Origin of the sequence: Nibribacter koreensis (assembly GCF_039541795.1) — a bacterium.
Classification (GTDB): domain Bacteria; phylum Bacteroidota; class Bacteroidia; order Cytophagales; family Hymenobacteraceae; genus Nibribacter; species Nibribacter koreensis.
On sequence record NZ_BAABGX010000002.1, the window covers coordinates 1,383,291 to 1,844,663 of the forward strand.

Below are 461,373 nucleotides of genomic sequence, written 5' to 3' on the forward strand. Positions count from 1 at the left end.
CGGATAACTCGGCTACGTTCTTGATGTCAAACATGATTCCGCAGGCGGGTCCTAATAACCAACAGACCTGGGCGGGCTTGGAGAATTACTGCCGTACCTTGATCAACGCCGGAAACGAGCTGTACATCATCATGGGCAGCTACGGCGTGGGCGGAACCGGCAGCGCTGGTTACAAAGAAACCATTGCCGGCGGCAAAGTGACCGTGCCTAACCGCATCTGGAAGGTGATTGTGGTATTGCCCAACGGTACTGGTGACGCCGCCCGTGTGACTACCAGCACCCGCGTGATTGCCGTGAACACCCCCAACACCACCAGCATCAGCAGCACATGGGGCTCTTACCGCACCACGGTAGACGCCATTGAAGCCGCTACGGGCTATAACATCTTGTCTAACGTGTCCTCAACGGTGCAGGCCACCATTGAGTCACGGGTAGATTCTGGTCCAACGCAATAAGTTTATCTCATTTGCGGGGCTACTTTTCTTGACCGGGAAAGTGGCCCCGCTTTTTTTATGGTGTCTATGTCTACTTTATACCAAGAACTAGAGCAGCTGAGCCAGGGCCTGTTGTTCATCAGTGAGAGTGAATACCCGCTAGAGCCGTTTACTTTGCCCGCGGGCGCCACGGCGCAAGACGCAAGTGGCTTTCTGCAGGCGTTGGGGCAGTCAGGGCAGCCCGTAGAGGAAGTGACCTTGGCGCATTTCTTCCGGAACATGGTAAGAACCTCAGAAGGAGATGCTGTGCAGCAGGAGAATGCCCAGAAGTTTACGGCCTTGCAGCAGTGGCTGGAAAAAAACCTGCAAGACGTGAAAGTGTACCGCCTTGGGCAGACACAGGTGCAGGCTTACGTGGTGGGCCAGGCCCAGGATAAGACTTGGCTAGGCTTGAAAACCACTTTGATTGAAACCTGAGAACAGGCCGTAAGACCGGTTACCTGCGTTGAGACACTACGTAGGCCAAGCCGGCAGAGAAGAGCACCGTCAACAGCCGCAGCCAGTCAATCTTGCCGGTAGTGTAGTACGTGATGCCCAAAGAAATGAGCGCTAGCACGGCAGCTACCGTGAACAGGATAGAGATGGCCCATCTGTTTTTCATAAACAGGTCTGTGTGTGAGGTGGTGGAGCGTTAAAAATACAGCAAGTCTACGAAAATACACATCTTAAGATAAACCGCTACACCGGCGCGTTACATTTTCATGCTGCCGGCCCGTCTCCGTCGTTTTTAGGCTGTTTTGGTCAAAATAGCCTAAAAACGACGTGCTATTCTGGGCAATGGGCTCCCGTCACGCTTTTTTCTTTATTTTCTGAACTGGGCTGTAAGAAAGCTCAGCACTTGGCTACTAATGTTTTAGCGCTTGGGGCAGCCATGAGGCGGGTCCCAAGGGCTTACTTCCTGTAGGCGGTAATACCCTAGAGAAAAAGTAAACATTAGTGTTGTGTAAGGAAAGCCCGATGCAAGAAGCATCGGGTTTTTTTACGAGATCTCGTTTTTGGGCTATTTTTAAGGAATTAGGCCAAAAACAGAATCTTGCCTTTGCCGTTACGTTGTGAATGAACAACAAGCATCCCATCTTTGTCTGATAGGGAGTAGCTTGAATTCTCAAAACAATCATGGCAGACATCTTTAAGCGGATAGTGACAGGAGGGCTCTTTGCCTTGGCGTGCGCCTGCGCAGATTCGCCTAAGCCAGAGATTCCGCCGGGCGAGGTGTCAGGTTCCCTTGTGCGTTCTCCTGCCCAGCTTTCGGGCAGAGACCAAGAAGCCCTTGCCTTAACCGTGGGCGACTCAATTGTGCACTCCATTGAAAGCTCTTTTCTATTGCTGGCAGAGAGACAGCCCCAAGCCGAGGCTTTGTTTGTGGCCCAGCCAGACAAGTTGCCGGCCGTGCAGGTGTTGTTAGAACGATACAATGCCCAGTTAGAAAGAATGCCGTTGAGCCAGAAAGAGGAAAAACGCTGGAAGCGCCCCTCCTCCCTGTTCTCTGGCAAACCCTCTACCCAGGCCTTGGTCAAAGAGAACGTCTCATTCTACGTGTATCAACGTCCCATCCAGGTAAGGCGCCGCAACTGCGCCAGCTGCGAAGAACCCAGCCTTCTCAACTTTATGGCCACAGACCTACACCAGCTGCGCGTCTTCTCCACCCAAGGCAAGCCCGAAGGCTATGAAGTGGGCGCCGTTACCGGCAAGTGGGTAATCCATTTTCCTAAGCAGGGCTTGTAGGCCTGCCTTTCTTATTGGCGCGCATGCGCATGGTATACTACAAGTGGCCCCTTTTCAGGACAAGCCATAGCATAAGCAAACTTTCTGTGGTAATTTTGCGTTTTGAAGGCGTTTTTATACAAAATGTTTTTAAACAATAGGCAGGCCGCATGGTTTGCTCAAAGACAAAACGTATCCATTTTACTTATTTTCTATTCAAGATATGGCAATCATCCAAGCAAGTGACGCTGATTTTAAGAACGTGCTAGAGAGCAATGAGCGCGTGGTGGTAAAGTATTACGCAGACTGGTGCGGTAACTGCCGCCTGTTCACGCCCAAGTTTAAGCGCCTGGCAGCCAATGAAGAATTTGCCGGGGTTTCCTTTGTAGACGTGAACGCAGAGACCAGCCCAGAAGCGCGTAAACTGGCCGGCGTGACCAACCTGCCGTTCTTTGCCGTGTTCAAAAACGGCCAGCTGGTAGAAGGCTCCGCCACCAGCAAAGAAGAGTATGTGTTAGAAATGCTTCGTAAAATAGCTTAACCAGACCATGAAGATACCTGCTATAAAACAATTGGTAGAGACGCAGACCATTGACAGCCTGCGCGCCGCCGAAGAACAATTGCTAAACGAAGAAGTGCCCGCCTTTGAGATTGTAGGCGAAGATGAAGGAGAGAAGCTGACCCACGTGTTTGGCGCCATCTTCATTCTCAACCACATGGAGGACAAAGGCTCTGACTTTAAAACTGCCTTGAGAGAGTTCACCCAGAAGGTAAGAGTCTCTATTAACTAAGGCGGACAACGCGTACTTATCCACAGTAAAAAGCCTGTCTCTAGAAAGAGGCAGGCTTTTTCTTTTTTATACTTGGTAACGCATAAGACAAGAATTAAGCTATTAGTTAGAGAGAGTCATTTTTAGGCTATTTCTAAGAAAACAAGCCAAAAATGAAGTCTAGACAAGAAGCTACATTTTATGCATAGGGTTTGCGTCTTGCTTGTATCTCTGTTAAGCCTGTGGATAACTGAAACTAAACATGCGGTATTGAGTGATTTCAGCTGATTTGCTCTTGATGGAGATTCACTTCTGTGAGTAGATTCTCCAAGGAAAGATTTCCTTTGTCTGTAGACAATCCTCTCAGGTAATATTTAAAAATTCCCCTGAACACTTCAGTGGGGTTGTAGCGGTTACTAGGGAAAAGGCTTTGATTCAAGAGCATGTTGACCTGTTCCAACAGCACTTTGGTCACAATCTCAATGTTCAAATCTGGCCGAAGGTATTTCTGTTCAATGCACGTGTTGAGCAGGTCATAGAACATGTAGTAGGAATGAATCTGGACGTGGCGCAGGTAGAGCATCCATACCCGTGGGTAGAGGTATTGGATCTGAATGAAAAAGCTGGGGTTAATGTGCTGGAGTTGCAGAATGTGGTGCCGGATCATGAGCACTAACTCGGCTAAGGGATGGTTGGTCTGGGCTTGTACTGCGGTCTGTTCTGCTTTTTGCTCTGCCAGGTACAACTCTACGGCCTGCCGTATAAAGTCTTCTTTGTCTACAAAAAAGGATTGGAACTCTTCGGGGCCTAAGCAGAATTCACGCTGAATACTTCTGGCCGAAACATCCTTTATGCCGTTGGCACAAAAATAACGCATGGCGCTGCGTAAAAGCTCTTCTTTGCCGAGGAAGGTTTGCATGTCCTATTAGCTTGACCCTTAGCAAATTTAACCCATTGTCTTAGAATTGCAAATAAATATATAGGTTTTTTGCTATTGTTATGAAGCTGCAGTTGAAGACCTCTTAAGCTAGGGAAGGCCTTACTTCCGTTTATACAGCCGCATATATACTTGTCCTTTGCGTAGCTCTTTCTCCACAGTCCAGTTGCTTGCTAAGGCATCTAACTCTTGGTCTGTAAAGCCATTGAATACATTAGAGTAAAGGATATAGGACTGGGTAGCCAAATCTTTAGGAGCTAGCATGCGTGCCTCAGAAGACAAATCTGTTTTGGAAGGCGGGGCTACGTTAGGGAAATCGGTGCCCACAGCCTGCCAGGGTATCTGTTGCTGGTCTAGATAGAGGAGCATGTCTTTTCTAAGCTGATAATAGGGTAAATGCGCCATCGTGGCATCCCAGCCCTTGGCAATGCGTTGTGGATAAATCCAGAAATGTCCGCTCACCAATGATACTACCATTAATGCTAGTACTGACCATCGTAGAGCCGTGCTTTTTACTTCTAGTAACAACCTAGCTGATAAAAACCCTAGAAACACATAAACCACCAGCCAATATCTGTGCGCAATGGGATTGGTAAACCATACTAAGATGGAACCCAAGGTGAGCAAGGGCACTAAAAGTAAGATTAGTAGTTCTTTAATGCCTACCGGCACGCGCTTCCGCATATGCCACAAAAGCACAAGAACCAACAGCCAAAGCGTTACACGCCCAAAGTCCAGCAAGCGCCAGATGATCAATCCTATGTTTCTGGCCAACTCATAAGGACTAGCCAAAGCAGCATAAGTACCCCAGTCAGAGCTTCTGTTAAAGCCAATCCACCCGAAGTGAGCATAGTGCAATCCAAGCCATACGCTTATGACCAAGCCAGCCGGAAGATATCTTCTGAAGAGAGTATTCCCATGATATGTAAAGAACCTCTGATGGTGTAGCCTGTGGATAAGTATGTCTGTCAATGCCACCGCTCCTATTAATATCTGCCCCCTTGGGCTTAACAATGCCAAGAAAATCAAGGAGATGGCTATTGACCAGCTGTTGTTTTTAAGAATAGAGTTAACACAAAGCAGGTACAGGAAAACTAGGAGAATGTCTGGCGCCATCTGGGCACTTTGAGCAAGCAGCGTTGGGTCCAGAAAAACCAGCAGCATACCAACTAGTAACCAAGGAGCAGGCAGATAGCGTTTGGCTAGCAGGAAGACCTGCCAGATAATGCCCAACAGAAACGGGAGCATCAAGAAGTGGCTCACCAGAATGGTCTTCCCAAACAACTTCCAGCCAAAAGCCAAATACATCCCAAACAACGGCGGATAACCGGCTATTTCTTGCGGGACAAAGGGTGTGGAAAAGTTAGTATGGTAGTACCACTGCCCATAGCTAGAGCCTAGCAGTATGCTGTCCCAGAAGAAGCCATTGTGCCTTACCCACCACGTGATCAAAAAGGCTAAAAGCCAGAATGGGAGTACAACCGGAAGGGCTTCCTTAAAAGTTTTCAACAACTGGGTAGTTTAAACTCTAAGGTACCAATTGTTTCAGATAACCAGATACAGGCCCAGAAAAAACAGCACCTGCACTAAGAAAACCCAAGGCGCTATAGGATTGTCTTTGACAAAAACGGCTCTATGGAAATGTACTTGCAAGAGCAGCGCTACCAAAAACCACCCTATAAAGTTTGAAAACGGAATCTCATTCTGATGCCAGGACCAAAAGTCAAACCGAACAGCCACGGGCTCAATCAACACATCTAGACTCACCATGATAAGGGCTCCTAGCAAAGCTCTCACCAACCAATGAGACACCCAGCGTTGCACCAAATGTCCAGAGCTGTAAACCAGCATCAGCCAGTTCAAGCCAATCAACAAGGGGATTTCATCTATCTTAAAACCCAAGGCTGCGCCGTAACTGTATTCACCAAACAAGAGGCCGGTATGTACGCCAATCCATTCAAATAGAAATCCAGCCGTCCAGGCAATGAGCGCAAATACAAAGAAAGAGCGGTTCCACTCTCTGTGGAAAAGGAAGAGGATGGTATTGGTTAAAAGAAGGTTAAAGGGTACTAAGGCAATAAACCAAGGCTCATGTGCGCTAAAGCCCAATCCCCAGAACCCGACGGCATAAAACAGCAACAGGACGCCTATGCCCACTAGCAGGTAGCGTTCTCTGTAATCTTTAGAGGTTGGACTGGTAAGCGTTGAAATCATGATAAGACAGAATTTGAGGAAGCTGGCGCCAAGTCGCCCACAATCTTAGCCGACAGCAGACACAATGGAATGCCTCCGCCGGGGTGCACGCTGCCTCCCACAAAGTAAAGGCCTTTGATCTTGGACGTAAAATTAGGATGCCGTAAGAAAGCGGCCATTTTGTTGTTAGAGCTACTACCATACAAAGCACCGCCGAAGGAAGAGGTGTCAGCCTCAATGCCCAGCGGCGTCCAGATGCGTTCTGCCGTAATCAAAGACTCTACCTCTACCCCTAGAGCCTTACTTACTTTCTGCAAAACTGCCTGCCTGGTTTGCGTGGATAAACCTTCCCAATCCTGGCCCTCATTGTGTGGCACATTCACCATTACAAACCAGTTCTCATGGCCGGTGGGCGCGTCTTCAGGGGTATATTTGGAGGTGATGTTCACATAGACCGTCGGGTCATGGCTCACTGTTTTCTGCCGGAAGATATGCGCAAACTCCTTTTGGTAATCCTCGCTGAAGAAGATGTTGTGCAGGTCCAGTTCCGGGAAACTCCTGGAGATGCCCCAATAAAAAATCAAGGCACTGCTGCTGCGCGGCTGTTTTAAGGTAGTCTCTGGTGCGGGTTGCGTGGGCAGGAGCTTCCTATACGTGGGCATGATGTCCATATTACTCACCACTACATCTGCTACATACGTACCTTGCGCGGTTTTAACACCTCTCGCCCTCTTGCCTTCAACTAGAATCTCCTGTACTGGTTCTAGGTACTTGAACGTCACTCCCAATTCCTCCGCAAGCTTCACCAGACTTTGCGCAATGGCGTAAATGCCACCCTCGGGGTAAAAGGCTCCAATGTTGAACTCCAGATGCGGAATGAGGTTTAAGGTGCCGGGTGCCTGGTACGGGTCTGAGCCGTTATAGGTGGCATAGCGGTCCAGCAACTGTACCAGACGCGGGTCTGTAAAGGCTTTGGCGTTGGCAGCATGCATGGTGGTCAAGAGGCCCAATTCAGGTAAGGCTGGCAGGGTTTTCAACACGTCTGTACTCAGGTAGGTATCTAGTTTGTGCAGCGACTTGTGCAGAAACGTAGCCTCGGTGGCGTGGTATAGACGAGCCACCTTCTTTAAATGAGCCAATACCTTCTCTTTGGGTACTTGGAGCTTGGTCTCTACTTCTTGGGCAAATTCCTGGGCGTTGGCATGCGCCGTTAAGCGGGTGCCGTCTGGCCAGAAATACTCGGAGACCACGGGCAGGCGCTGGTAGTTGAAGTAATCCTTGGGGTTTCTGCCGGCTAGCGTGAAGAGCTCATCTACCAAATGCGGAAGCGTGAACAAGGAGGGGCCTGCATCAAAGCGGTAGCCGCCGGGCAGGGTGAACTGCGTCATCTTGCCACCAAAGCTGGCGTTGGCCTCCAGCACAGTCACGTCATAGCCTTTCACGGCCAGTCGTATAGACGCAGCAATGCCCCCAATCCCAGAACCTATGATGACCGCTTTTGCCATATTGCCAATCTACGCAGTTTCCCGCTTTTTGTGGGCATAACTGTTGAGTGCTTGAGAATGTTTTATGAGGTCAGGTGGATTGAGGTTTTTTGCATCTTTGTTTCTTGCGCCAGCTCTACCCGCCGTTCGCCGTTGTTGGTGTTCTCACCAACGACCACTTACTGCCTTTCCAACTGATAATACTTTCTACCACCGCTATGGTGCACGCAATTGGCTATTCCCTCGGAATGGCTCCTGGTTCCGGGGCGAAAGTCTTTTCTAGTTTCATTGACTCCGCTATGCGCTCACGGCCGCGAGGCCCCGCCCTGTCCCTTCGCACTGCTGGTGTCTGTGGGACTACGTCCCCGCCGCCGCTTACAGCGGCGCACAGACACCAGAGGCGCTCAGAGTCAGGGCGGGTTCGGGTTCCAATTCTGTTTAGGCTGGATGGTTGTTTTAATTGATTTGCAGGCAGTGTCAGTCCCCGTCAATGCAGAGTCACGCGTGCTGCGCACGGCTGAAACCATCTGCTGTCACGTTACCGGCCCGGCCTTGTGGCCGTTGAACAATGTAGCGTCGTTCCGCGGAACGACGTGACCCTCCGCAGTAATGGCTTTTCCAATCTTGAATGAACCGTTCTTTGCAACTTAAAATACGTTCCTGCCCACAAGCGCGTCTCCATCTTGAAAGTGGCGTTCCCGTTGCATGGGCTCACGTCGTTCCGCAGAACGACGCTACGGTCAAATACTACAGGCATAGATGCTCGTTTTTCGCCTACTTCCCAGAAAACAGCCCAAAAACGATTGTCCTAGGCCTTCCCGAAGAGCCGTTGATAGACCGGTCCGCGCATGGAAAACTGAGCATATAGCACTGGGTAAAGTAAGTAATCCAGGGCTTTAAAATTCGTCCTGAACTCAATCAAATCGTGAATGGTGCTGTAGGTGTCGTGCTGCGTGATGAGGTGCTGGTGTTGCCAGTAGGTGAGCGGGGCGGGTAGTTCCTGGCCTTCGTCTGTAAACCAGGCTTTTTGCTCCGTGATGTGCCGTTCAGTAATAAGGCTGGTCCAGCGTTTTTTCAAGGGGCCAACTTGTAGCTCTATTTCTACCCTGTCTCCCGGAAAGCTTCCGTCAAACCTAAGCACCTTCATCTTAGGGAACGCAGGCGCCAGGGCTGTGAACAAGTCCAGGTTGAACTGGTCCAGCACAGACAGATACGGTTGAGCAACGCGGGTTTGGAGAGAAATTTTCAAGGGTATATAGGGTTTTCTGTATGTATAACTGTCTACTTGGTATTAAGTTGAGAATCCTTTTGTTATTTTTAATTAACCATTTAGATTTTCAGTCTATTAAGTACCACATTCCTAACCTATTCACCCTTTATGAAAGCAAAACATTTACTAGCGGCCGTGGCCCTTCTGTTCCTAAGCCTGACCGGCATGGCCCAAAACAGAGAAATCTACACAAATTCTGCCTTCTCCACCTTGGCCAAAGAGCACAAGACCCTGGCTATTCTGCCATTCCAAGCTACCATTGGACTGCGTCCTAACCAAATGAAGGCCATGACGCCAGAGCGCATGAAAGAAATGGAGAAGAACGAAGGCCTGGCCGTACAAAGCGCCTTGCAGACTTATTTCTTAAAAGAGCAGGGCAAAGACGACTTTACGGTTACTTTCCAGGATGCCAACACCACCAACGCGCTTCTGTTAAAGAACAACATCACCGCTGAGAATATTAAGACCTTCACCCCTGCTGAGCTTTCTAAGGTTCTGGGCGTAGACGGCGTAATCATGGGTACGTTCACCACAGACAAGCCTATGTCTGACGGTGCTTCTTTGGCCTTAGGTTTGGCGGTGGGTTTCTACGGCGCTACCAACTCTGGCAAAACGTCTATCAACATTTATGACGGCACCACCGGCGACTTGCTTTGGAAGTATGAGAAAAGCCTGGCCCGCGGCCTGGGCAGCGACACCAGCACCATCATCACCACTATCATGCGCAAAGCGTCCAGACAATTTCCGTATTCTAAGCTGAAGTCTTAAGGGATAGTCCATAGGACAAGCAAGGCCGCGCCTGCTGGAGGAATTCTGGCAGGCGCGGTTTGTTTTTAGGCTGTTTTCTGAAAATCAAGCCAAAAACGATTGACCCTTACTGGAATATTTTACCCAGCGGCGCATAGGGGTAAAGGCAGGTTTACCCATCTATTTATACGTAGGCAACCATTCTCCTCCCCCGTGCATCTTGCCTATACCCAGACCATTAAAAACCTTTGAAGAGTCTCCTCCAGCTTTTAGGTTGAATAGTCTGCCCCTTATTACTAGTTAAGTATATCCATATCATGAAACCGAAGCATTTTTTCTTGGTGGCCCTACTAGCCGCCGCGTGCAGTCTGCAGAGCTGTAGCCCATCTGTGTACACCAATCCGTCTTTTACGGCGGTGGCCAAACAGCACAAGACCATTGCCATCCTGCCTTTTGACGTGAAAGTGGGCCTGCGCCCGAACGAGATGCGGGACATGACCGAAGAGCGTCATTATGAATTGGAGCGCCAGCACGGACGCGCCATCCAAGGGGCCTTGCAGGTGCACTTCTTGCAGACCATCAACAAGAAAAAGGAGAAGGTAAAGGTGCAGGACATTGCCACCACCAACGCCATCTTGCTGGAGCAGGACATCCAACCCGAAGAGCTGACCAAGTACACCCCTGCAGAGCTAGCGCAAATGCTGGGCGTAGACGCCGTCATGATGGGCTCTCTCACCACTGACAAGCCTTTTTCTAACGGCGTGGCTGCGGCCATGGCCATCTATGAGTTGTTGGCTACTCCCAACATATCTCTGGGCGCCCCTACCAACACCGGCATGGCCGTCATGAAGATCTACGACGGGGCCACCGGCAGTCTGCTCTGGAACTATGAGAAAGCCTTGGAACGCTACCTGGGCAGTGACACCAACACCATCACCAAAGCCATCACCCGCAAAGCCGCCAAAAGAATCCCCTACGCCAAGCTGAAGGTGTAACGATACGTGAATGTAGAACGCAGAAGCCCCGCCCATTTCTAGTGGACGGGGCTTCTGCGTTTTTGGCCTGTTTTCCGGAAATCAAGCCAAAAACGCTACTTTATCCCCAAGGGGTAAGCCGGCAAGTCCTGCTTCCAGCCTTCGCCGTACTTCTCATTCAAGTATTGCTCAAGCCTTCTATTATGCTCTGCAGTTTGCTTAAGGGTAAGTGGGTCAATGATGCAGTTTTTGGAAGCATAGCCAATGCCATACGTCACCTGAAACGCCGTGAAGTCTAAATTGAGCTTGTAGATACAGTGGAAGATAAAATTCAGCTGTCCCTGGGCCATTAATGTTTCCAGCTGCTCATTATTTAACCCATTTATGCGCGGGGTAAGTATGTCTATTTTCATCACATCCTCTGTGTGCTTAGCCATTAACCGGATGGTGATGGTGTTCTTGTTTTCGGTGATTCTGGCTGGGTACACGGTGTAGGCCTCAAACTCATCAGACTTAAACGCGAAGCTGTATTTCCCTTTCTCAGGCAGTGTCACCGTGAAATCTGCACCAGAAGTAATGTCTAGTGTTTTGCCTAACTCCTTGATATAGAATTTACCCGCCGTGAGCTGTTTGCCGGTTCTATTCTCAAAAACTACGTTGGCGGTTATTTCTTTGGCTTGGGAAACGGTGAGTGTAAAAAGAAAGAAGATGGTAAGTATACAATTTTTCATAGCTGGTTTTTGGCTGTATAGAAGGTAAGTGATTCAATACTTTCTATTTACCAGAAAAATTGCAGGACAGCTAACGCCCGTCTTACCTTTAACAAAACATTAACCTTTACCTGACATGAAAAAGCCCATCCATTTCTAGTGGCTGGGCTTCTCTGTTTTTGGGCTATTTTCCAAGAAATAAGCCAAAAACGAAACGATTAAAGGTGGTTAATGTACAAGTCCTTCGCGCGGGTTCTATCTGTGGCCGGGTACAAGTCTAGAAAAAACGCTGACTGCCATTTCTGAGATTGCTCCGCTTGCTTGCTATGTACCATATCCCACGGCGGATACACCCTAAACGCCCTCTTCCCTTCTTTTTGCTCTGTAGAGATAATGCCTTTTTTAATGAGCACCGCCTTTGGGAATACAAACTGCCCGAAGCGATTCTCCGTCCTAACGTTCACCGTGTAGTAGTCAAAGGCATCTGTTTCAGAGAATGGCGCAATGATGCCTGTCTCGTTTCTTTGCCAAAAGGTCACAAACTGCCCTACCTTCTTAGGTGTTACCTTCGCCTCTCTACCCATAACAACCGCTCCATTTACCCTAAACCGACAAGCTTTGTATTCCTGGCTTTCTGGCTCCACTTCAAAGTCTGTAATGTGGAGTGAACACGCATTGTATACTTCTTTTATAGCCTCAGACAATCCGCTATTCAGGGTTTCTATTTCAATCATTGATGATGGGATTGCTGATGGTTTTACTTAGTGTCATCTAAAAGATTTGAAGCTATTGCGGCTTTATAATTTAACTGAAAGTCACTGTTCATTCGGTGGCAAACTTCACTTTAACTAACATTCACTTTCCTTGGCATGAATAAGCCCCATCAACTTTAAATTGATGGGGCTTCTACTTATAGAATAATGTTGCTAATAGATTAGAGAGGAGCACTCTAAAAAACAAATTATTTGATGGTATAAGATTTTAAAGAGATTTTACCCATACTGCCAAAGTCGCTGAGAATCAATCCCACTCCTTTAGCATAAAAATAATTGGCAGAAGAAGCAGGTATGGTTTGTCCCATAAAAAGAATAGAGACATCTAGCCTAATGTGAATAACCTCTTTATACTCTTTACCCTCAACCGTCTTAGTTAGGTTTTTGCCTACTAGAGTGAATTTATACTTAGAAGTACTGCCATTCACTGCCAAATCTTGCTCCCAGGTAGCCCCTACCGCTTCTTTTTCTTTTAAGAAGGTCATTTCTACATTCCCCATTCTTGGGTCTTGCCCATTAGTTGTATAAACACCTGCTTCTTTATGCAGATAATGTAAAGTGGTATTTGAGCCTTCCTTATTTTCAAATTCGTGGTAGGTTTTCCCATTCATATTTTTGGTAGACCCCAAAGACGTTTGGGTATAGGTTCTAGCACCAATGTAAGACCAGGTAGAACCTTTTGTGACTGGAGCGTAATCTAGTTCAGCCAGTGGGGTTGGGTCATCGTCTTTTCCACATGAGGCTAGTGTACCAACAAGAAGACACCATACTAGAAGTTGTTTGATGGCGCCCAAAGATTTGATTTTCATGATAAAAGGATTTAGTAGGAATAGATTTAGTGGTATGAATTGCGTGATAACTTAATAGATGAAATAGAGAGAAGGTAAGTGCCTTCACTTAAATAAATTAAGAGTTTTAAAGAGATGTCGTTTTCAGCCTCTTTTTTCTAAAACAGCCCAAAAACGCCTTAGCTTAACAAGCTCTCAATATCCTCTTTGGTGAGGTTTTTTATGACGGCCTCATCCGTGGAGATGAGGTCTGAGACCAGTTGGAGTTTCTTGTCTTGCAAGGCCAGGATCTTCTCCTCTACGCTATTCTTGGTGATGAACTTGTAGGTGAAGACAGTGTTCTGCTGGCCTATGCGGTGGGCGCGGTCTACGGCCTGGGCTTCCACGGCGGGGTTCCACCAAGGGTCCAGGATGAAGACATAGTCGGCGGCGGTGAGGTTGAGGCCTACGCCCCCGGCTTTTAAGGAAATTAAGAAGACCGGCAGGTTGGGGTCGTTCTGGAAGGTGTTCACTTGGGCCTGACGGTCTTTGGTGGAGCCGTCCAAGTAGGCGTACTTGATCTTGCGCTCGTCCAGAGAAGTGCGCACAATGTCCAGGTGCTTCACAAATTGACTGAAGATTAATACCTTGTGTCCTTTGCTCACCACGGTTTTGGTCAGGCGCATCACCTCGCCCAATTTACCAGACTCCGCCTCATAGGACGGGTCTGCCATACGGGGGTGGTTGGCAATCTGACGCAACTTCATCAAGCCCTGCAAGAGCATGAACTGGCTTTTGGCCGCGCCCTGCTCCTCAATGGTCTTCAGGATTTTGTTGCGGTAGAAGGATTTAGTTTCTTCATAAGCGTGCTCCTGCTCCTCGGTCATCTTGCAATAGGTGATTTGCTCAATCTTTTCGGGCAGTTCACGGGCCACCTGGCTTTTGTGCCGGCGCAGAATGAACGGTTTGATGAGCGCGTGCAGACGCTTAGTCTTGTGCTCGTCTTTGAGCTTTTCAATAGGCTTCAGGAACTCCTTCTTAAAGAATGCCTGCGTGCCCAGCAAGCCCGGATTAATAAAGGACATCTGGCTCCAGAGGTCCATGATGCTGTTCTCCACGGGCGTACCCGTCAAAATCAACCGATGTTTTGATTTGAGCTCCCGGATGGCTTCTGAGGTATTGGAGTTCGGGTTTTTGATGGCCTGGCTCTCATCCAGGATGATGTAGTCAAAGTAATATTTCTGCAGAAGCTCTGAGTCCAGGCGCACAATGCCATAAGAGGTCAAAACCACATCATAGTGCTTGAACTGCGATACGTTTTTAGTGCGGTACGTGCCCGTGTAGACCAGAATGCGCAGGTGCGGGGTAAACTTCTGAGCCTCGGCGAGCCAGTTGTAAATCAAGGAAGTAGGCATGACTAGTAAAGAGGCACTCTGGGCGCCGTTCTCCTTGCGGTGCTGAAGCATGGCCAGCGTCTGCACGGTTTTACCCAGACCCATGTCATCTGCCAGACAGCCCCCGAAGTGGTAGTCCTGCACAAAATGGAGCCAATTATACCCAGCTTTCTGGTAAGGACGAAGTTCGCCTTTAAAGCCTTCGGGCAAAGGTTTGTCCTCTACTGTTTCAAACTCGCGGAGCTTCTCCAGCTTGCGGGTCATGGTCACGGTAGCTAGGTTGCCGTTCTGCAGGTCGCTTACCAGCGCCAAGTGGTGCTTGCGCAGTTTCAGCTCATCGTCCTCCCCCTCGGCAAACGCGAAGAGCTCCAGGTACTGCGTAAACCATTCCTCGGGGATGATGGCAATCTGGCCGTTGGGCAGTTTGTATTCGCGCCGTTTGGTCAAGATATGGTTTCGGAGTTTGATAAACGGAATCTCATACGGCCCGAAGCGCACCGTCCCGTAAATGTCAAACCAGTCGTTGTTCTCATTGATGCCCACGTTCACCGAGGTCTCCCCGATGAAGTAGTTCTTGTCTGATTGGTTCTGCTTTAAAGAGAAGCCCAGCTCCTCCAGCGCACCCGCGTACTGGTTCAGCCAGCTAAACGCCGAGGCCTTGTCCAACACCGCCTTCCCGTTCCTAATCTCCAAACCCCGACTCGCCAGCTCCCGCACAAAATGGCGCTCCTGCTCCAGGTCCCGGTGCACTCTATGAAAGATGTAGGAGTCAGAAGTCTTCTCCACGCTCACGCTCATTTTTTTGGCGTCTTGCATGGGAAGGTTGTACGTGCCGTACTGGAAGTTGAGTTGAAACACCATCTTATCGGCACCCGACGGCTGTACTATCTCCTCTTCTTCCAGCATCTCGCCTCCCGCCGTGAACAAAGCCACTGAGGTTTCTGCCACTGCCAGCTCTGAGAAGACAATCTGCGGTTGCGGTGTATAGCGCTCAGATTTTATCAAAAAGCCACGGGCATAGACGTCAAACTGCTCTACCAGCGGGGCCACAAACTTGCGGTAATAGCTGTCCTCCACGTTGCGGGGCACTACAATAAACCGCTTGTTCAAAAACGGCTGAAGCTTCTTGCCGTCCACCTCTTTCTCAAAACTGTAGAGCGTGTCATTGAGCAAGAGCCAGGCCGGCTCATGGCACACCAGCACGGCGTCCTTGTACTGGAAATCTATCCGCTCTCCCTGGTACTTGATGGTGGGGAAATAGTGGGTGTTGTCTGGGTTGCGCACAAAATGGAACAGCACGGTGGCTTTCTCTGTGGCCGATTCAATACGCTTCCAGGTAGGCTCGCCGTCCTTGCCCATGATGAACGTCATCTTGTTTTGGAGCAAGGTCAGAATCTTGGCCATGCGGGTCTGCACGTAATGCAGGATGTTCTCCTGCAAGAGCTTGTCGCCTTTTACCGGGTCATAGGTCTTCAGGAAGAAGTCTGCCAGCGTGCCTTTCTTGACGGCAAACTTCTTGAACACCGCCTCCTGCTGTATCTGGTCAATGAGTTTGATGAGCTGGAAATCGGTCTCGTCCAACCTCGCTGAAAACTCATCTGCGTTCTTAGCCGAAATGTTCTGGTGCTGGAGCGTGAGCTGTTTCTTGGAGTTTACCTGGATCACGAAAGACTCAAACAGATAGCCCAGATATTCATGCTCCAACAAAGAGTAGATAATCTGAAAAGGCTGTGTGGTATAGACTTTCATGGCAGGCGCAAACAATCTTAACTTTGAAAGTACTACATATTTTGGAGGCTGCCTGAGAAATAATGAGTTTTTTGCCTTAAGAGTGATATAGCGTCAGAAACCGTTTTCGGCTTGTTTTCCAGAAACTGGCCTAAAAACAAGCCTTTCATTCATAAAAACCGTAGGCAGTGCGCTGATGCTATTTAATTCTTAAGCCCTTGCTTCTATTTTATGCATGAATCCTGCAAGAGGCATTAATCCAGCAGAAGAAACCTTAGAAGCTAAGCAATAATTAGTTAGTTTTGTCCAAAGACCAAAAAGCCAACCCATGCCTAAATTTAGATCTGGTGTTCTGCACGGCGACGAAGTGCAGGAACTATTCAAGTACGCAAACGACAATAACTTTGCATTGCCAGCCGTCAACGTGATTGGCACCAACTCCATCAACGCTGTTCTGGAAACCGCCAAGGCAGTGAATTCCCCCGTTATCATCCAGTTCTCACAGGGCGGTGCCCAGTTCTTCGCCGGTAAAGGCTTGAACAACGACGGACAGGCCGCCGCCATTGCCGGTGCCATCTCTGGCGCTCAGCACGTGCACTTAATGGCCGAGGCGTATGGTGTACCAGTGGTTCTACACACTGACCACGCCGCCCGCAAACTCCTTCCTTGGATTGACGGTTTGCTAGACGCTGGTGAGAAGTATTTCGCACAGCACGGCAAGCCTTTGTACAGCTCACACATGCTAGACCTTTCTGAAGAAGAATTGGAAGAGAACGTGAGCACCTGCGTTACTTATCTGGAGCGCATGAACAAGCTGGGCATGACCATTGAAATTGAGCTGGGTGTCACTGGCGGTGAAGAAGATGGCGTGGACAACTCTGATGTTGACAGCGCTCACCTGTACACCCAGCCTGAGCACGTAGCCCATGCTTATACCGAACTGAACAAAGTAAGCAACCGCTTCACGGTAGCTGCCGCCTTTGGGAACGTGCACGGCGTGTACAAGCCAGGTAACGTAGAGCTTCGTCCAGAAATCCTGAAGAACTCACAAGAGTACATCCAGGAGAAACTAGGCACAGGCCCTAACCCGGTTGACTTCGTATTCCACGGTGGTTCTGGCTCTGAGAAAGAGAAAATCAGAGAAGCCATTGAGTACGGCGCCATTAAGATGAACATTGACACAGACATGCAGTGGGCCTTCTGGGACGGCGTGAAGAACTACTACGAGAGCAAGCGCGACTATCTGCAAGGCCAGATTGGCAACCCAGACGGCGAAGACAGCCCGAACAAGAAGCACTACGACCCACGCGTATGGTTACGCAAAGGCGAAGAGGCGTTCATCACCCGCTTGAAAGAAGCCTTCGAAGACCTGAACTGCATCAACCGCAACGCTTAATTAATGTGCTAATTGTATAATGTGATGATGTGCTATTTCAAGTGCATCACTTACAAAAACGAAAAAGCCGGTCCTTTGGGGCCGGCTTTTTCGTTTTTGGCTTTTTTGGTGGAAACAAGCCCAAACGGTCCTTGGTGCAGACGCTCGCAGGTCCTGCCGGATGCTAAGAGGACTTTTGAGAAAAGGTAGACTAGCAGAAAAAGGATATGCGTCAGAGACAAGGCAGTGCCTGGTCTCTACGATGAACTCCGCGCCAGCGCATATAAACATTCCAACCCCTCAAACCGCTGTCCGCCTGCCCTTGACCGAGGGGAAAGAGACTGTTCAGTTTAAGTCTCTTTGCCCGAGGGAGAAAGTAATGGTCTCTCGCTTGGTAGTGGCCTAAGCTTACGATGGAACAAGTCACTTCTCACGGTGCATCACTTTGAGCCCCCGCCCTGTCTGAGCGGTCAGCGAGTTCGGGGGCTCTTGATTCTTTTGGTTAGGTTGAACATCAAGGAGAAAAGTGACAAACGCGAGCAGAAAGTAAGAAAGAGAAAATTGAGAACGACAGTGGTGGGTGGTAGTGACAGAAAATAGGAATCAGCTGCACCAAGTCATCCCCCAACCCCCTTCAAAGGGGGACAAAGCAGCTAGTAAGCAAAAGAAGCGTTTTTGGCCTGTTTCCTAGAAAACAAGCCAAAAACGCTTCTGCAAAATCAATCCAAGCGAAAGCCTTCTGTTACCAATCTGACCCGGCACCGCCACCTCCGAAGCTACCGCCCCCAAAGCCGCCGAAACCGCCTCCGCCTCCTCCAAAGCCACCACCTCCGCCGCCAAAGACGCCGCGTCCGCCGGAGAAGTCTCCGAAGATGATAGGGGGAATAAATGGACCTCCAAAACCGCTTCCTCTGCGGCCACCTCTACCACCACCGCCTCGGCGACTGATGATGAAGATGAGAATCATGATGCCAATGATAATCCAAAGGGTAGGAATACCGCCTTCCTCTTGGCCTTGCCGCTGACGTTGGCGCGGGTCTGCTTTATACTCACCGGCCGCACGGGTAATGATTTGCGTTGTGGCCTGGTCTAAACCTTGGTAGAACTGTTGTTTTTGGTAGTTAGATTTAAGCGTACCCTCGGTGAGGCGCTTGGCAATGGCATCTGGTAAGACGCCTTCCATGCCATAGCCGGTGGCAATGTAGACTTTACGTTCATTGACCGCGGTAAGGATAAGAATACCGTTGTCGTTTTCCTTCTGCCCAATGCCCCATTGTTCGCCTAATCTAAAAGCGTAGTCAGAGATGTCATACCCGCCAATGGAGGTGATGTTGACAATGGCAATCTGGGTAGAGGTACTGTCACTGTAGGCCACTAGCTTCTGCTCCAGCGCCGCCTCTTCCTGCGGACTCAGAATATCTGCCAAGTCATTAACCAACCGCGGGGGCGTAGGCCTCGGCGGAAAATCTTTGTCCTGGGTTTGAGCAAAAAGGGTAAATGACGCACTCCATAGCAACCCTAAAAGCCATAGGTAATTTTTCATGAGGTAGGGTCTTCTTTAGAGGGATTTCCAAACGAGACATGGTCAGCCAGCTCGTTAATGTCTTTGTGCGCACCGGCATACGGGAAATAGCTTTTGAGCTGTTCGCCGGCCGTTCTGATGGCTTTGGCCAAGCCTTCAGAATACTTCTCCTGCTTGAAATCTGCCACCACCTGCTGGGTGATGTCTTCCCAGAAATGCGGAGGCACCACGGCATTAATACCGCCATCGCCTAGCACGGCAAACTTATGGCTTTTGAGGGCTATGTAGAACAGCACGCCGTTGCGCAGTTTGGTCTCGTGCATGTGCAATGCGGCAAACACCTGCGTGGCCCGGTCCAGCACGTTTATCTCACAGGTATTCTCAAAGTGCACGCGTATTTCACCAGAGGTGTTGGTCTCTGCTTCTTCAATGGCCGCTACAATGACGGCCTCGTCTGCTGGGGTGATGGTATCGCGGGGCATGTTGATGAGTCTTGAGTTCTGAGTCCTGAGTCTCGAGTCATTTTTAAGAAATGCGTTTTCGGCCTGTTTTGGGTAAAACAGGCCGAAAACGATAAGGAGGATTGTGCAAGGACATAGAACTGAGGCGTTGACAGTCCTACGTCTTGTGTCTTATATCTTGCGTCTTTTTAGAATTGAACCGTTGGAGCTTTCTGGGCACCGGCTTCGGCCTCAAAGTAGCCTTTCTTCTCAAAGTCAAACCAGCCGGCGTAGATATTGCGCGGGAATGACCTGATGTAAGTGTTGTACTGCTGCACCGTCTGGTTGAACTTGTTGCGCTCCACCGCTATGCGGTTTTCGGTGCCTTCCAACTGGGCCTGCAACTCCAGGAAGTTCTGGTTGGCCTTAAGATCTGGATAGGCTTCTACGGTGGCCATTAACCTTGACAAAGAACCGCTCAATTGGCTTTGGGCCTCTTGGTACTTGGCAATGTTCTCTGGCGTGAGTTCATCAGCGTTGATGTTGATGCTGGTAGCCTTTGCACGGGCTTCTACCACAGCTTCTAGCGTTGATTTCTCAAAGTTGGCGGCGCCCTTCACGGTGTTCACCAGGTTAGGGATAAGGTCGGCGCGGCGCTGGTAGGCGTTTTGTACCTGTCCCCATTGGCCAGACACCTGTTCGTCCAGGTTCACCATCTCATTGTAACCGCAAGAAGACTGGGACACCAGGACCACCAGTCCGAAGAAGTAAAGCAATAATTTTTTCATAGTTGTAGGGTAGTTTTATCTAGCGTGTAATATAGTTCTTTTGCCGTTGAACCGCACGTTTTGGGTTCGGGTAATCCTCATACGCACAATCCCATAAAAATATGCGTTTTTGGTCTATTTCCTAGAAAACAGCCTAAAAACGACTAGGTATAAAGTGCCGGCCTCCTGTATTCTGGGTATTGGCATTGGGTCTATCTGTCAGAAAAACACCTTGGCTACCACAATTTCGTTATTTTAGCTTTTCAAGGAGGTTCTTATGAAGGCAATTATACCAGTGGCTGGCATGGGCGCGCGCCTTCGGCCGCATACGCATACCCAACCCAAATCTTTAGTGCCCATTGCGGGCAAGGCCATTCTAGGGCACATTATTGAACGACTGCAGGAGGCCGGTATTACCAAGTTTGTGCTAGTGGTGGGCTACCTGGGCGAGAAAATCATGCACTATGTGCAACGCAAATACCCCAATCTGGAGATGGAGTTTGTGGTACAGCAACCCCGTGAAGGTCTGGGCCATGCCCTCTGGACGGCGCGCGAGACCTTCAAGAATGAAAAAGAGGTGCTCATCCAGTTAGGCGATACCATTGTGGACGTGAACATGGAAGCCATTCTGGCCTCTGACCAAACGGTGCTGGCCGTGAAGAAGGTGAAGGTGCCTACCATGTTTGGCATTACTGAGCTGGGACAGGACGCCTACATCACCAAAGTGGTGGAAAAGCCCAAAATCCCGAAGTCTAACCTAGCCCTGGTGGGGCTCTATAAAATCAACAATCCCAAAGGCTTAGCCGAGGCGCTGGAATACATCATTGCGCAAGACATACGCACCCAGAACGAGTATCACCTCACCGATGCGCTCATGCACATGATTCAGAACGGCGAACCCATGCTCACCTATGACGTGGACAACTGGTTTGACTGCGGTAGAAAAGAGACGCTCCTGCACGCCAACGCCACGCTTCTTAACCGCCCTGAGTTCAAGCACACCAATTACCCAGAATTCCCGAATACCATCATCATTCCGCCGGTAAGCATTGGCAAAGACGCTCAAATCAGCAATTCTATCATTGGGCCCAACGTGGCCATTGGCGAGCGGGCCATCTTAAACTACACCATCGTGCGCGACTCCATCATTGGCGGCTACTCAGAACTGGCCTACGCCGTTTTGCAAGAATCTTTGGTAGGCTCAGACTCAGCGCTCAAAGGCCAAAGCCAACGGTTGAACATTGGTGACAGCACGGAGATAGATTTTAGTAGTTAACTTTTCTTAGACACAAGACTCAGGACGTAAGACATAAGATTTTTTCGTCTCTATTTTTGAGATGTCTTACATCTTGTGTCTTATATCTTACATCTATATAATGAATAGAATTACAGAACTCTTTAACATAGAATACCCCATTGTACAGGCGGGCATGATTTGGTGCAGTGGCTGGGAATTGGCCAGTGCCGTGAGTAATGCCGGTGGGTTGGGTTTGATTGGCGCGGGCTCTATGTACCCAGACATTCTGCGGGAACATATCCAGAAATGCAAGGCGGCTACGGATAAACCATTTGGCGTGAACGTGCCTTTGCTGTACCCAGACTTGGAACAGCATTTCCAGATTATCATGGAAGAGAAAGTGCCGGTAGTGGTGACCTCGGCGGGCAACCCGAAGACTTGGACCAAGAAACTACAAGACAATGGGGCCAAAGTCATCCACGTGGTGAGCAACGTCAAATTCGCGAAGAAATGCGAAGAGGCCGGGGTAGACGCTATTGTCGCTGAGGGTTTTGAAGCCGGCGGTCATAACGGACGCGAAGAAACCACCACGTTCTGTCTTATCCCTATGGTGCGCGCCGCAGTGAGTTTGCCTTTGATTGCTGCGGGCGGGATTGCCAATGGGGCAGGCATCTTCGGGGCCATGGCTCTGGGCGCTGACGGCGTACAAGTAGGAAGCCGCTTTGTAGCCAGTTTGGAATCCAGTGCACACCAGAGTTTTAAAGACATGGTGGTGAACGCGCAGGAAGGAGATACAGAATTGTCCTTGAAACAACTCACGCCCGTTCGCTTGCTCAAGAACAAGTTCTACCAAGACGTTAAACTGGCCGAGTCCAGAGGCGCCAGTACCCAGGAACTGGCAGAACTATTAGGCTCCAGACGCGCCAAACGCGGCATGTATGAAGGTGACTTGGAGGAAGGCGAGTTGGAGATTGGCCAAGCCGCCGCTATTGTGGACCGTATTCAGCCGGCTGGTGAGATTGTGCAAGAGATGTGGCAGGAGTTTATAGTAGCAAAGAACAGATTTTGCAGTGAGTGGTAGGCTTTCTTGGCAATAAAGACCAAATTCATTTATGCTTTACAGAGACCATATTGACTAAATAATACCCTATGGAAACCAAAGACAAAACCACCCTTACCGTAGAAACTACTGTTCAGCAACCAGTAGAGAAAGTATGGCAACTCTGGGAAACACCAGAACATATTACCCAATGGAATTTCGCGCATGAGTCATGGCAGTGCCCTACCGCTACCAATGACCTGCAACCCGGCGGTCGGTTTGTATGGCGCATGGAAGCCAGAGACGGAAGCGTGGGCTTTGACTATGCCGGTACCTACGAGCAGGTCATTCCTCACAAAAGCATTGTGCTCAAGCTAGATGATGGCCGTCAGGTACGCATCACCTTTGAGAGCCTGGGTGGCCAGACCAAAGTCACTGAGGTGTTTGAGGTAGAAGACGTGAGCACTATTGAGTTGCAAAGAAACGGCTGGCAAGCTATTCTGGATAATTTTAAAAAGCACGCCGAGTCGCAGAAGTAGGTGTTTTGTCTACTGCATTCAGAAGCAGGTGCATAAATACACATGCACCCATACCCATCCCCTCTTTTGTCATCCTGAAAGGACCCTGGGGCAAGCTGTAGTAGCAGATGCTAATTGAGAATGTGTACCTAATTATTCTTTTACAATTAGAGTCAAATTAGAAGATAGCCACTGCCTGTCTAGTTAGCCCACAAGGTCCTTTCAGGATGACAAAAGAGAGCAATAGCTAAAATAAATGCCTTTGTCCCAAGAACTCCTTCTAACTGCCCTGCACCAACACGTCTCCCTCACATCAGAGGAAGAAGCGGCTTTTTTGGCTATCTGTGAGGAGAAAACGGCCAAGAAGAAAGAGTTTTTGTTGCGTACCGGTGAGCAGAACCTGTACCTGTATTTTGTGCAGAACGGCTGTTTGCGGTCGTTTATCATTGACCAAAGCGGTAAAGAGGTGAATTTGGAGTTTGCGGTGGAGCGGTACTGGATAAGTGATGTGGCTTTTCATAAACCGGCGTTGCTGTCTATTCAAGCCTTGGAGCCCACGCAGTACGTGCAGATCAACGTGGATGCCTTTGAGACGCTCACGCAGCAGCATCCCGTTTTTAACCTGTTTTACCGAAAACTGCTCCAAAACGGGTACTTCGCATTTAAGAAGCGCATGCTCTCTGGCATGACCCAGACCGCTGCCGAAAACTACCGCGACTTCCTCCTAAAATTCCCTGACTTGAGCCAGCGCATTCCGCAGTACCATATTGCCTCCTACCTGGGCATTACGCCAGAGTTCTTCAGCACCATCAAGTCTGAAGGGCTGGACCTCTACCAACAGGCCATTTCTTGACCTAGAAAAATAGAGACGATCTCTCTGCCGCAAGTTTAGCGATAGCGTAACTTGTGGCTAGCACTGAAGCAAGTTTTCAACTTGCGTCAGTTGCAAACTGACCATAAAGGGAACCACAAGTTACGCTGTCGCTAAACTTGCGGTAGTCTAAATATGCAAGCTGCAATCATTTCTTAAGGTACCTTATTCTTTTCGGCTCCGCTACCCCCGACCTTTGTATAGTTAAACCTGAGGTAGCAACGCCGTTATGAAGTACTGGTTGCTACAGACAGGTTTAGCCTAAAATTCTTCACCCAAATTTTATCAACCGTGGAAAGAAGAAACTTCATTAAACTAGCTGTAACAGGAGGACTCGCTATGACAAGTTTAAGCGCATTCAAGAAATTTACCGACGGCCTAGTGCCGCAAGACTATACCATGCCAGTGCTGTTTGTAGGGCACGGCTCGCCCATGAACGGCATTGAGGACAATGAATTCAGTCAACGCTGGAAGAAACTGGCCCAGGACATTCCGGTACCCACTGCGGTGCTGGTGATTTCGGCGCATTGGTTTACCAAGGGTACCAAGATTACGGCCATGGACTTCCCGAAGACCATTCATGATTTCGGGGGCTTCCCGCAGGAGTTGTTTGCCGTGCAGTACCCCGCGCCCGGCCATGGTGCGCTGGCCAAGGAAACCGTAGACCTTATCAAATCTACCCACGTGGAACTGGACCATGACTGGGGTTTGGATCACGGCACCTGGACTATTGTGCGCCATATGTACCCAGAGGCCAACATCCCGGTCTTGCAACTGAGCATTGACTATACAAAAGGCCCGCAGTACCACTATGACTTGGCCAAGGAACTACAGGCGCTGCGCAAGAAAGGCGTCTTGATTATGGGAAGTGGCAACATGGTGCACAACTTGCGCATGATGGACTGGAACCTGATCAACGGCGGCGGCTTTGACTGGACCCAAACCATGAATGAGAAGTTCAAGGACATGATTTCTAACCGTGACCACCAACCCTTGATCAATTACCAGACCATGGGCAAAGAAGCATTGTTGGCCATCCCCACGGTAGAGCATTACCTGCCGCTTCTGTACACCTTGGGCCTGCAGGGCAAAAACGAGGAAACATCCTTCTTTAATGACAAGATGGTGGGCGGTTCCTTGACCATGACCTCGGTGAAGATTGGGGCATAAAAAGTACAAAAAGAAAAGGAGGCTTCTATATGGCCTCCTTTTCTTTTGTAGGTAACAAACGATTATAACGTACTAATGAGAGTAAAACCAAACTCTCTTAAGGTAACGGTAGCTTCTTCACCGCCATTTCTGTAAATCTGGTTTTTATAGTTGTTTAAAGAGCCATAGAGCCGTGCAGATATCCTGTCTGTTACTTGTACCTCTACACCGCTTACTGCAAAATGAGTAGCCAACGGGGCATTGGTGTATTTGTACCCTGCCAACACGGTGAAGTCTAGCCAGGTCTGATAGTTGCGGTAGTAAAGGAACTGCGGGAAATCATAAATCACGCCCCCATTAAAATCATCTGTTTGCTCTCTGACCATTTGTAACCCTATGGACGCCCCTGCTTTAGCCCCCACACTCCAAGAGGGAGTCATATAGAAGGGGAATACAGCTTCTGCGTTTATAAGGAGGTTGCCCAGTTTAAGCGTAGACTCCTGGGTTTCATAGACGCCGGGACTGTTCTCAGATGCTCTTATCTCTTTTAAGGTACCAGACTGAAAACCATAAGTAGCGCCAGTTCCTATCCTAAAATTATCTATTTGCCAACTGCTTTTCTGCGCCATGGCATCTGAGCCTGCTATGGGGCTTATAATAATCATCAGGAAAATAATTCCTTGTATAATTCGGCTTGTCATATTCAATTGTTAAGTCCCCTGAAAGACTGTGCTGGCACTCATAACAGAAACATAAGAGCCAGCACAGCCCAAGAGCTGCACTGGCTACATCTATAATCGCACCTTGGGGGTGGCAAAATGATGAAGGGTTTTGGACTAGTTGAGAGAGACTTTCTCTAGAGAATAACCGCCATTGCCCGCAAAAGCTTTGTTGGTTCTTAACAGCACTACCTGGTCTGGTGATAGCCAGCAGGCAAAGTTAGAGAAGGTGACAAACTTGTTTTCGTTTATTCTTTTAGGGCTGCTTATCTCTCCAGTTGCCTTGTTGACGGTTCTGGCGTACGCAGATATGTTGTTCTTATCCCTAGAAGACTCAGTGGTGAGTATGTGAATGTTGGTGTTGCTTTGGCTTACCATTGACTGCGTCATGTCTGCCGCACGCAAATCTTTTACCATAAAATTGCGACCAATTACACTGTTCCATGTATTCTCACCGCCTTCAAACTTTGTGACAAGAATATCTTCAGCAAAGATCAAGGGAATAGTTTTAGAAGAAGTGGTTGTCTGGCCGGTGGTGCCAACAGGCATGCTGGTGGTGCGGGTAGTGCTTGTGTTATTGATGGCTTCAGACACAAGGTAGATGGAAGATCCCTCTACCAAAATCTGTTGCACTTTCATGGATTTTATAAGTTTAGGCCTGTCAAACTTCTTGCTGAGCATCTGGCCACCATGAAGCACGTCTTTGTCATTCACCTTATTGTAAAGTTGAGCAACATAGCCTTTGTCAAATTCCTTGGTTTTGTAAAGCTTGCTGGCCTTGTTGGTGAAATCTAGATCAAAGACATGAATGGCCATTAGCTCAGAGGTATTGAAGTTCTTCTCTGTTGTTACTAGCACCCTTTCACCTGCTATTTTAATGTTATAGCTCCCGAAACTTTCTTTGGGGCCTACTTGGTGCTTAGCAGGAACTCTGGAGAGCTCCTTACCTGTGGCGTCTAATTTCAGGAATGCTGCCTTATCCTTTTTGTCTGCTATTACCAGGACCATCTCCCCGTTATTAGTGATGGCAGAAGCCTCAATGTCTTCATTGGCACCTGTTTTAACTTCCTTCTTGACCAATTCCTCAAGATTGATGTCATATACAAACAAAAGCGCCCCTTTGCCTTTTTTGGGTGCCTTTTCTAGAACGTACAAATATTTTCCGTTTTCAGAGAAGTTTACCTCATAGGTGCTAAGTACGCTTGGCACTACCGCCGATACAGGAGCCTTAAAAGCCTTGGGCATTACCAAGGGAGAGAGCAAAGGAATATCTAGCGTAACGTCTTTTGTCTTTACCAACTTACCCTGTAGGTCATACACAGAAGCTTTAAAGTCATGGCCTTTCTTGGTGTAAATATTTGATCTGGCATAGCTCTCCAGTACAAAGATTTGATTGCTTTCAGGGTTGAATTTAAATAGGGGACGTGAGTATTGGCCGTACTCTAAAGGAATGGTCATTTTTTGAGTAAGCGTGGCGGCATCATACCCAACTATGGCTGATTTCTTTTTGTCTATCTCCTTAAACATAAGGAAAAGATTGTCATTCACCTTTTCTGACGCCCGTTTGCCCGTCACTGGAATAACTTTATTCTTGTAATCAGACTTGACGGTAAGCTCTATTTTTTGAGCATGCGTGTTAACACTTTTAGACAGAAAGCCTAAAAGGAGGAGTGCGTAAATTTTCTTCATTTAATTAAAGGGTAATAAAGGGTGTATGGGGTGGAGTGGGTTAATACCAATGAATGGGTATAGGTAAGTCAAATCTGAGAATAAATTATCGCTCTTTCTTTAGAGGCTGCTGGAGGTGTCTTAAATAAGAGGATGGCGAAGGTACTTTTGTTTTTAGCCTGTTTTCCAGAAAACAAGTCAAAAACGGATTCTTGTTTTCCAGGGATTTGGCCGGTTGGTCTAGATGCAGTGGCGGTTGGTCTAAAAGAGTTGAAGGAGTAGAAACGCTTGATTTACTTAGTGTCAGGTAGAGCATAATGCTTGCCCGTTCTGTTCATTAAACTGTCTATTGCCATGATTCAAAACAAAGACTTTCTGGTGCTGCTCATTCGCCTTTTCTTGGGCTATGTGTTTTTCTCTGCGGGCGTCTGCAAACTCACGCAGGGTAATTTTGGGCAGTTGATTGGTCCGCCGTGGCTAGAAGAGGCGCTGGCCAAGCATGGTCTGGCGTTCTTCGCGCAGGTGGTGGCCGTGTGCCAGGTGGTGCTGGGTGCCTTGCTGTTCACGCAGCGGTTTAGCTTGCTGGGCGCGGTAATGCTGGTGCCCATGAACATTGCCATTATTGCGGTGACCATTTCTCAGAACTGGACCGGTACGCCGTATGTGAACGCCGTTTTCCTGAGTCTGAACCTGGCCATGTTGCTGTATGAATGGAAGCGCTTTAAATTTCTATTTTCTACAGAACCTGCCCTGCCTGTTGCGCCTTACGCCTTAGATACCTTTAGAACAGGTAAGCTACCGTGGGCAGTGATAGGGGCTGCTGTGCTCACGCTAGGTCTTTCCAGGTTCAATTATCCCTTGACCAATGCCGCTGGGCTGTTGACGTTTCTACTGGCCGGGGCAACAGTGATATTACCTATTGGGCTCACTAAACTGCAGAAGGTGATTGTGTTGTTGGCAATAGCGAATATGTGCTTGTTGACGCTGGGCATGAAACTACCCTACACGCATGTAACCATTGCCCTTTGTAGTGCCGGAATTCTGCTGCTCCTCTTAGTGCAGATGTGGCTGTCTACCCGCCAAAAGCAGATAGTTGTTGGTGTTTAAGCAGCACGGTAGCAAACATAAAGAAGGGTGGTATCCATGACAGGATTTTGAATATAGAGTAATTGCTATTTTTATAGTTTTACGGTTGGTTGTTACCAGGTGCCGCCGCTAGATTTAACTTTTCTCTGGCAGCAACATCAAAAGACAAACTGACATTATGCTATGAAAAGAATTCTTGTTGCGTTTGCCTTCATTGGCCTTAGCCTGCTATCCTGTAAAAAAGACGAGGTCACTCCAGCGCCCACTGCCCAAAACCTGTACTTCCCGGCGGTGGGTTCTTCTGTCTGGGAGACATTTACACCAGAAAGTCTGGGTTGGAGTGCGACGGGTGCTGCGGCATTAGATGAATTTTTGAACCAGAGCAATACCCGGGCTTTCCTCTTACTCAAGGACGGTAAGATTGTCATTGAGTATTACAACGGTAAAGCGGCCAATGGCGCCACCTTCACGGCCAATAGTAACTGGTACTGGGCCTCGGCGGGGAAGACCTTGAACGCTTTTCTTATTGGCAAGGCCCAAGAAGACGGGCATCTTTCCATCCAGGATAAAACTTCCAAATACCTGGGCACCGGTTGGACCAGCCTCACTCCCGCGCAGGAAGACAAAATCACCATTCGGCACCAGCTCACTATGACCACCGGCCTGAACGACCTGGTGCCCAACCCTCACTGCTACACGGCCAATTGCCTTACGTACAAAGCAGATGCTGGTACCCGCTGGGCCTACCACAATGGGCCTTATACCCTACTTACTCAAGTAACCGAAAAAGCCACCAAACAGGATTTTGACACCTACTTTAAAACCCAGCTAGCCGACAAGATTGGCATGGGAGGTTTCTGGATGACCCTAGGGGATGATTATGTGTACTTCAGTACGGCGCGCGCCATGGCCCGTTTTGGATTGCTCATGCTCAACAAAGGAACCTGGGATAAAACCGTAGTGCTCAAAGACGCCGAGTTCTTCCAGGCCATGACCAGTCCATCACAGAACCTGAACCGCTCCTACGGCTACCTCTGGTGGCTTAACGGTCAGTCTTCGTTCATGCTCCCCACCTCGCAGATGGTCTTCTCTGGTAGCGCCGTCCCAGATGCCCCTGTAGATATGATTGCCGCCATGGGCAAGAATGGCCAGTTCCTCAACATAGTCCCCAGCCAGAACCTCATCCTCGTGCGCATGGGTGACAACCCAGATGACAACGAGGTGCCGGTGGTTTTCTTGAATGACCTCTGGAAGAAGGTGAATGCAGTGATAAAGAAATAATGCCGTTTTTGACTTGTTTTGGAGGAATTAGGCTGAAAACGGTATCTTTAATGACATTGTACATCTATTGCTAGTAAAGATCGCCTATTATAAACCCAGATGAAGCAACTCTTTTTTTTAGCTATTACTGCGTTTTACCTAATGTCTTCTTGCCAACAGAAGAAAGCATCTATGGCTACAGACAATTTGAAGGGTACACAGGTAGAAGTAACAAAGGCATCCACTGAAGATCCTTATGACGTTTACCATGCATTATTAGACAACTTGGCAATTGGCAAGGCTGAGAACGTGTCTATTGCTGTGGAAAAATACAAAGCGCTATATAAGGGCCAGCCAGTTACATCGGCAGATACTGGGTATGTGCTGTTTGAGAATTTCTATCAGAAAGTTAATGATGAACTCAACAAAGTCCATGAATATGATACTGCCGAATACTTTATTTCATTGGTGAATGATTCAGAGGAACCAATTTCAAAGCAACTGCAAGAATACAGAGACTTAGTACAAGCAAATGGTTTTCTAGTTGACTATCAAGATGGCAGCACTTATCTAAAGCAAAATAGAGATTTTATAGCACGCCACTTTTATCCCTTTGTAAGCTCCACTATGCAAAAGTATTTGGCGCAAGTGGAGAAAGAGAATGAGGATGGTTTTAGTACTGACGGAGGCATCTTCATTACGGAGACTGAATTTGTTAACCGTATTCTTTGGTGGGAGAATTTTGTAAAACAGAACCCAGCATTTGTAATGATTTGGCAGAGCAAAGAAAAACAAAAAGAATACTTAACCTACTTTCTAGAAGGAATGGATAATACGCCTGTTATGGACATGGCTGATAGCACAAAGGTTAATTCTTATTTTGCGGATGGTTACAAGCTTTTAGATAAAGTTGGTCCTACCTCAGAAGCAAATAGATTAGTTAAGCCTTATTTTCAAGCACTACAGAAAGGCGGTAAAGCAACTGCGTATAGGTTGTTGGAAGAATACCGGGAAAAGGAATTGATCCATACTTTGTATGAAGAAGGATGTCCTTATTAGTAGTCTATAAATGTTATTTTGGTAAAGCACAATAGCTAGAAAAGCAATTTGCTGAACCGTAATTACAATTCGCCCACAAGGTTCTTCCAGAATGACAAATTTGAGGTGAGTTGTGGCTCAATTACCCCCCAAAAAAGAGGCCGAATCTCTCCGGCCTCTTCCAAACAACTAAACTTAATTACTACTCTTTGTCAATCAATTCCACGCTGCGCTTCACGAAGGCAGTCAAGGCTGCGCCGGAAAGCATGTTCTGCGACAGCAAGGCCAGGTCATAGGCCTGCTTGGCAATCTTCTCACCGCGGTCGTCTTTGGCTTTTAAGATGCGGTGGTTGATGGGGTGATTGGCGTTGATGGTCACGTTGTACATGTCGGGTAAGTTGCCCATCATCATCATACCGCCACCGCCCATGCGGTTCATGTCCTTCATGCGGCGCATGAACTCAGGCAGGGTGATAATCACCGGTTGGTCATCTACGCTCAGAGCTTCCACGCCCACGGTCATGCTCTGGTTGTCAATGGCTTTTTCAAACATCTCCTTCAGGCGCGTAGTCTCTTCCTCAGACAATACGCTTTCCGGCTTGGCATCTGTCTGGATGAGCTTGTCAATAGTATCGGCGTCTACGCGCTTCAAGGTAGTTTTCTCCAGCTTCTGCTCCAGTTGCCCGATGAAGTGCGGGTCAATCATGGTGTCCAGTTTCACCACGTCATAGTTGCGGTTCTGGGCCGTCTCAATGAACGCGTGCTGCTTCTCCACATCAGTGGTGTACAGAATCACCAAATTGCCGTCTTTGTCGGTTTGGTTGGCCTGCACCAAGTTGCGGTATTCCTCTAGGGTAGAGAATTTCCTCTCGGTGTTTTCCAGCAACGCAAAGTCTTTGGCTTTCTCATAGAACTTGTCATCTGACAGCATGCCGTACTTCACGAACACCGCAATGTCGTTCCACTTTTCCTCGTAGGCGGTGCGGTCCTTCTTATAAATTTCGTTCAGTTTATCAGCGACCTTACGGGTGATGTAGGTGTTGATTTTCTTCACGTTCGCATCGGCCTGCAAGAAAGAACGGCTCACGTTCAACGGAATGTCCGGGGAGTCAATCACGCCGTGCAACAGCATCAGGAACTCCGGCACCACGTCCTTCACCTCGTCGGTGATGAATACCTGGCGGCTATAGAGCTGGATTTTGTTTTTCTGGAAATCGAACTCGTTCTTCACCTTCGGGAAATACAGGATACCGGTCAAGTTGAACGGATAGTCCACGTTGAGGTGAATCCAGAACAGCGGGTCCTCAGAGAAAGGGTACAGTTCTTTGTAGAAGTTCTTATAGTCCTCGTCCGTCAGGTCAGATGGCGACTTGGTCCAGATAGGGTTTGGGTTGTTGATGATTTCGCCGTTGAACTCTACCGGGATTGGTAAGAACTTGCAGTATTTGTTCAGGATGGTCTGAATGCGGGCTTCTTCCAGGAACTCCTCAGAATCTTCGGCGATGTTCAGAATCACATCCGTTCCGCGCTCCGTGCGGGTACCTTTGGTAATGGTGAACTCCGTAGAACCGTCACACGTCCAGTGGGCCGCCTCTGCGCCGTCTTGGTGCGACAAAGTGTCAATCTCCACGGTGCTGGCCACCATAAACGCCGAGTAAAACCCTAAACCGAACTGCCCGATGATCTGGCTCTTGTCCGCGTTGGAGTCTTTGTAGCGCTCCACAAATTCAGTGGCACCAGAGAAGGCAATCTGGTTGATGTATTTCTTGATTTCCTCGGCGGTCATCCCAATCCCGTTATCCGAGATGATGATCTGCTTCTTCTCTTTGTCCACCTTCACGGTCACCTTCAGCTCACCTAGGTCGCCTTTCAGCTCACTGATGCTGGAGAGGCTTTTGGCTTTCTGGGTCGCGTCAACGGCGTTGGATACCAATTCGCGCAAGAAGATCTCGTGGTCTGAGTACAAGAACTTCTTGATGATGGGGAAAATGTTCTCGGTGTGAATCGAAATCGTGCCTTTTTCTTCCATTTCCTATATCTATAAAATGATGTGTGTTGCTTTTGTAGGAGAGGCTTGGCAAAAGCTGTTCCAGAGCGTGATTTGTGACAGGATGGCAGGAACAAGAGGTTTTTTTGGGTTTTGGGAATGTCAGTTTGATAGGGCTGTTTTCCGTTTTTGGCTTGTTTTCTGGGAAATAGACGAAAAACGGGTTTTGAGATTGCTGTTTGTTGAAATACGGTAAATATCCCCGCCGTTGTTGGTGTTCTCACCAACAACCCAGACTGCCTTTCTGACAAACTTTGCGCCCCCTTATATGGTGCGGATGCCATTTCCGTGATTCTCTGCCGTGCGCTTCCGTTGGCTGTCCCTGAGAAGGTTCTTCCTTCCGGTGCCCTTATGCCCTTCATTGCATTTTTACCGCCAAGCGCTCACGGCCGCGAGGCCCCGTCTTCCCACCTCGCGCTGTACCAGCTTGCCTCTTTTGCATGGCTACTTCCTTGGGCATTTGACGATTCTTGCCGGGGCATGACCGCCGTCCTGCCAGAGGAGGCAACCTGCTTAGGCGACTCGCCAGAAAGACTGGATCAGGTGCACGTAGCAAACTTCTACTAACCGCAGACTCCCCCCTTGAGGGTTGCACTATCGAGGGTCTACACCAATGCCGTCCCAAGTGATAGATTCTCCCCTTGAGGATTGCCCAAACGAGAGTTTGAGGCAGCGAGCGAAGCTCAGTAGAGGGGTGTTTACATCAGAAGATGAATCAGCAATCAACAACCAACAATAGAATCGTTTTTTGCCTCTTTTCCAGAAAACAAGCCAAAATCAAACGATGTACGTATTTGTATTTAACTTAAACCTAAAATACTTGGACCCTGTTGGTAGAATTTGGCAATTCTATTGAAATGTCAATCACACTGTTATATTTGTGAATTAACCTATTGTCTGTGCGCGCCTTAAGGAACATAAGTGCTTATCTGTTACTCCTGCTGTTTATGCGGGTGATGGTACCTGAAAAGGTGCTAGTGACACTGCACGCCCACGCGCATACCCAGCACAAGGCGCATGATGAAAGTAAGCCGCACCTAGACAACAAACACACCCACTGCCCTACCGCTGAATTGTTTGACACGCCGTTCCAACTGTCTGAGCAAGTAGTGTACTTTGCGGCGCAGGCTCCTTTGGTAGACAGCTACCATGACGGGTTTGCGTTCATCTGGAAGTTCAGCTACCCACATACCTCTTCGCCGCGCGGTCCTCCTGCATTGGCATAACCCTTCTTAATTTCCTGCTTTCCTATAGCTGTGCCTTGGCTCTAGCCGATGTATAATTCCTTGGGGAGTAACTCGCTGTTTATCAGGGCGTACGCGTTATTTGGCGTGGGTGCATGGTAATCGCGTTCCTGTAAGAATTCCGTTTTCTTTTACGTTTATTCGTTTGCGCTACCTTATCTGCTTTTTGCTGTGTTTGAGCGGGCTCCCGTTAGTGGGTGTTGCTCAAGATGTAAGTGCTTCTCCTAGCCAGGGGTGTGCTCTGGTACTTTCTGGATCGGTTACGGATCATGAGGACCGCAGTCCCTTGATTGGTGCCACTGTTGTTCTGGAAGGTACGCAGCTCACTAGTGTTACAGATGCTAATGGCAGGTATGCCTTCAGGAATCTGTGCCCTGGCACCTACCGCATAGTGGTTTCCTACATTGGGTACACCAATGAGAAACTAGAGGAGAACCTGCGTAGTTCTAAAACCACTAACGTGCGCTTGCATCCAGATGCCCTGCAGTTACACTCCATTGAGGTGACGGGTACCCGGCACCAGGATCAACCCATACAGGGCAATAGCCAGCTAAGCGGAAGGGAATTAGACCAAACCCAGGGCCAGTCCCTGGCGCAGGCGCTGGAGCGCATGACGGGGCTGTCCAGCATTCAGACGGGGCCTAGCATTGCCAAACCGGTGATTCATGGTTTGCACAGTAGCAGGATTCTGGTTATGAACAATGGTGTTCGGCACGAGGCCCAGCAATGGGGCTCAGAGCACGCCCCCGAGATTGACCCGTTTGTAGCTTCTGAGTTGACCGTGATCAAGGGAGCGGCCGGCGTGCGCTACGGCGCCGATGCCATTGGCGGCGTGATTCTGGTAGAGCCTAGTCCGCTCAGAGATTCTGTGGGCACGGGTGCCGAGCTGAACCTGGTGGGCGTGAGCAACAACCGCCAAGGCGTGGCATCTGCCATGGTAGAAGGAAACCCAGCCGGGCTATCTTCTTTTAGCTGGCGTTTGCAGGGCACTCTTAAGAAAGCGGGCAACAGCAAAACGCCAGACTATTACCTGGCCAACACCGGCTACCAGGAGCAGAATTTCTCAGGGGCTGCGGGTTGGACCCGGGAGAAGTACGGGGTGGAGGCCTTCTTTAGCAGGTTTGATACCAAGCTGGGGGTTTTTGCTGGTTCGCATGTGGGCAATTTGACAGACATCAGAAACGCCATCAAGCGCGAGAGGCCAGAGCCCGAGGCATTCTTTACCTATGCCATTGACCGGCCTTACCAGAACGTGACGCATGATTTGCTTAAGCTCAAGGCTTTCTATAGAACAGAGAACCTGGGCCGGCTTAATCTGATGTATTCGCGCCAGTTCAACCAGCGCGAAGAATATGACACGCACGGCGGGTCTGAACGTCCGGGTCTTCGGTTTGAGATTGTCACGCATAACACTGAGGCCGTCTGGGAGCATAAGCCCTGGGGCAACGTCAACGGAAGCATGGGGGTGACTTACATGTACCAGTTCAACCGCTATGAGGGCCGGTTCTTCGTGCCTTTCTACCAGAGTCACACGGCCGGTCTGTTCTGGATAGAGCGCTGGGACAGAGGCAAGTGGCACGTAGAATCTGGCCTGAGGTATGACTATAGAAACCTGGAAGCCAAGCTGTTCAGAAAAGACACACCCCAGAAAACCGGGGATTCTGATCTGGACAATGAGCTCCTCACGCCTACTCATCGCTTCCAGAACTTGTCTGGAACCTTGGGGGCTATCTATGACATAGGGCCGCACCTGAACCTGAGCGTAAATGCGGCCACCGCCTGGCGCTCTCCTACTACCAGTGAGTTGTACAGCAATGGCATTCACCACGGCACGGGTACGTATGAGTATGGCAATGCCAATCTGGATGTGGAACGCGCTTATAACTTTACGGCTACGCTGGCCTACATCCAGAACCAGCGTCTGAACGGCGAGGTAAGCGTGTACAGAAACTACATCAACAACTACATTTATCAAGCCCCAGACACGGTGCCTACGCTCACCATCAGGGGTGCCTTCCTGACGGCCCGTCAGCAGCAGGCTGATGCCACCTTCACGGGGCTGGACGCCAGCGTCACGTATCAATTGACAGACCACCTGTTGCTAGGAGGCAAGGCTTCTCTGGTGCGCGGCTACAATACATCTGCCAATGAGTACTTGATCTGGATTCCTACAGACCGGTTTGAAGGAAACCTGAGGTATTCTCTGGAGAAGCTTGGCGCCCAGGAAACGTTCACGGAGAATTTTGTCTCTGTGAGCGGCATGCGGGTGTCTAAGCAACGCAATCTCCCAGACAACTACCTGGCGCGTGACTATGCCCTGCCGCCGGCCGGGTACTTTCTCTTGAACGCTGAACTGGGCACTACTCTGCAACTGGGCAAGCAACAGATTGAACTTGGCCTCATGGGCCGAAATCTCTTAAACACCGCCTACCGCGACTACCTGAACCGCTTCCGGTATTACGCCGATGAAGTGGGCAGGTCCATTACCCTGCGGGTAAGCATCCCGCTCAACTTTTAACTCAATTTTAATTAACCCACATACATTAAAAACGACATGAAATCATTTTTGAAACCATCCCTTGCTATTCTGTTTGCCGCCTCTGTGTTCATGACCACTGGTTGTGGAAATGATGATGAACCTACGCCAGAGAATGAAGAAGAACTCATTACCACCGTGCGTCTGCACGCAACCCCTCAGGGCGGCGGTAACATGATCATGGCCACGTACAAAGACGTAGACGGCCCCGGAGGGCAGGCACCTATTGTAAATGGTTTGCAATTGGCGGCTAACAAGGTCTATGATGTGAGGGTTGAAGTGCTAGACGAGTCTAAGACCCCCGCTGAAGACATTACGCAAGAAGTAAAGGAGGAAGCTGATGAGCATCAGTTCTTCTACCAGCCGTCTACAGGATTGAACCTGACAGTGGCTTACACAGATCAAGACAGCAAGAACCTGCCATTGGGCATCACTACCAGAATGACTACGGCGGCTGCCTCTACAGGAACGCTCCGCGTGATTCTAAAACACCAGCCGGGCACCAAGAACAACTCAGTGAATACCGGTGAGACAGACGTAGAAGTGACGTTTCCTGCTACTATCCAGTAACAACTACCTATCAGTTTAATGTGAAGCTGATGCGCCTGCCTTGTAAGGTGGCTTGTATCAGGTGAACAGTTCTAGTGGAGTGCTATTGCTCTTAGGGGTTTGAGCCATAGCGCTCGCTAGAATTCCTCCCTGCCGTAACGGCATCAGCAGCTAATCATAAAACCAATCAAGTTTTTAAAATCAAAGAGGCCCGTTCTGTCACAGAACGGGCCTCTTTGATTTATGATAGCGTATGCGTGTATTCTATAAGCGTTGAATGAGGAGATTAGTCAAACACGGGTTCAACTTTGTAGCCTTTGGCTTTTAATAACTCTAGCAGGCCATGTTCGCCTGGCAGGTGGGCGGCACCTACGGCAATGAAAGACGGACTTTTCTTCATCTTCTTTACCAGGGGCATGAGCCAGCGCTCATTACGCTCATCTAGTAAGAAGTCTTGGTTGTCAGGGCCGTTTTCTGAGTTGATGAGTGCATACAGGCCGTTCAGGTCTTCTTGGTGGTAGAGCGTCAGCATCTGTTTCATGAGCTTGCGCTGGCGGTCAAACTGCTTGACGCTGTTCAAGAACTGCTGGGTCTGAGTTTCCAGGTTTACCTGATCAAAAAGGGCAATCTGTTCAGCGGGTGTCTCTAAGGTATACACTGACTTATGCCATTTCTTCGCTAAATCTAACAAGGCCAAATCATATGATTCTGGGTTGTAGCCTAGCATTTTTGGGTACAAGAGCATCTGGCCTAAGAATCCTGGCTTGATGTATCTAAAGAACTGCATGTTGCGCTCCAGGCTGTCGTGCACAAACTGGGCTAGCCAGTTATACTCTTGCGGCGACATCAGGCTTTCTAAGGGCTTGGCCATGCGCATGGCGTGAGTCATGCCTCTGGTCAGTTCTGGGCTGTCCAGGTCTACTTCAAAGACCACCGTCTCGGATTTCATCAGTTTTTGTTTTACCTTACTAGGCAGGGAGAACTGGTTTTTTGGGACAAGGTGAAAGGTGCCGAAGACATAAGACGTCTTGATGCCTTTGCCGCTTACCTTCCAAAGCAATGACTGTTTGGGGGCTACGGGAGTTTCTGCTGCCATCACAGAGGAGGAAAAACCTAAACCAGTTAGGAGCAAAAGAAACAATCCGAATGCGGCAGCCTTATACGAGTTCATGCGAGCAGGGTTACAAATTCTTACCAAAAATATAAGTTTTTTTTGTGCTGGAATAAAATCTTCCCTACTATTTCGCTCTGGATTATAAATATATTGAAAAAATATAAATATCTGTAAATAGAGTAATTATAGTTTTATTTGAATATTTAAAGAATGACACCAGTTTATTTAAAATTTACAATTCATGTCTCAACATCTATCGTAGCATGAGTGCACCTGTTTTACCAACCCCGCACGTCAAACTCTTGAACACCGCCGTGATTGTGGCGGCCTTAGGGTACTTTGTAGACATCTATGACCTTGTTTTATTTAGTATAGTCAGGATTGCCAGTTTAAAAGAGCTGGGCGTCACCAATCCTGTTGACCTGTTAGACCAAGGTGTGCGTCTTATAAATATGCAAATGGCCGGCATGCTTCTTGGAGGCATCTTTTGGGGGGTGCTGGGGGATAAGAAAGGCCGCATATCAGTGCTGTTTGGGTCTATATTTTTGTATTCTGCCGCTAATCTGGCCAATGGCTTTGTGACCAACATAGATGCCTATGCCTGGCTGCGGTTTGTGGCCGGGGTAGGCCTGGCTGGTGAGCTTGGCGCTGGCATTACGCTGGTCTCTGAGGTATTGCCCAAAGAAAAGCGCGGTTATGGTACCACCATCGTGGCCTCAGTAGGCATTTCTGGGGCTATCCTGGCCGGGGTCATTGGCGAGTACTTTCATTGGCGGACCGCTTATTTTGTGGGCGGCGGCTTGGGCTTATTATTGCTACTGTTGCGCATTGGCGTGTTTGAGTCTGGCATGTTTGAGCGGTCCCAGCGCGAAGAGGTGAGACGCGGCAATTTCCTGAGCTTGTTTACCAATGGGCCTAGGTTTCTAAAATACCTCAAGTGCATCTTGATTGGCGTACCCATCTGGTTTGTAATTGGCGTCTTGATCACCTTCTCTCCTGAGTTCGGTCAGGCCTTGGGTGTGCCGGCGGTTATCTCAGTGGCCAAGGCCATTGGGTTCTCGTACTTCGGGTTGAGTTTGGGAGACGTGGCCAGTGGCTTGCTAAGTCAACAATTAAAAAGCCGCAAGCGCGTGGTGGTCCTCTTCCTCTTCTTGCTGGCAGGTGTTATTGCGTTATACCTCTTGGCTACCAACGCCTCGGAGGCCTATTTTTATGGGCTGTGCGTGGCGCTTGGTTTCTGCAGTGGCTACTGGGCCGTCTTTGTGACCATTGCCGCCGAGCAGTTTGGTACCAACATACGCGCCACCGTCACCACCACGGTGCCCAATTTTGTGCGCGGCGCCGTCATTCCCCTCACGCTTTCCTTTAGTGCCTTCAAAGAAGAGTTTGGCCTGTTGCAGACGGCCGGCATCTTAGGCGTTATTGCGCTCAGCATTGCCTTGGTTGCCATTCTCACCCTACCCGAAAGTTATGGCAAAGAGCTGGATTATCTGGAAGAGGAGTAGTAGTCGTTTTTGGTCTGTTTTCACCAAAACAGAGCAAAAACGACTATCAATAGTAAGCCATCCTGCCAATTTATAACCTGCATCTTAAGTTTAGGTCTTAGTAAGTACATGGAATTTCATCCTCCTATAAATGAAAGAGAAACAGATGATCTCATAGAGATTGCTAACTCGCCGGGCATATGGCAACCAGACGCTATAGACCAAGCCAAATGGGAATTGTTGCGCAGAGGGATTTCTAAAGAAGCACAACAACAAAAGATTGCAAAATGGGATTTGGAATATCATCTAGCAATTGAAAGCGAATTCCAGAAGCGAGCGCTAGAAGGATACAACCCGATTGTTATGATCATGATGATCATTAAATTGCCCAACACCATTCTATGGGATTGGTATCTTAAACGCGACGGCTATTTTAGAAAGCATAAGCAAAGGCTTTGGATTATTGCCACAGGACTCTTTTGCTATGCTAGTTTCTTTGCATATTTTTCTATTAGTAAGCCAGTAGAGGATGAGGCATGGCTAAAAAAATTCAGGAAGAAGACATCTCTGAATGGGAGAAAAGCTACTACGGTGAGGTGCGGGATAGTTCTCAAATAAAGAAGAAGCCTCATTAAATAAGAGGTTTATCCTTTGATTCATTTTTGGCCTCTTTTCATCAAAACAGGCCAAAAACGCCAAGTTAATTAATGCTTAATTGAAGCGGACTTTATAAGGAACATTATATTTAACGGAGACCTCTCTTCCGTCTTGAGAACCTGGTTTCCATTTCGGCATGGCTAGAAGGGCTTTTATTCCAGCGTCTGCCAATTCTTGGTGAGTGGTTTTTACTACACTTATGTTTTCTACTCCCCCCTCTTTATTGATGATGAAAGATAGCAGGACCTCTCCTTCCTGCTCTTTACGGCTTCTGTTCACCGTTACTTTTATCTTCTTGCTCAAATACCGCTTTAGTGCCGGCATGCCACCTGGGTATTGAGGCATCACTTCAAATTCGTAATAAGGAATCTTCATTCCTTGCTCATCATAGCAATGGCCTTCTACTAGTTCACCTTTAGAATAGACATCTCTCCGTTTTAGTTGCTTGTTGGCGTAATAAGTCCTTCTTTCCCCTTCCAAGCGTCCATGCACATACTGGTGAATCCATTTCAGAGTGCCGTCTTCAAACCAATCCTCAGATGTACCTTCTGGATAGCCATGCGAATAGTGGGTACGAGATTTCAGTTGTCCGCTTTTATACCAAGTGATTGAAGGTCCATGTAAGACTGAGTCTAATTTGCTGTAATGTTGCTCTTGGTATTTTTCACCGGTTATGTAAAAATCCTTTTTGGAACCACTTCTAGCGGCTGGGTCAGTGATTTGAGTGACTCTATAAAAGGTAGTTTTGTCTTTCTGGGTATGGTTAAAGCTGTCATCAAAGTAAGTAACGCTATCAGTTTGTCCATATCCTGCCGTGACAGATAAAAACCATACCACCCATCCCAAGAATATCCTTCTCATTTCCGTTTTTAAGTTATTGCCTGCTGTGTAAGACAAGGGCACTATTCTCCCTTTGATTTCTGTTATCAAAGATAAGCACTAATTTTGAGGATGATTCTTTTCAACGAGACCGTAAGCATTGAGAATTCTGTGGCCGAAGCGTGGCTGCAGTGGATGCAGGAGACACATGTGCCAGAGATAATGGCTACCACGTTTTTTATAAAATTCCAGATTGCCAAGGTGATGGAGGACGAGGACAACGGCGGCACTACCTACGCCGTGCAGTACTACGCCCGCCACATGGATGATCTGCTGGAATACCACCGCGACCATGACAAAACCATGCAAGGCAAGATGCAGGCGAAATTTGCTGGCCAATACGCCGCCTTCAGGACGGTGCTGGAGGTAGTAGCCTAAAGACAGTGAACAGGTAACAGTAATAAGTAAACAGTGATAAGGTGGCCAAATCCGTTTTTGGCCTCTTTTCATGAAAACAGCCCGAAAACGCATGGTGTCGTCTTCGGGCTGTTTTATTTGGTAGTATGTGCACCATGCAAGCGGATGCTGAGGGCAGGCAAATGTACAGTAGTGATTAGAATTGCTGTAGTTGCTGTTCGGTGAGGTTGCAGTTGATCCATTCGCCGTCCAGGTTGGAGCCAATGCTTTTATAGAAGTTGATGGCGGGCTCGTTCCAATCCAAGACCTGCCACTTCATGCGCTTGTACTGCCCAGCTTTGGCGGCTTCTACCACGGCGTTGAACAACAACCGCCCGAACCCTTTGCGCCGGTGACGCTCTGTTATGACAATGTCCTCTAAGAAGAGCATCTTGCCCTTCCAGGTGGAGTAGGCAGTATAGTACAAGGCAATGCCCACAATCCCCTCTTCCTTAGAATCGGCTACATAGAACTCAAAGATGGGCTCCTCCCCGAAGCCGTCCCGCTCCATGTCTTGCAGGGTGTTGGTCACCTCATTGGGCGCATTCTCATAGACAGCCAGCTCTACAATGAGTGCATGCACCGCGGGTAAGTCTTGCTGGGTTCCTTTTCTAATGGTGATGGTCAGGCTCATATGCTTCAGAGGTAAAATCAATTCACAATAAAGCACCAAGATAAAGGATACAAGGTGCATTAAAAAAGGCCGATGCTAGGAGTATAAGGCTATGGCGCAAGCGTCCGCTTGTGTCCGCGCGCATTGTTGATCTGTCATGCGTGCGGACACAAGCGGACGCTTGCGCCATGGAAGATTGAAATTACTTCCTTACTTCTGGTAAGGATTCACGCCCATATTCTCATAGACAAAAGACCAAACGTCAGAAGCCTCGGCTATTTGGGCGGTGGTTGATTTGCCCGCGCCGTGTCCCGCTTTCACGTCTACCCTTATTAAGTACGGGTTAAAGCCAGCGCCTTTCTCCTGCAAGGTGGCAATGTACTTGAACGAGTGCGCCGGCACCACGCGGTCATCGTGATCAGCGGTGGTGACCAGGGTGGCTGGATAGTTCACGCCGTCTTTGATGTTATGAATAGGTGAGAATGCCATCAGGTTCTGGAACTGCGCCGCGTCATCTGAGGAGCCGTACTCTGGTACCCAGGCCCACCCAATGGTAAACTTATGGAACCGGAGCATGTCCATCACGCCCACGGCCGGCAGGGCTACCTTGAAGAGTTCGGGGCGCTGGTTGACCACGGCGCCAATGAGCAAACCACCGTTAGAGCCCCCGGCAATGGCCAGCTTCTGGGACGAAGTGTACTTCTGTGCGATTAAATGCTCGGCGGCGGCAATGAAGTCATCAAACACGTTCTGCTTGTTGGGGGTCATGCCCGATTTGTGCCAGGCCTCGCCGTACTCGCCGCCACCTCTAATGTTGGCAATGGCCAGCACACCGCCGTTTTCCAGCCACAGCATGTTAGACACGCTAAAGTAAGGCGTCATAGAGGCGTTGAAACCACCGTAGGCATACAAATAGGTGGGGTTGTCACCGTTTAGTTGCAGGCCTTTCTTGTGCGTGATGAACATAGGAATCTTGGTGCCGTCCTTGCTGGGGTAGAAGACCTGCTTGGTTTCATAGGCGTCCATGTTCACGTCAATCTCGGCTTTTTTGTAGAGTGTAGAGGTGTTGCTAGCCACGTCATATTTGTAGATGGCGCTGGGATAAGTAAACGAGGTGAAGGTGTAGAATACCGTCTTGTCCCCTTTCTTTCCGTTAAAGCCGCTGGCCGTACCTAAGGTGGGTAACTTGACGTCATGCATCCACTTGCCATTAGTATCATGCACGCGCACCAGCGTGGCGGCGTCTTTCATGTAATTCAATACCAATTTACCGCCCACCAAAGAAGCCGAGTTGAGCACGTTGTCAGTCTCCGGGACCAGCGTCTTCCAGTTGGTTTTCTGCGGACGGCTCAGGTCAATCTCAATGAGTTTGTACTTGGGGGCGTCTTGGTTGGTGAGCACAATGAGCTTGTCGCCTATGTTCTCCACCACGCCGTACTCTTTGTCAAAGGTCTCTACCAGCGGCACAATAGGATTGCTGGCTTTGCTTAAGTCCTTTACATACAAAGAGTTGTTGCTGGTACCTTCAGACGCAGTCAGGATGAGGTATTTCTCATCTTCGGTGGTACCCGCAAAAAGCAGACGGAGGGGATGTTGCTTGGCTTCCCAGATGAGCTGGTCCTGGCTCTGCGGCGTGCCTACTTTGTGGTAGTAGACCTGGTGGTACTCATTCTTGTTGGCCATCTTGGAGCCTTGCTTAGGCTCTGCGTAGCGGCTATAGAAGAAGCCGTCTTTGTGCCAGCTGGTACCTGAGAACTTGATCCAATGGAGCTCATCTGTGAGCTTTTTGCCTGTGGCCACGTCCAGCACATAGGCATCGCGCCAGTCAGAGCCGCCGGTAGAGGTGGTATAGACGGCGTACTTGGCATCCTTGCTGAAGGCGAGGCTTCCTAGAGAGGTAGTGCCGTCTGTAGAAAGCTTGTTAGGATCCAGGAACAGTTCTGGGGTGCCATCCAGGCCTTTCATGCGGTACAGCACGGCCTGGTTCTGGAGGCCGTCATTCTTATAGAAGTAATAGTAGTCTCCCTCTTTGAACGGCGCGCCGTATTTGGGGTAGTTCCAGAGTTTGGTGAGGCGGTCTTTGATCTGGTCCCGGAACGGAATCTTCTCCAGGTACTCAAACGTGACTTTATTTTGCGCTTTCACCCACTCAGCCACGTCTTGGGCGGTGTCGGCTTCTAGCCATCTATAAGGATCTGGTACCTGGGTGCCGTGGTAGGTGTCGGTATGGTTTACTTTTTTAGTAACAGGGTACATAGGGATTGAGTCTAACGTGGGCGCCGGGGTAGCTACTGCTTCTGGAGCGGTAGTGGCCACGGACGCCGGTTTATTGCTTTGACAGCCAACCCCTAACGCAAGGGCGCTGGCCAACAGGAAAGTAGAGGAAGTCTTCATAGTAATGTGTTTAGGTGTGTCTTTGTTTCTCCTAAGTTGCACAGCCCTACGGTGAAAGTCAACCTTTTCCTGCAACAGCCTGGCAAGGGCCTTCGTGTAAACCAGAAAGGCCCGCTGTCAGAAATTCAACAGAAAATCTGTAGTATTGTTCCTTTTCGTATACTACTCTCAAGTAACCCCTTCTATATGAACCGAATTCTTTACACCTGCCTGTTAGTGCTAGCCAGCCTCTTTACGGCGCAGGCCCAGACCAAACCTGCCAAAACGAAGAAGGCGCAAGCCAAGCAAGCCCAGACCAAAGCCCCCGAGGCAAAACCAGCCCAGGCGGCTGCTGCCGCTAAAGGCCCGGAGGCCAAGCCCGCAGAGGCCAAAGAACCCGCCGACGGCGAGATGAAAATCTACTACATGGCTATTTTGAAGAAGGGCCCCAACCGTACGCATGATGAGCTGACCGCCGCCCGTATTCAAGATGAGCACATGGCCCACATCAACAAGATGGCCGCCGATGGCAAACTGACCATGGCCGGGCCCTTTATGGATGACGGCGAAATGCGCGGCATCTTCATTTTCAATGTTAAGAGCCTAGAAGAAGCCAAAGCCCTGACAGAGGCAGACCCCGCCGTGAAGGCCGGGCGGCTCATCATGGAACTGCACCCCTGGTACAGCATGAAAGGCGCTAAGCTACAGTAAATTCGTTTTTGGGCTGATTTCTGGAAAAGAGACTAAAAACGGCGGAATCATATGCAATAACAGAAACTACAGCGGCGTTATTAGCCCAGAAGTAGTTCCTGTTTTTGCTTGTTAGAGGCACTTGTCTGTTGCAGAGAAGTGCCTCTTTTTTTGTGCCGTAAGCCTATGTACTATCTTTCAATCTAAAACGCTGAATTGTACGTAGATTCAGGTAGTTTTTGCGGTTCCAACATGCTTGTGTATATTTCTCTTCGCTAGGGCTGTGAGGCCGCTGTTTACCTGTTTCTACCTGCTTCTATGAAATACATCTCCTCTCCTATTTCTCCGGGGAACGCCGGGGCGAAAAGAATTCTCCTCTTACTGGGTGTCTGGCTTTTCTCCATGGCCCAGGCTTGGGCTCAGATAGACAATGCGTCTCTGGTGCCACTCTCCCTAGAGGAACGCATGGCCGCCGCAGACCTGGTCTTAGAAGGCAAGGTCATTGCCAAGAAATCCTTCTGGGACAGCCGTCATGAGAACATCTATACCGTCAATCAGGTAGAGGTCTACAAAGTCTTTAAAGGAACTAGCTCCCCCAGCACGGTAGAAGTCATCACCGAAGGCGGACGCGTGGGCATGCAGCTGCACGTATACTCGGCTACGCTGCAACTGCAGACCCAGCAGCAGGGCGTCTTCTTCTTGCAGACGGCCAAGGGTAAAAACGCCGCTGCCCAGTTTAAGGTGTTTGGCTCCATGCAGGGCTTCATCAAGTACAAGGTGGCCAACAAGTCGGCGCAGGATCCCTTTGCCCGCTACGCTTCTATTGAGCAGGAGCTCTATCCTGCCCTCACTAAATTGAGAGGCGCCTCTTTGCGCGTGCTTCGTGCCAATCCAGCCTTAGAAGAAGGCGCCACCAAAACTACAGAGAGAACCCAGGAACTGCGCCGGGCCATTCCGCAGATATCAGACTTTACGCCTAAGAGTTTGCGTGCCGGTACCGGTGATATTCTAACCATTACGGGTAACAACTTTGGCGCTACCAGAGGCACGGGTTACGTAGAGTTTCCAGACGCCGATGACGGGGGCAAGAGCTTCATCAAACCTTTAGACACTGACTACATTAGCTGGAGCAATACGCAGATTAGGGTAAAAGTGCCTACCTATGGCACTGACGGCGGCACGGCCGGCACCGGTAAGTTTAGAGTGGTGAACAGTGACCCCGCCACCGCCACCGCTGCTACAGACCTTTTAATCATCTTCGCTTACTCTAACGTGGGCTATGATGATGATGTGCGCAACCTGCCCCTGAAGAGCTACAGTCCGGAGCATATCAACCAAAACAAAAAAGGCGGCTACACTTTCAGGTTTGGGGCTAGTTTTGAGGCCAACAAGCCTGCGCTGTATGCCTTTAAGCGCTCCATGAATGAATGGTCCTGCGCCACGCTCATCAACTGGGACACCCAGGCCGGTGCCAACGTGGTTAGGACCGCAGATGACAACATCAACTCGGTGCGGTTTGCCAATACCTCAGAACTGCCTGCCAACGTCCTGGGCCGTACCATTAGCCGGTATTCTGGGTGCATCATTGGGCAGGACGTCAACTTTTGGGTAGAGGAGATTGACATGGAGTTCGCTCCTAATTTTGCCTGGCAATACGGGCCAGAGCAACCCACCAATGTGCAGTATGATTTTGAGTCGGTGACCTTGCATGAGTTGGGCCACGCGCATCAGTTGAGCCACTTGATTTTGCCCAGAGCCGTGATGCACTATGCCGTGGGCCGCGGGCAGGTCTCCAGGGTCTTAAGCCAGGAGAATGACATTGCCGGGGGCCGGTATGTGATGGCCCAGAACGCCTCGCCGCAGTTCTGTGAGGAGCCAGTCATGATCCCTAAACAGCAAAGTGCCTGCGCCATTCCGGTAGAGACGGTGATGTTGCAAGGCACCTACCAGACGGGCTCTAACACGGTCTTGCTGGAGTGGGAGATTGAGAATGAGTTGAACGTGGTCACGTACGTGGTAGAGCGCAGTAAAGACGGCATTACGTATGAAGAGATTGGCCGCGTGACAGCCACCAACAGAGGGGTGTATGAATTCATTGACCAAAGTCCGTTGCCTACCCTCACCTATTACCGCCTGCGCATTCTCAAGAACAACAACACCACAGAGCTGTCTGAGATTGCCCAAGTGGCCGGACCAGAGTTCACCAATCTGATTTCGCCTAACCCCGGCGGAAGCGAGGTTTTCTTGAACTTCAATACCACCCAGAATGACGTGGTGACGCTAGAGTTCTTTGACACAGCCGGCCGGTTCTTCGGGGCCATTAGCATTGACGTGTTGCCGGCTGTAAAGCGGTATGGTGTACAACTGCCAGACCTGGCCACCGGGTACTACATCATTAGGTGGCGGACCGCCAGCCAGAGCGGCAACTTCAGGTTCTACAAGATTGAGTAACGTCCTTTCAAGAGAGTAAATAGAGAATCCGTTTTTGGCTTGTTTTGGGTAAAACAGGCCAAAAACGGATTTTTCTGCGTTTATACCGCCCGTTGTTTTGCAGGACATCTTCTGTTGGTGTAGCTTGAGGTCTTTTAAATCCTTTGCCATGCCTACCATGACCTGGGAGCGCCTTATCTCTATGGAGCGCTCAGATACGCCTGCCAACTCTCCTGCCTTAGACAGCTCCGTGCGCGGTGACTTCCAGCGGGACTATGACCGTATTGTGTTTTCCTCGGCGTTCAGGCGCTTGCAGAACAAGACGCAGGTCATGCCCATGCCCGAAAGTGATTTTGTCCACAACCGCCTCACGCACAGTTTAGAGACGTCTTGCGTGGGCCGTACGCTGGGCAGAACCGTGGGCAAAGTGATTCTGGAAAGACACCCAGACCTTTCGCAAACCCACAAGAACCTATCAGACGCAGACTTCGGGGATATGGTGGCTGCCGCCTGTCTGGCGCATGACATTGGCAACCCGCCCTTCGGGCATTCTGGCGAGGACGCCATCTCTGCCTATTTCAAAAGCGATGAAGCCAAGCCGTTTCTCCTGTCTTTGTCTGACGCCCAGAAGGCAGACCTGCAGAACTTTGAGGGCAATGCCGCCGGGTTCAGGATTCTCACGCACACGCACCCCGGCCAAAGTTCTGGTACCTGCGGCATGCGCCTTACCTACAGCACGCTGGCCACGTTCACCAAATACCCACGTCCTTCTGACCAAGTAGTAAAAGGCACCCAGCGCACCAGCGAGAAGAAGTACGGCTTCTTTCAGGCAGAGCAAGCGCAGTTTACTAAGATAGCCACGGAGCTAGGCATGCTCTCTGCGGGCAACACCGCCTTTCACCGTCACCCACTGGCCTTTCTGGTAGAAGCCGCCGATGACATCTGCTACCGCATCATTGACTTTGAGGACGGCTGTAAACTGGGGCTTATTCCGTTTGAGCAGGCGCAGGAGTTGTTACAGCCCCTGTTAAACCGTGACCCTAACCGTAAGTCTAGCGTGGAGTTTTATGACCAGCATGAGCAACTGGGCTTCTGGCGGGCGGTCATCATCAGTAATCTGATAAAAGAATGCGCTGATATTTTCCTGGCGCATGAAGAAGAGATTCTAGCCGGCACCTATGACCAACCGCTCATCAATGAGGTAAAGCAAAAGGCCGCGCTGGACAAAATCAAGAAAGTGTCCATTGACCGAATTTACCGCAACCGCCCTGTCTTGGAGATAGAGGCTGCCGGTTTTGAGGTGCTAGGCGGTCTACTAGATGCCTTCCTGAAGACCGTTTTCCATCCATCAGCTAGCCGGCACAAAAAGTACCTGGACCTTATTCCCAACCAATACCTGGCCCGCGACCGCCAGATTGTAACCGATGCCTATGAACGCATCCTTAATATTACGGACTTCATCTCGGGCCTCACAGATAGCGCCGCTATTAGCTTGTATAGAAAAATCAAAGGGATAGAACTGCCGAAGATGTATTAGGGGAATTGTTGGTTGTTAATGGGGTTAAATGTTTAAAGCAAAGAAAGGAAGCGCAGGCTTATCTAGGGCAAGACCGTTTACCATAAAGTAACCGCATCTTTTGGTTTTAAGATTGATGCTAATGCTCCAATAAGAGTTACCACCGTCTCTCACAATTTGTTGCCTTCTCAGCCATGAGTCATGTTGCCATGGTTCATTTTTTCTTCCAAGTGAAAAACTGACACGTATCATCTTGTCTCCGTTTTTGTCATAGCTTCCTGTGTATTGTCTCTTGTACCTAGACAAAGGATAGATGCGACGCTTGCTAATGAACATGGAGTCGTGGCTGAAGTCAACGGTGTCTTTCTCAAAGCATGACAATAGTATCTCTTCAGCTAGCAAAACCTCCTTTACAGAAGGAAGATAGACAGTGCTGCCCTCTGAGGCATTCTCTTGTTCAAGCAGGATGATGCCTGTGAAAGTATCTGTCTCTATCAGTAAGTTCTGCGAACCTAATACGCTGGAGACAAGGAACCCTTTATCCTTTATCTCTGCTTTGGCTTGGGCGTGCACATCTGCTTTTTGTTCTGGAGCTGTGCACGCGAAGAATAATAACCCTGAAAGCAGGAGGATGGGAACCGTATTAATGAACCTCATATAATTAAAACAAAGCTTCCCGTTTTTGGTCTGTTTTCTAGAAAACAGGCCAAAAACGGGAAGCTGATATTATGTTGTAAAACTACCTTCTATTGAAGAGCGGTTTTCATTTTTTCGCGGGCTGGGGCCTCTACCTGAATCCAGTAAGCGTCAAAGCTGGCGGCGCTGTTACCCGTAGACACGTACAGGTCTTTCAAGACTTGCTTCACTTTTGAGTTGGTGTTGCCAGTGGCTACAATAGACTCAATGGTCTTCTGGGCTTCGGCTTTGTTAGGTGAGGCGGCTAGCACCTGCACGTAACGCTCATTGATGCTGGAGTTCATGCCGCGGGTGTACTGGTAAGCTTTGGCCATGTACTTGGTAGCGGTGGCTTTGTCACCTTCTTTGATCAAGATGGCAGCGCATACGTTGGCCACCTCGCCCAGAGAGTTTTCGCGTTTGGTTCTCCAGTCAGCGCTGGTGATGAGGTTGTCTTTGGCGCCGGTTGGCTCGTTTACCTCGTTCATGGCCAGTTGGTAGGCTTTCCAGGCTAGTTCCTTAGCTTTGGCATTGTTCTGACCAGTCTCATGCAGGCTCTGGGCGGCGGCAATGTATACCTCAAACATGTTAGCGAAAGGGTATTGCTTTAACAGGTTCTCAAATTCTACCCATTTCTGCTTCTTGGCATACAAAGAGGCTACTGAAGATACCACGTTGGCTACTTCTGTGTGGATAGGGTAGTCTTTTACAAAAGCCAGGCCTAGGGCAATGCGCTTGTCTGGGTTTTTCTCTTGGTTAAAGAAGTCCAGACGCTCATTCTCTGTGCCTACTTTAGGGTCAAGCACCTTGGCGCGTGAGTTGTAGTCGGCGGCTTTGTCTGAGTTGCCAATGGCATGGTAGAAGGTAGCTAGCATGCGCAGTTCTTTTCCAGAAAGGCCTTTGTATTGGGTAAAGGCTTCCAGTTCGGCGGCCATTTGTTGTTTTCTCTCCTCGCCGTCATAGGCGGCAGAAAGGCCGTTCAACTTGGTGTTGATGACCGCTCTGGCCTGGTGCGGGTATTGCGTCACTTCTTGCTCAATCAGTTTAAGACCGGCAACTGGATTAGGGTTGATGCCCACGGTGGCTCCCCACTCAATGTAGGCGGCCGCTAAACCGTGCAAAGCGTCTGGCACTGGTTGCTTCTTGGCTGTGTGCAAGAAGAAGTTATAGCCTTTGCCCCCGTTGTTCTCATACACGTCCTCAGACCTAAACTGCAATACTACGCCGTCTATGCCTGTGGCTGGTGTAATCCATCCTTGCCAGTTAGTACCCACCTTATGGAGCGTTACTTCCTGCATCTTAGGCTTACTGCCGTCATACACGTACGCCAACGCTGTAATGGCACTGGCGTTAGCCAGGACCGTGCCTGCCGGGTTGTACAGAATGTTGACCTCTTGTCCCGCTTGCGGGTTTGTGGGTTTGATGGAGAACGTTGAGTTTTGCGCCTGGGCCCAAGTAGATACTACAAGGGAAAGTACCAGAAGAAGTCTGCTTTTCATACGGTTGTTTGATTGGGATAGAATCCTACACCTATGGGGGCTTGGTGCATTAGATACAATCGAAAACCTATATTACTATATAGTAATTAGAAATGCAAAAAAAATATTATGTAAAGAATGTTTTTCGCGCAAAGGTCAGGCAATACAGTAACTGTAAGGGATTTAAGAAGTTGGCTGGTCCTCGCGCTTAATGGACATGAGAAAGGTGTCATGCAGTTTGCCGTCTTCCATGGAGCGTTGTCTAAACATGGTTTCTATGGTGAACCCGGCCCGTTGATAAGCCTTTACGCCGCCTTTATTAGACTTGGACACTACCAGAATTATCCAATGCAGGTCTTGTTCTGTAAAGCCTTTTTCTACCATCTGCCTGGTCACCTCAGTCCCTATGCCTTTGCCCCAGGAGGCTTTGTCTCCTATGAAGATGAAGAACTCGCCGCCCTCGCTGGCCTCAGACATGTTGCTGAGCGCGGCATAGCCCAGGCATTCCTGCGTGTCTGTGTCAATGATGGCCAGGTTCACGCTCTCTGTGTCATCCAGGACGCCCTCAAACCATTCTGTGATCTCTGCCTTAGACGAAAGCCCATGAAACTCCGCCAGAGAGTATTTGATCACCTCTTCGTCATTGATCCACTCCAGAAAATACGGGAGGTGCTTATCGGCTAGTTTGGACAGTTCAATCATACGCGGGACAGGTGCTAAAATCAGATAGGGAAGCCAGGCACAGGGTGCGCGGCCATAGTTGCCCCACTCTTTCTTTACAGAGAGAGCAAGTCCGTATTTGTACGGATATTCTGGTAGAAAGACTGAGACGATTTAGAACTTAAGATTGGGAAGTTTGGGCATCTTGATTTGCTGAAGCGATTCTAGCACGCCTAGTTGCTTGAGAAAAGCCCCAGCGTTGGGCAAACCTATCACCTGCCAATGGTCACCTTTGTCCAGCATCTGTAGTTCCAGCACTAAGGCTTCTGGTTGAGACGGCACCCGCAAAGACAATCCTACTACTGCCAGCGAGTCTTGTTGGTTGACGTACGCAATGTCCTCTAGCTGGCTGTTCTCCAGTTGGCTTTCACGTAATACTTTCTCTAGCGGCAGCAGAGACTGGATCTGGGCCCATTCCTGGGGATTCATGTTGGCGGGTGGACCTTGACTGGCCTTGCCTTCGCGCACGTACTGTTCCAGTTCTGCCCTTAGGGTTTGCAATACCTTGTCTTTCTGGGAGGCCATCATCATGCCAATAAACAGACCTGCCATGGCGCGGTCCGTCTCAGACATCTGGGCCAGGCCCGCCTGGGTGGTTTGTTCCAGGAGGCTGGTAGAGGTTCTGGTTACGTCCACGTACTTTTCAATGGCGGCCATGTCACGGGCGTCTACGGCCTTTTTGATCTGGTACAAAGAATACTCAGGCCCTTGCACATAGCGGTCATAGAGCCAATATCCGCCTGCGGCCAAGAAGATGAGAAGTACTATCCAAACGATGGGCTTTTTCATGGGGTGTTCCTTTAAAAGAATGCGTGAAGGCTGTATACGGTTTTTTTAGGCAGATTTCTATTTCGCCTTTAATACCAGATACTATTTATTGAGAACGCCAGACTTCCGTTTTTAGCCTCTTTTCCAGAAAACAGCCCAAAAACGATTTACAACAGCCCCGCGCCAATGGCCAGAGAGGCTCCGGCAATGGTGGCAATGAGCTTACCCCGGTTAAAGCGGTGCTCAGGGCTACTCTCAAACAGGATGGTAGTGGAGATGTGCAGGAAGTTACCCACCACCAGGCCAGAGAGAATGGTGAAGACCTCGCCGGTGAGCAGTTGCTCCAAGGCCACGTAGTTGCTGAACAAAAGCCCCAGCGGCGAGGCAATGGCAAACAGGAACAGATACCCCAGAGCCTTTTTGAAACTGTGCAACCTGTCTACCAGCACGGACATGAGCGCAATGGCCGCCGGAATATGATGCAAGGCAATCCCTGCCAGAATGTGGTAGAAATTATCCCCCACGGCCGCGTGCGAGTGCAGATGCGAATGCGCCTGCTGGGCGGCCATACGTGACTGAATAAGCACACTGCCTTCTAAGAACGAGTGGATGATCAAGGAGACCAGCAAAAGTACTGGTACCGCTCCTATGCCATGGCTATGCCCGTGCCCATGGGAATGCGCGTGAATGTGGCCGTGCTCCACGCCATGCGAGAACACCTCTAGGATCAACTGCAGGAAGAAGCCGGCCAGAATGTAAAAGCCCACGCGATGCGGGTCCTGGGTACTGAGCAACACGTCTGGCAGAATGTGCAGGATGGTGAGCGCAAACAGATAGGCCCCACTGAACGCCAGCAGAATCTTGAGCCAGCGCTGGTTGCCCTGCGGTAGAAACTTGACCAGCCAACCCGCCAGCATGACGGTAAAGAATAGAATAGAGACAGCTAACACCATGAGGTCATTACTTTTTCAGGACGAAGATCATGCGTTCACTTTTAACGGGGTCATAGGGGCCCAGATGATAATCTCCAAAGACCTCGGCTAGGCGCAGCTGGCACATCTGGAAGTACTCAATGAACTCCTCATAGCGTAAGGCCCGCACCCGCTCCTGGTAATGATAGTCCTGCCCCTTGTCCTGAAACTGAATGGTCTTGATGATGAAGCCCATCTCCACGCGGCGGTTAATGTCAAACGTGATGCCGTCCACCTCTTTGGTCTCATGGAGCACCAGCCGGTCAATGACGCGCTGGGTGTTCATGAAGTCAATGATGAGCTTTCCGCCGGGTTTAATGGATGCCGTAGTGGCCCGCAAGGCTACCACGTTCTCATAGTCCTCCTGAAAATACCCGAAGCTGGTGAACAGGTTAAAGATAAAGTCAAAGTGGTCTGGCCGGAAGATGTTGCGCATGTCATGCACAAAGAAGCGCAGGCGCTCATTCTCAGACTGTTGGGCTATGGCAATGCTCTGCTCAGAGAGGTCAATGCCCGTCACGTCATACCCTTTCTGGTTTAAGTAGATGGCATGGCGTCCCCGCCCACAGGCCAAATCCAACAATTTGCAGGTGGGTTTGGGGTGCAGGTGTTCCAAGAGATTGTCCATGAACCGCTGAGCCTCGTGGGCGTCCCGATTCTTGTACAAAATGTGGTAATACGGTGAGTCAAACCAAGTACTAAACCAATCTGAGGGTACTTCCATGGGTGTGGCAAAAGGGTAAGGCTTGTAGCCGCAGACGGGTCATGGACGGGGCCGTGGCTACAAGAAAGGATTACTACTGCGCAGTGTAGGCTGGGTTCTTTTCCAGGTTCATCTTGCACACCGGGCACTTGCCCGGCTCCATGCTGGCGCTTCCCTTGCAGTTCATGGGGCAGATATACGCCATTTGTTTGGTAGAGGTGGCGGTGCTGTCTGCCGGAGTGCTGGCTTCTGTAGGAGTGGCCACGTCAGCAGACGTTTCCTTTTCTGTGGTAGTGGTTGTGTTGCAGGCGCTTACGGAGACCATGGCAACGGCCAGGACCCAGGCAAAAAATGTCTTTTTCATACCAATAAGTTATACAGCAAATACCCGTTTTTGGCCTGTTTTCTGTAAAACAAGCCAAAAACGGGTATACTCTGATGGTGAATAAACCTTAGTTGTGATTCTCTACGGCGTCTTTTTTGGTCGTCTGCTTAGATGCCGGCGTGCCTTGGGTCTTGGTGTCAATGTCCGTGGCATGCTCATCATGGTTCAACAGTACCTCGTCTTGGGCTTCAGCGGCGTCGGCTTTGCTGTCAATGTTAGAGGTGTTGTTGCGCGTTCCTGGAGGCACGGTGTCATTAGATACTTTGGTCTCTGGACGCAGGTCTGATGGCTCACTGCTGCAAGAAGCCAGGGCAAGGGCACCTGCCACGGCAAATACGGAAAGGATGTTCTTTATCATCGGTTAGAGTAATTAGATTCTAATTAGTTGTTGGTATACACGCTTAGGCTGCCAGAAGGTTCTTGCGCTTGAGCAAGGAGTCCATCAGCTTTAAATCATTGGGGCTGTTGAAAATCTTGTGCGGCAACAGCAAGAAGATAGGAACGGTGAAGGTACGGGCCAGCCATCCTTTAAAACCACCCGGCAACTGGTCTGCGTTGGGTTGCTTTAACCACAGCATATAGCCGTCTTTCTGGTTGGCGGCGCGCTCAATCATGTCCCAGCTAATGTTCATGCCTTCGCGCTCGTTCAATTTCAATAACACCTGGCGTTGGTCAATCTCATAGTTCACGCGCTGGAACAAGGGGTTGCTCTGCTCCATCTGGGTTACGCCCATCACCTGCGCCGAGCGCAACAAGACATATATGATGGTGACCAAGACGGCGCCCGCTATCCACCACCAAGAGAACGCAAATACGGCCGGCAATGAGAACAGCACCAAGGGAATTAACGCCCGCCACCATTCTTTCTTCCAGACCTGGCCCATGGCCATCTTGGCGTAGTCATTCTTGTCTTGCTGATACTTCTTTGTTCTGATGGCTAATGGATTAGAACCTACCTGCGCCTGTCTATATCCTCCTCTTTGATTAGGTTGCTGCATAATGTTTTGTAATCTACTATGTATTTGGACTCAAGATGTAAGACACAAGATTCAAGACTTTTCTTATGTTCTCTATATCGGTTGTCCAGCTTTTAAATAATGTACTTTGTAATCTTATGTCTTGCGTCTTACATCTTGTGTCTGACTAAAACGCTTTCAAACTCAGGTCCAGGCTTCTATTGGAGTGCGTGAGGGCGCCTACGGAGATGAAGTCCACGCCGGTCTCAGCTACAGCCCTGATGGTCTTCTCCGTGATGCCGCCCGAGGCCTCTACCTCAAACCGGCCGCCTATCAATTCTACGGCTTCTTTCAGTTTCTCCACGGGGAAGTTGTCCAGCATGATTCTATGGATGCCGCCCACTTCCAGTGCCTGGCGAACTTCGTCTAGGTTTCTGGTCTCTACCTCTATCTTCAGGTCCTTGCCCAGTCTCCTTAAGTAGGCATGCGTGGCTTCAATAGCGGGTTTGATGCCGCCGGCGTAGTCCACGTGGTTGTCTTTGAGCATGATCATATCAAACAACCCAAACCGGTGGTTGGTGCCCCCGCCAATCAAAACCGCCCATTTCTCCATCATCCTGAAGTTAGGCGTGGTTTTGCGGGTGTCCAGCAGACGGGCACCAGTGCCTTCAATCAGTCTGATAATACTCTGCGTGTAAGTGGCAATGCCGCTCATGCGCTGCATGCAGTTCAAGACCAGGCGCTCAGCCGTCAAAATAGATTGGGCTTTGCCATGCACGGTCAAGGCTACATCACCAAATTTGATAGGCGTGCCGTCCTGCAAGAGCACTTCTACGCGCAGGGTTGGGTCTACTTGCTTGAAAATAGCCACGGCCAGTTCCACGCCCGCCAAGATGCCTTCGTCCTTCACCAACAACTTGGCTTGGTTGGTGGCAGCCGCTGGGATAGCCGCCAAAGAGGAGTGGTCCCCATCGGCTACGTCTTCCTGCAGGGCCTGCCGGATAAACGTCTGTATGCTTTCTTCTGTTAGGTACGGAGCTTTCACGGGTGCAAAAATAAAAAAAGGCACCGAACAATCGGTGCCTTTTCAAACTATCGCTGTAAACAGCCGGTATATTTTCAATTTATCTAAGAATCTTACGCCTAATAGCTTAGGGCGCAGGCCTCTTACTTGAATTCTATGGTGTCAATCTTGTAGGCGTCGCCGTACTTCTTCATGCGTACCAGCACCGTATAACGGCCGCCTTTGTGGGCGTATTTACCAATGGCGTAGCGCTGTCCGTCCTCAGAACCGCCCTGGTGCTCAAAATCAAAGCTCAATGGGGCGTTTTTGCTGAAAAAGTTACGCAACACCATCTCGGCCTGGCTTTGGCTGTAGCTGGCGTTGTCACCGTCAATGCTCACCTGTACTTTGGTGTTCAGGTATTGGGCCAAGCTACGGGAAGAGCCTGACTTGATAGCCGACTTGACACCCGGTACAATGTCAGACTGAGCGGCTACTTGTCCGGCGCCTACCAACATCCCCAACATCACTACCACCATTGCCAGTACTCGTTTCATATTTTTCATCGCTTCTATTCTCCAGTTTACAGGTAGGTAGCCAAAACTATGCCAAACCCCACCATTCTTGGATGTTACAAAGATACTGGAAATCTATAGAAACAGGCAGGAAGCCACGCTTTTTCAACTACGTCTTGTATCTTTACCCCATGAGCAAGAAGGTACTTTTAATGATTCTGGACGGATGGGGATTGGGCACTGACCCAACCGTGTCTGCCATTGCGCACGCCCACACGCCCTTTGTAGATTCTTTGTTTGAACGTTTTCCGCATGCCCGCTTAGAGGCGTCTGGTGAGGCCGTGGGTCTGCCCGAAGGCCAGATGGGAAACTCTGAAGTAGGCCACATGAACCTGGGCGCCGGCCGCGTGGTGTACCAGGATTTGGTGCGCATCAACGTAGCTATCAGAGAGAAGACCCTGGGGCAGAACCCTGTCTTGCAAGACGCCTTCGCCTACGCCCGTGAGAACGGCAAGCCAGTGCACCTGATTGGCCTGGTCTCTGACGGCGGCGTGCACTCGCATATCAACCACGTCAAAGCGCTTTGCTCTCTGGCACATGAGCAAGGCTTGTCTGATGTCTTCATTCATGCCTTCACCGATGGGCGGGATACTGACCCTAAAGGCGGCCTGGACTATTTGACTGATTTACAAAACCACTTAGATAAAAGTACTGCCAAGATTGCCTCCATCATTGGCCGTTACTACGCTATGGACCGCGACAACCGCTGGGAGCGCGTGAAGCTGGCCTATGACCTGATGGTGCACGGCAACGGAAGGGCCTCTGTGAATTGGCGCGAAGCCGTGCAGGAGTCCTATGACGATGCCGTAACCGATGAGTTCCTGCAGCCCATTGTGTGCCTGAATGAGAACGGCGAGGCCATGGCCAAAATCAAGGAAGGCGATGTGGTGATTTGCTTCAACTTCAGGACGGACCGCGGCCGTGAGATTACCCAGGCCCTGACTCAGCGCGAGTTCCCGGAGCAGGACATGTACCCCTTGTCCCTGCGCTACTACACGCTCACCAACTATGATGACACCTTTGTAGGCGTGCAGGCCATCTTTGACAAGGATAACCTGGCCAATACCCTAGGTGAAGTGCTGGAGCATGCCGGCAAAACCCAGATACGCATAGCCGAAACGGAGAAATACCCGCACGTGACCTTCTTCTTCTCAGGTGGCCGTGAGTTGCCGTTTAACGGGGAGAAGCGCCTCATGTGTCCTTCACCCAAGGTGGCCACTTATGACCTGCAACCAGAGATGAGCGCCTTTGATATCAGGGACGCCATTGTGCCGGAAATTAAGGCTGAGAGCGCTGACTTTATCTGCCTCAACTTTGCCAACCCAGACATGGTAGGCCACACGGGCGTGTTTGAAGCGGCCATCAAAGCGGTAGAAACGGTTGACCAGTGCGCGCAGGCCGTAGTGACCGCCGCCTTAGCCCATGGCTACGCCAGCATCATCATTGCCGACCATGGCAACGCCGACATCATGCGCAACCCAGACGGCACGCCCAACACTGCCCATACCACCAATCTGGTCCCGTTCATCCTGGCCGACGAAGCCTACAAAGGCGAACTGCTGGATGGCAAGCTGGGTGACATTGCCCCCACCATTTTGGCGCTCATGGGCCTTCAGGCTCCCGCTGACATGACGGGCACGTCTTTGCTCACGCCGCATTTAGTATAAGACATCTTACCCATACTGGAACGCGTATTTCTGTTTTTGGTCTGTTTTCCAGAAAACAGGCCAAAAACAGAAATCTTGTTTCACGGAGCCTTCAGCCTTTATCTTATTCCTACCTCTATGAGGAAATCCTCTTTACTACTTGGTCTTGTGTTTTCTCTGTTTCTAAGTTCTTGCCAGGACCAGCCTACGCCTAGAGCCGCGCGTTCTACGGGCCAGGCTTTTGACTTGGTAAGCTTTCTAGACCAGGAGGCAGAGGCACTACGCCAAAGCAATGCCAAAGTGAGTAAGACGGTGCTGGAAGACGGACAGGTGAAAGAGACCAAAGAGCTACAAAACCTGGACTGGGCACCTTCGCCGATGCCGACTTGAACAAGCCCGCCTTGCTTGGACTCTTTGACATAGAGAAAACCACTAACGCGCAAGGCCAGCAAGTACATCATTACACCGTCAAAGAAGACGCAGACGCTATTGTCAAGGAAGCCACTTATGTTTTAGACGCACAAGGGCGCTTGGTCCAGTTTGAGGCAACCATGCTCCAGAAGAACTTTCTGTTCACCACGCACAAACAACTATTTATAAAGGCTCAGCCCGGCCTCATGCCGTCCTTGCAAGCCTATAGCTTGGATGAGTCCCAGACGCTCTTGTTCTCCAATTCAGAGCGCTATGGCGTACAGGGGCAAATTGTACGCTAAGAGCAGGAAGTTGCCCCGCTCATGCGCTCGTCTCTAAAAACCAGAGGGATTACATTGTCACCCAAACGTACCGCACAGGCCATGGGCAAAGTGAGGCTATTCTTGTAGAAGCGAGATGGTTTGGCTAGTTGCTTACTACCGTAAAGTATTTGATTTTGACGCTACCCGGCACCAACTGGGTGTCTTTGGGAATGCCTTTGTGGGATTCTTGGTACTGGTGGCTCTTATACCAAGTCTTAAAGCTTTCCTCATTATCCCAGTACGTCAAAAGCCAAATCTCTTGTGGATTGTCCTGCGGAGAAAGCACTTCCAGACGTTGGAAGCCCGGTGCGCCGTCTACTAGATGGGGTCTGTTTTTAAACGCCTCATGTACGTTGGCGTTAGAGTCATTGGCAATGGTGAAGGTGCTTAGGGAAACAAACATGCTATCAGAGATAAAAAGAGTGTGCTCAGGTCCTGCCAAAAAGAAAGAACCAGGCTTTTTATAGGTTGGAGTGATTTTTTGGAGTAGGGTACGTATTTATACTAGGCTGTGTAACGTAATTTTACTTGTATCGTTATGCAGGGAGCCTATTGTTACGGATACGGTAGAAGAGGAGTAAGTGAACACATGCAAAATTATCACAACCATCACGTTGACCTATCCAACTGTGACAATGAGCCCATCCACCAGATTGGCCGAATACAACCCCACGGCTTTTTAGTTATTCTAGACAAGGATTCCCTGCAAATGGAGCAGGCCAGCAAGAACATCTCTTCTTTTCTGCCGCTTGCCTTTGAGGAGGTGGTGGGCCAAAACCTGTCAACGCTTCTTTCTGGGGACCAGCCTGACTTCAATCCAGAGCAAACCGGCACCCGCCTGCTTTCATTACTGGGTACCCTGTTCACCGCACACCTGCATCTTTCTGGCACCAAGCTTATTCTGGAGTGTGAACCCTATGTGGCTTACCCAGACAGGGAGAAGTTGCGCCATAACCGCATTCTCTGCGAGTTGCATAACACCCTCAATCAACTAGACGCTCTGGTGCCGGTGGCATTGGCTGTAGCGCATACACTTAGAGACATTCTAGGATATGACCGGGTAGACATCACCAAGTTTGACCAGGAATGGAACACGGACGTCATCGCTGAAAGCAAAGAAGAGCACCTGCCTTCCTTTGAAAGGCACCACTTTCCGGCCACAGACATACCAGCGCCGGCCCGAGACTTGCTTAGGCAGAAGCATGTGCGCCAGATTCCAGACGTGAACGCCCAGGCGGTAGAGATCTACCCATACGTGAATCCTGACACCGGTACTCCCGTCAATATTTTACGCTCAGAGTTAAGGAATCCTTCTGAAATCCATTTAGAATACATCAGGAATACGGGTGTTACGGCTACCATCTCGTTTTCCATCATTGTCAAAAACCAGCTCTGGGGAGTGGTAGCCTGCCATAACGTGGCGCCTACTTTCATTGACATCTGGCGCCGGCAACTCTGTGACGTGGTTTGCAAAACGCTGGGGAACGCCATTGCCTCTATCCAGGAAAAGCGAGACTTGCACCAGTTTAACCAGTACAGGCAGGTGGAGCAGACGTTGATTGGATACCTGAACAATGGCATGACCATGGCAGAGGGCTTGTTCTCCCAGCCCTTGACGCTGTTAGACCTCACAGAAAGCCAGGGAGTGGCCTTGATGCTGGAAGGTGAGGTCACCCGCTTAGGACAGACACCACCTGAGGCAGAACTCCGGGAACTCTTTCATTGGCTTTCTGAGCATGTTTCTGAGGGCGTGTATCATACCCGGCAATTGTCAACGGATTGGCCAGCCGCGGCTTCTTTCAAAGAGCAGGCCAGTGGCTTGCTGGCCCTGGAGATGTCCAGATACAACCAAGAATATCTCCTTTTCTTTAAACCCGAAATCACCGAGAACCGCATCTGGGCTGGCAACCCTGAGAAGCCCATGCTAGGCAACGGGCTCCATATCCATCCTAGAAAGTCCTTTGAAAAGTGGGTGGAAGTAATCAAGGGCAAGTCACAGCCCTGGAGTGTGAACGAAGTAGAGATAGCCCAGGTACTGTTAAAGGACCTCATGGCCATCCTGCTCCGCAACCAGGCGGTTGCCTTGCAGAATCTGAACGAGGAGCTTTTGCTAAACGCAGAGCAGTTGCGCATAAAGAATGCCCAGTTAGAGGATTTTGCCTATATCATATCGCATAATCTGCGCTCTCCCCTGGCCAACATCAAGGGCCTGCACCAATTCTATGTAGAGGAGCCCAGTGAGGAAACGTCTGCCTACGTCATGGATAGCATTAAGCGCATAAGTGACAACATAGGAGAAACCCTGGACGACCTAAATGTGATCTTAGAGACGCACCTGGTCCAGCAACTGCCACAAGAAGAGGTCCACCTAGAGGAGTTAATCCAAAAAGAGACGCAAAACCTGGAAGCAATTCTAGAGCAAACCCAGGCCAAGGTGGTGCAGCAACTCGACGTGCCTACCATTTACATGCCAAAGCTTTACCTGCAAAGCATTCTGCATAATTTCATTTCAAACGCGCTCAAGTATCGGTCCCCAGAAAGGCCACCAGTCATTACCATCAAAAGCTGGCGTACAGAGAACACCCTCCACCTTTCTGTACAGGACAACGGCATTGGCATGGACCTTGAAAAAATGGGCGGTAAGTTGTTTGGCTTGTACAAGGTGTTTCATAAGACCGACCAGTCTAAAGGCTTAGGCTTGTATCTGACCAAAATGCAGGTGAAAGCTCTGGGGGGCACCATTACCGTAGACAGCAAGCCAGGAGTAGGCACTACCTTTACGGTTCATTTCAACCAAATAAACTACACTCCAGAAACCCGCTAGCCGTTTTTGGCTTGTTTTCTGGGAAACAGGCCAAAAACGCTGACTATTGCCCCTGCAGCGTGACTACCACTGTGCGTTTGCCGCCTTGGTCACGGTGTTCACACAGGTAAATACCTTGCCAGGTGCCCAGCGCCAGACGGCCGTTGGTGATGGGGACGGTGACAGAATTACCCAGCAAGGCCGCTTTGATGTGAGCCGGCATGTCATCAGGACCTTCTAGGGTGTGTTTATAATAGGGCGCGTTCTCCGGTACCATCTTGTTAAAGTGCTGCTCAAAGTCATGGCGCACGGTTGGGTCTGCGTTCTCATTGATGCACAACCCCGCCGAAGTATGCTGAATGAACACGTGTGCTAACCCCAGATCAAAATCCTCCAGTTCGGGGAGTTGCGCTTCTAGTAAATCTGTGATGAGATGAAAACCGCGCTTGACGGCGGGTAGCCTGATGGATTTCTGGAACCACTTCATGGAATGGGGGATTAGTCTATTACTTCTAGGGCACCAACGTCTGGCATGGTCTTGTCGCGCTCTTTGGCTTCATAGTCCAGCAAGATGTTATTGAATGGCGTGCCCGCTTTGTTGGCCGGTGAGAGTTTGATAATCTGGAAATCAAACTTGGGCGCATCCCTGAACTTGGGGTCTACGTTGATTTGGTTGTTGTTGCCTGCCAGGTCAGCGGCGTAGGCCACCGTCTTCACAAAGGAATGCTTAATGCTCTTGGCAGAACCTAGCGTGGCCGGGCCAAATCGGAGCTCCTCGTCCTGCCTTCCCCAGAGAATGCTGTTCACCACTTCTACCTGGTACGCCGCCTTTCTGGTGGTACCCAACTCCTCACTAAACACAAAGGACGGCGAGAAACGCACGAAGTCATTGGCGTAGTTGGCCAGCGTACTGAAGTAGATTTTATACTGTCCGCCGCCTAAGCCTGCCAGTGCATATTCCCCGGTATTGGTGATGATGCTATTGATAAGGGTAACGTTTCCTCCGTGGCTCAAGACCCCTGATTGGAGCATGGTTTTAATGAAGGTCTGTTCCAGCGTGATGGAGGGAATTTGGTTTCCTTCGGCTTTCAGGAAAATGCCCGTGACCGCGTTTTTAATCTCTATGTACTGCAGTTTATTGCCCGTGCTAGTAGGGCCAAACTCTAGTCCCTGCCATTGGCCGGGAGCGTTTCTATAGTCTTCTTCCTGCCGAACCTGCTGAAAGCGCACCCGCTCTTTCTCTTCGCCGCGTACTAGAAGCGTGCCCAGCACTTTGAGCTTGGCGTTCTTGTGCAGGTGAATCTGGGCGCCTTTCTCAATAATTAAGGTACAGCCCGCCGGCACCGTCACTGAGTCATAAATGACATGCGCCTTGCTGGCCGTCCAGGTTTCGGCGCAGCCCGCCGTGTATTTTCTGTAGAAGGCCGCGTTCTGGCCATAGGCCTCCAGAATGACCTGCTGTTGGTTTCCGTTGGTGAGGAACTGGATGGAGTCTCTCACCAGAAACGGTTGGTTGTCTGCGGTGGGATTGATGGTGGCTTTAACCAGCAGCAAAAGGCTGTCGCCGCCCCGCACTTCCACGCTTTCCAGCAAGGGCCCTGGCCTGCCGTTCACAAATACTTGAAAAGGGGAGGCACCCATGCCCGCCACCTTAATCTCTGAGATGCGCACTGCGTTTTGGTTGCTGTTGTGAACCTTCAGGCGCTTGGTCACACTGCCTACCTGTGTAAAGACCGTGTCAAACACCACCGTATCCGCCTCAAACCGAAGCATAGCGTTAGCGTCTGGGGTAAATTCTTCATCCTTAGGAGTGCACGCAACAACGCTCCATACCCCAAACGCCACAATCGCTAAGCTTTTAAGCCAGGATTGCCATAGAGATGTAGTGATTTGCTGGGACATTTTAAGGTGGTTGGAAATTTGAAGATTGCTTATTTAATACTCTCTTTTAGTACTGTATCTGACTGAACAATTGTCCCGTCATGTTTAATGTTAGTGAGGGTTCTTTTATACGTGATGGTATTTACGCCCAACGCATCTTCACTTTTGTAGTTGTCTTCTGAGAGCAATTCATAGGCACTGTCATTGATAAATCTACCAAAAGCAGTCTCATAATAACCACCGTCTCCACAACTCCCCGCCACCTTGAAACGGCTGATTAGCCTGCCTTCCTTAGAAAATATGGAGTAGTCAATCTGGTCACAGTACTCACCCTCACTCTGCGATAGAATTGTAAATTCTATTAATCCACGAGAGCCTGATTGTTTGGAATGAAAGAAGTTCTCACTCAGGTCATCATATTGGGCAAAGCGGTTAGGGCTTGTATCTTGATGAATTTGGAAGAAAGAAAGACTGTCTAATTTTTGATAAACGGTATTTCTTTCTTCCCAGTCAAGGGTATCTATTGAGAACTCTGCCAAATTCTTAAACTTGAACCTGTCTTCAAGTACCGCTACGTTTAGACGGTCATGCTCTACCTCCTTTTCCTGCTGGTTCATTTCTTGCTTTTTGCTCATACAAGAAGATAGGAGAGTAATAGTTAAACCAAGCGAAATCTGAAGATATTGTATTCGGCTCATTAAGTATAAAGAAAATTGAGGCTTCATCCTCTCCGTTTTTAGCCTGTTTCCTGAAAAATAGCCCAAAAACGCCACAAACAAAAAAGCGCAACCCATTGGGTTGCGCTCCTCTATTCTATATATGCTTATGCCTGGGCGCCTTCTTTCAAGCGTTCGGCGTTCTCAGCTATTCTTAGCTGTTCCACAAACTCGTCAATACCGCCGTCCATTACAGTAGGAAGGTTGTATACCGTCAAGCCAATGCGGTGGTCGCTTACGCGGCCTTGCGGGTAGTTGTAGGTTCTGATTTTGTCTGAACGGTCGCCACCGCCCACCATGCTCTTGCGCTGGGCGCCTTCAATCTCGTTTTTCTTGGCCAATTCCTGCTCATAGATACGGGAACGCAACACAGCCAAGGCCTTGTCAAAGTTCTTCATCTGTGATTTCTGGTCCTGGCACTGGGCCACCAAACCAGTAGGTAAGTGGGTCAAGCGAACGGCAGAATACGTGGTGTTCACTGACTGCCCACCCGGTCCCGAAGAACAGAACAAGTCCTTCCGGATGTCATTCATGTTCAGGTCAATGTCCAGTTCCTCCACTTCGGGTAAAACTACCACAGAGGCCACCGAAGTGTGGATACGACCCGCCGTCTCCGTAGCTGGTACGCGCTGTACGCGGTGCACGCCAGACTCAAACTTGAGCTTGCCGTACACGTCTTCGCCTTTGATGCCTACAATGACTTCTTTGTAGCCACCGGCAGTACCTTCCATCACGTCAATCACCTCCATTTTCCAGCCCTGCTTTTCAGCAAAGCGGCTGTACATGCGGTACAGGTCACCAGCAAACAGAGAGGCCTCATCGCCACCGGCGCCGGCTCTAATCTCCATGATGATGTCCTTGCTGTCATCTGGGTCAGTAGGGATTAGCATCTCTTTCAAAGACTCTTCCATCTGGTTGCGCTGTGGTAACAGCTCGTCCAGTTCCTCTTTGGCCATCTCCCTGAAATCCTCGTCCTTCTCGGTGGCAATGACTTCTTTGGTATGTTCAATGTTGCTCAGCAACAGTTTATAGCGCTCGTATTCGGCCACGATCTTTTCCAGGTCCTTGAACTCCTTGTTCAGGGACTTGTATTTTTTCATATCACTAACCACGTCCGGCTGGATCAGTTGTTGGCTCACGTCCTCAAACCGAACCTTGATCGCTTCCAGTTTATCTAACATCTTCTGCGTTACTTAATTCAGGGGGCAAAGATACGAAATTTCCTGCGCAACTGGCAGTGTCGTTTTTAGCCCATTTTCTGGAAAACAGCCTAAAAACGGGAAAAGTGCGATGCCGGATTTTAATTCTGAGACGCAGGGTTTCTTCCTTGGCCAAGCCCTGGCCTCACCATCCTACCAAGTCCCTTGTGGTTTTACTGAAGCCGTACCTGAATGCTGGCAGAACCTTGGCCCAGCTGGCCATAGGCTGTAAACCCTTCTACAAGGGCTCTATAGGTGGTCTGGGCATCTGCCGCAAAAAAGCTGAAGGAGGCATTGCCTTGAACATCTGTCTGCACAGAAGGGCTCCAGAAAAGGGTGGTTCTCAGGTCGGGCAGCTCTTCTTTTTGAGGTTTGTCATATAAAGGCATGTAAAACTCCCTAGCCGTTTGGTACCTGATGCCTTGGTAACCGGCCACGCCCTTGTATTTGTAAGTAGAACTGCGGTTGCCAGAAGCGCCTTTCTTCAAGGTAACCACAATGACACCGTTGCCGCCTTGCGTGCCGTACATTACGGCAGAAGGTCCTGGTTTTATGATATGAATGTTCTCCACGTCTAAAATAGAGACACCCTTTATAAACTCCACGTCTACCGGCATCCCGTCCAATAAATACAACGGCGGGCCAGCGCCACGCATGCTTACGTTTCCGTTGTTGATGATCAGGCCGGCTACTCGTCCTCTTAGATTTTCGAGTAGGTTTATGCCCTGGGTCAGCTCTGTAGCTTTTACTGTTTTGTCTGGACTGGTAAGAAGACCGCTGTAGAAAGGCGTTTCTGGCGCCTCCTTTTTTGCATTGATGTCTACGGTGCTTAACAAGATGCTTTTGCCAGACAACTGGTCTAGGCGTAATTGTTCACGGTTGGCTTGTAGGTAGTTCTGCTGTGCGGGTGTCACCATTTCTGGCAAAGCGTTGAAAGGGGCTCGGGCGCTCACCCGGGTCACTGGCAGGCGTTTATCCAGTCTCACTTCTAAGGGGCCTTTGCCTTTAGCAGGCTTGGCCTTTACCACAATATAGGTGCTGTCTATCAAACCATTGACCCCAAACCTGAACCTGCCTTGGGCATCTGCGGTGTCCTGGCTCATGTTGGTCACGTTTCTGAGGTCATAAAGCGTCACCAAGGCAAAGGGCTCTGGCTTGCCAGACGGTTTTAAAACGGTTCCCCCAACGGTTAAGCTCTGCTCTAAAGGATAGGCAAGCGAAGGGAGTTTATTGGCCAAAATCTCTTTCCAGGCAAATCGTCTGAAGCCTTGCGTCAGCAGGAGATTGTCCAGTGCCAGGGCCACCTGTGGCTCTTGTGACGAAAAATAATAGCCAGGTTGCTCAATATGGCCGCGCAGATCTGAGGTAAGAAGAAAGTGCGTAAGAATGGAAGAGCCGTTAGGCGTATGCTCAACTTTTTGGGCATCTGTCACGGCTATAGAAAAATGACCCGATACCGCCTTTCCTGCATGGTCACGCGCTTGCAGACGCATGGTTACTTTCTCTCTGGGGGCATAAGCAGGCTTATCTGTTGTGAGGGATAACTGTAAGGACTGCTGGTGGTTTACAAAGAAAAGGCGTTCAGCCAAAGGATCTCCAGTCTCTGAAAAAAGCGTTAGTTGAGCCACGCCCGTAGGAAAGTTGGCTCTTGGTATGTCTACAATGAGCAGGTCTTTGGGCTGCGGTACGTGTCCGGTAAAATAGACTTTGCCGCCTGTCTGCCCCACAATGCTCAAAGACTGCGGGCGTTTGTCTCCATCCTGGTAACCTACCAGGTAGATTTTTACTTTGACGTTGTCTGGCTTGGTGTTGTCAAGGGCCAGTACTACTCCTTTTTCTTGCGCAGCTGGTAAGGGGTATACTATCTCTGACCCATCACTGTTCTTAACTCTGGCTTGGTATTGCATTCCTGGCTGGGGTACAAAGCCAAAACGACCCATGCCAAATTTTAGGGTAGAGAAATCTGCTGCTTTTTTGCCGGTCTGGTCAAACACAGCACCCTTGACGTCTTGTCCCAGGCCAGCGCCGTTGGTGGCCTTTACACCCAGTACCGTCCACATGCCGGTCACCATCTGCCCGCTCTCTGGCAAGAACTGCACATCTAGCTGATGGCTAGGCGCAGGGATGCGAAAAGAGTGCTGGGTGGTTTTCTTACCGCCTTCAGGTTGTAGTGTAACTAGTAACTGAGTGTTTTGCGGCTTGTCAGCAGAAGGCAATAGAAATCTGAGCTGCGCCTCGCCTTTGGCATTGGTGTTGGCTTTTCTTTTGGCAGACTGTTTTCCTTCTGCAAGGGTACCGTAAGTTAAAGCGGCTGATGGAATGGCTGCCCCCTTCTGGTTTTTAAAGGTGACAGTAGCCAGAACTGAGTCTCCCTGCGCTTGTTTTTTAAACTGGAAAGTAGGCGTGGCCACTATCTCTCCGGATCTGGGGTTCCAGATTTTCAGGTTATGGTGAAAGAAGTAGTCTTCGTTAAAATTCTGCATCCAACTGGTATAGGCCCGCAGCCGGTACTGCTCTTCAGAGATGGTGTCTTGTAACATAAAGTCTCCATGCCCAACGCCGTTTTCTACGTTCACCGCAATGCGGCTGTAGACAGAATCCTCTTGGTTGAGTAGTTCTACATACAGGACCTTGCTCAGTAAACTAGGGGTGTTGTCAGTACCATTTACCAGATAGGCCTTAAACCAGATGTCATCGCCGGCGGCATAGTAGGGTTTGTCCAGGTGTAGGTATACTTTCTCTTGCGGGTAGTTTTTCTGAAACAAGGTTAGCACCGAGAGGAGTTTGTCTAGTACAGGATTAGCCTGCCATGTTTTGGGGGAGAAGGCTGCCAATAAAAGGAAAAACGCCAGGACAGCAGGATAAACGGTAAGCTTGAGAGGGGAACGCATTTTATATAAGATTGAATGTAGGATAGATTCCTAAATATAGCGAATTTAAGATGTGTTTTCACTCAGCCAAGCCCCTCTTTTCCTACACAAGCGTTTTCTAGGCACATAGTCGCTGCATAAACCTGAGCGCATTGCCGTAACTGATAGCCTCTAATTCCCTCACGGACACTTGTTCTTCCAAGGCTTGCAAGATGCTCTGGTACTTGGTGGCGTTTCTATGCTCTGGATGGAAGTAGGATTCCCCGCCCTCTATGATGCCCGATTCTTGGAAGAAATCTGCCCCAAACGCCAGCGCCTGCGGAGCCTTCTCCAAACCATAAAGAATATGCTCCAGCAACGCCTCGGGCCTGTTTGGATGCACAAACTTCTTCAGGAAATTCATTCCTATCAACCCTCCTCTGCGCGCCACTTCCTGTACCAGTTCATCGGGTAGGTTTCTGGGATTGTCATAAATGCGCCTGAAGTTGGAGTGGCTGGCAATGATGGGAATGTCCAGGGCGTGCTTATCTATGAAGTTGAGCAAGTCAAACGCCGAGGCATCTGAGGTGTGCGCCAAATCCACGGCAATGCGCTTTCCGCTCAGGTACCGTAACAATTCCTCTCCGTCGGGTTTCAGGCCGATGCCCGGGGTGAAGTTGCCGCCCGCGAACCGGTTCTCGTCTGCGTGGGTAAGCCCGATGTAGAGCAAGGGCCCGGCCAATTCAATGATTTCCTCCAGACGAGTGAAAGCGTTGGATAGAGGCTCACCTTCGTTACACAGGCCAGAGGCATTTTCAATAGCGGACACTATCGCGATTTTGTCTCCTTGAAGTATCTGCTGTTCCAACTCCTCTGGCCGAACTAAGGTGAAGACATCACGCTCTGCTAACAAAACCTCCTTGAAAAGACGCGCTTGCTTTAAAGTGAAGACGGCACTGCCGGGCTCGGTGGGCGTGAAGAAGGCCATGGTCTGCAAGCGCACCTTACCCGCCTTCAAATGCGGAATAGCACAGCCAATAATGTCTTCGTCCAGTGCAGTGGAGCCTTCAATCCAAGCCAGGTAACCGGTCAGGTCGCAGTGCAGGTCAATGATGGGCAATTTCATAATGAGTGATGAAGAGATTGAATGATTGAGTGCATGAAAAAGGTGAATACTTTTATGTCGCTGTTTTCCATGGCGCAAGCGTCCGCTTGTGTCCGCACGCATGGCTGATCCAATATGCACATAAGACAAGGCAGTGCCTGGTCTCTACAAGACCAATTAATAGGTAGGACCGTATAGCATACGCCCATCGCTTTCCTGATCAAAGCGCATTTCCAAATCCATACACATGCTATGCAAACAATGCGTGCGTACACAAGCAGACGCTTGCGCCATGGATATATAAAATAGAATCAGTTTTACTTTCAAGGCAGTTTACGGGCAACCCAATCGGTAAAGCGCAACAATGCCGTATTTTTTGCCGAATTTTGCAAAAACAAGTCAAAAACGGCGGTCTTCCAAAATTGCCTTTCTTTATATTCTTATGGCATCCTTACCTTCTATTTTACTGCACAACGGCAAAGAGCATTCTTTAAAGCGTTTCCACCCATGGGTTTTCTCGGGGGCTATCAAGAAGATTGAGGGCGATGTGCAGGAAGGCGACATTGTGGCCGTGTACACCCATCGCCGTGAGTTTCTGGGCATTGGCCATTACCAACCGGGTTCTATTGCCGTGCGCATTTTCTCTTTTAACGAGGTGGAGATTGACTACGCTTTCTGGAAGAGCCGGGTACAGCGCGCCGTGGACTACCGTCGGGAGCAAGGATTCCTAGACACGCCAGACACGGATGTGTACCGTCTGGTTTTTGCAGAAGGGGACAGTCTGCCTGGTCTCATCATTGACGTGTACGGCAACACGGCCGTGTTGCAGGCGCACAACGTGGGCATGTTCCACGTGCGTCAGCAGATTGCCCAGGCCTTGGTAGAAGTCTATGACGGCAAACTGACCGCCGTGTATGACAAAAGCGCCGAAACCTTGCCGGGCAAAGGCACCGAGCAAGGCCAGAACGGCTACCTGATTGGCGAAACGTCAACTCCGCACGTGGTCACCGAGAATGGCAACAAGTTCCTGGTGGACTGGGTGACCGGCCAGAAAACCGGCTTCTTCATTGACCAGCGCGAAAACCGCGAGTTACTGGCCCATTACTCCAAAGGCAAAACCGTCCTCAACACCTTCTGCTACACCGGCGGATTCTCCATCTACGCCCTCAACGCTGGCGCCGAAGCCGTGCATTCTGTAGACGTTTCCAAAAAAGCCATCGTGCTCACTGAGCAAAACGCCGAACTGAACAACGGACAGGACCGCCACGAAGCCTTCGCCATGGACACCTTTGACTTTATGAAAGGCCGTGAAGACTTCTATGACGTGATTGTACTGGACCCACCGGCGTTTGCCAAAAGCCAGAAAGTGCGCCACAATGCACTCATGGGCTACAAACGCCTCAACGCCGAAGCCATTGAGAAAATCAAGCCGGGCGGTATCATCTTCACTTTCTCCTGCTCAGGCGTGGTAGACAAATACCTGTTCCAGAGCACCGTCATGGCCGCCGCCATTGAAGCCGGTCGTAACGTCAAAGTCATGCACCACCTCTCCCAACCCGCAGACCACCCCATCAGCATCTTCCACCCAGAAGGCGAGTATCTGAAGGGCTTGGTGCTGTATGTGGAATAGGCGCTTAGCTTAGTGACGGGATATTTACTGTCTGATATAAAACGGAAATGACCAGCAGTTTTTGAACTGCTGGCCATTTCCGTTTTTGGGCTGTTTTGGTGAAATCAGGCCAAAAACGGATTAGATAATCTATAGACAGCCGCTAATCGCAGATTCTCCCCTTGAGGGGAGCGTAGAGGGGTGTTTACATCTGCGGATTATATCTTCCGTACAAGTGTGGATTTCTAATAGAGTCATTCCATACCGCCCAGACCTAAAGGAGAAAGCAAGACACCTCCGCAAGAACAGCACTTTGTCTGAAGTGTTGCTATGGCAAGAAATCAAAGACAAGAAGCTGGGTTACCAATTCCATCGGCAAGTGCCCATGCTTAATTGCATTGTGGACTTTTACTGTCATGAACTACAATTGGCTATTGAGGTAGATGGGGATAGCCATGATGAAAAGGCTGAATATGATTCTCTCAGAGAGCAAGAGTTGAAGGGGTATGGAGTGAGGTTGTTACGCTTTCAAGACATTGATGTCAAGCAGAATTTTAAGTATGTGCTTGACGAGATTTATCACTGGATTGAAAACCGCCAGCAGAAGTAACCAACTTGTGTAAACACCCCTCTACGCTCTCCTCAAGGGGAGAATCTGCGTTGCATAACCGTTTTTAGCCTCTTTTCACAAAAACAGGCTAAAAACGGTTTTTAGAAAAGTCCCTCTCTGTTGAGAAGTGAATTAAGGTAGGGTTACTGGTTCCCCAACACAAACTGCTTCTCCAGATTCTCTGGCTTTAGCGCTTCATCCAAACTCATTCTAATCCGCCATTCCTTGGGATAGTGGTTGTTGACGCGGTTCTGAAGTTTCTTGCCCCAGCCCAGTGGAACGCCGTTGAATTGTACCAGCACCCAGCCGTTGGCCGAGTCTTCCAGCACCACGTCTTCGCGATGGAGGAACTTGAGGGCGGTGGCCAGGTCTACCTCGGCGCGGGGAAAAGCATCTGCGGATAAATGTTGGGACAAGGCGAGGGCGGGCAGAGGCTTGGCGTTGTTTTTCATGACCTCGGCTAGTTCAATACCGCCGTAGACCACGCGAAGGTTCTCATAGAGTTGCTCCAGTTCCAGCATCCAGGCTTTGGGCAAGGCGCGTAACGTTTCTTTGTGCTTCACAATCTCCCAGTCGCTGGACTCACTCAGCCAGTCCTGCACCAGGACTTTTTCTTGTTTAGAGGCCGACACCAGGTAGGGACGCTTGCTCTTGCGGTAATTGCCGGCTTCGTCGCCTTCGGTTTTGCGGACCACGGCTAGGAAGAAGCCTTCGCCTTGAGTTTTATGTGGATAAAAGCGGTACCCGCGCATGCCTTGTTCCTGGGTCTCAGTGATGTTCCACTCGGGTTGCAGGGCTAAGGGTACGGTTTCTACATCTTGCTGATTGGACAGCCAGACCAGATTCTCCTCGTTTTCTTCTGAATTGTAAGTACAGGTGCTGTAAATGAGGACTCCGCCGGGTTTCAGGGCATCCCAAACGTCCATGAGAATACGGCGCTGGCGCTCAGAGCAGAGTTTGACGTTGGCCTCAGACCATTCCTGGATGGCGTCGGGGTCTTTCCGGAACATTCCCTCGCCGGAGCAGGGCGCGTCTACTACCATCACATCAAAGAAGCCGGTCAGGACACCGATGTGGCTGGGGTCGTTGTTGGTCACCACCACGTTCCCGCTTCCCCATTTCTGGATATTCTCGGCCAGGATGTTCGCTCTGGGTTTGATAACCTCGTTAGCTACTAGCAGACTTCCCTCAGAAAGCAGAGAAGCGATGTGAGTAGACTTTCCGCCAGGAGCCCCGCACAAATCCAGCACCGCCAATGACTCTTCTAAATCCACGCTCTGCTTCAGAGCCTGCTCCAGAAACATGGAACTGGCTTCCTGCACGTAGTACGCCCCGCCATGAAACATGGGGTCTAGCGTGAAACTGGGGCGCTCAGAAAGGTAGAAACCAGTCTCGGTCCAAGGCACCGGCGTCAAAGAGGTAAGCAAAGAGGTCTTGTTGGCATTCACCCGTATGCTGATGGGCGATGCGCTGGCCAAAGCCTCTTTGAAAGCGGTGTAGTCCTCTTCCAGTTGGGTTTGCATGCGCACCTGAAAGGAAAGCGGAAGTTGTATAGACATGGCTGGTAAGCGTCAAGGTAAGGCAGATAGCCAATGCAGTATCTGCTGTGAAAGCGTTTTTGACCTGTTTTCTGGAAAATAGGCCAAAAACGGAATTATTCTGCCGGCAGGATAGGCTCTTTGCGGGTGGTGATTTTAGAAGGCTTGCGCACGGTGCGCGTCTGGTACACGGGGTTGTCCACAAAGGCCACCACTTTCAAGGTCAGGTCAAGGCCGGTGATCGTGCTGGGGTTCAAAAAGCCTAGGTGCAAATAGCCGTCATCCGTTTTAGGCGTCTGGTTGGCCATGATTTTGCCGTAGTCAGAGAGAACGTCCTGTCCTTTGGCCACGCCGTAGGGTTTCCAGCCGTCCTCGTCCTCCCGGAACAGGTTGGCGTTGGTCTTGTTGAGCAAATAGTAGCTAATGTAGCCACTGCTTTTCACCTGCGGCAATTGCGGTAACAGTCCCAAACCGAAGGCCACCAAGGGATTGCTCCCTGTCAACAAGGCCGTCGCGCCTTTGGCCAACAGCTTGCCAGATTCCTGCAAGGCCTGCACCGATTCCTGCCCTACGCCTACCCAGTACACCCAATGCTTGGTATTGGCGGGTAGTTTAAAGCGCTCGGTGGTTCTGTTGTTGCTGGTGATGTTGGTGACGGAGGCCAGCCTAAATGTCTTGTCCAGAATAGTTTCTGGCTGCAGTTCGTTTTTTACCAGAACCTTCTCTGTAGCCGTGGTCCAGGTAGTGTCTTGCACGGTGCGCCAGGCTACGTGCGTGTTAAAGTTCTGCGATGAGGCGCTGGCCGGAATACGAGTTAACGTGAAGTGACTTTTGGTGCTGGTAGGCGAAAGGCTCTGCAAGGTGATGGTGTACACCGACTTCTGCGGAACGGTCAGGCGCAACTTGCTCAACTTCTTGGTTTCTTCTACACTGTACAGCGGGGAGCTGGAGTAGAACTCCTGTACCGTCACTTTGTAGTTGACCTTGGCCTTGTTGTCCAGGTCCAGCACCAGCACGTCACCCGCCTGAAACGCGTATTGCAACTGCGTGGCGGGTTGTTTGGTGCCGGCTACCTGCACCTCTAAATCGGCAATCTTAAGCGCCTTGCCAGACTGGGCCTGCAAACTCACAGAAAGCGAAAAGCATAAACCGGCAACAAGGGCAAGAAACCTGAGAGAAAAGCTAGACATATGGGCGCGAGGTAAATTCTGTTTTCAACGCAATTTACGAAAAACGCCTCAGAATCAGTATCTCTCCTCCAGCCACAGCTTTCTAGCCACACCCACGCCTACTAGGTTCCCCTGTCCGCCCCCGCGCAGTAAGATGGCCACATTTTGTCCTTCATAGATCTCGTTCATGCTGATGGTCTTTCCGTCCAGCCCTATGATTTGCGTGATGGGCGTCACCAAGACAAAGGCTCTGGTAAAGCGCGCATACTGTGAGGTGGTGCCCTCTACTTCCAGTGTTACCTGGCCTTGGTCATACACCTTCCGGATGACGGTGCCCCGCACATCTACGCGTCTCAAGGGCACAGTGGGTTCGGCTTCCTCGGTGGCGGGTGCGTTGGTAGACTTGGTGGGCGTGACAGAACTTTTACAGCCGGTGAGCAAGGCAAACGCCAGTAGAATAAGAAGCGCAAAGCGGTTATATGTTTTAGCTAGGTTCATCTTTAGAAACAATTAGTTACCCCTTTTAAACGGAATAACGGGTAGGGAGATATACTGCGTGTAAGGCGAGATTTATCAGGAATTTTCATGTTATAAGGAGCCAAAGGCGTGGTTTTTTTGTTTTCCTAGAACCCACGAGCGGTGCCAATTCCCTTATTGTTTCACTATCTTGGCACCATGACCGCCGTGCGGTTTTCTATACTTTATGGCTAAAATCAAAACAGCATATTTCTGCCAGAGCTGCGGCGCGCAGTCGGCTAAATGGGTGGGTCGTTGTCCGGCCTGCGGCGAATGGAACACCTACGTAGAGGAAGTTCTTTCCCGCGAGGACGTGACGCCTACCTCGGCTTGGAAAGTTGGCACCAGCAGTCAGCAGGTGGCCAGCAAACCCAAGCCCATCGCAGAAATCACCTATTCAGAACAGCACCGCATTGAAACCCAGGACGGCGAACTGAACCGCGTACTGGGCGGCGGCATCGTGCCTGGCTCCATGGTTTTGATCGGCGGCGAGCCGGGCATTGGCAAATCCACGCTCATGCTCCAGATTGCCCTCAGCCTCAAAAACCAGCGGGTCTTGTACATCTCCGGGGAGGAAAGCGAACAGCAGATTAAAATGCGCGCCGAGCGTCTGGGCGCCCAGCATCCCAACTGCTTTATCCTCACAGAGACGGGTACCCAGAACATCTTCAAGCAGATAGAACAGCTTCAGCCCGAGGTCCTGATTGTAGACTCCATCCAAACCCTGCATTCGTCTTTTATAGAAAGCGGGGCCGGTAGTGTGGCCCAAGTGCGTGAGTGTACGGCAGAGTTGTTGAAGTTTGCCAAGGAAAGCGGGACGCCCGTGTTTCTGATCGGCCACATCACCAAGGAAGGTTCTTTGGCTGGTCCTAAGATTCTGGAGCACATGGTAGACACCGTGTTGACGTTTGAAGGCGACCGCCACATGACGTACCGCATTCTCCGCACGACTAAAAACCGCTTCGGGAGTACCTCTGAACTGGGCATCTATGAGATGCTGGGCACGGGCCTACGGGAGGTGAGCAACCCGTCTGAGATATTGATTTCTCAGCGCGAAGAGTCCTTCAGTGGCATTACCATTGGCGGGACCATGGAAGGCAATAGACCGCTGTTGATTGAGGTGCAAAGCCTGGTGAGCCCCGCCACCTACGGCACGCCCCAGCGCACGGCCACCGGCTTTGACGTGAAGCGCCTGAACATGCTCTTAGCCGTGTTGGAGAAACGTGGTGGCTTTAAGCTGGGTACGCAAGATGTCTTCTTAAACATTGCCGGCGGTCTTAAGGTTGAAGATCCGGCGTTGGACCTGGCCATTTGTGCGGCCTTGCTTTCCTCCTTTGAGGACATCGCCATTCCGCATACCACGTGTTTTGCGGCAGAGGTGGGCTTGGGCGGCGAGGTACGGGCGGTGCATAGAATTGAACAGCGCATCTCTGAGGCCGAAAAGCTGGGCTTCCAGGATATCTACATTTCTAAGTACAACAAGAAGGGCGTGGACTTTAGCCGGTTTAACATAAGAATACACGCGGCCAGCAGGTTAGAAGAAGTTTTCAGCGGATTGTTTGGTTAAGGCGCTCAGATTGAATGATTTTTAAATAGTGAGCGTTTAGTCATCATCGCTTTTGTTATAATTCATTCAATTACATATTTACAGGATCAGGAATGCGGTATTACAACTTCTCTAAGCTTCTTTTCTCGGTTTTCTTCCTGTTTGTGCTGGTTTTTCAGGCGCAGGCGCAGAAGTCGGCTACCATTACCGGCAAGATTGCCAAGCCGGTCAGTGACAGCGCACTGGTAGAACTATACACGTTGCCGGCCTCCTACTCGGGTAAATCCTATACGGCGGCGCTCAACAACAGCGGCGAGTTTAAGATTACGGTGCCTTTAGAAGAAGGCATGGTAGCAGAATTGGTACATGGGCCAGAGTCTATGATTTTGTTTTTGCAGCCGCGCAATAACCTGGACGTGCGCGTGAACGCCGACGACTTTCTCACTACCATCAAATACAAAGGCAACGGCGCCAATGAAAACAATTACCTGGTTGAGTTTGAAAAGAAGTTTGAAGAAGAGGAAGATTACCAGGTGCTGCCAGACAACGTGCACAAGCGCGAGGCAGACTTTGTTAAATTCTTAGAAGAGCGGCGCCGTGACCAGCGTGATTTCCTGGAGAAATATGCCAAGAAAGCGCCTTTGTCAGAAGCCTTTCAGAATTATGCCAAGGCTCAGATTGAGTACAGCTACGCTAATGATCGCTTAACCTATTCTGAGCTACGGCTGCGGGTGGGTGGTTTGGAGCCTAAACTGTCTGCGAGCTACTATGACTACCTCAAGAAAATGGATTTGAACCTGCCGGGCGCTACACGTAATCAGGCGTATCTGGACTTTCTGGTGAATTACTTCCAGTACAGGGCCTTGGGCGACCGTCGGGGTAACGTAGAGAAAGATTACTATCCTATCATGTACAAAATGGTGAAGGATGAGCTGAAAGGCCCCGCCAGAGACATGATGATGGCGCGCATTATCTCACAGTCTGCCCGGTTTGGGTATGTGCCAGATACAGACGCCATGTACGCAGACTTCCAGAAGCAGGTGGAGAATCCGCAATATCTTTCTTATGTGAAAAGCCAGTACGGGCAGTACCAGAAAGTAGGCATGGGCTCCCAGGCCCCCGACTTTAAACTGGTATCTGCCAAAGGCGACAGCGTCACCTTGAAAAGCCTGAAGGGCAAGTTAGTCTACCTTGGTTTCTGGCGCCCTTTGTGCGGCATCTGCCAGGTAGACCAGCAGGCGTACAAATACTTTGTAGAGCAGTTGGCAGAGAAAGGTATCACGTTTGTGCAAGTGACCGTGGGTGAAGAACTAGCCAATTGGAAGAAGTCTCTGGAGCAGAAGAAATACCCGGGGGTGCAGTTGTTTTCACCGGACCTGGATGATCAAGTAGTCAAAGCCTATGAGGTGAAGAACTTTCCCTCTTACTTTTTGATTGCGCCAGACGGAAAGCTCATCAAGACCAATGCCCGCCGTCCGGGGTACGCCTCTGGCGCGAACGACATTGCCGCTTTGGTGGACCAATACCGGGCCTCACATACCAAATAGGCGTTTTTGGCCTATTTTTGAGAAAACAGCCCAAAAACGTAGCTGTTTCTAATTTGAATGCGTTGATGTGCTGACTACTTTTGGCACCTCAACGCATTTATCTTTACAATAAACTCCCTTGACCAGCGGCGCCCTACAAGACGGATTGAATTTTGTGTCTAAACTGACACCGCGTCGCGCCTGGAATACCCTGCAGGTAGTGAGCAGCTATGCCCTGGCCAGAATCACCAAGAAACCACGCCATTGGGGAAGCCCGGTCAGCATCTCGTTTGAACCTACCACCTCCTGTAACCTGCGTTGCCCAGAATGCCCCAGCGGCCTTAGGTCGTTTACCCGGCCCACTGGCATGCTCCCAGACAACCTCTTCAAGGAGACCATAGACCAGTTGCATCAGCGGTTGCTGTACCTGCTCTTCTATTTTCAGGGAGAGCCGTACCTGCATCCTTCGTTCTTGGATTTGGTCAAGTACGCCTCTAAGAAAGGTATCTACACCGCCACGTCTACCAACGGCCATTATCTGTCTGAGGACAACGCGCGCAAAACCGTGGAATCTGGTCTGGATAGGTTGATTATCTCTTTGGATGGTACCACGCAAGAGGTCTACAAGCAGTACCGCGTGGGCGGCCATCTGGATAAAGTGCTGGAAGGCACCAAGCGCTTAGTGAAGCACAAGCGCGAACTCAAATCCAAGACGCCCTATCTTATCTTCCAGTTTCTGGTGGTAAAGCCCAATGAGCACCAGATTGAAGACGCCAAGAAACTGGCCAAAGAACTGGGCGTGGATGATGTCTGGTTTAAGACGGCCCAGATTTATGACTATGAGAACGGGTCGCCATTGATTCCTACCATAGACTATTACTCACGCTACAAAGAGCAGCCCAATGGCACGTATTCGCTTAAGAACAAACTGATAGACGGCTGCTGGAAGATGTGGCATTCCTGCGTGATTACCTGGGACGGTTTGGTAGTGCCCTGCTGTTTTGACAAAGATGCGCACCATAGGTTAGGCAATTTGCAAAATCAATCGTTTAAAGAATTATGGCGCAGCGACGCCTACCGCACCTTTAGAGGCTCTCTCCTGCACAGCAGAAGCACCATTGACATGTGCCGAAACTGCTCTGAGGGCACCAAAGTCTGGGGATGACCCCGCCCCGGCTTTCCTGTTTTGACGTGAATCTATTCTTTAAAAGAAACAGGCCATGTCTTCAAAATTACTACTCCTTCTTTTTGGGCTTCTGTTTTTCCCAGCCATTGCACGTGCCCAGGCGGCCAATGAGTATGAGCGCGGCGTGATAGCCGGCTACGCCTATGCCAAGACCCATTTCCTCCAACTAAGTATTCTGCACGGCAAGCATTACAGAAATGTGCACGTGCCCGCCTATGGCTACGGCGCCGGGATTGAGCTGGGCGTGCTGGACCATGAGGTGACGTTGGGCCTTAAAGGATTTGCCGAATACAACGCATTCCAGATTCTGGCCGCCAGAATAAACGCCATCACGTATCTGCGCGAAGATAGGTTAGACCTTAGGCTGTTGCCAGAGGTAGGATTGACGGCAATGGGCAAGGCAACGTTGTTGTACGGATACGGTTTGCCTGTAGCGGGTAGAGAGATGCCCGGCATTAGTGAGCACAGAATATCTCTTACCTTTACCTTCTTCCCGGGCGAGTAACAAGATAATTTAAAGCAGATTACGGATAGCCCGGGTAGAGTCGTTATATTTCCAGCAACTTACCCCGGGGCTTTTGCCGTAAGCAAATACGTTCCCTGTTGTTCACCAACTGCACCATCACCTGTGACCGAAATAAATCAAGCCTTTCAATTACTCTGGACTAAACTTGAGCTGTGGCTACGCGCCCTGGTACTCATGTTGCCCAACCTCATCATTGCCACACTGGTCTTGATTCTCACGTTCTTCGCGGCCAAAATCCTCCGGAAGACCTCAGACAAGCTCCTCATCAGGTTCACGCACAGCAGTTCTTTGAACAACCTTGTAGGCACTACGGTGTATGTGAGTATTCTCATTCTGGGCATCTTCTTTACGCTCAGCATCCTTAAGCTGGACAAGACGGTCACTACCTTATTGGCGGGTGCCGGTATCATTGGTTTGGCATTGGGTTTTGCGTTCCAGGACATTGCCGCCAACTTTATCTCTGGGGTGATTATTGCCTTCAGAAAGCCCTTTGTGGTGGGTGACGTGATTGAAACCAATGAACACTTCGGCACTATTGAGCGCATTAACCTGCGTACCGTAGACGTGCGCCGCCAGACCGGCGAGCTGGTTAAAATCCCTAACCGGAAGGTGTTTGAGACCTCTGTCATCAACTTCTCCCATTACGGCATCAGGCGCATAGACTTAAAGGTGGGCGTATCTTATGCCGAGGATCTGGAACGGGTGCAGGAAGTGGTCAAAGAGGCCATGGTAGGCATTAAAGGCATGATTGAAGGCAAAGAAGTAGAGGTGGTCTATGAGGAGTTTGGGCCTAGTAGCATCAATTTTCTGGTACGCTACTGGATTCACTACAAGCGCCAAACCGACTTCGTCTACGCAAAGAGTGACGCCATCATTAAGATTAAGAAGGCCTTTGACCAACATAAGATTGAGATTCCGTTCCCAATCACCACGCTCAACTTTGGGGTGAAGGGCGGCAAGGACCTGTCCATCCAGGTCAAAGACGGCCAGTCACAAACGCCAACTACAGAGTTGAAAGTGGCGGCCGCCGAAGACAACGGCAAAGAAAAAGGGGAGGACGGTTAACGCCTCCCCTTTTTCTAAATAGCAGCGCTACGTCTGACTATTTAGAATTCTTGTCTAAATTCTTGCCCATGTCTTCAATCTGCTTCAAGAAAGCGTCAATGCCTTGGTCTGCATAGGTGCCGTAGGAGTTGGAGATGGTGCCTCTGGTACCGTCCGTGCACTCTAAAGCGTACAGGATAGACATGTCATCTGGATTGGTTTCGCCCTCAAAGCGGTAGAAGTCCACAATCTTCACTTCTTCAACGTTGTAGCTTTTTTTGCCATCCAGGGTCCAGAGACGGTTGTCCTCGCCTACTTTAAAGTCTGTGGTAAAGCCGTCTTTGTTTAATCTAGCCTCTACGTTCACGAGGCTTCTTTCTTCTTCCTTGTCTTGCATAACCAAGTATTTTTAGATGATGTAAATATCTGTTTCGGTTCTCGGCTATACGTAAACACCGCAAATGGTTTACAGCTATATTCAAGATGTAGAATATAGTGATTGACAGTCAGGGATTTGAGAGTTTACCTGGAGGTTCGTTTTTGGGCTGTTTTCCAGAAAACAGCCCAAAAACGGGATGCAATGCGCACAAAAAAAGCTACCCTGTAAGAGCAGCTTTTCAACAATCTTCTGAAATAAAATTTACCTGGCCATCTTTCCTTGTTTGGCTTCTATCTCCTTCTGGATTTTGTTCAGGTCAATGGTAGAGCAAGCGCCGCCGCAGCCCTTGGCACAGCCCGTGTCCTTAGAGAAGAAACTCTTGTAGCCAATGCGCAACACGTACACGCTTGCCAGCGCGAAGAAAATGAAAATGATGATTTCCTGAATCATAGCCCTACAGATTAAACCAGCCCAACGGCCTCTCTACCCGAGATAACGCCCGCAAAGGTACAAATAGTTTAAGGGATGACAGGAATTATAGGGTGTGCTAAAGGATACTGGTGAAGTCGTTTTTTTGCTCTTTTTCTGGAAACAGGCCAAAAACGGATAGTGATGCTTTCTTAACCACCTTTAAATACATGCCCCTTGTAAATTTTAGTAGAAAGGGAACAGAGCTAACCAATAGTGAAAGTTTCTCTAGTTCGCCGCCAAGATTCTTTCAGGATGACAAAGAGGGAGAGGATGTAGTGGAAGGGATATAGTATATATGCGAAGCAATCCTTTCGGTACCCCACCCACTCTTAACTCTAAACTTTTAATTCTTAACTATCTCCAAATAGGCTCGGTCAAGGCCAGCATTTCTTGTTGAATGGCTTGGCCGTTGCTGGCGCAAATCTGCCGCCCAAACAGGTAGCCGTTTTCGCCTTTGAAGTCAGTAACCACGCCGCCCGCCTCTTGCACGATGACAGCGCCGCCTGCCACGTCCCAAGGGTTCAGGTTGAATTCAAAGAAGCCCTCAAACCGTCCGGCGGCCACGTAGGCCAAATCCACGGCGGCAGAGCCCAGTCGGCGTACGCCATGGGACTGTTGCATGAACTTGCCCAACACCTGTAGGTACTCATTCATTCTCCCGAAGTCATGGTACGGAAAACCCGTGGCAATCAGAGAATCTGCCAGAGAGCCGGCTTTGGAAACAGAGATGCGCTTTTGGTTACAGAAGGCGCCGCCGCCTTTTACGGCATGGAAACACTCGTCTTGGTTGAGCTCATGTACCACGCCTAGGACCAGTTCTTCTCTTTGGAGCAAGGCCACGCTGATGGAGTAGACTGGCAGGCCATGGATGAAGTTGGTGGTGCCGTCCAGCGGGTCAATGATCCAGTTGTATTCGTCCTTTTGGACGGAGTTGGTCCCTTCCTCGGTAATGAACCCAGCCTCTGGTAACAACTTTTGCAGGCCTTCAACCAGTTGTTGTTCGGCTTGCTTGTCCACGTAAGACACCAGGTCATTGTGGCCTTTGCGCTCCATCTTAGACACATCAAACTGCGCCGCCTCTGCCTGAATGAATGTTCTTACCTGGGCCGTGAGCGCGATGACTTGGTCTTTGAGGGATGCTAAATCTGCCATGGAGTGGATAGGTTGAAGTTTGAAATTACCGCAGCGTTCGCCAGATATAGATGGCTCTAAGTGCTAAGGTCAATACGAGCGGCAACAAGGATGGATGATATTCCTGCGGCAAAAACTTCCAGGCCACGGTTAAGAGAATCATTGCAATGCCCGTTGCCAAGAAATAAGGCTTCAACCAACGTGGCTGATTCTTCTTAAGTAATGACAAGCCGGCAATCAGGTGCATTGGGAAAGCCCATAATAGATTCAGGTTGCCGGCAAAGGACTGATGGTCGGTGCCGAACCACAGAAACAGCACCACCAACCCAAAGAAGCCGGTGAGCGAGAACAAGACCACGTCCAGACCGCGGCCAGCTTTCTTATTTCTGAACTGCAGGAACGTGATGATGGTCACTAGCACAAACAGGGTCCAGAAGACCACCATTGGCGTTAGCAGAGAATCATTAGCGGGTACTGCAGTGGCTTCAAAGTGCTTGATGACGGGTCCGGCAAAGGCCACAGGCCCATTGAGCGTTTGTAACTTGGCTTCGGCAAAGCTGGCCAATAGAAAGTCTGGCAAAAACATGGCCTCCCAAACGCCAGTTTTCTCATCTGAAGGCAAGCCCATGGCTAGGTCCACGCCCAGGTCTACCCACGGGTGCGGCGTCTGGTAAATGCCCACCATGCGTCTAAAGGTGCTAGGCGTGCCAGGTATGTCTGATGGGTATTGCAGAGAATCACCCAGCGTCTTTTTGAACACGTCCCTAATGCGGGTGGCGCAGTTGTCCTTCAGGAAATCATAGAGATACTCGCGGTTCTGGGGCTCATAGTTGGTCTCCAGAAAATCCATAACGCGTTGTTTCTGCGCCGGAGTCAGATTAAGGACCTGTTCGTAGACCGAGCGGTTGTCTTCTATGTTTCTGGCCCTCAGGTCTAAGAAATAACCCGGCGACAGCTGGTACATGAGCTTGCCCCGCACAAACTTCACATAGAAATTAGGCGTGTTAAAGTTAAAGGTGCCGTAGTTAAACGCATAGTCAATCCCTTGGACCGGGTCATAAATTCTAATGGCGCTGTGGCCATACATGGAATACAACTCGGCGCCCGGCGAAACGGTAATCAAACTAATCTGCGCCTGGGGAGACAAGGAGACCGCCTGAGCAGAAAGTGTAAACGCCAACACAAGGCATAAAGCGGCAATTCTCTGAAGGAAAGAAGGCATCATCAAACGCGAAGGGTTATTTTTTACTAAAACCGTCTACCACCACCACAAACTCGCCCTTGATGGCTTTGGTCGTGAAGATTTCGGCCAACTCAGCCAAGGTGCCGTTCAAGGTCTCTTCAAACATCTTAGAGATTTCCCTGGAGACGGAGGCCTGACGCTCTGGTCCAAAGACCTCTTTGAACTGTTCCAAGGTTTTAAGCACCCGGTGCGGCGATTCGTAGAAAATCATGGTGCGCTCTTCCTGGGCCAGGCTTTGCAGACGCGTCTGACGACCTTTCTTCACGGGCAGGAAACCTTCAAATGTAAACCTGTCCGTACTGAACCCTGATTTTACCAAGGCCGGCACGAAGGCAGTAGCCCCGGGCAGACATTCTAGCTTGATGCCTTCCTGCACGCAGGCGCGTACCAGCAAAAAGCCAGGGTCTGAGATGCCGGGCGTGCCCGCGTCTGAGATTAGGGCCATTTTCTCGCCTTTCTTGAGGCGTTCCACCAAGTGCGCCACGGCCTTGTGCTCATTGTGCAGGTGGTGGCTGTGCATGCGCTTCTCAATGCCCAGGTGGTTGAGCAGTTTGCCGCTGGTGCGGGTATCTTCAGCGAGGATTACGTCTACTTCCTTTAGAATCCTGATGGCACGCAAGGTGATGTCCTCCAGGTTGCCAATGGGCGTGGGCACTAAATACAAAACGGTTTCTTCTTGGGGCTGGGCCATAGCCCAAAGATAGTGCTTTTTGAGTTCTGAGTCTTGAGTCTAGAGTGGCGAGTCTGGTAAGATGAAATTTTATGTCGTGCTCATTAATACCAGTTCTGGTATGAGAATTATTAGGGAAAGCGGTAGTGAAGATAATTCTCCCCTTGAGGATTGCCCAAACGAGCGTTTGAGGCAGCGAGCGCAGCTCAGTAGAGGGGGTGTTTACATCAGTAGATGAAGCCTACAGAAGAAAGCAATGCACCAGAGACAAGGCAGTGTTTGGTTTCTATATCAGCAGATAAAAAGCCCCTCTCCGTTGGGGAGGGGTTGGGGTGGGGCTCCCCTCATCCTAGCCTTCTGCCTCAGGGAGAAAAGACTACCTTGATTCGTTTTTGGCCTGTTTTGCGCAAAACAGGCCAAAAACGGAGCTTCTATTGGCCTAGGGTCTTGGCTATTTCATCAATCTGCTTGGCCAATTCCCAGTCTTTCTCAGTGACGGTATTGCCGGCGTCATGTGTGGTGAGTTCAATGTTTACTTTGTTGTACACGTTGCTCCACCACGGGTGGTGGTTGAGGTGTTCGGCAGCCTCGGCCACTTCACTCATGAACACGAAGGCCTCTTTAAAGTCCTTGAACGTGAAGCTCTTTTTCAAGCTGTTATCTTCTTCTTGCCACATGTTGCTGTCTTTTTTTGGTGAGCTAAGGCAATGTACAAAGAGCGTGCCTTGCTTGTATATGCTGGCTTCGTTTTTGGCTTATTTTCCAGAAATCAGACCAAAAACGCCTCCTTTCTTTTGGTGGGTTCCGTATCTCCTAATTCCGTTCATCTTAAGACTAGTTTATCCTGAAGTGGCTTTTTTAATGAATAGAACACCAATCAGCAACTAACAACCAATCAGCAATAAGACTATGGCAGATAAGAATCCGAAGAAGGTGCCAGACCAGCACCAAAGCAAGCAACCGGGCATGGAGCATAAAATGACGCCTGAGCCCATTGTGATACGTGACAACTACAAAGGAAGCGACAAGCTCAAAGGCAAAAAAGCCCTCATCACGGGCGGTGACAGCGGTATTGGCCGGGCCGTAGCCGTGCACTTTGCCAGAGAGGGCGCCGATGTGGCCATTGTGTACCTGGACGAAAACCAGGACGCCAAAGACACTCAGAAAATGGTAGAGAAAGAGGGCCGCAAGTGCGTACTCATCAAAGGCGACCTGCGCGACGAGAAATTCTGCAAGGAGGCCGTGAAGCGCACCGTGAAAGAACTGGGTGGATTGAACATATTAGTAAACAACGCCGCCGAGCAGCATGAAAAGGAAGACCTGCGGGAAATCACCGCTGAGCAGCTGGAGAATACCTTCAAGACCAACATCTTCTCTTTCTTCTATGTAACGCAGGCCGCTTTAGATCATTTGCAGAAGGGGGATTCCGTGATCAACACTACCTCTATTACGTCCTACCGCGGGTCTGACCATTTAATTGACTATTCGGCCACCAAAGGAGCCATCACCACCTTCACCCGGTCATTGTCTCAAAACTTGGCCAAGGAGGGCATCAGGGTGAATGCCGTAGCGCCGGGCCCCATCTGGACGCCCCTTATTCCGGCTACCTTAGAAGAGGTGGGAGACTTCGGGAAAAACCAACCCATGGGTAGATTGGGGCAGCCCTCTGAGGTAGCGCCAGCGTATGTGTTTCTTGCTTCTGAGGACGGTTCTTACATTACGGGCCAAGTCATACACATTAACGGCGGTGAGATGATAAACGGGTAAAGGCTCAACCTTTCCACGTGGAAAAGAGTAAACTACCAGACAATATTCACCTAATTCTAACGCCTATGGCTACCGAAGATAAACAATACCCCAACGGTCATGACAGACCAGTGAGGGTCATTGACGACACGTCCACCAATATGGAGGACATGATGGCCGGACACATTATTCCGGGCGCAGATCCGCCCAAGAACGAGGCCCAGCGCGGCGGCTTCGGGAACCGTGACGGCAAAGAGGGCTACGGCTCTGACAGCTCTGACGGCCCGTCTAGCGTCAGCGTGAACGAGGACGCCGACAGCACCGAGCATCCGAAGGACAACATGCGCACCGATGACGAAGGACGCGGCACCTGATTACGCGCAGCGTCCCTTTAATTGAATTGTTGAACATTAGCAGAAAAGGAGGAAATCATGCCCTATAAAAGCAATAGCACCAACCAGCAAGGCAGTGAGAACAAAGGAAACCCATCTGGCCGCGGCCAAAGCAAGGCCGAGGTAAAACAACCGGGCAATCCAGATCAAATCAAGCGTGACTAGGAGATTGTGTCTAAACATGTGCGTGAAGGCGAACGTGCCGCTCCAGACGCTGTCACGCACCCCAACCGTAACACCAATAAAGAGGATATAGACAAACCGTCTTACGGCGGAGGCTCTTAGTTGAAATATCCTAAATGGATGAAAAACACCTTCCTTTGCGGGAAGGTGTTTTTTTATGCCCGTTTTCAGCCTGTTTTCCAGAAAATATACCAAAAACGGAATATCCTAAGAAGTGATATGCTATTATAAACTTGGGCTTAAAAGTTTATGCCTATATTTAGCTTCTCAAGTCCATTCCCCCATGGCCCGTTACGCTATTTCTGACATACACGGTTGTTTGGCCACCTTCAAGGCCTTGGTGGAGCAGGTGCTTAAACTTGAGCTTCATGATCATCTCTATCTTCTAGGCGATTACATCAACAAAGGGCCAGATAGCAAGGGTGTGTTAGATTACATCCTGCACTTGCAACGCCAAGGCTACCAACTCACCTGCCTTCGCGGCAACCATGACCAACTTCTGCTTGATGCCTTAGACAAAGGCGTTCATACCGTCTGGCTCACCCCTGAAGAACAGCAAGACACCCTCCGCAACTTTGGGGTAGAGCGGTTTGAGGACATTCCTGAGATGTATATCCAATTCATCAGGTCTATGCCCCTGCTGGTTGTACTAGATGATTATATCTTGGTACACGCCGGACTGGACTTCTCCCAAGCCAATCTGTTAGCCACTGATTCTTGCACGCTTTTGAATATCAAGCGCTTTCAGCCTTCTGTGAAAAAACTAGGAAAAAGGATTTTGCTTCATGGTCACCTGCCGGTTTCTAAGGCCAGCATAGAGAAGGTCGTCAAACAGAACAGGATAAGCGTGAACTTGGATGCCGGTTGTGTTTACTATAAGAACGCTGAATTTGGCTGGCTGTGCGGCTATACTTTAGATAAGCGACAGTTGTTATGGCAGAGGAATATAGAAGATGAATATGCAATTAAAGTAAAAGTGTAGGATTAGCAGAGGTCTTGGAGTTTGGGTTGTGTAGTTTTTTAAGTGTGTAGATATATTTAAATCCAATGGTAATTGTTACATTATTAGGATGTTGTGCGTCTTTCTTTGTTCTAACTATAATTCTATAAATTGATTTATGGTTATTAGATTGAACTTAATTAAAAGGGTTTTGCTTGATTAATTTGGACTTTAATATATAAGATTTACATATTGAGAGTTGCCTATATTTAATTAAAAAAATGCGATAGCATTGTAATAGTGTTGAATAGCTAAGTAAAATAACATATTTTTGTCATAATTAATAACATCCTAAAATAGAAAGACTTATGAGGGGAACATCTACTAAACTTATACAATGGCTTGTTGCACTTGTTGGAATACTGCTGATTGTAGCCGTAGGGCCAGTTGTTTCAGCAAAGGCTGTCACTAAATCATTGGATAAAGTTGAGAGCTTATCAAATAAATCATCTAGAGCTTTTGCCGAGCTTAACAATGCTTCTGCATTAAAAGGAGCAATCTTTAGCTTAGAAAGATCTTACAGATTTATTACTAAGCAATATTATTGGGTAGGTGGTGCTGGTGCCTGGGAGGATGTTAGCCATTGGGCCACTACCTCTGGTGGAGCAATGTTACATACTGCGCTGCCAACAGCAGAAGATGATGTCTTCTTTGATGCCAACTCATTTACGGCAGACAATCAGACTGTGTCTTTGAATGATACTGCACGTGTAAGAAACATTTCATGGTTAGGTGTGAGACCTTCCCGTTTTGACTGGAATGACAAGGTCTTGCAAGTGTATGGATCTTATGATAGAACAACAAATGCTTCTTTTATAGATGGTGTAAAACTTGTTTTTAAGTCTAATTCTACAGGTAATACTATTTCCTCGAATAACACACCCTTATTTTCTGGATCAAGTGTAACTTTTGATGGGTTAGGTGGTGAGTGGACTTTGCAAGATGATATGAATACAAACGGTTCTTATTTGTATTTAAATGCAGGAACGCTGAACACAAATAACAAGACAGTTTCTATTCGTAGATTATATTCAACTGCGACAAACTCAAGAGTTCTAAATTTGGGTGCTTCTGAATTGACTGGATTAGATGAATGGCAAGTTAACGCTTCGCTCGTGTTAAACAGTGGCACTTCTATAATTCGGTTGAATCATCCAGATATCTCACATGCTTTTGCTGGTGCTGGACTATCTTATAATCAAGTATTTCTAAATAGTGTTTCTACTACCATCTCAGGGGCAAATACCTTTCAAGTCTTAACTATTGCCTCTGGCAAGACAGTTCGTTTTCCTACTGGTTTAACCACTACTGTTAATCAATTGTCAAGCAATGGCAGCTGCGGTAATTATACAACTTTGGAGTCTACCTCGGCAATTCAAACTGTTCTTAATGTGACAGGAAGTTCCACTTCATTCTCATCAGTTGTAGTTAAAGGCATAAAGTCTATTCAACCTCTCACTGCTACTAACTCCTTAGATGGTGGAAATAACACAAACTGGACGTTTAGTAGTGGCTCGCAACAAACATTCTATTGGGTAGGTGGATCAGGGAACTGGAGTGATCCAACACATTGGAGCTCAACTTCTGGTGGTGCTCCAAATGGGGCATGTGCACCTGGTCCATTTGACAATGTAATATTCGATTCAAATTCTTTGAGTGCTGGTGAAACAGTGACCTTAGATCAAGCAAATGTTTATGTAAATAGCATTTCTGGGTTAGGAGTAACAGCAAATTCAACCTTTAATTTAGCTGGTAAAACTTTACAAGTCGGTGGTTCCATGGAAATGTCAGCAAACATAAGCTATGGCATAACTAAGGGAATAATAGTATTTACTTCTTCTAATTTAGGTGAAAAGTTGAATTTTGGAAATGGTGTTCTTCCAAACGGAACTATCATGACCTTTTCTGGCAGCGGAGAATATAGCTTGAATTCTGGTTTGAATGTTGGTCAAAGTGGCAGAATTAACCTAAATGCTGGTCAGTTAAAAACGAATAATCAGCAAGTTTTAGTTGGTTCTATTTATTCCACTGGAACTGTAGCTAGAACATTAGATTTAGGTGCGTCATCTATTTCGGGTTTATCAGTTTGGAGTTTGACAAATACCGGGCTGACTTTTAATAAGGGAACATCTACCTTAATATTTGATGGCTCTTCAATTGCTCATACTTTTGCTGGTGCTGGATTTACTTACAACGCAGTTACTTTTCAAGCGACGTCTACAACTATCTCCGGGGTAAATAACTTTGCCAGTCTATCTATATTGCCTGGTAAGGCTCTGCGTTTACCAGCAAATGTGCTAACTACAGTAGGCAATCTTGTTATGAATGGAGACTGTGCTGGTTATACTAAATTAGAGTCAACAAGCGTGGGAGTTAAGGCTACCCTTTCGGTGACTGGTACAAACAGGATGTTTAATTACATAGCAGTAAAGGATATTGCAGCTTCACCTAATACATTAACTGCAATTAATAGCGCAAATGGAGGTAATACAACTGGATGGTCTATTAATAGTGTAGAAACAGTGTCAACTTATTACTGGGTTGGTGGAACTGGAAATTGGAGCGATACTAATCATTGGGCAACCACATCAGGAGGGGTTGCTGCAATTTGTAGCCCAGGTCCTAATGATAACGTCGTTTTTGATGCAAATTCATTCACCGCTTCAGGTCAAAAAGTCACATTAGATCAGCCTACTTCTTACGTGAATAATATCACATGGGAATCAGGTGTGAATAATCCAGTATTCAACTTAAATGGGAAAGTACTGCAAGTTTCAGGAGAAACTAAGCTTAGTAATAATATGAATATGGGGACAGTAAAAGGGACCCTCATATTTGATTCAAAGAATTTCTTTACTAATGTGGATTTAGGTGGTTTGTCTCTTGTTAATGGAACAACAGTGACTTTCAATGGCACTAGTAATTATTTGTTAGCAAATAAATTAGACTTAGGCAATGCAGGTAGAATTAACCTAAATTCAGGTAGTCTTTTGACAAATAATAAAGAGATAGTCACTGGTTCATTCTATTCTACGTCTACTACTGTAAGATCTTTAAATTTAGGGAGCTCAACAATAATTGGATTGTCAGTATGGAGCATTACTGCAACAAACTTGACTTTAGAGGCAAGCAATTCTTTCTTGAATTTTAACAACCCAGCTACCGCCCATACCTTCACCGGAGGAGGAAAAGTTTATAACAATGTTTCCTTCAATGGAGCAACTACTACTGTTAATAACTCCAATACTTTTAAAATGGTGACAGTGGCAGGAGGTAAAACATTGAATTTGCAGTCAGGACAAAAGCAAACAATGGAAGAATTAGTAACAAGTAGCATTGCTCCATTAACTACTTTGAAGTCGTCTTCTATGGGAAGTTCTGCTTTAGCTATTAGTTCAGAAGAGTTCTGCTCTGATTACTTGGCTATACAGAATGTGACTGTTTCTGGTACTGCTACATTCTATGCCGGAACCAATAGTACACTAACAGGTACTACTACAGGTTGGGATGCTGGCGGTTGTGATGTTGTTTATGCTCCAGAATCTGATTCAGCAAGAGATATTTGTAATAATACAGAGGCTATTACATCAACAGGTTCTAACCAATGGCAAGAGCTGCGCTATGATGGTAAATTGGTAGCAGCCATTAAGGATGGTGGTAATGTATTGGGTAATGTGTATGTAGCCTTTACAATTAATTCAAACAATAGTAGAGAAGGAGTAAATGCTAACATCGCTCCACGCAACTGGACTATAGCATCAGAAAATCAACCTAATCCATTGCAACCTGTAAGCATTAGGTTCTATGGAATGGTAGAAGAGTTTAATGATTTTAACAATAGTGTAAACGGAGGTTATACATTAGAAGATTTATCTATATCTAAATACAGCGGATCATTAGAGGATTGCTCATATGAGAATAGCTACGTAGTGGCGGAAGGAGAAGGCAAAACTGAGGTAGTTCACTATAAGTCGCCAACCTATACTGTTAAAGGGAATTACTTTATTGCTGAACTTCCTGCTGTATACGGCTTCTCAGAGTTTTATATGCATGATGGTGCAGTTGCTTTGGAATTCCCTGTGAACCCACTTCCAGTAGAACTAGTTAACTTCAACGCTACGCCAACGGCATCAGGTGCTAAGCTTATGTGGCAGACGGCTTCTGAGCAAGACAATGCCTACTTTGAAGTACAGTCAACCAACAACCTGAAGTCTGGTGAGTTCAAGACGTTGGGACGTGTAAATACCAAAGATGCTAATAGTAACACCTTGCTTTCATACGAATTCTTAGATGCGACTGCTGCCAGAGGAACTGCTGTGTACTACCGCTTAAAGCAAGTAGACATAGATGGTACATTTGAGTATAGCAAAGTGGTGTCAGTAAACATCAAGCAAGCAGCCAAAGGAAAAGGCTTGGTGAACGTGTATCCAAATCCATTCAAGGGGCAAATCAACCTTGAGATAGAAATAGAGCAGGCCGGAGAATTAGTAGCCACGCTGTATGACGCCAGAGGCTACAAAGTGTTCGCAAAATCTATATCGGTAGAGGTAGGCGCCAGCAGCATCTTGGTTGACTTGCCTACTAACTTAAGAACGGGTCTATACTTCTTGACTACGCAAGTTGACGGTACTACTAAAACCACACGCTTGATCAAAGAATAAGCAATCATGCAAATAGAAAAAGCCTTGGCCATAGCCAAGGCTTTTTTTTTGCCTATTCCCGTAAAGCAAGCAGGCGCCTACTAAACCTCTAGGACAAAGCATTGGTTAATTGGCGCTTTCCCTGTACTTTTGAGAACCTAAACACCACCAACGTATGCAACGCGACCAACAGATTTTCGACCTTATCCAAAAAGAGCACGAGCGCCAACTACACGGCATTGAGTTAATTGCTTCAGAGAACTTTGTTTCTGAGCAGGTAATGCAGGCCATGGGCAGCGTGATGACGAATAAGTACGCAGAAGGTTTGCCAAACAAGCGCTACTATGGTGGTTGTGAGATTGTAGACCAGTCTGAGCAATTGGCCATAGACCGCGCCAAGCAGCTCTTCAACGCAGAGTGGGTGAACGTACAGCCGCACTCTGGTGCTCAGGCCAATGCGGCCGTGATGCTAGGCGTCTTGTCGCCGGGTGACACTATTCTGGGTTTCGACCTGTCCCATGGCGGACACTTGACGCACGGGTCTCCGGTGAACTTCTCGGGTAAGCTGTACAGACCTGTCTTCTATGGTGTAGAGCAAGAGACCGGTGAAATTGATTGGGATAAGATCATGGAGGTGGCTCAGCGTGAGAAACCGAAGCTGATTATCTGCGGTGCCTCAGCGTATTCGCGGGACTGGAACTACCAGAAGATTAGAGAAGCCGCTGATGCCGTTGGGGCTTTGGTGTTGGCCGATATCTCACACCCAGCAGGCTTAATTGCCACGGGCTTGTTGAATGACCCATTTGATCATTGTCATATTGTAACCACTACCACGCACAAAACCTTGAGAGGCCCGCGCGGGGGTATGATCATGATGCGCAAGGACTTTGAAAACCCGTTTGGCTTGAAGACGCCGAAGGGTGAGGTACGCATGATGTCTGCCCTGCTGGACAGTGCCGTATTCCCGGGTACGCAAGGTGGTCCTTTGGAGCACGTAATCGCTGCTAAAGCAGTTGCGTTCTTTGAGGCTTTGACACCGTCGTTCAAGGAATACCAGTTACAAGTGCAGAAAAACGCGCAGATGTTGGCGCAAGGGTTTGTGAATAGAGGCTATCAGTTGATTTCTGGCGGCACAGACAACCACTTGATGTTGATAGACTTGCGCTCTAAAGGCCTGACCGGTAAACTAGCTGAGAATACTCTGATTAAAGCGGATATTACCATCAACAAGAACATGGTGCCGTTTGATGACAAGTCACCATTTGTGACTTCCGGAATCCGGATTGGCTCGGCTGCCGTAACTACCCGTGGACTGAAAGAACAGGACATGGACCGCGTGGTGGAGTACATTGACCGAGTGCTTATGAACCATGACAATGACACCATTCTTTCTGACACCAGAAAAGAAATCAACAGCTGGATGCAACAGTTCCCGCTGTTTAGCTATTAATACTCAAATTAACCCATGACCTTACGTTCCGGAGAGGTGGCTGTGCAGGAAGCTGAAGAACATGAAATGACCTTTTTGGACCACCTGGAGGCATTGAGGTGGCACTTGATCAGGGCGGCCATTGCAGTGGTGGTGTTTACCGTGCTGGCGTTCAGCTTTCCAGAGATTGTCTTCACTAAGATTATCCTGGGGCCGTCGCGCGTAGACTTCTTTACCTACAAGAAACTGTGCGAACTGGGCGTCTACCTCAATTCTAGCGGGCTCTGCATAGACAAGCTGCCGTTTGTTTTGCAAAGCAGAGAGCTGTCGGCGCAGTTTACCATGCACATGACCAGTTCCTTTGTGATTGGTATCTTGTTGGCGTTCCCGTATCTATTTTGGGAAATCTGGCGGTTTATAAGGCCAGGTCTTTACCCACATGAGCGGCAGAACTCTAGAGGAGCGGTGTTCTTTGTTTCGTTCCTGTTCCTGCTAGGGTGCGTGTTTGGGTATTTCATTGTGTCACCGCTCTCCATTAACTTCTTAGCCAACTACCAGGTAGACCCCAGCATCAGGAATGACATTGACTTGTCTGCCTACGTGTCTACGTTGATGACCATTGTGCTGTCCTGCGGCATCATGTTTGAGTTGCCCATGGTGGTGTTCTTCTTATCAAGAGCCGGCTTGGTAAGCCCAGAATTGATGAAACTGTACCGCAAGCACGCCATTGTGGTGATCATGATAGTGGCCGCCATCTTGTCGCCGCCAGATATCCTGAGCATGACCTTGATGGGCATTCCGTTGCTGTTACTCTATGAAGTGAGCATTCACATCTCCTGGATGGTACGCAGACGTGACGTGGCCAGATTAAACAAACAAGCTACTTCTTAACCCAGAATCATATGAAAATTGCACTAGGCGGCGATCATGCTGGTTTTCAATACAAAGAGCTACTCAAGACGCAGTTAGAGGAATTGGGGCATGAGATGAAGGATTTCGGACCTTTCTCTGAGGAGTCTGTAGACTACCCAGACTTTGTGCACCCATTGTCAAGTGCCGTAGAAAAGCAGGAATATGACCTGGGTATCTTGATCTGCGGAAGCGGAAACGGCGTGGCCATGACGGCCAACAAGCACGCCGGTATCAGAGCTGCCCTCTGCTGGAACAAAGAGCTAGCCGAGCTGGCAAAGTCCCATAACAATGCCAACGTGCTATGCATTCCGGCAAGGTTTGTATCTGAGGAAATAGCCAAGGACATGGTAGCGGCATTTTTGTCTACACCCTTTGAGGGCGGACGCCATCAGAACAGAGTGGCTAAGATTGCCTGCTCCTAAGCGGTAGATCTATTTACAAGGCAAAAGCCGTTTTTGGCCTGATTTCCTGAAATCAGGCCAAAAACGGCTTTCTTAATTAATGGATGATATAAATGCTGAGAGTATCAGAGTAGGTTTACTACCTACTTCTAGTTTTCTATAATTGACGAACGCAGTACATTCAAATAAAGCCTCAAGTATTTCAGGTGCACGGGTTTTTAACAATTTACAGTTTTCAATTTGGATTAAGATTGGCTCTTCTTCAGACATCTCATCTACGCAGTCAATCCAAGCGTTCATGTTTTCTCCATAATAATCAGGGAATCCTAAGACGTGTTTAATTTCCTTGTGGAAGGAGTCCCAATCCGCTATGTTTTCTCCTTTTAGATAGAAGCTTTTCATGTGGGTGGCTAAGATAGAAGAAGAGTTACCTCACCCGCTTATACACCAACCCGTTCTCTAGGCGCTCATAGCGGTTAAACAAAGCAGGAAGTTTGTACTGTAACTCAGGCATGAGGCCTTGCTGGTCTATGATATAAGTGGGCGGCGCTTTGCGTAGGTCTTGATAGATGGTAAAGAGCGCATCATACTTGGCCAGGTGCCCAAAGTAGGGCTGAGCCAGATCCCAGCGCAGGAAAGGAGATCCTAGGCTGTTCTGCTGGTAATAGTTTAAATCTGAGCCCAGCACCAGAAGACGTTCATCTTTGACCTGTTGGTATTTGGGTAGATCGCTTACTTGGATTAGTTCTGGTTGAATGCCTAAAGTGGAATATACCAAACCTAATGGATTAAAGCGCATAAAGAGCGCGCCTGCCAATAAGACCAGAAAAAAGACCTCATTGATCAACACCTTCTTACCCGTCCATTGGGTGAACAGAAATACCCCAAAATAGGCAATGATAGGCATGAACAAAATTAAGCCTTTGGCAGACCCGTCATGACCACTCACCAGCACCAACCCCGTTACAATGAGCCAGATGAGCATAAACTGCAAGAAACGCGCCTGGTAGTTTAAGCCTAAGTTGACCAGTGGCAAGGTAATCAAGGCCAACGCCAGTACGCCCAAAGGAATAGAGCCTACCTTCAATACCTGCACAATAGGCAATACAAACGTGAACTTGAACTGCCAGGACCAAGCCAGGCCCAACTCCAGGAACGGCATCAATGAGTCTTGGTACAGAAAGTACGTGATGGCCACGCTAAACGGGAAAACGAAGCCCGTAATGAGCAAAAGCGTGCTTCTGACCGCGCTGGAGGCAAAGTAGATGATGGCAAAAAAGCCTAACACCAAGAACCAGATAAAAGGCAAGTAGCATAGCGCCGCCAAACCCAGCATGAAGCCTGCCTTGAACAACCGCTGCGCATTGGAGCCATCCTTAGAGATGGCCGTCAAACTATAGACGCCCAGCAAGACAAACGTATGGCCGAAAAGCAACGGCGACAGTACATCCAACTCAAAAAAGACGCTGCTGAACACCAGATAGAACAATGCCGGCAAAAAAGACTTCTGGGGGTGGACCTGGTTTCTGTTGAAGATGAAATTGAGCAAGAAGGCCTGGTAGAGGGTCAAGAACAAAGCCACCAAGCGGTGCGCCAGATAAGACTTCCCAAAGAAAGCGTCCAGCCATTTGTACAACCCGGCGGTGAGCGGCGCGGTGGTGTCATAGACGTCCTGGTACATGGTAAAACCAGCTTGCAGGCGCTCGCCCAAGAGCACGTGGTGCAACTCTGTAAGGGTGGCAGGCAAACCAAAGAATAGCAACGGTAGCCGAATCAAGAGAAACAGCAACACCAGCACTACCCACCTGGAGGGAAACAAACTACGGAAGAAACGTATCAAGAGGGAACGCAGAAGAGCCGGCCCACAAAGAGGACGGCGGTTTGTGAAGTAAAAATGTGAAATTAATGCGATATTTGTCGAACCATGGATAGTAAACGCCAACAAAAATTCGCCCGACTGATACAAAAAGAGCTGGCTGAAATCTTTCAGCGAGACGTTTCTCACTTGTTTCAGGGGTCCTATATATCAATAAGCGGAGTACGCGTGTCACCAGATTTGGGCGTGGCCAAGACGCATTTGAGCTTTCTGCTCAACCCCAACGGCAAAGATCTGCTCAAAGAGATACAGTTTCATACCAAGACCATTCGGCATGAGCTGGCCAAGCGCATCAGAAACCAGGTGCGCGTAGTGCCCGAGTTGATTTTCTACATAGATGAAAGCGCTGAGTACGCTGCCAAGATGGACAAGATCATTTCGCAGCTAGACATTCCCGGCGAATCCAAAGAAGACCCTACCAACCCGTTCCATTCTCCAGAAGATGAGGAGGAAGACGACTTCTATGACGAAGACGAAGACCTGGAGAACGAGGAAGAGGACGAAGACACCCGCGACCGCTAGACTGCGCCGTCGCTCACCAAGCCTGAGATACTAAACCCAACATGCAGTACGATCCTATCAAGCGCGTCTTAGGTGACGCGTTCAATAAAACCCCATTCCTGCGCAAGGTTTTCTACAACCTGCTAGACTTGCTTTTACTTAGAACCTGGCACATTCACAAAGAACTGAGAGCCTGGGGAAAAGGCAGACGCCAACAACCGCTTCAGATCCTGGATGCGGGGTCTGGCTTCGGGCAGTATTCTTACTACCTAACTGGCATGAGCGAGAAATGGCGCGTGTTGGCCGTAGACGTGAAGGATGAGCAGATTGCAGACTGCACCAACTTCTTCCAGAAGATCAACCGCCGCAACGTGATCTTCCGCAAGGAGGACCTGGTGACCTACCGCGAGCCGCAGGAGACCTTTGACCTGGTCCTTTCTGTAGACGTGATGGAGCATATCTTAGAAGACGTAGAAGTGTTCAAGAACTTCTACGCCTCTATGAAGCCCGGCGGAATGGTGTTGATTTCTACGCCTTCAGACCAAGGTGGCTCAGACGTGCACGGTGATGATGAGAGCTCCTTCATTGAAGAGCACGTGCGCGACGGCTACAACATTCAAGAGATACAAAACAAATTGAAGAGTGCTGGCTTTAGCCGTACAGAGGCGCATTATTCCTACGGCACGCCGGGCAAGATTTCCTGGCGCCTGAGCATGAAGTACCCTATCTTGATGCTGGGCGCTTCTAAGCTGTTCTTTGTCATTTTGCCATTCTATTATTTGATAGTATACCCGTTCTGTCTGGTATTAAACTGGCTGGACACCAACACCCGGCATGAAACAGGCACGGGATTGATTGTGAAAGCCTGGAAATAGCAGAAACCTTCTCTTAATGAGGCGGTTCTTACTAGCAGAGAAGGACGAAGGCGTTTTTGGCTTGTTTTCCGGAAAACAGGCTAAAAACGCGTAAGCCGACTTAGGTTTTGACAACAGCCAGAGAAAGCCTACCTTCGACGATTATTGTCAAGGTCCCCCTAATTCTTACAAGTTATGATAGAGTTAGTTAGAACAGATTCAGGTAACCAGGATTTTGCAGAACTGGTGTTTCTGCTGGATGCCGAACTCCATGTACGGGACGGAGACGATCATTCTTTCTTTGCGCAGTTCAACAAGATTGACGCCATTAAGCAGGTAGTGGTGGCCTACCAGGACGAGCAGCCCGTAGGGTGCGGTGCCTTCAAGCCGTTTAGTTTTGGTGTGGCCGAAGTCAAGCGCATGTTTGTACAGCCAGAGTTCAGGGGCTTGGGCATTGCCGGACAGATCTTGCAGGAACTGGAAAGCTGGGCCTCAGAGCTAGATTTTAAGCACTTGGTGCTGGAGACGGGCAAGGCCATGCCAGAAGCCATCAGGCTGTACACCAAAAGCGGCTATGAAGTCATTCCCAACTACGGGCAGTACGCCAACATTGAAACCAGCGTGTGCATGAAAAAAGAGCTGCAACTAGAAAATGCTAGCCGGTAATCAATTGACGGGCTTTAAGATAGAAGCATAACTTGCCAGAATACAGAACCCTTTGTCACCAAAACAGTACACGCAACCTGAATAGCCCGTAAAGCCGTTCACTCAATCATTCAATCACTCCTTCACTCATTCCCCTTTTAGATGAACGTTGCCCTTTTTATCGCGAAGCGGTACTTCTTCACCAAGAAGAAGCGCAACATCATCAACATCATCTCCATTATTGCCATGATTGGCGTGGGCGTAGGCACCATGGCCCTCATTGTGGTGCTGTCTGTGTTCAACGGCCTAGAGGATTTGATAAGGTCCCTGTACGGTAAGTTTGACCCCGAAATCAAAATCACCTCTGTAGAAGGCAAATCCTTTGAAACCGATGCCGCCTTTCTGGAGAGAATCAGAAAAACACCCGGCGTGGTCCTGCTCACCGAGGTCATAGAAGACAACGCCTTGCTCCGCTACAATGACCGCCAAATGGTAGTAAAGGTGAAAGGTGTCAGTGACAACTACCACAAGCAGAACCAAATAGACTCTGCCATTGTAGACGGCGATCACCGCCTCAAGCGTGGCGAACAGCAATACGCGCTCATTGGACGCGGCGTGCAATACCAACTATCTATTAGACCAGAGAATCCGTTCTCACCGTTGCAGTTCATGTATCCCAAGGCGGGCAAGAAAGTCACCTTGAACCCAGAGAACGCCTTCAGGCAGTTGGGTATTCAGGCAGGCGGGGTCTTCGCCATTGAGCGGCAGTATGATGACCAATACGTGTTTGTGCCGCTAGACTTCGCGCAGGAACTGCTAGGCTATGAGAATAAGCGCACGGCCCTTGAGGTGAAGGCAGACTCGCCAGGAAACATTGACAAAGTCAAGAACGCCCTGCAAGAAAAGCTGGGACCGGCCTTTCAAGTACAGAACAGCGAAGAACAGCACGTGAGCCTCTTGCGCGCTGTCAAGGTAGAAAAGCTGTTTGTGTTTGTGACCTTTACGTTTGTCCTGCTCATCGCGTCCATCAACATTTTCTTCTCCCTGTCCATGCTGGTGCTGGATAAGCAGAAAGACATTGCCATTCTAGCGTCTATGGGTGCCGACCCGGGCACCATTAGAAAGATATTCCTACTAGAGGGCGCAATCGTGGCCTTTACAGGAGCGGTGGTAGGCTTGGTGATTGGCGGAGGCATCTGCTGGGCGCAACAGACCTTCGGGATTGTGTCCATGGGCATGACTACCTCAGTGGTAGAAGCCTATCCGGTACTCATGCGCGTAGAGGATTTTCTGTTCACGGCCGCCGCCATTATTGTCATCACCCTACTGGTTTCCATAAGACCGGCCCGCAAAGCCGCCTCTCTTTCCATCAGAGACAATCTCTAATTCCTGAATTCCGTTTTTAGCCTCTTTCCTGGGAAATAGCCCAAAACAGAAAAGCACCGTCCCTTCTTCCTAAAGGAAAAGGTTAGGATGAGGGGGCTGGCGTGAAGGTTTTGTAGAGACTAGGCACTGCCTCGTCTCCCACACATTGCCTTCTTTTGCAAGGTTTATCTGCCGGTGTGAACACCCCCATCCGCCCCTCAAGGGTGGAGCCTGCAACTTGTAACGTCCTTGGCACAGACGCTCGCAGGTCCTGCCGGACGCTACGAAGTCCTTTGAGCAGAGGCCTTTGCTACCCGCACCCAATCCAGTCTTTCCGATGAGTCGCCTAAGCAGGTTGCCGCCTCTGACAGGCCAGCGTTAACTACAAAGCAAAACATGTCAATTACCAAGAAAGTAGCCATGCAAAGGAGGCAAGCTGGTACAGCGCGAGGCGGGAAGACGGGGCCCCGCGGCCGTGAGCGCTTAACGGTGAGGATGAAACAAGGCGGCATAAGGGCATCGGAAGAAAGAACCTTCTCAGGCATAGCCAACGGAAGTGCATAAGATATTACAGGCGGGAAGGCGGTTGTGGTTGTTGGTGATAACACCAACAACGGCAGGAGCTCAAAAGAGTGAGACATCAAATAGCAATAGACAATCAACAATCACAAACCCGTTTTTCGCCTATTTTCCAGAAAACAAGCCAAAAACGCTTTCTCCTAACCTTCTGCCGAGTCTTCAGTTTAATAAACATCATCGTTGCACAGCAGACGCATTGCTTGTACCTTCGCTAGCCTATGAGTACACCAGACAAACGCCTTTTTCTATTAGACGCCATGGCGCTCATCTACCGCGCCCACTTCGCGTTCAGTAAAAATCCTAGAATCAATTCCAAGGGCATGAACACCGGCGCCGCGTTGGGCTTCACCAACACCTTGGTAGACCTGCTCAACCGCGAAAAGCCTACCCACATTGGCGTCTGCTATGATGCGCCTTCCAAGACGTTTAGGCATGACAGCTTTGTAGAATACAAGGCCAACCGCCAGGCCATGCCCGAGGACATTTCCATCGCCATCCCCTATGTGAAGAAGATTGTGGAAGCCTTTGGCATACCGGGCATGATGCTGGACGGGTTTGAGGCGGATGACATCATTGGAACGCTTTCCTGCAAAGCCGAAAAGGCCGGCTATGACGTCTTCATGATGACGCCAGACAAGGACTACTACCAATTGGTGACAGACCATGTGTTTGTCTACAAGCCCGCTTTTCTGGGAAATGCCATAGAGGTGATTGATAAAGCCAAGGTGCTGGAGCGCTGGGAAATTAGTGATGTAAAGCAAGTCATTGATATTCTGGGCCTGCAGGGCGATGCCGTGGACAACATTCCGGGCATACCAGGCATAGGCGAGAAAACCGCGAAGACGCTCATTCAGAAGTACGGCTCTGTGGAGAACCTCATTGCCCATTCACATGAGTTGAAAGGCAAGCAGAAGGAGAACGTGGAGAAGTTCGCGGAGCAGGGCCTCATGTCTAAGGAACTGGCCACCATCCATCTGGACGTGCCCATTGACTTTGATGAGCAAGGCCTGTTGTATGAAGGACCCGATGTGGAGAAACTGGCGGCGCTCTTTGACGAACTGGAGTTCAGGCAACTGGCTACCCGCGTGCTGGGTACCGCCTCGCCCGCCGTCCCCAAACCCATTTCCAACAAGCCCACGGTGGGCAAAGGGTTCAAATCAGACAAGCCCATGGGCCAGACGTCTCTGTTTGACATGCCCGCCAATGAGACCGTTGTCCAGGAAGAAGGTGAGGAAACTACTTCAGGTACCTACATCACAGGCGTCAGAAAAACTATTGACACTACCCTGCATGAGTACCACCTGCTTACTACCCCAGAGCAGCGAGCGCAACTTTTAAAATACCTGAAACTCCAGAAGGAAATCTCTTTTGACACCGAGACCACCAGCATAGACGCCATCACCGCGCGCTTGGTGGGCATCTCGTTCTGTTACATCCCCGGCGAGGCCTATTACATTCCGGTGCCGGCAGATGACTATGAAGCCACGCTAGAGATTGTGCAGGAGTTCAAGGAAATACTGGAAAGCCCCAGTATCACCAAGATTGGCCAGAACATCAAGTATGACCTAGTGGTCTTGCAACGCTACGGCATTGACGTACAAGGACCGCTCTATGACACCATGCTGGCCCACTACCTCCTGGAGCCCGACATGCGCCACAACATGGACCTGCTGGCTGAAACGTACTTGCATTACACGCCTATTGCCATTGAGACGCTGTTAGGCAAAGGCAAGAACCAGCTCACCATGGATAAGCTGCCACCGCTCCAAATCTATGAATACGCTTGCGAGGACGCGGACGTCACGCTTCAACTTAAGAACTACTTTGACCCGTTGTTGGAGAAGCAAGGCCTTAAGAAGCTGTTTAATGGGGTAGAGAACCCCTTGCTACGCGTACTGGGTCACATGGAGCGCGAAGGCGTGAGTATTGACGCCGAAGCCTTGGGAGAATCCTCTCAAGTGCTGCAAACCAGCATCCAGGAGATTGAGCAGAAAATCTTCAACTTGGCCGGCATGGAGTTCAACATCGGGTCGCCTAAGCAGTTGGGTGAGGTGCTGTTTGACCGACTGCAACTGGGCGGTAGCAAGATTAAGAAAACCAAGACGGGCCAGTACGCCACCGGTGAGGAAATCTTGTCCAAGCTGGCCTTTGAGCATGAGATTGTGCAACTCATTCTGGACCATCGGCAGCTCACCAAGCTCAAGAGCACCTACGTAGACGCCCTTCCGCAATTGATTTGCCGTGAGGATAACCGTCTGCACACGTCGTATAACCAAGCCGTGGCCGCCACGGGTAGGTTGAGTTCTACCAATCCCAACCTGCAGAACATTCCAATTAGAACGGAGAAAGGCCGTGAGATACGCAAAGCTTTCGTGCCAAGGGATGAGAAGCACGTCTTGCTTTCTGCAGATTATTCTCAGATTGAGCTACGCATCATGGCGCATTTTAGCAATGACGCCACCATGAAAGAAGCCTTCCAGAAGGGTTTGGACATTCACTCGTCTACCGCGGCCAAGGTGTTCCACGTGCCCGTAGACCAGGTGGACAGTGACATGCGCCGGAAGGCCAAGACCATTAACTTCGGGATTATCTACGGTATCTCAGCGTTTGGTCTGGCAGAGCGGCTGGCTATTCCAAGAAGAGAGGCCGCCGAGATTATTGAGGCGTACTTCCAGGAGTTTCCGGCGGTGAAGCAGTACATGGACAGTGCCATCAACGAAGCCCGCGAACAGGAGTTTGTGGAGACCTTGCTGGGCCGTAGACGCTACTTAAGGGACATCAACAGCCGTAACCAGAACGTACGCGGCTACGCCGAGCGAAATGCCATCAACGCCCCAATCCAGGGCACGGCGGCAGACATCATCAAGATTGCCATGATCAATATTGACCAGTGGCTACGCGATGAGAAACTTGCCAGCCGCATGATCTTGCAGGTGCATGATGAATTGGTGTTTGACGTGCTCAAAGAAGAACTACCCTTGGTGCAGGCCAAAGTAGAGGAGCTCATGAAAAACGCCTTCCCGCTGAGCGTACCCATGGAAGTGGGCATGGGCACCGGCGACAACTGGTTGCAAGCCCATTAACCGTTTTTGGCCTGTTTTGCAGAAAATAAGCTAAAAACGAAGGTAGATTATAAAAAGTAGAGGAAGCCCGTCACTAGGCTTCCTCTACTTTTTAATGTGAGAAACATAAATTACTTGGGTCTATAGGTTGCAGTCGCCGTCGTCTTGTCTCCAGCCCTACTGGACACTTGTTGCAGCCTTAGCATAGTAGAAGAAAGCTCTAGCACTTTAAATTCTTGGTTGGCTAAGAAGAGCTTGCTGCCGTAAAGCTCCCACGTTCCCTCTTCTAAGAAAGAAATCTGGCATTCGTCTGTGCCGGGGTTCATCTCATAGGTGCCGTTCTCCAGGAAAATGAGTTCATCGTCTTTCTGGCAGTCTTCCATCTGGGCGTACACGTCCTCAGGAGGGCTGTCATTGCGCTGTACGGTCTGCGCAGATAGGAGCCAGGTTTTGTAAAGAAACTGTTTCTGGTCGATGGGCTCAGGGCCTTTCTTGCAGCTTGCCACCAAAAAGAAAGCCAAGAGAGAAACTGTCACATACACGGAGCGTCTGTTCATAAGAAAGGGGTTGCTTACCACAAGGTACAAAAAAAGGCCCAGCAGATGCCGGGCCTTTTCTATAGGCAATTCACCAGAATAAGCTTACGGGATCAATACCGCTCTAAACTGAGTAACGTCAACGGTTGGGATGGTAGAACCGTACTTGGCGTTGATGGCTCTGATCATCTCATTGGCGATGATGGCGTAGCCGCGTTGGGTTGGGTGCACCCCGTCCAGAGAGAACAGGTTGCCTGTGATGAACGCCGGCGAGTACGCCACGCCGTTCAGCATGAAACCGCTCTGAATGCCGTTGAAGAACGCATAGGCATCAAACACCGCCAGGTTCTTAGAGGCAGCCTGTGCTTTGATGATGTTGTTAAACGCCGTGGTGGCAGTAGCAATCTCTGCTTGCTCATCTGCATCTAATACCAGCGCGCTTGGGAACGGATTCTCACCGCTTAAGCCAAACATCTTAGTAGTGTCAATCTGGAAAGCCGTCAGGTACTGTACCAAGGCCACGTTAGGGTTGCTTGGGCTTTGGGATCTGGCCAGGTCTCTCCAGTATTTACCCGTTGCCGTACCAACCAATGGCAAGTAAGGAGCAGCGGTAAGCGTGAACAAGGTAGTGCCGCCGTTAGCGTCTTTGATGTCAGACTTAGGAACCACTTTACGGGTTGGCGTATTCTTGGTCAAGACCACCACCGCCGGAACCGCTGCTGGCAAAGAAGCCTTAAACGTTGGGCCTACCGTGGTAAAGAAAGGAACCGCGCGCACGTCTGGAATGGTGGCTACAATACCTTCTGTGTTGTTAGCAGCAAGGGCGTTCACCATTTCAGTGTAGTTGGCCTCAAAATCTGCGGTAGGCGTGATAAAGCTGGCAAATGCACCGGCTGTAGCATATCCTAACACGTCATTGTTTCCTAGCCATAAGCTAAAGAACGTTGGCGCGCTGGTAGAAACTCTTTCAAGATATGTCTGGAAAGAGTTGTCAGGTTGGATTCTCTCAAAGAATGGGTTAAAGCCCTGTGGGTTATTCAAGCCATACCCTTGAATCTTAATATCAGAGACTCTGATGCCCGGGACCCCGTAGTTGTTAATGCCGCCGGTGTATTTAGTCAGCAAAGGCGTCTTGCCATCTGCGCCCATGCCTCTCACGGCCAACTGTGTAGTAACCGTGCTGGTGATAGGGCTACCCGTGCTGGTAAAACCCGTCAGTCTCAAATAACCAGAACCATTCCTCTGCTCTAAAGAGAAAAGCGGCTGAGTGAACTCGCCGCCACCCACGTAAGAGAACTGGTTGGCCAGGATGTTAGGGTAAGAGTTCAGCTGGCCTTCTAGAGAAAGACCGTTGTCTTGGTAGCCCGCCGTAAGCGAGTTACCAACTGCCACGTACTTTGTCAAGTCCAGAGAACCAGCGCTTAAGGTGCGGTCATCTTCAAACTCAGGATCACAACCGGCAAGCAGGATAGAGCTGGAAAGAAACGCCGCAGCCCCAATTTTATAGAAGAAATTTTTCATGTTCATTAACCAAATTAGAATTTATAGTTAACCCCTACACCAGGAATATACGCCACTGATTTAAAGGTTCCGGCCACGCCACCAGACTTGCTGGCGTCATCTGTGCGCTCTTTCTTGTTTACATAAAGGAAAGAGGCGTCTAAGTCTACACTCTCTGTCAACTTAAGAGTTAGACCCACAGAAACTCCTCTAGAGTCTGAGTCTGGCGTCTCTGGCGTCAAATAACCGTCCTGCACCGGAGACTGGTCATAGTAACCACCGGCTCTCAAAGTCATGATGTCTGATAAAGCGTACTGGGCACCTAGTCTAAAGATGTAAGAGTCTTCATACTCACGCGGGCTTACAGACTCATAGCTGGTAGAACCAGGTACCCGCTGCGAGCCCCTTACGTTGTCATTGAACTCAAACGTCAAGGCTTTGTAGGCGCTCCACTCTACGCGTTGCACGTCTGCGGCAATGGTCAAACCATCCACCGGCTTGAAACCAATACCCAAGGTAATGTTGGCTGGCAACGGAAGGGTTGCGTTGAACTTGTCAGCTTTAAATTGAGAAGCAATCAAAGGCGAAGTAGGCAGCGTGAAGGTCACGTCTCCTTCGTCTACCTTCATGTCTACTTTAGAGCGGTACGTCAAGCCAAAGGAAAGTTTCTCTGTGGCCTCAAAGTACACGCCGGCGTTAAAGCCAACGCCAAACGCACCACCGTCCAGCTCAATGCCAGCCTCCTGGCCGTTGGCGGCCGTCAATGGAATGCTGCGCTGCAGGTTGACACTACCCACGGCCAGTACCAGTCCGCCACCCACGCCAAGCTTGTCTGTGATTCTGTAGCTTACCGTTGGCTGAATGTAAACGGCCTGCAAGGTCAGTTCATTTAGACCAAAGCGTCCCTGCCATGATTTTCCCCAGTTTACAGAGCTGCCATACGGCGTGTACACGCCAATACCAAAACGCACTGGGCTTTCTGAGGGGCCATAAGAGGCATATACCTGAAACGGCGTGCCAATAGGGTTGTCAGATTCAGTTTCTGCAAACCCAGGAGAAGGCTCACGGTACCTGGTTTTAGAATTAAGGGCGCTTACGCCTAGCTGGATGCCGTTCTGTCTCAGGTGCGCCAAAGCACCCGGGTTAAAGAAGATGCTACTCTGGTCTAATGCTAGCCCGGTTCCGGCGTGCCCCATCCCTATCTGCTTTTGCCCCTGGAGGTTTGCTTGGTATCCTCCGGCATTGGCAACGCCTGCGGTGAGCACGGCACTGCCCAGAAAGGCTAAAAATTTACTTTTCATGCGTTGGTTTGTTAAATTCTGGTTAACTGGATAGTGTGAGTTTGTTAACCAAAGATAGAAAAATTGGAATGATATTCTAATACTAGTATGCATACGCACTATATATTTAATTTTTATCAAAGATTTGGCCATAAAGCGGCTTTTTGGCACGGCCCACTGCCTCAGGGTAAGGTTTAAACGTGACATCAAATGAAGAAAACAAGCACGATTTGTCCATCCCTTTTAGCGCATTTGCGTTAAGCCATTTCAAGCTAAAAGAAAGGTGTCTATGTATGACGTTTTAATAGTAGGCGGCGGCCCAGCCGGGTTGAGCGCCGCCATGTTGCTAGGAAGGTGCTTAAGAAAAGTGGCGCTGTTTGATACCGGCGAGTACCGCAACTCTTATTCGCATGCCATGAACGGCTTCATAACCCGGGATGGCACACCCCCTGGTGACTTCCTGCAACTGGGGCGTGAAGACCTGGCCAAGTATGAGGTGGATTTTAAACAGCGGCGCATCACCAAGCTCTGTAAGAAAGGAGACCTGTTCCAAGCCATAGATGAGGACGGGCAGGCCTATCTCTCCAGAAAAGTGCTACTGGCTACCGGTCTCACAGACAGATGGCCCCAGATACCGGGCGCCGAACCCTTCTTTGGCACCAGCATTCACCATTGCCCTTACTGTGACGGCTTTGAGTCTAAGAACAAACCGCTGGCCGCCTACGGCAAGGCCCGCAAAGCCATAGGCCTGTCACTGTCCTTAAAGACTTGGAGCAATGACGTGATGATGTTCACAGACGGCACCAACAAGCTTACCCGCGAGGACAAAGCCCTGCTGGACCGCAACGGTGTTACCTATACCACAGCTCCCATTGCCAGAATTGAAGGCGAAGGCGGCCAGATGCAGCGCATTGTCCTGCAGAACGGGAAAATAGAAGAGCGGCAAGCCCTGTTTTTCGCCACGGACTCTGACCAGCGCTCAGACCTGGCCAGCCAGCTGGACTGCGATTTTACCAGCAAGGGCGTGGTACGCACCTACCGGCACCAAGAGACCAATGTGCAGGGCCTCTACGTAGCCGGTGACTCTGCCCGAGACATGCAGCTGGTCATTGTAGCCGCCGCAGAAGGCACCAAAGCGGCTGTGGCCATTAACATAGAATTGCAGAAGGAGTTTAGACAGTAGGGTGTAGACGTAAGATGGGAATGAACCTGTTGATTAAATGTCAGCTGTCATTTTTGGCTTGGTTTCTGGGAATTAGGCGGGAAACGATTTAGAATGATACTTGTTGATTTCTTACCATAAGCTAACTTCCACTTAGCTCACCGTGGCTTAACCTACCCGCCGTTGTTGGTGTTCTCACCAATGACCTCAACTGCTTCCCTAGCTGTTATAACTTTTGCTAATGCCTTGGTGCATGCCTTTGGCTGTTCCCTTGGAAATGGCGTTTGCTCCGGTGCGCACTACCTTTCTTGTTGCATTTCTATCGGCTAAGCGCTCACGGCCGCGGGGCCTCGTCCTGGCCCTTCGCACTGCTGTTGTACTCTGGGCCTTTGGCCCCGCCTTTCAGGCGACGAAACAACAGAGGCGCTCAGGACCAAGACTGGTTCTGGTTCCGGTCCTGTAATGGCTTGTTGGCCTAAGGTTCTTCCTCAAGCAAAACCAGTCAATGTCGCTGCAGAGTCATTCGTGCTGCGCACGGTTGTAACTATCTGCTTGCACGTGGCCATGGTTCAAGTCTTTGACTTTGACCCATGACGGCAGGCAGTCTGCGACTGCCGTGGAGCGCTGGCTTCCACCGGCGCATTACGTCCCCTTTGAAGTCGAAGATCCCGGACTTGTTCTGGGAGGGGTAGGGGGAGGACGAGGGCGCTTGCCATATAGAACTGCTGCTACTCAAAGGACCTTGTGGCACGCAGAGCACCTACGGGCTTCTGCGCCAAGGACTAGGCTGTCCTGGATTTCCTATCCCCTGAGGCCTTGGGTTCGTCTTACATCACCTTGCTGCAAGGTACATGCCTATGGGTAAAGGTGCCGTTTTTGGTTTCTTTTCCAGAAAATAGCCCAAAAATGCCATGGTCCGAATAGTGACTGTCTTGCCTCAAAAGACCTCTCAGCGCGAAACTCCAGCAATCGTCTGCGCCTTAGGTCAGGAAAGGGTTTTGTTGGGAATTTTGCCTTGCTTCCTAAAGCTACTTTACCAGGGTCTTCTTTTTCTGCTGGGAGAGTTTCCGGAAGAAGCGGTCTTTGAGGCAGTATTCATGGCCTTCTACCAGTAGGTGCATGGTCAGGTTTTCAATGGCAATGGGCTCGCCTTCGGCTACTTCTGAGATGTTGGTGTAGCGCACGTGGGAGCCGTCCATGATGGTGACCACGCCGTTACCAAACACTTCTACATGGTTACCGCCTTTGATGATGACGCCGGTTTCCTCGCCCAGGCCAATGCCCACAAACTCGGGGCGTTTGGTGACGGCGTGGGCCAGGCGCCCAAAACGGCCGCGCTCCGTAAAATGCGTGTCAATGAAGACGTTCTGGATAAAGCCCAGGCCCTCGGTGGTTTTTACTTCGCCTTTTAACAGGGAGTAGTAGCCGTAGCCTTCATAAATCATGCGGTCAGACATGGCGGCGGCCCCGGCGCTGGTGCCGGCAATGGTGACCTCGTCATGTTGGTAGCGCTGGAGCATGAGGGCGTGCAGGTTGGTGTTGGCCAAAAACTCTTTCAAGCGCAGTTGGTTACCGCCGGTAAAGAAGATCACCTCGGCCTCATGGATGCGGTCTAAATATTCTGGCTTGTCGGCTATGTTGTCTTCATCTATGTGCATAAAGCGCACGCTGCTGCAACCCAGCTCCTCAAAGGCTTCTTTGTAGGCCTGGCCAGACTCCAGCGGCTCTAGCGTGGCCGTGGTGATCACCTCAATGTTGGAGTCTTTGCTGCAGATTTCGCCCCGTATCAAATTGATGAGTCCGTCATCATCGCCGCCGCCCAACGCTATCAAGGTGCCTTTTGGTTCTTTCATATATTCCTTAGGTAAACAGGTGAATTGTCTAAAACCTGTGCTTTTGTGGCAAAAGTCGCATCTACTAAAGAGATGTTCGTATAAGACATAACTTAAAAGCCCACCCTCAAGTTATAAAAACCTGCTTGTTTCTGCTTAATGGCTGGAGGGGGCGGTTGGCTTAAGATAAAAAGCATGCTAAGGACCGCCAGTAGAAGAACTCAGCAACTGTAAAAAGAACTGCCACGCATCCGTCTGGCTGGTACCCTGGGTACGGCCTGCTGCTTGCGGATAGTACGTCGTTTTTGGGTTGTTTTCTGGAAAACAGGCTAAAAACGGTTTACTAAAGGTGATGAACGTCATCTATGAAATGCCGTCGTAAAATACCAACTTTGCCTCATTCATTCCTCCGTAACAACTTTTGCTATGAAAATAGAGCAGTTTGAAGACAAGGGCCTGGCCCATTATTCATACATCATCATGAGTGATGCTGAGATTGCCGTCATTGACCCCACCCGTGACCCCAAGCAGTACGAAGAGTACGCCATGGTGCATGACGCCCGCATCACCACCATCATAGAAACCCACCCGCACGCCGACTTTGTGAGCGGTCACCTGGAGCTCGCCGAGGCCAAGGACGCCACCATCTACGTGAGCGAACTGCTGGGCGCCGAATACAAGCACACTCCCTTTGACGACGGCGACGAGATCAAGCTGGGCAAAGTGACCCTGCGCGCCATCAACACCCCGGGCCACTCGCCAGACAGTATTTCTATTCTGCTCTTAGACGAAGAAGGGAAAGAGCACGCCGTCTTCACCGGTGACACCCTGTTCATTGGCGACGTGGGCCGCCCCGATCTGCGCGAGAACGTGGGCAACCTGACGGCCAGTAGAGAAGAACTGGCCCGCCAGATGTACCACTCCACCCGTGAGAAGCTGATGACCCTGCCAGACCATGTGCTGGTGTACCCGGCGCACGGCGCGGGCAGTCTTTGCGGCAAGGGCATGAGTAGCGCCAACAGCAGTACCATTGGCGACGAGAAGCGCACCAACCCGGCCCTGCAACCCATGTCTGAAGATGCGTTTGTGCAGTACCTCACTGCTGACCAGCCTTTTGTGCCCAAGTATTTTGAGCATGCCGTAGCCATTAACCGCAAAGGCGCGCCCAAGTATGAGTCTTCTGTGAAGCGCGTGCCCGTAGTGCCCGCAGACCATGAACTGGAGAAGGACGCCCTGGTGATTGACACCCGTCCGCAGGCGCAGTTCAAGAAAGGGCACGTACCCAACTCCATCAACCTGCAGGACGGCGGCAAGTTTGAGACCTGGCTGGGTTCTATTGTCTGGCCCACAGAGCAGTTCTACATTGTGGTGGAGAACGAGGACAAGATGAAGGAGATCATCAGCAAGACGGCCCGCATTGGCTACAACCGCCTGATTCTGGGCGCGCTCACCTGTCCGCCCAACGCCACGGACACGAGCATGGAGCTGAACCTGGAAGACTTTAAGCAGCACCCAGATAACTACACCATTGTAGACGTGCGCAACTGGAACGAGATCAAGCAGCGCAAGATCTTCCCTAACGCCCTGGAGATTCCCTTGCCAGAACTTAGAGAGCGCGTGCAGGAAGTGCCGGCAGACAAGCCCGTAGTCATTCACTGCGCCGCTGGCTACCGTTCTGCCGCCGCTACCAGCATCATCAAACCTGGCATTGTAGGCGTACCCGTGTATGACCTGGGGGACGCCATCTCGCAGTTTTAGTGCATTAGGTAAACCTTGAAAATTAGGGCAAGACTGAGATTATATTTAAAGCAGGCCGGCTATTTTCTAGCGGGCCTGCTTTTTATTTTTATGGTTGGCGCCTTTTTGCGAAAGATGAATGTGAAAAACTCATCTGCCATAATGGTGCTTCTGTCCTTGTTGCTTTTCATTGGTCTGCAGATTTCTACAGGCTACAAGTTGCTACCCCAAGGCACAAAAGGACGGTGGCGTAAACTTGTTACTATTACCTTTTTAGTAGTAATGCTCCTCCTCTTTAAGACCTATTACAATGAAGTGGCAAATCTCTCCTTAAGCTGCATAGGTAAAATGTCAGACACAAGCCGGGTCATGAACTACATAGGCTTTAGTTTGTGGATTTCTTTCGGGATTTGGGAGGGGTATCTACTGCTTGCTGAAAAGTTAAAATCGTCAGGCACTATCAAGATTGTGTAAGAGAGAAGACACCCGTTACCATGCTTCACTTTTATCATCATGAAAGTGGTACATCCCGGGCTTGTGTCGGGATATCTTGTGCACAAACTAGACAGACTTTGGCTAAGTGCTGAGGGCTGTTTTTGGCCTGTTTTGTAGAAAAGAGGCTAAAAACGAAAGTAGCCTTGGGGTGTTCCATCAGGTAATACCTCCGTTCTAGGATTTGCTGGTGATAACACTAGTAAAGGCGGCAGAAACATATACACCTTAACTGTACGTGCTTATAGCTTGGGGAATTCCATCAGATCCGAAACGCACAAGCCAATTCCCTCTTTCTGCCCATTTCTAAAATGCTGTGTACCTTTGCTCCTGTACAGAGGGAGTCTTACGGCGTGCATCGCTTTGGTCTTCTCTGGTTTCTAGTCTCACCACCGCGACTTTGTGTTGCTTAGCAAGCGTATGATTTTGGCTTTCAGGTTTTCCTTTTTCTTAGCACTTCTTTTATCGTTCTCTCTTAGCATGCAGGCCCAGATTCTCAATGTGGAGAAGGCGCGGGTGGAGCGGGATTCTTCTAACTACTTCACGGGCAAGCTGGGTGTTAACTTAAACCTGTTCAACAGAGCCACCGGCCGCGAGGGCAAGACCGATCATTTCATTGGCCTTACCGGCAACGGCAACATTGGCTACGTCTCTAAGCACAACACCTATCTTTTGCTAGGCTCTTATAACTATGTACGGTTGCGCAGTGCCACGCAGGTAGAGACCGGGTATGTGCACGGCCGGGTCACGTTCAGGCGGCAGGAGCGGTTGTCATATGAGAGCTTCGGGCAGTTGCAGTATGACTACAACCGGGGTCTGGAGTTACGAGCCTTGGCAGGAGCGGGCATTCGGTTTGCCGTAGTGCGCAAAGAGAACCTGAGGTTTCATCTGGGCACAGGCGTTATGTATGAGCATGAGCGCTGGCACAACCTGCAGGAAGACCGCTACATTAGAAAGCACATGCCCAAGCTTTCTAACTACGCCAGCGTGCGCCTGCCCTTGAACCCGTACCTGGAGCTGAGCACCATTCATTACTACCAGGTAGGCTATGACCAACCACATGATCAGTTCAGGCACCGGTTCAGTGGCGACGTGTCCTTGGCCGTGAAGGTGAATACGTGGTTGCAAATCACCACCAACTTTGCGCACACCTATGAGAACCAACCCATCGTGCCTATTCCCAACTACCTCTACAGCCTCACCAACGGCCTGCAGGTAAGCTTCTAAAAAGAGTTTTGAGTCTAGAGTCTTGAGCCATTTTTGGCCTGTTTTCTGGGAATTAGGCCAAAAACGGTTAAGTACGGGGCAAGCTAATGCGCAGGAGACAAGGCAGTGCCGTTGTCTCTGCAAATTTGTGTAGATGTGTCTGAACGTAAACCTCTCATCCTAACCTTCTCCCTCAAGGGAGAAGGAACTGGGCTATTCCGTTTTCGGCCTGTTTTCTGGGAAATAGGCTGAAAACGTTTTGCCTTTTTCAACAATTGGCCATCAGCAATTGACAATGAACAACCTGTTGTCATCCATAAACAGACTCAGGACTCAGGACTAAACCTTCGGTTGGCTTTCTTCTGGCCTATCTTCTTCTTGGCTTCTATGCGTTTCTGGACGGAGGCTTTAGAGGGCCGAGTTTTCTTGCGGGGCTTGGGGCGGTGCAAGGCCTGTTCCAGGGTCTCATAGAGTTTCTGGGTGGCCAGTTCCTTGTTCACTAATTGGCTGCGGTCTTCCTGGCTGGCCAGGTGTAGAAAGCCTTCCTTGTTCAGGCGCGGTGCCAGTTTCTCTAACATCAGCTCCTTCTGCTCTGGGCTGAGCAAGGCTGAGTTCTCAATGGAGAACCACACCTCCACGCGGCTTTCTACCTTGTTCACGTTCTGCCCGCCGGGGCCGCTGCTGCGCGAAGTCTGAAAAACTAATTCTGGGCTTAGGTCTGGGAGTGTCATAAGGACTGGGTACGCATGAAAGTACGCATAAGGGGGTACTTGCTCAAAACTGATGGCTGGATTGTGGGTTTTGTGGCAAGCAATTATTTCATAAACAGGTTTTTACGGTTGGCTAAAACTGTCCGGAGAGCCAGAATCTGTTCGGTTTTTAGTGTACGCTTGTCCGGTAGCGGACATATTTTGTTCGGTGCTGGACATAATGAAAATAAAAAACAGGCTTAAAATGGTCAAAATCAAGGTTTTAGGGTTGTGGCACAGCGTTTGGATATAATAGTTCAAGAGCAAGGCAACCCACCGAAGGTCATGTGCATCTTACCAATAGAAACCAGATGTACCACAAGAGGAAATGACCTTCGGCACCAGAAAAAAACTTTGAAATCTGGTGCAACTAATTAAGAATCAGATAGTCTCTTAAACAAACCATTAAATAGTAAAGCCATGAAATTGATCGTATTATTGTTCGCCGCTTGTATAGGTTCTAGTTTTGCACTAGACAACGCATTAAGCACTGTAGACTACAAGCAAGAAGTTATTTATGTGAACCAGAACGGGACACAAGTTTTATCACCAGAAGACCATGCGCAGTCAGAGACTTTGGCCTCTTACGCTCAGATTGCCTCTCTATAAAGCTTGCCCGTTTTTAGCTTGTTTTCTCAAAAACAGCCCAAAAGCATCACATAAGATACTTAGTCCCCCTTCTTTCTTTTCCCAGACGGAGAAAAGATGCCTTTGATGAAATCCAGCGGTGACTCTGTTGGCTCTTTCACTATCACATACCGGATGGAGAAAGCGCTGCCCAGATTGAACCACTCCTCGTGACGTAGATGAAATGCCGGCTTCAGGTCGGCGGATAGGACAAACGGGAGCCCGTTGATTTTATACTCCAGGCCGGCTATGACGTCAAACCCATAGACGGCCCCATAGTCCTTCAGTTTCCCGCCGTGCGCGCCCGCGCCCATGTAGTAGTTCAGGCGTTTTCCTAGAATGTTAAAATGTTGTTCGGCCAGCACCGTGGCCATTACCTCGCGGGGGGCGGCAGTGGCCAGACCCTCCAGCGTGGTTTTTTCAAATATCTTCTGTTGTATGGTCAGGCCCACTACCTCTTTACCCACCCGTATGCCTGCGGCCGTCCGGTATTTCTGAGCCAGGCCCGGGGTCATGGATAGAAGCCCCGCCGCCAAGACCAACACTAGTATTCTCTTCATGTTCTAGAATACGCAACAAATCCCACATCTGGTATAACCACTCTAACAAGTTGACAGAATTTCTTCTGCCAGCATGGCCAAAATATGCCCTTTAGATAGAGGGTAATGCCTTTTCCTTGAGACAGATGCAGTAGCCTGTGAGACAGGGAAAGGAAAGAAATAAAAGAACTACGAAAAAATTCGTGTTAAAAGTTTTCCTTTTACGAAAGTGTTCGTATAATTGAGTACGAAAACAATCGTAGTTAAGAATTCAGTTTACCAACATGACCAATCAGACCCCGCCGCTTAAGCCCACCGAGACCGAACTAGAGATCCTGCAGATTCTCTGGCAGAACGGTCCCAGCACGGTGCGCTTTGTCAATGAGGCCCAGAACAAAGTAAAGGAGACCGGCTACACCACCACGCTCAAACTCTTGCAGATCATGCATGAGAAGAACCTGGTGTCACGGGATGAGGAAAGCCGCTCTCATTTGTACCAGGCCGCCGTCACCGAAGAAGACACCCAGAAGCATTTGCTGGACCGTTTTCTGGACACCGCCTTCAGGGGCTCGGCCATGAAGCTGGTCATGCAGGCCTTGGGCAACCGGTCCACTACCCCAGATGAGTTAAACCAAATCAAGAACCTCTTAAAACGCCTGGAAGATGACTCCCACAAACCTACTCCATGAGGTACTGCCGCAGGCTAGCCTCAACGCCCTGGGCTGGACCCTGCTACATTCTGTCTGGCAGGGCGCGCTCATTGCCATTCTGTTGGCGGTCTTGCTCAGGTTGATGCACCGTCATTCTGCGGCCACCCGCTACCGCGTGGCCTGGACTGGCCTGATGGCCTTGGTAGTGATGGCCGCTATCACTTATTATAAGCTGTATGAGCCCGTGGCACCGCCAGTTTCTATAGCGAGTATCTCTGGTGCGGCAAGTACCACGCAAGTTGTAACCGGTGCAGAAGTAACCAATGCTCAGGGTTTCTGGGAAAAGGCGGCCACGCAAGGACAGACTTATTTTGAACAGCACCTGCCCTCCATTGTATTGCTATGGCTGTTGGGTATGGTAGTGATGGGCATGCGCTTGTTAGGCGGTTGGGTATACGTACAGCGCTTGCGATCCTACAGAGTGCAGGCCGTGCCTGAGGCCTGGCAACAGAAAGCCGAAGAAGTGGGCAGGCAGCTAGGACTCAAGCAGGCCGCGGCCGTGGCAGAATCTGCCTTGGTGAAAGTGCCCATGGTCATTGGTCATTTAAAGCCGCTCATCTTATTGCCGCTGGGCACTTTGGCCGGGCTGTCCACCGCTCAGATAGAAGCCATCCTGGCGCATGAACTGGCCCACGTGCACCGCAAGGACTACCTGCTCAACCTGCTACAAAGCTTGGTAGAAACTTTGTTTTTCTTCCATCCGGCGGTGTGGTGGATCTCTGACTGTATTAGAACCGAACGCGAACATGCCTGTGATGACCTGGCCATCTCCGTTTGCGGTGATTCGCTTACCTATGCTTACGCTTTAACCCATTTAGAAGAACTACTCATGAAAAATTCAAACCCGGCTCCCCGCCTGTCTATGGCTTTCTCAGGGCGCCGCCGCTCTTTGTTGAGCCGCATTACCAGACTGGTACAACAACCGGCCCTTAGACCTTCTTTCTCTGAAGGCTTCCTGGCCGCCTGCGCCGTCACCGCCGGTCTGATGGTCTTCTCTGCCAGCGCCTGGGCCAACTACCAAACTCCAGAGGCTCCACAACCAAAGTTGCAGGAACCAGTGGCCGTGCAAGAGCCTGCTCCCCAGAAGCCCTTTCTGGCCACCACTTTGCCGGTTGATGTGGCGGCTACCATAGAAGAAGAACCAGAAGAAGCCTTGACCATGGTGCAGTTAGCCGATGACCTGGTGATTGTGCAGAACAAGAAAGGCAAAGTGGTAGAAGTGTACGTGAACGGCAAGCGCGTACCTAAAAGCGAACTGCCCAAATACCAGGACCGCATAGAGCGCCAATTAAAAGCGGCCAAAAACGCCAAGACCATGTCTGTTGAGGAAACCGAGCGTGCCATGGCCATTGCCAACGGTACTTTAGACGAAGTGGAACGAGTAAGCGTGCAAGCTCCAAGACCGCCTATGGCTCCAAGACAACGGGTAGCCATTAGTAGGGGAACCAGCGTTGGCGGAGGCCGTGGCGTGAACATGGTAGCACCAGTTCCTCCAGTCCCGCCAGTGGCCCCGGTGGCTCCATCATCAAACAAGGCAGAAGACCAGAAACGCTATAAGCAAGACCTGAAGGAATATGAACGGCAGATGGAGGAGTTTCAGGCGCGCATGGAAGAATATGATGCGCGTAAACAAGCGTATCTGTCAGAATATGAAACCAGAGTAGAGGTAAATGAAATAAGACAGGAAGACCACAAAGCCCGCCAAGCTGCCAACGCCAAACGCCAGGAAGACCACAAGCGACGCATGGAAGAGCATGCCGTGCGTATGAAGGATCATGAAAAACGCATGGCCGACCACGCCGTCCGGATGAAGGAACATGAGGAGCGCATGAAAAAGCATGACGCCATGATGAAAGAGCTCAAGTCTGCCTTGGTCTCTGACGGGTTAATCAAATCCAGTGAAGCAGATTATACCTTTAAGCTAGACAAGACCGGTCTGTATGTAGATGAGAAGAAGCAGTCAGACGCGCTCTACCAGAAGTACAAGAAGATCATCGCTTCGGCGACGGGTGAGGACGTGGACATGATGCTGAAGAAAGAAGGCTCTAACTTTACCATCAACACCAACAAAAGCAGTAACAGCAAGAAGTAGACAATTAGTCCTAATTAGCTATCACATACAATCCCCGCTTTCATTTTTGGCCTCTTTTATGAGAAATAAGCCAAAAATGAAAGCGGGGATTTTTGTGTGTACTAGTATTTATACTTTATTCTTCAGTTGGCAAATCACTCTTTGATACCTGGGCCTGTTATAGCGTTGCACTAAAATTGGGTAAATATGCAGAAAGAGGTTGGTGATAAGGAGGCAGCGCGCCTCTTTCAAAGTAGTGGTCAGGAGCATGGTTAGAATCAATACCAAGACGGCAAGAACAGTATGATTCAGCTCAGCTATTTTGGTATCATATTCCGCTTTCTGTAAGGTGGCAATGTTCTTATTGATTGGACTTTTGACTTTCCCTAGCTTGTCCCAGGTTCGCCATTCTAATAGTTTTCTAAAGTAATATACTCCCGCATATCTATATATGGTGCCGCCCTGCTCAAAAGGTTTGGCCTGAAAGTAGGAAGAGTTTAACTCTGGTTTAAAGAGCGAAGCCGTTAAGGAGAACCATAACGTTCCCAGAAGATTGAGAGTCCAGGCAAACCAGAAGCTGGAGTAAGTGAAATACTCACCTGCCCAGTAACAGCCAAACGCCAACAGGGCTGTGATAAGCACACCTACAACCCAGTTTTTAATGTCAGTGCTCAACGCTACAACCATCATTACACATTTAAATTCTAAGCAGATGTCTTGCAGTTGCCTGCTCTCAGTTAAACAGCTTACTTATGCCGGCGTAATCTAGTAGAAGTAACGCGCACACCGTAGTAGGTGGTCCTTTTACCATCTAGTGGAATAGTACTACCTAACTAGCTTCTAGGAGAGGTTTAGCTGATGTAAGTTAATCAATCAACAGGCGTTCTCTGTCATGCTAACCGTTTCTAAGTTTTCCTGCATCCGGTACTTCACTATTTTAGCAATGAGCTCTGTAGGCAGTGGTTGGTTTAAAGGAAACTGCACAGACCCGTTACCTACTTTATAGCCTTTCAAATCCTCCTGAAATGCCTCATGAGAAGTGGGCACGGAGTAGAAGCCAATGTGGTGCACAAACGCCGCGAAGTGTACCAAGGTGCCATGGTAGTCAAACGTAGGCATGCCGTACTTGATCGTCTCTGTTGCCTCGGGCACCGTGGCTTGAACCAATCTCCTCATCTGTTGCAACACGGGCTGAACTTCTTGGGGAAACCCTGCAATGTAGCTGTTAATGTCTTTGGGCGCGGTAGTGATCATAGGCTAAAAGGTTTTTAGTGAGCTATAATAGGAAAGACGTCTGAGATCAAATTTTTCGGGCTAACAGGATGGTGTGGGTGGCTATTGCCTTCTCATGGCTAGGGTAACTTTTTTGGATGCCCTCTACCAACTCAAAACCATTTTGGCGGAGTATGGCGGTAAGGGAGTGGGTCTGGTGGTACTGAATGTACAGGGTATGCTCCCCGTTGCTGCTGGTTTCATAGCCAGATTTCTGCGGGTCACCTTCTATAAAACTAAGGTAGAGGATGCCTCCAGCAGTAAGTACGGTGGCACTATCATAGATCAACTTCTGGCAGTCCTCTTCTGAAAGATACGGAAGACAGAAACCGCAGATTACGGCATCATACGTCCTAGAGACCTGGTCCAGGTCTCTGCAGTCTAACACATAGCAGGTGGCAGTTGGGTTGTTGATCTGGGCCAGTTGCACCATGTTGGGTGCTGCATCCGTGGCCTCAAGGATAAAGTCTGGGCGTTTAGAGAGCAGGTAGCGGGTAATGTTGCCGGGGCCGCAGCCCAGTTCCAGCACGCGGGCGTTTGGCTTGTCTACCAGTTGGCAGAACCGGTCATAGGTATCATCATACAAATCCACGTCCATGAACTTCTCCTGGTAGAGAGAGGCCAACTGGTTCCAAGTGCTGAACGTGGTTTGGTAAGGCTCCATATGAAAACAGGCAATAAACTAAACCGCAAGCGCAAGCCGAAAGACTTGTTGGAAGATACTACTTCTCACCAAAAATGAGAAACAGTGGACGTCTATTTTTTACCAGGCATGGGGTACAATAGCCTGAAGGCGTTAAACACTGCCTGGTGCGTGATGGTGGCGTGGTCTTCTTGCGGCAGATAGTCAAAGAAGACGCTGAGTTGATCATCCTTGGCCAAACGCAGTTTCTCTACCAGTAAATTGGCGTCTACCTCCATTACCCTAGGCAGGTCACTGGGAGTCAAGCCTTCCTTGCCTACGCCAATGTACACCTGAGTTTCTTGCTTGAAATCTGGTAGCGGCTTTTCTAGCAGAGAACCATTGTCCCACCAAATGCTGGGGCTGATAATAATGTACTTGTTAAACAGCGTAGGCTTTTTGAACAATACCTCGGTGACCAACAGGCCAGCCAATGATTGCCCAATGATGGTTCTGGAGGAAGTGGTTTTGTACTGGCGGTCAATGTAGGGTTGTAGTTCGGTCTCTAGAAAGGACAGGAAATTGTCTGAACGACCAGCCGTCTTGTACCGGTTCTGGTCTGCCGCCACGGTGGTAGGATAGGTAAAGTCTCTTCTTCTATCTACGTTGGCAATGCCTACCACAATAGATTTGGGTAGTTGGTTAATCCAGGGAAACGTATTGAACTGCACCAAACCCACCACATGGATAAAGTCCTCATCCGCGCTTCCGTCCAGTAAGTAAATGACTGGGTACCTGGTGGTGTCTTTGGGGTTGTAGCCTTCGGGCAGGTAAATGTTGAGCGTCCGCTTTTCGCCTAACTGCTTGGATGGGATCTCCTCAATTACGCCAAGGACAAACGGCTTGCCTGGCGCTGGCTTGGTAGCTTTTTTTGACTGAGCAAAAGAGGGATTGCCCAGGCCAAGAAGTATAAGTGCAACAAACAACAATGTATTTTTCATAGCAAGTTGACCGAGGATGAACTGAAGCATGCAAAAGCGAAGATAGGCAAGTTTGCAGATGCTGGAACGCATAGCAAGAGGTATGTTCTTGAAACAAGTAAGGCACGGGGCGGTTATTCCCTTGCTTTACCTGCTAAAAAAGACCGCACCCCTCACGCTAAATTTTAGTTTGAATGTCTATTCTGCAATTAAAACCTACTATTCTGGTGGAGACCCCGTTAGGAACGGGGCAAGCCATTTTTATCATTGACTACGGCATGCATCAAAATACCTGCTGGGTGGTAGCCTTGCAAAAGGACGGCATCATCAAGCACTTTGACTGCAATGACGTCATTCTGTCCACCAATTACACCTATGGCATGAACCTGCGCAAGAACCACTTCCCTACCAGCCAAGCGCCAGAAGCGGAGAAATCATAAAGCAGCATGCGCCTGGCCACTATTTTCCAATGAGCACCCCGTACTCTGCAGGAATGGTCACGCTTGTAAAACCATTGGTCAAGCCGTAGAAGATGACCAGCATAATTACCAAACCACCAGCCAGGATCAACCAAGACTGCCCGCCCGCCGGTACACCCAAAACAGAGCGACTCATCTTCTTCTGGTGAACGGCCGCCAGGTGCCCAAAGAATGCTAGAATGGCCAATCCGTAATACGGCCCGAAGAACAGGTTAAAAGGAAACGTAGCCAGTCCCGCCACCCCAAAATAGTAGTTGGTGTCCAGGTGTAGAAGAAACCTTCCAGTCAGTATCGCCCCAACGTGGATCAAAAGGAAAACCGCCAAATACAACCCTGACCACAAGTGGAGTCTGTCAAAGCCAGATAGTGGCAGTTGCTTTCTGCTAACCGCAAATAGTTTTAGACCCGAGACCATCTGCACCAAGACCGCGCCCAGCAAAAGAGCCTCTACCAATGGATTTCTATACACCCGCCGCAACGTATCCATCATGTCTATGTGCGCCTGCGGTCCAAAAATGGCCCAGACATGATTGACCAAATGCACCCCTACAAACGCCGTAAGCAATAACCCTGAGAAGTAATGCAGGCATCAGGAAGTGGTGCGTTGAGCGCGAGGCGGTTCTGTTTTAGCGGCTGGCATATTTTTGGCAAAGCATCAATTCTTTATGTATCTCCTAAAATCAATTAGCGTTTTTAGCCTGTTTTGCTGAAAATAGCCCAAAAACAACACCTACATATGAGTGGCCGACACCCGGCTGCCACCGTTCACTGCGACCGCATTCTGGCTGAGATTAGAGCCTTGCACAATGTAGAGCGGACGGTTTAAGACGTTGCGGTTGATGCGGCTCACGTATTCGCCGATGACCCCCACCGAAAGGAGCTGCACGCCGCCAATGAACATGGAGCTGATGATGAGCGAGGTCCAGCCGGTGATGGTGCGGTGCAGGATGAAATGGCTGTAAACGGCATACAGAATAATCAGGAAGGACAGTGCCGAGATGGTGAAGCCCAGGCGCGTGACAAACTGTAGCGGCGCGTCTGAGAAACCCGTAATGCCGTCCATGGCGAAACGCAGCATTCTGCCCAGAGAATACCCAGACGTGCCATGCCTGCGGCTGTCCCGGTCAAAGAGGACGTGCGTCTGGCTAAAGCCCAGCCAGGCAATCTGGCCGCGCAGAAACTTGTTCTGCTCGGGCATCTGCTTCAAGTAGTCGATCACCTTCCGGTCAATGAGCCTGAAGTCGCCGGTGTCCAGCGGAATGTCTGTGGCCGTGGAGGCGCGCAGGACTCTGTAAAAGAGCTTGGCAGTGGTCTTCTTGAAGAAGCTGTCGCCGTTTCTGGTGGCGCGTTTGGCATAGACCACCTCGTGGCCTTTTTGGTACTTCTGGTAAAGGTCTGCGATGAGCTCGGGTGGGTCTTGCAGGTCACCGTCAATGATCACGGCGCAGGCCCCGCGGCAAACATCCAAGCCCGCCGTCACGGCAATCTGGTGACCAAAATTCCGGCTAAAGTTGACGTAGAACACAGCGCTGTCTGTCTGGCTTAGGCGCAGAATTTCTAAAAGCGAGTTGTCCTTGCTGCCATCGTTCACAAAAACCAGTTCATACGGCAAACCCAGACCCAAGAGCGTGTCTGTCAGCCTGCGGTACAGCTCAGGAAGGTTTTTTTCTTCATTGTAAATGGGCACAATGACAGAGATAGCCACGTTACTGTTTCTTTCCATGAATCCTGAATTTGGTGATGGTGCCTATCTCTTCTACCACCTCATGGTCATAATGCTCGCGCACGTACTGCTTGATGTGCTCCTGCGGCACAATGACCCGTTCGCCGGGCTTAAGGTTGGTCCAGTCCTGGAAATCCAACCGCGTGCCTTTGTCTCTGAGCGCGTACAAATAGAACAGGTTATGCGTGTTGAAGCCTTCATACAAAAGCGATTGGCCGGTAATGTCTTGTTTTCCTTTTAAAGCGTCTTTCAAGAAATAGCCGATGTCAAAAAAGACCTTGTCGCCGGGATGCTCTTCGGGGGTGTAAGTTCTTTCCAGGGTCTTGCGGTACGGGTTAATGGCCAGTACAAACAGAAAGACAAAGGGCCAGACGTTGTAGCGCATGTGTTGGTGCGCCCACGCTAAGCTGCGTAGCCAGTCAAACACGGTATAAACCAGCATGGCAATGAGCATGGCCAGAAACGGGTACAGCGGAATGTCATACCAGTGCAGTTTGGTCTTGGAAATGGAGATGACCAGGAAAAAACAAACTATTACCACTGCGCAAAATACCGCCAGTCGGTTCATGCGATCCTTCTTAAGGAGCAAGCCCACGGCAAAGCCACACGGCACCAAGAGGTACCAGGCCGTTAGCTTCAGTTCTGAGAAACCGTAGTAATAGAACCAGAAGTCGCCGGGGTGGTTCTCATTGACCTGCAGGTAGCGTCCGCCCAGTTCATTGTCCCAGACCGCTTGCAAGTAACCCGGGCTGGATGCCTCCCTCAATAGATAATATCCAGCAATGGCAGCTAAGCAACCCGCCAGCCCAATATAGAAATGCTTGTTTTTGAGTAAGGGCAGTACCTGTCCTCTCATGATGGCATACAAACCCAGGGCAGGCACAAACAAAAGCCCGGCAATGCTCTTGGTCAAGACCGCCAGGGCCGTGGCGGCAAACACCCAGTAGAGGTACCTGATGCGCTTGGTCTCAAAGTAAGCAAAAAAGGCCAGCGCGCTTAGGGTGGTGAACAAGGTCAGCAGCGCGTCATAGTCGCCGGTGCGGGTGCCGTGCTCGGTCACGTAGCCTTCGGCGGTGATTAACACCAGAATAGCAATGAACCCGAACCAGAAGCTTTTAAGGTAGCGGAGCGAGAGGAAGAGCAGCAGGGCGCAGGTGAGTAAGCCCGCCACGGCAGAGGGCAGCCTGACCGCCCATTCGTTCACGCCCATCACCTTCATCAGCCCGGCCTGCAGCCAGATCAAGAGTGGCGGCTTGGTGTTCCAGATGTCTGGGCTGTACTCAAACGTAGTCACCAGCACATGACCGGTGTCATACATCTCAAAGGCGTTATTGGCCAGCCTGGACTCGTCCCAGAGCCTAATGGGCAGCGTACCCAGATACCCAAACAACGGTACCACCATCAGCACAGCCAGCACCAAGTATTTGAAGTACTTACCTGCCCACGCGTATTTTTCATGAAGGACAGGAGAAATTTCTGCCGTGTCTGGTTCCAAAAGGCTGCTGGTCTGTTTCAAGAGGAAGAGGAGCTGGTTCTACCTGCTAATATATTGGTTTTAGCGGTATGGAGCAGATCTCGTTTTTAGCCTGTTTTCTGGAAAAGAGGCCGAAAACGAGGTCAGGAAGTATAGGCGTGGTGTGACTAATGCTTTAAAAACAATACGAGAAAGCTGGGGACGGTGGTGTTCATAGAGCATTTGCTTACTGTTCATTTTTGCATACCAAAGAGTAATAGTCTTTCACGTCTGAGTGAGGCTTTTTATACCCAAAGGATATAAAGAAGTCCATTAGCTTCTTGAAATCAAAGTAATTGAATTGGAGCAGCTCATAGCTCTTCCCTTCCTTGGTGAATATGATGATGGTATTCCAAGTGATTCTGCCTAAACTTTTGCTGGAGGGGTAGATACTAGAAATATCTTTTTTGGTCAGGGCATATTTTCTCAGCAGTGCCAGATTCCTGATCATGATTTGCTCTTCAGAAATTTTAATCCATAGGCTTTCTGTAAGCAGACCCTTTACCATTTGATAAGCTCCTAGAGAGAAAAACCAAATCATAAAGAGCGTGTAAAAAATAAACGCGGCATCTTCTGCAAGGCTTGTCCATTCCTTTTCTATAATCAAGGAAACCATAAGTATCACCACTCCACCTGAAAAAACAAGGAAGGCCATCCTTAGAATTGGAACTATAAAATTGAATTTGAAAATGTATTCCTTCATGAATGCGTATTTGCCAGCATATTTATCATAGCAGTGGCAGAACTGCCGTAAAGATGCGGGTAGGCATTGAGTTTCTTTACCTGAAATCAGATAACATGACTTGTGATGTAGGCTTTCCGTTCTTCTCTTCGTATTCTTTCTGATTGTCTAGGTAACTTGGAATGAAATCCCAGCGGGCGGCACTCATTAAATGTTTCTCTTGTTCAAACGGCTTAGAAACAGGTAAATGCCCAATAACCTCAAATGGTACTGAGCTTTTTCTGAAGTGTTGAGGGTAGCAATATTGCAGAACCGTTCTATCATACTCCCTTAGCGATTTATTTCTCTGTACTAGAACTTCTGTCGTGATGAAGTCTTCTAGTTCTGGCTTGTCTTGCTTGTTGATGGTTGTTACTGCGAGCACATTTAAACCAAGCTCGGTATCACGTTCATCATATAAAACAAAGGCGCCACCGTAGTTTCCATTTTGTAACGGAAACACTAGGCAGTCTCCTGTTTTAAAGATGGCGCTCCGTACTACTTTCTTTTTAGGTTTTCTGGGTTTTGGATTGGCTGCCTGAAGTTTTACTAAAAATGCTTCTAATACTTTTTCACGTTTTTTAATGTCACTACTGGCAGCTTCAAGTTCTTCCCAAAGGTGGATGTCTTTTTTGGTAACTATTATTTGGGTGACTGTATCCAGTACATCTTTCTGTAAACGGCCGCAGTCCCATTGGGCTTTTGCTAAGGCAAACCAGAAATTGTTAGAGTCCTCATAGCTTTCTCTTTCTTCCTGAAAATGAGAATGGACTTGAGAAGTCACGTTATCTATTGACAGGCCCTTATTATACAGATCAAAAAAAGTGTAGAATACGTCTGCGTACGTGTCATTTGACGATATCGCTGTTCCCCAATTTCCCATGATTTTATTTTACTTATAACGGACTTGTGCATGAGGCTTGCAAGGCCATTGGCCAATGGAGACTATGCTAAGAGTTTTACTCAATTTATTTCACCAACTGTTCACATCACTTAAAATGTAATCCTTCAGATTTATTACTGCTGTGTTTTTAGATATACTGTCCCTAGGTAACTCTAGATCAACCTTTATTCTAGAATCACTCAGGGTGTTTAATTGATACATAACTTTCTTGTGTTCAGGTGCAACGCTTGCAACTATGACTTTATAACCCTCTTTAAAAGTGACCTCATATAAGCCATTCGGGTCAGTCATTAAGTCTTGGCTTTCATAATCTAACTTTTCCCATCCTGCATCATACCAACAAAGTACGGTTACCTTGGCATTTTCTATTGGTTGTCCACTCAGGTTATCGGTTATACTGCCGCTAACAGTTATGTCTTTTTGGTTTTTCTCAATGCAGCCAATTAGTATGAATGACGTTAGGCTAAACAAGACAGACTTGAAAAATATATTCATACTACATAGTAAGCACGCCACCGCGTGCCAGTAAACATACGCTTATCTTCCTTACAGCTACAACCGTTTTCAGCCTCTTTTCCAGAAAACAGCTTAAAAACGGCCTAACCGCAAATGTCTGGATTGTTGTACCTTTGGGGCAGACCCGTGAGGCACCTTTATGAGCGAGCAAAACTTCCCTGAATGGCAGCAACTGCTGGAACTTCCCTTGACCAAAACCACCCGGCTGGGGCATGTGCAATACTTCCATTTTGGGAGGGCGCACGTGACCAATAGCAGCGGTCTCATTCTGGACGTGGGCGCCTGGACCCTGGAGGTGAGCTGCTTCTGGCAGGTAGAGGAAGGCGGTAAAATCACCATTGACCACCAAGAGGCCCAGATTCCCAGAGACACGCAGGCCTTGTCAGATCCCAACTTTGACCCCATGGTACCCGGTGCCAACCTGCGCGACCGCAAGTTACAGGACTTGGTGCGCCGGCCGGCAGAGGAGTTAAAAGTGTGGCAGGTGCAGGCCTCGGCAGAAGGCGAAGTGCGCATTGCCCTAAGCCGCGGGGTGGTCTTGCACATACAACCAGCGCAGGGCGTCTTGGGCGAAGAGCTGTTCTGGCGCCTTTTCTCCAACGTCAACCCCGGGCAGAGCGTGGGCGTGGGACCGGCGGGCATCATCAGAACGTAGGTCTGCTCCTATAAACTAAGAAGATGGATCGTTTTTGGGCTGTTTTTGAGAAAATAGGCTAAAAACGATAGGCACATCCGGTTTTGTTCTTGGCAACTAGTATATTGCTGTTATTCTATATACTTCTGGCAAGTTTCCTTTCCCATGGCCAAGCATCGGCGCAAGTACCCTGTCTGTACCAATTGCAATTACACCTTCTCTGAGGGCGAACCAGATAACTTCTGCCCCAAGTGCGGACAGGAGAACCATGACCTTAACGTGCCCTTTAAGCACGTGGCGCTAGAGGTGCTGGAAGGCACCATCCACTACGACACCAAGTTCTGGACTACCATCAAGTACCTACTGTTCTACCCAGGCAAGCTCACCAATGAGTTTCATAAGGGCAGGCGCATGGACTACGTGCCGCCCATTAGGCTGTATGTGTTCATCAACTTCGTGTTTTTCTTTCTGCTGTCCATGCGCGTGGGCCACATGTCTAATGAGCACGACAACCGTAGCATTGCCCAGCAGGAACAGAATATTGACTACAGCTTTCTAGAGAACTCCATGATGAGTCCCGCTGACAAGGAGAAAATGCGGGCAGAGATTAAAGCGGCCATCTTGGAAGACTCGCTAAAGAAAGTTACCAATAAAGCAGGCAAGAAAGACGGGAGCGTTTCGCTGGATGTGGGGGATATGGGAAGCGTTTCTGAGTTTGCACCGCAGGCTACCATAGACTCTCTGGTGCGCGAAGCCGGGTTTACGCCCAACTGGTACACGCGGTCTGCCATGCGCAAAGGAGTGCATTTGGTAAAACTGCCGCATGACCAACTCATTACCAAAATGCTCAAGTACTGGTCTGTGCTCATGTTTGTGCTCATGCCCATCTTCGCGCTCTTGACCAAGTTGGTATTCTACAAGGCCCGCCGGTATTACATGGAGCACCTCATGTTCAGTATACACCTGCACTGCTTTGTGTTTCTGCTGTTCATCATTTACATGCTGTTGGAGTACCTGCACACACCGGCCTATATCTTGGCGTGGTTTAACCTGCTGGTGGGCGTGTACCTGTTTCTGGGCCTTAAGCGCGTGTTTCATAGAACGTACCTGCGCACGCTCTTCAATATGTTTGTACTGGTGTTCTTGTACTGCATTGTGGGTCTCTTCACGGGCTTGGTGGGCTTGGGAATCAGTGCTGCATTCTAAGTAGAGAAATTTTGGGGTGGTCGTGCAACCTTCGGGCAGAAACGGCATCTATTAAGGAAATGGTCCACACTATGTTCGCTTTTAAAAATACCACCATGAAAAAAAATACTGCTTTCTTATTTCTCCTTCTAGCCTTTGTAGGGGTCACTTCCTGCGCACAGGCGCAAGATAACAATGCGGTAGAGGGCAACGGAACCCTTAAATCTGAAACCAGAGCTGTGGAAGCTTTTACGGGCTTAACCATCAGTGGCGGCTATGAGGTCTTTATCACCCAAGGCAGCAAAGAATCCCTGAAGCTAGAGGGTGACGCCAATATTCTGCCTTTGATAGAAACCAAGGTGAGCAATGGCGTGCTGCACATAGCGGCAAAGAACAATGTCAACATTAGAAAGGCGAAGGGTCTGAAGCTGCACATCACGGTGCAAGACCTAAAGACCTTGAACCTGAGCGGCGGCATTAAACTTTCTACTACCAACCCCCTAAAAGGAACTGCCCTCAAAGTGGATGCCAGCGGCGGCATGCATTTAGATATGGACTTGAATCTGAAAGAACTGGACGTTGACTTGGCGGGCGGTTCTGACATTACCCTGCGCGGTACGGCAGATAAAGTGACGCTGGATATGTCTGGAGCCACCAACCTCAAAGCCACCGAGCTCAAGGCCCAATATCTTACGCTAGATGCCTCTGGCGCCGGCAACGCCGAAGTGTTTGCCTCTAAAGAACTCAAAGTAGACGCCTCTGGCATTATGAGCGTGGGCTACAAAGGCTCTCCTAAAGTGCAGCACACCGGCATGGGCAAAGTAAAACCACTCTAATCCTTTCCTTTTCCAATAGCATCCTTGACAGGTGAAGAGGCCCTGAGTAGCACACGCTGCCAGGGCTTTTTCTTTTAAAGAATCGCTGATTTTTGGTTATTGATTTGTCTCCTTGGGTAAACATCCCCCTTAGAGCTGCGCTTGGTGCCTCAAACTCCCGTTTGGGCAACCCTCAAGGGGAATCCCCATTTAGTAACAGCTTCTACTACCCGCACCAGTTCCAGTCTTTCCGGCGAGTCGCCTAAGCAGGTTGCCGCCTCTGGCAGGACGGCGGTCACTACAGAGCAAGACGGGCTAGTCAGATAAAAGCGGCCCTACGCAGAAGAGGCAAGCTGGTACAGCGCGAGGCGGGAAGACGGGGCCCCGCGGCCGCGAGCGCTTAGCGGAGACAATGCAACAATGGGCATAAGGGCACCGGAAGGAAGAACCTTCTCAGGCATAGCCAATTGCGTGCACCAAAGTTCTTGTAGGTGATAAACAGCGGCTGGGAAGGCTGGCTGGGTCGTTGGTGATAACACCAACAACGGCGGGGGTAGTTGAGTGAGACATCAATTAACAATCAGCAATCAACCATCAAACCCGTTTTTCACCTATTTCCCAGAAAACAGGCCAAAAACAAAACAGTCACCAATCATCATTTCTTCTTGGCTGGCTTCACCACCTCCATCTCTACTTTGGCTACACCCGCCTTCTCCAGGTCTAGCTGCCGGGCGGCTTTGAGCGAAAGATCCAGAATGCGACCGGGCGTAAAGGGACCTCTGTCAGTGATGCGTACTTTCACAGATTTGCCGTTTTCTGGATTAGTAACCCGCACCTTGGTCCCGAAGGGTAGTTTCTTGTGGGCGGCAGTCTTTTTGCCGGGGCTGTACCGTTGGCCGTTGGCCATTTTCTTGCCGCTTAGTTTGTTGCTGTAGTAGCTGGCCTTTCCGTTTTCTTTATAGCCTTTTTCACCTAGGGCCGGGCCAGTGGTGGCGCAGCTGCTCAGCCATACAAGGGCCAGCAGGCTGAATGACAGAAAAGTGCGTCTCAGCAATAACCGGAGAGGATTAAGCATAAGCGAAGTAATGGGTAAGTGCCTGCGTGAGCAAGGGCCAGTGTATTTGTTCTAACGGATGCTTGGTGTTGGGCAGTATCTGGAGCTGGGCCGTAGGCAGGTTTCGGTAGGCGTTCACGGTTTCCTCCAGGGTCACCATCTGGTCGCGGTCGCCCACGGCCACGCGCACGGGCACTTGTACTTGGGCTAGGGTTTCTGGGGTGAGCAAGGGCTGGGCACCCAATTGTTGCATCATGTGCGCCGTCTGGCGCATAAGCTCCCTCCAGTCCTGCGGGGCGTGCCGCTGTCTGAGGACTTCGGCAAACTGAGGTACTTTTGCCTGGACCACGTCTGGTTGCAACTTGGCAATCTCATGCTGCGCGCCTGCTGGAGACCAGGCAAACTTGGTGGCCAGCGTAAAAATCTGCCCGAAGTGCTGGGGCTGTTGCCGCGCCGCCTCCAGGGTCACGTAGCCGCCCATGCTGTAGCCAAATACATTGACCGGACCCAGGTTCTTCTCTTGTAGCCACTGCAACAACTGATCAGCGAATGCCTCCATCGTAAAGGGAGCCTCATCAGAAAAGGGGGCGCCACCATGGCCCGGCAGGTTGAGGGAATGCACCGGCACCGTGTCTGGAAGCAGAGACAGAAGGGGCTCAAACTGGTTTTCGGCACCCAGCGCACCGTGCAAGAGCAGAAGTGGTTTCATGTCAGCAAATTACAGAACCTGCGCGTAATGCAAAACCCGTTTTTGGGCTCTTTTCCAGAAAACAGGCTAAAAACAGCATGCCGTGATTACAGCTTCTTTAAGAAGTGAAAGCCTTTGATCTGGAAGCCTTCGCGCAGGTAGAACTTGTGGGCCGGGGCATTGACCACGTAGGCGTCCAGCATGGCGGTTTCGCAGGCTTGGGCCTTGGCCTCATGTAGCAGCCAGTCCAGCAGCAGCTTGCCCACGCCTTTCGAGCGGTACGGCTCATCTACCACAAAATTGTCAATCTCCAGGTACTTGCCGCTGTACAGCTTGGTGGCAATCCAGTACCCAGAAAGGCCTATGCAGACATCGCCCTGAAAACAGCCCACCATCCTGTAAGCACTGGGGTGCATCTGGTCAATAAGCTGGGTGTACCGCTCTTGCGTCATGTGCGGGTTCAACAACTGGATGAGCCGGTATTGGTCCAGCATCTCCTGATGACTGGTGATGGGCCGTATGGTAAAGGAAGAAATCACGAATGGTATAGAAATTAAGGAACGAAGACCAGCGCAGCGTCAAGGGCTTCTCTGCAAATATAACAGCAAACAGCTACCCAACCGGCTAGAGGTAACGAATGAACAAGCCCGCCCTTGAAAAAGAGAATAGGTCACCACTCCAGGGAATGATGACCTATGGTGCCAGCTGGTAGGTTGCTTTGCCTAGTTGACCGGCGTGTAGTTGTAAAGGTCTATGGCCTCAGAGAGCTGGTCTTTTCTAACCAGACGTATGACCTGCGGCAGCAAGGTCACGCCCAAGCCCACAAAAAACAGCGGCGAAATCTTGTTGCCACCCTCTGGGCCAGACCTGAACTGCTGCTGAATGCCGGCCAGCATCAAGCCGCCGCCCGCCACGTACATGCCCAGTTGAATGTTCTGGCCGCGTTTATACTTCTGCAGGCTCTCCATGCTGCCGGGGTTGTCTGACAAGGCCACCCGCAGGTTCTTGTAAGAGAGTGGTTCTAAGGGGCCGTTTTCTTTTGCAAAGTAGTACACCCGCCGCTGCGTAGGGTAGCCGTAGCCATAGCCGCCCACGCCAATGCCGCCCATGCCCACGCCTACGCCGGGCGCATACCCGCTATAATCAGTGCGGTAGGTAAAGTAGGTAGTGATTTTGCCAGAGGTCTCGCGCTGGGCAAAGTCACTGTGCCGGCGCCCGTTGGCGTTGAGTCTGGCAAAGAAACCGTCCTGGGTCTGGTAGTAGCGCACCCGCTCTGGGGCATATTGCAGTGAGTCATCCAGGAGAAAGTAGTTCTGCTTGAACAGCGGGCTCTTGAACTGGATGCGCCTGGCGTAGATGCGCTCACCGGTCATCAGTTCTATAAAATAAGGCTGGCTCACGTCCTGGGCCCACACGCTTTCTGTGATGGACCATGTCAACAGTATCAGTAAAAACAGTTTCTTCATCATAGCTCTATACAAACGAAATAAGCCATAGGCCTATTGGATTAAAGGTACATAAAAAACGGAAACGGGGTAAAGACGGATGTTTTTCCTGCGCTTTTGCCAACTGGCAGTCAGGTGGATGAGTAAAAGAAAGCCTAAGTCTACTGTTTTACTTACTTGTACGGCTATGTTCATGACGCTGGCAATACTACTGATCATTGCGTTGGTCATCACCCTTTATGAGTACAATGCCAGCCGGGCGGGTTTCACAAACCTTGCTAAAACGTCGGGCTCGGGCACTGGCGTAAGAAACAACACGGGTGTACTACATGAGGACCAGTCCTTAAAAGCTGGGGCCAAGGTGACGCGGCCTGCGTACCCACCGCCTCAAGATAGTGGTCCTGAGGCGATGGGCAAGGATAGGTTAGAAGCATAACCCTTGTCCTGTAAAAACAGAAGAGGCACCCTTTCTGCAAAGGGTGCCTCTTCTGTTTAGGTGGTACACAGCTTAATGCTGGTTGCTTTTCTGTTTCCTAGCAGAAGCGGTCTCCTTGATAGGCGCGTTGGCTTCCTCAAACTGGTTTCTGTCTTTGTTTTCAAGCCGCATGTTGGCGCCGGCATTGTTGCCTTCGCGCACCTCAATGCGGTGGCGGGAGGTTTTTTGCTCGTCTTTCGGCACGGTCACCCTCAGCACGCCATTCTCAAAGACGGCTTCTATATTCTTGGGGTCTACCACGTCTGGCAGCTGGAAGGAGCGGGAGAACGAACCGTACTGGCTTTCTACCATGTGGTAACGCTTCTCTTTCTTCTCTTGGTTGAACTGGCGCTCGCCAGAGATGGTCAGCCTGCCTTGCTGGAAATCCAGGGAGATGTCCTCTTTCTTAAGGCCGGGGAGGGATACCTCAATCTCAAAGCCTTTCTCTGTCTCGCAGGTGTCTACCTGCGGGGTAAAGCGGTTCATACGCTCCCGGTTGCTGACAGAATCCTGGAAGAAACGATCCAGCATGGTGCTGAAGCTTTGCGGCATCATGTCATCAAAGCCGCTGTTAAAACGTTGGATGGCCATAATTTTCTCCTTTCCGGTTGAATAGGTTACATAAAACAACAAATCCAGATAGTGTCTGCGCCTTCTTGTAAAGGGCAGGTTTTTGCGCAAGGGCCGTTTTTGGCCTGTTTTCAGGAAAAGAGCCCAGAAACGTCCAGCCTTGTTAATGACTAAATCGTGCTGGGCTCAACTCTGTTATACGTATTCTGTTCTTTTACCTCTGTTCAATGTCCAATAATCTTGGGCCGCCCGGCAGGTAAGGCAAGTACACCCGCAGCTCCCGGCCTTCATGCACCACCCGCATCTGGGCGTAGTCAATATTGGCAGGCAGCACAAAGTTTTGATGGAACAAGGGCGCCAGCGTGGCGGTAAGACTGTCCTGTTGATGCAGGGCCATGACGGTCAGCTGGTTCTTGTCTAGAATCACCTGGCACTGCTCTGCCTCTACGCCCGGAAGCAGTATCTGCAAAATTGCTTCTTTCTTGCGTTTTTCTAACCGTACCTGGGGTTGAATGACGCCGCCGCCAACGGTATTGGTAGCATCTATGTAATGGGCAATGTTCTGTAAGAACTTTTTATCTTTTATCAACTTCATGGTTTCTCTCCTAAATGCTCTATTTCAGATACAGGAGACCTTGCAAAGCCCGTACCAGAGCGTTTACAAGGATTAAAGAGCCAAGATGCAAGACAAAATGGCAAAGCAGTGCTGTGTCATAAATGGCATTATGGCAGGAAGTTGGTTTTGAAGAAAAAAGAAGCTGGGCTTATTGCTCAGAAAGCCAATGCTGGGCGTCTGCTACAGAGTCAAACAGCTGAATGGTAACCAGGCTGTTAATCTGCGGCTCCAGGGCCTCCATGGACATCTGCCCAAAAATGCCCGGCGCCAGGACGTGCGCCACGTAGCGCATGCCGGCGTCTACCGCCATGGGCGTCCAGACGTCTGCTAGCCATTCATTGGCCGTGTTCCAGCCGCCTACAATGTTAGTATTGTCACTCAGGTATTTACTGGCACCCGTCTGCTGAATCCACTCCAGTAGCGTGTTCATGCCCTTCTGGATGGAGTTGAGCGAGTGAACGCCAATCCAGTCACCATAAATCCAGCCGTTCTGGGCATCATACACCAGGCGCAGAGACGCTTGGCCAAATTGAAGTACGGTAGACTGTTCCTGTGCAAGCATAAAAGCAAAAGGTATTGCGCCTCAGTGAGAGGCATAGAAAGTAAATCTATGAAATAATGCGCTTATTTTATGCAGGTACCCGCATTTTTACAGCAAATTTCATTGGTTTTTAGATAAAAAACAGCCTCTTGCCTAAAAAATCATGCAAGTTTTACGGTGAATGCTAATTTCTGCTGAAGCCCAGGTCTCCACCTGCTCTGTGTTTTCCATAAAAGCCCATACGTCTATTTGCCGGCTGCCAAACGCTAACCAGCCCTTGAGCAGCTAGTGAGCGGCAAGGGTAATAAGGAGATTTTTTATAAATTATCCTTTGCCTTGCGCTTACCTGTCAGGACCCAGATATATAAAGATGAAAGAGAAGTATACAGGGCGTAAACATATTGGCGGGCCTGCGCTTATACAGAGGAATCTTGCTCTGGTTGCTCAAAGTAGCTTGCTTGTAAGATGACCGGGACAGATGTAACCGTTACAGAAATACATCGTCCATTATAGGAGTAGATTAGTGAATCCAGATGCAGCAACGCCTTTTATATGCGCTTCTGCCTGGTCATACCAATAAAGTCCGGCCCTGCCGTGTACACCCGCCTGCGTTTGCAAGCGGTTAAAACTGAATGAAAGATGTTACTTACCTTGCCCAAAGTGTATTATGAGAGCCATACCGTTACCATCAAGTATGATGAGGAGCAGTCTCTGGGCATGGCGGTCTGGCAAGGCAAGCTGAGAAGCGAAGAGATACGTGAAGCCATCTTGCTATGCGCCTACGTGGTAGAACGCTACGGCCTTACCCGTTGGCTGGCAGACAACCGCAAAATGCGCGCCTTCTCCCAAGAAGATCAGCTATGGATTCTGCAGAACGCCGTGCCCCAGATCTTGACGGGTTCTTTGCGGCGCATGGCCACGGTGGTTTCTGAAGACGTGCAACACGTTGAGTCCATAGCGCAGATCATTGAACGCGCCGGCGACACCGCTAACTTGGTGCTGTGTGATTTCAGGGAGCAGGAGGCGGCGGTAGAGTGGCTCCTGCAAGATTTCTAATAGACATTACGTAGGTGCGTTTTTGGGCTGGTTCTCTATAAACAGGCCAAAAATGATGAGCAGGTAGACCGTCTCTTTCCGCAACCCAAAATCTACCAAGCCACATTTTTTTGATGAGGGCCATGCTGGGCTATTAGCGGTCTGGACGTATTGTGCAGCCTGTTTTCTAGGGGCGTAGACTTTTTGTGGGCGCAGGTGCTGGGAGGCATGCAACCTTTGAGCAGGCTTTGGGCTCTTTTTAGTGGTAATCATTTACCATTATCCCCCACGCTACAAGCTCTCATGAAACTAACTGTACGTCTATTCACCACCGTCTTTTTCTTAGCCTTCTCCCTGGCTAGCTGTGACCTGGAAGAACCCACGCCCGTAGATCCTGCGCAGGGACCCGTGTACCTGACCCAGATTAGCACCTTGCAGGGAGATGAACGCCAGTTTGTGTACAACGGCCAAGGCTGGCTCACCAAGATCACCGGCAAAGGTGCGTATGCCCTTAACGGCAATACCACCTCTTCTAGTGACGTGCTCTTTGACACCTGGCGCCGCTTAGCCTACATAGTCACCCAAGGCTCTGGCACCAACACAGAAAATGTTTACCATTACACTTCAGAGAACCTGTTGTACAAGGTAGAAGAGCTCATCAACGGCCAGGTAGAAAGGTACCATACCTTTGAGTATGACGGCAACCGCCAGTTAAAGACGCGTTACGGTTTTTACAAAGAAGGACCAGACGCAGAGACCCCGCGTGCCACCCGCAAGCAAACCTACACCTATGCCGCCACTGGCAACGTCACAGAGATTGTCTACTACCAAAAGGTAAACCCTGCCAGTGAGTGGACTCTTGCCCAGACCCAGAAGTACACAGACTATGACGGTAAAACCGGGGTGCAACACATGACTGGCCTGCTGTTCACGCCCACCATTGTCCTGCACCGCAACAACCCCGGCAAAGTAACCACCACGCTGGCCACCGGAGAGCAGCACGTCACGGTGTTTGCGTACCAGTACAATGAGCGTAACCTGCCCGTCAAGAGAACCGCTACCTCAGACCAAGGAGAGGTCCTGGAGACCACCTTCACGTATCAGTTTTAGCACTAAGGAATCTGGGTGTTGCTATAAGCAAAGCGGCCTTCCGTTTTTGGCCTGTTTTACAGAAAACAAGTCAAAAACGGAAGGCCGCTTCTTGTTAAGCTTTTTTAAAGGGGCCTGAAAGCTTACTTATTTCTAACCAGCTTCATGCCCAACTTGGCATTAGTGAAGCCTGTGATGGGGGCCAGTGGCAGGCAATAGTCCAGAATGAGCGTGTCTTTGGTAAGGCGCACAATGGTGTATTCCTGGCCGGCAATGATCAGCTTGTTGTCTTTGCGCTCATAGCTTTTGTTGACGGTAGCCGGCTCATTGTTGTCGCATTTGTTGTTGCCATTGGTGATGAGCAGATCCCGGGTGTTGGTAAAATCATAGACGTCATCATACTGGCAGTTCTCGCCCGGGGTAAAGTCCATGTCTGAGGGCTTGGTCTGGTAGGCACAGGCCTCGCTGCCGCCCCGCTTCACCGTTTTGGTGGAGTACACCTTCCATTGGTGGTGCAGGTTGTTGGCCACTTCATCTTCATCCTTCTCACAAGCAGAGAATACGCCAACACATAAGGCAAGGGCTAAAAAACGGGTAATTTTCATAATAGGGGGAATAATGGTTGGTACTACAAATAATTTGCTTTCCTGGTCAGGCATCAAGTGACCTTTTCCAGAACTGCTAGACTAACGAGCACCTGGCCGTTTTCTGTAGTTGACAACTGCAAAAGTTATCCCCAGGTCTGTGGGTAAGTTTGTAAAGTGCTGTTTTGTAAGGTATTAAAATGATTGGAGGCGTTTCTGAAAAGATCTTCTCCAGCGCTCTTTATGGTATAAATCTGGAAGTGCAGGGTTAGCAGAAAGGAACGAACCATGAAAAAGTATAATCGCGTTTGGCCTATTTTCTAGAATTCAGGTTAAAAACGATTTGCCTGGGCCTGGCAAAATCACATAGCCTAGCGGTAGCGGCGTATATAGTAATGTCACTATTTTCTTATCTTGTAAAGATGAAAAGACCAGCGTCTTCTCCCTGCGGGGTGTGCTTACTTTCTATGGTAGTCTCTTTGCTGATACTGTCTGGGTGTGCCCAGCGCGAGGCGTTTTACTTTGCCCCTCCAATGGCTACAGCACAGATTAAGTCAACCGTAGACAAGGTAGAGGCTCGTTATTTGGCTTCTCCAGTGGAGGCTTCTTTGGCTCCACCAACACCCGTTGCTTTGGCCCAGAAACTTGTAGGTACTGCCTCAAGGCAAATAGCCGGCCCTGCTCCAATCACTGTACAATTGATGAAAGCGCCTCCTGTTCAGGGCCAGGTTCATATGAAAAAGCTTTCCTCTCCAGGCGTTTCTGCAACGCAGGAGAAAACGCCGCAAGAAAAATCAATCCGAAGGTTAATTAGCTTGGGCCTGGCCTCTAGTTTCACGGCTCTTTTTGTAGGCCTAATTGGCGGGGCGCAGCTACTAAGTGGCGCCTGGTTCTTATTAGGATGCTACCTGCTCTTAACCTTGGCGGGCGCACTCTTTTATGGTACGGCCTTGTCCAGAATATCCAGCAGCCCAGATCCCGAGGCATTTGCCAAGGATAGAAAGGCCGCCAGAGTTGGGATTCTCTTGGCTTTGGTACCCGTAGTGGTGGTGGTGTCGCTGGGGCTTATGTTTGCGATGTTCCCTAAATGAAAGAAGATGGCGTTTTTAGCCTGTTTTCTAGATTTTAAGCTAAAAACGAAATGCTACCACGCCTTCTCTCTTTATTAGAATTACACTTTGGGTAAATATTCTGGCTTGAGCAGCATCTGTAATTGCGCATAGGGCAAGAGCAGCTGGGTAGGCCTGAAGGCGTAGGCGTTCACCTCATAGGCGTTGTAATAGAGCATCAGCCCCTCATGCGTAAGGGCGGCGTTCTGCGGAAACGGCAAGCGGCCCCGCTGGGTGTAAAAGCCCTGCCGTCTAAAGGAGGTGGCCGGCAGTTTGCGCACCTTCCTGAACTCCTGCTCCACCAGTGTCCTGAGCTGTACCGTGTCTGTGACCAGTTCTGTAATCTTGAGTGCGTGGCCGGTGCTGTCAAAAGTCTGTAACGTGGTCATGGCATAGCCGTGTGCGCCGCCGCTGTAGCCTTCATGTTTTATCTGCAAAGAAACCAACTTATCTGTTTGGTGCAAGGGCTTAGAAGACACCGTCAAGTACCAACCTGCCCTGACGCCGGCATCTGGGAAATCTCTTCTAAAGGTGGCCTGCTGTTCCATGAACTGATCCGCGACAAGGACGGCGGCGTCCTCTCTGGGTGCTAAGCTGGCGTCTGGATTGTGCATGAGCTGTAGGCCCATCAGGTAGCGTTGCATGTACTGGTTCAAGGAGTCTCTCAGGGCCGCGGGTTCTCCCTTGGCCACCAGGTATTGTAGTTCCACCTCGGCACAGCTGTCCTTCGGGCATGGCTTCTCTGGCCGCGTCACCCGCTGCGAAATAAACGTCAGCGCCTCGGCTTCCTGAGGCCCAGCGGTGGCAGAAACTGCTGGCGCCTCGCCAGATTCACTGCTAGGCGACTGGCACGAAACCACCAGACCACCTAATAGAAACAACAACGCAGGAAAATACTTAGTCATACTTGAGGAACGAAGGTACTATTGCGTTTTATACGGAGGAAGCCGGAAATACTAGGGATGATAGGAAAAACTTGGCGTGAATTGAAGCTGGCGTTCAAGCATGAATCTCATTTAATACCATTTCCAGGTACTGTCAACTTCCCCGCTATTGCCATCTTTCCCACTATTGTCATCCTGAAAGGATCTTGTGGGCAAGCTAGATAGGTAGTTGAATAAGCGCTATACCGGTAAGTATAGATTTCATTGTAGAGACCAGGCACTGCCTTGTCTTTGACGTATTGCTCTCTGTTGCTTTAATACACTGATGTTAGCACCCCTATAATGAGCTGCGCTCGGTGCCTCAAACGCTCGTTTGTGCAACCTTAGAGGGAGAATCTTCGCTTGGCAAAGGCATGTCTAGTTCGCTACCAAGATCCTTTCAGGATGACAGGGTGGAAAGGTTGTTTTGGGTAAAGGAGCAGTGTGGTAGTAGATGTAATGCTCCTATTTCGTTTTTGGCCTGTTTTGTTGGGAATAACCTGAAACCAAATTATGTGAGAGGAAATAAAAAGGAGGCCACCCATGACCTCCTTTTTCCATAGTTAGAAAACTAAATAGAACTCCATCTGCTTGATATTTCCTCACAGGCGGCTTCAATCTCTAACAACCTTTTTGAATATGCTTTTGGAGCAGTATAGATTGTCTTATTAAAGATGTCAATGACAAAACAGTTTCTGGCTTTGATGTCAGAGCCAGTTTGCTCCTTCAAATATTTCATGAGAAGTGTTCCGATGAATTCTGCGGAAGGTTTGGTTAATGGATATGTCTTTGCAAAATAAAGCTTAACACCTCCTGTTACTTTGCCTTTGTCTTGAATCAAGATTTCTGGTCGTATACTAATTTCTACTCCTGAAATCTTGATGGATGCAGACTTGCTAATCCCATCAAAATAATCCTTGTCATTTTCAACTAACTCTGAACCTTCGATGAACTTCAAAAATTCGGTCAAAGCTTCTATGCAAGAATAGATTACTTCATTATGATATTTTGAAGTGGGCTTTAGATTGGTTAATTCCTCAATAGATTGAGTGATTAATTTTCTATCCCTATACTTATTCAAGAAGAATTCTTTAATACTTGCTTCAGCTTTAGAATATCTAGCGGTTATAAAACTCTTTGGATATTTTGCATCATAAATAATTCTTGAACGTCTTGTTGGGGAAGCAAATGGATACTCTCCCATTTTGTTAACTGTGATTCTTGGTGAAGTCCTTTCAATTTTTTGCTTCACTAGCTTATTATATGTTTTCACTGATTTCAAATTATAAAAACCAGTAGCGCTTGTCGTCGTACTTGTAGATTGTCAGATTAATCTACACATTTGCAAGACTTAAAGGATAAGTGATTAGGGTGAAGAGCCCTAAGTGCCGCCAAGCTATTATCCTATTGAAGAGAATGCTGCTACTGTGGCGTTCTCTTTTTTTTATCTCTAGTTTTTTCTTCTAGAAAAGCCTTTCCTGTCTAAAGAATGAATAAAATATTTAAAAGTTGAAGTCCGGAATATGTAAAACAAAAAGAGGAGGCGATTAGGCCTCCTCTTTCTGTTTCTTAGCTACCGCAAGCGTCACATGCGTCTGGGTTGTCCAGAGAGCAGGCCATGTCGCTTTGGTTCTGTTCTACGTTGTTGTACATAGGGGCCAGGGTTTCGGCGGCTTGTTTCTCAACGGTGAACTTGATGGCGTCTGCGGCGGCTTTGGTGCGCAGGTAGTACATACCGGTCTTCAAACCGCGCTTCCAGCTATGGAAGTGCATAGACGTCAGCTTCCCGAAGTTCACGTTAGACACGTGCAGGTTCAGGCTTTGGCTTTGGCAGATGTACGCGCCGCGGTCGGCAGACATGTCAATGATGGTACGCTGGCTAATTTCCCAAACCGTCTTGTACAGGTCTTTGATGTTCTGCGGAATGTTAGGGATGTTCTGCACAGAACCGTTGGCAGAGATGATGGCGCTTTTCATCTGGTCATTCCAGAGGTTCAAGGCAATCAGGTCATTGAGCAAGTGCTTGTTCACAATCATGAACTCGCCACTCAACACACGGCGCACATAGATGTTAGACGTGTATGGCTCAAACCCTTCGTTGTTACCCAGAATCTGCGACGTTGAAGCCGTTGGCATTGGGGCTACTAACAAAGAGTTACGCACACCATGCTCTAGTACTTCATTGCGCAAGGCTTCCCAGTCCCAACGACCGCTTTCTGGCTTCACGCCCCACATGTCAAACTGGAAAATACCACGGCTGATAGGTGAACCGTCATACGTTTCATAAGTGCCTTCTACTTTGGCTAAATCCTTAGAAGCCGTCATGGCCGCGTAGTAAATGGTCTCAAAGATTTCCTTGTTCAGACGGGCCGCTTCTTCGCTCTCAAACGGCATTCTCAATAATAAGAACGCATCTGCCAGGCCCTGCACACCCAGCCCGATAGGACGGTGGCGCATGTTAGACTTCTTGGCTTCTGGCACCGGATAGTAGTTCACGTCAATCACCTTGTTCAGGTTCTTGGTGACGGTGTAGGTAACCTCGTATAGTTTGTCGTGGTCAAATTTCTTTACCCCGTTTTCTTCTTTGATGTAGCGTGGCAAGGCAAGCGAGGCCAGGTTACACACGGCAATCTCGTCTGCGTCTGTGTACTCAATAATCTCAGTACACAAGTTAGAGCTCTTGATGGTACCCAGGTTCTGCTGGTTAGACTTGCCGTTGGCGTGGTCTTTAAACAACATGTACGGGGTACCCGTCTCGGTCTGAGACTCTAGAATGGCAAACCACAGCTCCTGCGCTTTGATGGTTTTGCGGGCTTTGCCTTCTTTCTCGTATTTCTCATACAAACGCTCAAAGTCCTTGCCCCAGGTGTCAGAAAGGCCTGGGCACTCGTTCGGGCACATTAAGCTCCAGTCGCCATTGGCTTCTACGCGTTTCATGAACAAGTCTGGCGTCCAAAGAGCCAGGAACAAGTCACGGGTACGCATCTCTTCCTTACCGTGGTTCTTTCTCAAGTCAAGGAAATCAAAGATATCTGAGTGCCATGGCTCCAGATAAATAGCGAAGGCGCCTTTACGCTTTCCGCCGCCCTGGTCCACGTAGCGGGCCGTGTCATTGAACACCTTCAGCATTGGTACCAGTCCGTTAGACGTACCGTTGGTGCCTTTGATGTAAGAACCCGTGGCTCTGATGTTATGCGCTGCCAAACCAATACCACCCGCGCTCTGTGAAATCAAGGCACAGTTTTTCAAGGTGTCATAAATACCCGGAATGCTGTCCTCTTTCATGGTTAACAAGAAGCATGAAGACAACTGCGGCTTAGGCGTACCGGCGTTGAAAAGAGTTGGCGTAGCGTGCGTGAACCACTTCTCAGACATTAAGTTGTAGGTGATGATAGCCGACTCAATATCTTCTTTGTGGATACCCACCGCCACACGCATGAGCATGTGCTGTGGGCGCTCAATCACTTTGCCGTGCGCGCGCAACAAGTAAGAACGCTCCAGGGTCTTATACCCGAAGTAGTCATAGTTGTAGTCACGGTCATAGATGATGCTAGAGTCTAGCATGGCCGCGTTTTTCTTGATGATGTCAAACACGTCCTTGGCAATGAGAGAAGCATTCTCACCCGTCTTAGGATCTACATAGGTGTAGAGCTGTTTCATGGTGTTGAAGAAAGACTTCTGGGTCACCTTGTGCAGGCTGGAGATGGCAATGCGCGCCGCCAGAATAGCATAGTCTGGGTGCTTGGTGGTCATAGACGCCGAGGTCTCTGCCGCCAGGTTGTCCAACTCCACCGTAGTGACGCCATCATAGATCCCGTCAATCACCTTTTTGGCAACCTCAATAGGGCTTACAAACGACATGTTCAGGCCGTAGCACAGTTTCTCTATGCGGGCCGTGATCTTATCAAACTTGACCGACTCCCTGCGGCCGTCTCTCTTTACAACTAACATACGCTACACTATATAGGTGAAAGGATGATTGGGGTCATCCCAGATATCTATTGCCATGCGCCAACAGCGCCAGGCGGTACTTTATTGAATGGAAATCTAGTTGAATCTGCCTAGCCGTCCACTAAGCGTTTTTGCCCTCTTTTTTGGAAAACAGCCCAAAAACGGATTCTGTTTTTAAAGACTGCTACTCTTTCGTCCCCCTTTGAAGGGGGTAGGGGGATGATTCACTCTAGCTAAGCTCACATTCCCGAGAATCTTTCTTCATTCTAAAAACAAACATTATCGTTTCAAGACCCGCTTTGTCATCCCCCTACCCCCCTTCAAAGGGGGACGAAGAAGAAAATATTGCTTGGAAATAAATGCTTTGTCTTAGGCAGAACCCAACCTGTTATTGGGCGTTTTTGACCTGTTTTCGCCAAATCAGCCCAAAAACGAAAGCCGGACTGCTCAATGGCGATGAAAGGAGAACAGACTAAAAGTCTTCGTCCAGGGAGAATACGTTAGAGTCGCGGTCGCTCATCACGCCAGATTTCTGGTACTCGGCCACGCGTTTCTCAAAGAAGTTGGTTTTGCCTTGCAGGGAGATTAACTCCATGAAGTCAAATGGATTGGCGGAATTGTAAATCTTGCTACAGCCCAAAGAAACTAGCAGGCGGTCAGCCACAAACTCAATGTATTGGCTCATCAGTTTTGCGTTCATTCCAATCAGGTCTACCGGCAGGGCATCTGTCACAAACTCTTGCTCAATGGCCACCGCGTCTCTAATGATGCTGTGTACGCGCTCTTCTGGTAGCTTGTTTACTAACATAGAGTATAGCAGGCAGGCAAAATCACAGTGCAATCCTTCGTCTCTGGAAATCAATTCGTTAGAGAAGGTAAGACCTGGCATCAAACCACGCTTTTTCATCCAGAAGATAGAGCAGAAGGAGCCAGAGAAGAAAATACCCTCTACCGCTGCAAAGGCAATCAAACGCTCGGTGAAGTTTTCAGAGTTGATCCACTTAAGAGCCCACTCGCCTTTCTTCTTCACGCACGGTACGGTCTCCAGGGCGTTGAACAAGCGGTCTTTCTCTTGCGGGTCCTTTATATAAGTGTCTATTAAAAGAGAGTAAGTCTCAGAGTGGATGTTCTCCATCATGATCTGGAAGCCATAGAAGCAACGCGCCTCTGGCATCTGCACCTCTTGCATGAAATTGATGGCCAGGTTCTCGTTCACGATTCCGTCTGAGGCCGCGAAGAACGCCAACACGTGCGAGATGAAGTGACGCTCGCCGTCGTTTAGTTTCTCCCAGTCTTTGTTGTCCTGGGTCAGGTCAATTTCCTCTGCGGTCCAAAAGCTGGCTTCGGCCTGTTTGTACATCTGCCACACGGCGTCATTCTGGATGGGGAACAGGACAAAGCGGTTAGGGTTCTCTTGTAAAATAGGCTCCATAAGCGGTTACTAAAATGGTGAATCTGTTGGTTGAGTGGAGGGTGCTCAGGATACTGTTTCCTAAGGGCACCGTAGACTAGAAACCTTTAAAAGGAGGTTGGTCTGCTCCGGCTTGAGATTTCAAATATAGGGACATTTACGTTGACCGCCCCGTCCCAGAGGTCTAATTTATCCATTTCTTATACCACAGTTATCCACATTGTAAATGCTTGAAAACCAGTATTTTGAAATTTTATCAAAATTAGAAAGCCCTAATATATGGAAAACTTAATAGAATGGAAGTGGTATCTTTTAGTAAAGTAAGACGGGGTTGCAACTTCCAAAAATGGATAAAAGAAGGCTCATGTAGCTACGTGAAAAAAGAAAGAAAAAATAGCACTGTGCACTTGACATTCTCTGTTCTTTCTGCTACGTTTAGACAGCCTTGCCACCCGGCGCATTTGACCGCTTTTGGTGGCATGTAGGCTCCCATCTTACCCGGCTATTCAGTGCGGGCAGATTTTCTTTTGACTTGTCCACGCGTAAGTGCTTGAGCATCAATATCAATTTAGTTTATCCACAGGAGTTACCCACAGGGGCTGGAAAACTTGCAAGGTGCTTAGAACCAAGAAACTAGAGGGATTTGCTTCAATTAAAAATAAAGGCGCAGTAGTTGCATATATTAGGAGATGGGCTTACCTTTGCGGTTCAATTTTTTAAAATAAACGTAAGCTGATGTACGCAATTGTTGAAATCGCTGGGGTCCAGACGAAAGTAGAGAGCGGTAAGTTCTTCTACTCAAACAAGCTTTCCGGCAATGAGGGTGACGCCGTAGAGTTCGCCAATGTTCTTTTGACTGACAATGATGGTAATGTATCTTTAGGCGCTCCGTTCTTGGACGGCGTGAAAGTGACTGGAACTATCCAGGGCCACTCTAAAGCTGACAAAGTAATCATCTTCAAGAAGAAAAGAAGAAAAGGCTACAAGAAGAAAAACGGTCACCGTCAGCAGTTCACCAAAGTGTTGATCAACACCATTGGTTAATTGTCCGAAAGGGAAGTAAAATTATTGTAGAACCTATTCCCGGTGTATTTACCGGGGTTAACATAGACTAGAAATGGCTCACAAAAAAGGTGTCGGTAGTTCTAATAACGGCCGCGAATCTCATTCCAAACGCCTAGGCGTTAAAATCTTCGGTGGCCAAGCCATCATTGCAGGTAACATCATCGTGCGTCAGCGCGGTACTGCTCACCACCCAGGCGCTAACGTAGGTATTGGCAAAGACCATACCTTGTTCGCTTTGACGGATGGTGTAGTTGCGTTCAGAAAAGGTGCTAAGAACCGTTCTTACGTATCTGTTCTTCCAAGAGAAGTAGAAGCTGCTAAAGTATCTACTACTCCTTCTGAAGAAGTTACTGCCTAAGCAACCCCTAGCCGAAAGGTTAGATTTAGATTTCAAGAAAGCCACTCCTTAGGGGTTGGCTTTCTTCGTTTACGGTATTTCATTTTTGGCCTGTTTTCTAGAAAACAGGCCAAAAACGCTCCTTTGTTTCCACCGCCCTTCTGGGCGATGCAGGCATTGCAACGTCTCCAGCAGCAACCCGCCCGCCCTTGACCGAGGGCAAAGAGACTGGTCAATTTAAGTCTCTTTGCCCGAGGGAGAAAGTAATGGATTGTCAAGTGGCAGAAGCGTAAGCTTACGATGGAACAGACAGCTTCTCACGGTGCACCTTTCCGAGCCCCCGCCCTGTCCGAGCGGTCAGCGAGTTCGGGGGCTCTTGATTCTTTTGGTTACTTTTCTCATCAAGGAGAAAAGTGACAGACGCGGGCAGAAAGTAAGATAGAGGGAATTTGGGAGAGCGGCGTTGGTAGGTAGAGGCTTGGGCGGCAGTCTGAGTCGTTGGTGAGAACACCAACAACGGCGGATTAGGTTAATGGCGTTGAGGCGAATTGACTCAGAACTCAGAATTCAGGACTAAAATGTCATCCCCCTACCCCCTTCAAAGGGGGACGAAGAAGCTCCTAAAAAATCAATGCAAACTAGGAAGCGCACCTTCACTATTAGTCGCCGGCGTCAAGGTATACAAGACCGGCTTACTAGGACTAGCATCCAACACCAAACTAGTCACCTGCAAATTCAACAGATACCAACCATCTGCCACCGCATCAGGCACAAAAATCAACTCCGTGATAGTAGAAGCAATCCGGGTAGTCTCTGGATACTGCCAAAACGCATGATGCGCCAACAAGGCACCACCGTCCTCTTCCCGGTCCACCGACGGTAAATCCAACAACAGGTGCTCCACGTCATTATCCGCTAAAAAGTGAGCCAATGCTGGTTCTATATAAGTAGGATTGGTGCCTGAATATTGAGCAGTACGCTTAGCATCCAAGTTGGGCAAGGTCCGCAACACTAAAGCCTCTGGTAAATTCTCTACAGACAGTTGTGCAATCACATCAGAAGCCATCACCACTAAATCACCGTTCTCCTGTTGTTGCGGCGTAACAGACACCACCTGCGCTACAAATAGAAACCGAGATAAGCATTTATCCAAGGTGGCGGCGGGGTCTGGCGAGATATGGCCATAGCACTCGGTGTGGGTGCCGTTGCCGTGCGGGGTGAGGTGCACGCGCTGGTAATTGGTAGAGCCGCCCAAGGCCACACTGCCCACAAAACTGCCTACCACAATGGTGTCTACCTGCACCGGCTCGGCCCAAAAGCAGTTCACGTTGTCTGGCCCGGCTTGCAATGGCAAAGAGATATCTAGCGGTTGCAAAGGATTGAACTGATAGGCTTGACCTTGGTAGGTAATGGTGGCGGTAGCTGAAAGCATGGCAGGCGTTTTTGGGCTGTTTTCGCTAAAATAGGCTAAAAACGGAAAACCAGAAGCAGGAATTCTCTGCTTCTGGTTTCAGTCTGCTCATAAGCTGCTTAAAGTTGCTTCAACTCTACCGGCGTAGTGGCACGTGAGTTGCGCACCAGGCAGATGTACTGGAAGACATCGGCTAGGCCGGTATTTTCCTGCTTGAAGGCGATGCTCTGGTTAGGCATCAAGACTTTGAAGCTGGCCAGGCGGGCTGAGTTTTTGTAAGGCGTGCCGGGCGCATTGGTCTTGAACAGCGTCATGGAGTTTTCCTTGGTCACGGCGCGCAAATCCTTGATGCCGTTCACAAACACCAGCGGGCCGTCATTGTTGGTCATGGACGTATTCACGAAGCGCTGGCTTTTGTCTACAAAAGAAGGTAGGCCGGCCGTAGGCATCATGCTTTCGCTGTCCAGGGTGTACACGCCAATAGAAACGGCCTTGTTCTTAAACGGCGAATTGGCGTGTTGCAACAGATAGGCGAACGGCGTGCCGCGCTCCACCTGCACCGGAATGGCGTGGAACATGCCCCACATGCCGTAGAACTTCTCGTTCTGCAGGCCTTTGCTCTGCACCAGCGTGTTCAGGTTCAGGTACATCACGCTGTCGCGCTTGGTTCTGTCTGTGTAATAAACAGCATTCTGCAAGGTGTGGCGCAACTCAAAAGTAAGGCTGGCGCTGTCTTTAGAGATAAGCTGTTTGGCCATTCTGGCAAGAGTACCGGTGTCTAAAGTATCGGTCATGGTAAGCAAGCGCAAGCTGTCTTGCAGAGGGTTCTGGCTTGTCGGAAGTGTGGCTACTAACTCCTTTAAATGACGGTGCAGGGTTTCTGGGTCTTGCACGCGGTCCACGCCCACAATGGAAATGCGTTGTGCTTCAGGCAAGGTCTGGTTGTAGGCGCGAATCTTCTTAATCTTATTCATGAAATCCTGGTTGCCCCACTGTGCGTTCAGACGGGCCCAGAACTGAAACACCACGTCCAGGTTCTTTTCGTCGCCGGTCAGTAAATACTGGTTCAGGTAATGGGCCTGGCTGTAATCTACCTCGGCTAGGTAATGGCGCATGTTCACCTTTTGGTTCAGGTGTTTCACCAAGGCAAAATCTAGTTCCTGCGGCTTGGCAGTGCCGTGCGCTTCGCCTAAAAAGAAGACCTGATTTTGGTAGAAGGCGCTGTCAAAAATAGAGAAGGCAGGGTCTTGCGCTGGCGTGATTTCTTCTTTGTATTTGGCCAGGTACGCTTGGTGCGGCGTGCTCTCTCCGCCCACGGCCACCAGCCTATAAGTGAAGTAGCCAACAGTGGCTAACAATACAAGAACAACAGGAGTCAAGACTACAAACAGGGCGATTCTTTTCAGTACTTTTTTCATGACGAGGTTTGGTTAATCGTTTCGTCAAAAGTACGGGGCGGTAGAATGCGCCGCTGGGCAATGGGGCGAAAGGTGCCGTTTTTGGGGCTACAGGCACGTTTTGGGGCGAATGGTAAGGTCTTGCGGGGCGATTAGCTGGCCACGAAGAACGATTTCACCACACTGCTGGACGCCCTGGCCACCGGCACCGTCTGCTCTGTCTGCGCGAAGTGAAGCTTGTACCCCTGCGCATTCCCCGACACGTTCTGCACCTGGTCCAAATTCACCAGATACGACCGGTGGCAACGCACTACTTCGGGCTGGGTGATTTGATTTTCTAGCCTACTCAGGCTACTGCGCAACAGGTGCTTTTGCAGGACATTGTTCTGGTGGTAAAAGACCGTGCAGTAATTGTCACTGGCCTCAATGTATAGGAGACTGGCGGCTTCTAAGGTGAGGGTGTCTTTTTCGTTTTCGGCGATGAGGGTGATGCGAGTGTTATCTGGCGTTGGCTCTGTTGGCGTTTGAACCGAAGCGGCTGGATTTACTACCACCACAGGAGAGGTAACGGGTTCTTCGTTTCTGACCAGCGCAATGGGGCGGTATTTCTGCAGGAGGTACAGATACATGATGAGCACAATGAGGATGGCTGGCACCAAGCCCATCATGAAGGCCACCAGAATCATGTAGCTGATCTGCGCCACAGAGAACGGCATGATGCCCATGGCCGCGCCGTATACCGTGCTCAGGAAACCACCCGTCACGAAATGCACCAGGTTCCAGACAATCTCCTTGCCCACGTTCCAACGGCTCTCATGAAAGAAAGTAGGTGCCATTCTTCTGAAGCCATAGAAATTGAGAAACACTGAGAACGCCGCCACCAATCCATATCCAGACAGCACTAAATTCTTGGTAGGCGAATGCCAGTTATAGGACCCGAACGGCTGAAACACCACCAGACAGAACGCAATCATGGCCCCAAACAGCAGGGAAAGCCCCAGCGTCTTGGACAGGTTCAGTTCACTTACCGGAAAAGGCTGTTTGAAAAACGAAAGCATGGGGCACACCACTAAAGTTCAAGGCAATCTTGCGCAAAGGAAAGATACACAGATTTTGCCAAGCCGGGCAACATGCGTTGTTTTGAATTTCTGATTTAGTGGGTCAATAGATTGAGGACACTATTGCCCGCTGAGGTCGTTTTTGGGCTATTTCTTATAAAACAGGCTAAAAACGGATTGGCACTATTGCTTAATGCTGATGTCATATTTGGCCAGCAGACCCAGTGCGCCTTGGGCAGAGAACTTGGCTTTCTTGATGCGGTTCACTTCGGGGTCTAGCGTGTAGTTGTAAGCTGTGTAAAAGTCTGCCTTCTCCAAATTGGTTCGCTGGAAGACAGTCCTCAACAAATCACAGTCGGCAAACTTGGCCTCAGTGAGGTCCGTGTCCGTGAAATTGGCTTCTTTGATGCTACAGCCGGTGAACCTGGTCTTCTTGAAATTCTTGCGGCCAAAAAACGCGTAGTCCAGGGTGCAGTTGGTGAATTCCACACTCAACAGAAAGTCGTGGCACCCGCTAAAGTCCACGCCCATGATTTTGCAGTGCGTGAACGTGACGTCCTGTAATTTGGCGCCGTTCAGTTTGATGTTGCTCAGGTTGCAGTGCTCAAACCGGCACTCCAGGAAACTATTATTAGAAAGGTCTGTGTTGGAGAAATCACAGTTCTTGAAGGTGCACCCGTCAAATTCCCTCCCCGAAATGGTCTGGTTGGTATAGTCAATGCCTTCAAACGTCTTGTTCTGGTGCAGAATGTCTTTCATAATGTAAACTTCTGCAGAAGTTAGGAGAACATGAAGTTGTTTTTGGCCATTTTATTTGTTGATGGGTGAGAAATTTTCCCAATAAAAGCAAGTGCTCGTGCCCGGCCCAAATCACTTGAGATGTATGAGCCAGGCACGAACACTCACCCAATAGAATGACACGCTAATGCTATGAACAATCCTGTATACTAGCTTACCTCTGAGGAACGCGCACTTTTGGCAAGTAGTCAGAGACAGGAGCCACCAAAGGCGCGAACATAACATGGCCAGCCAGATTGTCCAAGCGCGGGAAGTGAGAGATAGTAATGGTGTCTGATACAACGGAGGAGATGACCGCGCTTTCTAACGGTGGACTAACAGGTGTTGCGGGTTGGAGGGAGGAGATGAAATACAAACCACCCAAGAGAATAAGCAATAGACAAGCCAAGCCGGCTAACAAAACAGAACTGGCTTTTCTTGGGCTACGGGGAGCGGAAGCAAGCGGATGGGTGTTGGTTGCAGTTTCCATAAGTAGAAAAGGTTAGTTTCTCTTAAGATGCAACGGCCAACCCTTTTCCACACGCAGCCGGCTACATCAAGAAATAACCGTCGGGTTGGGCCGGTTCTGGTACGTTGGGCTCGCCCAGCATCTGTTTAATGTTAATCTCAATGGTGCGGGCAATAGCGGTGACGGGCGTGTCTGTGGGTTTGTTCATGAATGGGTCCTGTATGTGGCGGGCGGTCTTCTCCACCAAGAAGAACGTAGAGGCCACCGCCGTGAGCACCGGTATTTCATACACGCCAATGGCCTCTACCAGCGTGAACGACAGAATAACCAAGAAGAGGTAGATGAAGAAATGGATGAACATGCTGTACGTAGCCGGAAACACCGTGGTGTTAATGCGCTCTGCCTTGCCCATGGAGTCCACCAGCCGGGTAACGGTACCTGAAACCTGCGTTTGCTGCATCTGGTTGAGCGCTTGTTCCTGGTACAACCAGTTCACGTCTTGCATGTGCAACTCCAGCAAGGCCAGCGGTTTGTTCATCTTGTCTTGTAGGTGCGCCAGTTCTTGGGCTGGAATGAATTCCTCTAAATGCTCCAGTGGGTTTTGTTTGCGCAGACTCTGCCCCAGGCTGTAGCACCAGGCAATCTGCCGAAGTCCTATGCTCCTCACCACAGCCTGAATGTGTGGTTTTTGAGCGTCTGCCGAGGCGATGAACGCTTTCAGTTCTAGCATGAGCGCGCGGGAGTCGTTCACGATGGCGCCCCAGATGATGCGTGCCTCCCACCACCGTTCATAGGACTGGTTCAGGTTGAATGCCAATAGCAAGGAGATGCCCGTACCCAGCACAGACGCCAACCCAGAGGGTACCGGCGGCAGGGCATCAGTTAGGACCAGTTTTAGAATATGAAACGAGATGGAGAACAGCAGTACGCGCAACACATCTACCCGTATTTTCCGGAAGATGTACCTGAAGGGAATATTATGGGACAGCAGCATAGTTCTATGAACATTAGAAAACGACTTAGTGGCCTAACCACCAAATAGCCGTCTTGTTCATACGCACGTGCCTTTCTCTGGATATGGTAAAGCCGTTTTTGACCTGATATCTCTAAAACAGGCTAAAAACGGCATCTATCTTTTTTACTGAATGCTCTTCCACCATTGCTTCTGCGGCAAGGTGCCCGTAGGTTCCCAGCGCTGCCCAATGATGGGCGTGGCCATCTGGATGTTGAGTTGTTTGGCGGCTTTGCTCAGGCGCTTAATAGGCTCTTGCCAGGTGTGCAGGGCCAGGGAGAAAGCACCCCAATGCGTAGGCATCAGGACTTTGCCTTTCAGGTCTACGTGGGCCTGGGCGGTTTCCTCGGGCATCATGTGGATGTATTTCCAGGCCTCGTTGTACTGGCCGCACTCCAGCATGGTCACGTCAAAGGGCCCGTACTTCTCACCAATCTCTTTAAAGTGCGTGTCATACCCAGAGTCTCCCCCGAAGTACACCGAGTTGGCGACTGATTTCAACACCCAGGAGCACCAAAGCGTCTTGTCGCGGTCGCTTAGGCCTCGACCTGAGAAGTGGCGGGCTGGCGTGGCGGCCAAGGTGAGGCCTTCATAGGTAGCAGTTTCCCACCAGTCCAGTTCGGTGATTTTCTCCGGCGCTACTCCCCATTTCACCAGATGCGCGGCCACGCCCAGCGGCACGAAGAAGTGTTTGGTCTTGCCTTTCAGTTTCTCAATGGTGCCGTGGTCCAGGTGGTCATAATGGTCATGCGACAACAACACGATGTCTAGCGCAGGCAGGTCCTCAATCTTGATGGGCAAGTCCTTGTTGAATCGTTTAGAACCAATGAAGGAAACCGGCGAGGCGCGCTGTCCCAGCATTGGGTCAGCGAAGATGCGTTTGCCACCAATCTCAATCATCACCGCCGAGTGCCCGAACCACGTTATCACCGGAGTCTGGCTGGGCGTTGCCGAAAAATCGCTTGGCTTCAAGTTGACCATAGGCAGAGGACCTTCGGGCGAGGAGCCATCTACCCCCGTAAAGAACTTATAAAAGATTTTGACCTTGTCCAGCAACGGCGACTCGTCCATCATGGGCGTGTGCGATGCGTTCTGGAACTTGCCGGTTTTAAAGTTGGGGGACTTCTGGATTCTGTCCAGGCTCTGACCTTGGGCCGTGGCTCCAAACGTTGGCGCAAACGACACAAACAGACCGCCGCCCAAGGCAATGGCCCCAATAATGGAAAGCAAAATGAGCATAAATTTCTTCATGGGATAGAGTCTCAAAGGTATAACCCCTGAGCGCATAAAATGATTAGCAGTATCCTGTTAGATACCAAGGTGAAAGAGGCTTCCGTTTTTGGCCTGTTTCCTGGAAAACACGCAAAAAACGGGTCTTTCAATTTAAAGTCCTTTACGAGTTTCCAATAACCTTTGCCAAACGCGGATTCTCCCCTTGAGGGGAGCGTAGAGGGGTGTTTGTGTCTGCTGGTCTTGGCGTTGCCATTTACACCTTATATAGAAAAGGCTTTTTGAAAAATTATTATGGTGCACTTATCGGAAGCATAAGTCTTTACCCTCCATTGTAAACACCCCTCTGCGCTCCCCTCAAGGGGAGAATCTGCGCTTTTTCATTTTCAGACTAATTCCCAGGAAGCAGGCCAAAAACGGCACATGCTTATTCTGTTTCTTCAGCCTCTTCTGGCAACAGGAACAAGTCCAGTGCAATCTCGTCAGCCAGGAGTTTGCCCGCCTCGGTGAGGATGAGGGTTTGGTCCTCTACGCGTAGCAGGCCCTGGGTTTGAATTTTAGCTAAGTACTCCGCATGTAATGCCAGCAAGTCCATTCCCCATTTCTGTTGCACGTAAGCGGTGTCACAGCCCCAACTGGTGCGCAGCGTGGTCATGACGAATTCATTCACGCGGTCCTCTATAGACAGCTCTTCTATGGTGCAGGGCAGTTGGCCCAGTTTCAAGGCTTCTACATACTGCGGGTTGTGCGCTTTGTTAAACTGCCTACTTACGCCGTTGAAGGAATGCGCGCTCGGCCCAATGCCCAGGTACGGGACCTGCCGCCAGTAACTGCTGTTGTGTTTGCTCTCAAAGCCGGGCTGGCAGAAGTTAGAGATTTCATAGTGCAGGAAACCGTGGCGCTTGGCTTCGGTCATAAGCAACTCAAACTGCTGGGCTACGCGCTCTTCCTCGGCGGGCGTGAATTTTCCTTTCTTGAGCCGGTGCCCCAGCACGGTGTTGGGCTCAATGGTAAGCGCGTAACAAGACAGGTGCTGTACGTCCAAGGCGAAGGCTTTGGCCAAGTCCTGTTCCCACAGGGCTTCGTCCTCGGCGGGGATGCCATAAATCAAATCCAGGGAGATGTTGTCAAAATCGAGGCTCTGCGCCAGCGTGATGCATTCCACGGCTTCTTGCGCAGAGTGCGGGCGGTTCATGAGTTGCAGATGCGGGTCATGGAACGACTGCACCCCAATGCTCAACCGGTTGATGGGCGTTTGCCGTAAGGCCAGTAGTTTCTCGGGCGTCAGGTCGTCTGGGTTGGCCTCTAGGGTAATCTCGGCGTCTGGCGTGACGGTGTGCAACTGGTAAATGGCGTCCAGCAATCCCTGAATCTCGGGCACCGACAAGATGGACGGCGTACCGCCCCCGAAATAGATGGTCTGGATGGTTTCGCCGCGCAGATAGTCTTTCTGCAGGCGCAGTTCCTGATGCATGGCCTGCAAAACGGCTTCTTTTAAACCCAGAGAGGTGCTAAAATGGAAGTCGCAGTAATGGCAGGCTTGTTTACAAAAAGGGATGTGAAGATAAATTCCGGCCAAAGTGCGTTATAGGTAAAAGATGAAGGATTAAGTTCTGTATTTGCACGGTTGCCCCGGCAAGCAGTACCTTGGTAAACAATGAAATGGATGGCAAGTTCCCAGAGGGTAAGCAACCTACGCGGGCAAAGTTATAGAATTATAACGGTGCTGGCTCTGTGTTGGGGATTCTCTAGCGTTTTGCTGGCTCAAAACCGACTTCATATAAAGGTGATAGCGCCTACGCCAGCGGCCGCCAACATCTGGGAGCGCCGTCAGCCTAGATTACAGGAACAGGATTCGCTGGCCCTCAGACAACAACTCAAGACCTGGCTCACCCAGGTGCAGGAAGAAGGCTACCTCACAGCCTCCATTGATTCTTTTAAACTCAAGAAAGATTCTTTGACGGTGCACGTCTTTACCGGCGGGCAATATCAATGGGCCTCTTTGAAGAACGGCAACGTGGGCGAAGGGCTGTTGGAGAAAGTGGGCTTCCGGGAGAAATTGTACCGAGGCACGCCCTTGCGCCCAGCAGAATTTGCCCGTTTGCAAGCCGCACTTTTGCGCGAAGCTGAGAACGTTGGTCATCCGTTTGCGCAGGTCAGGCTGGATTCTCTGGTGGTGGAGGATGATAAGATTCAAGCGAGGTTGCGTGTGGTGCGCGGGCCGTTGATGCTCATTGATTCTGTGCTGATTGTAGGCAACGCCCGCATTCAGCAGAACGCTTTGTATCGGTTTACCCAACTGGCGCCCGGCCAGCCCTTTTCTCAACAACGCTTAGATGAGGCGGTGCGCGCCATGCGGCAATTGCCGTTTGTGCGGGTGGTAGGTGCGCCGCAGGTCTTGTTTGCGAAGAATCAGGCGCGGGTGTATTTCTTTCTGGAGGAGAAAAAGGCCAACCAGTTTGACGGCATCATCGGGTTCCTGCCCGACCCTAACGCGCAAAGCGCCAAACTACTCATTACCGGCGAAGTGAACCTGCAGGTGCGCAACCTGCGCGGAAGCGGCAAGCAGATTGGCCTGCACTGGCGAAAGGTAGACCGTAACTCGCAGTTGCTGGACGCTGAGTACCGGCATCCTAATCTCTTCAACTCGCCGCTGGAAGTGGCTGGACAGTTCCATTTATACAAACAGGATACTTCTTTCCTGAATCTTCGGCCGCGGGTAGAGGTGGCCTATCCTTTGTCCACTACCAGCCGGGTCACATTCTTCACCGAGATTCTGAGCACCCAGATGCTCTCCCCTGAGGTCATCAAACGCCAGCGCAACGACTCCTCGGCCATTGACGCCAATTTCACCTCCTATGGTCTTTCCTATAACTGGAACAGTCTGGATGATTTGTTCTTTCCGCGCCGGGGTATGCAGGCGTTTCTGCAAGGCGCGGTAGGCACCAAACGCATCCAGCGCAACGCCCGCGTGGAGGCTAGTTATTATGACACCCTGCAGTTGCGCACTTCGCAGTTTAGCGTGGCCACCCGGCTGGAGCGCTACTGGCCCGTCTCTAAAAACGCGGTTTTGCTCACCCGCCTTAAGGGCGAAGCGCTCTTGAACGAACGGCTTTATTTGAATGAGCTCTTTAGGTTAGGTGGTCTTTCTTCTCTGCGCGGATTTGATGACTATGCCTTCTATGCGTCTTCATATGCGGTGAGCACGCTGGAGTACAGGCTCTACACCGGTCTGGATTCTTACGTCTTCCTACTCTACGACCAAGGCTACCTGCGGCGTGATTTGCCCCAGAATGCCTTGACACAGTGGGCCAGCGGCGTGGGCGGTGGAATTAGTTTCTCTACCGGGGCAGGAATTTTTCAATTGGTGTATTCGGTGGGACGCACTGCCAGTGAGCCATTTACCTTGCAACGGTCTAAAATTCACTTCGGAATTACGGGTCGTTTTTAGCCTGTTTTGGTAAAAACTTGCCAAAAACGTTTGGAGGATATGGCAAAACCTCCTACATTTGTATTACAAACAGTGCGGGATGGAGCAGTTGGTAGCTCGTTGGGCTCATAACCCAAAGGTCACAGGTTCGAGTCCTGTTCCCGCTACCCAAGAGGACAAATCAGTTTTATTACTGATTTGTCCTTTTTCTTTTACCCCCATTTTGGCTGAAAGTGAGGCGATTAGGAAGAAAATCGCATTCACGCGATGGGTTCGATAACCGTCCATTTCCTTGTCATAGAGCACTCCTTCTGGAAACACTAGCTTTTGGAGCTTTTGACGTTGGTGGTAACTGCCGGAAACCCACATAGAGCCTATCTCAGAGCACATTTTCACCGCCAATCTTAGGTATTTTTGCAGGTTCGATAATTTTATTTGCTCTGCAGGGAGCTTTCCCTCCAGTTGCTTCTTCTCCAGCCTCAGCTTCTGGGTGAACTTATCGTATTGCTCTTTGGTGATCTCCTCTAAAAGAACAAACCTCTCCTCCAGTTTCTCAAGCTGAAGGTCGATGGTTTTGAGATGCGCTTTAGTATGCTTGAGTTCATCCTCCCTCTGTTGATTCATCTCCTGGAATACGTCCAGTAGGCGCTGAGTCATTGGGGCGTGCAGGTCGCCTTCCAACTGGAATACATTTAGTATTTCCTCATATCTGGCGTGCATTTGTCTTGCGCCTCTGTTTACCTTGCACCCGATCTTGTTGCACTTGTAGTAGAAGATGCCTTTCTTCTTTACCTCGTATCCGGTCATGTGGGTGCCGCAAGCTGCGCAACTGACAAAGTTTCTCAATGGCAGGCGGTTGTCATATTTCTTAGTGGTATAGCCGCTGTTGTTCTCTGCCTGGATCTGGTTAATCTGAAAAAAGACTTTCTGGCTGATTAGCTTCTCATGTCTTCCCTCCACAACCTCGCCTTCTAATAAGTTATGGGAGAGGATACCACAGTAGAAGGGGTTCCTGAAAATTTCTGTGAGCCGTTGCTTGGAAAGATTAAGTCCTAGATCCTTCATTTTTTCCAAAATTTCAACATTAGATAGACGCTGTTCTGCCTTCCATTGGAATGCTTTGCGAAGTAGTTTACCTGTCTCATTCACTATAATTTGCTGTTGCCCCTTATTGGTTAGCTGGTCATACCCAATGGGTACCCTGGTAGGCCATTCGCCACGCTTCAGCTTCTCCAGCATGCCGGCCATGCACTTCTCGCGGCGCTGGGTGTTGTCGAACTCGCTGAAGAGGAACTGGATGTTCTGCTGGAACTTGCCCGAGGCGGTGGCCGTGTTGGTCTCCTGCATCACCGAGCGGATGGAGATGTTGTTCTGCTGGAGCTCCTTGGCGATGTGGATGGCGTTGGCGCCCGAGCGGGAGAAGCGGTCCGGGCTGTAGATGATGATACTCGCGATCTGCTCCTTGCTTTTCTTCACAAAGGAAAGCATGCGGTTGAACTCCTTCCGCTCGTCGGTCTTTGCGCTCTCGTAGGTGCCCCCGAAGTACTCGACCACCTCCAGCCCGTTCTTTAGGGCGAACGCGTCGCAGTACTTCCGCTGGGTGGCAAGGCTCTGGTTGTTTTCGGCCTGCTCCTTGGTGGAGACGCGCGTGTAGACCACCACCTTGTTGCTGTGCCTGCGGCTCTGGCTCTTACCGGCCTTGGCAAAGGCTTTGAATGAATCTAGATTAGCCATGTCGTTTTAATCTGAATTTTTTATACCTAAGGTGTTCTTCTTTTTATGTTTTGTCATTGACCTGGCTCTCTGTGTACAGCTCATAGCAGAGCTGGGCGAGGAGCGACAGGCTTTCAAATATTTCCTCTGCCTCCTTGTCGCTTAGCTTTTGCAGGCCTGGGTACATTTTAAGTCTTTCTGGGGTAAGCGGCTTCTGCTTTGTTTTAAGTTTTTCTTGAAGTGATTTCACGGAAATCAGTGGGTTTCCGCAAGCGTCTGAGGTATTCAGTAAGGATGCCTATTCTTTACATGGGCCTGAGGTATTCAGTGCCGGTTCTATTTTCAGGTACCTCGGGGCCTTCAGCTTCTAGTACCTTTTCCTGCGGGTGTAGGTATAGGCAGCCTTGCGCTGGCCGGGCAGCCCGGTGAGGCTGACGGTGTCCGCAGTTCCTGCCGTATGGCCTGCCATGCGGTGAAGCTCCTGAGGTGAGGCCACACCAGACTCCAAAGTGAGCAAATCCCAGCGGTGAGTGCCGGCCTTTCTGGACTTGATTACTTGCACCTCTTTATAAGCCGGCTCGCTTACAGCCGCAAGGAGAGCCAGTTCGGCCTCATCTAATAGAGTCTGCCGCTTTTCCTGGAAACTGCAGACCTGCTTCCCAAAGAGTTGGTTGGCCATGGCAAGGAGCGGGAGGCTCACGCACCCGCCGGCGGGGTGCGGGTGGGCGCTGCAGGATGAGATCAGCTGGATCCTACCGTCCCGGGTGACCTGCAGTAGGGTGTCGCTACCCTTCTCCATCGCCTCCTCTAGGTAAAGGTCAAGCAACGTCATTTCGGCAAATAGGAGTTTGCCCTCGCTGCTGGGCAGTTCTATTCCTTCTACTTCAATATTTGCCGTCAGCATCTTCCCTATGGCATAGATCACGCAGGAGGGGAAGCCGTAGCGCGCCAGCTCGGCCAGCACCCCCACGCACAGCCCCTCAGCCAGGGTGAGGAGCCCGCCACCAGGCATGCCGATGCCAAGCCCTATCGCCTCCAGTTCAGTCAGGTCGCCCGCGGACGGCGTTAATCGCCGGGTAGTGAGGGTTTGGGGAAGCTCATGCCGGATGTGGGCAGGCAGGTTCTGAGTCATTGGTTTCATTTTTATATCCATGGCGTCCTTTTCTCTTTTTTCCTGTTTTCCAGGATGAGCCAGGCAAGGGCCAGGCCTAAAAGAAATAGGATTGCAATGATATATAGTTTGCTTTGGCCTCTGTGTTGGGGCGGGCCGATCGGAAGGGCGCTTAGGTCCGCCAGGGGCCATTCCACTAAGGTGTAGGTAGCTGCCATGGTCTTATGATTTGAATTCTTGGATGGTCACTTTCTTACCCTCCAGGCGGTAGCCCAGGCCGAAGACGCAGAAGTACTGGGCGCCATCTAAGAGGGCGATGTGGGTGTTGAAGTTGAAGTCGAAGCCCTCTGCTCTCAATGCGTCTTCGGTCACTGCCTCCCTTTTTCCGTGCGCCGCGGCAAGGACTGCAAAGTTTCTGCGCAGGGTGTCGAGCACCGTGCCGGCTTCGCCTTCCTGCCAGGCGGTCTGTGTTTCCAGTGCGGCCAGCCTCTGGCCTAACGTCCGGTTCTCCCGGAGTGTCAGGTCTAGTTGGTTTGAGACGCTCTCCGAGGCTTGGTGGGCGCCGGCCAGGATGCCCGCTCCGTGCTGGGCTAGGCTGATGCCGAGTGCCGCCGCCTCATCGGATAGCTTTCGCTTAAGCTCAGCCGGTACCCTTAGGGTGATGGGCAGGCCGTAAAGCTCCGCCGCTTCTTTCGTTTGTTCTTTCATTTTAGTTTGATTTAGGTGGATAGAATATGATATCGGCTTTGCTATGGGATGGCTATGGTCGCAGGTTTATTTTTTTTTTGCTGACGGGTGAAGCCGGCCGAAGATGGCCTGCGCCTTGAAGAGCTCGTGCTCGCGGTAGGGTTCCAGCAGGGCGAAGCCCGCCGTGGTGTTCTCGCCGTTGAGCAGGCGCCCGATGCCCGGCAGCTCGAAGAGCCGGTGGCCCGGCTGCGGGTGGCCCTGCGCCTCGTCCTCACGTACCAACTGGGAGAGCAGTTCAAGCAGGAAGAGCTCTGTTTCTCGTTGCATCCTCAGGATTTGCGCCTCGCGCTGCCGGAGTTGTTCTGAGAAAACTGAATTGCGGTCTTCTTTAGTCACCTTCTCCTCCAGCGTCTCGTAGGTGGCCAGCTCCTCTGCGCTCATACCGAAGAACTTTGCTAGTGTATCGATTCTTTCCTGTGAGATGGTCACGTCTCCCTTCTCCATGCGGCTTAGGTTGCCCTTGGTCATGCCAAGTGCCTCAGCCACCGCCTCCTGGGTCATGCCGCGCGCCTTGCGCACGGATCTGATCTTGTGGTGTATGTTAGACATGTTGTAAAGGAAGGGATTTATTTAGAATATGTACAACAAACTACTAAAAAATAAATTAAATATTTTTTAAGAGCATGGTAGAGGTAAGAAATTTTGTGGTGATGAGGTTACACATTGTAATGCTACCAATACAAGTTGTAGTTGGGGTGATACATTTTGTAGCGGCTGTGATACAATGAGTTGTGTTAAGCCTTTTGCTCTCAATAGATAATTATTATCTCGCTTCTCACTTATATCAAATTCATATTCTTTTTAGAAAAATTTGAACAGAACGTTAACGTTCATATGCAGTGAGACATAAAGTAATAAGAGGGGTAACTCTCATTACTCACAGTAATTTTACCCTAGATAAAAATAGACATGGATTTCATCGCATTAGACTTTGAGACGGCCACCGCTGACAGGGACAGCCCTTGTGAGATTGGGCTCACTTATGTGAAGGAGGGGCAGGTTGTGGACACGGAGTCGTGGCTTATCAAGCCAAGGTCCTTTCCGTACTTTGCGCCTTTCAATGTCTCCATCCATGGGATAACCCCTCAGGATGTAGCAGATGAGCCCGAATTTCACGATCTTTGGGAGGTGCTCCGCCCGAGGCTGGAGAACAACCTCATTGTCGCACACAACGCTGGCTTCGACCTCAGCGTCCTCAGAAGGACCCTTGCCTCTTACAGTATTCCCTTCCCCAGCCTCGACTATGCCTGTAGCTATATCATGTCCAGGAAGGCCTGGCCCGGGCTCGCTTCATACAACCTCAAGTCGCTCTGCAGCCAGCACAGCATAAGGCCGGGCCACCATCGAGCGGCGGCCGACTCCAGGGCCTGCGCTGAGCTGACGCTGAAGATCCTCGGGCAGACACAGACTTCCTGCGTCAGGGAGTGCTCCTCAAAGCTTAGGACCTCTATCGGGAGACTGTTAGATGGAGGCTACACGCCGTCAGAGGCCAAGAGGGACTACAGCGGCAGAGGGTTCAACCCCATCATAGGGGATACCTCAAAGCACAACCCAGAAAGCATTTTCTTCGGGCGCTCCGTTGTCTTCACCGGCGCCCTTTCATCCATGACAAGAGCCGCCGCTCAGCAGGTCATCGTAGACATTGGTGGCGCGAACCATTTCGGGGTGAGGAAGGACACAGACTACCTGGTGGTGGGGCAGCAGGACTTCAGGGTCGTGGGCGAGGACGGGATGAGTGGCAAGCAGGAGAAAGCGGTTTCCCTTATCGCTAGGGGTGCCCCTTTGGAGATCCTATCCGAGAGAGACTTCCTCTGCAATATCTAAACCCGCCGACCGTGATCGCAGAATCTTCCCTGAGCGAAATGGTGGAAGTATCCAAAACGATGGCAGATACTGATTGGCAAGATGATGGGAGCCATCCTCAAGTGGCCTATTGAGTTATCAAGCTATAGACGATACTAGGTCAAGTCTCATTCATATCTTGACATCTATCTGCACCTGCGCTGAGTAATTAAAATTGGCTGCTGTTCCAGTTGCCGGTCCTTAGTAGGGAGCCGGGCTTGCCTACTTTATCCCATTGTCTCATTAAGCCATTCTCAAAAATGAGGAACGTGTTTTGATTTGTGAGACGTTAAAAAGAGACGGATTTTATGCGATTAGAGTAGGATTAGTAAATGCTTGATTTCTTCTCAGAAAACGGCCGTTTTCTGAGACATGGCAAGTCTCAGAAGTAACGTTGACTCGTCCTGAAAAAAGTTGACAGTTTACATTGTTAATTCTACACCAGGTTGACCAATGTGACATAATCCTTCCACCCTCTTCGCATCTTACACCAAGGCTGCCAGTACCTAAACGTGGGGAGGTTGCAAATGGCAAGGTAGGGGTAGAGGCATCAAGCGCGCTCTCCCCAAAATGCCTATTTAAGTTTACAGTTATAAGCTTTTTATGTAGAGCCAAAAGCACTTTCTGACCACAAGTTTTTTATTCTCACCTAATTTTTCCACCGGAGGCTTGAATACTAAATATGAAGGGCGCGGTTGGCCACAGCAAGGCAAGCCTCTTTGACAGACTCATAAAAAGTAGGATGACCATGCGGCATCCGGGCGATGTCCTCCGCAGAGGCCCGGTAGCTCATGGCCGCCACCGCCTCCCCGATGATGTCACCAACTCGGGGGCCGATCATGTGGATGCCGAGAATTTCGTCAGTACGCTCATCAGCCAATATTTTTACCAAACCGTCCAGGTCGTCATTCATCCGGGCGCGGGCATTGGCTCGGAAGGGGAACGCCCCGGCACGGTAGGCCCTTCCGCTTGCCTTAAGCTGTTCTTCAGTAAAGCCCACGCTTGCCACCTCTGGCCAGGTGTAGACGATGCCCGGGATTAGCATGTGGTCCAGGCGTGGTTTCTGTCCGGCTAGGATCTCGGCCACCAAGACACCCTCCTCTGAGGCCTTGTGCGCCAGCATCGCCCCCTTTACCACATCCCCGATGGCATAGATACCGGGAACATTGGTTTCCATATTCTCATTTACTTCGATGCGACCTCCCTTATCTGTTTTAATCCCTACCTCCTCCAGCCCAAGTCCATCCGTATATGGTTTCCTACCTACGGCCATAAGGCAGTAGTCTCCCTCCAGTGTAATGAACTCCCCGGCGGCGGTCTCAGCCGTCACCGCCACGCCACTTTCTGAACTTTGGGCCTTTGTGACTTTATGTTTGAGATAGAATTCCATCCCCAGCTTTTGCAGGGATTTTTGCAGTTCCTTCCCCAGGGTTCCGTCCATACTCGGGATGATGGCATCGGTATACTCCAACACGCTTACCTTGGATCCTATGCGCGCATACACCGACCCGATCTCCATGCCAATCACCCCGCCCCCAATGATGATCAGGTGCTTGGGAATTTCTGAAAGGGCCAGAGCCTCCGTGGAAGAGATAATCCTTTTTTTATCGATCTCAATACCAGGCAGTGAGCTGGGCTTAGAGCCGGTAGCCAGAATGATGTTCTTGCTTTCGATGGTCCTAGCCGGACCTTCCGCTCCCTGGAGGTAAATGCTTTGGGCGGTTTGCAACGTAGCCGCACCACGTAAAACATCAATTTTATTCTTTTTCATCAGGTAGTCCACCCCCGCCACCGTCTTCTGCACGACTTCTGCCTTATGCGCCATCATCTGAGGGAAGTCCAATTGCAGGTTCTCCATTCTGATGCCGTGGCCTTTGAACTTGTCTTTGGCGTTGTGGAAATGCTCAGAGCTGTCTAGGACGGCTTTCGAGGGGATGCAGCCCACGTTCAGACAGGTACCGCCCAAGGTGTCATATTTCTCTATGATAGCTGTCTTGAAACCTAGTTGGGCGCAACGTATGGCTGCGACATAGCCACCCGGGCCAGAACCTATGATTGTAACATCGTACATATACAATTAGATTTAGAAGTTAATAGATTATTGAAAACCACGGAGCGCGAATTAATCAGAGCGGTATACAGCGCAAACATGAGTAGTTGCAATCCCATTTTGAAACTTGCAGAGCCGTGCAACAAATTTTAAAGAGGTTAAATAACCTACATGGTTGTCCCTTGTCACCAGTCGTAGACCTGAATAAGCCTAAACCTTCCTATACTTTCATGCGCTGAATCCGCACTGCATTTAAGATGGCCAACAGGGCGACGCCGACATCGGCGATAACAGCCTCCCATAGGGTGGCCACCCCCCCGGCACCCAAGGCCAAGACGATCACCTTGACGGTCATCGCCAAAATGATGTTCTGCCAGACGATGCTGCGGGTAATCTTCCCCACCTTTATGGCGGACACGATTTTAGAAGGCTGATCGTTCTGGATCACCACATCCGCGGTCTCTATGGTGGCGTCGCTGCCCAGCCCCCCCATAGCGATCCCGGCATCAGCCAGGGCCACCACCGGCGCGTCATTCACCCCGTCACCCACAAAGGCGATGTGCCTGCCCTGATCCTTCAACGCCTGCACCTTGGCCACTTTGTCCTCCGGAAGGAGGTTCCCGAACGCGGTGTCAATGCCCAGTTTCTTGGCCACCTCGTCCACCACCGTCTGTTTGTCACCTGAAAGCATCACGGTCTGAATGTTCAAGGCGTGCATTTCCCTGATGGCCTGGGCCGCATCCTCCTTTATCTCGTCCGCAATGGTGATGTAACCGGCGTACTGCCCGTTCACCGCCACCACCACTATGGTGTTGACGATGCCCTCGATCTCCGCAGGGTAGGGTATGTTGAATTTCTTCAATAGTTTGGTGTTGCCCGCCAGCACCTGCTTCCCATCGATCATGCCTTTGAGCCCGTGGCCCGATATCTCCTCCACCTGCTCGATTCTGGACGCCTGGGCAGCCTGGGCCCCGGCGAATTCGGCTATGGCCTTGGCGATCGGGTGGGTGGACTGCGTCTCGATGGCGGCCGTCAGGCTGACAAGCTCCTTTTCCTCCAGACCGTGGGCCGCCACCTGCTGCACCTTGAAGACGCCGTGCGTCAAAGTGCCGGTCTTGTCCATCACCACCGCGTTGACCCTAGTCATCACATCCAGGAAGTTTGACCCCTTGAAAAGAATCCCGTTCCGGGAGGCCAGCCCGATCCCGCCGAAGTAGCCCAGGGGAATGGACACCACCAGGGCGCAGGGACAGCTTATCACCAGGAAGACCAGCGCGCGGTAAAACCAGACATTGAAGTCATAGTCGTCCATTATGAAATAAGGCACCGCGCATACGGCCAAGGCCAGAAAGAAAACGATGGGCGTGTAAACTTTAGCGAAACGGGAGATGAAGAGCTGGGTCTGCGACTTCCTAGCGGTCGCATCCTGAACCATCTCCAAAATCCTACTCAGCTTGCTGTCCCGAAACAGGGAGGTGACCTGGACCTCGGCCACTGTATTGAGGTTGATCATCCCGGCGTACACTTTCTCCCCCTTCGCCTTTGTGTCGGGTTTGCTCTCCCCGGTCAGGGCGGCGGTGTTGAAGGATGCCTTCTCTGAGAGCAACTCGCCGTCCAGGGCCACTTTCTCCCCGGATTTCACCTGGATGGTCTCCCCAATCTTCACTTCCTTTGGATCCACTACCATGGCAGTTCCGTTCCTGACGACAGAGACCTCATCGGGTCGAACATCCAGCAATGCCTTAATGCTACGCTTCGCGCGGTTCACGGCAGCGTCCTGGAACCACTCCCCTATAGAGTAGAACACCATGACGGCCACACCCTCACTGTAAGAGCCTATGGCAAAGGCACCGAGGGTGGCCACGCTCATCAGGAAGAACTCATTGAAGAAGTCGAGGCGCACGGCCTTTCGGAAAGCGAGGTCCAATACTTTATAGCCCGCAAGCAGGTAGGCGGCGCCGTAAATGGCAAGGCCCATCGGTGCGGATGGGACGTAGTCGAAGCCGTACTCCAAAGTGAGCATGACCACCAGTACGGCCAGGGACAGCAGAAGCGCCCAGTGGCTTTTCCAGCCTGAGGACTCCCCGCCCCCATGGTCATGGCCGTCATGATCACCGTTCTTCCCCGCGTCGGCGTGGTTAACCGCATGCGGGTCTTTGTCTTCGTCCATCATCTTCTGGGCCGTTAGGGAAGCTGTATTATAGGTTGGTTTGCGGTCTTCGCCGCCGTGAGATTCCTGTATCATATAAGTGGAATTAAAGATTGACTATTCATAAAAAAAGGTGGCCAGTCCCAAGACGATCAGCACGCCACCCATGATGGCGTGCCCGTGCCTCTCCAGCACCACACCTTTGAAGCGACCGATGCCCCGGTACCCAAACGCGACAAGCCCCAGCATCAACGGCAGGGTCACAAAAACGAAAACCACCGCCACCAGCAGAATTCCCTGCCACCCATGGGTGCCGGCTGTCAGGAAATAGGTGCTTATCTCCAAACAGGGTGAGAAAAAGAGGGCCACCGTCATGGTGGCGAACCAGCTTCTGACTGAAGGCGCCTTCCTGAGCGAAGAAAGGTCCTTGGGAGCCTGGTCTGGGTGGGAGTAGGCAATTCCCAATAGAAAGATGCCTATCAGCACCAGGCCCAGGGGGGGCACGTTCTGAGCAAAGGAAGTAAACTCCTCGGACAGCCTGATCCCCAGGTACCCAATCAGGCCGCCCAGCAGGAGCGTGCCAGCAATGTGGGCAAGGCCCGCCAAAAGGGTGGCCCGAAGCGTAGTGGCCAGTGGCCAACCCTCTGAGCGTCCTATGGCCACCAGGGCCATCCAGTGGCTGGGGATCAGGGCGTGGATCAGGCTGATCAGGAAACTATCCAACAGAACATGCAGCATGGCGATTAACTAAAGTTGAAAATTCTCCTTTACTCGATTAATGATGGTCGCCCTCGCCTTTGTTGGCCTGCGCCGCGACATAGTAGGCGCCTTTGGTGACGAGTTGAGAGCCAGCCGGTATAGGGTTTAAAAGCTTTACCTCTGTAAATCCGGCATCCATGGCGCCTGTCTGTACTCCGATTTTGGTGAAGACCCAGTCTGGGTTGAGTTCTCCCTCATGCTCTTCTTCGGAGCTCTCAGCTTTAGACTCAGAGGTGTGGACGGCACGCGTAGCGGCGAAGACAAACTTCAGATCCCCTTCAGCAATAATGGCCTCATCCGGGAGCGCCGGCACGGTGGCCTCAGAGGTCAGTATGCGGCCGCTCACGAACATGCCGGGAAGCAGGGTAGCCTCCTGGTTGTCGTTGATTTGGGCGTGCACCACCACCGTCTTGGTATCGTTCTCAAATGACTTACCCACCGAGAAGATAGTGGCCTCATAAGTCTTGGAGGGATTGGAGGTCAGGGAGAAGAGGACCTTCTGCCCGTTCTTGACTAAGGCGATGTCCTTTTCAAAGACCTGAAGGTCAATCTGGATGTGGTGGTTGTCCACTACCTGGAATAGCTCCTTGGACGGCTCAACCAAGGCGCCGATGTTTACCTTGATCTGATGCACATAGCCGTGCATAGGCGACACCACGGAAACGGAACGTAATAGTGAGCCTACCCGCACCCGGCTGGGGGTGATACCCATCTGGCTAAGCTGGCTGGCCAAAGAAGAAACCGCCGCCTGCCTACCACGGTATTCGGCCTCTGCCAACTGGAACTTCTTAGCGGCGATGATGTTCTCCCGCAACAGTTCTTTCTGCCGCTCATAATCCTTCAGCGCGTAACTAAGCGCGCTTCGGGCCTGCAAATACTCCTCCTGCAACTGGATGATACTGGGATGTTCCAGACTCACCAGTCGCTGCCCTTTCTTTACGAACTGGCCTTGGGTCACAAAGATTTCGCGTACAACCCCCTCTGTCATGCTGGAGATGGTGGCTTTGTTCTGAGGGGGCAGATCCAGCATTCCGTTTGCCTGTATCCCGCTTTTCAGGGGCCGGTTCTCAAGGCCTCCCAATTTTATTCCCACCGCATCCATTTGGGCCTGGGTCAGCCCGATGGCCTCCTCCGCCCCAGGTTCGCCTTCGGCATGGGCCTCCTCAGTTTCCTCTGCGATTTTAGCTTCCTTCTGACAGGCACTGCCGCCAATGCAGATGGTCAGCAGCAATAGGAAGGTTGTCGATCTGATATATTTATACATTTCTAATTGTCCTTTAAGTGATACTCAATCTGAATAGCGGCCTGGTTGAACTGTGACAGCGTGTCCAGGTACTGCAACCTGATCCGCTGGGCTTGGGCGACGTTCTGGATATATTCAGTGTACTCCGTCTCCCCCGCCCTGAAACCCTTGGTCGCATATTCAATCAGCAGACTGGCCTGGGGAAGGGCTTTCTCCTCATAATATTGGAGCATTTTCCGGTGCCTGTCATATTCCTGGCTCAGCCGCCGGAACTCTGTCTCCAAAACCAAACGCTGGTTCTGTAGCTGGGCCTCAGCGACGCGAGTCTGCAGAACAGAGGCCTGGACCCTCGCCCGCTGAGCCCGGGAAATAAGGGGGATGGCCACCCCAGCCTCCACGGACTGGAAGCGCCTGCTCGGCCCGAAGTACTGTTCCGTGCCTGAGGTGTTCTGGAACCCCTGGATGGTCTGGCTCGTCACCCCAATGGAAAACTCCGGCAGCAGCCTGCTTTTCTCCACTTTTGCCTGAGCCTCGCTTAGGGCCACCTCATTTTTAAATAGGCCGATCTGGGGGTGGCTGCTGAGCCATGCAGTGTCCACGGGAAGAGACACCTCTGCCGGCCTCAGCGCAGGCTGGATTTGGAGCGTGTCCCCAAGAAACAGCGACCTGGCCAGCCGTTGCCTGACAGAAAGGGCTTCGGCCTGGGCCGCCTCCAGGGCCGTGCGCGCCTCCATGGCCTGAGCCTCGGCGGCAATCTTCTCCAGGTAGTTGGCCTCCCCGGTTCGGTAGCGGACATCTGCGGCCCTGGCGAACTGCCGGGCGAGCGTATCCTGTGCGGCCAGGTAAACCTGCCTTTGGGTAAGGATAGACCACTCATTGAAGATGAGCTTGACATCCCGTATCACCGCACGCCTGGTCTGTCTCAATTGCACCTCCGCGCTGAGGACCTGTTGAGATGCCAATCGGGCTTGGCTTCGGTATACTCCCGGAAGGGAGAAGCCCTGTGATATCGTCAGTGAGTTATCGTTGGCGGCACTGTTCATCTGACCGAAACCGCCAGTGACCGCTGTCTTGGGTAGCTCGAAGCCCGTCTTGCGCAGGGCCTGCTGCCTTTCAACTTCCAATGTGGCTGCCCTGACCGACGGACTGTTCTGTAGGGCGAGGTCCACCGCCTGGGTCAGCGAGGTGATGCCCCCGGGATTGGGAAGTGTCTGGGCATTGGCGGAAAGCCCCCCAGCACCTGACAGTAGGATGCAAAGTAAAAGGACCACTTTGCCGTTCAATCCCGATGATAGGCCAGGCTTCTGCATCTTCTCCACGAAACTGTATAGAACCGGTAGCAGGAAGAGGGTGAGTAGAGTGGAGGTGATAAGCCCCCCGATGACCACAGTGGCCAACGGTTTCTGCACCTCAGCCCCGGCCGAGCCGGAGAGTGCCATGGGAAGGAAGCCCAGTGAGGCTACCGCCGCCGTCATGATCACCGGGCGCAGCCGGACCTTTGTCCCTTCCATGATCCTGGCATAAGGGTCTTCCCATCCCTCTTTTTTCAACTGGTTGAAATACCCGATCAGAACGATCCCGTTCAACACCGCCACGCCGAAGAGGGCGATGAAACCTATACCGGCGGAGATACTGAAGGGCATGCCCCGCAACAGCAAGGCGAACACACCACCGATGGCCGCCAGGGGAATGGCCGTGAAGATGAGCAGGCTCTGCTTGAAGGAGCCGAAGGTCAGAAAGAGAAGGATCAGGATAATCGCCAGTGAAAGTGGCACAGCCACCGCAAGACGCGCCTTGGCCGCCTGCAGGTTCTCAAACTGGCCGCCGTAGCTTATATAGTAGCCTACGGGTAGTTTAAACTTAGCTTCTAACGTTGACTGTATTTCCTTTACCAGGTTCTCCACGTCACGCTCCCGGGCATTGATGCCTATGGTGATACGGCGTTTGGTGTCATCCCGCGATATCTGGCTTGGCCCTTCCTCCAGCGTTACCTGGGCCACCTGACGGAGAGGGATCCTGGCCCCGGTGGGCAGGTCGATGAGCAGGTTCTCCACGTCAGAGAAGTTCTGCCTGTTCGCCTGGCCCAACCTCACCACGAGGTCGAACCGCCTCTCACCCTCAAAGATAACCCCAGCCTCCCCGCCGGCGAAACCGGAGCGGAGAACCTGGTTCACATCCTCTATGTTCACGCCCATCTGGGCCATCTGTGCACGGTTGTATTTCACCAGGATCTGCGGCAAACCCTTGGTCTGCTCCACCTTCAAATCCCCCACCCCTGCAATCGGGCGGATGAGGTTAGCCGCCTCCTCGGCTTTCTGGGCCAAAACATCCAAGTCCTCACCGTAGATCTTCACCGCGATGTCCTGTTTCACCCCGGTGATCAGCTCGTTGCTTCTCAACTGAATAGGCTGTGAGAACTCTGCGTTCAAGCCCGGAATAATGGAAAGAGCCTCTTCCATCTTCTCCATAAGCCCTTCCCTGCTGTCTGCAGACTCCCACTCGTCCCGGTCCTTCAGAATAACGGTCATATCGGCCGCTTCCACGGGCATGGGGTCCGTCGGTATCTCAGATGCTCCGATTTTGCTGACCACCTCCTTTACCTCTGGGAATTGCGTGAGAAGGATTTTCTCCGCCTGGGAGAATGTCTTGACACTTTGGGTCAGCGAAGAACCGGCGCTGATAGAGGACTCAATGGCAAAATCCCCCTCATCTAGGGTGGGAATGAACTCACCTCCCATCCTTGTGAACAAAAAGAGCGTGAAAAGAAACAACCCAAGGGTAAGCCCCATCAAAAGGCCCCTAATCTTAAGTGCCTTCTGCAGCAACCCCCCATACAGATTCTCCAACCTTGCCATAACCCTGTCAGCTATGGTGGTCTTATGCTTCGTTTTCTTACTCAAGAAGAGGGCAGAGGCCATAGGCACGTAGGTCAGGGAAAGGATCAAGGCGCCCAGGATGGCAAACCCCACGGTCTGGGCCATCGGTCTGAACATCTTGCCCTCAATCCCCACCAGCGCCAGTATGGGCAGGTAGACGATAAGGATGATGATCTCCCCGAAAGCGGCCGACTGGCGAATCTTGACGGTGGCATCCAGGACAATATCATCCATCTGCCCCTGGTTGAGCCTGTCTATGTCTACGAATCTTCGGTTGGTCCCTATCCGGTGCACGATACTCTCCACAATGATGACTGCGCCGTCCACTATCAAACCGAAGTCAATTGCCCCCAGGCTCATCAGGTTTCCGGACACGCCGAATAATTGCATCATGGAGACGGCGAAAAGCATGGCCAGGGGGATAACCGAGGCCACCACCAGGCCGGCCCTTAGGTTGCCCAACAGAAGCACCAATACGAAAACCACGATAAGCCCCCCTTCTATGAGGTTTTTGCTGACGGTGCCGATGGCGCGGTCCACCAGGCGGGTACGGTCCAGGAACGGCTCCAGCACCACCCCATCTGGTAAGGTCTTCTGGATTCCCTCTACCTTCGCCTTTACTTGTTCGATCACCTGCGCGGAGTTCTGGCCTTTGAGCATCATGACGATGCCGCCTACCACCTCTCCCTCGCCGTTCCGAGTCAAGGCACCGTAGCGAACGGCGCTTCCCTCCTCCACGGTGGCGACGTCCCGGATCAGCAATGGGACTCCATCAGTATTCCTGACAAGAATCTGCCTGATGTCCTCAAATGTCGTCAGCAGGCCGATACCCCGTATGAAATAAGCGTTCGGGCCCTTCTCAATGAAAGCCCCACCGGTGTTCTGGTTGTTTTTCTCCAGCGCCTCAAAGATATCTGAGATGGAAAGGTCAAATGCCCGGAGCCTTTCAGGGTCCACAGAAACCTGGTACTGCTTCAGCATCCCACCAAAGCTACTGACTTCGGCCACCCCAGGCGTGCCGGCCAACTGCCGTTTCACTATCCAGTCCTGGATCGTCCTTAGTTCTGTGGGTGAGTATTTCTTAGGCGAGTTGGGGGTGGTGTGCAGCACGTACTGGTAGATCTCGCCCAGGCCGGTTGAGACAGGACCCATCTCAGGGGTGCCCAGCCCATCTGGGATCTGCTCCTGCGCGCTTTTGAGCTTCTCGCCAACAATCTGGCGGGCAAGGTAGACGTCCACATCGTCCTCAAAGACAACGGTGACCACGGAAAGGCCGAACCGGGAGATGGAGCGGACCTCCACCAGATCCGGAACGTTGGCCATCTCAATCTCGATCGGGTAAGTAATGAACTGCTCGACCTCCTGCGCCGCCAGGGTGGGCGAGGTCGTGATGATCTGCACTTGGTTGTTGGTGATGTCCGGAACGGCGTCGATGGGAAGCCGGCTCAGGGAGAAAAGCCCCCAGACCACCAGGGCAAGGGTAAAGAGCCCGACGATCAGCTTGTTCCGGATGGAGAAAGCTATCAGATTGTCAATCATGAAGTATGGTTTAAGCCAATAAATAGACAGCCTGGGACCCATGGGAATCCAGGCCAAAAGCCGAGAGAAGGCGCGTGCCCAATCCTGGCGGTCAGTAAATAAGGCTTAAAGTTGGGGGGGCTGCCAGATGGAGGCATGGACGGTCAGGTGCCGTTCCCGGTAGACGGAAAGAAGGGGCGTCCGATAAAAGGCCGGCTTTGCCTCCATATGAAGTGTGGCCGGGATCGGTTGGGAGAAGCCCGCGCAGCAACTGCAGATGCAGAGCGGCGAACATGCATCACCCGACTCCTGGTGGTTTTCGGCGGTTGCCGAGGCGACGGAAGCCTTAGGACCTATCTCAGAGTAACCATACGTGTCGCTGCACGGCATACAGGCCACAAGGGTCATAAAGACAGCGATGAAAAGGTTGGTCCACTTCATTGGGGCAAAAATACGGGATGCTTCGTCAAATACAACCCTCAGGCTAAATGAATACCCTTGCTTATACTCCAACTATCCTAAAACGTTTCCAACTCGATTAATAACAGCTTTAGCTGTTATTCGATTCAACCATATTAAACACTTTTTCATTGAGTGGGTGATTGAGAAACAGGCATGTCTATCCTCACTTTCTCCCAGCTCATCGTCACCCTGCCCGAGTCACCGCCCAAGGGAAGGACCTCATAGCGCAAGCGCTCCTGGTTGGCTTTTTGGCGGATGGGTTTGACGGTGAACCTGAGGACATCCATATTCCTTGAGTACTGGGTGGTAAGGTGCTGGTTCCAGTCCCTGTTAATGACAACCTCCCAATCCCCTTTTCCTGGGATGGTGAAGATGGCATACCTGCCGGCCGGCAACTCCCTTCCCCCAAATAGAAGCGGGGCGTCGGTCGTCAGCCGGGTCGCGGAATGGGACCCCGTCACCCACAGTCGCCCGTATGGGACCACCCTACCCCAGATGGCCCGTCCCCGGACGGCTGGCGAGTGGTACTCTATCTCGATTTGGGAGGCGCCTACCCTCCCGGTTGTCTGCGCCATGATGCTCTCCCCCTAACGTGTCACGCTCACTCTGGGCCTGTATAGCGAAGGGGTTTTGTGTCGCCCCGGGGCTCAAACCGGTCTCGGCCTTGGACTCACGGATCTCTGGGGCGGGCCTTCTGTCACAGCCTACAGACAGCAGTAAGGTTGATAGAAGGCAGGGATAAAGGGATTTCATCTGTTAATTGGTTGCTTTCCTCCTATTTAACGGTAGCATTCGGTCAGTGGCCATGGAGCATAAGGCTCAATACGGGCCATAGGCAGAGGCATAACAACTTTCCAGCTATCTCATAACGGAGGTTATGTAAAGTGAGAAGCCTGTTTATCATTTTCACTTTACATAAGAGCCGTTATAAGGTTGAGGAGGTCCTTCTAGCGATTGAAACTTACGTTAAATGTCGTGACGTACCATAACTGAGTTGTATAACTTTTGACAAAAATTATATAACAGTGTATTACAGAATTGTTTATACTTTTGTGAAAAGAAGCTGACTAGATTAACAACCCTTTCAGGTGGTTAACGTTTTGGCACTGAAACATCTCCGACTGGATGACCATTTTTCAGAGACTCATACACCTAAGCCTGATCGTCGCCATCTCAATGGCCTCGATGGGGTTCCGCGTGGCCGGGTCTCAGTGCGCTGGGGGCAACAGTGTTGAGATAGGCTTTTTCGCGGAACCAAGCTGCTGCTGCAAAAAGGGTTCGAAAGGCCCGGTGAAGTCTTGTGATGATTTCTCCTGTGTGATGCCCCGCGGGGCAATGGCCCAAAGTAATTTCAACTCTCCCACCCAACAGATTTCCCAGGCAGCGAATGACCCTGCGGGCTTTCCAAGCTTTGCCGAAGTAATCCGTCCGGTTATCCTGGAGTCAATTCCCCATGTCACCCTGCCCCCGCCCATCTCCGGGCGAGACATCGGCATCCTGCATCAGACCTTCCTTATTTGATTTCCCCTTCTTTTAGAAGCGGCGCCTAACCTTTCTATTGGGCTGCCTTCTATCCTGTAATTTCGTTTCAGTGAACTAAACCAGAGCGATTGGCTTCCTTGGCCAATATGTAATCTGACCTTAAACAGTATTGCTTTTACCCTTGCCTTTAAGGTGCAATGCTATCCTGATTCCGAAATTTACTGCCTTATCTTCTTATAATCCTTGCCAGAGAATCCCTTCAGTTTAAAACCACTGAGGCTGACCCCTGTCTTTGTTTGTTGTTTGCAGGACCCGCAAGGGCCTGTAGGCTAAGTCTGTGTTTTTTAAACTTCCAACCATACCTTTTTATGAAAACTCTGAAAGTAACCATTGCATTGGCCTTCTTCGGCTTAACATTATTCTCATCATGTAATAACTCTGGAACTGAGCAGAAAACAGCCGAGGGGACAACCTCAGAGGCACAGGTGGCGGGCGTTACCTACACATGCCCCATGCACCCGGAAGTGGTGAGTGATGTGAAGGGAAAATGCCCTAAGTGCGGCATGTTCCTGGAGGAGGTGAAACCAGGCGAAAAGCTGGATTCTGCCGCCGCTGCTCAGAAACACCATGAGGGCGAAGAGCAACACTAATCGCTTTTGATTTAATGGTTAATCCGTAAGGTGAGACCAAAGCGTTTATGCCGTTTTTGGGCTGTTTTACAGAAAACAGCCCAAAAACGCAAAATCGGCAATGCCAAATAACTTACCTGTCTTATGATTGGCAAATTAATATCCTTTTCCCTTCGCAACCGGATGATCGTCCTGCTCATTGCGGCGGGCATGTTCGGCTGGGGGGCTTACTCAGTCACCACCAGTAAGGTGGACGCCATACCTGACTTATCTGAGAACCAGGTGATCGTGTTCACCGAGTGGATGGGCCGAAGCCCTCAGATCATAGAGGACCAGGTCACGTACCCGCTGGTCACCAACCTGCAGGGCATGCCCCAGGTCAAGTATGTGCGGGGCGTCTCCATGTTCGGGATGAGCTTCATCTATATCATCTTTGATGATAAAACAGACATCTACTGGGCCCGGGAACGAGTGTTGGAGCGGCTCAACTACGCCAACCGTCTGTTGCCCGAAGGGGCCATCCCAACCCTGGGACCGGACGGTACCGGTGTGGGTCATATTCTTTGGTACACCCTAGACGCGCAAGGCATGGACCTGGGCGAACAGCGGGCGGTGCAGGACTGGTATGTGAAGTTCGCACTGCAGAACGTGCCGGGCGTAAGTGAGATAGCCTCCTTCGGAGGTTTTCAGAAGCAGTACCAGATTACCATAGACCCCAATAAACTTACCTATTACAACCTATCTGTGCCGCAGGTGATGGCCGCCGTGCGGGCCAATAATAATGAAAGCGGGGGGCGCAAGTTTGAGATGAGCGACATTGGCTACATCATTAAAACCACGGGCTATTTACAGTCCATGGAAGAGATAGAGAGCATTCCCATCACCACTCAAAATACCATACCTGTGAGCGTGCGTGACGTGGCCACCGTTCAGATGACGGGCGAGAGCCGACTGGGTATTTTTGACCTGAACGGCGAGGGTGAGGCCGTGGGCGGTATTGTGGTGATGCGCTACGGTGAGAATGCCGAGGAGGTGATCAGGAACGTCAAAGCCAAGATGGAAGAGGTCTCAGCAGGTCTGCCCAAAGGCGTCAAGTTCAACATCGTCTATGACCGCAGCGGGCTCATCAATGAATCCGTCGATTCTATCAAGACCACCTTGATAGAAGAGATGCTGGTGGCCTCGGCCATTGTGTTCCTGTTCCTTTTCCATTGGCGCAGTGCCCTCATCATCATCATTCAACTGCCGCTTTCCATTGCCATCGGTTTTATCCTGCTGAACGCCTTTGACATCACCTCCAACATCATGTCCCTGACAGGCATTGCCCTATCTATAGGCGTGATCGTCGACGATGCGATTGTGATGGTAGAAAACGCATACCGGCACCTAGCCGATGCCCAAATAGAAGAAGAGAACCATGGATAATAAAACACGTCTGTCGATCATAGAGAAAGCCTCCAAGCAGGTAGGGCCCAGTGTTTTTTGGAGCACCATCATCATCATCACCTCCTTCCTGCCGGTGTTCCTTTTGACCGGGCAGGAGGGGCGCCTGTTTAGTCCGCTGGCCTGGACCAAGACCTTTATCCTCATTGTAGACGCCTTTGTGGCCATCACAGTGACTCCCGTGCTGCTGTCGCTCCTTCTCAAAGGCAAGTTCAAGCCTGAGAGCGCCAATCCTGTTAACCGTGCCTTGGAACGGGTGTATTCACCTATTCTGCGCTGGTGCCTGAATTGGCGCAAAACCACCATTGGCATTAACATTCTGGCCTTGGCAGTGAGTATTCCTATGCTGTTAAGTCTGGGGTCCGAATTTATGCCGCCCCTAGATGAAAGCTCCATCCTTTTCATGCCCGTGACCCTGCCAGACATCTCCAACGCCGAGGCCAAGCGAATTCTGCAGGTGCAGGACAAGATTATAAAATCTACACCGGAGGTGGAGCAGGTACTGGGCAAAGCCGGAAGGGCCAGCACGGCCACGGACAACTCGCCCATCAGTATGATTGAGACCATCATCCTGCTGAAGCCTCAGTCAGAATGGCGCGAGGGGATGACCAAGGCCAAAATAATCGAGGAGCTGGACCAGAAACTACAAATACCTGGCGTAATCAACGGCTGGACCCAACCCATCATCAACCGCATCAACATGCTGGCCACGGGTATCAGGACGGACGTGGGCGTGAAGGTGTATGGGCAGAGCCTGGATTCTATCGCCGTAGTGTCAGAGAAAGTGAGAAATGCTTTGCAGCAGGTAGAAGGGGTGAAAGACCTCTACATTGAGCCTGTGACCGGAGGCCGTTATCTTGAGATCCAGACGCGGCGCGAGGATCTGGGACGCTACGGTCTTTCCGTCAATGATGTGAACAGCGTAGTGGAGTCTGCCCTCGGTGGGTCCAGCATCGGCAATACCATTGAAGGACGGCGACGGTTCTCCATCAATGTGCGCCTAGCCCAAGAGTACCGCAATAGTATAGACCGTATCCGTCGTATCCCCATCCAGTCAAGTACCAATGGAACGGTGCCGCTTTCAGCGGTAGCCGATGTGAAATTTGTGGACGGACCACCAATGATTGCCTCAGAGAATGCCCAACTGCGGGGCGCGGTGCTATTCAATGTACGTGACCGCGATTTAGGCAGCACGGTGCAAGAGGCCATCAAAACCATTAACCAGGAAGTAACGGGAATACCCAACGGCTATCATTTGGAGTGGAGCGGTCAGTGGGAAAACCAGATCAGGGCGAACAAGACCCTTAAGATTATCATCCCGCTGGTGGTGCTCATCATTTTCCTGATTCTGTATTTCTCCTTCAAGTCCTTTAAAGAGGCTCTCCTCAACCTGGTCACTATTCCATTCGCTCTGGTGGGCGGGGTGTTCATTGTGTATTTCTACGGCATCAATCTGTCCGTGGCGGTGGCGGTGGGCTTCATCGCCCTGTTTGGGATGGCGGTAGAGACGGGAATGCTCATGGTGGTGTACCTGAATGAGGCCATGAATGAATTGGTGGCTAAAAAGGGCAACTCCAGTGAAACCATCACCAAGCAGGATATAAGGGAGTACGTCTTCCAGGGCGCGGCCAAGCGCCTGCGGCCCAAGATCATGACCGTGTCGGTGTCGCTCTTCGGCTTGATCCCTATTCTGTGGGCCACTGGGGTTGGGACGGATGTAATGCTACCCATCGTGCTACCGCTTATCGGCGGGGTCTTCACCTCTTCCATTCACATCTTGCTGGTGACCCCGGTGGTGTTTGAGATGACCAAGGAATACGAACTCAAGAAACACGGCAAACTAGATATTTATGATGTCAAGCATTAGACTATACGTGGGCGCTTTGTTGGTTTTACTGAGCGTGTCTGCCCAGGCTCAAACCCCGGTGCTCTCCCTGGATACAGTTCTTAACCGGATTAGCCAGAACAACGGCATGCTCCAGGAGATAGAGTTCAGGGCGAAGGCGCAAAATGCCATGGCCAAGGGATCCAGAAGCCAGATGGCACCCATGGTGGGTGCCGGGGTCTTTATGTATCCGTATCCGGGCCAGATGAAAATGGAGGAAGATGACGCCATGTACATGACGGCCGTGGAGCAGGACATCACTAACCCCGCCAAGCTGAAAGCCCGTGAGAAGTACCAACTTTCCAGAGCCGCCATTGAAGAGGCAGGGCGTGATATGACCTTCAATCAATTGAGGGCGCAGGCCAAAACCGCTTATTACCAATGGGTGGTGCTGGAAAAGAAGAAGGCCGTGCTAGCCGAGAGTCAGCGCATCATGCAATTCATGCTCAAACTGGGCAAGGTGCGCTACCCGTACAACCAAAGCTCTCTGGGCAGTATCTATAAAGCCGAAGGCCGGATAGGCGAGGTGGAGAACATGCTCATCATGACCAACAGCGAGATTGAGATGAAGAACATTCAGCTCAACATGCTCATGAACCTGCCTCCTGAGAACAGATTTAAGGTGGACACTACCGTGCAGGCGCCCGTTCTGATGGTGCTCCCAGACACGGCTTCCCTGAGTGCCGCCCGCAGTGATGTGCGCCAGATAGACCGCACCATAGAATCCATGCAACTGAACCTGCGCCTGGAAGACCTGCAACGCAAACCTGACTTTGCCATTAGGTTTGAGAACATGATGCCGCGTGACAGGATGATGCCTCAGTCGTTCACGCTCATGGGCATGGTGTCTATTCCTATTGCCCCTTGGTCTTCTAAAATGTACAAGGCCAATGCCACCGCTATGAATCTGGAGATACAGGGCATGCGGAAGGGCCGGGAGGCTCTCTTGAACGAAGCCCAGAACATGGTGGCCAGCATGGCCCTTGAACTGCAGGCCAAGCGGACGCAGGTGCAGAATTATGAGAAGAAGATCATCCCGGCCCTTCGCCGCAACTATGAAACCACGCTCCTGAGTTATGAGCAGAACACGGGCCAGTTACCGCTGGTGATTGACGCCTGGGAAGCCCTGAACATGGCCCAGATGGAATACCTCAACAACCTGGAGCAACTCTACCTAATTGGTGTGAACTATGAAAAAGAACTGGAAAAATAGGTTGATTGGGTTGCTGATCCTGCTATTGCCCTTCTGCTTTACCGCCTGTAAAAAGGAAAGAGAGGAGGCTAACGGCATGGAATATACCTGCCCTATGCACCCGCAGATTGTGCAAGACAAACCTGGTTCCTGCCCTATCTGCGGGATGGACCTGGTAGCCAAGCAGCCAGCAGACGCGCCAGCGCCGACCGTGCCGGCAGGCCTGGACTATCTGTTGCAGCCTGCCGACCAGGCAGTGGTCTCGTCCATCCAAACCATAAAACCTGTTCAGAAACAGGTGGAGAATGAGATTACCATGTCTGGCGTGGTGACCTATGACACCCGCCGGCAGTACACCATCCCGGCACGCTTCGGGGGACGCATTGAGAAGCTGTACGTGCAGTTCAACTACCAGCCGGTGCGCAAAGGGCAGAAGCTGTATGACATCTACAGCCCCGAACTGGTCACCGCACAGAAAGAGCTTCTCTATCTGCTCAAGAACGACCCAGGCAACGCTGCGCTTATTGCAGGCGCGCGCCAAAAACTACGCCTCCTGGGTGCCACGGAGGGACAGATCAGTCAGCTTGCCCGCACAAGGAGAGAGTCCTATACTTTCTCAGTCTATAGTCCTTACACCGGCTACGTGCTGGACCCAGCCGTGACGGCGTCCCCTACGGCGGCACCGGTTACCGCATCGCCTGCCACAGGAGGTGGGGATGGTATGGGCGGCATGGGTGGCGCCAGCGGTGGGGCTTCCAGCACTACTGCTGCACCCGCCTCAGCTCCCCAAGGATTTGCCATCCGGGAAGGCATGTACGTGACCACGGGGCAGGCACTGCTAAAAGTAATTGACGCCTCCCAGGTTTGGGCGCAGTTCAACGTGGCCAGCAATGCGGCGGGCCAATTGAAGAAGGGGACCCCCATCACTATTTCATTTAATCAAATCCCTGGTAAAACCATGCAGTCTTCGGTGCATTTGGTGGAGCCGGTCTATGGGGAAGGACAAAATTTCGCACAGGTGCGGGTCTTGCTCCCGGCGCAGGGTAACTCAATCTTAATTGGTCAGGTCATCACTGGTAAAGTAGCCTATAGCACAGGTTCCGCCCTTTGGGTTCCCAAGGATGCCGTGCTGGATCTCGGGAACCAATCGGTGGCCTTCCTGAAAGCGGATGGCGTGTTCAAACCCACCGCTGTGCAGGTGGGGCAGCGGGCCGGGGAGCAGGTGGAGATTGTGTCGGGGCTAAAGGCAAATGACGTGATAGCGGCCAATGCGCAGTTCCTGGTGGACAGTGAGAGTTTTATCAAGGTAGCAGACACAAGCAGATGAGACATATGAAGAACCTATTCACCGTTTTACTGGCAACGCTCTTTCTGATGGCCTGCACCAAGGCGGACGAGCATGCCCATGCAGAGGAAGGTGCCAGCTATACCTGTCCCATGCACCCCCAGATAGTGGAGGGGGAGCCGGGCTCGTGCCCCATCTGCGGGATGGACCTGGTTCTGGTCCAGAAGCAGAAAAAGGAGCCAGAAACGGCCAGTGCCTTTACCTGCCCCATGCACCCGCAGATAGTGGAGGACAAAGCAGGCTCATGCCCCATCTGCGGGATGGACCTGGTGCCCGTGAAAAAACAAAGCACCAAAGGACAGGAGGCCAGTATCATGCTGAGCGAAAGCCAGATCCAACTGGGCAACATCACCACGCAAGCCGTCCGGCAGGGGCAGGTTGGAAGCAATACGGTGCTTACGGGCAGGCTGGTGGTGGACCAGACGCAGGCCGACCTTATCAGCAGTCGGGCCGATGGCCGCATAGAGAGGCTTTATGTGAAAGAAACTGGTCAGCCCATCCGTAAGGGGCAACCCCTCTATGACTTATACAGTGAGACCCTTCTCACATTGGAACAGGAATACCTGCTGGCCTTGGACCAGGTGAAGGCGTTCCCCGGTGAGAGGCAGTTTGCCTCCATTCTGGACGCCGCCAAAAGAAAGCTTCTCTTAACCGGTCTCACCAATGCCCAGATCATCCGCATTGCGCGAACCCGTAAGCTAGACGCCCGCATCACCTTCGTAGCACCCAGTTCAGGTACTGTCACGGAGATAGCCGCCGCAGAAGGCGTGTATGTGGCCGAGGGAAGTCCCCTTTACCGCATAAGCCGGTTCAACAACATTTGGGCGGAGGCCGAGTTGTACGCCGGTGAAGCCGGAGCGCTTAAGATAGGGACTCCGGTAGACGTCACCGTAGCCGGAAGCAAGATGCCCATCAAGACAAAGATCTCTTTTATCAACCCAGAGTTCAGGCAGAACAGCCAAGTGGTGATTGCCCGGGCTTCGGTTCCTAACCCAGAAGGGAGCTTGATCCCAGGCACCCAGGCCACCATGACGGTAGGTGCCCAGGTGAGAGAAGCGTTAACCCTGCCGCTGGATGCCGTGATCCGGGATTCCAAAGGTGCACACGTCTGGGTGAAGATCGGGGTGAACACATTCAGCCCCAGAAGGGTGGAGCTTGGGGAGGAAAGCGCGAACCGGGTGGCCATTGCCAGCGGCCTGCAACCCAGAGACACCGTGGTTGTGACGGGCGCCTATCTGTTGTACAGCGAATATGTGCTGAAGCAAGGGGCAGACCCGATGGCGGGACATAACCATCAGTCAAATCAATAAATCTACTCTTATGATACACAGAACTTTTAAACTGACACTTACAGTAGCTCTTTTACTAACATTCACCGCCTGTAACCTCCATACAGAGGCAGACATGGATGGTATGGAAGAGGACATGGACGGCATGGACTTGAACATTGACTACCCTGCCGCCTTTGTGGTAAACGGGGAGTCCAATGACGTGGACGTAATTAATCTGAATGACCTCACCCACAAAGATCATATAAGTCTGAATGGGGCAAAGTTCCCACACCATATCAACATGAGCCCAGACAAGACAAAGCTAGCGGTGGCCATCACCAGCACTGACCTGAGCGGTGGGCATGACGCTGGCGGGATGGATGGTATGGAAGGCTTCAGGGTTATCGTTCTGAATAGCTACATCGGCAAGATCGAGAAGGAGATCATGCTGCCTAAGATGCCGCATAACGCAGCCTTTAACGCAGACGGTTCTGAGCTGTGGATTGCGCAGGAGGATGAGGTGAAAAGCCAGGTATTGGTTTATAATACTGGTAATTGGACTTTAAAGAATACCATCAGCGTCGGGAAAGGGCTGTCAGAAGTTACTTTCTCAACTGACGGCTCAAAAGTGTTCGCATCCAATACGACTGACGCCACCGTGTCTATCATCAACCCAGGCACTAAAATGGTGATGGGTACGGTGCCGGTGGGTAAGGATCCGGTTGGGGCTTGGCCAGCGGCCAACGGGCATGTATACGTGGACAATGAGACAGACCAGACCGTCACCGAGATAAATGTAGCCACCGGGGCAGTTACCGAGACGATTAACCTAGGGTTTAAGCCTGGCTATGTGGCCTATCACCCTTCCAGCCAGGAGCTATGGGTGAGTGATGCCACCAATGGCAGGGTCTTGTTTTACAAGGAGGAAAACAGCCTATGGGTTCTCAAAGGGAATATAATGACCGGGGCTGATGCACACGCCATCGCTTTTTCTCCAGACGGCTCCACCGCCTATGTCACCAACCAGGGGGCGGGCACCGTCTCTGTTATCAATGTTTCTGAGCATAGAGTACGCTCCACCGTTTCGGTGGGGAAAAAACCAAACGGAATAGTACTCCGGCCATAGGCTCAACTTAACAAATACTAAACCTTATATTCCTTACAATGAAAAAGAACATCACCTTCCTGACCCTTCTGGGCCTTCTATTCCTTTCTGCGCTTATGACTCCCGAAGGGGCCTCTGCGCACGGAGGGGAAAAGCACCCTAAGAAAGCCAAAGTGGCGCAAGTAGACTCCATCAAGGAAACGACTGCCGCTGCCCAAGACACTATTGTATTTAGTGAGGTGACTCCGGCGGATCATGCTGAGCACAAGGCAAACCCGGCAAAAGTCCATGCCTCTATCGCTGACTTCCCACACATTCACCCGCTCATTGTCCATTTCCCGATCATGCTTTTAATGATCGCGGCGGCCATGCAGTTCGTGAACATCCTTTTCCAGAACAAAGTGCTGAACTGGGCCGTGACCATCATGGTATTGCTGGGATTTGTGACCGCTTACGCCTCCACCCACTGGTCGCACCCCCATACCGATGGGCTTACCGAACATGCGGAACTGGTTCTGGAACAGCACGATAAATACGCTGACTATACCATCTACCTCTCAGGGCTTGGGTTACTGGCCCAGTTGCTGAGCCTATTTCTATTCAAGGGAAAGAGATGGAGCATCGCCGTGGCTGCCGTGATCCTAATAGGAGCGGGGTATGCCGTGGCAATGGCGGGCCATTACGGAGCACAATTGGTGCATATAGAAGGTGTGGGCCCTCAGGGGAAATACTTGGAACAACATCATTAAAAACACCTGTACGGATGCTTTGCTTGTTCTAGAAGCACTAATCCGTTTTTGGCTTGTTCCCTAAAAAGGAGGCCAAAAACGGATTAGTGTTCTGAATAAATTATAACTTTTCAACTGTTGGCTTATAAAGCCAAGGCCAGAGCTGGCAAATGGGACACTCAAATTAAGCTACATGGCTAAGGGCAGACACTATTACATACGCAAACTCCACCGGTACCTGGGGCTGATACTAGGTGTCCAGTTCCTGTTCTGGACCTTGGGGGGGATGTATTTCAGTTGGAACAATATAGATGAAGTGCATGGTGACCAACTAAGGAAGGGAAAGCGGTTTTTTCCAGCCAACCTGAATATGGCCTCGCCACAAGTGGCTTTACAGGAGCTGAAGAAAACAACCACGGTAGATTCCATAAAGGCCATTCAGCTGATTGAAATTTTAGGGGCTCCAACCTACCAGATAAATTATTTTACCAAAACTGAGGAAGTCAATAAAGGCTTGGTAGTATCTGGGTCACATGGTGGAGGGCATGCTGGGGGCGGCAGCAAGGTTCAACTGGCCAACGCAGAAACCGGGCAACTAAGATCCTCTCTTAGCAAAAACGAGGCTGTACGCCTTGCCCAATATAATGTGGTGGAACCTGCCCTGGTGGAAAAGGTAGAGTACATGACTGAGGTGGGTTCTCACCATGAATATCGTGAGAAGCCTTTGCCTGCTTGGGCCATTACGTTTAAGCAACCTAGCTGCACCGTTTACATTTCCACAGAACTTGGCACGTTTCAGGCCATCAGGCATAACCAGTGGCGGGTGTTTGACTTTCTCTGGATGCTGCACACCATGGACTTTCAGGGCAGGGATAATTTTGGGAATCTCCTCCTGAAGGCTTTTTCCGTCTTAGGGCTAATCACCGTCCTTTCTGGGTTTATGCTCTACTTTGTCTCTTCTCCTACCTTCCGGAGAAAAAAGAATGCGCGCAGGTAACCCATTATTTTGTTTCCATAAAATTCACCCCGATAAAAAACGAAAAATGAAAAGAACACTCACCATTCTCTCTTTAACAACCTCTTTTGCTCTTGCCTTGGGTGCCTGCAACCAAGAAAGTCCAAAACAGCAACAGGAGGTTTCTGCGCCGGCACAAACTGTTGAAAAACCAGAAAGTGCCGAAGTGGTGCAGGACACCATCAAAAAAAGTATTCCATCTGAGGCGACGGGACGTATTGGCGATGCCAGTATAAAAATAACTTATCATTCCCCGGGGGTGAGGGAACGAGTGGTCTGGGGCGGCTTGGTTCCCTATGACCAGGTTTGGGTGACTGGTGCGCATAAGGCCACCACCGTGGAGTTTGACAGGGACTTGATAATTGCAGGAAAATCCGTAGGCCCGGGTAAGTATGCGCTCTTTACCATTCCAGGCCGTGATGAGTGGACAGTGATTCTGAACAAAAACTGGGACCAGCACTTGGCAGATGAATATGATCAAAAGGAGGACATCCTCCGGACAAAAGTCAAGCCCTACAGCTTGGAGCATCCACAGGAAAGACTGAAGTACAGGGTTGAGGATGGCGGGGAGGCAGAGGCAGGAATCAGGATCTCCTGGGAAAAAATTGGAATCAGGTTACCCGTTGCCGGTAAATAAAGCAGTTGGGCTTTTCCAGGTAAGTAGGATGGAATCAAAAAACCAAATATGACCACTATTTGCATCAAAAACATGGTGTGCCCCCGCTGTATCCGGATCGTGAAGGAACAGTTTGAAGCAATGAGCCTTCCTGTTATTGAAGTGCATTTGGGTCATGTTGACTTGGAGCGCCCATTGCTACCGGAAGAAATAGAGCAAGTGAAGATTTTCCTGATGGACTATGGGTTTGACTTGTTGGAAGACCGAAAAGCAAAATTGGTGGAGCATATAAAGACTCTTCTTATTGATGTTATCCATTACAAGCAGGAGAAGATAGGCACAAATTACTCCAATTTCTTGGCCCAGGCCATAGGCAAGGACTATAGCACGCTGAGCCATACTTTCTCTGCAGAGGAAGGCATTACTATAGAGAAGTATATTATTCTCCTGAAAGTGGAGTATGTCAAAGCACTTCTGGAGTACGATGAGCTATCATTGGGCGAGATTGCTAACCGTCTTCAATACAGCAGTTTGAGTCACCTCTCTAAACAATTTAAAAAGGTCACTGGCCTAAAGCCCTCAGAATATAAGAAATTGCCAATAAAAAGCCGTAAGCTATTGAATCTCTTGATATAAACAGAATTATGCCTGTTTTATCAAGGATACTATAAAACACAGTGCTTGGTAATAGAGTTAACCTAGAAAGTTCTTTTCAACTGAGTTTAGTTGGAAGATATGTTTCACATTTAACCAAAAATACATGCACCAATCATCAAAGTACCAATCAGTAATTGAGGCCCTCAATGCCTGCGCCGCCTCATGTGACCATTGTTATCAAGCTTGTTTTCAGGAGCAGGACCTTAAAATGATGGCCCGTTGTATTCAATTGGACCGGGACTGCGCCGAAATCTGCAAGCTGACCGCCAGTGCCCTGGCTCGTAACTCAGAAGTGTCCCAAGCCTTATTGCAGGCTTGTGCAGAGATTTGCCGCGCCTGCGGTGTAGAATGCATGCAGCATGCTGAACACATGGATCATTGCCGTGAATGCGCTGAATCTTGTAGACGCTGCGAAGAAGCCTGCCGAGCAGCAGTCTAATATCTGCATTTTAAGGGCTGGCAAATGTCAGCCCTTTTTATTTAACGTTCATTTCCTTGTTCTCAGTAGATACCACGCTAGCCAAAAAAAAGAGACCCAAATGAAAGGGTTCCTTTTTACTTTTAGTTAATTGATCTGGACAGATAATATAATTACTTCTGTTGTGGGTGCTCTTGTAGCCAATTATCTAGCTTTTGCTTGTCTTTTTCCTGTTCATCTATAATTTTCTGCGCCATTTGTTTCATTGCTGGCGTTTTTCCTTCAGCTACTTGCACCTTTGACATATCAATGCCCTGCTGATGGTGCATGCTCATCATTTTAGCGAAATGATGATCCGTGGTCCCTTGCATGCCATGTTCCATCTGGCCCATCATGTCTTTCATTGGTTGCATCAGCTTCATTGACTTAGAAGCGTCTCCCGCCATTGGCTGATGGTTGCTGGTAAAGCTACTTAACTTCTGTATGTCTGTCTTGCTGGAAGCAATGGTTTTATTGGCCATTTCCTTCAGCATAGGGTCAGTCCCATTGTTTACTTCCTCTTCAGACATGGCAATAGCCCCTTGGTGGTGAATCGCCATCATCATCGCAAAGTCATGGTCAACATCTCCCGTCATCTCCATCTCCTGCATCTTAGACATATTCTGATGCATTAAATCCATCATCTTGTTGGATCCTTCCGCCGCCATGTCCATATCATGGCCTGAATGCTCCTCTGTTTGGGTAACAGAGGTTGTTTCCGTCTGTTTAGATTTCTGAGAGCAGCCACTGAATAAAAAGGCGGTGGTACCTAGGCATATAGCCAGGTTCAAAAGGATTTTATTCGTTTTCATAGTTTGAGATCAGTCAAGTGGGGTTGAAGTTTCAATACGCTGGATGTATCCTTTGTGCAATGTGCTTACGAAAATTAGGGTGAAAGTAAGCCTTGGTTTAAATGGACAGAGCTGATACCGGCTTAAACAAGCTGTGGTTGAAAAATAAACGTACAAGAAGGGAAGCTGTCAAAGCTTCAAGATACTATTTGAAAATCACGCTACGTAGTTTCAGGGCCTGAAAGAGCGCTGTGCACCCCTAGAAAACACCCGCATCCAATACAAGCCTCATCTTCATAATTTCTAAATTATGATTGGATATCTTATAAAATGGGCTTTAAGCAACCGTATGGTGGTACTGCTGGTAGCGGCCGCGGTAACAGTCTACGGTTTCTACTCGGTAAGTAGAACCAAGGTAGACGCCATCCCTGACCTCTCGGAGAACCAAGTCATCATTTACACAGAGTGGATGGGCAGAAGCCCGCAAGTTTTAGAAGACCAGGTGACGTACCCCTTGGTAAGCAACCTGCAGGGCATTCCCAGAATCAAAAACATAAGGGCAAACTCCATGTTTGGGATGAGCTTTGTCTTTGTGGTGTTTGAGGACAACGTGGATATTTACTGGGCCCGCACCAGGGTGTTGGAGCGCCTTAACTATGCCCAGCGCCTGCTGCCCCAGGGAGTGGTGCCTACTCTAGGGCCAGACGGAACCGGCCTGGGTCATATCTACTGGTATACCCTAGACGCCCCCTCTTATGATCTGGGAGAGCTGCGCGCCCTGCAGGACTGGTATATAAAATTTGCGTTGCAGACAGTGCCGGGCGTAAGTGAGGTAGCCTCATTCGGCGGCTTCCAGAAGCAATACCAGATCGTGATAAATCCCATCAAGCTCAACTATTTCAACATCCCTCTGAGGGACGTGCTTCAACAGGTGAAGGCCAACAACAACAGCGTCGGCGGAGGTAAATTTGAGATGGGCGGTAGGGGTTACATCATCAAAGGGGTTGGGTACATCACCCATATTAAGGACATTGAAGAGATTGCATTGAAAACCCAAGGTACCATCCCCATCCAGGTTAAAGACATTGCCACCGTGCAAATGGGCGGTGACCTGCGCCTGGGTATTGTGGAGGAAAACGGGGAAGGGGAGAAAGTGGGCGGCATTGTGGTGATGCGGTATGGCGAAAACGCGAAGGAGGTAATTGATTTAGTGAAAGAGAGATTGAAGAGCGTGGAGGCAGGCCTGCCCCCTGGCGTCAAACTGAAGGTGGCCTATGACCGGTCAGATTTAATTGAGGCCACCATTGCTACTCTAAAGGAGGCTGTCTTGGAAGAGATTATCGTGGTTTCTGTAGTGCTTTTCATCTTCCTGCTACATGTACGGAGTGCCCTCATTGTAGTGATTACCATTGTCATGAGCGTGCTCATCTCCTTTATCATGATGAACTGGTTTAACGTAAGCTCCAACATCATGTCATTGGCTGGTGTGGCCCTGGCCGTAGGGGACCTGGTAGATGCCGGGATTGTGATGGTTGAGAATAGCCTGAAAGCAATAAGTGAAGGGGAAGGGTAAACTGCCATGATTTCGGAAGGGGAAAGAATCAAAAGGATTGAAAAATCTTCTGTCATAGTTGGCAAGGCGGTCTTCAATTCCATTTTAATCACCCTGGTGTCCTTCGCCCCCATCCTCTTTTTGGAAGGTCAGGAGAAAAAGCTCTTTACCCCTCTGGTGCTCACTAAGTCGTTTGCCATGATAGGGTCGGCAGCGGTGGCGGTATTCTTGGTGCCGGTGCTGATGGCTCAGCTGTTGAAAGGGAAGATCCGTTCAGAGAAAACACACCCGGTTTCCAAGTTTTTCCTCTGGCTCTACAATCCCGTCATCCGGTGGTGCCTGCGTTGGAAGAAGGCCACCATCGCCATTGCCTTTTCATTGGTGGCCGGCAGCATTCCCTTCGTCCTGCGCTTAGGGACAGAGTTCATGCCGCCGCTGGACGAGGGGTCACTGCTGTTTATGCCGGTCACGCTGCCAGACGTCTCCAACTCAGAGGTCAAGCGCATCCTGCAGGTGCAGGACAAATTGATAAAGTCAGTTCCTGAGGTACATAATGTCTTAGGCAAAGCCGGAAGAGCGTCTACCGCCACGGACAACTCGCCGCTCAGCATGATTGAGACCATCATTCTGCTTAAGCCACAGTCCCAGTGGCGAGAGGGAATGACCAAAAACAAAATCATAGATGAGTTAAATAAAAAGCTAAAGATACCAGGGGTGATCAATGCCTGGACCCAGCCCATCATCAACCGCATCAACATGCTTTCCACCGGTATCAGGACAGACGTAGGCGTGAAGATCTACGGACAAAGCCTGGACTCTATCAACGTTCTGGCGCAGCGCTTTAAAGTAGCGTTAACCGGGATAGAAGGCGTCAAGGATTTGAATGTGGAGCCGCTGGTGGGAGGGAAGTACGTGGAGATAGAAATTAAAAGAAACGAGATTGGCCGTTACGGGCTAAGTGTGGAAGATGTGAACCTGGTGGTAGAGTCCTCCCTTGGCGGAATGAACGTCACCACGACCATAGAGGGCCGGCGACGCTTTGCGGTCAATGCGCGCTTCGCAGAGGATTTCAGGAACAGCCTCCCCCGCTTAAGGTCACTGCTGGTGACAAGCCCTCAGGGGCCGCTTCCCCTGTCTGCTGTGGCGGATGTGTATTTGTCTGAAGGCCCCCCTATGATAAACTCAGAGAATGCCATGCTGCGGGGTACCTTGCTCTTCAATGTGCGGGAAAGGGACATGGGCAGCACGGTGGAGGAGGCCAAAAGTAAATTGGAAAGCCTGGTGCAGAAGTTGCCAAAGGGCTATTACATCCAGTGGAGCGGGCAGTATGAAAACCAGGAGCGCGCCGAGAAGCGGCTGAAAATCCTGATTCCTATTGTCTTAGTCATTATCACGGTCATTCTCTATTTCACCTTTCATACGTTCCGCGAGGTGTTGATTGTGCTCTCCAGCATCCCAGTCGCACTGGTGGGAGGGGCGTATTCGCTTTTCTTTTTTGATGTGAATTTTTCCGTAGCGGTGGCAGTGGGCTTTATCGCACTGTTCGGCATTGCCGTCGAAACAGGGGTGCTTATGTTGGTGTACCTCAATAACGCTCTCTACAATAAAGTGGCTGAACGTAAAAAGTCTGGGAAAGCCCTAACCCAACAAGACATTGAGGAGGCAGTGTATGAAGGGGCGGCCCTGAGGTTACGGCCTAAATTAATGACGGTTCTGGTGGATGTATTAGGTTTAATTCCCCTTTTACTGGCCACTGGCACCGGCAGTGATGTCATGAAGCCCATTGCCATCCCTTTTGTGTTTGGGCTCATCACCTCTGCTTTCTTTGTTTTGATTGTGTTGCCGGCCATGTATGCCTTGGTGCGTGAAAGAGAGCTGAAGGTAAAAGGAAGGGTAATTATTGCCGAATTGAAAGACTAAACGGATTTAGATTCACCTATGCAAAGCCAACTTATGGAATTTTAGAGACATTCATGATTCAGTTTGTTGATATTTAAAACTTGACAACCAAAATATCCTTTCCCAAAAAAGGCTTTAGATAAGTAATAAATGGTATTGCAACTACTTAAGACTGCATCTTGTGTAATATGCGGAGGAAGCAATTTGCACTTTGGTGTTAGCATCAAACAAAATATAGAGGATTCAGTAAAATAGAAGAGATGAAACCGGAGGGCCTGGTCCCAAGCCGCGGCCACTTCGGAAGGCCTGCACTACCTCGCTTCGGCCTGGCAAATACCCATGTTCTACGTTATACCTCTTTTAATTTCTCCCTTCTGAAAATGTACAGACTTCTTTTCATCGTGGCACTTCTCACCGGCTGGTACCCGGTTACCGGGCAGCACGAGAATCACGGTACGCCACCCGCCAGGCAGCAGACCGTTGTTTATACCTGCCCCATGCACCCAGAGGTGCAGAGCCCTTCCCCCGGCAAATGCCCTAAATGCGGCATGACCCTGGTAAGGCAGAAAGCCAAGGCTACGACCAAAGCAGCCCCAGCCCCTAAACCGGAAGTACGAAAACCCAAACCGGCTACCCCGGCCAGGAAAAAAGCGCAACCCGCCCCGGCGCAGCCTGCTGTTAAAAAGCAACCTTCCGTTAAAGAACAGCCCGCTGTAAAAAATAAACCGGTCGAGCATCAGCATGACACCCCGGTCACCAACCCAGAGGTAGAAGAAGGGCCCGTTCAGAAAGCGGGGCATAACGTAGAAAAGCCTGGGCCTACACCAACGCCCCGGACTGTGCGCTATGATCTGTACGTGGAAGACACCATTGTTTACTTTACGGGAAGGCCTAAAAAGGCCATCGCCATCAATGGCAGCATTCCGGCTCCGGCCCTCACCTTCACCGAGGGGGATACCGCCGAGATCTACGTCCATAACAAACTGGATGTCGCTACCTCCATCCACTGGCACGGCGTGTTCCTGCCCAACCGGTTTGACGGGGTGCCCTATCTCACCCAAAAGCCCATCGCCCCGCATAGCACCTACCTTTACAAGTTCCCCATTATACAGAATGGGACCTACTGGTACCATAGCCACAGCGGTTTTCAGGAGCAGAGCGGCATGTACGGGGCGCTCATCTTCCACAAGAAGAACGAGCCGGCCATGCCGGCCATCCCCATTGTGCTAAGCGACTGGACCGATCTGAAACCCAAGGAGGTGTACCGCTCCCTTAGAAGCGCCAACGACTGGTTCGGAATCCAGAAAGGGGCCACCCAGAGCTACGGCGAGGCCATTCAAAAAGGACATTTCACCACCAAGCTTAAGAATGAATGGAAACGCATGACCGCCATGGATGTGAGCGACGTGGCCTATGAGAAAGTCCTCACGAACGGGCAGTCTACCCACGAGCAGACCCATTTCCAGGCCGGAGACGTGGTAAAGTTGCGGGTGGTGAATGGTGGCGCCTCCACCTATTTCTGGCTTACCTATTCGGGGGGCAAGATCACCGTGGTGGCCAACGACGGGAACGATGTGGAACCGGTGGAAGTAGACCGCCTCATCATGGCCCCCTCTGAGACCTATGACCTGCTGGTCACCATCCCCCAGGACATGCAATATGAGTTCCTTGCGACTGCCGAGGACAGGACCAACTCTACCTCATTATGGCTGGGCAGGGGCATGAAGATGCCGGCAGAACGGCTGGGTAAACTCAAATACTTCGAGGGGATGAAGATGATGAACGACATGATGAAGTTGAACGGTGACATGGAGCCCATGGGCATGGTGATGAGCAACCAGCAGATGGACATGAACAGCGTCATGTACCCGGAGGGTGCCGGTGGGGGCCATGCCAATCATGGGGAGCAGGACCAAAAGCCAGCCGCCGACGTGGAAAAGAAAATGCAACCGCCTACAGATACCACGCAGGAAGCCCATTCCATGGAAGGGCATGAGATGCATAAAATGGACATGGACGAGAGCGCAGGCGACCTGGTCACGCTCAACTACGGTATGCTGCGGTCTCCGGAGCAGACCACCCTGAAACCGGGACCAGAGAAGGTGCTGCGCTTTGAGCTGACCGGCAACATGAACCGCTACGTCTGGACCATTGACAACAAAACGGTGTCGGAGTCAGACAAGATCCTGATCAGGAAGGGCGAGAACGTAAAGGTCATCATGTTCAACAACTCCATGATGCGGCACCCCATGCACCTGCACGGGCATGACTTCCGGGTGCTGAACAAGCAGGGAGCGCATGCGCCGCTCAAGAACGTGGTGGACATCCTGCCCATGGAAACAGACACCCTGGAATTCGCGGCCTCAGAAAGCGGGGACTGGTTTTTCCACTGCCACATTCTCTACCACATGATGGCCGGCATGGGACGGGTGTTCACCTACCAGAACTCTCCGCCCAACCCCGAGTTGCCGGACCCTAAACTGGCCTGGAAAAGACTGAACATGGAAGAGAAAATGTTCCTGCCCTCCGGGCAGATTGGCATAGAAAGCAACGGCAGCGACGGGGAGTTCATGCTCGCCAACGCCCGCTACCAAATCTCCACCGAATGGCGCATAGGTTTCAAAAAGGAGTACGGCATTGAGAGTGAGACTTACTTTGGTCGGTATCTGGGCAAGATGCAGTGGCTTTTCCCATTTATCGGGTTTGATTACCACCACAACAGCGTGGAGAACGAACCAGAGGAAACCATGCTCGGGCAATCCAGTAACCAGAATAATAGAAAGGCTTTCGTGGCCGGGGTGCAGTATATTCTACCCATGCTGGTGCAGGCGGAGGCCAGGATTGACAGCAAAGGCAAGTTGCGCTTTCAGCTACGCCGCGAGGACATTCCGCTGACCAGCCGCCTGCGGATGAACCTGACCGCCAACACTGACAAGGAGTACATGGCCGGCTTCAGGTATGTGCTCACCAAATACATCTCCCTGTCCACGCATTATGACAGTGATATGAAGTACGGGGCCGGCTTCACCTTCGTCTATTAAGCCTCTAAAGATAAGTTTTAATTAATTTAATCAGAAGTAGACCCTGTTTTAGAAAATTAATAGTCCATGATAGGTTTTATTTGGCATCTGGTGCTCCACCTTGCGGTGCCAGTGATAGTTGCGTGGTTTTTCTTTCGCACTAATTTTAGAAAGGCTGCGCTGATTATGTTTTCTGCTATCTTAATCGATGTGGATCACCTGTTGGCAGAGCCCATTGTAGATCCCAACCGGTGCAGTGTAGGGTTTCACCTGTTACATAGCTACTGGCTGATACCTGTTTATGTGCTTTTTTGCTTTTGGCCTAGAACCAGGCTCTTGGGGCTGGGGCTGGTTATTCACATTGTGCTTGATTGGATAGAATGCCTGTAAGAATGCCTCATTTTAAAAACATGGGATCGTTCTTAAAACTATTGTGTATAAAAGCATTTCAGATTCCGCGTGAACGCATTTAGGCTTCAAGCATGACTTAGTTTTAAAAGGAATTAATCCAAATCCTGGACATATTTAGAATTAGTCACATGCAATAGTGCAACTGACACGTGACAAAAAAGTGTGAGGTGCCTGAGTAAAATTATTTTCAGACACCTCACACCATCAACCACTTATTTGAAATTACTTGGATTACTGCTGCTGCCAGGCTTTTAGCTCTTTGATTTCCTTTGTTTGTTGGTCAATCGTTTTCTGAGCCATTTGCTTCATTTCTTCTGTCTTGGCCATTTTCAGAAACTCTTTTGACATCTCATTTCCCATCTGGTGGTGATGGACCATCATCTGGGCAAAGTTCTGGTCGGTATTCATACCGCTCATATCCTGTTGGTGCATCTGGCCCATCATCGACATCATAGGGCGCACCATTTTCATAGTTGTAGCAGTGTCGCCTGTGGCTGGCTTATGCTTGCTCATGAAATCCTGCAGCTTTTGTATGTCGGCTTGATTGGTTTCCTTCGTTTTCTGGGCCATCTCTTTCATTTTCATGTCTGTACCGTTGGCTAGTTCTTCATCTGCCATTCGGACAGCTCCCTTGTGGTGATGGGTCATCATCTGCGCGAAATCATAATCGGGATCACCTGTCATCTGGGTCCTGATGTTCTGCATTTCCTCCATGTTCTGATGCATGATTCCCATCATATCACCCTTTGCCATATCAGTATCCACGGCAGTTTCAGCATCTGTATTAGTAGTCTCCTCTGTTGTGGCAGTAGTAGTGTCATTTGTAGATGTATCCTGCCCACCACACGCTACCATAAACAGGGCTGCCCCTAACACAAGAGGCAAGGTTGAAATTTGTTTTATGCGTCTTTTCATAGTTTTTAGTTTATCTAATTAAATAGAATGTATACGGTTTGATTTCTGGGCTGTTATAATTGAGGCAAATTCCCTGGGACTATTTTATCTGCCTTCTGAGCAATTGCGCGTTAATGGCAACGATCACGGTGCTGAGGCTCATGAGGGCGGCGCCTATGGCCGGGGAGACCATGATTCCCTGGTTGTAGAGCACGCCTGCCGCCAACGGGAGTGCCACCACGTTGTAGCCGGTGGCCCAGATCAGGTTCTGGATCATCTTCCGGTAGGTGGCCTTCCCGAAAAGGATGAGCGAGGCGATGTCCTGCGGGTTGCTGTTGACCAGAATGATGTCTGCGGTCTCGGCGGCCACGTCCGTGCCGGAGCCCACGGCTATGCCTATATCGGCCTGGGCCAGGGCAGGGGCGTCGTTCACGCCGTCGCCGGTCATGGCCACGAACTCCCCCTTCGCCTGCAATTCCTTCACCTTTTCCTGTTTCTGGTGGGGCAGCACATTGGCCAGGAAACCATCCATGTTCAGCTTGTCGCTCACGCTTCTGGCCACCCGCTCATTGTCTCCGGTCAGCAACAGGTTTTTTATGCCATTCTCCTTCAGGATGCGTATGGCCTCTGCAGATTCTGGCCTTATCTGGTCGCGCATGGAGATGTAGCCTATTGGAAGACCATCTACCAGCACATGCACCACCGTTTCCACCCCTTCCTCGGTCTCACTGGCGGGCACCTGAATGTTGAACTCCTGAAGGTAGTTAGGGCCTACCACTTTCACGTCCTTTCCTTCCACTTTGCCCTCCAGGCCTTTTCCGGGCAAGTAGTTGAATGCCTCAGAGGCGGGAACCTGTATGCCTTCTTCCTTTACTTTTCTCAGGATGCCCTGGGAGATGAAGTGCTCTGAGTTCTGCTCCACGCCAGCCGCCAGCCGCAGCATCTCCTTCTTGTCCATGGCCGGGTTAAAGGTAATTACCTCTGCCACCTGGTGAGAACCCTGGGTGAGGGTGCCGGTCTTGTCAAAGATGATGGTGGTGATGTTGCGGGAGTTCTCAAAAGCGGTGCGGTTACGGATGAGAAGGCCATTGTTCGCCGATACCGCCGTAGAGATAGCCACCACCAACGGCACGGCCAGCCCCAGCGCGTGCGGGCAGGAGATGACCATGACAGTGACCATTCGTTCCAGAGCAAAGGAGAGTTCATGCCCCAGCAGAAGCCATACGGCAAAGGTGCCGAAACCGGCGATGAGGGCGATGTAAGTGAGCCATTTGGCGGCACGGTCGGCCAGGCGCTGGGTTTCTGACTTGGTCTTCTGGGCCTCCTGCACCAGCGTGATCACCTTGTTGAGGTAACTGTCTTTTCCGGTGCCGGTTACCCGCACCTGTAAGGATCCGTTGCCGTTGATGGAGCCCCCGATGACCCTGTCTCCCGTCGCCTTCTTGGCGGGCTTGCTCTCGCCGGTCAGCATGCTCTCGTTCAGATGGCTTTCCCCACTCTCCACCTCACCGTCGGCGGGCACTTTTTCGCCTGGTTTCACCAAAATAAGGTCACCTTTCCTCAGGTCCTCAATGCGTACCCGCACCGGCTCCCCATTTCGCAGCAATAAGGCGTCGGCGGGCATCATGCTTACCAGCAGTTCCAAGGCCTTTGATGCGCCCAGCACAGACTTCATCTCTATCCAGTGGCCAAGCAGCATGATAACAATGAGGGTGGCCAGTTCCCAGAAGAAATCCATTCCCTCTAACCCGAACACAATGGCGGTGCTGTAAAGGTAAGCCACCGTGATCGCCACGCCAATGAGCGTCATCATGCCCGGCGCCGCCTTCTTTACCTCTTCCCACAGCCCGGTTAAAAAGGGCCAGCCTCCATAGAAATAGATGACGGAGGAAAGCGCGAAGGCGATGTACATGGCATAGGGGATGTCCAGGGAGAACCCAAGGATATGCTGCACCATGGGGCTCAGGATCACCACCGGAACGGACAAGGCCAATGACACCCAGAACCTTTTCCGGAAATCATTGATCATCATCCGGTGGTGATCATGGCCGTGCTCTCCGTGCGGCGGGTGACCGCCGGTGTCTTCCTGCGTGGCTTGCTCGTGGCCGTGCAAAGTAATTTCTTCCAGATGCTCGGTTACCTGGCCGGCCTGCCCCTTCGCCTTTTGTTTCCGGGTGTTGCCGTGATGGTATTGACTATGGTCCATGCCTGGGTGGGGTTTACGTAAACAAAAAAGACGCTGGTTGGGGCCAGCGTCTTTTTATACTCCTAATCATGGTGTTCCGTTTCCAGGTACCTGCCCTGCGGCCCTACGCCTTCTATATGCACAAGCTGGGCTCCGTAGTGCCCGGCCATGGCCACCGCATAGGCGGCCCCGGCGAGGATAAGTGCGGCCGCTAGAACAGTCCACCTCTTGCCTTTGAGCAGAAACTGACTCACGGCCTGCGCGAGCAGCCCTGCGATACCCAGGTAGACGGTCCAATCGGCGTACAGGTCATGTTGGGCCAGGACAGCCTGTGCATGGTCCGTAAGCCCTGCCGTGTGGGGGTGGGCAAACTTGGTGGCGTAGAATGCCGTGGCCGCCCCTACAAAAGCAGAAACGGTGACGATCCAGTCTAGTTCCTTGCGCAGGAAAAGGACGTTGGCCAGGGAGACGGCGGCCGCCACCAGCAAGAGCACAATGGGGAAGTGGACGATTAGCGGGTGCTTGTTGGGGAAATCCTCTGGCGTGGCGTGAAGGGTGGCCGGTTCCTGCAGATGGCCGGCGTGTTCTTCAGGTGAGACGGTCTGCGCACTGGAATCTCTGGAAGTGTTAGTGCTTGTAGCGGACACAGTGGAACGCTGGTTTTTTGCGGTCTTCGCTCCGTGCTTTTCCCCGCCGTGCGCGGCCACCAGCGTAGGGATGACAATTGACACGTGGAGTAAAAGAAGCAATAAGGTTAGGTGTCTTTTCAATTTTTGATAGTTGTTGGAAAAGCTGGGGTTGATGATTCAAAATTTAACGTAGTTTAAGCTGAATTTACCAAAACTAGAAGGGTGCCGATCCAGATTCATGGATTTTCATGGAATGTCACAAATTTACCTTAGCTGTTCCTTTGCCCTTGCCTGGGAGGGTTTAGTCTGTGAGAGTCAGTTGAGCATGCTGGGGGATGAGCCGCCAACCTTTCGTATATCATTTCATGGGCCTCATGGTTCATTGCTTGCTAAGGTTTATCTCCCTGCTTCCCCTAAGATCAGTCAACCATATGGGCCCGTTTTTGAATGAGAGCCAAGTTGCCTTGGTTTTCCTTCGCCTAACCTTTCTCGCCTGCGGATCCGACGAATCAGGCAACGCCTCCAATTCAGAGTATTTTGTCCCAACCGTCTTATCTATTGTTGACACAAAGAGGGAGATTGGTCATTAAGTGAAACAACTGGGGATGAATTTACAGTATACTGATTTGAACGCCTCCTATTTTAAGATAGGAACAACTATGGAAAATAAACACGGAATGAATAACAGTAATGAAAGTAAAAGCCCTTATGCAAAATTTGCGTTAATGTTGCTTTGCTCCTTTATCGCCATGTATGTGACCATGTATTTGAATACGTTCGAGATAGACCATGTTTATTTCAGCCTTACGCGATTTTACATGGCCTGCCTCGGTATTTCTGCGATGGCAGTGATAATGTTTCTCTTCATGAACAATATGTATAAGGACAGGAAAAAGAACTTGGTTATATTATCAGGTAGTTTAGTTCTTTTCATGAGTGCTTTGATTTTGGCAAGGACACAAACCCCGGTTGATGATGTGACATACATGAGAGCAATGATACCACACCATTCAATAGCCATTCTGACCAGTAAAAGGGCGGATTTAAAAGATCCGAAGGTAAAGAAGATGGCAGAAGAGATTATAAAAGCTCAGGAAAAGGAAATTGCAGAGATGAAATCACATATAAGAAGGTTACAGTCAAGAGAGTAGCATAGAGAGATTTTGCCCAGAAGTGGGATGAACCTTAAATGATGGCACTTTTTGCAGAATGAATGCCAGCAGATAGCAAGGGTCATAAGCCATCCTTCGGCCAACAGCCTCGCACGCCTCATGCACGGGTGCATTAGAAGGGGTAACCATATTCAAATGCGGCTTTTCTCAAGAGATAGCGACCTATCCTAAGCTGAGGGCGGTGCTTTCCGCACCAGGCTGAATCACTGGCAAGCAATGCGATCCGCTCTGCACCCCGTTGACTCCTGAGTTGACCTGAGCCAGGTGAGGAAAGGGAGACTCTTCTTGCGGGCTAACTCATCGTCTCTATAAATCTCCTTGACCTTTGATTAGAGACCTATTCTTTTGAAAAAGGCTCTTGTTGTTACTGCAGGAGCCTCTCTGTTTTTTGGAAGCAGAAAAAAGGAAAGGTTCTAGTAAAATGCGTGCAGATAACAAGTCAAATCATAAATTCACGCATTGGTTGCCATGCTTGCAATGGAGGGACTAGTCAATCCTCTATAATTGTTTGGAAGGAGTGCGCAGAGTCTTGCCGTCGGTGCGAGGAGGCTTGTCGTTCAGTAGCCTAGCCTCAGGTTCAGATAATTATAACTTCTCCCCTAAAAGATTTTGTTACATCTGCTCTTGCATATAATTGTGCCAGGTTTGGTGGCCTGGCTCTTTTTCAGAAAGGACTGGGTGAAAGTAAGTTTAATAATGGTGGCTACTTACCTAGTCGATTTAGACCACCTGTTGGCCACCCCCATGTATGACCCGGACAGGTGCGGTATAGGTTTCCATCCTTTGCATTCTTACTGGGCAATTGGCGTTTACTTTCTAATGTTATTCTATAAACCCATGCGGATAGTGGCCCTCGGTTTACTAATCCATATGGCACTTGATTATATTGACTGTTTTTAGTGAACTTGTTAAGAAGGAAGAGAAATACCAGATTGTCGCTAACTTTTTTAGGGCAAGCCTGTTCTCTTCGCAATTGGCAGTGAAAATACACGTTAGGTACAATCGCACCTTTATGTTTTATTGACAATCGAGTCTTTGATAAAAAAATTAATTAAGACCAATCATGAAATTTTTTTCAGCAATTCGCCCCATGGCTACATTTATGGTAGCCGGTTTGTTACTTACTTCTTGCACAGAGGAGGATGAAGGTTTAAAGCTACAGCCGCACGATGAGAGCAAAATGATGGCCATTATGCACACGATGATGGATGGAATGCATAGCATGTCTATGGCAGAGGACCCGGATGTAGTTTTTGCCAAGATGATGGTAATGCACCATCAGGGCGCTATCAATATGGCAAATGAAGAGTTAATGTCCGGTGACGACCCTGCTATCAAAGCCATTGCCACCAAGATAAAAGCCGATCAGCAGCAGGAAATAGCGGATCTACAAGCCTTTGTTACTTCCTATCGGCCTGACCAACCGGCCAGCAGTAAGTTCAATATGGAGCTTATGAATTCCATGGATAAATCCAGCAGGCAAAGTGATCTGCAGATTATAAATGGTGACACAGACCATGATTTCGCCCAGTTAATGATTGTGCATCACCAATCTGCCATAGAAAACGCATACGCCGTTTTAGAGCATGGGACTAGCCCAATGATCAAGGAAATGGCCCATATGATGATTGACGCGCAAATGGCTGAGATTAAGGAATTTCAGGAATGGATTTTAAAAAACCAAGGATCTGGAATGCAAGGTCATTGATTTTGTTTTAAAAATCCTATAATACTAGTATCCATTAAGGTTACTAGATACTTTTATAAGTGGAATTTTCAACCTCAATACTAGTACATATTAGTACAGCCTTTTTAATTTAAGTAAAGTGAGGGTCATAGGATTATAACAGCGGCTCGGTCAATATTTTTGTGATAAAGTCTATTCTTATCATTGGTAAGAGGAATTGTAGAGTATGTTATAGAAAAAGAATTTAACAATATCTGTCTCAGTGACAGTAAAATGGGATAATCTATTAAGGTTATCCCATTTTAATTCTCTTATTTTTATCAGTTAAAGTATTCCATATACTGTGAATAGGTGAGGTCCTATACCGCTAACATATAATTAGCTCTTGATTATTTTTGGATACACTTATTTCTCCCCAGGCCAACACTGCATCTGGGGAAATTGCAAAGCTATAATTCACATCCTTTGAATCTGTAAGTCAGCGATAAAAAGAAGATTTATTGGGCTGGGAGTTTTCCCCAAGCAACATAAAAACATGTTCTCAGATTTTCCTGACCTGCATCTCCTGCTTGTGCATTTATTATAGGCTGCCCATGCTGGGGCGGGCAGAGTTCCGCACGGACTTCACGGGACAACTGCGGTTACAGTTGGAAAGAAGGGATTTGCCGCTCAGTAACACCTTTTTCATGGACTTGAGGGCTAATACTGAAAAGGGATACAGCATGGGCGTCCGCTACATGGGGGCAAATACATCTCGCTAAGCACCAACTATGACAGTGACTATAAGCGGGGGCCGGTTTACCCTGCACTACTGATTCTCTCTGGCATTCCTGCTAGTCATGTATTGTAAATTATCAGAGATAAAATCCATATAAATAGTAATTTGCCTTTAATGAAGGTTCAGAAGAGAGAAAACACAACCTGGACTATTGTTTCATTCGTTATAGAAATAACTTACTCGCTCATGTGGCAAAAACTTTTAACCTACACATCTTTTATGCTTTTACTGGCTAGTTGCCAAAGCACTTCTACATCTACCTCGAAAGAAAGTCCCCCCCAAGGAAAGTACCGGGCGGCCATTCAACTACAGGGGAATGAAGTCCCTTTCTTTATTCAGTTTGAGGGAGAAGGAGCCAATTTAAAGGCCTACATACTTAACAGTGATGAACGCCTTGAAACAGATGTATTAATAAAAGAGGATTCCATTATTATGGATATAAACGTGTTTGATGCAAGCTTGCGTGCAAAGTATACTGATACTGTCCTTACGGGCGAGTGGGTAAAGCATTATGCAAAGAATTACAGGGCTCCCTTTAAAGCTGTACCGATCAACGGACAGCAAAGGTTTGAGCTTGAGGGCAAGCCTGCTTATAATTTTACAGGGAAATGGGAAACATATTTTAGCCTTGGCTCTGGTGAACCAAGGCCAGCGGTAGGCAATTTCCGCCAGGAGGGTAACCATATTTCCGGAAGTTTTGCATTGGCCTCAGGAGATTTCAGGTACCTGGAAGGCAATGTAAGCGACAGTACTTTTTATTTAAGCACCTTTAATGGTGAAGAGGCTAAACTTTTTATCGGGCAGCTAAACGGTTCAGGTGAGCTCATAGGAAAATACTTAAATGGTCTTACGGGCAACTATTCTTTTACAGCAAAACCGAATGAGAATTTCCGGCTGGCCAGTAAAGAAAGAAAAGTATCCACTCAAACCATTAACTTCAGCTTTCCAGACCTACAAGGCAATATAGTTTCTTTATCCGATCCGCGGTTTAAGGGCAAACCTCTTATTGTGCAAATTTTCGGTTCCTGGTGCCCAAGTTGTATGGACGAAACCAAGTATCTAGGCCAATGGTATAACGATAACAAAGAACGGATAGAAATTGTAGCACTGGCATTTGAGAAAAAAGATGATTTTCAATACGCTAAAACCAGGGTGGAAAAGTCTAAAAACAGGCTGAATGCCGATTATACCTTTCTCATTGCCGGGCATGAGAAAGATGTCAGCAAAGCCTTTCCTACCATCGATGGCCCCATATACTTCCCAACTACCTTATACATTGATAAAAACGGCCAACTACGCAAAGTGCATTCAGGTTTTAACGGACCAAGCACAGGCCCCTTGTTCGAACAATGGAAAGCAGATCACCAAGCTATTGTAGAAGAGTTGGTAAAAGAATAATTTATTTTTTTAACTAATGGTCTTTAGCTGACAGGCGCCTGTCCTCAGTCAAGGGCACCACGACCGCGTGAATGTGGGGCGTTTTCTCGTACATATGGAGCGTAAACCGCACCATTTTGGCTTTGCCGTACTCCTGGGCCACGAAATCAAAGTTGGCCTGCTGCCAGTCTTTGAAGCGTGCCGGCTCACTGGTCAGCTTCACCATGTCCTCATGGCTGCCAGTTAAAACAAGCGACAGGTATTTGACGGCATCTTTCCGGATGGCCTTTTTCCCCTGGTAACCTTCGGCAACCCGTTGGTTGATGGCCTCGGGTAGGGAGAGCTGGTGCGCTCCGTTTTTAAAAAGTGCGCTGTGCGCGTGTAGAGTTAGGTAATGTCATCGGTCAGGCAAACTAAGTCTGTTCATCGCCCCGAAAAAGAATGCCTGTCGGAGTCCTGCTGCAATTCAATACGTATTGCCTCCCTAACTTACTTGGCTACCTCGCGGCCCGATAGCTTCCGCACCCAGTTGCGCAATGCGTAAATACGGGAGTTGAGGTAGCACTCGCGGCAGTGGCTGAAGCTCCACAAGCAGTCCACCGTATCCGTGAACATGTGGAAAAGCAGGCCCACGGCGATAGTTTGCGTCGCTGGCAGCAGGAGCAGCAGCGCATACACCGGTATGGCGTAAAAGGAGTGTAGCGGGTGATAACCCACGCTGCAACGTAGTGGGTCAAAGATGGGTTTGGCCATCAGGTGGTCCAAGTCAACGAGCATCGTGGCCAACATAGTCAGGTAGGCGGTTTGCCACATCAGGGGAAAAAACACCAGCGCCAACACAACCGGGAAAACAAAATGTAGGCCATAATGCACCAGCGTTTGGGCACTTAATAGCTTGGGCGTTGAGTACTGACGTGACTCGCGCAGTGCCATCGGTCGGGCTGAACTGCTCGCGGTATCTTCGTTCGTAGCTTTTGCATGCCTGCTGCCTAGTTTGCCTGCCGGCTCTTGTTTCTCCCTAGGTGCGTGGTTGCGCGTGCTTATAACCTGGGGCCGCACTTCCACATCTACCCGCCTAGGCAGGGTGGTGGGATAATCGTGGGTGGTGACGGCCGTCGCTGTATCGAAGCGCTGTGCCGACAGCGGGGGGCGGTACCCGGCGGCGGCTGGAAACTGAGGAACCATAATGGATGACCGGCAACCGACCAGGACCAGGCCAGCTACGATGGATAGGATGACGCGCAAGGCGGACTGCCTTGGTCCGAAAGGCCGCATCATATTTAGTTCGCTGCCGTTTGCCGGCTGGTTTTGTTGCTTCCATGACAGGGGAAAGCTGCTTTCTCCGTGTCCATTTCTACCCGACCGCCTCATGGTCTACTTAACGCCCAGGCGTTCCGCTGTGTAGGCCGCTAAATTCGATACTTTGCCATCGGTCACTTGAAGCTTAATCTGGTAGAGACGTTTGGTGATTCCTGTAGGGCTTAGCGTGCGCAGAGCCGCAGTTGCTTGGTCTTTTCGTAGGTTGAAATCATTGACTAGGCGGCCAAAGAGGGCCGTTTCCTGCTCATTATAGTCTATTTCTGTCGTTTTCGGGGTTGAGTAGCTCATATGCAGTTGAATGTAAAAAACAGTTTTTACAGTTTGAGTACATCATCAAACAGTCAATCAAATCAGCTGACGTGTGAAAAAGTAGTCCAATTCATATTATGTTGTAGGGTTTGCGCAAGAAAAGAAGGGCAGCGTATACTATCATGGCATATTAGGTATGCAAATAATGAAAATTGATACTGCATCTGTTTGCCTGGAAAATGGGATCTACTAGCAAATGATCAAGATCTACTAACATAGTAGCTGTTAAAATCAGGTAAATTCTTTTCCAGGCTTGTCCAAAGAATATGATTGCATGAAGAACGAAAAGCCAAAGTGCAAGAAATAATGAATAAATGTTTGCATTTAATATTTTTCAAAGCATAATGTTTTTCGTCCATTTGTAATGAGAACCTCCTATCGGGCTGACGGGAGCCCCTTATCGGTCTCAAATTTCACTTCCCTCAGAATTCTCTCTGCTCAACATAAGGTAAATTATTGGCCCTGCCGCAACAGAGCATTGCGCCTTCGTTGCAACGGCGCGTTGACCTGGCCGTTGACTTCTGCGTTGACTAACCCTTTGACTTTTTCATTTCTGCAGGTGCTACCTACGAAGAGAATCAAGGCTAGCGTGGTCCCAGAAAACGGCCGTTTTCTGGGACAGGAGATAGGACGGATTATTACTTGGCCAATTCGTCGGGGAGTATCTCTATTTGCCATCTCACAAATCAAAATACATTTCTAGTTTCTGAGACGGGAATTTGACATCCACTACTTACTTGAAAACAACCATCATCCCTCCGCCAGCGCCTTCTTCACTTTGGAGATGGTGTAGGGCGCGGCACCGGTCAGCTTGGTGATCTCACTGTAAGACCTGCCCAATCCCAGATACTTAATAACCTCTTTGTGCTTACCCAGGAACTTCTCCCTGCTCTCCACGGAGTTGACCTTCCTGCCGGTGTGCAGGCCCTGTGCCTTTCTATTTCGGATGCCCGACTTGATGCGCTGGCTCAGTTGCTCGCTCTCCATCCGGGCAAGGTCCGCCATGATGGTGATGACCAGCTTGGTGAAGATATAGTTGGAGTCATTCTCCGCTGAGAGGGTGATGCCCAGGTTGTGGACGTGGACCGACACGCCCTTTTTCTCCAGTTCCTTCAAGAGATTGAGCACCTCGGTCGTGTTCCTGCCCAGCCGGGAGATCTCGTGGATGAGCAGATACTTCACATTCTCTCTGTCCATAAAGGCGAGCGCCTTCTGGAGTTCCTGTCGCTCGGTGATGGACTTGCTGAACCCGGAGATTTTTTCGGAGAACACCTTCACTACCTGGTACCCTGTCTCCTGCAGATCCTTCACTTGCCGCGCGGTGGTCTGCCCGCTCGTGGAGACCCTTGTGTAGATGATAGCTTTGTTTTCTTGCTTCATTTCTGGCATTTGCTAGACTTGAAGCAAATATAGGAGTGTGAATCCGCTTTCAACAGGAAATACCCAAATATTTGAAGCAGGGATTAATTTGAAGTAAAAGATACCCTGCACTTCCCCGTAAATCCTTGGGCTGAGCCATCGCATCAGGTAAATAGGAAGTCGATAGGCTGGGATGCAGGTAGCGCAGGTGAACTCTGACGTTTAAGATTAAAAAAGAGGGATGCCACCTCCCCGAAATGGCATCCCTTGGTGGGCGATTGCGACCGCCCAAACGTGAAAAGCGGTGGGTCATGGGAAGGGTTGACTAGGCCCTGCCAATCTCTTCCGCCGCCCTAATCTACTAAAATTTAACCACCGGCCTTCTTCTCCGTCTGTATCAGCCCGCTTTGGTGAGGCAGGAGTTAGTAGACGCTTAAGTATGCAAGAGTCCAATCGTTTAAATACGTATTGCCTGCCATTGGATATAGTTGCAACTTCGCTTTATGATACTCTTCCAGAACCGTCTGATTTCCCTTGACTACGACCCAAGCACGGACGTGCTGTCCGTTGACTGGCCGAGCGTGAGCGCGTATGACCTGCTGGAGGTGGAGCAGTCGCTAAACACGCTTGTGGAGTACATCCGGAACTATGACGTGAAGCGGCTCCTGATTGACAGCACCAAGGCCGCCATCTCCCCAGAACTGGACATGGTGAAGTACCAGGCCATAGTGACTGAGTTCGCCTACAGACTCATAAAGACCCGACTGAGGAAGTCCGCGAGGATTATGCATGCTGACCTGGTGAGGGAGACAATCTCCCGGGAGATTGGTGAGCAGGTCTCCAAGAAGGCGAACTTGACAGTGGAGAACCGCAACTTCGCTAACAGAGCAGAGGCCCTGGCCTGGCTAACCGCCTAGGCTTAATTGCGTATAAGGCAGTGTGCCAACTAGAGGGACTGTGCCGGCGTGGGTTCCCTGAACTGTCCCCATGCGTGGGCAGTCCCTCGATTTTTCAGCCTGCTTGGGTAAAAAGCATTTCGTTTCTTTGGGTCATTCCTGTGACCAGAATACAACTCTTCAAGTGGTTTCGAACCGTTCCCTCTGCAACCTGTCTAATTCTGAACTACCTCCAAACCTGGGAATAGGTTTCCTCCATTATTACTGCCTATTTCAGCATTTGCTTAAATACTGAAACAAGTCTACCTTTGCAGAATGGAAGACATCACATGTATCCGCCAGACGACGGATATTCCCCAGATAGAACGCTGCAGAGACAGGGTCGGAGCCTTGGACGGTTCCTTTGCCCACGTCGCCAATGGCCTGGAGATGGCGGGGAACCCTGTGAGGCTGAAGATTCTGTTCCTTCTTTCCGAGGAGCAGGGGCTTTGTGTGTGTGACCTGAGCGATATTCTGGGAATCAGCGTCTCAGCGGTGTCACAGCACCTGAGGAAGATGAAAGACCGGAGCCTTATAAGGGCTGCCAAGGAAGGACAGACTATCTACTATTCCCTTTCTCCGGAGTACGGGGAAGTGTTGCGGCCGTTCTTCCTGACAGTCACTGAAAGCGAGGAACTGGAGAAGGTATGAAAGCAGAGAGCAGATTAGCCGGAACCGGCCTCATGGCTGCGCTAGCGGCCTCCATGTGCTGTATCACACCCCTTCTGGCCCTAGTGGCCGGAACCAGTGGCATAGCCTCCTCCTTCGCTTGGCTGGGGCCGTTGCGCCCTTGGCTAGTGGGACTGACAATAGCGGTGCTTGCGTATGCCTGGTACCAGCGGTTGAAGAGGCGTCCCCAGGATGACTGTAATTGTGAACCAGAAGAAAAACCCAGATTTATGCAGAGCAAGACCTTCCTTACCATAGTAACCGCGTTCGCGCTTTTGATGCTCACTTTCCCAAACTACGCCAGCGTGTTCAACAGAGAACCGGCAGGCCAGAACAGTCCTGCCAAAGTACAGGGGAAGCCAAAGAATAAGACGGTGGCGGAGTTCACCATCACCGGCATGACGTGTGCCGCCTGTGAGGGCCATGTGGCCAGCGAGGTAAACAAAGTGCCTGGAATTTTGGGCTTGACCGTTTCTTACGCCAACTCCAATGCCGTTGTGGAGTTTGATAAGTCAAAAACTACGGTTGAAGAGGTACAAAAAGCCATAAAGGCAACAGGTTATAAGGTCACTGAAACCAAGGTCAGGAACTAATGGAGATTCTTACCGCCTCCACCATCACCTGCCCTGAGTGCGGCTATTCCAAAGAAGAAGAAATGCCGACCAATGCCTGTCAATACTTCTATGAGTGCGAGAACTGTAAGACCGTATTGAAGCCCTTGCAGGGTGACTGCTGTGTTTTCTGCAGTTATGGAACCGTGGCCTGCCCACCTATCCAGCAGAGCAAGCCGTGCTGCGCCTAGGCTGGTAGGCGTGCTAAACAAATAGTGAATGTTGACATAACACAGCCAGTGCCTCCTCTGCCTCCAGAGGCTTCCTAGTCCCTGGGAGGATTCTGGAGCCATCGGTGAAAACAAGCTGAATTCCCCTGTTTCCGGAAATGTTGTAGGCCTTTCCCTTCCCGAAGATATCGTAATATTAATCTATCTGTAGCCCTAGTAAAGGGATCGAAACAATCAAATTAACATAATGTAATTTATAGAGCAGAGTTTAAACGCTTTAGAAAACTGCTCATACTGTATAAAATCGCATTGCCTCTGCCTAGCCCATAGCTACTGACTGCGTACTCATATTAGACCCTTCCAGTCTTAAGAAGCCTTGCTGGTGGCTACCAATAGAACCAAGCATTGAAGATCCATCAACATGCACTCAACATTCCAAACAAATTAGTCACCTTACGATCACTGCGAAGGCGAAATACGGATCAGGTTAGCAACCTAAGCCTCCAAAGTATACCCCGCCCTGCTAGCGAGGGAATTAAGTCTGCCATTTTTAGCAAATGGCTAATATAAAAGGCATTTTTCTTAGAAATATGGGTTATTTTCCGGATATTAGAGTATCAAAATCCGATGCCATGGTTAGAATAGACTGACACGGTGGCTGATAACACTCCATTGCAAACTGTACAATGTCAGGCAAAGCATGACAAAACAGGTAAAGATGGAGAATGTTTATATTTTTTTGGACGGGCCTGGCGTTTGGCCCGCCATTTGCTAAAAACTGAAAAAGGCCAACATCCCCATATTCTCTATGGTATGCCGGCCTTGAACGGGTCAGAATCTTGCAGGATTCTGCTTAGAATGGATGCACCTCCAATCGGAACGCAAAGGTACGCTAAAAGTTGCCTTATGCAACACCCCTCTGGAATCCCTTCTATGGCCTAGCCAGCCTGCCCTCCCGGCTAAACTAAACGTCCAAAGGTTGAGGCCCTCATCCCCTCAGGTAGAATATCTGCGCCTCTTTCAAGTCAGATACTGAACGAAAGTAAATGACTATGGCAGGATAGCTACGAACCCCCACCCACATCATAAGGGCATCTGCGCCCAAGTCGGCACAGGCCCCACCCCGAAAAGGAAGGATACCTCCCTTCAGGCACGCGTGTGCCTTTTGCCCGGCAACTTAGCCGGTGTAAAGGGAAAGGTACGCCTTTTCGGTAACCTCCTCGGCAGCGCATGCACCAGCGGTATTCCCCAGCCCCATTCTTGGCCAGGGGACGCATGCGCCAGGCATGGCCGTTTGATATAGCATTTTTAATCATTCAGAATCAAAAACCATATAGATATGGCTACTAACAAACCCGCCGGAGACGGCCACAGAAACGGGGCGGTGAGACAGCGCTCCCAAACCTTCAACCCGCAGAACGAGCGCTGGGTCAAGAGGGACACCAACACGGGTCAATTCATGGACCAGAAATCGGACGGTACCCCCTTTAAGGGGGTGAGGAAGGAGAAATAGTAGAGGCCTAAAAGGTTGTAAATGCCCTTAAAAGTCTTTATCCCATACAATAATTCAAAACTAGGGCGGATGGGTCTTTCAAGGCACGTCCACCCTTAACCTTAATTAAATTTTTATGTCCACATATAAAAACGAACACCTTCAATTAGTGCTCGATACGCACAACATTAACCGCGATGAGGAGAAAGGCCTCCTGGATAAGTACAAAACTAAGCGGGACAAAGTAAAAGATGCCCTTTACGAAGAGTATGGCAGTGATATAGTAAAGATTATAAACTCAGGATCCTACAGCAAGTGCACTGCCATCAACACAAAGTTTGACCTTGACCTATGTGTTCACTTCAAAAGAGATAGGTTCAACACTCTAAAAGAAATGCATGACTCCGTTTACAATTTCTTGAACTCCAACTACAAAAAAGAAGACGATGACCTGGTGAAAGTCAGAAAGCAGAAAGTGTCTGTCGGATTGAAGTTCAGTGTGGACGGCGAAGACGTGCTTTTCGATGTGACACCCGGGCGCAAGCTGGCCTCAGAATCCACCTCTGACGAGAACGACATTAAGCTCTATCTGAACTTGGAAGATGATCCCAGTTCTAAGAAAACGAATATCCATAAGCAGCTTGACAAGATTACTGGGAGGACAAACGAGAGAGACACCATCAAATTAATCAAGGTGTGGAAGTTCAACCATGATTTCGATTTAAAATCATTCCTGGTTGAATTATTAACTATGGAGGCATTCGATAAGGCAGAAGAGGTACCTAGGGGTCTATGGGCTAGGCTGAAGATGGCTTTGGAATTCATCAGGGACAATATAAAGACGATCTCACTTAAGGATCCCGGGAACTCCAGCAACAATGTCTCAGACAGTTTAACCACAGAGGCGAAAGAAGAATTGAGGGAGGAATTGGAGGAAATGCTGGAGAAGATTGAGAAGGACGAGAAGAAGATAGAGTACTATTTCCCTGCTAACCCTAAGTATCCCAAAGAGGAGGTAAAAAAGAGCAACTCACAATACGAGAGAAAAAGCGAGGCTACCACGAAGCTTCCCCCCACATCTTATGCATAAGAATGACACAGATTTCTACAATGACTTTTTTGCAGGATTAGAAGGATGCCAGCTGGAGGAGAAATTCAAGTCCTTTGAAGGGGATCCATTTTACCATGGCCGTATCAATATTGGTACGGCCAAAGGCCCTTTAGTCTTCGAGGTTCTCCTTCCGGAGGACTATCCTTTCGGCGAGGCCCACTTCTACTGTAGGACAATCAAAGGATATAGCCATCAAAGTCAGTCTATTGGAGAAACTCTGGGGGGAAGCGCCTGCCTAAACACGCCTTTCGTGGACCACCTGCACACTAGGCTCACTTTGGAGGTGGAAAAGCTGTACCGGTGGATAGAAGATTTCTATGTCAATGACACAGCGCAGGATTACGAGTACCCTGCCTTCCACGCACAGGGCAGGGCTCACCTGCTTTTCTCGGAGACGGCAGAGGATCTAACGGCTGGTAGATTCGGAGAAAGTCTGTTCGGAGCAATGACCTACACAGTTCTCAGTCAACAACCAGCACCTGGTGGCAGAGGCAAGAACTTCACGCTCCTTGCGCAAAGGCTGGGGGGAATCGAAACCCGTTGGTCAGAGACCTACAAGGCAGGTGAACGATATAAAGGGGTATGGGCTCTTCTTGAAAAGGAGCCGGTAGTGAGGCATCGGCTAAAGATGGATACCTGGGAACAGCTTCACGATCTGCTTCCGCATTCCTTCTCTGATTATTTTCTTGAGTTCTGCCAGAGGAATGCGAAATACACCTTTGGGCCTGATGGACTCAGGGACAACATACTTCTGGCCTTGGGGTACAAGATTCCCACCCTAGACGGCAAAGAGGAAGTGCATTGGGATCTTGTATTGGTTCCAGCTTCGGAATTCAGGCGAGCGGATTTAAGGCGGCGGCCAAGACATATCAGGAACCTTAAAGGGCCTGTATTATGGGATGAGTCAACTAACTCTAGCTACAATAGATTTTTCGGCCGCGGGATGCTAAACAGCTCCCTGATATCCAAAAATATTCTGGTCATAGGAACGGGGGCCATTGGGAGCTCATTGGCGGAGATGCTGGTTCGCGGGGGCGCCATCAGTATTACCCTGGCTGACAGCGACAAGACTGAGCCAGGCAATGTCTGCAGGAGCAAATTGACTTTCCGCTGGACGAACATGCCAAAGACCTACAATTTAAGGGCAAGCCTCCTTGAGATCTCCCCATTCGTCGAATTAAAAACAATCGGGGCAATTTTCCCAACGGCGCCCAAAGGACGCAGCTACCAAAATACGGTAGCTGCTTTAAACCAGTATGACCTGATATTTGATTGCTCTGCCGATAACCAGGTGCTGCAGATGCTTTCCTATGGCAATGTCATTGCCCCTGTGATTAGCCTCTCTATCACAAACAGGGCCAAGCAATTGCTGTGTCTGTCATCGTGGGATAGCCCCCGCTTGATTGAGATGAAGTCAATGCTCATGAGCTGGCTACAGGCAGACCACTACCCTAATTTTAAACCTGGCACTGGTTGCTGGCACTTCACATTTGAGGCCAGTAACATTGAGGTAAATGCACTTCTCAACAAAGCCCTTGTGTCAATTAATGCATCAATAACTGATAGGCAGAAACCTGAAACCTTCGTTCTTTCCGCAGAAACAAATTCGCCCAATAGCAAGTTGTCCTTCAAAAAATATGTACAGGCGGAGACTGGCCTTAGGCTGAGGGTGTCTTCGAGAGCAGTTGAAACAATCTTATCCAGTTCCTATTCCCACTTCCCAAACGAGTACGGAGGGTTGCTGATGGGCACGTACTCAGAAGACCTTTCGGAGGCAATGGTGCTTGACGTGGTTCTTCCGTCCAAATTCAAAAGCACGCCCGTCTCCTTTACCCCTGACACAGACGACCTCAATGAGAGGCTGATTAGGTTTGTAAGGGATAATGGCAAGACCGCAGAGTACCTAGGAGAATGGCACTCCCACCCTAACGGTAGCGGCCAGTACTCGCCAAAGGACCTTGCGTCATTAAAAGATATCGCTGAGTCTGCGACTGTCGCATTAAAGAACCCTATCCTCTTGATTGCATCAGGGCAGAAAGGTAAAATGAAGCTAAATTTCTACTTGTTCATCGAGAACAAACTTTATAAATTCTCACCCTGTGACTGATGTGTTAATAGTTATTAAAGACTAAAATAAATTTAAATGAAGAATCTATTCCTTTTTATTACCCTAACCATGTTCAGTATCTCTGTTCACGCGAAGGAGCCCAATGTTCCTCTTAGTGATCGAGTACAGCAGTTAGAAATTTACAACCAAGAGATTCTCCAGAAGAAAGTGGAGAATTTAGAAAAAGAAATTAACCTAGGACTGCAGAAGAAGCAACAGGAACTTGATAAGAAATTTACGGAAAAGGAAAATGAAATAGATGATAAACTTGCGCTCCTTAATACTTTAGCGATAGTTTCAGGATTCTTATTAGCCGCTGGAATAATAAATTTGGTTTATCAGTTTGGCTGGGGCTTGAAGAAACTCGCAGAAAAAACATTGAAGGAAAAGCTTCAAACTCATCTGTTTGAGAATACACAGTCCCTGATGGATCTTGTGAACAATCAAAGAGCTGAAAGTAAAGTAAAGAAAGAAAAGCTGATTAGGGTGGTCAGTGGGTCTGAAGAGGAAACCGAGATCATGAGGTCCTTGCTCCAGCGCATGGGCTTCAAGAAGGTCGAGTGTGCTACTGTTGAAGTCTATATACCCTTCCCTACGTCCGACCTTCTCATATTCTGCAATTTCAAGAAGGGCTTAAGCGCTGAAATGATTATTAACTATTTAGAAGATAGCAATCAGGATGATGTGTTTGTCTACTACGGCGGGCGGATCGACCTTCCTGCAGACAGCATTCATTATCAAGAAAAGCTTAATTATGCCAATACCAGGTTTACAGTCTATCACCAGATAATCAACACATTGATTTTTAAGGATATTCTTAAGGAGCAGATGCAAGAGGTGTAATTTATAATTTAAGCCTTCCCTTATCTTCTCCTAGGGATGTAAAGTTCTCGGAGAAAATAAGGGTAAAACAGTTGTTCAAACAGAAAAGTATAGTTTAAAATCGCCTACTGATTTAGTCAATTGTGATAAGAATTGTGATGAGAGTGTGATTTAATCATCAAGCCATATGACATGGTCAATTAAAAGAAATGTACGCTTATGTGCGCAGTAAAGAAAAAAGGTCTGTAAGTTGTTGTATTACAGGTCTTTATAAATTTAACTGTGGTCGCGTAGGAACTGCCTTCTTTTAAAGAAAGGCACAGTGGCATTTACGGAGACTTTTGATTTGGTAACACAATGGTATGACTGCCCTGTCTTGACAGTTTATAATGCTAAATGATTCTCTTCTGGCATTTTTACGGGCAAAATGAATTTCGTATGAGATCCATTAAGGCCCAAGCTAAATGTTGCTTATAACGATTATAGTTGCTAAAAAGATGGTCCCTGTGATATAAAAGCTGCAGCCTCCAGCATTCCGGTTCCCTCTAACTTACTACGCAGTTCCGCAGCCTTCAAAAGTCCAGCTACCTCAGCAGTGAAGAAGCGCTTTCTTTCCTCGGGAAAGGTATAATACGGGATTCCTACATGGGCCATCAGTCTTTTCCTATAGCTAAGCTCAACGGCCCATGCTTCCCGCTCATACTTGAAGGGATGGTCTATGACTGCTAGCACATTGCTGCCGTGATCGGCAATCGCGAAAGAGAAACGAGTACGGTAAAAAAGCTCCAACTCTTTGGCGTCTATGGAGAAAGACTGTGAAATCTCCTCGTCGATGAAGGCAGCCGGGCTTATAGAGGGGTACACATTTGGGAATATCGAGCTAAGTTTCTCGTAGATCTCTTCTCTTCCTATAGGGACAATAGGTCTGAGGTAGTGCTGACTTCTGTTGTAAAGTGCCCTTATGATGGGGGCGTTCTCCATTACCTCTCGGCTACATCCCGTGCACATTACGTGATATCCGTTATAGGTATACTGAAGTCGCTCCAGCTCCTCCCTATCTTTTAGTGGGAAGGAGGTCTGGCAAACGGCGCATCTGGCGGATGCGGCGCTGGAGCTCCTAACTGCCTCCAAGACCTGATCGGTTGTCTTCCCGCTTATCTCGGCTATCTGCTCGATTGGGTATATGGGCCCTAGGCTCCTGCTGCCCTCGGGCCAGAAGGTCCAGTATAATAGGCTCAGGGCATTGTGCCCGGTCTCAGAGAAATAGTGGATGTCGCAGTTAGGGTTCATGTGAGGAGTGGTTTCTGACTCAGGCAAATCTACCCTTCATACCCTTTAATGACAAGTATGTCATTAAAATAAAACTGCGGTTTCGCCAGCTTGCCGCAAGGAATGGCAAGACTGAGAAACCAACGGCTTATGGACGCGGCGGCGGCGCGGATAAAGCAGCTGCGCGAGGCGAAGGGCGTGACCTTGGAGGTGGTCTTCCACGACACAGGCATCCACCTGGCTCGACTAGAGGCTGGCAGGGCTAACGTGACGCTCAGCACCCTTGAGGCGGTCTGCCAATATCTAGGTGTTAGCCTTGCCGAGTTCTTCTCGCAGGGCTTTGAAGATCTGCGAGAAGGACTCGGGTGACTATAAAAACCAGGGGTAAAAAGTTGCTTAAAGGAAGAATATTAGACTCCTGAATCGAAACTACTACTATTGAAAAATTTCTCTAAAGAGTCTAAATCTTGAAGCAGAAAGTTCGATATTTCGACCTCTGAGTCTACCTACAAAGGGCAAACTAGAGAAATCTGGTTTGCCCTTTTTCTTTTGTCCTTGTATAAGGCAACAGTGTTCTGCTAATCGCAAGAACCGTTACTTCTGCTGTTTCATCTTGCGTAGTGGTAAGAGGTCTCTGACCATCCTCATCTTTCACCACCCACCTAAGCAAATAGGTCTCAAAGCTATTTTTAATTGGGAGCAGCTTTGCCAAATCTTAATCTAGTGCTAATTGTAATTTGTAAATGATTGCTAATCACAATTATTAGTTGGCAAAACAAGGCATATATACTATTACCTTATTCCTGCTCTCACCGTGACTTGTCCTGGGTAGGAGAAATCAGTCAAAAAAATTATTTAGAATTAATCTTAATAAGATTTGTGAACAATACATCTGTCTCTATATTTGCATCAAATTAGAATTGGTCTAAATAAAAAGACATGAGAAAATATTACTTCCTCCTTCTATTAAGCTTTTCAATACTAACGCTTTCTGGCTATGCCCAAACAACGGGTAGATTAAGTGGCGTTATCAAATCAAGTGACGGTAAGCCCGCGGCATATGTCAATGTGGCCCTCCCTGAATTGAACAAAGGAACTGTCTCTGCTGAGAACGGCTCTTACTCCATCCAAGGCCTGGCACCCGGCACGTATACCTTAAGATGCTCCTTTGTAGGTTTGCAGAGCCAGGAACTGGCGGTAACAGTAGAAGCAGGCAAGAACACCAGAGTGGACTTGACGCTGACAGAAGATGCCGCCCGTATCTCTGAGGTAGTAGTGACGGCTGGCAAAACCATCAACAAAAAGCCTTTAGCCATTGGCAAGATTGCTATTTCCCCTCTAGATATGCCCCAGAGCATGAGCATCATCAACAGTGAGGTAATTGCCAATCAGCAGGCTTCTAAACTAAGTGACGTCATTAAAAATGTGAATGGCGTTTCTTTGGGTACAACCCGCGGAAGCACTTCTGAGACTTTCTTTGCCCGTGGGTACAACCTGGGCGCCAACAACATTTTCAAGAACGGGGCACGCTCTAACTCAGCGGTTATTCCAGAGGCAAGCTCCTTAGAAAGAATAGAGGTATTGAAGGGAAGTGCCGCCTTGCTATTTGGTAATGTGTCTGGTGGTGCGGTCATCAACATGGTGACCAAGCAACCCAAGTTTGAGTACGGCGGAGAGGTGGCCATGCGTGCCGGAAGCTACAACTTTTATAAGCCCATGGCAGACGTGTACGGACCCATCACTAAGAATCTGGCCTTTAGGATGGTAGGTACTCATGAGACGGCAGAAAGCTACCGCAACAGCGTGGAGTCAAAGAAATACTACGTGAACCCATCCCTGTTATATAAGTTAGGTTCTAGAACTACTCTTTTGGTGCAAGGTGACTACCTGAGCCATGATTTTACCCCAGACTTTGGCATTGGATCCTTAGACGGTAAAATCCCTACCAATATTGACCGATCTACTTTCTTTAACGCTCCTTGGGCTTACAATGAGGTTCGTCAGAATACCGCCTCTGCCAGCATTGACCACCAATTGAATGATATCTGGAAAGTAAACTTCATTGGGTCACAGCAGAAATTCAGCAGAGACTATTTCTCCACTGAGCGCATTCAAGCAGATGCTGACGGTGACTGGGGCCGCAAGCTAACACGTTCTGATATTGCTGAGAACTATTACACAGGCCAGGTAAACCTAAACGGTGAGTTTAAGACGTTTGGCATTGGTCATACCCTCTTGGTGGGCGCTGATGCAGAGCGTTACCTGAATACCTCGCACACCTTCAAGATTTCTTCTCTAAGGAAAGGCGATGTGTATGACTCTATCAATCTTTTAAACCCCGCTAAGTTTGAGGCCAGGACAGATGAACCGCTGGCCACTGCCACCGTCCGCACAGAAACGCCTACCTACCGTTTTGGTACTTACTTACAGGACTTGATTAGCCTTTCTGATAAGTTCAAAGTGCTGGCCGGCATGAGATGGTCTTACCAGAAAATAGAAGTGGCAAAGCTCTATGATTTGGCAAACAATGAAGTGAAGAACAGCCCTACGGCCGTAACAAAAGTTGACAAGGCCTTCTCGCCGCGGTTAGGCTTTGTGTACCAACCCACGTCTACTACTTCTCTCTTTGCTAGCTATTCTAACAACTTTGTGCCTAACACAGGCAAGGACGTATTCCAGCAGAACTTGAAGCCCTCTATTATTGACCAGTATGAAGTGGGCGTGAAGAATGACTTAGTGAAAGACATGCTTTCCGTCAACGTCACGTTCTACCGCATCATCAACAATGACTTGGCCCTACAAGCCCAATTCTTAGCAGACGGCACCACCGTCAACACAGACGCTACCATCAAGGAATTCACCGGACAGACCACCAGCGACGGTGCCGAAGTAGACTTGTCAGGAACGCTTTCTCCGGGCTTGACTTTCTTGGCCGGCTACAGCTATAACTACATGCGCTACACAGATACTCCCGGTTCTAAAGGAAGCTATATTGAGGGAGAACGTTTGGTAAGCAACCCATCACACACCGCCAATGCTACTATCTTCTATACGCTGCAGACGTCTGCTTTAAAAGGCTTGAAAGTGGGGGCGTCAGGCTTTTACACCGGTGAGCGCAACGCCGGCTGGAACAACCAAGTGGGCCAGACGCAGCAGTTTAACCGCCTTATTCCGGTTAGTGGGTTTACCACCTTTGATCTGTCCCTGGGATATTCTATCAGTAAGTTCTCCATCCTAGGCAAGCTTTCTAACATCACCAATGAGTTGAACTACCTGGTGCATGAGAATTACAGCGTGAACCCAATCCCGCCTCGTCAATTCGTCACCACGGTATCTTATCGGTTCTAGAATGCTGTCCTAAAACAGCGTCACTCAAATGATTAAAAAGGGCCGCCTCAAAACTGATGATCAGTTTTGAGGCGGCCCTTTTTAATGGTTACTATTGGTGGTAAGCTGCAATGGAGACTAGCGTTTAAAAAAGGATAGCTTGTCTGTTAAATCCTTTCAGCAGAGGGGGGCATTAGTTTTACTTTGCATTTACCTGAACAGAAATGCCACTTTTAGATTATGGTGTCTTTTGTTCGGAGTACAAGTTTATCTACTACTTATAGCCCTGTTGGTAGATGGTTTAGAGGTTGAGGTCTGCAGTTCCTTAATGATTTGGTAATTATCCTTCAATTCCCAGTCTACCAATAAGTAATTAGGATCAATGCCTGCCTGGTCTGGTTTGGCTGCTACGGTCACGGTAATGGTCTGCTGGGGAGACGTAATAAGATGCTTCTGCAGGTAAAGCGGTTTGCCTACTGCTTCTCCTTGTTTTACCGGGCCATATACGCCAATCTCTACCCAATCTTTGATAAGGGCCTTCGTCTCAACGCCAATACTATCCACCACAAATTTTTTGGCTTGCACCGTAAGCGTCACCTGCCAAGTTCCTGGGTTGGTCTGCTTGGCGGTCGCTTGTTCTGTCTTTAAGTCCCAGAAGGTGTTGGCCGCAAAGAAGTCATGTAACAGAGTTTTTAGTGAGTCTGGCGTGGCCATTTTCAGCTCTTGGTACAAGTCAAGGGAGGTGGGGTACGGGGGCTTGCCTAGCGCATGGTTTTTTAGTAAGCTCCTAAGCGCACCATTTACGCGGTCTTTGCCCATGTATTGACGCAAGGCATACAGTACCATAGGGCCTTTGCGGTAGTTATGATACCAGTCAGTGGCTTGCAACAGAGGCACAGACGCTTTGGTGCGTGGCGTTTCATACTCTTCCCGTAAAAAGCTTAAGAGTTTCTGCAAATGCGCTGGTCCGTAGTGTTCTTCCAGCACCCCCATAGCCGAGTACCAGGCCAAGCTTTCAGACAGTAAGCCTGAGCCTTCGGTCAAGGCAGGGTCTACCTGGTTGCCCCACCACTGGTGCGCTATCTCATGGGCCACCACCGCCGTCACCAAATCAAAGCCCCGTTCATCCTTTTCAGGGTTCAATAAGAAAAACCCTTCCTGCGCGGTAATGTTTACAGGGGCGGCATGATTCCCGAAGCCATGCCCCGGATAGGACACAAACCGTATCTGCCGGTGTGGGTACGGCCCGAACTGCTGCGTATAATAGGCTAAAGAGGCCTGTGCGCTCCGTACCATGCGGTCTAGGTTCTGCGGTTGGCTGGGGTCATAGTAGATTTGGATGGCTACGCCTTTCCACTGTTTCTCATGCACCGCGTACCTGGCTGAGAAGAAGTTGTATTCATTTTTAATGGGCGCGTCTGTTACAAAGTGAAAATACTTTCTATTGCCTTTGGTCCAGGTACGGTGCAACCCACCCGGCCCTACCACGGTCTGGTCAATTGTAGTGCCTATCACCGCGTCCACAGAGACACGCTCCGCGAAGGGGGCGGTTAGTCGCGCCTTCACATCATAGAGTGATGCCGTCATGGGGCGAGGGGAAAGCCCGTACTCCTTTCTGGAACCCGCGTCATCTAGTTCCCGGTAGTCTTGGTAGCCAATGGCGGGTAGCCACTCATAATTCCGGAAGTTCACGCTGGTGGCCATCACGGATTCGTCTGCCCCAGCGTTTGCGAAGCCCATTGCCTTGGAATGCACTTCAAACCTCATTTGCAGCGAATCGCCGGGCTGGAGCGGGGTTTTTAGGGCATAGATGTGGTGCCTTAACTTTTCATCAGACAACAGCTTTTTGGCGGTCCGGTCAAAGGCAACCTTGGTAGTCTGTACACCTGCCGTTGTGGTAAGATGGAGAGAGTCAATGGCCACGGAGGTATTGTTTACCAGAAAGTAGGTGCCCTTAATGTCTACCTGCCGTTCCTCAGGGTAAATCTCTACGTGCAGTTTAGACTTGGTCAGGAGTGGCTGGGGTCTGTCTTTATATTGACGGTAGCGCTTTTCATAGGCTGCCCGTTCCTCTAGGGCCTCAGAGGACGAGGTGTAGTCATGGACAACGTTGGTGTTATAGAAAATGAAGCTGCCCAGCGTACCAACAAGACCTGCTGCAATAACGACCACCAAAGTGGTAGAACGGGTAAAACGCCCGCGGGCCAGTTGAAATCGTGCCCTTATACTGCCTTCGCGGCTCCTAACCCAGAGCAGTTTTGCTACTACACCTACCAGTAACGCCCAGGCCACCCAGTATAACTTAAACCATATCCATGGCGCCAAGGAGGTGCCAAAGCCTGCCATGTTGGTGAAAGACCAGGTAGGGCTGGCACCATACACCAGTAGCTTGTGCTCAATACCTATGTTGGGGGCTAATAAAATGAAACCATACACCAACAGGGCCACTAAATGGGCTACAAACTTTTGATTTATGAGTACATGCACAAAGAGCGCCAGCAAGGCAAACAGGAGACAATCCACTAACTGCAGGCCAAAGAATCCTTGCACATAAAGCCCAATCTCAGGGTTGCCGCCTCTGCTTAATTGAGCCAAAATGGCGGCCGTCATCAAAAAGACCAGCCAACCCACCAACACCAGGCTAAGCGCTAAGAATTTACTCAGAAACAGTACCCATTCCGGCACCGGGGTTACGTGTGACATCTCGCTCAGGCCCGTTTCCCGCTCCCGCCATACCAACTCGCCGGCGTAATACACCGTGAGCAGCACGATGACCATATAGAAGAAATCCATCTCGGTCAAGGGTGCCGTCAGCAGATTGAGAATGTAGTCGGTTCTGGGGAGTACGGGAACGCCCTTGGCTTTCAGGTTTCCTTCCAAGGCCAAGACCGCAAACAAAGCCAGCGCCGCCAGCAGCGGAAGCCCGGTAAAACTCCTGCCTATCTGTAAGAAGCTTTTCTGGGTAAGGAGGCGTAACTGGCGCAGATGCGTGGCCCAACCAAACATGCCCCTGATTGCCGGCAAGGCGTTACCAGTTCCTATGTTGCTCCATTTCAGGGGAGCTACAGGTATATCTGATAAAACAACTTGCTTCCGTTTTTGGCCTGTTTCTGGTAAAACAAACCGAAAACGGAAGTACGTGAGCGCCAGCATGCCTATCCCAATCCCCATCCAAATAATCCGATTCAAAAGCAGCGTGCCTTCCAAGGCTAGCAGACGCGTGTTCTTTTCCAGGGGGCTCCACTCATTGGACAGCTGGCTTTGGATAGGCGTGAAACCAACCGGGTCAATGAGGTTCCCCCAATTGCCCCATTTTTGCAATACCTGCCCCAAGATGAAGGCCGCCACAAACAGAATGGCCCCGGCCAGATAGCTGGCCATGGACCGCCGGGTGGTGGCCGCCAACGAGAACTGGATGGCCGTCACAATAAACGCATTGGGTAGAATGAGATAAAAAAAGGTAGTGAGGTGCGCAGACAGCCTAAACGGACCCATGATCTCAGGTTCTACCCCGGTACAATAAAGGCTTATCAAGATGCCCAGCGGAATGCCCAGCAAGACAATGAAGTTGAGTAGAAATGCGGCCAGAAACCGGCCTCCTAGGTATTCGGCTTTTGTGGCAGGGGCCGTGTAGGTGAGGGAGTACATGCGGGTCTCTACATCACGGGCCGCCGCATCGCCTGCCACCGAGGCGCCTATCAATAGCCATGCAACGCAGCCCAGCACCGTCACCGCCCCAATCACAATGGGAGAATTGAACAAGAAATAGCCGTCCCGCGCGTCATGGATGTAATTGCCAATCATCCAGGAAAAGGAAAGCACCAACTGCACCAAAAAGTATAGCCAGGTAGTAACGCTGCGTAACCCGTAACTAAACTCTAGTTGAAATATCTTCCGGAACTTCATAACTGCACCTCCTCCTTTACAGGCTGCGGTTGGCCGTAATTGCCAGTCATGGCAGTAAAATACACATCCTCTAAATCCGGTTCGGCCAGTTCAAAACCGTTCCCGGGGTGCTCCTCGCTGTAAACGTGAACCATGGTCCGCCCGCTCAGGAGTTTAGCCGAAATGACCTGATGTTCCTGTTCCAAGGAAGAGAGGTTGGCCTTATCCGTTAGTTTCCGCCAGATGCTGCCTTTTAGATTCATCACTGCTTCTTGCGTGTTGGCTTGTAGCAGAATCTGTCCCTTGTTGATGATGGCCATGTTGGTGCAGAGCTCTGACACATCCTCCACAATGTGGGTAGACAGCAGCACCACGCTATTCTCGCCTACTTCGCTTAAAAGGTTCAAGAAACGCACGCGCTCTGCGGGGTCCAGGCCGGCCGTCGGTTCATCTACAATCAGCAGTTTTGGGTTGCCCAGGAGCGCCACCGCCACGCCAAAGCGCTGCTTCATGCCGCCCGAGAAGCCGCCCAGTTTTTGTTTGCGCTTGTCCCAGAGGTTGGTTTGCTTGAGCAGGCCTTCGGTCACTTCTTTGCGGGAGGCGCGCTGGGTGATGCCCTTGAGTACGGCAAAGTAGTCCAGCATCTCTTCGGCGCTTACTTTTGGGTACACCCCAAACTCCTGCGGCAAATACCCCAGCGTCTGGCGCACCTCTTCTTTCTGACGCAATACATCTATGTCGCCCAGGTGGATACTTCCTGCGTCGGGTTCCTGCAAGGTGGCCAGCGTGCGCATGAGAGTCGACTTCCCGGCGCCGTTGGGGCCCAGCAGGCCGTACATGCCCGGCGGAATTTCAAGGTTGATATGGCTCAAGGCCTGCACGCCGTTGGCGTAGGTTTTGGAGACGTTCCTAATGGACAGATGAATTGGACAAGATTCCATATTTTTCATGATTACTCAGTTGAAACTGTACAGGGGCAGGTTGATTCTTTCTTGCCGTTTTTGGCCTGTTTTCAGGAAAACAGGCCAAAAACGGTATGTGCTAAACCTGTTGAAGGAGCATACTTATTCGTTTCTGCATCTCTTCTTTGTAAAGGAGTACTCTTCCCTGCTGAAGTCAAAATGCGATATGCAGCCGGTATAAAGTAATCGACGAAGAACGGTTTTGCCTCCGCGAATGCGCTGGCAGGCTGTAGCGGGACTTTCGTAGATTGGGTAGGGAGGCTGGTCGAGAAGAGGGTAAGCGGGTGGCTGGAAACAATACCTTTGTTGTATGGATCGGATTAAAAATGTATTCAGACTCGTTCACCTAGGTCTCTGGATTCTGTTCACCTTGTTGGTGATGCTTCAGCTCAGTCAGGACAATGAACACTGGCGCACCTTGACATTGGGGTTTGTCTTAACCTGCCTGTATGTTTTTTACAGCCATTTCATTCTCCTGACCCGGTATTTGGGTAAGAACCAGAAGAAAGCCTATTTCAGCAGGCTGGCCGTCATCATGCTCACCGGGCCTTTTCCTTTTATGGTATTCCATTACCGCAAGATGACTATCTGGGATGTTTTCAGTGAGCACTACATCATCACTTTTTTTACCTGCGTCCCCATTTTTGTCTTTCTTAGTTGGCTGGCTAGGGTCACTGAGAATCTGGTCATCAATACCATCAAGAAGGAACAGCTAGAGAAGCAAGCCGTGGAGGCAGAACTGTATTACTTAAAATCTCAGATAAACCCGCACTTTCTGTTCAACACCCTCAACAACATCCATACCTTGGTATACAAGCAGGCACCGGCCGCGCCAGAAGCCGTCATGCGTCTGTCTTCTTTGATGCGCTACATGATTTATGAATCTAATGCTCCCACGGTGCCTTTGTCCCGTGAGTTAGACTACCTGAATGATTACGTGGGCTTGCAACAGCTTCGGTATAAAAACAGCCCGGTGGTAGACATGCAGGTAGAAGGAGAAATTGAAGCTTGTCACATTGCCCCGTTGTTGTTCATTCACCTGCTGGAGAATGCCTATAAGCATAGCCCCGCCAGATTGGAGCCGGGTGCTATAAAAATCAACGTGGAAGTACAGGAAGATAGCCTTACCTTCAAGGTGCAGAATCCCATTGGGAATAACCGGGCAATTGGCTTGGAAGAACCCGGCGGGATAGGGCTACCCAATGTGCAGAAGCGGCTTGCTTTGCTTTATCCGGGTAAACATCATTTGGAGATTGACACCCAGGGTACTACCTTTTCTGTGGTCTTAAAAATTGACGGCATCCATTCACCCGCGCATGAAAGAAAAGCTGACGTGTTATATCATTGATGACGAGCCGCTGGCCCAGGAGATTCTGGAAGAGTACATTGCCAAGGTTTCTTTTCTGGAGCTGAAAGGCGTTTTCATGAGCCCTTTAGAGGCAGTGGGTCCCCTTGAAAAAGACAAACCCGATCTGCTGTTCCTGGACATCAACATGCCGGACCTGGACGGACTCAGCTTCATTCCCATGCTGAACCCCAAGCCCATGATCATCCTCACCACGGCCTATGACCAGCACGCCCTAAAAGCCTTTGAGCTGGAAGTGAAGGATTACCTTCTAAAGCCTTTCTCCTTTGAACGGTTTTACAAAGGAGTGTTGCGCCTGTACCAGGAGCAAAGTCCCAGACAAACCCTAGAAGTGAAGGAGATGATTCCTGATTCTAAGCATGAGCAGGAATACATCTTCTTAAAGGTGGGTCATCGCATTCAGAAAGTGGCTATCAAAGACATCCTTTTTGTGGAAGGGATGAAAGACTATCTGCGCATTCATACCGTCCAGGAAAAGATCATGACGCTCAACAGCTTCGCGAAGTTAGAGGAACTGTTGCCAGCCAGAGACTTTGCCCGGGTGCACCGGTCGTTCATGGTGGCCATTGACAAAATAGACCATATTGAAAAAAACAGGATACAGATAGGAGATCAATTGATTCCCATCAGTGACACGTACGCAGAGGCTTTTTATAAAAAGCTAAGAGGCTTGGCGTGAGTAGAAAAGTCAGGAAAAGCTGTCGTTTTCTAGTAAACGTCACGCTCTGGAAATAGAAACTTCGGCTTCTTGAAACGGAATGAGGTTATCCTTTAAAATAGACCTTGAAGGTTGAGCCTTGGCCTACCACGCTATCTACCTGTATTTCGCCGCCCATGTCTTCTACCATGTTCTTGACAATGAATAAGCCAATGCCAGAGCCTTCTACCTCATCTCTTAATCTGGTGTAGCGGTGAAAGACGGCTTCCTTTTTGTCTGCTTCAATACCCAGGCCATTGTCGCTCACCGTCAACAGGATGGCATTTGCCAGTTGTTCGGTCTTTATAAGAATCTCGGGCCGTCTGTCTGGGGCCTTGTACTTAATGGCGTTGCTGAGCAGGTTGTAGATGATGCTTCTCACGTTCTTTCTGGAGAAGTTAATCTCTGACACGCTAATCTCAGAAGTGATTCTGGCATTGGTCTCCGTAATTTTGTCCTTAAGCGAGAGAACCGCGTCTTCAATCACGTTCTCAAAATTGACACGCTCGGGGGCTTTGGTGAAATCAGTGCCCTTCTCGCCAATGTCCACCAAGTCATCTACCGTTTCTCTCAGTTTAGAGATAGAAAGCTTTATCATCTGCAGTACTTCTATGGTCTCTGCCTCATCGCTATCCTTCTCTTCCAGAATACTCACCAAGGATTCTATGTTGGAAATAGGACCCTTGATGTCATGGTAGAGCGCATGGATGACCACCTCATAGTTCCTGTTCAGCTTTTCATAGCTTCTTAGGTTCTGGATGCGGTCATTGATGTCAATAAAGGTGATGATGACGCCGTTGGTCCTGCTCTCCTTTTTGATGATGTAAGGCAGAATGTTCATTTGGTACCACAGCTTGTCTGTGGTCTGGATTTCCTTTTCCAGGGCCTCCTTGCTATCAATCACCTCATGAATGTTCTCAATGATGGTAGGGAACCTGATGTTGTTGGACACGTCATTGATGTGCCGGCCCACATCACTGTCAGAGAGCTTGAAGTGGGTCATGGCCGCAGGCGTGAACTTGCGCAGAATCATGTCAGCGTCCACAAAAAGCTGCGGAATGATGGTATTGCTGAAATAGTTCTCCAGCTCATCATTCAGCTCTATAAGTTTTTTAAGGTTATCTGCCTTGCCAGATGATTCTCCCATCAATAAAGAGTATTAGTAAGTATAGACGTTGAAGGGGTTGTTTGTAAAAGTAGCCTACAGAAATGGTTACAGTTAGCCAGTTGTTATAAAGGCTCTCAGGCCACCAGGGTTCACGAATACTTTTTCCTTCTACGGAATAACCCTATACGAGTAACATAGACATAGTTGCCGGATAAGAAATTAAAACCTGCATGGCAACGGTCTGCGGCCTGGAAAATCTCATAAATGCACCCAATTAATTGCCTGGGCCGCGTATTAGAAATTTAAAATTTGTTACAGTTTAAAAGGCGTATCTTTCAGGTAGTCAATAAGGTGTTATTCAAAACATGCCTGCCCTTCTACAGAACTAAGTCTGTCTTCTCTCCTGAAGCCGAAATATACTTTCCTGACTTAGAATCCTTAGGTAAATAACCAGAATACCTGCCGCCAACTTATAAAAGCTTGGTGCTTTATGCTCTATCATATGAATGAAAGTGAAAAAAGATACCGTCGTTTAATAGAGGCTAGCCTAGACTTATTGGTGACGGTAGACCTGCAGGGGAAGATTCTTGACGCCAATGAGGCATCAGTGACCATGACAGGCGTGGGCCGGGCTTCTCTAATGGGCACTGACTTCTTTACCTACTTTACAGAGCCGGAGCGGGTACGCAATAAGTTTTCAGAAGTACTGGCTAAGGGAGACTTGGCCAATGCACCCTTTACGCTCAGGCACGTAGACGGCACGCTTTCAGAAGTACTCATCTCAGGCTCTGTGTATAAGGACGAAGAAGGCAATCTGCAAGGCGTGGTGATGGTGGCTCGTGAAACCGCCGAAAAAAAGTGGGCCACCGAGCTACGGCTTGCCAACAAGGAGCTTGCCTTTCAGCATGACGAGAAGGAGAAACGCGCCGAAGAACTGAGCATTGCCAACGTAGAGCTCGCCTTCCAGAACGATGAGAAAGAGAAACGGGCGCAGGAGCTGGAAATAGCCAATGTAGAACTGGCTTTCCAGAATGATGAAAAAGAAAAAAGAGCGCAGGAACTGAGCATCGCTAACAAGGAGCTGGCTTTCCAAAATGATGAGAAAGAGAAGCGTGCCGCAGAACTGGTGCTTGCCAACAAGGAACTGGCCTTCCAGAACGACGAGAAAATAAAGCGGGCCGCTGAGTTGCGCATTGCCAATTACGCACGGGGCCTCATAGAAGCCAGCCGGGATCCTTTGGTCACCATTAGCCCAGAAGGAAAGATCACTGACATGAACCAGGCTACGGTGAAAATTACCGGCATTAGTAGAGAGCAACTCTTAGGCTCAGATTTTTTTACCTATTTCACAGACCCGCAGATGGCCCGCGAGGTGTACCAGGAGGTCTTCGCGAAAGGCGCCGTGGCAGACTCACCGCTTACTCTGCGGCACAAAGCCGGCAAACTCACTGACGTTCTCTTCAATGGCTCTGTCTACAAGAACGATGAAGGCGCCGTGTTGGGCGTAGTGATTGTAGCCCGCGACGTAACAGACCAGAAACGGATTGCCACCGAACTAAACGAAGCCAAAATTGCCGCAGAACTGGCTCAGTTAAAAGCAGAGCTGGCTACGGGAATTGCCGAAGATGCCGTGAAAGCCAAACAGCAGTTTTTGAGCAACATGAGCCATGAGATCAGGACGCCCATGAACGCCATCATTGGGTTTACCAAGGTGGTCCTGAAAACGGAGCTCACCGACAAGCAGAAAGAATACCTGACGGCCATTAAACTAAGCGGTGATGCCTTAATTGTATTGATTAATGACATTCTGGACCTGGCCAAGGTAGACGCCGGTAAAATGACCTTTGAGAAGGTTCCGTTTAAATTATCAGTGTCTATTTTTGCCATGGTGCACCTCTTTGAGACCAAGATACAGGAGCGCAACCTGGAGCTGATCATGGAATATGACTCCAAGATTCCTGAAGTACTTATTGGTGACCCCGTGCGCCTGCACCAAATCATCCTCAACCTGGTAAGTAACGCCGTTAAGTTCACCACTAGGGGCAAGATTACCGTGGGGGTGCGCATGCTGGTGCAGGACGCTGAGAAAGTCATTCTGGAGTTCTCTGTCACAGACACTGGCATTGGCATTGAGGAAACCAAACTCACCACCATCTTTGACAACTTTCAGCAGGCCACCAGTGACACGTCCAGGTTGTACGGCGGCACCGGGCTGGGCCTGGCCATCGTGAAAAACCTGGTAGAGCCACAAGGCGGCACTATCACGGTCAAAAGTAAGGTAGGCGAAGGCACCACCTTCAGTTTCATCCTCAGCTTTGACAAAACCCTGGAAAAACCCGATACCGAGACAGGCTTAAACATTGAGCTGGAGACTGGTTTCAAAGACGTGAAGGTTCTGGTGGTGGAAGACATTGCTTTGAACCAGTTGCTGATGAAGACCTTGCTGGAGGACTTCGGGTTTGAGATGGAAGTAGCGGCCAACGGGAAAATAGCGGTGGAGAAACTCCGCCAAAATGCCTATGATATTGTGCTCATGGACCTGCAGATGCCAGAGATGAACGGCTTTGAGGCCACAGAATACATTAGGAATGAACTGAAGCTCAAAGTGCCCATCATTGCCCTCACCGCTGATGTGACCACCGTAGACGTGAACAAATGCATGGCCGTGGGCATGAACGACTACATCTCCAAACCCATAGATGACAAGCTCCTTTACAGCAAAATCATCAAGTACCTCAAGAACCCAGAAGACGTCAAGAAATCTGTAAAGCCAGAAGCCAAAGACCAGCAGAGCCAAGCTTTTACCTGCGTCAACTTTGACTACCTCAAGCGCATTACCAAAACAGATGCCCGTATGGTAGAGATGATCCAGCTGTATCTCATGGAGATTCCGCAACTGGTGGTAGAGATGAAAACGGCTATTGAGGAAAGGAACTGGCTGAGCCTCAAGAACCTCACCCATTCCATCATTCCCACCTTTGCCACCATGGGCATCAACCCAGAGTCTGAAGAGATAGCCAAGACGCTTCAGTCATTGGTTTCCAGTGTGCGAGCTAATACCTATGACGATGGCGTGGACGGTAAAACCATGGGCGTCATCCTTTCTCTGTTCTCAAAGATAGAATCTGTATGCGCTTTAGCCGCCATTGAACTAGAAGAAGAGTTGGCCACCCATGCGCACAGTACTCCAAAGCAGTAAGCGAACGCAAGATTATTATAATCAACAAGCAAGAATAAGCCCCTAGTTAGGTTCCGTTCGGCTAAAAGGGCAAGCTAGAAAAATCTGGCTTGCCCTTTTTCTTTTGTGGTAGATAGTCTAAAAGATCTCAAGGCTTTTCTAAAATAGAAATCTCATTCCTGCGTATCTTAGTGAGAAGCAATTGGAAGAGTGATGCAGTACTTTGTTGAGAAGGAATCAGTGGTCAGGGAGATATGGGGCAAGAGCGACACCATCCTGTTCATTTTTGCGGGAGCCTCTGCTGAGTTTGCGTTGAACAAGGCAGTAGACTGGCTGTATTTTACGGGCAAGCTTCCGGCAGACCCGTTGGGCCGATTGTTTTCCACCGTACGGTACGCGCGCATGATTGTCTTCTCCTCTATGGAAGAAGCCAACAGAGCCATTGACACTATGGCCAAAATTCATGCAGGGGTGGAGAAAAGCCGAGGCGCTTCCATCCCAGACTGGGCCTACCGCGATGTCCTCTTCATGCTCATCCATTATTCCATCGCGTCTTATGAACTGCTGGAGAAAAAGCTAACCGAGGCAGAGAAGGAAGAAGTCTACAACGTGTTTTACCGCGTGGGCACCCGGATGGGCGTAAAGGAGTTGCCGCCGACCTATCTAGAATGGCTTCCCGTCAGAGAAGCGCATTTGCAGGAGAACCTGCAGAGAAGCGAGTACACCTATGACCTGTTCAAACAATACAAAAAACATCTGGGCGCCATGCGGTTCAAGGTTTTGCTAGAAGGCCAGAAACTGGTAGTACCCCAACGGGTGAAGGAGTTGCTAGACTTTAGTGACTTCTCTCTGCTCACACCGGTGGTGCCCTTGTACAAAGTCTCCAGGTTGATGAAGATAGACTGGCTCTTAAAAAACATTCTGCTCCCGGCAGACTACAAAGACCAGATTGATGAGCTAGATGTGCACCCAAGTTAAAGAGTTGTCTTAATTCAAACAGAAAGGCCGATGCAATGATTTTGCATCGGCCTTTCTGTTTAAAGAGACTCACCATTCTATCCTTGAGGAAAACGGAGACGGTGAGTTTATGAGGGTGTGCGCTTTGCTGTTTTTGGCCTGTTTTCTGCAAAACAGGCCAAAAACGGTTGTTTAACTTTACTCCTACCTACGGCTGGTTAATTCACCTAGCTTAGTAAACCTGATGTTGCGCACTACTGGATTGCTGTAATCTAGGCCTACTACCTTGCCTGCTTTGTCGCGCACGAAGCGTACGGTGACGCCCGCTAGTTGAAAGGTGTCTTGCTTGACTGGGGTTAACGTAAACCCCGGCCCAGCGGCGTCATTGGCTTTGCCCAGCAATCCGTCTTTGCTGGGATTGATGTCAAAGAAGGCGCCTAACTCTTCGCTGGTGTACCTGCCAGATAAGGCCTGCAAGTCGGTTGGAGAGGGTGTGTAGGCTTCGGCGCGTTTGTACTTGACCGTTTTGCCTTCCATGGTCTTCAGCTCAAACTGGTCTGGTGACAAGAAGTTGATTTCAAACTGGTCTTGGGACATGTATTGCACAAAGGCTCCATGGCGCTTGAAACGGTTTTTGGTAACGGGCACCAAGCCTGGTCCGTTGGCAATGCGCAGTCTGTCGCGGTCCAGCGCAAGTCGCATGGTCTCGCCGGTCTGCTCCTGCACAAATAGGCCTGCCTTGCCTTTGGCTTCCAGCAAGGTGTCTCCGGTAAGTGCCGGTGGCGGGCCTGCAGTTAAGTCCTGCGGCGTCTTGTAAGACACGAACAAGTCTGCAATGCGTTCTGCCAGGCCGGTGGCGGGTTTGGCGTCCGAGTTGCACACCACGGCAATGGAAATGTTCTGCTCCGGAAAACTCCCCAGCCAAGAGTGGTACCCAGCCGCGCCGCCAGAATGCCATACTTCTTTGACGCCTCTGTAGTTCTCCAGAAACAGACCGCGGGCATAGCTTAGTTTTCTTCCGTTGTTTAGTTGGGCTGGTTCCTGCAACTTCTGGGTGACAAACGCCCCCAGCTTGTTGTTCTTGAGGGCATCGTTCCAGAGGACTAGGTCCTGGGCAGTGCTGAGAATGGCCCCGCCGCCGCGGTCGTTGCCCCAATACATGTCCAGTTTGTAGTTGCCGTCCTTTTGTCTTTCATAGGCCATGGCTCGGTTTTTCACCACATGGGTCATGTCTACCACGTAGCTGGTAGAGTTAAGGCCAAGCGGTTCAAACAGGCGCTTGCGCATAAATTCCGCGAAGGGCATTCCTGTCTTGCGGGCCACTATCTCCGTCAGGAGCACATAGCCGCTGTTAGAGTAAGACCACTCTTCGCCGGGTTTAAAGTTGAGTCCCCGCTGACGCAGGATAAGAGTGAGCGCCTCAGGTTTTCCGTTGGCCAAAGGGAGCATGCCGGTCCAATCGCGCAGGCCGCTAGTATGCGTGAGCAGATGGTTGAGCGTGATTTTCTGGCCATAGTCAGGGAGTTCTGGTAGGTAGGTTCTAATGTCTTCGGTGAGGGAAAGCGTTTTCTCGTCTACCAGCAACAGAACCGCCGCCGCAATAAACTGCTTCCTTAGGGAGCCTATGTCAAAAATGGTGTTGGTAGTCAAGGGGGCGTTGCGCTCCAGGTCAGCGGAGCCGTAGGCCCGGCTCACCACCGTCTTTCCGTTCTGCGACACGGCGCAGGCGCAACCAGGAGTTTCTTGCGTAGCCCAGTTAAAGATTTTGTCTACCTCTGTGGCCTTGTCTTGCGCGTGTGCCGGCGTAGTGAAAAGGATAGCTACCACCAGCAACACCAAGAGGATGAAATGTTGGATAAACGATTTTCCGTGAAAGGAATACGGTGCGTTAAAATGCTTTTTAAGTAGTTTCATATATCATGATTTTAAAAGTGTAGGTTGGAGTGTGTTATTTTGAAAGTTCTTTGTATTGCAAAGTTTAAGAACAAAAAAATAGACATGGTTAATCTAAGCCGAAGGGTTCCTAGTCCGGAACTTCCATCTGCGCCGGCGAGTGGCAGTACCAGCGTTTTTGGGCTGTTTTTCAGAAAACAGCCCAAAAACGGATGTTCAGGCATTGTAACTCCATGGGTGTAGCTCACAGACACAGGCCAACCTTTACCTGGCGTTTTCATAGGCTTCCAGGCATTTCTGCAACGGCTGGCCTTCTAGATGAATACAGTCACAGAAAGTAATACAGGCTTGGGGGTTGGCGCTGTCCTCGCACTGCATTTTGCAATCTTTGGACGTGTTGCGCGGCATCAGTTCATACCCATGGAAGGCAAACAGCACTACCAAGGCCATGGCGGTGGCCACTCCCGCAAAAAACTTTACAGGAAACCTGGGGTTCAACTCTGACCATGTTGGCAACTGCGGCTGAGCCGGGTTTTGGGCAAAGGGTAGCACGTATTTCCAGCGGTGATAATACCAGCACAGCAAATACAAATTGGCCAACACCATCAAAGGCGACGTGACAAAAGACCCCTCAAAACGCACCGAAATGGACAACAGACAGATATTCAGGATAATGGGTAGGTAAATGAACACCCCCAGAATAACGGTTCTTGGAAACAACAGCAACACGGCCGCCAGTACTTGAAACACGCCAATGGCAGTGTAGTAAAAGCCTGTGTTGTAAATAGCCTCCAGAAAATTACCCATGGGATGGCTGTCTGGCAATACCGTGAACCTATTGCCCAGCACCTTGACCATGCCAGAGGTGATAAACCCGAAGGCCAGGGCCACTCTCAAAAAGATAGCGAACAGCCACAGCCACCTGTTGCTTCTGGCCTGTAAATGAAGTTGGTCTAATTTAGTGGCAAGGCTCATTTCTGGATGTGTGATTTATAGCCGTTGGGACTGTTAACATTGGACATGAAGGGTATGCAAGGTGTTACAGCTTATCAATCATGTCGCCTAGGTCGCTCACTCCTAGCGTGAACATAATGATGACCACAGCCAGGATAATCTTTACCACTACGGGCAATGAAAAGCCAAACCATGCCTTGAGTTGTGCACTGGCCGGAGGCAGGTAAAGAAGGGATAACAGCAGATAGGCAATGCCTGGAACCGGATGCACCAGGAACAGATTTAGAATGCCAATGATGACAACCAAGGTGCCAAACAGCCAGCCTAGAATCTGGCCGTTTCTGGTAGAGGCAGGAGATGAGTAATTCATATTTATGTGTCTTTTAAGGATTATTATTGCTACGCTAGGTCTTTAATTTGCTCTTTAAGCCCCTAGTCTGGTTGATTTTGAAACATAGACTAAGGGCTTAAAGAACCAGGAGGTTTCTTATCACTTAAACCCGAAGAATAATGGGAACAGGAAGGTTACAATGATGGCCCAGAGACAGTAGACAGGCAGGTAGAGCGCAATGGCTTTACCCACACCCGCAATGTTTCCCTTCTTAGACAGCGCCCTGATCAATTGCGCCGTCACCAACAGCAGGTTGATTAAGATGAGAACGTTGCTGCCTAAAACGGCAGCTCTGTTAGGCGTAATGCCCCATTCAGAAATCCTGAACAAGATAGCCGACAACGCGATGCCGTTGACCAGAATGGTCACCAAGGACAGCAACACCAGTACCCAGATTTCTACGCGGCTTTTGGTGGCTTTACTGCTCTCGGCTATGGAGAAGAAGATGATGGCCATGACGCCAATCAACAGCGCATTGAACATGATCAAGAACTCGCGGTCATTGTAAGGGTCCTTGCCCGAGTAGATGATGGCCACCAGATAAATCACCAACATCACCAACACCAAGGGACTAAAGATTCTGGCAATCACCGGAGAGACCTTGCCCACCAAAGCCGGATTGGTCTGGATTAAATAAGTGCCCAAGATTGGAGCGGCCGGTAAGCCAAACACCACCACATTCTTGAAATAGAACTCCTCAATATTAAACCCAATCAACCCAAACAGCCCCAACGTAATGCCGGTCATGAGACCACCCGAGATGAGGATAAGCGTAGTCATGACCACCAAGTCTCCATTGAATTTCAAATAACCAATCCGCTTCTCCACGTCGTTCTGCGGTCCGCCCACAAAGGCAAAGCCCAGGATAGACCACAGAAACAACAGCAAGTGCAGGCAGGAGAGCAAGAGCGTGTCACTGGTCTGCACATTGGGCAGGGAGTTGATGAAGATGACTCCGGCCAGCGTTAAGCCGGTTAACAGCGCTATTTTACCTGTTGAGAGGTTGTTCTTCCAGGCAAAGAAGGCGGTGAGCAACGGAAAGACGGTGAAGCCTATGTTTCTGGGATAAAAGAACTCTTCGTCAATGGAGAACAAGGCGGGGAACTTGGCAATAATGCCGGCCACCAATACAGCCATAAGCACAAACCAAAGTTCTCTGCTGTTGCCCCAGTTGATCTCATCGGTTTCATAAGTCAGGCGCTCATGCCAGAAGTCGGCCAAGGCGTTGCCCTTTAAGGAAGGATACATGGTCATGAAGTCCCGCTTGAACGGCGCTTTGTTTGCCCGGTACAGCCTCTCTAGTTGGCTGGGGTCATGGAGGTGGGTGATGATTTCGTCTTTCATGGCTTTATGCTTTAGACCTGTTTATGATTGCTCTTCCAGAACCACTAATTCCACATGGTGCCAGCCAGTCCCAGCACAACGCCCAGCCAGAGGCCAATCACAAACACCACCAAGCTTAAGAGAATAGCCAGGGTTCTATTAAATCCGCGGCTTGCCTGGTAGTCCATGAACGCGTAGAAGGCACCACCCATGGCGCCGGCCATTGGCGTGATGATCAAGGGTCTAATCCTCCAGTATTGGCCCCACTCAGGGTTAGGGTTATCTACCCCAAACACGAAGAATGAAATAACTGCCAAGGCGATGCCGGCGCCAATCAACATAGGCTTTAGCAAAGGCACGGAGATCTTGGTGTGCGGGTTTAAGTTGTTACTAGTTGTCATGATGTGAATGGTTAAAGTGTTTAATGTGGTTAAAATTCGATTCCTATTAAAGTACTTTGAAACTCAAAGTATAGGGGCAAAAAAATAGAGCTTGCGCAGGGTCAACTTTAAGAGTTTGTCTTTTTTGTCTTCATTTTATTTGTCTCTATTCTGCTGTGAATGAAATGATTGGTATGTTGTTTTTACGATTCTGCAAAGCCTTAGGCTACTTAATTTCACTATTCTAAACGCTGGCCTGGGTGTATGATTTGCTTTTGCTTTTACTAGGCCATGCCTTTAATCAGTTTCTCCAGGGCTTTTAAGTGGTCTTCAAATGCCTTTTTCCCCTCTTTGGTGATGAAGTAGGTGGTGTTGGGTTTTCGGCCCACAAAGGATTTCTCCACGCCTATAAACTCCTCCTTCTCCAGCGCCTTCATGTGGCTGGCCAGGTTGCCGTCCGTCACATTCAGGTATTCCTTCAAAGAGTTGAAGTCAAGCCTGTCATTGACCACCAGCACCGACATGATGCCCAGCCTAATCCTGCTCTCAAACGCTTTATGTAACCCATCTATTGATATTTTCACCGCTCGTACTTGTAATGCATGTAAATGCCATAAATAATATGGACCACCCCAAAGCCTAGCGCCCAGAAGAACAAGCCATATCCCACAAAGTAAGCGCTTATCAAGCCCAATCCCACTTGAATGAGGCCCAGGCTTCTCATTTCACCATAAGTAAACTTGCTGGCATTGTACAAAGCCAAACCGTAAAACAACAAAGTGAAAGGGGCCACAAAGCCAATGAACCCTTTAGCAATTAAGATGAGGATCAAAAGCCCGCCTACGGTCAAGGGGACTGCCATGTTAATGAGCACCCGGCGCGCGGTGGCATTCCAAAGGGTTTCGCCGCGTTTCTCTGCCTTCTTTGAAGATAGGTAAATAGCCGTCCCAATGGCCATGGCCAAGACAAAGGCAGCCAACAGGATAAGGTTTACCAAGTTAGAAGACAGGGTGCCCGCCGCATAAGAAATGTCCATTATCCCGTCAGGATGAAAGTCAAAGACCTTGTACGCAATAAAGGCACCTGCTAAGGCGTAAATACCGGCCATGATTCCTGCCCAGCCAGACAGTGACAGAAATTTAGAAGACCGCTCCATCATGGTGCGTATCTCAGCTAAATCGCGGCTATAATCCTGTTCTTGTTTCATCTAAAAGTGCTTTGCGATTCAAAGTTAAAACAGATGCGGCATTTAACCAAATTATAAGACAAACATTTTGTGCTAGAGCAAAAGATAATTGCTTGAGTAACTGTCAGGGAGGCCTGCGTGCCGATGTGTAAATGGCCCATAAATGTCGTTTGGTCTTTGCAACTGACCTACCCCTTACATGGTCCTGGCTATGCACTTATCGTAAGCGCCATGAAACGCCTAGCCGAGTTCATCTGGAAAGTGTTTGAAAAGGTGAATGCCCGGTAAAAGAGGACAAACCATCTCTTACCGGGCATTCAGGTATCCATGCGCACAAATTGGTTACAGGCACCAGCTGGGAAGGGAGTCAGCTTTTAATAGGAATGCTTGGCCTGTATGTGGACGGCAGGTGCTGGATTTACTTTGAGCTTTTCTTCTGCTGAGCCTTGAAGATATCTGTCAAATGCTTCTCAAAGTAACTGTTGGGCGCCAACGTAGAGGAAACCACATGGTCCATCACCTGTATGCGCATGGTAATGCTCTGGTCAAGGTTGCTTTCAAAATAGTATGCTTGGTTATTGTTGTAGTCAGTAGAAATAGAGGCTATGAGTCTAAATTCCTTCAAGAACTTGTCTAGCGCTATGCGGCACTGATGATTTTTAGATGTCTTGAAGACCAACGTGTCGTCTTTGATAAGGGGCAGGATTGATTTCTGGAACTGCTTCATAACCATTTATTTACTTTAGATTATCCATTCATAGTACAATGACATTCATTAAATGTTAATAGTTTCATGGTGCTGACTAAATTTACAATTTTTATTTGCGAAATACCTTGACTATCAGTTGATTATTGAGGAAATGTGGCAGGTTTTGTCAGGAAAAGCAAGTTTTAACGCCTGACTAAGTATTCTAGCCGAGCAACTTACTTGTTGCAGCCGCACTCCCACCGGTAGTTCTTGGCATATTCTACCGTTATCTGAGCCACCGTGGTGCCCTTCTGGTATTTAGAAGAGGCAGGTGCCTGCCCTTTCATGGGGCCAGAAAGCCAGGTAAGGGCGCCGGTTTTGGTATTATAGCTGTACTTGCCAGTTCCGCCGTTGTCTAACCAGCGGTAAGTGCCGTCTTTCTTCAGGTCAAAGTAGCCTTTGTATTCAAATCTGTAGGCGGGGCTGGCGTTGGGGCCGTTCCAGACAGACTGGTGGCAGGTATATTTGCCATAGGTGAGCGCCCCGCCATACACTACTTTAGTAACGGGGGCAGGTTTTATCATGCTGGCTTGCTGTTTCTTATCCCATTTGGCTCTGGCGATGGCAACATCTGCGGCGTAAGACTTTTGCAGGGAGCCGTCGTGGGCAATAGCTTTTTGATAATAAACCTGAGCCGCCTGGCTTTTGCCTTGCGCCGCCAATGACACCGCAGCCAGATAATTCACATAGGGATTACGGGCATCTCTGGCCAAGGAGAGGCTGAACCTTGTCTCTGCGCTGCCATACTCACCAGACTCATAGTATTGAATACCCTCATGGGCTTCCTGTCCGGCACTCAGCATCTGCGTCTCTTTGCCGCCCGTGGCATAAGAATGTTTGAGCATGGCTATGTACCCGGCAAGCCCTTGATATTCTGCGCCGGTAGCTTTTGGGCTGGACGAATCTGGGACGGTGGCAACTGGGGGAGCCGCAGCGCTGGCAGAACGCTGAGGCTGGTCTTGGGCATATCTCTCTTTTAAGCTGGGTTTTAACGCGAAGGCGCTGGCCAGGGCTTCTTCGGCCTCTTGGGTTTTCTCTAGGTCATTCTGCCTGAGCAGCGCCACGGCCAACTGGTAATGCGCAAAGGCATGGTCTTTCTGCCGTTGCGTAATGGCCCTAAACCCGCTAGCCGCCGACGAGTAATTCTTCGCCTCAAAATATTCCTGGGCATACATGAAATCTGAGCCAATGGAGAGAAAAACGGTTTCGCTGCCTCCGGTGGCCTGTGACGTCTTCAGTTTTTGTACATAAACCTCTAACTCATCCTGCCCGTTCTGTCCAGACGCCGTGGTGCTGGTGACAAGGCATAAGTAGGCCGTAACTACTAAGGTAAGGAGCTTTGACATAATAAAAGGGTTTGAGGTAGATAGCGCGGGGATACTGTTTAAATATAGAAAAATCTTAATATTATACCGAATCTCAACCTGTTTTTTTTTAGCCTTCCAACTTTTTTCTCTTAAGATGGATTGAAAAACGTGCTAACCCTCTGTCATAAGCAGAAACCCGTTTTTGGCCTGTTTTCTGGAAAACAGGCCAAAAACGGACCTTTCCCTCACCACTAGAGTCTCTGATAAGCTTAGCTTGAGAAAATAGTTTGCATGGGGCAGACAACCAAAGCCCAGGGGCGTGCATCTCATAAGGGCAAGGCAACCAAACACTAGTACTTGCCTAATCCTGCCAACCCATCCAACTATGAAAAAACCATTCAGCATCTCCCAAACTTTATCAAGAATAGCCGGTGTAACCTTGGTTGCCTTGTCTCTTGCCCAACAGCCTGCGCAGGCCCAGACCCCAGACAGCGTAGACGTTTTCTTACAGGAAATCATGCAACAGCGTGCCATCCCGGGCATGCAAGTGGCAGTAGTACGTAAAGGCGAAATCATTAAACTGGGTGCCTACGGCGTGGCCAGTCTGGAACACGACGTTCCGGTGACTAACGAGACCACCTTTTCTTTAAACTCCATCACCAAAGCCTTCACGGGCGTAGCCCTGCTGCAATTGGTAGAAGACAAGAAGCTAGATTTGAACGCTCCGGCCTCTAAGTACCTAGACCACCTTCCGGCCAGCTGGCAAAGCGTGACGGTCAAACAACTGGCCTCGCACACGGCTGGGCTGCCCAACGTCCTTGACCCAAATACCGGCGAGTGGACCTTTCAACGCATGGGGGATGCTGGTTGGACCCAAGTCTTATCCCAGCCCAATGAGTTTGCCGCCGGTGAGAAGTTCAGCTACAACCAGACAGGCTACGTGCTCTTAGGGCAGATCATAGATAAACTGGCGGGCAAGCCCTTTATAGAGTTTATTAAAGAGCGTCAGTTACAGGCGGTAGGCGTCCAGAAGACAGGATTCGCAGACTTCTCTGAGGTGGTGCCGGGGCTGGCCAAGCCCTATGCCGTGCGCAACAGAAAGCATATGAACGTGGCCGAACACTTTCCGGCCGCAACCAGGACCGCCGCGGGCATGTACAGCACGGCCCAGGAAGTAGCGCAATGGACCATTGCCTTGCAAAAAGGTAAGCTTTTGAAAGCCACCAGCCTGCCGGCACTTTGGGCATCGGTACCTTTGCAAAACGGTAAACTAGGTGGCTTCACCAAGCTAGTGAACGGTTACGGCATAGGCTGGACTACCATGACCCGGGCAGCGCACCCAGCCGTGGGTGGCATTGGCGGCGGAAGGTCGGCGTTTTTCATGTATCCTGAGGATGATCTTACCATTATCCTCTTGACCAACCGCATGGGCTCTGCCCCCGAAAGCTTTATTGATGAAGTGGCCAGTTTTTACGTGCCTTCCATGAAACCGTCTACTGGTTTCGGTCTGCCAGAAGAAGTGCTGGTCTTACACAAGGCCTTCACTAAAAAGGGGTTTGACCATGCAGAGAAGCTGGTGCAGGAGATGAAGAAGAAAGACAAAAAGTACCATGTAGCCGAGGCAGACCTGAATGATTGGGGGTACCTGCTCTGGAAGCAGGGCCAGTTGCCAAAGGCACTTGCGGTGTTCAAACTTACCACCAGCCTGTTCCCCAACAGCGGCAACGCCTTTGACAGCTACGCCGAGGCCCTGGTAGCAAGCGGCCAAAAGGACCTGGCCATCCAGAACTACAAACGTGCCTTGGCTTTGAATCCTAAGAACAGTGGTGCCATCAAGCAATTACAAGCCCTGGAAGCCAAATAGAGAAACTATGAAAACCAAAAGCGGGGCACGTCAATTCTAATGACGTGCCCCGCTTTTGGTTTATATACGCTCAACCCAGATAGCCGTTTTTGGCCTGTTTTACAGAAAACAGCCTAAAAACGACGCTTGCTCACGTTTGTCTCTCAACAGGCGGTTGGCCCAGGCGCAGGCAGATCAAGAACTCGGTGCCTACTCCTTCCTGGCTGGACACCTGAATGTCGCCGCCCATGCTTTCTACCTGAGTTTTGACCATGAACAGCCCCAGGCCACGGCCTTCTACCTCATGATGGAAGCGCTGATAGAGCTTGAAGACCTTGTCGCCGGCACGTTCCTCGTCAAACCCAGAGCCATTGTCGGTAAACAAGACCTTCACCCATTTGCCTTTGATGGTGGCCGTCACGGTGATTTGCAGCGTTCTGTCTGGTGAGCGGTACTTGATGGCGTTGGTAAGCAGATTATGGAACATGCTGAACAGGTAGGCCTTGTTGCCAGACACACGCAAACCTGCCTCAATGTTTAACTCTACTTGGCCGCCCACGGCGTCAATGGATTCATGCAGGCTCTCAATGGCCTCTTCACAGACGGCTTTCAGGTTGATGCTTTCTACCTCTAGGGTGTCTTTGTTGAAGCCAACAGTGAGGATGGTGTTCAAATCCTTTAAGACTGTGTCAATGGAGAGAATGGATTTTTCTATGCCCTGCAAGGCCCGGGTGTAGCCGCTGTCTTCTTTGTCTAGCAAGGGCAGCAGCTTGGCCAAACCCAGAGAATTTGCCACCGGCGCCCGCAGGTTGTGTGACACAATGTAGGTGAACTGCTGTAAGTCCAGGTTCTGACGGTTCAGCTCCTGGGCTAGCTTGGCTTGCTGCTCTTCGGCCTTCTTAAGCGTGGTGATGTCCGTTTGAATGGCAATGAACCTGATTACCTTGCCTTCTTCGTTCTTAACGGGCGTGATGTTGAGGCTTACCCAGAACTCCTCTCCGTTTTTCTTGTAGTTGATAATCTCCTCGGTGAACGGCTCCCCAGACTTATAGCCGGCAAAAATGCGTTTTCTGGCTTCTGGGTCGGTGTTGGGGCCATGGAAGAAATCATCGGGGCGCTTGCCCAGTACCTCTTGCAGGGTGTAGCCGTTGATGTTGGTAAAGCCATCGTTCACCCATTCTATGTGGCACTGGGCGTTCATGATGACCACGCCGTTGGTAATCTTGCTGGCTACCAGAGACAGCATGCTCAGTTCATTCTGGTAGCGTATGCGTTGGGTGATGTCCAGCAGGTAGACAGACAGGCCGCCCTCAAAAGGGAAGAATTTTACGCTCAGCCACTTGCGTTTCCGTTTCAGGAAGGTCTCAAAAGACACAGACTTGCCCGTGGACAGCATGCGTTTGTACTGCTTTTTAAAGATGTCCTCTGCCTCTTCCGGGAACACGTCTAAGATGCTTCGGCCCAGGGTGTCTTCTTTGTCTATGCCCAAGAGCTTGACCATCTCACTGTTCAGGTGGGTGATGCGCAAGTTTCTATCTAGGGTAAAGAAAGCGTCTGTGATGCTCTCCAGCACCGTGTTGAGCCGTTGCGCCTGCCGTTGTATGGTTTCAAACGCCTGCTTTACCACCGTGATGTCTTTGGCTATGGTCTCTACGCCCAGAATCCTGCCTTTGAGGAACAAGGGGTACATGACAATTTCAAACGCCTTCTGCTCGCCGGTCTTGGTGAGCAAGTTAATCTCAAAGCGCGTGGTCTTGCCGGCCAAGGATTCATTAAAGTATTTGACAGATTGGGGCACAGACTCGTTGGGCACAAACAGGGTGGTGCTCAGGCCCACTGCCTCCTGGGGGGTATATCCCAGCACTTTCTGGAAAGCCTGGTTTATTTCTATGATGGTGCCTTCTGGGTTTTGCAGAAAGACCACGTCTGGGTTCTTCTCAAACAGGTTGCGGTACTTCTGCTCGCTTTCCTGCAGTCTGTTGTTATTTTCTACCTGTTCTGTAATGTCTCTGGAGCTCACCACCAAGGCTTGGATGTTGGGGTTGAGCAGTTGGTTGCTCACGGTGGTATCTATCCAGCGCCATTGTCCGTCTGCCCGTTTAAACCTGAAGCCGCGGCTGTTGGTGTAGGTGTCTGACTGCAACAGGGTTACAAAAGAGCCTTTGGCTTCTTGTAAATCATCTGGGTGTATGTGATTGAATACGTTTTTGCCTACCAGGTCTTCTGGCCGGTACCCTAGAATACGTTCTATGGGGCCGCCTACGTAGGTGTAAATGCCATCCAGGGTTAAGAGGGCCATCATGTCTGCCCCGTGTTCCACCAGAATCTCATGTAGGCCTTTGGGTTGGTCTGGGGCGGCCGTGGCCACCTCTTGGTGGCGGCAGTCTTTGGCCACGCAGTAGTACACGTTGTCTTCTGCTACCCAGATGGCAGACCATTCCAGTAAAATGGGTCCTCCGCTCTTATGTAAATGGCTTATTCTTTTTCTGGTGGGCAGGTGGGGCAGGGTTGGGTTTTGCCACAGCAACTGACGCACGGTTTCTTCTGGGGCAGCAGTGTTCTCCAAGAGGATTGTCTCTTGCAAGGGTTTGCCTAGGAGCTCCTCCGGAAGATACCCTAACAGGCTTGCGCTAGTGTCATTCACAAATTGAAAACGGCCAGTAGGATCCAGCGTGCAGTGCAAGTCTGTAGAATACTGTATCAGTTTCTCAAAACTCACAGACGGTTGCCCCTGGACCTGCTGGCTAGAGCCCTGGTTTACTCTCAGGGTAGGCGCTACCTTACTCATGGTGATAAGGCGTTAATAGGACTTTACAAAACTGCCAGAAATGCAAGAGTGTCTAGGGCTAGCCTAGGAATACGTGCGCCTTAGGGGGCAAAAGCTACAGGTATTTTGCTTATCAAACTCCCTGCGGGGTCAGGGAAGGAAATCAATTGTGCCGGATAATAGTTTACGAAACCTGAGGTGTCAAGGCTATTGATTATCAGTTGTTTCGGTGCTTTTATTTGGCAGAGGTAAGCGTGTTGGTTGTTTTGTCAGAGGCAAGGATATGTTTTAAAGATACTGAAAAATATATGAAAATTGCAAACCGTGTCTGCTTTATGTCTTGTATGGGTTTCGGTTAGTTTTTTTATTAAAACAAAAAGAGACCTAGCCTTACTAGACCAAGTCTCCTTTAAAAATTTACTCGTGCAGAATTATTGAATGACTATCTTTTGCTGAAGCTTAGTGGTGCCGGTTTTTATATGCAAAATGTATACGCCTCTCACTAAGGAATGGACTGGCCATTGACGATTAAAGTTGCCTTTAAAGCTCACCGCTTTTTCTTCTTTTACCACTTTGCCACTCAGGTTTATCAATTGCAATACTATATTGGTTTTAGTGTCAACTGTCATCTCAATGCTCAATACATCTGACACTGGGTTGGGAGCGGCTTTAAAGGATGCTTGCATTACCTCTTCTATAGCGCCCAGACAAGTGCTCACGGTAAGCGGTTGCGTTACTGTGGTAAAGCAGCCGCTCCCATCTGTGTAAGTGTAAGAAATAGCATGGGTCCCAGGCCCAGCGGTTCTGGAGTTAAACTGGTTGTTACTTACACCTGGACCGCTATAAACACCTCCATTAGGGAATCCTCCAGTCAAGGTAAAAGGGCTCTTGTCTTGGCAGACGGTAGCAAAGGCCTCTAGCGTGACTACTGGTGGGGTTATAGTTGTTACCTGAGTAATGGCAGAGGTGGTTCTACAGCCTTGCGCATTGGTGACGGTGACGGAATAGGCCCCTTCGGTAGAAACAGTGATAGAGGAAGTGGTAGCGCCCGTGCTCCAAAGGTAGGAAGCGCCTTCAGAAGCAGTTAGTGTTAGGCTAGCCCCCTCGCAAATGCTAGTAGATCCGCTGGCCTGTATGGTGGCTACGGGACTTGGCGTTACGGTCACAGTCACCTGAGAGGTACTAGAACATCCGTTGGCATTCGTACCAGTCACTGTATAAGTAGTAGTCTCTGTAGGCGAAGCCGTTGGATTGGCGCTGGTAGCATCACTCAAACCTATGGTTGGTGACCATGCATAGGTTACCCCGCCGGTGGCAGACAAATTGGTTGATGTGCCTTGGCAAATGGTAGACAATACCGCACTTGCCATAATAGTGGGTAATGGATTGACTGTCACTTTTACCTGGTCTGTCTTCACACACGCGCTGTTTTCACTGGTTATGGTCACAGTATAGGTAGTGGTGGCACTGGGCGAGGCAATTGGGTTGGCAATGCTAGGATTATCTAAGCCAGTAGCAGGGCTCCAGGCATAAGTTAAGCCGCCAGTGGCCTGCAGTTGCACACCACTTCCAGCACAGACAAAGACGTCTGGTCCGGCATACGCGGCAGGATTTACAGTTACCCGCACTACATCTGTTGAGGAACAGCCATTGGCCGTAACAGTCAAAGTATATTCTACTGTGATGGGCGCACTGCTTTCGCTTGGGTAATTAAGTGTAGGATTTGCTACGCGACTATTAGACAACCCAATAGCTGGTGACCAAGAGTAGGTGTACCCTGTGGTAGGTGCCGTGCCTAATACAGTGGATTGTCTTGAGCAGACCACCTTGTCAACACCTGCATTGGCCAAAGGAATTGGGTTGACTTTTACGGTGATGGTTTTAGTGGTTACGCATCCTGCCACTGACGTTCCAGTCACGGTATAAGTAGTAGTGGTGGTGGGGCTTGCTACCGGCGTAGCGCTGGTGGGGTCATCTAAACCAGTGGTGGGGCTCCACGAATAGGTAGCGGCCCCAGCCGCTTGTAACTGGACGAACGTTCCCACGCAAATAGCAGGAGCCGCAGGTAATATTGTAAGTACTGGGTTGGGAGTTACATTCACAAAGACCGTGTCATTGCGGCTACAGCCTTCATCATTGGTGACTGTGACAATATATCTAGTAGTGGTAGTTGGAAACGCTTGTGGGTTGGCAACATTAGGGTCGCTTAGGTTTATGCTAGGATTCCATCTATAAGTACTCCCGCCTGAAGCATTCAGTTGGGTGCTATTGCCTGCGCAAATGGCTACGTCTAGTCCTGCATTAGCCTGTACCGCTGGGTTAATGGTGACGCGCACCTCATCTGTAGTGGTACATCCGTTAGTAGTCACTGTCAGTTTGTACACTCTGGTGATGGGCTCATTAGTAGGGTTGATCACAGTAAGTGTAGGCGTCTTAAGGGTAGCGCTGGATAAATCAGTAGCTGGCTCCCATAGATAGGTACCTGAAGAAGTGGTGGTAGAGCCTAATACCAAGGCTTGCCCAGAGCAGATACTGCGGTCAAAGCCAGCGTTGGCAATAGGTAAAGGCTTCACGGTCACCGTTACTGTTTTAGTGTTGGTGCAGCCTGCAACTGAGGTACCGGTCACGGTATAAGTGGTGGTAACGGCCGGAGAAGCGATTGGGCTTGCACTGCTGGGGTCATCTAGACCGGTGGCTGGGCTCCAGGAATACGTAGTCGCGCCACTAGCCTGTAATTGTACGGAAGCCCCTGCGCAAATTGAAGCAGCGGTTGGCGTGATTACTAAAGTTGGTAACGGATGTACGGTTACCAATACCTTGGCTGTGCGCACGCATCCATTGGCATTTGTGACAAAGACGGTGTAAAGAGTAGTAGCCGTAGGTGTGGCTATAGGCGTGGCGCTAGTAGCGTCATTTAAGGTGTTGGTAGGAGACCAAAGATAATTCACGCCGCCACTGGCGGTCAGCTGTGCACTTTGACCTAGGCAAATTGCCTTGTCTTGTCCTGCATTGGCAGTGGCGGGTTTTACTTCTACCACAGTAGTATTAGAGCTACTGCATCCGTTTAAAGTGATGGTAAGGGTATAAATTCCACTGGTGCTGGCTTCAGCATTAGCGATAGAAATTACCTGACCTGTTGCCTGAAAACCATTGGGGCCTGTCCAGGCGTAGGAAGCACCCGTTACCTTGCCCGCAGTCAAAGTGAGCGTACTACCCGCGCAAATACCAGAATTGGACGTGATGGTGGGCTTGGCTGGCGGCGTACCTATGGTTAGGTTGGTTCCATTATCCAGTACCGTCATGCTTGGCGTAGGATTAGAAGCTATTACCCTTATACGATAGCCCGCGCCTGCCGCAACGTTAAAGGGCAAGATTACCTCTATTTGTCCAGACGTTCTTCTAGAAACACTTCCTAAAACTCTAGGTGAGTTGAAGCTTCCGGTAATGCTAGACAGTTGAACGGTGAAGGTGTTACCTGATGGAAAATTTACATCAGTAAAAAAAGGAACAGTCAGTGTACTGCCCACACAAAAGGGTGATCCAGAAATAGGAAGCGTTTGTAGAGTGTCTGTGTCTTCCTTTGTCAATTTGGCTGAAGCTTGTGCTTGGCTTATCTGTAGGAGAAGACCTAATAAAGCCCCAATAAAAGTTAGTAAAATGTGTTTCATGAATATAGTAGATACAATAGCCATTGATTTACTTGGCTAATATTAGCTTAATAGTGAAATTAGGTAATAGGTAAGTTCTATTTGTGTAAACTCGTTGAAAAAGGCTTTTCTCCTGATAAATAGTCTATTAGAGGGGTTGGTGAAGAATGTAGACAGAAGTCCTAATAGCATTTTGACTATTGCATCATACTTTCTCCTCTAACCACAAGAACCCCAAGGCAAGCAGTAATCCCAGCCCGAAAGGCCACAGCGGAAATGCTTCTTCCTGGAAAATGTCTGAAACGGTGTTATGGAGTCTTTCAGCACCTGAGGCCTTACGGATAGCTTGTTGTTTTTGGTGCAACTGCCGGGTTTGCCAGGCAGTGGCCGGGAAAATGTATAAGCTGGCACTTGGTCCACCAATAGAACCAAAGGAATGCCAGCCTTGCGCCTGCGGCCAGGTAGTGAAAGTCTGGTGAGATGAGAGCAAGGACGATCCTCCCACTAAAGCAGCGGCAGGAGTTTTGTCCTTATATGAGGCTATCTTTGGCGTTGGAACCTGACTTCCTCCTGAACCGGTAAGTGCTACAGCCTGGTGAACGGTAGCAAAAATGGGTTCTATAGAAACGGCAGGCTCTTCTGCTGGGCTTGCCAAAGCCGTCAATACCTTAGCCCAGAATCCTTGGTATAGCTTTTCTTTCCCTTCCAAGGCCAAAGGAAATGTCTCTTGCACCAGACTCACGCCCACTTGCCCAAGCCCTTTTCTGTAGGTGGTAACCAGCGCCTGTTTTGGAGTGTTACCCCAAGCCAAGCTTGGTTGGCCTTCTTTGGGTTGGAGCGCAAATGATGTCAAGGGGAGCACCGCTGCAGAGGTGGTTTGCCCAATCCATTTCACTGGGCCGTTTATCGCCTCTTTTTCTGAAATCCGGGCAAAAACAGCTTCTGCAAAAAAGGGAATAGACTTAGGCCTGCTACCAGTGAAGGTAGTCAATATGCCCAATCCCTGTTGGCTGACGGCTTGTTGTAGCGTCTGTTTCTCTTGCCCTGACAGGCTTTGCAATGCCTCTGCATCTAACAACACTACATCAAATTTCTGTAACAGAGTTGGTGTCAGGCGACTAACCTGCACGGTGGGCAGGTTTACCGTCTCAGTCTGGTAGATGCCTTTGCTCACTTGGCTTCTCACCGCTACCCCGTGGCCTTTCTGCGCTAAGGCGTTCTTTAAAAACTTGACCTCAAACGATGGTGAAGAAGAAAGCAACAACACGTTTAACAACCGCGGCGCTTCTACCAAAACAGGGAGTTGTTCCTTGTGCACAGAATCCTCCGTATCCCGCCACTGCAAATGGTACACAAACTGACCGGCTGTCTTCGGTTTGAATTTGAGGCTGAACGTCTGCTCTGCTCCTTTCTTGATTTCAACAGAGTCACGCTTGGCACCGGCGGCGTGTAAATACAGTTGCGTAGCCTGGTCTTTCGAGGTGAATTTGCCTTGTACCTGCACTTCTTCGCCTAGCGTGATTTTCTTTGGCCAGGAAGCGGAGAGTACCCCGGTTGGCAAGGGAGATAAATGCGGAATTACCTGCAAATTGCCTAACTCAGCGAGTGTTTCTTCTTCCAAGCCATGGCCCACAACATGCATGGTCTGGACGGCTGGATTGAAGGCTTTGAATTGAGCCATGTCAGTCACCAAGGTGGCGCGGTCTGCTTTGACGTCATAGCTGAATACCTTCGGTTTGGGGCTTAAGCGATTGAGAAGCGAGGTAAGGGTGTCTGGGCGGTAGCCTTCGGTTAACAAGATTGCCTCTGTGGCGCTGTAAGTGCGGGTCATGGAAGGCGGAGACACTAGCAAAGCCAGACACGCCACTGCCACCCAAGATACAACTACCCGTCCAGCCAGTCTTCTGCGGTCTGCGCGGCGCACGGCCAGCCAAGTGAGCCAGGCACCTAGCAAAACGGCAAACACCAGAAGAAGCGGCAGAGGTACAGTCACGGTTAGTTGAGGCGGTTAAAATAGTCTTGGGCTAGTTTTTTCTCGAGCGCGGGCGTCAGGCGTTTTTGGGCTGATTTCTCAGAAACAGGCAAAAAACGGTGCAAGGCACTCTCCATGCGCACCAAGCATTCTTGGCACAGCTTGCGGTTGGCTCTCAGGTCTTGTACTACCTGCCGTACGTCTTGGAGTGCGCGTAAATATTGCCCCGGCTCCCGCACGGCGGCTTTGCCTAGTTCCTGCCCGGCTTGTTCCAGCAGGCTTGCATCCTCTGGCTTGGCTTTGCTACCAGCTTTCAGGTTCTCTACGCGTTGCAGGGCCTGGCGCACCACAGGGTAAGAGGCAGATGGCTTTTCTTCGCGGCGTTGCTGGACGGTCTGCACTTTGCTTAAGTCGCCGGTGAGGCGTTTCTCGGGTTCTTTGATGGGCGGCGGTTCAAAACCGCTTTTCTTCACGTACACCCTAGATTTCTGCTGAACGTCTTTGAGCATGCGCAGGGCTTTGTATTCAAACGGCAAGGCTTCTTTCGGCCGATTGGTACGCAACCTCAACTCGGCTTCCCACATCTGGGCCAGGGCGCCTTTGAGTTGGGCTTTGATGGCGGGCTCAAAGAAGGTGGCGGCTTCTTCCTGGTCGTGCTTGTGCAGGTAGGGGTCCAGCAGTTCGCCCATCTTGGCTTCATGCTCAGAGGCGCCTTTGGGCGGGGAATGGTCGTGGCCGTCGTCTGCGGTGTGGCCTTCGGCTAAGCCCTCGGGCAAGGCGGCATTGCCGATGGTAGATTCAAACTCTTCGCCCAGGAACTTGCCGTAGCGCAGGCGCAACAGTTTCTGGTCTACGCCAATGTTGTTAGACCTGTCTGCGAAGACCGCCTGCGTGAGGCCTTTCTGTTCCTGAATCAGTTTCTCGGTGTCAATGATAATCTGGCGCTGGCTCCTGAAATACTCGGGGTTGGGGTTTACGCCCAGCGACAGGTCATCCATGGTTTCTACCACCGTGGTGTCTTCAATCTCTATCAGGAAAGACTCGGTGCGGGTGTAGCCGCGGTGGTTGTCATAGGCCTGCAGGTAGAAGTACAGCTCATCGCCGTAGGTCATGCCCAGCTTCTTCAGGTCCAGGGTCTGGTTCAATTGCAATTGTCGGGGTTGGCCCGCGAAGGAGAAGTTCAAGGGGATGCGCTGTTCCCTGAACTTGACGGCCTCACCCTCGCCCTGTGCCACGGTAGCCACCAAGTCTGCCGTTCTGAGACCATAATCATCCTGCAAGGTGGCCTGTACTGTCACGCGCTGGGGCTCCCCGAAGAGAATCTCCAGGTACTGCGCCGGTTTCTTCACGGTGATGCTAGGTGCCTCATCTGGTATCACTTCTACGGAGTAGAAATCAGAGACCTGGCCGTTCAATTGCAAATGGTAGAGGGTGGACTGGGTGAGCGTCACCGAGGCCGTATAAGTGTTCTTTTGATTGGCCACGGGACGCAACAGGATTGGCTTCTGGTTGCTCAACACTAGTTTAGGGGATGGAATGGCTTGGTTGGTCTGCACCGTCCACGTGACCTGCGCCCCAACCTCGGCCTTGAACGAAGGCGTGGTGACGGCATACGGGGCCTTGCGGGTGTAGGCGGGCGGCGAAATGCGGATGTTCATCTGCTCCACGGCTGGCAGAATCGCCTTCGGCTGGGCTACGGGTTCTTGTACGTTGGTGGAGGTGCCGGTACGCATAGTGCCCGCTTGTGCAGGTTGTTGCAGAAGCCGGGGCACAAACCATAGGCCAGTCGCCAAAGCTAAGCCTATTAACAGCGGCAAGAAGCCGTTTTTGTAGTTCACCTGTGATGCTTCCCTTACCGGAATCTGGGCCAGGGCGACCGCCACCCGCTGCCGTTGCAGTTGCGGAAGCAAGGTCAGGGGCTCTTCGGGTTGCAGGAGCAGTTGGGTGCTTTCTTCTAGTTGCGGGTACTTTCGGTTGAGGTGTTGCGCCACGGCGGCCAGGGTGGTCTTCCGGTACACGTCCCACCAGCGCCAGACCTGTAAGGCACCCATGAGCAACAGCAACAAGAGCGCGGCCATGACGCCTCCTTCCCTGCCCCAGCCTTTGTACGCCCACATCCCCAACGGCAAGGCCATGCCCAGCGCCTGCAAGGCCATCACCGCCGCTTTCCTCCGGAAGTAGTGCGTACGCACTCGCTCCAAAGTAGCGGTCACTGTGATGGTATGGGAGGTGAGTTGGGTCAAGGTGAGTGTTTGACTGTGTTAAACAAAACGCTTTTATTCTATTATTTTCATCAAATCAGAAATAACTGATGGCAGTATTGTTGGGTCAACCTGAAATTCAACTTTAATGTTATAGGAGTAGTCGTTTGCAATCCTATCCTCTTCCAATAGATTGATGCCGACTGCAAGATGCCCTAGATTATCTATCGCTCTAAAGTATAATGTAAATTCTCCAGGGCTCATTCCTTGAATTTCTGCTTGTCCTTTTCTGGTTTTGTCGAGCTCATTTAAACTTGAGATAAAGTTTTCTAGGTCTCCAAGGCTTATCCAAATGTGCTTTCTAAAACTTCCTTTAATGTTTTCGGTGTCGAGTCCAACTTCAAGCCGGTAGCTTGGGTAATCCTCTTTTATTGATTCAGCTACTATGACTTCAATTGTTCTATTCTTTAATTCATTCTGAACTTTCATGATTTAAATGACGGCCAACTATTGTATAGTAAAAAGACACAAATTAGAAGGAATACCAACGCAATGGCTGTATAAGTTAGCATATTGACTGCGCGGCGGTTGGCTTGTACTTCTTTTTTGCTGTTTTCAATTTCCTGCTTTAGAATCACATATTCTTTTTGCCATTCGCTTCTTCTGGTCTCAATGTCAGTTTCGTCTATATCGAATGGGTGTTTGTCAAAAGTGGATATATTTCTCGTCAATCCACATTCAGAGTAGGAAATAGAGTCATTTTGGATATGCTCTGAATAGATTATCCACCTCCCTTTGTGGTTCGGCACTCCGGAACAACTAGACCAGTAATTACCTATTAGGGTATCGTTATTAACTGTTCCTTTGATTACTTCTATAACTTTTAGATAGTAAGAATTGATTATCTGTTCTTTTGAATTTTTAAAAATTGGCTCAGCAATGAAAACTAATTCAGAGAAGTGAAGGTCGTGCTTTACCTGCTCCGGGGACCAATAGTATTTAGTGCAGGTGCAGGCATGTGCCTCCAAGTGTAAGAAAAGGAATAAAAGCCCAATAAGATATAAGTAGCGCTTCATCCTAGCTAGCTATTCTTTTTCTTCTCCCAGCTAACCACCGTTCCAGTGCCAGCAACAAAGCCAAAACACCTACCAACCACAGCTTCAAATCAAGCACCTCTTCTGTTTTTGGCCTGATTTCCTGAAAAGAGCCCGAAAACGGTTTAGGGCGTTCTACTTCTGGGGGCAGGGCGCGGGTGTCATACTGGGTTTTCCAGGCGGTGTTCTCCGGGAAGAGCAGACGGAGGAGCGCTTCGGGGAAGTGGCCGCTATCCACCAGCGCGTTCCACGTGGGATGGAAGCGGCTGTAGAACTGGTAATGGGCCTGGTTGGCTTTGTGTGTTTGGGTGAGCAAGGGGTCGCCGTAACCGTCCAGCCACAGTACCAGCGCCTGAGGGTTCTTCTCTGCCGAAGTGCGCTGGTGTAATGGTACTTGTTGCGGGATGCCAGGAATCTGAAGCCAGCTTTCTCGTTTCTGGACGCGGGCAGAACTGGGTGCATCTTGCACCGTTTTTAGCCTCTTTTCCGGGAAACGGGCCAAAAACGGAGGAAGCGGTTCATCCGTCAGCCAGAAAACCCAGTCAGGCGCGGTGCTAGTCAAGGGCTGAGGGCTGGAGGAAACGGAGAGGGAATAGGCCTGCTCGCGGTAGTCTAGGGCCGTTTGCAGGGCGGCTTTCAAGTAGCGCACATCGGCTTGCCGGGCTTTGTCTACCCGCACCAACACCTGCAAAGGCAGTTTTTGAAGCGGAATGGTGTTTTGTGCGCCCCCTTGTAAGGTGAGTGAATCAGTTTGAGCGTGAGCGGTGAATTTGATGGCAGGCAGTTGGGGCAGGGAAATGGTTAGTCCTGATGTTGGTTTGGCTACTGTATATTCGGTAAAGGTCACAGCCTGTTCATCGCTTTTGCCCACTTTAAGGCGAAGTTGATTTTTCTGGGTGTAATAGGCTTCCTGTAGCCAGACTTCCGTTTGCGGCGCACTTACCGGCACCCAGGCAAACCCAGCGCGCAAGGCAGGCTGTGGGCCGCGGTGATGGCGGATCAGGTTGGTGGTGAAAATCCAGGCCTTCGCGTGGGCTGGTAGGCTTCTGGTCAGTACCCGCAGGCGCACCCAGGCATTGGTGGTATCTGCAGCGGTGCTGTCGGACTTAAAACTGGCGATGGACGTCTCTTGGTCTAAGGATAGCTTCGGGAAACCCGAGGCCAGCGTATGCACCTGCCATCCTTTGCGAGCCAGCGAATCTACCGTAGTCGTAATCTGGGAAAGGTATTGCTTCTGGAAAAGGGCTGGATGCAGATATACATGGTTTTCGGGCTTGGCGGTGACGGGCCGCGTCCATTGCGGTTGGGCCAAGAGCAAGGCCAGCAACAGCACCATCAGGCACCTGAGCAACAGCAACCACACCTGCGACAGATGGATACTGCTCAGCTTCTGGCTCTGCGACGGCTGTAGCCACCTGATACTACCCACCTGCACTGTCTTGGGTGGCTTTTTGTTCCATAAATGGATGGCAATAGGCACCAACATGCCGGCCGCCGCCCATAACCAAACCGGATGCAGAAACTGAAGCAAAACTACTTAGATAGAAGCGAGGTGTACCACATAAGACGCAAGACCAAAGGGTGTCGGTCTCAGGAACCAAGATACTGGCAGGGCGCGGCATTTCCTATACCGTGGGCCGTTAATGTGCGCCGTTGCATAATGCTTAGAAGATAGAATTAAGTGGACGGCACCAGCGTGCTTTTGAGATGGCGGTCATACAGGATAATGGACCCCGCCGAAGCCACATTCAAAGACGTTTCGCCGGGCAGTTGCACCAGGTGGTGGCATTTGGCAAGGACGGTCTTGGTAAGGCCGTGGTCTTCGGCGCCCAGCAGGTACACGCACCGCTCTGGGTGCACAAACTGCTCCACCGGCACCGACTTTGTATCCATTTCAATCCCCACCAGTTGGCAACTGTAGGGCAGGTGCTGGTAGAAATCCTCCAAGTCCTGGTAATGGTACAGCGGAATCTCCTTCCAACTCTTATTGGTGTCTGTAGATTGCCTTTTATACCGCTTGCCAATGGTGAAAATGAAGCTAGCCCCCAGCAAACTCGCCGACCGCCACAGCGTGCCCATGTTGGTCTCATGCTTCGGCTCAAAAATGCCTATCCCAAAGTAGCCGGTTGTCATTGAATGAGTGAATGATTGAGAGATTGAATGAATGAGAGAATGGGCAAAGATAGGACGAGGTTTTTCGTTTTTGGGCTGTTTCCTGGGAAAGAGGCTTAAAATGGAAATAAGAATTACTCCCAATGCACGCGTGCCGTCCCCCTTTGAAGGGGGGAGGGGGATGATTATTCTTGCTGATGTAAATATTGGCTTTTTTAATAGCGCAGTTGCTAATAGTTGAAGCCTCTTAAACTTGATACGTCTTTGTCATCCCCCTACCCCCTTCAAAGGGGGACGAAGGAGTACCTATTTAAATAAGCTAAGCCAACTCAATGCAATTAAAACCAAACTCAAGGCTTAGAATTCATTTACTGCTTGGCTCGGTTCAACAAAAATGCCCGCAAAGCTTTGTCCAATGGCTCATGCAAGTGGAAGCGCTCATAGTGAATTTGGCGTTTCCGGGTGTCTGTTTCCAGGGTTTGCAACCAGGCGTTGAGGTTATCCAGGTAGTCTCTGCGTTGGGCCTCTGAATTGACCTGCAAGGTTTGTCCCGTCTCTAAATCCTGAAAAGCCACCTGCCCCTGATAGCTGAATTCCAGCTCGTTCTTGCCCATGAGATGAAACAGAAGCGTGTCTTTTTCGCGGGTGCCAATCTTGCGCAAGGTCTCTGAAATCTCAGAAGTCTGCTCGTACATATCGGTGACCAGCACGGTAATCTCCTTTTGTCGCTTTTTCGCAAAAACAGGCGTTAAGCGGTCCAGGCTGGGGAAGTTGCCGGTGGGTTGCAATTGGTCTAACTGATGGAAGAGCCGTTGCAGATGTTGGCTGGATTGTCCGGGCGCCAAGGGCAGCACCTGATTTTCCTGTAGAACAAACAGCCCCACGGCATCGCCTTGCTGCACCGCCAGATACGCTAACGCCGCCACCAGATACCGCGCATAATCCAGCTTGGTCAGGTTGCCATCTTGGTGCGCCATAGAACCACTGGCATCCACCACAAACCTTACGGCCACACTGCTGTCTACCTCAGACTCCCGAATGTAATACCGGTCTGCCCGCGCGAACAACTTCCAGTCCAAAGCCCGCAAATCATCGCCGGGCTGGTAGCTCCTGTACTGACTGAACTCAATCCCCGCCCCTCGCCGGATACTCTGGTTCTGCCCCAGCAAAAAGCCATCCACCACCGACTTGGCAATCAAGCGCAGGTCTTTGATGGCAGTAAAGGTTTGCGGGTTTAGAAGGCGGTGCGGCATAGATTATAAGTGTTTTATTCAAGAGCTTTTTCGTCCCCCTTTGAAGGGGGTAGGGGGATGATTTACTTTTGGTGAGTATTCACATTCCCGAGATGCATTTTCGTTGTTTCATTGCTTTGGCTGATGGTTCTGCAAGCGGCTTTGTCATCCCCCTACCCCCTTCAAAGGGGGACGGAATGCGTGCTGAAAACTCAGGGCTGTTTCTCAGTTTTTTCAGCTATCCAGGTTTCTAATGTTCGTTGCACGTTAGGTAAATCATTCATCACTTCATCGTCAGTAAAACGCAAAACGGTGAATCCTAATTCAGACAAAACCTTATCTCTTGCCGCATCTTCCTCTGTTTTAAACTTATGGGAATAGCCATCTACCTCAATAACCAGCATCAACTCCTTGCACAAGAAATCTGCTATATAGTTAGCAATGGGCCGCTGGCGAAGAAACGAATAACCCAACTTTCGTTTACTCAGCAACTCACACCATAACCTGATTTCTGCTTTGGTAGAATCTGCCCGTAGAGATTTTGCAAGGGGCTTTAGGTTCTTGTTATAGTCAAGATTGTCTGGCATAACCAAAAACAATTCTCTTTACCGCAATACCTCCCTTGGCAACTCCACGCCTTTCACCAACTCTTCCACCACCTTATCCGTGGTAATATTATCCGCCTCTGCTGAGAAATTGACCAAGATTCTATGCCGAAGTACCGGATACGCCATGGTATGCAAATCTGGCAAAGTCACCGCGAATCTGCCTTGCAACAGAGCGCGGGCTTTGGCGGTGAGAATGAGCGCCTGACCGGCTCTAGGACCAGCGCCCCAGCGCACAAACTCTTGTACATAGGAAACCTGTGTTTCTTCTGGGCGGGTGGCACGAACCAAGCGGGCAACGTAGCCCACCAGTTCATCTGAGATAGTGACTTCGCGCACCAGGCTTTGCAGCGCCATAATCTCAGGCCCCGTCAAGATAGGTTGTACTTGCGCACGCGCACCGCCGGTGGTGCTTTTCAGAACGGAGATTTCCTCCAGTTCAGTGGGGTATTTGATTTTGATGTACAACAGAAAACGGTCCAACTGGGCCTCGGGGAGCGGATAAGTACCGCTTTGCTCAATGGGGTTCTGCGTGGCCAATAAGAAGAATGGTCTAGGCAATGGATAGGTTTTGCCGGCGTAGGTCACTTCAAATTCCTGCATCGCCTCAAGAAGCGCTGCCTGGGTTTTAGGCGGAGTCCGGTTAATCTCATCTGCCAGCACAATGCTCGCGAAGATGGGGCCTTCATTGAACTGAAAGAAACGCTTGCCGGTGGTGTGGTCTTCTTCCAGGACCTCAGTGCCCAGAATATCTGTAGGCATGAGGTCTGGTGTGAACTGAATACGCCGGAAAGGCAAATCCACTGCGCTGGCCAGGGTGCGCACCAGCAAGGTTTTGGCCAAGCCAGGTACGCCTTCCAGCAGTCCGTGGCCGCCGGCCAGAAGTGTGATGAGCACCTCATCCAAGACCTCTTGCTGGCCTACAATAATTTTACCTATTTCCTGCCGCAGGACAGGGAGTTTGTCTAAAAGCTGAGTTACTTCTTGTGCAGTCAAGGGAGATAGAAGCTAATGGATACGTGGTAACCAAAGTAAGGGATTGTTATGGAATTTGCGCGTTGTTTTTAGCCTAGTTTCCAGAAAACAGGCCAAAAACGGAAAGGCTGGTTCCTGTCATCTTCCGCCTGAAATATTTGTGTACCTTAGAGTAGACATATTCCCTAATGCCGCTCTTATGAAAAAGCTTCTTTGGCTTTTATTATTCATTGTTTCAATTACCCAGATGCAAGCCCAGTCCAAGCGGTGGGCAGAGTGGCAGAAGCGTGGCGAGAAGCAAATCAATCTGTTGCCCATGTACGGCGGCCAGCCCAAGTCTAAGAATCTGTTGGCTTTGGATAAAAAGTTTTTAGCCTCGATAGACAACAAAGGCGGTACCCGCGCCGAGAATAGTAAGTATTTTTCTGACCGCGGATGGCAGCACTTTCAGCAAGGCGATTTTGAGACCGCTATGTTCAGGTTCAACCAAGCCTGGCTATTAGACTCTACCAATGCCAAGCCTTATTGGGGCTTCGGAATTATCTGTGGCATGTTAGAGAATTATGATGATGCTTTTACCTACTTGCACAAAGCCTATGCGCTGGATTCTTCTGATGTCCAGCTTCTATGTGACATTGTGTTTACCAACTTTTGCAAGTACCAAGAAACGAACCAAGCGCTCTATATAGAGAATGCGTCGGTGGCCAGTCAAAAAGCGCTACGCCAGAGTCCAGATCATGCCTTTGCGCTCTATTCCCACGCCTTGGTGCAGTACATGAAGAAAGATTATGCCAGCACTTGGGAGTATCTGTACAAAGCCAAGGAAAAGGGAGAAGTGGGGCTAGACCAGGATTTTATAAAAGCCTTGCATGCTCAGCTACCTGATCCAAAAAAAGAGTTTGTGAAAGATTGAGAGAGACCATCTTTTTCCATTTTTGTTTTAGTTTCCCGAAAACAGGCTAAAAACAGAGCAGACGATTTCTAATTCATAATTTCTAATTGAACTAAGCACTAACTGGTCAGCGCGTACATCAGAATATTCACCCCAAATTTGGTGTTGTCCTCGGCTAGCCAGCGCTTGTTTCTAAAGTCATAATCCCACTCACAGCCGTAGTCTTTGTTGCTGTAGAGTACTCCTATGCGGCCATTCACTTCATAGGCTTTGAGGTAGTCGTGCACCAGGTCATCGCCCCAGCCGTTGAGTTCAAACGACGTGGTGGGCGGGCCTTCTTCAAACTTGAAAAAGGACTTGTACAGCGCATGGGTATTGGGGAGTTTCTTCAAAGCCTTCGGGCCGAAGCAGACGCGCATCTGCTCCTCAAACGACCGCGCAAACAAGCCGTCAATGTCATGGTTGCAATCGTCCACAAACACAAAACCGCCGTTCTGCACATACTTCACAAAGTTGGCCTTCTCCTTGGCGTTGAACTGCACCAGTTTGTGCCCGCTCAAATAGCAGAAAGGATATCTAAATAATTCAGCGCTTTCCAGAGAGATGACCTTCTCCTGCTCCACCACGGGCACGGTGGTGTATTCTACCAAAGAGTGTAGCAGATTGGAGGGCATGCGCTGGTCAGTGTCCCAGTTGCCGGAGCGGTATTGGAGGCGTACGAAGGTGAAGGGAGTAGGCATTTGGTGAGGTCCCTACATTACTAATTTGTCATCTTGAAAATATTTTGTGAGCCAGCTGTAGTAGCGATTAAGTAAGCGCTATTCTAGTTCGACCACAAGGTCCTTTCAGGATGACAGATAAGGAAAATCGAGAGTATATTAATTTGTACTCGTTTTCAGCCTATTTTCCAGAAAACAGCCCGAAAACAAAAAAGCCCCTCTCCATTGGAGAGGGGTTTGGGATGAGGCGTTTACACCGCGTCTGACAGGCTGGTGAAGGTAAAGTCTCTAATCTTCATAGGAGGCACCAAGTTACCGCCAATGCGTTGCGGTTTGCCCAAGGCCTCTAGGTTGTTGAGCATGATCACGGGGCTTTCGTTGAACCTGAAGTTCTTTACCGGGTGCTTAATCTTGCCGTTCTCAATGTAGAAGGTTCCGTCGCGGGTGAGGCCGGTGTAGAGCAAGGTCTGCTGATCTACGGCTCTAATGTACCACAAGCGCGTTACCAGTATGCCCTTCTGGGTGCCTTTGATGAGGTCTTCCAGGCTTTGGGTCCCGCCTTGCATGATGAAACCGCCTGGCATAGGCAATCCTTTCACGCCTTTCTTCTGCGCCCAAAAGCGCGAGTACGGCATTTGCTTAATCACACCTTTGTCAATCCAGGTCACCTTCTCATGCGGACGGCCGTCGCCGGCCCAGGTAGATGTAGGAATTTCTGGGTGGGTTGGGTCTGAGGTGATGGTCACGCGGGCGTCAAACATCTTCTCGCCTAACTTGGTAGCCCCGCCGGTTTTGCTCAGGAAAGAACGACCTTCCTCGGCAGAGCGGGCGTCCATGCTCCCAAACATATTCTGCAACAAATCCACAGCGGCGGTTGGCTCCAGAATAACCGTGTACTTGCCGGGCTCAATGGCCTTGGCGTTCATAGACCCGATGGCTTTCTGCGCGGCAATGGCAGAGGCGGCGGCGGTGTCCAGCTTGCTCACGTCGCTCACGTCACGGGTCACGTAGCCAGAGCCGGTGCCGTCCTCGGTACGCATGGTCACCGAGAAGTCCACGTCTGAGCTTTGGTTGTAGGCGAACAGGCCTTTGGAGTTCATCTTGGCGTTGAAGCCACTGCGGTCTTCCCAGAAACCGGCCGATGTCAATTTCTTGCTGTCGGCCAGGGCCATGCTTTTGCGGGCAGCTTCGGCACGGTACTCTGGGTTGATGTCTGCGGTGCTTTTGAACCACGCGTTGCTGGGCAGGTAGGTCTGTGGTCCCAGCATGGGCACGTACTCCGGGCTTTCGGGGGCAATGCGGGCCACCTCTTCGGCGCGGCGCACTACTTTCTCCAGAGAGGCGTCGTCAAACTCATTGATGGTGGCCACGCCCGAGCGCTTGCCGAAGCGTGCTTCTACGGCCAGGGACATGTTTTCTTCTTCGCCGCTGGTACTCACCGTACTGCGGGCATAGCGGATGTTGCCGCCTTTATAACCGCTGAGGTTTACCTCGCACTCATCGGCTTTTGAATAGCTAAGGGCTTTTTTGAGAAGCGCCTCGGCTTGGTCTTTACTTAGTATTGCCACGTTTTTGATAGTTAAAAGTTGAGAGTTAAGAGTTAAAAGTTGAGATGGATTTACGATCTGTTTTTAAGCTCCTTTCTGAAAAAGAGGCTAAAAACGCTTTGCAGGATTCCTGGGAGCGAAGAGGTTGATTCTTTATCAACTCTAAACTCATAACTTTTAACTCTTAACTAAACCTAGATTTTACGTCCAGTATTAATCACGTTCACACCGTTGAAACGCGTGTGCGCAGAACCATGCGACACGGCGCTTACCTGGCTAGGCTGGCCCTTGCCGTCAAAGAACGACCCGAACAGACGGTAGTCGCTTTGGTCACAGATAGCCGAGCAGGAGTTCCAGAATTCCTGGGTGTTCGACTGATACGCCACGTCTTCTAATGGGCCTACAATTTTACCGTCCTTGATTTCATAGAACAGCTGACCGCCGAACTGGAAGTTGTAGCGCTGCTGGTCAATGGAGTAAGAACCGCGACCTGCAATGTAGATACCGCGTTTCACGTCCTTAATCATCTCGTCTACGCTCAGCTTGTCCTTGCCTGGGGCTAGCGACACGTTCGGCATGCGCTGGAACTGCACCGAGCTCCAGTTGTCAGCATAAGAACAGCCGTGCGATTCCTTCTCGCCGATGATGTGCGCCTGGTCGCGGGTGGCCTGATAATTCACCAGGGTACCGTCTTTGATGAGGTCCCAGCGCTTGGTTTTCACGCCTTCGTCGTCAAAGCCCACGGCGCCTAAAGAGCCTTCCTGTACTTTGTCCGCGAAGATGTTCACCAGCTTACTGCCGTATGGGAAGTTCTTGGTTTTCCATTTGTCCAGCGTCGCAAAAGAAGTACCGGCGTAGTTGGCCTCATAGCCTAGTACACGGTCTAGCTCCAATGGGTGACCCACAGATTCGTGAATGGTTAAGCCTAGGTGATTCGGGTCCAGTACTAGGTCATATTTACCAGCTAAAACAGACTTAGCCGTCAGTTTTTCGCGGGCTTGCTTAGCGGCCAGGCCTGCGTCTGCGACAATGTCATAATATTTGTCATAGCCAATAAGGCCGGTGCCTTCAGGGCCTTTCATGGTAGGTGCTTTCACCGTCAGGTACTCAAAGCCCATGCCCATGGGCGCGCTCAAGGCATCTCTTGTTTTGAACTTGCCAGAGGCTTTGTCAACGGCGGTCACGGTAAAGTTTGGCCAGATGCGGTGAATGTCCTGGTCAATGTAAGAACCGTCTGTAGAGGCAAAATACTTCTGCTCATTCACCTGGAACAGCGCCGAATTCACGAAGTTGGCGCCAGCAGCCAAGGCGGCGGCGTTGGCGGCCAACAGCAAGTCTGCCTTCTCAGAGACAGGTACTTCAAACGCATTTTTCTTGATAGGCGTCTTCCAGCTTACCTCGCCAAAGCCTTGCTGCGGAGCCAGTTTTACCGGCTCTTTCTGCAGTTTGGAGTTGGCTTTGGCAATGGCCACGGCCTGCTCGGCGGCTTTGGCAATGCCCTTGTCGCTCACGTCTGAAGTGGCGGCAAAGCCCCAGGTACCATTGGCAATCACGCGCACGCCCACGCCGTAGCTTTCGGTGGTGCTGATGCCCTGCACCTGCTTCTCACGGGTGAACAGGTTCTGCGCCAGGTAGCGGCCAATGCGTACGTCTGTGTAAGTGGCGCCTTTGGCTTTGGCGGCGTTGAGGGCCACGTCTGCCAGGCGTTTGTGCAAGGCCACGTCCGCGGGCTCAAGGGCGCGGGCCGGGTCAATCTCATGACCAAACGTTGGGAAGTTGGCGAACATCAGTCCACCTACGCCCATGGCGGTCAGTCCTATAAAATCACGTCTTTTCAATTTGTTTGTTTTTAGGTAAGCGAGTAGGTTCAGAGGGCGGCTACATTTGCCCCATTAAGTTTACCTCTTGTTTGGCAGGAAAGCAAGAAAGTGCTTTTAGAATTAAAGCACCCGGTATTTGAAAAAGAAGGAATAGGACGTTTTTGGCTTGTTTTCTGGAAAAGAGGCTAAAAACGGACTGCTTGTTTTTGTTTCCTTATACCAAAGAAAAACCAAGCCTAAAGCAAAAAGGGAGCTACCAAAAAGTAGCTCCCTTTTAAAGGTTGTTTGAAAGAGGTTTTTAAAGACTACTTAGCCAACACCACGCGGCTAGTAGTTACTTTGTTACCTGCTTCTACGCGGTAGATATACGTACCCGCCGGCAGCGAACTTCCATCAAAGTTGATAGTGTAGTTGCCAGACTTCTTAGTCTCGGCTACCAAGGTTTTCACCTTGTTACCCATGGCGTCAAACACCGCCACGCTTACTGGTCCGTCTTGTGACACACTGTAGGTAAGCGTTGTCTTGTCAGAGAACGGGTTAGGGTAGCTGTACACGCGCTCATTCTTGGCGACGGCAGAAGAAGTGCTGGTAGTAGAGACTGGTTGCGCAGCAGAGTTCCATAGCGCATGCGTGCGGGTAATAATCACCGCAAAATCGCCGCGGGTTACATCTTGCAACGGTTTAAACGTAGCGTGTAAGGTTGGCTGCAAATCATAAGGCCCTTGCGTCACGGCATAGTAGGCATTGATGAGGTTCATCTCCAAGGCCACGCTTACGTATCCTTCCAGCCCAGCCGGAATACTAGCCGCATCTTCAATAGGATACACCTTGCCGTCTACAATGACCGTAGGGGTTTGGCCGTTGCGCTCCAAGGCAAACTTCTGCAAGCCCAGAGCCTGAACCAAAGAATAAGCAATGTCTGCTCTGCTCACTTTGCCGCTAGGTGAGAACTTACCTGGGGCCACTGGTAGCATGATGCCGCTGTATAGTTGGTCACGGTCACGCAGGGCACCGGCTTTGGCCACGATAGACTCCGCCAGTAGGTTTCTTTCTTTTACATCTGTCAAGGTGAAAGAACCGTCCACAGGCAAGAACTGACGAACGCCTTCGCCCATCATCAGGTAATCTGCCAGGTCAATGCGCTTCAATAACTCATCTGGTCTGTACACGCCGCCAGCTAAACCATCTGCCAAACGGGCACTCACTGCCATCTTGATGGAAGACTCTGCGGGGTGACCGGCAATGTCAGAAAGGCCCGAAATGCCGGCAGCCGTCATTTTGTTCACTACCCCGTTAATGGTCTCCGGGAAGCCCGCTCCGTTCAAACCAGAAACTTCTGCCGTCCAGGTGCCGGCTTCAGGGTTGGCCACAGACACGCCGCGGTCATAGCTCAAAGAGAAGGTTACTGGAATGCCCGCGCTGGTTCTCACGCCGCTCGGCGAGATAAGCGTCAAACGCACTGGGTTACCTGTTTCACCGGCCAAACCAGTGGCTTTAATTTTGGCTTCCATGCCCGTGGTGCCAGACGCAACATTGAATCTGTACACGTTGGTGGCGGCAGTGGCTGGGTTGTAGTTGATGGTGAAGTTCTCGGCCTCATTGCTGGCATTCACATTGCTGTTGAACACTCTGGTAAGGTTAAGAGAAGAACCATAAGGAGCAGCAGGTCTGAAGGTTTTGTCTACGGCGGCATACGCGTTCACATAACCGGCACCAACCTCCCAAGGCTGTCTGTTTGGTATGTTAGTAGCGGTCTGTTGCAAAATCTCTTTTACCTGCGCTGCCGTCAATGCCGGGTTGGCATCCAATAGCAGGGCTACAATACCCGCCACATGCGGTGCCGCCATAGACGTACCCGTCATGTGGGTGTAGAAAGGAACGTGCGCAGGCTCTAAGGTTGTGGCGTCTTTGTCAGCTGAAAGCGAAGAAACCGGTGCAACAACACGCGTAGAAACAATGTCAACGCCCGGGGCAGTCACCGTTGGACGGTCTTCCCAAGTATAAGACTTGCCTTCAAACGTGAAAGAACCACCTTTTCCTTGCACGCCTCTAGACGAAGAAGGGGTTAAACGGCCAGACTTTTCGCCGTTGGCCACGCATATCACCCATGGTGCTTTTTTGTAATTGCCCGTGATGGTGCTGGAGCTAGGGCCAGAGTTACCGGCAGAGAACACCACTACAATGTTTCTGTCCACGCAACGCTTGGCCGCCAGGGTAACCGGGTCAGCTGGGTTGACGTCTGTGCCCGTGTCACCGGTAGCCCCCCAGGAGTTGGTGATAACTCTAATGTTGTAGATAGACTGGTTGATGAGGGCGTAGTCAAAACCAGAAAGAACATCTAGCATCAGCAACGCGGCGCCAGAACCATAGCCTACCAGATGGGCACCCGGGGCAACGCCCGTGTACTTGCCAGAAGAAGCCTGACCTGTACCGCCCACTATACCTGCCACGTGGGTGCCATGGCCACCGGTAGCATCTGTGTTTGGAACGTTTTCAATGGGAATGTAAGGCAGAATGCCATTCACTGAATTTAGGTTGGCAAGAGCCGTCACGTTCTGCTTTAGGTTCTTGCCCAGCTGCAAGTCTGGGTGCGTACCATCCACGCCGCTGTCATTCACCAAAACGCCAATGCCGTTACCAGTCACCGGTAAGCCGCCGTTTTTGGTGGTGAACGCCATCTCATTCCGCACTTTAACCACGCCGCTCACCGAGGTGGCGTTGTCGTTTTCATGCTTCATGGACTCATTCAAATACAGAGAAAGAATTCTTGGGTTGGTAGCCAGTCTCTCTACCTGTGCCGCGGTAGCCACTATCCCGGCAATGGGGAGCGCTCTCAAGGTTAAGCCTTGCAAAATGCCTACCTGCGAAAGGGCAGAAACGTCTAGTAAGGTAGGGGCGCCTTCTCCTTTAAAGGTCACTACCACTTGCACCGGAGTTAATCTGTTAGAAAGCGCGGCTTTCAGTTTGGGGTCTACATAGGCTTGTGAGAAAGCCTGGCTCACTGCTAAAAAGCAGAAGAGGACAATAGATAAAATTTTCTTCATCTAGTTAGGGGGTAAAGGTTTGACATAGAGTTGTGTTTGTTGTGGTGTTTGAAAGGATTGGTACTCACAGGACAAAAGGCGTTGAAACCAGCAAAGCATCTTAAAGGATAAAGGAGATTTCCCTCAAAACAACCTCCGCCAGATCTATTCCTGCCGTCCTGCAATGAAGACTATTTACGAAAGGAGATATTCAGAAGAATTAGACGATATCAAGGTTCTATATAGAACTATTAATATTTTTTTAGGAAGTGGAGTAATGCTAACCGGCTGGGTGATAGGAAGTAATTGAGAGTATAATGGTAGGATTTTTTAAAGGAATAGCCTTTTTAATTTTGGGCGGTTCTTTCTCGTGAATTAATAGAAAAGCCTTCGTTTTCGGCCTGAATTATGTAAAACAGGCAGAAAACGAAGGCTGGCAAACTTCTCCTAAACCTTATGCAGGGGAACTAGCTTCTTGTCTTTAACCAAGCGTAAATTTCCTCTACGTCTTCCATGCGGCAGAGCTCAGAGCCGGGCGTCATAGAGGTGGCGGTACCGGTGGCCACGCCGTATTTTACCACATCAGACCAAGGCCATCCCTGGGTGAGTTTTAAGACCATGCCGCCCACCATGCTGTCGCCGGCGCCCACGGCGCTTTCGGTTTTGACGGTGGGCGGCACTATGTATTCAAAGCCGTCTTTGGTGGCCAACATGGCGCCGCGCGGGCCCAGGGAGACCACTAGTATCTCGCTCTTGCCCTCTTCAATCACCTGCTTGGCTAGCTCTTCTTGTTCACGGGCGTTGATTTTCTCCTTTCCGGCCAGGGCGGCCAGTTCGTTTAGGTTGGGCTTGAGCAGGTAGATGCCTTGGCCGGCAGATTGCAACAGCGCCTCTCCTGAGGTGTCCACCACCAGCTTGAAACCTTTTTTGACGGCTATCTGGGCAATCTGGGCATAGAAATCATCGGGCACGCCCGGCGAAAGGCTCCCAGAGGCCACTACAAACTCGGGTGTCTCTTCCAGGTCTTCCAGGGCTTGCAAGAGTTGTTGCCATTCGGCGTCGGCTATGGGCGGGCCGGGCATGCCAAACCTGAACTGCTGACCAGTGGCGGTTTCATAGACCATCAGGTTTTCGCGGGTCCAGTGCGCACAGGGGAACGCCCTGAAGGCCACGCCTTCCTCTTTCAGCAAAGTCCCTAGCAACTCACCAGATCCACCGCCAGACAGGTACCAGGCACAGGATTCACCGCCCAGTTTCTTGATGGCCCGGGACACGTTGATGCCGCCGCCGCCGGGCTCATAGGTGGGCTGTTCACAGCGCAGTTTCTTTTCTGGGACTACTTTGTCCAGGCGGGTGCTTTTGTCTAGGGCGGGGTTAACGGTGATGGTGATGATTTTCATGGCAGGCGTCAGGTTGAACCTTAACTAACGTGCCTTTGAAAGCTGAGTTGGAGACAGACCTTTTCAAGTACAGAAAATGGCAGTGGCGTTTTTAGGCTAATTATCAGAAAAGAGGGCAAAAACGGCTATAACAGAAACGGCCCGTCTACCTGTAGACGGGCCGTTTTTACGCATGCCTGATCAGCTAAAACTACCAGATCTTCACGCGTTTCTCTGGGGCCAGATACAGGGAGTCTGTGGGCTTCACGTTGAAGGCGGTGTAAAACTCTGGGATGTTGCGCACCACGCCGTTCACTCTAAACTTAGCCGGCGAGTGCGGGTCTGTGGACACCTGGTTGCGCAGGGCTTCTTCGCGGGCTTTGCTCAGCCAGGCCTGTCCCCAACCCAAGAACACGCGCTGGGTGCCGGTGAAACCGTCCAGCACCGGGGCTGGCTTGCCGTTGAGGCTGTTGTTGTAAGCCTTGAGCGCAATGCTCAGACCACCCAAGTCACCAATGTTCTCGCCCAGCGTGAAGGCTCCGTTCACATTCAGGTCTGGGAACACTTTAAAGTCATTGTACTGGGCTACCAACGCGTTGGTGCGTTTCTTGAATTCCTCGCGGTCTTTGTCTGTCCACCAGTTGCGGAGCACGCCGTTGCCGTCAAAGGTGCTGCCCTGGTCATCAAAGCCGTGCCCAATCTCATGGCCAATCACGGCGCCAATGCCGCCGTAGTTCACGGCGTCTTCGGCGTTGAGGTCAAAGTAAGGCGGTTGCAGAATGGCGGCCGGGAACACAATCTCATTGAGCGGTGGGTTGTAGTAGGCGTTCACGGTTTGCGGCGTCATCTGCCACTCACTGCGGTCTACGGGTTTACCCAGTTTGTCCAGGTTGCGCTTGTACTCAAAAGCGGTGGCGCGTTTCATGTTACCGTACAGGTCGTTCTTAGCAATTTGCAAGGCAGAATAGTCGCGCCAGTTGTCTGGGTAGCCAATCTTGGGCGTGAATTTGCTGAGTTTGTCCAGCGCCTGTTTTTTGGTTTCCTCCCCCATCCAATCCAGTTCTTTGATGCTGGACTCATAGGCTTTGATGAGGTTGCTCACCAAGGCTTCCATGCGTTCCTTGGCCTGCGGCGGGAAGTGCTTTTTCACGTACACTTTGCCCACAATCTCACCCAAGCTACCGTTAACTACGCCTACCGCGCGGCGCCACTGCGGCTGTTGCTGTTGCATGCCATACAGAGTCTTGTTGTAGAACTCAAAGTTCTGCTTGTCCAGGGCAGACGTGAGTGAGGCGGCCGAGGAGTTGATAAGACCCCATTGCAGGTAATTCTTCCAGGTGGCAACAGGTGTGCTTTTGATGATGTCATTGGCGGCTTTCATGTACGCCACCTGTGTAATGACAATGCTGTCTTGCCCGGTAATGCCCGCTTCCTGCAAGAAGCCGGTCAAGTCAAAGTCAGGCATCAAGGCTTTGGCCTTGGGCATGGAATACTTGTTGTACAGGGCCACTATGTTGCGGGTGTCCTCCTTTTTCATGTGCTTGGTGGCCAGCTTGGTTTCCAGGGCTAGAACCTGGCTGGCTTTTTCCTGGCCTTTGCTGATGCCCGCCAAGGTGAACATCTTGCTTACATGGTCCAGGTATTTGGCACGTATCTCTTTGGACTTGGCATCCTGTTGCAGGTAATACTCGCGCTCTGGCAAGCCCAGGCCGCCCTGCCAGGTGAGGAGCATGTGCTGCGTTGGGTTTTTAAAGTCTGTAATCACACCCACGCTAAACGGTATGCTAACGCCGTACTGGTTGGCGTAGGCAAAGTAGCGAGCCAGGTCCTTGTGGGTGTTGATGGCCTCTATCTTCTGGAACTCGGCTTGCAGGGGCTTTAGGCCAATAGAGTCCCGCACGCGCATGTCCAGATACGATTCATACAGGTCGCCAATCTTCTGCTCATCAGAGCCGTTGGCAAACTTACCCGCCGCCGATGCCTCAATGATGGCCTTGACGTCCTCTTGCGCCTTGTCATTCAAAATAGAGCCAGCGCCATAAGAAGCCTTGTCTGCCGGAATCTGGGTGTTCTTAACCCAGGTGCCGTTCACGTAGGCGGTAAAGTTGTCGCCGGGGTTGACAGATGGGTCCATGTTGGCTTTGATGATGCCCGAGCGTAATTGCGGCTCTTCCTGCGGAACGGTGGCTACGGCTACCTCAGCAGCGGGCTTTTGCTCGGTGGTCATAGATTTGCCGCAACTTACGGTCAGCAGCGCGCCGGTGGCCAGCAAGGCAATCTCTGAAAGTGTTCTAGTTCGTTTTAGCATGATGTTTTCTGGTTGAGAAGAAATGTGACGGGTATGTTCTTGATAGCATCTAACGGGTACTTTGCCTTTACGGCAGGGTGTACTGCAAGACTTGTTTCTAAGCCATGGTAGTTAGTAGATGATAAAGGGAAAGTATTACAAATAATCAAGAAAGCCATATCCAAGCATCTGATTTTGCCCTGCCTGTTGAGAATGCAGAGGTTGTAGAGGTAGGTTGAATACAGGCGTTTTTGGCTTGTTTTCCAGAAAACAGGCCAAAAACGCTACCCTTCTAAATGCACCGGTTGGCCGTCTACCCACACTTGTTGCAAGGACAGATCTTGGTTAAGCACCGTGATGTTGGCGTAAGAACCTGGAGTGAACTGGCCCACCTTGTTTTCCATTTGCAAGACCTGCGCGGGGTATAGGGTGGCCATTCTCAGGGCTTCTTCCAAGTCAAGGCCCACTAGTTGTACGGTGTTCTGCACGGCTTTAAGCATGGTAAGGGCAGAACCGGCCAGCCGACCGTCCTCGGTCTCACAGCGGCCGTTGCGGTAGTAGGACCTGAAGTTTCCGAACTGGGTGTAGGGAATGTCTGAGTTGACGCAAGCGGCGCAGTCAGAGATTAAAAGCAGCTTTTGGCCCAAGGCTTTCTTGGCCAGCCTCACCGCCGCCGGGTGGCAATGTTCACCGTCTACAATGATGCCCGTCCAAGCCTGTCCAAAGTCTAGCGTAGCCGCGGCCAATCCGGGGTTTTTGGTGTCCATGCCGCTCATGGCGTTGTAGAGATGCGTCACTGCGGTCACGCCTTTCCGGAAGAAGTCCATGGCCTGGTCATACGTGGCCAAGCTGTGCCCGGCAGACAAGACAATGCCGCTTTCTAGCAGCCGTTGCAAAACGGAGTCTTCCACGCACTCAGGAGCCAGGGTCAGGTACTTGATCACGTCTTGGCCTGCTTCCAGCAGAATGTCCAGCTCTTGGTGGGTGGCCGTCCTGATGCAGGCCACATCATGCGCCCCGGCTTTCTCCAGACTAAAGTAGGGACCCTCCAGGTGCATGCCCAGAAACGTGCTGGGGTGCTGGTGCATGGCTTGCCGAACGGCCTCAATGGTCTCCAGAATAACCTCCTGAAACGCTGAGATGACCGTGGGCAGGAAGCTGGTGGTCCCAAACTGCAGGTGCGCGTCCCGGATGGTGGTCAGGCTCTCCAAGGTAGGGTGCTGGGTGAAGTAAATGCCGTTTCCGCCGTTCACCTGCAGGTCTACAAAGCCCGGGCAGATGCTGCCGCCTTGGGCGTCTACCTGCATTACGTCTGCCGGTAGGTCTGCTTGGGGGAGAATCTCCAGCACCCGGTCCTTTTCAAAAAGGAGGGCGTGCTGTTCATAGACTGAATGACCTGAGTAAATGGTACCGTTGGTGAGGGCCTTGCGCATGGGGGAATCCGTTTTTGGGCTAATTTCTGGAAAACAGGCCAAAAACGCTAGGAGAGATAGAGAGAGAGAGGCAGGCAGGCCTTTGGCTTCGTGTTAGAAACAATCCCAAAAACCTTATCTTTATCCTCTTCATCCTCCAGCCGTCATGAGAAACGTTTGCCTGTGCCTTGTCTTCTTCTTCTCTACGCTTTTTACGGGCTATGGTCAATCAAAAGAAGACCTCCTGGCAAGTGGCAAGGCCCACTTAGAGAAAAAGGAATTCCAGGCGGCCCTAGCGGCTTTCAATGCCTATCTTAAACTAAACCCTACCAGCGCAGACGGCTATTTTTACCGCGGACTTGCCCAAACAAGCGGCGGCATGATAGACCATGCCATTCCAGACTACACCAAAGCCATCGGCCTGAATCCAAACCATGTACAGGCCTATCTAAAACGCGGCGAATTACACCTGATGTTTGAGGAGTTTGACAACGCCAGCGCTGATTTTAGAAAGCTCATAAAACTAGACCCGTCCAATGCAGATGGGTACTTAATGCAAGCCATCCTCAACCATAGGCTTGGCATCTACCATGAGGCGTTGCCAGATCTGGAGAAGGCCATTCAGCTGAACCCCAAGAAAGCAGAATCTTTTTACTACCGAGGCCTCACCTACAAAGAGCAGCAGAAGTACCCAGAAGCCGTGGCAGATTTACTGCAAGTGGCGGTGCTGGATCCTGAGTTTAACAGCATCCAGTATGACCTGGGGCTTGCGTATTACCAATGGCAGAAATATCCAGAGGCCCTCACGTGCCTGGACAAAACGATAGCCCTCTCGCCAGACTGGCAAAAGGCCTACCGCTTGCGTAGTAAAATAAAGCTGGCCTTAGGTGACAAGAAAGGAGCCGCAAAAGACCTTGCCATTGTAGAAGACCTCAAAGAGGCAGACGAGCCTTGGGCAAAAGATGAACGCGACGATTTTTAAATTCTCCTAAACCAGTTCTCATTCCCCCTGTTTCACGTCATCGTTTCTAATCACTTTCTTTTTGCGCGCTGGGCTGGCAGACGCCTTCTGCCGTCCAAATTTATAGTCAAAGCTAAGGCGCACGGCCCGGTTAAAGTTTCTATTCTCGTTGGTCTGCACAAAGGCTTCAGTGACGGTCTCCTGCCCGAAGTTCACGGATTTGGTAAACGGGTTGTTGACGCCCAGGGTCAGGCTGGCTTTCTTCTCCCAGAACTCCTTTTTCACGGCCAGGCTGTATTGTTGCCAGGCTAAGGCACGCCCTTGCAAGGTGACTCTGGGCGAGTTGAACATACCCGTAAATTGACCCGAGAAGCCTTTGCCAAACTCATAGCCCGTGGTGAGGTTGAGGTTGTACTGCCAGCCGGTAGCCAGTCCGCCCAGGCCCTGCAGGCGGTTGTAATAGGCGTTCAGGTTTCCGTTGAGGCTGAGTGAAGGAACTGGTTTGGTAGAGCCCGAGAGGTTAAGCCCGTAGCTGAGCAACTTGCCGGCGTTCACAAAGGTGTTCTGTGCCACGCCTTCGTCAATGCCCAAGGTCACCTGCTGGATGGCGTTGTCAATCTTTCTCAAGTACAAAGTGGCCATGATAGAGCTGGTCTTGAAGAAGGTGCTATAGCCCAGTTCATATAAATGCGTGAGCTCGGGGTCCAGCGCCGGATTGCCAAAGAAGACGCTTTTGGGGTCCCGGCTGTCGCGGTACGGGTTGAGTAAAAAGATGTGCGGCCGCTGGATGCGCTGGGTGTAGTTGGCCTTGACCGTGTGAATTTCCTTGACCGTTCTGGACACCGAAAAGCTGGGGATGAGCGTGTGGTACTCTTGGTTGAGCGAGGTTTGGGTGCTGGTGAAATCCCCGCTGAGCCAGGTGTGCTCATACCGGCTTCCCACTTTTACGGCGTACTGCTTGGCCAGCGTGAATCCATAGGACAGGTACCCGGCGGCCACGTCTTGGCGGTAGTGAAAGTTGTTCTCCTCAGACAGGGACTTGTTCTCTAGCGGAAACCGGATGTCATACTGGGCATCGCTTTCGGCGCGGCGCAGAATAGCTTTCACGCCCACCTCTAGGGTGGCTTTGTTCAGGAACGGGTGCGTGTAGTCTGTCTGCAAGGTAAGCTCCCGGTTCACGTTCTGGTTGGTGTTGCGCTGTACATAAAACAACTCCTCTTGCTGCGTGAAATGGTCCTGGTCTATTAAATTACCATGCTCTGACCGACTGTACTGCCCCAACAAGGTAAACTCCTGCTGCGGGTTGAAGATGTGGGTGTAATCCAGGTTGACGTCGGTGCCCAGCGGGGTGTACTGGTACTGGTTGGTGTTCCTGATGTAGGCGTAGGGCCGGGCCATGGTAGAGGTGGTGATTTGCTGGTTCTCGCCGCGGTACTTACCCTGGTTGATTTTGACGCCCGCCGAAAACAGATTGACAGAGTCCAGGTCATAGTCCAGGCCCAGTTGCGCGTTGCTCCCGCCCCCAAATACTTTCCCGTCCCCGTCCTGCACGGTGATGATGTCTGGGCCCTCTGCAAACTCCTGCCGGTACATGCCAAAGCCTTTGGGCACGTCATAGGTAAAGGCGCCTATGTTCAGGTTCATGCCTAACTTAGTACGCCGGGCGTTGAGCGTGCTATTGAGGTTGGTGCTTTGCGTGCCCACCATGCCTGCCACGTTGCCATGCACGCCCGGCAACAGGCTTTTCTTGGTGATGATGTTGATGATGCCGGCAGAACCTTCAGCGTCATATTTAGCCGAGGGGCTGGTAATCACCTCCACGCTCTTGATCATGTCTGCCGGAATCTGCTTGAGCGCATCTGCCACGCTGGTAGCTAGGAGGCTGGAGGCTTTGTTGTTCACCAGCACCCGCACGTTGCCAGAGCCCCGCAGCTGCACGTTGCCATCTACGTCTACCGTGAGGGAAGGTACTTTCTTAAGCACGTCCTCGGCGGTGCCGCCCGCGTTGGTGATGTCCTGGTCGGCGTTGTAGACCAGGCGGTCTGCTTTGTCTTCTATCAAGGGCTTTTGCCCTAGCACCATCACCTCCTTCAATTTGTTTTCTTCAGGGCTTAATTTGATGGTAGGCACCGTCATGTGCAACTGAGTTTCCGTTACTAGAATGGGGTTGGTCTTGTATGGTTTGTAGCCCACATACGAGACGGTTATTTGGTACTGGCCCACTGGCACCTTGCTGAACGTGAACTGCCCCTTTTCATTAGAAAGTGCACCTTCTACTGTTTGAGTAGAATTGGAGAGCATGAGGGCCACCGTGGCAAATTCTACGGGTTGACCGCTGGTAGAATCTGTAACCGATCCGGTGATGGTACCCAAGGTTTTATGGGACGCTGAACTAGATAGGGAAGCGCTTAAGGCCTGCGCAAACGAAGCAGAACTATTGCTCAGGAAAAGGCACAGCAATCCCAGTAAAAAGTGAAGACTTTTTTTCATAGGTAAGATAGAATTGAGGCGGTAAAAGATGTGGTTGAAAAGCCCTATGAAGGCTAGAAGCGTTTTTAGGCTGTTTTCTGAAAATCAGGCCAAAAACGGGAGGTGAGGATGAGGGCGGTTGTTGATTCTGTAGAGACAACAGCACTGCCTTGTCTCTCACGCATTGCTCATTATCTATTAATGTAATAACACCCCCCTAGCCCCACTCAAAGGGGGAATCTGCGTTTGGCAATGATTCTTGGCACAGACGCTGGCAGGTTCTGCCGGGCGTAATGAGGTTTTTGAGTTAGCGGCATTGGCGGTTTTAGCTTATTTTCCGGAAAACGAGCTAAAAACGGAGAGCCTGCATTAACTACCAGCAGGTCTGGATGAATGCGTCTTTGTCATTCCACTATCTCCTCCCGGAGCAAGTCCGGGAGCTTCAACTTTAAAGGAAGACGGAATGCGCAGGCCATTTCTAATTCATAATTTCTAATTTTTAATTCCTTTGGTTTTCGGGCTGTTTTGGCCAAAACAGCCCGAAAACCAAAGGCTACTTTTTCTTGCGCAGGTAGATGTTGTTGCTGATGGATTCCAGTTGGATGGCAGAACCGCCCTTGTTGACATCGCCTTTGAGTTCATAGCCTACTATGGGCATCTCTTTTTGCTTGCCTGCGAAAGCAATGGATAAATCTGTGAAGACTTCGCCGGTGATGGTTTTGAGGGCCACGGTAGCGCCTTTCTGGGTGGGCCAGTCCATGTCTACAAAGCCAGAGATGGACTTGGCGTTGACCGGGCCGGTGAAGCCTCTTAGCTCTACATCGCCGTTGATGGTTTCTAGGGTGAGGTTGGCGTCACGGGGCAGGAACACCTCATAGTCAATTCTTACGCAGGCGCCCCGCTTCCTTTCGCCTTTTTTATAATCGCTGAAAGTTGTGGATGAACCCTCTGGGCAGACGCCTTCATAGTTGCTGTTTTTAAGGTACTCGTGGTCCAGATCTGTGAGGACAGAAAGCTGTTCTGCGCTGGGCGTGAAGGTAATCTTCATGGCGTCATTGCCTTGGCCGCCGTTGATTTCATAAGTCACCTTTACGTAGGCTTCTTTCTTGTCCCAGGCGGTCACCTTGACGGCGTTGCCAAACTTGAGGTTGAGGTTTACTTTCTTGCTGGCGGGCAGGGTAAGGGTCTTCTCCACGGTTTTCTTCTGGGCATAGAGGTTCCCGGCGCCCCACAATAGCAGGGCGATCAACAATAACTTTTTCATGGTAGGTAAGGTGTTAGGTGCCTGGTAGGATTATTTTTTCTTGCGGATGTAGATGTCGCTGGAGATGCTTTTGACGGTCATTTCTACGCCGCCGCCGTTGGTCTTGCCACTAATGTTTCCGCCCCCGCCAATGCTGGGTAAGTCTGATTTTCCTGTTTTCTTCACCTCCATGTCAAAGTCTGTGTAGATTTCGCCTTGCATAGCTTCCAGTTTGTAGTTGGCTTTGGTGTTGGCGGGCAGGGTGATGTCAATGTCTGCGGCCACGGCAGAGAGAGCGCTGGGTTTGTCTTGCGCCAGGGCAGAGAAGACCACCTTGAGGCTGCCGGCGGTAGAGTTGGCCACCACGGGTCCGGATACGTTGGTGAAGGCGGCATCTGTATTGTTTAAATGGGCCTCAATCTCACCGTTCATGTCTTTGATGGTTAGTTCGCCGCCGGTCCAGTTGACTTCTTTGTACACGATAGCGGCATTCTTAGGCACTCTAATGGTGTAACTGGCCTGGTTGCGCGATGCCTTGGTGATGGAGAGGACGTTGTTCTTCTTTTCTACCGCCAAGCCTAGTTTGGTATTGTCCTCTACCTGGTTGTATAGCGGTTTGAGGCCTTTCGCCCGCTCTGGCGGGGCGCTGTAGTCATTGGTTTCAATAAGTACCTCGTCGCTGTTGTGGCCAATGATTTCTACGCTGCTACCGTACATGGTAAACTGCACCTGTCTGTCCTTGCCATCGCCTAGTTTTACTTTGTAGGTCATGGTGTTGGCGGGCTTTGTTGTGCTCTGGGCAGGCTTGCTTTGCGCAAAGACGTTTCCTGAGAGGAGGAGGCTGGCTCCTGCTATGATGAATAACTTTTTCATGTCTGTTGAGATAAGTAAATAAGTAGTTAGAAGAGCAGCGCGTACCATGGATGACCGCTCTTGGGCTTTAGATAAGGGTGCCCAGTCCCTCTTGTGCTTTATGTTTGACTATGGGCAATACATTTTCCTGGTTGGCCAACTGCTCCAAGTGGGGCAGGGCCCGCTTCTCCTTAAGGCTAATGACGATGTCAATGAGGGTGATCTGCATCATGGGGTCTGTCTGCGTAGCCAATGCCTGTATAAAGGCCTGCCGGGCTTCCTTCTGGTCTTTAAACCGATAGAGCGCCTCACAGGCGGCCAGGCGCACGTTCACGTTGTCATCCTTGCTCATGGTCTTGATGAGCAGGTCCATCACTTTTTTGCTTTCTGCGGGAGTAAGCCCTTCTGTGGGTAGGTCCTGGCTCACCAGTTGCAGGCGGGCGCTGGCAGAGGCAACCACGGGTATGCGGGCAGTTAACAGCGGCCTTGTTTTCTGCCTGGGCGAAGAGTCTCTAGCTGGATTCTTTGGGGCTGGGCTGTATTCTGGGCTTGTTGTCACCTGAGTGGCTTTTTCTGCAGGCGTGCTTTCTTCTATTATTGGTTGAGGTTCTTCTTTCTCCTGTTGAACCACTAGCTGGCTTTGATGGGTAGCTAGGCCGTTGTTAGAAGGGCTCATGAAATAATAACCGGCCCAGAACGCTACTAACAACAGACTGATGCTGGCGGCCATCTGCCAACCGTAGGCCACAAAGAAGTTTGGTTTTTTCTCTGGTGCCGGTGCAGCCCCCGCTCTTGGGTTTTCAATCTTCTCAAACAACCAGTCATCAGACAGAAACTTATCTATTTTGACGTGCTGCTCCTGCGCATAATGGTTGAACTGGAGAGCATGCGGCTTAAGATGGTCTGGCAACAACTTGGTTTCCTGGAAGAAGGTCTTCAGGTGCGCTTCCTCTGCCAGGGTGCTCTCTCCGTCATAGTATTTCTCTAGCAGGCGTTCTATCGGTTCAAATGGCATAGTCTTCTAACTTTAAAAGTCCGTCGCGTACGCTTTTTCTGGCTCTGCTCAAGGTCACCCGGATGGCGTTGACGTTGGCGCCCGTGATTTGTTCAATCTCTGGGTAGTCGTAGCCCTCTACATCGCGCAGGTGCAGGATCAGGCGCTGTTGCTCTGGCAATAACTGGAGCAGTTCCTGCACTTTGCTTACTTGGTCTGCCAACTCATAACGTTGGTATGGGTTGGCTTCCTGAGCGCCCAGCTCCAAGTCCACCACGTCTACCATGTGCCTTTTTTTTCTGGACTTGATTCTGTCTAGGCACAGGTTCTTGGTGACGGTCATGGCAAACGCCTCAATGCTGGCGTAGGCGTGGAGCTTGTGCTTGTGGGTCCAGAGTTTCAGGAACACGTCCTGCAAGATGTCCTCCGCCTCTTCCTTGTTCTGCAACAGGAAGAGCGCCAGCCTATAAAGCTTCTGTTTGGCCGGGAGTACCTTGGTTTTAAACTCTTGTAAATCCATTCAATAACAAAGACGACGCAGGCGGCAGGTCATTACAGCCTTTTTGAAATTTTTTTATTTTTTTCTGGAAGATGGAAGCGAAATACCCTTTTAGGGTATCTAAAAGAGGTTTCTGTCTGGGAAGATGCAGATAATTTAGCCGGAAAGAAAGACTCCGTTTTTGGCCCGATTTCCAGAAAACAGGCTAAAAACGGCTTTTGCGTGCCTAAGGCCACTAGCTACTTATTTGCGAGGATTGCGCTGGAAACTCCACCGTAAATCTCTTATCTTTATGGTCTTACTTTTGGAATCCCCCTATGAGTCCCCGCTTTTTACTTACCCTGCTTTTCTTTTTTACGCTTTTACCAGGCTTTGGCCAGACGGCGCAGGAGTATTTGGGCAGAGGAGCGGCTAAGCTGGAGAAAGGTCTCTTTGACGATGCCATTGTAGAGCTGGATAAAGCCATCGCCCTGGACTCTCTTAACGCCTTAGCGTACTATCACCGCGGTAACGCCAAGTTTGACAAAGAAGCCTTCAACGCCGCCAAGGCAGATTACAGGAAAGCCATCCAGCTCAATCCCAACATCGGCTCGGCTTATTTTAACCTGGGCGTGATTGCGTTTAAGGGTGGTTTTTACCCGCAGGCAAAAGAGAAGTTTGACGAGACTCTCATCTACCAGAAAGATAACGTGACGTGCTACTACATGCGCGGGCTGGTGAACCATGAGCTGGGCCAGTACAACGCCGCCATCGCAGATTTGGATTACGCCCTGGCCCTGGACCCCACCTATTATGACGCGCTAGCCCAACGCGGGCATACCAAAGCCTATTTGCAAGATTTTGACGGCGCCTTACAAGACCTAGAAAAAGCCATTGCCTTAAACAACAACCTGGAGTTTGCCTATGCCTACCGTGGGTATGTGCATTATAAACGGGAAGAATACAAAGAGGCGTTGCAAGACCTGGACCAGGCCCTGGACATCAATGAAGATTTAACTGTTGCCTACTTGTATAGAAGCCACGTGAAAGCCGTCCTCAAAGACAAAAGAGGCGCCTACCAAGACATGGCCAGCTCAGATGACGAAGGCTGGGAAGAGGAAGATCCTATAATTTGGGAATAACTCAGCACACTACCGCCATTTCAATACAAGATTCCGTTTTTAGCCTGTTTCTCATAAAACAAGCCAAAAACGGAGTTTTTTGTTTAGATCTACCTTACCTGAATAGTCATGGATTGTTCTTTACCCGATGCAGAACACAAGACCACTTTATAGGTTCCTCTAGGCAAGGCCAACGCCGGAGCGTCTAAGGCATTTTCAATCTCCACTACATCTACCGGTACGGCATTGGCAGGCTCACCTGCTTTATAAGCCAAGGCTAGAACTGGATACCCCAACGTGATTTGTTTTTTAGTCAATTTGTAAGGCTTTCTACCTTCCAGCCACACCCAGTGGGGACGGCCGTTGATACGCTTGGTTTTAGGGTGCACCACCACTACATCAACGGTGCGCTCAGAGCCCGTTCCCGTGAAAGGTGCTTTGGTGGTTTTGTTGAAGTACACTGCCGGGTACGGCACCTTGGACAGTTGCAGGAAAGGCTCATCAAACCGAGGCGCGCTGGTAGGTGTTAAGCTTTCCTGGTCCACGGTGAACGGGTCCAGGCCGGTGAACTCCTTCAGCCTACCGGCCATGGCTTTCTCCCAGGCTGGTGACGGACCTTCATTGGCGTGGTCAAACCCGCAGTGGATAAGCATCTTGGCCTTGGGGTCTTTCTGAAGCATCTGCTGGATGTTGCGGGCCTGCCCAATCTCGCGCTCCCTGCCGTTGCCTTCGCTGTCATAGCCAAACACGGTGTAGCCTAACCGCAGTGCCTCTCTTATTAGGTTGCCCATTTGTGGTTCTTTGGTATAGTAACCGCTTGTCTGCACGGGGTATTTTCGTTGGTTGAGGAGGCCGTCGTTTTGGTCCAGCGCTTCCAGCGCCAGGTAGCGGTAGCCCTGCTGGTACAAATCTGCCAGTAGACTTTGCGTGAAGGCCCGGTGTAAAGGATTATGATGCGACTCATTGATGATGAACAACTGGTGTTTTTTGGCCTGCTCTAGTAAATAGGTCTTGGCTGGGCTGGGCGTGTAGGTTTTGAACAAGGCGCTGTCCTGGCCCGAGACTTTTCGCCGCATGGTAGGATATTGTGCATCCCACACCTGCAAAGCCTGTGCATAATGCCCGGCAAACGAATATTCCCAAGCGCCTTTCTGGTGTTTCCAAGGCACGGTGTCCGTTTTTATCTGCTGGTCAATCTGGCCAGATAAGCGGTAGGTATCGGGCTTAGTTTGCGCTGACGCGGAGAGCGTGCCCAAAACTAAAAACAACGGAAGTAGGAGATGTGCTTTCATAGGAAACGGCTAAGGAAAGCACAAAGGAAAACCATCTACCAGTCCTGCGCTTGTATTTTTCAGACAGCGGCTACTTTTCTTGCACAAACTGGAAGATGAGCTTATCATTTGCCATCGTGTCAATGGAGCTGAAAAAGGTGCTGGGATTGGAGCCGGTGAACTGCTTGTAGACCTTGTTAAAATAAGCTTGGTCATAGAAGTTGCTGGCGTAGCCCAGTTGGGTAAGTTTTTGGAACTGCGCATCTACCAACTTGTTGTTGAGCGAATGCCTGAACCGCGCCACCTTGCGGTAACCCACCGGCGAGATGCCCACATGCTTCTTGAACAATCTATGGAAGGTTCTGGGGTGTAGTTTTAAATGTTGGGCTATTTCCTCCACGGGCAGTTCCTCGTCAAACTGCGTGAGCAGAGTGATTGCCTCCTGCAATACCTCATACTCCGGGAAAGGCCGGTACACGCTCAGTAGAAAGTCTTCCAAGGTTTGCGCGCGCTCCGTGTTGTCTTGGGTAGCGTAGAAAGCGTTTAAAAACTGGTGATATTCAGGGAGGGCATCCCAGGCGGTGAACAGCTGTGAGTCTTTGGGCGCCACTTCCAGAAAAGGCACCGACAGGAAATGATTAAGCCCTAAGGGATGAAAGATAATGGTGACTTTGTCTAACCGGCCTTGCAAGTGCGCGCGCAAGGGGAGTTCGCGCATGCCCTGCACAATGGCCAGGTTCGGTTGGCTGGGGTCTTCAAAGACGCGGGTGTGGTAGTCTTGTATCTGGCACTTGGCCTTCTGGTGAATGTTTAGAACCGTGTTGGTGCTCGGGAAGGCGTAATACTGCGTCTCAAACTGGCTGGAATCAGTCTTCAGGAAATAGTAGTATTGCAGGTGTTTCTGCAACAGCGGGTGTCGGGGCGTAAAAGGAGTGGGCTGGATCTCCATGGATTAAAAATAGAAAATCTGAGTCAGTCGTTTTCGGGCTGTTTTCCAGGAAGTAGGCCAAAAACGCTACACCAAGGCGCGTCGCACAAAGAACCCCGACACGGCGCTCACGCCGCCTACCAAACCACCCAGCATCACCGTCACCACCAGCAACACCCACGGCGACCCAACGGTGAACATCTCTGCCACGCGCGTACTCAAAATCCCATCACTCATTATCTGCCAGAACAGCGCCGCGCCTAGCCACGTGAGACCCACTCCCAAGAAGCCCGCCGTAAAGGCCTGTCCGCCTCTATGCGCTTTCCAGAAAGCCAACGCAAAACACACCACCGGCACGCTCCACCAAGGCAGAAACAACTGGGCAATCAGGCTGAGAATAAGAACGAGGAGGAAGAGCATATGCGTGAAAATTTGAGTGGTCGTTTTTGGGCTGTTTTAGGGGAAAGAGGCTGAAAACGGAATAGGGTTACGGCATTAAGAGAATGTCAATGAGAACCTGGTTGCCTTCTCGCCATTTGAGCCAACCTGTTACAGGTTCTTTGCACTTCTGTATAAAGGTATGGCAGGGCTCGCCTTCATATGGGTTTCGCTCTTTATTGTAAAAGCAATCATATGTTACTTTCACCCAGTCTCCTGTTACTTCTTGGGGGCAGAACATCTCATGCCCTTTCGGAATTTCTATTGACTTTGACGACTTATTAGGTGCTTGTTTAACCTCTTGTTTATACGTGTTGGTACTAGCCAGGTCACCTGTTTTCCTTCTTATCCCAAAAGAATTTAGTATGTATTCTTCCCAGGTTTCAAAGCGATAGTCTTTTGTTTTAGGAAAGTATTTTACTTGATCAGCGTTCGCCAGAACCTTGTAATATCTGCTAGTTTCTTGGAGACATACAAAATGAAAAATACTGTAATCTGGAAAATAGAACTTGGAGCAAACAACATTGGATGGTGTCTCACTAGAATCTGTGTTCCACCTAACATATCTTTTGGTTAGCAAGCTGTCATGGAACAATTCAAAAATGGCAGGAGCACTAACCAGCCCGATGCCTAGTGTAGGGGTTTCATTTTCATCCTGGCAGTCTGTATTGGTTGTTTGTGCTTCTTCTTTAAGAAGAACTTCATATTCTTTATAAGTGGATTCTGATACAGAAATAGGTTGTTCTTGTGTAAGGGGCGCTTTCTCAGATTGCCGGCAAGAAGCAATTACAAAACAGAATAAGAGAATGAAGAGTAGTCTGTCCATCATTTGAATATAATTACTTCTTCCCCTTCATCACCCAAACCACACCTGTCTTCTCTTTCCTATCCTCAGCAGACTTCAAGAATAACAGTTCATGCAGTTTGCCTAAACGCCAGTCTTCTATCAGGTTGTCATAGAATTTACTTCCAGGATTGCCGCTTTGGCCGCCGGGGTACACGCCGTAGGCTTTCACCTGCGGACCCATTTCTACCACCATGCGCCAAGACGGGCCGTGACTTCCGTTGAGGGCGTTAATGGAGTTGGCGCTCCCGCCCGCAAACAGCTTCTGCCCGAAGCCCGGTAACCGTGCCATGTGCCCAATGCTGGAGTTCTTGTGATGTCCCCACTGCCATTGGTCATTCACGGCGCCGTAGTCTTTGGTCAGGCTGTCCACTGCTTGGGTAAAGGACAGCCAAATGACGTCCTGCATGGTCTCCTTTTGCGGCGTAGAAATGTTGTCAAACCATTTGGCGGTGGGTTCCTGTAACAGCATCTGCACGGTCCTGTCACGGGCCGGTACCTTGAAATTCTCCACGGGGAACTCGTCTCGCCAAGTGTTTCTGCTAAGCGCTTGCCACCATTCCTCAAATAATGAAGGCGCAACGGATTCTGCCACATACTGGTACTTCCAGGAACGGAGTGCTTGATAGGCTTTCTGCTGAGCTGGCGTAAAAGCTGTAGAATCTAGGTTGTTCAACAACGTAGGCAGTACGTTTTGCGCATGCACATTAAAATTATCTAGTTGCAAACGCTGGAAGCTGTCGGGTACGGCCTTGGTCATGGCGGCTAGCCGTTGGTTAATGCGGGCACTGCGCTCATACCCGGCAAACGATGCCCCCAAATAATAAGGATAGTCTTTGGGAGACACCGGCGATTGGTTGGCTGAACTTACAAACCCTCTTGCCGGGTTCAAGACCTGCGGTACTTGGTCCATGGGAATCCAGCCTTGCCAGTCGTGGGTGGGGTTGGTGCCGTCCAGTAGATATTGGCCCTGGCCTTTCCATTTGTTGGGGAAGAGCCCGTTAGAGATGATGGCAATGTTCTGGCTGTCAGCGTAGACGAAGTTGAAGGCCGGGGCCGCCCAGGTGGTCAGCGCTTTCTTGAAGGCCGGGTAGTTGGTGGCGCGGTTCACGCCGTGTAAGGCCATCAGTTCGTTCTGGGTGTCATGAGCCGTCCAGCGCAGGGCGTGGCCAATGGGCGTCGTGCCTTTGCGGTACGGTTCCTCATTGGGTAGATAAGCCACTGGCCCGTGGTGCGTGTACAGCACTGTGTCTATTTTGGAGTCCTTGCCTTTGATTTTGATTTCCTCCAGCACACGGGTGATGGGCTTCCATTGGTTGTCGTGCCAGTATTCCCGACGCGTGGCGTCCTTGAATCTGACTTCGTACCAGTCTAGCACATCTGAGCCTACGTTGGTCATGCCCCAGGCTATGTGCTCATTAAAGCCTATGCCCACGCCCGGCGCACCCGGAATAATCACGCCATACACGTTCACGCCTGGCGCATGCAACTGCACCGCGTGCCAGATAGACGGCAAACTCAAGTTCAAGTGCGGGTCTGAAGCCAGCAAAGGATAGCCGTTGGCAGTACGCGCGCCGGTTACGGCCCAATTGTTACTGCCCAGGTTTTCGGGCTTCTGCCGTTCTAAGGTATGAGATGCCAAACCGGCCACAAACTCTGCCGGCGTAGTTGGAATGGGCAAAGGCTTAAAGCTTTGCGGCGTGCCTACCGGAATAATGGGTTCTTCCCTAAAAGGATACTCCGGAAAAAGGTCTTGCATGACGGAAGTCCCATATTTGCGCAGGTTGTTGGTCATGCGCAAATCATCAGAGAAACCGGTCATATCATAGGCCAACATCTTCAGCAAGAGCGCCGTCTTCAAAGGCGTCCAAGCCTCTGGCGCGTATTTCAGGAGTTTGTATTCCAGTGGGTAGCCCCTTGGTGAAAGCTGTTGAATGTAAGCGTTCACCCCGGCGGCGTAGGCGTCTAGCAAGGCTTTAGAAGCAGGGTCAGAGCCGAATTTTTGCAGAGACTCCCTGGCAGATTTCATCATGCCCATACGGCGCTGGTACTGGTCCATAGCCAGGGTTTGGTCCCCGATAATCTCAGAAAGCCTACCAGCCGCGGCGTGCGTCATGAACTCCATCTGCCAGAGCCGGTCTTTGGCCGTGACGTACCCTTGGGCTAGGTACAGGTCATGGTCGTTCTGCGCGAAGATGTGCGGCACCCGCAAGGAGTCAAACCGAATCTGCACCGGCGCCCGCAGTCCCTCAATGGTCAGTTCCTCAGACGTAAAGTCCCCGTCCCGTTCACTGTTCACCCAGAAACCTTCATACGGACTCAGAAACGAGCCCATGGCCGGCACCACGCCATAGGTTCTGTTGAGACCATAGATTACCAGTACTGCAAGGAAGGTGGCCAGAGCCGCTTTCAACCATTTCATAGAAGCAGAAAACAAAAGGATGCGTCCTGAAAGATAGCCGTTCCGCCTTCAGCGGACAATTAAAAATTAGAAATTAAGAATTAGAAATTGGATGACGCATTCCGTCCCCCTTTGAAGGGGGTAAGGTGATGATAAGGACGGTTGCATAGCAAAGAACTGTTACTAAACGCAGATTCTCCCCTTGAGGGGGGCGAAGGGGGTGTTTACACCAGCAGATAAATTATGCAATGCGTGAGAGACAAGGCGGTGCCTGGTCTCTACATCGTCTCCAACGTCCCCTCATCCTAACCTTCCCCCTCAGGGAGAAGGGACTTCGTTTATCCGTTTTTGGCCTATTCCCCAGAAAACAGGCCAAAAACGCCATTCAAAGAAAAAGCCGAAGCGGTGGGCTTCGGCTTTTCTGTTATCTAAATGAGAAGGATTAAATGTCTCCTTTGGTTTTGGTAGTGCCTTTGATGGGTTGGCGTCCTCCTCTGCCTTGGCCTTGCTCCATCTGCTTGGCGAGCATGGCAGCAAACTTCTCCTGTTGGGCGGGCGTCAGGATGGCGTTGATTTCGAGGGCGCGTTTCTGGGCTTGGGCTTGCATGGCCTGGCGGTCTGGACGGGTACCAGGTGTGCGCAGTTTATCCATTTCCTGCACAGAGGCCGTCACAATGGCGGTGATTTTAACCGTCTGCTCTGGGGTAAGGTCCAGTTGCTTCTGGTAGCGCTGTACCTGGGCCTGGGCGCGTTGCTCGGCGGTGAGGGTGGCTCTGGGGTTGCTGGAGTTAGTTTGTTGCGCGAAGGCGGTGGTGCCCATCAAGAAAAGTACAAACGCAAAGGCCAACCGGGTTACTTTCTTAAATGTCATCATACTAGATAAGGGGATTAAAGGGTTTACAGCTTAGAACGCGAAACCGACCAAAGGTTAATATACACCCAAAAATTTATTTCTAGAGGCAAGGCAATCAGGTCAATAGAATTGATTTCCATTTTTTTGAGTTAATTTTAAGGACGATTCACTTTTTGAGTACGCCAAACCAACCAAACGGACCCTTACTTTTTTTAACGCTTTTTGAATGAAACGCTTATTGTTGAGTACCCTGTTGCTGGGTGCCGGCCTTACCGCCGCCGCGCAGAGCAACAAGATTGCCTTCACAGAATACGACCTGCCCAACGGTCTGCACGTGATTCTGCACCAAGACAAAACCACCCCTACCGTTGCCGTTACCATGATGTACCATGTGGGCTCCAAGAACGAAGACCCGCGCCGCACCGGTTTCGCGCATTTCTTTGAGCACTTGATGTTTGAAGGCTCTGAGAACGTGGAGCGGGGCAAATACATCAACATGATTCAGAGCGCGGGCGGGGCCGTGAACGCCAACACTTCCTTTGACCGCACCTACTACTACCAGATTCTGCCGTCCAACCAACTGGCCCTGGGTCTTTGGATGGAAGCTGACCGCCTCAAGTCTGCCAAGATTGACCAGCAGGGCGTAGAAACCCAGCGTCAGGTAGTCAAAGAAGAGAAGAAGCAGCGCATTGACAACCAGCCCTACGGCACCTTGCTGGAAAACACGTTCTCTACGGCGTATTCGGTGTTTCCGTACCGTTGGACGCCCATTGGCTCTGCACAGTACATTGATAAAGCGTCTCTACCGGAGTTCATGAACTTCTACAAGACCTACTATGTGCCCAACAACGCTACCCTCACCATTGCCGGAGATTTGGACGTGAACCAGACCAAGGCGTGGGTGGAGCAGTATTTTGGCAGCATTCCTAAAAGCAACATTCCCATCATTAGACCCAGCGTCACCGAGCCTGCCCAGATGGAAGAAGGCCGCCGCGTGATTTTTGATAACATCCAGTTGCCAGCCGTCATCCAGGCCTATCACATTCCGGCGCAGGGCACCCCAGATTCTTACGCCATTAACTTGTTGACGACCCTATTATCAGGTGGACAGAGCTCACGCCTGAACAAGGCATTGGTAGACAACCAGCAGAAAGCGGTGCAAGTAGCCTCTATCCCCATGCCCTTGGAGCACCCGGGCTTGTTCATCAACCTAGCCATTGCCAACATGGGCGTAGATGCGCAGGAATTGGAGCGTGCTCTAGATACAGAAATTGAACGCGTGAAAACCGAGCCCATCACGGAGCAGGAGTTCCAGAAACTGCGCAACAAGATTGAAACCGAGTACATCAACGGCATTTCTACCCTAGAGGGCCGCACCGAGAAGTTGGCTACCTATCACATGCTTTACAAAGACACCAACCTCATCAACACCGAGCTGGGCAAACTGCTGGCCGTGACCAAAGAGGACATTCAGCGGGTGGCTAACCAGTACCTCACCAAAGAGAACCGTGTGGTGTTGCATTACCTGCCAAAGGGTAGATAATTTGAAGATGTGCAGATTTGAAGATTTGAAAATGAGCCGAATAAGAGTGCTGTTTCAAGCCTTCAATAGTTTTAGTTTTTAGTTTAGATTTCGATGAAAAGATATATTTCCATTTTCTGTTTAGCCCTTTCTGCCGCGGTAGTAGGCGTGGCGCAGGCACAGCAAACACCACCGGCGGCCGGTCCCGCTCCTACCATTCAGTTAGGTAAGTATGAGTCGTTTGAGTTGTCCAATGGCTTAAAAGTGTACGTGGTAGAAAACCACCAACTGCCCAAAGTGGCCATGAGCCTGGTACTAGACCGCGACCCTCTGCTGGAAGGCGACAAAGTAGGCTTGACCTCGGCGGCCGGTTATCTCATGCGCAGTGGCACCGCCTCCCGCCCTAAAGACAAACTAGACGAAGAAGTAGATTTCATTGGTGCAACCTTGAACACCAGCGCCGCCGGTTTCTCGGCGTCTGCCCTTAAAAAGCACTTGCCCAAATTGATGGAGCTGGCCGCAGACGTGACCTTGAATCCGCAGTTTAACCAGGCAGAACTAGACAAGTTCAAGAGACAGATGCTCTCTAACCTGGCCGCGGGCAAGAACGATCCTGTCACCATGCAGCAGAACCTGCAACAGGCACTGTTGTTCGGGAAGAGCCATCCGTATGGCGGCGTCATGACCGAGAAGACGGTGGAAAACATCACCCTGGCAGATGTGCAGAAGTACCACGCTACCTACTTCAGACCAAACATTGGCTATCTGGCCATTGTGGGCGATGTGACGGTGAAGGATGCCAAGAACTTAGCCAAGCAGTATTTTGGTAAATGGAAGAAAGGGGATGTGCCCAATGCCAACTATCCGGCACCTACGGCATTGCAAGGAAACCGAGTAGCCTTTATTGACCGTCCTAACGCAGTGCAGTCCCAAATCTCGGTGACTTATGCGGTAGACCTGAAGCCCAACAACCCAGACGTCATTGCAGCTACCTTATTGAACAACATCCTGGGTGGTTCTTTTGCGCGCCTGGATGCCAACCTGCGCGAGAAGCATGCTTATACCTACGGCTCCAACTCGTCCCTTTCGGCAGATAAACTGACAGGCTACTTTACCGCCTATGCCAGCGTACGCAACCCAGTAACAGATAGCGCTTTCACCCAGATTCTATTTGAGATGGACCGCCTGCGCAAAGAACCGGTACCTGCGCAAGAGTTGCAGAAAGTACAGAGCATGATGACGGGTTCCTTCGCGCGTTCTTTGGAGAACCCTTTGACGGTGGCCATGTTTGCCATCAACACCGCCCGTCACGGCTTATCTAAGGACTATTACGCCAATTACCTGAAGAGCGTAGCGACCGTGACCCCGGCAGACATTCAGCGCGTGGCCCAGAAGTACCTGCAGCCAGAGAATGCGCATTTATTGGTGGTGGGCAATGCCCGTGAGGTAGCCGGTTCCTTAAAACGCTTTAACACTAGTCAGCCCATTGCCTATTACAACGCGTTTGGTGAGAAGACAGAGGCGCCCATCAACTCGCTTCCGGCGGGCGTGACGGTGCAAAGCGTGCTGGCGTCTTACATAAAGGCCATTGGCGGCCAGGCCAACCTTGAGAAAGTAAAGGACCTTACCTTAAAGCGCACCATGAAAGTGCCGGGCGGTGAATTAGCCGTAACCCAGCAGCAGAAAGGCTTTGACAAACTGTTGCTGACCACTAAATACATGACCGATGAGCTGAACCGCGTGACGGTGAATGGCAACCAGGGTGCTATCACCTCGCAAGGGCAAGTGAAGGAGCTAAGTGGCGTAGAGATACAGGACCAAAAGCTGGAAGGTATTCTATTCAGCGTGCTTAACTATGGCAACCTGGGCGTACAACTGGCCCTCAATACCATGGAAAAGGTAGAAGGCCGCGATGCCTACAAGCTGGAGCTGACCCTGCCCAGCGGTAAAAAATCCTTCCATTACTTTGACGCAGAAACCAGCCTGAAAGTACGCGAGGTAGCCACTGAGCAAACCTCTGTAGGCACCGCCAACCAAACCACCGACCTGAAAGACTACCGCGAAGTGAACGGCATCAAGTACCCGCACCAGATTGACCTGCACATTGGCGGCCAGGTACTCACTTCAACTGTGACCAGCATTGAAGTAAACAAGAACCTGAAAGACGATTTGTTCAAAGTGAAGTAAGCCATTCTTTCTAAGTTAATTTCCGCTCTCGTTTTTGGCCTGTTTTCATGAAAACAGGCCAAAAACGAGAGCGGTTTTTTTGTGTCTAGTCTAAACTTGAGGAAAATGCTCAGACCAGCAATTCTTGAACTCTCACTGCTTTCCTCTTTTGTCATCCTGAAAGGACCTTGTGGGAAAGCTAGACGGGCAGTGGCTATACGCACTGCTTGCGTTTTCAGCCTCTTTTCTGAAAAACAGCCTGAAAATGCATTTACCTGCTTCAAGCTTATAGCTTGGAGCTAAATATGGCGCAAGTTTTCAACTTGCGTGCATCAGCGGCAGAAACAGCAAGTTTGTAAACTTGCTCATAAGCTACCCACAAGTTGCCGCTTCGCTCAAACTTGCGGGAGTTGTCACTTAGCAACCGTCATTACAACTTGCCCACAAGGTCCTTTCAGGGTGACAGAAGAAAAGGATTGCCAACCCATAGATAGTATGAGTTGCCAAATCCAGATTACACAATGAGCACCATTTTTTACTTCATCTTTTGGTAGCTTTTACTTGTGCACCTCTCCTCGTTTTTAGCTCGTTTTCTCAGAAACAAGCCAAAAACGAAAACCCTATTCCCTGCCTGAAAACTACCTTGATATAGCACTACCTACTTGACCACATCTGGACTGGATTGTCCACTTCTGGACAGTAGGTTGCGATGAAATAGTTTGTAAATCACTGAAAAACAAATATTTATAAGTTGGCACGGCGCTTGGATACAAAATGGTACCAAACCTGTATTAAAATGGATAGAGAATTACCACAAACCGTTGTTCAGCAAGCCAAGCGCCGCCGCCTTTGGGTGATAGGTGCCGTGGTGGCAACTGTGTTGCTGGGAGTGTTGGGCTTCCGGCTTTTGCTAGAGACCAGAGTGGCGAAATCTGAATTACGGTTTGCCACGGTAGAGGTAGGCGCGGTGGAAGCCTCGCTCACCGCCACCGGTACCGTGGTCCCTGAGAACGAAGAGGTCATCACCAGCCCCATCCAAGCCAAGATAGAACGCGTGCTCCATACCCCCGGCGACCAAGTAACCGCTGGCGAATCTTTGCTTCAACTAGACAAACAACTGGCCCAAACCTCTTTTGAAAAACTGAGAGACGAGCAGCAACTCAAGCAGAACAAGACCGCGGCGGTAGAAAACGACCTGAGAAAGAATGTGAACCAACTCCGCTCCCGCTACGCCGTGCAAGAAGTGCGCGTGAAAAGCTTACAAGCCGCTCTGGCAGACGAACAATATTTGCTCTCTATTGGTGGTGGCACTAAGGAAAACGTGAAGAAAGCCGAGCTGGATTTGAAAGTAGCCAACCTGGAGCTGAACCAACTGCAGCGCCAGATCAAAGACGAGCAAGAAGCCGCCCGCATAGGCATGAAAGACGTGGGCTTTGAGCTGGAGATGAAGCGTCGCGACATCGGACAGTTACAGCGCCAACTAGACCAGGCAGACGTGAAAGCTTCGCGCAAAGGCGTGGTAACCTGGGTGAACGAAGAGATTGGCGCCACCGTCAACGCCGGTGAGCCACTGGCCCGCGTAGCCGACCTGAGCAGCTTCAAAATCAAAGCCACCATCTCAGATACGTACGCCGAGCAATTGAAAGTAGGCGGCCCCGTGACCGTGCGCATCAACAATACGGATTTGCGCGGGGAGATTGCCAACATTCAGCCTAAGGTGGAGAATGGCATCATCACCTTCTATGTACGTTTGCAAGAGAAAAATCACCAGGCTTTGCGGTCTAACCTACGGGTAGAGGTGTTTGTGCTCACAGACTTCCGGCCAAATGTATTGCGCGTGAAAAATGGACCTTTCTATACAGGGGCCAAGGAGCAAGCCGTGTTTGTGGTGCAAGGAGACAAAGCCATCCGCCGGACGCTGAAGACCGGAGCCAGCAACTTTGACTTCGTGGAACTGCAGGGAGACATCGCCGCTGGTGAGCAGATTATCTTCTCCAATACCAAGGAGTACGCGCATCTCAAGGAGCTTCATATCACCAACAACTAGGTCGCGTCATGAAAAAGACATTCCTTTCTTTAGTTGCGCTAGTGCTACTGGTCCAAACTACGCAGGCACAACAGCCGGGCCGACAACTGACCTTGCAGGAGACCATTGACCTGGCACTTAAATCTTCTATTGGTGCCAAGCAGATTGCTACCAACAAAACCAGCAGTTACTGGCAGTACCGCACCTTCAAAGCCAATTACCTGCCGCAACTTTCTTTGACGGGTACGGTGCCTAATATGTCCAGAAGCATTGTGCCAGTAGTGCAGCCAGACGGAACCACAGATTTCAGGGCGGTATCCATCAGTAACTCAGAACTGGCTTTGACGGCCTCGCAGGCAGTAGGCGTTACGGGCGGACAGTTTTTTGTGACTACGCAGAGCCAGCGTTTTGATGATTTTAACCAGGACCAACGCCGTTACAATTCGTTTCCGGCCATCATTGGGTTCAGTCAGCCGTTGTTTGGCTACAACCAACTGGCTTGGGCCAAGAAGATTGAACCGCTACGCTATGAAGAGGCCGAGCGCCAATACCTGGAAGATAGAGAGACCTTGGCCACAACCGCCACCCAGCGTTTCTTTGAAGTGCTTTTGCAGCAGGTGAATTATGACATCGCGTCTAAGAATGTGGCCAACAACCAAGCCCTGTTCAAGGTAGCCGAAGAGAAGTACCGCCTAGGCCGCCTATCCCGCAATGAATTGTTGCAATTGAAACTGAGCTTGATGAACGCGCAATTGGCGCAAGCCGAGGCCTCCACCGAGTTGAAAACCGCTACCATGCAATTTGCTGCTTATGTGGGTTTACCGCAGGGCGAAAGAATTACGGTGCTTGCGCCAGAGGAAGCCCCTACTTTACTGGTAGACGAGCAGGCCGCCTTAGACCAAGCCAAACAAAACCGCAAAGAACGCTTCCAAAACCAGCGCAAGGTCTTGCAGGCTCAGGAAGACGTAGCCGAGGCGCGAGGCAAAGGCGGTTTCAACGCCAACTTGTACGCCACCTTCGGGTTGACCAAAAGCGCGAATAACTTTGGAGAGAGTTTTGCCCAGCCCGAAAACCAACAGCAGGTGACCTTGGGCTTTAGCGTGCCGCTGGTAGACTGGGGGCAACAAAAAGGAAGAGTGAAAACGGCGCAAGCGCAACTGCAACTCACCCAATACACTGTGGAGCAAGAGCAGACTGCCTTTGAGCAAAGCGTTTTAACCCAGGTGAACCAGATAGAATTGTTGAAAGAGCGCCTTCGCATCACCGCCGCCGCAGACTCCATTGGCCAGGAACGCTATGACATCACCAAGGCCACGTTTCTGGTAGGCCGCATCAGCATCACCGACTTGAACATCGCCCTGCAAGAAAAAGACCAGGCCCGTCGTGCCTTCATCTCCGCGTTGCAGGATTTCTGGGTGGCTTATTACCGCCTGCGGGCCCTTACTTTATATGACTTTGAACGCGGCCAGCCATTACTAGCCAAAGAGTAACTGTTTTTGGCCTCTTTTCCGGAAATCAGGCCAAAAATGACAGCACGCATATCGTCCCCCTTCAAAGGGGGACGAAGAAGTACCTGATTGGAAAGAAAAAATAGCACATCAGCACATTAAATCATTAGCACATTAAAACTATGATACAGTTATCTAACATTGAAAAAGTCTACCGCACCAAGACAATAGAGACGGTAGCCCTCAACTGCGTGAACCTGCACGTGGAACGCGGCGAGTTTGTGTCCATCATGGGGCCCTCGGGCTGCGGCAAGTCCACCCTGCTCAACATCATGGGCCTGCTGGACGAGCCTTCTGCCGGACAGGTGGTGATTGACGGACTTCCCGTGAAAACGCATTCTGACAAGCAACTGGCCAAACTGCGCAATGAGAAGATCGGCTTCGTGTTTCAGAGTTATCACTTAATCCATGACCTATCTGTGGTGGACAACGTGGAACTGCCCTTGCTGTACCGCAACATCTCAGGTTCAGAGCGCCGCAAACGGGCGTTGGAGGCCTTGGAGAAAGTAGGCTTGAGCACCCGCACCCGTCACTTCCCAAGTCAGTTGTCGGGTGGTCAGCGTCAGCGCGTGGCTATTGCGCGGGCCTTGGCTGGCAATCCAGAGATCATTCTGGCAGATGAGCCTACCGGTAACCTGGACAGCGTAATGGGTGAGGAGATCATGGACATCCTGTTAAGATTGAACAAGGAGGAAGGTACCACTATTGTGATGGTGACGCATGATGAGCACATGGCCCACAAGACCAGCCGCCTCATCAGGTTCTTTGACGGACAGCAGGTGGCAGATTCTTTGGTTCTAGAAGCGCAGATTTAAGACCACGGCCATGTTAAAGAACTACATAATAATTGCCTGGAAGGTCTTGCAACGGCGCAAGTTCTTCACCTTCATCAGCCTCTTCGGGATCAGTTTTACCTTGATGGTTTTGATGGTGGTGACCTCATTGTTTGACCATGTGTTTGGTCCGCAGATGCCCGAGCGTAATTCTGACAAACTGCTTTTTGTGAACATGATCCGGCAGGAAGGAGAAGAAGGAAATAGCATGAGCGGTCCGCCCAGTTATTACTTTCTGGACCATTACGTGAAGAAACTGCAGACGCCAGAGAAGGTCTCCATCAGCTCAGTCTTCACGCCTTTGAACAGCTACGTGCAGAATAAAAAACTGGCTTTGGACCTTAAGCATACAGACCAGGCTTTCTGGGAGATTCTGGACTTTGATTTTGTAGAAGGCCGGGCCTTCGGCAAGACAGAACTGGACAATGCCAGCCACGTGGCGGTCATCAATGAAAACACGCGCAAGCAATATTTTGGGGGCGAGTCTGCTTTGGGAAAGACCATTGAGGTGAACCAGGTCAAATACAAAGTCATTGGTGTGGTGAAAGACGTGCCCGTGCTCAGAGTCCATTCTTACGCAGACGTGTGGGTGCCTATTACTTTGCGCCAAAGCGAGTTCAAGAACGATGATTTGCGTGGTATGTTCTTCGGGATTATTCAAGCAAAGAGTACTGGGGACCTTTCTGCGATCAAAGACGAATACGCCCGCATGATGACCCAGGTGAAAATCAAGGATCCCAAGCAAGGGACTACGCTCTATTCTTTCCCAGACACGCTCTTAGAAGCCTTTGCCCGAACGTCATTGGGCGGTGGCAGAGAGTCCAGCGTAGGTTTGTTTTATACCCTGCTAGCCATTGCGGCCTTTCTGTTCATGCTATTGCCTACCATGAACCTGGTGAACATCAACATCAGTCGTATTCTGGAGCGGTCCTCAGAGATTGGCGTGAGAAAAGCATTTGGGGCATCCTCTAAAGTGATTATCGGCCAGCTTGTGGTGGAGAATGTGTTTTTGACCTTCTTGGGCGGAATGCTGGGCCTCGTCCTTTCTTTAGGGGTTATGCAGTTAATCAACAACAGTGGCGTCATTGCCTATGCAGACCTGGGGCTTAATGTGAGGGTGTTTGCCTGGGGCATCTTGCTCTGTCTGGTGTTCGGGTTGATTTCTGGGGTTTACCCTGCTTATAAAATGTCACGCTTAAACGCCGTCGAGGCACTAAGAGGAGGTACAAAATGATACGCCATCTGTTTAAATTGATCTGGAACCGGAAGAAAAGTAACTTCCTGCTGATCTCTGAAATATTCTTTTCCTTTCTGGTGCTGTTTGGGGTCCTTAGCTTTGGGCTCTACAATTACCACAACTACCAAAAACCACTGGGCTTTACCCATGACGACGTCTGGTTGTTGACGTTACAAACCCAGTCAGATTCTACCGCAGAAAAACTAGCCGTGGAGGAACAAGTGATTCAACGCATGCGCAGTTTCCCAGAGGTGGAACAGGTGGCGTTCACCAGTGGCAATGCCCCATTCGCCTTTTCTTCCATGATGAACCGGCTTTCTTACGGCAACGTCAAAGACCTGGACGCCAACCAATATGACGTAGAAGACGCGTATAAAGACGTGTTGGGGTTAAAGATAGTACAAGGGCGTTGGTTCGGGCCGCAAGACGGCACCACTCTACATGAGCCCATTGTGATCAACCGCCAATTGCAAAAGGACTTGTTTCACGGCGAAGACCCCATTGGCAAGTTGCTTACTCCTATCAATGACTCGGTGCAGTACCGCGTGATTGGGGTGACAGACTACTTTAGAGCCTCTAGTGAGTATAGCCCAGAAGAAGGTGCTTTCTTCACTCGCATCAACAGACAGAAAGACCAAAGCACCTGGGGAAGCCTTTTGATAAAAGTCAAGCCGGGCACGGGAGTAGCCTTTGAAGAGAAGATGATGCGGGAGCTGGGATTGATTGCCAAAGGCTGGACCATGGACGTCTCTACCTTGGAGAAAATGCGCCAAACCAAATCAAGGCTTACCCTGGTGCCTTTGATAGCATTAGCTGTAGTCTGCGGGTTTCTGGTGTTCAACGTGGCTCTGGGTTTGTTTGGCGTACTGTGGTATAACATTAACAAGCGCACAGGTGAGATTGGCCTGCGCCGCGCCATGGGGGCCACCACGCGTCAGATCAGGGCTCAGTTTGTGGGCGAAGTGGTGGTACTGGCGTTCTTTGGCGTAGTGCTGGGCTTGTTGCTGGCCGTGCAGTTCCCCTTGCTGGACGTGTTTCAGGTTGCCTCTGGCATCTACTGGCAGGGCATGGCCTTGGCGGGACTGTTCATCTTCCTGCTGACCACGCTCTGCGCCCTATATCCCAGCCGACAAGCCTCAGGCATACAGCCGGCCGTGGCCTTGCATGAAGAGTAAAGCTTAGCGCTATTATGATTCATTGATGCGTTTTTGGCCTGTTTTTCAGAAAACAGGCCAAAAACGTTACCTTCATACTATCAATTGACCACCGTCTTATCTTTCTAGTGCCATGATTCTTATCATAGACGATGACGTTGCCGTACGGGCCTCCTTGAGTTTGCTGTTAAAGCAGGCAGGCTATGCCACGGTGCAGGCAGCCAACCAGCCCGAGGCGCTGCAGGCGGCGGCCAAACACCGGCCCCAACTCATGCTCATGGACATGAACTTCTCCATGGAGACCACCGGCGAGGACGGCTTGCAACTGTTAGGCCAACTGAAAAAACTCTACCCGGCTATTCCGGTGATCTTGATTACCGGTTGGGGTTCCATCAACCTGGCGGTAGAGGGCATCAAAGCCGGCGCCTCTGATTTCATCACCAAGCCTTGGAACAACGACTACCTGCTGCAGGCCATAAGAACGGCCATTGACCTGTCCCTGCCTGCCCGCGAAGCCGCCACCGATAAACTTACTCGCAAAAAGCTGGATGAGCTCTATGACTTCTCCATGATTGTAGGCGAAGACGCGGGTCTGTTACAAGTACTCCGCAACGTGGGCCAGATTAGCGCCACCGACGCCTCTATCTTGATTGAGGGCGAAAGCGGAACGGGCAAGGAACTCATCGCCGAGGCCATCCATAAAAACAGCCACCGCGCCAAGGCGCCTTTTGTGAAGGTGAACCTGGGCGGAATCTCGGCAAGTCTGTTTGAGAGTGAGATGTTCGGGCACCGCCGCGGCGCGTTCACAGACGCCAAAGCCGACCGTGTGGGCCGGTTTGAGATGGCTAACAAGGGTACCATTTTCCTGGATGAGATTGGCGAACTGGACCTGTCGAGCCAAGTGAAGCTACTGCGCGTGCTCCAGGACCGCACCTATGAGGTGTTGGGAGACAGCCGCTCGCGCAACTTGGACATTCGCGTCATCTGTGCCACCAACCGCGACCTACGCGAGATGGTCTTGGAAGGCAAGTTCCGGGAAGACCTTTATTATAGAATCAACTTAATCACGGTACGCCTGCCCGCCCTGCGCGAACGTCCCCAGGATATTCCCCTGCTGGTGCAGCACTTCGTGAACAACCTCAAGAAAACCTACCACAAGCAAGAGCTGGAGGTAAGCGCCAAAGCCTTGGCCTGGCTAAAGGAGCAGCCTTTGCCCGGCAACATCCGCGAGCTAAAGAATCTGGTAGAGCGCACGGTGCTGGTGTCTGGCAAGAGCCTGCTCACCGAGGAAGATTTCATGAACCAGATGCAAGGCGGCTTGCGCAAGCAGGAAGACAAAGCCTTGCCGTCTGTGGGTGCCATGACCTTAGATGAACTGGAGGCCAGCATGATCAAAAAGTCCATGGCCCATTATAATAACAACGTGAGCAAGGTGGCCAAAGCCCTGGGCGTGAGCCGAGGTTCTTTATACAGAAGGCTGGAGAAGTTTAACATTCCGTATGACGCTGCGGAGTAAGTTCATCCTCACCGTTGTGCTGCTGTACCTGGCCATGGGCGTGCTGGCCTGGCAGCTGTTGCGCTTTGACAAGGTGCTCTTTGTTGTGGCGGAGGCCTTGATTGTCATCAGTCTGGTGTTTACCTACCGGTTGTACATGTCCTTTGTACGGCCCATGAACTTGATTGCCGCCGGCGTAGAATCCATCAAAGACCGCGACTTCTCCATCAAGTTCATGGAGACGGGCCAGAAGGAAGTGGACCAACTCATTTCTGTCTATAACCAGATGATGGATGAACTGCGGCAACAGCGCGTGACCCAAACCGAAAAGCATTTCTTACTGGAACGCCTCATTGAAGCCTCGCCGTCAGGCATCATCCTATTAGATACCTATGACCGCGTGGCGGGCTTGAACCCAGCGGCGGCGCAACTGTTACAGACTTCGGGCCGGAACGTGGTGGGCAAAGCGCTTGGCGAGCTGCCCGGCCACTGGGGTAACTCTTTAGAAAGCATTCCCAAAGACGAACAACGCGTAATCAGGCCCAACGGCATCCAAACCTACCGCTGCCGCAAAATCAGGTTCCTGGATCGGGGCTACCATCGGTACTTTATCTTAATAGAAGAGCTCACCCAGGAACTCTTGGAGAAAGAGCGCAACGCCTATGAAAAACTCATCCGGATGATGTCGCATGAGATTAACAACTCCATTGGCGCGGTCAACTCCATCCTGCATTCCTTCTCCTATTTTTCGCCGCAGCTCAACGCAGACACCAAGCCAGACTTTGACGAGGCGCTACAAGTCTGCATTACCCGCAACCAGAACCTGGCGGGCTTCATGGCAAACTTCGCCAACGTGGTGCGCATACCCGTGCCGGTAAAGCGGCCTGTCTCTTTGCATGAGTTGTTGCAGGACATTCATACCCTCATGGGGCCTAGCTTTGAACAGAAGCAGGTAAGCTGGCACTGGGAGCTGGACCAAGAATCTCCTATGGTGGCCGTAGATGTGCAGCAGCTGGAGCAGGTCTTGATTAACGTGGTGAAGAATGCCTTGGAAGCCACAGAGCCGGGCGGTTGGGTGAAGGTGAGAACCAGTGCCAAGCCAGCGCAGCTGTTCATCCAGGACAACGGCAAGCCCATCACTCCCGAGGTGCAGGAAAAGCTGTTCTCGCCGTTCTTCAGTACCAAAGTGAACGGTCAGGGCATTGGCTTGACCATGGTGCGCGAAATCTTATTGCAGCACGGCTTCCGGTTCTCTTTGCAGACTGGCCAGGACGGGTTTACCACCTTTGCCATAGACTTCACGGAAGCATAAAGAGCCGCCCGTCGTTTTTGGGCTGTTTTCCAGGAAAGAGGCTAAAAACGACGGGCGGTTCTTGGTTGGTCTATTCTTAGTTAAACTTCTGGGCGTAGCCGCTTTGCTCAAAGAAGGCTTTGGCGTCCTTCATCTCCAGAATGTCTTTGATGGCCTGCTTCTTGTCCTGGGCTTTGTTGTAATAGGCTTCGCAGATTTTGTAGCCCATATAATAGCCTAAGTCAGCGGGGCGGTCTGGGCGTTCCTGGTTGCCGTTGCCAATCCAGTTATAGGCGCGTTGCAGGTACATTTCCTGCTTAAACTCTTTCCAAATCTGCCTCTCCCGCGGGTTGGCAAAGTCATGGATGCGCTTGTTGGTGTTCACCCCCGAAATCAGCTCGCCAATGAAATCGGCCATGCCTTCTGTTAAAGCATTTGCCAGGAGCGTGGTGTCGTTTTGGTTGGACTGAATGAAGTGGATCAATTCATGGGCAATAAGGGGCGGCACGTTGTGGACATAGTTGTAGTTGTTGCGCTCCCAGAGGTTGAGCTCGTGCAGGGGCACGTCTTCTGTGCGCGAGAACTGGTCAATGCCAATCAACAGGCCATTGTCTGAGGCCGTGCCCGCTGAGTTATAGCGCCCAATCACAAAATACACGTTGGGGAAGGTAGCCGCCGGGTACAGCTCCTTCATCTTCTGGAAGCTCTGGTAAATGGCCGGCTTCATGGCGTCTACCTGCAAGGTGTTCTTCCGGATGGCCGGGAAGAAGGCCTGCTTGTTGTTGAGGTTGTTCAGAAACAGTTCTACAGAGCTAATCTTGTTCTGGAAGTAGTCCTGCAAACCCACAGAGGCCTTACCGAAGTACTGCTGCTCAAAAATCTCTTGTTGCTTAGTGGGGTTCTTGGCCGCCAGGTCATAGGCTTTCCAGAAGTTGTGCACGTCTGTGGTCACCAGTTGGGCTTTGAGAGGGTCACCCAGCTGCGCCTGCTGTTTTTCCAGTTGGCCCACCACTTGCAGGTACGTCTTCTCTTTTCTGAGCAGGTCCAAATCGGTGTCGGTTTTAAGGTGGCTTACGTTTTTGTAGCCCGCTTTCACCGCCTGTTGTAAAGCCTTGAGTGCCGGTTCCTTCTGGCCTAGGAGCGCATAGCAGCAGGCAATGTTGTAATAGGTGCTGCGCACGTGCGCGCCCTGCGGCGTGGCTTTTATAGCCTGTTGGTACTGGTCAATGGCCTGGGTGTAATTCTTCTTGTTGTACTCTTCGGTGCCTTTCTTATTGAAGGCCTCATGCGCCGGCGGGGTATAGAAGGAGAACACCAGACGGGTAGTGTCTTTGCCGTTGGTCAGTTTAAATTGCTCTCTGGGCTTACCTTGTACGTGACGGCCAGGCTGTCTTTACCCAGGTTCAGCCACATGGTGTTGGGTCTGGAGGTAGGCCCAATGCGCACCAGCTTCTCCCTCCCAGCCTCGCTTACTTTAAAAGTATGCTTGTACTTGGTGGCCGGCATTAAGAGCGTCACGCTGTCTTGAGGCACTGACAACAAGGCGGGAGTTGTTTGGGCCAGAGACTGAATGGGGAGCACCGCGGTGGTAATAATGGCTTTCAGGAGGAGTTTTATAAGATGGGTAGAGAGTTTCATGACTAGGACACGCTTGTTTTAACCATAGATGCAAGTAGGTTGGCAAGGGTTGCCTATCGGCTTAGTTTTCTGCCAGATGGGGGCAGGCGGCAAACGTAGGGAAGAGGAATTCTGGAGGCTTGTCGTTTTTTGGGTGTTTTCTGGAAAAGAAGCTAAAAACGAAGCTTTCCCTCTATATATAGAGTATGTGCTCTTTTTAGAATAGCTGGCCTTGAATCATCTGGGGTAACTTCTTGGGGCGATTGAAAGAAATACCCGTGCGTTGCTCTAATTGGTCCATGAGAATTTCTAAGGCCGGTGGAGCGTCTAGTATTTCTTGCTGGTGCATAAAGAAGTACACCGTGTGCAGACCCTGTTCCAACCATTGGTGCAGACGGTGAGCCCAGTCTTGCAGTCTGACAGTGTCTGTGGCATGCAGCCCATGTCCGTTAAAGCGCACCATGGCCACCGGAGAAGTGAGGTGCATGTGCAACACGTCCCGTCGGCCGGCCACGTCTGTGAGGACCGTGGTCATGCCTAACTCTTCTAATAAAGCAAAGGCTTCTTCTTGCGTTGTGCCAGGCTTAAACCAGTCTGGGTGCCTGAACTCCACGGCCAGCGGCACCTCTTTGGGAAACTGCTCCAAGAACCTCCGCAGAATGTCAAAGTCCTCTGGCCCGAAGAACGGGGGCAGTTGCAGAAAGGCCATCCCTAGTTTGTTGCCTAGCTCTAAAATAGCCTCACAGAAGCGCTGAGTGGGCTCACCGACGTTCTGCAAAAGTTGGTCATGGCTGATGATCTGCGGAAGCTTGGGGCAGAAAGTGAAACCATCTGGTACGGCCTGTTTCCATTTGTGCACCGTGGGTAGGTCTGGAATGCGGTAGTGCGTGGTGTTCATCTCCAGGGTGTTGAACTGGCGGCCGTACCAATACAGCAGTTGGTTGTCTGGCGCACCGGCTGGATAGTAAGAACCCAGCCAGTTTTTATTCACCCACGTGGGGCACCCCAGGTAAAAAGACGGTTTGGTAGGACGTTCAGACCGCGCCAAGACCTGCGCCGTGGCAGGGTGGTCTGCCGGAAGTTCAAAGCGGGTGTTGCTAATGTCTGGGAGCCGTCCGAAATCCATGGGATAAATATATGCCTTAAACGATATTCGGCTAAAAAAGGAGGCCTTTTTTGATGTTATTTTCTGGGCTTGACTATTTTTTTTAGCGAAAGCCCACTTTTTTTTCTCGCTTTCTATTTTTCTAAGGACTTGCACCTGGTACCGACAGCCCTCCAGCAGTATTAAAATTTAGCTATACGTTCTGTATGCCTACATTCTGGCCTCTTAATGGAGAGAAAATCTGGCATACCATGTTTTATGAATAAAGTCATATTTATAAAATTTTATTTTGAACATTATAATAAATATATATAATTTTAGTTAGTTGTGCGGGTGGGCAAAGGAGGTCACTTTGGAGCTAAGAGTAGCTTTGAAAAAAATAATTCCTAATTTTGTCGCCTTAGAATTGATGTTCCACCAACAAAACCTACAATGGGGATACAGAAAATTTACCATGCAATTGTCGTTCTTTTCATATCAATCATCACCTTTGCCCCAACTGCTTCTGCGCAGGAGGTAGGCGAAACCCAAAAAGGCTTGGCCTCTTGGTACGGCGCTAAATACCACGGCCGCAAGACCAGCAGCGGCGAAGTCTACAACCGCCACAAACTCACCGCCGCCCACAACGGCCTACCACTGGGAACTGTGGTTAAGGTGACCAATCTCTCCAACGGAGAAAGCGTAACGGTCAAGATCAATGACCGTGGCCCGTTCAAAGGCCGCCGCATCATTGACCTGTCAGAAGCCGCCGCCAAGAAAATCCATTACCGCAACGCGGGTCTTACTGAAGTATCTGTAGAAGTGGTAGAGCTGCCCCAGTCATACATGGCCAAGCGCTCTACGCCCATAACGGCTCCTAAAGAAGTAACCGAAGAAACCGCGCTGGCGGCCAATACCGTGTCTTCTTACGTGATACAGGCGGGCGCTTTTGGCAACATAGCCAATGCGCAGGCTCAACTAGAGAAACTCAAGAAAATCTACCAGCAATTGCCGGTTTCCTTAATGGAAGAGACGGTAAACGGTAAAAAGGTGCACCGCATAGTGGCAGGTAAGTTCCAGGACAAAACCACCGCAGAGCAAGCCCGTCAGGATTTGGTGAAGAAAGGCTTCCCGGGACTGGTAAAAGAAATGAAGGAACCCGCCCTGGTGGTGAGTTCTATCTAAGCCTCCATTTGTGTTTATGAGTACCGCCAAGTTTGCTCTTGCAGGCTTGGCTTTTTTGTGTCTGCCGCTTTTGGCTTGATTTCCAGAAAACAAGGCAAAAACGACGGGCGCTGAATCTTATCAGGAAATTTTTGTTCTTTACACATGGACGTCACCTGCGCGGGCAATTGGCGTACAAGGCTTGTTCCATACCAAGGCGTGGAAAAGCGCGTTACAGAGAAGGTTTATTTTGATACAAAGGCATAGCATGAATTCATCTTTTATAGACTGGGGCAGACTGTTGCTGGTGGGCTTGGTATTGTCCCTGGCCTTTCCAGTGACTGGTGAGGCGCAAATCATAACCAAAGACAAGAAGAAAATCTTTTTCTGGCAGCGGGACAAGGACCTGGTGGATTTGACGCCGGCGGCAGACACCATGGCGGTTCTGGACTCTCTGGGTATGCCTTCTCTGGCCGTGGCCACCAAAGACAGCCTAGCCGAAGAAGAGAAAAACAACAAGAAGTCTAAAAAGAAGAAGGCTTATTTTGGCTATAGAGTGAAGAAGGGCTTCGCGCGGCAGGGCAAAGGCAAGAACCAGATTGTGGAGACCTTTCACTACCTGCGTGAGTTCCAGCAGCCTAACTCCTATGCCCCTGAGAAGTATTACTTTGATATAAAGAAGCGTGACGTGTTGCGCACCTTCAATTTTACGCTCAAGCCCAACCAAGCCTACATTCTGCACGGGCCTTATACCCGCATGCGGGGCGATGTGGTCATAGAGCAGGGCTATTTTTACAAAGGCACCAAGCACCTGCGCTGGGAGACCTTTAGAACAGACAGTACCTTAGCCAGCAAGCTGCATTATGAGAAAGGCTTCCCTAGGGACGCCGTCATTTCTTACTATGACGCCGCCAAGACCAAGATCAAAGAAGTAATCCCGTACCAGTACGGCGAGGTGCAGGGCCAGTACCTTAAGTTTTATGAGGACGGACAGCTGGAATGGCGCGGCACCTATGACAAAGGACGGAAAGTGGGCACCTGGTCACACTTCTATGATTACAGAGGCCGCCTTCAGCATGAGTTCCAGTACCCAGAGTCAGCTTATGACAAGCCCGCTGAGCCCGTCCTGACCAAGCATTATGACGCGTACGGCGTGCTGGTGTATGAGAAGAAGAATTAATACCTAAGCCTCGTTTTTGGCCAGTTTTCTGGAAAAGACGCCAAAAACGACTTAATGGAAGGCATCTTCTATGTGCAGAATCTCTGGGGTCTGGTGGTGCCAGAAGATGGAGACTATGTCAAAGCGCACTTCCTGCTGCCAGTCCAGCTCTTCTACCAGGGCCTCGGCGGCTAGAAACAACATTTCCTGCTTTCTGCCAGACACCGCTTCTTCTGGGTAGCCAAACTGACGACTGGTTCTTGTTTTCACTTCCACTAGTACCAAGAAATGACCTTTCCGGAAGACTAAATCCACTTCGGCGCGTTTAAAGCGGTAGTTTCTGTGCAGGAGCTCGTAGCCTTGGGCGACCAAATGGTGTTCGGCTGCTTTTTCGCCCTGCTGGCCTAAGGAGGTGTTGGTGCTCATTTTTGGTTGCTCCTGGTTAAATGAGTAATTTGCAGAAATTTCCATTGGACTGGTTTATACGTACATTCTTGCCGTTTGCCCAGCCCGTTGCGTGAACAAAAGGTTTTATCCATTTCAAGCAAACGCTGTGATTCAAAACAAAGAAGTGCTTCTGCAAAAGCTGGGCTTGATAGACTACCAACAGGCGTGGGATTATCAGGAGCAGTTATTTAAAGGCATACTGGACATAAAGGCGCAGAACCGTGCAATACAAGAGGGTGAGCAACAAATCACGCCCAACTACCTGTTGTTCTGCCAGCACCCCCATGTGTACACGCTGGGTAAGAGCGGCCATCTGGACCACTTGTTGCTAGATGAGCAGGGCCTGGCCCAGAAAGAGGCTACCTTTTACAAGATCAACCGGGGTGGTGACATCACTTATCATGGCCCGGGCCAGTTGGTGGCTTATCCCTTGCTGGACTTGGATAATTTTTTCACAGACATTCATAAGTACCTGCGCTTATTAGAAGAGGCCGTGATCATGACCTTGGCAGACTTTGGGTTGAAAACGGGCAGGATAGCGGGCTTAACCGGTGTCTGGCTGGATTTTGAAGAACAGAAGAACCCGCGTAAGATCTGTGCCATGGGCGTAAAGTGCAGCCGTTGGGTGACCATGCACGGCCTGGCCCTGAACGTGAACACAGATTTGAGCTATTTCGGGAATATTGTGCCCTGCGGTATTTCTGACAAGGCCGTTACCTCTCTGCAACAGGAGCTGGGCCGGCCGGTAGACATGCAGGAAGTAGAAGAAAAGCTCTTACTCCATTTTCAAGAGCTGTTTGAAGCAAGCATAGTAGAGAAAGCACATGAAGAAAGATATTGAGTTCCATGCAGTAGAAGGCGTGTCTGTGGCCATTGCCAAAGAAGTGAATGAACTGGGCCAGGAAGAATGGAACGTCTTCTTTATCAATAACAATGACCTGTACCTGGACAATGTGATGGTAGCCTCTAAAGGCTACGGGGAGCATGAGGGCCAGGAGGTGAAGACGTCTGTGCTACGGCATATGTTTGAACAGGTAGGCCCCAAGAGCTCTGTGCAGATTGAGCCCATTGACCCCGCCCTGTTTGGCATCACCAATGAATACTGGGTGAGCTATTACATAGGCCAGACTATCTATGACAAGAAGTTTTTGTTTGTGCCGGGGTCTGTGATAGAAGAAAACCTGATAGATATCTCTATATTGAACAAGCGCGGGGTGTTGCATTCCTAAGGGAATATGCATCTGCAAGCGGTAGCTTGCGTAATGGTAGTTTCTCACAGCTTTTTATACCTTTGTGACACCTCATGAAATTTGTTACCTACCTGCTTTCCTTTAGTTGGTCGTTTTTCATTGCCCTGTTTGCCATACCGTCTATTGTGTATGTAGCGCACTTGAAAAACATTCTGGACCAGCCCAATCAGCGCACGGTGCACGTGTCGCTTACTCCCAGACTAGGAGGGCTTGGGGTATTTGCCGGTTTCATGTCGGCGCTCACCATCTTTGGTGACTTGAACAACGGCGTGCAGCAACTGCTGGCCGGCTGTATCATTCTGTTCTTTGGTGGATTGAAGGATGACTTGGTGTCCATTTCGGCGTTCAAGAAGTTCTTTATGCAAGTGCTGGCTACAGGCGTGGTTATGTTCATGGCAGACATCAGAATCTCCAGCTTTCAGGGCATTTTTGGCATTCATGAGTTGCCCATTGGCTTGAGCTATGCCTTTACCTTCTTTGCCATTGTGGGAATCACCAACGCCATTAACCTGATTGACGGCCTGGACGGTCTGGCTGGCACCATGGTCACCATCATTGTGGCTACGTTTGGCTTCTTCTTCTGGGATTCGCATTACAGCGGTTTCTCTAATTATGCAGGCGTAGCCGTTTGTTTGATAGGTGGTTTGCTTGGTTTTTTGCGGTACAACTTCTACAAAGCCAGGATCTTTATGGGTGACACGGGCTCTCTGGTCTGTGGCTTCATTGTATCCGTGCTGGCCATCCAGTTTATTGAGATGCGCTACGTGCCTTCTTCGCCGTCTGTGGCCCTGGGGGTTTTGTTTGTGCCACTGTTTGACACCATCAGGGTTTCTATCATACGCGTACTGAAAGGCCTATCTCCTTTTGCCCCAGACAAGAACCATATTCACCACCGGGTGCTGGCCATGGGTTTTAGCCAGGTGACTACCGTGATGATTCTGGCCCTGCTCAATATTCTGGTGACGGCGTTTGTGTTCTACTTCTCTCACTGGGGTAACCTCAATCTGTTGCTTTGCCTGTTGGGCTTCTCTTTGGCCTTGAGTTTTGTCTTGGGGCAGAGTACCACCAAAGCTACCACCACCCCTACGGCGTAACCTATGCGAGTGTGGGGATGGCTCCTGGGCTTCTGGTTGATGTGGGGGATGGCGGCGGCGCAACCTGTCCCGCTCAAGCCTTTGCTATCTTCTGACTGGCTTATCTACCAGCCCAAGTCCAATCACTTGGTGCCTTACCTGCCAGAGTTTCATGATGAGCGGCAAGCCTTGTACCAGTGGGTACAGCTAGATGCCTTTACAAGTCCCAAGGTGGAGTTTGCCGCCCGGCAGCACTTGTGCGTTTTTCTGGACAACAAGCTGGTGTTTGTGGCAGACTCTACTGCTAAGTACACTCTGGATTTAAGCAAATGGATGAAGCCTGGTCAGAAGTACCTGCTGTCTGTCTGGAATCCGCAGCAACAGCCCAACTACCAGTCTTTTAAAATGCCTGAGGTGCAGGAGGTGACGCAAAGTAATTTTATGTCACAGTCAGCCACACAGAAGATAGTTGCAAAGCCTTCTGGTTCGCCACGTAGCGTCCTTATTCTGTTTATGGTGATAGTGGGCCTAATCTACGGAAGCTTGCGTATGACCTTTCCTACAGACTTTAACAGCATATTTAAGCTCTCTAACTTTGCCAAGGAGAAAACCCTGGAAGAAGGGTTGTTGGCAAAGCCCATTGGCAACTGGTCAAGTATTCTTTTTGTGCTGGCCTTCTCCTTATCCTTTGCGCTTTTGATAGTGGCCATTCACAGAGACATTGAGGAGCTGGCTTTGCTAAACCAGTTGTTTACGGTGACGCAGGCAGACTTAATCCTCAAGATTATCCTGTATGCGTTGTTGGTGCTCTCTTTTGTGGTGTTTAAATACCTGTTTTTGCAACTGATGGGGTTTATCTTTGGGGTGAGCGAAGTGGTACTTACGCAATACCGCGAGTTTCTGCGTACCCTGCTGGCCTTGGGCGTATTTTTGCCGCTAATCATGCTCCTGCATTTAGGGCTTTCTAAATCAGCGCCTTTGACTATCTATTGGATAGCCAATCTAAGTGTGGCTGTTTTGCTTATTTTCACAGTAATCAGGACTTTTCTTACAATCAGTAAAAAGTATTCACTTCAAAATCTGCATTTATTTTCGTACATTTGCGCCACGGAAGTGATCCCTTTGATGATTTTGCTCAAATTGATCGTTTTTGTGTAGTAACAGGCGGATAATAAGCGCTTTGTCACTTGAATCCTCAATTTAAAAGTCGTTTTAACTACTTTCTACAACATGGCTGACGGTAAAGAAAAGTTGGGTGCGGACAGACATTCGAAGAAAATCTCCAGTATTCTGGTTACGCAACCAAAGCCGGCAAATGACAACTCACCCTACTTAAGCATTGCTGAGAAGTATGGGATTAAAGTAGACTTTAGGGCTTTTATAGACATTGAGCCGGTTCCTTTCAAAGAATTCAGAAAAGACAAGGTGAACATACTGGAGCATACGGCGGTTATTTTCACCAGTCGCAATGCCGTTGACCACTTCTTTAGAATCTGTGCCGAAGGCAAGATAGACGTGCCGGCAGAGATGAAGTACTTCTGTATATCTGATCAGACGGCTTACTACCTACAGAAATACATTGTGCTGCGCAAGCGCAAGTTGTTTGTGGGCGGTAAAATGGCGTCTGATCTGTTTGAAGTGTTAAAGAAGCACAAGACGGAGAAGTTCCTATATCCTTGCTCTAACATCAGAAAAGAAGACATCCCAGAGTTTATGCGGGCCAATGGCTTTGACTTCTCTGAGGCCACCATGTACAAGACCGTAGCGTCTGACCTATCTGACCTAGCTGAGGTAAAATATGACTGCATCGCCTTCTTTAGTCCGTCAGGGATTCACTCTCTGTTTACCAACTTCCCTGATTTTGTGCAGGAAGGTACGCGTATTGCTGCCTTTGGCCCAACTACGGCGCAGGCAGTAAGAGATGCAGGTTTGGAATTGGATATTGTGGCGCCCATGCCCAATGCTCCTTCTATGACCGGTGCCATTGAAGTGTACATTCAGCAGAACTCTGGTAAAAAATAAATTGTTTTGCGCTACCTTAGGGTGGAATCTACGTAGCAAAGCAATAGCTTAGAAAATGAATACATTTTTTGGTCTTTATCCATCATTTTCATAGCTTTTGCTCAAAGGTACTTGTGCCCAACGTTTTCTATCTCTTGGTATGATGACCAAAACTTTACGCAATCTGTTTGCCAGTGCCTGTTTGTTGGTTTCTATGCCTGTGGCGGCGCAACAACTTCCCCAGTTTAGCCATTACGCGTTCAATGGTCAGTTCATTAGTCCAGGGTACGCTGGTATTAAAGGGCAGACCGAGCTCAATTTGTTCTATCGCTATCAATGGCTAGGCTATGATGGCTCCTTTGACAATGGGGGCTCTCCCAAAACAGGCCTTTTCTCCATCTCTACCCCCCTTCCTTCATTAAAGAGTGGTGTAGGGCTGGTGGTGATGAAAGATGAGATTGGCGCGGTAGATGTTTTTCAGGCCCAACTTTCTTATGCCTACCATGTCTCTTTAGGGAACGGTAATTTAGGAATAGGTGTTCAGGGTAACATAACTAACATGAGCAAAGGGAGTTATAGGCCCAATACGGAGTCAGATCCTAGGGTGCCCTTCCAGAGCTCAGATAGAAAACTAGACATGGGGGCCGGGTTGTGGTACCAACATGAAAAGTGGTATGCAGGCGTGGGTGTCACTAATTTATTAGGCTCCACTTATGAGTTTGAGAACAGGGACCGCGGGGTAGAGAGAAGTACAGTGACCGGAGAAAAGCATGTGATGGTGACGGGCGGGTATACTGCCGAGCTATCTGGAAGCGTTTCTGTCACACCAACAGCCATTTTGAAACATGATTTGAGCGCGGGCGTATCGTCTGTGGAAGTGGGAGGAAGGACTACGCTCTATGATAAGTTCTGGGCGGGTGCCGGTTACAGGTTTGGAGAAGCAGCCACCGGCTTGTTGGGGGTTTACTTTCTGAAAGACAATGCTTTAAGCTTTGGGTATGCGTTTGATTATACCTTGGTAGATGCATCTGCTAAAAGTGCTACCTCACATGAAGTTATGTTAGGGTATAGATTGCCAAAATCTAAGAATACTGCAAAACCGCCTATCAGAACCCCTAGATATAATTTTTAGGGAGTAAGTGTGGGAGGATGGTCAAATACTTGACTCTATTATATTACTGGTTTCTAATACTATTTTTTTTGCGGGAACGTTAAAAAAAATATGTTCAAGAAAAATTAATAGTTTTATTTTTGAAACCACTTATCTATATTTGCTTTCTTAAAATCAGAATACCCTTTATTAGCGCGTTTTCTTTTCAATTTTCAAGTTATATGAATAAGGTTTTACAGTTTTCTGCCATTGCTTTGAGCGCCATTTTGACGGTGGGTTGCGGTATGGGAAGAAGCTCCGAAGGTGATCTGATTGGTGCAGAGGACCGTCCGGACTTTAATCCGCAAGAGGTGCCCTATGGAATGATTGCCTGCCCAGGCGGAACGTTTCACATGGGTCAGACAGACCAGGATATTGCCGCAAGTATGTCCAACCTGAACAAGCAGGTGACTATTGGTGGCTTTTACATGGACGAGACTGAGATTACCAACAATGAGTATCGTCAGTTTGTGGACGCCATCAAGACAGACTCTGCTGGCGCACCAGGCTATGATGAGGATTACATCATGACTAAGCTTTATCCAGACACCACTGTTTGGGTGAAAGACTTTAGCAATCACATGGGTGATCCATTGATGGAGTACTATTATACGCACCCAGCCTTTGATGACTATCCGGTGGTAGGTGTGAGCTGGCATGGAGCTAAGCGTTTCAATGAGTGGCGCACCAAGCACAAGAACAATTATAACTTAGAAAACGGCCAGGCCCCAATGCCTAACTTCCGTCTGCCTTCTGAGGCTGAGTGGGAATATGCAGCCCGTGGTGGTCGTGATTTGGCAACCTATCCTTGGGGTGGTCCTTATTTGCGTAACTCTAAAGGCTGTATGCTGGCTAACTTTAAGCCAGGCCGTGGTGACTACTACAGCGACGGCTTTACCTACACGGCTCCAGTAGGCCAGTACTATCCAAACGACTTCGGTTTGTATGATATGTCTGGAAACGTGGCTGAGTGGTGCGAAGATGCTTACTCAGTAGCTTCTGTTCCATTGGTATGGGACTTGAACCCAACCTTTAGCAATGACACTATCAAAGAGAAAGTTGTACGCGGTGGTTCTTGGAAAGACATTGCTCACTTCTTGGAGACAGGTGTTCGTAACTTTGAGCACGAAGATTCAACCAGATCCTTTATCGGTTTCCGCAGTGCCATGATCTACATTGGTCGTTCATCAGGCCGTGAGTTTGGCTTCGGTAACTAATCTAGACCCTTTCTAATAGACGAATATCAAACAACGCAAATCTTAATAACTTTAATCTGTCAAAAAAATGAGCAAATCAAAAGGTCACTGGTTCTGGGATGGTTTAATGCCCAAAATTTATGGTATTGGTGCCGCAATCGTAATCTTGGGTGCATTGTTTAAAATCTTGCACATTGGCCCTGCAGACATCATGCTAATGATTGGTTTGGGTACTGAAGCAGTTATCTTCTTCTTAAGTGCCTTCCAACCAGTACCACATGATCCAGCCTGGGAGCGCGTATATCCACAGTTGCGTGATGACTATGATGGTCCACTTCCTACAGTAGCTACTAAGTCTAATGAAGGTTCATTGACTGGTGACTTAGACAAAATGTTACGTGACGCTAACGTAACGCCAGCTACTATCAATACTTTGGGTCAAGGCTTAAACAGATTGAGCGAGACTGCTGCCCATATGTCTGACTTGTCAGATGCTACTGTTGCTACCAATGAGTACACTACCCGTGTTAAAATGGCTGCCGGTTCATTAGACAAAATCAATGAGGCGTATGGCAGAACTGTTGAGGCTGTTTCTCATATGGCCAAATCAACTACAGACACACAAGAATACCATACGCAAGTGCAGAACATCACCAAGAATTTGGGTGCTTTGAACGCTGTGTATGAAATGGAGTTGCAAGACGCCAACAACCACTTAAAATCAATGAACAAATTCTACGGTAGCTTGACTATGGCTATGGAGAATTTGACAGAAGCAAGCCGCGATACAGAGCAGTTCAAGACAGAGGTTACTAACTTAACTAAGAACCTTCACTCATTGAACAATGTGTACGGCAACATGCTTAACGCAATGAGAGGTTAATCTCTGCCAATCCTATTTTTAAACCAATAGTTTAACAAAAAGCTAGACACAAGGATTATATGGCTGGAGGAAAAGAAACGCCACGGCAGAAAATGATCGGGATGATGTATCTCGTTCTTACTGCAATGTTGGCTTTGAACGTAAGCTCTGCAATTCTTCTAAAATTTCAGTTTATAGATGACAGCTTAACAGCTGTAAACACTAAAACAAAAGGTGAAAACGGAGGAATTGTAAACGGAATAAAATCTACGGTTGGGGAGTCTGGCAACAGACCTGCAGACGTTAGAGTAGTAGAAAGCGCTACTGCCGTAAGAACTAAGACAGGTGAGCTAATTGCTTATATGGATGGTTTACGCGAGCAGTTAATTAAAGAAGCTGGCGGAGAAGACCTTGAAACTGGTGGTTATAAGAACCCATCTAAGAATGAAAGTGTCAACATGCTCATGATTGGCGGTCCAGGAAAAGGTGGCAAAGGATATGAGCTTGAGAAAAAGCTAAATGAATATGCTACTTTCCTGCGTCAGTATAATGAGAACGCTCCAGCTAAATTGGCGATGAGCGGTAATGAAGACCCAAGAGTACAGAATAACAAAGAGCAAAAGAAAAAGGACTTTGCTGAAATCAACTTTGAAGAAACCCCTATTGTGGCTGCTTTGGCTACCCTAGCGCAAATGGAATCTGAAGTGTTGAAATATGAGTCAGAGACCCTTTCTAAATTAGCTCAAAAGGTAGGTGCAGATATCATCAAGTTTGAGAAAATATTTGCCATGGCCAGCGCAGAGTCAAAAACTGTAGCTGCCGGTACCAAATACAAAGCTGAGATGTTCTTAGCTGCTTCATCTGATGCCGTAACGCCTACAATGTCTGTAGACGGTAGACCCATCAAAGTGCAAGCTGGTAAAGGACAGATTGAATTCACAGCTAGCGCTGGGAACTATGATGCTGAGGGCAATGCTAAAAAGCAATGGACGGGCCAAGTACGTTTCCGTCAGCCAAGCGGTCGTGATACTGTCTTTACAGTAAAACAAGACTACGTAGTAGCTAAACCAGTGATGCAAATTCAGTCTGCTGCAATTAACTCATTGTATTTTAACTGCGGTAACGAACTAAACATTCAGGTTCCAGCGTTAGGTGCTACATATGATCCTTCTTTCTCTGCTTCTGGCGCTACTGTTGTAAAAGGAGCTAAGAAAGGTTTTGTGACCATCATTCCTAACGGAAGAACCGTGAAATTGAACGTGAGCAGCGGGGGCAACCTGATTGGTTCACAAGAATTCACTGTGAAGACGGTTCCAAGGCCACAGATCGCTGTATTGGCAAATGGCCGTCAGATTGACCCAGTAAGAGGAATGCCTGCTCCAGGTCCAAGAATCCTACAGGTGAATGCCGTGCCAGATGAAAGCTTTAAAAACTTGCTTCCAAAAGAAGCTCGTTATAGAGTTACCAGCTATACAGTGTATTTGGTACGTGGTAACCGCCCAGTAGACCAAGTGCCTGGTAACGGACCTCAGGTAAACATTACTAACCTTGCATCAAAAGCACGTCCGGGTGACCGTATTGCCATTGAGATCAAAGAGGTTCGTAGAATGAACTACCGTGATCAGCAGGAAACTGTTCCGTCAAACGGAATGAGCACGACTTTTGCACTTAATTAATTAAGTTAATTCCCTAGTACCATGAAAAAGTTAATTGTTTTGGGTGTAGCGGGTTTGTTGAGCTTACCAATGGTATCTGTGGCTCAAAAAAGAACCACTACTACTAAAAAGAGCACAACAACCCAGGCTAAATCTGCGGCAGCTACGGCGGCTCAAGAGAAAGCCCGTCAAGAGGAGTTGGCAAGACAACAACAAGAGGCAGCTGCATCCCAGAGATCCCAACAATTACTGGCTAAGTCTGATTCTGCTAATCCATCTGCTAGACCAATTCCGCCATCTGACGTGATGTTCAAGAAAACGGTTTGGCGTTTGATTGATTTGCGTGAGAAGCAGAACAAGCCAATGTTCTCACCAGGGAAAGAAATCACGAAGCTAATTGTAGAAGCCGTGAAGCGTGGTGAACTACAACCATATGCTACTGACAGCTTAAACAGACCTATTACGGCTCAAGAGTTCTTGACCGCTATTTCTCCTGCCCAAGGTGGTGCTACGGTACTAACCGAAGAAGAGAAGAAGGCTGGTTTTACTGCTGATGCAGCCGTAGCAGATGATGGTTGGGGTGCTCCTGCTAAACCAGCAACTAAAGGTGGTAAAGCGGCGGCGACTCCTGCGCCTATGACTGCTTCTAATGAGCTTTTTGCCAACCAATTGTATCAATTGGAATTGAAAGAGGATGTGATCTTTGATAAAAAACGTTCACGTTTGTATCATGACATCCAGGCCATCACTATTACCGTTCCTTCTAAGTTTGATCCACTAGGGATTGAGAAGACGGCTGCTTCTTTCAAATTCAGTGACCTGCATAAAGTGTTCAAAGCTCATCCAGACGAGGCGCTTTGGTTTAACCAGATGAATGATGCGCAACACAAGAACCTAGCAGATGCCTTTGACTTATGGTTGTTTAGCTCTTACATCACCAAGGTGTCTAACGTAGGCAATGAGCGCTTAGACGAGGTTTACGGTTCTGGCAAGAAAGGCCTTTTGGCTGCTCAACAAGCCATGGAAGAACTTATTGAGTTTGAATATAGCCTTTGGAGTTACTAATAAAAATACAGTATTAAGTAAAAAAGGAGACCATTTGGTCTCCTTTTTTTATGCCCTAAATTTTATTTCATCGCTGATTTACAGGATGGATAATGTCCATCACAATGGTGTAAGTAAGTATTTTTGAATACCTCTTATTTTAACCAAAGACAGATTGATTAGGAATTGGTTTCTCATCTGAAAGATTAAGTGACACAACTTTGCTATGTCGGTAGGATTTAAGAGTTCTCTGTAGTCTATGCCGAGTGAAGGTAGAACTGCGCAAATGCAGAGGCGAAGTACGTTTTTTGGCTGTTTTCTGAAAAGTAGGCTGAAAACGGTAAGTTTGTCTGTTTGGTCATTTTACAGCCTATCAAAATTCACCTTTGGCTTGAGGATTAGTAGAAAGTGCTGTGAATTATTGAAATGGCAGAATCGTCGTTTTTGGCTTCTTTTCCAGAAAATAAGCCAAAAACGGCACCTACGCTTTCCCGAAATGAGCTAGCAGCAACTTGGTTTTGCTCTTTCCTACCTCGGCTTCAAGCTCCTGCTGTGAGAGTTCGGCAATCTTCTTGACTGACTTAAACTTGGTCAACAACTTCTCTGCGGTAGCGGGTCCCAGTCCTTTAATTTGCGTGAGTTCTGTCTGTAGCGTACCCGCGTCACGCAATGAACGGTGGAAGGTAATGGCAAAGCGGTGAGCCTCATTTCTAATGCGCTGAATCAAACGCAAGGACTCAGACTTTTTGTCAATGTACAAGGGGAGCGTGTCTCCAGGATAGAAAATCTCCTCTAATCGTTTGGCAATGCCCACAATGGCCACCTGACTGTAAATGCCCAAGTCCTTGAGGGCCTTCACACCCATGCCCAATTGGCCTTTGCCCCCATCTACAATAATTAACTGCGGTAAAGGCGTTCCTTCATCTAGCAGTCTTCTGTACCGCCGCGTCACCACTTCATACATGGACGCAAAGTCATCTGGGCCCACCACCGTCTTTATGTGGAAATGGCGGTAGTCTTTCTTAGAAGGCCGCGCATTCTTGAAGCACACCATAGACGCCACCGGATTGTCTCCTTGAAAGTTGGAGTTGTCAAAGCATTCTATGTGCTTAGGGAGCTCGGTCAGTCTTAGGTCCTTCTTCATGGTCTCCATGATGCGTACCTCGTTGCTGTCTTTGGACTTGTCCTGCATGCTCTCTTTCTCTTTGCGCAGGTAGAGCGCATTCTTCATGGAGAGGTTCAACAGTTTCTTCTTATCCCCAATCTGCGGAACCGTGATAGAAACCGTGTCCAGAGGCAGTACCAAGTCAGGAATGTTGACAATGATTTCCCTGGACATGCTTTCAAACTCTTGGCGCAGTTGCATGATGATAGACGCCAGAATCTCTTGGTCGGTCTCTTCCAACTTCTTCTGCAATTCCAGGGACTGGGTGGCAATGATGGACCCGTTCATCACCTTCAGGTAATTGACAAAGGCACATTTCTCATTAGAGGTGATGGTGAAGACGTCAATGTTGGTAAGCGTGTGACTCACCACCGTAGATTTGGCATGGAAATCTTCAAGCCTATCTAGCTTCTGCTTGTATTGATGCGCCAGCTCATATTGGTAGTCTGCCGCCGCCTCAGACATGCGCTCCTTAAAGTAAGTCTTGGCGATGGTGAGGTTCCCCGAGAGGATGTTCCTGATCTGCTGAATGTGCTGGTTGTATTCTTCCTCTGAGTAAAGGTTCTCACAAGGGCCTTTGCAGTTGCCTATGTGGTACTCTAGGCAAACTTTAAACTTGCCAGCGTCTATATTGGCCTGAGAAAGATTGTAACTACACGTTCTCAATGGGTACAAGGACCTAATCAGTTCCAACAACACATACATGCTGGTGCCCGTGGGGTACGGCCCGAAGTACCTTGAACCGTCATTGATCTTATTGCGCGTGCTGAAAATACGGGGGAACCGCTCATTGGTAATGACCAGATAAGGATACGTCTTGCCGTCTTTGAGCAGGATGTTGTATTTGGGCTGATGCTGCTTGATGAGGTTATTCTCTAGCAAGAAAGCATCAGCCTCATTGTCCACAATGGTAAACTCAATGCGCAGAATCTGCGAAATGAGCTTCTTGGTCTTTTTATTGTGCTGGGTGGAACGATTAAAGTAACTGCTCACCCGCTTCCTGATGTCTATGGCTTTACCAACATAGATAATGCCCTTATCATCATAAAACTTATAGATACCCGGCCGGTGAGGCAAGTGCTTAATCTGTTCCCTTATCTGTTCCTCAACAGCCATGCGCGCTCTGTTAAAACTCTTCTTCCGTTACTTTAGCAGGAATGGTTAAAACCTGGTCTTGTTGTACGGAATCTGGGAGCGCAGGTGTTGTATTATAAGCGCCACAATTGATATTAGTAGACAAAGGCGCAGCTGGTTTAGGGAAAGGAGCCTTAGACACGTTCAATGACTTGTCTGCGTACACCTTCCGCATAAAGGCACCGTAGATGGGCATGGCCAACTTATTCCCTTGTCCGTAGGCCGCACTTCTAAAGTGAATGCTACGGTCCTCTCCGCCTACCCAAACGCCAGCGGCCAGGTCTGGGGTGATACCCATGAACCACGCGTCTGAATAGTTAGAGGTGGTACCGGTCTTGGCGCCAATCTCATTCTTTAAGTTATTTCTGAACCGAAGGCCATAATATGCCGTGCCACCGCGCGTATCTGCCGAACCTTGTAGCATATGCACCATCAGGTAGGCGGTTTCTTCGCTTAAGGCTTCAACGGTCTTAGGAGCAAACTCCTGCACCACGGTGCCTGCTTTGTCTTCTATGCGCAAAATGTACTGCGGCTGCGTCCAAACGCCTTTGTTCACGAAGGTGCCATACGCACCCACCATGTCAAAAAGGGTCACATCACTAGAGCCTAAGGCCAAAGACGGAACCGGCTCCAGCGGAGTAGTAATGCCTAGTCTGCGGGCCGTGTTGACAACCGCCTCGGCGCCTAGCTTCTTCATCAAGAAGGTAGTAATGGTATTAACCGAAAGCGCCAGGGCCTCGCGCAAGGTGTGTCTGCGGCCTGTGTATACACCGTCAGAGTTTTTAGGCGTCCAGGGCACGCCGTCTTCATTGATGATGGTCACGGGCGCGTCTACCACTTCATAGCAAGGCGAGTAGCCTGCCTCAATAGCGGCAGTGTACACAAACGGCTTAAAGGTAGAGCCCGGCTGACGGGCACCTTGCTGCACGTGGTCATACTTGAAGTACTTGTAGTTGGTACCGCCTACCCACGCTTTCACATGTCCGTTCAAGGGGTTCATAGCCATAAAACCAGCGTGCAAGAAGTGCTTGTAATACCGCAGGGAGTCCATTGGGCTCATAAGCGTATCAATCTCACCCTTCCAGGAGAACACCCGCATGGGTATCTTTTTGGTTAAGTGGTACTTGATGGAGTCCTCATTGCCGTCATACTGTTCATCCAAGCTTTGATAACGGGCCGTGCGCTTGATTTGAGTGGCCAGGAAGTTCTTGATCTCTTTGCCGTTTTCATCTATCCAGGGGTTTTTACCCTTCCACTGCTGAAAGAAGATTTTCTGCATGGCCTTCATGTGATCTTCCACGGCATCCTCGGCATGCTTCTGCATGCGTGAGTTGATGGTGGTATAGATGCGCAAACCATCTGAGTACAGGTCATAGCCGTTTTCCTTCGCCCACTTGGTCAGGAATTTACCCATTTCCGTCCGGAAATAAGGTGCCAGGCCTTTGTTCTGGTTCTCTACATTGAAATCCAGTTTCATGGGCTTGTCCACGCTGGCTTGATAGGCCGGCTGATCAATGAAGTTGTATTTGAGCATCTGGTCCAGCACCGTGTTGCGTCTGGCTTTAGAACGCTCTGGCTGGCTTACCGGACTGTAGAACGAAGGCCCTTTCAAGACGCCCACCAAGGTAGCTGATTCTTCCAGGGTTAACTGCTCAGGGGCTTTGTTAAAGAACGTCTTAGCGGCTACTTTCACCCCATAGGCATTGCTCCCAAAGTCCACGGTGTTCAGGTACATCAAGAGAATCTCCTTTTTGGTGTAAGAGCGCTCCAGTTTAATGGCCATGATCCATTCTTTGGTCTTGATGATGAGCATGCGCAAGCCGGGCACACTGCTCAACAAACCGTCGTTCAAGTCACTGCGGGTCCTGAACAGGTTACGCGCCAACTGCTGGGTAAGCGTACTGGAACCACGATCCTGCTTGCCGGTCAATTGGTAGTAGGGTACCGCCAGGGTTCCTTTAAAGTCAATACCGGAGTGCTCTTCAAACCGAATGTCTTCTGTAGCGATGAGGGCATCTACCAAATGCTTGGGGAGTTGCTCATAGGTTACTGGGCTTCTGTTCTCTCTAAAGTATTTACCCAGCAAGACGCCGTCCTCTGAATAGACCTCAGACGCCAGTTCGCTCTTAGGGTTCTCCAGGGCCTTTAAATCTGGCAGATCTCCAAAGAGGTTGAGAAAGTTGATGCTGACGGCAAAAACGTATAGAACGAAGAAGATGAATCCTCCGGCAAAGCAAAGCCACAGCCCCGAAATGATTTTCCGGAACGTGCTATTAGGCGACGAGAACATACTATTGGTAATTTTTTTCAAAGAAGGCTAAATACGCAGGCAAGTCCTTGAGCTGTTGTAACAACAGCAGGTTCTCTGCGGATATCACAAAGGTAGCAAATTTCGGGCCTTTTACGGTAACCAAGGGAGAGTTACGGGCCTGTTGCAATCTGGAAAACTGATCAGTGGCTTTGTAGTCTGCAAACGGCTGTACTACAATAAGCCTGGCGCTATCTGTTAAGGCAATGACCTGGGTAGTCAGGTTCTTCTTAGCATGATAACGGGTGTTATACTGTTGGAAAGATGTCATCATCTTCTGGGCCGCCAGGCTGTCATTAGGATAAGCGATGATGAAAGCGTGCGGAGCGTCCAGATTCAGTTTGTATGTTGGTATTTCAGCCGCTGGCGGAGGTGCTGGGGCAGGCTCTGCCACTTTGTTTAGTTCGCCGCTCTCCAGACGCTGGTGTAGACCAAGCAAGGATTTGGCTCTGTCTTGCAAAGGGCTGTCTGGGTATTGGGTCTGGAAATTCTCCAAAGCAGTTTTAAAGGCGGCTGGTGATTGGGTGCGGCCCGTGATCAAGGTCTGTAAGAAGGCAATCTGGTCTGGAATGTCGTTGCCCGGGTACTTGTCCTTGATCTCGCCTAAGGTAGCAGAGGCCAAGGCATATTTCTCTTGCTCATACTGTTGGTAGGCAGTGTCATAGAGGGCATGCGCAGCGGCATTCTCTGCTGTAAACTGACTCAAGAAGTCTGGTTGGTCAATCAGTCGGCTGTACTTAGAGTTGGGGAAGCGGTCTTTCAACACCTTGGCGTATTGCGCGGCTTGGTCAGGTTGGCTTTGGGACTGCGCAATCACAAAGAGGCTATAATAGGCTTCTGAGGCATGCACCGTGTTAGGGAACCGTTGCAACAATTGTTGGAAGGTTTTAGAAGCCTGCTCTGGCTCCCGCAAGCGCTGTTGGTAGATATTGGCTAGGGTAAACAAGGCTTCCTCAATTTTCTTGTCAGAGGCTTGGCGTTGCTCTGCCGTTACTGGAATGGCTTGTAAATAAGCTTCCTGTTTCTGAGCGTTGGCGGCGGCTAGAGCTACACTGTCTATGGCTGGTCTGGTGGTAGCATCTGCTGTTTGCCCGCCGCCCATAGACAGCGCAGTAGCCCTGCGCCAGTTGTCCTGAAGAGGGCGTTCTCCCCATACGCGTAAGAAGTCGTTTCTAGCGCCCGCCATGGCCACGGGGTTGTCAAAGTACCAGGTGCCGCCCGCGGCGCCAAAGCCTCCGGCCGGCGGAGGGCCAGACGTGCCAGTGTTAGTTCTATTGTTAGCTTGTGCCGTAGCGGCTGTGGCCTGGGCTTGTTGCTCCATTTCAATCTGCTGGGCTATGCGCTGGGTGCGTTCTGCCACGGGCAGTTGGGCCAAGGCCTGTAAGCTGTCCTCTGTCCTGATGATTTCTAATTGCTGGGTAAAGGCGGTGAGGACCGTTCGCCGGTCGGCTAGTTCTTCATAGCCCAGCGTGTTTTGGGGCAACAGTTGCAGCGTGCTGTCATAATAGGCTTGAGCCAGTTTGTACTGTTGCAGGTGCTCGTAATGAATCTGACCGGCCAATAAATAGGAATAGGCTTTCTGGGTGCGGTTAGTAGTAGAGGCTCTGGTAGATTTGCCCAGGTAGTCTAAAGAGGCCGGGTACTGCTTTTGCTTCAACTCCAGGCGCGCCAGGTCATAGTAAATTTTGTCCAGGTACTCCCGGTTCTTTTCGTCCTTAGCCAGGTTGTTTAAGAAGCCTTCTACTTTGTCCTGATCAGTGGCATCCTTCAGCTCAGTTACTTGGGCCTGGCTCAGTTTGGAATAGAATCCTAGCTCATACGGCGGCCTGTTTTTGAGAATCTTTGAGAATTGCTCATAGGCTTTGGCATCCTGGTTGGTGGCTTGGTAGGCTTGGCCCAGGATAAAGCGTACTCTGGACTCTTCATCTCGCTTCTCCACAAAAGGCAGGGCATTCTCCAGGTTGGCGATCATGCCGGGCAGGTTGTTCTGCTCACTAGCCAATTGCGCTCGGGTCAAGAGCAACTCGCGGCCGTTGTCCTCGTTCATGCGCTCATTTCTGAACAGCTCTGAGATAGAGGAGGCATTATCATAGTCCTTGGCTCTCAAATACGTACGCATTAGCCAGACCAGCGCGGCATGCTTGGCATTGGGGTCTTTGCTGGTGGACTGCACGTACCTAAAGGTCTTGATGGCCTCGGCTTCCTCTCCTTGGTAATAACGGGCTTTGCCAATTAATACATAGCTATCATCTATCCATTTGGACTTGGGATGACGTGCAATGGGGAAGGAGGCGCGCTTGATGACTTCGTCCAGGTCTGGCTGAAGCGTTTTGAGTACGGTGGTGTCTATGGGTGGTAAGACATCCAAGATGCGGTTGTAGTCATTGATGTTGGCGGCGGCCAGTTTGTTCTCAATTTCCAGCATCTTCTCCTTGGCCAGAAAGTAGCCGTTGAACCGGGCGTTCAAATTGCGGTAGGCGCGGCTTATGGGCCCGTTCTTCTCAGAAGAGCAACCAGCCAGCAGGCCAAACAGGAGAAAATAGACAAAGAAACGCGTCAGCTTCAACGTATAGGATATTGGGACAACAGTAGAACTGTGCAGGGTTAGATTTATTTTACCGGTAACCCGTCTTTCTGTCAGCAGAAGGACGTATGCATGAGCCTATCCGGAAGGCGCATTACTATATAGCAAACTTACGCTTTTTTGGGTTCATGCTACCCTAGTACGCAAATGCCCGTGAGATAGATAACGCAGGGCCGTTGCAGATGGATATGCTTAAGCCGTTTTTTGCCTGATTTCTAGAAAATAGCCCAAAAACGCAAGATTTACAAGGCCTTACCATTTAAGATGCTTTTGTACCTTTGCCAAAGAAATGACCTATGGAGCCAGAAAAGAAACCATTAGAGAATAAGCGTCAAGAGTCACAGGCCAAGCCCTACCTTAAATATTCTGGCCTGGCGTTTCAGATGATAGGCATCATGGTGCTGGCCGCGTTGGGCGGACGCAAGCTGGATGCCTATTTTGGCAATGACACACCGTGGTGGACTTTGGGTCTGTTGTTGGTGGCTATTGCCGCTTCTATGTACCTGGTCATTGTCTCCCTTACCAAAAAAGATTAGCGTGAATTTTATTAGAGGACTGGTTTTGATCACCGGTTTGGTGGTGCTGGTAGCTAGTGGTTTCATAGCGTTTAATGGAAACCAAGTGGTGCACCCGCTCATCTGGTGGATGATTGGATTCTTTGTTTTTGTGACGGCCTTTGCCCATTATGTGGCGCACATGGGCTTAAAGCATGATCAGGAGCACTTGCATGCCTATTATTATGCGTCCATGGGTGTGCGGATGGTGTTCGTGATTATAGCAATTTTTATATATAGATTTTATAACGAGGAGCGGGTAATACAATTCGTGTTCAACTTTTTCGTGCTTTATTTTATTTATACCGCATTTGAAATCTACTCATTGTTGAGTAACTTGCGCCAAAATTCAAAAAAGCAAATCTAGGGGAATGTGTCAACTAAGGCACGTTACTTTTAAACCGCTCTTAATGAAGAAGATATTCGTTTTTCTGCTTTCTATTCTTACTTTTTCAGCCCAGGCGGCAGAATCTACTGAGGGTGGAGAATTCAAGCCCGGCGACATGATCATGCACCACATTGGTGATGATTACACATGGCATTTCGCTGACGGTCTGGTGCTTCCCCTTCCAGTGATTGTAAATGGTGAAAACGGGTGGGATGTCTTCTCCTCGTCTAACTTCTACAATGCAGACCATCAATTACAGCCTTACAAGGGCTACGTGATGGAGCATGGGCATATTTACTATGCAGATGCCAATGGCAAGCCAAGAGCCGTAACCACCGCTGACGGCGAAGCCAAAGCAGTGGGTCCTTTGGATCTTTCTATTACTAAGAACGTGGCCTCCATGCTGGTTAGTGTGTTGCTGTTGTTCTTGGTGTTCATGTCTATTGCCGGCGCGTACAAAAAGAACAGAGGCAGAGGCCCAAGAGGTATTCAGTCTTTCTTTGAGCCCATCATCATCTTTGTACGAGACGAGATTGCCAAAACCAACATCGGGCCTAAGTATGAGCGCTACATGCCGTATTTGTTGACCGTGTTCTTTTTTATCTGGTTCAATAACCTGTTAGGCTTATTGCCAGGTGGTGCCAACTTGACCGGTAACATCACGGTGACGTTGATCTTAGCAGTATTCACCTTGTTGATCACGGTATTCAGTGGTAACAAATCGTACTGGGGTCACATCTTCAACACGCCGGGCGTTCCGTGGTGGTTGAAGTGGGGTATTCCTATCATGCCACTGGTAGAGGTAATTGGTATCTTTACCAAGCCATTCTCTTTGATGGTTCGACTTTTTGCCAACATCACGGCAGGTCACATCATCATTCTTTCCTTGTTTAGCTTGATCTTTATCTTCAAGTCTATTGCCATTGGTCCGGTGAGTGTAGCTTTTGCTGTGTTCATGAACTTTTTGGAGCTGTTTGTGGCTTTACTGCAAGCGTACATTTTTACCCTGCTGTCTGCCATGTACTTTGGCGGCGCGGTAGAAGAGCATGACGGTCACGGTGACTTAGGCCACGGCGACGCTCCTTACGCGGTAGACCCGCATCATTAATCTGAATTTCTTTTTTAACTATATATACCTACAATTATGTTAGCATTATTGCTTCAAGCTTTGTCAGAAGGCGCAGGTTTCGCGATTATGGGTGCCGGTATCGGTGCTGGTTTAGTTGCTCTTGGCGCTGGTCTTGGTATCGGTAGAATCGGTGGCTCTGCCATGGAGTCTATTGCAAGACAACCTGAGGCCGGTGGTAAGATCCAGACTGCAATGATTATTGCTTCTGCTCTTATTGAAGGTGTTGCCCTTTTCGGGGTGGTTGTTTGCCTTCTGATCTCTTTCATCAAGTAAGATGATTCTATCCTTCTCCCGTCCTGACGATTGGTCTGGACGGGATGAAGTGATAAAGGGAGAACAAGTAGAGTATATGCGTTATTAGAGGGATTGCCCTCCAAGACTTTAAATAGAAAGAAATGAATCCATTAGTAACTCCAAACATAGGGCTACTTATCTGGCAAGCAGTCACTTTCCTGATTGTGATGTTCTTATTGTCTAAGTTTGCCTGGAAGCCTATCATGGCAGCCTTGCGCGAACGTGAGCAATCTATTGACAGCGCCTTGCAGATGGCTGAGAAAGCCAAGCTAGAGATGCAGTCTTTAAAAGCTGACAACGAGCGCCTTTTGAACGAAGCCCGTGTTGAGCGTGAGCGCATCTTGAAAGAGGCTTCTGAAACAGCTAACGCGCTGGTAGAAGGAGCTCGTGCCAAAGCCAATGAAGAAGGACAGCGCATGATTGAGAACGCCCGTGAGGCCATTGGCCATGAGAAGCAGGCAGCCTTGACCGAGGTGAAGAACCTGGCAGCTACCTTGTCTATCAACATTGCTGAGAAACTGTTGAACCGCGAGTTGCAAGACGAGCAGGCGCAACGTGCTCTGGTGCAAAGCTACCTACAGGACGCCAACTTAAGCTAAGACCGGTAAAGGCGAGCCGCTTCCCGCCCATTGAAAAGGAAGCCTGAACCTTAAACCACGCTAGAGAGATGTCAGACGTTAGAGTTGCCTCCAGATACGCCAAGTCGCTGTTGGAGCTAGCCAATGAAAGAGGCCAGCTAGAGCAGGTGTACGCAGACATGCTTTTGTTTACAAAGGCCGTTGCCGAGACCCGCGACTTGCACCTGGTGTTGCAAAACCCAATTGTAAAACACGATAAGAAACTCGCCATCCTTACCTCTATTTTCTCAGGGAAGGTAACCGAGTTGACCCTTGCCTTCTTCAAGATTCTTACTCAAAAGAACCGCGAGAAAATCCTTGAGACGGTGGCCACAGAGTTTGTGACCCAGTACAACGAGGTAAAAGGCATTCAAATAGCAACGGTGACCACTGCCGTTCCATTGACTGAAGACCTGCGTGCCACTTTCCAGAACATGGTGAGAGAGCGCTCTGGTAAAACAGTAGACCTGAAAGAAGTGGTGAACCCAGCCGTAGTAGGCGGGTACGTATTGCGCGTTGGAGATGAGCAGATTGATAACACAGTCCGCGCCAAGGTGCAGAAGTTGAAAAATAAGTTTAAAGAAAATCCATACATTACTAAACTATAATCATGGCAGAAGTTAGACCTGATGAAGTATCAGCGATATTAAGAGAACAACTGTCAAACTTCAGAACAGAGGCTGAACTAGAAGAAGTTGGTACTGTTTTGCAAGTTGGTGACGGTGTTGCTCGTATCTACGGCTTATCCAAGGCACAGTCTGGTGAGTTGTTAGAATTCGAAAACGGTCTGCAGGCCCTTGTTCTTAACTTAGAGGAAGACAATGTGGGTGCGGTATTGTTGGGTGACTACAGCAACGTTAAAGAAGGCGATACTGTAAAGAAAACAAATAAAATTGCCTCCGTTCGCGTAGGTGATGGCATGGTAGGTCGTGTAGTGAACACCTTGGGTCAGCCAATTGATGGTAAAGGTCCTTTGGTTGGTGAGCTATATGAGATGCCAATTGAAAGAAAAGCACCAGGTGTTATCTACCGCCAGCCGGTAAATGAGCCGATGCAGACTGGTATCAAAGCCATTGACTCCATGATTCCGATTGGCCGTGGCCAGCGTGAGTTGATCATTGGTGACCGTCAGACAGGTAAGACTGCCGTGGCTATTGATACTATCATCAACCAGGGTGAGTTCTTTGACAGAGGTGAGCCTGTATTCTGTATCTATGTAGCGGTTGGCCAGAAGGCTTCTACGGTTGCACAGATTGTGAACGCTCTACAAGCTGGTGGCGCTATGCGTTACACAGTAGTAGTTGCCGCCCCTGCCGCTGACCCTGCTCCAATGCAATTCTACGCGCCGTTTACAGGCGCTGCTATTGGTGAGTTCTTCCGTGATACCGGTCGTCCTGCACTAGTAGTTTATGATGACTTGTCTAAGCAAGCAGTTGCGTACCGCGAGGTGTCTTTGTTGCTTCGTCGTCCTCCAGGACGTGAGGCCTATCCAGGTGACGTATTCTACCTTCACTCTCGTTTGTTAGAGCGTGCGGCTAAGATCAACGCCTCTGACTCTATTGCGCAAGACATGAACGACTTGCCAGAGTCTATCAAACACTTAGTGAAAGGTGGTGGATCTTTAACGGCCCTTCCAATCATTGAGACCCAGGCTGGTGACGTTTCTGCCTATATCCCAACCAACGTGATCTCTATCACAGACGGTCAGATCTTCTTGGAGACTAACTTGTTCAACTCTGGTATCCGTCCAGCTATCAACGTAGGTATCTCGGTATCACGTGTAGGTGGTAACGCCCAGATCAAGTCCATGAAGAAAGTGGCTGGTACCTTGAAGCTAGACCAGGCGCAGTTCCGTGAATTGGAAGCCTTCGCTAAGTTTGGTTCTGACCTAGATGCCGCTACTAAGTTGACCATTGAGCGTGGCCGTAGAAACTTAGAAGTATTGAAGCAACCACAGTTCTCTCCAGTATCTGTAGAAGACCAGGTGGCTATGATCTACTGCTGTACCAACGGTCTGATTGATGACGTGCCGGTGAACGAAGTTCGTGCCTTTGAGAAAGAGTTCTTGATGACCATGAACGCACAGCACCGTCCGGTATTGGATGCCTTGAAAGCAGGCAAGATTGATGACAACGTGACCAACGAGCTGAAGCAAGTGGCTCGTGACATCACCGCCAGATATCGTAACTAATTAACTCAACAGAAGAAGAGCTTTGCCCACCCGGCAGGCTCTTCTTTCTCTGTTCATATTTGACTAACTATTAATGGCTAGTTTAAAAGAAGTACGCAATAGAATTGTTTCCATTGGGTCTACGCAACAGATCACCAAAGCCATGAAAATGGTGGCGGCGGCCAAGTTGAGAAGAGCACAGGACAACATTATCCGTATGCGTCCCTATGCACAACGCTTGAACAGTATTCTGTCTAACGTCTCTACGGTAAACGCAGAGTCAGACACTAATATCTATTCGCAGAAGCGTGACGTGCAGCGGGTATTGATCATTGTGGTAACCTCTGACCGCGGTTTGTGCGGGGCTTTCAACTCTAACGTGATGAAAGCGGCCAACCTTTTGATTAAAGAGAGATACAGCGCACAAGAGGCCGCCGGTAACGTAGAGATTATGGCTATTGGTAAAAAAGGACATGAGTTCTTTACCAAGCGTAACTATACACTAGCCGGTGACTATACCACGGTCTTCAACAACCTGTCTTTTGAGCGCGTACGCGTAGCCGCAGAACAGGCCATGGAAGGCTTCATCTTGGGTCAGTATGATCGCATTGATCTTGTGTACAACGAGTTCAAGAACGTGGCTACCCAGATTGTGCGTACAGAGCAGTTCTTGCCAATCCCTGAAAAGACTGAAGAAGAGACGGCCAACAACGCCAACTCTGACTATATCTTTGAACCTTCTAAAGAAGAGATTGTAGAGCAGTTGATTCCTAAGTCTTTGAAGATTCAAATCTACAAGGCGGTATTGGAATCTAATGCTTCTGAGCACGGTGCCCGTATGACTGCCATGGACAAAGCCACTGAGAACGCTGGGGAGCTCTTGAAACAATTGAAACTGACCTACAACCGAACGCGTCAAGCGGCCATTACCACCGAGATCCTGGAGATTGTGGGTGGTGCAGAGGCGCTCGCGGCCAGTAGATAATCCATCTTCACCCATATTTGCGGCGCCCATCCAAAAAGATGGGCGTTTCGCATTTTAGAGCGGTGCGTGTTATCGTAAGGTTATCATTTGTAAAACGTTAGCAGAATGGGCAGGGCAAATTATAAGCTCTAGTATCTTTGCTATGTTTTTCACCTGTTTTCTGGGAAATAGCCCAAAAACGGATTAACCATCCTCCACTTATATGGAAAGAAGATTTTTCAACTTCCCCCTGGTTCTTCTCCTCTTGCTGTTGTCCTTCACAACAGAAGCGCAGAAAAGAAACCGCAAAAGCCTACCGGCCCAGCCTAAACTAGTGGTGGGCATTGTAGTGGACCAGATGCGCTATGATTACCTGTACCGCTACTGGAGCAAGTATTCTAATGACGGGTTCAAACGCCTACTACGCGAAGGCTTCAACTTCAAGAACAACCATTATAACTACGTTCCCACCTACACAGGTCCTGGCCACGCGTCCATCTACACGGGCACCACGCCGGCCATGCACGGCATTGTAGGCAATGACTGGTACAACAGAACCACCAATAGAAACATCTATTGTACCGAGGATAAGTCGGTTCAATCCGTAGGCTCTACCTCAAACGCTGGTCAGATGTCACCAGTCAACATGATCTCTACCACCATCACAGATGAGCTCAAACTGGCCACCAACCAGAAGAGTAAAGTGATTGGCCTAAGCTTGAAAGACCGCGGTTCTATTCTTCCGGCCGGGCATGCCGCCAATGCCGCTTACTGGTTTGACGGTACCAACGGCAACATGATCACCAGCACGTATTACATGCAGGAGCTCCCGGCATGGGTACAAGCCTTCAACAACCGCAAACTAGCCGACCAGTACTTAAGCCAGCCTTGGACGACGCTGTTGCCCATAGAACAATACACCGAGAGCACCGCCGATGACCAGCCATTTGAAGGCCTGTTCTCTGGTGAGAAGAAACCGGTGTTCCCGCACAACCTGCCAGAGTACCGCGGCAAGACGTTTGATCTATTGCGGGCTGTGCCTGCCGGAAATACCTATACCAAGGACTTCGCCATTGAGGCTATCAAGGCTGAGAACCTGGGCAAAGGGCAAGTGACGGATTTTTTGGCAGTGAGCTTCTCTACGCCAGATTACATAGGTCACCAATACGGGCCTAATTCCATTGAAGTGCAGGACAACTACCTTCGCCTGGACAAGGACATGGCCGACCTGCTCAAATTCTTGGACAGCCACCTAGGCAAGGAGAACGTGTTGATTTTCTTGACGGCAGACCACGGTGCGGCGCATAACCCCAATTACATGAAGAGCCTTCGCATCCCAGCTGGTGTCATCACGGGAAGTGCCATGACAGACTCTCTCAAAAAGCATTTGAACCAGAAATTTGGCACGGCAGAGTGGATATCCAGCTTTTTTAACCAGCAGGTGTACTTAAACCACGCCATCATTGAAAGTAAGAAAGCAGACTTGGTGGCCATCCAGGAAGAAACTGCCCGTTTTATGCAGCGTTTTCCGGGTGTTTTACGTTGTATCACCTCTGACGCCCTCATGAAGTCTCATTGGGAGAGCGGTTTAGGGATGCTGGTAGAGAACGGCTACATGCCGTACCGCTCCGGAGACGTGGTGGTGATGCTACAGCCCGGCTGGTATGAGGGCTACGGTCGCGGCGAACCCAAAGGCACCACGCACGGCAGTCCCTGGTCTTATGACACCCACGTGCCGCTGTTGTGGTACGGCTGGCAGATTCCGGCCGGCGAGAGCTCCCAGAGAAGCAACATCACAGACATTGCCCCCAGCCTAGCCAACTGGCTGAACATTCAAGAGCCCAACGGTACCACCGGCAAAGCCTTACAGCAATACATGCAGAAATAATCTGTTTCTGCGCAAGACGATAATAATAGCTTAGAATTAAAAGTACGTATGTTAGAAATTTCAAAAACCGCCAGCAACCCTTGGCATGATGTAGAATACGGCGATCAGGCGCCAGCAGTAGTAACCGGTATCATTGAAATCCCGAAGGGATCCAAAGCAAAATACGAGTTAGACAAAGAGAGCGGCCTTTTGAAGCTGGACCGCGTGTTGTTCTCAGCGGTGCATTATCCTGCCAACTATGGCTTCATTCCGCAGACCTACTGTGATGACAAAGATCCTTTGGACATTCTGGTGCTTTGCTCTATTGACGTGGCTCCTATGTGTCTTATTGATGCCAAGGTGATTGGCGTGATGCAGATGATTGACAACAACGAGGAAGATGACAAGATCATCGCCGTGGCTGCCAATGACATGTCTGTGAAGCACATCAATGACATCTCTGAGTTGCCGCCGCATACCTTGCTAGAGATTCAGCGCTTCTTTGAAGACTACAAGAAGCTGGAGAACAAGCAAGTGGTAGTAGAGAACTTCCTGGGCCGCGAAGACGCCTACCGTATCATTGAAGACAGCATCAAGTTGTATAATGACACCTTCCGGACCGAAGGATAGTATTCCTGAAGCAAATAACATAAAGCGCCATTTTCTACAAAGAGAGTGGCGCTTTCGTTTTTGGGCTGTTTTCTGAAAAATAAGCCAAAAACAGGAGAGAAAGCAGAACAAGTTGTCAGGATTCTCGTCTGCAACGTATCTTGCCTTACCAACCAACCGTTGGGCCCTCACACAGATGCGCTATCTTTTAAAAATTCTGGATTTCATTTTGTTCAGCAATATATTCATTGCCGCCTGCGCAACGGCACTGGTATGGGAAACCTATTTGCTGAGCGGCATGCCCATGTCCACCCGGCTGGGGGTGATGGCGTTCTTCGCCACGCTGTTTGTCTATAATGCAGACAGTCTGCTTCCTTACAAATTCAATCAGGACGTGCCCCTCACCAAACGCATGGCCTGGGTGCAGAAGAACCGGTTGGTTTTGATGGCCATTGCCGCTACCAGCGTCCTGTGCGTGTTTGCCTTGTACTGGATGGCCGCCTTTGAGTTGAGCTTCTGGTTTATGCTACACCTGATGGTGGTGGCTGGCTTGTATTCCATTCCCGTGCTCCCAGACCGCGAAGGCTACATCCCGCTCCGTGATATTCCTTTTCTAAAAGTCTTCTTGATTGCCTATGTCTGGTCAGCCATTACGGTGCAACTGCCACAGATGGAAGCCGGCCGCGATTTGTTTGCCGCTGACAGCCTCATCCTGTTTGTGAGACGGTTTCTGTTCATCTTTGCCTTGACGCTGGTCTTTGACATACGAGACCTTAACAAAGACAGGATGACGGGTACCGTTACGTTCCCTGGCAAGTGGGGTGTGGCTAAGACCAAGCGCTTGGCACTAATGGCATTGCTCCTGTTTGCCGTCTTGTTACCCGCCACCATCAACTGGCAAGTGCGTCTGGCATTGGGACTGTCTGCCCTAGGTTCTGCCTGGGTAGTCTGGAACGCCCATGAGAACCGGTCCCATTATTACTTTCTGGTGCTGGCCGACGGCATGATGCTCCTGCAGTTTCTGCTGGTCTGGCTATTGATGTAAGCTTTTACAGAGAGAGCCGTTTTTGCCTTTATTTCCGGAAAAGAGCCCAAAAACGACTATATTCTTTGGAGATTAATCAGCCTTTCTCTACCGCTAGAAACGCCTTTCCTAAAAACGCAGACAAGTCTGAGGCAATCAGAGAAGCCTGTCCCATTTCCTGCGCGGCCAAGTCACCGGCCAAACCATGCACATAGATGCCCAGCAAACACGTCTCTAAGGCACTGTAGCCCTGCGCCCGCAAAGAAGTGAGAATGCCCGTGAGCACGTCGCCAGAGCCTCCGGTGGCCATGCCTGGGTTGCCGGTGCTGTTAAAGTAATACTCGCCCGTAGGCGTGCCCACGCAACTATGCGCTCCTTTCAAGACCACATAGCATTTATGTTCCTGGCAGAAACTCTGAAGCAGTTGCAGTCTGTGAAAATCATCGGTGGCGGGGCCGGTCAGGCGCTCAAACTCTTTGAGGTGCGGCGTCAGAATGCTTCCTTCGGGTAGGGTTCTGAGCAAAGTCCGGTCCGCGGCCACCAGGTTCAGGGCATCGGCGTCTAACACCAGCGGCGGAAGATGTAACCTAAATAAGGCTTCCAAGGCCAACCTGGTGTCTTCGGCTTGGCCCAAGCCCGGTCCTATACCCAAGCAATCATAGGCGTCTGGCTGGCCAGTGAACCGCGTGAAATGCAGGTCATGAAGATCGGTTAAAGCCATGGCTTCGGGCACTGCGGTTTGTACAATGCTGTAGCCAATCTGCGGCACTTGCACGGTCAACAATCCCACTCCAGCCCGTAACGCTGCTTGCGCAGACAAGATGAGCGCGCCTAGTTTGCCGTAGCTCCCGCCAATGAGCAGGGCATGCCCGTAGGTGCCTTTGTGCGCATATTTCTTCCGGGGCTTTAGAATAGACTTTATGAAAGCGGGCGTAAGGAGCTGATAAGGCGAGGCCACATTCTGTAAATATTCTGGATGCAAGGCAATAGACACCGCATGCCACTCGCCCACATACGCGCCTGACGAAGGCAATAGGAACGACAACTTGGGCTGTTCAAAAGTCACCGTGTGCGTAGCCTGCACCACCGTACTGTCTTGCAGCAAAGCCTCATCAGCAAAAAGACCCGAAGGAACATCCACGGAAATAATGGTGCCGCCCAACTGATTCATCTTCTCCACCACCTGCGCATAAACTCCGCGCAAAGGCCTGGACAAGCCAGACCCGAAGAGCGCATCCAGCACCACGGTCCCTGGTGACAATTCTGAAAAATCCTCTATAGATTGAATGGACTGCGCCGGAAGCTCCTGCGGAAGGCGGTGCAGGTTCTGTGTGAAGTCGTCAGATTTGGTCTGGTCTGGTTCCTCTACCAGAAACACCTGCACATTATAGCCCCTGTTGTGCAGAAGCCTGGCCGCGGCCAATCCGTCTCCGCCGTTGTTGCCGGGTCCGCAGAAGATGGCAAAGGGTACCTCTGGGGAGAACCTTTGGGTAAGCCAATCTACCAACGCCGAAGCCGCTCTTTCCATCAAATCCAGGGAGGAGATGGGCTCATGCTGGATGGTGTAGGCATCGGCCTTTCGGGTTTGGGCGGCGGAAAGGATTTTCATGTTATTGATTGCTGATCGCTGATTGTCAATTGTTAATTGCTGGCAAGAAAGCACAAGTGCTGTAATTCTTTCTACGTGCAGAGAGCGGCAGGGTGTTCAAGATGCGTGATGTAGTAATCAATCGCCTAGCATCACTTTTTTTAGGCTCTTAGGAAAGGAGCGGTAGCCATTATATTCAACCTCTGTGTCACAACCACAATACGCTCTAATTGTAGATAGCATTCAACTAGTGGTAGTCATTTTCCAGCTACTACTAATTAATCTCCAGCCACTACCCCGCCGCCGTTGTTGGTGTTATCACCAACAACCTCATCTGTGGTCTCTCAAACCAAATGCTTACCCAACTCCAGTAAAACAAAAATTCCGTTTTCGGGCTGTTTTCACTAAAACAGCCCGAAAACGGAATCATATATGTTGCCACTAGTCTATCTCAGCAATAAACAATAAACAATCAATAATCAGAATTTGACCGCCAAGCCCATGCCCATTTCGCCGTTTGGCAGGACGGTGGGTGCCAGCGTGGCGTTGAGTCCTTTGTTTATGGCAAGCTTGTCATGCAGCCAATAGACCGTGTTCACGGATAAGATGCCAATTCCGGCGCCGGCCAGCACGTCAGACATCCAGTGCTCATTGTTCAAGACGCGCATCACACCCGTGGCACTGGCAATGGTGTAACTGCCCACGCTTATCCAAGGGCTCTTGTCCCTGAACTCTTTATCTGCAATGGTGGCAATGGTAAACGCGTAGGCCGTATGTCCCGATGGGAACGCCCGCGGTAAGCCGTTGGGCCGCGTCTGGCCAGATAAGATTTTGGTGGGATAGACTATGGCCGTAGTCAAGGCGCCAGAAGCCAGCACCAATCCCGTCTGTCGCCTAATGTCATGCTTGTTCTGCGAGGAGAACAGGTTAAACCCGTACAGTCCCACAATAGGCACGAAGAAGAGATAGTCATCTACCTTGGTACTGAACTTGGGGAACTCGGCGCGGGCATCCTCTTTGGCGTCATAGCTGCTGTAAAAGCCATTGTCTTTGATGGTATAAATACCAGCGGCTAATAAGACCGCCGATGGCAAGACCGCCTTCTTTAAAAATTGTCTGTTGTTCCGCTTGTTCTCCAGTTTATGGAGAGAGTCTGTCCTGGTGAGGATAGAAACAGAGGACCTGGAAAGTTCAACGGGCGGGGTCACCTGCTGCGCCTGCACATTGCCTAAAAGGGTCAAGGATAGGAGCGGGACCGCTACATATTTTCTGAGGTTCAAACGCTTCTTGATTTTTTGGTGAAACAGAGACATAACGCACAAGCCGCCAAGAGAATTCACAAAAGTAATATCAAATTCGTGTAAGCGGTGCGCAAGCTACTGAATTAGAAAGGAATAGAATCGTTTTTGGCCTGTTTCTCAGAAAATAGAAGGAAAACAGAAAGCATTCTTTGCATCGTCATAATAGATTGATAGCTTTCGAATGGACTTATATCAGTTGGCAGGTAAGCCGTCAGTTAAAGCATGGCTTATGCACCATATTAGTCGGCGAAATTTTATTTTTTCTTACTTTTTACGTGCAGAGCAAAGTTATCCAGCCTTTGCTTAGTCTTGCTTGTAAGTTTATCACCTTTGATATAATTAAGGCCTTCAAACTCAAACTCATTTTTATCAAGGTCTAGGATTACAGTCGTAGTCGGACTTTCATTATTCAAATTTTCGCGGATTAAGGTGTAGCTTAACTCTAGCACATTACTTGTTTTGTTTTTCCAAGTCCCTTTATATATCCTAAAAATATCAGCGTACTGGTGAGTAGAGTCCCCCCATTGCCCTCCATTACTAGAAAGCATAATAAATTTACCAACTGGATGGAAAATGATAGCATTAATAGTTGTGGCTTCGACTATTGAGTCAAGTTCTGGGTCTCCCGTGTTAGTCTTCTTCCACTCTATGTCCTTGTTTACCCAATACCGGGGTATGCTCTTGTCTTGGCCGAGACAAAGGAACCCAAGGAATAACAATTGAAACAAGAGTACAAGCTGTTCTTTCATCGTTTTTTGGCCATCTAAATAATTGATAAACTGATTTAAGGAGGGCACATTGCTAATCACCTATCTAACTCACCCAACACAATGTCCACTGAACCTACAATGGCGATGAGGTCAGAGACCATGCAGCCTTTGCTGATTTCATGCAACACAGACAGGTTAGAGAAGCAGGGGGAGCGGCCTTTGCACCGGAACGGCACGTCGGTGCGGCCGGTAGTCCTAAAAAAGTAACCTAACTCACCGCGCGGCGTCTCTGCCCTAAAATAGAAGTCCTGCGCCGCCGGGCGTATCTTCTTAGGGCACATAGCCTGCGGGTCAAAGTCTGGGGTGCGTTTGTGGTCTCCTTCCAGTTGGTCCAGGCACTGCGAAATGATTTTGATGCTCTCCTGGCACTCCTGCGCGCGCACGTAGTTCCGGTCCCAGCAATCGCCCACGGCCCCGGCCAAGCCCTGCCCGATTGGGATTTCAAACTCCAATTCTGGGTACACAGAATAACCGTCCACCCGGCGCAAATCAAACCGCAATCCAGATCCACGTAGCATGGGCCCTGAACAGCCGTAATTGATGGCCACGTCTAGCGGTAGCGTGCCCACGTTGGCGGTGCGGTCAATGAAAATTTTATTCTGAAGCAGGAGCGTATCCAGTTCTGTGAGTTTGGGCAGGAGGTAGTGGATGAATTCGCGGCAACGCTGCTCAAAGCCCACAGGCAGGTCATAGTACAAGCCGCCAATCCAGATGTAATTGTAGAGCATGCGCGCGCCCGTCACCCACTCTAGCAGGCGCTGAATGTGCTCCCGGTCCCGCAAAAGCCACAGGAACGGGGTGAAGGCGCCAATGTCTATGGCGTACGTCCCGATGGCCAGAAAATGCGAGGCGATGCGGTTGAGCTCTGCCATCAGCACGCGTATGTATTCCACGCGCTTGGGTAGTTGCCCGTCCAGGCCCAGCATCTTCTCCACGGCCATGCACCAGACGTGCTCTGAGTTCATGGCGGCCAGATAGTCCATGCGATCCACGTAGGGAATGGTCTGGTGATAGGCCAGGGCCTCGGCGTGCTTCTCAAAGCACCGGTGCAGGTAGCCAATGTGCGGCACCACGTCTACCACCAGCTCACCGTCCGTGACCACCTCCAGCCGCAGGACGCCGTGCGTGGCCGGGTGCTGGGGGCCCATGTTCAAGAGCAGTTCGCCGTGTTGCAGGCTGTCTACGTCAAACTTGTTGGGTTCAGACTGGAGCAGGTATTCTGTGTAGCGCGTGGTGGTGGCCAAAGGAGAGAATCAATTTTGAGCTAATTTCTGGAAAACAGGGCAAAAACGGAAACAGCTAGTTCACCGCGGGTGCTTTGGTGACTAGCCGTTCAATGTCATCATCCGTGTTTATTTTCCTGTCCTTGCCCGCCGAAGTCAGGTTAAAGCCTTGGTTGGGTAGCATGGGTTGATATACCACACGATTGCCCCAGCTGTCAAGGGTGTTGTTCCTGATCATCGGGTCATTGGCCACCACCTCATTCAAATGCGCCGGAAGCATTGCCCTGGTTTGATAGTACTGCGCGATTTGTCCGCTCAGGCGGTTGAGCTTGAGGGCCGTATTGCGTTCTTTCACCAGGTTGTAAGTAAGCGCATAGACGAGTAGCATCAACACAAACCCGCCTACCCACACTAGCACCGCTAAGCGCACCACAGAAAACAGGGTGCCCGTGAAGCTGTTCCAAAAGCCTACTCGGCCTTCAAAGTTGTTTCTGGTCCTCACGCCAAACAGCAGGGCCAGAAAATCGAACATATTTCTAATCTTTCTCATGAGGGTAGATTCCAATCGTTTTTAACACCGTTCTCTTCATTGTGCTGGTCATAGGGCACCTTGATGCCGTGGTATTCTGCCGGCCACGTATAATCTTTCCTGAGCGGATGTCCTTCCCAGTCGGCCGCGCACAGAATGCGCCGCAAATCTGGGTGGTCTGGGAACGAGATGCCTACCAAATCATAGACTTCGCGCTCATGCCAATCTGCTGACCGCCACACATGGCTCACCGTGGGTACGGCGGGCAGGTGCTGGTCTGCCAGATTGCGGGGTACCTGTACCTTTAACGCAAAATGATGGTTGTACGGGATAGAATAGAGGTGATAAATTACTTCTAGGGTGCCAGCTTCTGGTCCATTGTCTACGCCCGTCAGGCAAGAAAGAAAGTCAAAATAGGTCTGCTCCTGGTCATGCAGAAATTCGGCCACCTCGGGCAAAGCCCAATCGGCCACCAGCACATAAGACTGCAGAGGATGCACCTCTTCGCCCAAAATCACGGTTTCCCCGAACCGGGTAAGCAACAAGTCTTTGATTTCTGCGAAGGTCATCTGGCTAGGCGTTGGATAAGGGAAGGTACGCAAAAATAGCCTTACCCAGGCAAGGTCTCGCGCGGCCAAGCCACTACTTTCACGCCCTCAGAGTAATGCATTTGTTCTACGTTGTCTAGCATAAGCTGTGTCTGCCCAACCTTGTAGGAAAGAGACCCAGCCTGGATCTGGAGCTTATGCAAAGGCCACATGAGGTGATGGATTTCATAGCGGTGCAGTTGGCCACCTCTTTCAAGGTACAGGCTGTAGCGTTCGGTGAGAAAAGCGTCAAGCGGCGTTCTATTAGTAAGTTCTGGGCCTACGCTGTAAGTGATGTCCAATGAAAACCCTTTGGCCAGACTTTGCGATTGATAGCGCTTGAAATTTCCTGTAACAGTACGGGTCATAGCCGCCTTTTCATAGGGCAAGCCGGATAGCTTCTTAGACACCCAGGCAGAAAGAGATTTGCCTGCTTCAATGTTCAAGAAATAGACGCCGTCTTTGTCTTGATGGCTCACATAGGTCCTCACATTCACCTCCAGAAAATCTGACACCAGACTCAGCGGGAACAGCTTCTTCGGGTGAATCTTCTGCATGGTAAACGCCACTACAGACACCCAGGCCTTGCCGTCCAGTAAATTCAGTTCTAAGTTTTTAGGAAGTAAAGGCTCCAGTTCTTCTGGCGGAACGCTCCAGTGAAAGAACAGCGCCTCATTCCATTCCTGGTAATACGTCCACGGGCTGGTGCACAAGGCCCAAGGCCGATGCTCCACTGATTCTAACAATTGCTGGATGACCTGGCGGTTTGCCATACGGAAGAGTTCTTAACTTTCTGCTTTCTCCTGGTCTAACAACCGCAACACGGCCCTAGGCGCCGTAATACTTTCCTTTCTAATGAGTTCCTGCAGTTTCATAAAGCCGCCAATCAAGGCTTCGGGGCGGGGCGGACAGCCGGGCACGTAGACGTCTACCGGAATGATGCGGTCCACGCCTTTGACTACGTGGTAGCCGTGTTCCCAATAGGGGCCGCCGCAGTTAGAGCAGGATCCCATGGAAATGACGTAGCGGGGTTCGGGCATCTGTTCGTAAAGACGGCGTATGCGGTCGGCCATTTTGAAGGTGACGGTGCCGGCCACAATCATCACGTCGCTCTGGCGCGGCGAGGGCCGGGGCAGAATCCCGAACCTATCCATGTCATAGTTAGACCCATAGGCCCCCATCATCTCGATGGCACAGCAAGCCAACCCAAACCCCATGGGCCACAACGCCGACAGCCGGGCCCAGTTGAGCAGGTCGTCCAGTTTGGCGATGAATACGCCGCCTTCGCCGGTTTTGTCTGTGGGTGTCATGGTTGCGTTTTTGGGTTGTTTTGGTGAAAATAGGCTAAAAATGAAATATTTTTACTTAGCTGTGCTGATGAAATAGGGACAGGACTTACGGAAGCCAAATTTCTCAGCGGCTACAAAAGGTGGTTCTTGCAGGAAATCAATTTTTGAGCCTTGGTACTTATCTCCTATCGCCTTGGAGGTGGATGAAAGACCAGACATGAAAGTACCTTCCATAAAAACACCCTTAGCGTATTCTTCTTTGCATATAGCAAAGCCACTTGTGATGAAGACCCAACTCCCAACCATGAGGCTGTCTTTTACCATACCCTGTAAGGCGCCGTTAAATCCGGTTGTTTGGTCTATAGTGCCATTGCCGCCTGTAATCATTTGCTTGCCCTCCTTGTTCCAGGCCGCTACAATCATAGGCACGCCTGTTTTATAGTAGAGGACCAGGTTAGGAGAGCCATCCTCAAAATATAGCTTCCATTCCCCGTCCCGTACGTTGTTCTTATAGATGCCTGCGGATTTGACGTTCCCATTTTCATACATCTCTTTAAAAGGCCCAGATTTTAACTTGTTTTCATAACTGCCTCTTGTGATCAAGGCGCCAGCTTTTGAGACGTCATGAAAAGGCCCAGTAAAAGCACCGTCTTCAGAGATTTTTGTATACCGTATGTACTCTGCGCATTCTGGTTTCACCAGGTTCCATTTGTTGTCATAGTAGAACTCGGCACTGTCCCTGCCAAGCGTCTTGAAGGTCTGTTTTATATCTTGGATATCTAAATAAACTTGGGCTGGCTGGTCTGGCAGAACAGAGGATTTTAGGAGAAACAGTTTTACAAAAAGAGCAGTCAAGAATGCCATACGGGTAATGATTTTGAATAGAATCTTGGGTTACTTCTTATACTTATCATTCACCTGCTGGTACAAATTGCCCGGAATCTTAGACCGGCTTTTAGGCACCACTGGCTTGGGTTTAATCCAGTCCAGGTGGCCTTTCACCCAGGCGTAGGCCAGGCTCAGAGCCAGCACCAGCACAAAGAAGAACATCTCGGCTAAGGCAAACCAGCCCCAGGTTCCATTAGAAGCCTCTATCAATTCTTTATCCCCAAACACCACTGCCCAAGGGAACAGGAAGACCAGCTCCACCTCAAACAAAAGAAACACCAAGGCAATGACGTAGAAGCGCGGGTTAAAAGCACCCCAGGCGTTGCCCAGGGCTTCTTCGCCAGATTCATAGGTGGCCAGCTTTTCTGAGTTGGGATTGTTGGGCCGCAATAATCTGCTGGCAAAAAGCCCGAGCGCTACAAAGACCACTCCGCCAATCAAGAAAAGCAGAATCACTCCGAAGTCTGAAAAATAAGCGCTTTGTGTCATGGGCTACAGGGCTTATACAAATCTAACCCATTTCTTTAAAAGTGACGCATCAAAACCAGCACCAAGCCAGGTGTAACCTTTTTTAGAAGCGCGGGTTAAGAAAATATTGCCCTATGTCTATCTATTCAATAACGTATTTTCTATGCTAACAGGAGTGGTCAACGCCCCCGAAATTAACACCAAGCACGGCTGGCTCAACACAGACCGCTCCTATACCTTAAAAGACTTCAGGGGGAAGATTGTCTTGCTGGACTTCTGGACCTACGGGTGCATCAACTGCCAGCACCTTCTACCAGATTTGCACCGTCTGGAAAAGGAGTACCCTCATGAGTTGGTCATCATTGGCGTGCACTCGGCTAAGTTTGACGCCGAGAAAAGCCACGAAGCCATTCGGCAGGCCATCTTGAAGTTTGGCATTACGCACCCGGTCGTAAACGATGCCGATTTTGAAGTCTGGAAACATTACGCCGTCAACGCCTGGCCCACGGTGGTGCTCATTGACCCCAACGGAAAGGTGATTGGCCAGAAACCCGGCGAGGGAATTTATGACACCATCAAGCCGCACCTGGACCAACTCATAGAAGCCTTCGGGGACCGCATTAACCGTGAGCCGTTCCCCTTTACCCAGGAGCAAGCCGAGGCCCAGATGCTTAAGTTTCCTTCTAAGCTCATCACAGACGCAGAAGGCAATTTGTATCTGTCAGACAGCGGCCATAACCGTATTCTCAAGCTCTCTACCACCGGCCAGGTACTGGAAACCATTGGCGCTGGCCAAGCCGGATTCAAGGACGGTGCTTACACCCAAGCCACCTTCAATGAGCCGCACGGCCTGGCCTTGAACGGGCAAACCCTGTACGTGGCCGACGCCAAGAACAACGCCGTTAGAGCCATTGACTTAGAGACCCGGCAAGTGCGTACTATAGCCGGCACCGGCGAGCTGAGCTATTACTTTTTTGACGACCAACTAGGCGCGCCCGTGAACCCCAATAGCCCCTGGGATTTGGGAGTAGACCATCACCAACTCTACATTGCCAGCGCCGGCAACCACCAGATTCTGCGCCTGGATTTGCAAACCAACCAAGTGCTACGTTTTGCCGGCACCGGCCGCGAAGCCCTGGCAGACGGATCCCTGCGCGAAGCCGCCTTCAACCAGCCCAGCGGCCTGGCCTTGCATGGCCGCACCCTCTACATTGCAGACCCCGAGGCCAGCGCCGTGCGCGCCCTGCACCTGGACCAGGCCAGCGTCACTACCTTGATTGGCCGCGGCCTCTTTGAGTTTGGCGATGAAGACGGCTATTTTGACGAGGCCTACCTCCAGCACTGCATGGGCCTCACCTACCACAACGGCCTCTTGTATTTGGCAGACACCTATAACGGCAAAGTCAAAGTGCTGGACTTGGAGAAAGAGCAAATCCAAACGGTGGTAGAAGCCCTGCAAGAACCCAATGACGTGCTGGTGCATCAAGGCTACCTGTGGATCACCAACACCAACGCCCATCAATTATTAAAAGTGAATTTAGAGACCGGGGAAAAGGAAGTGGTAGAGGTGACGGCATAGCTGTCTTTCTATACATTCGTTTTTGGCCTGTTTTCTAGAAAGTAGGTTGAAAACGGTTGCGCCCATAGTGCAGATAAGTGTATGTTTACACTTACACGATGGTTAGCACCTATAAGTATGAATTACAAAGTATTGCTTAAATGTTGGACTAGTGAAGAGCTGTCAAAATTTGATGCTGGCTTACTTTCAAAAAAGGGAGCCAATGATGAGACAACTCAATTTCTGTCTATAGTTGGGCTCCCAAAATCCGCTGCTCCATTTCTCACATTTGGGCATGAGGAAGCGACTTTAAATCTACAATCGATTCATCATGTTTATGAAACTGATGAATTTGCTCATGAGTTTCTCCTAATCATTGGTTCAGAAGGTGCTGGCAATCCATTTTGCATTGACTTGATGAATAATGGTCAAGTAGTCGTCCTAGACCATGAGCAGGAATTAGAAAGTACCTTTGTCAATACTTCAGTGAATGAGCTATTTCAGTTTCTATCTGCCTTCAAGGAATTCGGCAAAGAAGTGATAAGCTTGAATGGAGAGGACGCTTTCCTTGACTCCAATTTCACAGATGAACAATATGAAAGACTTACCCTTCAATTAAAGTCAATAGATGAGAAAGCTGTGGGTGAAGGTAATTTCTGGTTTTATGAACTTGAAAATCTATTGGCTAACCGAGAATACTTTCTTAAAGAAAAATAAAGAGTACAGATGATAATAAGGAGTAAAAATCATACTCCTGTCGGCGGCCTCGCACGCCTCATATACCAGTTCGTTAGTACTTATTTGAAGAAACGTGAAACGATTACTTACACTAATAGAACGAAACATTGCAGGGAAAAAGGTCTTAGCACTCTTTCTTCTGACCAATGCTGTGTATGTCTACATGCTGGCCTTTACAATTCCTGGAACAATGAAATTCTCTAACGGAATGAAATTGTTAGACATGATGCCAACTGGGTATGACTTGAACTATGTGAATACATTATTTAGCTCATTGGGAGAAGAGGGACGTCAGGCGTATCTAACTACTCAAATTCCCCCAGACATGGTATATCCAATTCTATTTGGGCTTTCCTACTGTTTGCTCACAGGATATTTTCTAAAAAAACTCCAGAAGCTAAATACACATTATCTGTATATAGGTGTTCTGCCAATAATAAGTGCAGTAGCAGACTATGTTGAGAATGTTGGGATAATAGTAATGCTGAACCGCTATCCTAACCTGACTCAGGACTTGGTATCTTTTACAAATGTGTTTTCAGTTATTAAAAGTATCTCCACAAGTCTGTTTTTTATAGCCTTGATAGGGCTGCTACTATCCTTCGGGGTTAAATCAATAAGCAGAAAGAAAACAAATGATAACGTTATGTAAACTTAGTGCGGGTAAAACAGCTAAATTCCTAGATTAATCAAACCCCTGCACTACACTTACACCAACCGTTAACAGCTTTTAAACACTGCAATACATGAAAGGAAAAATTGTTAGAGCATGTGCGTGGTTTGCACTGATTATTTTTTCTCTCACCTCTTTAGCGGGCTTGCTAATGATGTTCACAGAGGGGATTAGTTGGGCAGGGACTATTGCTATTGGTATGTGTTTCCTGATGGCTGTTACAGGAGGGCATGCAAGAAAATATGGACTGCCAGAATTTAAAGCGCAAGAATTTTCTAAGCTTTCAGCTGTAGTCTCACTGGTTTTTGGAGTCTTATTCATCATATTTATGCCCCTCCTTTTTATGGCCGGTGCTGGTTTTGAAGACTCTTTTGTAGCTATAAGAAATCTATTAATCCTGTTTTTGCCTGTTGTCATATCTGCCATCGCAATCTTAGCCTCAAAAGGAAAGACAGAATAAACAGGTGAGGCACAAGGGTAACTCTCACTAGGTGAAAGGATAGCCTAGCCGTTTTTAGCCTCTTTTCCAGAAAACAAGCCAAAAACGCTTCCCTGAATTTAGCCCAGATATCAGAGATTTGTCCCCCAATAGTAATATTCAATTTAATATATATACCAATTCCGGAAATACGCTTAAACTTGCACGCTGTAACTTAACACAATTCCCTCTACGTGCATGAAAGCTTTTCTCCTCTCCCTAAGCCTGCTATTGACAGTCTCAACCGTACAAGCGCAGTTTGTGGCTTCTACGCTGCACCTCAAGAACGGCGAAGTAAAGAAGGGGTTGGTAGACAACCCCAAGCCAGACGCCAAGACCGTTAAATTTAAGCCAACCGAGACCGGTACCGTCACAGAATATAAAACAGACCAGGTGGCCCGCATTACCTTTACCTCGGGCAAAGAGACGTTGAAGCTGGAGAACATCAAGCCCAAAGGTTCTAAGAAAAGCCTCTTGATGCAGAAGATGATAGAAGGCCCCGTGAACCTGTACGTGGTGCAGATCGCGGGCGGACAAGTAGGCGCCGTTAACTACTACCTGGTCAAGCGCGACAATGAAGAAGAAGCCACCACCTACAACGGTCTGGGCTTTAAAAAAAGAGTGTCGGCCTACCTTCAAGATGACCCCGCCGTAGTGAACTACATCCAGGAAACCCCGCTGCTTGACATTGACATGTTTGAGGTCATCAACCGCTACAATGCCAACAAAAAGAAGAAGTAAGCACCCTATATCCTTGCTTTTACACCAAGGCGTAACGGCTCTGGCTGAGTAGTACCTTTCTTCATCTGTCGTGTAAGCGGCAGTTTTCCACTGAACTCAACGTCCTATGAAAGTGCTCAATATTCACAAAAGGGAAATCAACCAGCCAAAGCACGAGGTAGCCAAATTATTTAACACCTTGGCCTCAGAGAATGACATGATGCTGGCCACTGACAAATGGTCTCCCTTGATACTGGACAAGGGTCTACAGGTGGGCTCAAAGGGGGGGCATGGACCCATCAAGTATTCAGTCACTAATTACCAGGAAGGCGACTCCATTACTTTTCGGTTCGATTTAAAAGGCTTTGACGGTTGCCATACATTTGCCTTAACTGAGATTACCCCTGATAAAACGGAGCTTTCCCATGTGATTGACATGACCACCTCAGGCGCGGCAACCATTAAATGGGCGGTGGCTATACGCTGGATGCATGACGCTTTCATGGAGGATGCCTTTGATAAAGTGGAAAACCATTTCACAGAAGACAAAAAGCACAGCAACTGGAATTGGTGGGTGAGGACGCTGAGGAAAGCGATGAAACCCAGAAAGAAACAAGCAGAAGGGTAAAAGCTTTTAGCCTCTTTTCCAGAAAACAAGCCAAAAACGCTTCTCTCTTTACACTACCAAGCTCAGCGGCTGACCGGCGCTTGCCTTCACGCGCAGGGCCTGTTGCAGATGGCGTTGCTCATGCAGCACCACAAACTCCAGCGCCTCGCCTAAACGTAACTTCAACAACTGAAAGAACTCTACCGGCACGGTTTTCTTGTTCAAGTCTGCCGTGGTGGCTTTGCTTAGCAAATGCAGTAGCGTGTCCTGGTGTTGCAGAAACTCGTCTAACACGGCTTTGGTGAGCTGGCTGTTCTGCGGGTTCATGCGGGCCAGGGTTTTGTGCTTTTTAGCGCCGGCGGGGTTCACCATTTCCAAAGATTTCTTGCCAAACCAAGAGTACTTCACTAGCTGGGCAGAGCCGGAGGCCAGTGCCGGGGCGATGGCTTTTTCAAAGGCAGGAAGGTAGAAGCGGCTGTAACGGTTCAAGTGCTCCAGGCATTCCAGAATGCTCCAGCTGTTGGGTTGGGGCTTGAAGTTGAGCGCGGCTGGTTCTAGAGATAGAAATTCTGCCTGCGCGGTGGCTTTTATTTGCTGAACGCGGTCTTGTAATTGGGCGAGAAAGGTGTTGGTTTCCATAGCGTTATCTTTTTTTACCAAAGGTAGAGGGCCGCGTATTTCAAATCCTTGATGCAAATCAATATTTACGAATGCGGCTTAGAGTTTCTGGCGTCATGCGCAGGTAAGAGGCTATGTATTTTAAGGGCACCAGCTGGAAGATATGCGGGCTTCGGGCCAAGAGCCGGTCCAGGCGCTGCTGCGGGTCCAGGAGTTGCAGGTCAATCTCCCGTTCCATCTTGCCAATGAGGGCTTTCTCCAGCTCGTGCCGCCAGAACCTGCCAAACACCGGGCGCTCCTCTTGCAAAGCGTAAAAATCTGCCCTGGAAATAGCCAGCAACTCACTCTTCTTCAAAGCCTGTATGCAATAAGTAGAGGGCGTCTGCGTGACCAAAGACGGAAACGCCGTAATCAAGGTGTTCGGGTACGCGAAGCCCACGCAGATGTCCTCCTGGGGCGTGGGGTAATACAGCCTGAACGCGCCGCTCAATACAAAGTACAGATGCTGTTCCACCTGGCCTTCACGTATGAGAAAGTCGTTGCGTTTTACCTGCACCTGCTTGTTCCAGAGCGGCACAAAGGCGGCTACGTCTTCTTCAGTGAAATACGGAACTTGGCGTAAGAGCGTGGCCAGCATGAGCAAGGTCGTTTTTGGGCTGAAATCCAGAAAACAGGCAAAAAACGATGCCGGAACTAACCCAGGCTGGATTTCGCTTCTACAGAACGGGGAGAGCAGTAGAATCTGTGTTTCTTTCCGTAAATTTAAAGGCTGAACGCATATGCGCAAGCCCTCTCAGGGTTGTAAACCTGTGCGTCTGGTGTGTTTATATCTTGATTCTTGAGTCCTAACCATATGGCATTACTATTTAACGATTTCGCGAGCTGGGGAAAACATTGTGCCGAGACAGGTGAACCTCTCTGGAAAGCCGTCCTCAACTATGAGATAGAGCAGAAGGGCCGCACCGAAGACGTGATCTGGGACGGTCTGGCCCGCGCCTATGACGTCATGCGCGACGCCGTGCACACCGGCCTCACCGAAGACATGACCTCCCGCTCGGGCATGATAAACAACGGTGCCAAGATGGTGGCAAAAGCGCCTGTGACCGTGCTGTCGCCAGAGTTCCAGATGCTGATAAGCCGGGCCTTGGGAGCCAAAGAAGTGAATTCCTGCATGGGCCGCGTGGTGGCTGCGCCTACCGCGGGCGCCTCGGGCATTTTGCCGGGTATCTTAACCACCATTCAGGACCTGCACAAACTAGACGACCGTAAAATCCACGAAGGCCTTTTGATTGCCGCGGGCATTGCGCTCATCATTGAAACCAACGCCTCTCTGGCCGGCGCCGTGGGCGGTTGCCAAGCTGAGACCGGCAGTGCCGCTGCCATGGGTGCGGGTGCCATCGTTTACTGTCTGGGCGGGAACGTGGACCAGGTTTTTGCGGCCGTGGCCGTGACCATTCAATGCATGCTAGGCTTAATCTGCGACCCGGTGGCCGGGCTGGTAGAAGTGCCCTGCGTGGTGCGCAACGCCAGCGCCGCCGCCATTGCTTTTTCCAGCGCCCAGATTGCCATTGCCGGCGTCAACCCAGTGATACCAGTAGATCAGTGCGTGATGGCCCTAGGAGAAGTAGGCCAGAGCATGGAAACCAAGTACAAAGAAACTGCCTTAGGCGGCCTCGCCAACACGCCCCGCGGCCGCGAAATAGAGAATATGGTCCTAGTGCAAGACGTAGAAATCCTTCCTGACGAGGACTAAGTAGAGTTTTGAGTCGCGGGTCCTGAGTCAAGTCTTATTGGCAAAGCCCGTTTTTGGTCTGTTTTCTTGAAAACAGACCAAAAACGGGCTTTTTATATTCTCACGCCCGCAGGGTGGTAAACGCATTGCAACGGCTCGCTCACCAATAAACCAGCCGACCGACCTTGCGCAGGGCAGCCTTGGCTGTGCGCCCGGAGCATGGGCAGGGACCGAGTAATGGCCTTTCATTTGGCAATGGCCTAAGCGGGCTAAGGAACAGATAGCTCTAGCCAGGTGCACAATCCGAAGAAAAGCTGTCTGAGCGGCAGCGAGTTTCTTTTCTTCTTGATTCTTTTGGTTAGGTTGAACATCAAGGAGAAAAGTGACAAACGCCTCAACGGAGAGTTAAGAGTTGAAAGTTAAGAAGTAAGAGTTGGAAGGCAGAGGCGGGAAGAATGAATCACATTGAGCAAGTCATCCCCCTACCCCCCTTCAAAGAGGGACGAAGAAGCTACTTACTCAGGACTCAATAATTAGGAATATCCTCCACATCCTGCTTGGTCAAAAGCAAACCCAGCATCATCAAAAGACTCGTTAAAATCACCACAAAGAACAAGACGCCTTCGCCTAAGCCCTCAATGCGGTATTGCGCAGGGATGCTGTAAAACAAAAGGATGGTGATGAGGCCTCTGGGGGCAATGAACAGTTCTGGAATGAGCGGCGTGCGGGCCACGTACTGCAAATACAGAAAACGCACCAGCAGCGTAATGGAGAAAATGGTGAAGCCCAACACCCAGACATCCAGGCTGTACAAGTCCTCCAGCTGAATAGAAAACCCGAACAGCAGAAAGAAAAAGGTCCTGATCACAAACGCCGACTCGCCGTTGATCTGCTTCAGTTGCTTTAGTTCTGAGCCTAGGTTGCCCACGTGCAGGTAGTTGGCCATCTTGCCTTTCACAAACAGCGCGGCGTTGTTGAGCATCAGACCAAAGACCAGGACCATGAGCAAAGAGGACAGGTGCATCTTCTTGCCAATAGAGTACAGCAAGATGAGCAGGGCAATGATCAGGAAAAACTTGATGTGGCTTTTAATCTTGTCCAGAAAGAACAGCAGCACCAGGCAGCACACCACAGAGATGGCCAGGATGGTGAAGATGTCCACGCCCAGCCCTACAAAAGACCCAAACCCAATCTGCTCGTTCTGGATGGCGAAGTTGAACAGCATAATGCCAATGATGTCTGAGAAGGTAGCCTCATAGACAATGAATTCGCGCTTTTCTGGGGTAAGGTTAGAGACGCTGGGAATGGCGATGGCGCTACTGATCACGCCCAACGGAATGGCATTGATAAACGCCACCTTGTAATCCACCTCCAGCCAAAACTGCACAAAGAGGGCAATGAGTGCCGTGGTGATGAGCAGCGTTAAAGTGGCGGTGATGAGCGACTTCCGGATGACCGGCAGTTTCTCTTTGGAGAGTTCTAAGTCCAGAGCCCCTTCTAAGACAATCAAGATAAGGCCAATGATGCCAAACAGTTCCAGGATGTTGCGCAAAGGCGGCGTACGCACGCCAAAATACGTGCTGGCCAGCTGTAACAGAATGCCCGCGGTAAGGAGCATGATCACAGACGGCACCTTGGTGCGTTTAGACAAAACATCAAACAGATAGGAGACCACCACCAGGCCGCTCAGGATAATCAGGAAGGTATAGACGTCTAAAACCATGCAATCAAATTAGGTGAAGACGCGCTCTGGCGCCCTAAAAGAATAGATAAGGTACGAAATCCTTTCCAGTTTAACTGAAAACCTGCGCTGGCATAGGGGAAACCACCGCCCCAACGGTCTACTCTTTACTACGGAGGCAAGCCAGTTTCATTCTAAAAAATCCCGCATACTACCCTTCGTGTAAACCCATAACCTTCAGGTCGTTTTTGGCCTGTTTTTACAGAAACTATTAAAAACCAGCAACTCTATGACTGCCCATCGTGCTTCGGTATTAATTGCCTTCTCATTTTTTCTGCTCATGGCCGCGGGTTGCTCTGTGCCAGACATGCAGATAAGCCAGAGTTTTAAAGAAAAAGCCACAGAACTACCCGTAGAGGGCCGTCCGGTCATGCGCATGAGCTTACTGGGCAAGGAGAAAGGCTTCCGGTTTGGGCCGTACCAGTTGCAAGACATAAAACGCGGCTGGACCAGAAGGACAGATGAGCAGGACGCCTTCTGGCGCAAGGTGTCTGAGGCCTACCAGCGGTACACCTTTGCGGTACAGGATACCGCCCAGCAGAAAACCTGGTACGTGCTGGCGGCAGCTTTGCACAGTTCGTCGGCTGTAGAAGTGGGAGGAGGACTTTCGGCTTCTCTGGACAAGCAGCGCGAGTTCCTGCAAGCCCAGTTCCAGTCCCCTACAAGCGGCGTTTGGCAACTGGCCCTGGCAGATCCTGGAAACTACATGCAGCGCCTTAACTTTAAAGGAAGCCTTAGCAACGGCAAAGAAGAAATAGAAATACAACCCATCTACAAGTGGCAGCGAAAGTCTTTTCCCTCAGACAAGAACCTGGGCTATGAGTTCTCTGTGAACGGAGAGATTCTAGCCACGGTGCAGACCATGAACACCGGCAAGGTCTGGCTCAAGCAAGGCCTGAGCCCAGATATGCAGATGGTGCTGGCCAGTGCCTGCGGCTCGCTTCTGCTGTATGACAAACTAGGCGAAGGAGAGTAAACTGTTTAGCTGGAACCTATCTCATTTTCTGTTAGTTACCGCCTCGGCCTTCTCAACATAGAGAAAAGCCGGGGCGGTTTCTGTATGTTTGCCAACTTTTTATCATCTACTATACAATTCCCGCATTTTTAGCGTTACCCAGAAACTAATTTTAAGACGGATGTTCCTGCATCCCTGCATGTTATGAGAAACTTCTTTTGGTGGTGTGCCGGCGCCGATGACCACATTCTGGCACAGTGCCCAAAATCTGAACACATCAAGTTTGGCGGTATTGGCGCTACCGTCCTCTTTACCGGCATCCTGGCCTCCCTTTCTGGTGGCTACGCCCTCTACACCGTGTTTGACTCCGTTCCCTTCGCCGTGGCCTTTGGCCTGCTGTGGGGCGCCGTGATTTTCAACCTGGACCGTTTCATTGTTTCTACCCTGCGCAAAGAAGGCCGCTTTGGCCGCGAGTTCCTGCAGGTGCTGCCGCGTATCTTGCTGGCGCTGGTGCTGGCCATTGTCATTTCCAAACCCCTGGAGCTACGCATATTTGAGAAGGAGATTGACAGTGTGCTCATGGAGAAGAAGGCCGAGCTAGCCTTGGAGCACCAGAAGCTGGTAAACAAGCAGTTCACCGAGACCGACTCGGTGCGCAAGGACATTGACCGCCTCAAAGCCGAGATAGCCACCAAGTCTGCCCAGCGTGACACGCTCTACACCCAGATGTCTGCCGAAAGCGACGGCACCGGCGGTACCAAAAAAATTGGCCGCGGCCCTATTTACACCGAGAAGAAAGCCCAGCACGACAAGATTGACCTGGAGCTGAAGCAACTACAGGAGCAAACCAACCAGCTCATTGCCGAGCGCCAGAAACGCATAGACACCCTCACCGCCCAGCGCGACAAAAGCATTGCGCAGGGCAAGGAACGGTTTGATAATTACGGTGGTTTGATGGCGCGCATTGAGGCCATGGAGAAGCTTCCGCTGCTGCCCAGCCTCTTCATCACGCTACTCTTCATCTGTCTGGAGACCGCGCCTATCTTCTCCAAACTCATCTCCAAGCGCGGCCCGTATGATGATTTGCTCCGCGATGTAGAATCTACCGTGGAACTGGACAGCCTGGAAAAACTAGAAGGCCGTCGCCGCGAGTATGACACCCGCAAAGCCATTGAAGACGTAGGCAAAGACGCCCGCATTGAGCACTACAGCTACAACCGCCGCGAGACCGTCAAAGCAGACGCCGATGTGGACTTAGAACTGGCTCGTACCAACACCCAAGCCCGCTTAAAAACCGGCAAAGAGAAAATACGCCGCGAGACCGACGCGTACATGGATTTGGTGTAAGGCCTTTCTATAAAGATAAACTCCATTAAAACGAAGAAGCCGCTCCCATTAAGGAGCGGCTTCTTCGTTTTAATGGAATCCGTTTTTGGGCTATTTCTCAGAAAATAGCCTAAAAACGGATTCTAAACTCTCGACTCAGGACTCAGGACTAATTTGGTCTTTCTATCAGCTCAGGTCTGTTGGTGATGACGCCGTCGGCGCCGTTTTTGAAAAGCTGCTTGATGTTCTCGGGGTCATCCTCGGTCCAGATAAACGTCTTGAAGCCCTGGTTGTGTAGAGAAGAGATAAAGGACTTGGACGCGAAGTGGCGGTGAATGTTGATGGCGGCGGCTTTGTGGTAGCGGTCAAATCCTCCAAACTTAAACTCGTGGTCAAAGAAAATGGGCAGAAACGGCACCTTACCCATCATGAGCTTGTGCGTGGGAATCATGAAATCTGACTGCCAGATCTTTTCCAGAATGGGATCATAGAAAGACTGCAGCACGCACCAATTGGTGGCGTTATGCTCGCGCAGCAGGTCCAGCGTTTTCTGTTCCAGGCCTTCGTAGTAGTCTTTTTCGCCTTTCTTGAGTTCAATGAGGAGTTTCTTCTGGCCGCGTACGGCTTTGAGTACTTGGGCCAGCGTGGGGATGCGTTCGCCTGCAAAGGCAGAGTCCAGCTTTTGGCCGGCATCAAGCTCTTTCAACTCTTTTAGGGTAAGGTCGGCTATTTGGCCGGTGCCGTTGGTGGTGCGGTCCACGGTGGCGTCATGAATGACCACCACTTCACCGTCTTTGCTCAGGTGCACGTCAATCTCAATGAAATCTGCCTCGGTCTCCAAGGCTTTTTTGATAGCCGCTAAGGTGTTCTCAGGGGCTAGTTGAGAGGCGCCGCGGTGGGCAATGACAGAGACTTTCCGGCCTTTGTTGTGCATGAGGTTTACCTTGGCGTTGGGATCTGAAGGAGTGCAGGAAACGACTACCAAGAGTAGTACGGGCAGAAGAAGCCAACAGATGTAGTTGGGAGAACAGGTAAATCTATCCATCATAAAGACAAGTCCCGGCTGGGGTGGCTATCGCTTAGAAAGATAAACGTTTTTTGGGTAGGCCAAGGTAGTTTGGTGGGGTACCAGCTTTTACAAGATGTCTACCTGGCGGGTGATGCTTTCCTCAAGGGAGATGATGGTCTCTGTGCGCTCTACGCCCGGTATGATTTGGATCTTCTCATTCAGGACTTCGCGCAGGTGCAGGGTGTCACGGCAGACAATCTTGGCAAACATGCTCCACTGGCCGGTAGTGTAATGCATCTCCACAATTTCGGGTACTTCGCGCATTTGCTCCACGGCCTGCTGGTACACAGAACCCTTCTCCAGGTAAATGCCAATGAACGCGCAGATGTCAAAACCCACCGCATTGGGATTGATGACTAGGTGCGAGCCCTTAATGACGCCCAGTTCCTCTAACTTCTTCATGCGCACGTGCACCGTACCGCCAGAAACCTGTAACTCTTTTGCTATATCTGTATACGCCCGGGTGGCATCCTGCATCAGCATGGATAAAATCCTCCGGTCAAGATTATCAATTTCTGAAACTTGAGGCATTGTGTAGAGCTCTTTTTATCAAATCAACAACAAAAATAAACATATTTTATGTATGTACTAATATATAAATTTTATCCTTACAATATTATCAAATAAAAGCCTTGTTTGGTATGTTTGTGTTAAGTAAAAATTGATTTTGTTAACACATTTACAAAAAATAGAAGGCATGCAAACTGACCTTATCACAGACGCTGAAGTAACGCTAGAGGCTACCCTGGCGCAGGTAAAGAACGCCGCCATGGTAGACGTGCTCAAAGTACAACAGGCTATCATACGGGCAACGCACACGTTTATGTTCAACCGCGGGCTGGTGCAACTCATGCCCCTCATGCTGTCGCCCATCACAGATCCTTTAAACCACGGGGTAGTAGACGCGGCCATCTCCTACGCCGGTAGCCGCTGGAGCCTGACCAAGTCCATGATCTTTCACAAGCAGCTGGCCTTGTTGAACGAGGAGCTGGACGCCATTTACATCGTATCCCCTAACGTGCGTCTGGAGTTTGCTGACCGTGCCTTTACCGGCCGCCATATGTTTGAGTTTACCCAAATTGACTTTGAGTTTAAGAACCAGGATGGCGCTTATGTGCGGCAGTTTATGGAAGATTTGGTGGAATATATTTTCTGCGCCGTCAACGCGCAATTGCCGCAAATTGTGGCTAAATACAGACCCGGTTTACTGCCTGTTTTTGACAAATTAAAAGTGTACAGAACCGAAGAGTTGGAAGCCCAACACGGCCCAGATTTTGAGCTGATAAAATCCAAGGAAGCAAGTGCGCCGTTCTGGCTCTTGAACCACCGCCGCGAGTTCTATGACAAGGAAGACCTTAGCCGCCCGGGCACGTTCCTCAACTATGACCTCATCTGGCCAGAAGGTTTTGGCGAAGGCTTGTCTGGCGCCGAGCGCGAGCATGAGTACCACCAGATTCTAAAGCGCATGGAAGAGACCGGCACGGACCAAGAGGTGTTCAAAAACTATCTGGAGGTAGCCAAGGAAGGTCTGCCCGTGACGGCCGGCGCTGGCTTTGGCGTAGAGCGCATGGCCCGCTACATCTGCCGCGTACCGGACATCAATGACGTGACGCCTTTCTCCAGAAGGCCAGGCCAGCCCGCCCTTTTCTAAGCTTTGCTTTGTGCAGAGGTGAAGGCGTTTTTGGCTTGTTTTTCAGGAATCAGGCCAAAAACGCCTTTTACTTTTTCTGCTGAAAGTCTCACCGTGGTTAGCTGACCAACGCGACAGAAACGTAGTACAGGAAACCTAGAGTAAAACGCATTCCCTCATGCCCACCCAGAAGCACTTTATCATAGATTTTGACAGCACCTTCACCAAGGTAGAAGCCCTGGACCTGCTGTGCACCATCTGCATTCCAGACCCCGAGCAACGCCAACAGACCCTCCGCGAAATCCAGCGCCTCACTGACCTGGGCATGGAAGGCGAAATACCCTTGACCGAGTCCCTGGAACGCCGTCTGGCCCTCCTGAAGGCCAACCGCACGCATCTGGCTGAATTGATAAGACAGCTCCATGGGCAGGTGTCAGAGTCCTTCAAGCACAATAAGGCGTTTTTTGACATGTTCCGGGATGATATTTATATTATCTCCAATGGGTTCAGGGAGTTCATTGTGCCCATTGTGCAGGAGTTGGGCGTGAAGCCCGAGAACGTCTTCGCGAACAGTTTTGAGTATGACGCAGACGGAAACATCACAGGCTTTGACCGCGAGAATGTGCTGGCGCAGAACCAGGGCAAGGGCAAGCAGATCCTGGCCTTGAAACTGCCCGGCGAAATCTACGTGATTGGCGACGGCTACACGGATTATGAAATCAAAGGCGCCGGCATCGCTGACAAGTTCTACGCCTTCACGGAGAACGTGGAGCGTGAGAGCGTCATGGACAAAGCTGACCACGTGACGCCCACCCTGGACGAGTTTCTGTATGTGAACAACCTACCCAGCGCACTCTCCTATCCCAAAAACCGCATTAAGGTCCTAGTGCTGGAAGGAATCCATGACAAGGCTATCCAACTTTTTAAAAACGAAGGCTACCAGGTAGAGGTGATTTCTGGTGCTTTAGAGGAAGACGAACTCTGCGAGCGCATCCACAACGTGTCCATTCTCTGCATCAGGTCCAAGACGCAGGTCACCGCCAAGGTGCTGGAGAATGCTACTCGGCTCATGGCCATTGGCGCGTTTTGTATTGGCACTAACCAGATTGACTTGACTACCTGCACAGAACGCGGCATCGTTGTCTTCAACGCGCCTTACAGCAACACTCGCAGCGTGGTAGAGTTGGCCTTGGGCGAGATTCTTTTGCTGTCACGCGGCATTGTGGAGAAGAGCAACAAGCTGCACCAGGGTGTTTGGGACAAATCAGCGGCGGGAGCGCGGGAGATACGCGGCAAAAAGCTGGGCATTGTGGGCTACGGAAGCATCGGTTCTCAACTATCTGTTCTATCTGAATCTCTGGGTATGGAAGTCTACTTCTATGACATCGTGGACAAACTGGCGCTGGGCAACGCCAAGGTCTGCTATTCATTGGCAGAGTTGCTGGCCATCTCAGATATTGTGACCTTGCACGTAGACGGCCGCCAAGAGAACAAGCATTTGATAGGCGCGCAGGAGTTTGAGAAGATGAAGCCGGGTGTTATTTTCTTGAATTTGTCGCGCGGGCACGTGGTGGATTTAGAGGCGTTGACGGCCAACATCAAAACCGGAAAGATTAAAGGCTGTGCCGTAGACGTGTTCCCCTATGAGCCCAAGAACAATGATGAGGTGTTTCAGTCTGAACTGAGAGGCCTGCCCAACACCCTGCTTACCCCGCACATTGGCGGCAGCACCGAAGAGGCGCAGGAGAACATTGCCCAGTACGTGCCTTCCAAGATGATAGACTACATCAACACGGGCGGCTCTTACAACAGCGTCAACTTCCCTAACCTGCAACTGCCCGAACTTAGAAACGCGCACCGCCTCATTCACGTGCACCGAAACGTGCCGGGTATTCTGGCCAAAATCAACAATGTGCTGGCGGCGCACAACATCAACATTCTGGGCCAGTACCTGAAGACCAATGAGACCATCGGGTATGTCATCACAGACGTGGACACCAGCTATGACCGAACCATGACGCGGGAACTGAAGCAGATCCCTGACACCATCAAGTCCAGAACGCTGTATTAAGTTTTGAGACACAAGACGCAAGATGTAAGACACAAGTTTATTTCATTAAGCGATTTAAGGACGAGTAGATTGAGAAGCGTTTTTGGCGTATTTTCTGGAAACTAGGCTAAAAACGAGAGTAGAAGTGTGCAATGGAACTTGTATTCTAACTCCTGCTCATTTCCAAATCTCCACATCTGCAAATTTTCAAATCAAAGAATAGCACATCAGCACATTAACCAATTAGCACATTAAACAAAATGGCTTCTGTTTACTTTACACCCGGCCCGGCGCAGTTATACCCAACCGTTGAGAGACATCTGCAACAGGCATTGAACAGTCAAGTCTTGTCGCAGTCGCATAGGAGCCAAGGGTTTAAGGACTTGTACAAGCGGGCCGATGCGGCGCTAAAAGAGCTCTTCAACCTGCATGCGGGTTATGAAATTTACTTTACGGGATCTGCTACGGAAATATGGGAGCGAAGCCTGCAAAACCTGACGGCTCGCCATTCTTTCCATCTGGTGAATGGTTCCTTCTCTGGTAAATACCTGGAGCACGCGCAGTGGCTGGGGAGAGAGGCAGACGCGCATCAAGTGCCGTTCGGAGAGGGGTTTGACATGGCGCAGGTGCACGTGCCAATGCAGGCAGAACTGATAGGCATCGCGCAGAATGAGACCAGTTCCGGCGTCTGTACGCCGGTCACAGACATTCATGCCTTGAAAGCCCGTTACCCAACTTCTCTGCTGTCTGTGGACATGGTCTCAGGGGCGCCGTATGCCCAACTGGACTTCAATTTAGTAGACACGGCGTTCTTCTCGGTACAGAAAGGGTTTGGCTTGCCGGCGGGATTGGGTGTCTGGCTGGTGAACGAAAGATGTCTGGCAAAGGCTGCTTCTTTGCAGGGCCAGCAGTACACGGGTGGGCATTACAGCATGGCCATGTTGCATGAGTTTTACCAGCAGTTCCAGACGCCGTGCACGCCCAACGTCCTGGCCATTTACCTGCTCACGCACGTGGTGGAAGACATGCTGGTAAAAGGCCTAGACACCATCAGAAAGGAGACAGAAGCCAAAGCCGACATGGTATATGGTTTTTTGGAAGAGAGTGAGTTGTTCAGTCCATTTGTGCAGGAACCGGCGCATAGGTCGCCCACCGTTTTGGTAGCCGAAGTGCATGGGAAGCCCGCCTCTTCGGTGATTTCTAAGTTGAAAGAACAGGGCTTGGTGTTGGGATCGGGGTATGGCAAGTACAAAGACCAGCATATACGCATCGCTAATTTTCCGGCGGTCTCTGAGGCCGAGATGGAGCGGTTGATAAAGGCGTTGAAGTTATTATAAGAAACCCGTTTTTGGCCTGTTTTCTGGGAAATAAGCCAAAAACGGATTGGCGCTGTCTCATCTCTTCCGGTGAATCCCAGATAAGACAAGTTCGTAGGATAGGTCATGTGTCACTAATTCCATATCTACCCTATGAAAAAAAGTCTACTTGCTTTAGTACTCGCCTCCATTTTGGTGGGCCTGACGCCTGAGGTGTTTGCCGCTGGGACAGTCTCCACTTCCACCACCACCTGGAAACTGCCTATCTTCAAAAAGAAGAAAACCGCCAAGCTAAGCCGCGCCGCCACGGCTAAAAAGTATAACCCGGTGGTGAAAAGAGCTAAGAAGGGCACCAGCAAACCGAAGCGTAACTGGTAGCCGTTTTAACTCAAACGCATTTCCCCTTATGCCATTTGGAGACTGTGTTTCTCCTCCCCCAAAATAAAAAGGCCTGCTAATAAAGCGGGTCTTTTTTCTTATCCTCGTTGCTTTCGCCACATCTCGTTAAACGACTTTGGCGCAGCGAGCAGGGGCTCACGGCGTTTGCTCCAGGTTTCTTTTTGGACATGGCGTAACACAAAGTTCTTGACCGAGGCGGGGGCCAGATTAAGCATAGTGCGGCTTTTCATGGCGCGTACCCAGAACTTAAAGGCCAGCTTTTCATTCTTGTCCACCAAACCTTCGTCCACGCTTTGCTTGCGGTTTAATAAGAGCAAGTTGTGCAGGTTGATCTTGACTGGACACACGCTGGTGCAGGCGCCGCAGAGAGAACTGGCAAAACTTAGGTGCTTGTTTTCTTCCATGCCCGCCAGGTGCGGCGTAATCACCGACCCAATGGGGCCGCTGTAGGTGGTTTCATAGGTATGGCCACCGATGTTCTTGTACACGGGGCATACGTTCAAACAGGCACCGCACCGGATGCAATTCAAGGCTTCGCGCTGTTCAGGCTGGGCTAATAGGTTGGTGCGGCCGTTGTCCAGCAGGATGACGTACATCTCCTCGGGGCCGTCTTTCTCAGTGGGTTGGCGCGGTCCGGTGAGGATGGTGTTGTAGATGGTCACGTTCTGGCCGGTACCGCTAGTGCTGAGCAAAGGCCAGAACAAGTCCAAGTCGTGCACAGACGGCAACATCTTCTCAATGCCCACAATGGCGATGTGCGTCTTCGGGAAGGTAGTGGAGAGGCGAGCGTTGCCTTCATTCTCTGTGAGCGCAATGCCGCCAATGTCTGCCAAAATGAAGTTAGCGCCGGTCACGCCCACTTCTGCACTGGTGTATTTATCACGCAACAGCTTTCGGGCGGTGGCTACTAATTCCTGGGCATCATCTGTCAAAGGAATCCCTAGTTTTTTGGTGAACAGCTCAGAGATGTCTTTCTTGGACATGTGCATGGCGGGCGTCACAATGTGGTAGGGGCGCTGCTCGGCCAGTTGCACAATGTACTCGCCCAGGTCGGTCTCAACGGTCTCAATGCCATTCTTCTCCAGAAACTCATTCATGTGAATCTCCTCGGTAATCATGGACTTTGACTTCACCACCGACTTGGCACGCTTGCGTTTCATGATGGCGCCAATCTCGCGCAGGGCCTCCTCGGCGTTCTGGGCCCAGATGACCTTGCCGCCGCGCTTGGTAAAGTTATTCTCAAACTCCACCAGGTACTTGTCCAGGTTGTTGATGGTCTGGGTTTTGATGAAGGACGCGCGCTCCCGGGCCAGCTCATGGTGCTCATAAGCCTGCATACCGTTATGCACGGCCGCGTTGTACTTGCCAATATTGAAACGTATCTTCTGCCGGTGGTCCAGGTCAAAGGCCTTGGCCTCTGAGTCCAGCAGAAACTGTTTTAGTTTAGTGCTCAAGGTAACTCCTCTATGTTGTGTAGGCTACTCGCTTTGTAAGCTTGATTGCCTGTGTTTTGTCTATGGGTCTTCGTTTTTAGGCTATTTTCTCTGAAACAGGCCAAAAACGGCGGTGCAAGTTCTACTTTTCTTCAAGAAAACAAACATCCCCACAAAACTAACGACCAAACCAGCAAGAAGATATAGTTTAAAAGAAAAAGGAGAGGCGTTGGCCTCTCCTTTTTCTTCCTTTCTTCCTTTTGGTAATGGAAGAAAAATCATTTCCTTGAGCTTATTAGAGCTATTAGGTCCTCTGATTCTTGATAGTCTTCACCAGTCCGTTTGGCTACTTTCACGGCTTCCTTAGCGGTTTTTACGGCCTGTCTATTTTCACCTGCTTTGTGTTGCAGTTGGGCATATAGGTGAAGGTTCTCATAACTTGGGCTAAGCTTGATGACCTGTTGCATAAGCTGAGTGCCTAGTTTCAAGGGTCCCTTTTTTTCGGCATAGGCGTTTAGGTAGACAGAAGTTTCGTATAAAGTTCTCCAATCAGAACTGCCATAGGATTTGCCGTAAGCTAACGTTGCCTGTGCGCATTTTAGCCAGTCTTGCTGCCCTCTATAATAGTAAATGTTGGCTAAAGACGTGGTTTTCTCAATCTCTTTGAAGCTGGTGCTTATAACGTGCATCACTTCTTTGAATAACATTGAATCACCTTGGTTGCCTGCCAAATGAGATGTTCTGGTGATGATTTTTTCGGCTCTGCTTTTTACTTCTTCCTCTTTATAAAACGGCAGAAACTTATCCTGATTTTTGAGGAAGTATTGAGTGGTAGGCGTTCGGAAGTCTAGATACGTTGAGAATATAAATCTTATGTTTTCTTCTGATTGAAGTTGCTGTGCGGTTTGCGTTTGTAAATACTCGCTCACCACTTTTTCCCTTGGACTATTAGCCCCGCTGAAATTTGCTAAGGCGTTGCTATACTGGAAAAGAAACGAGGGCGACTTTTCACCCTGGTCATACCGCCTCTTAAGCGAAAATAATGCTTTGTCTGGGTTGAACGCGTTTTGGCCATCTTGGATAAACTCTTCGGCACTTTTACCTGAACCACTTTGATGGAGCAGTTGCCCTTCTGTGTTTAAGTATATATAAGTAGGGAAACCTGTTATATCATATTTGCGTGCTAGGGCTTCTCCTTCAGCACCATCAGCAATATTTATCTTAAAATTGATAAAAGTGGAATTGTAAAAGCTGGCAACTTCCTGCACAGGGAAAACCTCCCTCTCCATTTGTTTGCAGTACCGGCAAGCGGGTGTAGATGCATATAAGAAAATAGGCTTCTTCTCTTTCTGGGCAGTTTGCAAGGCCTTTTCCCATGATGATTCTTTAAACGTAATAGTGTTGGCAGTTTGGGCTTGGGTAGCCAAGGCTGTTAGAACAAATAAGAGAACAACAGCTATATGTGATTTTGAGGGAACCATAAACATGGTTTAAGGTAGGAATTTCAGTTCTATTTATTTCTCCTTTAAGGAAGTTCATAGAGTTGACAGGGCGTAGAACTGTTACAAAGAAAAAGGAGAGGCGTTGGCCTCTCCTTTTATGATTTTATCCCATTCTAAGTAATCGACTCAAAACTCAGAACTCAGGACTAAAATAAGCTCTGCTTATTTCTTATTGCTGTCTACTTTGATGCGCTCAGTGCGGTTAGCTAAGTCCCAGGCGGTGTGGAATACCAGGCGGCTTACTTTCTCAGCAGACGGGAAGTTGATTTTGTCTACGTCGTCGGTGGGCTGGTGGTAATCGTCATGTACACCGTTGAAGTAGAACGCGATGGGAATACCGTTCTTCGCGAAGTTGTAATGGTCTGAACGGTAGTAGAAACGGTTCGGATCGTTGGGATCATTAAAGGTGTAGTCCAGCTCTAGGTTGGAGTAGGTCTTGTTGGCGTTCTCAGAGATGGCGTGCAGCTCAGAAGAAAGCTTGTCAGAACCAATCACATAGATATAGTCAGGCTTGCCTTCGTGCTGTTTATCATTGCGGCCAATCATGTCTATGTTTAGGTTGGCTACGGTGTTGGCCAAAGGGAATACTGGGTTCATGGTGTAGTACTCAGAACCTAGCAAGCCTTTTTCCTCGGCGGTAACGGTCAAGAACAAGATGCTGCGGCGTGGGCCGGCTCCAGCTTTCTTGGCCTCAGCGAAGGCCTGGGCCAGTTCCATCACGGCTACGGTTCCAGAACCATCATCATTGGCACCATTGTATACCACGCCGTCTTTGATGCCTTCATGGTCATAGTGCGAGCTGATCACAATCAGTTCGTCTTTCAGGTCAGAGCCTTCCAGATAGCCCAACACGTTCTCAGTTGGCAACGGCTGACGCTTGCGCTCTGTCTTTACTTTCACGCCAGTGGCTGGTTTAAACGTAGAGGCCACCGGCTTGCCTGCTTTGGCTACGCTGGCACCATAGGCCGTCAAATTAGCGGCTTTGGTGTTCAACAACGCTGAAGCCATGGTAGGCGACACCATCATCAAGGCGGCACGTGGCTGGGTAGCCGTAGCGCCAAACCCGATGGACGGGCGCGTCAAGGCGTTGGCGTAACGACCGGTCATTTTCTGGAATTCCTCATCGGTGCTACCAGTCACCAGTAACACGGCTTTGGCGCCTTTCTTGGTGGCCGCGGCAGCTTTGGTGCGTGGGTCTTGGCTCCAGGTGCCCATTTTGTCAGTGCCACTGAGCAAATAGGTGCCATCTGCTTTCTTTGGCTCACCAGCTAGTACCACTACTACTTTGCCGGTTACGTCCAGATTGGTATAGTCTGAGTAAGCAGGGTCTTCAATGCCATAGCCGGCAAACACCACCTGTGCCGTTTCTTCTGCCTGGAACGGAGATGCGCCCAACACGAAGAAGTCTTTACCCATGGTGTATTTCTTGCCAGCCACGGTCATGTAGCCTTCGCCCCAAGAGCTTTCTTCTAGGTCAAAAGTTTGGTAATATGGGTTAGAGCCTGTTTTTACTGGACCCATAAGGCCGTTGGCTCTGAAGTGCTTGGAAATATAATCGGCAGCCATCTTCTGCCCACGACGACCAGTTTCACGGCCTTCCAGAGAGTCTGACGCCAAGATGCGCAGGTGTTTCTCAAGGTCTGCCGCGGTGATGGTGTTGGCATACTTGGTTGGGTCTGCAGCGATGGCGCCTACCGCCTTAGCGGCCGTGCTCACCGCGTCTGAACCAGATGTAGCCGGAGTCTGGGACGTAGAACACGCCGAAAGAAACGCGGCGGCCATGCCCAGGGTATACAAATGCTTTTTCATGTACTGGAGTTTGTTTGTTGTTTTGGTGTCTAATGATAGGCAATTTGCAGGCTAAAACCAAGTTTAAACCGTTTTTGGCCTGTTTTCTGGGTTTAGACAGAAAACTGGGCAGAAGGTTTAATGCTGTAAACGATAGTTTATGAACCTCATTTTTTTCCATTCTTCCTTTTTCTGCCTATTATATTCTTCCAACTTCACTTTCAGTTCGCCAATAGGCTCAAAGTAGATTCCAATTTGGTCGCCTGTTAGGTCGTACATAGGAATGAAAGCCACAATCACATCAAAATCGCCAGCATTCCAAATAGTGGAACGGTGTTCTGTTTTAGAGTCCTTCGTGCTTTTAGAAGGTGCGCCGTATATTTCGCTGAAATATTCTACTACTCCCTGATATTCTTTGATGGTCGCCTTTTGAGTTTCGCCTATGTCAGGATGTTTACCTATGAAAATGCGGAGTACATCTAGACGGTCCGTCAAAAAGATAGGATCAAGAAACCCATTCCTATTGATGTTTTGAAATTGGTAAAGGGCTATGTACTTATCTGCTTCATAAGGCTTTTTAACTGCTTTTTCTTGCAATAGGCCTTGGAGTGTTAGTTGTTTGGATATTTTACCAAACTCAAATTCTTTCATTCCTAGTTTAAAGTCTAAAAAGCACTTCTCTTTATAGTCATCTTTATTGCAACTGGGCAGAAAAAAGCAGAATACTAAAAAAAGACTAAGGAGCTTTTTCACGAATAATTATTGCTGTTTCTCCTTATGAATCAACACCGTGGCAAAGGCGGCTACGCCTTCCTTTTTGCCTACAAACCCTAGTTGCTCCGTAGTGGTGGCTTTGATGGAAATATCGTCTTCTGGAATACCCATTACCTCGGCTAAACAGGTTTTCATGCCGGGGATGTGCGGGTTGACTTTAGGCTCTTGCAGGCAGACGGTAGAGTCAATGTTGCCTACTTTATAGCCTTTCTCTCTCAGCAAGACCATGACCTCGCGGAGGAGAATCTTGCTGTCAATGCCTTTGTATTTGGGGTCTTTGTCTGAGAAGTGATAGCCAATGTCGCGCAGGTTAGCCGCACCCAGCAAGGCATCACAAATTACATGGATGAGCACGTCTGCGTCTGAATGACCCAAAGCGCCGTGCGTGTGCGGGATTTTGATGCCGCCTAGCCAAAAGTCCAGTCCTTCCTGTAATTGATGCACGTCATAGCCGAAGCCGGTTCTTATATTAAAACTCATGGAGTAGATGTTAGTTTTAGACACTAGATGTTAGACACAAGCCGCAAGATAGAAGATAGAAGACAGAGATGCGTCAAAGGTTTGTGATGGATGATGTAAAAGCCGTGCCGTGTCCGTCAATCATACTTCGGTTTGGTATCCTGAAAGCTCCTCACTTTTGTCATCCTGAAAGGATCTTGTGGGCGAACTGCAAGGACGCTGGCTACGCGCAACGAGCCGTTTTTGGCCTGTTTTTCAGGAATCAGCCTGAAAATGAATTCCCGTTCCTGCTTCAAGTTTTCAACTTGGAGCTACGCATGGCGCAAGTTTTCAACTTGCGTGCATCAGCGGCAGAACCAGGCAAGTTGCAAACTTGCTCATAAGCTACCCACAAGTTACCGCTTCGCTCAAACTTGCGGGAGGTGTCACTTAGTAAACGCCATTACAGCTTGCCCACAAGGTCCTTTCAGGATGACAAAAGAGGGAGAGTTAAGACTTGCTAGGTTTAGGAGCTTGTTTTGAGAATTTCTTCTGTAGCTTCTTAAAGTCTTGTTCTTTAATAAACGTATACTTTTTAGGGAAACCCTTCTCTAATATTTCATTTGCTGCTGTTCCGCAAACCCACATGCTTGAAGCATTTGCTTTCTTTATTAACATAGAAAGCTTTAGCTGATTTTCTCTTATTAGGTAGTTTGAAGGTAAAGAATCAATGCGAAAAGACTTTTTGCCTTCCTTAAAATCATAGGAAAAATTTAAAGAGGGTTTAACTGTTTTGTTACTTACTCCTATGTAAGTGTCTACTTCCTTGACCACCTCAATTTCGCCATCCTGACTTTTGTAAAAAATCGTTTTAATAAAGCTTTCATCCATATCAGAATAATAATCTGCAATGTAGAAGTTAGTTAGGTTTTCACCATCGGTCAACTTTTTCATCACTACGATATAGTCAGGGGAGTACGGTAAAAACCGGAAGGAGGAGTCTAATTTTAGGTTGTCACTAATGGGTGCTAAACCTGCTACCTTTCTGATTTCGTCCTTGATGGTTGATGCTCTATTCTTCTTGTCTTTTTCTCGGCAAGAAATGTTGAGAAGTAAAAGCGCACCTATTAGCAGAATTCTCATTCGACTTAAATAAGTAGGTAGTTTTGTTTAGGTTAAGGGCCTATAAATTTTCCATTTTCGGGCTGTTTTCACCAAAACAGCCCGAAAATGGAAAATGTACTACTCTTCTGCCAGTGCTTCTTCCAACTCAGACAAGGTGGCGGTGCTGGGGGCGGCTTTGTAAATGAGGGTAGAGCAGTTCTCGGGTCTGAGGACTTCTTGGGCCTGTTGAAAGAGGTCTTCGGCGGTGACGGACTGGACGCGGCTGGCCTCTTCGTTGACGTAGTTGGGGTTACCCATCAGTTTGCCGTAGGCTAGGTTCATGGCGCGGTTCAGGAGCTCAATCTCAGAGAAGACAATAGAGGTCTCGGCTTTGTTTTTAACCTTCTGCAACTCGTCCTCGGCTACGTGCTGGGCGCGTACCTGCGCTACAATTTCCTCTACGGCCGCATTGGCCTGGTACGGGTCTACGCCCACGTTCAATTTGCCTTGAATGATGAGCAAGCCTGGTTCCAGAGAGCCCGTCACAAACGCGCCAATGGAGTTGAACAGCTTCTGTTCTTTCACCAATTCATTATAGAGTCTGGACGAGTTGCCGTTGCCTAGAATGTCGCTGAGTAAATCGGCGGCGTGGTAGTGGGGGCTGGTGCGGCCGGGCATGTGGTAGGCTTTGTAAAGCGCGGTCAAGGGCACATCGGCTTCCATTTCTAGCAAGCGGGCTTCGGTTTGGCGTGGCTCCAGGGGTAGGTTGCGCTCATATCTCACACCGCCCGGTATCGGTCCGAACCATTTTTCCGTCAGCTCCTTCGCGCGTTCAAACGTGATGTTGCCCGCCACTACCAGAATGGCGTTGGCCGGCGAGTAGTGTTTTTGGAAGAAGGCGCGCACGTCATCCATCACGGCGTTCTCAATGTGGCTGATTTCTTTGCCAATGGTCGCCCATTTGTACGGGTGGTGCTGGTAGGCCAAGGGACGAAGCTTCAACCAGATGTCGCCGTAAGGTTGGTTGAGATAGTTCTGCTTGAATTCCTCTACCACTACTTTGCGCTGTACCTCCAGACCGTTCTCACTGAAGGCCAGGTCCAGCATGCGGTCAGACTCCAGCCAGAAGCCGGTCTCTATGTTCTGGGCGGGTACGGTGAGGTAATAATTGGTGATGTCTGGGCTGGTGAAGGCGTTGTTCTCGCCACCGGCCTGCTGCAGGGGCTCGTCATAGCTGGGAATGTTCACAGAGCCGCTGAACATGAGGTGCTCAAACAAGTGAGCGAAGCCCGTGTGGGTTTCCACTTCGTCCCGGGAACCCACGTTGTACAACACGTTTAATACCGCCAGCGGCGTGGTAGGGTCTTCATGCACCAGGCACTGAAGGCCGTTATCTAAGGTAAATTCTTTGAATTGAATCATAGGGATGCTCTTTTTAGGCGAAGGCCACTACGTAGTAACGGGCACGTGCCGCGGGTGTTGCCGATGGGCTGGTTTCGTTTTTGGCCTGGTTTCTGGAAACGAGCCCAGAAACAGTAAAAGTAAAAATAAGATCAGGAATATTTCCGTGTGACAGGGATTGCCTTAAATTTACACGTTCAGAATGTTGTAATCCGCCATGAATTTCAATAGAAAAGACTATACCGACGATGATTTACTGATGTTGTACCGCGGCATCCTCAAACCAAGAATGATTGAGGAGAAAATGCTGATTCTACTGCGTCAGGGAAAAGTGAGCAAGTGGTTCTCAGGAATCGGGCAAGAGGCCATCTCGGTGGGCTCTACCTTGGCCCTGGAGCCAGACGAGTACATTCTGCCCTTGCACCGCAACCTGGGCGTGTTCACCTGTCGTCAGATTCCGTTGGACAGATTGTTCGCGCAGTTCCAGGGCAAGCGTACCGGTTTCACCAAAGGCCGCGACCGTTCTTTCCACTTCGGGACCAACGAGCACCATATTGTAGGTATGATTTCGCACCTAGGTCCGCAGTTGGCCGTAGCGGATGGCATTGCCCTGGCAGACTTGCTGGACAAGCGCGAGAAAGTAACCGTGGTGTACAGCGGGGACGGCGGCGCCAGCGAAGGAGATTTCCATGAGGCGCTCAACGTGGCCGCTGTGTGGGGCTTGCCGGTCATCTTCATCATTGAGAACAACGGCTACGGACTGTCTACGCCCAGCAACGAGCAGTTCAAGTGCCAGTACTTTATAGACAAAGGCCCGGCCTACGGCATGGACGCCTTACAGATAGACGGCAATAACGTGCTGGAAGTCTATGACACTGTGCGCCAAGCCGCTTATAGCATCAGAAAGAACCCGCGCCCAATGTTGATTGAGGCAATGACCTTCAGGATGCGCGGGCATGAAGAGGCATCGGGGACCAAATATGTACCGCAGGAACTGTTTGAGCGCTGGGCGAAGAAGGACCCAGTAGAAAACTTCGAGAAATACCTGTTGGATGAGAAAGTGCTCACGCCTAAGTCGCTGGCCGCGGTGCGTGAAGAGATTAGAGCCGAGATTGAGCAAGGCCTAGAAACCGCCTTCAATACCCCAATGCCGGTGGCTGACCCTAAAGAGGAGCTAGCCGACATGTACGCGCCTTTCATCCAGACGGTGATGACACCCAAAGACAGCGCCCGCACCGAGAAACGCTTTGTAGATGCTATCTCAGATGGTTTGAAACAAAGCTTAGAGCGTTATCCAGAGCTGGTGGTGATGGGCCAGGACATCGCCGAGTACGGTGGGGTCTTTAAAGTGACGGAGGGCTTCGTGGAGAAGTTCGGGAAGGAGCGCATCCGTAACACGCCTTTGTGCGAGAGTGCCATTCTGGGCGTAGGTCTGGGGATGTCTATTAAGAAGAAGAAGTCGGTGGTAGAGATGCAGTTCGCTGACTTTGTGACTTCGGGCTTTAACCAAGTGGTGAACAACCTGGCCAAGACGCATTACCGCTGGGGCCAGAACGCCGATGTAGTGGTGCGCATGCCTACGGGTGCCGGGGCCGCCGCGGGTCCGTTCCACTCACAGAGTAATGAGGCCTGGTTCTTCCATACGCCGGGCTTGAAGATTGTCTACCCAAGTACGCCGTATGACGCCAAAGGCCTGCTCAACGCGGCCATTGAAGACCCGAATCCGGTCATGTACTTTGAGCACAAACTGCTGTACCGCTCGCTTACAGAATCTATTCCAGACGATTATTATACGGTAGAGATTGGTCGCGCGCGTTTGGCCCAGGAAGGAACCGACTTGTCTATCATCACCTACGGGATGGGCGTACACTGGGCAAAGCAGTTGCTAGCCACCATGCCAGACGCCAGCGTAGACGTGCTGGACCTGCGCACTCTGTTGCCATGGGACAAAGAAGCCGTGCGCCAGACCGTAGCCAAAACCGGCCGCGTATTGGTCTTGCATGAAGATACCATCACGGGTGGTATTGGCGCCGAGATTGCCGCCTGGATTTCTGAGCATTGCTTTGAGCAACTGGACGGTCCGGTAGTGCGCGTGGGTGGTCTGGATACCGCAATTCCGTTTGCGCCGCCGTTGGAGCAGGAGTTCTTGCCGGTCAAGCGTCTAAGAGAGAAGGTAGAGCAACTGCTGTCTTTCTAACCTTTCCGTTTTTGGCCTGTTTTCATGAAAACAGGCCAAAAACGGTTCACAATATCCGTGGCCGGGCTGTATTACGTATACTCTTTGATTGTGCCGTTATGAATCTAAATAACAGAATGTGGATGTTCCTGCTGGTGGCGGGCATTGTGCTGAGTGGTTGTAGCTCTGGACGGATTCCCTGCCCAGACGTGACAGGTAAGAAAAGTCTGAACCCGTTGGCCATGTTCAAGCCTAAAGAACCTACCCCAGAGGATCAGGCCAAAGAAGGCACTGACATTGGCGGCCGCAACATGGAGTTTGGGGCCAAGGATGGTTTGCTCAAGAAGAAGAAAGTGAAGATGCCAGGCGCCAAAAAGAAGCAGAAGGTGGTGGTCAAGTTTGGCAAAGGTCCCGGAAAGAAGAATTAACCCCCAGATTTATGAAACAATCTTTACACGTATTTCTTTTTACAGGGATGTTGGGTGTGCTTTTGCTGTTTTCTGCGCCTGCCAGTGCTCAGGTAGAACACAAGTCCCGCAACCAACAGCGCCAGGAACTGCGTAAGAGTTTACGCGAGGCCCAAAAAGTAGAGTCTGAGTACCGCGAGTCTCATTTGAACATAGCCAACCACAGCTTTAAAGACGGCGAAAGCTCGCGCAAGCGATCTAAGAAGAAAGAGGCCCGTGATAGAATGGAAATCAAGGAAGACGGCACCGCCGCCAAGCCAGACCTGCCCGTTAAAAAGAGAAAGAAGGCCTCCAGAAGGTAAAGATTGAACCCCCACTTAGTAGAGTAGAGCGTATGGAATGGAATTCATTGACCAGTGCAGAGCAACTGGCGCACATAAAAGAAGAATCTAAGAGTCAACCAGTGGTCATTTTCAAGCACAGTACCACGTGCTCCATTAGTGCAACTGCCAAGAGCCGGCTAGAGCGCCAGTGGAATGACAGCGGACTAGACCAGGTGAAACCATACTATCTGGACTTGTTGAGCTACCGGCCTATCTCTAACCAGATAGCAGAAGAGTTTAGCGTACGTCATGAGTCTCCGCAGTTGCTGTTGATTAAAGACGGACAGGTGCAGTACCATGGATCGCACCTGGGCATTAACCTGCAGGAAGTGAAGAAGCGTTCAGCGTAGACAATACGCGTCGTTTTTGGCCCGTTTTACAGAAAACAGGCCAAAAACAGAGTGTGACGCTTGCTGTAAGGGGTAGACGTAGAGCTTGCCGTCGCATGGAGAGCGCGCTTTGGGCTTCTTTGGTGTAAGAGTTTGACAGGCTCTGTTTTAGAGGTGCTTATATTTTAGTAGTTTTAACAAAATTAGCCTTTTTGCCCGTGCGCAAACACCTACTCCTTTTGATTGTATGTCTCTGTCTGCCATGTAGCTGGGCGCTTGCCCAGAATGTGGAGGAGGAAGAGACCTATACCCGTGAGTTTACTTACGGCATTAACTTTAATTCCAACGGTGGTCTTATTGGTGGCCTGGCCATCAAATCAGCCTACCACTTAAAGGGCAACTGGTACCAGTTCTGGTCATTGGAGGGGGTAGAGGTAAAGCACCCAAAGGAATATCCGTACATCAACACCAACACGGGAGCCACGTACGTGCGGGGCAAAAGCAATTATATGTTTGTGCTTAGGCCAGAGTACGGCCGGGAGTACACCTTCTTCAAAAAAGCCGCCGAGTCTGGCGTGCAGGTGAACGGCGTGGTGGCCGTAGGTCCTTCCCTGGGGATTCTTGCCCCGTATTACATTGACTATGACCGTAGCCGCTATGTCTACAACCCACAGACCAGAACCTATTACCGTACCGGCGAGGTGATCATCTCCTCAGAACCCTATGATCCAGACATCCATAACGAGGCCCTGATTCTGGGCGGTTCTGGACCCTTCAAGGGCTTGGGTGATCCAAGCTTTAAGGTGGGCGCGCATGCAAAGGCAGGCGTGAGTTTTGAGTACGGCCGGTACATGGAGAGCGTGACGGGCGTGGAGGTAGGCGTGTTGTATGAGGCGTTTACTGAGAAGATTCCCATCATTCCAACAGCAGAAAACAGCAACCATTTCACGTCTGTGTACCTGACCCTGTATTACGGCCGCCGCCGTTGAACAAATTAGGTGACTAGGCTGTTTTTTGTCTATCCGCTCCACGCTTAGTACCTTTGCCTCATGGATCAATTGATTGCATTGCCCGTTATACAACCGGCAGAAGCTCAGACAAAAAACCGCAAGCCAGACTGGCTTCGTGTAAAACTGCCCGTGGGCAAAGAATACGCGAAGGTACGTCAACTGGTAGATACCTATAAACTGCATACCATCTGTGAGAGCGGCAACTGCCCCAACATGGGCGAGTGCTGGGGAGCCGGCACGGCCACGTTCATGATCTTGGGCAATGTGTGCACGCGTTCCTGCTCTTTCTGCGCCGTAGCCACGGGCCGCCCCAATGAGTATGACCTGGATGAGCCGCGCCGCGTAGCCGAAGCCATCCAACTGATGGGCGTAAAACATGCCGTGATCACCTCTGTGAACCGTGACGAGTTGAAAGACCGCGGGGCCAGCGTGTGGCATGAGACCATTGTGCAGATCAAGAAGCTTTCGCCGGAGACTACCATTGAGACCCTTATCCCAGACGTGAAAGCCAACTGGGAAGCCTTGGAGATGATGATCTCTGCGGGGCAGGAAGTGGTGTCACATAACGTAGAAACCGTGCAGAGCCTGTACCGCCGCGTGCGTCCGCAGGCAAAGTATGAGCGAAGCCTGGAGCAACTGCGCCGCATCAAGGAATACGGCAAGCGTTCCAAGACCGGTATCATGCTAGGCTTAGGCGAAACCCAGGAAGAAGTCTACCAGGCCATGGACGACCTGGCCGCCGTTGGCCTGGACATCTTGACGCTGGGACAATACCTGCAGCCTACCAAGATGCACCTAGAGGTAGCTGAGTTCATTCACCCAGACCTGTTTGCTCACTACAAAGAAGAAGGCTTGCGCCGCGGCATAAAGTATGTAGAGTCTGGCCCGTTGGTGAGGTCTTCTTACCATGCAGAGCGCCACGTGCACGTTTAGTCGTTTTAAAAATCATAATTCTTTTGAAAGCCCCGCAACCTTGCGGGGCTTTTTTCGTTTAGGGCTCTGGTGCTTTTCCAAGCTGCTGTGTCTACTCCCCTAAAATCCTTTAAGTTGATGTGAATTTTAGTTTTTGCATAAAACTCATATAGTGGTTTTAGGCCTGGTTCTGCATGCCTGAACCTGAAAAGGAGAGACATGCTACGAAGGCTGGAGGAGATGCCTGGAATATTGAAGAATTAGTATATAACATATTGATAATTAAATTATTTGTTTCACTTAAGCAGCAGAAAGAGGGTCATGGGAAGATAAGTGGTAGGATGTGGTTTTAAATAGTCACCTTTGAGGTGCTCTAGGGTATTTGCATCTTTTTTATACCCCGAAACCTTTGGTTTGGCAGAGAGTACACGTAAGGACTCATATATTAATATGACTATATACGGTTAAGTTTATTTTGATAATAGTTTAGTTGGTCGCATGAAGAAAATTTTACACCTAATAGCAGCACTGTTTGCTATTTCAATTTCAACAAACGCACAAACTCAGAACGCCCCAGGTCTAGGGGCGGCTCAGGAGTTTGCCGTGTTGGCCAGTACCTCTGTGGTAAACACAGGGCCTACGCTGGTCTATGCAGATTTGGGTACCTCCCCCGGTAACGTGATTCTAGGCTTTCCTCCAGGAATTGTCTTAGGAGAGATTAGACCGGGTGGCATAGAGCCCACCGCCGCGCAGGCAGACGCCCGCCGCGCCTATGACTTCCTGGCCACGCTCACGCCTACCAGCAACATGACGGGCCAGCAACTGGGCAAAGGGTTTGACAGAACGCCAGAGGCAGTAGCCGGTACCGTACTAGGACCCGGCGTTTACCGTTTTGACGGCAACGCCCGCCTAAAAGGCCAGCTGCGCTTGGACGGTAAGGGAGATCCTAACGCTGTGTTTGTAATACAGGTCAACGGAGACTTGATTGTAGATGAAGGCTCTGTGATCTCTGTGCAGAACGGTGCACAACCTAAGAACATCTTCTTTAGAGTAACCGGCAACGTGGTTGTAGGTAACCAAGGATTAATTGGTACCTCATCAGCGTTGAAAGGCAACGTGTTGGTGCAAAACAACATCACGCTCAGCAACGGTACCACCCATGAAGGACGTCTTTTGTCTTTGGGTGGCAACGTGGTCTTAAACAACAACACCATCTTCTTGCCTCTTATTGTAGAGACAGACCTTGCCATCACTAAAACCGCAGACAGATCTGAGGTAGCCGTGGGCGATACCATTACCTATACCATTACCGTAAGAAACCAAGGCCCAGATGACGCTACCGGAGTTCAGGTAGTAGAGACCTTGCCTTCTTCACTAGCATTTATTGACTTTACTTCGTTCCGGGACAACGTTCCGGCCAACTTCGCTTACAATCCTACTACCAGCACTTTCACCATTGGCAATCTTGCCTTCGGAGAGACGGCCACTATTAAATTAAGAGTGCGCGTGTTATCCTCTGGTAACTTGGTGAACCGCGTACGCGTGATTGGCAATGAGCCAGATCCAGACAAAGACGATGATGAAGACGAGGAGCCGGTAGTTGTACCTGGCGTAGTAACCGACCTTCAGACCATTAAGACAGTAGACAAGACCCGCGCCAACGTAGGCGATGCCTTGACTTATACTATTGTTGCCCGCAACAACGGCCCTAACGCCGCCACGGGTGTGATCATTAGAGACGTGTTGCCAACCGGCCAGATTAACATCACGGGTCAGACGTCTACCAACGGAACCAACCTTGACATTAACACCGGCATTTGGACCATCGGCAATCTAGCCAGCGGCCAGTCGGTAACCCTGACCATCAATGCCACCATCACCGGCACGGGTACCATTGTCAACACCGCCATCATTAGAGGAAACCAGGCAGACCAACAGCCTTCTAATAACATTTCTACTGTAGTGACGGTGGTAACGCCTGGGACAACCCCTTCCAACACCGCTGATTTGCAGGTTCAGAAAACAGTAAACAAAACCCGCGCAAACGTAGGCGACGCTCTTGTTTATACCGTTACTGCCCGCAACGCTGGCCCTAATGCCGCAACGGGTGTTACTGTAAGAGACGTATTGCCGCTTTCTCAGATTGATCTGGTTGGCAACGTGACGGTATCTACCGGAACATACAACGCCACTACCGGCATCTGGACCATTGGCAACTTAGCAGTTGGTCAGACGGCCACGCTAACGGTTAACAGTACCATCAAAACCAACGGTACTATTGTGAACACGGCTACTATTAGCGGTGACCAGGTAGATGAGCGTCCAGAAAGCAACACCTCTACTGTCATTACTGTAGTAGGCGCCGGCCCAGAAGTGCCAACGGTCTTCACAGATCTACAGGTTGTAAAAACAGTAGACAAGACCCGCGCTAACATTGGAGACGCCTTGGTGTACAATGTGACGGTAAGAAACAGCGGCCCTAACAACGCTACTGGGGTATTTGTGGTAGACGTGCTGCCAACCAGTCAAATAGATATTGTAGGACAAGTAACGGTGTCTGTGGGTACTTACAACGCCACCACGGGTGTTTGGACCATTGGCGCTCTAGCCAACGGGCAGACGGCTACTTTGCGTGTAAATGCTACTATTAAGACTGCCGGTACTATTGTCAACACTGCCATTGTGAGAGGCAATGAGGCCGATCAGCAACCAGTTAACAACACCTCTACCGTGATTACCATTGTGGGTGAGACACCTGGTCCAGGAGCGTCTACTGACTTAGAGGCTATTAAAACGGTAAACAGAACCCGCGCCAACGTAGGTGATGCTTTGACCTATACGGTAACGGCCCGCAACAACGGACCTGCCGCCGCTACAGGTGTCATCATTAGAGATGTGTTGCCATTGTCACAGATCACTGTGGTGGGTACCATCACACCTTCGGCTGGAACGTACAATGCCGCCACCGGCATCTGGACCATTGGCAACCTGGCCGCAGGACAGTCAGTGACCATGACGGTGAACGCCACAATCAAAGCCACCGGTACTATTGTCAACACCGCCATCATCTCTGGCAATGAGCCAGACTTGCAACCGGCCAACAACACCGCCACCGTGGTAACAGTAGTAGGGGACGGTACCACCCCAACAACCTCTGCCGACTTGCAAGTGGTGAAAGCCGTTGACAAGACGCGTGCCAACGTGGGTGATGCTTTGCGCTACACTATCACGGCCCGTAACCTGGGACCAAACACTGCCACTGGGGTGAGAATCACAGATGTGTTGCCAGTTGCGCAGATAGACTTAGTGGGTGCGGTAACGGTTTCAACCGGAACATACAACGCCACCACCGGTATCTGGACCATCGGGAATTTGGGAGTAGGTCAGACCGAAACCATGACGGTAAACGCTACCATTAAAACCACCGGTACTATCGTTAACACGGCCATCATCACAGGTGACCAGGTAGATGAGCGTCCTGAGAGCAATACTTCTACCGTGATTACCATTGTAGGCGGCGGCACAGGAAACCCTTCTGAGGCCACTGATCTGGAAGTGGTGAAAGCCGTTGACAAGACCCGCGCCAACGTAGGTGATGCACTACGCTATGACGTGACCATCAAAAACAACGGACCAAGCAATGCGACTGGCGTGCTAGTAGTAGATGTGCTGCCATTGGGTCAATTAAGCTTAGTAGGTACGCCAACCGTGAGCAAGGGTACTTACAATGTAGCCAACGGTGTATGGACGGTAGGCAACCTAGCCAGCGGCGAGACGGCCACCTTCACGGTAAACTCTACCATTACCACAGCTGGTACTATTGTAAACACGGCCACCATCAGAGGCAATGAAGCAGACCAGGTACCAGGCAACAACAGCTCTACCGTGATTACGGTGGTACCTACCACAGGTGCCGGAGTAGCCAACCTGGCCATCTCTAAGTCAGTGGACAGAGCCGAAGTGACCCTAGGTGAGCAAGTAGTGTTTACCCTGCGTGCCACCAACGCTGGTCCAAGTGCTGCCACTGGCGTTACCGTGAAAGATGTGTTGCCAGCCGGCTTCACGTTTGTAAGCGCTAGCCCGGCCGCTGAATACGATGCCACTACCGGCGTTTGGACCATTGGCAACTTAGCCGTTGGAGCCACGGGTAGAGAGTTGAGAATTACTGCCACTACTACACAAGTGGGCAGATTGAGAAACGTAGCCGTGATTAAAGGCGGAGGAGACCAGATTGACCCAGATGACGATGATGACGAAGATGACGCCGAAGTATGTGTGCGTCCAACGGCGCCAATCGTGCCAAACGCTTCGGTTTGCGCAGGCGGTAACAATGCCACGTTCGCTATCACGCCAATTGCCGGGGTTGTCAACTTTGAGGTAGCTGGTTTGCCAACTGGTGTCACCAGAGTAGCAGGCGGTGGAAACACCATTACCCTGCAAGTGGGAGCCAACGTGCCAGCGGGTGTTTACAACATCTCGTTTGTAGCCTTGAACCCGAACAACACGTGCTCTAACAGTCTGCCATCTTCCGCTACGTTGACGGTAAGTACCACTCCTGGTAAGCCTGGTCAGATCACCGCTTCTAGCCCTACGCTTTGCGCAAATGTAACCATCAGATACAGCGTGACGCCAGTTAATGGGGCCACCAGCTACATCTGGACGGTGCCAGCCGGCTGGAGATTGGCCGGAACCACCACCGGAAACGGTCCTTTCACTACCACAGCGCCTGAGATTGAATTGATCCCAAGCACTACTAAAGGAGAAATTACCGTGAAAGCGTCTAACAGCTGCGGAACTAGTGAAGCCTCTATCCTAACGGTAGAACCAGGTGCCATGCCAGCCACGCCAGTGATTGTAAACGAAAGCGGCCCATGTACTGATTTGATCTACAGAGTAGAGGCCGTTACAGGCGTAATCTATACCTGGACTGTAACCGGTGACATCAAATTCAAGGGTACCAATGACCCATCTGTGACAGGTACCACCGTAACGCTTGAAGGCACCAGTGCTGATGCAAAATCAGGGACGCTTACGGTAACTGCCTCTAATGGAGGAGCCTGTGGCAATGCCGTAGCTTCTGTGACGGTAGATGCTAGCTCTGCTGGCAGCTTATTCATCCCTAATGTATTTACTCCAAACGGAGACGGCGTGAATGACTTCTGGGTGATTAACAACCTTGAGAAGTTCCCAGACAATGACCTGGCCATCTACAACCGTTGGGGCAATGAGGTGTTCAAGACCCGTGGTTATAACAACACCTGGCAAGCACAAGGTCTAGAGGAAGCTACTTACTTCTATGTACTGCGCGTGAGAGGCTGTAACGGTCAGGAGCAAGTGTACAGAGGACCAGTACAGGTAGTTCGCTAAGCTTAGCACCAGACATAATCCTAATTTCAAAAGAAAGATGAAAAGAATTCTAATACTGATCATGACGATGCTGGCCACAGGAAACCTGTGGGCCCAGCATCGTCCCCAGTACTCACAATACATTTTTAACCAGCTGGTCATCAACCCGGCGTACGCGGGTGCCAAAGAGAACCTGACCTTAAACGCCTTCCACCGGCAGCAGTGGGCAGGTCTGGAAGGAGCTCCCAACACCCAGTCGTTCAGCATTGATGGCTTGACTAAAAACAAGCGGATTGGTTTGGGATTCCATGCCACCCGTGATGAGATCTTTGCCCAGAACCGCAAGAACTTTATTGTAGATGCTTCTGTCAAACTGCCGGTGAGCGCAGACGGAGTCATTAGCGTAGGTTTGGGCGCGGGCGTATCGCATTATGCGGTAGACGCCAACAAATACAACGTAGACGGTGACCCTACCTTGATCAATCAGAAGGAGACCACCTTCAGCCCAGATTTGAACATAGGGGTTTTCTACCACACAGAGCGTTTCTACGCCGGGGTGTCCATCACAGACTTGTTGGGAATTGACAAAGACATCAACTATGACCCAGAGCGTCACTACTTCTTTACGGCAGGTTACGTGGCAGACATAGGAGACAACGTCAAGTTCAAGCCAAGCTTCATGCTCAAGGACAACTTTGACGGCCCGTCTAACGTGGACTTCAACTTCTTCTTCTTGTTCAAGGAGCGCATCTGGTTGGGCGCCTCTTACCGCACGGGCATCAACATCTTCAAGAGTGATTTTGAAGGAAAAGGCCTAAACCACAGAGATGCCATTGTAGCCATGACAGACATCTACCTCACCCAGCGTCTGCGCCTGGGGTATGCCTATGACTACACCCTGCACGACAACCTGAATGACCTCTCTACCCATGAAATATCTGTTGGATACACGTTCCTGCGCATGCAGCCTACCAAGATGGTAACTCCACGTTATTTCTAATCTAAAATCTGAATTGACTATGCGCAATAAATACAAATCATTATCACTGGCTCTTCTTCTGGCGGGCGGCTTGGTAGTGGGTGGCTGTAACTCTACCCGCAAAGCTGACTTGCATTATGAGAACTTTGATTACACGCTGGCTATTGAAGAGTACAAAGAAGCCTTTGCCTCTAAAGAACCAAGCTTAGTAGGTGCCCAGCGTCTGGCAGACTCATACCGCCTGACGGGCCGCACCAAAGAGGCCGAGGAATGGTACGCCAAAGTGGTGGCCATGCCAGAGGCAGACCCTATCAACATCTATTATTATGCAGAAGCCCTGCGTAGCAACGGCAAGTATTTTGAGGCCAAGACCCAGTACCAGAACTATGGCATGAAAGTACCCGCCGAAGCCGCCAAAGCCAACGCCAAGGCGCAAGCCTCTGATGCCGCGTTAAAGCTGTTGGAAGAGCCAGTATCTGCCGTTGTGGTGAATGAAACCGCCATCAACTCCGGTAACGCTGATTTCAGCCCGACGGTGTATGAGAACGGCATCATCTTCGCCTCTGACCGTGGTGCTGCTAAAAGCAATGACAAAGACATAGATGCTGGTACTTACGGCTGGACCGGAAGACCTTACTTGCAGATGTTCTACGCAGAGCGCAACCAGGACAGTACCTGGCAGTTGCCTACTATGGCCAGCGAGTCTCTGAACTCTTTGTACCATGACGGCCCGGCCGTGTTGGATAGCTCTAACTCCACCATCTATTTCACCCGCACCCACATGGTAGAGGTGAAGAACAAGAACGTGAACGTGGATCCTACCAGCTGGGTGAAAAAGCCCATGACCAATGACCACGTGAACCGCCTGGAGATTTTCTCGGCTACGCGTAGTGACAGTGGTGCCGCTGGCACCTGGTCAGTGCCTAAGGCGTTCCCTTATAACAAAGTGACTGAGTACAGCGTGGGCCACCCGGCCCTGTCACCAGATGGCAAAATCATGTACTTTGTTTCTGACAAACCCGGCGGATACGGTGAGACTGACATCTACTACTCAGAGCTTCAGGCTAACGGAGAATGGGGACAACCAGTAAACGCAGGTAACACCATCAATACCGTGGGTAAAGAGATGTTCCCGTCTTTTGACAGATCTGGCTATTTCTACTTCTCCTCAGACACGCACCCGGGCTTTGGTGGTCTGGACGTGTTCAGAGCCCAGGGAAGCCGCAGTAGCTGGACCAAGCCGCAAAACCTGAGAACGCCTATCAACTCGCCAAAGGATGATTTTGGCATGACGTTCATGCGCAACGTGCAGAAGAGCGAGACTGTAGGGTACCTGTCTTCTAACCGTGACAGCAACAACGGCACAGATGACATCTACAGCTTTAAGTTGTTGAGTAACGCGGTTCTATTGGTGACTACGCTGGAGCGTGTGTCCTTGCCAAGCAAGCGCAACACCACTCAGCCCTTGGCAGACGTACGCTTGAAACTAGCCATCAAAGGCTCTACAGACACAACCTCTGCATTCACCAACCCTAACGGCGAATACGCTTACGGCGTCATGAAAGGCAACGTGTATGAGTTGGCCGGTGAGAAATTCGGCTACTTAAAGCAGTCTGCCACGGTTTCTATTGACACTACCAGCTTAGCAGACACCACCCGCGTGACCTTGATCTTTGACAAGAGCAAAGCCAACGTGGCCATTGCCCTGGAGAACATCTACTATGACCTGGACAAGTGGAACATAAGACCAGACGCGGCGTTGGAGCTAGACAAACTGGTGCGTGTGTTGCAGGATAACCCAAGCATTAAGATTGAATTAGGCTCACACACAGATGCCCGCGAAGGCCTAGGCTACAACCAGTTGCTATCTGAGCGTAGAGCGCAGTCTGCCGTGGAGTACCTGGTAAGCAAAGGCATTCCTAGAAACCGTTTAAGCTGGAAAGGCTACGGCGAGACACGTCTACGCAACGGCTGCGCCGATGGGGTGGAATGTACCGAAGACCAACACCAGATGAACCGCCGCACCGAATTCAAAATCAAGTAAATTCTTCTTGTTGATCCAAATTTACAAAAGCCACCCTTCTGGGGTGGCTTTTTGTTTTGCTTCCGTTTTTGGGCTGTTTTCAGGAAAACAGCCCAAAAACGAAGAAACTTAGGTGGCTTTTAAAATTACACAAGCCTAAGACCATTACTCAAAGAGCCTTGTAGCGTCCTGAGGACCTGCGAGCGTCTGCGCCAATACCGCCGCCTAAGGCAATCACCTCAACCCAAAACGGATTCCCCCCTTGAGGGGGGCGAAGGGGGGTGTTTACATCAGCAGGTCGAAAACTCCCCTTCCTAATTTAGTAGGGTCTGGTATGTCAGCAACACACAGCAGACAATGCGGTGCCTAATCCATACAGCACGCATTCCGTCCCCCTTTGAAGAGTGTAGTTCTCTTGTATGTACATAACTGTACATACAAGAGAACTACACTAAAAGCAATGCGCACTTATTTCGCGGTGTCCGCGAGGGTAGTCTTAAGACTACCCGGCATCCTTAGTCACGAGTCCGGAGACTCGCGCCAGTGATTTTTTATAATCCTCATCGCTAACCCCCTCATCCTAACCTTCTCCCTCGAGGGAGAAGGGACAGGGCTGGTGCGTTTTTGGCCTGTTTTCCAGAAAATAAGTCAAAAACGGAATTCATAAATAAAGCCTCAGCGTTCATGCTGAGGCTTTATTTATGTCATGTTAAATATTAACGATTTGCAGTGGCACCATCGTTAGATGATCTGCCGGGCGGGTACTTGGCTAGAATCTGGGTGACGATGGCTTTTACTTTTTCATCCGTTAAGGATTTCTCGCCGCCTGTGGTTTGCCCGGTGCCGCGCCATACCAGCTCATTGCTCTCAGTGTCCACAATATCCAGGATGATGGTGCCGGCCTGATACTCTTGCACCGTGGTAGTGTTGTAGAGCCTGTTGTAGGTGTAGGCATAGCGGTAACCGTACCAGTATCCGTAGCCAATGGTAGGAATGCTCACAAAATCTGGTCGTACGCGTTGTACATTCTCAATGGTCACGTCATAGGCCAGCAGCATGTCTGGCTGCTGACTTCCAGCTACCAACTGGAAGCCCCGGCGGGTCATTTCTGCCTCTACGGCGTTCTTAATGCGCTTGTCCAGAAAAGTACTGTACCTGCGGGTAGAGTCACTCTTGGCCACAGGTTGGTCTTGGTACCAGCGCCAGGTGCGGTACTGGGCAAAATTGGTGGTCTTCTCATAATCTGAGGAAACATGGATGGAAGGAGCACAGCCCGTAAAGCCTAAAACCAACAAGCTCATCGCCAACCTCACCACCGTCTTTAGGATGCTGTTTGATGCGTTCATCTTCTGTTAGATTTGTAGTTCAGAATAAATAAAGTCTCTGTCTCTATTAAGCAAAAGGTGTCAATTACTTAGGTATACGTTTTTGGCAATATGTTAGCCTCTTGATAACCAATGACTTACTAAGAAAATCAGCAAAAACAGTGCCTCTCTACTTGTGGTTGCCTACAGGAGTAGCAGGAGGGGTACGCCGTCATCAGATGCGTTAGAAAGAGAACAGGGGGAGGGATTTCGTTTTTGGCTTGATTTTCAGGAAATAGGCCAAAAACGAAAGCGCCCGCTGCGGTGAGGCAACGGGCGCTTTCAATAAATTAAGTAACTAGTGGTTATACTGCCGTCATGGGCTGGTCCTGCTCATTGTAGGCTTCTACCGGGGCGCAGCTACAGATCAAGTTGCGGTCACCGTAGGCGCTGTCTACTCGGCTAACGGTTGGCCAGAACTTAGCAACTCTGGTATAAGGCACTGGGTACACCGCCTTCTCTCTAGAGTAAGGCATGGTCCAGTTCTCTGCCAGGGCGATGTGGGCAGGGTGAGGCGCGTTTTTCAACACGTTCACCTTCTGGTCGGCTTTGCCTTCTTCTACCTCTGCAATCTCTGCTCTAATGGAAATCATGGCTTCGCAGAAACGATCCAGCTCTGCTTTGCTTTCACTTTCGGTTGGCTCTACCATCAAGGTGCCGGCCACTGGGAAGGATACCGTAGGCGCATGAAAACCGTAGTCCATCAAACGCTTGGCAATGTCCTCTACCTCCACGCCTACTTTCTTGAAGGCACGGCAGTCTAAGATCATTTCGTGGGCGCAACGGCCATTGGTCCCAACGTACAACACAGGGTAGTGCGGCTCTAGACGGGCTTTGATGTAGTTGGCATTCAATATGGCAATCTTGGTGGCCTCTGTTAAGCCTTCGCCGCCCATCATGGCGATGTAGGCATAAGAGATTGGCAAGATGCTGGCGCTACCCCATGGCGCGGCAGACACCGCATTGATGGCCTCTGGTCTACCCAGGTCCACCACAGCATGGCCTGGCAGGTAAGGAGCCAAGTCAGCGACTACACCAATTGGGCCTACGCCTGGTCCACCACCACCGTGAGGAATACAGAAGGTCTTGTGCAGGTTCAGGTGGCACACATCTGCGCCAATGTTACCCGGCGAGGTCAAGCCTACCTGGGCGTTCATGTTGGCCCCGTCCATGTAGACACGGCCACCGTAATTATGGATGGTTTCGCAGATTTCCAGGATGCTCTCCTCATACACACCGTGGGTAGAAGGATAGGTCACCATTAAGCAAGATAGATCGTCTTTGTGCTGCTCGGCTTTCGCTTTCAGGTCGGCTACGTCAATGTTGCCGCGCTCATCGCATTTCACAATCACCACTTTCATGCCGGCCATTACCGCAGAAGCAGGGTTAGTGCCGTGCGCTGATGATGGAATCAAAGAGATGTTACGGTGATGATCACCTCTAGCCTCATGATATGCTCTAATCACCATCAGACCGGCGTATTCGCCTTGGGCACCTGAGTTAGGCTGCAAGGAAACGGCGGCAAAACCAGTCACCTCACATAACCATGCTTCCAGGTCTTTGAAGATCTGGGCGTAGCCTTTGGCTTGGTCTGCTGGCGCGAACGGGTGCAACGAACCAATCTCTGGCCAGGTCACCGGAATCATTTCGGCGGTGGCATTCAACTTCATGGTGCAAGAGCCCAACGGAATCATACCGTGCGTCAAAGAGAAGTCTTTGTTCTCTAAGTACTTCATGTAGCGCAGGATTTCGCTTTCTGAGTGGTACTTGTTGAACACCTCATGCTGTAGGTAAGAAGACGTTCTGATCAATGACTCTGGCCATTGGATATCCACTTGCTCAGGCAACTCAGTCATCTCCAGTTCAGCGGTTGGTTTTCCGGCTACTTTTGAGAAAACAGCCAAAATCGCTCTCACGTCTTCTAAGTCTGTGTTCTGATTTAAAGAGATACCCACGTTGTGAGAATCTGCGAAGTAGCGGAAGTTGATCTCAGCGGCCTCAGACTCTTGTTTGATGGCAGACTGTAATTCAGCGCTCTCTACTCTAATCTGTAAGGTGTCAAAGTAGTTCTGGTTCAACTGCTCAAAGCCTAAACGCTCCAAACCTTTCTCTAAGATCTGCGCCAGGCTATGGATGTTGAGACCAATGTATTTTAAGCGGCGCGGTCCATGGTACACAGCGTACATACCGGCCATAACAGCTAATAGAACCTGCGCGGTACAGATGTTAGACGTAGCTTTCTCTCTTCTAATGTGCTGCTCACGGGTTTGCAAGGCCATGCGGTAGGCTTTGTTGCCGTGCGCGTCTACAGAAACCCCAATGATGCGGCCCGGGATGGAGCGCTTGTACTCTTCTTTGGTAGCGAAGAAGCCAGCGTGCGGTCCGCCGTAGCCCATAGGTACGCCAAAACGCTGCGAAGAACCTACCACCACATCGGCACCCATTTCACCTGGGGCTTTCAACAAGGTCAAGCTCATCAAGTCAGCAGCCACAGCTACTAACATGTCTTGCGCATGTGCAGCCGCAATGAAGTCTGTGTAGTCAAACACCTCACCGTTGGCGGCTGGGTACTGCACCAGCGCCCCGAAGATGGTATCATCCTCCAGGTTCACGTCTTGGTGATCGCCTACAATCAGTTCAATGTTTAATGGGGTAGCACGCGTAATCAACACGTCTAAGGTCTGCGGCAATACCTGCTCAGAAACGAAGAAACGAGTGGCGTTCTTTCTGGAGCCTTTGCGCAACGCATAAAGCATATTCATAGCCTCAGCGGCGGCGGTGGCCTCATCCAGCAAAGACGCGTTGGCTATCTCTACGCCGGTCAGTTCAATTACCAGCGTCTGGTAATTGATCAAGGCTTCTAAACGACCTTGGGCAATCTCAGCCTGATACGGGGTATAAGCGGTATACCAGCCTGGGTTCTCCAGAATGTTACGTTGGATGACCGGTGGCAGGATGGTGTCATTGTAGCCCAGGCCAATGTAGGACTTGTAGAGCTTGTTCTGCTTGGCAATCTTGGAGAACTTGCGCAAGAAGTCACGCTCCGTTAAGGCAGAAGGCAGGTTTAAAGGTTGTTTTAATCTGATGGCCGCGGGTACGGTCTCATCAATGAGCTGGTCCAAAGAATCTGCGCCAATGGCTTGCAGCATTTCCTGTATCTGGTCTTTAACAGGGCCGTTGTGGCGTTCTTTGAAAATGTCTGCCGGTTTGGTCTTAAATATCATGTGAGGTATATTAAGAGTAGAAATGGAATCTTATAATCTGAAAAACAGCCGTCAGGCTCAATTCATTACACAAAAGTAAAGTTTAAAATTCAGTAATTACAGCCAGACCTCTTAAATTGCAGAGGCAGCGCGGCGTCTTTGGCCTGTTTGTGACGTTCTTTTTTGATTTGCACCTCAAACCCGGGAGTAATTTCCTTTTAAAGCATATGGATAGAGTAAAGCTTGGCATTTTAAGAGAAGGCAAAATACCTTATGACAAACGCGTTCCCCTGTCTCCCAAAAAGTGCCTGGCCGTGCTGGCGGAGTTTCCAGATGCGCAACTAGTCGTTCAGCCTAGTCCGTTCCGGTGCTTCAAAGACCAGGAGTACACAGACCTGGGCATCCCGCTGCGCGAAGACCTAAGCAACTGTGACGTGCTGTTTGGCGTCAAAGAAGTGCCCGTAGACCAGCTCATCCCCAATAAGACCTACTTCTTTTTTTCGCATACCATCAAGAAACAACCTCATAACCAGAAACTACTGCATGCGGTTTTAGAAAAAGGCATTACGCTCATTGACTATGAGCTCATCACCAATGACAAGGGTGAGCGCGAAGTGGCCTTTGGGCGCTGGGCCGGCATTGTGGGCGCCTACAACGGCCTGCTTACCTATGGCAAGAAATGGAACCTGTTTGACCTGAAGCCCGCGCACCAGTGCATTGACATGATGGACATGGAAGAGGAGTTCTTTAAGGTGAAGTTTCTACCCAACATCAAGATTGCCGTGACCGGCGGCGGAAGGGTAGCCCAGGGAGCCATTGAGGTATTGCAACGCATGGGCTTGCGCGAAGTGACCGTAAAAGAGTACCTGCATGAAGAGTTTGCCGAGCCCGTGTTTGTGCAGCTGCGCTCCTCAGACTACCACGCCAAGCCAGGGGCAGACGCCTGGGACTCACAGGACTTTTACCAAAACCCGCACCTGTACCAGTCTACCTTCTCTAAATTTGCGAAGGTAACGGATCTGCTTATGGTGTGTGCCTACTGGAACCCCGCCGCGCCCGTCCTCTTCACGGAGGAAGACATGCGTGAGCCAGACTTCAAGATCAATACCATTGCCGACATTAGTTGTGACGTGAATGGCGCCGTGCCTTGCACCAAGCGGGTGACTACCATTCCAGAACCCGCCTTTGACTACAATCCCTGGAGTAAGGAAGAAGAGCCCGCCTATACCTCTACCAAGAACATTACCGTAATGGCGGTAGACAACCTGCCCTGTGAACTGCCCAGAAACGCATCAGTTGATTTTGGCCGGCAGTTGCTGGCCCATGTCATGCCTGCCTTGATGAATGGTGACCCAAAGGGAGTGCTGGCAAGAGCTACCATTGCCAAAGACGGCGTGTTGACAGAAAAATACCAGTACCTGCAGGACTACGCCATGGGGCGCGAGGCGGTAAACTAAAGGTTAGAGAAGAGTAGCAGAATAAGCGGCCGCCATGGCTTCGGCCTTAGCCTCTTTGGGGCCGTGTTTCTTTTTGGCAAACCACTTCAAGGCGTCTGCAATGTCATCTACGTACTTCAGTTTGAAGCTAAGTGATGCATAAGACGCGTACACCATGTGCTGCAGGCTCAGTTGTTCCATGTTCTGGACAGACTCTAACACGGCCACCTTCTTGATGGGTGACTGAAGCACCTGCGGCAGAAACTCATACGCCACCCAGTCATAATCCTGCAAGGGCATAGGGCGCAAAGCCTTGATGTCATAAATACAGAACCAGGTCTGCGAGGAGTTGATCAGCTCCAGAGTATGTTCTAATGTCTCCCTGAAAACGGCACTCGCCACTACCCCTGTCCATTGCAAATGCAATATCTTTTGGTCAAAGTCCTGGTAAATGGTGGCAGAAGGAGAATGGAAGGTAACAGTCACTGGATAGGTACAACTAGAGTATGCTAACACTAAGGGGACGCCACAAAGGTATGTTTAAACATTTAATTTGGAACTATTCTTTCATAAAATATAATTTAACAATCTTTTAGAAGAATTGTAAGTGCTTCATTATTAGGCTTTAAACAAGATAATCTAGCAACTATAAAAGTCCTTGCCAGTAGGAGTATTAGAAAGAGAGCATAACAGCGGCAGGCTAGACCAGCTACTGAAGAGACTGCGTTTTTGGCTTACTTTAGTGAAAACACCCAGAAAACGCGCAGTGGTCTTGGTGGCTGCTTTATGAGGGACCTGTTAAGTAAAGGTGATAACCAGCAGGTGGCCCTCTTTGGCCTTAGCACCAATAGGCAGAGCAGCTCCCCAAATAGAGTTTTCATGTTGATGACGCTCCTAAAGACGGCTACCTCAATCCATGCATGCGTTACTGCTTGGGGTTCTAGGCAATAACAAAAATGACCGCCCATAAAAAAGCCCCGAAGAAGTTTCTCCGGGGCTTTTTTATGGATGGATTCTCTAAAGAGAACTATTGGTCTTTCTTGTCAGCTACGCCGTCATTCACAGTAGTGTCTTGTACGGTGATGGTGTCTTTGCTTTCAAGGGTGTTGTCTATGTCATTACCAGCTTCATTGGCTGCATCGCCCATTTCATCACCGGCGGTTTCTACGGTTTCTTCTGCTTTTTCAGCGGTTTTAGACTCACAAGAAGCAAATCCAAACGATAGCGCTAATAAAGCCGCTGCCGCTACTCTGGTTACTTTTTTCATAGTTTCTGTTTATTGATTTTGGAAAATGTATACGTGAATTAACTAAATAAAGATCACAAAAGCGCTATCGCTTTGAAAACCAAGGAATTTATTTGAAGTCGTTTTTGGGACGTTTTCCAGAAAACAGGCCAAAAACGACAAAATCCCTAGCTGTCTTTTTGTTTAAAAGCCCGGGAGAAGGGGGCATGGCATCCACCCCACCATAGCACAACGTGGTAGAAAGAGAGGCCTTAAGCGGGCATCAACTGGCTTTGTTTGTAGAGGCCGTCCAGGGGCTGCTTACCTACGCGCAGGCCATAGTAGGCGGCGTCTTCTGAGACGTTCCAGATAATGTCTGTGATTTGGGCCATGGTGCCCCTGGGTTGTTGGGCGGAGCGCACAAACTCACCAAACGTGAACGGCAGCGGCGCAATGGGGGCGTAAAAGTCTGGCCGTACTTTAAACTCCTCATCTGCGTAGCGCAGCAGGTACCAGCCGTTGAGCTCGCTCACTTTCTCAAACACTTTGTTGTGGGGCTCTAGTATTTCAAACTCGCGGCGGTTGGCCGGATGAATGGCGGCGTAACCATACCCCGGAAACCATGGATAGACTCCAAACTCCTGAGACTTCTTAGGCATTGTTCCTTAATATTTACGGTATCCATATCGCCTTCTCAAAAAGAAGACCAAGATGGTGCTAACGGCTAAAGCCAGAAGCGTGATTCCGGTTTGAATGTTAGTAGAGGCTGGAACCTGATGGCCAGAGGCATACGCAAGCACCCAGAACATGATGTTCAGGATCATCAACACAAATAGAATGGCTAACAGTGTATTGAAGAACGTCCTCATGGTTACTTTTCCATTTACAGCACAACGCCCATGTCTGCGGCGGTTTGCAAGACAATCTCGCGGGCGTAGTTTTTCTGGATGATCAAGTCACCCGTCTGGCTGTAGTGCGTGATGGTGCTCTGGTCCAGCAGCAAGGGCGTGGCATAGGCGCCATAGGTGTCTATGAGGGCCTTCTGCACCAGACAGAGCTGGTCGCGGCGGGCCTCGGTCTCCGGCGTTTTGAACCTGGGCGGATATGGGTTAGACGGCAACCGGTTAGAGATCTGGCGTTTACGGGCCTCTTGCAAGGCGCCGTTGAGGATGCGTTGCAACTGCGCCTCATAGCGGTCTTGCTGCAGGCGCCCATGAATGCCGCGCGTATGGTGGAGCCACTCGTTCAAGTTGCCTTCTGGGTTGCTGAGCAAGGCCATGAGCGCTGCCGTGTTGATGACCTGGCCGGCGGGCAGGTTCCATTTCTGGGCCAGCTCATCCCTGAAATCATAGATGGGCTTAAGAATGAACTGCTGCAAATACGTTAGGCGCTGCGGAAACTTGATCTTAAGGTGCGGATCTTCCGGCATTGAGAAGACAATGGATTCCAGAAGCTTGTCTTCTTCGGCTAGCCAGTGCATGCGCCCCAGCTCAGACACCTTGCCTAGCATCTTGTCTTTGAGCGGATGCAGGTGCAACACGTCCAGGGTAGCATACTCCAACTGGCGCTTGGTCAAAGGGCGCAGGGTCCAGTTGCTCATCTGCTGTGACTTGTCCAGGTTAAGGCCCAGTTCTTCTTCCAGCAGGGTGCCCAGTGCGGCTTTGGCGTAGTTGAGTATCTTGGCCGCCACGGCGGTGTCAATGAGGTTGCGCACCTGACAGCCCAGCATGCTCAATAGCATGAGGTCATTGTTGGCGTGGTGGAAGATCTTGATGATGGCCGGGTCTTCCAGCACCTGCCAGAGCGGTTGCAGGTTCTCAATCCCGAAGGGGTCTATCAAGAAACAGGCCTGCCCGTCAGAGATCTGAATGAGGCAGAGCGTGAAGCCGTAGGTGTAATGGTGTTGGTCAAACTCAAGGTCCAGGGCCAGTTCTGCTTGCTGGCTTAGATAAGATGCCGCCTCAGCCAACGCCTCTTCCGTTTCCACCAAATAGACTGGTCTGCCCTCTAAGACAAATGCAGGTTGATTCATAACGCTCAAATGTACCAAAGATTTGGCATTTGCTTGACGTTGAACCCAAGGACAACGTTGTCGTTTTTTACCTATTTTCCAGAAAATAAGCTAAAAACGCCGGCCTTGCCTAAAAGAAGAGGCAAAACCGGCGCTTAAGTTATAATGAAAGAGGAGGCTACTCTAGTAAGAAACTCACTTCTACAGAGGCGTTGATGATGATTTCACCGGCGGCCAACGTGGTTCCGCTGGCGTCACCAGCCATGGACTCGGCCATCATGCGCTGGTTGCCCATCTTCGCATAGATGGGCATGGGGCCTTGTCCGCCGCCTTCATTGATGTTGTAGACGCGGCCTACTTTGGCGCCCAGGTCGCCGGCCAGTTGCGTGGCTTTTTGCTTGGCTTGCTGCACGGCCTTGCTACGGGCTTCCTCCTGGTGTTTCAACAGTTGGCTGCTGGTGTAGTAGATGCCGTCCACGCGGTTGGCGCCTGCTTTGTACGTACCGGCCATGACTTCGTCAAACTTGTCCAGCTTTTTGAGGGTCACAGACAAGGTGCGGGTAGCCATGTAGAACTGCGGGGTGCTCTGTCCGTACTCGCCGGTGTACATGGGTTGCAAAGAGAGGTAGGCCGTCTGGATCTGCTTTTCATCAATGCCGCTCTTTTTAAGGTAGGCAATGAGGGCGGCAGTGCGTTGGTCGGCTACTTTGCGGGCCTCCTCCAGGGTTTTCTCGCGCACTTCCACGCCCACGTTAAAAGTGATCTGGTCTGGTTTTACTTTTACCTCGCCGGTGCCGTTGACGGTCACCAAAGGGGGGAGTACGTTTTGGGCCTGGCTTTGCAGGGAGAGTACAGAAAGCAAGGCGATGCTTAAAAGGGGAAGAAGCTTTTTCATAGTTTTATCTTGTGTTTTTTTAGGCTAGCGCAATGACCATGCCGAAATGCCTTTGTCAGTAAGTACAACGTAAGTAACCAAGGCTTGGTGTATTTGCGCGGGTTTGGTTTGTATCTTTGCACCCTGCACCTTTTAAACTTGTCTTGTATGCAACAGCACCTGGCCCTCTTTGATCCTTTTGAAAAAATGCAGTTTGGGTACCGTACCTGCTTTTTGTGCGGCAACACCATCACGCAGGACCAGGTGACACAGGTGTTCCCGGAGTGGCTGATGCAGGAGTATGACATCACGGAGCGTCCCTTGCAGATGCTGGACCAGAGCGTGGTGCAGTTTAAAGACCTGCAGGTGCCTTGCTGCCGCCGCTGCCAGACACAATACATACAGCCCCTAGAGGAGCAGGTGCAGGCAGCCGCCCAGCAAGGCGTGGCCGGTCTGCGCGCCCTGGAGCCTAAGCTATTGTTCCAGTGGCTGGGCAAGATGTTCTACGGCACGCTCATCAATGAACTCATCAAAGAGCAGGACCCGCTCATCAAGCCAGAGTACGCCGTGAGCGAGCAGCCCAAGATGCTCATGAAGTTTCAGTCGTTCTTTAAGGTGTTGCAGTCGCTGCGGGTGCCCATGACCTTCGCAGATTTTCTGCCCGGCTCCATCTTTGTGGTAGACGTTGACGCCGCTGCAGAGCCCAGCCGCTTTGAGTTTAGGGATGACCTCACCACCATGATGATTAGTCTGCGCCTGGACAACGCCATGATTGTATGCTGCCTCTTGGACAATGAACTGCTCAAGCGGGCCATGCGCCGCGTCTGGGCTGAAGTAGAGCCCAGAAAGCTGCAACCCATCCAGGCCGCCGAGTTCAGTGCCCGCGTGTTTTATGGTGCCTACCTGCTCAACGTCATTCCAGACTACCTTCCGCGGCAGGCCAAACCACAGGATGAAGTCCTAGTGATGGACTCGCTGATTGATGATGTGACAGACGTGATTTTTAACCCTTGGGAGAACAGCGCCTATGCCAAGATGCTGGCTTTGTCATGGGCGCGCTGGGGCGTGACGCAAGCAGACATCCTCAAAGACCCTGAGGCCCCCATTAGCATGCTCTTCACGCCCGCCGGCGAGTTTGTTGAGTTCCCGGAGGTGCCGGGCCAGGCATAAAATATAGGATTCTGCCTATTTATTCATGAACCTTCATTTTTGGCCTGTTTTCTGTAAAACAGGCCAAAAATGAAGGTTTTTTGTCTCGCCGTAAATCAAAACTGATGAGGAACAGCGCTCTATAAAAAGCAGAGCATAAACCTCTCACACCCGCCTGCGTACTCAGAGGTACGGCCTTCTTGGCCAACTAACCTAAACTGATAAAACTATGGCTGAAATTAATGTTGAACGCAAAAAGCGCTCTGGCTGGTTGTGGATTATTGTACTATTGGTGCTGGCTATTGTAGGCTACGCCCTATACAGATACCTGAATGAAGACAACAACACCGCCGAGTATAATGGTGCCCCTACGTCTTATGTAATGCCTGCCACTCCTCATTATTTGGGGAGCGTTTAAGTTTCTTGACACCTTAACCTAGAAGAAACATGGCAAACAATAATGACTATACAAAGGGAGTGCGACTGCGCCCTTTGCATAAACTGAGCAATTTTAAAGTATCTGACAATAACCTGGACGTGCGCGGCTGGGAGGTGGTAGGCTCTGACGGACGCCGCATTGGCAAGGTAGATGACCTCATCGTGGACCAGACGCTCATGAAAGTGCGCTACCTGGACGTAGACGTTGACCCTAACCTATTGCTGCCAGACACGGATGACCGCCACATTCTTGTGCCCATTGGTGCGGCCCACTTAGACGAGTCTGCGGATGAAGTGCGCGTGACGGGTTTGGAACTGGCAGGCTTGTCCCGCTACCCGTTCTACCGCGGCGGCGAAGTGACCCCGGACTATGAATACCGCGTCTTGCACGCCGTTACCAGTCCTACCACGTCTTTCATGACTACGTCCTCACATACCACGCCCCCAGATGACCAGTTCTATGAGCAAGAGTCTTTTGATGACAGCCGTTTCTACCAGACGCGCCGCCACCAGGATGACTACATAGACCAAAGAAGCTCAGCTGTAAATGCAGACATGAGCCGTAACATGAACACTAATGTAGGCTCTACGTCTGGCATGGGTTCTACTACGGGTACAGGCATGACGGGCAACAGCGCCATTGAAGGAGACATTGCCACCATTGAGCGTCTTAAGCGTATGCTAGATGAGGGCACCATCAACCATGACGAGTTTACCGCTCTTAAAAGAAAAGCACTGGGCTTGTACTAGTTTTGCTCTGATTTGGGAAAAACAGCCCAAAAACGAAAAGAAGAAGGCGAGCCATTTGGCTCGCCTTCTTCTTTTATAAGGTAATTGATATTTATCACGGATAATTGTTGGTGGCGTCTGGCATGTCCAGGAAGTCCCCAGACGGATGGTACAGGTTGCCTACCGTGGCGTTGGTGCCAGGCTGATGCTGGAAATGGGGCTGGGCCGGCCACCGCTTGCGCTGGCGTGACCTGCCATTGTGCTGGCTTCTTTTGGCCACGGAGTACGCCGCCATGCCTGCCAATGCCACCAATCCCGCGGTAGCCAACACTTTAGGCACCGTATTCTTGACAGTAGGCGGCAATTCTACCACGCCACTTTCATCTGTAATGGCCGGATGGTTCACGTAGCGGCCTTTGCTAGGAACGGCCAATTGGTCAAACAACCTAGCCAGTTCACTTAGTTGCTGTTCCAGTTCTTGGCCTTGCATGGGCAGTCCATGCCCGCTGGCCGCTATTAATGGCCGTATGCCTGCCAGTTTCTGCACAGACGCCTTGGCGGCGTTCCAGTCTGGCGTGAAATAGGCCGGCGGACCGCATACTTCTTTCTTCTGAGTGAGCACCGCCAAAGCAGACTCTGGTTTGCGCGTGACAAAGGCATCGCCTACCAACAGCACACGGTCATGCTCTCTAAAGAAAGACACGTGCCCAGGCGTATGGCCCGGAGTCTCCAGCCATTTCCATTCTGGCATGAATGGTACAGAACCGTCTGGCGGAAGCGTCTCTAGTCTGCCATGGAATGTAATGGGTTTCTTAGGATACATGAATGACATATAGGCCATGCCGCCGCCGCCCACGCTGGAGTCTGGCGGTGGATAGCTGGACTTGCCGGTCAAGTAAGGTAACTCCAAGGGGTGCGTAAATACCGGCACGTTCCAGTAGTCTGCCAAGGTCTGCAAGGCGCCCACGTGGTCAAAGTGGCCGTGCGTGAGCAGAATGGCCTTGGGCGGGTTAGACTTGCCAAACTTCTCCTCGGCGGCTTTTCTGATGCGGTCTGCAGAGGCATACAAGCCGGCGTCTACCAACACCCAGGAGCCGTCTGGGTTCTCCACAAAGTATAGGTTCACAAAGACAATCTCCATGCCCATGATGCCCGGGGCCACGGTAAACGTAGACTGCTGTTTCTGCTGTAGTATTTGCTGAATCTGATCTTGCATAGATTTCTGGATTAGGTGAGTACTCAGCTGTCTAGCCGACCAAATACACTTTGCTCATCTTCTGTGTCATGCCGCGAGTTGGCGTCCTTGTCCGTAGACTTTCCGCCCTGGCCGCCTTGGCTGTTGCCCGGTTGCTGGCCGCCCTGCTGCGCGCTGGCGTTGCCATTGGCCCCGGCGCCCGGCTCCTGGTTTTTGTTCTGCTTCATGTCCTCCTGTGAGGAGTTGCCTCTGGGCAGTTTGTCGTCCAGATTCAGGTTTTGATCCTTGTTTTCTTCTTCTGCCATAGTTTTATGGATAAGGTGAGTAATGGAGTCATAACTGGCTAAACCAGATTTAAATGTACGTGCGCAAAAAAAAGTGGGTGCCCCGGAATAAGATAATTTACCCGGCTTCGTTTTGGAAGTTGGAAAACAGTTCGTATTATGGACTTGTTATAACCAAAAGGCAGCCCCAAAACTTGGCGAGGATTTTGCAAGAGAAAGGGTAGGGGGCGAGTGACCTGCCGGAATTTTTTACACCTGTTCACCGTTTATACGTCATGGTAAATTTGATCTATCCACCCAGCTATATGGCCGTTTATGCTAAATGCATAGATGCTACACCGCCTGCCTTTGATCCAGAGGAATGGATTGAGGAAGGGCACATTTACACCGTTAAGCACTTTACAGAGCCTTTGAACCAAGAAGAGGGAATGGCCGTGACCATTATTGATGAGTCTGGCGACGAGATTCACCCAAGCCCGTCGCACTGGAGCTTCTCCTCTAACCGCTTTGAACTGTTCTCTGTGTTCTTGAACTAGGCGTTTTTAGCCTGTTTTCCAGGAAATAGCCCAAAAACGAAAGGGGCTGACCACATTGGTCAGCCCCTTTCGTTTTTTTATGGTGGTGCTTCTTAGAAGAAGAAGCCTGCCTTTATTAAAGGAAGCTTGTCTTCTTGAGAGACGGTGTAGCCCAAGGAGATGACCACCTGGTTGACCGGGGCAAACCAAACGCCGCCGCCGTAGCCCGTGTGCCATTCTTTGGATTTTTCGCCGTCTACCCACACACGGCCCATGTCATGAAACCCAAACACGCCCACCGTAGCCGGGAACAGGTACGTGGTAAAGCTAAATAGTCTCAGTCTGGCCTCTGTGTTGTTATAGAATGCCGTCTGACCCGTGAACCTGCTTCTTCTGTAGCCGCGCAAGGTGTTCAAGCCATCCAAGTGCTGGCCCTGGAAGAACTCAAAATCATCCCCAAAGGTATGCCCGCCGCCAAAGCGCGTGGCCAAGGTCAATTTAAACGGAATCCGGATGGTCTGGTATAGTGACAGCTCTGAGTTGATGCGACCGAAGTCCTGAGACGTTGTCTTGGTGCCTTTCATGAGATCAGCGCCAATGATCCAGTGCATCCCTTTGGCCGGCAAGGCCGCCACGTCTCTGGAGTCCAGCACGTATTCTATGCGGGCACCGGCGTAAGACTTAGGCTCATTGTAACCGGCGTACAGTTTGTCTGTGGTAGACACCGTAGACAGGAACCGTTCTGGGGAGCGTTCCACGTTCACCGTCTGGAACGCCGGACCGGCAAAGAAGCTGGCATGCTCGCCAATTCTCTTGCCCATCAAGGCGTTTACATACAATTGTGAAGAGCGGTAGCGGTAGTATTCAATGTCAATGTCTGGGTTGTACTCACTCTCATTGCTAAACCCGAAGAAGTTGTCTGAGAAACCCGGCGACTTGAAGTTGACGTTCAGCTTTACGTCCAGGCCCAGGCGCACGCGCGTAAAATGCCCGGCGTAGTCTGCCAGGAAAGACTGCGTGGCAAAAGCATAGCTCCCCACCAACCTATGGCGCATGGCAAACGGGTATTTCTGAAAGCCTTGTTTCTCTAATAGAACGCCTGCCCCCAGCAAGAAACCGTCATCTCGGTTAAACTGCAAGGATGCCAACGGGCCCAGGTAATCGTATTTAAAGGCTTTGCGGTCATACTCGGCGGTGGGTCTGCGGTTGGTAAAGTTACGCGCCTCAGAGCCGGCGTCAATAGAAATGCCGTCTGGCGTGTCATAAATGTAGGTGAGTCGGCGCAGGCCTTCTACGTTAGAGCTGTCAACGGCCCGATCGTTTCCCTCGCCGCCAATGATTCTAACTTTTACGGCTTCTTCGGCGCGGCCTCTCACCACAAAATGATCATTGCCGCCCAGGCCGTACAAGCGCACCTCATCTGTTTCATTGGCCAGGAACCGGCGCTGGTAGATTCTGTCCTTAGGATTGTATTGGGTAGAGGCCGAGTCTTTTTTGAATACAGACACTAGCGTAGTGCCGTCTTGCTGGCGCTGTACCTCAAAGAATTCGGCCTGGTCTGTGCCTACCACGTCTACTTCTTTGGCCAGGAACTCATAGTAGTCCTCGGCGTCTTTCCTGATGTGAGCCCGGCGGTCTTTCAAGGTGCTGGCTAGTTGCTGACCAGAGATGTTGTAGATGCTGGCGGGCAGTTGGCGCACGGCGTTGTCAATGGCCTCATCTGTGAGCGAAGCCGTCAAGCTATCTGCCATGGCAATCCAGTCTTTGCGCTCCAGACCGGTCAAGAAGCTTCTGTCAAAGTAGCGGTTGTTGAAGTTGAAGCCCTCAATGTCTCTCAGACTCTCGTCAAAACCCTGCACCTTGGGCAGAATCCATTTGCGGCTGGCTATGTTAGGAATCACGCCCTGGTTCACGAAGAACGCCTGGTCACGGTCCCTGGGGATGGCCTTGTAAACTTTGCCTTTGCCGTCTTTCTTGAACTCGGCCCAGCGCCATTGGTCATCGTGGCGGTCCCAGTCAGCTATGAAGAAGTCAAACAGCCGTGAGCGCAACAAACTCATCTGATCAATCTGGTCGTTCTGGTCTTCGCGTATGTTCTCCAGCACCTTTTCACTGCCCACCACGTTTTTGGCGTTGCCCATGCTGGCCAGGTGCGACATGTCCTCATCTGGGCGCTCCTCAAACAAGCCAATGGTGTTGGCGAAGCCTTTCAAGTACTTGCCAAACCGCGGGTCATTGGGAATGGCAAAGTACTGAGGGTTGGTATGATACACGCCGGCCGCAGAAGCCAGGGGTGTTACTACCAAGGCGCCGTACGGGTGCGAGGCCGAGATCTGGTCCTTCACCACATCGGCGGCAATGGTCTTTCTGAACACTGCCGGCAGGGCCGCGTCTGGGTATTTTTCTACAGAGCGCAGGACGTACTCGCGGCCGGTGCTGTCTGCTAGACGCAAAGACACCGTCTGGAAGCCGCCACCGCGCTGCACTACTTTTAAGCCGCCGTTCTGGGTGCCTATGTCAAACACCGGCAACGCCACCGGTTCATTCCATTCTGGGCGGTAGTTCTTGCCCAACAGCCAATGCCTGAACTTGCTGGCCTGGTAGACTTCGCTGGCCTTTAAAGTAGCGGTCTTGCCCACAAAGCTCAGGTTCATGTTCTTTATTTTCTCTTCTAGCTGCTTGGTGGTGGGTTTCTGAGAGAGTTTGGCTCTATACGCTACCTGGCCTTGCGCACTAGTGACATCAGCCGCAGTCCAGATTTCCAGCCACGTCTCGCCGTTGGCGAAGTACACAATTTTGGCAAAGCCGGGCGCATTGGTAGAATGCGCAGGGCTGGTGTCTTTGATGGGGTGCAGTTTAGAAGCGCCTAAGCCTGTGCTTACATAGTGCAGGCTGTCTTTGGTGCGGTGTTGCAAGGCATTGGAGTTGCCCTCTACGTGCACCAAACCGGCGTGCGGCGCATACATCTGGGCCAGCTGCCGGTGCATGAGCTTGTACTCCAGGCCTTTCATCTCGGGTGAGATGCTCATGACCACCAATAGGTTTTTCTCCTCATTGCTGCGCAGGGCGTCATCTACGGCGGCCATGGTAGCGGTACCGCCTACAATTTCACAGCCGCGCATTTCTTCTTTGTCATCCATGCGGCGGTTGGGCATGAGCCACTGGGTGTCCAGAATGAGCAAATGAGCGTCATCTGTGAGGGAAACCTCTGTAGGACCGGGGCAGGCGTTCTCTGGCAGGATCAGCTTCTCATTGCCTAAGACCTGAGACAGGTAACGCTCCTGGTTGCGTACCTCCTGCACTACCTTGCCTTTGGCGTTGTGCTCGCCGGGCATGACAATGATCTTGCCTTCATAGCCTTGCAGGTATTGTAGCTGGGTGCGCAGTTTGTCTTCTAAAGCGCGCCTGTCTGGCGAAGAAACTCCTGGTAAGCTGGCTGGCTGAAACGGGTTGCCCATAAACACCAAGGTGCTTTTCTTGCCGGCTTGTTTCAGTTGGGTTTGTAACAAGGGCAGAGGTGCGGCGGTGGACTGGTTAGGAGACCAGCGTCCGGCTAGTAGTACGGTGTGGGTTACTTGGGCAGAAGGCAGGGCAGGCATCTGCGCATAACTGCTGGTAGGCAACACAATGCCGGTACATAACGATAAGCGGATTACCCAGCGGGGTAAGTGTATTCTCATATTCTGGTTGGTTCAGCGTCCTTTTGGTATGGGTCGTTTTTGGCTTATTTTCTGGAAAAGAGGCCGAAAACGGAAATAAAAGGGCACGGTTTCTCAAAGGCACATAGCCCATATTTGCGGTGTTTACGCAGGTTGGCCGTCTTAGGGTTGAATTAATCTTGCCTGGATGCAGCTACTCTTGAAAACTAGGTCAGAAATAAGAGAAGAAACCTGTCTCAGGGAATAATTTAAGGCTTTCTGGTGTTGTACACCCGTAATAACTATCTATGCCCGCATTAGAGAAAACCCTTAAGAAAGCCGTGGTAGAACTGCCCGCTTCCAGAAAAGACAAACTACTCCTGCAACTGCTCACCGCCAACCCCATTCTGCAGGAGCAACTGGCCTTTGAGCTGCTGGAGGGAGAAGATGCGTTGGAGACCCGACGCCAACTTATCCAGGCGCAGCTCCAAACCCATACGCAGGGCTTTTACTACAATGCTTCTGAGCTCTTGATTTGTCTCAGGCAAGTCTGCCCCTTGCTGGCGCACCATGTTAAAATCACGAATGATGTTGAGGGAGAGATACGGTTGTTGCTCCAGTTGCTGCAAAAGACCTTGACTCATCAACAGGAACATCTGCATACGTTGAGCGGTGCTAATGAAGCCTTGGGTCAGTTTTTGGCTAAACGTGCTGAGGAGGTTTTGCAGAAACTGGCCAAACTGCATGAAGACCTGCATGTAGAGTATGAGGACGAGGTGAGTGCCGTATTGCCTCTGCTACATGCATCCGCCGCTGGGTATGCGGCCAGGAAGTTGGGCTTGCCGCAAAAATGGGAATGAGCGCCAGAACAAAGGTTGGTCTCTTTAAATATATAATAGATAAGATAATGTAGATTTAGGTTCTCACCTAAACACTTCGTCTTGAGAAAGTCATACGCCTTTTTTCTTCTTTTTTTGGCTAGTTGTACTAACCAGGAAAAGCCCACAGAAACGGTAGTTACTGAAATTGTAGCGGCCCCCGCCGTTAAGCCTGACAGTTCCAGAACAGAGGTTGTGGCAGACTCTGTAGCGAAACCGAAAGTTGAGCTCCACACAATCAAAGATGAATCTCTTTACTCAAAGCCTTTGTAAAAGACATGAAGGAATTTGCATACCCTTCTCCCATTCAAGTGATTGGCAAGCAAGTTATTGTTGATGGGCAGCCCGTTGATTTTCCAGAAGACTTAAAGTTGAACAAAGAATATGTCTATACGGGCCAGTCAAAGCTGTTTACCCAAACCTTGACGGTCAAGCGAGTGAATTTATCTTCCATTGACTACCAATGGCAAGTACATAAAGGTGATCAGCTAGTGTTGGCAGACAGTGGGCAGGCGCATCTAAGGGCTTCGTTTTTTTTGGCCTCTGAAGTAGACAATGATGACCAGACAGGAGATGCGTATGGTGCCAGTGAGTATGTAGTTACGCGCAAGGATTGCTCTACAGAAATCAGGATTGGCATGCCCGAAGAAGAGGAGGTTGTCTTAAAAGCCACCGCTTCGTCTTCCTGTAATCCTGCATGGAAAAAGGTAGGCATACCAGAAGGCATGACTCTGCGAACTAAGAAAGTATTATAGAATAATTTCCTGTCTTACGCCGCCCAGGAGTAACTGTCTGGCGCACCCGCATGCAAGGCCTTGATGGCAAACAGGCAACCAGCTACATCTTGCTGCAGTTGGCATTCCCAGATAACCAGTACCTGCCAGTTGGCGGCTTTTAGCTGGGCGCGGTACTTCTGGTCCCTAGCCTGGTTCTTGTCAAATTTTTCCTGCCAGAAAGCGGTGTTGGATTTAGGCAGGGTGGGCTGGCAGTGCGGGCAGCGGTGCCAGAAACAGCCGTGCACGTAAATGGCCAGACGGCGACCGGGGTAGCAGATGTCTGGCTTGCCCGGGGCGTGTTTCCAATGCAGCCTATAGCCGCGCAGACCGTGCTGCCAGAGGGCTCTGCGCAAGGTAACCTCGGGTAGGGTGTTCTTGCTTTTGTTGGCCCGCATGTTCTTGCTTACGCGCTCCTGGGCCGTTAGCGGAGGAGCCGAAGGAAGGCTGTATTTCTTATTCTTTCTGCGGGGCTTTTGCATAGCGTTTTACTTCCATACTAAACCCAAAAGAGGCGCAGAGAGTGCCTTTCTTCGCCTTGAATTTTAAGCGAATTGGTCGTTTTGGCCTGTTTTCTAGAAAACAGGCCAAAACGGAAAGGCCCCGCAGGTGAGTGCGGGGCCTTTCTTTGATATAAGTAAATAAACCGTTAGTCGTTCACTTCTTCGGCGTCTGCAAACTGGTGACCACCGTAGTTCACCAAGACTATGGCGCCAATGGCCACGGCGGCTACGGCAAGAATCATCTGTACCGGGGTCATTTTCTGTCTGGTTCTCAAGAGCAGTTTCCCGGCGTCTGACAGCAGTTCGGGCAAAACGTCATGTTTCCCCTGGTATACATTTAAGATAGACTCAACGGTGCGGGCCAAGTCTTTGGGTTGCACCAGAGAGGTAGAGGTGTTAGTTGATTGTTCCATAGTGGTAGTTTCTGAATTAGCTTTAAAAAAGGAATCCCGGCCTGTGGTCCTGGTAAAGGACACGGGCCGGGATGTTTATACGCAATCGCTGCGCCTTAGGTCAAGCAAAAATTAGATTATGCCACTTGGCCGCCGGCAGAACGCACGGCTTCGTTGATTTTCTCAATGATTTTGTCTGGGCTGAACATCATGCTGGCCGGGAAGCTCACCGCTACGTTGTTGATTTGCAGGGTCTGGTCGCCCTCTTGGTAGGCGTAGTCTGCTGTCACGCCTTGTTTAGATACTCTGCCGCTGGTACCTTCTAGTTCAATGCCGGCCGCACCTAATTTGCTGCGCAGGTTGTTGTATAACTCTGGGGTGATGCCGGTGTAAGTAGCGCTATTTGCCATAGTCTCAGTTTTTTAGGATGGTTGGAACAATGTAAACGCAGGCGCCAGCCTCAAGGTTAGCCTCTGCGTCTCTTGGTTAAAGGTAGCGTTTTTAGTCTGTTTTCAGAAAAAGAAGCCAAAAACGGTAGGCACTTCTGCTAACCTTTAGACGGGTTTTAAGGTAAAGCGGTTCAACTAAGATTGCGTGTTTACCATGAAGAAGCTTTTTCTGGCCCTAGTACTATTCATCTTCCTGTTTGGGGTGGCCAGGTACTTCTTTCCTAATCATCCTGCCTCCAGTACGTTACAATCCGGCGACTTCTTTGGAGAGAACCGCCATTTGCTCAATCCGCCAGACAGTGTCACGGCCAGCGCCGGTGCCCATTACCAGATAAGTAAGATAGGGGAGTTCTTCTTGGGCAAGCATTACCGCGCGGTCTGGGCCACGCCCGTCAAGGCCGAGGTCTTTCATATGGACAAGATTGCCGGCGGCCTGCGCATGGAGAAGCTAGGCGGCGGCATGCAAACCACCAGCCTCACGCTCACAGACACTGCGGGCCACAAATGGGCCCTTCGCTCCTTAGACAAGGACCCCATCAGCGTCCTTTCCCCTTTCTGGCGGAAGACCTTTGTGGGCAGTTTTGTGCGCGACCAGGTCTCTGCCACCAATCCGTACGCCGCTTTAGTGGTGGCGCCGCTCGCCGAGGCTATTGGCGTGTTTCATCCATCACCAAAACTGGTCTTTGTCTTGCCCTCAGACAAGGACTTTAGGCAACATTCTCATCTCTTCAGTAACCGGCTTTTTCTGATTGAAGAAAAGTTTACTTCTAAGGCATCTCTTACCAAGAAATTTGGAGCCGCCAAAGACCTGGTTGGTACTGAAGTGGTGTTGCAGCGCAGATTCCAATCCACTCACCATAAGATAGATCAATGGGCTTTTGTGCGGGCCCGGCTCTTAGATTTACTGCTGAGCGACTGGGACCGGCATGAAGGCCAATGGGACTGGGCCGAATACAAGCAAGGCACTGAGACCTGGTACAAGCCCATCCCCAAAGACCGTGACCAGGCACTTTGCTGGTATGATGACGGCGTCTTGCCCTGGATAGCCACCCGTAAGTTTGCGGCGCGCAAGTTTGAGTCTTTTCACCCCACTTTTAGAGACGTATATGGCCTTACCATCAATGCCTCTTTCTTAGATGCCCGCGCCTTGTCTGAGGTTTCTCTGGCAGATTTCAGGCGCATTGCCCGCGAGATTCAGGCAGATTTATCTGATTCTGTGCTGCAGCAGGCCGTAAAGCAGTTTCCGCCGGCTATTTATGAGTTGGTAGGCCAACAAACGTTGGACATTTTAAGAAGCAGAAGACAGCAATTGCCTAGAGCCGCTGACGAGTATTATCACATTCTGGCCAAAGAAGTCATAGTAGCAGGTTCTGATGAGCCAGAACGGTTTTTGGTGCAGCGCCTATCACAGGGTAGAACGGTGGTGGAGGTATTTAGAGTCAATGAAAACGGGGCCAATGTGAGCCGCAACTATAGTAGAACCTTCTTTGCCAATGAGACCAACAAAATTCACTTGCACGGATTAGACGGTGATGACTTCTTTGATATTAAGGGAGACGTACTGGTTGGCTCTACTATCTACATGTACGGCGGCAAGGGCAATGACCAGGTAATTGACAAATCATCTGTACAAGGCTGGCGCAAGAAATCTGTGGTAATAGATGCCAAAGGAGGTGTTAAAATCCAGAAGAGCGCCGAGACCGACGTCCAGCTCCAAAAAAACCAGGTGACCTCCCTTGTCCGGTTCAGAGACAAATAATATTCTCTTGTAGAATCAGTTCTAATCGGTAAGAACGTCTGGTTTTATCCTCTTATCTTTTTTAGGGTAATTCCGTAAGGAATTGTTGCACTTCTTCCATTTGTAGGCCAAGTGCTGCCTCCTATAGCCTATCAATTGATAATCACTTATATTTGCTTATGCGAATAAAAGAGACATCACTTTAAAAACCTTTCTTTACATTGGCATTGTCTAGTAAAGAAGCATACATACTTATGGATAAATACTCTTATATCGCTAATGCCCACGGGACTTATATAGACGAGCTCTATAAGCAGTTCCAGCAGGATCCAGAATCAGTGGAGTTTGGATGGCGAAAATTTTTTGAAGGCTACGAGTTCTCTGATAATTATCCCGGAGAGAATGGTGCCGGTGCTGCCACAGCAACGCAAGGCCAACCTGCTGGTGCTTCTGCCACGGCAGTAGACAAAGAAATACAGGTGCGCAATTTAATACACGCGTACCGCTCCCGCGCTCACCTAAGAGCCAAAACCAACCCGGTGCGCCCAAGAAAAGACAGAAAAGCGCGCTTAGACATCCAGGAATTTGGCCTGTCTGAGGCTGACTTAGATACGTCATTCCAGTCTGGGGCCGAGCTTGGCTTAGGCAATGCCAAGCTGCGTGACATCATCAACGCCCTGCAAACCATCTATGAACGCACCATCGGGTTTGAGTTCATGTACATCCGGGACCCAGAAGTTCTGGAGTGGTTCAAAACCAAGGTGGAGAAAGAGTCTCTGGCATTCAACCCATCCATAGAATACAAAAAGCGCATCCTTTCTAAGCTGAACGAGGCGGTGGTGTTTGAGAACTTCTTACATACTAAGTTCTTAGGGCAGAAGCGCTTCTCGCTAGAGGGCGGCGAGACTACCATTCCAGCCTTGGATGCCATCATTGACAAGGGCGCCGAATTAGGCGTGCAGGAAGTGGTGATTGGCATGGCCCACCGTGGCAGATTAAACGTGCTGGCCAACATCATGGGCAAAACCTATGAGCAGATCTTCTCTGAGTTTGAGGGAACGGCCGTGCCAGATTTGACTATGGGTGATGGAGACGTGAAATACCACATGGGTTACTCCAGTGAGGTAGAGACGCCATCTGGCCACAAAGTGAACTTGAAACTGGCGCCTAACCCTTCTCACTTAGAGGCGGTGAACCCGGTAGTAGAAGGCTTTGTGCGCGCCAAGATTGATACCATGTATGGCAAAGACTCCAGCAAGATCTTGCCTATTTTAATTCACGGCGATGCTGCCGTAGCGGGTCAGGGCATTGGGTATGAGCTTATCCAAATGGCCAAGCTGGAAGGCTACGGCACCGGTGGTACGGTTCATTTTGTCATTAATAATCAGGTTGGTTTCACGACTGACTTTGAAGATGCCCGTTCTTCTATCTACAGCACAGACTTGGCCAAGGTAGTAGACGCGCCAGTCCTGCACGTGAACGGAGACGACCCAGAAGCAGTGGTATTTGCCGTGCGTCTGGCCACCGAGTATCGTCAGAAATTCAAGAATGACATCTTCATTGACATGGTGTGTTACCGCCGCCATGGCCACAACGAGGCAGATGAACCTAAGTTCACGCAACCTCAGCTATATAACTTAATCTCCAAGCACCAGAACCCACGCGAGATCTACAACAAAACCCTGGTGAGCCGCGGTGATGTAGACGCGCAGGTGGCTGAGGAGATGGACAAGCAGTTCAGAAACATGTTGCAGGACCGCCTGGACATGGTCAAGCAGAAGCCCTTGCCTTACAATTACCAAAACCTGGAGAAAGAATGGCAAGAACTACGCCGTTCAACCCCAGAAGATTTTGACCAGTCGCCTCAGACCGGTATTTCTATAGAGGCAATTGAGCAGGTAGGAAAAGCCTTGACTACGCTTCCAGAGAACTTCAAGCCGCTCAAGCAGATTGAGAAACTGACCAAAGAGCGCCAGGATATGTTCTTCAATGCCCGCTCTTTGAACTGGGCTTCAGCTGAACTATTGGCCTATGGGTCTATTTTGTTAGAAGGTAAGATTGTGCGCATGAGCGGTCAGGACGTGCAACGCGGTACATTCTCTCACCGTCATGCAGTCTTACATGACGCCAACACCAGCGCCGCCTATACCAACTTGAACCACATCGCCGAAGGCCAGCAGCAACTGCATATCTACAACTCCCTGCTTTCTGAGTATGGCGTGCTAGGGTATGAATTTGGCTACGCGATGGCCAACCCGAATGCCTTGGTAATTTGGGAAGCCCAGTTCGGGGATTTCGCCAACGGCGCGCAGGTCATGATTGACCAGTTCATCTCTTCTACAGAGTCTAAGTGGCAGCGCATGAATGGCGTGGTGATGCTGTTGCCGCACGGCTATGAGGGCCAGGGTCCGGAGCACTCCAACGCCCGCCCAGAGCGCTTCTTGCAGTTGGCCGCCGAATACAACATGTACGTAACCGCCTGTACCACCCCGGCTAACTTCTTCCACATGCTGCGTCGTCAGTTGGCTACACCGTATAGAAAGCCGTGTATCCACATGTCACCTAAGTCTATGTTGCGTCATCAAGCGGTGATGTCACCTATTGAAGACTTCACGCAAGGCTCGTTCCAGGAAGTGATTGGCGACGGTTTTGTAGACGCTGCCGCGGTGAGCAAGGTGTTGCTGTGTGCTGGCAAGGTATATTATGATCTATTGGAAGAACAGCAGAAGACAGGCCGCACCGATGTAGCCATCATTCGTCTGGAGCAGTTGCATCCGTTCCCTAAAGTGCAGTTGCAGGCTGAGCTGGCTAAATACCCGAACGCCCAAGTATACTGGGTACAGGAAGAGCCTTACAACATGGGTGCCTGGACCTACATTTTAAGCGTAATGCGCAATGAAGTGGTAGACGTGGTTTCCCGTAAGTCTAGCTCATCGCCGGCTACTGGTTACAACAAAGTGCATCAGAAAGAGCAACGCGCCATTGTAGAAAAAGCATTTGCAATATAATTAAGAAAGAAAGCTTCCGTTTTTGTGCTACTTTTCAGGAATTAGCCCAAAAACGGAAGCGTGTTAAGTTAATCTTAATCAAAAAGATATGTCATTAGAAGTGAAAGTGCCGGTAGTCGGCGAATCCATCACCGAGGTAACCGTTGCCAAATGGTTAAAGCAAGACGGTGACCAGGTTGCCATGGATGAAATCATCTGTGAGCTGGAGTCTGACAAGGCCACCTTTGAACTACCCGCCGAAGCCGCTGGAGTACTTCGTATTCAAGCGCAAGAAGGCGATACCATTCCGATAGGTGCGGTTATCTGCGTGATTGAAGGTTCTGGAGACGGTGCTTCTGCGCCTAAACCAGCCGCCGCCACTTCGCAGGAAGGTATGGTAGAATCTAAAACCGTTTCTGACCCACAGAGTACTACGGTAGCCGAGCAAGTGCCAAGCCGCGATGCCCAGAACCAACCAACAGAAGGCGGCGGCGCCGGACAAGCTAGCGCTGGTACAGGTCAAACCCTAGATATCAAAATCCCAACGGTAGGTGAGTCTATCACCGAGGTGACTATTGCCAAATGGTTGAAAGCCGACGGCGACCAAGTGAACATGGATGAAGTGCTATGCGAACTGGAATCTGACAAAGCTACGTTTGAGTTACCAGCCGAGGCTGCCGGCGTATTGCGCATTGTAGCGCAAGAAGGTGAAACCGTAGAGATTGGTGCGACCATCTGCCGTATTGAGGTAGGTGTCAGTTCTGGTGCGCCTAAGTCAAGCGCTCCTGCCGCACAGCCAGCGCAAGCGGCTTCTGCTCCAGCGGGTGGTGCTTCTACCTATGCCAGCGGAACGCCGTCACCAGCGGCCGGCAAGATTCTTTCTGAGAAAGGCATCTCTGCCTCAGACGTAAGCGGCTCTGGCCGTGACGGACGCATCACCAAAGAAGACGCACAGAACGCTCAGGCTCGTCCGGCGGCTCCTGTTGCTCAACCAGCGGCATCTGCTCCAACTTCTTCAGCTCAGGCATCAGCTCCAGCAGTAGCAGGTTCAAGAAACTCACGCCGTGAGAAGATGAGCTCGTTGCGCAAGACGGTCGCCCGCAGATTGGTGTCGGTGAAAAACGAGACGGCCATGTTGACTACCTTCAATGAGGTAGACATGAAACCCATCATGGACATCAGAGCCAAGTTCAAAGATAAGTTCAAAGAGAAGCACGAAGTTGGTTTAGGATTCATGTCCTTCTTTATCAAGGCATGTACTGTTGCGCTAAAAGAGTGGCCAGCGGTAAATGCTCAGATTGACGGCGGCGAGATGATCTTCAACGACTTCTGCGATATCTCCATTGCCGTGTCTGCGCCTAAAGGCTTGGTAGTTCCGGTTATCCGTAACGCTGAAGGCCTCAGCTTGGACGGTATTGAGAAAGAAGTAGTGCGTCTAGCTAAGCGTGCGCGTGAGAACAAACTGGGCATTGACGAGATGACTGGTGGTACCTTCACCATCACTAACGGTGGCGTGTTTGGGTCTATGATGTCTACGCCAATCATCAACGCACCGCAGTCGGCTATATTGGGTATGCACAACATCGTGAATCGCCCTGTGGCCATCAACAACCAAGTGGAGATTCGTCCAATGATGTACTTGGCACTTTCGTATGACCACCGCATCATTGACGGTCGTGAGTCAGTTAGCTTCTTGGTGAGAGTAAAAGAATTGCTGGAAGATCCAATGCGTTTATTACTCGGAGTTTAATTTCCGTTTTAGGCATGTTTTCCAGAAAATAAGTTAAAAACGAAAGGCTCCGTACTGCTTGGGAAAAGTAGGAACGGGGCCTTTTCTTCACATAAAAAGAAAGAGCATGAAATACGATGTAACGGTCATTGGGTCAGGTCCGGGAGGCTATGTAGCAGCCATTCGCTGTGCGCAGTTGGGTCTGAAAACAGCCATCATTGAAAAGTATTCAGTTTTGGGCGGTACGTGCTTAAACGTAGGCTGTATTCCGTCTAAGGCTTTGTTGGATTCATCTGAGCACTATCACAACGCGGCGCACACTTTCAAAGAGCACGGCATTGATTTGGAAAACTTGCAGGTGAACTTGGAGCAGATGATTAACCGCAAGAGTGGCGTGATTAAGTCGAACAACGACGGTATTGCCTACCTCATGAAGAAGAACAAGATTGACGTCTACAACGGTCTTGGCTCTTTCGTGAACAAGAACACCATCAAAATTACCGGTCAGGACGGCGCCGAACAGCAGATTGAAACCGACAAGACCATTATTGCCACGGGTTCTAAGCCGGTGAATTTGCCATTCTTGCCTATTGATAAAAACCGCATCATCACTTCTACCGAGGCCTTGACTTTGAAAGAGGTGCCTAAGCACATGATTGTGATTGGCGGTGGCGTAATTGGCTTAGAGCTAGGTTCTGTTTATGCGCGCTTGGGCGCGAAAGTATCTGTGGTAGAATACACAGATGCCCTCATCCCGACTATGGACCGTGCCTTAGGCAAAGAACTACAGCGCGTTTTGAAGAAGACTTTGGGCTTCCAATTCTTCTTCGGGCATAAAGTGACGGGAGCGCAGGTAGAAGGAGACGTGGTGAAAGTGACCGCAGAAACGCCTAAAGGCGAAACCATCACCATGGAAGGCGACTATTGCCTTGTATCGGTGGGCCGTAAACCATATACCGAAGGCCTAGGTTTAGAAAACGCAGGTGTGCAATTGGCAGAGCGCGGTATGATTGCCGTAGATGACCACTTGCAAACCAACGTACCGGGCATCTACGCCATAGGCGATGTAGTACGCGGTGCTATGCTAGCGCATAAAGCCGAAGAAGAAGGTGTACTAGTTGCCGAGCAGATAGTAGGTCAGAAACCGCATATCAACTATAACCTGATCCCAGGCGTGGTTTACACCTGGCCAGAAGTAGCCGGTGTGGGTCTAAATGAGGAGCAGTTGAAAGAACAGGGCCGTGCCTACAAATCTGGTTCTTTCCCGTTCAAAGCCTCGGGTCGCGCAAAGGCGTCCATGGATACAGACGGTTTTGTGAAGGTACTGGCAGATGCGCAGACAGATGAGATTCTGGGTGTGCACATGATCGGACCACGCGCCGCAGACATGATTGCAGAAGCCGTAGTAGCCATGGAATTCAGAGCGTCTGCCGAGGACATCGCGCGGATGAGTCATGCCCACCCAACCTACACAGAAGCCATGAAAGAAGCCTGCTTAGCCGCTACGGAGAACAGAGCGCTACACATCTAATTCATACTAGATAGCTTAGAAAAGAGAAGGCCTCTCCTGAATCATCAGGAGAGGCCTTCTCTTTTTAACTTCGTTTTTGGCCTGTTTTCTGGAAATCAGGCCAAAAACGAAGCTTAGAAATTCCAACCAACCGTTACTACAAAATTGGTGTTCTTGTGATCGCTTTCTACTAGTGGGGTGACAGCGTCTGTGTAGATAGAATTAGTCTGACCGGCCTCTAAGTTGGTATATGGGCTGTACAGACTCTTGTATTTGCTATACACCAGAGCCGCATCAATGAAGTAGTTGGTCTGCTTAATCCCCAAGCCACCCGTCAAGAAGGTCTTAGACTGGTCCACGTCACTGTCTTTGAACGGGTCACCGTAATAGCCAAATCCACCGCGTACTCTAAAGATGTTAAATCTGCCTTCGGCACCTAATCTATAGTTTAAAGCGCTTTGGTATGTGTTTTTGGCGGCGTTGTTGGCGGTGTTAAAAGACTCATCGTCTGCACTCAGGCGGCCGTTGCTGTAGTCTACGTACTCCACGTCTGCCGTGATGAAGCCATTCTTGCCCAGAAAGACGGCGGCACCGCCGCTGGCTCTAAACGGGGTGGTCATGCTGTATTCATACTCGCCGGGCAGGGTAGTTGCGTAGGCGTCATCAAAAGTGCCAGGCTTGAAGTTGACCGTTAAGCTAGAGCTGTAGCGGTCTGTAAGCGTATACCAGGTAGGCGTCTGCACAGAAACCCCTAAACGTAAGACATCAGAAGGGCGGAAGATGGCGCCCACCTTCAGCATTACCCCAGAACCTTCGGTTAACAGATCATCGCGCAGTGTCAAATCTTCTAAGGCTGACTGGCTGTTCTGAGCCGTGGTAGGCCCCACTTCACTGTAGGTTCTGGTCCTCTTAAAACGCACGTTGGTCAAGCCCAATGAACCGCCAATGAAAAACTTGTCCCTGAAACTGGCGCCGTAAGAAAAGTCCCATTGATTCTGTGAGCCGCTGGTGACAATTCTTTCAGAAAAAGGCGTAGCCACGCGTACTCTAGAGATAGGGTCATCATTATTATCTGGCGTGAAAGAATAGTCTGGTGCGTAGTAGAACTGGCCGGCCGCGTCATAGTCAATCAAGCCCGTGGCAAAAGCCAGGTCTTCAATGTAAAAGTAGTCTGACGTGTTGCTTACCCCGTACAGGTTGGCCAACTGGTCAGCGTATTCAGCAAACTTTAAACCGCCCTCTGGGTGCGTACCTTGGTAAGCCTGGCGCTGGTTAAAGTTGTTTACGCGCGTAAAGCCAATGCCAAAAGCGCCAGAGCGCCAGTCGCCTTCTTCGTCATCTGCCTTGCGTCTGGAGATGACAATGCCCAGCTGCGGGATGTTCATGTTGTTGCGGTTATCTGAGGCCGAAGAGCCATAGACGTTTCCGGTGGTATTATTAAAGTTCAAGCCGGCAGAAACCGTCACCTCTGAGCGTCTGAACAAGCCAAGTCCCGCGGGGTTTGACGTTAACGTTCCGGCATCGCCGCCCAGGGCCACGCTGGCGCCGCTAAGTCCCAGGGTGCGGGCGGTGCCGCCAAAGTCTGTGCGGGAATATCTAAGGACGTCTGCCTCATTCTGGGCAAAGCCCTCTCTAGCACTGCCTAGCAAGGCCAGGCAGGCTAAAAGGATGCTGTATTTTTTCATGTTTTAGATTGGGAAGTGGATTAGTTTCGGCCCCTTCTAGAAGAACCTGAGCTTGAAGAACCAGAACTGCTGCTGCCACTGCTCCCAGATGATGAGGAAGAAGAGCTAGAGCGCGATGGCTCATAAGAAGAACGTGACGGCTCAGAAGTACGCGACGGCTCATACGACGTGCGCGGCTGTACTCTTGGACGGCTTTCACTTTGGGTAGAAGCCTCTGGCGCATCTCTACGGCGTCTTACCGGCGGTGCGCTTTGTCCCTCACTTGACCGCGAGTTAGAGTTCTGCTGCGTGCCCTCTACCCGGGCTGGCGAAGAATCTGTACGTCTGCGAGTAGGATAAGCCGTTCCGTCTGAACTACGGGAAGACCTGATCACTCCGTCTGGCGCCGTTCTTGAGTTTCTGGTGCTTTGTGTAGAAACGTTGTTTCTGCTGTCGCGGGCCCCTGTTCTGGAGGCCGCGCCCACTCCCACATTGGTAGAGCGGTCATTACGACGGCCATAGGCAACCTTGCGGGCATACACGTCACCTCTGTAGAACCCGTCATAGAAACCGCCACCGTAACGGTACGGGTTATAACCATAGCCGTATCTGTACGGGTTGTAGCCGTAGCCCCAAGGATTACCCCAGCCCAAGCCAATGGATATCATTACCCCGCTGTACATAGGGCGTGGCCAGAACGGATCATACACCACCATAGGTCTGTAGAACGGGTCGTAGAATGGATCATACCACGGGTCATACATCATGGCTCGTGAGTAATACCTGGATGGGGAATAATATGGCGAGTAAGCGTAATACGGATTGCCAAACGGCGCATCATAGTACGAGTACTGGTACGGGTCATTGTTGTTGCGGCGCGTACGGCGGTCATCCTGGTAGGTCTCTGGGTCGCTTACGCGCTCCGTGATGTCCTCAGAAGAGCTTTGGTACTCGCCTCTGTCCTCCCGGGTCGTCTCTGAGCGCTGCTCATACGTGGGTTCCACGTAGGTGACTTTGTCTGAAGAAGAGAAATAAACATCATCTGTCTCGCTGGTCTGCAAGTTTGATGAGGTGCTACAACCCGCCATCAAGAAACCCAGCAGAGGTAGCAACAGGACTTTATTTGTATAGTGGTTCATTATAGTACAGGTAAAAAGAGTAGTTGGGTTAGGACGCTTTATTCAAACACGAAGCCAAGTATCACTAGTATCCGGTTCGCCAACGTTTCTATTATGATATATTAACGTATTTTTGACCCGAATTCTATTATGATATATTAACGTATTTTTGACCCGAAAAGGTATGGAATGCGATCAAGAAAAAATAAGCAAATTCCATGCCGAAAATTAGACATTCGCTATATAATTCACTCTAGTAAAGATACATAAAATGAGCAAAGGGTTGCCTAAGCGCAGTGAGGATTATTCCCTCTGGTACAATGAGTTGGTAAAAAAAGCCGGTCTGGCAGAAAATTCTGCCGTGCGCGGCTGTATGGTCATAAAACCGTATGGGTACGCCATCTGGGAGAAAATGCAACGCGTCCTGGATGACATGTTTAAAGCTACAGGACACTCCAACGCCTACTTTCCCCTATTTGTACCCAAAAGTTTGTTTGAGGCCGAAGAGCAGAACGCCGAAGGTTTTGCCAAGGAATGCGCCGTGGTCACCCACTACCGCCTGCAAAACGACCCTGACAAGCCCGGCAAACTACGCGTAGACCCTAATGCTAAACTTGAAGAAGAACTAATTGTTCGGCCAACCTCAGAGGCCATCATCTGGAGCACCTACAAGGGCTGGATTCAAAGCTACCGCGACTTGCCGTTGCTCATCAACCAATGGGCCAACGTAGTGCGCTGGGAAATGCGCACGCGCTTGTTCCTGCGTACCGCTGAGTTTCTGTGGCAAGAAGGCCACACCGCCCATGCCACCGCTAAGGAAGCCGTAGAGGAAACCGAGCGCATGTTGCACGTGTACGCAGATTTTGCAGAGAACTTCCTGGCGCTACCAGTGGTACGCGGCAAGAAAACCCCAAATGAGCGTTTTGCCGGAGCATTGGACACCTACTGCATTGAAGGCTTGATGCAAGACGGCAAAGCCTTGCAGGCTGGTACGTCTCACTTCTTGGGCCAGAACTTCGCGCAGGCATTTGACGTGAAGTACGCCACCAAAGAAGGCGGTTTGGAATATGTGTGGGGAACGTCTTGGGGCGTGAGTACCCGTTTGATGGGTGCCTTGGTGATGGCCCACTCAGATGACGAAGGTTTGGTGCTTCCTCCAAAGTTGGCGCCTATCCAAGTGGTGATTGTACCTATCTACAAAGGCGAAGAACAATTGGCGCAAATCTCTGAGAAAGTCTTGGCGCTTAAGAAACAGTTAGAAGCCAAAGGCATCTCTGTGAAGTTTGACGACCGCGACACTGAGCGCCCGGGCTTCAAGTTTGCCGAATGGGAATTGAAAGGCGTACCGGTGCGTATTGCTATTGGTGGACGTGACTTAGAGAACGGCACCGCCGAAGTAGCCCGCCGTGACACCAAAGAGAAAACCTCGCAACAGTTTGATGACTTGGTGAACCTAGTGCCTGCTTTGTTGGATGAGATACAAGCCAACATCTATCAACGTGCCTTTGACTTTAGAGAAGCCAATACCACCAAGGTAGACTCTTATGATGAGTTCAAGCGCCTGCTAGACGAGAAGCCGGGCTTCATCCTGGCGCACTGGGACGGCACGCCCGAAACCGAAGAGCGCATCAAGGAAGAAACCAAAGCGACTATCCGTTGCATCGCCTTGGACACGCCAGAAGAAGAGGGCGTAGACATGGTCACCGGTCAGCCTTCTAAGCGCCGTGTGTATTTTGCCAGAGCGTACTAAGTGATGTGAAGATTTGGAAATGAGGAGATGTGAAAATGTCTTCTCTGTTTGATAGAAAAGCGGAGGTTGTGCAAACAGCTTCCGCTTTTCGTTTTTAGGCTGTTTTCTGGAAAACAGGCTGAAAATGGGTTTTGAGCCTTCGCCAAAATTGGAGACTTGCAGCGAGGTCTGTTTAGATAAGGTATTGTGTTTTAGTTATTAGAGATTACAGCAATATTGGTTTCAAGACCTAACTCTTATTGCGGGCGAAGTCTGAAGCTGAAGGCCTTGCCTACACGTTGTTACCTATAGGTGTTATTTTAATTGCACCCATACAATTTCATCTTCTTGTATGTTTCTTAAGAATTCAACATTGACCTTGTTAGATGAAATTTGACTTTCTACTCCAATTTTGATTTTTTCATCTTCCAGTCTTCCAGAGAATTGGTGGTATAAAATGCCTATTTTACTAAGCTGTTTTTTCAATCGAGGGTCATGTATAAATTCAATCCATTTTCTGGATTCTCTTAATTCCTTTTCAACAGCCTCTGAATTCCTCTCTGCAAATTCGTTTCTCCTCTGTTCTAAAAGTAATTCTGTTCTTTTATTTGAAAACTTTTTCCTCTCAAGCTTTTTCTTTTCCTTTTGCCAGTCAGGTTCAGAAGAATTCTCTCGATAGTTCTTGCCTAAGACTGAACCACAATCACAACTTGTACGTGTCGTCAAGAAGGCATTTATAGCATGAAAGCCTATAATATTCAATTCTCGCTTTGAATAATTTAGCCCGATTTCAGATGCAATACTTTTTACCAAGAAATCTTCAGAAGGTTCATTCGTAAGTAAGAAGTTGAATTGGCACATTTTCATTCTTTAAATTATAGGTAACGTTTAGTATGGGTGAAGGCCATAGCGAAGCAAGGTTTTTACCCATACCTTGTTACCTGCTGTACTTCTATTCCATGCTTTCGAAGTACTCTTCAATACTTACTATTATTTTTATGTCAGGATTTAATGCCTGCTTCAATGTATTGTAAGCATCCCTGTCCATTTTTACATCGATGATTTTAAGTGTTTTTAGGCTAGGGAGCTTCTTTGATTTTTCCAGTTCATTAACAATTACTAACTCATGATTTATTGAGAGGTCTAAAACTTCCAACCTTTCTAGTTTAGTAATGGAAATCGGGAGACTTTTAAGGTTGTTAGTGTTTAGGATTAAGGTTTTTAGCTTGGAAAGCTCTCCTATTCTTTCTGGAAGTTCCGTTAAGTGATTTGAGTTCGGGTCTTTTAAAGCAGAAAGTGGCGGATAAAAAGTAATCTCGCTACTTCCTAAGTCTAAAAACTCAATATTTTTATTGTCCAATACACTTTTTGGAATGGCTTTTAAGTGTTTCCCACTTAAGTCAACTCTAACCTCTGTTTGATTTATCACTGTTCTGCAACTTCCTAAAGTTATCAGCAGAATAATCAAGAAAAATTTATTCATGTATTTTGTATTGCAGGTAACTACTATATAAACCGAACTATTCGGCTTATCTGCGTTATGGATGGAGGAAAATTTAAATTCTTGCGGGTGACTAGTAGTCAACAGGAACTACCGAAATTACTATACTTAGCCTAAACAATACAACCTTAGCTAACATCTCGTTGAATAAAATATTGGCAGATTATTCCCTAGGCGCTTTCAGCTTACGCCATCAATAGACTTAATCAAACGCGTGTCACCGGCTAGCCAGACAATGTCCTCTAACTGAAACACGGTGCTGGGTTCTGGGTTTAAGATGCGTTCGCCGTGGCGTTCAATGCCCACTACAAGGCCATTGGTTTTCTCCCGGATGCCAGAGTCCCGGATACTTTGGTGCAGGAAGGGGAACTTGGTGTCTGCTATCAACTGCCTTAGGGAGATGTCGGGCTGGTCTACGGTCATTTCAATGTCTGGCGCCTCAATCTCTACATAGGGTTTGAACGCAGCCAGCTGGTCATCTGTGCCTATCACCGTGATGCGGTCCATGGGGTACAGGAACTCTGTGCCGCGCGGAACGGGAATGATGTTTCTGCCCCGCTCTATGCGGGCTATGTTAATGCCAAAGCGTTCGCGCAAGGCCAGGTCAATCAAAGATTTGCCAGCAAAATATGACTCGGGGCTCACCCTGAACTCTGCCAAGTGAGCGTCCCAAGGCAGGATTTTCTTGACGGGTGATTCATTCTCCAGTTCGCGGGCGTTGAGATTGGTCAAAAAGCGGCGCTCAATGCGGTCATAGGTCTTGCGCAAACGCTGGGTCATTAACGGGAAGATGATGCCAATGAGAATAGCCGCAATAATGAGCGCCACCTGTATGGAAAATAGTTGATCCAGCAACAACCCCACAAACACAAGTGCCAACAAGATGCGGGCAATCTCCAGACCCAGCAAAGGGCCGCGGGCATACTTTTTCTCGCGCCAAAGCCGGGAGTAGGCTCGGGTCCTGATTCTTCTGATGGAGAGGGCGTAGATAAACGGCGACATGAGCACAATGGCCACAAAAACTGTAAGCAGATTGCTCCACAAGGGGTTTTGAATGGTGACGGTCAGCAATGGCCCCAGGTATTGGGTGTTAATCAGGATCATCCCTATCAAGATCACAGAGTTGCTGATAATGATCTGCGCGAAGGACCGCAACACCAACTGCCAGTCACTGGCATTGCTGATAGACTGCGTGCTGGTAGTGTAGTTGTTGAGCCTATTCTTCCAGTGGGTAGGCAGGTTTTTGTCTAAACGGTCAGCTAACGGCTCAGACAGCTTTATAAGAAAAGGCGTGGTAAAGGTGGTAAGGGCAGATACCGCCACAGCAATGGGATAGATGTAACTGCTGGTAACCTTTAACGTGACGCCCAAGGTGGCAATGATAAAGGAAAACTCTCCAATCTGAGCCAAGCTCATGCCCGCCTGTATGGATTGCTTAAGGGGCTGGCCAGAAGCCAGGGCGCCTATTGCGCTAAAGAAGAATTTTCCTGAAATAGTGATGAGGGTGATAACTAAGACCGGGCCTATGTAGTCCACCAGATGCGAGAGGTCTATGAGCATGCCCACAGACACAAAAAACACTGCCCCAAAGAGATCTTTCACGGATTTGGTAAGGTGCTCAATCTTCTCACTAAACACCGTCTCTGCCAGAATAGAACCCATGATGAATGCGCCCAAAGCCGGTGAGAAACCCGCCTCTGAGGCCAATACCACCATCAATAGACACAAGGCCACCGAGATAATGAGCAAAGTCTCAGCGTTCATGATCTTGCTCGCCTTCCTAAGAAAAGTAGGTATCAGGTAAATGCCGCCCAAGAACCAGATGGACAAGAAGAAAGCCAACTTAAGCATAGCCATGAGCAGGGCCTGGCCGCCAAACTGCTGGCTCACCGCTACGGTAGACAGTAGCACCAACAGCAAAATGGCCACAAGGTCTTCTACCACCAGAATGCCAAAGACAAAGCCCGCAAACTTCTGGGTCTTTACGCCCAGTTCATCAAAAGCTCTTATGATAATAGTGGTTGATGAAATTGAAAGAATACCGCCCAGAAAAAGGCTGTCCATAAAATTCCAACCCAGTATCTGCCCCGTGATGTAGCCCAGAAGAATCATGCCCACCACTTCCGTCATGGCGGTGATGGATGCAGTACCGCCCACTTTTGCCAGCTTTTTAAAACTGAACTCCAGACCTAGGCTGAACAACAAGAAAATAACCCCAATCTCGCCCCAGACGTGAATTGTTTTACCGTCTGTAACAGTGGGCAATAACTTATAATTTGGGCCTACCAAAAGGCCGGCAATAATGTAGCCCAGCACCAAGGGCTGTTTCAGTTTTTTGAATATGAGCGTAGTAAGACCGGCCGTGCCCAATATAAAGGCCAGGTCTGTGATAAGCGCCGGAAGGTGGATTGCCGTAACGTCTGCCATCTATATCTAGGTAGTGAGGCGAATAACTATTTCAAAATACGTCGCTAAGTGGAGGGGCTTTTTTACATACGCAATAAACAGAATCATGTCCTCTTGTCAAGCAGGCAGGCTATCTTCTGTAATAAATTGCTCCGTTTTTGGCCTGTTTTCCAGAAAATACCCTAAAAATGAGAATGCCAGTGAAGAATACAAACTGCGTGGCGCTAGTTGGGCGTACTTGAGCAATGCTGTTTAAGAGGAAAGGTGGACTACAAAGACGCAGCAAGCCGTACGTCCAGATTAGAGAACCTTTCCTATTTTTGCAGACACGTTTAAAGTACTCTTCGTCATGAAAAGCATAGCTATTTTTTGCGGCGCCAGCTCTGGCCATAATCCCGTGTATCAGCAAGCCGCCCAAGCCTTGGGCACACTGTTCGCGCAAAAGGAAATCAAACTGGTGTACGGCGGTGGCAAAGTAGGTTTGATGGGCGTGATTGCAGACGCAGTGCTAGCCAGCGGCGGTCAGGTGGTAGGTGTGATTCCGCAGAGTCTGGTAGACATGGAAGTGGCGCACATGGGCCTCACGGAGTTGCACGTGGTGCAGACCATGCACGAGCGCAAAGCCTTGATGGCCGCTGAGTCAGACGCGTTTGTGGCCATGCCCGGGGGCTTCGGGACGTTTGACGAGTTTTGCGAGATTGTGACCTGGAACCAGTTGGGCATCATCCAGAAACCAGCGGCGCTCTTCAACGTGAACGGTTACTTTAACCCATTTCTCCAGATGCTAAACCACGCTGTGGAAGAAGGCTTCCTGAAAGCCGTCCACAGAGACAACCTCATCATAGCAGACCAACCCGAAGTCCTGCTAGACCAACTTCTGCACCACGCACCGGTCATGACCCAGAAGTGGGTAGACTTTAAACGTATTTAAAAGCAGGGTTTACGGGAGCAATATCAGTTAAAGCGCTGCTTAATACCATGCATCGCCATGCAGTAAGGTAAAGACTTGCATTCGTTTTTAGCCTGTTTTCCAGAAAGTAGGCCAAAAACGGCCGAAATGTTTTGAAGCCCAGGCAACTGATAAGAGACAGGTAGCATCTTAGATTCAAGTACTACTTATTGCTCTTATGAAAAAGTATCCTTTTCTTCTCACGCTGGCCTTAATGCTGAGCACGGCTGGCTTTGGTCAGAACAATCCTTATAACATAGTAGACAGCGTAAAAACGTACTTTGACAAGGGCTTGGAGGTGATGGAGGAAAATGCCCTCAACCGTGGACAAGTCAACTGGCTGGAACTTCGGCAGGCCGCGTATGCTAAGGCCAAGGGTGCTAAGACGTATGAAGACGTGCTCCCCGTCTATCCTTTCTTGTTTGAACAGCTAAACGACTACCACGGCTGGTTAACCTACAAAGGGAAAACCTATGCCTGGAACAAAAAGCGCGATCAGGCTAAAAACCCAGCAGTACAGGTAGAGCTTAAAAAAAAGCCAGGTGTGCAAGTGCGGCTTCTTAAGAATGGCATTGGCTACATCCTGATTCCGGGTAACAGCGACTTTGGGATGAAGAACGTGAACCGAAACGCGCAGGCCATCAAGGACTCCATCAGTAAAATACATCCAGACAAAGTGAAAGGCTGGATCATCGACCTAAGGCTAAATACCGGCGGCAATATGTATCCCATGCTAGGCGGCCTGGCAGACATCATTGGGGACGGTCCAGCTGGTGGTTTTGTCACAGCTGAAGGTCAGCCAGACGAACAGTGGAGCGTACAAGGCGGCAACTTCTATGTAAACAATGCCCAAGCCACCAAGGCCACTGCTAGTACCTCCGTCAAACCAAACGTGCCAGTGGCCGTGCTGTTAAGCAACATGACCGCCAGCGCCGGTGAAGCGGTGGCCATTGCCTTGCAGGGGCGGCCCAATACCCAGTTTATCGGGGAGACGACGTATGGCTTAACCACCGCCAACTTAGGTTTCCCATTAAACAAGGACTCGGGCATTAACCTGGCGGTGTTGTATGAAGCAGACAGAAAGGGTATCCTTTACAAGGACCATATCGCCCCTCAGGTAAAAATTGAAGGAGGCGATAATTTCACAGACTGGAAGAAAGACCAAAAAGTATTGGCAGCCCTGAAATGGTTGAAGAAATCTGCCAGAAAGAAAAGCGTATAAAGCAGATTTGGTCTTATTTAAAAGCAGAAGCCCCGGCGCAACTATGCCGGGGCTTCTGCTTTTTTTAAATCTAGAATCTAACGTCTAAAATCTAGCGTCTTGGTTACGCCTCAGTGACCATGTCTACCACGGCCTGCACCCAGGTAGGGTGTGTGTTGCAGCTTTCTACCAGTTGCCAGTGCTCACCGCCGGCGGCTTCAAACTCTTCCTTGAATTCTTGACCCACTTCAATGGTGGTTTCCAGACAGTCAGCCACAAAGGCTGGGCTGAAAGCCAGGACGTTTTTTACGCCGGCCGCGGCCAGGTCTTTCAAAATGAAGTCGGTGTAGGGCTGTAGCCACGGGTCTTTGCCCAGGCGTGACTGAAAGGATACCGTGTACTTGTCCTCTGGAATGTTCAAAGCCGCTGCCAGTTGTCTGGAGGTCTCAAAACACTGCGCGCGGTAGCAGTAGCGGTTGTGGCTGTGGTAGGTGTTGCAGCAACTACCCAGCTTACAATAGCCCTTGGTACTTCCTTTTAAGATTTGGCGCTCCGGCAAACCATGGTAACTGAAGACCACGTGGTCATAATCACGCTTGGCCATGTGAGCGCTGGCAATCTCTGTGAACGTTTTTATAAAGCCCGGGTGGTTGCAGAACGTACTGATGAACTTGATGTCTGGAATAATCTCCCACTTGCTCACCAGCTCCATCACTTTCTCCTGCACAGAGCCCGTGCTGGCAGAGGCGTACTGCGGAAACAAAGGCAACACCACAATGCGGTCTACCACTTTGTCTTTAAGCTCTTGCAACGCGGCTTCAATGCTAGGGCTCTGGTAGCGCATGCCAAAGGCCACGTGGTAGTTCTTACCCAGTTTCTCCTGCACCAGCTTCTGCAAATCAAGGCCATGAAACAACAACGGCGATCCACGCTCGGTCCAAAGCTCTTTGTAAATCTTGGCAGACTTTGGGGCTCTAAACGGCGCAATGATGCCGTTCACTAACAAATATCTATTAGGGGCAGGAATGTCCAGCACCCGCTTGTCCAGCAAAAACTCGCGCAAGTATTTGCGCACGTCCGGTACGCTAGGCGTGTCTGGAGTGCCCAGATTGACTAATAAAACCCCTGTCTTACCAGAGGTGGCTCCACTTTTCATAGGTGTCCAATTGAAATGCAAAGATACGGATAGAACTGCACATCCTTCAGATGTAAAAGATGATATACGTCATGAGTAGAGGTGAGTGTGTGTTTGGTGTAATCTTAGAACGTAAGCAGGCAACAGACAAGGCTTGTTTTTGTTTGTTAAGCCCATGTTTTTCCAAGATAATTAAAGGAGTATTTACTAGTATTGACTTAAGCCGTTTTTGGCCTGTTTTCCAGAAAAGAGGCTAAAAACGACAGTTGCCTCTAATTCAATTACTTCTAGAGGTCTGGCCAAAAAACGTTACCTTTGCAGATTATTTAAAAAGCAAGGTAAAAATGGCAGAGCAGCCGCACAAAGCAGGTTTTGTAAGCATCATAGGCAAGCCCAACGTGGGCAAGTCAACGTTGATGAACGTGATGGTAGGGGAGAAGCTTTCCATTATCACCTCCAAAGCCCAGACCACCCGTCACCGCATCATGGGTATCTTGAACAGTGACGATTTCCAGATTGTCTACTCAGATACGCCCGGCATCATTCAGCCCCAGTATGAACTGCATGAGTCCATGATGCGGTTTGTGCACGCGTCCCTGGAAGATGCAGACGTGATTCTGTTTGTCACTGACATTTATGAGAAGCATGATGAAAGCGAAGTGGTAGAGCGTCTGCGCAAAGCCAAAGCGCCTATTCTGTTGCTCATCAACAAAATTGACCAAGCCACGCAAGAAGAGGTGGTAGCCAAGATTGAATACTGGAAAGAGCAGTTGCCCGCCCAGGAATATCTGGCCATCTCGGCGCTGCACAGCCAGGGCACGCCCGGCGTTTTCCAGAAGATTCTGGACCTGTTGCCTGAGCACCCCGCCTATTACCCCAAAGATGAACTAACCGACAAGCCCGAGCGTTTCTTTGCGGCTGAGATGATACGGGAGAAAATCTTCCTCAACTACAAAAAGGAGATTCCTTACAGCTGCGAAGTGGTGATTGAGGAGTTCAAGGAAGACGACACCATCATAAGAATGCGTGCCGAAATCTCCGTGGAACGCAAAAGCCAGAAGGGCATTGTGATAGGCGACAAAGGCGCCGCTTTGAAGAAAGTAGGCACCCAAGCCCGCCTAGACATGGAAGAGTTCTTCGGGAAGAAAGTGTTCCTGGACCTGTACGTACGCGTCAACGAAAACTGGCGCGCCGACAAGCGCTTGCTGGACCGGTTTGGGTATAACAGCTTATAGTAAGACGCTAGATATTAGTAGCTAGACACTAGACCCTCTTTAAAGAAGTCTAAAATCTAACGTCTATATACTAGCATCTAACAAAATAGTACTCCTAGTGGCGCCACGACGGCGATACCGCGGGAGCATCACACGCGTTTTTGGCTAGATTCTGCTAAAGGAGGCTAAAAACGCACATTTATATTTTGAATATGGCAAATACTATCGCCATTGTAGGACGCCCTAATGTGGGCAAATCAACCTTGTTCAACCGCTTGGTGGGAGAACGCAAAGCCATCATGGACAACGAGAGCGGCGTAACCCGTGACCGTCATTATGGCTACGGAGACTGGTGCGAAAAATTCTTCACCGTGATTGACACCGGTGGGTACGTGCACGGCTCTGAAGATATTTTTGAAGGCGAAATACGCAAGCAGGTAGAACTGGCTATCAAAGAAGCAGACGTGATTCTGTTCATGGTAGACGTAGACGCTGGCTTGACCGGTCTGGACCAAGAGTTTGCAGACGTACTGCGCCGCACAGACAAGCCCATTTACATTGTAGCCAACAAAGCAGACACGCACGCCAGAGGCCACATGGCCGGTGAGTTCTATGCCTTGGGCTTTGAGTCAGAGATTTTCCCTATCTCCAGCCAGAACGGTTCGGGCACGGGTGAGTTGCTGGATGAAGTAGTAAAGCACTTCAAAGAAGAAGGCATTGAAAACCCAGACCAGGGCATTCCGCGCATTGCCGTGGTGGGTAGACCAAACGTGGGTAAATCCTCTTTTGTGAACCTGCTCTTAGGCGAAGATAGAAACATAGTAACAGACATAGCCGGTACCACCCGTGACTCCATCCACTCGCACTACAACGCGTATGGCAAAGAGTTTATCCTGGTAGATACTGCCGGACTTAGACGTAAGGCCAAAGTACACGAGGACATTGAGTTCTACTCCGTGTTGCGCTCCATAAGAGCCTTAGAGGAAAGTGACGTAGTGGTGGTGATGCTGGATGCCACCCGTGGTATTGAGTCACAGGACTTGAACATCATTGGCCTGGCCGATAAAAACCGCAAAGGGTTGATCATCCTGGTAAACAAATGGGACTTGGTGGAGAAGGAAACCAACACCATGAAGATGCTGGAAGACGCCATCAGGGAGCGTATTGCGCCTATTGCGTATCCGCCTATCCTCTTCATCTCTGTGCTCACCAAACAGCGCGTACACAAAGCCATGGAGAAAGCCATTGAGGTCTATGAAAACAAGAAGACCAAGATTCCTACCTCTAAGCTGAATGAAGTATTGCTAGCCGAGATTGAGCGCTATCCGCCGCCGGCCATCAAAGGCAAGTTCATCAAGATCAAGTACGTGACGCAGTTGCCTACCAACACGCCCACGTTTGCGTTCTTCTGTAACCTGCCGCAGTACATCAAAGAGCAATACTCGCGCTGGTTAGAGAAAAGAATTAGAGAGAACTTCGGGTTTGAGGGCGTACCGGTGAATATCCTGTACCGTAAAAAATAATTAGAAGGGGTTGGTAGGGAACAAGGAGATTGTTCTATTTTTGTGAGTACTCCTAACCTTACCAACCCCCTTTATTAACATGAAGAAAGTATTATCCTTTTTACTAGTGGCCGGTTTGTTTTCTGCAGCCTCTTGCGGCGCCAAGGAAACAGAAGAGGCCACTACCACAGAGACTGTGGAGAGCACAGAGGCCACAGATATTTCTGAGACAACGGCTTCTTCTATTGATACCGCGGCTGCTTTTGCAGATACTACTTCTTCTACCTCAGACACCACAGCCCAAAGCAACACTACTGGCAAGTAGGTTGTTAGGTCTATATAATGAGAGGCTTGGCGCTTATGGGTCAAGCCTTTTTTTGTGCCCAGGCTACCGCAGATTGAAGTTATTTCTATATGTTGAGAAAAAAATATATCCATTTGTGCATACTTGCGTACAAGCACTTAGTAAATCGTAAAATCATCTTTGCGCTATTGAATAGTAGCGGCAGGGAATGGAGATAAGAAATACTAAACCAACAAAATAAAACTATGAAAAAGACATTTTTAATGATGGCCTTGGCAGTTGGGATGACTGCTTTCGCTTCTTCTTGTGATTCTAAGAAAGAAAACCAAATCGAAGAAAACGCTGAGAATATGGAAGATGCTGCTGATGACGCAGACAATCCTGCTGCCGAAGAAGCTGCTGAAGACCTATCTGACAGCGCTGATACTGTTGACCCGCAATAAGCAGTCAACATTTGTTATAAACTAAAAAGAGAGGCTACCCTGCAAGGTGGCCTCTCTTTTTTTTGTAGCCTTTTTATGGTGTAGCTCCTTCCAACAATATGCGCAGGTTGCCTTACATGCCCAGCCGTTTTTGAATAAGGCTGTTAACCACCTTGAACAATTGCGGCGGTGTCAAAGTGCGCCAGGGAAGGGTGTCTAGCGGACCGCCAAAATTGATGTAGTAGTCTACGTTAAACTGCTGCATCTCCTGCTGAATAAAATCCTGGAAGCCAATGCCCGCAATCCAGCCGTCCTCCACGTCCTCAAACCATTCTTCATAATAGGCGTCATCTGAGCCATGGAAGTTGAAGACGTTCTCGCCTACCAGAATAAAGTGACTGATGCCTTCGCCTACCATCAGGTCAATGATGTTGCGCTTAAGGGTCATGATGTCATTGTTGATGGCGTCGTTCCATTCGCCAATGAACTCAATGATAGCATACTCCTCTAGATAGTCTACATACAGAATCTTCAAGAACAGCGTCTCTGACTCTATGTTGTCCCACTGCGGATGGATGTAATAGCCGTAGATGGTGTCTATGTATTCCAGCTCACTGTTCTCTGCCCCGTACAATGGTGACTTAGGGTCCTCTGAGGCTGAGTAAGCTTCTATCCAGTTATAAAAAGGCTCAATGGTGTGCATGGCAAATAAGAAAAAGATGCAATGAAAGCTAACGCAGAAACCTTTTGCAAGGTGAAGGAAATGCATAAAAAAAGATTCGCCCCATGGATGTAGGACGAATCTTTCTTGTTAGTCCGTTTTTGGCCTCTTTTCTGAGAAATAAGCCAAAAACGGAAGCTTAACTATTTTGAGCGGCTACAATGGCGGCGCGCACGCTGCCGTGCAGGTCCAGCAGTTCGCGGGCTTTCTCTTCTGAGATGTTTAGTTCCTCCATGATCATGCGGGTGCCACGGTCCACCAGCTTGTGGTTGGTGAGCTGCATGTCTACCATCTTGTTGCCCTTCACCTTACCCAGCTGGATCATGGTAGAGGTGGTGAGCATGTTCAGGGCCAGTTTTTGGGCGGTACCGGCTTTCATGCGGGTGCTGCCTGTCAGGAACTCCGGGCCGGTCACTACTTCTACCGGGAACTTGGCCACGGCGGCTACCTTGCTGTTGGCGTTGCAGACAATGCAACCCGTGGTGATGCCGCGCGCGTTGCAGGCTTCCAGGCCACCAATCACATACGGCGTCCGTCCCGAAGCCGCAATGCCTACCACCACGTCTTTCTCATTGAGGCCATATGCGTCCATGTCCTTGATGGCTTGTTCAAAATCGTCCTCGGCAAACTCCACGGCTTTGCGGATGGCTTTGTCGCCGCCGGCCATGATGCCAATGACCATGTCAAACGGCACGCCATAAGTAGGCGGACACTCAGACGCGTCTACTACGCCCAATCTGCCGCTGGTACCTGCGCCAATGTAAAACAGGCGGCCGCCTTCTTTCATTTTAGCTACCGTTGCCTCCACCAGTTTCTCCAGTTGCGGTATGGCTTTCTCTACCGCCAGCGGTACGGTCTTGTCTTCTTTGTTGATATTGGTTAGCAACTCATGCACGCTCATCTGCTCCAGATGGTCGTAGTGAGAGGCGGTTTCTGTAGTGCTCATAGAACAATCTTTTGTTGGTGATACAGGCTCAAGCCTGCCATAGGGCTTTCTAAAATATGATGTACCCGCACATTATACTGTTGGGCTACCTTGCGCAGAATATCCCCGAAGTAAAACGCAATGGAGCCCACAAAATGGACATTGTACTGCTGGTAGTCTGGGTACTTGATGATGGTCTTCTCAAAGAAATCACTGAAGCTCTGGTAAATCATCTGATACACAAACGGGTGCTGCCGGTGGTCAAACAAGAACTTAGCAAACGTGGCCATGTACCGGTTAGGATACGGTTTTCTGTACACATGGTCTACCACTTCGTCACGGGTGAGGTTGTACCGTTTCTGGAACGCCTCATGGATGTCTGCTGGGAGCTCATTGTTCAAAAAGGCTTGCACAATGCGTTTGCCCATGTAGCCGCCGCTGCCCTCATCGCCTAGAATAAAGCCCAGGTTAGGAAGTGCCTCTACAATCTCCTGGCCGTCATACAGGCAGGAGTTGGACCCGGTGCCCAAGATGCAGGCAATACCGGGCTCGTCTCCGCAGAGGGCTCTGGCCGCCGCCTCCAGGTCATGGTGCACTTCTATCTTGCTGTTAGGATAGACCTCTTTGATGGCCGCCTCTACCATGGCCTGTTTGTCTGGCGCACTGCAGCCCGCACCGTAAAAGTAAATCTCTTTGGGTTCTACGCCCGGCCACTGCACCAGCAAGCTTTGCTCCAGCATCTGGGCTATCTCTTGCGTGTTTTGGTAGTACGGATTAATGCCCATGGTATTGGCCTCCGCAATGACGCCCTCATTGGAGATCTGTCGCCAGGCGGTTTTGGTTGAGCCACTGTCTGCTATGATGATCATGTATATTTTTTGTGGGGGTTTTTAATGGGTGAAAGAGCCTAAGCCGCCTCAATTACTTTTTCAATACGCCAATTGCGTCGAACTTGTCAAATACATACTCCGTGTGCGGCGCGTCCTTGAGTTCATCCGTCAAGTCCTGCCCTGCCCAGTGTTCATAATGATTGCCCCTGCGCCACAACCTGGACTTAGTCACGTCATAAATCACGCCCAGATACGCCACCCAGATCTCGTCCCGGTCTTGTCCGTTTCTAAGCGCTAGTTGTGACTTGGTGTATTCTTTTTGCATTGAGAAATTGATTTCTAATGTGCTAATGGAATGTGCTGAGGTGCTAATTAGTTTTATTTGGTTTTTAGCTTGTTTTACAGAAAACAGGCCAAAAACGGTTTCATTCATGCCTTAGCTTTCAATAATATTTGCTTTCTTCTTTCCCTTCCTCCAATTGTCATCCTGAAAGGATCTTGTGGGCAAGCTCAGTAAGTGGTGACTAATCCCGAAATTCGTTTTTATCCTCTTTCTTAAAAAACAGCTCCCAATCATTTCGCCCTATTTAATCTGAATGAAATGAATGATGTTAATCGGTTTCATAGATTCTGCTTCTCTTGCTTGCCACCAAGATCCTTTCAGGATGACATAGGAGGGAGAAGCTAAGTAGACAGAGAGGGCTATTGTTTTATGTATATTCTTATGCACTATGTAGAAGAGCTAGATGGCAATGAATCTTACTGCCAAATATTTGCGTTTTTGGCCTGTTTTCCAGAAAAGAAGCAAAAAACGGGTTCTTCTCAATACGCCAAGTCTAGAAATCTGAAGAGAGGCATATTATTTTCATTTCCACATCTTCACATCTCCAAATTTTCAAATTAATTAGCACATCAGCACATTAAACAATTAGCACATTACAAACGCGCCTGCGCCTGTATCCATCTGTTGGGGACTTCGCCGTCTGCGGCGGTTAGGTAATCTTGGTAACTGCAGGGTACAATCATAGGTGGATATTGGCCCGAGAGGTCGTCTACCTGCATCCACCATTTTTCTGTATGGCGGTTTTTATAGAAGAGCATCTTGTTGGGGTTGTCATGGAAGCCCACGGCAAAGCGCAAGAAGTGGTTGCTCTGGAAGTCTAAGGTGCGCTGACGGTGGTAGAAGCCTTCAATGGCGTACCAGGCCATGGTGGCCACAGTCATGGCTGTAAGAGAGCGCTGGTCAAACTCAGGGCGGTAGCCATACAAGCCCAGAGAACTGAGTTGGTCGTTTTGGCCAGCGTACCAGCAGAGTTGGCAAGCTTCTTCGCCGGTGAGGCCAAACGGGTTAGCCTGGCGCTGACCAGGTGCGTCTTGGTGTCTTATCGCGGCAATGTCAAAACTTAGCATATCGGCCTGCCGGATGACTGGTTCCATCTCTTTCATTTGCTGGCGTACCTGGCCCACTCTAAATAGCTCAAAGTGGAGTTTTTCTAAGGCCGCCAAGGTATCATTGTCTGTCAGGTAAGATTGATAGCCCAAATGACTGAACGTAAACAGGTAGTTAGGTTCATGAAGCAACAACCGGTGCAAGTGGCTTTCTTCCTTGGGTAGATCTGGATTTTCTTCAATGTCCAGTTGGCTGTCCACCAGCGCCACGCCAATCTTTTTGTGCAGGTGCTCATAGCCCAGAAACTGCCCGTAGGTAAGGTCATGGGAGCCTCCCAATAGAATAGGGAATTTGCCTGCGTCCACAACCATCTCAATCACTTCCTTCAGGCGCAGGTAGGTGTCTTCTAAAGAGATGCCCGGTAACAGATTACCCAGGTCCATCAAGAGCCAGGAGCCGGTGCCTTTCTTTAACTTATATAGTTGCTCCCGTATTAAGTTAGGTCCTTGGTAGCTCACGTCCTCCGGAGAATGGGCGCCCCGGTATTCGGGCAATCCAATCAAGACCACTTCGGCTTGCCGCCAGTCAGGGAACGTATGCAAAAAGGGCGCTATGTAACCACCCACTGATTTGGCGTCTGTGGGGTAGCCGAAGGTATCTTCTGGTAAGGGCTCAAAAAAGATGGAGAGGTTCATGCAGAGTGTGGGCCAAAAACCAAATTTAGAGAATTATTGTACGCCGAAGGAAGCCTTTTTGCAGATCTGGTATTGTAGGAGAGAATTATGAAGTAGTTTTTTTTAATAAGAATTTAGTATAAATTACTGAACCAACTAGACAAACGACCTATGAATGTGACCCGCGTTTTTGACCTTCTAACGCAACAGGTACAGGAGTTTCCGCAACCGGACTGCCTGGCCGCCAAGATCAACGGAGAGTGGGTGAAGTACAGCACGCAAGACCTGGTAGACACCGCTAACAAACTCAGTCTGGCCTTGATCAAGTCTGGCATCAAGAAGGATGACAAGGTAGCGCTTATCTCCATGAACCGTCCAGAATGGATGTTCGCAGACTACGGCATCCAGCAGACGGGTGCGGTAAGCGTGCCCATGTATCCTACCATCACGGTAGAAGACTACCGCTATATCTTAAAAGACTCTGAGACCAAATTCATCTTTGTATCTACAGAAGACTTATACAACAAAGTAAAAGAAGCTGCCAGTGACATACCCGGCGTGCAGGAAATCTACACCTTTGACCACGTGCCCGGCGCCAAACACTGGACCGAGCTTTTAAAGATGGCCGAGGGAGAAGACGTAGCTACGCTAGAGCCGTACAAAGCCGCTGTTACGCCGCAAGACTTACTTTCCATCATCTATACCTCTGGTACCACGGGCGCGCCAAAGGGTGTAATGCTGAGCCATAACAACTTGGTGAGCAACTTCACCAACGTGAAGCCCTTTGTGCCGGTCAACAAAGAGCACCGTGCCTTGAGCTTCTTGCCTTTGTGCCACATCTATGAGCGCATGGTGTCCTGCATCTACTTCTCAGTGGGCGTTTCTATCTACTTCGCCGAAAGTATTGAGAAGGTAGGCGATAACCTGAAAGAAGTAAAGCCAGACATCTTTGTGACCGTGCCGCGTCTGTTGGAGAAAGTCTATGACAAGATTGTAGCCAAAGGCTCTGAGCTGACGGGCGTTAAAAAAGGACTGTTCTTCTGGGCATTGGCCTTGGGGCAGAAGTATGACACCCGCACCTCGCCGGGCGTATTGTATGACCTGCAATTGAAACTGGCCCGCAAGCTTATCTTCTCTAAATGGCAAGAGGCCTTGGGCGGCAACGTGAAAGTGATCGTGTCTGGGGGCGCCGCTTTGCAACCGCGCCTGGCCAGAGTGTTCTGGGGAGCCAATATCCGTATCATGGAAGGCTATGGTTTAACGGAGACCTCGCCGGTGATTGCTGTGAACCGCTACGAGCCCGAGAACAACGTGATTGGCACCGTAGGTCCGGTCATCAACAACGTTGAAGTGAAAATTGCCGAGGACGGCGAAATCCTGACTCGTTCTGAGAGCGTGATGGTTGGTTATTACAAACGACCAGACCTCACCGCCGAAGTCATAGACCCAGACGGCTGGTTCCATACCGGTGACATTGGTGAGCTGGTAGAAGGCAAGTTCCTCAAAATCACCGACCGCAAGAAGGAGATGTTCAAGACCTCTGGTGGTAAGTACATTGCGCCGCAGCTCATTGAGAACAAACTCAAAGAATCTCTGGTGATTGAGCAGGTGATGGTAGTGGGTGAAGGGGAGAAGTTCCCGGGTGCGCTCATCGTGCCAGCTTTTGAAGGCCTCCGTGACTGGTGCAAAATCCACAACATCCCTTATACCAAGGATGAGGAGATGATCACCAAGCCAGAAATTCTGGAGAAATACCAGAAGGAGATTGACCGCCTCAATGAGCAGTTGGCCCAGTGGGAGAAAATCAAAAAGTTTGTGCTGCTGCCTAAGCTCTGGAGCGTAGAAACCGGCGAGATGACGCCTAAGCTGAGCATCAAGCGCAAGGTAATCACCAACAACTATCGTCCATTAATTGAAGGCCTTTACCGGACTGCCTAATACTTGAAAGCCCCGCCTTACCGCGGGGCTTTTTTTATGCCTTCGTTTTTGGCTTAGTTTCCGTAAAAGAGGTAGAAAACGCCTGAACAAAGGAGAAAAATTATTTAATTATAGTATGCAAGCATAACATATTTTTCTATATTTGGTATGTATACTGAATGAGCCCCATGAAAGCATCTGAAACCGTAGACTATAATATAAAGGTATGCTGGCACGCCATTGCCCGTATGTACAATACAGAGGCGGCCAAGAATGACATTACCACGTCCATCGGGTTTGTGCTGTTGAACATAGATCCTGAGAAGGGTACGCCCGCCACCAAAATTGCCCCTTTGCTGGGCTTGGAGGCGCGTAGCCTTACCCGCATCCTCAAGAGCATGGAGGAGAAAGGCCTCATCTACAAGCAAGGAGACACGGTAGACAAACGCTCGGTGCGCATTCTCTTGACGGAGCTAGGTCTGGAGAAGCGCGAAGTAAGTAGAGTCACCGTGCGCCAGTTCAACAAAAAAGTGCGTGAATTAATACCGGAAAGCCAGTTGCAGGTCTTCTTTCAAGTCATAGGCCAAATCAACGAGCTCATTGAAAGCAAGAAAGTCTTTTAGCTGTTATCATATAAAATACCGTTTTCGTTTTTGGCCTGTTTTCCAGAAATGAGGCCGAAAACGGATAGAATCGTTTTGTAAATAAGTAGTAAGCCTAATCATAAAACATGAAAAGAATTATTAAGAAAGTGGCAGTCTTGGGCTCCGGAATCATGGGTTCCCGCATTGCCTGCCACTTCGCCAACATTGGGGTGCAGGTTCTGCTTCTGGACATGGTGCCCCGCGAACTGCTCCCCGAGGAACAGGCCAAAGGCCTGACTCTGGACAACAAGCCCGTTCGCAACAGAATTGTCAACACGGCCCTGCAAACGGCGGTTACCTCCAACCCGTCTCCCCTTTACAAGAAAGAGGACGTGCGCCTTATCCAGACCGGTAACTTTGATGATGACCTGAAAGACATCGCAAGCTGTGACTGGACCATTGAGGTGGTGGTGGAGAACCTCAAAATCAAGCAGTCTATCTTTGAGAAGGTAGAGCAGTTTAGAAAGCCGGGCACGCTTATTACTTCTAACACGTCGGGTATTCCTATTCATTTGATGCTGGAAGGTCGCTCCGAGGATTTCCAGAAGCATTTCTGCGGAACGCACTTTTTCAATCCGCCGCGGTACCTCAAGTTGTTGGAAATTATTCCAACCGATAAAACCGACCCGGAAATCACGGCTTTCTTATTGAAATACGGTGACCTGTTCCTGGGTAAGACCACGGTTTTGGCCAAAGACACGCCGGCGTTCATTGCCAACCGCGTGGGTATCTACGGCATCATGCAGGTGTTGCACGTGATGGAGAAGCTGGGCTTGAACGTGGACGAGGTTGACCGCCTCACCGGCCCGGTGGTAGGTCGTCCAAAGTCGGCTACGTTTAGAACCTCTGACTTGGTAGGTTTGGACACCTTGGCCAAAGTGGCGCAGGGCTTGTACCAGACCGGCGAGACTGATGAGAAGCGTGACCTATTCCAACTGCCCGCCTACATTCAGCAGATGCTGGAGAAGAACTGGCTAGGCGACAAGACCAAGCAGGGCTTCTACAAGAAAACCAAGAACGAGCAAGGCGGCACCGAGATTCTGACGCTGGACCTCAAGACCATGGAATATGGCCCTAAGCAGAAGGTCAAATTCCAAAGCATGGAAATCCTAAAGCCGATTGAAGATTTGCGCAAGCGTCTTAAGGCCTTCAGCCAGGCGCAGGACAAAGCCGGTGATTTCTTCAGAGAGACCTCCTATGGCTTGTTCCAATACGTGACCAACCGCATCCCTGAAATTTCGGACGAACTTTACCGCATTGACGATGCCATGCGCGCGGGCTTTGGATGGGAACTGGGACCGTTTGAGACCTGGGACATTTTTGGCGTGCGCGAAACCGTGAGCGCCATGGAAGCCGCCGGTTATAAGCCTGCCGACTGGATATATGAAATGCTGGAAGGCGGCCATGAAACATTCTATCGTAGCCAGAACAACCAGCGTCAGTACTATGACATTCCGTCTAAGACTTATAAAGTAATTCCGGGTACCGAGAGCTTCGTGCTGTTGGATGTATTGCGCGGAACCAACGTGGTTTGGAAAAACGCCGGAGCATCTATCATTGACTTAGGCGACGGCATCCTGAACGTAGAATTCCACACCAAGATGAATGCCTTGGGCTCTGAGGTAATTCAAGGTCTGATGAAAGGCGTTGACTTGGCTGAGCAGGACTTCAGAGGCTTAGTAGTGGGCAATGAAGCCGCTAACTTCTCAGCGGGTGCTAACCTGGGTCTGGTGTTCATGTACGCCCTGGACCAGGAGTATGATGAACTGAACCTAATGATTAGGCAGTTCCAGAATGCGATGATGCGTTTGCGCTACTCGGCTATACCTGTAGTGGCCGCGCCGCACGGTCTGACCTTGGGCGGGGGCTGTGAGCTTTGCTTGCACGCAGACCATGTGCAGGCTGCTGCTGAGACCTACATCGGCTTGGTAGAGTTTGGCGTAGGCTTAATCCCAGGCGGAGGCGGAACCAAAGAAATGACCTTGCGCACCTCGGCTGAGTATGAAGAAGGTGATACCGAGTACAACGCGCTTCGCAATGCCTTCATGACCATTGGGACGGCTAAAGTTTCTACCTCAGCGGCAGAAGCTTATGACTTGAAATTCCTGCGCCGCGGTGATGGCATTACGCTCAACAACAACCGCCAGATAGCTGAGGCCAAAGCCGCCGCTATTGCGCTAGCCGAGGCCGGTTATACCAAACCTACACCTAAGACCAACATCAAGGTACAGGGCAGAGGCGGACTGGGAATGTTCACGACTGGTGCGTACGCCATGCAGGTGGCTGGTTTCATCTCAGACCATGACCGCAAAATCTCTGAGAAACTAGCTTACGTGATGTGCGGTGGTGACTTGTCTATGCCGTCTGAAGTCTCTGAGCAATACCTTCTGGACCTGGAGCGCGAAGCCTTCCTAAGCCTCTGCGGCGAGCGCAAGACCTTAGAGCGTATCAAGAGCATCTTGACCACCGGTAAGCCATTGCGCAATTAATAATGAAAGATTAGCCAGTGATGGAGGAAGTCGTTTTTGGCTTGTTTTCTAGAAAATAGCCCAAAACGGAAGCCTAATTAACCTTTATCACTAGCACCTAAACACAAACAGAAAAGAAAATGCAAACTGCCTATATAGTTGCCGGATTCAGAAGTGCAGTGGGGAAAGCGCCCCGCGGCGTGTTCCGTTTCACCCGGCCAGATGATTTGGCCGCCGATGTAATCAAGCATTTGCTGGCATCGGTGCCTCAGTTAGACCCCGCCCGTGTAGATGACCTTTTGGTTGGGAATGCAGTGCCCGAGGCCGAGCAAGGTCTGCAGATGGGACGGATGATTTCCCTCTTGTCTCTGCCCATCAACGTGCCTGGTGCCATCATGAACCGCTACTGCGGCTCGGGGATTGAGACCATCGCCACGGCGGCCTTCAAGATTCAAGCCGGCATGGCTGACTGTATCATTGCCGGCGGCGCCGAGTCCATGAGCATGGTGCCGGTAGTGGGTTGGAAAACCGTTCCTAACTACAAGATTGCCAAAGAGCACCCAGAGTATTACCTGAGCATGGGCTTGACCGCTGAGGCTGTGGCCAATGACTTTAAGGTTAGCCGCGAGGATCAGGATGCTTTTGCCTACGCCTCGCACCAGAAAGCCATCAGAGCCATTGAAGAAGGTCGGTTCAAGGACCAGATTGTGCCTATCACGGTAGAAGAAACCTACTTAGATGAGAACAGCAAAAAGAAGACTCGCTCTTACATAGTAGACACAGATGAAGGGCCGCGCGCCGATACGTCTGTAGAGAAACTAGCCAAGTTGCGTCCCGTGTTTGCCACCAATGGTTCTGTGACGGCCGGTAACTCGTCGCAGACCTCAGACGGTGCCGCCTTTACTATTGTGATGAGCGAGCGCATGGTCAAAGAACTGAACCTGGAGCCTATCGCCCGCCTGGTGTCGTACGCCGCCGAAGGCGTGGATCCGCGCATTATGGGAATGGGACCCGTGAAAGCCATTCCGAAGGCCTTGAAAAACGCCGGCATGAGTTTACAGGACATTGACCTGTTTGAACTGAATGAGGCCTTCGCGTCACAGTCCATTGCCGTGATCAGAGAATTAGGCATTGACCCAGAAAGAGTTAACCCGAACGGCGGGGCCATTGCCTTAGGTCACCCACTGGGTTGCTCCGGCGCCAAGCTCAGCGTGCAGTTGTTTAATGAGCTTCGTCGTCAGAACAAGAAATATGGGATGGTAACTGCTTGCGTAGGTGGTGGCCAAGGCGTAGCGGGTATTTATGAATTGCTTAAATAGATGCTAGACGCTAGATATTAGACACTAGACTTTTCTCATGCACAACTTTAGGGAATTGAAGGTATGGCAAGAAGCCATCTCACTTGCAAAACAGGTATACGAGATGACCGCCAAATTCCCTGCTAATGAGAAGTATGGTCTAACGTCACAAATGAATAGAGCGGTAGTATCTATAGCATCTAACATTGCCGAAGGGGCTGGCAGAAATTCAGACAAAGAGTTTGTGCAGTTTTTGAGTATTGCCTTAGGCTCGGCTTTTGAAGTAGACACTCAGTTGGTGTTAGCCAATGAGTTTCAGTTTTTGAGTGAAACGTATTACAAGAGCCTGACAATAAAACTCAATGAAGTGCAACGCATGTTATATGGTTTTCAGCAGTCCATCATAAGAAAGATTAAAAAGTCTAGCGTCTAGATACTAGCGTCTAGCATCTAACCCCATAAATAGTAAGAAAATGGCAAATACAGAATCAGCTTCTAGAACGCTTAAAGGCGGTGAGTTCATCATCAAGCAGACCAGCGCCCAGGATATTTTCATCCCAGAAGAATTCTCTGAGGAACAGCGCATGATGGCCGAGACCGCGCAGCAGTTTGTGCAGACAGAGGTGATGCCGCTGGTAGAGCGCATGGACAACCACGAGGAAGGTCTGCTGGAAGGCCTCATGAAGAAGGCCGGCGAGCTGGGCTTGTTCGGGGTGGCCATTCCGGAGCAGTACGGCGGGCTGGACATGGACTTCAACTCGTCTTTGCTGGTAACAGAATCAGTGGGTTCTGGGCACTCGTTCCCGGTGGCCTTTGCGGCGCACACGGGTATTGGAACGCTGCCTATCCTATACTTCGGGACCGAAGAGCAGAAGGCCAAATACATCCCTAAATTAACGTCTGGCGAGTGGACGGCCTCTTACTGCTTAACCGAGCCAGGTTCTGGGTCAGATGCGTTGGCCGCCAAGACTAAAGCCATTCTGGACGTGGAAGGTGACAACTTCATCCTGAACGGTCAGAAGATGTGGATCACCAACGCCGGTTTTGCCGATGTGTTCATTGTATTCGCGCAAGTGGACGGCGACAAGTTCACGGGCTTTATTGTGGAGAAAGGCTATGAAGGCCTGAGCCTGGGGCCCGAGGAGCACAAGATGGGCATCAAGGGGTCTTCTACCCGCCAGGTGTTCCTGACAGACTGCAAAGTACCTATGAGCAACGTGCTGGGCGAAATTGGTAAGGGCCACTTGATTGCGTTCAACATCTTGAACATCGGGCGTATTAAACTAGCTGCGGCCTGTCTGGGCGCGTGTAAGAGCGTAGCTGAACAATCTGTGAAGTATGCCAACGAGCGCATCCAGTTCAAGATTCCGATTTCTAAGTTTGGCGCCATCCGTCATAAACTGGCCGAGCAGGCCATTAGAATCTTTGCCGTAGAGTCTGCCATATACCGTTGCGGAAACGACATCTACAACAAAGAGCAAGAGCTGCTGGCTGCCGGTAAAAACTACAATGAGGCCGTGCTTGAAGCTGCCCGCGAGTTTGCCGTAGAAGCCGCCATCTTGAAAGTAGACGGTTCTGAGGTCTTGGATTACGTGGTGGACGAAGGCGTACAGATTTACGGTGGTTACGGCTTCTCAGCAGATTATCCAATGGACCGCGCGTACCGCGATGCCCGCATCAACCGCATCTTTGAAGGTACCAATGAAATCAACCGCATGCTCATTGTGGACATGGTCTTGAAAAAGGCCATGAAAGGCGAACTGGACCTGATGGGACCTGCTGCCGCCGTGCAGCAAGAGTTGATGGAGATTCCAGACTTCGGGGAAGAGGACACTACGCTGTTTGCCGCTGAGAAGAAAGCCGTGGAGAAATTCAAAAAGGCTGTTCTATTAACCGCTGGTACCGCCGTGCAGAAGTTCATGATGACCCTGGACAAAGAGCAGGAAGTCTTGATGTACATCGCGGACATGGCTATTCAGACTTACATAGCCGAGTCTACTTTGCTGCGCGTGGAGAAACTGGTAAGCCTGAACGGCGAAGAAGCGACTTCGCGCCAATTAGACATGGCCCGCGTGGTCATCAATGACGCCGCCGACCGCATCAACAAGGCTGGTAAAGAAGCCTTGGCCGCCATGACTGAGCCGGGTGATGAGCAGAAACTGTTGTTGATTGGCTTGAAGCGCTTCACTAAGTTGGACCCGTACAACACCAAAGAAGCCCGCCGTAGAATTGCCGCGGAGATGATTAAAGCCAACGACTACGTGTACTAGTTGAGACACAAGATTCAAGACATAAGACGCAAGACTTCTCTTGAATTTACATAAAGCGTTTTTGGCCTGTTTTGGCCAAAATAGCCTAAAAACAGAAAGCCCCGCACAATGCGGGGCTTTCTGTTTTTACTAGTGATAGGTAAAGAGTAATTATCCGCGGCGTCTTTCCAAGAGAATCATCATCATCAAGCTTAAGATAATGCGCTCTTGTTCGCCGGCTTCCAACTCAGCTTCTTTAGTGACAGTGAATCTTCGGCCAAAGAAACTCTTCTGCTTTTTGAGCGTGGCTATGAGCGTGCCATCAGGACGGGTGACCGTGTAGCTAGGATTGAAGAAGTAACCCGTGAAAATGCCCAACAGCGGAATCTCTCCCAGCAAAGCATCGCCTACGCGTATCCAGACGTTCCCTTCTCTAATGGTAAAATCCTGGCGCTGGTATTGGTCATAGACCTCGTAATGTGCCTTCCACATGGACGCCCAGCCTTTGCGGGCCACGCGGCCAATCTCCTGGCCGTAACTGTCCGTGAAAATATATGCCGCCGAAAAGTCAATCCATTGGTTGGCCTTGATGTTGTAAAGCGTTTCTGCCTGTGATTCGTCTTTAAAAACAGTGACCTCTTCTACAAACTTGAAAAGCTTCTGCTTGACGTAGCTGACCGTCTGGCCGGTGGCATCTTTTACCGTGAAGTCATTGGCAAGGGTTGAAATCTTGAATTGAAAGTCCAGGGGGAAGTTGAGTTCCTGCATGTAGTTGGTTTGGTGAAATGCGTTTAATGGGCGCGTAGCGTGTGCGTAAGGAGGTAAGATGGCGAATATATTCTGGGCATTAAAATTTAGCCAGTTGCCTTTCAGGGAGAAGGCCGTTTTTGGCTTGTTTTGGCCAAAACAGGCCAAAAACGAAAACCACCCTTCGTTAAGAGGATAGCCTTGAATAGAAATCAATTAGCCGCGGCGTCTTTCCTGGAGTAGCAGGAGCATGACGCTTAACAAAAGGCGTTCCTGCTCATGAGGGGTGCAAGGCGCTTTTTTGGTTAAGGTAAACTTGCTGCTCCAGAAAGACTTCTCCTTGGTAACCGTAGCCAGATGGGTGCCATCTGCTTTGGTGATATAGTAGCTCGGGTTGAAGAAATAGCCCGTCAAAAGACCAATGAACGGAATCTTGCTGAGCATGGTGTCCTGCATTCTTACCATCATTTCGGCTTCTTTGATGGTAAACACCGGCCGTAAGTACTGGTCATATACGTTGTAATGCGCCCTTAGCAAATAGTCCCAATTCACCCTGCCAATGTGCCCGAAGAGCAGATTGTCATTGTCTGTGAACATAAAGGACGCATAGAATTCCTTAGACGGACTGGCTCTGATGGCATAAAGCTTTTCTTTTTCAGAGGGGTCTTTGTACACAAGAGCTTCATCCAGAAAAGGATCTATGCTGAGCAAAGAGGATTCTGAGAAAACGTCTGAATGCACCTGTTTCACAAAAAAGACCACCTGCCCATGTACATCTTTCACTGTGACGTGATTGGCCAGCGCAGGAGCCTTAAAGGTGAATTCTAAAGGGAAGTTGAGTTCCTGCATGGACAGATAGAAAAGTAGGCAAGGTTGACTGAGGAGCGTTTTCTTGCCTGGCAGAGAGCAATCAAACGCACTAAGAAATTTCGTTTTTGGCCTGTTTTACCCAAAACAGGCCAAAAACGAAAGCTTACAGCTTGTAGGTGATTCTGCTTAGGCGCAGTCCCTTTGAAGACTTGGCAGGCTTGTACACGGCCGTGATGGTGCGCTCATCTAACCAGGTGGTAAAGTCCTTGGCAAAGGCCGCCTGCTGGTTGTTGGCAAGTTTAAGGCCGGTGGCCTTGGGAGCCTCAGAAGCGCCAGTCAAGAGATGGATGGAGCGGGTATAGAGATCGGTTTTGCCGTTGAGGGTTTCTAGGGTGAGCATCTGCAGGCGGTTGCCAAAAAGCTGAGTCCTATAGGAGATACCAGAGAAGCCTTCGGCGGCGGGTGCCTGCTGGTCTTTCTTGATCATGGAGTTCCAGGTGGGTTTCAGGTACTCATCATACCCAAAAAGCAGCAGGTCCTGGGCGCGGTACTTGCCGTCAGGTCCGGCCTCCAGAAACTTCTTCTCTGTGATCACCGCCAGCTGCCCGTCTTTGCTTACCAGAATGTCTGACAGGTAGATGTCTTCCAGGTGGGCAGTAGTAGACAGGTTGTTGGCTTTAGCAATGCGCTCCAGAAAGGCGGGCGTGAACAAGAACTCCTCTGCGAAGCGCATGTTGTTGGTGCGGTAGTCAAACCGCACCAGTTTAAGGCTGCGGTACTCGCCGGTTTTCTCTTCGGCTACCAGGGCGGCGGCATACAGGGTGCTGTCCTGCTCCAGTTGGAACTTAGTATCCAGCACATACACTTTCTCCTGATTAAAAGCGCCGCCCAGCATCACCTCCATCACCTTGATCTCATTGTTCTGGTTGTTGTAACGGCGCACGCTCAGGCGCATGGAGTTTTCTGTGAGTAAGGTCAGGTACTGGCTGCCGTGGTTGTCTATCTGCACCTGCGCCGTTAAACCGCCTGTGTGCACCGGAAAATCATAGCGCCTTTCTTTGAGCACGTTCAAGGCCCCGTCATAGACAATGGCCTGGATGCCCTGTAGTTGGTCGCCTTTTTGCAGGTAGTGCTGGGTTACTAATTTGGAGCCGTCCTTAGAAAGAGAGACCACTAGTTTTCTGCTGTTGGCCGGGGCTTCCAGCAGTTTCTTCTTTTGCAGTTCCTTTCCGGTGGCCAGGTCAATGGTTCTGGCATAGAGCGCCTGCGTACTGGTTTCAATGGAGATGCGGTGCGTGATGACCAGGGCGGTTTGCGCCTGTTGGGCAAAGGCCTCTACCGTTTCTTGTGACAGCAGGTCAATAGGGGTAGCCCACTGGGGCTTCATGCTTTTGCCGTAGCGCTCCAGCGCGTAAGCGTCTTTTGTCTTTCTACTGAGGATGACAAAATCTGTGCTGTTAAGGGCAAACGTCTTCTGCGGAAGCTGCGGATTGTACTGCTCTTGCTGGGACTCTGTGAAAAATGAAAAATTAGCTGATTTTATACGCTGGCCCTGGGCATTGCCAGAAATGAAAGAAAGCGCGGCAAAAAAAACAATTGTAATTTTTTTAAGCATGGCAAGAAGGGTTTGACTGCAAATATAGCAGGATTATGACCGTGTACCTTACTTAATAGCTGGTAGAAAAGTTAAGGATGGAATGCTTTTTGCAGGCTAATTATTTAGTAACTAAATAATTATGATTTCTATTGTGTACCTTTGCAGAGGTTTAGAGCAATTCAAAAGGAGGTTGCATTAAACAAAGCGTTCAAAGCATTAATTCAATAATCGTGTTTTTTTAGGAAAATTTTCCCAAAAACCAAAAACCCAAATGGAACCAAACCGTAACTAGTTAGGCTTCTCTGCGGGACAAGCGGGAAGGCTAAGTCTGAGATGTTGCAGGATCAACCTTAACAAAAGGATAACCTAAAATAACCTCTGAGCCCCTTCTAGAGCCGTATTATTGGAGTGAATGATCAACGTTAACTTTTCGCCTATGAAATTTATTTTTAAGATTTTTGTGCTGGTAGGGATTATAATCATTGGCAAGTTTTTGAAGGAAGATACAAGTAATGCCGTAGTGACTGAAAAATCCCCCAAGTCTGCAGATGTATACTCAATGCAGGAGCCTTCTCCTCAAACAGTGAATGCACAGCAGACCAATTACATGTTTAACCCAAGTAACTAGAAAAGGACGAGACTGATAGAAAACTTTACTTTTAAAAAGAACCCATTTTTCCCCCACTCTCCCCCAAAAGAGACCTTGACTTTAGTCTAACTGATCCGACTCCAATTAACAGCGTTGGCACTCAGTGACCGAATATGCCGCAACAGGTTGGCATGCTCCGGAAGACTTAAGTCAGGGTCTTTTTCTATGATCTCCAGTGCCGCCGCCCGGCTCTCTTTCAAGATGGTGGCGTCTTTGGACAGATCAGCGATCAATAGATCCAGGACCCCGCTCTGCTGGGTACCCATCAAATCTCCTGGTCCGCGCAGTTTCAAGTCAATGTCTGCTATCTCAAAGCCGTTGTTGGTGCGTACCATGGTCTCAATACGCGTCTTGCCTTCCTTGCTGAGCTTATAGCCAGTCATCAGGATGCAATAACTCTGGTCGGCGCCCCGGCCCACGCGGCCTCTCAACTGGTGCAGTTGGGCCAAGCCAAACCGTTCTGCATTCTCAATCACCATCACACTGGCATTGGGCACGTTCACGCCTACCTCAATCACGGTGGTGGCTACCATGATCTGCGTCTCATGCTTGACAAAGCGTTGCATCTCATAGTCTTTGTCGGCGGGTTTCAACCGGCCGTGCACCATGCTCACTTGGTATTCTGGGAATGCGCGGGTAATGCTTTCATAACCGTCCATCAGGTCTTTGTATTCCAGACCTTCAGACTCTTCAATAAGCGGGTAGACAATGTAGACCTGCCGACCCAGCTTAATCTGCTCCCGTATAAACCCGAATACCTTTAAGCGGTTGCTGTCATAGCGGTGCACGGTGATAATCTCTTTCCGGCCGGCGGGCATCTCGTCAATGACAGAGACGTCTAGGTCGCCGTACAAGGTCATGGCCAGCGTGCGGGGGATAGGGGTGGCCGTCATGACCAGTACATGCGGAATGACCCTAGGGTTCTTCTGCCAGAGCTTAGAGCGCTGAGCTACGCCAAAACGGTGCTGTTCGTCCACTATACATAAGCCCAGGTTCTGGAACTGCACTTCGTCCTCTAATAGCGCGTGGGTACCCACAATCATTTTCATCTCCCCAGAGCGCAACTGTTCATGCAAGACTCTGCGGTCTGCCTTTTTGGTGGAGCCGGTGAGCTTGCCCAACACAATCCCCAATTTATCTGCGAAGTGCTTTAGTCCCTGGTAATGCTGGTCGGCTAAGATTTCTGTAGGCGCCATGATACAGGCCTGAGCGCCGTTGTCGGTGGCCAAGAGCATGGTCACGAAGGCCACGATGGTCTTGCCACTGCCCACATCGCCTTGGAGTAGTCGGTTCATCTGCTTGCCGGCAATCACGTCTTGGTAAATTTCACGCACTACGCGTTTCTGGGCACCGGTGAGGTCAAAGGGCAGGTGGTTTTTGTAGAACTCGGTGAGCGTGGGGGTCTTGCTGAAAATCTGCCCGGCTAAGTCTGCTTTGCGTTTGGTGCGCGTGCGCAGGAGCTTGAGCTGGGTGTAGAACAGTTCCTCAAACTTGAGCCGGAAACGCGCGGCCTGCAGGGTGTCCCAGTTCTTGGGGAAGTGGATTTGAATCATGGCCTCGCGCTTGGAGACCATGCGGTAGTTGTCCACCAGCTCAGGCGTGAGCGTCTCAGGCAGATGCGTGGGTGCGAGCTTGAGCAGTTCCATCATCATCTTAGAGATGACCTTGCTGTCTACGCGGTGGTTCTTGAGCTTGTCGGTGGTGTTGTAAACAGGTTGCAGGTAGGTCTGTTCCTGCTTCATCTCGGCGGCCTCTTCCAAGTCTGGGTGCGCCATGTTGAACTTGCCGTTGAACAGGCTGGGCTTCCCGAAGGCGATGTATTCCTGGTTCACCTTCAGTTGCACGTTCATCCATTTCACGCCCTTGAACCAGACCAATTCAATCTCCCCAGACGCGTCCCGGATGATGGCAGACAGGCGTTGTTTGCGGCCTTCACCTAAAAGGTTCTTCTCCAGCACGCGTCCTTTTATCTGCACGTACTGCATGTCCTCATTAAGGTCTGCAATGGCATGGAACTGCGTACGGTCCATGTACCGGAAAGGGTAGTGTTGGATGAGGTCGCCGTACGTGAAAATGCCCAGCTCCAGCTGGAGCAGATTCGCGCGTTGCGGGCCCACGCCCTTCAAGAACTCAATTTTGGTATGGAAAAAGCCGGAAGACACTTATAGAGAAACGCAACTCCGTTTTAAGCCTGTTTTCTGGAAAATAGCCCAAAAACGCCAGCCAAGCCGCTCTGTAAAGTTACTAAAAAGTGGTGAGCTAGGGCTACCGCAGATGATTAAGAATAACGCGGCCCCACGGCCAAAGACTTACGCTTTTCTAACAAACTCAGACTTGAGCGCCATAGACCCGAAGCCTTCAATCTTGCAGTCAATGTTGTGGTCACCGTCTGTGAGCCGTATGTTTTTCACTTTGGTGCCGGCCTTTACCGGTTTGGGGGCGCCTTTCACGGGTAAGTCTTTGATGACCACCACCGAGTCGCCGTTTTGCAACACGTTTCCGTTGGCGTCTTTTATTTGTAAGCCTGCTTCCTCGCTTCCTTCGGCTAAAGTCCACTCATGGGCGCATTCTGGGCAGGCGTAGCTGTCAGGGCCGGTGGCGTAGCCGTACGGTGAACTGCAAGAGGGACAAGGTTTCAATTCTTCAGACATGGTAGTAATGGTTTATGGCGTGCTTGCGTCTTTGCGTTTTTAGCCTGTTTTCTGGAAAACACCCAAAAAACGCCCGCTCAGCCGCTCTGTAAAATTACAGAAAAGAGATGAGGCGGGCTAATGAGATAAGCTGGTTTGCCGGACTACATTCTTTCTTCCCTCAACAATGGAATGTGGGTGTTAAATTTTTGTAAATAGATGGAATATAGCCTACCAAAATATTTGGCGGTTCGTATATAACAACATCTACTCACTAAAGAAAGGAGATACTATCTGTGCTAGACTGTTACGGGTTAACGGTAAGCACCTTTCACGCTGGGCGAGCGTTAAGCCATTGAGTGGCAATTGGGAAGCCTCGGTTTAGCCGGGGCTTTTCTTTTTTGAACCGACTGGTAAGCGAGGGCGCACTTCTACTATACTCCAGCCTCAAATGATTGCTAACCAAAGGCCAGGAAAAGTGAATGCAGGATAAGCAGAAATCAGGCTCATAAAGCTAACAGGGTCAAAATCTGAAAAGCTTCTTCATCCAGCTTTTTCTAGGAGTCACAGAGCTTTCCTGGCCTGATGTTTTTGAGTTTGCATGCTCGTTATTAGAGGCCATCTGCTTTAATTCCTCTGTTATCTTCCTGAATTTTTCGGCAACAAGGGCAATGCTTCGGCCTGACTCACCTCCAAGTCTGGCGGCTTCTATGGCAAGGTTCAGCGCCAGTAGATTGGTTTGGCCCAATATCTCCTTAAGCAGCGCTGCGTCTAGAATATGTTGTTGACATACCGTGAGAAGCTGCTCCTGCACATTGTTAGCATCTAAGGTTAGTGCAGTGATTTCTGGATGGTGCAATGTAGACGATACCAGCTGAAGCTGGTTTACTGCTTCTTTGAAGGTTTCAACTACTGGTGTGAAGGGAGAAGGCATCTTGCTTTAGAAACCATAAGATACCTCTTTTAGCAAAGCCTCTTCTGTTTTCGGCCTGTTTTCTGTAAAACAGGCCGAAAACAGAAGAGGCTTCCTTGCGATTACCTGATCGTTCCTTTGTGCTTAATTGCCCCGGTACGTGCTATAGCCATACGGCGAAAGGGTGATGGGCACGTGGTAGTGATCCTGATCCTTGATTTGAAATACCACTTCAATAAATGGATAGAAGCTGTCTACTTTCTGGGTTTTGAAATAGTCATCCACCAGGAACGTAAGCCGGTAAATGCCTTTCTCTGTTTTCTTGTAGTCCAGAAAGTCTTTGATGCGGCCGTTCTCATCAGTGGTTTTGACGTCTACCTGGGACCAAGCCTTGGTTTTGTCATGTAGCTTCTCCAGTTTAACAGTAACGCCCACGGCAGGCTTGCCGGTGGAGATGTCTAAGATGTGGCTGGAGAGTTGGTGCGTGTGCGTCTGGGCAAACGCGAGCGTGGTGAGCACGCTGAACAGGAAACTAAAAAGAATCTTTTTCATGATTTTATCTTAAGGTGAATTACTGAAGTATGAGGCCAGCTTCTGGGAGAGCGGCGGCTTTGGCTAGGAGATCGTCTTGTTCTGGTCCGCCGCCGCCGGCTACGCCCACCGCACCAATAACCTTTCCTTGGTACCACACTGGAACGCCGCCGCCTAGCAGCAAAAGTTCTGGCAGATGGGCCAGGTTCTGAGTGTCTGGGTTGGCTCTGGCATTTCTGCCTAAGGTTAAAGTGGAAGTTTTGGTAGAAAGAGCGGTAAAGGCTTTTCTGCGGGCGGCTTCTGTATTATGCGGTCCCACGCCGTCTCCTTTGATGAGCAAAATGGTCTGTCCCGAGGCGTCTACCACGGCAAACGTAATCTCCTTTTGCAGGCTGGTTGCTTTGGCCATAACCCTACGGTGCATCTGCAAGGCCGCCTCTTGGGTTAGTTGATGAGAACTGACAATTAGGTCTGAGGTATCAAAAGCAGAAGATTGGATTTGCCTTGCTTGTGGGACCTTTGTCTTTGCAGCAGGGGGCTGTGCCAGCAGCAGGCCGGGCGCTAACAGAAGATATAGAAGGAGGATGTTTCTCATATGGGTGGCGCTTTCTACAAAGGTACCCGAGCCCACTTCCCTAAACATTGCCCTGGGGCAACGTTTTCAGAGCCGAGCTTTTACTCTGCTCAAAGTGCTTGGCGAGAGGCCCAAGTAAGAAGCCGCCATCTTGTTGGAGACGCGCAACAGAAAGTCGGGTTGGTGCTGGATGACCCACTGCACCTTCTCCAAGGCGTCAAACCCCTGGAATCCGTAAATCCTTTTCTGCGCCGTGATAAAGCCCAACTCCAGAATCTGCCGGTAAATGAACCCAAAGGCCGGTACCGTGTCCACTAGCTTGTAAAAGTCCGTTCTGGAGATTTGTAGTAAGTCAGATTTCTCAATGGTCTGCATGTACTCAAACGCCGGCGTGTGTTCAATGAAACTGGGCAGGGCAGTGCCAAACCCGCCCTCAAACGCGAAGAACCTTGACGTCTCCAGTCCTTCTTTGTTCAGCGTGAAAAGCCTGATGCATCCTTGGTTGACAAAGTAGTAGTGCTGACAAACCTCGCCGTACTGGAGCAAAAGCTGGTTGCGCTTGGTCTTGAGAGGCGTGAAATGGGAACAGATAAAGTTCAGCGAGGCATCATCAGTGGGTACTCTGGCGGTGATGAAATCTTTTAACCGTTGGTACATGCTGGAATAAGGGATGGAGGGTTATCTGCTAATAACTGTTTCGCGCAAAGGTTGTTTTTAGGAGAACCTTTTAACGCCGTTTTTGGCCTCTTTTCTGGAAAACAGGCCAAAAACGGCCAGGAGGCCTTAATTGTAAATTGGTTCTTATCCAGCTTGTCAATTGAGTCGTTTTGTACGCTTCGCTTATAGCTTATGCTTCTTTCCTAGCCCGTCAATTCTATAGACAGTGTTGTTCTCTATGAGAATGCCTTCGGTTTTAGGGCTGTTCTTTTCCTGGCCGTGCCGTACGTCAATTTTTATCACCTTGCCTTGGTAATCTGTTGTCACGTCTGGGTACACAGAATGCCCAATGACCAGGGTTGAAGCCTTGTAAAAGGCAAGTATCTGGTCCAGCTCTTCTTGCGTGGTTTTGTGGTAGTTGGCCTCAAAGGGGTCTCTGGTCAAGTACATGATTCTGTACACCAGGTTCATGGAAAGGCTCCTGTCCCAATACGGGCTGTCATATTTGCTTAAGACGGTTTTCTCCTTGGGGTCTGTGACCGTTTTGCGGGCGTCCTGGCCGTAGTATTTTCTGGCAATCTGATTGATTTGGGCAAGGCTCAGTTGATGCTGCAATAGGTTGGAGTTGATGCCAGCGTGCACAAACAGGTAAGGGCCAATCTTGGCGGCCACGTTTTTGGTCTTCAGCCAGTTGCCCAGCTCAGAGTTGGGGCCGTACAGGAATTTGGCCGAGGTGGTCCAGTCAGAATGACCGCTTATTTGCTTGGCCACTTCGCGGTACTTATACTCGGTGTGGGAATAATCGCCGTAAAGCTTCATAACCTCATGGTTGCCTAGGATGTAATGCACCTTTCCGCCTTGCGCCGCGGCTTTGTCTTCCAGCATGTAAATAAGCCAGAGCACCTGAGGTTCGTTTGCTCCCCGGTCTACAAAGTCACCATTCAAGACCAAATGCCCTTGGCCATAGGTCCAGTTGTACTGCCTGTCCATGACGCCGTGTTTGATCAGGAAGCTGGAGAAGGCGTCAAAATTGCCTTCTATGTCTGAGATGGCGATGAGCTTGGCGGGTAGCGGGTATTGGTCTTGCGGGGGCTGGTACTCGGTTTTTAACGTGACGTAAAACGAATCCTGGTCCTGGTTGGCCACCGTCACTTTGATGGGCTTTCTGGAGTCTACCCGTGACTTGACCAGCTTGTTGTCTGCCGTGACCGTGAACTGTTGATCCCCGAAAATATACGGCCCGTCTGAACCATCTAATTTGGTGGCCACCACCTCGCCATTCGCAAAACCGAAGTCCTCGTCATTGGCCAACGCATCCAGCCCCGACCAGTGGAAGGTGTACACGCCTTTGGCCTCGTCAATGCTACTGTGCCCAAACACCAGGGTAGTGACCGGCCAATAGCCTAAAATAGCGATGGCTGACCATTTTAAGAATGTTTTGAAGAGGTTGGCAGACGTGCGTCGCGTTTCTTTAGGTGACATACATGGAATACGCTTTTCTAAAGCGAATGTCCGCAAAAAAGCCGAACAGCGTCTATTATTCAGCATTAATTAAGAAATGATGCCTATTCGTTTTTGGCCTATTTTCCAGAAAACAGGCTAAAAACGTAGGTTGGCGGTTGATGATACAGCACCTTCTGGTGAATTGCTCAAAGACGGTTTACGCGTGCTTCAAAGACAACCTAAACCCGAACACCGGCAAAGCCCCCTGCATAAAGTCCAGTTCTTGTGCCCGCTCAAAACCTAGCTTCTCATACATTGCCCACGCTGTTTGCATGGCTTTGGTGCTGTGGATGATGACCTGCGCCCGCCCAACGTCATTGGCTTTCTGGATGCAGGCCAGCGTCAACAATTTGCCCACGCCTTTGCCTCTGGCGTCTGGGGCCACCGCCAGTAACCTGAAGCCTGCTGCGTCTTTCTCTTGGGTCGCCGTTCCGCCAGAGCCGTAGTGTTGCATGTCATGAAAGAAAACCACTCCGCCCGCCAATTCATTTTGCTCAGAAACGGCCACCAAAAGCTCTGCGCCGGGCTTCTGCGTAAAATCCCCGATGTTGGCCAGCAGTTGGTAGTAGGCGGGCTGTTCTTCAGGCTTCGGGAAACCGTCTAGCTGGGAATACACTTGCACCATGAGCTGGCCCAATGCGGTAAATTCTGAAGGATGGGCGGGTCTGATGGTAAAGGATGGGGAAGGCATTGAAGGTGAGGGTGAATATTGAAGGAATGGTTTATAATTGAAGCAAGGTGCCGTAGACTCCGTCAATGACCTTCGCCATTTTGGTCAGGTCTAGGGTCTCTAAGGTGTCTGTGGGCTCATGGTAATTCTTGTTCCGGTAGAAAGAGGTGTCAGTGAGCATCAAGGCGCTGTAGCCAAGCTTCCAGTAGTTGAGGTGGTCTGAAAAGTCTATGCCAGGCAAGGCTGGCGGGCCCGTGAACTTCTTGGACTTAATAAGACTGCCAGAGCTAAACCTTCTGCTGAAGTTCTTGGCAAAGGCGCCTGCCCCAAACTTGTTCACCAGCGTGATGTAATTGCCCCTGCTGCCATAAAACAAGGATAGAATTCCCACCGGATAGGTCTGCGATTTCTTCTCTTCTTTAAAGTACCCGATCATCTCCAGAGAAACCATGCCATAGACCTCTGCTTTGTTGTCTGCTAAGGACTTGGCGTGCACGTAACTGCCCATGTGCTCTGTCCTGAAGTAAGGCGGTTCTTCCAGCGTGTACGCTACCAAGTCTACCCGATGGTTTAGCTTTTGGCCTTTCAAGAGGCGGGCTAGTTCTAGCAAGCCAACCACGCCGCTGGCATTGTCATCTGCGCCCTGTTGGTTTCCGCAGACGTCATAATGAGCGCCCACTATCACGCGCTTCTTGTTCTCTGTCCCGAAGGAGGCGATCACATTTTTGTATACCTGCCCGTCTACCGTGTATTCTTGCACAGAAACACTGTCTGCGTATGCTGTAAAGACGTTTTTAATATACTCTGCCGTTTGGTTGAGTTGGTCTAGGTTCTGGTAGTTTCGGGGCTTGGGGGTTTTAGTGATGGTGGTGAGGTGGTGTTTTATGCGGGTAGTGTCTGCTTGCGGAGCGGCAAAGCAGACGGATGACATTATGAAGAAAAGGAAGGCGCTATACAGCTTTAAACGTGTCATGTAGAAATGCTTTGGCTAAACTGATATTCGCAGAAAGTGCTGGCTTAATGCTTTGAATATTAAGGGTTGAGGATGTCCGCGACACTGCGGGTTGGTTTCCGCTTTCGTATGGGTATTTGTGCATTAGCGATAAGCCGACAAGCTACTAAATAATTAGAGGGAGTTTCTGTTGCCCGAATTGCGTCTGAAAGCAAAGAAACAGGACGTCATACCTGATAGACTATTGGCAATTGATCTTATACTCTTTTTAAAAGATAAGGCGCTATCGCAACCCAAACCGGAACTAGAATCCACAGTTTTCCTTCCATGATATTGTATTCTGCCAGTAACTCCTTCAATGAATGCCCACTATACAACCCGAATCCAAACTCAAAGGCTAAGGTTAGAATTAACCACAGAGCCCCAACCAGCATAGCGCTGGCATCACTTTTTAGGGGAAACTTATGGACTACCCAGTAAATGTAAAGCCCGAAGAATATAAGTAGCGTTATGGTAGAAATTTGTCGTCCAGTTATTTCTCCAGTGTGTTGCTTATACCATTCGCGCCCTGCACCATTTGCAATTGCTATTACTAGCATTGGAAACCATAAAAGAAAGTATCTAAGCATCTTGTTAGGTTTTAAAATTACTGCCAATGGACTCGAGTAAGTGGCGGCTAGGCCGTCTGCCGGAGGCTGACGTTTATACAGTGTTGTATACCGTTTATTTTATTTCAAACTGCTTTACCATCCAATGATTAGAGTGATTGCCAACCAAATCAGTTTTTATAGCCTCATCTTTTGAGCCTAAATACTTGTAAATTTTAAGAGAGACAGAATCTGGATACTCTATTAGCCCATCTTCTATAACTTTTGTGGCTGCATCTTTTTGCCCGCTTGCGTTTAAAGCCTCAGATTGATAGACGTAAATTATCGCAGGTACTCTATTGTAAATATTTTTAAACTCAAAGGCTAAGTCAGCCATCAACTCTACTTGAATTCTTGTGTCAGGTCTTTTACCTGCAGCCGCAGATTGACTTATGTGATTTTGGTAGACCATGAACATTAATAATAAATGTCTATTTCTGGTTCTTCCATTTCTAAATAAGTTGTCTAGCTTTCTTGGCGTGTCTTGGCCTAGCTTTCCCGCATCTGATTGCATCACCTGGAAATAAAACTCTTCCATTAAATTAAACACAGCTTTGTCTTGACTGTCTATTTTAGTGTTGCCGCGTATTTTACTAATTCGAGCTTCGTCAGCTTGAGCGAGCGCGTTAAATGAGAAAAAAAATAAGATTATGAATAGCCTCTTCATCGGTCAAAGTAAGATTAATACAAATTAAATAGTACACAACGGACTTGGCCAAAAGGCGGCGTAGCTGGCTTATGGGTGTGGTTAGGGAATAGTAATTCTAATCTTCTTCAACTTCTGTAATGTTCCCGTTCTCCCACGTAACGGAGATATAACTTGAAGCCTTCTCATCGAGTTGCTCAAATGTTATCTCAAACCGAGGGTGCCATATATCGGTCGGGTAGATGGCTGAAAGATATAATTCCTCTTTCCATTCTCCTCGAAGTACATTTTTGTAAACTGACTTATCTGGAAGTTTACTCATTACATCACGAACCAGGTTTTCTAAATTGTCGACTATAGAATAAACTGCATTTAACTGCTGCTTATGAGGTCCAACTGAATTTCCTTCAATGATGAAACAGGTTTCTTTCTTTTGGTTAGCAACTACCTTTACACTTGTCCATGTATAGTTGATTGAAGGGTTATCTCGTTTTATCCTTGTCTTTAGTTCACCTATTTTCTCGTCCTGAATTTTTGTTGATTTACCAAAGAGCAGTTTCAAAAGCATATTCATCAATTTTTATTTTCCCTAACGTCTCGTGTATACCGTGTGCAAGGCATTCAGCCGAAGCATAAGGTATAAACCTTGTTGTAGGATGCTATTTTTAATTTATTTCTTCAGTTAAATGAAGGTATACATCTCCTAAAATTTTATGATGTTCAGCCGTTAAATGAAAGTATTTGGGGTTCAGGTAGTTTATTTCACAATTGTCGAATCCTTCTCCAATTTTAACTGAGTCCTTTATAAAGAGATAGTGGCAAATTTCTCCATCCACAAAGCTTGAGGCTAAATCTTCTATAAGGTTTTCCTTATTTTCTTGAGTCAAAGAGAAATTGAAGTTCTGGTCAACATACTTCTTTATTGCATGTCCCTTCTTATTCTCAGGATTAGAAAGGTCATAAAATTCTGCCGGTAGATTAAATGAAAAACTAATCTTGCAATCCACCTGACAAGCGTCCACAACCGCCAATATTTTATTTAGGTATTCGTATTGAGTCAGATTCATAGTTTTAGTGACCTACAACTATCAGCTAATCGGAGTTATTCGGCTTATCTGCACTATGTGCGAAAGTGATGCAGTGGTTTACAATATCCAAGGAAGATAATACTTTCATTCGTGCTTGCAAAAAACAGGTAATCAGCTCAAAGGATGTGTAGAGGTGGCTTTTACATATGGTAATAGAAGTGTAAAACAGAAATAGCCGTGTTATTACCCGGGTAATAACACGGCTAGCCATGCTGAGCAAATAAGATGAATCCTGGTAGGATAACTTCATTTTTGGCCTGTTTTCCAGAAAACAGGCCAAAAACGACAAACTATCTCTTTACTTGGTCAGACCAATGCAGAGTGTTCAACAGATGCACCACGTCTTTTTTGATGTACTCAATCACCGGGGCCAGAGAGTCATTGGCGGTGGCGGTCCTGAAGTAAAGGGCGCCTCTGAAGAAGTGCTTGGTACTGTCTGTGAGGTAGAACTGGAACTGGCTGGGTACTTCACCCTCTAGCTCAAAGACGCTGGCGGTGATGCCGGTGGGCGTTTTGATCTGGCTTTCCTCAATGGCGTAGGCCTTGATCTGGTGCCGGCTGGTGAGTCTTCTGGCGTCTTCTACCAACTCATTAAACTTCTTAGGGTCCTGGTTAAAGTCCTTGTAAGTAAGCTGAATGTTGGCTCCTAGGGTGGGGTAGTAGATGTCTATCCAGTGCGGCTCTGCAATGCGTGATGAGTCTTTCAATATCCTGGCGTGCACAGAATGCTCAAACACGTAGGGATGCGGCTGGGACAAGACCGTGTACTTGGCAGCCGGTAGGTCTATGCGGTTGTAGCCTTTGGGCTTGGGCGTATATTCTTGCTCACAGGCAGAAAAACCTAGCACAGCCACCACTACAACTACCAATAAAAAGAGGTTATTTTTCTTCATTCTCTGGGTGTGCTACTACTTCGTGCACGCGTACTTTCTTAATTTTTTTACTGTCTGCCGACTCTATAGTGAACTGGTATGGGCCTAAGATGATCTCCTCACCGGTATGCGGTATTCTGGTAAACAGCCTGAGCATGAGACCAGCCACAGATTCTACCTCATTGCGCACGTCTTTAAACAAGTCTGTGGGCGGGTCCATGATCTTGCAGAAATCATGCAAAGAGGCTCGGCCCTCAAACAGGAACGTGTGCTCATCCAGTTGCGTATAGTAGCGGTCTTCTTCGTCATCCAATTCATCATGGATTTCGCCTACAATCTCCTCAATCACGTCTTCTAAGGTCAAAAGACCTGTCGTGTCACCGTACTCGTCTACCACAATGGCCATGTGCACGTGTCGTTCCTGAAACTCGCGTAAGAGCTCATCTATCTTCTTGGTCTCTGGTACAAAGTAAGGGGTTCTAATGAGGTTTTGCCAGACAAAGTCTGCAGGGGCGTTTAAATAAGGTAGTAAATCTTTTACGTAAAGCACGCCGTCTATCTTGTCTAAGCCGTCAGTGTAGACGGGCATACGGGAGTATCCCCATTGCGGAAGTTGCCTAATCAAAGCAGCAAACGGGGTTTTGCGTTGAACGCCCACCACGTCTACCCGGGCCCGCATAATCTGCCTAACCGTGATAGAGCTGAAATTGATGATGGCTCTTAGTAAGCCCTTCTCTTGCGGAGACTGCGGTTCTGAAGGATTGTTATCTAAGGAGATATGCGCTTCTTCAGTGGCAGACGGTGCGCCCAAGACGTGTCTGGTATGCCCCGTAAACTGCTGTAATGGCTCCAGAAGCCTGGTAAACGGAGCGCCTAGCACCGCAGCAGAACGTAAGACCCAAAGTAAGGGAACGTCCTCCTCTTTAGATGCCATGCGTCTACCCCAACCCACGGCTGCTACCCTTGCCAGTAGCACAAGACATGCAGTGGCCAGCAAACCTCCCCAGAGAAGAATTTGCGGCTGGGTCACCAAGTGACTGGCACGCACCAAGGCTCTGAACACCGCAATGGCTAAGATGAGGTACAGGGTGGTAGACACAAACGTGCCCGCCGCCAAAAGGGGCTGAGGGTGGCGTAAGAATCTTTCGGCTGTAAGGCTAAGACCCGCTGGCGTTCTATCTACTGATGAAAATGAGTGAAGGTGTCTTAAAAAACCGGCCAAGGCGACCGTTATAAGAAGGATGCCCGCCAGACAGGCCAAGATCAGGCTCACAGGCGCAGCCCAAAAGGCCCAGGACTCTGTGGAGGGAAGGATGAGAAGTAGAGAGCCCCAACTGGAGGGCTCTCCTAGAGATGGTATACTTTCCAAAATGAAGGTATTGGTTCAACAATAAGGTTTAGAAAGGAAGGTCGTCGGGCTCCTGCTCAGCAGAGAAGGATGAAGATGAATTTCCTTTAGAAGAAGACGATGACGAGCTGGCAGTGGCGTTAGCTGCGCTGTTGCTTTGCTCATAGCTACTACCGTTGCCATTGCTGTTGCCAGAGCCGCCATCGGTGCGGCCACCCAGCATGGTCATGTTGTCGGCCACAATCTCTGTGCTGTAGCGCTGTATGCCTTCTTTGTCCTGGTAGCTGTTGGTTCTAATCTTGCCTTCAATGTACACAGACTGACCCTTTTTGAGGTATTTCTCCGTGACCTCGGCCAGGCCGCGCCAAACCACAATGTTATGCCATTCTGTGCGTTCCTGCTTGTCGCCGTTTTTATCTTTGAACGTCTCAGAGGTAGCCAACGGGAAACGGGCCACAGCCACGCCGCCTTCTAAGTGACGCACCTCTGGGTCTTTGCCCAGGTTTCCTATTAAAATTACTTTGTTAATGCTTGCCATATCTTGGTTCAAAAAGTGCAAAAATATATAACTGTAACTTTAAAAATAATCAAAATAAGTGATCTTTCAAAAACGAATTTATCAAGACTGCTTTGGGTAATTCTTCTATCTCTTCTAAGCTATATAGACTCAGGCCAATAGATTCTTCAACCTCTTTCCTTAAACGGCTGGGCAAAGAAACCAGATAAAATTGCGCCATAATTTTTTGATGGCTCAAAACGTGCTTGTAAGTCTTGTCAATAGGAGTAAAGGCAGGCAGTGGCGTATTTAAATCTTGTTCAAGCAAAGCATGCACCTGTTCAGGAGGCAGGCCAGGCGCCTCAGACTCTACCAGAAAGAAGTCATACAGGCCCATCCAGATGTCATTCTGGGTGCGCTTTTTCATGTAAACCTGGTTGCCTACCTGTAAGGCCGCATAATGAAAGAAGCGTTGCCGGCTGCTCTTGGCTTTCTCTTTGACGGGCAGGGCGCTCACCAAACCGTTTAAGAACGCAAAGCAGGTTTGTTGCAAGGGGCAGAAGAGGCAGTCTGGCGCAACAGGAGTGCACTGGATGGCCCCAAACTCCATGATGGACTGGTTGAACGTGTCAGGCTCGTCTGCCGGAATCAAAGAATTGGCCAGTGCCTCAAAGACTTTTTTGCTGGCGGGCGCGGCAATGTTCTCATGCTTGCCAAAGACCCGTGACAGCACGCGGTACACGTTGCCGTCCAGGACCGCCACCGGCTCTTTGTAGGCAAAGGACGCAATGGCCGCGGCGGTGTAACTTCCTACGCCCTTGAGCTTCAGCAACTCTTGGTAGGTGCCCGGAAAATGACCTCCAAATTCCTCTACTACCTGCTTGGCGGTAAAGTGCAGGTTTCTGGCCCTGGAATAATAGCCCAGTCCCTGCCAAAGGCGCAATACTTCGTCCTGCGGGGCGTTTGCTAAGTCAGAGACCGTGGGGAATCTTTCTATGAACTTAAGGTAGTACGGCAGGCCCTGTTTTACCCGCGTTTGCTGTAAGATAATCTCTGACAGCCAGATAGCGTAAGGGTCACGGGTTTCGCGCCAAGGCAGCGGGCGTTGGTGCCGGTGGTACCATTGTATGAGCGCAGAACTAAAGAAAGAGGGGGTGGGAGCGGGCATGTTTGGTCTTTAACGTGTTGGTTTGCTGGGGTTATACAAATAAAAACGCAGTTTATTTTTTAATTAAATGTTTTACTTTCCAAAAAGCCCGACTACCTTTGCACCCCCGATTTCGGAGTGCTGCAGCGATGCAGACAAGTTGCAACAAACATATTCATCTTCACTCAATATTAACCGATTAAACAAGTGACTAAAGCAGAAGTTATATCAGAAATTGCGGACAAGACAGGGATTGAAAAATCTGATGTTACGGCAACCGTAGAGGCGTTCTTCAAAGTGGTTAAGGACTCTATGGCCGATGGCAATAATATTTATGTGCGTGGCTTTGGAAGCTTTGTGAATAAGAAGCGCGCCAAGAAGGTAGCCCGTAACATCTCCAAGAACACGTCTATCATCATTGATGAGCACTTTATCCCTAGCTTCAAACCGTCTAAGACCTTTGTAGCTAAGATCAAAAACAGCAAAAAGATCAAGGAAGCGGTTGTTTCCTAAGGTTTTAGTATCTTTGCACCCTTATTTGTCCGTGTTTTAATCTTTTCTTTTAAAGAATCATGTCAAAAGGCCGTTTAGCGCTTATTCTTTCTGCCGTAGTGCTGGTGGTAGTGCTGGCGCTTTTGCCTAAGGTGATTATTAACAAAGATAAGAAAGGTACCTTTGCCGCTGACGGCACCGCCGCCCCTGTTGCGCAACAGGATCATGACCCCAACCATGAGGGTCATGAAGACCACGCAGAAGAGGCACCAGCGGCTATGCCCGGCAATCCCCAAGAGGCTCATGCCGCTGCTACGCCCGCTCAGTTAAAAGAGCTGGCAGAGTTGCGCACCAAGTACAACGGGGAGAGCAACAACCTGGCAAAAGCCCAGCTGGCCACTCAGTTAGGCGAGAAGTTTGCCAAGATCAGCAAGTATGACAGCGCCGGCTACTTTTATGAGCAGGCGGCTCTAGCCAGACCTGGTGAGAAAAGCTACCAGAAAGCGGCAGATCAGTATTTTGAGGCATTCAGCTTTGCAGCTACGCAAGAAAGATCCCAGGCTCTGGGTCTTAAAGCGCGCGAGCTCTATGAGAAGGTGTTGAAAAACAACCCGTCTAACCTGGATGCCAAGACCAACACGGCCATGACCTACATTGCCAGTGACAACCCCATGAAAGGGGTGACATTGTTAAGAGAAGTCATTGCCACAGACCCTAAAAACGAAAAGGCACTCTTTAACCTGGGTGTGCTGTCTATGCAGTCTAATCAGTATGACAAGGCGGTAGAGCGTTTTAGAGAGCTGACCATGGTAAACCCTAGCCACATTGACGGCAACTTCTACCTGGGCGTGTCTTTAGCAGAGACCAAGCAGAAGGCAGAAGCCCAGAAGGCGTTTGCCAGGGTAAAGGAGTTAAGCAAAGACCCAGAGGTGCTGGCTTCTGTAGACAGTTATCTGCAGAAGATGAACAGCGCCCAGTAACACTAGAGTTAAAATATTTTTCACTTATAAAAAGATCAAGACTATGCCTTGCGGTAAAAAAAGAAAAAGACATAAGATTGCTACTCACAAGAGAAAGAAGCGTCTGCGCAAAAACAGACATAAGAAGAAATAAGGCATAGTCCTTTGATCTTAAAAGCCCACATTGTCTACCATTAGGCAATGATGGGCTTTTGGTATATTCTTTCATCTAAGCATCTGACACATTGAGTAACGAATTAATTATTAATTCTACTCAAGATGGAGAACGAATAGCCCTTCTTCAGGATAAGCGACTGGTAGAGTATCACTTCGACAGGAATGATACCAACTACTCTGTTGGAGATATTTTTCTGGGAACCGTCAAAAAGGTAATGCCCGGTCTGAACGCTGCGTTCGTAGACATTGGGTACGCCAAAGACGCCTTCCTGCACTACCATGATTTGGGAGAGAACATCAAGACTCTCAACAAATTTGTGAAAGTGGTGCAGAACCAGAGAAACGCCAGCGCCAAACTGAACCAAGTTAAGTTTGAGCCTGAAATTGAAAAGCTGGGCAAGATGGCTGACGTCCTAAAAAAAGGACAGCAGATCTTGGTACAGATTGTCAAAGAGCCAATCTCCACCAAAGGACCGCGTCTCTCTTGTGAGATTTCCCTTGCCGGGCGTTACCTGGTGCTGGTACCCTTCTCTAACACGGTAAGCGTGTCTAAGAAGATTGTCAGCAAAGAGGAACGCACCCGCCTGAAACGCCTCATCACCTCCATTAAGCCGGAGAACTTTGGCGTCATCATCAGGACCGTGGCCGAAGGCCGGGAAGTAGCGGAACTGGACAAGGACCTGCGTGGCATGGTTGCCACCTGGGAAGAAGGGATTAACACTTTGAAGACCGCCAAAGAGCGTGACAAAGTGATTGGGGAGCTAGGGCGCTCCTCCTCCATGTTGAGAGACATTTTGAATGAAAGTTTTGACAACATCGTGGTGGATGACGCCAAGTTGTATGACGAGATCAAAACTTACATTGAGACCATCGCCCCGGATAAGCTCAAGATACTGAAGCACTATTCGGGCAAGGTGAAAACCTTTGAACACTTTAACATTGAAAAGCAGCTGAAATCCCTTTTTGGGAAGACAGTGAGCATACCAGGCGGCGGCTACCTTGTGATTGAACACACAGAGGCCCTGCACGTGGTAGATGTGAACAGCGGCAACAAATCCAACTCTGAGACAGACCAGGAAGCCACTGCGCTCAACGTGAATCTTACCGCGGCAAAAGAGGTAGCGCGTCAGTTGCGCCTCCGGGACCTGGGCGGAATCATTGTAGTAGACTTTATTGACATGAAGTCTGCCGAGAACCGGCAAAAAGTGCAGGATGTAGTGAAAGAAGAGATGAAAAAGGACCGCTCCAAATACACGGTGCTGCCCATCTCCAAATTCGGACTCATGCAGATTACCCGCCAGCGCGTACGGCCTGAGCAAAACATTGTAACCGGTGAAGTCTGCCCAACCTGTCAAGGAAGCGGCAAGATCTCGGCCAGCATTCTAGTGACGGATGACATAGATCAGACCATTGAAGATCTGTTGACCCGCCAGAATCAGAAAAACATTACGCTGTACGTGCATCCGTTTATACACGCCTACTACACCAAGGGCCTTGTCTCTAAGCAGATGAAATGGTTCTTGAAGCACATGAAGTGGGTGACCGTAATGAAGGATACAGCGCTTGCCCTCACAGATTTTAAAGTGATGGATGAGCACGGCGATGAGATTGAGCTAAAGTCGGCTTACTCAGAAGTGAACAGCTTACAAGACAGAGACGTGGTAGTAGAAGACTAGTCTTACCCACCATTCCTCTTATAAAAGAAGAAGCCCCTGCCTCAACAGAGACAGGGGCTTCTTCTTTTATGATCATATCCGTTTTTGGTCTGTTTTCTGGAAAACAGACCAAAAACGATGCTTAGAACTTAATGCCTAAATCCAGGGAGAAGGAGTTGTTCTTTAACTCTACTTTGCTGTCACCAAACAGGTCTGCGTAGTAGGCGTCATCTGCATCGGTTAGGCCACGGTGGTAGGTAATGCCGGCAAACAACTTGGTGCTTTCGCCAATCTTCTTCTCGGCGCCAATGCCAATTAGTACATCAATCTCAAAGGTGTTAAAGCGCTTGGTGTACTTGTCACCGTCTTCATCTACTTTCTTCTCATTCACCTTGGCGTTGAGCATGGTGTTCAAAGAAGTACCCGCCTGAAAATAGAAGCGCGTGTCTGTGGTGATCTCATTGGTAAACAGTTTTAAGGCCACCGGAATCTCCAGATACTGTAGGCTCAATTCATCCTTTCCCTTGATTGTCACTGTGCCATTAGAGGCAGGATCTGGGTAGGAATAGTCATAAGACACGTTTCCGCCTTTGATGTTGTAGGTCAAACCGCCAGAGACGGCGTAATTGGTGCCAAAGAAATAGTCAGCCACCACGCCAATGCCGAAGCCTGGTTTAGCGCCTTCGCCCTCAAATTTGTATTTGTCTTGTGCAGTGGTTCGGCTAAAGGCCAAAGACGGAGATACCTTGACGCCAATTTCTACCTGAGCGTTGGCGTTATTAGAACTGAAAAACAGAGCCAAGGCAAAGGCAGTGGCCGTGATGCAACGAATCATCTTCATGGTATAAGAATAAGAAGGTATTGGTG

The 461,373-nt window shown here is 49.9% G+C and carries 409 protein-coding genes, 1 tRNA gene and 2 pseudogenes (1 of these 412 cut by a window edge); 189 read left to right on the forward strand and 223 right to left on the reverse strand.

Annotated elements, in window-relative coordinates; translation table 11 throughout:
* Window positions 1-455: the 3' portion of a DNA/RNA non-specific endonuclease gene (locus tag ABD880_RS13210; protein ID WP_345166905.1), read on the forward strand. Its footprint begins 418 nt before the window's first position; only the last 455 of its 873 coding nucleotides appear in the window; the start codon falls outside the window, past its left edge; it ends in the stop codon at window positions 453-455.
* A 66-nt stretch (window positions 456-521) separates the two neighbouring features.
* Window positions 522-911 (forward strand): nuclease A inhibitor family protein, encoded by a 390-nt coding sequence (locus ABD880_RS13215; RefSeq protein ID WP_345166908.1) that lies wholly within the window; start codon window positions 522-524, stop codon window positions 909-911.
* 19 nt (window positions 912-930) lie between these two features.
* Here ABD880_RS13215 and ABD880_RS13220 read toward each other — a convergent pair whose 3' ends face one another.
* The gene (locus ABD880_RS13220) at window positions 931-1,095 is read right to left on the reverse strand and encodes a hypothetical protein (RefSeq protein ID WP_345166911.1); all 165 of its coding nucleotides are present in this window, start codon (window positions 1,093-1,095) and stop codon (window positions 931-933) included.
* A 515-nt stretch (window positions 1,096-1,610) separates the two neighbouring features.
* Here ABD880_RS13220 and ABD880_RS13225 point away from each other — a divergent pair.
* The 3 genes from ABD880_RS13225 to ABD880_RS13235 all read left to right on the forward strand — a co-directional run bounded on the left by ABD880_RS13225 (window position 1,611) and on the right by ABD880_RS13235 (window position 2,989).
* Window positions 1,611-2,219, forward strand: a complete 609-nt coding sequence (locus tag ABD880_RS13225) for a hypothetical protein (protein WP_345166914.1) — start codon at window positions 1,611-1,613, stop codon at window positions 2,217-2,219.
* A 202-nt stretch (window positions 2,220-2,421) separates the two neighbouring features.
* Window positions 2,422-2,739, forward strand: a complete 318-nt coding sequence (locus ABD880_RS13230; protein WP_345166917.1) for a thioredoxin family protein — start codon at window positions 2,422-2,424, stop codon at window positions 2,737-2,739.
* A gap of 7 nt (window positions 2,740-2,746) precedes the next feature.
* Complete coding sequence (locus tag ABD880_RS13235; RefSeq protein WP_345166919.1) at window positions 2,747-2,989, forward strand: DUF6952 family protein; 243 nt, start codon at window positions 2,747-2,749, stop codon at window positions 2,987-2,989.
* A 259-nt stretch (window positions 2,990-3,248) separates the two neighbouring features.
* On the opposite strand, the gene ABD880_RS13240 is transcribed toward ABD880_RS13235, so the two are convergent.
* The 5 genes from ABD880_RS13240 to ABD880_RS13260 all read right to left on the reverse strand — a co-directional run bounded on the left by ABD880_RS13240 (window position 3,249) and on the right by ABD880_RS13260 (window position 8,831).
* Entirely contained in the window at window positions 3,249-3,887 is a 639-nt protein-coding gene (locus ABD880_RS13240; RefSeq protein WP_345166922.1) for a hypothetical protein, read from the reverse strand.
* A gap of 120 nt (window positions 3,888-4,007) precedes the next feature.
* The gene (locus ABD880_RS13245; RefSeq protein ID WP_345166925.1) at window positions 4,008-5,414 is read right to left on the reverse strand and encodes a hypothetical protein; all 1,407 of its coding nucleotides are present in this window, start codon (window positions 5,412-5,414) and stop codon (window positions 4,008-4,010) included.
* A gap of 36 nt (window positions 5,415-5,450) precedes the next feature.
* Window positions 5,451-6,119 (reverse strand): carotenoid biosynthesis protein, encoded by a 669-nt coding sequence (locus ABD880_RS13250; RefSeq protein ID WP_345166928.1) that lies wholly within the window; start codon window positions 6,117-6,119, stop codon window positions 5,451-5,453.
* A complete protein-coding gene (gene crtD, locus ABD880_RS13255; protein WP_345166931.1) occupies window positions 6,116-7,603 on the reverse strand; it encodes a 1-hydroxycarotenoid 3,4-desaturase CrtD in 1,488 nt (495 codons plus the stop codon). The genes ABD880_RS13250 and crtD overlap by 4 nt, the downstream gene beginning before the upstream one ends.
* A gap of 787 nt (window positions 7,604-8,390) precedes the next feature.
* Window positions 8,391-8,831, reverse strand: coding sequence for an SRPBCC family protein (locus ABD880_RS13260; RefSeq protein WP_345166933.1), 441 nt, complete (start codon window positions 8,829-8,831; stop codon window positions 8,391-8,393).
* A 129-nt stretch (window positions 8,832-8,960) separates the two neighbouring features.
* Between ABD880_RS13260 and ABD880_RS13265 the strand changes: the two genes are divergently transcribed.
* Window positions 8,961-9,620 (forward strand): hypothetical protein, encoded by a 660-nt coding sequence (locus ABD880_RS13265; RefSeq protein WP_345166936.1) that lies wholly within the window; start codon window positions 8,961-8,963, stop codon window positions 9,618-9,620.
* A gap of 296 nt (window positions 9,621-9,916) precedes the next feature.
* The gene (locus ABD880_RS13270) at window positions 9,917-10,594 is read left to right on the forward strand and encodes a hypothetical protein (protein WP_345166939.1); all 678 of its coding nucleotides are present in this window, start codon (window positions 9,917-9,919) and stop codon (window positions 10,592-10,594) included.
* 95 nt (window positions 10,595-10,689) lie between these two features.
* Here ABD880_RS13270 and ABD880_RS13275 read toward each other — a convergent pair whose 3' ends face one another.
* The 4 genes from ABD880_RS13275 to ABD880_RS13290 form a co-directional block, all read right to left on the reverse strand.
* Window positions 10,690-11,304: an FEKKY domain-containing protein gene (locus ABD880_RS13275; protein ID WP_345166942.1), complete on the reverse strand. Its 615-nt coding sequence runs from the start codon at window positions 11,302-11,304 to the stop codon at window positions 10,690-10,692.
* Window positions 11,305-11,501: 197 nt separating this feature from the next.
* Window positions 11,502-12,017 (reverse strand): MepB family protein, encoded by a 516-nt coding sequence (locus tag ABD880_RS13280; RefSeq protein WP_345166945.1) that lies wholly within the window; start codon window positions 12,015-12,017, stop codon window positions 11,502-11,504.
* Window positions 12,018-12,244: 227 nt separating this feature from the next.
* Window positions 12,245-12,865, reverse strand: a complete 621-nt coding sequence (locus ABD880_RS13285) for a hypothetical protein (RefSeq protein WP_345166948.1) — start codon at window positions 12,863-12,865, stop codon at window positions 12,245-12,247.
* A 158-nt stretch (window positions 12,866-13,023) separates the two neighbouring features.
* Window positions 13,024-15,966 (reverse strand): DEAD/DEAH box helicase, encoded by a 2,943-nt coding sequence (locus ABD880_RS13290; protein WP_345166951.1) that lies wholly within the window; start codon window positions 15,964-15,966, stop codon window positions 13,024-13,026.
* A 307-nt stretch (window positions 15,967-16,273) separates the two neighbouring features.
* Between ABD880_RS13290 and fbaA the strand changes: the two genes are divergently transcribed.
* Window positions 16,274-17,341, forward strand: a complete 1,068-nt coding sequence (gene fbaA, locus ABD880_RS13295) for a class II fructose-bisphosphate aldolase (protein WP_345166954.1) — start codon at window positions 16,274-16,276, stop codon at window positions 17,339-17,341.
* Between the two features lie 721 nt (window positions 17,342-18,062).
* Here fbaA and ABD880_RS13300 read toward each other — a convergent pair.
* The 3 genes from ABD880_RS13300 to ABD880_RS13310 all read right to left on the reverse strand — a co-directional run bounded on the left by ABD880_RS13300 (window position 18,063) and on the right by ABD880_RS13310 (window position 20,070).
* Complete coding sequence (locus ABD880_RS13300; protein ID WP_345166957.1) at window positions 18,063-18,863, reverse strand: TPM domain-containing protein; 801 nt, start codon at window positions 18,861-18,863, stop codon at window positions 18,063-18,065.
* Window positions 18,860-19,324 carry a TPM domain-containing protein gene (locus tag ABD880_RS13305; RefSeq protein ID WP_345166959.1) on the reverse strand — a complete coding sequence of 155 codons (465 nt, stop codon included), beginning with the start codon at window positions 19,322-19,324 and terminating at the stop codon, window positions 18,860-18,862. The genes ABD880_RS13300 and ABD880_RS13305 overlap by 4 nt, the downstream gene beginning before the upstream one ends.
* A gap of 167 nt (window positions 19,325-19,491) precedes the next feature.
* On the reverse strand, window positions 19,492-20,070 hold the full coding sequence (locus ABD880_RS13310) for a LemA family protein (protein ID WP_345166962.1): 579 nt from the start codon (window positions 20,068-20,070) through the stop codon (window positions 19,492-19,494).
* Between the two features lie 256 nt (window positions 20,071-20,326).
* Here ABD880_RS13310 and ABD880_RS13315 point away from each other — a divergent pair, with 256 nt between their 5' ends.
* From ABD880_RS13315 to ygiD, 5 genes are all read left to right on the forward strand, one after another.
* Complete coding sequence (locus tag ABD880_RS13315; protein WP_345166964.1) at window positions 20,327-21,325, forward strand: sugar phosphate nucleotidyltransferase; 999 nt, start codon at window positions 20,327-20,329, stop codon at window positions 21,323-21,325.
* Between the two features lie 61 nt (window positions 21,326-21,386).
* Entirely contained in the window at window positions 21,387-22,367 is a 981-nt protein-coding gene (locus ABD880_RS13320; RefSeq protein ID WP_425575832.1) for an NAD(P)H-dependent flavin oxidoreductase, read from the forward strand.
* Between the two features lie 68 nt (window positions 22,368-22,435).
* Complete coding sequence (locus ABD880_RS13325; RefSeq protein WP_345166969.1) at window positions 22,436-22,864, forward strand: SRPBCC family protein; 429 nt, start codon at window positions 22,436-22,438, stop codon at window positions 22,862-22,864.
* Window positions 22,865-23,105: 241 nt separating this feature from the next.
* A complete protein-coding gene (locus tag ABD880_RS13330) occupies window positions 23,106-23,696 on the forward strand; it encodes a Crp/Fnr family transcriptional regulator (protein ID WP_345166972.1) in 591 nt (196 codons plus the stop codon).
* 357 nt (window positions 23,697-24,053) lie between these two features.
* Window positions 24,054-24,884, forward strand: coding sequence for a 4,5-DOPA-extradiol-dioxygenase (gene ygiD, locus ABD880_RS13335; protein ID WP_345166975.1), 831 nt, complete (start codon window positions 24,054-24,056; stop codon window positions 24,882-24,884).
* 62 nt (window positions 24,885-24,946) lie between these two features.
* Here ygiD and ABD880_RS13340 read toward each other — a convergent pair whose 3' ends face one another.
* Both ABD880_RS13340 and ABD880_RS13345 read right to left on the reverse strand, forming a co-directional pair.
* On the reverse strand, window positions 24,947-25,564 hold the full coding sequence (locus tag ABD880_RS13340) for a hypothetical protein (protein ID WP_345166978.1): 618 nt from the start codon (window positions 25,562-25,564) through the stop codon (window positions 24,947-24,949).
* A 135-nt stretch (window positions 25,565-25,699) separates the two neighbouring features.
* Window positions 25,700-27,271 (reverse strand): hypothetical protein, encoded by a 1,572-nt coding sequence (locus ABD880_RS13345; protein WP_345166980.1) that lies wholly within the window; start codon window positions 27,269-27,271, stop codon window positions 25,700-25,702.
* Between the two features lie 333 nt (window positions 27,272-27,604).
* Here ABD880_RS13345 and ABD880_RS13350 point away from each other — a divergent pair, with 333 nt between their 5' ends.
* From ABD880_RS13350 to ABD880_RS13360, 3 genes are all read left to right on the forward strand, one after another.
* Window positions 27,605-28,357: a DoxX family membrane protein gene (locus tag ABD880_RS13350; RefSeq protein ID WP_345166982.1), complete on the forward strand. Its 753-nt coding sequence runs from the start codon at window positions 27,605-27,607 to the stop codon at window positions 28,355-28,357.
* 162 nt (window positions 28,358-28,519) lie between these two features.
* Window positions 28,520-29,617 (forward strand): serine hydrolase domain-containing protein, encoded by a 1,098-nt coding sequence (locus ABD880_RS13355; RefSeq protein WP_345166984.1) that lies wholly within the window; start codon window positions 28,520-28,522, stop codon window positions 29,615-29,617.
* 99 nt (window positions 29,618-29,716) lie between these two features.
* Complete coding sequence (locus ABD880_RS13360) at window positions 29,717-30,655, forward strand: hypothetical protein (RefSeq protein ID WP_345166987.1); 939 nt, start codon at window positions 29,717-29,719, stop codon at window positions 30,653-30,655.
* Window positions 30,656-30,836: 181 nt separating this feature from the next.
* Here ABD880_RS13360 and htpG read toward each other — a convergent pair whose 3' ends face one another.
* Complete coding sequence (gene htpG, locus ABD880_RS13365) at window positions 30,837-32,663, reverse strand: molecular chaperone HtpG (protein WP_345166989.1); 1,827 nt, start codon at window positions 32,661-32,663, stop codon at window positions 30,837-30,839.
* 369 nt (window positions 32,664-33,032) lie between these two features.
* On the opposite strand from htpG, the gene ABD880_RS13370 reads away from it, so the two are divergent.
* The 4 genes from ABD880_RS13370 to ABD880_RS13385 all read left to right on the forward strand — a co-directional run bounded on the left by ABD880_RS13370 (window position 33,033) and on the right by ABD880_RS13385 (window position 37,031).
* Window positions 33,033-33,248, forward strand: coding sequence for a hypothetical protein (locus ABD880_RS13370; protein ID WP_345166991.1), 216 nt, complete (start codon window positions 33,033-33,035; stop codon window positions 33,246-33,248).
* Window positions 33,249-33,580: 332 nt separating this feature from the next.
* Entirely contained in the window at window positions 33,581-33,907 is a 327-nt protein-coding gene (locus ABD880_RS13375; RefSeq protein WP_345166994.1) for a hypothetical protein, read from the forward strand.
* Window positions 33,908-34,118: 211 nt separating this feature from the next.
* Window positions 34,119-36,443: a TonB-dependent receptor gene (locus ABD880_RS13380; RefSeq protein ID WP_345166997.1), complete on the forward strand. Its 2,325-nt coding sequence runs from the start codon at window positions 34,119-34,121 to the stop codon at window positions 36,441-36,443.
* A gap of 36 nt (window positions 36,444-36,479) precedes the next feature.
* Window positions 36,480-37,031, forward strand: coding sequence for a hypothetical protein (locus tag ABD880_RS13385; protein WP_345167000.1), 552 nt, complete (start codon window positions 36,480-36,482; stop codon window positions 37,029-37,031).
* Between the two features lie 265 nt (window positions 37,032-37,296).
* On the opposite strand, the gene ABD880_RS13390 is transcribed toward ABD880_RS13385, so the two are convergent.
* A complete protein-coding gene (locus tag ABD880_RS13390; RefSeq protein WP_345167002.1) occupies window positions 37,297-38,181 on the reverse strand; it encodes a TraB/GumN family protein in 885 nt (294 codons plus the stop codon).
* 206 nt (window positions 38,182-38,387) lie between these two features.
* Between ABD880_RS13390 and ABD880_RS13395 the strand changes: the two genes are divergently transcribed.
* Together ABD880_RS13395 and ABD880_RS13400 are read left to right on the forward strand one after the other, a co-directional pair.
* Window positions 38,388-39,629 (forward strand): MFS transporter, encoded by a 1,242-nt coding sequence (locus ABD880_RS13395; RefSeq protein WP_345167004.1) that lies wholly within the window; start codon window positions 38,388-38,390, stop codon window positions 39,627-39,629.
* A 108-nt stretch (window positions 39,630-39,737) separates the two neighbouring features.
* A complete protein-coding gene (locus tag ABD880_RS13400) occupies window positions 39,738-40,226 on the forward strand; it encodes a hypothetical protein (protein WP_345167007.1) in 489 nt (162 codons plus the stop codon).
* A 93-nt stretch (window positions 40,227-40,319) separates the two neighbouring features.
* Here the strand turns inward: ABD880_RS13400 and ABD880_RS13405 are convergent, their stop codons facing one another.
* Complete coding sequence (locus ABD880_RS13405; RefSeq protein ID WP_345167009.1) at window positions 40,320-41,162, reverse strand: TonB family protein; 843 nt, start codon at window positions 41,160-41,162, stop codon at window positions 40,320-40,322.
* A gap of 54 nt (window positions 41,163-41,216) precedes the next feature.
* On the opposite strand from ABD880_RS13405, the gene ABD880_RS13410 reads away from it, so the two are divergent.
* Window positions 41,217-41,522, forward strand: a complete 306-nt coding sequence (locus tag ABD880_RS13410; RefSeq protein ID WP_345167011.1) for a DUF4286 family protein — start codon at window positions 41,217-41,219, stop codon at window positions 41,520-41,522.
* A 175-nt stretch (window positions 41,523-41,697) separates the two neighbouring features.
* On the opposite strand, the gene ABD880_RS13415 is transcribed toward ABD880_RS13410, so the two are convergent.
* Window positions 41,698-42,174, reverse strand: coding sequence for a GNAT family N-acetyltransferase (locus ABD880_RS13415; RefSeq protein WP_345167014.1), 477 nt, complete (start codon window positions 42,172-42,174; stop codon window positions 41,698-41,700).
* A gap of 189 nt (window positions 42,175-42,363) precedes the next feature.
* Complete coding sequence (locus tag ABD880_RS13420) at window positions 42,364-44,547, reverse strand: prolyl oligopeptidase family serine peptidase (protein WP_345167017.1); 2,184 nt, start codon at window positions 44,545-44,547, stop codon at window positions 42,364-42,366.
* A 186-nt stretch (window positions 44,548-44,733) separates the two neighbouring features.
* Between ABD880_RS13420 and ABD880_RS13425 the strand changes: the two genes are divergently transcribed.
* The 3 genes from ABD880_RS13425 to ABD880_RS13435 all read left to right on the forward strand — a co-directional run bounded on the left by ABD880_RS13425 (window position 44,734) and on the right by ABD880_RS13435 (window position 49,183).
* Window positions 44,734-45,237, forward strand: coding sequence for a YciI family protein (locus tag ABD880_RS13425; protein ID WP_345167020.1), 504 nt, complete (start codon window positions 44,734-44,736; stop codon window positions 45,235-45,237).
* A gap of 297 nt (window positions 45,238-45,534) precedes the next feature.
* Window positions 45,535-47,667 carry an IPT/TIG domain-containing protein gene (locus tag ABD880_RS13430; RefSeq protein ID WP_345167023.1) on the forward strand — a complete coding sequence of 711 codons (2,133 nt, stop codon included), beginning with the start codon at window positions 45,535-45,537 and terminating at the stop codon, window positions 47,665-47,667.
* 148 nt (window positions 47,668-47,815) lie between these two features.
* The gene (locus tag ABD880_RS13435) at window positions 47,816-49,183 is read left to right on the forward strand and encodes a deoxyguanosinetriphosphate triphosphohydrolase (protein WP_345167026.1); all 1,368 of its coding nucleotides are present in this window, start codon (window positions 47,816-47,818) and stop codon (window positions 49,181-49,183) included.
* 24 nt (window positions 49,184-49,207) lie between these two features.
* Here ABD880_RS13435 and ABD880_RS13440 read toward each other — a convergent pair whose 3' ends face one another.
* The 11 genes from ABD880_RS13440 to ABD880_RS13490 form a co-directional block, all read right to left on the reverse strand.
* Window positions 49,208-49,735: a hypothetical protein gene (locus tag ABD880_RS13440; protein WP_345167029.1), complete on the reverse strand. Its 528-nt coding sequence runs from the start codon at window positions 49,733-49,735 to the stop codon at window positions 49,208-49,210.
* Window positions 49,736-49,908: 173 nt separating this feature from the next.
* Window positions 49,909-51,336 (reverse strand): hypothetical protein, encoded by a 1,428-nt coding sequence (locus ABD880_RS13445; RefSeq protein ID WP_345167032.1) that lies wholly within the window; start codon window positions 51,334-51,336, stop codon window positions 49,909-49,911.
* 162 nt (window positions 51,337-51,498) lie between these two features.
* Window positions 51,499-52,017, reverse strand: a complete 519-nt coding sequence (locus tag ABD880_RS13450; protein WP_345167034.1) for a GNAT family N-acetyltransferase — start codon at window positions 52,015-52,017, stop codon at window positions 51,499-51,501.
* 132 nt (window positions 52,018-52,149) lie between these two features.
* A complete protein-coding gene (locus tag ABD880_RS13455; RefSeq protein ID WP_345167037.1) occupies window positions 52,150-52,824 on the reverse strand; it encodes a DUF2939 domain-containing protein in 675 nt (224 codons plus the stop codon).
* A 146-nt stretch (window positions 52,825-52,970) separates the two neighbouring features.
* Complete coding sequence (locus tag ABD880_RS13460; RefSeq protein WP_345167040.1) at window positions 52,971-53,756, reverse strand: ZIP family metal transporter; 786 nt, start codon at window positions 53,754-53,756, stop codon at window positions 52,971-52,973.
* A 7-nt stretch (window positions 53,757-53,763) separates the two neighbouring features.
* Window positions 53,764-54,498: an SAM-dependent methyltransferase gene (locus ABD880_RS13465; protein WP_345167043.1), complete on the reverse strand. Its 735-nt coding sequence runs from the start codon at window positions 54,496-54,498 to the stop codon at window positions 53,764-53,766.
* A gap of 73 nt (window positions 54,499-54,571) precedes the next feature.
* On the reverse strand, window positions 54,572-54,841 hold the full coding sequence (locus ABD880_RS13470; RefSeq protein ID WP_345167045.1) for a heavy metal-binding domain-containing protein: 270 nt from the start codon (window positions 54,839-54,841) through the stop codon (window positions 54,572-54,574).
* 88 nt (window positions 54,842-54,929) lie between these two features.
* Entirely contained in the window at window positions 54,930-55,220 is a 291-nt protein-coding gene (locus tag ABD880_RS13475; protein WP_345167048.1) for a hypothetical protein, read from the reverse strand.
* A 43-nt stretch (window positions 55,221-55,263) separates the two neighbouring features.
* Window positions 55,264-55,860 (reverse strand): hypothetical protein, encoded by a 597-nt coding sequence (locus ABD880_RS13480; RefSeq protein ID WP_345167051.1) that lies wholly within the window; start codon window positions 55,858-55,860, stop codon window positions 55,264-55,266.
* Window positions 55,861-56,005: 145 nt separating this feature from the next.
* Window positions 56,006-56,863, reverse strand: a complete 858-nt coding sequence (gene nadC / locus ABD880_RS13485; protein WP_345167054.1) for a carboxylating nicotinate-nucleotide diphosphorylase — start codon at window positions 56,861-56,863, stop codon at window positions 56,006-56,008.
* A gap of 122 nt (window positions 56,864-56,985) precedes the next feature.
* The gene (locus tag ABD880_RS13490; RefSeq protein WP_345167056.1) at window positions 56,986-57,378 is read right to left on the reverse strand and encodes a DUF4783 domain-containing protein; all 393 of its coding nucleotides are present in this window, start codon (window positions 57,376-57,378) and stop codon (window positions 56,986-56,988) included.
* A gap of 149 nt (window positions 57,379-57,527) precedes the next feature.
* Between ABD880_RS13490 and gpmI the strand changes: the two genes are divergently transcribed.
* From gpmI to ABD880_RS13505, 3 genes are all read left to right on the forward strand, one after another.
* Window positions 57,528-59,063, forward strand: coding sequence for a 2,3-bisphosphoglycerate-independent phosphoglycerate mutase (gene gpmI / locus ABD880_RS13495; protein WP_345167059.1), 1,536 nt, complete (start codon window positions 57,528-57,530; stop codon window positions 59,061-59,063).
* A 117-nt stretch (window positions 59,064-59,180) separates the two neighbouring features.
* Window positions 59,181-59,432, forward strand: a complete 252-nt coding sequence (locus tag ABD880_RS13500) for a hypothetical protein (protein ID WP_345167061.1) — start codon at window positions 59,181-59,183, stop codon at window positions 59,430-59,432.
* 11 nt (window positions 59,433-59,443) lie between these two features.
* Entirely contained in the window at window positions 59,444-59,755 is a 312-nt protein-coding gene (locus ABD880_RS13505) for a hypothetical protein (protein WP_345167063.1), read from the forward strand.
* A 124-nt stretch (window positions 59,756-59,879) separates the two neighbouring features.
* Here ABD880_RS13505 and ABD880_RS13510 read toward each other — a convergent pair whose 3' ends face one another.
* Window positions 59,880-60,179 carry an antibiotic biosynthesis monooxygenase family protein gene (locus tag ABD880_RS13510; RefSeq protein WP_345167066.1) on the reverse strand — a complete coding sequence of 100 codons (300 nt, stop codon included), beginning with the start codon at window positions 60,177-60,179 and terminating at the stop codon, window positions 59,880-59,882.
* 186 nt (window positions 60,180-60,365) lie between these two features.
* On the opposite strand from ABD880_RS13510, the gene ABD880_RS13515 reads away from it, so the two are divergent.
* On the forward strand, window positions 60,366-62,600 hold the full coding sequence (locus ABD880_RS13515) for an ATP-binding protein (RefSeq protein ID WP_345167068.1): 2,235 nt from the start codon (window positions 60,366-60,368) through the stop codon (window positions 62,598-62,600).
* 43 nt (window positions 62,601-62,643) lie between these two features.
* Here ABD880_RS13515 and ABD880_RS13520 read toward each other — a convergent pair whose 3' ends face one another.
* The 6 genes from ABD880_RS13520 to ABD880_RS13545 all read right to left on the reverse strand — a co-directional run bounded on the left by ABD880_RS13520 (window position 62,644) and on the right by ABD880_RS13545 (window position 70,350).
* Window positions 62,644-63,066 carry a secondary thiamine-phosphate synthase enzyme YjbQ gene (locus tag ABD880_RS13520; RefSeq protein ID WP_345167070.1) on the reverse strand — a complete coding sequence of 141 codons (423 nt, stop codon included), beginning with the start codon at window positions 63,064-63,066 and terminating at the stop codon, window positions 62,644-62,646.
* 11 nt (window positions 63,067-63,077) lie between these two features.
* Window positions 63,078-64,481: a hypothetical protein gene (locus ABD880_RS13525; protein ID WP_345167072.1), complete on the reverse strand. Its 1,404-nt coding sequence runs from the start codon at window positions 64,479-64,481 to the stop codon at window positions 63,078-63,080.
* A gap of 29 nt (window positions 64,482-64,510) precedes the next feature.
* Window positions 64,511-65,185: a hypothetical protein gene (locus ABD880_RS13530; RefSeq protein ID WP_345167074.1), complete on the reverse strand. Its 675-nt coding sequence runs from the start codon at window positions 65,183-65,185 to the stop codon at window positions 64,511-64,513.
* A gap of 98 nt (window positions 65,186-65,283) precedes the next feature.
* A complete protein-coding gene (gene prfA / locus ABD880_RS13535) occupies window positions 65,284-66,357 on the reverse strand; it encodes a peptide chain release factor 1 (protein WP_345167075.1) in 1,074 nt (357 codons plus the stop codon).
* A 191-nt stretch (window positions 66,358-66,548) separates the two neighbouring features.
* Window positions 66,549-69,266, reverse strand: coding sequence for a TonB-dependent receptor plug domain-containing protein (locus ABD880_RS13540; RefSeq protein WP_345167078.1), 2,718 nt, complete (start codon window positions 69,264-69,266; stop codon window positions 66,549-66,551).
* Window positions 69,267-69,363: 97 nt separating this feature from the next.
* Complete coding sequence (locus ABD880_RS13545; RefSeq protein ID WP_345167080.1) at window positions 69,364-70,350, reverse strand: dipeptidase; 987 nt, start codon at window positions 70,348-70,350, stop codon at window positions 69,364-69,366.
* A 421-nt stretch (window positions 70,351-70,771) separates the two neighbouring features.
* On the opposite strand from ABD880_RS13545, the gene ABD880_RS13550 reads away from it, so the two are divergent.
* Together ABD880_RS13550 and ABD880_RS13555 are read left to right on the forward strand one after the other, a co-directional pair.
* Window positions 70,772-71,959: a class I SAM-dependent rRNA methyltransferase gene (locus ABD880_RS13550; protein WP_345167083.1), complete on the forward strand. Its 1,188-nt coding sequence runs from the start codon at window positions 70,772-70,774 to the stop codon at window positions 71,957-71,959.
* 214 nt (window positions 71,960-72,173) lie between these two features.
* On the forward strand, window positions 72,174-72,548 hold the full coding sequence (locus ABD880_RS13555; protein WP_345167085.1) for an endonuclease domain-containing protein: 375 nt from the start codon (window positions 72,174-72,176) through the stop codon (window positions 72,546-72,548).
* 143 nt (window positions 72,549-72,691) lie between these two features.
* Here ABD880_RS13555 and ABD880_RS13560 read toward each other — a convergent pair whose 3' ends face one another.
* The 3 genes from ABD880_RS13560 to ABD880_RS13570 all read right to left on the reverse strand — a co-directional run bounded on the left by ABD880_RS13560 (window position 72,692) and on the right by ABD880_RS13570 (window position 75,753).
* A complete protein-coding gene (locus ABD880_RS13560) occupies window positions 72,692-74,107 on the reverse strand; it encodes a methyltransferase RsmF C-terminal domain-like protein (protein ID WP_345167087.1) in 1,416 nt (471 codons plus the stop codon).
* A 95-nt stretch (window positions 74,108-74,202) separates the two neighbouring features.
* Window positions 74,203-75,276: a hypothetical protein gene (locus ABD880_RS13565; RefSeq protein WP_345167090.1), complete on the reverse strand. Its 1,074-nt coding sequence runs from the start codon at window positions 75,274-75,276 to the stop codon at window positions 74,203-74,205.
* A gap of 54 nt (window positions 75,277-75,330) precedes the next feature.
* Window positions 75,331-75,753, reverse strand: a complete 423-nt coding sequence (locus ABD880_RS13570) for a hypothetical protein (protein WP_345167093.1) — start codon at window positions 75,751-75,753, stop codon at window positions 75,331-75,333.
* A gap of 205 nt (window positions 75,754-75,958) precedes the next feature.
* On the opposite strand from ABD880_RS13570, the gene radA reads away from it, so the two are divergent.
* The 5 genes from radA (at window position 75,959) to ABD880_RS13595 (ending at window position 81,620) form a co-directional block, all read left to right on the forward strand.
* Window positions 75,959-77,338 carry a DNA repair protein RadA gene (gene radA / locus ABD880_RS13575; protein ID WP_066507196.1) on the forward strand — a complete coding sequence of 460 codons (1,380 nt, stop codon included), beginning with the start codon at window positions 75,959-75,961 and terminating at the stop codon, window positions 77,336-77,338.
* A gap of 92 nt (window positions 77,339-77,430) precedes the next feature.
* Window positions 77,431-78,864, forward strand: a complete 1,434-nt coding sequence (locus ABD880_RS13580) for a TlpA family protein disulfide reductase (protein WP_345167096.1) — start codon at window positions 77,431-77,433, stop codon at window positions 78,862-78,864.
* 118 nt (window positions 78,865-78,982) lie between these two features.
* Window positions 78,983-80,008 (forward strand): SPASM domain-containing protein, encoded by a 1,026-nt coding sequence (locus ABD880_RS13585; protein WP_345167099.1) that lies wholly within the window; start codon window positions 78,983-78,985, stop codon window positions 80,006-80,008.
* A gap of 55 nt (window positions 80,009-80,063) precedes the next feature.
* Window positions 80,064-80,534: a hypothetical protein gene (locus ABD880_RS13590; protein WP_345167102.1), complete on the forward strand. Its 471-nt coding sequence runs from the start codon at window positions 80,064-80,066 to the stop codon at window positions 80,532-80,534.
* 123 nt (window positions 80,535-80,657) lie between these two features.
* Window positions 80,658-81,620 (forward strand): mechanosensitive ion channel family protein, encoded by a 963-nt coding sequence (locus tag ABD880_RS13595; RefSeq protein ID WP_345167105.1) that lies wholly within the window; start codon window positions 80,658-80,660, stop codon window positions 81,618-81,620.
* A gap of 37 nt (window positions 81,621-81,657) precedes the next feature.
* Here ABD880_RS13595 and ABD880_RS13600 read toward each other — a convergent pair whose 3' ends face one another.
* The 6 genes from ABD880_RS13600 to ABD880_RS13625 form a co-directional block, all read right to left on the reverse strand.
* On the reverse strand, window positions 81,658-81,996 hold the full coding sequence (locus ABD880_RS13600; RefSeq protein ID WP_345167108.1) for a hypothetical protein: 339 nt from the start codon (window positions 81,994-81,996) through the stop codon (window positions 81,658-81,660).
* Between the two features lie 243 nt (window positions 81,997-82,239).
* Window positions 82,240-82,428 carry a FeoB-associated Cys-rich membrane protein gene (locus tag ABD880_RS13605; protein WP_345167111.1) on the reverse strand — a complete coding sequence of 63 codons (189 nt, stop codon included), beginning with the start codon at window positions 82,426-82,428 and terminating at the stop codon, window positions 82,240-82,242.
* 375 nt (window positions 82,429-82,803) lie between these two features.
* A complete protein-coding gene (locus ABD880_RS13610; protein ID WP_345167114.1) occupies window positions 82,804-83,601 on the reverse strand; it encodes an inositol monophosphatase family protein in 798 nt (265 codons plus the stop codon).
* A gap of 25 nt (window positions 83,602-83,626) precedes the next feature.
* The gene (locus tag ABD880_RS13615) at window positions 83,627-84,763 is read right to left on the reverse strand and encodes an Lnb N-terminal periplasmic domain-containing protein (protein WP_345167117.1); all 1,137 of its coding nucleotides are present in this window, start codon (window positions 84,761-84,763) and stop codon (window positions 83,627-83,629) included.
* Window positions 84,764-84,818: 55 nt separating this feature from the next.
* Entirely contained in the window at window positions 84,819-85,514 is a 696-nt protein-coding gene (rsmI, locus tag ABD880_RS13620; RefSeq protein WP_345167120.1) for a 16S rRNA (cytidine(1402)-2'-O)-methyltransferase, read from the reverse strand.
* Between the two features lie 410 nt (window positions 85,515-85,924).
* Entirely contained in the window at window positions 85,925-86,170 is a 246-nt protein-coding gene (locus tag ABD880_RS13625) for a 4a-hydroxytetrahydrobiopterin dehydratase (RefSeq protein WP_345167122.1), read from the reverse strand.
* Between the two features lie 232 nt (window positions 86,171-86,402).
* On the opposite strand from ABD880_RS13625, the gene ABD880_RS13630 reads away from it, so the two are divergent.
* The 8 genes from ABD880_RS13630 to rpiB all read left to right on the forward strand — a co-directional run bounded on the left by ABD880_RS13630 (window position 86,403) and on the right by rpiB (window position 96,217).
* Complete coding sequence (locus ABD880_RS13630; protein WP_345167125.1) at window positions 86,403-87,260, forward strand: SDR family oxidoreductase; 858 nt, start codon at window positions 86,403-86,405, stop codon at window positions 87,258-87,260.
* A gap of 65 nt (window positions 87,261-87,325) precedes the next feature.
* Window positions 87,326-87,613: a hypothetical protein gene (locus tag ABD880_RS13635; protein WP_345167128.1), complete on the forward strand. Its 288-nt coding sequence runs from the start codon at window positions 87,326-87,328 to the stop codon at window positions 87,611-87,613.
* Window positions 87,614-87,670: 57 nt separating this feature from the next.
* Window positions 87,671-87,796, forward strand: a complete 126-nt coding sequence (locus ABD880_RS13640) for a hypothetical protein (protein ID WP_345167130.1) — start codon at window positions 87,671-87,673, stop codon at window positions 87,794-87,796.
* Window positions 87,797-88,097: 301 nt separating this feature from the next.
* Window positions 88,098-88,796, forward strand: coding sequence for a metallophosphoesterase family protein (locus ABD880_RS13645; RefSeq protein WP_345167134.1), 699 nt, complete (start codon window positions 88,098-88,100; stop codon window positions 88,794-88,796).
* 326 nt (window positions 88,797-89,122) lie between these two features.
* Entirely contained in the window at window positions 89,123-93,475 is a 4,353-nt protein-coding gene (locus tag ABD880_RS13650) for a T9SS type A sorting domain-containing protein (RefSeq protein WP_345167137.1), read from the forward strand.
* Between the two features lie 154 nt (window positions 93,476-93,629).
* A complete protein-coding gene (locus ABD880_RS13655) occupies window positions 93,630-94,904 on the forward strand; it encodes a serine hydroxymethyltransferase (RefSeq protein WP_345167140.1) in 1,275 nt (424 codons plus the stop codon).
* Between the two features lie 15 nt (window positions 94,905-94,919).
* Window positions 94,920-95,774, forward strand: coding sequence for a twin-arginine translocase subunit TatC (gene tatC / locus ABD880_RS13660; RefSeq protein ID WP_345167142.1), 855 nt, complete (start codon window positions 94,920-94,922; stop codon window positions 95,772-95,774).
* Between the two features lie 11 nt (window positions 95,775-95,785).
* On the forward strand, window positions 95,786-96,217 hold the full coding sequence (gene rpiB, locus ABD880_RS13665) for a ribose 5-phosphate isomerase B (RefSeq protein ID WP_345167144.1): 432 nt from the start codon (window positions 95,786-95,788) through the stop codon (window positions 96,215-96,217).
* 72 nt (window positions 96,218-96,289) lie between these two features.
* Here the strand turns inward: rpiB and ABD880_RS13670 are convergent, their stop codons facing one another.
* Complete coding sequence (locus ABD880_RS13670; RefSeq protein WP_345167146.1) at window positions 96,290-96,598, reverse strand: barstar family protein; 309 nt, start codon at window positions 96,596-96,598, stop codon at window positions 96,290-96,292.
* Between the two features lie 25 nt (window positions 96,599-96,623).
* The gene (locus ABD880_RS13675) at window positions 96,624-98,036 is read right to left on the reverse strand and encodes a hypothetical protein (RefSeq protein ID WP_345167149.1); all 1,413 of its coding nucleotides are present in this window, start codon (window positions 98,034-98,036) and stop codon (window positions 96,624-96,626) included.
* Between the two features lie 84 nt (window positions 98,037-98,120).
* Between ABD880_RS13675 and rbfA the strand changes: the two genes are divergently transcribed.
* The 5 genes from rbfA to polA all read left to right on the forward strand — a co-directional run bounded on the left by rbfA (window position 98,121) and on the right by polA (window position 105,099).
* Entirely contained in the window at window positions 98,121-98,594 is a 474-nt protein-coding gene (rbfA, locus tag ABD880_RS13680; RefSeq protein ID WP_345167151.1) for a 30S ribosome-binding factor RbfA, read from the forward strand.
* A gap of 41 nt (window positions 98,595-98,635) precedes the next feature.
* Window positions 98,636-99,448: a class I SAM-dependent methyltransferase gene (locus tag ABD880_RS13685; RefSeq protein WP_345167154.1), complete on the forward strand. Its 813-nt coding sequence runs from the start codon at window positions 98,636-98,638 to the stop codon at window positions 99,446-99,448.
* Between the two features lie 174 nt (window positions 99,449-99,622).
* Window positions 99,623-100,093, forward strand: coding sequence for a GNAT family N-acetyltransferase (locus ABD880_RS13690; RefSeq protein ID WP_345167157.1), 471 nt, complete (start codon window positions 99,623-99,625; stop codon window positions 100,091-100,093).
* Window positions 100,094-100,234: 141 nt separating this feature from the next.
* Complete coding sequence (locus tag ABD880_RS13695; protein WP_345167159.1) at window positions 100,235-101,458, forward strand: ABC transporter permease; 1,224 nt, start codon at window positions 100,235-100,237, stop codon at window positions 101,456-101,458.
* 776 nt (window positions 101,459-102,234) lie between these two features.
* Window positions 102,235-105,099, forward strand: a complete 2,865-nt coding sequence (gene polA, locus ABD880_RS13700; RefSeq protein ID WP_345167161.1) for a DNA polymerase I — start codon at window positions 102,235-102,237, stop codon at window positions 105,097-105,099.
* 110 nt (window positions 105,100-105,209) lie between these two features.
* Here polA and ABD880_RS13705 read toward each other — a convergent pair whose 3' ends face one another.
* The 3 genes from ABD880_RS13705 to ABD880_RS13715 all read right to left on the reverse strand — a co-directional run bounded on the left by ABD880_RS13705 (window position 105,210) and on the right by ABD880_RS13715 (window position 108,415).
* Window positions 105,210-105,635: a lipocalin-like domain-containing protein gene (locus ABD880_RS13705; protein WP_345167164.1), complete on the reverse strand. Its 426-nt coding sequence runs from the start codon at window positions 105,633-105,635 to the stop codon at window positions 105,210-105,212.
* An 84-nt stretch (window positions 105,636-105,719) separates the two neighbouring features.
* On the reverse strand, window positions 105,720-107,135 hold the full coding sequence (locus ABD880_RS13710; protein ID WP_345167167.1) for an SGNH/GDSL hydrolase family protein: 1,416 nt from the start codon (window positions 107,133-107,135) through the stop codon (window positions 105,720-105,722).
* A 14-nt stretch (window positions 107,136-107,149) separates the two neighbouring features.
* On the reverse strand, window positions 107,150-108,415 hold the full coding sequence (locus ABD880_RS13715) for an OmpP1/FadL family transporter (protein ID WP_345167170.1): 1,266 nt from the start codon (window positions 108,413-108,415) through the stop codon (window positions 107,150-107,152).
* 268 nt (window positions 108,416-108,683) lie between these two features.
* Here ABD880_RS13715 and ABD880_RS13720 point away from each other — a divergent pair, with 268 nt between their 5' ends.
* Entirely contained in the window at window positions 108,684-109,577 is an 894-nt protein-coding gene (locus ABD880_RS13720) for an NAD(P)/FAD-dependent oxidoreductase (protein WP_345167172.1), read from the forward strand.
* 1,007 nt (window positions 109,578-110,584) lie between these two features.
* Here ABD880_RS13720 and ABD880_RS13725 read toward each other — a convergent pair.
* A complete protein-coding gene (locus tag ABD880_RS13725) occupies window positions 110,585-111,409 on the reverse strand; it encodes a cyanophycinase (RefSeq protein ID WP_345167175.1) in 825 nt (274 codons plus the stop codon).
* Between the two features lie 405 nt (window positions 111,410-111,814).
* Between ABD880_RS13725 and ABD880_RS13730 the strand changes: the two genes are divergently transcribed.
* The 3 genes from ABD880_RS13730 (at window position 111,815) to ABD880_RS13740 (ending at window position 114,844) form a co-directional block, all read left to right on the forward strand.
* Window positions 111,815-113,146: an MBL fold metallo-hydrolase gene (locus ABD880_RS13730; protein ID WP_345167178.1), complete on the forward strand. Its 1,332-nt coding sequence runs from the start codon at window positions 111,815-111,817 to the stop codon at window positions 113,144-113,146.
* Between the two features lie 15 nt (window positions 113,147-113,161).
* Window positions 113,162-113,599, forward strand: a complete 438-nt coding sequence (locus tag ABD880_RS13735; RefSeq protein WP_345167181.1) for a hypothetical protein — start codon at window positions 113,162-113,164, stop codon at window positions 113,597-113,599.
* A gap of 498 nt (window positions 113,600-114,097) precedes the next feature.
* Window positions 114,098-114,844 (forward strand): DUF481 domain-containing protein, encoded by a 747-nt coding sequence (locus ABD880_RS13740; protein ID WP_345167183.1) that lies wholly within the window; start codon window positions 114,098-114,100, stop codon window positions 114,842-114,844.
* Between the two features lie 305 nt (window positions 114,845-115,149).
* On the opposite strand, the gene arfB is transcribed toward ABD880_RS13740, so the two are convergent.
* Complete coding sequence (gene arfB / locus ABD880_RS13745; protein ID WP_345167185.1) at window positions 115,150-115,554, reverse strand: alternative ribosome rescue aminoacyl-tRNA hydrolase ArfB; 405 nt, start codon at window positions 115,552-115,554, stop codon at window positions 115,150-115,152.
* A gap of 438 nt (window positions 115,555-115,992) precedes the next feature.
* Between arfB and ABD880_RS13750 the strand changes: the two genes are divergently transcribed.
* Complete coding sequence (locus ABD880_RS13750) at window positions 115,993-116,181, forward strand: hypothetical protein (RefSeq protein WP_345167188.1); 189 nt, start codon at window positions 115,993-115,995, stop codon at window positions 116,179-116,181.
* Between the two features lie 59 nt (window positions 116,182-116,240).
* Here the strand turns inward: ABD880_RS13750 and ABD880_RS13755 are convergent, their stop codons facing one another.
* Window positions 116,241-116,759 carry a hypothetical protein gene (locus tag ABD880_RS13755; protein ID WP_345167190.1) on the reverse strand — a complete coding sequence of 173 codons (519 nt, stop codon included), beginning with the start codon at window positions 116,757-116,759 and terminating at the stop codon, window positions 116,241-116,243.
* A gap of 263 nt (window positions 116,760-117,022) precedes the next feature.
* Here ABD880_RS13755 and ABD880_RS13760 point away from each other — a divergent pair, with 263 nt between their 5' ends.
* On the forward strand, window positions 117,023-117,427 hold the full coding sequence (locus tag ABD880_RS13760; protein WP_066507114.1) for a BlaI/MecI/CopY family transcriptional regulator: 405 nt from the start codon (window positions 117,023-117,025) through the stop codon (window positions 117,425-117,427).
* Entirely contained in the window at window positions 117,402-119,540 is a 2,139-nt protein-coding gene (locus ABD880_RS13765) for a M56 family metallopeptidase (RefSeq protein ID WP_345167194.1), read from the forward strand. The genes ABD880_RS13760 and ABD880_RS13765 overlap by 26 nt, the downstream gene beginning before the upstream one ends.
* A gap of 108 nt (window positions 119,541-119,648) precedes the next feature.
* On the opposite strand, the gene ABD880_RS13770 is transcribed toward ABD880_RS13765, so the two are convergent.
* From ABD880_RS13770 to ABD880_RS13785, 4 genes are all read right to left on the reverse strand, one after another.
* Window positions 119,649-120,209, reverse strand: coding sequence for a glycosyl-4,4'-diaponeurosporenoate acyltransferase CrtO family protein (locus ABD880_RS13770; RefSeq protein WP_345167198.1), 561 nt, complete (start codon window positions 120,207-120,209; stop codon window positions 119,649-119,651).
* A gap of 183 nt (window positions 120,210-120,392) precedes the next feature.
* Window positions 120,393-120,773: an iron chaperone gene (locus tag ABD880_RS13775; protein WP_345167201.1), complete on the reverse strand. Its 381-nt coding sequence runs from the start codon at window positions 120,771-120,773 to the stop codon at window positions 120,393-120,395.
* Between the two features lie 46 nt (window positions 120,774-120,819).
* Window positions 120,820-121,455: a class I SAM-dependent methyltransferase gene (locus tag ABD880_RS13780; RefSeq protein WP_345167203.1), complete on the reverse strand. Its 636-nt coding sequence runs from the start codon at window positions 121,453-121,455 to the stop codon at window positions 120,820-120,822.
* A gap of 92 nt (window positions 121,456-121,547) precedes the next feature.
* Window positions 121,548-122,414, reverse strand: coding sequence for an alpha/beta hydrolase (locus ABD880_RS13785; RefSeq protein WP_345167206.1), 867 nt, complete (start codon window positions 122,412-122,414; stop codon window positions 121,548-121,550).
* 173 nt (window positions 122,415-122,587) lie between these two features.
* Between ABD880_RS13785 and ABD880_RS13790 the strand changes: the two genes are divergently transcribed.
* Window positions 122,588-122,833 carry a hypothetical protein gene (locus tag ABD880_RS13790; protein WP_345167209.1) on the forward strand — a complete coding sequence of 82 codons (246 nt, stop codon included), beginning with the start codon at window positions 122,588-122,590 and terminating at the stop codon, window positions 122,831-122,833.
* Between the two features lie 19 nt (window positions 122,834-122,852).
* Here the strand turns inward: ABD880_RS13790 and ABD880_RS13795 are convergent, their stop codons facing one another.
* The 6 genes from ABD880_RS13795 to ABD880_RS13820 all read right to left on the reverse strand — a co-directional run bounded on the left by ABD880_RS13795 (window position 122,853) and on the right by ABD880_RS13820 (window position 128,228).
* Window positions 122,853-123,362 carry a hypothetical protein gene (locus ABD880_RS13795; RefSeq protein ID WP_345167210.1) on the reverse strand — a complete coding sequence of 170 codons (510 nt, stop codon included), beginning with the start codon at window positions 123,360-123,362 and terminating at the stop codon, window positions 122,853-122,855.
* Window positions 123,363-123,602: 240 nt separating this feature from the next.
* Window positions 123,603-124,595 carry a glycosyltransferase family 2 protein gene (locus ABD880_RS13800; protein ID WP_345167213.1) on the reverse strand — a complete coding sequence of 331 codons (993 nt, stop codon included), beginning with the start codon at window positions 124,593-124,595 and terminating at the stop codon, window positions 123,603-123,605.
* Entirely contained in the window at window positions 124,579-126,111 is a 1,533-nt protein-coding gene (locus tag ABD880_RS13805) for an ArnT family glycosyltransferase (RefSeq protein ID WP_345167216.1), read from the reverse strand. The genes ABD880_RS13800 and ABD880_RS13805 overlap by 17 nt, the downstream gene beginning before the upstream one ends.
* 184 nt (window positions 126,112-126,295) lie before the next feature.
* Window positions 126,296-126,811: a hypothetical protein gene (locus tag ABD880_RS13810; RefSeq protein ID WP_345167219.1), complete on the reverse strand. Its 516-nt coding sequence runs from the start codon at window positions 126,809-126,811 to the stop codon at window positions 126,296-126,298.
* A gap of 76 nt (window positions 126,812-126,887) precedes the next feature.
* Window positions 126,888-127,613 (reverse strand): hypothetical protein, encoded by a 726-nt coding sequence (locus ABD880_RS13815; protein ID WP_345167222.1) that lies wholly within the window; start codon window positions 127,611-127,613, stop codon window positions 126,888-126,890.
* Between the two features lie 189 nt (window positions 127,614-127,802).
* Complete coding sequence (locus tag ABD880_RS13820) at window positions 127,803-128,228, reverse strand: peptidase associated/transthyretin-like domain-containing protein (protein ID WP_345167225.1); 426 nt, start codon at window positions 128,226-128,228, stop codon at window positions 127,803-127,805.
* Between the two features lie 160 nt (window positions 128,229-128,388).
* On the opposite strand from ABD880_RS13820, the gene ABD880_RS13825 reads away from it, so the two are divergent.
* From ABD880_RS13825 to ABD880_RS13835, 3 genes are all read left to right on the forward strand, one after another.
* The gene (locus tag ABD880_RS13825) at window positions 128,389-128,904 is read left to right on the forward strand and encodes a hypothetical protein (protein ID WP_345167227.1); all 516 of its coding nucleotides are present in this window, start codon (window positions 128,389-128,391) and stop codon (window positions 128,902-128,904) included.
* Window positions 128,905-129,048: 144 nt separating this feature from the next.
* Entirely contained in the window at window positions 129,049-130,089 is a 1,041-nt protein-coding gene (locus ABD880_RS13830; RefSeq protein ID WP_345167230.1) for a DUF3667 domain-containing protein, read from the forward strand.
* A 95-nt stretch (window positions 130,090-130,184) separates the two neighbouring features.
* Window positions 130,185-130,904, forward strand: coding sequence for a head GIN domain-containing protein (locus ABD880_RS13835; RefSeq protein WP_345167233.1), 720 nt, complete (start codon window positions 130,185-130,187; stop codon window positions 130,902-130,904).
* 634 nt (window positions 130,905-131,538) lie between these two features.
* Here the strand turns inward: ABD880_RS13835 and ABD880_RS13840 are convergent.
* The 4 genes from ABD880_RS13840 to ABD880_RS13855 form a co-directional block, all read right to left on the reverse strand.
* The gene (locus tag ABD880_RS13840; protein ID WP_345167235.1) at window positions 131,539-131,958 is read right to left on the reverse strand and encodes a septal ring lytic transglycosylase RlpA family protein; all 420 of its coding nucleotides are present in this window, start codon (window positions 131,956-131,958) and stop codon (window positions 131,539-131,541) included.
* Window positions 131,951-132,646 (reverse strand): alpha/beta fold hydrolase, encoded by a 696-nt coding sequence (locus ABD880_RS13845; RefSeq protein WP_345167238.1) that lies wholly within the window; start codon window positions 132,644-132,646, stop codon window positions 131,951-131,953. Before ABD880_RS13845 ends, ABD880_RS13840 begins: the two co-directional genes overlap by 8 nt.
* An 86-nt stretch (window positions 132,647-132,732) precedes the next feature.
* Window positions 132,733-133,164: a GNAT family N-acetyltransferase gene (locus tag ABD880_RS13850; RefSeq protein ID WP_345167240.1), complete on the reverse strand. Its 432-nt coding sequence runs from the start codon at window positions 133,162-133,164 to the stop codon at window positions 132,733-132,735.
* A 183-nt stretch (window positions 133,165-133,347) separates the two neighbouring features.
* Complete coding sequence (locus ABD880_RS13855) at window positions 133,348-134,094, reverse strand: hypothetical protein (RefSeq protein ID WP_345167242.1); 747 nt, start codon at window positions 134,092-134,094, stop codon at window positions 133,348-133,350.
* Window positions 134,095-134,263: 169 nt separating this feature from the next.
* On the opposite strand from ABD880_RS13855, the gene ABD880_RS13860 reads away from it, so the two are divergent.
* Window positions 134,264-134,506 carry a hypothetical protein gene (locus tag ABD880_RS13860; protein WP_345167243.1) on the forward strand — a complete coding sequence of 81 codons (243 nt, stop codon included), beginning with the start codon at window positions 134,264-134,266 and terminating at the stop codon, window positions 134,504-134,506.
* 72 nt (window positions 134,507-134,578) lie between these two features.
* Here the strand turns inward: ABD880_RS13860 and ABD880_RS13865 are convergent, their stop codons facing one another.
* The 3 genes from ABD880_RS13865 to ABD880_RS13875 form a co-directional block, all read right to left on the reverse strand.
* Window positions 134,579-135,136 (reverse strand): Hsp20/alpha crystallin family protein, encoded by a 558-nt coding sequence (locus ABD880_RS13865; RefSeq protein ID WP_345167246.1) that lies wholly within the window; start codon window positions 135,134-135,136, stop codon window positions 134,579-134,581.
* A gap of 193 nt (window positions 135,137-135,329) precedes the next feature.
* Window positions 135,330-135,710, reverse strand: coding sequence for an Hsp20/alpha crystallin family protein (locus ABD880_RS13870; protein WP_345167248.1), 381 nt, complete (start codon window positions 135,708-135,710; stop codon window positions 135,330-135,332).
* Between the two features lie 169 nt (window positions 135,711-135,879).
* Window positions 135,880-136,293, reverse strand: a complete 414-nt coding sequence (locus ABD880_RS13875) for a hypothetical protein (protein WP_345167249.1) — start codon at window positions 136,291-136,293, stop codon at window positions 135,880-135,882.
* 618 nt (window positions 136,294-136,911) lie between these two features.
* Here ABD880_RS13875 and ABD880_RS13880 point away from each other — a divergent pair.
* Window positions 136,912-137,328 (forward strand): hypothetical protein, encoded by a 417-nt coding sequence (locus ABD880_RS13880; RefSeq protein ID WP_345167251.1) that lies wholly within the window; start codon window positions 136,912-136,914, stop codon window positions 137,326-137,328.
* Between the two features lie 282 nt (window positions 137,329-137,610).
* A complete protein-coding gene (locus ABD880_RS13885) occupies window positions 137,611-138,417 on the forward strand; it encodes a hypothetical protein (protein WP_345167254.1) in 807 nt (268 codons plus the stop codon).
* A gap of 122 nt (window positions 138,418-138,539) precedes the next feature.
* Here ABD880_RS13885 and ABD880_RS13890 read toward each other — a convergent pair whose 3' ends face one another.
* Window positions 138,540-139,001 carry a hypothetical protein gene (locus ABD880_RS13890; RefSeq protein WP_345167257.1) on the reverse strand — a complete coding sequence of 154 codons (462 nt, stop codon included), beginning with the start codon at window positions 138,999-139,001 and terminating at the stop codon, window positions 138,540-138,542.
* Between the two features lie 401 nt (window positions 139,002-139,402).
* Here ABD880_RS13890 and ABD880_RS13895 point away from each other — a divergent pair, with 401 nt between their 5' ends.
* Window positions 139,403-140,071 (forward strand): hypothetical protein, encoded by a 669-nt coding sequence (locus tag ABD880_RS13895; RefSeq protein ID WP_345167260.1) that lies wholly within the window; start codon window positions 139,403-139,405, stop codon window positions 140,069-140,071.
* A gap of 80 nt (window positions 140,072-140,151) precedes the next feature.
* Here the strand turns inward: ABD880_RS13895 and ABD880_RS13900 are convergent, their stop codons facing one another.
* The 4 genes from ABD880_RS13900 to ABD880_RS13915 all read right to left on the reverse strand — a co-directional run bounded on the left by ABD880_RS13900 (window position 140,152) and on the right by ABD880_RS13915 (window position 146,395).
* Window positions 140,152-140,994, reverse strand: coding sequence for a DUF3298 and DUF4163 domain-containing protein (locus ABD880_RS13900; RefSeq protein ID WP_345167263.1), 843 nt, complete (start codon window positions 140,992-140,994; stop codon window positions 140,152-140,154).
* A gap of 589 nt (window positions 140,995-141,583) precedes the next feature.
* The gene (locus ABD880_RS13905; protein ID WP_345167265.1) at window positions 141,584-142,264 is read right to left on the reverse strand and encodes a hypothetical protein; all 681 of its coding nucleotides are present in this window, start codon (window positions 142,262-142,264) and stop codon (window positions 141,584-141,586) included.
* A gap of 317 nt (window positions 142,265-142,581) precedes the next feature.
* Window positions 142,582-144,963: a ribonucleoside-diphosphate reductase subunit alpha gene (locus tag ABD880_RS13910; RefSeq protein WP_345167268.1), complete on the reverse strand. Its 2,382-nt coding sequence runs from the start codon at window positions 144,961-144,963 to the stop codon at window positions 142,582-142,584.
* A 472-nt stretch (window positions 144,964-145,435) separates the two neighbouring features.
* Complete coding sequence (locus tag ABD880_RS13915; RefSeq protein WP_066507041.1) at window positions 145,436-146,395, reverse strand: ribonucleoside-diphosphate reductase small subunit; 960 nt, start codon at window positions 146,393-146,395, stop codon at window positions 145,436-145,438.
* A 714-nt stretch (window positions 146,396-147,109) separates the two neighbouring features.
* Between ABD880_RS13915 and rplU the strand changes: the two genes are divergently transcribed.
* Both rplU and rpmA read left to right on the forward strand, forming a co-directional pair.
* Window positions 147,110-147,418, forward strand: a complete 309-nt coding sequence (gene rplU, locus ABD880_RS13920; RefSeq protein ID WP_160691947.1) for a 50S ribosomal protein L21 — start codon at window positions 147,110-147,112, stop codon at window positions 147,416-147,418.
* Between the two features lie 73 nt (window positions 147,419-147,491).
* Complete coding sequence (gene rpmA / locus ABD880_RS13925; RefSeq protein ID WP_066507037.1) at window positions 147,492-147,797, forward strand: 50S ribosomal protein L27; 306 nt, start codon at window positions 147,492-147,494, stop codon at window positions 147,795-147,797.
* Between the two features lie 607 nt (window positions 147,798-148,404).
* On the opposite strand, the gene ABD880_RS13930 is transcribed toward rpmA, so the two are convergent.
* From ABD880_RS13930 to hemW, 8 genes are all read right to left on the reverse strand, one after another.
* Window positions 148,405-149,208, reverse strand: coding sequence for a cyclase family protein (locus ABD880_RS13930; RefSeq protein ID WP_345167279.1), 804 nt, complete (start codon window positions 149,206-149,208; stop codon window positions 148,405-148,407).
* 98 nt (window positions 149,209-149,306) lie between these two features.
* Complete coding sequence (locus ABD880_RS13935) at window positions 149,307-150,605, reverse strand: TraB/GumN family protein (RefSeq protein ID WP_345167282.1); 1,299 nt, start codon at window positions 150,603-150,605, stop codon at window positions 149,307-149,309.
* Window positions 150,606-150,736: 131 nt separating this feature from the next.
* Window positions 150,737-151,642 carry a LytR/AlgR family response regulator transcription factor gene (locus ABD880_RS13940; protein WP_345167285.1) on the reverse strand — a complete coding sequence of 302 codons (906 nt, stop codon included), beginning with the start codon at window positions 151,640-151,642 and terminating at the stop codon, window positions 150,737-150,739.
* A 183-nt stretch (window positions 151,643-151,825) separates the two neighbouring features.
* Complete coding sequence (locus ABD880_RS13945) at window positions 151,826-152,401, reverse strand: pentapeptide repeat-containing protein (protein ID WP_345167287.1); 576 nt, start codon at window positions 152,399-152,401, stop codon at window positions 151,826-151,828.
* A gap of 193 nt (window positions 152,402-152,594) precedes the next feature.
* Window positions 152,595-152,909, reverse strand: coding sequence for a hypothetical protein (locus ABD880_RS13950; RefSeq protein WP_345167290.1), 315 nt, complete (start codon window positions 152,907-152,909; stop codon window positions 152,595-152,597).
* A 61-nt stretch (window positions 152,910-152,970) separates the two neighbouring features.
* On the reverse strand, window positions 152,971-153,882 hold the full coding sequence (locus tag ABD880_RS13955) for a bestrophin family protein (RefSeq protein WP_345167293.1): 912 nt from the start codon (window positions 153,880-153,882) through the stop codon (window positions 152,971-152,973).
* A gap of 144 nt (window positions 153,883-154,026) precedes the next feature.
* Window positions 154,027-155,151 carry an MBL fold metallo-hydrolase gene (locus ABD880_RS13960; RefSeq protein ID WP_345167295.1) on the reverse strand — a complete coding sequence of 375 codons (1,125 nt, stop codon included), beginning with the start codon at window positions 155,149-155,151 and terminating at the stop codon, window positions 154,027-154,029.
* A 406-nt stretch (window positions 155,152-155,557) separates the two neighbouring features.
* On the reverse strand, window positions 155,558-156,709 hold the full coding sequence (hemW, locus tag ABD880_RS13965; protein ID WP_345167297.1) for a radical SAM family heme chaperone HemW: 1,152 nt from the start codon (window positions 156,707-156,709) through the stop codon (window positions 155,558-155,560).
* Between the two features lie 207 nt (window positions 156,710-156,916).
* Here hemW and ABD880_RS13970 point away from each other — a divergent pair, with 207 nt between their 5' ends.
* Complete coding sequence (locus ABD880_RS13970) at window positions 156,917-158,581, forward strand: BamA/OMP85 family outer membrane protein (RefSeq protein ID WP_345167299.1); 1,665 nt, start codon at window positions 156,917-156,919, stop codon at window positions 158,579-158,581.
* Between the two features lie 73 nt (window positions 158,582-158,654).
* Window positions 158,655-158,731 (forward strand) — tRNA-Met (locus tag ABD880_RS13975).
* On the opposite strand, the gene ABD880_RS19120 is transcribed toward ABD880_RS13975, so the two are convergent.
* From ABD880_RS19120 to ABD880_RS14000, 5 genes are all read right to left on the reverse strand, one after another.
* A complete protein-coding gene (locus ABD880_RS19120) occupies window positions 158,687-160,294 on the reverse strand; it encodes a recombinase family protein (protein ID WP_425575836.1) in 1,608 nt (535 codons plus the stop codon). The genes ABD880_RS13975 and ABD880_RS19120 overlap by 45 nt on opposite strands.
* 43 nt (window positions 160,295-160,337) lie before the next feature.
* Entirely contained in the window at window positions 160,338-160,523 is a 186-nt protein-coding gene (locus tag ABD880_RS13985; protein ID WP_345167304.1) for a hypothetical protein, read from the reverse strand.
* Window positions 160,524-160,640: 117 nt separating this feature from the next.
* Window positions 160,641-161,426, reverse strand: a complete 786-nt coding sequence (locus tag ABD880_RS13990) for a hypothetical protein (RefSeq protein WP_345167307.1) — start codon at window positions 161,424-161,426, stop codon at window positions 160,641-160,643.
* Window positions 161,427-161,606: 180 nt separating this feature from the next.
* On the reverse strand, window positions 161,607-162,092 hold the full coding sequence (locus ABD880_RS13995; RefSeq protein WP_345167309.1) for a hypothetical protein: 486 nt from the start codon (window positions 162,090-162,092) through the stop codon (window positions 161,607-161,609).
* Window positions 162,093-162,158: 66 nt separating this feature from the next.
* On the reverse strand, window positions 162,159-162,680 hold the full coding sequence (locus tag ABD880_RS14000) for a helix-turn-helix domain-containing protein (protein ID WP_345167312.1): 522 nt from the start codon (window positions 162,678-162,680) through the stop codon (window positions 162,159-162,161).
* Window positions 162,681-163,040: 360 nt separating this feature from the next.
* Here ABD880_RS14000 and ABD880_RS14005 point away from each other — a divergent pair, with 360 nt between their 5' ends.
* A complete protein-coding gene (locus tag ABD880_RS14005) occupies window positions 163,041-163,955 on the forward strand; it encodes an exonuclease domain-containing protein (RefSeq protein ID WP_345167313.1) in 915 nt (304 codons plus the stop codon).
* A gap of 694 nt (window positions 163,956-164,649) precedes the next feature.
* Here ABD880_RS14005 and lpdA (ABD880_RS14010) read toward each other — a convergent pair.
* From lpdA (ABD880_RS14010) to ABD880_RS14035, 6 genes are all read right to left on the reverse strand, one after another.
* On the reverse strand, window positions 164,650-166,044 hold the full coding sequence (lpdA, locus tag ABD880_RS14010) for a dihydrolipoyl dehydrogenase (protein WP_345167316.1): 1,395 nt from the start codon (window positions 166,042-166,044) through the stop codon (window positions 164,650-164,652).
* 199 nt (window positions 166,045-166,243) lie between these two features.
* Window positions 166,244-168,196: a heavy metal translocating P-type ATPase gene (locus ABD880_RS14015; RefSeq protein WP_345167319.1), complete on the reverse strand. Its 1,953-nt coding sequence runs from the start codon at window positions 168,194-168,196 to the stop codon at window positions 166,244-166,246.
* Between the two features lie 93 nt (window positions 168,197-168,289).
* Complete coding sequence (locus tag ABD880_RS14020) at window positions 168,290-168,844, reverse strand: hypothetical protein (RefSeq protein WP_345167322.1); 555 nt, start codon at window positions 168,842-168,844, stop codon at window positions 168,290-168,292.
* Between the two features lie 103 nt (window positions 168,845-168,947).
* Entirely contained in the window at window positions 168,948-170,195 is a 1,248-nt protein-coding gene (locus ABD880_RS14025; RefSeq protein ID WP_345167325.1) for an efflux RND transporter periplasmic adaptor subunit, read from the reverse strand.
* Between the two features lie 2 nt (window positions 170,196-170,197).
* Window positions 170,198-174,589 carry a CusA/CzcA family heavy metal efflux RND transporter gene (locus tag ABD880_RS14030; protein ID WP_345167328.1) on the reverse strand — a complete coding sequence of 1,464 codons (4,392 nt, stop codon included), beginning with the start codon at window positions 174,587-174,589 and terminating at the stop codon, window positions 170,198-170,200.
* A 566-nt stretch (window positions 174,590-175,155) separates the two neighbouring features.
* The gene (locus ABD880_RS14035) at window positions 175,156-175,605 is read right to left on the reverse strand and encodes a DUF2911 domain-containing protein (protein ID WP_345167330.1); all 450 of its coding nucleotides are present in this window, start codon (window positions 175,603-175,605) and stop codon (window positions 175,156-175,158) included.
* A 1,275-nt stretch (window positions 175,606-176,880) separates the two neighbouring features.
* Here ABD880_RS14035 and ABD880_RS14040 point away from each other — a divergent pair.
* The 12 genes from ABD880_RS14040 (at window position 176,881) to ABD880_RS14095 (ending at window position 188,837) form a co-directional block, all read left to right on the forward strand.
* Window positions 176,881-177,162: a heavy metal-binding domain-containing protein gene (locus ABD880_RS14040; protein WP_345167333.1), complete on the forward strand. Its 282-nt coding sequence runs from the start codon at window positions 176,881-176,883 to the stop codon at window positions 177,160-177,162.
* Window positions 177,163-177,285: 123 nt separating this feature from the next.
* Window positions 177,286-178,566, forward strand: coding sequence for an efflux RND transporter permease subunit (locus ABD880_RS14045; RefSeq protein WP_160691862.1), 1,281 nt, complete (start codon window positions 177,286-177,288; stop codon window positions 178,564-178,566).
* Window positions 178,559-180,451: an efflux RND transporter permease subunit gene (locus ABD880_RS14050; RefSeq protein WP_345167337.1), complete on the forward strand. Its 1,893-nt coding sequence runs from the start codon at window positions 178,559-178,561 to the stop codon at window positions 180,449-180,451. The genes ABD880_RS14045 and ABD880_RS14050 overlap by 8 nt, the downstream gene beginning before the upstream one ends.
* Complete coding sequence (locus ABD880_RS14055; protein WP_345167339.1) at window positions 180,435-181,682, forward strand: TolC family protein; 1,248 nt, start codon at window positions 180,435-180,437, stop codon at window positions 181,680-181,682. Before ABD880_RS14050 ends, ABD880_RS14055 begins: the two co-directional genes overlap by 17 nt.
* A complete protein-coding gene (locus ABD880_RS14060; protein ID WP_345167341.1) occupies window positions 181,660-182,988 on the forward strand; it encodes a heavy metal-binding domain-containing protein in 1,329 nt (442 codons plus the stop codon). Before ABD880_RS14055 ends, ABD880_RS14060 begins: the two co-directional genes overlap by 23 nt.
* 47 nt (window positions 182,989-183,035) lie before the next feature.
* Window positions 183,036-184,316 carry an efflux RND transporter periplasmic adaptor subunit gene (locus ABD880_RS14065; protein WP_425575837.1) on the forward strand — a complete coding sequence of 427 codons (1,281 nt, stop codon included), beginning with the start codon at window positions 183,036-183,038 and terminating at the stop codon, window positions 184,314-184,316.
* A 10-nt stretch (window positions 184,317-184,326) separates the two neighbouring features.
* Window positions 184,327-185,403 carry a YncE family protein gene (locus ABD880_RS14070; protein WP_345167345.1) on the forward strand — a complete coding sequence of 359 codons (1,077 nt, stop codon included), beginning with the start codon at window positions 184,327-184,329 and terminating at the stop codon, window positions 185,401-185,403.
* A 38-nt stretch (window positions 185,404-185,441) separates the two neighbouring features.
* The gene (locus ABD880_RS14075) at window positions 185,442-186,131 is read left to right on the forward strand and encodes a DUF2231 domain-containing protein (RefSeq protein WP_345167348.1); all 690 of its coding nucleotides are present in this window, start codon (window positions 185,442-185,444) and stop codon (window positions 186,129-186,131) included.
* Window positions 186,132-186,303: 172 nt separating this feature from the next.
* Window positions 186,304-187,107: a PepSY domain-containing protein gene (locus ABD880_RS14080; protein WP_345167351.1), complete on the forward strand. Its 804-nt coding sequence runs from the start codon at window positions 186,304-186,306 to the stop codon at window positions 187,105-187,107.
* A gap of 46 nt (window positions 187,108-187,153) precedes the next feature.
* The gene (locus tag ABD880_RS14085; RefSeq protein WP_345167353.1) at window positions 187,154-187,762 is read left to right on the forward strand and encodes a DUF2911 domain-containing protein; all 609 of its coding nucleotides are present in this window, start codon (window positions 187,154-187,156) and stop codon (window positions 187,760-187,762) included.
* A 48-nt stretch (window positions 187,763-187,810) separates the two neighbouring features.
* A complete protein-coding gene (locus tag ABD880_RS14090) occupies window positions 187,811-188,377 on the forward strand; it encodes a helix-turn-helix domain-containing protein (protein WP_345167356.1) in 567 nt (188 codons plus the stop codon).
* Window positions 188,378-188,501: 124 nt separating this feature from the next.
* The gene (locus tag ABD880_RS14095; RefSeq protein ID WP_345167359.1) at window positions 188,502-188,837 is read left to right on the forward strand and encodes a four-helix bundle copper-binding protein; all 336 of its coding nucleotides are present in this window, start codon (window positions 188,502-188,504) and stop codon (window positions 188,835-188,837) included.
* 152 nt (window positions 188,838-188,989) lie between these two features.
* On the opposite strand, the gene ABD880_RS14100 is transcribed toward ABD880_RS14095, so the two are convergent.
* A complete protein-coding gene (locus tag ABD880_RS14100; protein WP_345167360.1) occupies window positions 188,990-189,667 on the reverse strand; it encodes a DUF305 domain-containing protein in 678 nt (225 codons plus the stop codon).
* A gap of 289 nt (window positions 189,668-189,956) precedes the next feature.
* Between ABD880_RS14100 and ABD880_RS14105 the strand changes: the two are divergent.
* From ABD880_RS14105 to ABD880_RS14115, 3 genes and pseudogenes are all read left to right on the forward strand, one after another.
* Window positions 189,957-193,118 (forward strand): annotated as a pseudogene (locus tag ABD880_RS14105) (efflux RND transporter permease subunit).
* A 359-nt stretch (window positions 193,119-193,477) separates the two neighbouring features.
* Window positions 193,478-196,138, forward strand: coding sequence for a multicopper oxidase domain-containing protein (locus ABD880_RS14110; RefSeq protein ID WP_345167363.1), 2,661 nt, complete (start codon window positions 193,478-193,480; stop codon window positions 196,136-196,138).
* A gap of 66 nt (window positions 196,139-196,204) precedes the next feature.
* Window positions 196,205-196,507, forward strand: coding sequence for a DUF6122 family protein (locus ABD880_RS14115; RefSeq protein ID WP_345167365.1), 303 nt, complete (start codon window positions 196,205-196,207; stop codon window positions 196,505-196,507).
* A 252-nt stretch (window positions 196,508-196,759) separates the two neighbouring features.
* Here the strand turns inward: ABD880_RS14115 and ABD880_RS14120 are convergent, their stop codons facing one another.
* The 3 genes from ABD880_RS14120 to ABD880_RS14130 all read right to left on the reverse strand — a co-directional run bounded on the left by ABD880_RS14120 (window position 196,760) and on the right by ABD880_RS14130 (window position 200,377).
* Window positions 196,760-197,443, reverse strand: coding sequence for a DUF305 domain-containing protein (locus tag ABD880_RS14120; RefSeq protein WP_345167368.1), 684 nt, complete (start codon window positions 197,441-197,443; stop codon window positions 196,760-196,762).
* 79 nt (window positions 197,444-197,522) lie between these two features.
* Window positions 197,523-199,628: a copper-translocating P-type ATPase gene (locus tag ABD880_RS14125; protein ID WP_345167370.1), complete on the reverse strand. Its 2,106-nt coding sequence runs from the start codon at window positions 199,626-199,628 to the stop codon at window positions 197,523-197,525.
* Window positions 199,629-199,690: 62 nt separating this feature from the next.
* Complete coding sequence (locus ABD880_RS14130) at window positions 199,691-200,377, reverse strand: DUF2231 domain-containing protein (RefSeq protein ID WP_345167373.1); 687 nt, start codon at window positions 200,375-200,377, stop codon at window positions 199,691-199,693.
* A gap of 518 nt (window positions 200,378-200,895) precedes the next feature.
* Between ABD880_RS14130 and ABD880_RS14135 the strand changes: the two genes are divergently transcribed.
* The 4 genes from ABD880_RS14135 to ABD880_RS14150 all read left to right on the forward strand — a co-directional run bounded on the left by ABD880_RS14135 (window position 200,896) and on the right by ABD880_RS14150 (window position 205,271).
* A complete protein-coding gene (locus ABD880_RS14135) occupies window positions 200,896-201,387 on the forward strand; it encodes a DUF305 domain-containing protein (protein WP_345167374.1) in 492 nt (163 codons plus the stop codon).
* 630 nt (window positions 201,388-202,017) lie between these two features.
* Entirely contained in the window at window positions 202,018-202,308 is a 291-nt protein-coding gene (locus tag ABD880_RS14140; protein WP_345167376.1) for a DUF6122 family protein, read from the forward strand.
* Between the two features lie 163 nt (window positions 202,309-202,471).
* Window positions 202,472-203,116: a DUF305 domain-containing protein gene (locus tag ABD880_RS14145; RefSeq protein WP_345167378.1), complete on the forward strand. Its 645-nt coding sequence runs from the start codon at window positions 202,472-202,474 to the stop codon at window positions 203,114-203,116.
* Between the two features lie 943 nt (window positions 203,117-204,059).
* On the forward strand, window positions 204,060-205,271 hold the full coding sequence (locus ABD880_RS14150; RefSeq protein WP_345167380.1) for a peroxiredoxin family protein: 1,212 nt from the start codon (window positions 204,060-204,062) through the stop codon (window positions 205,269-205,271).
* 13 nt (window positions 205,272-205,284) lie between these two features.
* On the opposite strand, the pseudogene mobV reads toward ABD880_RS14150, so the two are convergent.
* The 5 genes and pseudogenes from mobV to ABD880_RS14170 all read right to left on the reverse strand — a co-directional run.
* Window positions 205,285-205,605 (reverse strand): annotated as a pseudogene (gene mobV, locus ABD880_RS14155) (MobV family relaxase); the annotation flags it as partial.
* Window positions 205,606-205,739: 134 nt separating this feature from the next.
* A complete protein-coding gene (locus ABD880_RS14160) occupies window positions 205,740-206,621 on the reverse strand; it encodes a DUF6122 family protein (RefSeq protein ID WP_345167382.1) in 882 nt (293 codons plus the stop codon).
* Window positions 206,622-206,624: 3 nt separating this feature from the next.
* Window positions 206,625-206,858, reverse strand: coding sequence for a hypothetical protein (locus tag ABD880_RS14165; protein WP_345167383.1), 234 nt, complete (start codon window positions 206,856-206,858; stop codon window positions 206,625-206,627).
* 151 nt (window positions 206,859-207,009) lie between these two features.
* Entirely contained in the window at window positions 207,010-207,210 is a 201-nt protein-coding gene (locus ABD880_RS19125; RefSeq protein ID WP_425575839.1) for a DUF6122 family protein, read from the reverse strand.
* 419 nt (window positions 207,211-207,629) lie between these two features.
* Complete coding sequence (locus ABD880_RS14170) at window positions 207,630-208,259, reverse strand: recombinase family protein (protein WP_345167385.1); 630 nt, start codon at window positions 208,257-208,259, stop codon at window positions 207,630-207,632.
* 482 nt (window positions 208,260-208,741) lie between these two features.
* Here ABD880_RS14170 and ABD880_RS14175 point away from each other — a divergent pair, with 482 nt between their 5' ends.
* From ABD880_RS14175 to ABD880_RS14210, 8 genes are all read left to right on the forward strand, one after another.
* Window positions 208,742-209,155 (forward strand): hypothetical protein, encoded by a 414-nt coding sequence (locus ABD880_RS14175; RefSeq protein ID WP_345167386.1) that lies wholly within the window; start codon window positions 208,742-208,744, stop codon window positions 209,153-209,155.
* Window positions 209,156-209,449: 294 nt separating this feature from the next.
* A complete protein-coding gene (locus ABD880_RS14180; protein WP_345167387.1) occupies window positions 209,450-209,824 on the forward strand; it encodes an ArsR/SmtB family transcription factor in 375 nt (124 codons plus the stop codon).
* A complete protein-coding gene (gene merTP, locus ABD880_RS14185; protein WP_345167389.1) occupies window positions 209,821-210,435 on the forward strand; it encodes a mercuric transport protein MerTP in 615 nt (204 codons plus the stop codon). Before ABD880_RS14180 ends, merTP begins: the two co-directional genes overlap by 4 nt.
* The gene (locus ABD880_RS14190; RefSeq protein WP_345167390.1) at window positions 210,435-210,644 is read left to right on the forward strand and encodes a GDCCVxC domain-containing (seleno)protein; all 210 of its coding nucleotides are present in this window, start codon (window positions 210,435-210,437) and stop codon (window positions 210,642-210,644) included. The genes merTP and ABD880_RS14190 overlap by 1 nt, the downstream gene beginning before the upstream one ends.
* A gap of 1,318 nt (window positions 210,645-211,962) precedes the next feature.
* Window positions 211,963-212,136, forward strand: a complete 174-nt coding sequence (locus tag ABD880_RS14195; protein WP_345167392.1) for a hypothetical protein — start codon at window positions 211,963-211,965, stop codon at window positions 212,134-212,136.
* 115 nt (window positions 212,137-212,251) lie between these two features.
* Entirely contained in the window at window positions 212,252-213,205 is a 954-nt protein-coding gene (locus tag ABD880_RS14200; RefSeq protein ID WP_066506816.1) for a nucleotidyltransferase family protein, read from the forward strand.
* Window positions 213,198-215,333, forward strand: coding sequence for a ThiF family adenylyltransferase (locus tag ABD880_RS14205; protein WP_345167393.1), 2,136 nt, complete (start codon window positions 213,198-213,200; stop codon window positions 215,331-215,333). The genes ABD880_RS14200 and ABD880_RS14205 overlap by 8 nt, the downstream gene beginning before the upstream one ends.
* A gap of 69 nt (window positions 215,334-215,402) precedes the next feature.
* Entirely contained in the window at window positions 215,403-216,176 is a 774-nt protein-coding gene (locus tag ABD880_RS14210) for an NARF domain-containing protein (protein WP_157600560.1), read from the forward strand.
* A 468-nt stretch (window positions 216,177-216,644) separates the two neighbouring features.
* Here ABD880_RS14210 and ABD880_RS14215 read toward each other — a convergent pair whose 3' ends face one another.
* Window positions 216,645-217,445, reverse strand: coding sequence for a hypothetical protein (locus ABD880_RS14215; RefSeq protein WP_345167398.1), 801 nt, complete (start codon window positions 217,443-217,445; stop codon window positions 216,645-216,647).
* A 129-nt stretch (window positions 217,446-217,574) separates the two neighbouring features.
* On the opposite strand from ABD880_RS14215, the gene ABD880_RS14220 reads away from it, so the two are divergent.
* Both ABD880_RS14220 and ABD880_RS14225 read left to right on the forward strand, forming a co-directional pair.
* Window positions 217,575-217,793 (forward strand): helix-turn-helix domain-containing protein, encoded by a 219-nt coding sequence (locus ABD880_RS14220; protein ID WP_345167399.1) that lies wholly within the window; start codon window positions 217,575-217,577, stop codon window positions 217,791-217,793.
* A gap of 570 nt (window positions 217,794-218,363) precedes the next feature.
* Window positions 218,364-220,772, forward strand: a complete 2,409-nt coding sequence (locus tag ABD880_RS14225; protein WP_345167402.1) for a TonB-dependent siderophore receptor — start codon at window positions 218,364-218,366, stop codon at window positions 220,770-220,772.
* 246 nt (window positions 220,773-221,018) lie between these two features.
* Here the strand turns inward: ABD880_RS14225 and ABD880_RS14230 are convergent, their stop codons facing one another.
* Both ABD880_RS14230 and ABD880_RS14235 read right to left on the reverse strand, forming a co-directional pair.
* Entirely contained in the window at window positions 221,019-224,657 is a 3,639-nt protein-coding gene (locus ABD880_RS14230; protein WP_345167405.1) for an ABC transporter permease/M1 family aminopeptidase, read from the reverse strand.
* Window positions 224,654-225,577: an ABC transporter ATP-binding protein gene (locus tag ABD880_RS14235; RefSeq protein ID WP_345167406.1), complete on the reverse strand. Its 924-nt coding sequence runs from the start codon at window positions 225,575-225,577 to the stop codon at window positions 224,654-224,656. The genes ABD880_RS14230 and ABD880_RS14235 overlap by 4 nt, the downstream gene beginning before the upstream one ends.
* A 331-nt stretch (window positions 225,578-225,908) precedes the next feature.
* Between ABD880_RS14235 and ABD880_RS14240 the strand changes: the two genes are divergently transcribed.
* Both ABD880_RS14240 and ABD880_RS14245 read left to right on the forward strand, forming a co-directional pair.
* Entirely contained in the window at window positions 225,909-226,946 is a 1,038-nt protein-coding gene (locus ABD880_RS14240; RefSeq protein WP_345167409.1) for a sensor histidine kinase, read from the forward strand.
* Window positions 226,915-227,643 (forward strand): LytR/AlgR family response regulator transcription factor, encoded by a 729-nt coding sequence (locus tag ABD880_RS14245; RefSeq protein ID WP_345167412.1) that lies wholly within the window; start codon window positions 226,915-226,917, stop codon window positions 227,641-227,643. Before ABD880_RS14240 ends, ABD880_RS14245 begins: the two co-directional genes overlap by 32 nt.
* 85 nt (window positions 227,644-227,728) lie before the next feature.
* Here ABD880_RS14245 and ABD880_RS14250 read toward each other — a convergent pair whose 3' ends face one another.
* Complete coding sequence (locus ABD880_RS14250; protein ID WP_345167414.1) at window positions 227,729-228,808, reverse strand: sensor histidine kinase; 1,080 nt, start codon at window positions 228,806-228,808, stop codon at window positions 227,729-227,731.
* 463 nt (window positions 228,809-229,271) lie between these two features.
* Between ABD880_RS14250 and ABD880_RS14255 the strand changes: the two genes are divergently transcribed.
* Both ABD880_RS14255 and ABD880_RS14260 read left to right on the forward strand, forming a co-directional pair.
* Entirely contained in the window at window positions 229,272-231,968 is a 2,697-nt protein-coding gene (locus ABD880_RS14255) for a PAS domain S-box protein (protein ID WP_345167417.1), read from the forward strand.
* Window positions 231,969-232,160: 192 nt separating this feature from the next.
* Window positions 232,161-232,925 carry an oxygenase MpaB family protein gene (locus tag ABD880_RS14260; protein ID WP_345167420.1) on the forward strand — a complete coding sequence of 255 codons (765 nt, stop codon included), beginning with the start codon at window positions 232,161-232,163 and terminating at the stop codon, window positions 232,923-232,925.
* A 183-nt stretch (window positions 232,926-233,108) separates the two neighbouring features.
* Here ABD880_RS14260 and ABD880_RS14265 read toward each other — a convergent pair whose 3' ends face one another.
* From ABD880_RS14265 to ABD880_RS14305, 9 genes are all read right to left on the reverse strand, one after another.
* Entirely contained in the window at window positions 233,109-234,818 is a 1,710-nt protein-coding gene (locus ABD880_RS14265) for a serine hydrolase domain-containing protein (RefSeq protein WP_345167423.1), read from the reverse strand.
* Between the two features lie 243 nt (window positions 234,819-235,061).
* Window positions 235,062-235,772 carry a DoxX family protein gene (locus ABD880_RS14270; RefSeq protein ID WP_345167424.1) on the reverse strand — a complete coding sequence of 237 codons (711 nt, stop codon included), beginning with the start codon at window positions 235,770-235,772 and terminating at the stop codon, window positions 235,062-235,064.
* Window positions 235,773-235,836: 64 nt separating this feature from the next.
* On the reverse strand, window positions 235,837-236,121 hold the full coding sequence (locus ABD880_RS14275; protein ID WP_345167426.1) for a hypothetical protein: 285 nt from the start codon (window positions 236,119-236,121) through the stop codon (window positions 235,837-235,839).
* A 120-nt stretch (window positions 236,122-236,241) separates the two neighbouring features.
* Window positions 236,242-237,486, reverse strand: a complete 1,245-nt coding sequence (locus ABD880_RS14280) for a hypothetical protein (protein WP_345167429.1) — start codon at window positions 237,484-237,486, stop codon at window positions 236,242-236,244.
* A gap of 44 nt (window positions 237,487-237,530) precedes the next feature.
* Window positions 237,531-237,866 carry a potassium transporter KefB gene (locus tag ABD880_RS14285; RefSeq protein ID WP_345167431.1) on the reverse strand — a complete coding sequence of 112 codons (336 nt, stop codon included), beginning with the start codon at window positions 237,864-237,866 and terminating at the stop codon, window positions 237,531-237,533.
* A gap of 263 nt (window positions 237,867-238,129) precedes the next feature.
* Window positions 238,130-238,429, reverse strand: a complete 300-nt coding sequence (locus ABD880_RS14290) for a winged helix-turn-helix domain-containing protein (protein WP_345167434.1) — start codon at window positions 238,427-238,429, stop codon at window positions 238,130-238,132.
* Window positions 238,426-239,052 (reverse strand): hypothetical protein, encoded by a 627-nt coding sequence (locus tag ABD880_RS14295; protein ID WP_345167436.1) that lies wholly within the window; start codon window positions 239,050-239,052, stop codon window positions 238,426-238,428. Before ABD880_RS14295 ends, ABD880_RS14290 begins: the two co-directional genes overlap by 4 nt.
* Before the next feature lie 397 nt (window positions 239,053-239,449).
* Window positions 239,450-239,758: a hypothetical protein gene (locus tag ABD880_RS14300; protein ID WP_345167437.1), complete on the reverse strand. Its 309-nt coding sequence runs from the start codon at window positions 239,756-239,758 to the stop codon at window positions 239,450-239,452.
* A gap of 197 nt (window positions 239,759-239,955) precedes the next feature.
* Window positions 239,956-241,125, reverse strand: a complete 1,170-nt coding sequence (locus ABD880_RS14305; RefSeq protein ID WP_345167440.1) for a tetratricopeptide repeat protein — start codon at window positions 241,123-241,125, stop codon at window positions 239,956-239,958.
* A 346-nt stretch (window positions 241,126-241,471) separates the two neighbouring features.
* Between ABD880_RS14305 and ABD880_RS14310 the strand changes: the two genes are divergently transcribed.
* A complete protein-coding gene (locus tag ABD880_RS14310; RefSeq protein WP_345167443.1) occupies window positions 241,472-242,950 on the forward strand; it encodes a serine hydrolase in 1,479 nt (492 codons plus the stop codon).
* A gap of 130 nt (window positions 242,951-243,080) precedes the next feature.
* Here ABD880_RS14310 and ABD880_RS14315 read toward each other — a convergent pair whose 3' ends face one another.
* The 11 genes from ABD880_RS14315 to ABD880_RS14365 form a co-directional block, all read right to left on the reverse strand.
* Window positions 243,081-245,717, reverse strand: a complete 2,637-nt coding sequence (locus ABD880_RS14315) for a PAS domain S-box protein (protein ID WP_345167446.1) — start codon at window positions 245,715-245,717, stop codon at window positions 243,081-243,083.
* A 410-nt stretch (window positions 245,718-246,127) separates the two neighbouring features.
* Window positions 246,128-248,998, reverse strand: a complete 2,871-nt coding sequence (locus ABD880_RS14320) for a T9SS type A sorting domain-containing protein (RefSeq protein WP_345167448.1) — start codon at window positions 248,996-248,998, stop codon at window positions 246,128-246,130.
* Between the two features lie 550 nt (window positions 248,999-249,548).
* The gene (locus ABD880_RS14325) at window positions 249,549-251,336 is read right to left on the reverse strand and encodes a hypothetical protein (protein WP_345167450.1); all 1,788 of its coding nucleotides are present in this window, start codon (window positions 251,334-251,336) and stop codon (window positions 249,549-249,551) included.
* A 2-nt stretch (window positions 251,337-251,338) separates the two neighbouring features.
* A complete protein-coding gene (locus ABD880_RS14330; RefSeq protein WP_345167453.1) occupies window positions 251,339-253,558 on the reverse strand; it encodes a DUF4175 family protein in 2,220 nt (739 codons plus the stop codon).
* Between the two features lie 33 nt (window positions 253,559-253,591).
* Entirely contained in the window at window positions 253,592-254,005 is a 414-nt protein-coding gene (locus tag ABD880_RS14335) for a WapI family immunity protein (RefSeq protein ID WP_345167455.1), read from the reverse strand.
* Window positions 254,002-254,592, reverse strand: a complete 591-nt coding sequence (locus ABD880_RS14340) for a hypothetical protein (RefSeq protein ID WP_345167457.1) — start codon at window positions 254,590-254,592, stop codon at window positions 254,002-254,004. The genes ABD880_RS14335 and ABD880_RS14340 overlap by 4 nt, the downstream gene beginning before the upstream one ends.
* A 1-nt stretch (window position 254,593) precedes the next feature.
* Window positions 254,594-256,141 carry a BatA domain-containing protein gene (locus ABD880_RS14345; protein ID WP_345167460.1) on the reverse strand — a complete coding sequence of 516 codons (1,548 nt, stop codon included), beginning with the start codon at window positions 256,139-256,141 and terminating at the stop codon, window positions 254,594-254,596.
* A gap of 146 nt (window positions 256,142-256,287) precedes the next feature.
* On the reverse strand, window positions 256,288-256,743 hold the full coding sequence (locus tag ABD880_RS14350; RefSeq protein ID WP_345167463.1) for an RNA methyltransferase: 456 nt from the start codon (window positions 256,741-256,743) through the stop codon (window positions 256,288-256,290).
* A gap of 347 nt (window positions 256,744-257,090) precedes the next feature.
* The gene (locus ABD880_RS14355) at window positions 257,091-257,975 is read right to left on the reverse strand and encodes a DUF58 domain-containing protein (protein WP_345167464.1); all 885 of its coding nucleotides are present in this window, start codon (window positions 257,973-257,975) and stop codon (window positions 257,091-257,093) included.
* A gap of 191 nt (window positions 257,976-258,166) precedes the next feature.
* Window positions 258,167-258,541: an endonuclease domain-containing protein gene (locus ABD880_RS14360; protein ID WP_345167467.1), complete on the reverse strand. Its 375-nt coding sequence runs from the start codon at window positions 258,539-258,541 to the stop codon at window positions 258,167-258,169.
* 18 nt (window positions 258,542-258,559) lie between these two features.
* Window positions 258,560-259,555 (reverse strand): AAA family ATPase, encoded by a 996-nt coding sequence (locus ABD880_RS14365; protein WP_345167470.1) that lies wholly within the window; start codon window positions 259,553-259,555, stop codon window positions 258,560-258,562.
* Between the two features lie 178 nt (window positions 259,556-259,733).
* On the opposite strand from ABD880_RS14365, the gene ABD880_RS14370 reads away from it, so the two are divergent.
* Window positions 259,734-260,447 (forward strand): tetratricopeptide repeat protein, encoded by a 714-nt coding sequence (locus ABD880_RS14370; RefSeq protein ID WP_345167472.1) that lies wholly within the window; start codon window positions 259,734-259,736, stop codon window positions 260,445-260,447.
* A 98-nt stretch (window positions 260,448-260,545) separates the two neighbouring features.
* Here the strand turns inward: ABD880_RS14370 and ABD880_RS14375 are convergent, their stop codons facing one another.
* The 7 genes from ABD880_RS14375 to nagA all read right to left on the reverse strand — a co-directional run bounded on the left by ABD880_RS14375 (window position 260,546) and on the right by nagA (window position 272,634).
* On the reverse strand, window positions 260,546-261,166 hold the full coding sequence (locus tag ABD880_RS14375; RefSeq protein ID WP_345167474.1) for a DUF4159 domain-containing protein: 621 nt from the start codon (window positions 261,164-261,166) through the stop codon (window positions 260,546-260,548).
* A 230-nt stretch (window positions 261,167-261,396) separates the two neighbouring features.
* Window positions 261,397-262,713 carry a TldD/PmbA family protein gene (locus ABD880_RS14380; RefSeq protein ID WP_345167477.1) on the reverse strand — a complete coding sequence of 439 codons (1,317 nt, stop codon included), beginning with the start codon at window positions 262,711-262,713 and terminating at the stop codon, window positions 261,397-261,399.
* 173 nt (window positions 262,714-262,886) lie between these two features.
* Window positions 262,887-264,530 (reverse strand): TldD/PmbA family protein, encoded by a 1,644-nt coding sequence (locus ABD880_RS14385; RefSeq protein ID WP_345167480.1) that lies wholly within the window; start codon window positions 264,528-264,530, stop codon window positions 262,887-262,889.
* A 287-nt stretch (window positions 264,531-264,817) separates the two neighbouring features.
* Window positions 264,818-267,556 (reverse strand): S8/S53 family peptidase, encoded by a 2,739-nt coding sequence (locus ABD880_RS14390; RefSeq protein ID WP_345167483.1) that lies wholly within the window; start codon window positions 267,554-267,556, stop codon window positions 264,818-264,820.
* A gap of 446 nt (window positions 267,557-268,002) precedes the next feature.
* Window positions 268,003-268,935 (reverse strand): 1-phosphofructokinase family hexose kinase, encoded by a 933-nt coding sequence (locus ABD880_RS14395; protein WP_345167485.1) that lies wholly within the window; start codon window positions 268,933-268,935, stop codon window positions 268,003-268,005.
* Between the two features lie 190 nt (window positions 268,936-269,125).
* A complete protein-coding gene (locus ABD880_RS14400) occupies window positions 269,126-271,222 on the reverse strand; it encodes a M13 family metallopeptidase (protein ID WP_345167487.1) in 2,097 nt (698 codons plus the stop codon).
* A gap of 263 nt (window positions 271,223-271,485) precedes the next feature.
* A complete protein-coding gene (gene nagA / locus ABD880_RS14405) occupies window positions 271,486-272,634 on the reverse strand; it encodes an N-acetylglucosamine-6-phosphate deacetylase (RefSeq protein ID WP_345167489.1) in 1,149 nt (382 codons plus the stop codon).
* Between the two features lie 145 nt (window positions 272,635-272,779).
* Here nagA and ABD880_RS14410 point away from each other — a divergent pair, with 145 nt between their 5' ends.
* The gene (locus ABD880_RS14410; RefSeq protein WP_345167491.1) at window positions 272,780-273,595 is read left to right on the forward strand and encodes a tetratricopeptide repeat protein; all 816 of its coding nucleotides are present in this window, start codon (window positions 272,780-272,782) and stop codon (window positions 273,593-273,595) included.
* An 18-nt stretch (window positions 273,596-273,613) separates the two neighbouring features.
* Here the strand turns inward: ABD880_RS14410 and ABD880_RS14415 are convergent, their stop codons facing one another.
* The 5 genes from ABD880_RS14415 to ABD880_RS14435 form a co-directional block, all read right to left on the reverse strand.
* Window positions 273,614-276,064 (reverse strand): TonB-dependent receptor domain-containing protein, encoded by a 2,451-nt coding sequence (locus tag ABD880_RS14415; RefSeq protein WP_345167494.1) that lies wholly within the window; start codon window positions 276,062-276,064, stop codon window positions 273,614-273,616.
* 532 nt (window positions 276,065-276,596) lie between these two features.
* Entirely contained in the window at window positions 276,597-277,307 is a 711-nt protein-coding gene (locus ABD880_RS14420; protein ID WP_345167496.1) for a DUF4097 family beta strand repeat-containing protein, read from the reverse strand.
* Between the two features lie 30 nt (window positions 277,308-277,337).
* Window positions 277,338-278,159, reverse strand: coding sequence for a DUF4097 family beta strand repeat-containing protein (locus ABD880_RS14425; protein WP_345167499.1), 822 nt, complete (start codon window positions 278,157-278,159; stop codon window positions 277,338-277,340).
* 67 nt (window positions 278,160-278,226) lie between these two features.
* A complete protein-coding gene (locus ABD880_RS14430; protein WP_345167502.1) occupies window positions 278,227-279,153 on the reverse strand; it encodes a HEAT repeat domain-containing protein in 927 nt (308 codons plus the stop codon).
* The gene (locus ABD880_RS14435; protein ID WP_345167505.1) at window positions 279,143-279,652 is read right to left on the reverse strand and encodes an RNA polymerase sigma factor; all 510 of its coding nucleotides are present in this window, start codon (window positions 279,650-279,652) and stop codon (window positions 279,143-279,145) included. Before ABD880_RS14435 ends, ABD880_RS14430 begins: the two co-directional genes overlap by 11 nt.
* Window positions 279,653-279,948: 296 nt before the next feature.
* On the opposite strand from ABD880_RS14435, the gene ABD880_RS14440 reads away from it, so the two are divergent.
* Complete coding sequence (locus tag ABD880_RS14440; RefSeq protein ID WP_345167507.1) at window positions 279,949-280,752, forward strand: tetratricopeptide repeat protein; 804 nt, start codon at window positions 279,949-279,951, stop codon at window positions 280,750-280,752.
* An 89-nt stretch (window positions 280,753-280,841) separates the two neighbouring features.
* Here ABD880_RS14440 and ABD880_RS14445 read toward each other — a convergent pair whose 3' ends face one another.
* The 6 genes from ABD880_RS14445 to ABD880_RS14470 all read right to left on the reverse strand — a co-directional run bounded on the left by ABD880_RS14445 (window position 280,842) and on the right by ABD880_RS14470 (window position 287,487).
* A complete protein-coding gene (locus tag ABD880_RS14445) occupies window positions 280,842-282,023 on the reverse strand; it encodes a hypothetical protein (RefSeq protein ID WP_345167510.1) in 1,182 nt (393 codons plus the stop codon).
* A gap of 70 nt (window positions 282,024-282,093) precedes the next feature.
* Window positions 282,094-282,951, reverse strand: coding sequence for a helix-turn-helix domain-containing protein (locus tag ABD880_RS14450; protein ID WP_345167513.1), 858 nt, complete (start codon window positions 282,949-282,951; stop codon window positions 282,094-282,096).
* 66 nt (window positions 282,952-283,017) lie between these two features.
* Window positions 283,018-283,350: a hypothetical protein gene (locus tag ABD880_RS14455; protein ID WP_345167515.1), complete on the reverse strand. Its 333-nt coding sequence runs from the start codon at window positions 283,348-283,350 to the stop codon at window positions 283,018-283,020.
* 67 nt (window positions 283,351-283,417) lie between these two features.
* The gene (locus ABD880_RS14460) at window positions 283,418-284,197 is read right to left on the reverse strand and encodes a hypothetical protein (protein ID WP_345167518.1); all 780 of its coding nucleotides are present in this window, start codon (window positions 284,195-284,197) and stop codon (window positions 283,418-283,420) included.
* Between the two features lie 10 nt (window positions 284,198-284,207).
* A complete protein-coding gene (locus tag ABD880_RS14465; RefSeq protein WP_345167521.1) occupies window positions 284,208-286,634 on the reverse strand; it encodes a penicillin acylase family protein in 2,427 nt (808 codons plus the stop codon).
* 421 nt (window positions 286,635-287,055) lie between these two features.
* Window positions 287,056-287,487: a Spy/CpxP family protein refolding chaperone gene (locus ABD880_RS14470; RefSeq protein ID WP_345167524.1), complete on the reverse strand. Its 432-nt coding sequence runs from the start codon at window positions 287,485-287,487 to the stop codon at window positions 287,056-287,058.
* Between the two features lie 205 nt (window positions 287,488-287,692).
* Here ABD880_RS14470 and ABD880_RS14475 point away from each other — a divergent pair, with 205 nt between their 5' ends.
* The 9 genes from ABD880_RS14475 to ABD880_RS14515 all read left to right on the forward strand — a co-directional run bounded on the left by ABD880_RS14475 (window position 287,693) and on the right by ABD880_RS14515 (window position 300,719).
* Window positions 287,693-289,009 (forward strand): M16 family metallopeptidase, encoded by a 1,317-nt coding sequence (locus ABD880_RS14475; RefSeq protein ID WP_345167527.1) that lies wholly within the window; start codon window positions 287,693-287,695, stop codon window positions 289,007-289,009.
* A gap of 93 nt (window positions 289,010-289,102) precedes the next feature.
* Entirely contained in the window at window positions 289,103-291,175 is a 2,073-nt protein-coding gene (locus tag ABD880_RS14480) for an insulinase family protein (protein WP_345167530.1), read from the forward strand.
* Window positions 291,176-291,950: 775 nt separating this feature from the next.
* On the forward strand, window positions 291,951-293,201 hold the full coding sequence (locus ABD880_RS14485; RefSeq protein WP_345167532.1) for an efflux RND transporter periplasmic adaptor subunit: 1,251 nt from the start codon (window positions 291,951-291,953) through the stop codon (window positions 293,199-293,201).
* 8 nt (window positions 293,202-293,209) lie between these two features.
* Window positions 293,210-294,670, forward strand: a complete 1,461-nt coding sequence (locus tag ABD880_RS14490) for a TolC family protein (RefSeq protein WP_345167535.1) — start codon at window positions 293,210-293,212, stop codon at window positions 294,668-294,670.
* 140 nt (window positions 294,671-294,810) lie between these two features.
* The gene (locus ABD880_RS14495) at window positions 294,811-295,503 is read left to right on the forward strand and encodes an ABC transporter ATP-binding protein (protein ID WP_345167538.1); all 693 of its coding nucleotides are present in this window, start codon (window positions 294,811-294,813) and stop codon (window positions 295,501-295,503) included.
* Between the two features lie 10 nt (window positions 295,504-295,513).
* Window positions 295,514-296,755 (forward strand): ABC transporter permease, encoded by a 1,242-nt coding sequence (locus ABD880_RS14500; protein WP_345167540.1) that lies wholly within the window; start codon window positions 295,514-295,516, stop codon window positions 296,753-296,755.
* Window positions 296,752-297,933 carry an ABC transporter permease gene (locus tag ABD880_RS14505; RefSeq protein WP_345167543.1) on the forward strand — a complete coding sequence of 394 codons (1,182 nt, stop codon included), beginning with the start codon at window positions 296,752-296,754 and terminating at the stop codon, window positions 297,931-297,933. The genes ABD880_RS14500 and ABD880_RS14505 overlap by 4 nt, the downstream gene beginning before the upstream one ends.
* A 112-nt stretch (window positions 297,934-298,045) precedes the next feature.
* A complete protein-coding gene (locus ABD880_RS14510) occupies window positions 298,046-299,428 on the forward strand; it encodes a sigma-54-dependent transcriptional regulator (protein WP_345167546.1) in 1,383 nt (460 codons plus the stop codon).
* Entirely contained in the window at window positions 299,412-300,719 is a 1,308-nt protein-coding gene (locus ABD880_RS14515) for a sensor histidine kinase (RefSeq protein ID WP_345167548.1), read from the forward strand. The genes ABD880_RS14510 and ABD880_RS14515 overlap by 17 nt, the downstream gene beginning before the upstream one ends.
* A 76-nt stretch (window positions 300,720-300,795) precedes the next feature.
* Here ABD880_RS14515 and ABD880_RS14520 read toward each other — a convergent pair whose 3' ends face one another.
* The 3 genes from ABD880_RS14520 to ABD880_RS14530 all read right to left on the reverse strand — a co-directional run bounded on the left by ABD880_RS14520 (window position 300,796) and on the right by ABD880_RS14530 (window position 303,441).
* Entirely contained in the window at window positions 300,796-302,013 is a 1,218-nt protein-coding gene (locus ABD880_RS14520; protein WP_345167551.1) for a gliding motility protein GldB-related protein, read from the reverse strand.
* 26 nt (window positions 302,014-302,039) lie between these two features.
* Window positions 302,040-302,336: a hypothetical protein gene (locus ABD880_RS14525; protein ID WP_345167554.1), complete on the reverse strand. Its 297-nt coding sequence runs from the start codon at window positions 302,334-302,336 to the stop codon at window positions 302,040-302,042.
* 196 nt (window positions 302,337-302,532) lie between these two features.
* Window positions 302,533-303,441: a DUF72 domain-containing protein gene (locus ABD880_RS14530; RefSeq protein WP_345167556.1), complete on the reverse strand. Its 909-nt coding sequence runs from the start codon at window positions 303,439-303,441 to the stop codon at window positions 302,533-302,535.
* A 411-nt stretch (window positions 303,442-303,852) separates the two neighbouring features.
* Here ABD880_RS14530 and ABD880_RS14535 point away from each other — a divergent pair, with 411 nt between their 5' ends.
* Both ABD880_RS14535 and ABD880_RS14540 read left to right on the forward strand, forming a co-directional pair.
* Window positions 303,853-304,584, forward strand: coding sequence for a septal ring lytic transglycosylase RlpA family protein (locus ABD880_RS14535; protein ID WP_345167558.1), 732 nt, complete (start codon window positions 303,853-303,855; stop codon window positions 304,582-304,584).
* 247 nt (window positions 304,585-304,831) lie between these two features.
* On the forward strand, window positions 304,832-305,743 hold the full coding sequence (locus ABD880_RS14540; RefSeq protein ID WP_345167561.1) for a toxin-antitoxin system YwqK family antitoxin: 912 nt from the start codon (window positions 304,832-304,834) through the stop codon (window positions 305,741-305,743).
* A gap of 51 nt (window positions 305,744-305,794) precedes the next feature.
* On the opposite strand, the gene ABD880_RS14545 is transcribed toward ABD880_RS14540, so the two are convergent.
* Window positions 305,795-306,193, reverse strand: coding sequence for a YraN family protein (locus ABD880_RS14545; protein WP_345167563.1), 399 nt, complete (start codon window positions 306,191-306,193; stop codon window positions 305,795-305,797).
* An 82-nt stretch (window positions 306,194-306,275) separates the two neighbouring features.
* On the opposite strand from ABD880_RS14545, the gene lipB reads away from it, so the two are divergent.
* The 10 genes from lipB to porN all read left to right on the forward strand — a co-directional run bounded on the left by lipB (window position 306,276) and on the right by porN (window position 316,421).
* Window positions 306,276-307,010, forward strand: a complete 735-nt coding sequence (lipB, locus tag ABD880_RS14550) for a lipoyl(octanoyl) transferase LipB (protein WP_345167566.1) — start codon at window positions 306,276-306,278, stop codon at window positions 307,008-307,010.
* Window positions 306,994-307,398, forward strand: a complete 405-nt coding sequence (locus ABD880_RS14555; protein WP_345167569.1) for a hypothetical protein — start codon at window positions 306,994-306,996, stop codon at window positions 307,396-307,398. The genes lipB and ABD880_RS14555 overlap by 17 nt, the downstream gene beginning before the upstream one ends.
* Window positions 307,399-307,472: 74 nt before the next feature.
* A complete protein-coding gene (locus tag ABD880_RS14560; RefSeq protein ID WP_345167572.1) occupies window positions 307,473-308,513 on the forward strand; it encodes an MraY family glycosyltransferase in 1,041 nt (346 codons plus the stop codon).
* A gap of 3 nt (window positions 308,514-308,516) precedes the next feature.
* Window positions 308,517-309,650, forward strand: coding sequence for a DUF4271 domain-containing protein (locus tag ABD880_RS14565; RefSeq protein WP_345167575.1), 1,134 nt, complete (start codon window positions 308,517-308,519; stop codon window positions 309,648-309,650).
* Between the two features lie 72 nt (window positions 309,651-309,722).
* The gene (locus ABD880_RS14570) at window positions 309,723-310,514 is read left to right on the forward strand and encodes a uroporphyrinogen-III synthase (protein ID WP_345167578.1); all 792 of its coding nucleotides are present in this window, start codon (window positions 309,723-309,725) and stop codon (window positions 310,512-310,514) included.
* Between the two features lie 139 nt (window positions 310,515-310,653).
* The gene (locus tag ABD880_RS14575) at window positions 310,654-311,625 is read left to right on the forward strand and encodes a PorP/SprF family type IX secretion system membrane protein (RefSeq protein ID WP_345167582.1); all 972 of its coding nucleotides are present in this window, start codon (window positions 310,654-310,656) and stop codon (window positions 311,623-311,625) included.
* Between the two features lie 200 nt (window positions 311,626-311,825).
* A complete protein-coding gene (gene porK / locus ABD880_RS14580) occupies window positions 311,826-312,860 on the forward strand; it encodes a T9SS ring complex lipoprotein PorK/GldK (RefSeq protein ID WP_345167587.1) in 1,035 nt (344 codons plus the stop codon).
* Window positions 312,861-312,927: 67 nt separating this feature from the next.
* On the forward strand, window positions 312,928-313,722 hold the full coding sequence (gene porL / locus ABD880_RS14585; RefSeq protein WP_345167590.1) for a type IX secretion system motor protein PorL/GldL: 795 nt from the start codon (window positions 312,928-312,930) through the stop codon (window positions 313,720-313,722).
* 59 nt (window positions 313,723-313,781) lie between these two features.
* Complete coding sequence (gene porM / locus ABD880_RS14590; RefSeq protein ID WP_345167593.1) at window positions 313,782-315,377, forward strand: type IX secretion system motor protein PorM/GldM; 1,596 nt, start codon at window positions 313,782-313,784, stop codon at window positions 315,375-315,377.
* A 21-nt stretch (window positions 315,378-315,398) separates the two neighbouring features.
* On the forward strand, window positions 315,399-316,421 hold the full coding sequence (porN, locus tag ABD880_RS14595) for a type IX secretion system ring subunit PorN/GldN (RefSeq protein ID WP_345167596.1): 1,023 nt from the start codon (window positions 315,399-315,401) through the stop codon (window positions 316,419-316,421).
* 460 nt (window positions 316,422-316,881) lie between these two features.
* Here porN and uvrC read toward each other — a convergent pair whose 3' ends face one another.
* The 3 genes from uvrC to porW are packed head-to-tail and all read right to left on the reverse strand — an operon-like array spanning window position 316,882 to window position 323,573.
* Window positions 316,882-318,681: an excinuclease ABC subunit UvrC gene (gene uvrC, locus ABD880_RS14600; RefSeq protein WP_345167599.1), complete on the reverse strand. Its 1,800-nt coding sequence runs from the start codon at window positions 318,679-318,681 to the stop codon at window positions 316,882-316,884.
* 10 nt (window positions 318,682-318,691) lie between these two features.
* The gene (locus tag ABD880_RS14605; RefSeq protein WP_425575840.1) at window positions 318,692-320,989 is read right to left on the reverse strand and encodes a penicillin-binding protein 1A; all 2,298 of its coding nucleotides are present in this window, start codon (window positions 320,987-320,989) and stop codon (window positions 318,692-318,694) included.
* Between the two features lies 1 nt (window position 320,990).
* The gene (porW, locus tag ABD880_RS14610; protein ID WP_345167605.1) at window positions 320,991-323,573 is read right to left on the reverse strand and encodes a type IX secretion system periplasmic lipoprotein PorW/SprE; all 2,583 of its coding nucleotides are present in this window, start codon (window positions 323,571-323,573) and stop codon (window positions 320,991-320,993) included.
* Between the two features lie 314 nt (window positions 323,574-323,887).
* Between porW and ABD880_RS14615 the strand changes: the two genes are divergently transcribed.
* From ABD880_RS14615 to ABD880_RS14665, 11 genes are all read left to right on the forward strand, one after another.
* Window positions 323,888-324,127, forward strand: coding sequence for an AtpZ/AtpI family protein (locus tag ABD880_RS14615; protein WP_345167607.1), 240 nt, complete (start codon window positions 323,888-323,890; stop codon window positions 324,125-324,127).
* 1 nt (window position 324,128) lies between these two features.
* Complete coding sequence (locus tag ABD880_RS14620) at window positions 324,129-324,512, forward strand: hypothetical protein (RefSeq protein WP_345167609.1); 384 nt, start codon at window positions 324,129-324,131, stop codon at window positions 324,510-324,512.
* 43 nt (window positions 324,513-324,555) lie between these two features.
* Window positions 324,556-325,641 carry a F0F1 ATP synthase subunit A gene (atpB, locus tag ABD880_RS14625; RefSeq protein ID WP_345167612.1) on the forward strand — a complete coding sequence of 362 codons (1,086 nt, stop codon included), beginning with the start codon at window positions 324,556-324,558 and terminating at the stop codon, window positions 325,639-325,641.
* 36 nt (window positions 325,642-325,677) lie between these two features.
* Window positions 325,678-325,935, forward strand: coding sequence for an ATP synthase F0 subunit C (atpE, locus tag ABD880_RS14630; protein ID WP_066506565.1), 258 nt, complete (start codon window positions 325,678-325,680; stop codon window positions 325,933-325,935).
* A gap of 122 nt (window positions 325,936-326,057) precedes the next feature.
* Window positions 326,058-326,555 (forward strand): F0F1 ATP synthase subunit B, encoded by a 498-nt coding sequence (locus ABD880_RS14635; RefSeq protein WP_345167616.1) that lies wholly within the window; start codon window positions 326,058-326,060, stop codon window positions 326,553-326,555.
* A gap of 68 nt (window positions 326,556-326,623) precedes the next feature.
* On the forward strand, window positions 326,624-327,181 hold the full coding sequence (gene atpH, locus ABD880_RS14640) for an ATP synthase F1 subunit delta (RefSeq protein ID WP_345167618.1): 558 nt from the start codon (window positions 326,624-326,626) through the stop codon (window positions 327,179-327,181).
* Window positions 327,182-327,183: 2 nt separating this feature from the next.
* Entirely contained in the window at window positions 327,184-328,764 is a 1,581-nt protein-coding gene (gene atpA / locus ABD880_RS14645; RefSeq protein WP_345167620.1) for a F0F1 ATP synthase subunit alpha, read from the forward strand.
* Between the two features lie 73 nt (window positions 328,765-328,837).
* Entirely contained in the window at window positions 328,838-329,728 is an 891-nt protein-coding gene (atpG, locus tag ABD880_RS14650; RefSeq protein WP_066506553.1) for an ATP synthase F1 subunit gamma, read from the forward strand.
* Window positions 329,729-329,930: 202 nt separating this feature from the next.
* Entirely contained in the window at window positions 329,931-331,595 is a 1,665-nt protein-coding gene (pafA, locus tag ABD880_RS14655; protein ID WP_345167625.1) for an alkaline phosphatase PafA, read from the forward strand.
* Between the two features lie 48 nt (window positions 331,596-331,643).
* Entirely contained in the window at window positions 331,644-332,204 is a 561-nt protein-coding gene (locus ABD880_RS14660; protein WP_345167628.1) for an inorganic diphosphatase, read from the forward strand.
* A gap of 175 nt (window positions 332,205-332,379) precedes the next feature.
* Entirely contained in the window at window positions 332,380-333,228 is an 849-nt protein-coding gene (locus ABD880_RS14665; RefSeq protein WP_345167630.1) for a UbiA family prenyltransferase, read from the forward strand.
* Between the two features lie 76 nt (window positions 333,229-333,304).
* Here ABD880_RS14665 and ABD880_RS14670 read toward each other — a convergent pair whose 3' ends face one another.
* From ABD880_RS14670 to ABD880_RS14715, 10 genes are all read right to left on the reverse strand, one after another.
* Window positions 333,305-334,816, reverse strand: a complete 1,512-nt coding sequence (locus ABD880_RS14670; protein WP_345167633.1) for an NAD(P)H-hydrate dehydratase — start codon at window positions 334,814-334,816, stop codon at window positions 333,305-333,307.
* 458 nt (window positions 334,817-335,274) lie between these two features.
* Window positions 335,275-336,075 (reverse strand): phosphatase PAP2 family protein, encoded by an 801-nt coding sequence (locus ABD880_RS14675; protein WP_345167636.1) that lies wholly within the window; start codon window positions 336,073-336,075, stop codon window positions 335,275-335,277.
* Window positions 336,076-336,350: 275 nt separating this feature from the next.
* On the reverse strand, window positions 336,351-336,845 hold the full coding sequence (locus tag ABD880_RS14680) for a hypothetical protein (RefSeq protein ID WP_345167639.1): 495 nt from the start codon (window positions 336,843-336,845) through the stop codon (window positions 336,351-336,353).
* Between the two features lie 56 nt (window positions 336,846-336,901).
* Window positions 336,902-338,080: an NADH-quinone oxidoreductase subunit D gene (locus ABD880_RS14685; protein ID WP_345168073.1), complete on the reverse strand. Its 1,179-nt coding sequence runs from the start codon at window positions 338,078-338,080 to the stop codon at window positions 336,902-336,904.
* Between the two features lie 85 nt (window positions 338,081-338,165).
* The gene (locus tag ABD880_RS14690) at window positions 338,166-338,639 is read right to left on the reverse strand and encodes a hypothetical protein (protein WP_345167642.1); all 474 of its coding nucleotides are present in this window, start codon (window positions 338,637-338,639) and stop codon (window positions 338,166-338,168) included.
* Window positions 338,636-339,187, reverse strand: coding sequence for an NADH-quinone oxidoreductase subunit C (locus tag ABD880_RS14695; protein WP_345167644.1), 552 nt, complete (start codon window positions 339,185-339,187; stop codon window positions 338,636-338,638). Before ABD880_RS14695 ends, ABD880_RS14690 begins: the two co-directional genes overlap by 4 nt.
* 41 nt (window positions 339,188-339,228) lie before the next feature.
* Entirely contained in the window at window positions 339,229-339,978 is a 750-nt protein-coding gene (locus ABD880_RS14700; RefSeq protein WP_345167646.1) for a YqjF family protein, read from the reverse strand.
* Window positions 339,979-339,990: 12 nt separating this feature from the next.
* Entirely contained in the window at window positions 339,991-340,515 is a 525-nt protein-coding gene (gene nuoB / locus ABD880_RS14705) for an NADH-quinone oxidoreductase subunit NuoB (RefSeq protein ID WP_345167648.1), read from the reverse strand.
* 51 nt (window positions 340,516-340,566) lie between these two features.
* Entirely contained in the window at window positions 340,567-341,358 is a 792-nt protein-coding gene (locus ABD880_RS14710) for a toxin-antitoxin system YwqK family antitoxin (protein WP_345167651.1), read from the reverse strand.
* A 30-nt stretch (window positions 341,359-341,388) separates the two neighbouring features.
* A complete protein-coding gene (locus ABD880_RS14715; protein ID WP_345167653.1) occupies window positions 341,389-341,871 on the reverse strand; it encodes an NADH-quinone oxidoreductase subunit A in 483 nt (160 codons plus the stop codon).
* A 142-nt stretch (window positions 341,872-342,013) separates the two neighbouring features.
* On the opposite strand from ABD880_RS14715, the gene ABD880_RS14720 reads away from it, so the two are divergent.
* From ABD880_RS14720 to ABD880_RS14745, 6 genes are all read left to right on the forward strand, one after another.
* Window positions 342,014-343,429 carry a thioredoxin-like domain-containing protein gene (locus tag ABD880_RS14720; RefSeq protein ID WP_345167655.1) on the forward strand — a complete coding sequence of 472 codons (1,416 nt, stop codon included), beginning with the start codon at window positions 342,014-342,016 and terminating at the stop codon, window positions 343,427-343,429.
* Between the two features lie 117 nt (window positions 343,430-343,546).
* A complete protein-coding gene (locus ABD880_RS14725) occupies window positions 343,547-344,125 on the forward strand; it encodes an SUKH-4 family immunity protein (RefSeq protein ID WP_345167658.1) in 579 nt (192 codons plus the stop codon).
* Window positions 344,126-344,219: 94 nt separating this feature from the next.
* Window positions 344,220-344,798, forward strand: coding sequence for a hypothetical protein (locus tag ABD880_RS14730; protein ID WP_345167660.1), 579 nt, complete (start codon window positions 344,220-344,222; stop codon window positions 344,796-344,798).
* A gap of 94 nt (window positions 344,799-344,892) precedes the next feature.
* A complete protein-coding gene (locus ABD880_RS14735) occupies window positions 344,893-345,279 on the forward strand; it encodes a hypothetical protein (protein ID WP_345167661.1) in 387 nt (128 codons plus the stop codon).
* 216 nt (window positions 345,280-345,495) lie between these two features.
* Window positions 345,496-346,038 (forward strand): hypothetical protein, encoded by a 543-nt coding sequence (locus tag ABD880_RS14740; protein WP_345167664.1) that lies wholly within the window; start codon window positions 345,496-345,498, stop codon window positions 346,036-346,038.
* A gap of 106 nt (window positions 346,039-346,144) precedes the next feature.
* Complete coding sequence (locus ABD880_RS14745) at window positions 346,145-346,645, forward strand: hypothetical protein (protein ID WP_345167666.1); 501 nt, start codon at window positions 346,145-346,147, stop codon at window positions 346,643-346,645.
* Window positions 346,646-346,693: 48 nt separating this feature from the next.
* Here the strand turns inward: ABD880_RS14745 and ABD880_RS14750 are convergent, their stop codons facing one another.
* The gene (locus ABD880_RS14750) at window positions 346,694-347,263 is read right to left on the reverse strand and encodes a DinB family protein (RefSeq protein WP_345167668.1); all 570 of its coding nucleotides are present in this window, start codon (window positions 347,261-347,263) and stop codon (window positions 346,694-346,696) included.
* Window positions 347,264-347,321: 58 nt separating this feature from the next.
* Window positions 347,322-347,879 carry a Crp/Fnr family transcriptional regulator gene (locus tag ABD880_RS14755; protein ID WP_345167671.1) on the reverse strand — a complete coding sequence of 186 codons (558 nt, stop codon included), beginning with the start codon at window positions 347,877-347,879 and terminating at the stop codon, window positions 347,322-347,324.
* Between the two features lie 216 nt (window positions 347,880-348,095).
* Here ABD880_RS14755 and sdaAA point away from each other — a divergent pair, with 216 nt between their 5' ends.
* Window positions 348,096-348,995, forward strand: a complete 900-nt coding sequence (sdaAA, locus tag ABD880_RS14760; protein WP_345167674.1) for an L-serine ammonia-lyase, iron-sulfur-dependent, subunit alpha — start codon at window positions 348,096-348,098, stop codon at window positions 348,993-348,995.
* Window positions 348,996-349,500: 505 nt separating this feature from the next.
* On the opposite strand, the gene ABD880_RS14765 is transcribed toward sdaAA, so the two are convergent.
* Complete coding sequence (locus tag ABD880_RS14765) at window positions 349,501-350,697, reverse strand: cation:proton antiporter domain-containing protein (RefSeq protein WP_345167676.1); 1,197 nt, start codon at window positions 350,695-350,697, stop codon at window positions 349,501-349,503.
* Window positions 350,698-350,944: 247 nt separating this feature from the next.
* On the opposite strand from ABD880_RS14765, the gene ABD880_RS14770 reads away from it, so the two are divergent.
* Together ABD880_RS14770 and ABD880_RS14775 are read left to right on the forward strand one after the other, a co-directional pair.
* Window positions 350,945-351,691, forward strand: coding sequence for a hypothetical protein (locus tag ABD880_RS14770; RefSeq protein ID WP_345167679.1), 747 nt, complete (start codon window positions 350,945-350,947; stop codon window positions 351,689-351,691).
* Between the two features lie 183 nt (window positions 351,692-351,874).
* Complete coding sequence (locus tag ABD880_RS14775; RefSeq protein WP_345167681.1) at window positions 351,875-353,017, forward strand: DUF4407 domain-containing protein; 1,143 nt, start codon at window positions 351,875-351,877, stop codon at window positions 353,015-353,017.
* A 148-nt stretch (window positions 353,018-353,165) separates the two neighbouring features.
* Here the strand turns inward: ABD880_RS14775 and ABD880_RS14780 are convergent, their stop codons facing one another.
* On the reverse strand, window positions 353,166-354,044 hold the full coding sequence (locus ABD880_RS14780; RefSeq protein WP_345167683.1) for a glycerophosphodiester phosphodiesterase: 879 nt from the start codon (window positions 354,042-354,044) through the stop codon (window positions 353,166-353,168).
* 87 nt (window positions 354,045-354,131) lie between these two features.
* Entirely contained in the window at window positions 354,132-354,596 is a 465-nt protein-coding gene (locus ABD880_RS14785; protein ID WP_066506483.1) for an Lrp/AsnC ligand binding domain-containing protein, read from the reverse strand.
* A gap of 166 nt (window positions 354,597-354,762) precedes the next feature.
* Between ABD880_RS14785 and ABD880_RS14790 the strand changes: the two genes are divergently transcribed.
* The 4 genes from ABD880_RS14790 (at window position 354,763) to ABD880_RS14805 (ending at window position 359,439) form a co-directional block, all read left to right on the forward strand.
* Window positions 354,763-355,716: an asparagine synthetase A gene (locus tag ABD880_RS14790; protein ID WP_345167688.1), complete on the forward strand. Its 954-nt coding sequence runs from the start codon at window positions 354,763-354,765 to the stop codon at window positions 355,714-355,716.
* A 157-nt stretch (window positions 355,717-355,873) separates the two neighbouring features.
* The gene (serA, locus tag ABD880_RS14795) at window positions 355,874-357,766 is read left to right on the forward strand and encodes a phosphoglycerate dehydrogenase (protein ID WP_345167691.1); all 1,893 of its coding nucleotides are present in this window, start codon (window positions 355,874-355,876) and stop codon (window positions 357,764-357,766) included.
* A 239-nt stretch (window positions 357,767-358,005) separates the two neighbouring features.
* Window positions 358,006-359,082, forward strand: a complete 1,077-nt coding sequence (locus ABD880_RS14800) for an aminotransferase class V-fold PLP-dependent enzyme (protein WP_345167694.1) — start codon at window positions 358,006-358,008, stop codon at window positions 359,080-359,082.
* Window positions 359,083-359,214: 132 nt separating this feature from the next.
* Complete coding sequence (locus tag ABD880_RS14805; protein ID WP_345167697.1) at window positions 359,215-359,439, forward strand: hypothetical protein; 225 nt, start codon at window positions 359,215-359,217, stop codon at window positions 359,437-359,439.
* Window positions 359,440-359,537: 98 nt separating this feature from the next.
* On the opposite strand, the gene ABD880_RS14810 is transcribed toward ABD880_RS14805, so the two are convergent.
* From ABD880_RS14810 to ABD880_RS14845, 8 genes are all read right to left on the reverse strand, one after another.
* Window positions 359,538-360,914: a LutB/LldF family L-lactate oxidation iron-sulfur protein gene (locus ABD880_RS14810; protein WP_345167700.1), complete on the reverse strand. Its 1,377-nt coding sequence runs from the start codon at window positions 360,912-360,914 to the stop codon at window positions 359,538-359,540.
* Window positions 360,915-360,995: 81 nt separating this feature from the next.
* Window positions 360,996-361,175 carry a hypothetical protein gene (locus ABD880_RS14815; protein ID WP_345167703.1) on the reverse strand — a complete coding sequence of 60 codons (180 nt, stop codon included), beginning with the start codon at window positions 361,173-361,175 and terminating at the stop codon, window positions 360,996-360,998.
* The gene (locus tag ABD880_RS14820; protein WP_345167705.1) at window positions 361,172-362,380 is read right to left on the reverse strand and encodes a thioredoxin family protein; all 1,209 of its coding nucleotides are present in this window, start codon (window positions 362,378-362,380) and stop codon (window positions 361,172-361,174) included. The genes ABD880_RS14815 and ABD880_RS14820 overlap by 4 nt, the downstream gene beginning before the upstream one ends.
* A gap of 177 nt (window positions 362,381-362,557) precedes the next feature.
* Complete coding sequence (locus tag ABD880_RS14825) at window positions 362,558-364,204, reverse strand: M28 family peptidase (RefSeq protein WP_345167708.1); 1,647 nt, start codon at window positions 364,202-364,204, stop codon at window positions 362,558-362,560.
* A 117-nt stretch (window positions 364,205-364,321) separates the two neighbouring features.
* A complete protein-coding gene (locus ABD880_RS14830) occupies window positions 364,322-364,936 on the reverse strand; it encodes a hypothetical protein (RefSeq protein ID WP_345167710.1) in 615 nt (204 codons plus the stop codon).
* A gap of 6 nt (window positions 364,937-364,942) precedes the next feature.
* Window positions 364,943-365,437 carry a 2-C-methyl-D-erythritol 2,4-cyclodiphosphate synthase gene (gene ispF / locus ABD880_RS14835; protein ID WP_345167712.1) on the reverse strand — a complete coding sequence of 165 codons (495 nt, stop codon included), beginning with the start codon at window positions 365,435-365,437 and terminating at the stop codon, window positions 364,943-364,945.
* Between the two features lie 468 nt (window positions 365,438-365,905).
* Window positions 365,906-366,349: a hypothetical protein gene (locus tag ABD880_RS14840; protein WP_345167714.1), complete on the reverse strand. Its 444-nt coding sequence runs from the start codon at window positions 366,347-366,349 to the stop codon at window positions 365,906-365,908.
* Window positions 366,350-366,637: 288 nt separating this feature from the next.
* Window positions 366,638-367,921: a M16 family metallopeptidase gene (locus ABD880_RS14845; protein WP_345167716.1), complete on the reverse strand. Its 1,284-nt coding sequence runs from the start codon at window positions 367,919-367,921 to the stop codon at window positions 366,638-366,640.
* A gap of 196 nt (window positions 367,922-368,117) precedes the next feature.
* Here ABD880_RS14845 and ABD880_RS14850 point away from each other — a divergent pair, with 196 nt between their 5' ends.
* From ABD880_RS14850 to ABD880_RS14895, 10 genes are all read left to right on the forward strand, one after another.
* Window positions 368,118-370,097, forward strand: coding sequence for an alpha-ketoacid dehydrogenase subunit alpha/beta (locus tag ABD880_RS14850; RefSeq protein WP_345167718.1), 1,980 nt, complete (start codon window positions 368,118-368,120; stop codon window positions 370,095-370,097).
* A 98-nt stretch (window positions 370,098-370,195) separates the two neighbouring features.
* Window positions 370,196-370,504, forward strand: a complete 309-nt coding sequence (locus ABD880_RS14855) for a hypothetical protein (RefSeq protein ID WP_345167721.1) — start codon at window positions 370,196-370,198, stop codon at window positions 370,502-370,504.
* 11 nt (window positions 370,505-370,515) lie between these two features.
* On the forward strand, window positions 370,516-370,845 hold the full coding sequence (locus tag ABD880_RS14860; RefSeq protein WP_345167723.1) for a hypothetical protein: 330 nt from the start codon (window positions 370,516-370,518) through the stop codon (window positions 370,843-370,845).
* Window positions 370,846-370,877: 32 nt separating this feature from the next.
* Window positions 370,878-371,216: a bacillithiol system redox-active protein YtxJ gene (ytxJ, locus tag ABD880_RS14865; protein WP_345167726.1), complete on the forward strand. Its 339-nt coding sequence runs from the start codon at window positions 370,878-370,880 to the stop codon at window positions 371,214-371,216.
* A gap of 197 nt (window positions 371,217-371,413) precedes the next feature.
* A complete protein-coding gene (locus ABD880_RS14870; protein WP_345167729.1) occupies window positions 371,414-372,184 on the forward strand; it encodes a hypothetical protein in 771 nt (256 codons plus the stop codon).
* Between the two features lie 69 nt (window positions 372,185-372,253).
* A complete protein-coding gene (gene lipA / locus ABD880_RS14875) occupies window positions 372,254-373,138 on the forward strand; it encodes a lipoyl synthase (protein WP_345168076.1) in 885 nt (294 codons plus the stop codon).
* 173 nt (window positions 373,139-373,311) lie between these two features.
* A complete protein-coding gene (locus tag ABD880_RS14880; protein ID WP_345167731.1) occupies window positions 373,312-373,470 on the forward strand; it encodes a hypothetical protein in 159 nt (52 codons plus the stop codon).
* A 145-nt stretch (window positions 373,471-373,615) separates the two neighbouring features.
* Window positions 373,616-378,484 carry an ice-binding family protein gene (locus tag ABD880_RS14885; RefSeq protein ID WP_345167732.1) on the forward strand — a complete coding sequence of 1,623 codons (4,869 nt, stop codon included), beginning with the start codon at window positions 373,616-373,618 and terminating at the stop codon, window positions 378,482-378,484.
* A gap of 37 nt (window positions 378,485-378,521) precedes the next feature.
* Window positions 378,522-379,463: a PorP/SprF family type IX secretion system membrane protein gene (locus tag ABD880_RS14890; protein WP_345167734.1), complete on the forward strand. Its 942-nt coding sequence runs from the start codon at window positions 378,522-378,524 to the stop codon at window positions 379,461-379,463.
* Window positions 379,464-379,482: 19 nt separating this feature from the next.
* Window positions 379,483-381,486: an OmpA family protein gene (locus ABD880_RS14895; protein ID WP_345167736.1), complete on the forward strand. Its 2,004-nt coding sequence runs from the start codon at window positions 379,483-379,485 to the stop codon at window positions 381,484-381,486.
* Between the two features lie 695 nt (window positions 381,487-382,181).
* Here the strand turns inward: ABD880_RS14895 and ABD880_RS14900 are convergent.
* Entirely contained in the window at window positions 382,182-382,811 is a 630-nt protein-coding gene (locus ABD880_RS14900) for a DUF4136 domain-containing protein (RefSeq protein ID WP_345167738.1), read from the reverse strand.
* Window positions 382,812-383,134: 323 nt separating this feature from the next.
* Window positions 383,135-386,053, reverse strand: coding sequence for an aminomethyl-transferring glycine dehydrogenase (gcvP, locus tag ABD880_RS14905; RefSeq protein ID WP_345167741.1), 2,919 nt, complete (start codon window positions 386,051-386,053; stop codon window positions 383,135-383,137).
* A gap of 206 nt (window positions 386,054-386,259) precedes the next feature.
* Here gcvP and ABD880_RS14910 point away from each other — a divergent pair, with 206 nt between their 5' ends.
* Window positions 386,260-387,489, forward strand: a complete 1,230-nt coding sequence (locus tag ABD880_RS14910; RefSeq protein ID WP_345167742.1) for an NAD(P)-dependent oxidoreductase — start codon at window positions 386,260-386,262, stop codon at window positions 387,487-387,489.
* Between the two features lie 3 nt (window positions 387,490-387,492).
* Here ABD880_RS14910 and ABD880_RS14915 read toward each other — a convergent pair whose 3' ends face one another.
* The 6 genes from ABD880_RS14915 to ABD880_RS14940 all read right to left on the reverse strand — a co-directional run bounded on the left by ABD880_RS14915 (window position 387,493) and on the right by ABD880_RS14940 (window position 391,599).
* Window positions 387,493-387,984 carry a hypothetical protein gene (locus ABD880_RS14915; RefSeq protein ID WP_345167745.1) on the reverse strand — a complete coding sequence of 164 codons (492 nt, stop codon included), beginning with the start codon at window positions 387,982-387,984 and terminating at the stop codon, window positions 387,493-387,495.
* A gap of 511 nt (window positions 387,985-388,495) precedes the next feature.
* Window positions 388,496-388,735: a hypothetical protein gene (locus ABD880_RS14920; RefSeq protein ID WP_345167748.1), complete on the reverse strand. Its 240-nt coding sequence runs from the start codon at window positions 388,733-388,735 to the stop codon at window positions 388,496-388,498.
* Window positions 388,736-388,965: 230 nt separating this feature from the next.
* On the reverse strand, window positions 388,966-389,352 hold the full coding sequence (locus tag ABD880_RS14925) for a DUF6960 family protein (protein ID WP_345167750.1): 387 nt from the start codon (window positions 389,350-389,352) through the stop codon (window positions 388,966-388,968).
* 6 nt (window positions 389,353-389,358) lie between these two features.
* A complete protein-coding gene (locus tag ABD880_RS14930; protein WP_345167753.1) occupies window positions 389,359-389,562 on the reverse strand; it encodes a hypothetical protein in 204 nt (67 codons plus the stop codon).
* Between the two features lie 14 nt (window positions 389,563-389,576).
* Window positions 389,577-390,725, reverse strand: coding sequence for a ribonuclease D (locus ABD880_RS14935; RefSeq protein WP_345167756.1), 1,149 nt, complete (start codon window positions 390,723-390,725; stop codon window positions 389,577-389,579).
* Between the two features lie 157 nt (window positions 390,726-390,882).
* Window positions 390,883-391,599, reverse strand: coding sequence for an SIMPL domain-containing protein (locus ABD880_RS14940; protein WP_345167759.1), 717 nt, complete (start codon window positions 391,597-391,599; stop codon window positions 390,883-390,885).
* Between the two features lie 147 nt (window positions 391,600-391,746).
* Here ABD880_RS14940 and ABD880_RS14945 point away from each other — a divergent pair, with 147 nt between their 5' ends.
* From ABD880_RS14945 to ABD880_RS14955, 3 genes are all read left to right on the forward strand, one after another.
* Window positions 391,747-392,748, forward strand: a complete 1,002-nt coding sequence (locus ABD880_RS14945; protein ID WP_345167761.1) for a hypothetical protein — start codon at window positions 391,747-391,749, stop codon at window positions 392,746-392,748.
* A gap of 208 nt (window positions 392,749-392,956) precedes the next feature.
* Entirely contained in the window at window positions 392,957-393,145 is a 189-nt protein-coding gene (locus ABD880_RS14950; RefSeq protein ID WP_345167763.1) for a hypothetical protein, read from the forward strand.
* A gap of 29 nt (window positions 393,146-393,174) precedes the next feature.
* Window positions 393,175-393,915 (forward strand): PRC-barrel domain-containing protein, encoded by a 741-nt coding sequence (locus tag ABD880_RS14955; RefSeq protein WP_345167766.1) that lies wholly within the window; start codon window positions 393,175-393,177, stop codon window positions 393,913-393,915.
* A gap of 94 nt (window positions 393,916-394,009) precedes the next feature.
* Here the strand turns inward: ABD880_RS14955 and ABD880_RS14960 are convergent, their stop codons facing one another.
* Together ABD880_RS14960 and ABD880_RS14965 are read right to left on the reverse strand one after the other, a co-directional pair.
* Window positions 394,010-395,110, reverse strand: a complete 1,101-nt coding sequence (locus tag ABD880_RS14960; RefSeq protein WP_345167768.1) for an MBL fold metallo-hydrolase — start codon at window positions 395,108-395,110, stop codon at window positions 394,010-394,012.
* A gap of 23 nt (window positions 395,111-395,133) precedes the next feature.
* Window positions 395,134-395,394 carry a hypothetical protein gene (locus ABD880_RS14965; protein ID WP_345167770.1) on the reverse strand — a complete coding sequence of 87 codons (261 nt, stop codon included), beginning with the start codon at window positions 395,392-395,394 and terminating at the stop codon, window positions 395,134-395,136.
* Between the two features lie 254 nt (window positions 395,395-395,648).
* Here ABD880_RS14965 and ABD880_RS14970 point away from each other — a divergent pair, with 254 nt between their 5' ends.
* Window positions 395,649-395,909 carry a hypothetical protein gene (locus tag ABD880_RS14970; protein ID WP_066506404.1) on the forward strand — a complete coding sequence of 87 codons (261 nt, stop codon included), beginning with the start codon at window positions 395,649-395,651 and terminating at the stop codon, window positions 395,907-395,909.
* 92 nt (window positions 395,910-396,001) lie between these two features.
* Here ABD880_RS14970 and ABD880_RS14975 read toward each other — a convergent pair whose 3' ends face one another.
* Entirely contained in the window at window positions 396,002-399,568 is a 3,567-nt protein-coding gene (locus ABD880_RS14975) for a BamA/TamA family outer membrane protein (RefSeq protein WP_345167776.1), read from the reverse strand.
* Window positions 399,569-399,834: 266 nt separating this feature from the next.
* Here ABD880_RS14975 and ABD880_RS14980 point away from each other — a divergent pair, with 266 nt between their 5' ends.
* Both ABD880_RS14980 and ABD880_RS14985 read left to right on the forward strand, forming a co-directional pair.
* Window positions 399,835-400,386, forward strand: a complete 552-nt coding sequence (locus ABD880_RS14980) for a hypothetical protein (protein ID WP_345167778.1) — start codon at window positions 399,835-399,837, stop codon at window positions 400,384-400,386.
* A 296-nt stretch (window positions 400,387-400,682) separates the two neighbouring features.
* Window positions 400,683-401,159: a hypothetical protein gene (locus tag ABD880_RS14985; protein WP_345167780.1), complete on the forward strand. Its 477-nt coding sequence runs from the start codon at window positions 400,683-400,685 to the stop codon at window positions 401,157-401,159.
* 14 nt (window positions 401,160-401,173) lie between these two features.
* Here ABD880_RS14985 and ABD880_RS14990 read toward each other — a convergent pair whose 3' ends face one another.
* The 3 genes from ABD880_RS14990 to ABD880_RS15000 all read right to left on the reverse strand — a co-directional run bounded on the left by ABD880_RS14990 (window position 401,174) and on the right by ABD880_RS15000 (window position 402,482).
* Window positions 401,174-401,659 (reverse strand): very short patch repair endonuclease, encoded by a 486-nt coding sequence (locus ABD880_RS14990; protein WP_345167782.1) that lies wholly within the window; start codon window positions 401,657-401,659, stop codon window positions 401,174-401,176.
* Between the two features lie 167 nt (window positions 401,660-401,826).
* Window positions 401,827-402,093 (reverse strand): hypothetical protein, encoded by a 267-nt coding sequence (locus tag ABD880_RS14995; RefSeq protein ID WP_345167784.1) that lies wholly within the window; start codon window positions 402,091-402,093, stop codon window positions 401,827-401,829.
* Between the two features lie 116 nt (window positions 402,094-402,209).
* Window positions 402,210-402,482: a hypothetical protein gene (locus ABD880_RS15000; protein WP_066506393.1), complete on the reverse strand. Its 273-nt coding sequence runs from the start codon at window positions 402,480-402,482 to the stop codon at window positions 402,210-402,212.
* Window positions 402,483-402,675: 193 nt separating this feature from the next.
* On the opposite strand from ABD880_RS15000, the gene ABD880_RS15005 reads away from it, so the two are divergent.
* From ABD880_RS15005 to lpdA (ABD880_RS15020), 4 genes are all read left to right on the forward strand, one after another.
* A complete protein-coding gene (locus ABD880_RS15005) occupies window positions 402,676-404,280 on the forward strand; it encodes a hypothetical protein (protein ID WP_345167787.1) in 1,605 nt (534 codons plus the stop codon).
* Between the two features lie 233 nt (window positions 404,281-404,513).
* Window positions 404,514-407,267, forward strand: coding sequence for a 2-oxoglutarate dehydrogenase E1 component (locus tag ABD880_RS15010; protein WP_345167790.1), 2,754 nt, complete (start codon window positions 404,514-404,516; stop codon window positions 407,265-407,267).
* Window positions 407,268-407,355: 88 nt separating this feature from the next.
* Window positions 407,356-408,996: a 2-oxoglutarate dehydrogenase complex dihydrolipoyllysine-residue succinyltransferase gene (odhB, locus tag ABD880_RS15015; RefSeq protein WP_345167792.1), complete on the forward strand. Its 1,641-nt coding sequence runs from the start codon at window positions 407,356-407,358 to the stop codon at window positions 408,994-408,996.
* A gap of 106 nt (window positions 408,997-409,102) precedes the next feature.
* Window positions 409,103-410,506, forward strand: a complete 1,404-nt coding sequence (gene lpdA, locus ABD880_RS15020; RefSeq protein WP_345167794.1) for a dihydrolipoyl dehydrogenase — start codon at window positions 409,103-409,105, stop codon at window positions 410,504-410,506.
* A gap of 113 nt (window positions 410,507-410,619) precedes the next feature.
* Here the strand turns inward: lpdA (ABD880_RS15020) and ABD880_RS15025 are convergent, their stop codons facing one another.
* Window positions 410,620-412,170: an OmpP1/FadL family transporter gene (locus ABD880_RS15025; RefSeq protein WP_345167797.1), complete on the reverse strand. Its 1,551-nt coding sequence runs from the start codon at window positions 412,168-412,170 to the stop codon at window positions 410,620-410,622.
* A 20-nt stretch (window positions 412,171-412,190) separates the two neighbouring features.
* Window positions 412,191-413,288 carry a C2orf78 family protein gene (locus ABD880_RS15030; protein WP_345167800.1) on the reverse strand — a complete coding sequence of 366 codons (1,098 nt, stop codon included), beginning with the start codon at window positions 413,286-413,288 and terminating at the stop codon, window positions 412,191-412,193.
* A gap of 250 nt (window positions 413,289-413,538) precedes the next feature.
* Between ABD880_RS15030 and proS the strand changes: the two genes are divergently transcribed.
* Complete coding sequence (gene proS, locus ABD880_RS15035; protein ID WP_345167801.1) at window positions 413,539-415,017, forward strand: proline--tRNA ligase; 1,479 nt, start codon at window positions 413,539-413,541, stop codon at window positions 415,015-415,017.
* Between the two features lie 294 nt (window positions 415,018-415,311).
* Here proS and ABD880_RS15040 read toward each other — a convergent pair whose 3' ends face one another.
* The 3 genes from ABD880_RS15040 to ABD880_RS15050 all read right to left on the reverse strand — a co-directional run bounded on the left by ABD880_RS15040 (window position 415,312) and on the right by ABD880_RS15050 (window position 418,924).
* Window positions 415,312-415,863: a hypothetical protein gene (locus ABD880_RS15040; RefSeq protein ID WP_345167803.1), complete on the reverse strand. Its 552-nt coding sequence runs from the start codon at window positions 415,861-415,863 to the stop codon at window positions 415,312-415,314.
* Between the two features lie 85 nt (window positions 415,864-415,948).
* Window positions 415,949-416,479, reverse strand: a complete 531-nt coding sequence (locus tag ABD880_RS15045) for a leucine-rich repeat domain-containing protein (protein ID WP_345167805.1) — start codon at window positions 416,477-416,479, stop codon at window positions 415,949-415,951.
* Between the two features lie 198 nt (window positions 416,480-416,677).
* The gene (locus ABD880_RS15050) at window positions 416,678-418,924 is read right to left on the reverse strand and encodes a monovalent cation:proton antiporter family protein (protein ID WP_345167808.1); all 2,247 of its coding nucleotides are present in this window, start codon (window positions 418,922-418,924) and stop codon (window positions 416,678-416,680) included.
* A gap of 328 nt (window positions 418,925-419,252) precedes the next feature.
* On the opposite strand from ABD880_RS15050, the gene ABD880_RS15055 reads away from it, so the two are divergent.
* Window positions 419,253-419,834 (forward strand): LOG family protein, encoded by a 582-nt coding sequence (locus tag ABD880_RS15055; RefSeq protein ID WP_345167811.1) that lies wholly within the window; start codon window positions 419,253-419,255, stop codon window positions 419,832-419,834.
* 196 nt (window positions 419,835-420,030) lie between these two features.
* On the forward strand, window positions 420,031-421,074 hold the full coding sequence (locus ABD880_RS15060; protein WP_345167814.1) for a S41 family peptidase: 1,044 nt from the start codon (window positions 420,031-420,033) through the stop codon (window positions 421,072-421,074).
* Window positions 421,075-421,177: 103 nt separating this feature from the next.
* Here ABD880_RS15060 and hemH read toward each other — a convergent pair whose 3' ends face one another.
* Window positions 421,178-422,209, reverse strand: coding sequence for a ferrochelatase (gene hemH, locus ABD880_RS15065; protein ID WP_345167816.1), 1,032 nt, complete (start codon window positions 422,207-422,209; stop codon window positions 421,178-421,180).
* A 323-nt stretch (window positions 422,210-422,532) separates the two neighbouring features.
* On the opposite strand from hemH, the gene era reads away from it, so the two are divergent.
* The 4 genes from era to ABD880_RS15085 all read left to right on the forward strand — a co-directional run bounded on the left by era (window position 422,533) and on the right by ABD880_RS15085 (window position 425,651).
* Window positions 422,533-423,423, forward strand: a complete 891-nt coding sequence (gene era / locus ABD880_RS15070; RefSeq protein ID WP_345167819.1) for a GTPase Era — start codon at window positions 422,533-422,535, stop codon at window positions 423,421-423,423.
* A 191-nt stretch (window positions 423,424-423,614) separates the two neighbouring features.
* Window positions 423,615-424,925 carry a ribosome biogenesis GTPase Der gene (gene der, locus ABD880_RS15075; protein ID WP_345167821.1) on the forward strand — a complete coding sequence of 437 codons (1,311 nt, stop codon included), beginning with the start codon at window positions 423,615-423,617 and terminating at the stop codon, window positions 424,923-424,925.
* A 79-nt stretch (window positions 424,926-425,004) separates the two neighbouring features.
* Entirely contained in the window at window positions 425,005-425,229 is a 225-nt protein-coding gene (locus ABD880_RS15080) for a hypothetical protein (protein WP_345167824.1), read from the forward strand.
* Window positions 425,230-425,453: 224 nt separating this feature from the next.
* On the forward strand, window positions 425,454-425,651 hold the full coding sequence (locus ABD880_RS15085; protein WP_345167827.1) for a hypothetical protein: 198 nt from the start codon (window positions 425,454-425,456) through the stop codon (window positions 425,649-425,651).
* A 112-nt stretch (window positions 425,652-425,763) separates the two neighbouring features.
* Here the strand turns inward: ABD880_RS15085 and ABD880_RS15090 are convergent, their stop codons facing one another.
* The 5 genes from ABD880_RS15090 to ABD880_RS15110 all read right to left on the reverse strand — a co-directional run bounded on the left by ABD880_RS15090 (window position 425,764) and on the right by ABD880_RS15110 (window position 430,191).
* Window positions 425,764-426,333, reverse strand: a complete 570-nt coding sequence (locus ABD880_RS15090) for a hypothetical protein (RefSeq protein WP_345167830.1) — start codon at window positions 426,331-426,333, stop codon at window positions 425,764-425,766.
* A gap of 157 nt (window positions 426,334-426,490) precedes the next feature.
* Window positions 426,491-427,297 (reverse strand): N-acetylmuramic acid 6-phosphate etherase, encoded by an 807-nt coding sequence (gene murQ, locus ABD880_RS15095; protein WP_345167832.1) that lies wholly within the window; start codon window positions 427,295-427,297, stop codon window positions 426,491-426,493.
* Window positions 427,294-428,145, reverse strand: coding sequence for a BadF/BadG/BcrA/BcrD ATPase family protein (locus ABD880_RS15100; RefSeq protein ID WP_345167835.1), 852 nt, complete (start codon window positions 428,143-428,145; stop codon window positions 427,294-427,296). The genes murQ and ABD880_RS15100 overlap by 4 nt, the downstream gene beginning before the upstream one ends.
* Window positions 428,146-428,197: 52 nt before the next feature.
* Entirely contained in the window at window positions 428,198-428,431 is a 234-nt protein-coding gene (locus ABD880_RS15105; RefSeq protein ID WP_345167838.1) for a cytochrome b5 domain-containing protein, read from the reverse strand.
* A 611-nt stretch (window positions 428,432-429,042) separates the two neighbouring features.
* Window positions 429,043-430,191: a formimidoylglutamase gene (locus tag ABD880_RS15110; protein ID WP_345167840.1), complete on the reverse strand. Its 1,149-nt coding sequence runs from the start codon at window positions 430,189-430,191 to the stop codon at window positions 429,043-429,045.
* Window positions 430,192-430,341: 150 nt separating this feature from the next.
* Here ABD880_RS15110 and ABD880_RS15115 point away from each other — a divergent pair, with 150 nt between their 5' ends.
* From ABD880_RS15115 to ABD880_RS15140, 6 genes are all read left to right on the forward strand, one after another.
* Window positions 430,342-432,108: an AMP-dependent synthetase/ligase gene (locus ABD880_RS15115; RefSeq protein ID WP_345167842.1), complete on the forward strand. Its 1,767-nt coding sequence runs from the start codon at window positions 430,342-430,344 to the stop codon at window positions 432,106-432,108.
* A gap of 167 nt (window positions 432,109-432,275) precedes the next feature.
* Window positions 432,276-432,710 (forward strand): MarR family winged helix-turn-helix transcriptional regulator, encoded by a 435-nt coding sequence (locus tag ABD880_RS15120; RefSeq protein WP_066512521.1) that lies wholly within the window; start codon window positions 432,276-432,278, stop codon window positions 432,708-432,710.
* Between the two features lie 107 nt (window positions 432,711-432,817).
* Window positions 432,818-435,220, forward strand: coding sequence for a 3-hydroxyacyl-CoA dehydrogenase/enoyl-CoA hydratase family protein (locus ABD880_RS15125; protein WP_345167846.1), 2,403 nt, complete (start codon window positions 432,818-432,820; stop codon window positions 435,218-435,220).
* Window positions 435,221-435,339: 119 nt separating this feature from the next.
* Window positions 435,340-436,518, forward strand: a complete 1,179-nt coding sequence (locus ABD880_RS15130) for an acetyl-CoA C-acyltransferase (protein ID WP_345167849.1) — start codon at window positions 435,340-435,342, stop codon at window positions 436,516-436,518.
* Between the two features lie 37 nt (window positions 436,519-436,555).
* On the forward strand, window positions 436,556-436,930 hold the full coding sequence (locus tag ABD880_RS15135) for a four helix bundle protein (RefSeq protein ID WP_345167851.1): 375 nt from the start codon (window positions 436,556-436,558) through the stop codon (window positions 436,928-436,930).
* Between the two features lie 40 nt (window positions 436,931-436,970).
* The gene (locus ABD880_RS15140) at window positions 436,971-438,767 is read left to right on the forward strand and encodes an acyl-CoA dehydrogenase family protein (RefSeq protein ID WP_345167853.1); all 1,797 of its coding nucleotides are present in this window, start codon (window positions 436,971-436,973) and stop codon (window positions 438,765-438,767) included.
* A gap of 150 nt (window positions 438,768-438,917) precedes the next feature.
* Here ABD880_RS15140 and ABD880_RS15145 read toward each other — a convergent pair whose 3' ends face one another.
* From ABD880_RS15145 to mutY, 20 genes are all read right to left on the reverse strand, one after another.
* On the reverse strand, window positions 438,918-439,514 hold the full coding sequence (locus tag ABD880_RS15145; protein WP_345167856.1) for an LURP-one-related family protein: 597 nt from the start codon (window positions 439,512-439,514) through the stop codon (window positions 438,918-438,920).
* Between the two features lie 195 nt (window positions 439,515-439,709).
* Window positions 439,710-440,342, reverse strand: a complete 633-nt coding sequence (locus ABD880_RS15150) for an LURP-one-related/scramblase family protein (protein ID WP_345167859.1) — start codon at window positions 440,340-440,342, stop codon at window positions 439,710-439,712.
* Between the two features lie 124 nt (window positions 440,343-440,466).
* Window positions 440,467-441,918 (reverse strand): hypothetical protein, encoded by a 1,452-nt coding sequence (locus tag ABD880_RS15155; protein WP_345167861.1) that lies wholly within the window; start codon window positions 441,916-441,918, stop codon window positions 440,467-440,469.
* 696 nt (window positions 441,919-442,614) lie between these two features.
* Window positions 442,615-444,711 carry an ATP-dependent DNA helicase RecG gene (gene recG, locus ABD880_RS15160; protein ID WP_345167864.1) on the reverse strand — a complete coding sequence of 699 codons (2,097 nt, stop codon included), beginning with the start codon at window positions 444,709-444,711 and terminating at the stop codon, window positions 442,615-442,617.
* A 147-nt stretch (window positions 444,712-444,858) separates the two neighbouring features.
* Window positions 444,859-445,200, reverse strand: a complete 342-nt coding sequence (locus ABD880_RS15165; RefSeq protein WP_345167867.1) for a zinc ribbon domain-containing protein YjdM — start codon at window positions 445,198-445,200, stop codon at window positions 444,859-444,861.
* Window positions 445,201-445,702: 502 nt separating this feature from the next.
* Entirely contained in the window at window positions 445,703-446,113 is a 411-nt protein-coding gene (locus ABD880_RS15170) for a methyl-accepting chemotaxis protein (RefSeq protein ID WP_345167869.1), read from the reverse strand.
* A gap of 123 nt (window positions 446,114-446,236) precedes the next feature.
* Entirely contained in the window at window positions 446,237-446,644 is a 408-nt protein-coding gene (gene uraH, locus ABD880_RS15175) for a hydroxyisourate hydrolase (RefSeq protein WP_345167873.1), read from the reverse strand.
* A 19-nt stretch (window positions 446,645-446,663) separates the two neighbouring features.
* Window positions 446,664-447,266 carry a GlcG/HbpS family heme-binding protein gene (locus ABD880_RS15180; RefSeq protein WP_345167876.1) on the reverse strand — a complete coding sequence of 201 codons (603 nt, stop codon included), beginning with the start codon at window positions 447,264-447,266 and terminating at the stop codon, window positions 446,664-446,666.
* Between the two features lie 18 nt (window positions 447,267-447,284).
* Window positions 447,285-447,854: a Crp/Fnr family transcriptional regulator gene (locus tag ABD880_RS15185; RefSeq protein WP_345167879.1), complete on the reverse strand. Its 570-nt coding sequence runs from the start codon at window positions 447,852-447,854 to the stop codon at window positions 447,285-447,287.
* A gap of 183 nt (window positions 447,855-448,037) precedes the next feature.
* Window positions 448,038-449,336: a metallophosphoesterase gene (locus tag ABD880_RS15190; RefSeq protein WP_345167881.1), complete on the reverse strand. Its 1,299-nt coding sequence runs from the start codon at window positions 449,334-449,336 to the stop codon at window positions 448,038-448,040.
* Between the two features lie 178 nt (window positions 449,337-449,514).
* Entirely contained in the window at window positions 449,515-450,048 is a 534-nt protein-coding gene (locus ABD880_RS15195) for a GNAT family N-acetyltransferase (RefSeq protein ID WP_345167883.1), read from the reverse strand.
* Window positions 450,049-450,079: 31 nt separating this feature from the next.
* Window positions 450,080-451,000, reverse strand: a complete 921-nt coding sequence (locus ABD880_RS15200) for a M28 family peptidase (protein WP_345167886.1) — start codon at window positions 450,998-451,000, stop codon at window positions 450,080-450,082.
* 236 nt (window positions 451,001-451,236) lie between these two features.
* The gene (locus ABD880_RS15205) at window positions 451,237-451,608 is read right to left on the reverse strand and encodes a hypothetical protein (RefSeq protein ID WP_345167889.1); all 372 of its coding nucleotides are present in this window, start codon (window positions 451,606-451,608) and stop codon (window positions 451,237-451,239) included.
* A 94-nt stretch (window positions 451,609-451,702) separates the two neighbouring features.
* Window positions 451,703-452,293, reverse strand: a complete 591-nt coding sequence (locus ABD880_RS15210) for a hypothetical protein (RefSeq protein ID WP_345167891.1) — start codon at window positions 452,291-452,293, stop codon at window positions 451,703-451,705.
* 97 nt (window positions 452,294-452,390) lie between these two features.
* On the reverse strand, window positions 452,391-452,840 hold the full coding sequence (locus ABD880_RS15215; RefSeq protein WP_345167893.1) for a hypothetical protein: 450 nt from the start codon (window positions 452,838-452,840) through the stop codon (window positions 452,391-452,393).
* Window positions 452,841-452,937: 97 nt separating this feature from the next.
* Window positions 452,938-453,339 carry a hypothetical protein gene (locus ABD880_RS15220; protein ID WP_345167895.1) on the reverse strand — a complete coding sequence of 134 codons (402 nt, stop codon included), beginning with the start codon at window positions 453,337-453,339 and terminating at the stop codon, window positions 452,938-452,940.
* 311 nt (window positions 453,340-453,650) lie between these two features.
* Window positions 453,651-454,253, reverse strand: coding sequence for a gliding motility lipoprotein GldD (gene gldD / locus ABD880_RS15225; RefSeq protein WP_345167897.1), 603 nt, complete (start codon window positions 454,251-454,253; stop codon window positions 453,651-453,653).
* Window positions 454,240-455,505, reverse strand: coding sequence for a transporter associated domain-containing protein (locus ABD880_RS15230; protein ID WP_345167899.1), 1,266 nt, complete (start codon window positions 455,503-455,505; stop codon window positions 454,240-454,242). The genes gldD and ABD880_RS15230 overlap by 14 nt, the downstream gene beginning before the upstream one ends.
* A 124-nt stretch (window positions 455,506-455,629) precedes the next feature.
* Window positions 455,630-456,118 carry a single-stranded DNA-binding protein gene (locus ABD880_RS15235; protein ID WP_345167902.1) on the reverse strand — a complete coding sequence of 163 codons (489 nt, stop codon included), beginning with the start codon at window positions 456,116-456,118 and terminating at the stop codon, window positions 455,630-455,632.
* A gap of 49 nt (window positions 456,119-456,167) precedes the next feature.
* Window positions 456,168-457,244 (reverse strand): A/G-specific adenine glycosylase, encoded by a 1,077-nt coding sequence (gene mutY / locus ABD880_RS15240; RefSeq protein ID WP_345167904.1) that lies wholly within the window; start codon window positions 457,242-457,244, stop codon window positions 456,168-456,170.
* A 186-nt stretch (window positions 457,245-457,430) separates the two neighbouring features.
* On the opposite strand from mutY, the gene ABD880_RS15245 reads away from it, so the two are divergent.
* From ABD880_RS15245 to ABD880_RS15255, 3 genes are all read left to right on the forward strand, one after another.
* Entirely contained in the window at window positions 457,431-457,736 is a 306-nt protein-coding gene (locus tag ABD880_RS15245) for an HU family DNA-binding protein (RefSeq protein WP_066506288.1), read from the forward strand.
* Window positions 457,737-457,795: 59 nt separating this feature from the next.
* A complete protein-coding gene (locus ABD880_RS15250; RefSeq protein ID WP_345167908.1) occupies window positions 457,796-458,695 on the forward strand; it encodes a tetratricopeptide repeat protein in 900 nt (299 codons plus the stop codon).
* Window positions 458,696-458,919: 224 nt separating this feature from the next.
* Window positions 458,920-460,527 carry an Rne/Rng family ribonuclease gene (locus tag ABD880_RS15255; RefSeq protein ID WP_345167912.1) on the forward strand — a complete coding sequence of 536 codons (1,608 nt, stop codon included), beginning with the start codon at window positions 458,920-458,922 and terminating at the stop codon, window positions 460,525-460,527.
* A gap of 121 nt (window positions 460,528-460,648) precedes the next feature.
* Here ABD880_RS15255 and ABD880_RS15260 read toward each other — a convergent pair whose 3' ends face one another.
* Window positions 460,649-461,347: a porin family protein gene (locus ABD880_RS15260; RefSeq protein ID WP_345167914.1), complete on the reverse strand. Its 699-nt coding sequence runs from the start codon at window positions 461,345-461,347 to the stop codon at window positions 460,649-460,651.
* Window positions 461,348-461,373: the final 26 nt, after the last annotated feature.

Excerpts from the sequence above, each read along its gene's own strand:
- ABD880_RS13885 (WP_345167254.1), top strand. The coding sequence starts at position 137,611 with ATGAAACTAACTGTACGTCTATTCACCACCGTCTTTTTCTTAGCCTTC.
- uvrC (WP_345167599.1), bottom strand. The coding sequence starts at position 318,681 with ATGGCTGTTGAGGAACAGATAAGGGAACAGATTAAGCACTTGCCTCAC.
- ABD880_RS13730 (WP_345167178.1), top strand. The coding sequence starts at position 111,815 with ATGAAAATAGAGCAGTTTGAAGACAAGGGCCTGGCCCATTATTCATAC.
- ABD880_RS14225 (WP_345167402.1), top strand. The coding sequence starts at position 218,364 with ATGAGAAAATATTACTTCCTCCTTCTATTAAGCTTTTCAATACTAACG.
- ABD880_RS14270 (WP_345167424.1), bottom strand. The coding sequence starts at position 235,772 with ATGAGCCTTGCCACTAAATTAGACCAACTTCATTTACAGGCCAGAAGC.
- ABD880_RS14855 (WP_345167721.1), top strand. The coding sequence starts at position 370,196 with ATGAATCTAAATAACAGAATGTGGATGTTCCTGCTGGTGGCGGGCATT.
- ABD880_RS15180 (WP_345167876.1), bottom strand. The coding sequence starts at position 447,266 with ATGTTTAGGGAAGTGGGCTCGGGTACCTTTGTAGAAAGCGCCACCCAT.
- ABD880_RS14535 (WP_345167558.1), top strand. The coding sequence starts at position 303,853 with ATGGGGATACAGAAAATTTACCATGCAATTGTCGTTCTTTTCATATCA.
- ABD880_RS15110 (WP_345167840.1), bottom strand. The coding sequence starts at position 430,191 with ATGAACCTCTCCATCTTTTTTGAGCCCTTACCAGAAGATACCTTCGGC.
- ABD880_RS13435 (WP_345167026.1), top strand. The coding sequence starts at position 47,816 with ATGCCTACCATGACCTGGGAGCGCCTTATCTCTATGGAGCGCTCAGAT.
- ABD880_RS14485 (WP_345167532.1), top strand. The coding sequence starts at position 291,951 with ATGGATAGAGAATTACCACAAACCGTTGTTCAGCAAGCCAAGCGCCGC.
- prfA (WP_345167075.1), bottom strand. The coding sequence starts at position 66,357 with ATGTTAGATAAACTGGAAGCGATCAAGGTTCGGTTTGAGGACGTGAGC.
- ABD880_RS14100 (WP_345167360.1), bottom strand. The coding sequence starts at position 189,667 with ATGAAAACGAATAAAATCCTTTTGAACCTGGCTATATGCCTAGGTACC.
- ABD880_RS14745 (WP_345167666.1), top strand. The coding sequence starts at position 346,145 with ATGAAAGTGCTCAATATTCACAAAAGGGAAATCAACCAGCCAAAGCAC.
- ABD880_RS14260 (WP_345167420.1), top strand. The coding sequence starts at position 232,161 with ATGCAGTACTTTGTTGAGAAGGAATCAGTGGTCAGGGAGATATGGGGC.
- rpmA (WP_066507037.1), top strand. The coding sequence starts at position 147,492 with ATGGCTCACAAAAAAGGTGTCGGTAGTTCTAATAACGGCCGCGAATCT.
- ispF (WP_345167712.1), bottom strand. The coding sequence starts at position 365,437 with ATGAGTTTTAATATAAGAACCGGCTTCGGCTATGACGTGCATCAATTA.
- ABD880_RS15105 (WP_345167838.1), bottom strand. The coding sequence starts at position 428,431 with ATGCAAAAAGAATACACCAAGTCACAACTAGCGCTTAGAAACGGACAA.
- ABD880_RS13650 (WP_345167137.1), top strand. The coding sequence starts at position 89,123 with ATGAGGGGAACATCTACTAAACTTATACAATGGCTTGTTGCACTTGTT.
- ABD880_RS13470 (WP_345167045.1), bottom strand. The coding sequence starts at position 54,841 with ATGAAAAAGACATTTTTTGCCTGGGTCCTGGCCGTTGCCATGGTCTCC.
- gpmI (WP_345167059.1), top strand. The coding sequence starts at position 57,528 with ATGAGCAAGAAGGTACTTTTAATGATTCTGGACGGATGGGGATTGGGC.
- ABD880_RS14095 (WP_345167359.1), top strand. The coding sequence starts at position 188,502 with ATGCACCAATCATCAAAGTACCAATCAGTAATTGAGGCCCTCAATGCC.
- ABD880_RS13655 (WP_345167140.1), top strand. The coding sequence starts at position 93,630 with ATGCAACGCGACCAACAGATTTTCGACCTTATCCAAAAAGAGCACGAG.
- htpG (WP_345166989.1), bottom strand. The coding sequence starts at position 32,663 with ATGGAAGAAAAAGGCACGATTTCGATTCACACCGAGAACATTTTCCCC.
- murQ (WP_345167832.1), bottom strand. The coding sequence starts at position 427,297 with ATGAGCACTACAGAAACCGCCTCTCACTACGACCATCTGGAGCAGATG.
- ABD880_RS14110 (WP_345167363.1), top strand. The coding sequence starts at position 193,478 with ATGTACAGACTTCTTTTCATCGTGGCACTTCTCACCGGCTGGTACCCG.
- ABD880_RS14005 (WP_345167313.1), top strand. The coding sequence starts at position 163,041 with ATGGATTTCATCGCATTAGACTTTGAGACGGCCACCGCTGACAGGGAC.
- ABD880_RS14265 (WP_345167423.1), bottom strand. The coding sequence starts at position 234,818 with ATGAAACTACTTAAAAAGCATTTTAACGCACCGTATTCCTTTCACGGA.
- ABD880_RS14740 (WP_345167664.1), top strand. The coding sequence starts at position 345,496 with ATGAAAGCTTTTCTCCTCTCCCTAAGCCTGCTATTGACAGTCTCAACC.
- merTP (WP_345167389.1), top strand. The coding sequence starts at position 209,821 with ATGAAAGCAGAGAGCAGATTAGCCGGAACCGGCCTCATGGCTGCGCTA.
- ABD880_RS13610 (WP_345167114.1), bottom strand. The coding sequence starts at position 83,601 with ATGGCAGATTTAGCATCCCTCAAAGACCAAGTCATCGCGCTCACGGCC.
- ABD880_RS13895 (WP_345167260.1), top strand. The coding sequence starts at position 139,403 with ATGAAAAGACCAGCGTCTTCTCCCTGCGGGGTGTGCTTACTTTCTATG.
- ABD880_RS13590 (WP_345167102.1), top strand. The coding sequence starts at position 80,064 with ATGTCTTCAAAATTACTACTCCTTCTTTTTGGGCTTCTGTTTTTCCCA.
- ABD880_RS13800 (WP_345167213.1), bottom strand. The coding sequence starts at position 124,595 with ATGGAAAGAAACAGTAACGTGGCTATCTCTGTCATTGTGCCCATTTAC.
- ABD880_RS15220 (WP_345167895.1), bottom strand. The coding sequence starts at position 453,339 with ATGAATCTGACTCAATACGAATACCTAAATAAAATATTGGCGGTTGTG.
- radA (WP_066507196.1), top strand. The coding sequence starts at position 75,959 with ATGGCTAAAATCAAAACAGCATATTTCTGCCAGAGCTGCGGCGCGCAG.
- ABD880_RS14805 (WP_345167697.1), top strand. The coding sequence starts at position 359,215 with ATGAAAAAAAGTCTACTTGCTTTAGTACTCGCCTCCATTTTGGTGGGC.
- ABD880_RS13340 (WP_345166978.1), bottom strand. The coding sequence starts at position 25,564 with ATGACAAGCCGAATTATACAAGGAATTATTTTCCTGATGATTATTATA.
- atpG (WP_066506553.1), top strand. The coding sequence starts at position 328,838 with ATGGCTAGTTTAAAAGAAGTACGCAATAGAATTGTTTCCATTGGGTCT.
- ABD880_RS13390 (WP_345167002.1), bottom strand. The coding sequence starts at position 38,181 with ATGAACTCGTATAAGGCTGCCGCATTCGGATTGTTTCTTTTGCTCCTA.
- ABD880_RS14240 (WP_345167409.1), top strand. The coding sequence starts at position 225,909 with ATGGATCGGATTAAAAATGTATTCAGACTCGTTCACCTAGGTCTCTGG.
- ABD880_RS14020 (WP_345167322.1), bottom strand. The coding sequence starts at position 168,844 with ATGGCCCTGGTGGCCATAGGACGCTCAGAGGGTTGGCCACTGGCCACT.
- ABD880_RS13560 (WP_345167087.1), bottom strand. The coding sequence starts at position 74,107 with ATGTCTATACAACTTCCGCTTTCCTTTCAGGTGCGCATGCAAACCCAA.
- ABD880_RS13880 (WP_345167251.1), top strand. The coding sequence starts at position 136,912 with ATGTTACTTACCTTGCCCAAAGTGTATTATGAGAGCCATACCGTTACC.
- ABD880_RS14540 (WP_345167561.1), top strand. The coding sequence starts at position 304,832 with ATGAATTCATCTTTTATAGACTGGGGCAGACTGTTGCTGGTGGGCTTG.
- ABD880_RS14680 (WP_345167639.1), bottom strand. The coding sequence starts at position 336,845 with ATGAAAGAACAGCTTGTACTCTTGTTTCAATTGTTATTCCTTGGGTTC.
- ABD880_RS15125 (WP_345167846.1), top strand. The coding sequence starts at position 432,818 with ATGAAAAGAATTATTAAGAAAGTGGCAGTCTTGGGCTCCGGAATCATG.
- ABD880_RS13945 (WP_345167287.1), bottom strand. The coding sequence starts at position 152,401 with ATGAAAGACATTCTGCACCAGAACAAGACGTTTGAAGGCATTGACTAT.
- ABD880_RS15055 (WP_345167811.1), top strand. The coding sequence starts at position 419,253 with ATGAAAAGCATAGCTATTTTTTGCGGCGCCAGCTCTGGCCATAATCCC.
- serA (WP_345167691.1), top strand. The coding sequence starts at position 355,874 with ATGCCCACCCAGAAGCACTTTATCATAGATTTTGACAGCACCTTCACC.
- ABD880_RS13510 (WP_345167066.1), bottom strand. The coding sequence starts at position 60,179 with ATGTTTGTTTCCCTAAGCACCTTCACCATTGCCAATGACTCTAACGCC.
- ABD880_RS14070 (WP_345167345.1), top strand. The coding sequence starts at position 184,327 with ATGATACACAGAACTTTTAAACTGACACTTACAGTAGCTCTTTTACTA.
- ABD880_RS14175 (WP_345167386.1), top strand. The coding sequence starts at position 208,742 with ATGATACTCTTCCAGAACCGTCTGATTTCCCTTGACTACGACCCAAGC.
- mutY (WP_345167904.1), bottom strand. The coding sequence starts at position 457,244 with ATGCCCGCTCCCACCCCCTCTTTCTTTAGTTCTGCGCTCATACAATGG.
- ABD880_RS13325 (WP_345166969.1), top strand. The coding sequence starts at position 22,436 with ATGGAAACCAAAGACAAAACCACCCTTACCGTAGAAACTACTGTTCAG.
- ABD880_RS13550 (WP_345167083.1), top strand. The coding sequence starts at position 70,772 with ATGGCATCCTTACCTTCTATTTTACTGCACAACGGCAAAGAGCATTCT.
- ABD880_RS15120 (WP_066512521.1), top strand. The coding sequence starts at position 432,276 with ATGAAAGCATCTGAAACCGTAGACTATAATATAAAGGTATGCTGGCAC.
- ABD880_RS14840 (WP_345167714.1), bottom strand. The coding sequence starts at position 366,349 with ATGAAAAAGTTGACCGATGGTGAAAACCTAACTAACTTCTACATTGCA.
- rbfA (WP_345167151.1), top strand. The coding sequence starts at position 98,121 with ATGGATAGTAAACGCCAACAAAAATTCGCCCGACTGATACAAAAAGAG.
- ABD880_RS13445 (WP_345167032.1), bottom strand. The coding sequence starts at position 51,336 with ATGAAAAGCAGACTTCTTCTGGTACTTTCCCTTGTAGTATCTACTTGG.
- ABD880_RS13220 (WP_345166911.1), bottom strand. The coding sequence starts at position 1,095 with ATGAAAAACAGATGGGCCATCTCTATCCTGTTCACGGTAGCTGCCGTG.
- der (WP_345167821.1), top strand. The coding sequence starts at position 423,615 with ATGGCAAATACTATCGCCATTGTAGGACGCCCTAATGTGGGCAAATCA.
- ABD880_RS14420 (WP_345167496.1), bottom strand. The coding sequence starts at position 277,307 with ATGAAAAAGTTATTGTTGATCGCCCTGCTATTGTGGGGCGCCGGGAAC.
- ABD880_RS13490 (WP_345167056.1), bottom strand. The coding sequence starts at position 57,378 with ATGAAACGAGTACTGGCAATGGTGGTAGTGATGTTGGGGATGTTGGTA.
- ABD880_RS13395 (WP_345167004.1), top strand. The coding sequence starts at position 38,388 with ATGAGTGCACCTGTTTTACCAACCCCGCACGTCAAACTCTTGAACACC.
- ABD880_RS15195 (WP_345167883.1), bottom strand. The coding sequence starts at position 450,048 with ATGCCTTCCCCATCCTTTACCATCAGACCCGCCCATCCTTCAGAATTT.
- ABD880_RS15170 (WP_345167869.1), bottom strand. The coding sequence starts at position 446,113 with ATGCCTTCTCCCTTCACACCAGTAGTTGAAACCTTCAAAGAAGCAGTA.
- ABD880_RS14190 (WP_345167390.1), top strand. The coding sequence starts at position 210,435 with ATGGAGATTCTTACCGCCTCCACCATCACCTGCCCTGAGTGCGGCTAT.
- ABD880_RS14430 (WP_345167502.1), bottom strand. The coding sequence starts at position 279,153 with ATGCCATTTGAACCGATAGAACGCCTGCTAGAGAAATACTATGACGGA.
- ABD880_RS13545 (WP_345167080.1), bottom strand. The coding sequence starts at position 70,350 with ATGAAATTGCCCATCATTGACCTGCACTGCGACCTGACCGGTTACCTG.
- ABD880_RS15165 (WP_345167867.1), bottom strand. The coding sequence starts at position 445,200 with ATGTCTGAAGAATTGAAACCTTGTCCCTCTTGCAGTTCACCGTACGGC.
- ABD880_RS14890 (WP_345167734.1), top strand. The coding sequence starts at position 378,522 with ATGAAAAGAATTCTAATACTGATCATGACGATGCTGGCCACAGGAAAC.
- ABD880_RS14090 (WP_345167356.1), top strand. The coding sequence starts at position 187,811 with ATGACCACTATTTGCATCAAAAACATGGTGTGCCCCCGCTGTATCCGG.
- ABD880_RS13600 (WP_345167108.1), bottom strand. The coding sequence starts at position 81,996 with ATGCAAGACAAGGAAGAAGAAAGAAGCCTCGTGAACGTAGAGGCTAGA.
- ABD880_RS15040 (WP_345167803.1), bottom strand. The coding sequence starts at position 415,863 with ATGAAAATGTGCCAATTCAACTTCTTACTTACGAATGAACCTTCTGAA.
- atpE (WP_066506565.1), top strand. The coding sequence starts at position 325,678 with ATGTTAGCATTATTGCTTCAAGCTTTGTCAGAAGGCGCAGGTTTCGCG.
- ABD880_RS13670 (WP_345167146.1), bottom strand. The coding sequence starts at position 96,598 with ATGAAAAGCTTCTATCTAAAAGGAGAAAACATAGCGGATTGGGACTCC.
- ABD880_RS13875 (WP_345167249.1), bottom strand. The coding sequence starts at position 136,293 with ATGCTTGCACAGGAACAGTCTACCGTACTTCAATTTGGCCAAGCGTCT.
- ABD880_RS14200 (WP_066506816.1), top strand. The coding sequence starts at position 212,252 with ATGTCCACATATAAAAACGAACACCTTCAATTAGTGCTCGATACGCAC.
- atpH (WP_345167618.1), top strand. The coding sequence starts at position 326,624 with ATGTCAGACGTTAGAGTTGCCTCCAGATACGCCAAGTCGCTGTTGGAG.
- ABD880_RS13725 (WP_345167175.1), bottom strand. The coding sequence starts at position 111,409 with ATGAAAGAACCAAAAGGCACCTTGATAGCGTTGGGCGGCGGCGATGAT.
- ABD880_RS13960 (WP_345167295.1), bottom strand. The coding sequence starts at position 155,151 with ATGAAGAAATTTATGCTCATTTTGCTTTCCATTATTGGGGCCATTGCC.
- ABD880_RS14515 (WP_345167548.1), top strand. The coding sequence starts at position 299,412 with ATGACGCTGCGGAGTAAGTTCATCCTCACCGTTGTGCTGCTGTACCTG.
- hemH (WP_345167816.1), bottom strand. The coding sequence starts at position 422,209 with ATGAAAAGTGGAGCCACCTCTGGTAAGACAGGGGTTTTATTAGTCAAT.
- ABD880_RS13990 (WP_345167307.1), bottom strand. The coding sequence starts at position 161,426 with ATGGATATAAAAATGAAACCAATGACTCAGAACCTGCCTGCCCACATC.
- ABD880_RS13355 (WP_345166984.1), top strand. The coding sequence starts at position 28,520 with ATGAAAAGAATTCTTGTTGCGTTTGCCTTCATTGGCCTTAGCCTGCTA.
- ABD880_RS14480 (WP_345167530.1), top strand. The coding sequence starts at position 289,103 with ATGAAAAGATATATTTCCATTTTCTGTTTAGCCCTTTCTGCCGCGGTA.
- ABD880_RS14475 (WP_345167527.1), top strand. The coding sequence starts at position 287,693 with ATGAAACGCTTATTGTTGAGTACCCTGTTGCTGGGTGCCGGCCTTACC.
- ABD880_RS15140 (WP_345167853.1), top strand. The coding sequence starts at position 436,971 with ATGGCAAATACAGAATCAGCTTCTAGAACGCTTAAAGGCGGTGAGTTC.
- ABD880_RS14170 (WP_345167385.1), bottom strand. The coding sequence starts at position 208,259 with ATGAAGCAAGAAAACAAAGCTATCATCTACACAAGGGTCTCCACGAGC.
- ABD880_RS14320 (WP_345167448.1), bottom strand. The coding sequence starts at position 248,998 with ATGACGGTACTGGATAATGGAACCAACCTAACCATAGGTACGCCGCCA.
- ABD880_RS14980 (WP_345167778.1), top strand. The coding sequence starts at position 399,835 with ATGCCCGCATTAGAGAAAACCCTTAAGAAAGCCGTGGTAGAACTGCCC.
- ABD880_RS14375 (WP_345167474.1), bottom strand. The coding sequence starts at position 261,166 with ATGCCTACTCCCTTCACCTTCGTACGCCTCCAATACCGCTCCGGCAAC.
- ABD880_RS14575 (WP_345167582.1), top strand. The coding sequence starts at position 310,654 with ATGATGACCAAAACTTTACGCAATCTGTTTGCCAGTGCCTGTTTGTTG.
- ABD880_RS13370 (WP_345166991.1), top strand. The coding sequence starts at position 33,033 with ATGCCCTTCATTGCATTTTTACCGCCAAGCGCTCACGGCCGCGAGGCC.
- porM (WP_345167593.1), top strand. The coding sequence starts at position 313,782 with ATGGCTGGAGGAAAAGAAACGCCACGGCAGAAAATGATCGGGATGATG.
- ABD880_RS14815 (WP_345167703.1), bottom strand. The coding sequence starts at position 361,175 with ATGATTTTTCTTCCATTACCAAAAGGAAGAAAGGAAGAAAAAGGAGAG.
- ABD880_RS14530 (WP_345167556.1), bottom strand. The coding sequence starts at position 303,441 with ATGGATTTCGGACGGCTCCCAGACATTAGCAACACCCGCTTTGAACTT.
- ABD880_RS14725 (WP_345167658.1), top strand. The coding sequence starts at position 343,547 with ATGAATTACAAAGTATTGCTTAAATGTTGGACTAGTGAAGAGCTGTCA.
- gcvP (WP_345167741.1), bottom strand. The coding sequence starts at position 386,053 with ATGATATTTAAGACCAAACCGGCAGACATTTTCAAAGAACGCCACAAC.
- ABD880_RS15005 (WP_345167787.1), top strand. The coding sequence starts at position 402,676 with ATGAAGAAGCTTTTTCTGGCCCTAGTACTATTCATCTTCCTGTTTGGG.
- ABD880_RS14755 (WP_345167671.1), bottom strand. The coding sequence starts at position 347,879 with ATGCTGGCCACGCTCTTACGCCAAGTTCCGTATTTCACTGAAGAAGAC.
- ABD880_RS14715 (WP_345167653.1), bottom strand. The coding sequence starts at position 341,871 with ATGACACAAAGCGCTTATTTTTCAGACTTCGGAGTGATTCTGCTTTTC.
- ABD880_RS19120 (WP_425575836.1), bottom strand. The coding sequence starts at position 160,294 with ATGGCTAATCTAGATTCATTCAAAGCCTTTGCCAAGGCCGGTAAGAGC.
- ABD880_RS14145 (WP_345167378.1), top strand. The coding sequence starts at position 202,472 with ATGAAATTTTTTTCAGCAATTCGCCCCATGGCTACATTTATGGTAGCC.
- ABD880_RS14950 (WP_345167763.1), top strand. The coding sequence starts at position 392,957 with ATGGCTGAAATTAATGTTGAACGCAAAAAGCGCTCTGGCTGGTTGTGG.
- ABD880_RS14250 (WP_345167414.1), bottom strand. The coding sequence starts at position 228,808 with ATGGGAGAATCATCTGGCAAGGCAGATAACCTTAAAAAACTTATAGAG.
- ABD880_RS14045 (WP_160691862.1), top strand. The coding sequence starts at position 177,286 with ATGATTGGCAAATTAATATCCTTTTCCCTTCGCAACCGGATGATCGTC.
- ABD880_RS14080 (WP_345167351.1), top strand. The coding sequence starts at position 186,304 with ATGGCTAAGGGCAGACACTATTACATACGCAAACTCCACCGGTACCTG.
- ABD880_RS14555 (WP_345167569.1), top strand. The coding sequence starts at position 306,994 with ATGAAGAAAGATATTGAGTTCCATGCAGTAGAAGGCGTGTCTGTGGCC.
- ABD880_RS14990 (WP_345167782.1), bottom strand. The coding sequence starts at position 401,659 with ATGCAAAAGCCCCGCAGAAAGAATAAGAAATACAGCCTTCCTTCGGCT.
- ABD880_RS14455 (WP_345167515.1), bottom strand. The coding sequence starts at position 283,350 with ATGCTCTTCCTCCTCGTTCTTATTCTCAGCCTGATTGCCCAGTTGTTT.
- ABD880_RS14445 (WP_345167510.1), bottom strand. The coding sequence starts at position 282,023 with ATGAAAGCACATCTCCTACTTCCGTTGTTTTTAGTTTTGGGCACGCTC.
- ABD880_RS14050 (WP_345167337.1), top strand. The coding sequence starts at position 178,559 with ATGGATAATAAAACACGTCTGTCGATCATAGAGAAAGCCTCCAAGCAG.
- tatC (WP_345167142.1), top strand. The coding sequence starts at position 94,920 with ATGACCTTACGTTCCGGAGAGGTGGCTGTGCAGGAAGCTGAAGAACAT.
- ABD880_RS14425 (WP_345167499.1), bottom strand. The coding sequence starts at position 278,159 with ATGAAAAAGTTATTCATCATAGCAGGAGCCAGCCTCCTCCTCTCAGGA.
- ABD880_RS14790 (WP_345167688.1), top strand. The coding sequence starts at position 354,763 with ATGCAAACTGACCTTATCACAGACGCTGAAGTAACGCTAGAGGCTACC.
- crtD (WP_345166931.1), bottom strand. The coding sequence starts at position 7,603 with ATGGCAAAAGCGGTCATCATAGGTTCTGGGATTGGGGGCATTGCTGCG.
- ABD880_RS15250 (WP_345167908.1), top strand. The coding sequence starts at position 457,796 with ATGTCAAAAGGCCGTTTAGCGCTTATTCTTTCTGCCGTAGTGCTGGTG.
- ABD880_RS14860 (WP_345167723.1), top strand. The coding sequence starts at position 370,516 with ATGAAACAATCTTTACACGTATTTCTTTTTACAGGGATGTTGGGTGTG.
- ABD880_RS13305 (WP_345166959.1), bottom strand. The coding sequence starts at position 19,324 with ATGCCCCGCGATACCATCACCCCAGCAGACGAGGCCGTCATTGTAGCG.
- ABD880_RS13455 (WP_345167037.1), bottom strand. The coding sequence starts at position 52,824 with ATGAAAAAGCCCATCGTTTGGATAGTACTTCTCATCTTCTTGGCCGCA.
- ABD880_RS15200 (WP_345167886.1), bottom strand. The coding sequence starts at position 451,000 with ATGACACGTTTAAAGCTGTATAGCGCCTTCCTTTTCTTCATAATGTCA.
- ABD880_RS14300 (WP_345167437.1), bottom strand. The coding sequence starts at position 239,758 with ATGAAGCAGTTCCAGAAATCAATCCTGCCCCTTATCAAAGACGACACG.
- ABD880_RS13430 (WP_345167023.1), top strand. The coding sequence starts at position 45,535 with ATGAAATACATCTCCTCTCCTATTTCTCCGGGGAACGCCGGGGCGAAA.
- porL (WP_345167590.1), top strand. The coding sequence starts at position 312,928 with ATGAGCAAATCAAAAGGTCACTGGTTCTGGGATGGTTTAATGCCCAAA.
- ABD880_RS14505 (WP_345167543.1), top strand. The coding sequence starts at position 296,752 with ATGATACGCCATCTGTTTAAATTGATCTGGAACCGGAAGAAAAGTAAC.
- ABD880_RS14355 (WP_345167464.1), bottom strand. The coding sequence starts at position 257,975 with ATGCCGCACCGCCTTCTAAACCCGCAAACCTTTACTGCCATCAAAGAC.
- ABD880_RS13460 (WP_345167040.1), bottom strand. The coding sequence starts at position 53,756 with ATGGTGTTAGCTGTCTCTATTCTATTCTTTACCGTCATGCTGGCGGGT.
- ABD880_RS13420 (WP_345167017.1), bottom strand. The coding sequence starts at position 44,547 with ATGAAGACTTCCTCTACTTTCCTGTTGGCCAGCGCCCTTGCGTTAGGG.
- ABD880_RS14695 (WP_345167644.1), bottom strand. The coding sequence starts at position 339,187 with ATGACCTTCGCAGAAATCAAAGACTTGTTGCTTACCCGGTTCGGGGAA.
- ABD880_RS14945 (WP_345167761.1), top strand. The coding sequence starts at position 391,747 with ATGCAACAGCACCTGGCCCTCTTTGATCCTTTTGAAAAAATGCAGTTT.
- ABD880_RS13715 (WP_345167170.1), bottom strand. The coding sequence starts at position 108,415 with ATGAAAAGTAAATTTTTAGCCTTTCTGGGCAGTGCCGTGCTCACCGCA.
- ABD880_RS14160 (WP_345167382.1), bottom strand. The coding sequence starts at position 206,621 with ATGAGGCGGTCGGGTAGAAATGGACACGGAGAAAGCAGCTTTCCCCTG.
- ABD880_RS14850 (WP_345167718.1), top strand. The coding sequence starts at position 368,118 with ATGAATTTCAATAGAAAAGACTATACCGACGATGATTTACTGATGTTG.
- ABD880_RS14470 (WP_345167524.1), bottom strand. The coding sequence starts at position 287,487 with ATGATGACATTTAAGAAAGTAACCCGGTTGGCCTTTGCGTTTGTACTT.
- ABD880_RS14570 (WP_345167578.1), top strand. The coding sequence starts at position 309,723 with ATGGCTGACGGTAAAGAAAAGTTGGGTGCGGACAGACATTCGAAGAAA.
- ABD880_RS14665 (WP_345167630.1), top strand. The coding sequence starts at position 332,380 with ATGCGCTATCTTTTAAAAATTCTGGATTTCATTTTGTTCAGCAATATA.
- porN (WP_345167596.1), top strand. The coding sequence starts at position 315,399 with ATGAAAAAGTTAATTGTTTTGGGTGTAGCGGGTTTGTTGAGCTTACCA.
- ABD880_RS15135 (WP_345167851.1), top strand. The coding sequence starts at position 436,556 with ATGCACAACTTTAGGGAATTGAAGGTATGGCAAGAAGCCATCTCACTT.
- ABD880_RS13540 (WP_345167078.1), bottom strand. The coding sequence starts at position 69,266 with ATGCGTTCCCCTCTCAAGCTTACCGTTTATCCTGCTGTCCTGGCGTTT.
- ABD880_RS14495 (WP_345167538.1), top strand. The coding sequence starts at position 294,811 with ATGATACAGTTATCTAACATTGAAAAAGTCTACCGCACCAAGACAATA.
- ABD880_RS14335 (WP_345167455.1), bottom strand. The coding sequence starts at position 254,005 with ATGAAAGTTCAGAATGAATTAAAGAATAGAACAATTGAAGTCATAGTA.
- ABD880_RS14605 (WP_425575840.1), bottom strand. The coding sequence starts at position 320,989 with ATGTTCTCGTCGCCTAATAGCACGTTCCGGAAAATCATTTCGGGGCTG.
- ABD880_RS14920 (WP_345167748.1), bottom strand. The coding sequence starts at position 388,735 with ATGAAAAAAGTAACCAGAGTAGCGGCAGCGGCTTTATTAGCGCTATCG.
- ABD880_RS14510 (WP_345167546.1), top strand. The coding sequence starts at position 298,046 with ATGATTCTTATCATAGACGATGACGTTGCCGTACGGGCCTCCTTGAGT.
- ABD880_RS13450 (WP_345167034.1), bottom strand. The coding sequence starts at position 52,017 with ATGATTGAACTGTCCAAACTAGCCGATAAGCACCTCCCGTATTTTCTG.
- ABD880_RS13275 (WP_345166942.1), bottom strand. The coding sequence starts at position 11,304 with ATGAAAAATTGTATACTTACCATCTTCTTTCTTTTTACACTCACCGTT.
- ABD880_RS14310 (WP_345167443.1), top strand. The coding sequence starts at position 241,472 with ATGAAAAAACCATTCAGCATCTCCCAAACTTTATCAAGAATAGCCGGT.
- ABD880_RS14660 (WP_345167628.1), top strand. The coding sequence starts at position 331,644 with ATGTTAGAAATTTCAAAAACCGCCAGCAACCCTTGGCATGATGTAGAA.
- ABD880_RS13310 (WP_345166962.1), bottom strand. The coding sequence starts at position 20,070 with ATGAAAAAATTATTGCTTTACTTCTTCGGACTGGTGGTCCTGGTGTCC.
- ABD880_RS13845 (WP_345167238.1), bottom strand. The coding sequence starts at position 132,646 with ATGAAACCACTTCTGCTCTTGCACGGTGCGCTGGGTGCCGAAAACCAG.
- ABD880_RS13690 (WP_345167157.1), top strand. The coding sequence starts at position 99,623 with ATGATAGAGTTAGTTAGAACAGATTCAGGTAACCAGGATTTTGCAGAA.
- ABD880_RS14565 (WP_345167575.1), top strand. The coding sequence starts at position 308,517 with ATGCGAGTGTGGGGATGGCTCCTGGGCTTCTGGTTGATGTGGGGGATG.
- uraH (WP_345167873.1), bottom strand. The coding sequence starts at position 446,644 with ATGAAAAAGATTCTTTTTAGTTTCCTGTTCAGCGTGCTCACCACGCTC.
- ABD880_RS14930 (WP_345167753.1), bottom strand. The coding sequence starts at position 389,562 with ATGAGGACGTTCTTCAATACACTGTTAGCCATTCTATTTGTGTTGATG.
- ABD880_RS13265 (WP_345166936.1), top strand. The coding sequence starts at position 8,961 with ATGAAAGCAAAACATTTACTAGCGGCCGTGGCCCTTCTGTTCCTAAGC.
- ABD880_RS15155 (WP_345167861.1), bottom strand. The coding sequence starts at position 441,918 with ATGCTTAAAAAAATTACAATTGTTTTTTTTGCCGCGCTTTCTTTCATT.
- ABD880_RS14360 (WP_345167467.1), bottom strand. The coding sequence starts at position 258,541 with ATGCCAGACAATCTTGACTATAACAAGAACCTAAAGCCCCTTGCAAAA.
- ABD880_RS13795 (WP_345167210.1), bottom strand. The coding sequence starts at position 123,362 with ATGATGGATACGTTGCGGCGGGTGTATAGAAATCCATTGGTAGAGGCT.
- ABD880_RS13465 (WP_345167043.1), bottom strand. The coding sequence starts at position 54,498 with ATGGAAGTACCCTCAGATTGGTTTAGTACTTGGTTTGACTCACCGTAT.
- ABD880_RS13930 (WP_345167279.1), bottom strand. The coding sequence starts at position 149,208 with ATGCTTTCAGCTACCGCCACCATTACCTACCAAGGTCAAGCCTATCAG.
- ABD880_RS14125 (WP_345167370.1), bottom strand. The coding sequence starts at position 199,628 with ATGGACCATAGTCAATACCATCACGGCAACACCCGGAAACAAAAGGCG.
- ABD880_RS15145 (WP_345167856.1), bottom strand. The coding sequence starts at position 439,514 with ATGCAGGAACTCAACTTCCCCCTGGACTTTCAATTCAAGATTTCAACC.
- ABD880_RS13720 (WP_345167172.1), top strand. The coding sequence starts at position 108,684 with ATGTATGACGTTTTAATAGTAGGCGGCGGCCCAGCCGGGTTGAGCGCC.
- ABD880_RS14750 (WP_345167668.1), bottom strand. The coding sequence starts at position 347,263 with ATGGAAACCAACACCTTTCTCGCCCAATTACAAGACCGCGTTCAGCAA.
- ABD880_RS14925 (WP_345167750.1), bottom strand. The coding sequence starts at position 389,352 with ATGCCTAAGAAGTCTCAGGAGTTTGGAGTCTATCCATGGTTTCCGGGG.
- ABD880_RS13860 (WP_345167243.1), top strand. The coding sequence starts at position 134,264 with ATGACGCTGGCAATACTACTGATCATTGCGTTGGTCATCACCCTTTAT.
- ABD880_RS15190 (WP_345167881.1), bottom strand. The coding sequence starts at position 449,336 with ATGTCACCTAAAGAAACGCGACGCACGTCTGCCAACCTCTTCAAAACA.
- ABD880_RS13765 (WP_345167194.1), top strand. The coding sequence starts at position 117,402 with ATGACTCCCACAAACCTACTCCATGAGGTACTGCCGCAGGCTAGCCTC.
- ABD880_RS14235 (WP_345167406.1), bottom strand. The coding sequence starts at position 225,577 with ATGGAATCTTGTCCAATTCATCTGTCCATTAGGAACGTCTCCAAAACC.
- ABD880_RS15000 (WP_066506393.1), bottom strand. The coding sequence starts at position 402,482 with ATGGCAAATAGCGCTACTTACACCGGCATCACCCCAGAGTTATACAAC.
- ABD880_RS13400 (WP_345167007.1), top strand. The coding sequence starts at position 39,738 with ATGGAATTTCATCCTCCTATAAATGAAAGAGAAACAGATGATCTCATA.
- ABD880_RS14230 (WP_345167405.1), bottom strand. The coding sequence starts at position 224,657 with ATGAAGTTCCGGAAGATATTTCAACTAGAGTTTAGTTACGGGTTACGC.
- ABD880_RS13760 (WP_066507114.1), top strand. The coding sequence starts at position 117,023 with ATGACCAATCAGACCCCGCCGCTTAAGCCCACCGAGACCGAACTAGAG.
- ABD880_RS14075 (WP_345167348.1), top strand. The coding sequence starts at position 185,442 with ATGAAAAAGAACATCACCTTCCTGACCCTTCTGGGCCTTCTATTCCTT.
- ABD880_RS14670 (WP_345167633.1), bottom strand. The coding sequence starts at position 334,816 with ATGAAAATCCTTTCCGCCGCCCAAACCCGAAAGGCCGATGCCTACACC.
- ABD880_RS13285 (WP_345166948.1), bottom strand. The coding sequence starts at position 12,865 with ATGAAAATCAAATCTTTGGGCGCCATCAAACAACTTCTAGTATGGTGT.
- ABD880_RS14065 (WP_425575837.1), top strand. The coding sequence starts at position 183,036 with ATGGCCTGCACCAAGGCGGACGAGCATGCCCATGCAGAGGAAGGTGCC.
- ABD880_RS14030 (WP_345167328.1), bottom strand. The coding sequence starts at position 174,589 with ATGATTGACAATCTGATAGCTTTCTCCATCCGGAACAAGCTGATCGTC.
- rpiB (WP_345167144.1), top strand. The coding sequence starts at position 95,786 with ATGAAAATTGCACTAGGCGGCGATCATGCTGGTTTTCAATACAAAGAG.
- ABD880_RS14060 (WP_345167341.1), top strand. The coding sequence starts at position 181,660 with ATGAAAAAGAACTGGAAAAATAGGTTGATTGGGTTGCTGATCCTGCTA.
- ABD880_RS14440 (WP_345167507.1), top strand. The coding sequence starts at position 279,949 with ATGAGTCCCCGCTTTTTACTTACCCTGCTTTTCTTTTTTACGCTTTTA.
- ABD880_RS15215 (WP_345167893.1), bottom strand. The coding sequence starts at position 452,840 with ATGCTTTTGAAACTGCTCTTTGGTAAATCAACAAAAATTCAGGACGAG.
- ABD880_RS14525 (WP_345167554.1), bottom strand. The coding sequence starts at position 302,336 with ATGAAACTCTCTACCCATCTTATAAAACTCCTCCTGAAAGCCATTATT.
- ABD880_RS14350 (WP_345167463.1), bottom strand. The coding sequence starts at position 256,743 with ATGACAACCGGCTACTTTGGGATAGGCATTTTTGAGCCGAAGCATGAG.
- ABD880_RS13955 (WP_345167293.1), bottom strand. The coding sequence starts at position 153,882 with ATGCTGCTGTCCCATAATATTCCCTTCAGGTACATCTTCCGGAAAATA.
- ABD880_RS15060 (WP_345167814.1), top strand. The coding sequence starts at position 420,031 with ATGAAAAAGTATCCTTTTCTTCTCACGCTGGCCTTAATGCTGAGCACG.
- ABD880_RS15150 (WP_345167859.1), bottom strand. The coding sequence starts at position 440,342 with ATGCAGGAACTCAACTTCCCTTTAGAATTCACCTTTAAGGCTCCTGCG.
- ABD880_RS14180 (WP_345167387.1), top strand. The coding sequence starts at position 209,450 with ATGGAAGACATCACATGTATCCGCCAGACGACGGATATTCCCCAGATA.
- ABD880_RS14800 (WP_345167694.1), top strand. The coding sequence starts at position 358,006 with ATGGCTTCTGTTTACTTTACACCCGGCCCGGCGCAGTTATACCCAACC.
- ABD880_RS13835 (WP_345167233.1), top strand. The coding sequence starts at position 130,185 with ATGAAAAAAAATACTGCTTTCTTATTTCTCCTTCTAGCCTTTGTAGGG.
- ABD880_RS13415 (WP_345167014.1), bottom strand. The coding sequence starts at position 42,174 with ATGAGCCTGACCATCACCATTAGAAAAGGAACCCAGCAAGACTTACCC.
- ABD880_RS13385 (WP_345167000.1), top strand. The coding sequence starts at position 36,480 with ATGAAATCATTTTTGAAACCATCCCTTGCTATTCTGTTTGCCGCCTCT.
- ABD880_RS14435 (WP_345167505.1), bottom strand. The coding sequence starts at position 279,652 with ATGGATTTACAAGAGTTTAAAACCAAGGTACTCCCGGCCAAACAGAAG.
- odhB (WP_345167792.1), top strand. The coding sequence starts at position 407,356 with ATGTCATTAGAAGTGAAAGTGCCGGTAGTCGGCGAATCCATCACCGAG.
- proS (WP_345167801.1), top strand. The coding sequence starts at position 413,539 with ATGAGCAAAGGGTTGCCTAAGCGCAGTGAGGATTATTCCCTCTGGTAC.
- ABD880_RS13350 (WP_345166982.1), top strand. The coding sequence starts at position 27,605 with ATGATTCAAAACAAAGACTTTCTGGTGCTGCTCATTCGCCTTTTCTTG.
- ABD880_RS13950 (WP_345167290.1), bottom strand. The coding sequence starts at position 152,909 with ATGGAAACTGCAACCAACACCCATCCGCTTGCTTCCGCTCCCCGTAGC.
- ABD880_RS13995 (WP_345167309.1), bottom strand. The coding sequence starts at position 162,092 with ATGAAAGAACAAACGAAAGAAGCGGCGGAGCTTTACGGCCTGCCCATC.
- ABD880_RS13565 (WP_345167090.1), bottom strand. The coding sequence starts at position 75,276 with ATGTCTAGCTTTTCTCTCAGGTTTCTTGCCCTTGTTGCCGGTTTATGC.
- ABD880_RS13235 (WP_345166919.1), top strand. The coding sequence starts at position 2,747 with ATGAAGATACCTGCTATAAAACAATTGGTAGAGACGCAGACCATTGAC.
- ABD880_RS13320 (WP_425575832.1), top strand. The coding sequence starts at position 21,387 with ATGTCTTACATCTTGTGTCTTATATCTTACATCTATATAATGAATAGA.
- ABD880_RS13940 (WP_345167285.1), bottom strand. The coding sequence starts at position 151,642 with ATGCTTTCGTTTTTCAAACAGCCTTTTCCGGTAAGTGAACTGAACCTG.
- lpdA (WP_345167316.1), bottom strand. The coding sequence starts at position 166,044 with ATGTACGATGTTACAATCATAGGTTCTGGCCCGGGTGGCTATGTCGCA.
- ABD880_RS14165 (WP_345167383.1), bottom strand. The coding sequence starts at position 206,858 with ATGAGCTACTCAACCCCGAAAACGACAGAAATAGACTATAATGAGCAG.
- ABD880_RS15050 (WP_345167808.1), bottom strand. The coding sequence starts at position 418,924 with ATGGCAGACGTTACGGCAATCCACCTTCCGGCGCTTATCACAGACCTG.
- ABD880_RS13630 (WP_345167125.1), top strand. The coding sequence starts at position 86,403 with ATGGCAGATAAGAATCCGAAGAAGGTGCCAGACCAGCACCAAAGCAAG.
- ABD880_RS13855 (WP_345167242.1), bottom strand. The coding sequence starts at position 134,094 with ATGATGAAGAAACTGTTTTTACTGATACTGTTGACATGGTCCATCACA.
- ABD880_RS13695 (WP_345167159.1), top strand. The coding sequence starts at position 100,235 with ATGAACGTTGCCCTTTTTATCGCGAAGCGGTACTTCTTCACCAAGAAG.
- ABD880_RS14770 (WP_345167679.1), top strand. The coding sequence starts at position 350,945 with ATGACTGCCCATCGTGCTTCGGTATTAATTGCCTTCTCATTTTTTCTG.
- era (WP_345167819.1), top strand. The coding sequence starts at position 422,533 with ATGGCAGAGCAGCCGCACAAAGCAGGTTTTGTAAGCATCATAGGCAAG.
- ABD880_RS14450 (WP_345167513.1), bottom strand. The coding sequence starts at position 282,951 with ATGGAGATCCAGCCCACTCCTTTTACGCCCCGACACCCGCTGTTGCAG.
- ABD880_RS13520 (WP_345167070.1), bottom strand. The coding sequence starts at position 63,066 with ATGAAGTGGTTCCAGAAATCCATCAGGCTACCCGCCGTCAAGCGCGGT.
- ABD880_RS13290 (WP_345166951.1), bottom strand. The coding sequence starts at position 15,966 with ATGAAAGTCTATACCACACAGCCTTTTCAGATTATCTACTCTTTGTTG.
- ytxJ (WP_345167726.1), top strand. The coding sequence starts at position 370,878 with ATGGAATGGAATTCATTGACCAGTGCAGAGCAACTGGCGCACATAAAA.
- ABD880_RS13825 (WP_345167227.1), top strand. The coding sequence starts at position 128,389 with ATGAGCGAGCAAAACTTCCCTGAATGGCAGCAACTGCTGGAACTTCCC.
- pafA (WP_345167625.1), top strand. The coding sequence starts at position 329,931 with ATGGAAAGAAGATTTTTCAACTTCCCCCTGGTTCTTCTCCTCTTGCTG.
- ABD880_RS13360 (WP_345166987.1), top strand. The coding sequence starts at position 29,717 with ATGAAGCAACTCTTTTTTTTAGCTATTACTGCGTTTTACCTAATGTCT.
- ABD880_RS14910 (WP_345167742.1), top strand. The coding sequence starts at position 386,260 with ATGGATAGAGTAAAGCTTGGCATTTTAAGAGAAGGCAAAATACCTTAT.
- ABD880_RS14460 (WP_345167518.1), bottom strand. The coding sequence starts at position 284,197 with ATGATGGACAGACTACTCTTCATTCTCTTATTCTGTTTTGTAATTGCT.
- ABD880_RS13900 (WP_345167263.1), bottom strand. The coding sequence starts at position 140,994 with ATGACTAAGTATTTTCCTGCGTTGTTGTTTCTATTAGGTGGTCTGGTG.
- ABD880_RS14280 (WP_345167429.1), bottom strand. The coding sequence starts at position 237,486 with ATGAAAGACGAAATCATCACCCACCTCCATGACCCCAGCCAACTAGAG.
- ABD880_RS13580 (WP_345167096.1), top strand. The coding sequence starts at position 77,431 with ATGCGGTATTACAACTTCTCTAAGCTTCTTTTCTCGGTTTTCTTCCTG.
- ABD880_RS14340 (WP_345167457.1), bottom strand. The coding sequence starts at position 254,592 with ATGAAGCGCTACTTATATCTTATTGGGCTTTTATTCCTTTTCTTACAC.
- ABD880_RS14955 (WP_345167766.1), top strand. The coding sequence starts at position 393,175 with ATGGCAAACAATAATGACTATACAAAGGGAGTGCGACTGCGCCCTTTG.
- ABD880_RS13530 (WP_345167074.1), bottom strand. The coding sequence starts at position 65,185 with ATGAAGCCTCAATTTTCTTTATACTTAATGAGCCGAATACAATATCTT.
- ABD880_RS13710 (WP_345167167.1), bottom strand. The coding sequence starts at position 107,135 with ATGAAAAATTTCTTCTATAAAATTGGGGCTGCGGCGTTTCTTTCCAGC.
- ABD880_RS14415 (WP_345167494.1), bottom strand. The coding sequence starts at position 276,064 with ATGAAAAAAAGTCTTCACTTTTTACTGGGATTGCTGTGCCTTTTCCTG.
- ABD880_RS13300 (WP_345166957.1), bottom strand. The coding sequence starts at position 18,863 with ATGAAAAATTACCTATGGCTTTTAGGGTTGCTATGGAGTGCGTCATTT.
- ABD880_RS14115 (WP_345167365.1), top strand. The coding sequence starts at position 196,205 with ATGATAGGTTTTATTTGGCATCTGGTGCTCCACCTTGCGGTGCCAGTG.
- ABD880_RS15185 (WP_345167879.1), bottom strand. The coding sequence starts at position 447,854 with ATGTACCAACGGTTAAAAGATTTCATCACCGCCAGAGTACCCACTGAT.
- ABD880_RS14135 (WP_345167374.1), top strand. The coding sequence starts at position 200,896 with ATGGAAAATAAACACGGAATGAATAACAGTAATGAAAGTAAAAGCCCT.
- ABD880_RS14690 (WP_345167642.1), bottom strand. The coding sequence starts at position 338,639 with ATGAGAAAGATTAGAAATATGTTCGATTTTCTGGCCCTGCTGTTTGGC.
- ABD880_RS14500 (WP_345167540.1), top strand. The coding sequence starts at position 295,514 with ATGTTAAAGAACTACATAATAATTGCCTGGAAGGTCTTGCAACGGCGC.
- ABD880_RS13425 (WP_345167020.1), top strand. The coding sequence starts at position 44,734 with ATGAACCGAATTCTTTACACCTGCCTGTTAGTGCTAGCCAGCCTCTTT.
- ABD880_RS14820 (WP_345167705.1), bottom strand. The coding sequence starts at position 362,380 with ATGTTTATGGTTCCCTCAAAATCACATATAGCTGTTGTTCTCTTATTT.
- ABD880_RS13250 (WP_345166928.1), bottom strand. The coding sequence starts at position 6,119 with ATGATTTCAACGCTTACCAGTCCAACCTCTAAAGATTACAGAGAACGC.
- ABD880_RS13480 (WP_345167051.1), bottom strand. The coding sequence starts at position 55,860 with ATGCAGCAACCTAATCAAAGAGGAGGATATAGACAGGCGCAGGTAGGT.
- ABD880_RS14220 (WP_345167399.1), top strand. The coding sequence starts at position 217,575 with ATGGACGCGGCGGCGGCGCGGATAAAGCAGCTGCGCGAGGCGAAGGGC.
- ABD880_RS15115 (WP_345167842.1), top strand. The coding sequence starts at position 430,342 with ATGAATGTGACCCGCGTTTTTGACCTTCTAACGCAACAGGTACAGGAG.
- ABD880_RS13705 (WP_345167164.1), bottom strand. The coding sequence starts at position 105,635 with ATGAACAGACGCTCCGTGTATGTGACAGTTTCTCTCTTGGCTTTCTTT.
- ABD880_RS15025 (WP_345167797.1), bottom strand. The coding sequence starts at position 412,170 with ATGAAAAAATACAGCATCCTTTTAGCCTGCCTGGCCTTGCTAGGCAGT.
- ABD880_RS13500 (WP_345167061.1), top strand. The coding sequence starts at position 59,181 with ATGAGGAAATCCTCTTTACTACTTGGTCTTGTGTTTTCTCTGTTTCTA.
- ABD880_RS13215 (WP_345166908.1), top strand. The coding sequence starts at position 522 with ATGTCTACTTTATACCAAGAACTAGAGCAGCTGAGCCAGGGCCTGTTG.
- ABD880_RS14940 (WP_345167759.1), bottom strand. The coding sequence starts at position 391,599 with ATGAAAAAGCTTCTTCCCCTTTTAAGCATCGCCTTGCTTTCTGTACTC.
- ABD880_RS14895 (WP_345167736.1), top strand. The coding sequence starts at position 379,483 with ATGCGCAATAAATACAAATCATTATCACTGGCTCTTCTTCTGGCGGGC.
- ABD880_RS14025 (WP_345167325.1), bottom strand. The coding sequence starts at position 170,195 with ATGTATAAATATATCAGATCGACAACCTTCCTATTGCTGCTGACCATC.
- ABD880_RS14845 (WP_345167716.1), bottom strand. The coding sequence starts at position 367,921 with ATGATTCAATTCAAAGAATTTACCTTAGATAACGGCCTTCAGTGCCTG.
- ABD880_RS14825 (WP_345167708.1), bottom strand. The coding sequence starts at position 364,204 with ATGAAAAAGCATTTGTATACCCTGGGCATGGCCGCCGCGTTTCTTTCG.
- ABD880_RS14245 (WP_345167412.1), top strand. The coding sequence starts at position 226,915 with ATGAAAGAAAAGCTGACGTGTTATATCATTGATGACGAGCCGCTGGCC.
- ABD880_RS13790 (WP_345167209.1), top strand. The coding sequence starts at position 122,588 with ATGTCTATTCTGCAATTAAAACCTACTATTCTGGTGGAGACCCCGTTA.
- ABD880_RS13605 (WP_345167111.1), bottom strand. The coding sequence starts at position 82,428 with ATGATTCAGGAAATCATCATTTTCATTTTCTTCGCGCTGGCAAGCGTG.
- ABD880_RS15205 (WP_345167889.1), bottom strand. The coding sequence starts at position 451,608 with ATGCTTAGATACTTTCTTTTATGGTTTCCAATGCTAGTAATAGCAATT.
- ABD880_RS13840 (WP_345167235.1), bottom strand. The coding sequence starts at position 131,958 with ATGCTTAATCCTCTCCGGTTATTGCTGAGACGCACTTTTCTGTCATTC.
- ABD880_RS14305 (WP_345167440.1), bottom strand. The coding sequence starts at position 241,125 with ATGTCAAAGCTCCTTACCTTAGTAGTTACGGCCTACTTATGCCTTGTC.
- ABD880_RS14700 (WP_345167646.1), bottom strand. The coding sequence starts at position 339,978 with ATGGCAAACCGCCAGGTCATCCAGCAATTGTTAGAATCAGTGGAGCAT.
- ABD880_RS13820 (WP_345167225.1), bottom strand. The coding sequence starts at position 128,228 with ATGAATATATTTTTCAAGTCTGTCTTGTTTAGCCTAACGTCATTCATA.
- ABD880_RS14055 (WP_345167339.1), top strand. The coding sequence starts at position 180,435 with ATGATGTCAAGCATTAGACTATACGTGGGCGCTTTGTTGGTTTTACTG.
- ABD880_RS14775 (WP_345167681.1), top strand. The coding sequence starts at position 351,875 with ATGAGAAACTTCTTTTGGTGGTGTGCCGGCGCCGATGACCACATTCTG.
- ABD880_RS14720 (WP_345167655.1), top strand. The coding sequence starts at position 342,014 with ATGCTAACAGGAGTGGTCAACGCCCCCGAAATTAACACCAAGCACGGC.
- ABD880_RS13640 (WP_345167130.1), top strand. The coding sequence starts at position 87,671 with ATGCCCTATAAAAGCAATAGCACCAACCAGCAAGGCAGTGAGAACAAA.
- arfB (WP_345167185.1), bottom strand. The coding sequence starts at position 115,554 with ATGACACTCCCAGACCTAAGCCCAGAATTAGTTTTTCAGACTTCGCGC.
- ABD880_RS14965 (WP_345167770.1), bottom strand. The coding sequence starts at position 395,394 with ATGGCAGAAGAAGAAAACAAGGATCAAAACCTGAATCTGGACGACAAA.
- ABD880_RS13645 (WP_345167134.1), top strand. The coding sequence starts at position 88,098 with ATGGCCCGTTACGCTATTTCTGACATACACGGTTGTTTGGCCACCTTC.
- ABD880_RS13935 (WP_345167282.1), bottom strand. The coding sequence starts at position 150,605 with ATGAAAAAAGTACTGAAAAGAATCGCCCTGTTTGTAGTCTTGACTCCT.
- ABD880_RS14015 (WP_345167319.1), bottom strand. The coding sequence starts at position 168,196 with ATGATGGACGAAGACAAAGACCCGCATGCGGTTAACCACGCCGACGCG.
- ABD880_RS13515 (WP_345167068.1), top strand. The coding sequence starts at position 60,366 with ATGCAAAATTATCACAACCATCACGTTGACCTATCCAACTGTGACAAT.
- ABD880_RS13830 (WP_345167230.1), top strand. The coding sequence starts at position 129,049 with ATGGCCAAGCATCGGCGCAAGTACCCTGTCTGTACCAATTGCAATTAC.
- ABD880_RS13280 (WP_345166945.1), bottom strand. The coding sequence starts at position 12,017 with ATGATTGAAATAGAAACCCTGAATAGCGGATTGTCTGAGGCTATAAAA.
- polA (WP_345167161.1), top strand. The coding sequence starts at position 102,235 with ATGAGTACACCAGACAAACGCCTTTTTCTATTAGACGCCATGGCGCTC.
- atpB (WP_345167612.1), top strand. The coding sequence starts at position 324,556 with ATGAAGAAGATATTCGTTTTTCTGCTTTCTATTCTTACTTTTTCAGCC.
- ABD880_RS14295 (WP_345167436.1), bottom strand. The coding sequence starts at position 239,052 with ATGAAACAAGAACAGGATTATAGCCGCGATTTAGCTGAGATACGCACC.
- ABD880_RS14765 (WP_345167676.1), bottom strand. The coding sequence starts at position 350,697 with ATGGTTTTAGACGTCTATACCTTCCTGATTATCCTGAGCGGCCTGGTG.
- gldD (WP_345167897.1), bottom strand. The coding sequence starts at position 454,253 with ATGAAGAAAAATAACCTCTTTTTATTGGTAGTTGTAGTGGTGGCTGTG.
- ABD880_RS13750 (WP_345167188.1), top strand. The coding sequence starts at position 115,993 with ATGAAATTGATCGTATTATTGTTCGCCGCTTGTATAGGTTCTAGTTTT.
- ABD880_RS13770 (WP_345167198.1), bottom strand. The coding sequence starts at position 120,209 with ATGATGGTTGTAGCGTTGAGCACTGACATTAAAAACTGGGTTGTAGGT.
- ABD880_RS14735 (WP_345167661.1), top strand. The coding sequence starts at position 344,893 with ATGAAAGGAAAAATTGTTAGAGCATGTGCGTGGTTTGCACTGATTATT.
- ABD880_RS13270 (WP_345166939.1), top strand. The coding sequence starts at position 9,917 with ATGAAACCGAAGCATTTTTTCTTGGTGGCCCTACTAGCCGCCGCGTGC.
- ABD880_RS14085 (WP_345167353.1), top strand. The coding sequence starts at position 187,154 with ATGAAAAGAACACTCACCATTCTCTCTTTAACAACCTCTTTTGCTCTT.
- ABD880_RS15130 (WP_345167849.1), top strand. The coding sequence starts at position 435,340 with ATGCAAACTGCCTATATAGTTGCCGGATTCAGAAGTGCAGTGGGGAAA.
- ABD880_RS14210 (WP_157600560.1), top strand. The coding sequence starts at position 215,403 with ATGTTCAGTATCTCTGTTCACGCGAAGGAGCCCAATGTTCCTCTTAGT.
- ABD880_RS14490 (WP_345167535.1), top strand. The coding sequence starts at position 293,210 with ATGAAAAAGACATTCCTTTCTTTAGTTGCGCTAGTGCTACTGGTCCAA.
- ABD880_RS14400 (WP_345167487.1), bottom strand. The coding sequence starts at position 271,222 with ATGCTAAAACGAACTAGAACACTTTCAGAGATTGCCTTGCTGGCCACC.
- ABD880_RS13915 (WP_066507041.1), bottom strand. The coding sequence starts at position 146,395 with ATGGAGCCTATTTTACAAGAGAACCCTAACCGCTTTGTCCTGTTCCCC.
- ABD880_RS14710 (WP_345167651.1), bottom strand. The coding sequence starts at position 341,358 with ATGGCATTCTTGACTGCTCTTTTTGTAAAACTGTTTCTCCTAAAATCC.
- lpdA (WP_345167794.1), top strand. The coding sequence starts at position 409,103 with ATGAAATACGATGTAACGGTCATTGGGTCAGGTCCGGGAGGCTATGTA.
- ABD880_RS14880 (WP_345167731.1), top strand. The coding sequence starts at position 373,312 with ATGCCTGAACCTGAAAAGGAGAGACATGCTACGAAGGCTGGAGGAGAT.
- ABD880_RS14885 (WP_345167732.1), top strand. The coding sequence starts at position 373,616 with ATGAAGAAAATTTTACACCTAATAGCAGCACTGTTTGCTATTTCAATT.
- ABD880_RS14390 (WP_345167483.1), bottom strand. The coding sequence starts at position 267,556 with ATGAAGAAAATTTTATCTATTGTCCTCTTCTGCTTTTTAGCAGTGAGC.
- rplU (WP_160691947.1), top strand. The coding sequence starts at position 147,110 with ATGTACGCAATTGTTGAAATCGCTGGGGTCCAGACGAAAGTAGAGAGC.
- ABD880_RS13865 (WP_345167246.1), bottom strand. The coding sequence starts at position 135,136 with ATGGCCATCCAACGTTTTAACAGCGGCTTTGATGACATGATGCCGCAA.
- ABD880_RS14785 (WP_066506483.1), bottom strand. The coding sequence starts at position 354,596 with ATGCCTCAAGTTTCAGAAATTGATAATCTTGACCGGAGGATTTTATCC.
- ABD880_RS14560 (WP_345167572.1), top strand. The coding sequence starts at position 307,473 with ATGAAATTTGTTACCTACCTGCTTTCCTTTAGTTGGTCGTTTTTCATT.
- ABD880_RS14275 (WP_345167426.1), bottom strand. The coding sequence starts at position 236,121 with ATGAATTACTCATCTCCTGCCTCTACCAGAAACGGCCAGATTCTAGGC.
- ABD880_RS14970 (WP_066506404.1), top strand. The coding sequence starts at position 395,649 with ATGGTAAATTTGATCTATCCACCCAGCTATATGGCCGTTTATGCTAAA.
- ABD880_RS14205 (WP_345167393.1), top strand. The coding sequence starts at position 213,198 with ATGCATAAGAATGACACAGATTTCTACAATGACTTTTTTGCAGGATTA.
- ygiD (WP_345166975.1), top strand. The coding sequence starts at position 24,054 with ATGACAAGTTTAAGCGCATTCAAGAAATTTACCGACGGCCTAGTGCCG.
- porK (WP_345167587.1), top strand. The coding sequence starts at position 311,826 with ATGAATAAGGTTTTACAGTTTTCTGCCATTGCTTTGAGCGCCATTTTG.
- ABD880_RS14410 (WP_345167491.1), top strand. The coding sequence starts at position 272,780 with ATGAGAAACGTTTGCCTGTGCCTTGTCTTCTTCTTCTCTACGCTTTTT.
- ABD880_RS15030 (WP_345167800.1), bottom strand. The coding sequence starts at position 413,288 with ATGAACCACTATACAAATAAAGTCCTGTTGCTACCTCTGCTGGGTTTC.
- ABD880_RS14635 (WP_345167616.1), top strand. The coding sequence starts at position 326,058 with ATGAATCCATTAGTAACTCCAAACATAGGGCTACTTATCTGGCAAGCA.
- nagA (WP_345167489.1), bottom strand. The coding sequence starts at position 272,634 with ATGCGCAAGGCCCTCACCAACGGTACCATTTACTCAGGTCATTCAGTC.
- ABD880_RS14395 (WP_345167485.1), bottom strand. The coding sequence starts at position 268,935 with ATGAAAATCATCACCATCACCGTTAACCCCGCCCTAGACAAAAGCACC.
- ABD880_RS14960 (WP_345167768.1), bottom strand. The coding sequence starts at position 395,110 with ATGCAAGATCAGATTCAGCAAATACTACAGCAGAAACAGCAGTCTACG.
- ABD880_RS14615 (WP_345167607.1), top strand. The coding sequence starts at position 323,888 with ATGGAGCCAGAAAAGAAACCATTAGAGAATAAGCGTCAAGAGTCACAG.
- ABD880_RS14255 (WP_345167417.1), top strand. The coding sequence starts at position 229,272 with ATGAATGAAAGTGAAAAAAGATACCGTCGTTTAATAGAGGCTAGCCTA.
- ABD880_RS13870 (WP_345167248.1), bottom strand. The coding sequence starts at position 135,710 with ATGAAGTTGATAAAAGATAAAAAGTTCTTACAGAACATTGCCCATTAC.
- ABD880_RS13345 (WP_345166980.1), bottom strand. The coding sequence starts at position 27,271 with ATGAAGAAAATTTACGCACTCCTCCTTTTAGGCTTTCTGTCTAAAAGT.
- ABD880_RS14000 (WP_345167312.1), bottom strand. The coding sequence starts at position 162,680 with ATGTCTAACATACACCACAAGATCAGATCCGTGCGCAAGGCGCGCGGC.
- ABD880_RS14545 (WP_345167563.1), bottom strand. The coding sequence starts at position 306,193 with ATGGAAATTTCTGCAAATTACTCATTTAACCAGGAGCAACCAAAAATG.
- ABD880_RS15210 (WP_345167891.1), bottom strand. The coding sequence starts at position 452,293 with ATGAAGAGGCTATTCATAATCTTATTTTTTTTCTCATTTAACGCGCTC.
- ABD880_RS13525 (WP_345167072.1), bottom strand. The coding sequence starts at position 64,481 with ATGTCCCAGCAAATCACTACATCTCTATGGCAATCCTGGCTTAAAAGC.
- ABD880_RS13475 (WP_345167048.1), bottom strand. The coding sequence starts at position 55,220 with ATGATAAAGAACATCCTTTCCGTATTTGCCGTGGCAGGTGCCCTTGCC.
- ABD880_RS15010 (WP_345167790.1), top strand. The coding sequence starts at position 404,514 with ATGGATAAATACTCTTATATCGCTAATGCCCACGGGACTTATATAGAC.
- ABD880_RS15090 (WP_345167830.1), bottom strand. The coding sequence starts at position 426,333 with ATGCACACCATTGAGCCTTTTTATAACTGGATAGAAGCTTACTCAGCC.
- ABD880_RS15085 (WP_345167827.1), top strand. The coding sequence starts at position 425,454 with ATGAAAAAGACATTTTTAATGATGGCCTTGGCAGTTGGGATGACTGCT.
- nuoB (WP_345167648.1), bottom strand. The coding sequence starts at position 340,515 with ATGACACCCACAGACAAAACCGGCGAAGGCGGCGTATTCATCGCCAAA.
- ABD880_RS15235 (WP_345167902.1), bottom strand. The coding sequence starts at position 456,118 with ATGGCAAGCATTAACAAAGTAATTTTAATAGGAAACCTGGGCAAAGAC.
- ABD880_RS13910 (WP_345167268.1), bottom strand. The coding sequence starts at position 144,963 with ATGTTAGTTGTAAAGAGAGACGGCCGCAGGGAGTCGGTCAAGTTTGAT.
- ABD880_RS14315 (WP_345167446.1), bottom strand. The coding sequence starts at position 245,717 with ATGAGTAAGGTAGCGCCTACCCTGAGAGTAAACCAGGGCTCTAGCCAG.
- ABD880_RS13785 (WP_345167206.1), bottom strand. The coding sequence starts at position 122,414 with ATGAAAAATACATTGTTGTTTGTTGCACTTATACTTCTTGGCCTGGGC.
- ABD880_RS13635 (WP_345167128.1), top strand. The coding sequence starts at position 87,326 with ATGGCTACCGAAGATAAACAATACCCCAACGGTCATGACAGACCAGTG.
- ABD880_RS14035 (WP_345167330.1), bottom strand. The coding sequence starts at position 175,605 with ATGGCGCAGACAACCGGGAGGGTAGGCGCCTCCCAAATCGAGATAGAG.
- ABD880_RS14995 (WP_345167784.1), bottom strand. The coding sequence starts at position 402,093 with ATGGAACAATCAACTAACACCTCTACCTCTCTGGTGCAACCCAAAGAC.
- ABD880_RS13230 (WP_345166917.1), top strand. The coding sequence starts at position 2,422 with ATGGCAATCATCCAAGCAAGTGACGCTGATTTTAAGAACGTGCTAGAG.
- rsmI (WP_345167120.1), bottom strand. The coding sequence starts at position 85,514 with ATGGCCCAGCCCCAAGAAGAAACCGTTTTGTATTTAGTGCCCACGCCC.
- ABD880_RS13810 (WP_345167219.1), bottom strand. The coding sequence starts at position 126,811 with ATGAAGGAATACATTTTCAAATTCAATTTTATAGTTCCAATTCTAAGG.
- ABD880_RS14465 (WP_345167521.1), bottom strand. The coding sequence starts at position 286,634 with ATGAAATGGTTGAAAGCGGCTCTGGCCACCTTCCTTGCAGTACTGGTA.
- ABD880_RS14195 (WP_345167392.1), top strand. The coding sequence starts at position 211,963 with ATGGCTACTAACAAACCCGCCGGAGACGGCCACAGAAACGGGGCGGTG.
- ABD880_RS15260 (WP_345167914.1), bottom strand. The coding sequence starts at position 461,347 with ATGAAGATGATTCGTTGCATCACGGCCACTGCCTTTGCCTTGGCTCTG.
- ABD880_RS14370 (WP_345167472.1), top strand. The coding sequence starts at position 259,734 with ATGAAAAAGCTTCTTTGGCTTTTATTATTCATTGTTTCAATTACCCAG.
- ABD880_RS14935 (WP_345167756.1), bottom strand. The coding sequence starts at position 390,725 with ATGAATCAACCTGCATTTGTCTTAGAGGGCAGACCAGTCTATTTGGTG.
- ABD880_RS13780 (WP_345167203.1), bottom strand. The coding sequence starts at position 121,455 with ATGGAGCCTTACCAAACCACGTTCAGCACTTGGAACCAGTTGGCCTCT.
- ABD880_RS15100 (WP_345167835.1), bottom strand. The coding sequence starts at position 428,145 with ATGATCATCATAGCAGACAGTGGCTCAACCAAAACCGCCTGGCGACAG.
- ABD880_RS14120 (WP_345167368.1), bottom strand. The coding sequence starts at position 197,443 with ATGAAAAGACGCATAAAACAAATTTCAACCTTGCCTCTTGTGTTAGGG.
- fbaA (WP_345166954.1), top strand. The coding sequence starts at position 16,274 with ATGCCTAAATTTAGATCTGGTGTTCTGCACGGCGACGAAGTGCAGGAA.
- ABD880_RS14985 (WP_345167780.1), top strand. The coding sequence starts at position 400,683 with ATGAAGGAATTTGCATACCCTTCTCCCATTCAAGTGATTGGCAAGCAA.
- ABD880_RS14780 (WP_345167683.1), bottom strand. The coding sequence starts at position 354,044 with ATGATGGATAGATTTACCTGTTCTCCCAACTACATCTGTTGGCTTCTT.
- atpA (WP_345167620.1), top strand. The coding sequence starts at position 327,184 with ATGGCAGAAGTTAGACCTGATGAAGTATCAGCGATATTAAGAGAACAA.
- ABD880_RS14900 (WP_345167738.1), bottom strand. The coding sequence starts at position 382,811 with ATGAACGCATCAAACAGCATCCTAAAGACGGTGGTGAGGTTGGCGATG.
- ABD880_RS13755 (WP_345167190.1), bottom strand. The coding sequence starts at position 116,759 with ATGAAGAGAATACTAGTGTTGGTCTTGGCGGCGGGGCTTCTATCCATG.
- ABD880_RS14215 (WP_345167398.1), bottom strand. The coding sequence starts at position 217,445 with ATGAACCCTAACTGCGACATCCACTATTTCTCTGAGACCGGGCACAAT.
- sdaAA (WP_345167674.1), top strand. The coding sequence starts at position 348,096 with ATGGCATTACTATTTAACGATTTCGCGAGCTGGGGAAAACATTGTGCC.
- ABD880_RS13685 (WP_345167154.1), top strand. The coding sequence starts at position 98,636 with ATGCAGTACGATCCTATCAAGCGCGTCTTAGGTGACGCGTTCAATAAA.
- ABD880_RS13570 (WP_345167093.1), bottom strand. The coding sequence starts at position 75,753 with ATGAACCTAGCTAAAACATATAACCGCTTTGCGCTTCTTATTCTACTG.
- ABD880_RS14285 (WP_345167431.1), bottom strand. The coding sequence starts at position 237,866 with ATGACAACTAGTAACAACTTAAACCCGCACACCAAGATCTCCGTGCCT.
- ABD880_RS13775 (WP_345167201.1), bottom strand. The coding sequence starts at position 120,773 with ATGATCACTACCGCGCCCAAAGACATTAACAGCTACATTGCAGGGTTT.
- ABD880_RS14150 (WP_345167380.1), top strand. The coding sequence starts at position 204,060 with ATGTGGCAAAAACTTTTAACCTACACATCTTTTATGCTTTTACTGGCT.
- ABD880_RS13225 (WP_345166914.1), top strand. The coding sequence starts at position 1,611 with ATGGCAGACATCTTTAAGCGGATAGTGACAGGAGGGCTCTTTGCCTTG.
- ABD880_RS14040 (WP_345167333.1), top strand. The coding sequence starts at position 176,881 with ATGAAAACTCTGAAAGTAACCATTGCATTGGCCTTCTTCGGCTTAACA.
- ABD880_RS13240 (WP_345166922.1), bottom strand. The coding sequence starts at position 3,887 with ATGCAAACCTTCCTCGGCAAAGAAGAGCTTTTACGCAGCGCCATGCGT.
- ABD880_RS13315 (WP_345166964.1), top strand. The coding sequence starts at position 20,327 with ATGAAGGCAATTATACCAGTGGCTGGCATGGGCGCGCGCCTTCGGCCG.
- ABD880_RS13740 (WP_345167183.1), top strand. The coding sequence starts at position 114,098 with ATGCAGGCCCAGATTCTCAATGTGGAGAAGGCGCGGGTGGAGCGGGAT.
- ABD880_RS13890 (WP_345167257.1), bottom strand. The coding sequence starts at position 139,001 with ATGAAAATTACCCGTTTTTTAGCCCTTGCCTTATGTGTTGGCGTATTC.
- ABD880_RS15045 (WP_345167805.1), bottom strand. The coding sequence starts at position 416,479 with ATGAATAAATTTTTCTTGATTATTCTGCTGATAACTTTAGGAAGTTGC.
- ABD880_RS15080 (WP_345167824.1), top strand. The coding sequence starts at position 425,005 with ATGAAGAAAGTATTATCCTTTTTACTAGTGGCCGGTTTGTTTTCTGCA.
- ABD880_RS14975 (WP_345167776.1), bottom strand. The coding sequence starts at position 399,568 with ATGAGAATACACTTACCCCGCTGGGTAATCCGCTTATCGTTATGTACC.
- ABD880_RS13410 (WP_345167011.1), top strand. The coding sequence starts at position 41,217 with ATGATTCTTTTCAACGAGACCGTAAGCATTGAGAATTCTGTGGCCGAA.
- ABD880_RS13625 (WP_345167122.1), bottom strand. The coding sequence starts at position 86,170 with ATGTGGCAAGAAGAAGATAACAGCTTGAAAAAGAGCTTCACGTTCAAG.